Origin of the sequence: Flavobacterium sp. W1B (assembly GCF_047344965.1) — a bacterium.
GTDB lineage: Bacteria > Bacteroidota > Bacteroidia > Flavobacteriales > Flavobacteriaceae > Flavobacterium.
Window position 1 is genome coordinate 1 of record NZ_CP178845.1, and the last position, 461,373, is coordinate 461,373.

The 461,373-nt window shown below is 34.7% G+C and carries 388 protein-coding genes, 15 tRNA genes, 9 rRNA genes, 5 pseudogenes and 1 riboswitch; of the genes and pseudogenes, 148 read left to right on the plus strand and 269 right to left on the minus strand.

Going from position 1 to position 461,373, the window contains the following annotated elements; genetic code table 11:
• From dnaA to ACMDB5_RS00065, 13 genes are all read left to right on the plus strand, one after another.
• Window positions 1–1,428: a chromosomal replication initiator protein DnaA gene (gene dnaA / locus ACMDB5_RS00005; protein ID WP_072939759.1), complete on the plus strand. Its 1,428-nt coding sequence runs from the start codon at window positions 1–3 to the stop codon at window positions 1,426–1,428.
• 7 nt (window positions 1,429–1,435) lie between these two features.
• Window positions 1,436–1,903: a low molecular weight protein-tyrosine-phosphatase gene (locus ACMDB5_RS00010; RefSeq protein ID WP_413999010.1), complete on the plus strand. Its 468-nt coding sequence runs from the start codon at window positions 1,436–1,438 to the stop codon at window positions 1,901–1,903.
• Between the two features lie 82 nt (window positions 1,904–1,985).
• The gene (locus ACMDB5_RS00015) at window positions 1,986–2,708 is read left to right on the plus strand and encodes an SAM-dependent methyltransferase (protein ID WP_413999011.1); all 723 of its coding nucleotides are present in this window, start codon (window positions 1,986–1,988) and stop codon (window positions 2,706–2,708) included.
• Window positions 2,709–2,906: 198 nt separating this feature from the next.
• Window positions 2,907–3,398, plus strand: a complete 492-nt coding sequence (locus ACMDB5_RS00020) for a YybH family protein (protein ID WP_413999012.1) — start codon at window positions 2,907–2,909, stop codon at window positions 3,396–3,398.
• A 112-nt stretch (window positions 3,399–3,510) separates the two neighbouring features.
• A complete protein-coding gene (locus tag ACMDB5_RS00025; protein ID WP_413999013.1) occupies window positions 3,511–4,638 on the plus strand; it encodes a methionine aminotransferase in 1,128 nt (375 codons plus the stop codon).
• 80 nt (window positions 4,639–4,718) lie between these two features.
• The gene (locus ACMDB5_RS00030; RefSeq protein WP_413999014.1) at window positions 4,719–5,600 is read left to right on the plus strand and encodes an SDR family oxidoreductase; all 882 of its coding nucleotides are present in this window, start codon (window positions 4,719–4,721) and stop codon (window positions 5,598–5,600) included.
• A gap of 259 nt (window positions 5,601–5,859) precedes the next feature.
• Window positions 5,860–6,468, plus strand: coding sequence for a uridine kinase (gene udk, locus ACMDB5_RS00035; protein WP_413999015.1), 609 nt, complete (start codon window positions 5,860–5,862; stop codon window positions 6,466–6,468).
• A gap of 147 nt (window positions 6,469–6,615) precedes the next feature.
• Window positions 6,616–6,939: an FtsB family cell division protein gene (locus tag ACMDB5_RS00040; RefSeq protein WP_413999016.1), complete on the plus strand. Its 324-nt coding sequence runs from the start codon at window positions 6,616–6,618 to the stop codon at window positions 6,937–6,939.
• Window positions 6,940–6,971: 32 nt separating this feature from the next.
• On the plus strand, window positions 6,972–8,336 hold the full coding sequence (locus tag ACMDB5_RS00045) for a methylmalonyl-CoA mutase subunit beta (RefSeq protein ID WP_413999017.1): 1,365 nt from the start codon (window positions 6,972–6,974) through the stop codon (window positions 8,334–8,336).
• A 50-nt stretch (window positions 8,337–8,386) separates the two neighbouring features.
• A complete protein-coding gene (gene scpA / locus ACMDB5_RS00050; RefSeq protein WP_413999018.1) occupies window positions 8,387–10,519 on the plus strand; it encodes a methylmalonyl-CoA mutase in 2,133 nt (710 codons plus the stop codon).
• Between the two features lie 351 nt (window positions 10,520–10,870).
• Window positions 10,871–11,407: a hypothetical protein gene (locus ACMDB5_RS00055; protein ID WP_413999019.1), complete on the plus strand. Its 537-nt coding sequence runs from the start codon at window positions 10,871–10,873 to the stop codon at window positions 11,405–11,407.
• Window positions 11,408–11,741: 334 nt separating this feature from the next.
• Complete coding sequence (locus ACMDB5_RS00060; RefSeq protein WP_413999020.1) at window positions 11,742–12,272, plus strand: hypothetical protein; 531 nt, start codon at window positions 11,742–11,744, stop codon at window positions 12,270–12,272.
• A gap of 206 nt (window positions 12,273–12,478) precedes the next feature.
• Entirely contained in the window at window positions 12,479–13,015 is a 537-nt protein-coding gene (locus tag ACMDB5_RS00065) for a hypothetical protein (protein WP_413999021.1), read from the plus strand.
• A gap of 67 nt (window positions 13,016–13,082) precedes the next feature.
• Here ACMDB5_RS00065 and ACMDB5_RS00070 read toward each other — a convergent pair whose 3' ends face one another.
• From ACMDB5_RS00070 to dapF, 5 genes and pseudogenes are all read right to left on the minus strand, one after another.
• A complete protein-coding gene (locus ACMDB5_RS00070; protein WP_414000396.1) occupies window positions 13,083–13,724 on the minus strand; it encodes a peptidoglycan-binding protein LysM in 642 nt (213 codons plus the stop codon).
• Between the two features lie 968 nt (window positions 13,725–14,692).
• A pseudogene (locus ACMDB5_RS00075) lies at window positions 14,693–15,612 on the minus strand (DUF2279 domain-containing protein).
• Between the two features lie 2 nt (window positions 15,613–15,614).
• Window positions 15,615–16,655, minus strand: coding sequence for an endolytic transglycosylase MltG (gene mltG, locus ACMDB5_RS00080; protein ID WP_413999022.1), 1,041 nt, complete (start codon window positions 16,653–16,655; stop codon window positions 15,615–15,617).
• A 10-nt stretch (window positions 16,656–16,665) separates the two neighbouring features.
• Window positions 16,666–17,199, minus strand: coding sequence for a GNAT family N-acetyltransferase (locus tag ACMDB5_RS00085; protein ID WP_413999023.1), 534 nt, complete (start codon window positions 17,197–17,199; stop codon window positions 16,666–16,668).
• A gap of 33 nt (window positions 17,200–17,232) precedes the next feature.
• The gene (gene dapF / locus ACMDB5_RS00090) at window positions 17,233–18,015 is read right to left on the minus strand and encodes a diaminopimelate epimerase (protein ID WP_413999024.1); all 783 of its coding nucleotides are present in this window, start codon (window positions 18,013–18,015) and stop codon (window positions 17,233–17,235) included.
• A 136-nt stretch (window positions 18,016–18,151) separates the two neighbouring features.
• Here dapF and ACMDB5_RS00095 point away from each other — a divergent pair, with 136 nt between their 5' ends.
• Both ACMDB5_RS00095 and ACMDB5_RS00100 read left to right on the plus strand, forming a co-directional pair.
• Entirely contained in the window at window positions 18,152–19,552 is a 1,401-nt protein-coding gene (locus ACMDB5_RS00095) for a trypsin-like peptidase domain-containing protein (protein ID WP_413999025.1), read from the plus strand.
• 159 nt (window positions 19,553–19,711) lie between these two features.
• On the plus strand, window positions 19,712–21,160 hold the full coding sequence (locus ACMDB5_RS00100; RefSeq protein ID WP_413999026.1) for a glyceraldehyde-3-phosphate dehydrogenase: 1,449 nt from the start codon (window positions 19,712–19,714) through the stop codon (window positions 21,158–21,160).
• Window positions 21,161–21,381: 221 nt separating this feature from the next.
• Here ACMDB5_RS00100 and ACMDB5_RS00105 read toward each other — a convergent pair whose 3' ends face one another.
• Window positions 21,382–22,788, minus strand: a complete 1,407-nt coding sequence (locus ACMDB5_RS00105; protein ID WP_413999027.1) for an APC family permease — start codon at window positions 22,786–22,788, stop codon at window positions 21,382–21,384.
• Between the two features lie 292 nt (window positions 22,789–23,080).
• Window positions 23,081–23,308, minus strand: coding sequence for a CDGSH iron-sulfur domain-containing protein (locus ACMDB5_RS00110; protein ID WP_413999028.1), 228 nt, complete (start codon window positions 23,306–23,308; stop codon window positions 23,081–23,083).
• 580 nt (window positions 23,309–23,888) lie between these two features.
• Between ACMDB5_RS00110 and ACMDB5_RS00115 the strand changes: the two genes are divergently transcribed.
• Both ACMDB5_RS00115 and ACMDB5_RS00120 read left to right on the plus strand, forming a co-directional pair.
• Window positions 23,889–24,266, plus strand: coding sequence for a GreA/GreB family elongation factor (locus ACMDB5_RS00115; protein ID WP_413999029.1), 378 nt, complete (start codon window positions 23,889–23,891; stop codon window positions 24,264–24,266).
• A gap of 392 nt (window positions 24,267–24,658) precedes the next feature.
• The gene (locus ACMDB5_RS00120; RefSeq protein ID WP_413999030.1) at window positions 24,659–25,105 is read left to right on the plus strand and encodes a hypothetical protein; all 447 of its coding nucleotides are present in this window, start codon (window positions 24,659–24,661) and stop codon (window positions 25,103–25,105) included.
• Window positions 25,106–25,204: 99 nt separating this feature from the next.
• On the opposite strand, the gene ACMDB5_RS00125 is transcribed toward ACMDB5_RS00120, so the two are convergent.
• From ACMDB5_RS00125 to ACMDB5_RS00150, 6 genes are all read right to left on the minus strand, one after another.
• Window positions 25,205–26,713 carry a LysM peptidoglycan-binding domain-containing protein gene (locus ACMDB5_RS00125; RefSeq protein WP_413999031.1) on the minus strand — a complete coding sequence of 503 codons (1,509 nt, stop codon included), beginning with the start codon at window positions 26,711–26,713 and terminating at the stop codon, window positions 25,205–25,207.
• A 243-nt stretch (window positions 26,714–26,956) separates the two neighbouring features.
• Window positions 26,957–29,221, minus strand: a complete 2,265-nt coding sequence (locus ACMDB5_RS00130) for an aconitate hydratase (protein ID WP_413999032.1) — start codon at window positions 29,219–29,221, stop codon at window positions 26,957–26,959.
• Between the two features lie 129 nt (window positions 29,222–29,350).
• Window positions 29,351–32,122, minus strand: a complete 2,772-nt coding sequence (locus ACMDB5_RS00135; protein WP_414000397.1) for a bifunctional aconitate hydratase 2/2-methylisocitrate dehydratase — start codon at window positions 32,120–32,122, stop codon at window positions 29,351–29,353.
• 487 nt (window positions 32,123–32,609) lie between these two features.
• The gene (locus tag ACMDB5_RS00140) at window positions 32,610–33,239 is read right to left on the minus strand and encodes a PAS domain-containing protein (RefSeq protein ID WP_413999033.1); all 630 of its coding nucleotides are present in this window, start codon (window positions 33,237–33,239) and stop codon (window positions 32,610–32,612) included.
• A gap of 257 nt (window positions 33,240–33,496) precedes the next feature.
• Window positions 33,497–34,450 carry an AAA family ATPase gene (locus ACMDB5_RS00145; protein WP_413999034.1) on the minus strand — a complete coding sequence of 318 codons (954 nt, stop codon included), beginning with the start codon at window positions 34,448–34,450 and terminating at the stop codon, window positions 33,497–33,499.
• A gap of 80 nt (window positions 34,451–34,530) precedes the next feature.
• Window positions 34,531–35,961 (minus strand): peptidylprolyl isomerase, encoded by a 1,431-nt coding sequence (locus ACMDB5_RS00150; RefSeq protein ID WP_413999035.1) that lies wholly within the window; start codon window positions 35,959–35,961, stop codon window positions 34,531–34,533.
• Between the two features lie 364 nt (window positions 35,962–36,325).
• On the opposite strand from ACMDB5_RS00150, the gene ACMDB5_RS00155 reads away from it, so the two are divergent.
• On the plus strand, window positions 36,326–37,915 hold the full coding sequence (locus ACMDB5_RS00155) for a peptide chain release factor 3 (RefSeq protein WP_413999036.1): 1,590 nt from the start codon (window positions 36,326–36,328) through the stop codon (window positions 37,913–37,915).
• 105 nt (window positions 37,916–38,020) lie between these two features.
• Here the strand turns inward: ACMDB5_RS00155 and ACMDB5_RS00160 are convergent, their stop codons facing one another.
• Window positions 38,021–39,016, minus strand: coding sequence for an FKBP-type peptidyl-prolyl cis-trans isomerase (locus tag ACMDB5_RS00160; protein WP_413999037.1), 996 nt, complete (start codon window positions 39,014–39,016; stop codon window positions 38,021–38,023).
• A 78-nt stretch (window positions 39,017–39,094) separates the two neighbouring features.
• Here ACMDB5_RS00160 and ACMDB5_RS00165 point away from each other — a divergent pair, with 78 nt between their 5' ends.
• Together ACMDB5_RS00165 and ACMDB5_RS00170 are read left to right on the plus strand one after the other, a co-directional pair.
• The gene (locus ACMDB5_RS00165; RefSeq protein WP_413999038.1) at window positions 39,095–39,484 is read left to right on the plus strand and encodes an RNA-binding S4 domain-containing protein; all 390 of its coding nucleotides are present in this window, start codon (window positions 39,095–39,097) and stop codon (window positions 39,482–39,484) included.
• A 101-nt stretch (window positions 39,485–39,585) separates the two neighbouring features.
• Window positions 39,586–40,086 (plus strand): phosphoribosyltransferase domain-containing protein, encoded by a 501-nt coding sequence (locus ACMDB5_RS00170; protein WP_413999039.1) that lies wholly within the window; start codon window positions 39,586–39,588, stop codon window positions 40,084–40,086.
• On the opposite strand, the gene ACMDB5_RS00175 is transcribed toward ACMDB5_RS00170, so the two are convergent.
• Entirely contained in the window at window positions 40,078–40,596 is a 519-nt protein-coding gene (locus ACMDB5_RS00175) for a shikimate kinase (protein WP_413999040.1), read from the minus strand. The genes ACMDB5_RS00170 and ACMDB5_RS00175 overlap by 9 nt on opposite strands.
• 128 nt (window positions 40,597–40,724) lie before the next feature.
• Between ACMDB5_RS00175 and ACMDB5_RS00180 the strand changes: the two genes are divergently transcribed.
• The 7 genes and pseudogenes from ACMDB5_RS00180 to ACMDB5_RS00210 all read left to right on the plus strand — a co-directional run bounded on the left by ACMDB5_RS00180 (window position 40,725) and on the right by ACMDB5_RS00210 (window position 43,222).
• A tRNA-Lys gene (locus tag ACMDB5_RS00180) sits at window positions 40,725–40,797 on the plus strand.
• A gap of 36 nt (window positions 40,798–40,833) precedes the next feature.
• Window positions 40,834–40,906 (plus strand) — tRNA-Lys (locus tag ACMDB5_RS00185).
• 42 nt (window positions 40,907–40,948) lie between these two features.
• Window positions 40,949–41,031: transfer RNA gene (locus ACMDB5_RS00190), tRNA-Leu, on the plus strand.
• A gap of 38 nt (window positions 41,032–41,069) precedes the next feature.
• A tRNA-Lys gene (locus ACMDB5_RS00195) sits at window positions 41,070–41,142 on the plus strand.
• 37 nt (window positions 41,143–41,179) lie between these two features.
• Window positions 41,180–41,252 (plus strand) — tRNA-Lys (locus ACMDB5_RS00200).
• Window positions 41,253–41,839: 587 nt separating this feature from the next.
• Window positions 41,840–41,980, plus strand: a pseudogene (locus tag ACMDB5_RS00205) (YceI family protein); the annotation flags it as partial.
• 90 nt (window positions 41,981–42,070) lie between these two features.
• Window positions 42,071–43,222, plus strand: coding sequence for an amidohydrolase (locus ACMDB5_RS00210; protein ID WP_413999041.1), 1,152 nt, complete (start codon window positions 42,071–42,073; stop codon window positions 43,220–43,222).
• 137 nt (window positions 43,223–43,359) lie between these two features.
• Here the strand turns inward: ACMDB5_RS00210 and ACMDB5_RS00215 are convergent, their stop codons facing one another.
• The 6 genes from ACMDB5_RS00215 to ACMDB5_RS00240 form a co-directional block, all read right to left on the minus strand.
• Window positions 43,360–43,599, minus strand: a complete 240-nt coding sequence (locus ACMDB5_RS00215; protein ID WP_413999042.1) for a DUF2798 domain-containing protein — start codon at window positions 43,597–43,599, stop codon at window positions 43,360–43,362.
• A 522-nt stretch (window positions 43,600–44,121) separates the two neighbouring features.
• A 5S ribosomal RNA gene (gene rrf, locus ACMDB5_RS00220) occupies window positions 44,122–44,231 on the minus strand.
• Between the two features lie 128 nt (window positions 44,232–44,359).
• A 23S ribosomal RNA gene (locus ACMDB5_RS00225) occupies window positions 44,360–47,243 on the minus strand.
• Window positions 47,244–47,422: 179 nt separating this feature from the next.
• A tRNA-Ala gene (locus tag ACMDB5_RS00230) sits at window positions 47,423–47,496 on the minus strand.
• Window positions 47,497–47,604: 108 nt separating this feature from the next.
• Window positions 47,605–47,678, minus strand: a tRNA-Ile gene (locus ACMDB5_RS00235).
• Window positions 47,679–47,802: 124 nt separating this feature from the next.
• A 16S ribosomal RNA gene (locus ACMDB5_RS00240) occupies window positions 47,803–49,316 on the minus strand.
• A 1,255-nt stretch (window positions 49,317–50,571) separates the two neighbouring features.
• Between ACMDB5_RS00240 and ACMDB5_RS00245 the strand changes: the two are divergent.
• Window positions 50,572–50,844: pseudogene (locus ACMDB5_RS00245) on the plus strand (transposase); the annotation flags it as partial.
• Window positions 50,845–50,965: 121 nt separating this feature from the next.
• Here the strand turns inward: ACMDB5_RS00245 and rrf (ACMDB5_RS00250) are convergent.
• The 36 genes from rrf (ACMDB5_RS00250) to ACMDB5_RS00425 all read right to left on the minus strand — a co-directional run bounded on the left by rrf (ACMDB5_RS00250) (window position 50,966) and on the right by ACMDB5_RS00425 (window position 105,798).
• Window positions 50,966–51,075: ribosomal RNA gene (gene rrf, locus ACMDB5_RS00250) — 5S ribosomal RNA — on the minus strand.
• A gap of 128 nt (window positions 51,076–51,203) precedes the next feature.
• Window positions 51,204–54,087: ribosomal RNA gene (locus ACMDB5_RS00255) — 23S ribosomal RNA — on the minus strand.
• Window positions 54,088–54,265: 178 nt separating this feature from the next.
• Window positions 54,266–54,339: transfer RNA gene (locus tag ACMDB5_RS00260), tRNA-Ala, on the minus strand.
• Between the two features lie 108 nt (window positions 54,340–54,447).
• Window positions 54,448–54,521: transfer RNA gene (locus tag ACMDB5_RS00265), tRNA-Ile, on the minus strand.
• 124 nt (window positions 54,522–54,645) lie between these two features.
• Window positions 54,646–56,159: ribosomal RNA gene (locus ACMDB5_RS00270) — 16S ribosomal RNA — on the minus strand.
• The 16S, 23S and 5S rRNA genes sit together here with 4 tRNA genes alongside, the layout of an rRNA operon.
• A gap of 1,009 nt (window positions 56,160–57,168) precedes the next feature.
• Entirely contained in the window at window positions 57,169–59,121 is a 1,953-nt protein-coding gene (locus ACMDB5_RS00275) for an aconitate hydratase (protein ID WP_413999043.1), read from the minus strand.
• Between the two features lie 390 nt (window positions 59,122–59,511).
• Window positions 59,512–59,997 carry an SRPBCC family protein gene (locus ACMDB5_RS00280; protein WP_413999044.1) on the minus strand — a complete coding sequence of 162 codons (486 nt, stop codon included), beginning with the start codon at window positions 59,995–59,997 and terminating at the stop codon, window positions 59,512–59,514.
• Between the two features lie 87 nt (window positions 59,998–60,084).
• Window positions 60,085–60,474, minus strand: coding sequence for a VOC family protein (locus ACMDB5_RS00285; RefSeq protein WP_413999045.1), 390 nt, complete (start codon window positions 60,472–60,474; stop codon window positions 60,085–60,087).
• Between the two features lie 433 nt (window positions 60,475–60,907).
• Window positions 60,908–61,258 (minus strand): DUF488 domain-containing protein, encoded by a 351-nt coding sequence (locus tag ACMDB5_RS00290; RefSeq protein ID WP_413999046.1) that lies wholly within the window; start codon window positions 61,256–61,258, stop codon window positions 60,908–60,910.
• Window positions 61,259–61,481: 223 nt separating this feature from the next.
• Window positions 61,482–63,020 (minus strand): sulfatase, encoded by a 1,539-nt coding sequence (locus ACMDB5_RS00295; protein ID WP_413999047.1) that lies wholly within the window; start codon window positions 63,018–63,020, stop codon window positions 61,482–61,484.
• Between the two features lie 101 nt (window positions 63,021–63,121).
• Window positions 63,122–64,864: a glycoside hydrolase domain-containing protein gene (locus ACMDB5_RS00300; RefSeq protein WP_413999048.1), complete on the minus strand. Its 1,743-nt coding sequence runs from the start codon at window positions 64,862–64,864 to the stop codon at window positions 63,122–63,124.
• A gap of 84 nt (window positions 64,865–64,948) precedes the next feature.
• A complete protein-coding gene (locus tag ACMDB5_RS00305; protein WP_413999049.1) occupies window positions 64,949–66,373 on the minus strand; it encodes an alpha-L-fucosidase in 1,425 nt (474 codons plus the stop codon).
• A gap of 259 nt (window positions 66,374–66,632) precedes the next feature.
• Window positions 66,633–68,180, minus strand: a complete 1,548-nt coding sequence (locus ACMDB5_RS00310; RefSeq protein ID WP_413999050.1) for a sulfatase — start codon at window positions 68,178–68,180, stop codon at window positions 66,633–66,635.
• Window positions 68,181–68,182: 2 nt separating this feature from the next.
• Window positions 68,183–70,633, minus strand: a complete 2,451-nt coding sequence (gene galA, locus ACMDB5_RS00315; RefSeq protein ID WP_413999051.1) for a beta-galactosidase GalA — start codon at window positions 70,631–70,633, stop codon at window positions 68,183–68,185.
• A gap of 27 nt (window positions 70,634–70,660) precedes the next feature.
• Window positions 70,661–72,436 carry a beta-N-acetylhexosaminidase gene (locus tag ACMDB5_RS00320; RefSeq protein ID WP_413999052.1) on the minus strand — a complete coding sequence of 592 codons (1,776 nt, stop codon included), beginning with the start codon at window positions 72,434–72,436 and terminating at the stop codon, window positions 70,661–70,663.
• Between the two features lie 371 nt (window positions 72,437–72,807).
• Entirely contained in the window at window positions 72,808–74,571 is a 1,764-nt protein-coding gene (locus ACMDB5_RS00325; protein WP_413999053.1) for a RagB/SusD family nutrient uptake outer membrane protein, read from the minus strand.
• A gap of 30 nt (window positions 74,572–74,601) precedes the next feature.
• Window positions 74,602–77,886, minus strand: a complete 3,285-nt coding sequence (locus ACMDB5_RS00330) for a SusC/RagA family TonB-linked outer membrane protein (RefSeq protein ID WP_413999054.1) — start codon at window positions 77,884–77,886, stop codon at window positions 74,602–74,604.
• Window positions 77,887–78,931: 1,045 nt separating this feature from the next.
• On the minus strand, window positions 78,932–82,261 hold the full coding sequence (locus ACMDB5_RS00335) for a glycoside hydrolase family 2 TIM barrel-domain containing protein (RefSeq protein WP_413999055.1): 3,330 nt from the start codon (window positions 82,259–82,261) through the stop codon (window positions 78,932–78,934).
• A 618-nt stretch (window positions 82,262–82,879) separates the two neighbouring features.
• Complete coding sequence (locus tag ACMDB5_RS00340) at window positions 82,880–84,244, minus strand: amidohydrolase (RefSeq protein ID WP_413999056.1); 1,365 nt, start codon at window positions 84,242–84,244, stop codon at window positions 82,880–82,882.
• Window positions 84,245–84,257: 13 nt separating this feature from the next.
• Window positions 84,258–84,857, minus strand: coding sequence for an ankyrin repeat domain-containing protein (locus ACMDB5_RS00345; RefSeq protein ID WP_413999057.1), 600 nt, complete (start codon window positions 84,855–84,857; stop codon window positions 84,258–84,260).
• 239 nt (window positions 84,858–85,096) lie between these two features.
• On the minus strand, window positions 85,097–85,969 hold the full coding sequence (locus ACMDB5_RS00350) for an AraC family transcriptional regulator (protein ID WP_413999058.1): 873 nt from the start codon (window positions 85,967–85,969) through the stop codon (window positions 85,097–85,099).
• Between the two features lie 265 nt (window positions 85,970–86,234).
• Window positions 86,235–87,770 carry an aminotransferase class V-fold PLP-dependent enzyme gene (locus tag ACMDB5_RS00355; protein ID WP_413999059.1) on the minus strand — a complete coding sequence of 512 codons (1,536 nt, stop codon included), beginning with the start codon at window positions 87,768–87,770 and terminating at the stop codon, window positions 86,235–86,237.
• A gap of 81 nt (window positions 87,771–87,851) precedes the next feature.
• Window positions 87,852–89,930: a cytochrome c biogenesis protein CcdA gene (locus ACMDB5_RS00360; RefSeq protein WP_413999060.1), complete on the minus strand. Its 2,079-nt coding sequence runs from the start codon at window positions 89,928–89,930 to the stop codon at window positions 87,852–87,854.
• A gap of 134 nt (window positions 89,931–90,064) precedes the next feature.
• Window positions 90,065–92,875 carry a M16 family metallopeptidase gene (locus ACMDB5_RS00365; RefSeq protein WP_413999061.1) on the minus strand — a complete coding sequence of 937 codons (2,811 nt, stop codon included), beginning with the start codon at window positions 92,873–92,875 and terminating at the stop codon, window positions 90,065–90,067.
• 421 nt (window positions 92,876–93,296) lie between these two features.
• Complete coding sequence (locus tag ACMDB5_RS00370; RefSeq protein WP_413999062.1) at window positions 93,297–94,328, minus strand: TlpA family protein disulfide reductase; 1,032 nt, start codon at window positions 94,326–94,328, stop codon at window positions 93,297–93,299.
• Between the two features lie 118 nt (window positions 94,329–94,446).
• Window positions 94,447–95,865, minus strand: a complete 1,419-nt coding sequence (locus ACMDB5_RS00375) for a RagB/SusD family nutrient uptake outer membrane protein (RefSeq protein ID WP_413999063.1) — start codon at window positions 95,863–95,865, stop codon at window positions 94,447–94,449.
• Between the two features lie 11 nt (window positions 95,866–95,876).
• A complete protein-coding gene (locus ACMDB5_RS00380; protein ID WP_413999064.1) occupies window positions 95,877–99,374 on the minus strand; it encodes a TonB-dependent receptor in 3,498 nt (1,165 codons plus the stop codon).
• Between the two features lie 105 nt (window positions 99,375–99,479).
• The gene (locus ACMDB5_RS00385; protein ID WP_413999065.1) at window positions 99,480–100,292 is read right to left on the minus strand and encodes a FecR family protein; all 813 of its coding nucleotides are present in this window, start codon (window positions 100,290–100,292) and stop codon (window positions 99,480–99,482) included.
• Window positions 100,293–100,339: 47 nt separating this feature from the next.
• On the minus strand, window positions 100,340–100,678 hold the full coding sequence (locus tag ACMDB5_RS00390) for a hypothetical protein (protein WP_413999066.1): 339 nt from the start codon (window positions 100,676–100,678) through the stop codon (window positions 100,340–100,342).
• 66 nt (window positions 100,679–100,744) lie between these two features.
• On the minus strand, window positions 100,745–101,299 hold the full coding sequence (locus ACMDB5_RS00395; RefSeq protein WP_413999067.1) for an RNA polymerase sigma factor: 555 nt from the start codon (window positions 101,297–101,299) through the stop codon (window positions 100,745–100,747).
• A gap of 336 nt (window positions 101,300–101,635) precedes the next feature.
• Entirely contained in the window at window positions 101,636–102,805 is a 1,170-nt protein-coding gene (locus ACMDB5_RS00400) for an MFS transporter (protein WP_413999068.1), read from the minus strand.
• A 179-nt stretch (window positions 102,806–102,984) separates the two neighbouring features.
• Window positions 102,985–103,473, minus strand: coding sequence for a Crp/Fnr family transcriptional regulator (locus ACMDB5_RS00405; protein WP_413999069.1), 489 nt, complete (start codon window positions 103,471–103,473; stop codon window positions 102,985–102,987).
• A gap of 447 nt (window positions 103,474–103,920) precedes the next feature.
• Complete coding sequence (locus tag ACMDB5_RS00410) at window positions 103,921–104,262, minus strand: DUF4252 domain-containing protein (protein ID WP_413999070.1); 342 nt, start codon at window positions 104,260–104,262, stop codon at window positions 103,921–103,923.
• Window position 104,263: 1 nt separating this feature from the next.
• Window positions 104,264–104,839, minus strand: coding sequence for a DUF4252 domain-containing protein (locus ACMDB5_RS00415; RefSeq protein WP_413999071.1), 576 nt, complete (start codon window positions 104,837–104,839; stop codon window positions 104,264–104,266).
• Between the two features lie 13 nt (window positions 104,840–104,852).
• Window positions 104,853–105,302 carry a hypothetical protein gene (locus tag ACMDB5_RS00420; RefSeq protein ID WP_413999072.1) on the minus strand — a complete coding sequence of 150 codons (450 nt, stop codon included), beginning with the start codon at window positions 105,300–105,302 and terminating at the stop codon, window positions 104,853–104,855.
• Entirely contained in the window at window positions 105,289–105,798 is a 510-nt protein-coding gene (locus ACMDB5_RS00425; protein ID WP_413999073.1) for an RNA polymerase sigma factor, read from the minus strand. Before ACMDB5_RS00425 ends, ACMDB5_RS00420 begins: the two co-directional genes overlap by 14 nt.
• Window positions 105,799–105,921: 123 nt before the next feature.
• Here ACMDB5_RS00425 and ACMDB5_RS00430 point away from each other — a divergent pair, with 123 nt between their 5' ends.
• Both ACMDB5_RS00430 and ACMDB5_RS00435 read left to right on the plus strand, forming a co-directional pair.
• Window positions 105,922–107,361 (plus strand): S41 family peptidase, encoded by a 1,440-nt coding sequence (locus ACMDB5_RS00430; RefSeq protein WP_413999074.1) that lies wholly within the window; start codon window positions 105,922–105,924, stop codon window positions 107,359–107,361.
• A 66-nt stretch (window positions 107,362–107,427) separates the two neighbouring features.
• Entirely contained in the window at window positions 107,428–108,045 is a 618-nt protein-coding gene (locus ACMDB5_RS00435) for an N-acetylmuramoyl-L-alanine amidase (protein WP_413999075.1), read from the plus strand.
• A gap of 169 nt (window positions 108,046–108,214) precedes the next feature.
• Here ACMDB5_RS00435 and ACMDB5_RS00440 read toward each other — a convergent pair whose 3' ends face one another.
• From ACMDB5_RS00440 to ACMDB5_RS00475, 8 genes are all read right to left on the minus strand, one after another.
• Window positions 108,215–108,493, minus strand: a complete 279-nt coding sequence (locus ACMDB5_RS00440) for a hypothetical protein (RefSeq protein WP_413999076.1) — start codon at window positions 108,491–108,493, stop codon at window positions 108,215–108,217.
• 10 nt (window positions 108,494–108,503) lie between these two features.
• Window positions 108,504–109,247: a YncE family protein gene (locus ACMDB5_RS00445; RefSeq protein ID WP_413999077.1), complete on the minus strand. Its 744-nt coding sequence runs from the start codon at window positions 109,245–109,247 to the stop codon at window positions 108,504–108,506.
• Between the two features lie 170 nt (window positions 109,248–109,417).
• Window positions 109,418–111,082, minus strand: coding sequence for a TonB-dependent receptor plug domain-containing protein (locus ACMDB5_RS00450; RefSeq protein WP_413999078.1), 1,665 nt, complete (start codon window positions 111,080–111,082; stop codon window positions 109,418–109,420).
• 30 nt (window positions 111,083–111,112) lie between these two features.
• Window positions 111,113–111,312, minus strand: a riboswitch (cobalamin riboswitch).
• Window positions 111,313–111,404: 92 nt separating this feature from the next.
• Window positions 111,405–111,926, minus strand: coding sequence for an alpha-ribazole phosphatase (gene cobC, locus ACMDB5_RS00455; protein ID WP_413999079.1), 522 nt, complete (start codon window positions 111,924–111,926; stop codon window positions 111,405–111,407).
• Window positions 111,911–112,705: an adenosylcobinamide-GDP ribazoletransferase gene (locus ACMDB5_RS00460; protein ID WP_413999080.1), complete on the minus strand. Its 795-nt coding sequence runs from the start codon at window positions 112,703–112,705 to the stop codon at window positions 111,911–111,913. Before ACMDB5_RS00460 ends, cobC begins: the two co-directional genes overlap by 16 nt.
• 68 nt (window positions 112,706–112,773) lie before the next feature.
• The gene (cobT, locus tag ACMDB5_RS00465) at window positions 112,774–114,447 is read right to left on the minus strand and encodes a nicotinate-nucleotide--dimethylbenzimidazole phosphoribosyltransferase (protein WP_413999081.1); all 1,674 of its coding nucleotides are present in this window, start codon (window positions 114,445–114,447) and stop codon (window positions 112,774–112,776) included.
• 71 nt (window positions 114,448–114,518) lie between these two features.
• The gene (gene cobU, locus ACMDB5_RS00470; protein WP_413999082.1) at window positions 114,519–115,028 is read right to left on the minus strand and encodes a bifunctional adenosylcobinamide kinase/adenosylcobinamide-phosphate guanylyltransferase; all 510 of its coding nucleotides are present in this window, start codon (window positions 115,026–115,028) and stop codon (window positions 114,519–114,521) included.
• Between the two features lie 19 nt (window positions 115,029–115,047).
• The gene (locus ACMDB5_RS00475; RefSeq protein WP_413999083.1) at window positions 115,048–115,404 is read right to left on the minus strand and encodes a DUF5522 domain-containing protein; all 357 of its coding nucleotides are present in this window, start codon (window positions 115,402–115,404) and stop codon (window positions 115,048–115,050) included.
• Between the two features lie 103 nt (window positions 115,405–115,507).
• Between ACMDB5_RS00475 and ACMDB5_RS00480 the strand changes: the two genes are divergently transcribed.
• From ACMDB5_RS00480 to ACMDB5_RS00490, 3 genes are all read left to right on the plus strand, one after another.
• A complete protein-coding gene (locus ACMDB5_RS00480) occupies window positions 115,508–116,650 on the plus strand; it encodes an ABC transporter substrate-binding protein (protein WP_413999084.1) in 1,143 nt (380 codons plus the stop codon).
• Between the two features lies 1 nt (window position 116,651).
• Complete coding sequence (locus ACMDB5_RS00485; RefSeq protein WP_413999085.1) at window positions 116,652–117,683, plus strand: iron chelate uptake ABC transporter family permease subunit; 1,032 nt, start codon at window positions 116,652–116,654, stop codon at window positions 117,681–117,683.
• A 93-nt stretch (window positions 117,684–117,776) separates the two neighbouring features.
• A complete protein-coding gene (locus ACMDB5_RS00490) occupies window positions 117,777–118,562 on the plus strand; it encodes an ABC transporter ATP-binding protein (RefSeq protein WP_413999086.1) in 786 nt (261 codons plus the stop codon).
• Between the two features lie 89 nt (window positions 118,563–118,651).
• Here the strand turns inward: ACMDB5_RS00490 and ACMDB5_RS00495 are convergent, their stop codons facing one another.
• From ACMDB5_RS00495 to ACMDB5_RS00505, 3 genes are all read right to left on the minus strand, one after another.
• Window positions 118,652–120,259, minus strand: coding sequence for a class I SAM-dependent methyltransferase (locus ACMDB5_RS00495; RefSeq protein ID WP_413999087.1), 1,608 nt, complete (start codon window positions 120,257–120,259; stop codon window positions 118,652–118,654).
• 110 nt (window positions 120,260–120,369) lie between these two features.
• Window positions 120,370–120,822 carry a tRNA (cytidine(34)-2'-O)-methyltransferase gene (locus ACMDB5_RS00500; protein ID WP_413999088.1) on the minus strand — a complete coding sequence of 151 codons (453 nt, stop codon included), beginning with the start codon at window positions 120,820–120,822 and terminating at the stop codon, window positions 120,370–120,372.
• A 34-nt stretch (window positions 120,823–120,856) separates the two neighbouring features.
• Window positions 120,857–121,453 carry a pseudouridine synthase gene (locus ACMDB5_RS00505; protein ID WP_413999089.1) on the minus strand — a complete coding sequence of 199 codons (597 nt, stop codon included), beginning with the start codon at window positions 121,451–121,453 and terminating at the stop codon, window positions 120,857–120,859.
• 111 nt (window positions 121,454–121,564) lie between these two features.
• On the opposite strand from ACMDB5_RS00505, the gene rmuC reads away from it, so the two are divergent.
• The 3 genes from rmuC (at window position 121,565) to ACMDB5_RS00520 (ending at window position 124,190) form a co-directional block, all read left to right on the plus strand.
• Window positions 121,565–122,935 carry a DNA recombination protein RmuC gene (gene rmuC / locus ACMDB5_RS00510; RefSeq protein ID WP_413999090.1) on the plus strand — a complete coding sequence of 457 codons (1,371 nt, stop codon included), beginning with the start codon at window positions 121,565–121,567 and terminating at the stop codon, window positions 122,933–122,935.
• 5 nt (window positions 122,936–122,940) lie between these two features.
• Entirely contained in the window at window positions 122,941–123,492 is a 552-nt protein-coding gene (locus ACMDB5_RS00515) for an acyl-CoA thioesterase (protein WP_413999091.1), read from the plus strand.
• Between the two features lie 161 nt (window positions 123,493–123,653).
• On the plus strand, window positions 123,654–124,190 hold the full coding sequence (locus ACMDB5_RS00520; protein ID WP_413999092.1) for a YceI family protein: 537 nt from the start codon (window positions 123,654–123,656) through the stop codon (window positions 124,188–124,190).
• Between the two features lie 5 nt (window positions 124,191–124,195).
• Here the strand turns inward: ACMDB5_RS00520 and ACMDB5_RS00525 are convergent, their stop codons facing one another.
• The gene (locus ACMDB5_RS00525; protein WP_413999093.1) at window positions 124,196–125,110 is read right to left on the minus strand and encodes a TIGR01777 family oxidoreductase; all 915 of its coding nucleotides are present in this window, start codon (window positions 125,108–125,110) and stop codon (window positions 124,196–124,198) included.
• A gap of 114 nt (window positions 125,111–125,224) precedes the next feature.
• Between ACMDB5_RS00525 and ACMDB5_RS00530 the strand changes: the two genes are divergently transcribed.
• The 5 genes and pseudogenes from ACMDB5_RS00530 (at window position 125,225) to ACMDB5_RS00550 (ending at window position 129,952) form a co-directional block, all read left to right on the plus strand.
• Complete coding sequence (locus ACMDB5_RS00530) at window positions 125,225–125,884, plus strand: TetR family transcriptional regulator C-terminal domain-containing protein (RefSeq protein ID WP_413999094.1); 660 nt, start codon at window positions 125,225–125,227, stop codon at window positions 125,882–125,884.
• Window positions 125,884–127,188, plus strand: a complete 1,305-nt coding sequence (locus ACMDB5_RS00535) for an ABC1 kinase family protein (RefSeq protein WP_413999095.1) — start codon at window positions 125,884–125,886, stop codon at window positions 127,186–127,188. The genes ACMDB5_RS00530 and ACMDB5_RS00535 overlap by 1 nt, the downstream gene beginning before the upstream one ends.
• Complete coding sequence (locus tag ACMDB5_RS00540; protein ID WP_413999096.1) at window positions 127,185–127,868, plus strand: SDR family NAD(P)-dependent oxidoreductase; 684 nt, start codon at window positions 127,185–127,187, stop codon at window positions 127,866–127,868. Before ACMDB5_RS00535 ends, ACMDB5_RS00540 begins: the two co-directional genes overlap by 4 nt.
• A gap of 28 nt (window positions 127,869–127,896) precedes the next feature.
• Window positions 127,897–128,510: pseudogene (gene folE, locus ACMDB5_RS00545) on the plus strand (GTP cyclohydrolase I FolE).
• A 23-nt stretch (window positions 128,511–128,533) separates the two neighbouring features.
• Entirely contained in the window at window positions 128,534–129,952 is a 1,419-nt protein-coding gene (locus ACMDB5_RS00550; RefSeq protein ID WP_413999097.1) for an SDR family oxidoreductase, read from the plus strand.
• Window positions 129,953–130,105: 153 nt separating this feature from the next.
• Here the strand turns inward: ACMDB5_RS00550 and ACMDB5_RS00555 are convergent, their stop codons facing one another.
• Both ACMDB5_RS00555 and ACMDB5_RS00560 read right to left on the minus strand, forming a co-directional pair.
• Entirely contained in the window at window positions 130,106–131,401 is a 1,296-nt protein-coding gene (locus ACMDB5_RS00555; protein WP_413999098.1) for a cryptochrome/photolyase family protein, read from the minus strand.
• Window positions 131,401–131,862, minus strand: coding sequence for an SRPBCC family protein (locus tag ACMDB5_RS00560; protein ID WP_413999099.1), 462 nt, complete (start codon window positions 131,860–131,862; stop codon window positions 131,401–131,403). The genes ACMDB5_RS00555 and ACMDB5_RS00560 overlap by 1 nt, the downstream gene beginning before the upstream one ends.
• A 553-nt stretch (window positions 131,863–132,415) precedes the next feature.
• Between ACMDB5_RS00560 and ACMDB5_RS00565 the strand changes: the two genes are divergently transcribed.
• The 4 genes from ACMDB5_RS00565 to ACMDB5_RS00580 all read left to right on the plus strand — a co-directional run bounded on the left by ACMDB5_RS00565 (window position 132,416) and on the right by ACMDB5_RS00580 (window position 134,728).
• Complete coding sequence (locus ACMDB5_RS00565; protein WP_413999100.1) at window positions 132,416–133,048, plus strand: phosphoribosyltransferase; 633 nt, start codon at window positions 132,416–132,418, stop codon at window positions 133,046–133,048.
• Between the two features lie 45 nt (window positions 133,049–133,093).
• Window positions 133,094–133,735 (plus strand): dienelactone hydrolase family protein, encoded by a 642-nt coding sequence (locus tag ACMDB5_RS00570; RefSeq protein ID WP_413999101.1) that lies wholly within the window; start codon window positions 133,094–133,096, stop codon window positions 133,733–133,735.
• A 54-nt stretch (window positions 133,736–133,789) separates the two neighbouring features.
• Entirely contained in the window at window positions 133,790–134,224 is a 435-nt protein-coding gene (locus ACMDB5_RS00575; protein WP_413999102.1) for a VOC family protein, read from the plus strand.
• A gap of 282 nt (window positions 134,225–134,506) precedes the next feature.
• On the plus strand, window positions 134,507–134,728 hold the full coding sequence (locus tag ACMDB5_RS00580; protein WP_413999103.1) for a YdeI/OmpD-associated family protein: 222 nt from the start codon (window positions 134,507–134,509) through the stop codon (window positions 134,726–134,728).
• Window positions 134,729–134,846: 118 nt separating this feature from the next.
• On the opposite strand, the gene carB is transcribed toward ACMDB5_RS00580, so the two are convergent.
• Together carB and rpmH are read right to left on the minus strand one after the other, a co-directional pair.
• Window positions 134,847–137,702: a carbamoyl-phosphate synthase large subunit gene (carB, locus tag ACMDB5_RS00585; RefSeq protein ID WP_413999104.1), complete on the minus strand. Its 2,856-nt coding sequence runs from the start codon at window positions 137,700–137,702 to the stop codon at window positions 134,847–134,849.
• Window positions 137,703–137,867: 165 nt separating this feature from the next.
• Entirely contained in the window at window positions 137,868–138,029 is a 162-nt protein-coding gene (gene rpmH, locus ACMDB5_RS00590) for a 50S ribosomal protein L34 (RefSeq protein ID WP_007136275.1), read from the minus strand.
• 167 nt (window positions 138,030–138,196) lie between these two features.
• On the opposite strand from rpmH, the gene ACMDB5_RS00595 reads away from it, so the two are divergent.
• Window positions 138,197–138,712, plus strand: a complete 516-nt coding sequence (locus ACMDB5_RS00595) for a DUF2892 domain-containing protein (RefSeq protein ID WP_413999105.1) — start codon at window positions 138,197–138,199, stop codon at window positions 138,710–138,712.
• A 109-nt stretch (window positions 138,713–138,821) separates the two neighbouring features.
• Here the strand turns inward: ACMDB5_RS00595 and ACMDB5_RS00600 are convergent, their stop codons facing one another.
• Window positions 138,822–139,499, minus strand: a complete 678-nt coding sequence (locus tag ACMDB5_RS00600; protein ID WP_413999106.1) for an alpha/beta hydrolase — start codon at window positions 139,497–139,499, stop codon at window positions 138,822–138,824.
• A gap of 425 nt (window positions 139,500–139,924) precedes the next feature.
• On the opposite strand from ACMDB5_RS00600, the gene ACMDB5_RS00605 reads away from it, so the two are divergent.
• Window positions 139,925–140,209: a GNAT family N-acetyltransferase gene (locus ACMDB5_RS00605; protein WP_413999107.1), complete on the plus strand. Its 285-nt coding sequence runs from the start codon at window positions 139,925–139,927 to the stop codon at window positions 140,207–140,209.
• A 70-nt stretch (window positions 140,210–140,279) separates the two neighbouring features.
• Here the strand turns inward: ACMDB5_RS00605 and ACMDB5_RS00610 are convergent, their stop codons facing one another.
• The 5 genes from ACMDB5_RS00610 to ACMDB5_RS00630 all read right to left on the minus strand — a co-directional run bounded on the left by ACMDB5_RS00610 (window position 140,280) and on the right by ACMDB5_RS00630 (window position 147,136).
• A complete protein-coding gene (locus ACMDB5_RS00610; protein ID WP_413999108.1) occupies window positions 140,280–141,749 on the minus strand; it encodes a hypothetical protein in 1,470 nt (489 codons plus the stop codon).
• A gap of 203 nt (window positions 141,750–141,952) precedes the next feature.
• On the minus strand, window positions 141,953–143,587 hold the full coding sequence (locus ACMDB5_RS00615; RefSeq protein ID WP_413999109.1) for an ABC-F family ATP-binding cassette domain-containing protein: 1,635 nt from the start codon (window positions 143,585–143,587) through the stop codon (window positions 141,953–141,955).
• Between the two features lie 179 nt (window positions 143,588–143,766).
• Window positions 143,767–145,230 carry an alanine/glycine:cation symporter family protein gene (locus ACMDB5_RS00620; protein WP_413999110.1) on the minus strand — a complete coding sequence of 488 codons (1,464 nt, stop codon included), beginning with the start codon at window positions 145,228–145,230 and terminating at the stop codon, window positions 143,767–143,769.
• Between the two features lie 305 nt (window positions 145,231–145,535).
• Window positions 145,536–146,711 (minus strand): GlmU family protein, encoded by a 1,176-nt coding sequence (locus tag ACMDB5_RS00625; RefSeq protein WP_413999111.1) that lies wholly within the window; start codon window positions 146,709–146,711, stop codon window positions 145,536–145,538.
• Between the two features lie 173 nt (window positions 146,712–146,884).
• The gene (locus ACMDB5_RS00630) at window positions 146,885–147,136 is read right to left on the minus strand and encodes a type B 50S ribosomal protein L31 (protein WP_413999112.1); all 252 of its coding nucleotides are present in this window, start codon (window positions 147,134–147,136) and stop codon (window positions 146,885–146,887) included.
• Window positions 147,137–147,368: 232 nt separating this feature from the next.
• On the opposite strand from ACMDB5_RS00630, the gene ACMDB5_RS00635 reads away from it, so the two are divergent.
• From ACMDB5_RS00635 to ACMDB5_RS00660, 6 genes are all read left to right on the plus strand, one after another.
• On the plus strand, window positions 147,369–147,899 hold the full coding sequence (locus ACMDB5_RS00635) for a DUF4199 domain-containing protein (protein WP_413999113.1): 531 nt from the start codon (window positions 147,369–147,371) through the stop codon (window positions 147,897–147,899).
• Between the two features lie 7 nt (window positions 147,900–147,906).
• Window positions 147,907–148,863: a glycosyltransferase family 2 protein gene (locus ACMDB5_RS00640; protein ID WP_413999114.1), complete on the plus strand. Its 957-nt coding sequence runs from the start codon at window positions 147,907–147,909 to the stop codon at window positions 148,861–148,863.
• Between the two features lie 44 nt (window positions 148,864–148,907).
• Complete coding sequence (locus ACMDB5_RS00645; RefSeq protein ID WP_413999115.1) at window positions 148,908–149,399, plus strand: ORF6N domain-containing protein; 492 nt, start codon at window positions 148,908–148,910, stop codon at window positions 149,397–149,399.
• Window positions 149,400–149,520: 121 nt separating this feature from the next.
• Entirely contained in the window at window positions 149,521–151,248 is a 1,728-nt protein-coding gene (locus tag ACMDB5_RS00650) for a phospho-sugar mutase (protein ID WP_413999116.1), read from the plus strand.
• Window positions 151,248–153,077, plus strand: coding sequence for an ABC transporter ATP-binding protein (locus tag ACMDB5_RS00655; RefSeq protein ID WP_413999117.1), 1,830 nt, complete (start codon window positions 151,248–151,250; stop codon window positions 153,075–153,077). The genes ACMDB5_RS00650 and ACMDB5_RS00655 overlap by 1 nt, the downstream gene beginning before the upstream one ends.
• A 72-nt stretch (window positions 153,078–153,149) precedes the next feature.
• On the plus strand, window positions 153,150–153,851 hold the full coding sequence (locus ACMDB5_RS00660; protein WP_413999118.1) for a hypothetical protein: 702 nt from the start codon (window positions 153,150–153,152) through the stop codon (window positions 153,849–153,851).
• Window positions 153,852–153,870: 19 nt separating this feature from the next.
• Here ACMDB5_RS00660 and ACMDB5_RS00665 read toward each other — a convergent pair whose 3' ends face one another.
• The 3 genes from ACMDB5_RS00665 to ACMDB5_RS00675 form a co-directional block, all read right to left on the minus strand.
• Entirely contained in the window at window positions 153,871–154,593 is a 723-nt protein-coding gene (locus tag ACMDB5_RS00665; protein ID WP_413999119.1) for a hypothetical protein, read from the minus strand.
• Window positions 154,594–154,699: 106 nt separating this feature from the next.
• Complete coding sequence (locus tag ACMDB5_RS00670; protein WP_414000347.1) at window positions 154,700–157,126, minus strand: carboxypeptidase-like regulatory domain-containing protein; 2,427 nt, start codon at window positions 157,124–157,126, stop codon at window positions 154,700–154,702.
• Window positions 157,127–157,184: 58 nt separating this feature from the next.
• On the minus strand, window positions 157,185–158,882 hold the full coding sequence (locus ACMDB5_RS00675; RefSeq protein WP_413999120.1) for a M23 family metallopeptidase: 1,698 nt from the start codon (window positions 158,880–158,882) through the stop codon (window positions 157,185–157,187).
• 176 nt (window positions 158,883–159,058) lie between these two features.
• On the opposite strand from ACMDB5_RS00675, the gene ACMDB5_RS00680 reads away from it, so the two are divergent.
• The 3 genes from ACMDB5_RS00680 (at window position 159,059) to rny (ending at window position 161,423) form a co-directional block, all read left to right on the plus strand.
• Window positions 159,059–159,349, plus strand: coding sequence for a hypothetical protein (locus ACMDB5_RS00680; RefSeq protein ID WP_413999121.1), 291 nt, complete (start codon window positions 159,059–159,061; stop codon window positions 159,347–159,349).
• Window positions 159,350–159,357: 8 nt separating this feature from the next.
• Window positions 159,358–159,651, plus strand: a complete 294-nt coding sequence (locus ACMDB5_RS00685) for a cell division protein ZapA (protein WP_072939334.1) — start codon at window positions 159,358–159,360, stop codon at window positions 159,649–159,651.
• A gap of 209 nt (window positions 159,652–159,860) precedes the next feature.
• Window positions 159,861–161,423, plus strand: a complete 1,563-nt coding sequence (gene rny / locus ACMDB5_RS00690) for a ribonuclease Y (protein WP_413999122.1) — start codon at window positions 159,861–159,863, stop codon at window positions 161,421–161,423.
• Between the two features lie 74 nt (window positions 161,424–161,497).
• Here rny and xerD read toward each other — a convergent pair whose 3' ends face one another.
• From xerD to ACMDB5_RS00710, 4 genes are all read right to left on the minus strand, one after another.
• On the minus strand, window positions 161,498–162,397 hold the full coding sequence (gene xerD / locus ACMDB5_RS00695; RefSeq protein ID WP_413999123.1) for a site-specific tyrosine recombinase XerD: 900 nt from the start codon (window positions 162,395–162,397) through the stop codon (window positions 161,498–161,500).
• A 78-nt stretch (window positions 162,398–162,475) separates the two neighbouring features.
• Window positions 162,476–162,988 carry a hypothetical protein gene (locus tag ACMDB5_RS00700; protein WP_413999124.1) on the minus strand — a complete coding sequence of 171 codons (513 nt, stop codon included), beginning with the start codon at window positions 162,986–162,988 and terminating at the stop codon, window positions 162,476–162,478.
• Between the two features lie 334 nt (window positions 162,989–163,322).
• The gene (locus ACMDB5_RS00705) at window positions 163,323–163,898 is read right to left on the minus strand and encodes a porin family protein (RefSeq protein ID WP_413999125.1); all 576 of its coding nucleotides are present in this window, start codon (window positions 163,896–163,898) and stop codon (window positions 163,323–163,325) included.
• A 332-nt stretch (window positions 163,899–164,230) separates the two neighbouring features.
• Window positions 164,231–164,779, minus strand: a complete 549-nt coding sequence (locus tag ACMDB5_RS00710) for a hypothetical protein (RefSeq protein WP_413999126.1) — start codon at window positions 164,777–164,779, stop codon at window positions 164,231–164,233.
• Between the two features lie 334 nt (window positions 164,780–165,113).
• On the opposite strand from ACMDB5_RS00710, the gene ACMDB5_RS00715 reads away from it, so the two are divergent.
• The 3 genes from ACMDB5_RS00715 (at window position 165,114) to ACMDB5_RS00725 (ending at window position 168,748) form a co-directional block, all read left to right on the plus strand.
• Entirely contained in the window at window positions 165,114–165,677 is a 564-nt protein-coding gene (locus tag ACMDB5_RS00715) for a porin family protein (protein ID WP_413999127.1), read from the plus strand.
• A 75-nt stretch (window positions 165,678–165,752) separates the two neighbouring features.
• Entirely contained in the window at window positions 165,753–166,166 is a 414-nt protein-coding gene (gene aroQ / locus ACMDB5_RS00720; protein WP_413999128.1) for a type II 3-dehydroquinate dehydratase, read from the plus strand.
• A gap of 98 nt (window positions 166,167–166,264) precedes the next feature.
• Entirely contained in the window at window positions 166,265–168,748 is a 2,484-nt protein-coding gene (locus tag ACMDB5_RS00725; RefSeq protein ID WP_413999129.1) for a DUF5686 and carboxypeptidase regulatory-like domain-containing protein, read from the plus strand.
• A gap of 78 nt (window positions 168,749–168,826) precedes the next feature.
• Here ACMDB5_RS00725 and ACMDB5_RS00730 read toward each other — a convergent pair whose 3' ends face one another.
• The 4 genes from ACMDB5_RS00730 to ACMDB5_RS00745 form a co-directional block, all read right to left on the minus strand.
• Window positions 168,827–169,702 carry a cation diffusion facilitator family transporter gene (locus ACMDB5_RS00730; RefSeq protein ID WP_413999130.1) on the minus strand — a complete coding sequence of 292 codons (876 nt, stop codon included), beginning with the start codon at window positions 169,700–169,702 and terminating at the stop codon, window positions 168,827–168,829.
• 14 nt (window positions 169,703–169,716) lie between these two features.
• Complete coding sequence (gene murA, locus ACMDB5_RS00735; RefSeq protein WP_413999131.1) at window positions 169,717–171,030, minus strand: UDP-N-acetylglucosamine 1-carboxyvinyltransferase; 1,314 nt, start codon at window positions 171,028–171,030, stop codon at window positions 169,717–169,719.
• Window positions 171,031–171,119: 89 nt separating this feature from the next.
• On the minus strand, window positions 171,120–171,842 hold the full coding sequence (locus ACMDB5_RS00740; protein ID WP_413999132.1) for a DUF4290 domain-containing protein: 723 nt from the start codon (window positions 171,840–171,842) through the stop codon (window positions 171,120–171,122).
• 91 nt (window positions 171,843–171,933) lie between these two features.
• On the minus strand, window positions 171,934–172,218 hold the full coding sequence (locus ACMDB5_RS00745; protein WP_413999133.1) for a DUF493 family protein: 285 nt from the start codon (window positions 172,216–172,218) through the stop codon (window positions 171,934–171,936).
• Between the two features lie 150 nt (window positions 172,219–172,368).
• Here ACMDB5_RS00745 and ACMDB5_RS00750 point away from each other — a divergent pair, with 150 nt between their 5' ends.
• The 5 genes from ACMDB5_RS00750 to ACMDB5_RS00770 all read left to right on the plus strand — a co-directional run bounded on the left by ACMDB5_RS00750 (window position 172,369) and on the right by ACMDB5_RS00770 (window position 176,975).
• Window positions 172,369–172,908, plus strand: coding sequence for an AAA family ATPase (locus tag ACMDB5_RS00750; RefSeq protein ID WP_413999134.1), 540 nt, complete (start codon window positions 172,369–172,371; stop codon window positions 172,906–172,908).
• A 73-nt stretch (window positions 172,909–172,981) separates the two neighbouring features.
• Window positions 172,982–174,877, plus strand: a complete 1,896-nt coding sequence (locus tag ACMDB5_RS00755) for an ATP-dependent DNA helicase RecQ (RefSeq protein ID WP_413999135.1) — start codon at window positions 172,982–172,984, stop codon at window positions 174,875–174,877.
• A complete protein-coding gene (gene fmt / locus ACMDB5_RS00760) occupies window positions 174,877–175,824 on the plus strand; it encodes a methionyl-tRNA formyltransferase (protein ID WP_413999136.1) in 948 nt (315 codons plus the stop codon). The genes ACMDB5_RS00755 and fmt overlap by 1 nt, the downstream gene beginning before the upstream one ends.
• Before the next feature lie 179 nt (window positions 175,825–176,003).
• Entirely contained in the window at window positions 176,004–176,276 is a 273-nt protein-coding gene (locus tag ACMDB5_RS00765; protein ID WP_072939393.1) for an HU family DNA-binding protein, read from the plus strand.
• A gap of 138 nt (window positions 176,277–176,414) precedes the next feature.
• On the plus strand, window positions 176,415–176,975 hold the full coding sequence (locus tag ACMDB5_RS00770; RefSeq protein ID WP_413999137.1) for a YqgE/AlgH family protein: 561 nt from the start codon (window positions 176,415–176,417) through the stop codon (window positions 176,973–176,975).
• A 4-nt stretch (window positions 176,976–176,979) separates the two neighbouring features.
• Here ACMDB5_RS00770 and ACMDB5_RS00775 read toward each other — a convergent pair whose 3' ends face one another.
• On the minus strand, window positions 176,980–177,813 hold the full coding sequence (locus ACMDB5_RS00775; protein ID WP_413999138.1) for an aminotransferase class IV: 834 nt from the start codon (window positions 177,811–177,813) through the stop codon (window positions 176,980–176,982).
• 55 nt (window positions 177,814–177,868) lie between these two features.
• Window positions 177,869–178,261 carry an START-like domain-containing protein gene (locus tag ACMDB5_RS00780; RefSeq protein ID WP_413999139.1) on the minus strand — a complete coding sequence of 131 codons (393 nt, stop codon included), beginning with the start codon at window positions 178,259–178,261 and terminating at the stop codon, window positions 177,869–177,871.
• 154 nt (window positions 178,262–178,415) lie between these two features.
• Between ACMDB5_RS00780 and ACMDB5_RS00785 the strand changes: the two genes are divergently transcribed.
• A tRNA-Met gene (locus tag ACMDB5_RS00785) sits at window positions 178,416–178,489 on the plus strand.
• A 93-nt stretch (window positions 178,490–178,582) separates the two neighbouring features.
• Here the strand turns inward: ACMDB5_RS00785 and ACMDB5_RS00790 are convergent.
• From ACMDB5_RS00790 to ACMDB5_RS00810, 5 genes are all read right to left on the minus strand, one after another.
• On the minus strand, window positions 178,583–179,854 hold the full coding sequence (locus ACMDB5_RS00790; protein ID WP_413999140.1) for a tyrosine-type recombinase/integrase: 1,272 nt from the start codon (window positions 179,852–179,854) through the stop codon (window positions 178,583–178,585).
• Window positions 179,851–180,354, minus strand: coding sequence for a hypothetical protein (locus ACMDB5_RS00795; RefSeq protein ID WP_413999141.1), 504 nt, complete (start codon window positions 180,352–180,354; stop codon window positions 179,851–179,853). Before ACMDB5_RS00795 ends, ACMDB5_RS00790 begins: the two co-directional genes overlap by 4 nt.
• A gap of 139 nt (window positions 180,355–180,493) precedes the next feature.
• Window positions 180,494–180,823: a hypothetical protein gene (locus ACMDB5_RS00800; protein ID WP_413999142.1), complete on the minus strand. Its 330-nt coding sequence runs from the start codon at window positions 180,821–180,823 to the stop codon at window positions 180,494–180,496.
• Window positions 180,824–180,825: 2 nt separating this feature from the next.
• Window positions 180,826–181,182, minus strand: a complete 357-nt coding sequence (locus ACMDB5_RS00805) for a hypothetical protein (RefSeq protein ID WP_413999143.1) — start codon at window positions 181,180–181,182, stop codon at window positions 180,826–180,828.
• A complete protein-coding gene (locus ACMDB5_RS00810) occupies window positions 181,179–182,036 on the minus strand; it encodes a hypothetical protein (protein WP_413999144.1) in 858 nt (285 codons plus the stop codon). Before ACMDB5_RS00810 ends, ACMDB5_RS00805 begins: the two co-directional genes overlap by 4 nt.
• A gap of 171 nt (window positions 182,037–182,207) precedes the next feature.
• Between ACMDB5_RS00810 and ACMDB5_RS00815 the strand changes: the two genes are divergently transcribed.
• From ACMDB5_RS00815 to ACMDB5_RS00830, 4 genes are all read left to right on the plus strand, one after another.
• Window positions 182,208–182,600 carry a helix-turn-helix domain-containing protein gene (locus tag ACMDB5_RS00815; protein ID WP_413999145.1) on the plus strand — a complete coding sequence of 131 codons (393 nt, stop codon included), beginning with the start codon at window positions 182,208–182,210 and terminating at the stop codon, window positions 182,598–182,600.
• A gap of 169 nt (window positions 182,601–182,769) precedes the next feature.
• Window positions 182,770–183,669 carry a toprim domain-containing protein gene (locus tag ACMDB5_RS00820; RefSeq protein ID WP_413999146.1) on the plus strand — a complete coding sequence of 300 codons (900 nt, stop codon included), beginning with the start codon at window positions 182,770–182,772 and terminating at the stop codon, window positions 183,667–183,669.
• Between the two features lie 227 nt (window positions 183,670–183,896).
• Window positions 183,897–184,289, plus strand: a complete 393-nt coding sequence (locus tag ACMDB5_RS00825) for a plasmid mobilization protein (RefSeq protein ID WP_413999147.1) — start codon at window positions 183,897–183,899, stop codon at window positions 184,287–184,289.
• Window positions 184,274–185,548 carry a relaxase/mobilization nuclease domain-containing protein gene (locus ACMDB5_RS00830; RefSeq protein ID WP_413999148.1) on the plus strand — a complete coding sequence of 425 codons (1,275 nt, stop codon included), beginning with the start codon at window positions 184,274–184,276 and terminating at the stop codon, window positions 185,546–185,548. The genes ACMDB5_RS00825 and ACMDB5_RS00830 overlap by 16 nt, the downstream gene beginning before the upstream one ends.
• 19 nt (window positions 185,549–185,567) lie before the next feature.
• Here the strand turns inward: ACMDB5_RS00830 and ACMDB5_RS00835 are convergent, their stop codons facing one another.
• The 14 genes from ACMDB5_RS00835 to ACMDB5_RS00900 form a co-directional block, all read right to left on the minus strand.
• Window positions 185,568–187,601, minus strand: coding sequence for a hypothetical protein (locus ACMDB5_RS00835; RefSeq protein ID WP_413999149.1), 2,034 nt, complete (start codon window positions 187,599–187,601; stop codon window positions 185,568–185,570).
• Window positions 187,588–188,655, minus strand: a complete 1,068-nt coding sequence (locus tag ACMDB5_RS00840; protein WP_413999150.1) for a hypothetical protein — start codon at window positions 188,653–188,655, stop codon at window positions 187,588–187,590. The genes ACMDB5_RS00835 and ACMDB5_RS00840 overlap by 14 nt, the downstream gene beginning before the upstream one ends.
• On the minus strand, window positions 188,636–190,795 hold the full coding sequence (locus ACMDB5_RS00845; protein WP_413999151.1) for an AAA family ATPase: 2,160 nt from the start codon (window positions 190,793–190,795) through the stop codon (window positions 188,636–188,638). Before ACMDB5_RS00845 ends, ACMDB5_RS00840 begins: the two co-directional genes overlap by 20 nt.
• 145 nt (window positions 190,796–190,940) lie before the next feature.
• Window positions 190,941–192,806: an ATP-binding protein gene (locus ACMDB5_RS00850; protein ID WP_413999152.1), complete on the minus strand. Its 1,866-nt coding sequence runs from the start codon at window positions 192,804–192,806 to the stop codon at window positions 190,941–190,943.
• Between the two features lie 66 nt (window positions 192,807–192,872).
• Window positions 192,873–194,768, minus strand: a complete 1,896-nt coding sequence (locus tag ACMDB5_RS00855; protein WP_413999153.1) for an SIR2 family protein — start codon at window positions 194,766–194,768, stop codon at window positions 192,873–192,875.
• Window positions 194,769–194,934: 166 nt separating this feature from the next.
• Window positions 194,935–196,044 carry a HigA family addiction module antitoxin gene (locus ACMDB5_RS00860; protein WP_413999154.1) on the minus strand — a complete coding sequence of 370 codons (1,110 nt, stop codon included), beginning with the start codon at window positions 196,042–196,044 and terminating at the stop codon, window positions 194,935–194,937.
• Between the two features lie 10 nt (window positions 196,045–196,054).
• Window positions 196,055–196,357, minus strand: a complete 303-nt coding sequence (locus ACMDB5_RS00865) for a hypothetical protein (RefSeq protein WP_413999155.1) — start codon at window positions 196,355–196,357, stop codon at window positions 196,055–196,057.
• 153 nt (window positions 196,358–196,510) lie between these two features.
• Window positions 196,511–198,190, minus strand: coding sequence for a hypothetical protein (locus ACMDB5_RS00870; RefSeq protein ID WP_413999156.1), 1,680 nt, complete (start codon window positions 198,188–198,190; stop codon window positions 196,511–196,513).
• Window positions 198,191–198,386: 196 nt separating this feature from the next.
• On the minus strand, window positions 198,387–199,991 hold the full coding sequence (locus tag ACMDB5_RS00875; RefSeq protein WP_413999157.1) for a hypothetical protein: 1,605 nt from the start codon (window positions 199,989–199,991) through the stop codon (window positions 198,387–198,389).
• Between the two features lie 221 nt (window positions 199,992–200,212).
• On the minus strand, window positions 200,213–201,118 hold the full coding sequence (locus ACMDB5_RS00880; RefSeq protein ID WP_413999158.1) for a DUF5655 domain-containing protein: 906 nt from the start codon (window positions 201,116–201,118) through the stop codon (window positions 200,213–200,215).
• The gene (locus ACMDB5_RS00885) at window positions 201,115–202,098 is read right to left on the minus strand and encodes a DUF3644 domain-containing protein (protein ID WP_413999159.1); all 984 of its coding nucleotides are present in this window, start codon (window positions 202,096–202,098) and stop codon (window positions 201,115–201,117) included. The genes ACMDB5_RS00880 and ACMDB5_RS00885 overlap by 4 nt, the downstream gene beginning before the upstream one ends.
• A 6-nt stretch (window positions 202,099–202,104) precedes the next feature.
• A complete protein-coding gene (locus ACMDB5_RS00890) occupies window positions 202,105–205,293 on the minus strand; it encodes an Eco57I restriction-modification methylase domain-containing protein (protein WP_413999160.1) in 3,189 nt (1,062 codons plus the stop codon).
• Window positions 205,294–206,386: 1,093 nt separating this feature from the next.
• A complete protein-coding gene (locus tag ACMDB5_RS00895; RefSeq protein WP_413999161.1) occupies window positions 206,387–207,448 on the minus strand; it encodes a class I fructose-bisphosphate aldolase in 1,062 nt (353 codons plus the stop codon).
• 62 nt (window positions 207,449–207,510) lie between these two features.
• A complete protein-coding gene (locus tag ACMDB5_RS00900) occupies window positions 207,511–208,602 on the minus strand; it encodes an alkene reductase (RefSeq protein ID WP_413999162.1) in 1,092 nt (363 codons plus the stop codon).
• Window positions 208,603–209,082: 480 nt separating this feature from the next.
• Here ACMDB5_RS00900 and ACMDB5_RS00905 point away from each other — a divergent pair, with 480 nt between their 5' ends.
• Complete coding sequence (locus ACMDB5_RS00905) at window positions 209,083–217,974, plus strand: LamG-like jellyroll fold domain-containing protein (RefSeq protein WP_413999163.1); 8,892 nt, start codon at window positions 209,083–209,085, stop codon at window positions 217,972–217,974.
• Window positions 217,975–218,149: 175 nt separating this feature from the next.
• Window positions 218,150–218,368 carry a hypothetical protein gene (locus ACMDB5_RS00910; protein ID WP_413999164.1) on the plus strand — a complete coding sequence of 73 codons (219 nt, stop codon included), beginning with the start codon at window positions 218,150–218,152 and terminating at the stop codon, window positions 218,366–218,368.
• A 197-nt stretch (window positions 218,369–218,565) separates the two neighbouring features.
• On the opposite strand, the gene ACMDB5_RS00915 is transcribed toward ACMDB5_RS00910, so the two are convergent.
• Window positions 218,566–219,018 (minus strand): DUF4442 domain-containing protein, encoded by a 453-nt coding sequence (locus tag ACMDB5_RS00915; RefSeq protein WP_413999165.1) that lies wholly within the window; start codon window positions 219,016–219,018, stop codon window positions 218,566–218,568.
• 194 nt (window positions 219,019–219,212) lie between these two features.
• Between ACMDB5_RS00915 and ACMDB5_RS00920 the strand changes: the two genes are divergently transcribed.
• The 4 genes from ACMDB5_RS00920 (at window position 219,213) to ACMDB5_RS00935 (ending at window position 222,581) form a co-directional block, all read left to right on the plus strand.
• Window positions 219,213–219,668: a DUF4870 domain-containing protein gene (locus ACMDB5_RS00920; RefSeq protein ID WP_413999166.1), complete on the plus strand. Its 456-nt coding sequence runs from the start codon at window positions 219,213–219,215 to the stop codon at window positions 219,666–219,668.
• A gap of 101 nt (window positions 219,669–219,769) precedes the next feature.
• Window positions 219,770–220,099: a PadR family transcriptional regulator gene (locus ACMDB5_RS00925; RefSeq protein ID WP_413999167.1), complete on the plus strand. Its 330-nt coding sequence runs from the start codon at window positions 219,770–219,772 to the stop codon at window positions 220,097–220,099.
• 5 nt (window positions 220,100–220,104) lie between these two features.
• Entirely contained in the window at window positions 220,105–221,838 is a 1,734-nt protein-coding gene (locus ACMDB5_RS00930) for a PspC domain-containing protein (RefSeq protein ID WP_413999168.1), read from the plus strand.
• A 2-nt stretch (window positions 221,839–221,840) separates the two neighbouring features.
• Window positions 221,841–222,581: a head GIN domain-containing protein gene (locus tag ACMDB5_RS00935; RefSeq protein WP_413999169.1), complete on the plus strand. Its 741-nt coding sequence runs from the start codon at window positions 221,841–221,843 to the stop codon at window positions 222,579–222,581.
• 160 nt (window positions 222,582–222,741) lie between these two features.
• On the opposite strand, the gene trxB is transcribed toward ACMDB5_RS00935, so the two are convergent.
• Window positions 222,742–223,689 carry a thioredoxin-disulfide reductase gene (gene trxB, locus ACMDB5_RS00940; RefSeq protein ID WP_413999170.1) on the minus strand — a complete coding sequence of 316 codons (948 nt, stop codon included), beginning with the start codon at window positions 223,687–223,689 and terminating at the stop codon, window positions 222,742–222,744.
• A gap of 158 nt (window positions 223,690–223,847) precedes the next feature.
• On the opposite strand from trxB, the gene ACMDB5_RS00945 reads away from it, so the two are divergent.
• Window positions 223,848–223,922 (plus strand) — tRNA-Pro (locus tag ACMDB5_RS00945).
• A gap of 69 nt (window positions 223,923–223,991) precedes the next feature.
• Here ACMDB5_RS00945 and ACMDB5_RS00950 read toward each other — a convergent pair.
• Window positions 223,992–224,822, minus strand: a complete 831-nt coding sequence (locus ACMDB5_RS00950; protein ID WP_413999171.1) for an HAEPLYID family protein — start codon at window positions 224,820–224,822, stop codon at window positions 223,992–223,994.
• A 733-nt stretch (window positions 224,823–225,555) separates the two neighbouring features.
• Between ACMDB5_RS00950 and ACMDB5_RS00955 the strand changes: the two genes are divergently transcribed.
• From ACMDB5_RS00955 to ACMDB5_RS00985, 7 genes are all read left to right on the plus strand, one after another.
• A complete protein-coding gene (locus ACMDB5_RS00955; protein WP_413999172.1) occupies window positions 225,556–226,323 on the plus strand; it encodes a ParA family protein in 768 nt (255 codons plus the stop codon).
• Between the two features lie 4 nt (window positions 226,324–226,327).
• A complete protein-coding gene (locus ACMDB5_RS00960; protein ID WP_413999173.1) occupies window positions 226,328–227,227 on the plus strand; it encodes a ParB/RepB/Spo0J family partition protein in 900 nt (299 codons plus the stop codon).
• Window positions 227,227–227,787, plus strand: a complete 561-nt coding sequence (locus ACMDB5_RS00965) for a DUF5683 domain-containing protein (protein ID WP_413999174.1) — start codon at window positions 227,227–227,229, stop codon at window positions 227,785–227,787. The genes ACMDB5_RS00960 and ACMDB5_RS00965 overlap by 1 nt, the downstream gene beginning before the upstream one ends.
• Before the next feature lie 57 nt (window positions 227,788–227,844).
• Window positions 227,845–228,546, plus strand: coding sequence for a 4-hydroxy-tetrahydrodipicolinate reductase (dapB, locus tag ACMDB5_RS00970; protein WP_413999175.1), 702 nt, complete (start codon window positions 227,845–227,847; stop codon window positions 228,544–228,546).
• A 68-nt stretch (window positions 228,547–228,614) separates the two neighbouring features.
• The gene (lepB, locus tag ACMDB5_RS00975; RefSeq protein ID WP_413999176.1) at window positions 228,615–230,186 is read left to right on the plus strand and encodes a signal peptidase I; all 1,572 of its coding nucleotides are present in this window, start codon (window positions 228,615–228,617) and stop codon (window positions 230,184–230,186) included.
• 75 nt (window positions 230,187–230,261) lie between these two features.
• Window positions 230,262–230,639, plus strand: a complete 378-nt coding sequence (locus tag ACMDB5_RS00980) for a four helix bundle protein (protein ID WP_413999177.1) — start codon at window positions 230,262–230,264, stop codon at window positions 230,637–230,639.
• An 11-nt stretch (window positions 230,640–230,650) separates the two neighbouring features.
• A complete protein-coding gene (locus ACMDB5_RS00985) occupies window positions 230,651–231,277 on the plus strand; it encodes a WbqC family protein (RefSeq protein ID WP_413999178.1) in 627 nt (208 codons plus the stop codon).
• Window positions 231,278–231,291: 14 nt separating this feature from the next.
• On the opposite strand, the gene ACMDB5_RS00990 is transcribed toward ACMDB5_RS00985, so the two are convergent.
• The 6 genes from ACMDB5_RS00990 to ACMDB5_RS01015 form a co-directional block, all read right to left on the minus strand.
• The gene (locus ACMDB5_RS00990; protein WP_413999179.1) at window positions 231,292–232,338 is read right to left on the minus strand and encodes an endonuclease/exonuclease/phosphatase family protein; all 1,047 of its coding nucleotides are present in this window, start codon (window positions 232,336–232,338) and stop codon (window positions 231,292–231,294) included.
• Between the two features lie 81 nt (window positions 232,339–232,419).
• Window positions 232,420–233,283, minus strand: a complete 864-nt coding sequence (locus ACMDB5_RS00995) for a rhomboid family intramembrane serine protease (protein WP_413999180.1) — start codon at window positions 233,281–233,283, stop codon at window positions 232,420–232,422.
• Window positions 233,284–233,330: 47 nt separating this feature from the next.
• On the minus strand, window positions 233,331–234,080 hold the full coding sequence (locus ACMDB5_RS01000) for a rhomboid family intramembrane serine protease (protein ID WP_413999181.1): 750 nt from the start codon (window positions 234,078–234,080) through the stop codon (window positions 233,331–233,333).
• Window positions 234,077–235,936 (minus strand): DNA mismatch repair endonuclease MutL, encoded by a 1,860-nt coding sequence (gene mutL, locus ACMDB5_RS01005; RefSeq protein WP_413999182.1) that lies wholly within the window; start codon window positions 235,934–235,936, stop codon window positions 234,077–234,079. The genes ACMDB5_RS01000 and mutL overlap by 4 nt, the downstream gene beginning before the upstream one ends.
• A 166-nt stretch (window positions 235,937–236,102) precedes the next feature.
• Window positions 236,103–236,678 (minus strand): 6,7-dimethyl-8-ribityllumazine synthase, encoded by a 576-nt coding sequence (gene ribH / locus ACMDB5_RS01010; RefSeq protein ID WP_413999183.1) that lies wholly within the window; start codon window positions 236,676–236,678, stop codon window positions 236,103–236,105.
• A gap of 105 nt (window positions 236,679–236,783) precedes the next feature.
• A complete protein-coding gene (locus ACMDB5_RS01015) occupies window positions 236,784–237,557 on the minus strand; it encodes a tetratricopeptide repeat protein (RefSeq protein ID WP_413999184.1) in 774 nt (257 codons plus the stop codon).
• A gap of 236 nt (window positions 237,558–237,793) precedes the next feature.
• Here ACMDB5_RS01015 and recF point away from each other — a divergent pair, with 236 nt between their 5' ends.
• The 12 genes from recF (at window position 237,794) to ACMDB5_RS01075 (ending at window position 250,240) form a co-directional block, all read left to right on the plus strand.
• A complete protein-coding gene (gene recF / locus ACMDB5_RS01020; protein ID WP_413999185.1) occupies window positions 237,794–238,873 on the plus strand; it encodes a DNA replication/repair protein RecF in 1,080 nt (359 codons plus the stop codon).
• 72 nt (window positions 238,874–238,945) lie between these two features.
• Window positions 238,946–239,641: a thioredoxin domain-containing protein gene (locus tag ACMDB5_RS01025; RefSeq protein WP_413999186.1), complete on the plus strand. Its 696-nt coding sequence runs from the start codon at window positions 238,946–238,948 to the stop codon at window positions 239,639–239,641.
• A gap of 10 nt (window positions 239,642–239,651) precedes the next feature.
• Window positions 239,652–240,329 (plus strand): DUF2461 domain-containing protein, encoded by a 678-nt coding sequence (locus ACMDB5_RS01030; RefSeq protein WP_413999187.1) that lies wholly within the window; start codon window positions 239,652–239,654, stop codon window positions 240,327–240,329.
• A 9-nt stretch (window positions 240,330–240,338) separates the two neighbouring features.
• Entirely contained in the window at window positions 240,339–241,403 is a 1,065-nt protein-coding gene (locus ACMDB5_RS01035; protein ID WP_413999188.1) for a glycosyltransferase, read from the plus strand.
• Window positions 241,404–241,545: 142 nt separating this feature from the next.
• Window positions 241,546–242,559, plus strand: a complete 1,014-nt coding sequence (gene murB / locus ACMDB5_RS01040) for a UDP-N-acetylmuramate dehydrogenase (RefSeq protein ID WP_413999189.1) — start codon at window positions 241,546–241,548, stop codon at window positions 242,557–242,559.
• Window positions 242,560–242,621: 62 nt separating this feature from the next.
• The gene (locus tag ACMDB5_RS01045; protein ID WP_413999190.1) at window positions 242,622–243,236 is read left to right on the plus strand and encodes an FMN-binding negative transcriptional regulator; all 615 of its coding nucleotides are present in this window, start codon (window positions 242,622–242,624) and stop codon (window positions 243,234–243,236) included.
• 86 nt (window positions 243,237–243,322) lie between these two features.
• Window positions 243,323–244,429, plus strand: a complete 1,107-nt coding sequence (locus tag ACMDB5_RS01050; RefSeq protein ID WP_413999191.1) for a glycosyltransferase — start codon at window positions 243,323–243,325, stop codon at window positions 244,427–244,429.
• Window positions 244,420–244,971, plus strand: coding sequence for an RNA polymerase sigma factor (locus ACMDB5_RS01055; protein ID WP_413999192.1), 552 nt, complete (start codon window positions 244,420–244,422; stop codon window positions 244,969–244,971). Before ACMDB5_RS01050 ends, ACMDB5_RS01055 begins: the two co-directional genes overlap by 10 nt.
• Before the next feature lie 179 nt (window positions 244,972–245,150).
• A complete protein-coding gene (locus tag ACMDB5_RS01060) occupies window positions 245,151–245,963 on the plus strand; it encodes an energy transducer TonB (RefSeq protein ID WP_413999193.1) in 813 nt (270 codons plus the stop codon).
• A 188-nt stretch (window positions 245,964–246,151) separates the two neighbouring features.
• The gene (gene lipA / locus ACMDB5_RS01065; protein ID WP_413999194.1) at window positions 246,152–247,021 is read left to right on the plus strand and encodes a lipoyl synthase; all 870 of its coding nucleotides are present in this window, start codon (window positions 246,152–246,154) and stop codon (window positions 247,019–247,021) included.
• A 30-nt stretch (window positions 247,022–247,051) separates the two neighbouring features.
• Window positions 247,052–248,056 (plus strand): type I glyceraldehyde-3-phosphate dehydrogenase, encoded by a 1,005-nt coding sequence (gene gap / locus ACMDB5_RS01070; RefSeq protein WP_413999195.1) that lies wholly within the window; start codon window positions 247,052–247,054, stop codon window positions 248,054–248,056.
• Window positions 248,057–248,074: 18 nt separating this feature from the next.
• Entirely contained in the window at window positions 248,075–250,240 is a 2,166-nt protein-coding gene (locus tag ACMDB5_RS01075) for an ATP-binding protein (RefSeq protein WP_413999196.1), read from the plus strand.
• On the opposite strand, the gene ACMDB5_RS01080 is transcribed toward ACMDB5_RS01075, so the two are convergent.
• Both ACMDB5_RS01080 and lpxK read right to left on the minus strand, forming a co-directional pair.
• A complete protein-coding gene (locus ACMDB5_RS01080) occupies window positions 250,237–251,049 on the minus strand; it encodes a purine-nucleoside phosphorylase (RefSeq protein WP_413999197.1) in 813 nt (270 codons plus the stop codon). The two genes, ACMDB5_RS01075 and ACMDB5_RS01080, sit on opposite strands and share 4 nt — an antisense overlap.
• Window positions 251,021–252,046 carry a tetraacyldisaccharide 4'-kinase gene (gene lpxK, locus ACMDB5_RS01085; protein WP_413999198.1) on the minus strand — a complete coding sequence of 342 codons (1,026 nt, stop codon included), beginning with the start codon at window positions 252,044–252,046 and terminating at the stop codon, window positions 251,021–251,023. Before lpxK ends, ACMDB5_RS01080 begins: the two co-directional genes overlap by 29 nt.
• Before the next feature lie 105 nt (window positions 252,047–252,151).
• Here lpxK and ACMDB5_RS01090 point away from each other — a divergent pair, with 105 nt between their 5' ends.
• The 4 genes from ACMDB5_RS01090 (at window position 252,152) to rluF (ending at window position 255,870) form a co-directional block, all read left to right on the plus strand.
• On the plus strand, window positions 252,152–253,246 hold the full coding sequence (locus tag ACMDB5_RS01090) for a Nif3-like dinuclear metal center hexameric protein (protein ID WP_413999199.1): 1,095 nt from the start codon (window positions 252,152–252,154) through the stop codon (window positions 253,244–253,246).
• A 3-nt stretch (window positions 253,247–253,249) separates the two neighbouring features.
• Complete coding sequence (locus ACMDB5_RS01095) at window positions 253,250–254,029, plus strand: zinc ribbon domain-containing protein (protein ID WP_413999200.1); 780 nt, start codon at window positions 253,250–253,252, stop codon at window positions 254,027–254,029.
• Between the two features lie 38 nt (window positions 254,030–254,067).
• Window positions 254,068–254,910, plus strand: coding sequence for an alpha/beta fold hydrolase (locus ACMDB5_RS01100; protein WP_413999201.1), 843 nt, complete (start codon window positions 254,068–254,070; stop codon window positions 254,908–254,910).
• A 144-nt stretch (window positions 254,911–255,054) separates the two neighbouring features.
• Entirely contained in the window at window positions 255,055–255,870 is an 816-nt protein-coding gene (gene rluF / locus ACMDB5_RS01105) for a 23S rRNA pseudouridine(2604) synthase RluF (RefSeq protein WP_413999202.1), read from the plus strand.
• 117 nt (window positions 255,871–255,987) lie between these two features.
• Here the strand turns inward: rluF and ACMDB5_RS01110 are convergent, their stop codons facing one another.
• From ACMDB5_RS01110 to argS, 8 genes are all read right to left on the minus strand, one after another.
• Window positions 255,988–257,370, minus strand: a complete 1,383-nt coding sequence (locus ACMDB5_RS01110) for a DUF4173 domain-containing protein (RefSeq protein WP_413999203.1) — start codon at window positions 257,368–257,370, stop codon at window positions 255,988–255,990.
• 56 nt (window positions 257,371–257,426) lie between these two features.
• Entirely contained in the window at window positions 257,427–257,720 is a 294-nt protein-coding gene (locus ACMDB5_RS01115) for a winged helix-turn-helix domain-containing protein (protein WP_413999204.1), read from the minus strand.
• A gap of 3 nt (window positions 257,721–257,723) precedes the next feature.
• Window positions 257,724–258,338, minus strand: a complete 615-nt coding sequence (locus ACMDB5_RS01120) for a hypothetical protein (protein WP_413999205.1) — start codon at window positions 258,336–258,338, stop codon at window positions 257,724–257,726.
• 130 nt (window positions 258,339–258,468) lie between these two features.
• A complete protein-coding gene (locus ACMDB5_RS01125; protein ID WP_413999206.1) occupies window positions 258,469–259,395 on the minus strand; it encodes a magnesium transporter CorA family protein in 927 nt (308 codons plus the stop codon).
• 217 nt (window positions 259,396–259,612) lie between these two features.
• Window positions 259,613–260,020: a DUF1801 domain-containing protein gene (locus tag ACMDB5_RS01130; RefSeq protein ID WP_413999207.1), complete on the minus strand. Its 408-nt coding sequence runs from the start codon at window positions 260,018–260,020 to the stop codon at window positions 259,613–259,615.
• Between the two features lie 44 nt (window positions 260,021–260,064).
• Window positions 260,065–260,955, minus strand: coding sequence for a bifunctional 5,10-methylenetetrahydrofolate dehydrogenase/5,10-methenyltetrahydrofolate cyclohydrolase (locus tag ACMDB5_RS01135; protein WP_413999208.1), 891 nt, complete (start codon window positions 260,953–260,955; stop codon window positions 260,065–260,067).
• A 164-nt stretch (window positions 260,956–261,119) separates the two neighbouring features.
• Complete coding sequence (gene ffh / locus ACMDB5_RS01140; RefSeq protein WP_413999209.1) at window positions 261,120–262,469, minus strand: signal recognition particle protein; 1,350 nt, start codon at window positions 262,467–262,469, stop codon at window positions 261,120–261,122.
• Window positions 262,470–262,619: 150 nt separating this feature from the next.
• Window positions 262,620–264,398 carry an arginine--tRNA ligase gene (gene argS, locus ACMDB5_RS01145; protein ID WP_413999210.1) on the minus strand — a complete coding sequence of 593 codons (1,779 nt, stop codon included), beginning with the start codon at window positions 264,396–264,398 and terminating at the stop codon, window positions 262,620–262,622.
• A gap of 293 nt (window positions 264,399–264,691) precedes the next feature.
• Here argS and ACMDB5_RS01150 point away from each other — a divergent pair, with 293 nt between their 5' ends.
• Window positions 264,692–267,106 carry a TonB-dependent receptor domain-containing protein gene (locus tag ACMDB5_RS01150; RefSeq protein WP_413999211.1) on the plus strand — a complete coding sequence of 805 codons (2,415 nt, stop codon included), beginning with the start codon at window positions 264,692–264,694 and terminating at the stop codon, window positions 267,104–267,106.
• A gap of 104 nt (window positions 267,107–267,210) precedes the next feature.
• Here ACMDB5_RS01150 and ACMDB5_RS01155 read toward each other — a convergent pair whose 3' ends face one another.
• The gene (locus ACMDB5_RS01155) at window positions 267,211–268,218 is read right to left on the minus strand and encodes a 3-oxoacyl-ACP synthase III family protein (RefSeq protein WP_413999212.1); all 1,008 of its coding nucleotides are present in this window, start codon (window positions 268,216–268,218) and stop codon (window positions 267,211–267,213) included.
• Window positions 268,219–268,503: 285 nt separating this feature from the next.
• Here ACMDB5_RS01155 and ACMDB5_RS01160 point away from each other — a divergent pair, with 285 nt between their 5' ends.
• On the plus strand, window positions 268,504–270,915 hold the full coding sequence (locus ACMDB5_RS01160) for a prolyl oligopeptidase family serine peptidase (protein ID WP_413999213.1): 2,412 nt from the start codon (window positions 268,504–268,506) through the stop codon (window positions 270,913–270,915).
• Between the two features lie 62 nt (window positions 270,916–270,977).
• On the opposite strand, the gene ACMDB5_RS01165 is transcribed toward ACMDB5_RS01160, so the two are convergent.
• From ACMDB5_RS01165 to ACMDB5_RS01175, 3 genes are all read right to left on the minus strand, one after another.
• Entirely contained in the window at window positions 270,978–271,922 is a 945-nt protein-coding gene (locus ACMDB5_RS01165; RefSeq protein ID WP_413999214.1) for an ABC transporter ATP-binding protein, read from the minus strand.
• Window positions 271,923–272,065: 143 nt separating this feature from the next.
• Window positions 272,066–272,761: an OmpA family protein gene (locus tag ACMDB5_RS01170; RefSeq protein ID WP_413999215.1), complete on the minus strand. Its 696-nt coding sequence runs from the start codon at window positions 272,759–272,761 to the stop codon at window positions 272,066–272,068.
• Window positions 272,762–272,781: 20 nt separating this feature from the next.
• Window positions 272,782–273,258 carry a lipocalin family protein gene (locus ACMDB5_RS01175; RefSeq protein ID WP_413999216.1) on the minus strand — a complete coding sequence of 159 codons (477 nt, stop codon included), beginning with the start codon at window positions 273,256–273,258 and terminating at the stop codon, window positions 272,782–272,784.
• A 181-nt stretch (window positions 273,259–273,439) separates the two neighbouring features.
• On the opposite strand from ACMDB5_RS01175, the gene htpG reads away from it, so the two are divergent.
• The 15 genes from htpG to ACMDB5_RS01250 all read left to right on the plus strand — a co-directional run bounded on the left by htpG (window position 273,440) and on the right by ACMDB5_RS01250 (window position 290,266).
• Window positions 273,440–275,326, plus strand: a complete 1,887-nt coding sequence (gene htpG / locus ACMDB5_RS01180; protein ID WP_413999217.1) for a molecular chaperone HtpG — start codon at window positions 273,440–273,442, stop codon at window positions 275,324–275,326.
• A gap of 162 nt (window positions 275,327–275,488) precedes the next feature.
• On the plus strand, window positions 275,489–276,382 hold the full coding sequence (locus ACMDB5_RS01185) for an EamA family transporter (protein WP_413999218.1): 894 nt from the start codon (window positions 275,489–275,491) through the stop codon (window positions 276,380–276,382).
• Between the two features lie 45 nt (window positions 276,383–276,427).
• Complete coding sequence (locus ACMDB5_RS01190; RefSeq protein WP_413999219.1) at window positions 276,428–276,784, plus strand: DoxX family protein; 357 nt, start codon at window positions 276,428–276,430, stop codon at window positions 276,782–276,784.
• A gap of 7 nt (window positions 276,785–276,791) precedes the next feature.
• A complete protein-coding gene (aqpZ, locus tag ACMDB5_RS01195; protein WP_413999220.1) occupies window positions 276,792–277,499 on the plus strand; it encodes an aquaporin Z in 708 nt (235 codons plus the stop codon).
• 50 nt (window positions 277,500–277,549) lie between these two features.
• Complete coding sequence (locus ACMDB5_RS01200) at window positions 277,550–277,792, plus strand: GlsB/YeaQ/YmgE family stress response membrane protein (RefSeq protein WP_413999221.1); 243 nt, start codon at window positions 277,550–277,552, stop codon at window positions 277,790–277,792.
• 76 nt (window positions 277,793–277,868) lie between these two features.
• The gene (locus tag ACMDB5_RS01205; protein ID WP_413999222.1) at window positions 277,869–278,471 is read left to right on the plus strand and encodes an alpha-ketoglutarate-dependent dioxygenase AlkB family protein; all 603 of its coding nucleotides are present in this window, start codon (window positions 277,869–277,871) and stop codon (window positions 278,469–278,471) included.
• A 48-nt stretch (window positions 278,472–278,519) separates the two neighbouring features.
• Complete coding sequence (locus tag ACMDB5_RS01210) at window positions 278,520–279,353, plus strand: sterol desaturase family protein (RefSeq protein WP_413999223.1); 834 nt, start codon at window positions 278,520–278,522, stop codon at window positions 279,351–279,353.
• 110 nt (window positions 279,354–279,463) lie between these two features.
• On the plus strand, window positions 279,464–279,742 hold the full coding sequence (locus ACMDB5_RS01215) for a DUF2805 domain-containing protein (protein ID WP_413999224.1): 279 nt from the start codon (window positions 279,464–279,466) through the stop codon (window positions 279,740–279,742).
• A gap of 125 nt (window positions 279,743–279,867) precedes the next feature.
• Complete coding sequence (locus tag ACMDB5_RS01220) at window positions 279,868–280,791, plus strand: alpha/beta hydrolase family protein (RefSeq protein WP_413999225.1); 924 nt, start codon at window positions 279,868–279,870, stop codon at window positions 280,789–280,791.
• Window positions 280,792–280,839: 48 nt separating this feature from the next.
• Window positions 280,840–282,702 (plus strand): peptidase M61, encoded by a 1,863-nt coding sequence (locus tag ACMDB5_RS01225; RefSeq protein WP_413999226.1) that lies wholly within the window; start codon window positions 280,840–280,842, stop codon window positions 282,700–282,702.
• 126 nt (window positions 282,703–282,828) lie between these two features.
• Window positions 282,829–283,539, plus strand: coding sequence for a DUF4369 domain-containing protein (locus ACMDB5_RS01230; RefSeq protein WP_413999227.1), 711 nt, complete (start codon window positions 282,829–282,831; stop codon window positions 283,537–283,539).
• Window positions 283,540–283,752: 213 nt separating this feature from the next.
• Window positions 283,753–287,817: a response regulator gene (locus ACMDB5_RS01235; RefSeq protein WP_413999228.1), complete on the plus strand. Its 4,065-nt coding sequence runs from the start codon at window positions 283,753–283,755 to the stop codon at window positions 287,815–287,817.
• The gene (locus tag ACMDB5_RS01240; RefSeq protein WP_413999229.1) at window positions 287,814–288,626 is read left to right on the plus strand and encodes a CheR family methyltransferase; all 813 of its coding nucleotides are present in this window, start codon (window positions 287,814–287,816) and stop codon (window positions 288,624–288,626) included. Before ACMDB5_RS01235 ends, ACMDB5_RS01240 begins: the two co-directional genes overlap by 4 nt.
• 7 nt (window positions 288,627–288,633) lie before the next feature.
• Entirely contained in the window at window positions 288,634–289,185 is a 552-nt protein-coding gene (locus ACMDB5_RS01245; RefSeq protein ID WP_413999230.1) for a chemotaxis protein CheB, read from the plus strand.
• Window positions 289,172–290,266, plus strand: a complete 1,095-nt coding sequence (locus ACMDB5_RS01250; protein ID WP_413999231.1) for a sensor histidine kinase — start codon at window positions 289,172–289,174, stop codon at window positions 290,264–290,266. The genes ACMDB5_RS01245 and ACMDB5_RS01250 overlap by 14 nt, the downstream gene beginning before the upstream one ends.
• A 76-nt stretch (window positions 290,267–290,342) precedes the next feature.
• On the opposite strand, the gene pafA is transcribed toward ACMDB5_RS01250, so the two are convergent.
• The 12 genes from pafA to idi all read right to left on the minus strand — a co-directional run bounded on the left by pafA (window position 290,343) and on the right by idi (window position 301,011).
• Window positions 290,343–291,956, minus strand: a complete 1,614-nt coding sequence (gene pafA, locus ACMDB5_RS01255) for an alkaline phosphatase PafA (protein ID WP_413999232.1) — start codon at window positions 291,954–291,956, stop codon at window positions 290,343–290,345.
• 243 nt (window positions 291,957–292,199) lie between these two features.
• Window positions 292,200–292,309: ribosomal RNA gene (gene rrf / locus ACMDB5_RS01260) — 5S ribosomal RNA — on the minus strand.
• Between the two features lie 128 nt (window positions 292,310–292,437).
• Window positions 292,438–295,321 (minus strand): 23S ribosomal RNA (locus tag ACMDB5_RS01265).
• A gap of 179 nt (window positions 295,322–295,500) precedes the next feature.
• Window positions 295,501–295,574, minus strand: a tRNA-Ala gene (locus ACMDB5_RS01270).
• 108 nt (window positions 295,575–295,682) lie between these two features.
• Window positions 295,683–295,756: transfer RNA gene (locus ACMDB5_RS01275), tRNA-Ile, on the minus strand.
• A gap of 124 nt (window positions 295,757–295,880) precedes the next feature.
• A 16S ribosomal RNA gene (locus ACMDB5_RS01280) occupies window positions 295,881–297,394 on the minus strand.
• Between the two features lie 1,362 nt (window positions 297,395–298,756).
• Window positions 298,757–298,830, minus strand: a tRNA-Thr gene (locus tag ACMDB5_RS01285).
• Window positions 298,831–298,986: 156 nt separating this feature from the next.
• Window positions 298,987–299,060: transfer RNA gene (locus tag ACMDB5_RS01290), tRNA-Thr, on the minus strand.
• Window positions 299,061–299,138: 78 nt separating this feature from the next.
• On the minus strand, window positions 299,139–299,405 hold the full coding sequence (locus ACMDB5_RS01295; protein WP_413999233.1) for a hypothetical protein: 267 nt from the start codon (window positions 299,403–299,405) through the stop codon (window positions 299,139–299,141).
• Window positions 299,406–299,543: 138 nt separating this feature from the next.
• On the minus strand, window positions 299,544–300,008 hold the full coding sequence (locus tag ACMDB5_RS01300) for a peroxiredoxin (protein WP_413999234.1): 465 nt from the start codon (window positions 300,006–300,008) through the stop codon (window positions 299,544–299,546).
• The gene (locus ACMDB5_RS01305) at window positions 300,008–300,418 is read right to left on the minus strand and encodes a 6-pyruvoyl trahydropterin synthase family protein (RefSeq protein ID WP_413999235.1); all 411 of its coding nucleotides are present in this window, start codon (window positions 300,416–300,418) and stop codon (window positions 300,008–300,010) included. The genes ACMDB5_RS01300 and ACMDB5_RS01305 overlap by 1 nt, the downstream gene beginning before the upstream one ends.
• A gap of 65 nt (window positions 300,419–300,483) precedes the next feature.
• A complete protein-coding gene (gene idi / locus ACMDB5_RS01310; protein WP_413999236.1) occupies window positions 300,484–301,011 on the minus strand; it encodes an isopentenyl-diphosphate Delta-isomerase in 528 nt (175 codons plus the stop codon).
• A gap of 276 nt (window positions 301,012–301,287) precedes the next feature.
• Here idi and msrB point away from each other — a divergent pair, with 276 nt between their 5' ends.
• The 4 genes from msrB to ACMDB5_RS01330 all read left to right on the plus strand — a co-directional run bounded on the left by msrB (window position 301,288) and on the right by ACMDB5_RS01330 (window position 303,530).
• Entirely contained in the window at window positions 301,288–301,845 is a 558-nt protein-coding gene (msrB, locus tag ACMDB5_RS01315; RefSeq protein ID WP_413999237.1) for a peptide-methionine (R)-S-oxide reductase MsrB, read from the plus strand.
• Window positions 301,846–301,951: 106 nt separating this feature from the next.
• Window positions 301,952–302,569: a peptide-methionine (S)-S-oxide reductase MsrA gene (msrA, locus tag ACMDB5_RS01320; RefSeq protein ID WP_413999238.1), complete on the plus strand. Its 618-nt coding sequence runs from the start codon at window positions 301,952–301,954 to the stop codon at window positions 302,567–302,569.
• A 146-nt stretch (window positions 302,570–302,715) separates the two neighbouring features.
• Complete coding sequence (locus ACMDB5_RS01325; RefSeq protein WP_413999239.1) at window positions 302,716–302,901, plus strand: SHOCT domain-containing protein; 186 nt, start codon at window positions 302,716–302,718, stop codon at window positions 302,899–302,901.
• A gap of 245 nt (window positions 302,902–303,146) precedes the next feature.
• Window positions 303,147–303,530: a cupin domain-containing protein gene (locus ACMDB5_RS01330; protein ID WP_413999240.1), complete on the plus strand. Its 384-nt coding sequence runs from the start codon at window positions 303,147–303,149 to the stop codon at window positions 303,528–303,530.
• A gap of 64 nt (window positions 303,531–303,594) precedes the next feature.
• Here ACMDB5_RS01330 and ACMDB5_RS01335 read toward each other — a convergent pair whose 3' ends face one another.
• Window positions 303,595–305,157, minus strand: a complete 1,563-nt coding sequence (locus ACMDB5_RS01335; protein WP_413999241.1) for an NAD(P)/FAD-dependent oxidoreductase — start codon at window positions 305,155–305,157, stop codon at window positions 303,595–303,597.
• A 184-nt stretch (window positions 305,158–305,341) separates the two neighbouring features.
• Between ACMDB5_RS01335 and ACMDB5_RS01340 the strand changes: the two genes are divergently transcribed.
• The gene (locus ACMDB5_RS01340; protein WP_413999242.1) at window positions 305,342–305,578 is read left to right on the plus strand and encodes a hypothetical protein; all 237 of its coding nucleotides are present in this window, start codon (window positions 305,342–305,344) and stop codon (window positions 305,576–305,578) included.
• An 82-nt stretch (window positions 305,579–305,660) separates the two neighbouring features.
• Here ACMDB5_RS01340 and recQ read toward each other — a convergent pair whose 3' ends face one another.
• Window positions 305,661–307,859 carry a DNA helicase RecQ gene (gene recQ, locus ACMDB5_RS01345; protein WP_413999243.1) on the minus strand — a complete coding sequence of 733 codons (2,199 nt, stop codon included), beginning with the start codon at window positions 307,857–307,859 and terminating at the stop codon, window positions 305,661–305,663.
• Window positions 307,860–307,944: 85 nt separating this feature from the next.
• Here recQ and ACMDB5_RS01350 point away from each other — a divergent pair, with 85 nt between their 5' ends.
• From ACMDB5_RS01350 to lptB, 4 genes are all read left to right on the plus strand, one after another.
• Complete coding sequence (locus tag ACMDB5_RS01350) at window positions 307,945–308,910, plus strand: KpsF/GutQ family sugar-phosphate isomerase (protein ID WP_413999244.1); 966 nt, start codon at window positions 307,945–307,947, stop codon at window positions 308,908–308,910.
• Window positions 308,910–309,725, plus strand: coding sequence for a twin-arginine translocase subunit TatC (tatC, locus tag ACMDB5_RS01355; protein ID WP_413999245.1), 816 nt, complete (start codon window positions 308,910–308,912; stop codon window positions 309,723–309,725). The genes ACMDB5_RS01350 and tatC overlap by 1 nt, the downstream gene beginning before the upstream one ends.
• Window positions 309,718–310,065: a carboxymuconolactone decarboxylase family protein gene (locus ACMDB5_RS01360; protein WP_413999246.1), complete on the plus strand. Its 348-nt coding sequence runs from the start codon at window positions 309,718–309,720 to the stop codon at window positions 310,063–310,065. The genes tatC and ACMDB5_RS01360 overlap by 8 nt, the downstream gene beginning before the upstream one ends.
• A gap of 86 nt (window positions 310,066–310,151) precedes the next feature.
• Window positions 310,152–310,892, plus strand: coding sequence for an LPS export ABC transporter ATP-binding protein (gene lptB / locus ACMDB5_RS01365; protein WP_413999247.1), 741 nt, complete (start codon window positions 310,152–310,154; stop codon window positions 310,890–310,892).
• Between the two features lie 133 nt (window positions 310,893–311,025).
• Here lptB and ACMDB5_RS01370 read toward each other — a convergent pair whose 3' ends face one another.
• Window positions 311,026–311,889, minus strand: a complete 864-nt coding sequence (locus ACMDB5_RS01370) for a glycoside hydrolase family 25 protein (protein ID WP_413999248.1) — start codon at window positions 311,887–311,889, stop codon at window positions 311,026–311,028.
• Window positions 311,890–311,899: 10 nt separating this feature from the next.
• The gene (locus ACMDB5_RS01375) at window positions 311,900–312,601 is read right to left on the minus strand and encodes a CDP-alcohol phosphatidyltransferase family protein (protein WP_413999249.1); all 702 of its coding nucleotides are present in this window, start codon (window positions 312,599–312,601) and stop codon (window positions 311,900–311,902) included.
• Between the two features lie 278 nt (window positions 312,602–312,879).
• On the opposite strand from ACMDB5_RS01375, the gene ACMDB5_RS01380 reads away from it, so the two are divergent.
• Window positions 312,880–314,028, plus strand: coding sequence for a DUF4105 domain-containing protein (locus ACMDB5_RS01380; RefSeq protein WP_413999250.1), 1,149 nt, complete (start codon window positions 312,880–312,882; stop codon window positions 314,026–314,028).
• A gap of 37 nt (window positions 314,029–314,065) precedes the next feature.
• Here ACMDB5_RS01380 and ACMDB5_RS01385 read toward each other — a convergent pair whose 3' ends face one another.
• The 21 genes from ACMDB5_RS01385 to ACMDB5_RS01485 all read right to left on the minus strand — a co-directional run bounded on the left by ACMDB5_RS01385 (window position 314,066) and on the right by ACMDB5_RS01485 (window position 337,581).
• Window positions 314,066–315,481 (minus strand): exopolysaccharide biosynthesis polyprenyl glycosylphosphotransferase, encoded by a 1,416-nt coding sequence (locus ACMDB5_RS01385; protein WP_413999251.1) that lies wholly within the window; start codon window positions 315,479–315,481, stop codon window positions 314,066–314,068.
• 191 nt (window positions 315,482–315,672) lie between these two features.
• Window positions 315,673–317,019, minus strand: a complete 1,347-nt coding sequence (locus tag ACMDB5_RS01390) for an O-antigen ligase family protein (protein WP_413999252.1) — start codon at window positions 317,017–317,019, stop codon at window positions 315,673–315,675.
• Window positions 317,016–318,095: a glycosyltransferase gene (locus ACMDB5_RS01395; protein WP_413999253.1), complete on the minus strand. Its 1,080-nt coding sequence runs from the start codon at window positions 318,093–318,095 to the stop codon at window positions 317,016–317,018. The genes ACMDB5_RS01390 and ACMDB5_RS01395 overlap by 4 nt, the downstream gene beginning before the upstream one ends.
• Before the next feature lie 103 nt (window positions 318,096–318,198).
• Window positions 318,199–319,320, minus strand: coding sequence for a glycosyltransferase family 4 protein (locus tag ACMDB5_RS01400; protein ID WP_413999254.1), 1,122 nt, complete (start codon window positions 319,318–319,320; stop codon window positions 318,199–318,201).
• 43 nt (window positions 319,321–319,363) lie between these two features.
• Window positions 319,364–320,365: a glycosyltransferase family 2 protein gene (locus ACMDB5_RS01405; protein ID WP_413999255.1), complete on the minus strand. Its 1,002-nt coding sequence runs from the start codon at window positions 320,363–320,365 to the stop codon at window positions 319,364–319,366.
• Window positions 320,362–321,906, minus strand: coding sequence for a glycosyltransferase family 2 protein (locus ACMDB5_RS01410; protein ID WP_413999256.1), 1,545 nt, complete (start codon window positions 321,904–321,906; stop codon window positions 320,362–320,364). Before ACMDB5_RS01410 ends, ACMDB5_RS01405 begins: the two co-directional genes overlap by 4 nt.
• 3 nt (window positions 321,907–321,909) lie before the next feature.
• Complete coding sequence (locus ACMDB5_RS01415) at window positions 321,910–323,055, minus strand: glycosyltransferase family 4 protein (RefSeq protein WP_413999257.1); 1,146 nt, start codon at window positions 323,053–323,055, stop codon at window positions 321,910–321,912.
• A gap of 56 nt (window positions 323,056–323,111) precedes the next feature.
• The gene (locus tag ACMDB5_RS01420; protein ID WP_413999258.1) at window positions 323,112–324,506 is read right to left on the minus strand and encodes a UDP-glycosyltransferase; all 1,395 of its coding nucleotides are present in this window, start codon (window positions 324,504–324,506) and stop codon (window positions 323,112–323,114) included.
• 160 nt (window positions 324,507–324,666) lie between these two features.
• On the minus strand, window positions 324,667–325,542 hold the full coding sequence (locus ACMDB5_RS01425; RefSeq protein ID WP_413999259.1) for an N-acetylneuraminate synthase family protein: 876 nt from the start codon (window positions 325,540–325,542) through the stop codon (window positions 324,667–324,669).
• Window positions 325,543–325,732: 190 nt separating this feature from the next.
• Window positions 325,733–326,890 (minus strand): cytidylyltransferase domain-containing protein, encoded by a 1,158-nt coding sequence (locus ACMDB5_RS01430; RefSeq protein ID WP_413999260.1) that lies wholly within the window; start codon window positions 326,888–326,890, stop codon window positions 325,733–325,735.
• A 64-nt stretch (window positions 326,891–326,954) separates the two neighbouring features.
• Window positions 326,955–327,836, minus strand: coding sequence for a glycosyltransferase family 2 protein (locus tag ACMDB5_RS01435; protein WP_413999261.1), 882 nt, complete (start codon window positions 327,834–327,836; stop codon window positions 326,955–326,957).
• 130 nt (window positions 327,837–327,966) lie between these two features.
• Entirely contained in the window at window positions 327,967–328,929 is a 963-nt protein-coding gene (locus ACMDB5_RS01440) for a glycosyltransferase family 2 protein (protein WP_413999262.1), read from the minus strand.
• Entirely contained in the window at window positions 328,919–330,058 is a 1,140-nt protein-coding gene (locus tag ACMDB5_RS01445; RefSeq protein WP_413999263.1) for a glycosyltransferase, read from the minus strand. The genes ACMDB5_RS01440 and ACMDB5_RS01445 overlap by 11 nt, the downstream gene beginning before the upstream one ends.
• A 16-nt stretch (window positions 330,059–330,074) precedes the next feature.
• Window positions 330,075–330,974, minus strand: coding sequence for a glycosyltransferase family 2 protein (locus ACMDB5_RS01450; RefSeq protein ID WP_413999264.1), 900 nt, complete (start codon window positions 330,972–330,974; stop codon window positions 330,075–330,077).
• Window positions 330,975–330,992: 18 nt separating this feature from the next.
• Window positions 330,993–331,910 carry a glycosyltransferase family 2 protein gene (locus ACMDB5_RS01455; RefSeq protein ID WP_413999265.1) on the minus strand — a complete coding sequence of 306 codons (918 nt, stop codon included), beginning with the start codon at window positions 331,908–331,910 and terminating at the stop codon, window positions 330,993–330,995.
• A 291-nt stretch (window positions 331,911–332,201) separates the two neighbouring features.
• Entirely contained in the window at window positions 332,202–333,089 is an 888-nt protein-coding gene (locus ACMDB5_RS01460) for a glycosyltransferase family 2 protein (RefSeq protein WP_413999266.1), read from the minus strand.
• Complete coding sequence (locus ACMDB5_RS01465) at window positions 333,082–333,789, minus strand: class I SAM-dependent methyltransferase (protein WP_413999267.1); 708 nt, start codon at window positions 333,787–333,789, stop codon at window positions 333,082–333,084. The genes ACMDB5_RS01460 and ACMDB5_RS01465 overlap by 8 nt, the downstream gene beginning before the upstream one ends.
• Entirely contained in the window at window positions 333,782–335,053 is a 1,272-nt protein-coding gene (locus ACMDB5_RS01470) for an ABC transporter ATP-binding protein (protein WP_413999268.1), read from the minus strand. Before ACMDB5_RS01470 ends, ACMDB5_RS01465 begins: the two co-directional genes overlap by 8 nt.
• 114 nt (window positions 335,054–335,167) lie before the next feature.
• Window positions 335,168–335,449 (minus strand): four helix bundle protein, encoded by a 282-nt coding sequence (locus ACMDB5_RS01475; RefSeq protein ID WP_413999269.1) that lies wholly within the window; start codon window positions 335,447–335,449, stop codon window positions 335,168–335,170.
• 297 nt (window positions 335,450–335,746) lie between these two features.
• Complete coding sequence (locus ACMDB5_RS01480) at window positions 335,747–336,538, minus strand: hypothetical protein (RefSeq protein WP_413999270.1); 792 nt, start codon at window positions 336,536–336,538, stop codon at window positions 335,747–335,749.
• 173 nt (window positions 336,539–336,711) lie between these two features.
• The gene (locus tag ACMDB5_RS01485; RefSeq protein ID WP_413999271.1) at window positions 336,712–337,581 is read right to left on the minus strand and encodes an ABC transporter permease; all 870 of its coding nucleotides are present in this window, start codon (window positions 337,579–337,581) and stop codon (window positions 336,712–336,714) included.
• A gap of 308 nt (window positions 337,582–337,889) precedes the next feature.
• Here ACMDB5_RS01485 and ACMDB5_RS01490 point away from each other — a divergent pair, with 308 nt between their 5' ends.
• Entirely contained in the window at window positions 337,890–338,066 is a 177-nt protein-coding gene (locus ACMDB5_RS01490) for a histone H1 (protein ID WP_413999272.1), read from the plus strand.
• Between the two features lie 258 nt (window positions 338,067–338,324).
• Here ACMDB5_RS01490 and ACMDB5_RS01495 read toward each other — a convergent pair whose 3' ends face one another.
• From ACMDB5_RS01495 to ACMDB5_RS01520, 6 genes are all read right to left on the minus strand, one after another.
• Window positions 338,325–340,280, minus strand: coding sequence for an SDR family NAD(P)-dependent oxidoreductase (locus ACMDB5_RS01495; protein WP_414000348.1), 1,956 nt, complete (start codon window positions 340,278–340,280; stop codon window positions 338,325–338,327).
• Window positions 340,281–340,476: 196 nt separating this feature from the next.
• Window positions 340,477–341,616, minus strand: a complete 1,140-nt coding sequence (locus ACMDB5_RS01500) for a DegT/DnrJ/EryC1/StrS family aminotransferase (protein ID WP_413999273.1) — start codon at window positions 341,614–341,616, stop codon at window positions 340,477–340,479.
• Window positions 341,617–342,018: 402 nt separating this feature from the next.
• Window positions 342,019–344,322, minus strand: a complete 2,304-nt coding sequence (locus tag ACMDB5_RS01505; RefSeq protein WP_413999274.1) for a DNA topoisomerase 3 — start codon at window positions 344,320–344,322, stop codon at window positions 342,019–342,021.
• A 407-nt stretch (window positions 344,323–344,729) separates the two neighbouring features.
• Window positions 344,730–344,984 (minus strand): hypothetical protein, encoded by a 255-nt coding sequence (locus ACMDB5_RS01510; RefSeq protein ID WP_413999275.1) that lies wholly within the window; start codon window positions 344,982–344,984, stop codon window positions 344,730–344,732.
• A gap of 10 nt (window positions 344,985–344,994) precedes the next feature.
• The gene (locus ACMDB5_RS01515) at window positions 344,995–345,390 is read right to left on the minus strand and encodes a DUF5675 family protein (protein ID WP_413999276.1); all 396 of its coding nucleotides are present in this window, start codon (window positions 345,388–345,390) and stop codon (window positions 344,995–344,997) included.
• A 1-nt stretch (window position 345,391) separates the two neighbouring features.
• Window positions 345,392–346,147, minus strand: coding sequence for a hypothetical protein (locus ACMDB5_RS01520; protein WP_413999277.1), 756 nt, complete (start codon window positions 346,145–346,147; stop codon window positions 345,392–345,394).
• Window positions 346,148–346,785: 638 nt separating this feature from the next.
• On the opposite strand from ACMDB5_RS01520, the gene ACMDB5_RS01525 reads away from it, so the two are divergent.
• Window positions 346,786–346,950 carry a hypothetical protein gene (locus tag ACMDB5_RS01525; protein ID WP_413999278.1) on the plus strand — a complete coding sequence of 55 codons (165 nt, stop codon included), beginning with the start codon at window positions 346,786–346,788 and terminating at the stop codon, window positions 346,948–346,950.
• A 101-nt stretch (window positions 346,951–347,051) separates the two neighbouring features.
• On the opposite strand, the gene ACMDB5_RS01530 is transcribed toward ACMDB5_RS01525, so the two are convergent.
• Window positions 347,052–347,564 carry a hypothetical protein gene (locus ACMDB5_RS01530; RefSeq protein WP_413999279.1) on the minus strand — a complete coding sequence of 171 codons (513 nt, stop codon included), beginning with the start codon at window positions 347,562–347,564 and terminating at the stop codon, window positions 347,052–347,054.
• Between the two features lie 146 nt (window positions 347,565–347,710).
• Entirely contained in the window at window positions 347,711–348,160 is a 450-nt protein-coding gene (locus ACMDB5_RS01535; RefSeq protein WP_413999280.1) for an SRPBCC family protein, read from the minus strand.
• Window positions 348,161–348,978: 818 nt separating this feature from the next.
• On the opposite strand from ACMDB5_RS01535, the gene ACMDB5_RS01540 reads away from it, so the two are divergent.
• Entirely contained in the window at window positions 348,979–349,110 is a 132-nt protein-coding gene (locus ACMDB5_RS01540) for a hypothetical protein (RefSeq protein ID WP_273483184.1), read from the plus strand.
• 1,196 nt (window positions 349,111–350,306) lie between these two features.
• The gene (locus ACMDB5_RS01545; RefSeq protein WP_413999281.1) at window positions 350,307–350,861 is read left to right on the plus strand and encodes an REP-associated tyrosine transposase; all 555 of its coding nucleotides are present in this window, start codon (window positions 350,307–350,309) and stop codon (window positions 350,859–350,861) included.
• Window positions 350,862–351,233: 372 nt separating this feature from the next.
• Here ACMDB5_RS01545 and ACMDB5_RS01550 read toward each other — a convergent pair whose 3' ends face one another.
• Window positions 351,234–351,821 (minus strand): hypothetical protein, encoded by a 588-nt coding sequence (locus ACMDB5_RS01550; protein ID WP_413999282.1) that lies wholly within the window; start codon window positions 351,819–351,821, stop codon window positions 351,234–351,236.
• Between the two features lie 163 nt (window positions 351,822–351,984).
• Between ACMDB5_RS01550 and ACMDB5_RS01555 the strand changes: the two genes are divergently transcribed.
• The gene (locus tag ACMDB5_RS01555) at window positions 351,985–352,137 is read left to right on the plus strand and encodes a transposase (protein ID WP_414000349.1); all 153 of its coding nucleotides are present in this window, start codon (window positions 351,985–351,987) and stop codon (window positions 352,135–352,137) included.
• Between the two features lie 193 nt (window positions 352,138–352,330).
• On the opposite strand, the gene ACMDB5_RS01560 is transcribed toward ACMDB5_RS01555, so the two are convergent.
• Window positions 352,331–352,909, minus strand: coding sequence for a hypothetical protein (locus ACMDB5_RS01560; protein ID WP_413999283.1), 579 nt, complete (start codon window positions 352,907–352,909; stop codon window positions 352,331–352,333).
• A 126-nt stretch (window positions 352,910–353,035) separates the two neighbouring features.
• Between ACMDB5_RS01560 and ACMDB5_RS01565 the strand changes: the two genes are divergently transcribed.
• Window positions 353,036–353,338: a transposase gene (locus ACMDB5_RS01565; protein ID WP_413999284.1), complete on the plus strand. Its 303-nt coding sequence runs from the start codon at window positions 353,036–353,038 to the stop codon at window positions 353,336–353,338.
• Window positions 353,339–353,531: 193 nt separating this feature from the next.
• Here the strand turns inward: ACMDB5_RS01565 and ACMDB5_RS01570 are convergent, their stop codons facing one another.
• The 3 genes from ACMDB5_RS01570 to ACMDB5_RS01580 form a co-directional block, all read right to left on the minus strand.
• Complete coding sequence (locus ACMDB5_RS01570; protein WP_413999285.1) at window positions 353,532–353,957, minus strand: DUF6843 domain-containing protein; 426 nt, start codon at window positions 353,955–353,957, stop codon at window positions 353,532–353,534.
• A 210-nt stretch (window positions 353,958–354,167) separates the two neighbouring features.
• On the minus strand, window positions 354,168–354,569 hold the full coding sequence (locus ACMDB5_RS01575; RefSeq protein WP_413999286.1) for a hypothetical protein: 402 nt from the start codon (window positions 354,567–354,569) through the stop codon (window positions 354,168–354,170).
• A gap of 485 nt (window positions 354,570–355,054) precedes the next feature.
• Window positions 355,055–355,402, minus strand: a complete 348-nt coding sequence (locus tag ACMDB5_RS01580) for a helix-turn-helix domain-containing protein (RefSeq protein WP_413999287.1) — start codon at window positions 355,400–355,402, stop codon at window positions 355,055–355,057.
• A 1,418-nt stretch (window positions 355,403–356,820) separates the two neighbouring features.
• Here ACMDB5_RS01580 and ACMDB5_RS01585 point away from each other — a divergent pair.
• Genes ACMDB5_RS01585 through ACMDB5_RS01600 form a run of 4 tightly spaced genes read left to right on the plus strand, consistent with a single transcriptional unit; the run spans window position 356,821 to window position 364,131 of the window.
• Window positions 356,821–357,054: a hypothetical protein gene (locus ACMDB5_RS01585; RefSeq protein ID WP_413999288.1), complete on the plus strand. Its 234-nt coding sequence runs from the start codon at window positions 356,821–356,823 to the stop codon at window positions 357,052–357,054.
• 14 nt (window positions 357,055–357,068) lie between these two features.
• Window positions 357,069–360,107: a SusC/RagA family TonB-linked outer membrane protein gene (locus ACMDB5_RS01590; RefSeq protein ID WP_413999289.1), complete on the plus strand. Its 3,039-nt coding sequence runs from the start codon at window positions 357,069–357,071 to the stop codon at window positions 360,105–360,107.
• A gap of 18 nt (window positions 360,108–360,125) precedes the next feature.
• Window positions 360,126–361,511 (plus strand): RagB/SusD family nutrient uptake outer membrane protein, encoded by a 1,386-nt coding sequence (locus ACMDB5_RS01595; protein WP_413999290.1) that lies wholly within the window; start codon window positions 360,126–360,128, stop codon window positions 361,509–361,511.
• A 1-nt stretch (window position 361,512) separates the two neighbouring features.
• Window positions 361,513–364,131 (plus strand): S9 family peptidase, encoded by a 2,619-nt coding sequence (locus ACMDB5_RS01600; protein WP_413999291.1) that lies wholly within the window; start codon window positions 361,513–361,515, stop codon window positions 364,129–364,131.
• 88 nt (window positions 364,132–364,219) lie between these two features.
• Here the strand turns inward: ACMDB5_RS01600 and ACMDB5_RS01605 are convergent, their stop codons facing one another.
• The 4 genes from ACMDB5_RS01605 to ACMDB5_RS01620 form a co-directional block, all read right to left on the minus strand.
• A complete protein-coding gene (locus tag ACMDB5_RS01605) occupies window positions 364,220–364,492 on the minus strand; it encodes a DUF6520 family protein (RefSeq protein WP_413999292.1) in 273 nt (90 codons plus the stop codon).
• 99 nt (window positions 364,493–364,591) lie between these two features.
• Window positions 364,592–366,067, minus strand: coding sequence for a MauE/DoxX family redox-associated membrane protein (locus ACMDB5_RS01610; RefSeq protein ID WP_413999293.1), 1,476 nt, complete (start codon window positions 366,065–366,067; stop codon window positions 364,592–364,594).
• 135 nt (window positions 366,068–366,202) lie between these two features.
• Window positions 366,203–367,165, minus strand: coding sequence for a helix-turn-helix domain-containing protein (locus tag ACMDB5_RS01615; RefSeq protein WP_413999294.1), 963 nt, complete (start codon window positions 367,163–367,165; stop codon window positions 366,203–366,205).
• A 33-nt stretch (window positions 367,166–367,198) separates the two neighbouring features.
• Complete coding sequence (locus ACMDB5_RS01620; protein WP_413999295.1) at window positions 367,199–367,636, minus strand: hypothetical protein; 438 nt, start codon at window positions 367,634–367,636, stop codon at window positions 367,199–367,201.
• A gap of 199 nt (window positions 367,637–367,835) precedes the next feature.
• On the opposite strand from ACMDB5_RS01620, the gene ACMDB5_RS01625 reads away from it, so the two are divergent.
• Complete coding sequence (locus tag ACMDB5_RS01625) at window positions 367,836–368,246, plus strand: hypothetical protein (protein ID WP_413999296.1); 411 nt, start codon at window positions 367,836–367,838, stop codon at window positions 368,244–368,246.
• A 261-nt stretch (window positions 368,247–368,507) separates the two neighbouring features.
• Window positions 368,508–369,266, plus strand: a complete 759-nt coding sequence (locus tag ACMDB5_RS01630) for a hypothetical protein (protein WP_413999297.1) — start codon at window positions 368,508–368,510, stop codon at window positions 369,264–369,266.
• Window positions 369,267–369,658: 392 nt separating this feature from the next.
• Here the strand turns inward: ACMDB5_RS01630 and rfbA are convergent, their stop codons facing one another.
• The 33 genes and pseudogenes from rfbA to ACMDB5_RS01795 all read right to left on the minus strand — a co-directional run bounded on the left by rfbA (window position 369,659) and on the right by ACMDB5_RS01795 (window position 409,383).
• Window positions 369,659–370,528: a glucose-1-phosphate thymidylyltransferase RfbA gene (gene rfbA / locus ACMDB5_RS01635; protein ID WP_413999298.1), complete on the minus strand. Its 870-nt coding sequence runs from the start codon at window positions 370,526–370,528 to the stop codon at window positions 369,659–369,661.
• A 523-nt stretch (window positions 370,529–371,051) separates the two neighbouring features.
• Window positions 371,052–372,101 (minus strand): dTDP-glucose 4,6-dehydratase, encoded by a 1,050-nt coding sequence (rfbB, locus tag ACMDB5_RS01640; RefSeq protein WP_413999299.1) that lies wholly within the window; start codon window positions 372,099–372,101, stop codon window positions 371,052–371,054.
• 427 nt (window positions 372,102–372,528) lie between these two features.
• Window positions 372,529–373,392 (minus strand): dTDP-4-dehydrorhamnose reductase, encoded by an 864-nt coding sequence (gene rfbD / locus ACMDB5_RS01645; RefSeq protein ID WP_413999300.1) that lies wholly within the window; start codon window positions 373,390–373,392, stop codon window positions 372,529–372,531.
• Between the two features lie 375 nt (window positions 373,393–373,767).
• Complete coding sequence (gene rfbC, locus ACMDB5_RS01650; RefSeq protein ID WP_413999301.1) at window positions 373,768–374,316, minus strand: dTDP-4-dehydrorhamnose 3,5-epimerase; 549 nt, start codon at window positions 374,314–374,316, stop codon at window positions 373,768–373,770.
• A gap of 420 nt (window positions 374,317–374,736) precedes the next feature.
• Window positions 374,737–375,882 (minus strand): DegT/DnrJ/EryC1/StrS family aminotransferase, encoded by a 1,146-nt coding sequence (locus ACMDB5_RS01655; protein ID WP_413999302.1) that lies wholly within the window; start codon window positions 375,880–375,882, stop codon window positions 374,737–374,739.
• Window positions 375,869–376,501 (minus strand): acetyltransferase, encoded by a 633-nt coding sequence (locus tag ACMDB5_RS01660; protein ID WP_413999303.1) that lies wholly within the window; start codon window positions 376,499–376,501, stop codon window positions 375,869–375,871. The genes ACMDB5_RS01655 and ACMDB5_RS01660 overlap by 14 nt, the downstream gene beginning before the upstream one ends.
• A complete protein-coding gene (locus tag ACMDB5_RS01665; protein WP_413999304.1) occupies window positions 376,494–377,093 on the minus strand; it encodes a sugar transferase in 600 nt (199 codons plus the stop codon). Before ACMDB5_RS01665 ends, ACMDB5_RS01660 begins: the two co-directional genes overlap by 8 nt.
• 2 nt (window positions 377,094–377,095) lie before the next feature.
• Window positions 377,096–378,325 carry a glycosyltransferase family 4 protein gene (locus ACMDB5_RS01670; RefSeq protein WP_413999305.1) on the minus strand — a complete coding sequence of 410 codons (1,230 nt, stop codon included), beginning with the start codon at window positions 378,323–378,325 and terminating at the stop codon, window positions 377,096–377,098.
• 11 nt (window positions 378,326–378,336) lie between these two features.
• Complete coding sequence (locus ACMDB5_RS01675; protein ID WP_413999306.1) at window positions 378,337–380,172, minus strand: alginate lyase family protein; 1,836 nt, start codon at window positions 380,170–380,172, stop codon at window positions 378,337–378,339.
• 48 nt (window positions 380,173–380,220) lie between these two features.
• Window positions 380,221–382,335 carry a bi-domain-containing oxidoreductase gene (locus ACMDB5_RS01680; RefSeq protein ID WP_413999307.1) on the minus strand — a complete coding sequence of 705 codons (2,115 nt, stop codon included), beginning with the start codon at window positions 382,333–382,335 and terminating at the stop codon, window positions 380,221–380,223.
• Between the two features lie 6 nt (window positions 382,336–382,341).
• Window positions 382,342–383,109, minus strand: coding sequence for an AglZ/HisF2 family acetamidino modification protein (locus ACMDB5_RS01685; RefSeq protein ID WP_413999308.1), 768 nt, complete (start codon window positions 383,107–383,109; stop codon window positions 382,342–382,344).
• The gene (gene hisH, locus ACMDB5_RS01690) at window positions 383,109–383,723 is read right to left on the minus strand and encodes an imidazole glycerol phosphate synthase subunit HisH (protein ID WP_413999309.1); all 615 of its coding nucleotides are present in this window, start codon (window positions 383,721–383,723) and stop codon (window positions 383,109–383,111) included. Before hisH ends, ACMDB5_RS01685 begins: the two co-directional genes overlap by 1 nt.
• On the minus strand, window positions 383,720–384,853 hold the full coding sequence (locus ACMDB5_RS01695; RefSeq protein ID WP_413999310.1) for an N-acetyl sugar amidotransferase: 1,134 nt from the start codon (window positions 384,851–384,853) through the stop codon (window positions 383,720–383,722). The genes hisH and ACMDB5_RS01695 overlap by 4 nt, the downstream gene beginning before the upstream one ends.
• Window positions 384,850–385,884 (minus strand): hypothetical protein, encoded by a 1,035-nt coding sequence (locus tag ACMDB5_RS01700; RefSeq protein WP_413999311.1) that lies wholly within the window; start codon window positions 385,882–385,884, stop codon window positions 384,850–384,852. Before ACMDB5_RS01700 ends, ACMDB5_RS01695 begins: the two co-directional genes overlap by 4 nt.
• A 12-nt stretch (window positions 385,885–385,896) precedes the next feature.
• Window positions 385,897–387,258, minus strand: coding sequence for a hypothetical protein (locus ACMDB5_RS01705; protein WP_413999312.1), 1,362 nt, complete (start codon window positions 387,256–387,258; stop codon window positions 385,897–385,899).
• The gene (locus ACMDB5_RS01710; RefSeq protein WP_413999313.1) at window positions 387,255–388,283 is read right to left on the minus strand and encodes a hypothetical protein; all 1,029 of its coding nucleotides are present in this window, start codon (window positions 388,281–388,283) and stop codon (window positions 387,255–387,257) included. The genes ACMDB5_RS01705 and ACMDB5_RS01710 overlap by 4 nt, the downstream gene beginning before the upstream one ends.
• Window positions 388,283–389,596 (minus strand): oligosaccharide flippase family protein, encoded by a 1,314-nt coding sequence (locus ACMDB5_RS01715; RefSeq protein WP_413999314.1) that lies wholly within the window; start codon window positions 389,594–389,596, stop codon window positions 388,283–388,285. The genes ACMDB5_RS01710 and ACMDB5_RS01715 overlap by 1 nt, the downstream gene beginning before the upstream one ends.
• Window positions 389,597–389,723: 127 nt before the next feature.
• On the minus strand, window positions 389,724–390,941 hold the full coding sequence (gene wecC, locus ACMDB5_RS01720; protein WP_413999315.1) for a UDP-N-acetyl-D-mannosamine dehydrogenase: 1,218 nt from the start codon (window positions 390,939–390,941) through the stop codon (window positions 389,724–389,726).
• A gap of 11 nt (window positions 390,942–390,952) precedes the next feature.
• Complete coding sequence (gene wecB, locus ACMDB5_RS01725) at window positions 390,953–392,092, minus strand: non-hydrolyzing UDP-N-acetylglucosamine 2-epimerase (protein ID WP_413999316.1); 1,140 nt, start codon at window positions 392,090–392,092, stop codon at window positions 390,953–390,955.
• 482 nt (window positions 392,093–392,574) lie between these two features.
• Window positions 392,575–393,582 carry a mannose-1-phosphate guanylyltransferase gene (locus ACMDB5_RS01730; RefSeq protein WP_413999317.1) on the minus strand — a complete coding sequence of 336 codons (1,008 nt, stop codon included), beginning with the start codon at window positions 393,580–393,582 and terminating at the stop codon, window positions 392,575–392,577.
• A gap of 53 nt (window positions 393,583–393,635) precedes the next feature.
• Window positions 393,636–393,996 (minus strand): annotated as a pseudogene (locus ACMDB5_RS01735) (glycerol-3-phosphate cytidylyltransferase).
• A gap of 74 nt (window positions 393,997–394,070) precedes the next feature.
• Window positions 394,071–395,135 carry a Wzz/FepE/Etk N-terminal domain-containing protein gene (locus ACMDB5_RS01740; protein ID WP_413999318.1) on the minus strand — a complete coding sequence of 355 codons (1,065 nt, stop codon included), beginning with the start codon at window positions 395,133–395,135 and terminating at the stop codon, window positions 394,071–394,073.
• A 235-nt stretch (window positions 395,136–395,370) separates the two neighbouring features.
• The gene (locus ACMDB5_RS01745) at window positions 395,371–397,797 is read right to left on the minus strand and encodes an SLBB domain-containing protein (protein WP_413999319.1); all 2,427 of its coding nucleotides are present in this window, start codon (window positions 397,795–397,797) and stop codon (window positions 395,371–395,373) included.
• An 801-nt stretch (window positions 397,798–398,598) separates the two neighbouring features.
• Window positions 398,599–399,606, minus strand: coding sequence for a mannose-1-phosphate guanylyltransferase (locus ACMDB5_RS01750; RefSeq protein WP_413999320.1), 1,008 nt, complete (start codon window positions 399,604–399,606; stop codon window positions 398,599–398,601).
• Between the two features lie 512 nt (window positions 399,607–400,118).
• Complete coding sequence (locus ACMDB5_RS01755) at window positions 400,119–401,402, minus strand: nucleotide sugar dehydrogenase (protein ID WP_413999321.1); 1,284 nt, start codon at window positions 401,400–401,402, stop codon at window positions 400,119–400,121.
• A gap of 21 nt (window positions 401,403–401,423) precedes the next feature.
• Window positions 401,424–401,897 carry a UpxY family transcription antiterminator gene (locus ACMDB5_RS01760; protein WP_413999322.1) on the minus strand — a complete coding sequence of 158 codons (474 nt, stop codon included), beginning with the start codon at window positions 401,895–401,897 and terminating at the stop codon, window positions 401,424–401,426.
• A gap of 143 nt (window positions 401,898–402,040) precedes the next feature.
• Window positions 402,041–403,432 (minus strand): nucleotide sugar dehydrogenase, encoded by a 1,392-nt coding sequence (locus tag ACMDB5_RS01765; protein ID WP_413999323.1) that lies wholly within the window; start codon window positions 403,430–403,432, stop codon window positions 402,041–402,043.
• Between the two features lie 119 nt (window positions 403,433–403,551).
• On the minus strand, window positions 403,552–403,920 hold the full coding sequence (locus tag ACMDB5_RS01770) for a four helix bundle protein (protein ID WP_413999324.1): 369 nt from the start codon (window positions 403,918–403,920) through the stop codon (window positions 403,552–403,554).
• A 103-nt stretch (window positions 403,921–404,023) separates the two neighbouring features.
• Window positions 404,024–405,007 (minus strand): SDR family oxidoreductase, encoded by a 984-nt coding sequence (locus ACMDB5_RS01775; protein ID WP_413999325.1) that lies wholly within the window; start codon window positions 405,005–405,007, stop codon window positions 404,024–404,026.
• 24 nt (window positions 405,008–405,031) lie between these two features.
• Entirely contained in the window at window positions 405,032–407,473 is a 2,442-nt protein-coding gene (locus tag ACMDB5_RS01780) for a GumC family protein (protein ID WP_413999326.1), read from the minus strand.
• A gap of 15 nt (window positions 407,474–407,488) precedes the next feature.
• Window positions 407,489–408,280, minus strand: coding sequence for a polysaccharide biosynthesis/export family protein (locus tag ACMDB5_RS01785; protein WP_413999327.1), 792 nt, complete (start codon window positions 408,278–408,280; stop codon window positions 407,489–407,491).
• A 71-nt stretch (window positions 408,281–408,351) separates the two neighbouring features.
• Window positions 408,352–408,972: a recombination mediator RecR gene (gene recR, locus ACMDB5_RS01790; RefSeq protein WP_413999328.1), complete on the minus strand. Its 621-nt coding sequence runs from the start codon at window positions 408,970–408,972 to the stop codon at window positions 408,352–408,354.
• A gap of 45 nt (window positions 408,973–409,017) precedes the next feature.
• On the minus strand, window positions 409,018–409,383 hold the full coding sequence (locus tag ACMDB5_RS01795; protein ID WP_413999329.1) for a CoA-binding protein: 366 nt from the start codon (window positions 409,381–409,383) through the stop codon (window positions 409,018–409,020).
• 178 nt (window positions 409,384–409,561) lie between these two features.
• On the opposite strand from ACMDB5_RS01795, the gene ACMDB5_RS01800 reads away from it, so the two are divergent.
• On the plus strand, window positions 409,562–410,191 hold the full coding sequence (locus tag ACMDB5_RS01800; RefSeq protein ID WP_413999330.1) for a MarC family NAAT transporter: 630 nt from the start codon (window positions 409,562–409,564) through the stop codon (window positions 410,189–410,191).
• 42 nt (window positions 410,192–410,233) lie between these two features.
• On the opposite strand, the gene ctlX is transcribed toward ACMDB5_RS01800, so the two are convergent.
• The 3 genes from ctlX to eno form a co-directional block, all read right to left on the minus strand.
• Complete coding sequence (gene ctlX, locus ACMDB5_RS01805; protein WP_413999331.1) at window positions 410,234–411,169, minus strand: citrulline utilization hydrolase CtlX; 936 nt, start codon at window positions 411,167–411,169, stop codon at window positions 410,234–410,236.
• 107 nt (window positions 411,170–411,276) lie between these two features.
• Window positions 411,277–412,560 (minus strand): citrate synthase, encoded by a 1,284-nt coding sequence (locus tag ACMDB5_RS01810; RefSeq protein ID WP_413999332.1) that lies wholly within the window; start codon window positions 412,558–412,560, stop codon window positions 411,277–411,279.
• Between the two features lie 152 nt (window positions 412,561–412,712).
• The gene (gene eno / locus ACMDB5_RS01815; RefSeq protein ID WP_413999333.1) at window positions 412,713–414,005 is read right to left on the minus strand and encodes a phosphopyruvate hydratase; all 1,293 of its coding nucleotides are present in this window, start codon (window positions 414,003–414,005) and stop codon (window positions 412,713–412,715) included.
• Window positions 414,006–414,358: 353 nt separating this feature from the next.
• On the opposite strand from eno, the gene ACMDB5_RS01820 reads away from it, so the two are divergent.
• Window positions 414,359–415,696: an erythromycin esterase family protein gene (locus ACMDB5_RS01820; protein WP_413999334.1), complete on the plus strand. Its 1,338-nt coding sequence runs from the start codon at window positions 414,359–414,361 to the stop codon at window positions 415,694–415,696.
• 97 nt (window positions 415,697–415,793) lie between these two features.
• Here the strand turns inward: ACMDB5_RS01820 and carA are convergent, their stop codons facing one another.
• The 33 genes from carA to rpsL all read right to left on the minus strand — a co-directional run bounded on the left by carA (window position 415,794) and on the right by rpsL (window position 434,350).
• Window positions 415,794–416,894: a glutamine-hydrolyzing carbamoyl-phosphate synthase small subunit gene (gene carA, locus ACMDB5_RS01825; protein WP_413999335.1), complete on the minus strand. Its 1,101-nt coding sequence runs from the start codon at window positions 416,892–416,894 to the stop codon at window positions 415,794–415,796.
• A 319-nt stretch (window positions 416,895–417,213) separates the two neighbouring features.
• Window positions 417,214–417,696, minus strand: a complete 483-nt coding sequence (gene rplQ / locus ACMDB5_RS01830; protein WP_413999336.1) for a 50S ribosomal protein L17 — start codon at window positions 417,694–417,696, stop codon at window positions 417,214–417,216.
• A 31-nt stretch (window positions 417,697–417,727) separates the two neighbouring features.
• Window positions 417,728–418,720 (minus strand): DNA-directed RNA polymerase subunit alpha, encoded by a 993-nt coding sequence (locus ACMDB5_RS01835; RefSeq protein ID WP_413999337.1) that lies wholly within the window; start codon window positions 418,718–418,720, stop codon window positions 417,728–417,730.
• A 21-nt stretch (window positions 418,721–418,741) separates the two neighbouring features.
• Window positions 418,742–419,347 carry a 30S ribosomal protein S4 gene (gene rpsD, locus ACMDB5_RS01840; protein WP_413999338.1) on the minus strand — a complete coding sequence of 202 codons (606 nt, stop codon included), beginning with the start codon at window positions 419,345–419,347 and terminating at the stop codon, window positions 418,742–418,744.
• A 90-nt stretch (window positions 419,348–419,437) separates the two neighbouring features.
• Entirely contained in the window at window positions 419,438–419,821 is a 384-nt protein-coding gene (gene rpsK / locus ACMDB5_RS01845; protein WP_024981527.1) for a 30S ribosomal protein S11, read from the minus strand.
• An 8-nt stretch (window positions 419,822–419,829) separates the two neighbouring features.
• Window positions 419,830–420,204: a 30S ribosomal protein S13 gene (gene rpsM / locus ACMDB5_RS01850; protein WP_072945376.1), complete on the minus strand. Its 375-nt coding sequence runs from the start codon at window positions 420,202–420,204 to the stop codon at window positions 419,830–419,832.
• 2 nt (window positions 420,205–420,206) lie between these two features.
• Entirely contained in the window at window positions 420,207–420,323 is a 117-nt protein-coding gene (gene ykgO / locus ACMDB5_RS01855; RefSeq protein ID WP_008992256.1) for a type B 50S ribosomal protein L36, read from the minus strand.
• Between the two features lie 12 nt (window positions 420,324–420,335).
• The gene (gene infA, locus ACMDB5_RS01860; protein ID WP_007136545.1) at window positions 420,336–420,551 is read right to left on the minus strand and encodes a translation initiation factor IF-1; all 216 of its coding nucleotides are present in this window, start codon (window positions 420,549–420,551) and stop codon (window positions 420,336–420,338) included.
• Window positions 420,552–420,555: 4 nt separating this feature from the next.
• On the minus strand, window positions 420,556–421,902 hold the full coding sequence (gene secY / locus ACMDB5_RS01865) for a preprotein translocase subunit SecY (RefSeq protein ID WP_413999339.1): 1,347 nt from the start codon (window positions 421,900–421,902) through the stop codon (window positions 420,556–420,558).
• Between the two features lie 11 nt (window positions 421,903–421,913).
• Window positions 421,914–422,366, minus strand: coding sequence for a 50S ribosomal protein L15 (gene rplO / locus ACMDB5_RS01870; protein ID WP_230063093.1), 453 nt, complete (start codon window positions 422,364–422,366; stop codon window positions 421,914–421,916).
• An 11-nt stretch (window positions 422,367–422,377) separates the two neighbouring features.
• The gene (gene rpmD / locus ACMDB5_RS01875; protein ID WP_026707002.1) at window positions 422,378–422,560 is read right to left on the minus strand and encodes a 50S ribosomal protein L30; all 183 of its coding nucleotides are present in this window, start codon (window positions 422,558–422,560) and stop codon (window positions 422,378–422,380) included.
• A gap of 12 nt (window positions 422,561–422,572) precedes the next feature.
• Complete coding sequence (gene rpsE / locus ACMDB5_RS01880; RefSeq protein WP_413999340.1) at window positions 422,573–423,097, minus strand: 30S ribosomal protein S5; 525 nt, start codon at window positions 423,095–423,097, stop codon at window positions 422,573–422,575.
• A gap of 6 nt (window positions 423,098–423,103) precedes the next feature.
• Window positions 423,104–423,454 (minus strand): 50S ribosomal protein L18, encoded by a 351-nt coding sequence (gene rplR / locus ACMDB5_RS01885; protein WP_413999341.1) that lies wholly within the window; start codon window positions 423,452–423,454, stop codon window positions 423,104–423,106.
• 11 nt (window positions 423,455–423,465) lie between these two features.
• On the minus strand, window positions 423,466–424,008 hold the full coding sequence (rplF, locus tag ACMDB5_RS01890) for a 50S ribosomal protein L6 (protein WP_413999342.1): 543 nt from the start codon (window positions 424,006–424,008) through the stop codon (window positions 423,466–423,468).
• Window positions 424,009–424,023: 15 nt separating this feature from the next.
• On the minus strand, window positions 424,024–424,422 hold the full coding sequence (gene rpsH / locus ACMDB5_RS01895; RefSeq protein WP_072945389.1) for a 30S ribosomal protein S8: 399 nt from the start codon (window positions 424,420–424,422) through the stop codon (window positions 424,024–424,026).
• A 72-nt stretch (window positions 424,423–424,494) separates the two neighbouring features.
• Window positions 424,495–424,764, minus strand: a complete 270-nt coding sequence (gene rpsN, locus ACMDB5_RS01900) for a 30S ribosomal protein S14 (RefSeq protein ID WP_413999343.1) — start codon at window positions 424,762–424,764, stop codon at window positions 424,495–424,497.
• A gap of 3 nt (window positions 424,765–424,767) precedes the next feature.
• Window positions 424,768–425,319, minus strand: coding sequence for a 50S ribosomal protein L5 (gene rplE / locus ACMDB5_RS01905; protein WP_413999344.1), 552 nt, complete (start codon window positions 425,317–425,319; stop codon window positions 424,768–424,770).
• Between the two features lie 2 nt (window positions 425,320–425,321).
• Complete coding sequence (gene rplX, locus ACMDB5_RS01910; RefSeq protein ID WP_072945392.1) at window positions 425,322–425,636, minus strand: 50S ribosomal protein L24; 315 nt, start codon at window positions 425,634–425,636, stop codon at window positions 425,322–425,324.
• Window positions 425,637–425,647: 11 nt separating this feature from the next.
• Complete coding sequence (gene rplN / locus ACMDB5_RS01915; RefSeq protein ID WP_072945394.1) at window positions 425,648–426,016, minus strand: 50S ribosomal protein L14; 369 nt, start codon at window positions 426,014–426,016, stop codon at window positions 425,648–425,650.
• A 2-nt stretch (window positions 426,017–426,018) separates the two neighbouring features.
• Window positions 426,019–426,279: a 30S ribosomal protein S17 gene (gene rpsQ / locus ACMDB5_RS01920; protein ID WP_072945395.1), complete on the minus strand. Its 261-nt coding sequence runs from the start codon at window positions 426,277–426,279 to the stop codon at window positions 426,019–426,021.
• A gap of 17 nt (window positions 426,280–426,296) precedes the next feature.
• Window positions 426,297–426,488, minus strand: coding sequence for a 50S ribosomal protein L29 (rpmC, locus tag ACMDB5_RS01925; RefSeq protein WP_047774317.1), 192 nt, complete (start codon window positions 426,486–426,488; stop codon window positions 426,297–426,299).
• Between the two features lie 13 nt (window positions 426,489–426,501).
• On the minus strand, window positions 426,502–426,927 hold the full coding sequence (rplP, locus tag ACMDB5_RS01930) for a 50S ribosomal protein L16 (RefSeq protein ID WP_007803637.1): 426 nt from the start codon (window positions 426,925–426,927) through the stop codon (window positions 426,502–426,504).
• 18 nt (window positions 426,928–426,945) lie between these two features.
• The gene (rpsC, locus tag ACMDB5_RS01935) at window positions 426,946–427,695 is read right to left on the minus strand and encodes a 30S ribosomal protein S3 (RefSeq protein ID WP_132110117.1); all 750 of its coding nucleotides are present in this window, start codon (window positions 427,693–427,695) and stop codon (window positions 426,946–426,948) included.
• Between the two features lie 6 nt (window positions 427,696–427,701).
• Entirely contained in the window at window positions 427,702–428,112 is a 411-nt protein-coding gene (rplV, locus tag ACMDB5_RS01940; RefSeq protein ID WP_413999345.1) for a 50S ribosomal protein L22, read from the minus strand.
• A 6-nt stretch (window positions 428,113–428,118) separates the two neighbouring features.
• Entirely contained in the window at window positions 428,119–428,397 is a 279-nt protein-coding gene (rpsS, locus tag ACMDB5_RS01945) for a 30S ribosomal protein S19 (RefSeq protein WP_024981511.1), read from the minus strand.
• A 6-nt stretch (window positions 428,398–428,403) separates the two neighbouring features.
• Entirely contained in the window at window positions 428,404–429,228 is an 825-nt protein-coding gene (gene rplB, locus ACMDB5_RS01950; RefSeq protein WP_413999346.1) for a 50S ribosomal protein L2, read from the minus strand.
• 9 nt (window positions 429,229–429,237) lie between these two features.
• Complete coding sequence (gene rplW, locus ACMDB5_RS01955; RefSeq protein WP_230063097.1) at window positions 429,238–429,528, minus strand: 50S ribosomal protein L23; 291 nt, start codon at window positions 429,526–429,528, stop codon at window positions 429,238–429,240.
• A 6-nt stretch (window positions 429,529–429,534) separates the two neighbouring features.
• Entirely contained in the window at window positions 429,535–430,164 is a 630-nt protein-coding gene (rplD, locus tag ACMDB5_RS01960; protein WP_413999347.1) for a 50S ribosomal protein L4, read from the minus strand.
• Window positions 430,164–430,781 carry a 50S ribosomal protein L3 gene (gene rplC / locus ACMDB5_RS01965; protein ID WP_072945403.1) on the minus strand — a complete coding sequence of 206 codons (618 nt, stop codon included), beginning with the start codon at window positions 430,779–430,781 and terminating at the stop codon, window positions 430,164–430,166. Before rplC ends, rplD begins: the two co-directional genes overlap by 1 nt.
• Before the next feature lie 153 nt (window positions 430,782–430,934).
• Window positions 430,935–431,240, minus strand: a complete 306-nt coding sequence (rpsJ, locus tag ACMDB5_RS01970; protein WP_011963470.1) for a 30S ribosomal protein S10 — start codon at window positions 431,238–431,240, stop codon at window positions 430,935–430,937.
• Window positions 431,241–431,251: 11 nt separating this feature from the next.
• Entirely contained in the window at window positions 431,252–433,408 is a 2,157-nt protein-coding gene (gene fusA / locus ACMDB5_RS01975) for an elongation factor G (protein ID WP_413999348.1), read from the minus strand.
• A gap of 11 nt (window positions 433,409–433,419) precedes the next feature.
• Window positions 433,420–433,896, minus strand: a complete 477-nt coding sequence (rpsG, locus tag ACMDB5_RS01980; RefSeq protein WP_017495022.1) for a 30S ribosomal protein S7 — start codon at window positions 433,894–433,896, stop codon at window positions 433,420–433,422.
• 70 nt (window positions 433,897–433,966) lie between these two features.
• Entirely contained in the window at window positions 433,967–434,350 is a 384-nt protein-coding gene (gene rpsL, locus ACMDB5_RS01985; protein WP_022828353.1) for a 30S ribosomal protein S12, read from the minus strand.
• A 492-nt stretch (window positions 434,351–434,842) separates the two neighbouring features.
• Between rpsL and ACMDB5_RS01990 the strand changes: the two genes are divergently transcribed.
• The 3 genes from ACMDB5_RS01990 (at window position 434,843) to rlmB (ending at window position 440,438) form a co-directional block, all read left to right on the plus strand.
• Entirely contained in the window at window positions 434,843–438,106 is a 3,264-nt protein-coding gene (locus ACMDB5_RS01990; protein ID WP_413999349.1) for a SusC/RagA family TonB-linked outer membrane protein, read from the plus strand.
• A gap of 19 nt (window positions 438,107–438,125) precedes the next feature.
• Window positions 438,126–439,625 (plus strand): SusD/RagB family nutrient-binding outer membrane lipoprotein, encoded by a 1,500-nt coding sequence (locus ACMDB5_RS01995; protein WP_413999350.1) that lies wholly within the window; start codon window positions 438,126–438,128, stop codon window positions 439,623–439,625.
• Between the two features lie 78 nt (window positions 439,626–439,703).
• Window positions 439,704–440,438, plus strand: coding sequence for a 23S rRNA (guanosine(2251)-2'-O)-methyltransferase RlmB (gene rlmB / locus ACMDB5_RS02000; protein WP_413999351.1), 735 nt, complete (start codon window positions 439,704–439,706; stop codon window positions 440,436–440,438).
• Between the two features lie 33 nt (window positions 440,439–440,471).
• On the opposite strand, the gene ACMDB5_RS02005 is transcribed toward rlmB, so the two are convergent.
• Window positions 440,472–441,236: a rhomboid family intramembrane serine protease gene (locus tag ACMDB5_RS02005; RefSeq protein WP_413999352.1), complete on the minus strand. Its 765-nt coding sequence runs from the start codon at window positions 441,234–441,236 to the stop codon at window positions 440,472–440,474.
• Between the two features lie 273 nt (window positions 441,237–441,509).
• Between ACMDB5_RS02005 and ACMDB5_RS02010 the strand changes: the two genes are divergently transcribed.
• A complete protein-coding gene (locus ACMDB5_RS02010) occupies window positions 441,510–442,787 on the plus strand; it encodes a replication-associated recombination protein A (protein WP_413999353.1) in 1,278 nt (425 codons plus the stop codon).
• A 43-nt stretch (window positions 442,788–442,830) separates the two neighbouring features.
• Here ACMDB5_RS02010 and ACMDB5_RS02015 read toward each other — a convergent pair whose 3' ends face one another.
• The 10 genes from ACMDB5_RS02015 to hpt all read right to left on the minus strand — a co-directional run bounded on the left by ACMDB5_RS02015 (window position 442,831) and on the right by hpt (window position 453,124).
• Window positions 442,831–443,562, minus strand: a complete 732-nt coding sequence (locus ACMDB5_RS02015) for a hypothetical protein (RefSeq protein WP_413999354.1) — start codon at window positions 443,560–443,562, stop codon at window positions 442,831–442,833.
• 2 nt (window positions 443,563–443,564) lie between these two features.
• The gene (locus ACMDB5_RS02020; protein ID WP_413999355.1) at window positions 443,565–444,254 is read right to left on the minus strand and encodes a YjjG family noncanonical pyrimidine nucleotidase; all 690 of its coding nucleotides are present in this window, start codon (window positions 444,252–444,254) and stop codon (window positions 443,565–443,567) included.
• Window positions 444,255–444,263: 9 nt separating this feature from the next.
• Window positions 444,264–444,959, minus strand: a complete 696-nt coding sequence (radC, locus tag ACMDB5_RS02025; protein ID WP_413999356.1) for a RadC family protein — start codon at window positions 444,957–444,959, stop codon at window positions 444,264–444,266.
• 35 nt (window positions 444,960–444,994) lie between these two features.
• Window positions 444,995–446,353 (minus strand): UDP-N-acetylmuramate--L-alanine ligase, encoded by a 1,359-nt coding sequence (locus tag ACMDB5_RS02030; RefSeq protein ID WP_413999357.1) that lies wholly within the window; start codon window positions 446,351–446,353, stop codon window positions 444,995–444,997.
• Window positions 446,354–446,416: 63 nt separating this feature from the next.
• Window positions 446,417–447,148: a tetratricopeptide repeat protein gene (locus tag ACMDB5_RS02035; protein ID WP_413999358.1), complete on the minus strand. Its 732-nt coding sequence runs from the start codon at window positions 447,146–447,148 to the stop codon at window positions 446,417–446,419.
• 82 nt (window positions 447,149–447,230) lie between these two features.
• Window positions 447,231–449,375, minus strand: coding sequence for a S46 family peptidase (locus tag ACMDB5_RS02040; RefSeq protein ID WP_413999359.1), 2,145 nt, complete (start codon window positions 449,373–449,375; stop codon window positions 447,231–447,233).
• Between the two features lie 177 nt (window positions 449,376–449,552).
• Window positions 449,553–450,554 carry a GTPase ObgE gene (gene obgE / locus ACMDB5_RS02045; protein WP_413999360.1) on the minus strand — a complete coding sequence of 334 codons (1,002 nt, stop codon included), beginning with the start codon at window positions 450,552–450,554 and terminating at the stop codon, window positions 449,553–449,555.
• 93 nt (window positions 450,555–450,647) lie between these two features.
• Window positions 450,648–451,922 (minus strand): hemolysin family protein, encoded by a 1,275-nt coding sequence (locus ACMDB5_RS02050; RefSeq protein WP_413999361.1) that lies wholly within the window; start codon window positions 451,920–451,922, stop codon window positions 450,648–450,650.
• A gap of 82 nt (window positions 451,923–452,004) precedes the next feature.
• Entirely contained in the window at window positions 452,005–452,577 is a 573-nt protein-coding gene (locus tag ACMDB5_RS02055; protein ID WP_413999362.1) for an adenylate kinase, read from the minus strand.
• A gap of 16 nt (window positions 452,578–452,593) precedes the next feature.
• On the minus strand, window positions 452,594–453,124 hold the full coding sequence (gene hpt, locus ACMDB5_RS02060) for a hypoxanthine phosphoribosyltransferase (RefSeq protein ID WP_413999363.1): 531 nt from the start codon (window positions 453,122–453,124) through the stop codon (window positions 452,594–452,596).
• Window positions 453,125–453,347: 223 nt separating this feature from the next.
• Between hpt and ACMDB5_RS02065 the strand changes: the two genes are divergently transcribed.
• The 3 genes from ACMDB5_RS02065 to ACMDB5_RS02075 all read left to right on the plus strand — a co-directional run bounded on the left by ACMDB5_RS02065 (window position 453,348) and on the right by ACMDB5_RS02075 (window position 457,187).
• Window positions 453,348–454,499, plus strand: coding sequence for a 5-(carboxyamino)imidazole ribonucleotide synthase (locus ACMDB5_RS02065; protein WP_413999364.1), 1,152 nt, complete (start codon window positions 453,348–453,350; stop codon window positions 454,497–454,499).
• Window positions 454,500–454,576: 77 nt separating this feature from the next.
• Window positions 454,577–455,065, plus strand: a complete 489-nt coding sequence (gene purE, locus ACMDB5_RS02070) for a 5-(carboxyamino)imidazole ribonucleotide mutase (RefSeq protein ID WP_413999365.1) — start codon at window positions 454,577–454,579, stop codon at window positions 455,063–455,065.
• A gap of 94 nt (window positions 455,066–455,159) precedes the next feature.
• Complete coding sequence (locus tag ACMDB5_RS02075; protein WP_413999366.1) at window positions 455,160–457,187, plus strand: M3 family metallopeptidase; 2,028 nt, start codon at window positions 455,160–455,162, stop codon at window positions 457,185–457,187.
• A 65-nt stretch (window positions 457,188–457,252) separates the two neighbouring features.
• Here ACMDB5_RS02075 and ACMDB5_RS02080 read toward each other — a convergent pair whose 3' ends face one another.
• On the minus strand, window positions 457,253–458,065 hold the full coding sequence (locus tag ACMDB5_RS02080; protein ID WP_413999367.1) for a hypothetical protein: 813 nt from the start codon (window positions 458,063–458,065) through the stop codon (window positions 457,253–457,255).
• 138 nt (window positions 458,066–458,203) lie between these two features.
• Here ACMDB5_RS02080 and gcvP point away from each other — a divergent pair, with 138 nt between their 5' ends.
• Complete coding sequence (gene gcvP / locus ACMDB5_RS02085; protein ID WP_413999368.1) at window positions 458,204–461,053, plus strand: aminomethyl-transferring glycine dehydrogenase; 2,850 nt, start codon at window positions 458,204–458,206, stop codon at window positions 461,051–461,053.
• Window positions 461,054–461,373 lie beyond the last annotated feature (320 nt).

Sequence of the window (461,373 nt, forward strand, 5' to 3'; positions counted from 1 at the left end):
ATGAACAAAACTGCTCAATCAGTATGGGAAAACTGTTTGTCTTTTATCAAAGACAACATTCAAGATCAAGCCTACAAAACTTGGTTTGAACCGATCAAATCAGTTGAACTTACCGATAACGCATTGTACATTCAAGTTCCAAGTAAATTTTTCTACGAATGGCTAGAAGAACATTATGTGAAATTATTAAAAGTGGCATTAACTAAAGAACTTGGCAAAAATGCGAAGTTACTTTATAAAATCAAAATGGAGAACACTTATGGCAATAAACAACCTTTTACGGAACAGTTGCCAAGTGCTAATCGGGCTCCAATGAAACCACAAAATGTTGACGCTCCTTTTAAAAACCTAGATCCAGAATTAAAAAATCCTTTTGTAATTCCAGGAATTAGAAATTTAAAAATTGAATCCCAACTAAATGCCAATTACAGTTTTGATAATTTCCTTGAAGGAGATTCTAATAGACTGGCGCGCTCTGCCGGTATGGCTGTTGCCAATAAACCTGGCGGAACATCATTCAATCCTTTATTGATTTTTGGTGGCGTAGGTTTGGGTAAAACGCACTTGGCTCATGCTATAGGAGTAGAAATAAAAGACAAATATCCTGAAAAAACAGTTTTATATATTTCAGCTGAAATTTTCACCCAACAATATATTGATTCGGTAAAGAAGAACAATAGAAATGATTTCATTCATTTCTACCAACTTATTGATGTTTTAATCATTGATGATGTTCAGTTCCTTTCTGGAAAATCAGGAACGCAAGATGTGTTTTTCCATATTTTCAATTATTTACATCAAAACGGAAAACAGGTTATCCTAACTTCTGATAAAGCACCAGTTGATATGCAAGATATCGAGCAACGCTTGTTATCTCGTTTCAAATGGGGATTATCAGCTGAGTTGCATCAACCGGATTATGAAACCAGGATTTCAATCCTGAAAAATATATTGTACCGTGATGGTGTAGAGATTCCTGAGGAAATCATAGAATATGTGGCTCGTAACATTAAATCAAATGTTAGAGAACTTGAAGGTGCTATTATTTCATTGATTGCACAGTCTTCTTTCAACAAAAAAGAAGTAACCATTGAATTGGCTAAAAGTGTTGTTGAAAAATTTGTCAAAAATGTCAAAAGAGAGATTTCTATCGATTACATTCAAAAAATCGTTTCAGATTATTTCCAATTAGACATCGAAACACTTCAATCAAAAACCAGAAAAAGACATGTAGTTCAAGCAAGACAGTTGGCTATGTTTTTTGCTAAAAAGTTCACCAAAGCTTCTTTAGCAAACATTGGTTCTCAAATTGGAGACCGAGATCACGCTACCGTTTTGCATGCCTGTAAAACAGTTGACAACTTAGTGGCTACCGATAAACAATTCAAAAAATTTGTTGAAGATATCCATAAAAAATTAACGCTATAAAAGCACCATGTCCGTAAAAATTCTAATGGTTTGTTTGGGGAATATTTGCCGATCGCCTTTGGCCGAAGGTATTTTGTCCTCAAAACTTCCAAAAGACAAATTCAGGGTTGACTCTGCCGGTACAGGTTCATGGCATATTGGTCAATCTCCTGATGTGCGTTCTATCGCTACAGCAAAAAAATACGATATTGACATTTCCAATCAAAGAGGAAAACAATTTCAAAAATCAGATTTTGAAACCTACGATTATATCTATGTCATGGATCAATCTAATTACGAAAACGTAATTGAACTATCTGAAAATCCCGATCAAAAAAATAAGGTGAAGATAATCCTAGATGAATTGTTCCCAAACGAAAATGTAGATGTACCCGATCCTTATTTTGGATTGCCAAACGGATTTGAAATCGTATACAAGATGCTTGACGAAGTTTGTGACATCATCGCCGAAAAATTAATAGAGAAACATCGGTAATTTTTATTTTAAAAAAATATTTGTTTCGCATTTTATCTTGCCCATTACATCTTATAATCAGAATAAAAAATAAAAACTTTCAATGAAATCAGCTACTCTTTTAGGAAAACTCTATTTAATCCCTACCACAATGGGAGATTGCGACCCTATGGACGTTTTACCACAAACGATCAAAAGAGCTATAGATCTCATTGACTACTATATTGTCGAGAACGACAAAACGGCGAGAAAATCGATCAAAGCCGTAAGCCCTGAGAAAAAACAGCCCGACTTAGTGCTTTTTACCTTAAACAAACACACCGAAACTAAAGAACATCTCGATTTCATAAAACCATTATTAGAAGGAAAAAACATGGGTTTAATGAGCGAAGCCGGATGCCCAGGCGTTGCCGATCCCGGTGCAGTAATCGTAAAACTGGCTCATGAAAAAGGAATCCAAGTGGTGCCATTAGTAGGACCCTCTTCTATCCTTTTGGCTATGATGGCCTCGGGGATGAATGGACAAAGCTTTACATTTCACGGCTATTTGCCTATTGAAAAAGACGAGAAAAAAGCAAGCTTCAAAAACTTAGAAAAAATATCATTCGAAAAAAATCAGTCTCAAATTTTTATTGAAACCCCTTATCGTAACAACAAATTGTTGGAAGATCTTTTGCAAACATTACATCCCGAAACACATTTATGTATAGCAACTGATATCACTTTGCCTACAGAATATATTAAGACTAAGAAAATTTCAGCTTGGAAAAAAGAGTCAATCGATTTACATAAACGCCCAACTATTTTTATAATTCATAAAATGTAATTTTAAAAACATAATCAATCCTGAAAACTATACCCTCAAGTTATAGTTTTCAGGATTTTTTTATTCATAATTCTCCGAATCAATTCAGAACACAAAATAGTCACAAATAAAACTGATTATCAATAAAATATATTTAATTTTATCCTCCCTTAATCTCCAAAAAGTTATTCCTAATTAAATTTAAAACCAAATATAATTATGAAAAACAAGATATCTAAAGGAGCATTTGTCATCGCTATTATTTCTTTGATGATAGCTTGCCAAGAAAGAGAGATCCCAATGGTCGCAGCCGAAAAAGAGCGAATTAAAAGCGAAATTCAAGCAATGGAAGACGCTTTTGCCAAGGCTTTTAATGAGAAAAACACAGAGGCAATCAGCTATTATGCCGATGATGCCATAAGCTATTCTAACAATAAAATGCCATTAATGGGCAAGAATGCGATTCATGAATCAATAAAAGAAGAACTGGCTAAATTTCCAAAAGGAGCCAAAATAACCTTCAAAACCAAAGAAGTTCATATAGCCAATGATGGAAATCAGGTTGTGGAAGTTGGTGGATATCAAGTCTCGGATTCGACAAATACAAAAATGATGAGCGGAACCTTTATGAGTCTCTTTGAGAAAAAAGACGGAAAATACATTTGTATTAGAGATATGGCAAATTCCGATATACCGATTCCTAAAAAATAAATCAAAAAACCAAAGCATTTCAAAAGAGATGCTTTGGTTTTTTATAAATCCAAGAATTACATTTTCTTAACTCGAAGCATTTACTTACTTTTAGATCACTAAAAAAAAAAGTATGTCTAAACTTCCCAATATTGGCACAAGTATTTTTACGTTAATGTCAAAGATGGCTTCCGAATATAATGCTATCAATCTTTCGCAAGGATTTCCAAATTTTCCGGTGGATGAGCGTTTAACAGATATCGTTGCCAAACTCGCCAAAGAAAATGTGCATCAATACCTTCCGATGGCTGGCTATCCTCCATTACTTTCCAAAATAGCTGCCCTTGTCAAAAAATCGTATGGAAGAATCATTCAGCCCGAAAGTGAAATACTGGTAACTGCGGGCGCTACAGAAGGAATTTTTGCCACAATTCAGGCTTTGGTAAAAACAAATGACGAAGTAATCATTTTAGATCCTAGTTATGATTGTTATGAAGTTCCTGTATTATTGAGCAATGCTAATCCGGTACGTGTATCTCTAAATGATGATTATACCCCTAATTGGACAAAAATTGAGAAAGCCTGTTCTGCAAAAACCAAAATGATTATCATCAACAATCCGCATAATCCGACTGGGAAAATTCTAGGCGAATCGGATTTTGATGCCTTAGAAAAATTACTACATAATTATCCGGAAATCATTGTGCTTTCGGATGAAGTCTATGAATACATTACTTTCGAGAAAAAACATATTTCGGCGCATACCAGAGAAAAACTCCTAAATCGTACCGTGATGGTTTCCTCATTCGGAAAAACATTTCATGTTACAGGCTGGAAAGTGGGTTATCTTGTAGCTCCCGAATATCTGATGAAAGAAATCAAAAAAGTGCATCAGTTTTTGGTTTTTAGCGTCAACAGTATTTCTCAAGTCGCCATTAGTGACTATTTAGACTTGGTTTCTGTTCAGGAAATTGGAAGTTTATACCAGAAAAAAAGAGATTATTTCAGAGAATTACTTCAAACAAGCCGATTCGAACTGATGCCTTGCGAAGGAACTTATTTTCAAGTTGCATCCTATGCTTCCATTTCAAATGAAAATGATGTGGATTTCTGTAAAACATTAATCAGCAAATATGGAGTGGCCGCCATACCCATCTCTACTTTTTATGCCGATGGAAAAGATCTACATTTGATTCGTTTCTGTTTTGCCAAAGACAATGCAACACTTGAGCAAGCTGCTAAAAAACTGTGCGCTATATAACAATCCGGCTTTTGTTTCTTTTTTTATTATGCGTGCATAATATTTATTTCATATATTTACAATTCAAAAAATAAAACGACATGAGTTATACCGATAAAATGCTACGCGATGATGCTCTAAAAGGCAAAGTAATTGTTGTTACTGGTGGTGGCAGTGGCCTAGGAAAAGCAATGACCAAATACTTCTTAGAATTAGGAGCCAAAGTCGCAATTACATCTCGAGATTTAGAAAAATTAAAAAACACCGCAGCGGAACTAGAAGCCGAAACCGGAGGTACTTGTCTGCCGCTACAATGCGATGTGCGTCATTACGAAGAAGTTGAAAGTATGCTACAAGGCGTATTGAAAACCTTTGGAAAAGTAGATGTTTTATTGAATAACGCCGCAGGAAATTTTATTTCTCCAACCGAGAGATTATCTGCCAATGCATTTGATACTATAATTGATATTGTCCTTAAGGGATCTAAAAACTGTACATTGGCCTTTGGTAAACACTGGATAGATACCAAACAAACATCTGCAACGGTTTTAAATATAGTAACTACTTATGCCTGGACAGGTTCTGCCTATGTTGTGCCAAGCGCCACTGCAAAAGCCGGAGTTCTCGCCATGACCCGAAGTCTTGCCGTAGAATGGGCAAAATACGGCATCCGTACCAATGCTATTGCCCCGGGACCATTCCCTACTAAAGGAGCATGGGACAGATTATTGCCGGGAGATTTAGCCCAGAAATTTGACATGTCAAAAAAAGTACCTCTAAAACGTGTTGGCGACCACCAAGAATTGGCCAATTTGGCAGCCTACTTAGTATCTGATTTCTCAGCTTATGTAAATGGTGAAGTTGTGGTTATTGATGGTGGCGAATGGTTAAAGGGTGCCGGGCAATTTAATCTATTAGAAGCCATTCCGGAAGAACTTTGGGATCAACTGGAAATGATGATAAAAGCAAAAAAGAATAAATAATTAAGATCTGAATTCTTTTTTAGAAGAGGAAGCCTGAAAAGACTTCCTCTTTTTGTATAAAAAAATGCCGATAATAAAACTCCAGAATTTCATTCACAGATAAAAAACACAAAACAAATACAAACAATAAAGGTTTGAAATAATGAGCCTGATTGGCTCTTTACCTTAACTGATAAGCAAACTAAATATTTATTAGAAAACAAAATTCGCTCCCAATAAAATTCCTATTTTTGCCCCAACAATTATAACACAATATTATATGCTTATTATAGGGATTGCAGGCGGAACGGGAAGCGGGAAAACAACCGTAGTTCATCAGATTATGAATGAGTTACCGGAAGCAGAAGTAGGTATTATTTCGCAAGATTCATACTATAAAGAAAATCACGGACTATCATTTGATGAAAGAGCCTTAATCAATTTTGATCATCCAAGAGCCATTGATTTTGAATTATTGGTTGCACATCTCAAGGAATTAAAAGCCGGAAATAACATCGATCAGCCTGTTTATTCTTTTGTGACCCACAATAGAACAGATGATACCGTTTTTACCCATCCCAGAAAAGTTATGATTGTAGAAGGAATTCTAATTTTGGCAAATGCCGAATTAAGAGAACTTTTTGATATCAAAGTATATGTTCACGCTGATTCTGACGAAAGATTAATTCGCCGTCTAAAACGCGATATTGCTGAGCGTGGTCGCGACATGGAAGAAGTTTTAAGCCGTTACCAAACGACATTAAAACCAATGCATGAACAATTTATAGAGCCTACAAAAGCATTTGCCGATATCATTATTCCAAATGACAAATACAATACAGTTGCTATAGATGTGGTTCGTGCCGTCATAAATCAAAAAATTCTATAATTTTTTGTAATTTTATAACATTACAATTTTCAGGAGCTAATCCCGCTTTACACTTCAATCTTTATATTCTGAACTTGTTTCAGGATCCTGAAACAAGTTCAGAATATAAAGGATTTTCGTTGCAATCGGGGCTAAAAACAAAATAAAATGACAAATCCATACAAAAACAAACCTTGGTTCAAATTCCTAAGTAACAAATACATATGGGTTTTACTGTTTTTCATAACCTGGATGCTTTTCTTGGATAACTATTCTTATTTTGATCATCGAATTTTAGACAATCAGATTAATGAACTTGAGGACAACAAAGAATATTACCAACAAGAAATAAAGAAAGATGAAGAGCAAATCAAACAGCTCAAAAATCCGGAACAAATAGAAAAATATGCTCGCGAAAAGTACTATATGAAAAAGGACAACGAGGATATATACCTGATTGAGTTTGAAGGTGACAGTATAGAAAAAAAATAATAAATCTTGAATTATTAAAAATCAGAATCAAAATGAACAGTAATTTATTCGAAGATTTCGATCCCGTTTCTTCCAAACAATGGAAACAAAAAATCCAGTTTGAGCTCAAAGGCGCGGATTACAATGAAACCTTAATTTGGAATTCCCCCGAGGATATTAAGGTAAAACCTTTTTACCATAAAGACGAATTCACAAACCCGGTTCCGGTTACCACAAAGGCATCCGATTTTAAAATCTGCCAAAATATTTTTGTTTTCGATATGGAAAAATCTATCGAAAGAGCTTTAGACACCCTAAACAGAGGTGCCGAAAGTCTTCGTTTTACCATTGAGGATGAAACCACAAACATCGCGAAACTTCTTGAAAAATTACCTTTAAAAGGAGTAGCTGTTTACTTTAATTTGAATTTTCTCTCAATCGATTTCGTCCAAAAAATAGATACTATTGCAAGACAGAAAGAGGCGAAAATATTCTATAATATAGATCCTATTGGGCAATTAGCCAGAGAAGGAAATTGGTTTACTACAAGTGAAAAAAATAATTTTGATTCACTTAACTTACTTTCTACAAGCATCCCTAACAGTTCCATTATCAGCATCGATTCCGGCTTATATCAAAACGCTGGTGCGAATTTAGTGCAACAAATTGCCTATAGCATGGCGCATGCCAATGAATATTTTAATAGAATTCCTATTATCAACCAAGCCATCGTTTTTGAGATTGCCGTGGGAACCAATTATTTTTTTGAAATTGCAAAACTGCGCGCATTTCGATTATTATTCAATTTAATTGCCAAAGAGTACAACCACGATCTCGATTGCCATCTCTTGGTTTCTCCAAGCAAACGCAACAAAACATTATACGATTACAATGTAAATATGCTGCGTACCACTACCGAGTGCATGTCAGCAATATTAGGAGGTGCAGATGCTATTGCAAATTTACCTTATGATTCTTTATACCATAAAGACAATGAATTTGGTGATCGAATAGCCCGAAATCAATTACTGGTTCTTAAAAATGAAAGTTATTTTGATAAAGTAAACAATCCTGCAGACGGAAGTTATTACATCGAATCATTGACTAACCAATTGGCCGAAAAAGCATTGGTTTTATTCAAAGACATCGAAGCTAACGGAGGATTCTTGAAACAATTGAACGAAGGAATCATCAAAAGAAAAATCCAGGAAAGTGCCGATAAAGAGCAGGAACTCTATGATTCAGGAAAAGAGGTACTATTAGGAACCAATAAGTACCCCAATAAAGATGACAAGATGAAACAGGATTTAGAACTATTTCCTTTTGTAAAAATCAAACCCAGAAAAACCTTGATTACTCCGATAATCGAAAAACGCTTGGCGGAGAAAACAGAACAAGAACGTCTGGATTTAGAATAATTTCAAATCATTGCAATCAGTTAATTAAACCGCTTAAATTAGTGTCAAAAATGATCAGAAATGACCTCAAACATATTCAATTAGACAGCCAAAAGTCGAAAACCTCAAACCAAGATTCATTGACGGAAGGTTTTTTAACGGCCGAAGGCATCGAATTAAAACCCAACTATTCCGAAAAAGATATTGAAAATCTCCATCATCTGGACTTTGGGGCTGGCTTTGCGCCAAATTTACGTGGACCTTATGCAACGATGTACGTGCGCAGACCATGGACAATTCGCCAATATGCCGGATTTTCAACAGCCGAAGAAAGTAATGCTTTCTATAGAAGAAATCTAGCCGCAGGCCAAAAGGGATTATCGATCGCTTTTGATTTACCCACACACCGCGGCTATGATTCAGATCATGAACGTGTAGTAGGCGATGTAGGAAAAGCAGGAGTTGCCATTGATTCGGTTGAAGACATGAAAGTGTTATTTGACCAAATTCCATTAGACGAAATGTCGGTTTCAATGACCATGAACGGCGCCGTTTTGCCCATCATGGCTTTCTATATCGTGGCTGCCGAAGAGCATGGCGTAAAACCAGAGCAACTTTCGGGAACCATCCAAAATGACATCCTTAAAGAATTCATGGTGCGCAACACCTATATTTATCCGCCAAGTCCTTCGATGAAAATCATTGCTGATATATTTGAATTTACGAGCAAGAAAATGCCCAAATTCAATTCGATATCTATTTCTGGTTATCACATGCAAGAAGCTGGAGCTACAGCCGATATTGAATTAGCCTATACTCTCGCCGATGGATTGGAATACATCAGAACTGGATTAGCCACGGGAATGAAAATTGATGAATTTGCTCCTCGTCTATCCTTTTTCTGGGCTATTGGCATGAACCATTTCATGGAAATTGCCAAAATGCGTGCTGGAAGAATGATTTGGGCCAAATTGGTGAAACAATTCAATCCCAAAGACGATAAATCTTTGGCATTAAGAACTCATTGCCAAACCAGCGGATGGAGTCTAACAGAACAAGATCCGTTTAATAATGTTGCCCGTACCTGCATTGAAGCTGCTGCTGCTGCTTTTGGCGGAACACAATCTTTGCATACAAACGCTCTTGACGAAGCCATTGCCCTACCAACGGATTTCTCTGCAAGAATTGCCCGAAATACCCAAATATTTTTACAAGAAGAAACTAAAATAACAAAAACGGTTGACCCTTGGGGCGGTAGCTATTATGTAGAAAATCTGACCCATGAAATTGCCGAAAATGCCTGGAAGCTGATTCAAGAAGTAGAAGAACTTGGAGGCATGACCAAAGCCATTGAAGCCGGAATACCAAAACTTAGAATCGAAGAAGCAGCAGCCAGAAAACAAGCCCGTATTGATAGCGGACAAGATATTATTGTAGGTGTCAACAAATACCGATTGGATAAAGAAGATCCTTTGCATATCTTGGATGTCGATAACCAAATGGTGCGCAAGCAACAATTAGAACAACTAGATCGTATTAAGGCAAGCAGAAATACCGAAAAAGTACAGGAATCACTAAAAAAATTAATTCTTTGTGCCCAAACCGGAGAAGGAAATCTACTAGAATTTGCCGTAGACGCTGCCAGAAACCGAACCACTTTGGGAGAAATCAGTGATGCCTTAGAAACAGTTTTTGGAAGATATAAAGCACAAATTAAATCCTTTAGCGGTGTGTATAGTAAAGAGATAAAAGACGACAAAAGCTTCGAAAAAGCAAAACAACTAGCCGATACCTTTGCTAAACAAGAAGGTCGTCGCCCTAGAATTATGATTGCCAAAATGGGGCAAGACGGACACGATCGTGGTGCCAAAGTAGTTGCCACTGGTTATGCAGATGTAGGTTTTGATGTAGATATTGGTCCTTTATTTCAAACTCCAGCCGAAGCAGCTAAACAAGCCGTGGAAAATGATGTGCATATTTTAGGTGTTTCCTCTCTTGCTGCCGGTCATAAAACCTTAGTTCCTCAAGTAATTGAAGAACTAAAAAAATACGGACGCGAAGATATTATGGTTGTTGTGGGTGGCGTTATTCCTGCCCAAGATTACCAATACTTATTTGATGCCGGAGCACTTGCCGTTTTTGGCCCTGGTACAAAAATTAGTGAAGCTGCTATACAAATATTGGAAATTTTGATTGGAGAATAGCCAATAATTAAAAGATACAAAAGAACAAAAAAACACCAACTTAGTTGGTGTTTTTTTGTTATTACCCAACAATTTAAACAATCGATAAAAAAACAAGTACTATTTATTATTATCAATAACAAAACACCTCTGATAGCATTCACAAATTAACAAAAAAATACACAACTTATTGATTATTAGATATTTAAAAAACAATACCTTTATTGATAACCACGATTTTATCAAAAAAATTTCCAAAGATTAACTTTATTTAAAAAACTTTAGAATGAATTTATATCATGAAAAGGGGAAGTAACTGTATGCCTTAAAATTCATTCAACAGCATATTATTAATAATTAAAATCGACTATTATGAAAGCGTATATTATTGTTTTTTTATTTTTAGGATTTACAAACTTATCCTATTCCCAGAATGAAACAGAACTAGAACCTTACAATGGCAATATTAGTATGGAAATTTCACCTACAGTAGCTATTAGAAGTATTAAAGATAATTCTTCGGTATATTTAGCAGATAGGAATCCGGATCCAAAAGTTAGAAAGCTTCAAGATAGTTTTATAGCACATGATCTTGGTAAAAAACTCTTGGACTATGAAACTTACTTAGTTCATATGGAAATGAAAGGATCTACATTAACGGCTACTTACAACGAAAAAGGCACATTGGTTCGCGTGGTTGAGAATTATATAAATGTAAAGCTTCCGCCAAAGGTAATTCACTCCGTTAATAAAAAATTTCATGGATGGGAAATCGTTTCTGACAAGTTTTTATATTCTCAAGAAAAAGGAGATATTTTAAAAAAACAATATGATATTGAAATAAAAAAAGGGGATGAAACCCGTAAATTAACAGTTGAGCCTGATGGTAAAATTATAGCAGAAATGTAATTTAGAAAAATACTTAACTTCAAAAAAATTACACAAAAAATAGGCTGTTTTTTTATTTAATCATTATAAAATAATAAAATTATTCAAAATTGAAGAATATTTCAAAACAGACTTTCATAATTAACAAAAATTACGCAAAGCATTAACTATCAGATAAATACATTTTAAGTACCTTTATACTTACCTAATAAGTTGTAATAGAATAAGCTCCAAAATTGACTTTTTTTTTAAATGCATACTATAGAGTTAAATAATAATAATAAAAAGGGGAAGCAAACAATAGACCTTAAAATTTATTCTATAGTAAAGATTGAAACAATTAAAATCAACTATTATGAAAGCATATGTTATTGCTTTGTTAGTTTTAGGACTGACAAATTTATCTTACTCACAAGATAAAAAAAATAAGGAAGAAGGCAATGTAAGTATCGAGAACTTGCCTGCAGTAGTTATTAAAAGTGCCGGGGAAGATTTTTCTGTTTATTTACCAGACAGAAATGCAGACCCAAAAGTCAGAAAGCTGGAAGATCATTTTATTGCCTATAACTTGGGTAAAGACTATGAAGGCTATGACACTTATCTAGTATACATGGAAGTAAAAGGAGGCACATTGACAGCCACTTATAATGAAAAAGGAAAATTAATTCATGTTGTGGAAAATTATAAGGGCATACAACTTCCTTCTAAAGTAATTTATACTGTTTATACTAAATTCCCTGGATGGGAAATCATAAATGACAAATATCTATATTCCCAAAAAGAAGGAGACATTGTTAAAAAACAATATAATCTTAAAATAAAAAAAGACAAGCAAACTCAAAAATTAGTGGTTAATGCTAATGGGGAAATCATAGAAGACAAATAGCTAGAGAAATGAATCAAGACTGCCTTAAAGAATTAAGGCAGTCTTCTTTGTCTTAAACAACCATTTTTTATTACCCAAAATAGCATTACTTTTTATATAAAAGATTTATCTCAAAATAAATCATAATAACTCCAAAATAAACACTCTCATTAAAATGAGGTTTTATTTAAAAAACTTTTCTGAGTATTAATTTTAATCTAAATATCATGAAATCATTTACGATTACTTTACTCTTTTTAGCTTTATGCGTTTCGTCCTATTCCCAAGACAAAACAAAAAAAGACACACAACAAGGAAAAATTAAAATTGAAGAATTACCAGCTGTGGTAATTAAGAGAGTCGGTTCTGATTTTTCAGTATATCTTCCAGATAAAAACCCCGATATGGATGTCAGAAATATGCAAGAAAAATTTATAGCTTATGACATCGGTAAAGATTATGAAGGTAATGAATCCTATTTATTGATAATGGAGTCAAAAAAAGGCTCTTTGGCAGCAACTTATGACGATAAAGGAAAGCTAACTCGCGTTGTGGAGCAATATAAAAATATTCAACTTCCTAACGAAGTGATTCATTCTGTATATAGAACCTATCCTGATTGGTCAATTGTAAACGATAAATTTTTATACACCCAAGAAAAAGGAGATATTCTTAAAAAACAATATAATCTCAAAATAAAAAAAGGGAAAGAAACCATCAAGTTAACAGTTCGTCCAAATGGTGAAATTCTAAAATCAAACTAAAACAATACCATTAAACAAAAAAAGACAGCCAAAATCTGGCTGTCTTTTTACTTTTTTACAAGCTATATTAATTTAAACTAGCAATAGCATTAACGTTTGCTTCTATTATTGAAGTATCATATCCTCCAAATGCCTTCATATAACTTCTTATCGAAGTCCCGTAAGCATCTCTAAAGTATCGCTTACCATTACTTTTGAAGAATTTTTTCACAGAACCAGCACCACCGAGATGAGCCGCAGCTAAAATTCCAGATTCCGTTACTAAGATTCCAGCAACCACTTTACCCTCGTATTTATCGATTACATCCTGCAAAATCCACTTGTTTTTTGACAGAAGAGCCACAAAAGCTCTTTCTTGCATCTTTGGACTCTTTAAAAACAAAGTAGTATCGTGAATTCCTACTGACTTTAATGTTTCGTTACCAAATTGGTATTTTCCTAAATAACCCAGAGAATTAACCATCTTGTATTTCCCTTCCGATTCTCTAAAACCAACTGCTTCTTTGAAAGCAATAAATAAATTTCCGGTAAAAGGAATATTCAAATTGGTGTAATCATCTGCTTCAAGCGATGGAAATAAGTATTGAATTCCATCTGTGTTTTTTATCAGAAACCATTCATCTGAATCTATTTTAAGGGGTTTAAAACCGGAGCTTAAAAAAGCTATAATAATAGTTAAACTTGTATAAAAATACCACTTCTTTATCATAAATTGTTTTTCTTCAAAACGCTGTCCCGTTATGAAATTTCTGGGTGCAAAGATACCATTGTTTTTCATAATATTGATAATCAGTATGTTAAACTTTATTTAAAAACCAATCATAGCCCTTTAAGTCTCTCTCTAGAAGAGCGTTCCGTCATTACAATTGTGATTAAAACAAGACCCAAAACCCAAAAAAAGTACCCTTTAAAAAAGGAAAATTGGTTTTGATTTTGGTTAAAAACGTCGTCAAAATGAATCTGAGAACGGATAAAAAAATGCTACTAATTCACTCTATTTGCATTTAAAATTTTGCTTTTAGCCTCACAAATTATGTCCTCTATTCTAAGACTAAAATTAGCCTCCAGATTTTCTCGAACTTCTCAAAAAAAGACAGAAACTAACAACTACTAAACCGCTTTGTTAACCTATACTATTTTTGGCTTGTCTCTTAAAAAAAATTGAAAGAAAAATGATTCAAATGAAATAGAATTTAGAAACATTTTTTTTGCTCTTTCAATACTAATCTTTTCAAAAAAGCAATATAATTCCAAGACCATTAGCTCTAAAGTTATGATTGCGATTTTCTTTCTTTAAAAAAGACAGCGATAAATTCAAATAGATTTTTTCTTCTAAAGTAAACTGATATCCTTACACTTAACTTTTAAATTATACACGAATCTCAAATACTTTAAAAATCACCAAATAGGTTTTATAAAAATTTTAAATTAGCATAAGTTGATGCTGTTATAACTAAAAAAGTCCAGAATAAAATCCTCCCCCAAGTGGGTTACGCCAATTCTACAGTATCATTAATATTTTCTAGAATTATCATTAATTTAACTGAAACCCTGATATTGTTAGATTTCTGTCAAGAAATCACCTTTTAATTTAAATTAAATCAATAAAAAAAGATTTATTGATATTTTTCTATAGCTAAATGTAAAACAAAAAAAACACTTCTCAATACATCCGTTCTAATAATAGATAAAACGACATTTTATTCGGTCAAACCGCTGTATTTCAATTGTGGGAGCAGGAATTTTTAAAGTATTAAGAACAGAAAAGAGCGTTTTCAAAAAATGGGATCTTGTTTCTATTTTGGTCAAATCTACATCCAAGCTCAAATAAAACTGTCTAAATCTTTCTGTTTTTGGAGTCAAAAACAAGTTATCATTTTCTCTCTTCCCATTAATCATTCCCTCGGCTCCATAACCAATTGCCAAATTAAGCCATTTGGGAATTTTAGAATCTTTGTAAAAAGAATGCAAGTTGACCGAAAGCCAATAGGTTTGCCCATTGTAATCTTTTAATAGCTGTTGCGGCAGCGAACTCCCTAAAACATTGGGATTATACTTAGCATATTGAGTTGTATGGAATGAGAATTTAGGAATTATCCTTTGTTCGTCCCAAATTAATTCTTGCGAAACATACAAAGCCGTTCCCGAAACATTTGCAACTATATCTCCAACAGAAGCCCCCCATTCTGATGAAAATCCATCCAAGACCTCAACAGCTGTCAAAAATGCGAATCCTAAGCCTGATCCATAAAGTAGTTGCTCTTTTTTTCAGCTCCACTCCATTCTAGCATTTCGGCACCAAACCTGCCCAATTGATAAGACGAATAGAAATGTCCTACTTTGTCCATTTGCAACCATTCGGCATTATCATTTATAAAATGAAACTTAGATTTGGGATAATCTGCATACCAAAGTTGGTCCAAACCTACCAAAGTTCCCGAAGCCAGAGCGATTTCGGAGATGATTACTGTGTTTCTCTTTTTGACATTTAAGCTGTCAGAAGGCGTCAAAAAACCGTCAATTGTATTTTGAGCAAAAGCGCTATAATATCCCAAAACTAAAAAGAGTAAAAAAAGGGACCTTTTTTTACTCTTCAAAACTATCTTTTTACTCCTTGGCTGTTGATCCAATCCGAATATTTTTTAGCATTTACATTATGCTCTTTTAAAGTAGCCGCAAATTCATGGTAACCAAAACGGTCTACACTAGCACAGAAATAAAGGAAATCATTCTTTTCCGGATTCAAGACTGCCTCCAGAGCAGTTATGTCCGGCATGGCAATAGGACCTGGAGGAAGTCCCGTATTCATATAAGTATTATAAGGAGAAGTCATTGTTAAATCATTATAAAAAACCCTTTTTATCACTTGGTCAAAATCATTGTCTCTTTTTTTAATGGCATATATAACTGTAGGATCAGCTTGAAGTGGCATCCCTACTCTCAAACGATTCAAGTAAACTCCAGCTATTCTAGGTCTTTCGTCTTTCTTAACCGATTCTTTATGTACAATAGAGGCTAATATTGTAGCTTCAATAGGAGTCAATCCTTGTTTTTTAGCCTTAGCAACACGTTCCGTATTCCAAAAATTACGGTATTCCTTGATCATTTTCTCTCGAAATTTTACTGCCGATGTATTCCAATAAATTTCGTAGGTATTGGGAATAAACATTGCCAAAACATTTTCTTCATTAAAACCATTTTCTTTCAAGAAAATAGAATCCTTAAAAGAAGTCAGTAATGATAAACTATCCGCCTCGATTTGCGAACCAACGCGACCTGCAAAATTCTCTAAACGCTCTTGATTATTGAAGGCTAATTTTACGGGAATATTAGCTCTCATGGCTTTCACCAATGCATAACTGTTCATCCCTTTTGTGAATAAAAAACGCCCTGATTTCACATTTTCAGGATAGCTCATTTTATTTGCCACCATTTCAAATCGATCTATGTTTTCTACATAAGGCGAAACTATTTTTTTTACGGCTTCGTAACTAGCATCCGTGGGTACATAAACAAATACTTCCTGCTCAGTAAATTTAGTGTTAGCCGAAAAAATTTGTTTAATCAAAATAAATCCATAAACGATTAATCCGGTGACTATAACAACTGATACTATTGAAATGATTTTTTTAAAGTTCAAAATTTAAAATTTAAAATTGTTGATTAATTAATTGAAAAATTGCTTCATCCTTATAATTGCCATTTACAAGATTCCAATCTTTTTTTATGCCAATGCATTGAAAGCCAAATTTAGTAAAAAGAGCTTTACTTGCTACATTTTCGGTACCTATATTTGCATATAATTGATGTAAATTGAGACTATGAAAAGCATAATGGATTAATAACTCCAATGCTTCCGAACCGATATTCTGATTTCGGTTTCCATTCCCTTGTATCACTATGCCAACTCCTGCTCTATTATTCTTTGGATCAAAATCAAACAAATCAATCAATCCAACAGCAGGAAAGTCTTCATCCTGACAAATAGCCAATCGCAGCTGCTTGGCTTCATAAATATCTTGATGGGCATTTTCGAGGTATTGTTTCACTAAAAAACGACTGTAAGGCGTATGAGTATTGCTTACTTCCCAAATACTTTGATCGTTTTCTATGGCATAAATAAACTCCAAATCATTGGGTTCTAATGCTCGTATATAAATATTTTCACCTTTTAAAGTTATCATTTTGAGGTTTGGGGTTTAAAATGAGCCTTTAGACTATAATTCTATCGTTCCTTTAAAAACGAATTCGGCAGGTCCTTTCAGGTAAACATTGGTAAACTGATTGTCTTTTTTATCAAAAGAAACTACTAATTTCCCTCCTTCTACGTTCAGATCAATCGAAGTAGCCTGAGTTGCTCCGGTGGCATTCATAGCAATAGCAACTGCCGTTGCGCCCGTTCCGCAAGCTAATGTTTCATCCTCAACACCTCTTTCATAAGTACGCAACGAAAAAGTGGTTTCGTCTATTTTTTTAACAAAATTGATATTGCTTCCTTGTTTTCCGTATAATTCACCATAACGAATTTCGGCGCCTTTTTCTTTTACATTATAATGTTCCAGATCGTCAACCAATTGCACATGATGAGGAGAACCCGTGTTTAAAAAAGTGTAATCAGTAGCTTTTTTAATATCCGTAACATCAATCATTTGTAACGAAACGATTCCGTCTTCACTCACAGAGGCATGGTGCAATCCATCAATGGCGTTGAATACTGCCTTATTATCAATTACATGGAGTTTTTTAGCGAAAGCCACCAAACATCTTCCTCCATTACCGCACATGGTACTTTGATTTCCATCAGAATTGTAATACACCATTTTGAAATTGGCTTCTGGATCATTTTCCAATAAAATAAGTCCATCACCGCCAATCCCGAATCGCCTATCACATAAATGGGCAATACATTTTATATCTTCTTTTGGAAAAGTATTGGAACGATTATCAATCATCACAAAATCATTTCCAGTTCCTTGGTATTTATAAAATTCTATTTGCATTGTCTTTAAATTGTATTTCACAAAAGTACGAACTATTAACTAAAAGTTAATCATTGTTAAAGAGCGTTAAACTGTTTTATAAAAAACCAATTTAACGCTATTTTTACTCAACAAATAACGTAAAACCAACTCTATTATGAAACAGTATTCTCAGCTTTTTTTAGTGTCTTTATTAAGCGGAGCCATGACTTTAGGGGCTTACAAATTATTATTTGACACCAATGGTTATTTTTCATCCAACAGAAATTCGATAACAAGCCTCGCCAGTGATTCCTATGCCAAAAAAGTGGGCTTATCCGGCGAAGTACTGGATTTCGCGGAAGCGGCCGAAAAAACCATACACACCGTAGTACACGTAAAAAATGTATCTTATAAAACTATTTCGAATCCCATGCTGGAATATTTTTACGGCTACAAAGGAGGACAAGCCCAAGAACAAGTAGGAACAGGATCCGGAGTGATTATTTCTGAAGACGGCTATATCGTGACCAATAATCACGTGATAAAAGACGCCTCAGAAATTGAAATTACCCTGAACAACAAAAAATTGTACAAGGCAAAACTCGTTGGCACCGATTCAAAAATGGATATTGCCCTTTTAAAAATTAACGCCGACGAGAAATTACCATATACTGCATTTGCAAATTCTGATTCTGTTAAAATTGGCGAATGGGTACTCGCAGTTGGGAATCCTTATAACTTAAATTCGACCGTTACTGCCGGAATTGTCTCGGCCAAAGCCAGAAACATAGGAAACAGCGGAATTCAATCCTTTATCCAAACGGATGCCGCCGTAAACCCTGGGAATAGCGGTGGCGCTCTGGTTAATACCCGCGGTGATTTAATCGGAATCAACACCATGATTTCCTCCACGACGGGTTCCTATGTAGGTTATTCCTTTGCGGTTCCTTCTAATATTGCCCGAAAAATCATCGAAGACCTAATGGAATACGGCAATGTACAAAGAGGAATTTTAGGTGTAGAAGGTGGAGAATTGAATGCTACGGCATCTAAAGAACTGGGTATTAAGCAAACGGAAGGCTTTTACATTAATAATGTGACAAAAAATTCCGGAGCTTCTAAATCCGGACTTCAAAAAGGAGATATTATTGTAAAACTAGACAAGCAAAATATTTCAACTTATGCCGATCTTTCGGGTTATATTAACACCAAAAGACCCAATGACGAGGTAGAAGTTACTTTTATCAGAGATGGAAAAAACAAAAATGTTACTGTAGTCTTGAGCAAAAACGAATTTTTCAGCACGGAATTCAAAGGAATAGAATTAGAAAACCTAAATGCTTTCGATAAAAAGAAATTTAATATTAATTACGGTGTAAAAATTAAATCCATCACCAATGAAAATTTGATGCAATATGAAGGCGAACTAAAAGGAAATATAATTCTGAGTATCGATAATGTAAAAGCAACGGACATTGAAATGGTTTCCAAATTATTGAATAAAAAAGAAGATAGCCAAAGCATTCGTCTCGAAATGATCAATAAACACGGGGAACTGATTCGAATCATCATCTAACTTTTCGATCTCTCAAAAACATAAGCCAGCTTGTAAAAAAAACAAGTTGGCTTTTTTTATTAAAAAAACTCACAAAATAGTTTACGAAATCGATTGAAATGGGTACTTTTGCGCCAAATTTAAAAAAAGAGTAACTCAATTTTTACAAATTTTCATCTTATGAACAATACTGTTTTGTACCAAAAAGAAATTTCATTTCAAGTTGACAGGCGTCGTGCAGGAGTCGAATTAATCAAAATCATCAGTGATTTATGGTATGACAAATCCATAGAAATGGTTTTGTTCAAAAATCAATTGCTCGATAAAAACGTAAGTGAGATTATCAACTTACATCAATATGCAGGCGAATTTGTGGGCAAACCAATTACTGTTTTTGATTCGGTAGAAATTGCAAGAGTCGTTTTAGAATTAGACTTGCCGCCTTCAAAATTAGATATCGGTAAACTGACTTACGAATACCTATTAGAAGACGAAAAATATCCAGATGCAAGACATTTTGTATTGGACAAATTGAAAGATGCTAAATTCTCTGAAGAAATTCAGCCAAAAGATGTAGTCCTTTATGGTTTTGGAAGAATCGGACGTTTATTAGCCAGAGAATTAATGTCAAAAACCGGAAAAGGAAATCAATTGCGATTGAGAGCCATTGTAACCCGAGATAAAAATGACGCTTCAACCCTAGAAAAGAGAGCTTCCTTATTGCGTTATGATTCTATTCATGGCGATTTTGAAGGTTCTGTTACTGCTGATCCAGAAAACAATGCCTTAATCATCAATGGAACAACTGTTCATGTAATTACAGCAAACGCTCCAGAAGAAATTGATTATACGGCTTATGGTATCGACAACGCTTTGATTATTGACAACACAGGTGCTTTTACCACCAAAGAAGCCTTAAGCAGACATTTGGTTTCTAAAGGTGCTGATAAAGTTTTATTGACCGCTCCAGGAAAAGGCATACCAAATATCGTTCACGGTGTAAACCAAAACGAATATAATCCAGATGATAACGACATTTTCTCTGCGGCATCTTGCACGACAAACGCTATTACGCCAATCCTAAAAGCTGTTGAAGACACTTTAGGAGTTGTAAAAGGGCATTTAGAAACAATCCACGCTTATACTAATGACCAAAATCTAGTAGACAATATGCACAAAAAATACCGTCGTGGTAGAGCTGCAGCCTTGAATATGGTTATTACTGAGACTGGTGCAGGAACTGCTGTTGCAAAAGCCTTACCGTCATTAGAAGGTAAACTAACGTCAAATGCCATTCGTGTTCCAGTTCCTAATGGATCTTTGGTAGTATTGAATCTTGAAGTAAACAAAGAAACTTCGATTAAAGAAATCAATGCTATCATGAAAAAATACGCATTAGAAGGAGAATTGGTCGAACAAATCAAATACTCTTTAAATAACGAATTGGTTTCTTCGGATATCGTGGGTACATCGGCGCCATCAATATACGATAGCAACGCCACCATTGTATCGGCAGATGGAAAGAACATCGTATTGTACATTTGGTATGATAACGAATATGGTTACAGTCACCAAGTCATTCGCTTGGCCAAATATATTGCTAAAGTAAGACGTTTTACGTATTACTAGCCTACTGTTTACAGGTTGGGTGTTGCGGTTTCAAATTTTTAGTTTTTAGTTTTTAGTTCAAGTTTTAGATTAAAGTTTACAGCAACCCAGCCTGAATTAAATAGAAAATCCGTCAAGTTTATACAACGAGACGGATTTTTTTTGGCCTTAATATTAAAAAACAGCTTTTTTCACCATATAGAAACATTCAATCTTAACACTGACTTCTAATCCCTAAAAAACTATTCCTTTGCCTTTGTAAGATAATAAACTGGAATACCCAGTAACATTATCAAAACTCCCCAACCGCTGGTACTCGTTTTAGTAAACAACAAGGCAATACAAATTGCACTTGCAACAACAATATAAAGCCCCGGTAAAAACGGATAACCAAAAGCCTTATAAGGTCTTTCGGCATCTGGCATTTTCTTGCGAAGAATAAAAATTCCTAGAATAGTCAGGATATAGAATATCAAAACGATGATGACCACAAAATCCAATAAATCACCGTATTTCCCTGTCAAACACAAAGCCGAAGCCCAAAAACACTGCACCCAAATAGACCAAGCCGGAACACTGGCTTTGTTCAATTGAGCGGCTTTCTTAAAGAAAACACCGTCCTGAGCCATTGTATAATACACACGTGCACCTGCCATAATCAAACCGTTATTACAGGCAAAAGTCGAAATCATTATCATCACAGCAATAATCAGCGTTCCAATAGAACCAAAAATATATTGTGAAGCCACCACGCCCACACGATCAGATTCGGCCGTGGCAATTTCATGCAAAGGCACAACGGCAAGATACATCAGATTTGCCAAAACATAAATAATGCATACCGTCATAGTCCCCAGAAACAAACTCAATCCCACATTGCGCTTTGGATTTTTAATTTCACCGGCAATAAAAGTCACTCCTTCCCAGGCAACGCTAGAAAACATAGATCCTACCAGTGCTGCCGACATAGCCGCAATCAATGCGGTTCCGCTGATAGGCATCCAACTTCCGCTGCTTGTGTCAAGCGAAGCAGAAACCCAGGCATTGGTCCAGTTGGCATCCCAAACTTCCGCTTTGGCAGCCACAAACCCAAAAACAATTAATCCTAATAAAGATAAAATTTTGATTAACGTAAGTACCGTCTGTAGAATTTTGGAGTTTTTCACCCCGCGACTGTTAATATAACTCAAAAAAACAATGGTAACAATAGAAACAATTTGGGCAGCATTGAGTTTAAAACCACCTAATTCATATAAAATATTGGTATCGCTAAAAGAAGGAAAGATATAAGCGGTAAACTTAGCAAAGGCCACTCCCACCGCGGCAATTGTACCGGTTTGAATCACGGCAAAAAAGCTCCAACCATAAAGAAAAGCAATTAGTTTTCCGTAAGCTTCTTTGATATACACATATTGACCGCCAGCTTTGGGAAACATCGAACTCAACTCGCCATAGCTCACAGCAGCAATTACGGTAGTAAGTCCTGTAAGTACCCACATTGCGATGAGCCAGCCGGCAGAACCCAGTTGACGAACCATGTCTGAGCTCACTATAAATATTCCTGAACCTATCATCGAGCCCACCACGAGCATGGTTCCGTCGAGAAGCCCGAGCTCTCTTTTAAAATCTTCTGGTTTGTTGTCTTGCATATAAAATTGGTTTTGATTTTGGTTTGGCTAAAGATATACTTTTTTTGAAAATTCTAATCCGAAACATTTCAACTAGAATTCTAATTTCAAAACATAATCTAAAATCGTAAATCTGCAATCTAAAATCTTTTGGGCGTGCCCTCCGCAAAAGCTCCGGTCGGGTCATCCGTTTCAATCTCCAGAAAAAATGCAAACAGAGATTCCAGCTTTCCCACAATGCTATCGTAAAAATAAAAAAGCTGCATTTATAAAAATGCAGCTTTTTTATCTTCTAAATAGAAAACGAAATTTCTTAATTCGTTTTCATAGGTGGCAAATCAAATGCCTCAGCATCATGCTCAAAATTATTGCGGTGAGAACCATCACAAAAAGGTTTATTAGAGGATAATCCGCAACGGCAAAGTCCCAATGCAGCTCTACCTTGCAGTCCATAAACGCTACCTTCTTGATCCATTATTTCGAAATCACCTTCTATTTTTATAGATCCGTTACGATTGATGATTAATTTTGTCTTGCTCATAATGCTATTTTTTTTTTGAGTTCAAAGATTGCAAAATATATTCTGAAGACTTTACTTTTTAACACTTCTAGCTCTAATTTACATTAATTCTATTTTACGTAAAACCATACTTCACATATACACGGTGCATTTTGACATTATTCCGCTAAAAAAAAGAGCTTAAAATTCCCAATTAACGACGATAACAATCGACTTTTCACTTAAAAAATGAACTAATCGCTATATTTATTAAAATCTTTTTTTAAGCGCATTTAATTTCGTAACTTAGTCGTTCAGTTGAAAAAACAATGAACAAACAAACATTTTTTCATAAAAACACTTGCGTATTAGGACTACTTTTTCCGTTGTCCTACTTGCACGACGACTTTTTCTAAAAAGTTCAAAAGAATTTATATATTAATCCCTGTCTAACCCAAGGCAGGGAAATCTTCAGATATCCTTTACATATAATTTTAAACCGTCAATAGCTATTGGTGTAGCTTTTTATCATTAGATATCAATCCTGTAAGGACAATTGATATTTAATGCTTGGGTCGTTCACAAAACTCATCAAAAGCATTGGTACTAAGAAAAGAAGAAAATGTCACAAAATATTATTTTAACAACCGGTATTTATGATCTAATAAAAGACCATATTAGAAGAAAAAAAGCAACTCCTACAGAAGAGGAAATTTTAAAATTACAGCTTAAAAATGCACAACAGGTAACTAGAAAAAACTTACCCGAAGGCATTGTGACTATAGATGCACGTGTGACCGTTAAGAACCTTGATACTGATCAAGAAGAAATATATACTTTTGTTGCTCCGGATAAAGCAAAAAAAAGAAACAATACCGAATCGATACTAACTAAAATGGGATTAGCACTAGTGGGCTGCAAAGTAGGTGATATCATTAATTGGGCTTTCGAAGACGAAGAAAAAAAACTAGAAATTCTAAAAGTAGAAAGACTGGATTAAAATAAAAAAACAGCATTCCTTAACGGAATGCTGTTTTTTTTTAATAACTCGATAAAGTTCAGTTTGGCTAACGAAATTATAGGCATAAACTCCATCCTTGATCTCCAACAAAAGCAAGAAACACAATCAGAAAACTACATTGCATAACTAAAAGCATAGTAGTTTTTTTGCTTTAAAAAAAGCAAGAAATAGAACTCTTCAATTCCATTATTCTTCAATTTTTTTCGTAAATTTAATACCCTTTTTAATCGAAAAAATAGTGTTTTAAGAAATATTTTTGACAAACCTACAATCAATTATTTATATTTAAAAACTAGTAATTTCTTTATCGCAATACACCAGCAAAAAACGTTTATACATTGAAATGAATATTTAACCAATAAATAGTTATCATGGAAAATTTAAGACAAAGACCAAAAGGTGATTTTACTTGGCAAGCAGAATGGCAACAATTATATATATTGACTAAACACTGGCAATCTGATTTGAAATTCTATAATGAAGATTTGGAATTCTTGAACCATCTTGTTGACAAATATTTTATTGCACTAATCCAAAAAGACAACTTGGATGAAATGAGAGGCCTGACAAAAAGATTAACCGAAGAAAACAAAGAATGTGATTCATTACTCGAGAAAACCGCTAAGCATTTGAAACATCTGGCCGAACTTATTGATGATCCATTTAAATATGATTCTCATCAATTTAGAAGCGAACACGAAAAACTAGAAGATGGGATTGCTTCTTTTATAAAAGAATTCAGAAAAAACAAAAAAGAGACATTCGCAATTACAGAAAAGGTTATCGCAAAAGAAATCAAAAAAAGACTCATGCCGTAGATCGAGAAGAAGGCTAAAAAAACTCATAAAAAAAACTCTCAAGCTAGCTTGAGAGTTTTTAATTTTAGTTAGCTATCTAAAGCTAAACACACTATAAAATTATAAAATGCGATTAACCTGAGTGACTCTTTTACTGTAATATTTTTCTTTTACTGAAGATATGATAACGCCACCACCTACTGAGGCATGTATGAATTTGATATCACCTTCATTTACCTCTACAACCATACCTACATGATTGATTTGTCTCCTGCCATTGGTTTTAAAGAAAATTAAATCTCCTTTTTGCGCATCTTCTGTATTAATTTTAGTGCCGTATCTGGATTGCTCAAAAGAAGTTCTAGGCAATTGAATATCGAAAGCACCAAAAGTAGTACGCATCAACCCAGAACAATCAAAACCTTCCTTAGTAGTTCCTCCTATTCGGTATCTTGTACCTATGTTTTCTGAAGCCGTAGACACAAGTTGATCCAAGAAATCAGTACTATGAAATGATTTTATATTGTAATTTCCAGCTTCATTTTCTATTCCTTCTTTGGCTGCGATTTCAGTCTTTTCTACCGGTTTCTCAACTGGTTTTAAACTTCTAATATTCAATTTATAGCCTACAGGAAGTCTTTTTACTATCTGCGGATTTTGTCGTTCCAATTCTTTTACTGTGATTCCGTATTCTTTGGCAATCCCATACTTTGTTTCTTGAGCCAATACCTCGCGTACTACCTCGGTTTCCAAAACATTATTTTCGACAATTGACTGCGTCGAAACCGTAGTTTCGTTTTTCGCTATCTCTTTATTTGCAACGGCCGCGTCCTGTGTTAAATTTTTAGCTACTGATTGAGACGTAACCGCTTTCTCGATTCCTTTGTTCGTGTTTTCTTTTACAACTATTGTATTAGCTGTATTTTCTTGTTTTACAGGAATTATAATTTTTTGCCCAATTTTTAATGCTTCAGATTCTAAAGTTGGATTAGCTTTATCTAAATCAGCTATTGTAATCCCGTACTCTTTTGCAATTGCATATTTGGTTTCTTTAGGTAAAACCTCACGTAAAATTCCATCGGCTGTAGTTTCTACATGTGCCACTGATTGTGGTAAAGCAACTGCCTCTGTTTTTGGATTTATTTTTTCTGAAGTTGCTGTTTTTTGAATCTCTTTTACCGATTCCCCTTTAGACACAACTAAATCTTTATCGGATGCCGTGCCTGGAATTTTAATTTGCTGACCATTTCTCAATCCTGATTTCTCTATTGTAGGATTGATTTTATAGAGATCTTTAACTGTTATTCCATATTGCTTGGCTATGCCGTAAATGGTTTCCTTTGGAAGAACTTTGTGATTTTTTTCAGGATAATTAGAAACAACCTCAACGGTTTTATTCTCATTCTTCTCAACTTTTTTAGTAGGTATCAATAAAACCGACTTAAATTTTATTCCTTTTCGCGCATCTGGATTGAGCTCGTAAATCTCTTTGGATTTTAAACTATAGTGTTCGGCAATTTTAGAAATTGTTTCCCCTTTTAAAACAGTGTGCTTGGTGTATTTTTCCTGGGAAAAAACACTAAAACCACTAAAAAAAACAAAAACTAAGATCCAATTATACCGCCCCATAAATTAAATTTTATTCCAACACTCTATACCTTATTAATTTACAAATAAATAACTTTTTACTTACATCAAAAAACTACTTTCTGATGTTAAAACATGTAAATAAAATATTCAATAATGCTAAAATAGCTTTTTAATACAAATACCGCAATTTTTTAACAGCCTTTTATAAAGTTTTTAACAAATATCTAAACAAAAAAACTCCCAAGTTGCCTTGAGAGTTTTTAATATAATTTAAAACTTGAATTATGCTTTACCAGCAGCAATTAAGTTTAATGCCGATCCAGCAATGAACCAGCCAATTTGTCCTTCATTATAAGTATGGTTAGCCAAGATGATATCTTTGCTTCCATCTGCGTGAACAAATTCTAATGTTAATGGCTTTCCTGGAGCAAAATCTACTAGATCAATAAAATTGATGGTATCGTCCTCTTGGATTTTATCATAGTCAGCTTCATTAGCAAATGTCAATCCCAAAAGACCTTGTTTTTTAAGGTTTGTTTCATGAATACGAGCGAATGATTTTACCAAAACAGCTTTTACACCTAAAAATCTTGGCTCCATTGCAGCATGTTCACGAGAAGAACCTTCACCGTAATTATGATCTCCAACAACAATTGAAGGAACACCAGCTGCCTTATAAGCACGAGCTACAGCAGGAACCGCATCATACGCACCATTCAATTGGTTCTTAACAGAATTTGTTTTTTGATTGAAAGCATTTACTGCACCGATCAACATATTATTAGAAATATTATCTAAATGTCCACGAAAACGCAACCATGGTCCAGCCATAGAAATATGGTCAGTAGTACATTTTCCGAAAGCTTTAATCAATAATTTTGCACCTGAAATATTTTTTCCGTCCCAAGCTTGAAATGGCGCTAAAAGTTGCAATCTATCCGAAGTTTCTGAAACTGCTACAACTATTCCACTTCCATCAGCAGCTGGAGCTTGAAAACCGGCATCTTCTACAGCAAAACCTCTTTTAGGCAATTCATCACCGTAAGGAGCACTTAATTTAACTTCTTCTCCATTATCATTTATCAAGGAATCAGTAATAGGATTAAAATCCAGTCTTCCTGAAATTGCCAAAGCAGCAACCATTTCTGGAGAAGTTACAAAAGCATGTGTATTTGGATTACCATCTGCACGTTTAGAGAAGTTACGATTGAAAGAATGTACAATTGTATTTTTTTCTTCTTTATTTGCTCCCTCTCTATCCCATTGCCCAATACACGGACCACAGGCATTGGTAAATACTTTTGTCCCCAATTTTTCAAAAGCGGCAATCATTCCGTCTCTTTCTATTGTATATCTAATTTGCTCCGAACCTGGATTAATACCAAATTCTGCTTTTGGAGTAATTCCATGCTCAACTGCTTGGTTTACGATAGACACAGCACGAGCCATGTCTTCGTAAGAAGAATTAGTACAAGAACCAATTAATCCCCACTCTACTTTTATTGGCCAACCATTAGCCTCGGCCTCGGCTTTCATTTTAGAAACCGGAGTACCTCTATCTGGAGTAAAAGGACCATTAATATGTGGTTCTAATTCTGAAAGATTAATTTCAATTACTTGGTCAAAATATTGCTCTGGATTAGCATACACTTCAGCATCACCAGTTAAATAAGAAGCTACTTTATCAGCCGCATCAACAACGTCCTGACGTCCTGTAGCTGCTAAATACCTCCTCATTGAATCATCATATCCAAAAGTAGAAGTGGTCGCACCAATTTCAGCACCCATGTTACAGATTGTACCTTTACCTGTACAAGACATATTAATAGCACCTTCTCCAAAATATTCAACAATAGCTCCTGTTCCACCTTTTACGGTAAGAATGTCAGCCACTTTTAAAATAACATCTTTTGGAGCCGTCCAACCAGATAATTTTCCAGTTAATTTCACTCCTATTAATTTTGGAAATTTTAATTCCCAAGACATTCCAGACATCACATCAACCGCATCAGCTCCACCAACACCAATTGCCAGCATACCTAATCCACCTGCATTTACAGTATGTGAATCGGTTCCAATCATCATTCCACCTGGAAATGCATAATTCTCTAATACTATTTGGTGAATAATACCTGATCCTGGTTTCCAAAAACCAATTCCATATTTATCAGAAACTGACGATAAAAAATCAAAAACTTCTTTAGATTGCGTATTTGCAACAGCCAAATCTGTAGAAGCTCCTACTTTGGCTTGAATTAAGTGATCACAGTGTACCGTTGTTGGAACAGCAACTGTTTTCTTTCCTGCATGCATAAACTGCAACAAGGCCATTTGTGCTGTTGCATCTTGACACGCTACTCTGTCTGGAGCAAAATCAACATAATCAACTCCTCTTTTGTAAGCTTCTTTAGCTACTCCTTCCCAAAGGTGGTTGTACAAAATCTTCTCTGTTAAAGTAAGTGGACGACCAACAATTTCTCGTGCTTTATCAACACGAGTTACCATGTTGTCATACACTTTTCTAATCATTTCAATATCAAATGCCATAAGATTTATATATTATTGTTTTTGTTATTTTATATTAAACATAAATATACAAAAAAATAGAGTAGCTATAAAAAAAAGCCTGAGTCAATGACTCAGGCTTTTTGAATTATGATTAAAATAATCGTTTGATTATTTAACTAACAGTTTATGAGAAGGAGCAAACTTAGTCAAGTTGATACCTTCTACTGCAGTTTTATATTCTTCTATTGAAGGTGTTCTACCAAGGATTGTTGACAATACTACAACCGGTGTAGAAGAAAGTAATGACTCTCCTTTTTTACCTTCAGTATCTTCAACAACTCTTCCTTGAAAAAGACGCGTAGAAGTTGCCATTACGGTATCTCCTTTAGCAGCTTTCTCTTGGTTACCCATACAAAGATTACAACCTGGACGCTCTAAATACAACATATTTTCGTATCCAGTACGCGCTTCACCTTTTGGAGCGTTATCGTCGAATTCGAAACCAGAGTATTTTTGTAAAACTTCCCAATCCCCTTCAGCTTTCAATTCATCAACGATATTATAAGTTGGTGGAGCAACTACAAGTGGTGCTTTAAATTCTACCTTGCCTGTTTGTTCTTCAATATTTTTAAGCATTTGAGCAAGGATTTTCATATCTCCTTTGTGAACCATACAAGAACCGATAAATCCAAGATCTACTTTTTTATCTCCTCCATAGAAAGATAAAGGTCTAATAGTATCGTGCGTATATCTTTTAGAAACATCTGCATTATTTACGTCTGGATCGGCAATCATTGGCTCAGAAATCAAATCTAAATCAACAACAACTTCAGCATAATATTTAGCATTTGCATCTGGTCTTAGCGCTGGTTTTTCACCTGATACAATTTCTTTGATTCTCTTATCAGCGATAGCAATTAATCCTTTCAACACTTGTGTATGGTTATCCATTCCTTTGTCGATCATAATCTGGATTCTGCTCTTCGCAATCTCCAATGATTCAATCAAAGTATCATCTTCAGAAATACAGATAGAAGCTTTTGCTTTCATTTCTGCAGTCCAATCTGTAAATGTAAAAGCTTGATCAGCAGTAAGTGTTCCAATATGAACCTCGATAATTTTACCTTGGAATACATTTTCTCCACCAAACTGTTGTAACATCTGAGCTTGAGTAGCATGAACTACATCACGGAAATCCATGTAACTAGCCATATCACCTTTAAAAGTAACTTTTACAGACTCTGGAATTGGCATTGAAGCTTCACCAGTAGCCAATGCCAAAGCAACAGTTCCTGAGTCAGCACCAAAAGCAACACCTTTAGACATTCTTGTATGAGAGTCACCACCAATAATGATCGCCCACTCGTCTACAGTAATATCATTTAATACTTTATGAATTACATCCGTCATTGAATGATAAACACCTTTCGGGTCACGAGCTGTGATCAAACCGAAATCGTTCATAAATTTCATCAATCTAGGAATGTTTGCTTTCGATTTATTATCCCAAACTGAAGCTGTATGACAACCCGATTGGTAAGCACCATCAACGATTGGAGAAATCACAGTAGCAGCCATAGACTCTAATTCTTGAGAAGTCATCAAACCTGTTGTATCTTGCGATCCAACAATGTTTACCTCTATACGAACATCAGAACCAGCATGTAATACTTTACCTGGAGTTGTACCAACTGCATTTCTATTGAAAATTTTCTCAACCGCAGTAAGACCTTGTCCCTCTATAGAAACCTCTTTTGATGGAGCATAAACAGATACTAGATCAACACCTAAAGTTTTAGCAGCAAATGTTTGAAGTTTCTTTCCAAATACAATTGCGTATGAACCTCCAGCTTTGATAAATTCCATTTTCTGTGGAGTAAAAGCTTTAGAAATATCAATCAGCTCTTTACCTCCACTATATAATTTCTTTGTTTTTGTATTTATTGTAAGAACTGTACCAGTCGCAACTGAATATACTTCTTCTAAAACAGCATCACCACTTTCATTAAGAACAGTGTTACCATTTTCGTCTAATTTTTTAACCCAGTTTTTAAGATCCAAACCAATACCACCAGTAACATCAACTGTTGTTAAGAAAATTGGAGAAATACCATTTGTTCCAGCAACAATTGGAGCAATATTAATAAATGGAACATATGGGCTAGCTTTTTTTCCAGTCCAAAGCGCCACGTTGTTTACACCTGACATTCTTGATGAACCCACACCCATAGTACCTTTTTCAGCAATCAACATCACACTTGCGTCTGGATGTTGTGCTTTCAACGCCTCGATTTCATTTTGTGCTTCAGTAGAAATCAAACATTTTCCATGAAGTTCACGATCTGAACGAGAGTGCGCTTGGTTACCTGGAGAAAGTAAATCGGTTGAAATATCTCCTTCACCAGCAACAAAAGTAACCACCTTAATTTCCTCTACTACTTCTGGTAGTTTAGTAAAAAACTCAGCCTTAGCATAACTCTCTAAAATTGCTTCAGCGATTTCGTTACCACTTTTGTATGCTGCTTCTAAACGAGCTGTATCTGCCTCATAAAGAAAAACTTGAGTTTTAAGAACTTTTGCCGCATCTTTTGCAATAGCAACATCATTCCCTAAAGCTAAATCAAGTAAAACCTCGATAGAAGGCCCACCTTTCATGTGCGATAATAACTCAAACGCAAAATCAGGAGTGATCTCGCTTACTACAGATTCACCAAGAATAATCTCTTTTAAAAATTTTGCTTTAACACCAGCTGCAGGAGTAGTTCCTGGAACGGTATTATAAATAAAGAATTTAAGAGAATCTTCGCGGTTTGCGTTGTCTGAATCTTTAATTTGTGCTATGATTTCGCTAAGTAATTCAGTTCCATCAATCGGTTTTGGGTGAAGTCCCTGAGCTTTACGCTCTTCGATTTCATTAAGATAATCGTTATAAGTCATAATATTAGAAGTCTTTATTTTAATGTTAAAGGCAGATTTTATTGATTATTTCAATATCAAAAGCCATAACATATAATTTTTTTATTTTTTGTAGTGCAAATTTAAGTATTTAAGATGAGAATTAAAAAAATTTAATAGAAGTCCTTTTTTAAAAAATTATTATTGCAAAATAGCAGAATCTGTTGCGTAAAAATACGAAAAAGTCAAATTTCAAGCATTAAATTAAAAAATTAGCAATCTTTTAAACAAACTCTTTTTTTTCAATTCACAGTAATCTAAACCTAACTGATACTGTTTTTATCAAGAACCGCTCTTCGCAATCCTACTTAACACCCAGAAACGCCAATAATACAAAAACTGGAACTGCATTTTTGTTAAAAAACACAATTCCAGTTTCATCATTTTTTGCAAAAGACAACTATAAAAAACACTTAAAGAAATACATTTTGCATTCTAATAATTAGATAATCTTTTGAAATCCACTATTAAACTATCTTCCAAAAAATCTAGAAAAAAAACCTCTGCTTTCAGTTTCTTCCTCTTCTTGTAAATCAGCTCTTTTTTGTGAATTCTGAGCTTGTTCGTAATCCAGAATACACTCTTTAACAAACTCCACGTAACTTCTGTTTTTTTCTTCTAAAAAACCTATCAAATACCGCTCGCTAGCTTCCATCCCGCTCACCAACTCAATTTGCAACAATCTTTTGTATAATGGCTCAATATGTTTTGTGATTACATCTTGAGGAACAGCTTTTCTTCTGCCAAAATAATGGGTAATATCTCCATTTTTATCTTTTGAAATTTCAAAATCAGTAACTACCCAATAGTATCTTCCCGACTTGGCAAGGTTTTTCACAACAGCATAGAAATTTTTTCCCGCATTTAAATTCTCCCAAAGTACCTTAAAAATAACCCTAGGCATATCAGGATGCCTAATAATACTGTGAGGTTGCGACATAAGCTCGTAATCTTCGTAACCGCAAACATCTATAAAAACCTCATTGGCATATTCTATAATTCCCCTAGAATCCGTTTTACTCATAATGGTTTGGGTTTTATCCCATGAAACCTCTTTATCAATTGGAATTGGTCTTGTAAAAATTTGATTGTTCTCGATCATACCTTTTTTTGTAAATAAATAATTCTTCAAAATTATAATTTGAAGGCAAAATCCTAAATGATTTTTGTCATGTTTTCCTCAAACAAAAAGTCGTTATGAGAAAAATATTTTTCTCATAACGACTTTTTGTTTCGATTTGTAAGATCGAAATAAATTTAACTAAATTTTTAAAATATAAGTTTCAAAACCACACAATAAATATTCATTTACTGATTCGTCTAAAATCATAACATGATCAACCTAACTTATATTTTTTATTAAATCAGCTTAGCAATTATCATTTCCTCGGTTATTCCTTCTGCATCTGCTTTATAATTTTTAATGATTCTATGACGCAATATCCCAACTGCAACCGCTTTTACATCTTCGATATCTGGCGAAAATTTCCCATTGAAAGCGGCATGGGCTTTGGCACCCAAAATCAAATTCTGTGACGCCCTTGGTCCGGCTCCCCAATCTAAATAATTCTTAACAAACTCATTAGACAATCTGTTATCAGGACGCGTTTTACTAACTAATGTTACCGCATATTCAACGACATTGTCGGCCACTGGGATTCTACGAATTAAATGCTGAAAATCGATGATTTCCTGAGAAGTAAACAATGGCTTTACAACTTCCTTTATATCCGAAGTGGTGCGTTTAACCACCTCTACTTCTTCTTCAAAAGAAGGGTATTCTAATTTTATGGCAAACATAAATCGGTCCAATTGCGCTTCTGGTAATGGATAAGTCCCTTCCTGCTCAATAGGGTTTTGGGTTGCCAAAACAAAATAAGGCAGTTCTAACTTATAATTTTCACCTGCAATGGTAACCGAGCGTTCCTGCATTGCCTCAAGCAAAGCCGCCTGTGTCTTAGGAGGTGTTCTGTTGATTTCATCGGCAAGTACAATATTCGAAAAGATTGGTCCTTTTATAAACTTAAAATGACGATTTTCATCTAATATTTCGCTACCAAGAATATCCGAAGGCATTAAATCTGGCGTAAATTGAATCCTTTTAAAATCTAATCCCAAAGCCTTTGCCAGAGTGTTAACCATTAAAGTTTTGGCTAGCCCGGGAACTCCTACCAAAAGTGCATGTCCACCAGAAAAAATACAAAGTAAAATTTGATCTACCACGGCGTCTTGACCCACGATGACTTTTGCGATTTCGCTTTTTAGCTCGTTTCGCTTTTGAACCAAATTCTGTATTGCTGCTACATCAGACATTTTTTGAAAGTATATTAAATTAAAAAAGAGTTAGCTTTATGAATTCATAAAACTAACTCTTTTTATTTATTTTATAAAAATTATTTTTTCAACCAATTGTTTGTAAAATCACAATCTCTATATTCTCCAAGGATTTTAATATAGGTGTCTTTGATTGTGGTATCAAACCATTTTCCGATAGCCCTGATTTGTTTTTCTTTTAAAGCTAGGTCCTTAATCTTAATATAATCTGTGGCATAATCAGCTGTGTGCTCATTTATTCTGTTAGTCACCGTAATTAGCTTATAGAATTTTCTCCCGTTTTCATCTGTATCCAATATCGGCTGAGAAACTTCATCGTCTTTCAGATTAGAAACCTGACTGTAAAGAGATGGATCCATTTTGGTTAATTCAAAACGTGTATCACGTGTATTTGGGTTTATTAATGCTCCCCCATTTGCTCTTGTCTCTTTTTGATCTGATTCTGTTCTGGCAGCATCGGCAAAAGTCAACTTCTTATCAATAATTTTCTCTCTAATCAAACTGATTTTTTCTTTGGCTGCCTTAATCTCATCCTCAGATACCGAAGGAGTCAATAATATATGACGCAATTCAATTTCCTGTCCTTTTATCTTCTCTACATAAATAATATGATAACCAAAAGTGGTTTCAAAAGGAGCTGAAATTTCCCCCTGTTGCAAACTGAAAGCTACATCTTTGAATTCTTTAACGAATGGCGTTTTTCTATTCATTTTATAATAACCACCATTAGAACTAGAGCCTGGATCCTTAGAATACAAAACCGCTTTAGTGGCAAAACTAGAACCTTCTTCAACCTCTTTTTTGAATCCATTTAGCTTGTCAATCACTTTTTGCTTCTCTGCTTCAGATACCTTAGGTGTCACGACAATTTGCGCCACTTCCATTTCTGCACCAAAAAGTGGCAATTCGTTTTTAGGTATTTTTTTGAAAAAATTTCGAACTTCTTCCGGAGTAATTTCAACTGCATCAACAATTTTATTAGTCATTTCTGACGCTAACTTTTGTTCTTTCAAAATATCAAAAAAGCTACTTCTTAATTCTTCTTCAGAATTTTTCTTGTACATACTTAATACCTTATCCATAGAACCCACCTTATCCAAGATATAGTTCAAGCGTTCCTCCATCATTCCTTTAATTTCAGAATCACTAACCTTAATACTATCCTGAATGGCTTGATGCGCATATAATTTATCTTCAAGCAATTTCCCTAACATCTGACATCTTGTAATGTCTTTTATAGATCCGCCTTGAGACGAAATTTCAAGAAACGATTTATCAATATCCGAATCCAAAACTATATAATCTCCAACAGTAGCAATTACACCATCAATTTTTTGTCTTTGACTCTTTTGAACCTTATTTACAGTAGTGACAGCAGCGTCTTTAATAATTTCTTGGGCGCTAATCAATGTGCTCGAAAATAGTAACAGAAAAAAAAGAAGTGCACTTTTATTATTTACGGAATTCATTTGCATTATTTTTAATGGCATTGTTTGAAATTTATAGTATGATAAAATATCGTTATTTTTTGTCTTTAATATACATTTTAAGAATCAAGAAACGAACTGGTTTACTAACACAATTACTTACAATTCTTTCAACTTAAAACCAACAAAAATAACAATTCAATTACATAATCCAACTTTCCGCACTACTATTAACAAAAAATTATATACGAATGCATAAGTTTCCCAAGTCTGAACGTTTTTGAATTTTAAATTAAATCTTTCTCTATATATAAGGAGTCTATCATTTTGACAAAAGATTTAATGATTTTAAAGATATCCAAAAAGGCATCCTCTTTTTTTTATTCGCATTTATAAATAGTACTTTTGCAAACTATTTACATTATACATGAGCTTTTTAAAAGAAATACAAAGAAGAAGAACTTTCGGAATTATATCACATCCCGATGCCGGTAAAACTACACTTACAGAAAAACTCCTCCTTTTTGGTGGTGCTATTCAGGAAGCAGGTGCAGTAAAAAACAACAAAATCAAAAAAGGAGCCACGAGTGACTTTATGGAAATTGAGCGCCAGAGAGGAATCTCGGTTTCAACATCCGTTTTGGCTTTTAATTATAAAGACAAAAAAATAAACATCCTTGATACTCCCGGACACAAGGATTTTGCCGAAGACACTTTTAGAACTTTAACTGCCGTCGATAGTGTTATCGTGGTAATTGACGTTGCAAAAGGAGTCGAAGAACAAACAGAGAAATTAGTCGCTGTATGTAGAATGCGAAAAATCCCTATCATTGTTTTCATCAATAAACTGGACCGTGAAGGAAAAGATGCTTTTGACTTAATGGATGAAGTGGAACAAAAACTGGGATTAACTGTTACGCCATTGAGTTTTCCGATAGGAATGGGTTATGACTTTCAAGGAATATACAATTTATGGGAGAAAAACATAAACCTTTTTAGCGGAGACAGTCGTAAAAACATAGAAGAAACGATTGCTTTTTCGGATGTACAAAGTTCAGAATTAGAAAAAATAGTTGGACAAAAACCTGCCGATAGATTACGTGAAGAACTAGAATTGATTGATGAAGTTTATCCGAAGTTCAACCAACAAGACTATTTAGACGGAAAACTACAGCCGGTATTTTTTGGTTCGGCATTGAATAATTTTGGAGTTCGTGAGCTTTTGGACTGTTTCGTTCAAATTGCACCATCGCCAAGACCAAAAGATTCCGAAACAAGATTAGTCGATCCTAAAGAAGAAAAAATGACTGGTTTTGTTTTTAAAATCCATGCTAATATGGATCCAAAACATAGAGACAGACTCGCTTTTATAAAAATTGTTTCCGGAACTTTTGAAAGAAACAAACCTTATTACCACGTACGTCAAAAAAAGAATTTAAAATTCTCAAGTCCGAATGCTTTTTTTGCAGAGAAAAAAGAAATTGTAGATATTTCGTATCCTGGCGATATTGTAGGACTACACGACACAGGAAATTTTAAAATTGGAGACACCTTAACCGAAGGCGAAATCATGAGCTTCAAAGGAATTCCAAGTTTCTCTCCTGAACATTTTAGATACATCAATAATGCCGACCCTATGAAAGCCAAACAGCTTGACAAAGGTGTAGATCAATTAATGGATGAAGGTGTTGCCCAATTATTCACCCTTGAGATGAATAATCGAAAAATTATTGGAACTGTTGGAGCGCTTCAATACGAGGTGATTCAATACCGTTTAGAACACGAATACGGTGCAAAATGTACATATGAAAATTTCCCGGTACACAAAGCTTGTTGGGTTAAACCGGATGACGCAAAGAATGATGAGTTTAAAGAATTCAAACGCATCAAACAAAAATTTCTTGCCAAAGATAAATACGGTCAATTGGTTTTTCTTGCTGATTCTGATTTTACAATCCAAATGACGCAGAATAAATATCCAAGTGTAAAATTATTCTTTACATCAGAATTCGAATAATCTAATCAATCTCAAGCTATTTTTCACAACAATAGAAATAGCTTCCATAAAAAATCCCATCTTATTAAATAAGATGGGATTTTTTTATGAAAAATAATTCTTTATCTAATGACAAGTTTTATCCAAGTACTTTTTGATTCGAGCCGAATTAGTGGTATTTCCATCACAACTAGGAATACTTAAAAAAGGATAAGGCAATCCAGTAACAGGATCTTTAATTTCTATTTTTGTAGAAAAGCCATCACCATCATCATCAACATCCAAGAAATCCGGAATACCGTCACCATCTGTATCATCAGGGTTCGCCGTCGCAGGCTTTGTTGGGAAATTAATTGTATTTCTATAGTCATAAATATATCCATCTCCGTCTAAATCTTCTAGATAAGATGGTATACCATCTCCATCTTGATCTAGTCTTTGAATTTCAAATAATTTAAAACTAAAAACTAAAGGTGAATATGCTGGAATACTAGCACTTCCTGAAGCAAAATACCCCAATCCTGAAGGAATGAACATAACCCCTGCCCCAAAACCTGAATAACTAACTGTTCCATCAGTGTTTGAACTGTAACTTCCTGTTCTAAATTGAGGAAAAACTTCACTCCAGCCGCTTATAACTGATTGCAAACTCAATACCTGTTGCGGATTATTAGATTGTTCAAAAAAAGTAGAGCTAATTGTGGTAACTCCATCCGTAGTTTTACTTGATAAATATTCTCCTTTATATGCCGCAAATACACCATCAGCATTGGAAGGCTTCTCTCCCGTTCCTTCACTTAATACTAAATAATACAATTTATAAGTGATATCATGAAATTTAGCATCTCTACTCAATAATTTAGGAAAAGTAGGGCTATTCAAATAAGACATGATTGAAGCTTGGGTTCCTCCTACAGGAATCTTCGTAATTGTTACATCTTGATCAGCCGTAATATCTATATAATTTTCTTTCAAATAGGTTTCAATATCAGCTAAATCAGTAGCATATTGCACTGAGTAATCACGAGGCGGGGTAATTTCAGTATTATCAGTATTTTTCGAACATGAAAATAAAGATAGGGTTGTAATTGATAAAATAAAATAAAACTTAAATTTGTTCATTATAGCTGATTTTTAAGTGCGCAATATACAATATTGATTTATTTTTGTAAACTATTTAACTCCGATTTTAGAATTTTTATGAGAATAGATAAATATTTATGGTGTGTCCGATATTACAAGACCAGAAACATGGTGACCGAGGCATGTAAAAAAAACCACATCACTGTAAATGGTCTTATTGCAAAACCATCAAAGGAGGTTTTCCCGACTGATAAAATTACCTTTCGAAAAGACCAAATTACCCAAATTATAACTGTACTAGACATCCCAGAGAGTCGCGTAGCAGCTAAATTAGTTGATATTTACAGACGGAACGACACTCCGCCTGAAGTCTATCAGCATTTGGAACTATTAAAGCTTTCAAAAGAGCACTATCGAAAAACCGGAACCGGAAGACCTACTAAAAAAGACCGAAGAGATATCGATGAATTTGGAAACGATATTGAAGATGAGGAAGACAACAATTAAAAAAACCCAAAAGCTTAAAGTTGATGTTAAACCTAAATTTTACAAACATTTACAATAACATCTCAAAGCTTTAAACTTACAAACCCTTAAACAAATAAAAAATGGGCAAAAATATTATCCTAACAAATCTAGAAATTGAGCACAAAATAAAAAGAATAGCCTACCAAATCTACGAGACATTTGTAGACGAAAAAGAGGTCGTTCTTGCCGGAATAGCAAGCAACGGATTCGTTTTTGCCGAAAAAATTGCTCAGGAGTTAAAAACCATCTCTCCTCTAAAGGTTAGCTTATGCGAGATTCAAATCAACAAATTAAATCCTGAGCTTCCCATTCACACTTCTTTACCAAAAGAAGAATATGCCAATAAGGGCTTAATTCTTGTTGACGATGTATTAAATTCAGGGACAACATTAATCTACGCCATAAGGCATTTTTTAGATGTCCCGTTAAAAAAATTCAAAACCGCAGTGCTGGTAGACAGAAATCACAAAAAGTACCCTGTAAAAGCCGATTTTAAAGGAATCTCCCTATCTACCTCTTTACTAGAACACGTTCAGGTCGTATTTGACGAAAACGGCGATAACTACGCTTATTTAAGCTAAAATTTTAAGAATATCCAAAACGGTCTGATCAATCGTCTTATCATCTACTACAACGGCACATTGTGCCTGATTGTAATAAAAGCTTCTCTCAAAGAGATGCATTGCAATAAACTCCTTCATTTCCGCATCATTTTTGTCGGCAATAAGGGGTCTTTTGCTTTTATTAGCAGACAGCCTATTAAATAAAGTCTCTATCGAGGCTTTCAAATAAATAGAAACCACATTATCCCCTTTCAGTAATTCATGGTTATTGGCATAACAAGGCGTACCTCCGCCCAAACCTATAATAAATTTTTCAGGCGAATCCAATAATTCAAGAAAAGCTTCATGCTCAACTTTCCGAAAATAGATTTCTCCATGCTTCTCAAATAGTGCATTTATCGACAAATTTGTCTTTTTCTCGATATACTCATCCAAATCAACAAACGGAATTCCGATATTTTTCGACAATGTTTTGGCAATGGTTGACTTTCCGCATCCCATATAGCCTAATAATACAATTTTCTTCATAAAATAAAACCCTATAAACTAAGGCGTTAAAAATTAATGTAAAAAAAAGTCAAATTTATGACAAAATTCCTTGGAAAGCTTCAAATAAAGTCCTTATATTTGCACCCGCATTCAAGCAAAGAATATATGACTCGATAGCTCAGTTGGTAGAGCACATCACTTTTAATGATGGGGTCCTGGGTTCGAGCCCCAGTCGGGTCACAATCAAAGTGATCAACATATTTTCTTGAAAGCATTGACTCGATAGCTCAGTTGGTAGAGCACATCACTTTTAATGATGGGGTCCTGGGTTCGAGCCCCAGTCGGGTCACAAAAGGTTATTCGCAATGGCGAATAACCTTTTATTTTTTAAGGCCACGTGGAGAAACGGTAGACTTGCCATCTTGAGGGGGTGGTGCTCGTAAGGGCGTGTGGGTTCAAATCCCACCGTGGTCACTACTAAAGCGATTAAAATACATTTTCTTGAAAATAATGACTCGATAGCTCAGTTGGTAGAGCACATCACTTTTAATGATGGGGTCCTGGGTTCGAGCCCCAGTCGGGTCACAATTAAAGTGACCAGCACCTATTTTCTTGAAAAAATGACTCGATAGCTCAGTTGGTAGAGCACATCACTTTTAATGATGGGGTCCTGGGTTCGAGCCCCAGTCGGGTCACAAAAGGTTGTTCGCAAATGCGAATGACCTTTTTTACTTTTTGGCCACCTGGAGAAACGGTAAACTTGCCATCTTGAGGGGTGGTACTCGTAAGGGCCGTGTGGAGTCAAATCCCACCGTGATCACTACTAGTATTGATTTTGATGACTTAATATGTTATTTAGTTACCATTTGTCAACAAAAACAAAAAACGTCTTATATCTTATGATTTAGGACGTTTTTTTTTGTTTAATAGCTGTTCCAAAATCAAAAAACCATCTAATTTGATTATAATTGTAATAATACAATGCCTGGGTATTATTATTTGAACAAAAAAAGGCGTTATCATATTAGCCATCCTCTTTTTTATACTACGATTAAATCCAAACTCTACCATATTTAGTACTAGTCGAGACTTAACATCATCTCTGCTTAAATATGCCGCTGAGTTAAACAGGTAGACCACTATTACTTTACTACAATCAGTAGAATTTATTTTAGTAATTCAGAATTACAAATAAATATTCCGCAACTTTGTAGTATCAAATTTAAATCTTTTAAAAAAGAAATAAAATGGAAAAAATAGCAAAAACAAATATACATTAGAGCCAACACACAGTGAACTTACTTTTAAGGCAAAGCATATAATGATTACCAACGTAAAAGACGAGTTCAAAAACTTTTCTATAGATTTAGATGGAGAGGATATTTTTAAGTCGACTGTGAATGTTGCAGTAGATGCTTGTTAAGAGTGTATCAGCAATATAGGCTAAACAACTAAATTGAGCATTTTGAAGGATATTGATTAAACCATACCCTCAATTTCACAAAGAACGAATATGAATAAAACAGATTTAACAGCGACCATTGATTTTAGAAAAACGCTTCACCAAAATCCAGAAATTTCTGGTTTTGAATTTGAAACAGCCAAAAGAATACAGCAATTTTTAGCTCAAAATCAGCCCACCGAGATAATCGAAAACATTGGTGGAACTGGGGTAGCTGCGGTTTATCAATTCTCAAATACCGGCAAAACCATTACTATCCGTTGTGAATTGGATGCATTACCAATACAGGAAGTGAATCAATTTAACCATCAATCAACAACGAAAGGTGTATCACACAAGTGTGGTCACGATGGCCACATGGCGATTGTTTCAGGATTAGGATTTTGGTTAAAACATCAAAGTTTCAATTCAGGAAAAGTTGTTTTATTATTTCAACCGGCAGAAGAAAATGGTGAAGGCGCACATGCGGTTGTCAATGACGAAAAATTCAAGAACTTAAACACAGATTATATTTTTGCCCTTCACAACATCCCCAAAGAACCAATGCATTCGATTATTAGCATTCAAAAAGGGTTTTCTGCCGAAGTGCAAAGTTTTATAATTAAAATTAAAGGAAAAGAATCACATGCAGCAGAGCCCGAAAACGGAATCAATCCAGCTTTGGCAATGTCACAAATTATTACCTCATTATCGAATTTGGAAGTCATCAATCCCACATCTGAAAACTTTACTATCATGACACCTGTTCATCTCAATATGGGACAAAAATCCTATGGAATTTCTCCTGCTGATGGCGAATTACATTATACTTTAAGAGCTTGGGATAATACTAAAATGGAGCTTGTAAAATCTCAAATTGTAAATGCTGTAGCAAAAATTGGTGAGCAATATAAATTAAAACACAATATTGAATGGCTTGAATATTTCCCAGCGAGTATCAACGATAAAGAATGCAATGCTTATGTGATAAAAGTAGCTACAGAAAACAACTTTAACCTCATAGAAAAACCACATCCGTTTAAATTTGGAGAAGATTTTGGCTGGTACGCAAAAGAATATAAAACAACTATGTTTGGTCTTGGCGCTGGTTTGAATACACCTGCTTTACACAATTCAGATTACGATTTCCCAGACGAATTGATCGAAACAGGAATCAATATGTTTCAATCTATTATTTCAACTATTCTGAAAGAAGATTTTTGATTAAATTGCAATAACAAAAAGCCTGAAGCTAAAATCTTCAGGCTTTTTGTTTAGTTGAAAGTCAACTAAGGAAATTTAAAACTTTTTATTTTTCAATGGGAATAAGCACAATTAAACTTCCGATTGGAAATATTTTTCTAAAAAACAAAACCTATAAATGGACGCGCTATTAAAACTTGAAGTAGATAAGCAAAAATAAAATTCAGAACCATATTCGAAATCCATTCTCGAGGAAGATCAGAAGAAAACCCGACCATTAAAGTAGCTCCGTATAATGACATTAAAGTAACCATACCGGAAACAATTACAAGTCGAGAAATCAACATCTTTTTTAAACCAAAATCCTCTTCTTTCAGAATTTTAAATATCAATGCCATTCCAAATCGACCAACTATAAACCATTCACAAAAAAAGGCTACTAAAAAGGCTAAGGGAAAATTTAGTATCCGATCACGCAAGTTATTTAGATGAAACAATTCCGAAAGGATTACAAAAAGCAAAAATATTATAAACAACTTGCAAAATGACAACCGTAAACATTTTTACTTTTAATGGTAATTGTGAAAAGGTATTCAACTTCTACAAATCTATATTCAGTGACGAGTTCACTTATATGGGGCGTTTCAATGATATGGGTAAAAAAGAAAAATAAAACCGCATTATGCATATTTCTTTACCAATTAGCACCGAAAGTATTTTAATGGGAAGCAATACGGGCGAACAATAGACTTCAGATTTAATGATTCCAATCAAAAAAACCCTCTATCCAATTGGATAGAGGGTTTTACAGAATCTAAAACAGGTCCAGATTAAACAAATACGTCGAACCGAGCCCTTAGACAAACACTTCGATGCTATAAAAACAAAAAAGCCTGTCTTTTCAGACAGGCTTTTCTAAAGAAAGGCGACGACATACTCTCCCACATAACTGCAGTACCATCTGCGCAGGCGGGCTTAACTTCTCTGTTCGGGATGGGAAGAGGTGAGCCCCGCCGCAATAACCACCTTAAGGTCGTTTTGCAATGGGTAATCCATTATTTATGGATCAACATTACACAATATCTTAACATACTGAGATAAAGAAAAAAGTATTTATTTAGAAAGTTTCTTCCTCCGGGTTACCCCGGAGGAAAAGGTGTACATAAGCTTACGGATTATTAGTACTACTCGACTATGACATTACTGCCTTTACATCTATAGCCTATCAACGTGGTCATCTCCCACGATCCTTAAAAGAAATCTCATCTTGTGGTGGGTTTCGCGCTTATATGCTTTCAGCGCTTATCCCTTCCAAACGTAGCTACTCTGCGGTGCCACTGGCGTGACAACAGATACACTAGAGGTTTGTCCAATTCGGTCCTCTCGTACTAGAATCAGATCCACTCAAATTTCTTGCGCCCACAGTAGATAGAGACCGAACTGTCTCACGACGTTCTGAACCCAGCTCGCGTGCCACTTTAATGGGCGAACAGCCCAACCCTTGGGACCTTCTCCAGCCCCAGGATGTGACGAGCCGACATCGAGGTGCCAAACCCCCCCGTCGATATGAGCTCTTGGGGGAGATCAGCCTGTTATCCCCGGCGTACCTTTTATCCTTTGAGCGATGGCCCTTCCATGCGGAACCACCGGATCACTATGCTCTACTTTCGTACCTGATCGACCTGTATGTCTCTCAGTCAAGCTCCCTTATGCCATTGCACTCTACGCACGGTTACCAAGCGTACTGAGGGAACCTTTAGAAGCCTCCGTTACTCTTTTGGAGGCGACCACCCCAGTCAAACTACCCACCAAGCAATGTCCCCCGCAAAACGGGGTTAGGCCTCAGATAAACAAAGGGTTGTATTTCAACAATGACTCCACAACGCCTAGCGACGCCACTTCACAGTCTCCAACCTATCCTACACATCATTTATCCAAGGTCAATACTAAGCTATAGTAAAGGTGCACAGGGTCTTTTCGTCCCACTGCGGGTAAACGGCATCTTCACCGTTACTACAATTTCACCGAGCTCATGGCTGAGACAGTGTCCAGATCGTTACACCATTCGTGCAGGTCGGAACTTACCCGACAAGGAATTTCGCTACCTTAGGACCGTTATAGTTACGGCCGCCGTTTACTGGGGCTTCAATTCAATGCTTCTCCGAAGATAACATCTCCTCTTAACCTTCCAGCACCGGGCAGGTGTCAGGCCCTATACTTCATCTTACGATTTTGCAGAGCCCTGTGTTTTTGATAAACAGTCGCCTGGACCTCTTCACTGCGGCCAGCATTGCTGCTGGCGACCCTTCTCCCGAAGTTACGGGTCTATTTTGCCTAATTCCTTAGCCATGAATCTCTCGAGCACCTTAGAATTCTCATCTCGACTACCTGTGTCGGTTTGCGGTACGGGTACTATTAACCTGAAGTTTAGAGGTTTTTCTTGGAAGCCCTTAGGTGCACTATCTCTTTGTCCGAAGACGCCGAGTACTATCGTATTTCCCCAAAACCCGTGGATTTGCCTGCGGGTCTTATAGGTAGGTACTTCAACGAACTATTCCGTCAGTTCGCGGCACTTTCATCACTCCGTCACCCCATCACAGTTAACAGTAGTACGGGAATATTAACCCGTTGTCCATCGACTGTCCCTTTCGGGTTCGCCTTAGGTCCCGACTAACCCACAGCTGATTAGCATAGCTGTGGAAACCTTAGTCTTTCGGTGTGCGGGTTTCTCGCCCGCATTATCGTTACTTATGCCTACATTTTCTTTTCTAACCAGTCCAGCATACCTTACGATACACCTTCTACCCTGTTAGAATGCTCCCCTACCACTTAGAGTAAACTCTAAATCCATAGCTTCGGTAATATACTTATGCCCGATTATTATCCATGCTCGTCCGCTCGACTAGTGAGCTGTTACGCACTCTTTAAATGAATGGCTGCTTCCAAGCCAACATCCTAGCTGTCTGGGCAGACAAACCTCGTTCTTTCAACTTAGTATATATTTGGGGACCTTAGCTGATGGTCTGGGTTCTTTCCCTCTCGGACTTGGACCTTAGCACCCAAGCCCTCACTGTTATGAAACATTATATAGCATTCGGAGTTTGTCAGGAATTGGTAGGCGGTGAAGCCCCCGCATCCAATCAGTAGCTCTACCTCTATATAACTTTACGCATAACGCTGCACCTAAATGCATTTCGGGGAGTACGAGCTATTTCCGAGTTTGATTGGCCTTTCACCCCTACCCACAGATCATCCCAAGACTTTTCAACGTCAACGGGTTCGGTCCTCCACTGTGTGTTACCACAGCTTCAACCTGTCCATGGGTAGATCACACGGTTTCGCGTCTAACACTACTGACTAAAGCGCCCTATTCAGACTCGCTTTCGCTACGGATCCGTGGCTTAACCACTTATCCTTGCCAGCAACGTTAACTCGTAGGCTCATTATGCAAAAGGCACGCCGTCACCCCACGAAAGGGCTCCGACCGCTTGTAAGCGTATGGTTTCAGGATCTATTTCACTCCGTTATTCACGGTTCTTTTCACCTTTCCCTCACGGTACTGGTTCACTATCGGTCTCTCAGGAGTATTTAGCCTTAGCGGATGGTCCCGCCAAATTCAGACAGGGTTTCACGTGCCCCGCCCTACTCAGGATACCACTATCCTTTACACTCGTTACCTATACAGGACTATCACCCTCTTTGGTTCTACTTTCCAGTAGATTCTAGTTCCTTGTGCAAGAAATGTCGTGGTCCTACAACCCCAACATTGCCGTAACAACATTGGTTTGGGCTAATCCGCGTTCGCTCGCCACTACTTACGGAATCACTTTTGTTTTCTTCTCCTCCGCCTACTTAGATGTTTCAGTTCAGCGGGTTTGCCCACCTATCGGTGTACTATGTCTTCAACATAGTGGGTTGCCCCATTCAGGTATCTACGGATCAATCGGTGTGTGCCCGTCCCCGTAGCTTTTCGCAGCTTATCACGCCTTTCATCGCCTCTGAGAGCCAAGGCATCCCCCATACGCCCTTATTTTGCTTATTGTACCAATCTTAAATTTAATTAAGACCGTTTTTGTTTGTCTTTTACTATAAATAGTAAAAAACGCTTTCTACTTTTTAATATTTTTCTTATCTCAATATGTCAATGAACGGTTATCTGTGGATTTATGGATTCGGTGATTCGAATAAACGAATGACCAAAAAACCAAATCAACTGATTTGTGGAGAATAACGGAGTCGAACCGTTGACCTCCTGCGTGCAAGGCAGGCGCTCTAGCCAGCTGAGCTAATCCCCCAATACAGTTGGCAGTGTTCAGTATTCAGTTTTCAGTAACTTTACTTTACATCCAAATGAGTTGTGAATTGCTAACTCTAGATTCTTCTTTGTATTTAAGTGTAAATAGTTGTCTCGGACAGACTCGAACTGTCGACCCCTACATTATCAGTGTAGTACTCTAACCAGCTGAGCTACGAGACACTCTTATTCTTAAATTGTATTATTTGAACTAACAGCAAGAGTAATAAATTCTTTAGATATTTTTCCAATATCTCTTTTCGTCTTCTTTCTTGAAAGTGTATTGCTACTAACATTCAAGCTCTAGAAAGGAGGTGTTCCAGCCGCACCTTCCGGTACGGCTACCTTGTTACGACTTAGCCCTAGTTACCAGTTTTACCCTAGGCAGCTCCTTGCGGTCACCGACTTCAGGCACCCCCAGCTTCCATGGCTTGACGGGCGGTGTGTACAAGGCCCGGGAACGTATTCACCGGATCATGGCTGATATCCGATTACTAGCGATTCCAGCTTCACGGAGTCGAGTTGCAGACTCCGATCCGAACTGTGACCGGTTTTATAGATTCGCTCCTGGTCACCCAGTGGCTGCTCTCTGTACCGGCCATTGTAGCACGTGTGTAGCCCAAGGCGTAAGGGCCGTGATGATTTGACGTCATCCCCACCTTCCTCACAGTTTGCACTGGCAGTCTCGTTAGAGTTCCCGACATGACTCGCTGGCAACTAACAACAGGGGTTGCGCTCGTTATAGGACTTAACCTGACACCTCACGGCACGAGCTGACGACAACCATGCAGCACCTTGTAAATTGTCTTGCGAAAAGTCTGTTTCCAAACCGGTCAATCTACATTTAAGCCTTGGTAAGGTTCCTCGCGTATCATCGAATTAAACCACATGCTCCACCGCTTGTGCGGGCCCCCGTCAATTCCTTTGAGTTTCATTCTTGCGAACGTACTCCCCAGGTGGGATACTTATCACTTTCGCTTAGCCACTGAGATTGCTCCCAACAGCTAGTATCCATCGTTTACGGCGTGGACTACCAGGGTATCTAATCCTGTTCGCTACCCACGCTTTCGTCCATCAGCGTCAATATATTAGTAGTAACCTGCCTTCGCAATTGGTATTCCATGTAATCTCTAAGCATTTCACCGCTACACTACATATTCTAGTTACTTCCTAATAATTCAAGTTTAGCAGTATCAATGGCCGTTCCACCGTTGAGCGATGGGCTTTCACCACTGACTTACTAAACCGCCTACGAACCCTTTAAACCCAATGATTCCGGATAACGCTTGGATCCTCCGTATTACCGCGGCTGCTGGCACGGAGTTAGCCGATCCTTATTCTCACAGTACCGTCAAGACTCTACACGTAGAGTTGTTTCTTCCTGTGCAAAAGCAGTTTACAATCCATAGGACCGTCATCCTGCACGCGGCATGGCTGGATCAGGCTTGCGCCCATTGTCCAATATTCCTCACTGCTGCCTCCCGTAGGAGTCTGGTCCGTGTCTCAGTACCAGTGTGGGGGATCTCCCTCTCAGGACCCCTACCCATCGTAGCCTTGGTAAGCCGTTACCTTACCAACTAGCTAATGGGACGCATGCTCATCTTTCACCGTTGTGACTTTAATTATAAAATGATGCCATCCTATAATACTATGAGGTATTAATCCAAATTTCTCTGGGCTATCCCTCTGTGAAAGGTAGATTGCATACGCGTTACGCACCCGTGCGCCGGTCTCTAATTCCGAAGAACTATACCCCTCGACTTGCATGTGTTAAGCCTGCCGCTAGCGTTCATCCTGAGCCAGGATCAAACTCTTCATCGTATATTATGCGAGAACCATAAATGATTCTCTGTTTTTATTCGACTGAAGATCTATCGGTTTTTTCAAATCTATCGATTCTATTACTCTTATTCTTTTGTTTTAAGATCTCTCTTAAAACGGCTGTCAATTCAATATGTCTAGGAACGTGTCTTATCGTTTTTTCGTCTCGTTCTTCACATCTAAATGTGTTTCTCGAAGCGGGTGCAAAAGTACAACTTCTTTTTAATCTCGCAAGAAAAATTTAAAGTTTTTTTGAAGCTTTAAAACTTCGTTTTCTTTATTCTCTCTTACCAATCTCTCAAAGAACTTTGCGTATTTTGCGGGGTGCAAAGATAACAAGCAAATTCAAATCTCACAAGCTTTTTTTGACTTTTATTTTAGAAAACTAAATCCCTAAATCAAATAATCGCTGTCAGTGTTTTAATGAACGTTTGTCGCTGTTGCGGGTGCAAAACTACCACCTTTATCTGGGTATTCAAGCTTTTTAAACCCCTTTTTTTTAACTTTTATTAACTTTAATCTTAAACCACTGAAAACGTGGTTTTTGAAACAAAAAGTTTTTTCAGCGTTTCACGGATTACAACCTTATTATGTTGCTAGCTGACGAAAACACAGCCCCAGCAAGGCTTTTTAACAATCAATACTACCTTATAATAAAGACACAATTATAAGTTTTGATTCAAATTAAGAGGACTTAATGCAGTTTTAATCGTCTCTAAAAATTTTAAAAACGTTTTTTACCGAATTCACATATTCAAATTAAAGATAATAACCAAAAACCCAGACACTCATAAACAAAGAAAAAACAACTCTATATAGAAAGGCAAATATGAGGCTCATTGCTAAGAAATGTTTTTTTAACACTTTGAGAGTTACCTAACGATTTCCTGTACAAAAACTCGCCTTAGAGTCTTTGTAAAAAATCAGAATCAAACACCGATGAATAGCCATTGATTTAGAAAATGATACTATTGAAAAGCCATGAAAACAAAAATAAGTTTTCAGCCAAAGATACTCTTAAATAGAAATACCGTTAAGCGATTACAAGCTAGAAGTTGCATGCCTTGAATAAAAACAAATCAAAATGATCTAAAAACTAACAAGAACGCGCTACACTATTATTTACTTTATATCTTAATATTGAAAAGGCAAACAATCAAGTACAAGACCTACGAAATATCCTCGAAAACACAACCGAAAAATATACGACTCATCCAAATTAGCCAAGTAGCACGAAAAGGAAAGCCAATCTGAATTCAAATCATTTAATACTATATCTAGAAAAATAAAAAAACATTATCAGTCAATAGTAAACTATTTTAATAATGAAATTATAAATGCTTCAACGGAATCTTATAATACAAAAATTAAACCTTTTAGATCACAGTTCAAAGGAGCCAAAAACATTGAATCTGTCCTTTTTAAACTAACTAAAATATATCCAATGTTTACTGCTCCACAACTTTTAGACTTGATCAATCACTATTTAATAATTCCAATCAAAAAAACCCTCTATCCGATTGGATAGAGGGTTTTACAGAATCTAAAACAGGTCCAGATTAAACAAATACGTCGAACCGAGCCCTTAGACAAACACTTCGATGCTATAAAAACAAAAAAGCCTGTCTTTTCAGACAGGCTTTTCTAAAGAAAGGCGACGACATACTCTCCCACATAACTGCAGTACCATCTGCGCAGGCGGGCTTAACTTCTCTGTTCGGGATGGGAAGAGGTGAGCCCCGCCGCAATAACCACCTTAAGGTCGTTTTGCAATGGGTAATCCATTATTTATGGATCAACATTACACAATATCTTAACATACTGAGATAAAGAAAAAAGTATTTATTTAGAAAGTTTCTTCCTCCGGGTTACCCCGGAGGAAAAGGTGTACATAAGCTTACGGATTATTAGTACTACTCGACTATGACATTACTGCCTTTACATCTATAGCCTATCAACGTGGTCATCTCCCACGATCCTTAAAAGAAATCTCATCTTGTGGTGGGTTTCGCGCTTATATGCTTTCAGCGCTTATCCCTTCCAAACGTAGCTACTCTGCGGTGCCACTGGCGTGACAACAGATACACTAGAGGTTTGTCCAATTCGGTCCTCTCGTACTAGAATCAGATCCACTCAAATTTCTTGCGCCCACAGTAGATAGAGACCGAACTGTCTCACGACGTTCTGAACCCAGCTCGCGTGCCACTTTAATGGGCGAACAGCCCAACCCTTGGGACCTTCTCCAGCCCCAGGATGTGACGAGCCGACATCGAGGTGCCAAACCCCCCCGTCGATATGAGCTCTTGGGGGAGATCAGCCTGTTATCCCCGGCGTACCTTTTATCCTTTGAGCGATGGCCCTTCCATGCGGAACCACCGGATCACTATGCTCTACTTTCGTACCTGATCGACCTGTATGTCTCTCAGTCAAGCTCCCTTATGCCATTGCACTCTACGCACGGTTACCAAGCGTACTGAGGGAACCTTTAGAAGCCTCCGTTACTCTTTTGGAGGCGACCACCCCAGTCAAACTACCCACCAAGCAATGTCCCCCGCAAAACGGGGTTAGGCCTCAGATAAACAAAGGGTTGTATTTCAACAATGACTCCACAACGCCTAGCGACGCCACTTCACAGTCTCCAACCTATCCTACACATCATTTATCCAAGGTCAATACTAAGCTATAGTAAAGGTGCACAGGGTCTTTTCGTCCCACTGCGGGTAAACGGCATCTTCACCGTTACTACAATTTCACCGAGCTCATGGCTGAGACAGTGTCCAGATCGTTACACCATTCGTGCAGGTCGGAACTTACCCGACAAGGAATTTCGCTACCTTAGGACCGTTATAGTTACGGCCGCCGTTTACTGGGGCTTCAATTCAATGCTTCTCCGAAGATAACATCTCCTCTTAACCTTCCAGCACCGGGCAGGTGTCAGGCCCTATACTTCATCTTACGATTTTGCAGAGCCCTGTGTTTTTGATAAACAGTCGCCTGGACCTCTTCACTGCGGCCAGCATTGCTGCTGGCGACCCTTCTCCCGAAGTTACGGGTCTATTTTGCCTAATTCCTTAGCCATGAATCTCTCGAGCACCTTAGAATTCTCATCTCGACTACCTGTGTCGGTTTGCGGTACGGGTACTATTAACCTGAAGTTTAGAGGTTTTTCTTGGAAGCCCTTAGGTGCACTATCTCTTTGTCCGAAGACGCCGAGTACTATCGTATTTCCCCAAAACCCGTGGATTTGCCTGCGGGTCTTATAGGTAGGTACTTCAACGAACTATTCCGTCAGTTCGCGGCACTTTCATCACTCCGTCACCCCATCACAGTTAACAGTAGTACGGGAATATTAACCCGTTGTCCATCGACTGTCCCTTTCGGGTTCGCCTTAGGTCCCGACTAACCCACAGCTGATTAGCATAGCTGTGGAAACCTTAGTCTTTCGGTGTGCGGGTTTCTCGCCCGCATTATCGTTACTTATGCCTACATTTTCTTTTCTAACCAGTCCAGCATACCTTACGATACACCTTCTACCCTGTTAGAATGCTCCCCTACCACTTAGAGTAAACTCTAAATCCATAGCTTCGGTAATATACTTATGCCCGATTATTATCCATGCTCGTCCGCTCGACTAGTGAGCTGTTACGCACTCTTTAAATGAATGGCTGCTTCCAAGCCAACATCCTAGCTGTCTGGGCAGACAAACCTCGTTCTTTCAACTTAGTATATATTTGGGGACCTTAGCTGATGGTCTGGGTTCTTTCCCTCTCGGACTTGGACCTTAGCACCCAAGCCCTCACTGTTATGAAACATTATATAGCATTCGGAGTTTGTCAGGAATTGGTAGGCGGTGAAGCCCCCGCATCCAATCAGTAGCTCTACCTCTATATAACTTTACGCATAACGCTGCACCTAAATGCATTTCGGGGAGTACGAGCTATTTCCGAGTTTGATTGGCCTTTCACCCCTACCCACAGATCATCCCAAGACTTTTCAACGTCAACGGGTTCGGTCCTCCACTGTGTGTTACCACAGCTTCAACCTGTCCATGGGTAGATCACACGGTTTCGCGTCTAACACTACTGACTAAAGCGCCCTATTCAGACTCGCTTTCGCTACGGATCCGTGGCTTAACCACTTATCCTTGCCAGCAACGTTAACTCGTAGGCTCATTATGCAAAAGGCACGCCGTCACCCCACGAAAGGGCTCCGACCGCTTGTAAGCGTATGGTTTCAGGATCTATTTCACTCCGTTATTCACGGTTCTTTTCACCTTTCCCTCACGGTACTGGTTCACTATCGGTCTCTCAGGAGTATTTAGCCTTAGCGGATGGTCCCGCCAAATTCAGACAGGGTTTCACGTGCCCCGCCCTACTCAGGATACCACTATCCTTTACACTCGTTACCTATACAGGACTATCACCCTCTTTGGTTCTACTTTCCAGTAGATTCTAGTTCCTTGTGCAAGAAATGTCGTGGTCCTACAACCCCAACATTGCCGTAACAACATTGGTTTGGGCTAATCCGCGTTCGCTCGCCACTACTTACGGAATCACTTTTGTTTTCTTCTCCTCCGCCTACTTAGATGTTTCAGTTCAGCGGGTTTGCCCACCTATCGGTGTACTATGTCTTCAACATAGTGGGTTGCCCCATTCAGGTATCTACGGATCAATCGGTGTGTGCCCGTCCCCGTAGCTTTTCGCAGCTTATCACGCCTTTCATCGCCTCTGAGAGCCAAGGCATCCCCCATACGCCCTTATTTTGCTTATTGTACCAATCTTAAATTTAATTAAGACCGTTTTTGTTTGTCTTTTACTATAAATAGTAAAAAACGCTTTCTACTTTTTAATATTTTTCTTATCTCAATATGTCAATGAACGGTTATCTGTGGATTTATGGATTCGTGATTCGAATAAACGAATGACCAAAAAACCAAATCAACTGATTTGTGGAGAATAACGGAGTCGAACCGTTGACCTCCTGCGTGCAAGGCAGGCGCTCTAGCCAGCTGAGCTAATCCCCCAATACAGTTGGCAGTGTTCAGTATTCAGTTTTCAGTAACTTTACTTTACATCCAAATGAGTTGTGAATTGCTAACTCTAGATTCTTCTTTGTATTTAAGTGTAAATAGTTGTCTCGGACAGACTCGAACTGTCGACCCCTACATTATCAGTGTAGTACTCTAACCAGCTGAGCTACGAGACACTCTTATTCTTAAATTGTATTATTTGAACTAACAGCAAGAGTAATAAATTCTTTAGATATTTTTCCAATATCTCTTTTCGTCTTCTTTCTTGAAAGTGTATTGCTACTAACATTCAAGCTCTAGAAAGGAGGTGTTCCAGCCGCACCTTCCGGTACGGCTACCTTGTTACGACTTAGCCCTAGTTACCAGTTTTACCCTAGGCAGCTCCTTGCGGTCACCGACTTCAGGCACCCCCAGCTTCCATGGCTTGACGGGCGGTGTGTACAAGGCCCGGGAACGTATTCACCGGATCATGGCTGATATCCGATTACTAGCGATTCCAGCTTCACGGAGTCGAGTTGCAGACTCCGATCCGAACTGTGACCGGTTTTATAGATTCGCTCCTGGTCACCCAGTGGCTGCTCTCTGTACCGGCCATTGTAGCACGTGTGTAGCCCAAGGCGTAAGGGCCGTGATGATTTGACGTCATCCCCACCTTCCTCACAGTTTGCACTGGCAGTCTCGTTAGAGTTCCCGACATGACTCGCTGGCAACTAACAACAGGGGTTGCGCTCGTTATAGGACTTAACCTGACACCTCACGGCACGAGCTGACGACAACCATGCAGCACCTTGTAAATTGTCTTGCGAAAAGTCTGTTTCCAAACCGGTCAATCTACATTTAAGCCTTGGTAAGGTTCCTCGCGTATCATCGAATTAAACCACATGCTCCACCGCTTGTGCGGGCCCCCGTCAATTCCTTTGAGTTTCATTCTTGCGAACGTACTCCCCAGGTGGGATACTTATCACTTTCGCTTAGCCACTGAGATTGCTCCCAACAGCTAGTATCCATCGTTTACGGCGTGGACTACCAGGGTATCTAATCCTGTTCGCTACCCACGCTTTCGTCCATCAGCGTCAATATATTAGTAGTAACCTGCCTTCGCAATTGGTATTCCATGTAATCTCTAAGCATTTCACCGCTACACTACATATTCTAGTTACTTCCTAATAATTCAAGTTTAGCAGTATCAATGGCCGTTCCACCGTTGAGCGATGGGCTTTCACCACTGACTTACTAAACCGCCTACGGACCCTTTAAACCCAATGATTCCGGATAACGCTTGGATCCTCCGTATTACCGCGGCTGCTGGCACGGAGTTAGCCGATCCTTATTCTTACGATACCGTCAAGCTCCTTCACGAAGGAGTGTTTCTTCTCGTACAAAAGCAGTTTACAATCCATAGGACCGTCATCCTGCACGCGGCATGGCTGGATCAGGCTTGCGCCCATTGTCCAATATTCCTCACTGCTGCCTCCCGTAGGAGTCTGGTCCGTGTCTCAGTACCAGTGTGGGGGATCTCCCTCTCAGGACCCCTACCCATCGTAGCCTTGGTAAGCCGTTACCTTACCAACTAGCTAATGGGACGCATGCTCATCTTTCACCGTTGTGACTTTAATTATAAAATGATGCCATCCTATAATACTATGAGGTATTAATCCAAATTTCTCTGGGCTATCCCTCTGTGAAAGGTAGATTGCATACGCGTTACGCACCCGTGCGCCGGTCTCTAATTCCGAAGAACTATACCCCTCGACTTGCATGTGTTAAGCCTGCCGCTAGCGTTCATCCTGAGCCAGGATCAAACTCTTCATCGTATATTATGCGAGAACCATAAATGATTCTCTGTTTTTATTCGACTGAAGATCTATCGGTTTTTTCAAATCTATCGATTCTATTACTCTTATTCTTTTGTTTTAAGATCTCTCTTAAAACGGCTGTCAATTCAATATGTCTAGGAACGTGTCTTATCGTTTTTTCGTCTCGTTCTTCACATCTAAATGTGTTTCTCGAAGCGGGTGCAAAAGTACAACTTCTTTTTAATCTCGCAAGAAAAATTTAAAGTTTTTTTGAAGCTTTAAAACTTCGTTTTCTTTATTCTCTCTTACCAATCTCTCAAAGAACTTTGCGTATTTTGCGGGGTGCAAAGATAACAAGCAAATTCAAATCTCACAAGCTTTTTTTGACTTTTATTTTAGAAAACTAAATCCCTAAATCAAATAATCGCTGTCAGTGTTTTAATGAACGTTTGTCGCTGTTGCGGGTGCAAAACTACCACCTTTATCTGGGTATTCAAGCTTTTTAAACCCCTTTTTTTTAACTTTTATTAACTTTAATCTTAAACCACTGAAAACGTGGTTTTTGAAACAAAAACTATTTCTCTCTCCCTGCCCTCTCCGAAGGAAAAGAAGGCTTGACAGAAGCAGATTTTAATACAAAATACCTCAATACAACTATTACTTCATCTATTCACTACTATATAATAAGGATAAAGATTAGGTAATATTATCGAAATCTCCTTTTTAAACCAATCAAAGCAGTCTTTATAGTTCGATTTCTCTAGATAAACCGATACGTATTAATAAAAGCCGCTCCCTAGCCTTGATAGTCCCGAAGCGTCGGGAGAAATCCTGCCCAGCCGGTGTTCGGCTAGGCAGATTGCAGCGAATAGCAGGAAACAGCTGCTATATATAGGTATAACTACTTTTCATAAGTACGAAAATTTATTATTTGTCCTTTTACAGTCTTTGCTTCCCAAAAATCTTTTAGATTCTCCATATTGATAGGACTTACAGCTAGCTGACTTTACAATAAATAACAAAGCTTTTATCTTAAGGCATGTTTCACATAATTAATAACACCGCCTTTTAGAATAATTTGAGTTTGTCTTTCACTAATACTATATGTAAGCGGAATTTCAATCTCTTTTCCCACTACTATAGCTATTATCGAATCTTTATTAAGAATAGCAGCCCTTAAATCCTGTATACGTAAAACATCGCCTTGCTCTAGCTTGTCATAATCTGCCGCATTCTTGAATTCGAAAGGAATAATACCAAAATTAATCAGGTTCTGCCAGCCTATACGGGCATACGATTTGGCAATGGCAAACTTTTGGCCAAGGTATTTAGGAGCTAAAGCCGCATGTTCCCTGCTTGAACCCTGCGCGAAGTTTTCTCCGGCAACAACGCAATAACCCTGATGTGTTTTTTGATTTAGAACGGCTCGATCATAGAATGTCGGATCAATAGCATAATAGGAGTACTTACTTATTTCAGGGATATTGGAGCGCAATGGGAGTACATCGGCACCCGCTTTCAAAATTCCATCTGTAGAAATATCGCCTCCCATTTTCAATAGAATGGGGATTTCCAGTACATCGGGCAGTTCTTCAAAATTAGGAAGTGTTTTAATGTTCGGTCCCTTGATTAACTGGGTAGTCGTCCCATTTGGAGCAATTAACATCTGTTTGTTGATCTTTATTTGGGTGGGTTCTATCCATTTTGGATAAGGAATATTCAATATTTTCTCGAGTTCTCTTGGATCGGTAATTTTCCCCACAAGTGCAGAAGCTGCGGCAGTTTCTGGGCTACATAGGTATATTTTATCATCGAGTGTCCCAGAGCGCCCTGGAAAATTACGGGGCATGGTTCGGAGGCTTATTGTATTGGTAGCAGGAGCCTGTCCCATACCGATACATCCCATGCAACCGGATTGATGAAGGCGTGCCCCGGCAACTATCAAAGGACCAAGAGCCCCCATATCGGTCAGGCTTTCCAACATTTGACGAGAAGAAGGATTGATATCGAGAGAAACATCCGGAGAAACCGCTTTACCTTTTACAATTTGGGATACAATCCAAAAATCTCGTAATCCCGGATTTGCAGAAGAACCTATAACGACTTGCTGCACATTTAATCCGCTAACTTCCCGCACTGGAACAACATCTCCGGGGCTACCAGGAAGTGCTATTAAAGGTTCTAAAGCAGCTAAATCAATTTCTATATTTTTATCATAGGTTGCGCCTTCATCAGCTTCGAGTTCAATCCACTGTTCCTCCCTTCCTTCCTGCTTAAGGAATTCGCGTGTGATTTCATCCGAGGGAAATACCGAAGTTGTAGCACCGGTTTCCGTGCCCATATTGGCAATAACATGACGATCCCAAGCACTGAGCGATTTCAAACCGGGACCATAATATTCTAGAATATAACCGCGTCCGCCAGTGACATCATATCGGCGGAGTATTTCCAAAATAACATCTTTAGCACTCACCCAATCAGGTAATTTCCCAATGAGTTTGACACCCATAATTTTTGGCATTTTCACATAATAGGGTTCGCCCGCAGCAGCAAGGGCAACATCCAGTCCGCCTGTACCGATGGCGAGCATTCCGATGCCGCCTCCCGCCGGAGTATGGCTGTCTGAACCCAACAATGTTTTGCCCGGTCTTCCAAATCGTTCCATGTGTACAACATGACTGATTCCATTTCCAGGTCTGCTGAACCAATATCCAAAACGCGCCGCAGCGGACTGCAAAAACAAATGATCATCCATATTCTTATAATCGGCCTGAAGCAAATTGTGATCTACATATTGAACAGCTATTTCGGGCTTGATTTTTTTTAAATTAAAAGCTTCCAACTCAAGCATTACCAATGTTCCGGTAGCATCTTGTTGCAATACCTGATCAATTTTTAACCCGATTTCGGTTCCGGGATTCATTTCCCCAGAAATGAGATGCGAACTGATTAATTTTTGGCTAACATTTTGTGTTTTCATTCTAGATGATTTTTTAAGATGTTATACAATGATTTATGCGAGTTGTTTTTCAACAGCTATAAACTAGAATTAAGTTTAAAAATTGGCATATGCAGGAAAGTAATTAACTTGAATTATGCAAGCTACAAAAACATATAGCACTGGAAAACAGTATCTAAGTTAAACAAATAATCAATTTAAAGTATCAAAACAGACAACTATTATACTGATTATAAACAATATTCAACATAGATAAAGTCCAAGAAGTAATTAGGTTATTTTCCTTCAAAAGAAAGAGATCACGATTCAAAACAAAAAAAACGGAAACTTACTTCCGCTTTATCAACTTTGATCTCCTTCTACTAATATGTAAAGAATAATCCCCGATTTGGTTCTATCGAAATTATTCCACTAACCGTTCACTCCTTTTAATTCAGGATTTTTATTTCTTAAGTCGGAGCAGTTTTCGTAAACCGATTTTAAATTGGTCAAAAAAAATGTCCAACCTTCTACACAACCAATACGGATGTTGAATTTAGATTTTTCATCAGTAGGAATATTCTTTTGTGTCAATGTAACCAATACATATTCGCCTTTTTGGGTAAGCTCAATGTCAACCAAACATTCTCCTGCAAAAGTAAATTGAAAGAAATCCTTTCCGTTGGCTGCTACGATTTTTCCTTTTTCTATTCCATCGTACAAAAACCAAGTCCACTCGTATGTATTTCCTGCTATTGCATTTTGGTTTTGATCAATGTTTTGATTTTCGCCACTATATTTACAACTAGCCAAGAACCATTGTTCCATTTTATCCGATTTTGTCCAAGCATCATACATTTCTTGTAAGCTAGCTTTTACGCCGATATTCATCTTAAATGATGTCCAATCTTGTGCCATAATTTTGTAATTGAAATTTGATTAAAAAACACCTTGAAATTAAGAAAATTAAACTTTTAGTCTTAATCATCCTCATTTCTCAATGGTTTATTTCATCGAATGGAATCCAATTGAATTACCTTCGGTATCAGTACAAATTCCGCAAAAACCGTAATCACCTATTGAGAATTTCTCCTTACACACTTTTCCTCCTGCTGCAGTAACTCTTGCTATTTCAGTAGCACAATCTTCACAAGTAAAATATGCTAAAGTTCCGCTGGCACAGGGTTTCATCATCTCTGATTTCACTAATGCTCCGCTGATATTTGGTTTGCCTTCTGCCCAAGGAAAACTTATCATTTGAAAATCGTCCATACCTTCGGGCATTGGCATTGCTACCATTTCAATTTGCAGTACGGTTTCGTAAAATTTTTGTGCTCTTGCTAAATCTTCTACATAGATTTCGAGCCAAGTAAACGGATTTTTGTTTGCTGTCATTTTTATTTGTTTTTAAAATTAAAATCATAAAAAAGCAACTAATGACGAACCATCCGACCTTAATTTATTTTATCTTTTAATGGTTCAACCACTTATTTACAAAGTGTTAATCAAAGTTGTGCTCAACTTTAGAGCCACTTACCATCAGTTTAGGAAACTGGAAATAAGTCAACCCAACTGAAGCAAAACGAAGTTATGAAAAAAACAAGCTTAAACAACACAAAATCAACAATTTAATACCAATTAAAAATATTAAAACATACAAAATCAATGCACGAATTTTTTATCAACTCATTTGCATCTCTTTTCCGAAAACTCAGCAGCTTGTATGATTACAAAAGTAAAGAGATCACTAAAAGAGTTATGAAATTCTACCGGAAAGGTAAAAAAATTAGAATTATTTGTAGAAGCTCAAAAATTCAAGATCCAAACTTTATTTTTCTAAATTATTCAATAAAACAATCGCATGGTTTATTTTTGGATCTTTCGCACCATACAATAAGCTTACAACTGTGGTTTTGGCCAATTCCTTAATCTTTGTCAGTCTTTCTTGCTTATGCGAAAGTTCCTCGTTATATAATTCTGTAAACTGTTCAAAACGTTCTGGCTTATGTCCAAACCATTTTCTGAGTGCAGCCGATGGCGCAATATCTTTATCCCATTCGTCAAAATCCAAGTCTGATTTTTTTATACCACGTGGCCACAATTTATCCACCAAAATCCGATAACTCCCATCAGCTTTTTTGTTATCATAAATTCGTTTTATGTTAATGGTTTTCATCATCTCCTATCTTTTAATTAATAAAAATGATTCTTCAGATAAAACTGCTAAACTTTAGTAACATACAATATAATCAATTCCTCTTCGAATTCCTAAACAATATACTCCTTAAAAGTGCCTCAATTTAAAATTAAATAAAAAAAGGTCTTAGAGTTCGTTAAAACTCTAAGACCTTTTGTAAGATAATTTCTTTTAGCATAAAGCTACTGCCCTTAGCTAACTATCTTTAATTCTCATCAGGCATGGGCGCAGCTGTATTGCTTTTTTTGTCTATTGGCATAGTTGCCTTCCATTGTCTTAACTGCGTTCCCAAATCTTTAGACAGTGTTTTTACCATATCTGGTTGTTTTGCCGCAAGATCGTTATTTTCTCCGATATCAGTTTTTAAATTATAGAGCTGTTTACTTCCGTCACGCATATCGTATATCAGTTTCCAATCTCCTTTTCTAATGGCACTCTGATAGTTGATTCCCGGTCCGTCTTTTGCTGTCCATTTATTTGGAATATGCCAGATCAAAGTTCTGTTATTATCTTTATAATCTGGATTTTTCAAAATAGGCAAAAAGCTTTTCCCATCTAAGTCTTGTACCGTTTTATAAGAACTTACCTTTGCCATTTCTAACAGTGTTGGGAAAAAATCTTCGATAATCACATACTGATTTGCCACCGAAGCCGGCTTAGTTACACTAGGCCATTTTACAATCATCGGCACTCTTATTCCTCCTTCGTTCACAGACCCCTTACCTGCTTTCAAAGGCAAATTTTGGGTATGAGGTTCCCCTGCTCTTGATGGCGCAAGACTTAAACCACCGTTATCGCTCATAAAAATAATAATGGTATTTTTATCGGCTTTTTTAGAAACGAGATAATCCATTATATCGCCTAGACTCTGGTCCATACCTTCCACTAAGCTGGCGTATTTTGCTTCTGTCTCATCTAGTCCTGCATCTACATATTTTTGATAATAACGGGGATCAGCCATCATTGGATCATGTACAGCATAATGCGCCATATTTAAATAAAAAGGCTGTTTGTTTTTTATCGGATTTTCAAGTGTTTTTATTGCTTCTTTGGTGAGCGCGTCTGTTAAAAAAGTACCCGTTCCATAATATTCTCCCAAATCAGGAACCGCCTGCCAACTTGCTTTCCCGGGTTTGTTACCATAATTATCCTCAGATAAATAACTTTGGGGATGCCCCGCCGAATGGCCAGCAACGTTTACAATAAATCCCATGTTCAACGGATTGGCTCCTGGAGTTCCGAACGATCCCCAATGCGCTTTGCCTACATGCACCGTAAAATATCCTGAGTCTTTTAGTAATTGCGGAAAAGGAGTAGCATATTGGGTATGTGCAATTCCTGGCACCGGACTCATCCCATTGTAATTCCATTCTGGAGCAATAAACTGTTCGTCAGGATTATCAGTTGGATTATTATTTGCCGGCGAAGTCCAATTTGTGATTCGGGCATGAGCCGAGTTCATACCGCTTAACATACTTGCTCTTGTTGGCGTACATACCGGTTGCGCATAGGCATTGGTAAATTTCATTCCTTCTTTAGCCAATCGTTCCATATTTGGGGTGTTATAGCGTTTATTCAACGGCATAACACTATCTCCAAAAGGAACCGAAGTATCCATCCAACCCATATCATCTATCAAAAAAACAATGATATTGGGGCGCTTGTTTTGGGCTGTTAATTGCAAACAACTGAAAACCAAAACTAAGGGTATGAAAAAATAACGATAGACTATTTTATTGTTCATGTTTTTTTATTTTTAATATCTCATTGGCTTTCTATCTGATAACCATAAAATATTGTTTCTTTTTATTCATAATTTAACTTCTCTTGAATTTGTATTATCTTTTACAAAACATTCAAAATAAGTTTGGCTTCTTTAACCATTTCTTCTGCTGTTTGCTGCGATAACTTTTCAATTTCAAATTTCATTAAAGCTATTTCTAGTTTTTTTAATTTCTCTTCTTCGCCATTTTTTTTGTACTGTTCTTTCAGTATTCTTATTTTTTCAAAATCCTGAATACCTTCAATCAATTTTTCAAAACGGATAGAAGTCATTGGACCGGGATACACCTGATAAGTATCGCCAGCTGGCCAGGCGGTAAAACGACTGTCTTTTAGAGGTTCTTTTGGCCAACTGTTATAAGCCCAACGCAGATAGCCATCCATGTTCTTTGCTGCAGTGTACCATCCCAACCATACGTGCTCTGCTGGTGGTGAAAACGTAAATCCGTTCGGATATTTCTCCGTACAACAGGTGTACCAAGTACTTAACTTTCCTTGTTGCTGACGAAGTTGTAAAACATCCTCAGGAAAGCTCCAGCGAGAGGCAATACAATAATCAAAAATATCTTTTTCTATTTCGGGATGATAATCTCCCGCCAACGTAATTTTCCAATCCTTGTCAATTTCTTTCAACAGTTTGATAACTGACTGCATGGCTGGCATAGGGCGCTCATCCATAGCAATTGCAGTAATAGAAAACCATCCTTTTTGTTTCAGGTGTTTTGTAAAATCTTTTAGCATTGATGACCAAAAAACATTGTATGCTTCTGAACCAATTTCCTCAGTAAAAACAGTATCCTTAGCCAAGCCCTCATCATAATATTGAAATGCGACTTTCCAAGGCACCATACTATAACAATTGATGCGCTGATTGATACCACAACTCATCACAAAAGAAATATATTTATCAAACAAACTATAATCATACACCCAACTTCCGTCTTTCTTTTTTATCCATTTGATAAGGCTTGGATAATCGTCATAAGTTTGATGCCCCCAAGGTTCATTTACAATACTTGCCGTAATGTTCTTTTGTCCTGCATTGGCCAGCATGGTATAATATTTTTTCATTGAAGCAAAATGCGCATCGCTCCACAATTTCTCATTATGTACCCTGGCGATGGCTGCGGGATGCTGCCAAAAGTCAAGATTAAATACCCATTGCGATGGAGCGGGCAGCGTTTTATTTACCACTTTCACATTAAGTTTCAATTGATAACTTTTATCGGCATTGACAGTTACAGTTGCTACATAATTCCCTTCCGGAGCATTTGAAGGAACATTAATACTAACCCAAATCGGTTGTACTGTATTCTTCTTCAAAGCAACTGATGAAACCATTGTATTGATGGGGTCAGCTACCAATGACGAATCAAAATTTTCGGGTTTACGATAGCCACAACCACCTTTAAATTCATCGGTTATCACATAATCGACAAAACCAGTGTAGCTGTTGCTCTTTGAAATTATGTGACCATTGTTTGACTTTAGATCCGTTATTGCCACACGAATAGACGGAACATTTGTTTTGGCCCAAACCATAATCTGTGCATTCAATTTTTCTCCTTTCCAGGCGGTAAGCGTCAAATTATTTTGCGACTTGATCTCGGGAAAAACATCCTGTGCATATCGGGTATTGCTATTGCCAAAACTTACATCTACTTTATTTTTCATGCCGTTCCATTTTGCGGCTTGCGCAATCGTATCGAACAAAGGTCGCTTTTGCAAATCGAGACTTACATCTTGTGCATTAGCATTTGACATCGCGAAAATGGATATACAAATCCATATAAAAGTTTTTTTCATATCTACTATTTAACCTTTTTATACTTTAAATAAACCATTGCTAATGGTCATTAGTTCTTTTTTCAAATTTATTTTAAAAAGAAATTAATTTGTTTGAATATTATATACAGCAAAATTTATTATATCTGGCTCCGCTACTGATTCATCAATCACCAACCTCAGCTTTTTTGTAAAAATAGCCTTGTCAGATAGAAAAATATATTTATTACCGATAGCAGTACCGTTGTTCACCGTTTGCCATTTTCCTTTCTCATACGCTTGAATCCTGAAAGCCCTTATACGATGTCCCAAGGCGATATTTTCCTGTATAACAAATTGATTTACGCCTGTTTCCTTGTCCAATTTCAATTCAATTATCTTCCCTTTTCCTTTTGTTAAAGCTATAGGATAATCGAATCTCTTTTTAATTTCATCTCCCCATTCCTTTAGGCGTTGTACATCCTCTTTTGGCATAAGCCCTGTGTTATCCGGTGTTAATCCCATAATAAGAGTAGCATTTCTTCCAACCGATTTATAATAAATGTTCATCAGTTCTTTCAAAGGATAAATACTCTTTTCATCACCAGGTTCCCAAAACCATTCATGTCTTCCATTAAAACCGCGTAAAGGAGCATCCGCCATCGCTGGTACCCAATATTTACCGTTTACATCTCCCTCTTTCAGTAAAGCAAACCCATTTTTAGAGATTCCGGGTATAGCACTCTCACCCGAACCTGTAAAATTGTATGGAAATGTAGACCAGCAAGGATAGTTTACCATACCACTTTCAGAACCGCCCCAACGTGCTTCGGCCAACTGGTCGTTGTGATAAAACAAACAATCGGGTTGGTATTTTTTTACTATTGGCAACACATCTGGCGCACCTTCTTCTGGTCTACTAGCGCCACCATCAAACCATATTTCGAACAAAGGACCATAATTGGTACAAATTTCTTTTACCATTCCTTCGACCATTTTATTGTAATAGGCTTGCCTTCTTTTCTGCATCTCTCCATTTGGTTCACCATCTACTTTAAAATCATGTACACCAAAAAATGAATTCCAACGAATCCCTAAATAAACACCTGGTTTAATGTCATGTTTTCGACAGGCATCTACAAAATCCTTTAGTATATCTGCTTTTCCATCTTTCCATTTCAAGGCTTTCATCGAATAAGGATTTACATCTGATTGATACAGGGCAAAACCAGTTTCATGAGTTACGGTAAGGATAGCAAATTTTGCACCCGCAGCCTTGGCAGAGACAACCCATTGTTCCACATCCAATTGTTGAGGATTAAAAATATTGTAATCCACAACTGGGGTAATCCTGTTCGTACCTTGGTTGTATTTTGATGTGTCAAATACATGCAAATCATAATGAAAAACGACGCCAAATTCGGCTTTCTGCCAGGCTAATTGTTGTTTATTAGGTAAAGGCAAGGTCTTTAATTGTCCGCTTACCGAAAAAACACACATTAAAACAATGCTTAATGTCAACTTTACACATTTGATACTGATTCCTACCATTATTTTTTAAATACAATTAAAACTATTTTACCAAAATCACTTAGTTTAGTCAATTATTTCTTTTCAAAGCCTTAAGTAAAATGCTATTATTTTACATTCTAAAACATCTTAATAATCAAAAATCACCTTTGTTTAATTATCGCTTATCGTCACTCAAAAAAAAGATTGATACTAATACTATCAATCTTTTTTTAAAAGAAATAAATTTTATGGAACCACAGACTTATACAATATTATTTATCTTCTGCAATTGAAACTACTACCCTTTTAATAACGCTTTGGCGTCCTGATCGTCATATTGATCGATCAGCTTATTAAGCTTAACTTTCATCTCGGCAGTAATTTTTTCAGATCCTTTTTGCCCATATAAATTATTCATTTCATTAGGATCTTTCTTTAAATCATACAATTCCCAAGAACTGACACGCTTATAGAAACGTACCAGCTTGTATCTCTTGGTTCTTATTCCAAAATGAGGTGATACCGAATGTTCTCCATTTTCATAGTAGTGATAAAATATAGCATCACGTCCTTTGGCTTTTTTATCGGTAAATAATGGTAACATAGATTCTCCTTGTTCGTCTTTTGGAGTAGCCACACCTGCCGCATCAAGCATCGTTGGAGCAATATCTAAATTCATCACCAAATCATTGGATACCGTACCGGGCTTAATCACTCCAGGATAACGCATAACCATAGGTGTTCTAAAAGATTCCTCATAAATAAAACGCTTGTCAAACCAACCGTGTTCACCCAAATAAAATCCCTGATCCGAAAGATAAATGACAATCGTATTCTCGGTTAAATTATTTTTGTCTAAATAATCTAAAGTACGCCCGATATTTCTGTCTAAAGAAACTGCGGTACTCAGATAATCGCGCATGTATCGCTGGTATTTCCATTCGGTCAATTCCTTCCCGCTTAAATTACGGGATTTCAAATCGGCAGCTATTGGCAAATAATAATCATCAAACTTTTTTCGTTGTTCGGCGTTCATTCTAGAAATAGTCCCTTCTTTATTCGTGTCTGTTTCGTCTTTAAATACTTTTAGATCATATCCCATTACCATAGTTTTTGCAATAGACATATCCTGAACTTTGGCGGCCTCACGGTTTTTGTAATCATCATAAAAATTATGAGGCAAAGGGAAAGTAACATCATCAAACTTACCCATATCCTTAATATCCGGTATCCAGGTACGATGCGTAGCTTTATGCCCGATAACCAAACAAAAAGGTTTGTCTTTATCGCGATTATCCATCCAATTTTCGGAAACATCTTCGACTATATCCGAAACATATCCTTCGGTGCGTTTTCGACTTCCATCCATCATATGAAAATCCGGATTGTAATAATGTCCTTGTCCGGGTAGAATTTGCCAATAATCAAAACCCTGAGGATCTGTTTCTAAATGCCATTTTCCAATCCAAGCGGTTTCATAGCCGGAACCTTTCAATTGTTTAATAAAAGAATCCTGACTCCCGTCAAATCGGGAATTTTCATTATCCTTAAAACCATTTTTATGGCTGTATTTACCCGTCAAAATTACCGCACGGCTGGGACCGCAGATAGAATTGGTAACATATCCTTTATTAAAAAGCGCTCCTTCTTTAGCAATACGATCGATATTAGTCGTTTTTGCATATTTATTCCCATAAGCACTAATAGCCTGAAAAGCATGATCATCAGAGATAATGATAACTATATTGGGTCTTTTGCCAGTTTCCGTTTTATTTTGAGCAAATAGCTGAGCGGAAAAGCTACAGGAAAAAGCAAATAGTATTGCAGGTATTTTAAATATTTTCATTCCTATTTATTTTTCATTGTTATTGTAACAGCGGTACTTTGTAAACCTTCGGAAGTAGCTGTAAGTGAAAATTCACCTTCTTTATCCATAGACTGTAGAATGATTTGGCATTTCCCATTAAATAGCGAACGTTTCCAGTTACCGTCTAGGCATTTATCGTCTTCATGAGAACTTGGATCTCCATTACCCACTCCCAAAATAGTTGCATCTCCTTTTAGCTTAAACTGAATCAAATTCATCGCATCGGGAATCTCTCTGCCTTGTTTATCAAAAGCCGTTACATTTATTACAGAAACATCGTTTCCGTCAGCGGATATTGTTTTTCGGTCCGGTGTCAGAACAATTTGATAAGGTGCTGAAGTGGTTTCGACCGCTGTACGAATGGTTTTCCCTTTTTTGAAACCAATAGCTTCCAATTTTCCAGGCTCATAAACAACGTCCCATTCCAAATGTCCGTTGCGTGGCATTACTTTTTTGCCGAGACTTTTTCCATTTAAAACTAATTCAACCTCATCGGCATTGCTATTACACCATACATTTACTTTGTCACCAGCTTTATGACCGTTCCAATGTGGATAAATTTTGATAACGTCTTTGTCTGTCCACCAGCTTTGGTAGTAATAATAGGTGTTCTTTGGAAATCCGCAAACATCCATTATTCCGAAATGCGAATTTACGTTTGGCCAAGTAAACGGTGTTGGCTCTCCACGATAATCAAAACCAGTCCAAACAAAACCACCCATTAACCAAGGTCTGTCAACGGTAAATTTCCACCATTCTTCGGCTCTTTGTCCCCAACCTGGCTTATTCATATCGTAATCGGGCAAATATCCTTTGATAGAATCTTTGGCATACATTCCTCTTGAACTTACCATACTAGAAACTTCACTAAAAACAATCGGTTGAGTAGGATGTTCCTTATGATAATCATCTAATTCTTTAATGTGATAATTAAATCCTCTTACATCCATTTCTTGGTTAATCCCCTTGAAATTGATTCCGTTATTCCCTCCATAAGTACTCAATCGTGAAGGATCTAATTCTTTTTGTCGTTGTACCAAAGTATGCGCCATTCGTCTACCTAAATCGGTATTCTGAACGCCCGTTTCTTCGTTTCCTAAGCTCCAAAGCATGATACTCGCGTGATTGCGGTCTCTTTTTATTAATTTTTCAAATTGTTCGTAATATTCTTTACCGGTACCTATTACGCGAATTTCGTCCATAACCATCATTCCGAGTTTATCACAAGCTTCTAACACTGATTTTGAAGGTGGGTTATGGCTACAACGGTAGGCATTCACTCCCATTTCTTTCAATAGTTTGATTCTGTAATACACTAAAGCGTCCGGCACTGCAGATCCCACACCGGCGTGATCCTGATGCACACACATTCCTTTTATTTTCATGGATTCTCCGTTTAGAGAAAATCCTGTAGTGGCATTATAATCAAAAGTACGTACGCCAAATTCAGTTGAAAGACTGTCTACAGTTTTTCCTTCTTTTTTTACAATAGATACTAATCGGTATAAATTAGGTGTATCAAGTCCCCACAACATTGGTTTTTTGATAGCGAAATTTTGTTCAACCTGATGTGTTTCGTTATTTTTTACTTTAACTTTCTCTGTCAAAGATGGGGTAACTTTTGTTCCTTTCGCATCAATAACGTAAGAAACTACAGCGCAGTCAACCGTTTTACCTTCTTGATTTTTAACCGCAGTTTGAGCCGTAACCTTTGCTTGTGATTTTTCCACTTTTGCCGCTACATAAACTCCATATTCCGGAATATGAACCGGAGTAAATGTTTCAAGAAATACGTTTCTGTAAATACCGGCTCCTTCATAAAACCAGCCTTCATATTGTGTGGCATCAACGCGAACTACAATAAGATTATCCTTTGAAAACTCGATAAAATCCGTAATATCGAAAGAACTTTCGGTGTAACCTCCAAAATTTCCTCCAATATAATTATTGTTTACCCATAATTTAAAATCACGGAAAACACCTTCAAATCGAAGAACAAAACGTTGTCCTTCTTTTTCTTTATCTACCGAAAAACGTTTTCTATACCAACCAACGCTATTATCCGGATAAAAACCACCAACGGGTCTATAGCCATGACTTTGAACATCAAAATGTTTATGGTATTCAAAGGGAAGTTCTACCGCCCAATCATGAGGTACATTTACAGTACGCCATTTGCTGTCGTCAAATTTTGGTGCTACAGCTCCGCCACCTCCACCGGCAATAGTGAAATTACGAACAATACCGTAATTGAAATCTTTAGCAGGATTATTAGCGCTCCCTAAATGGAATTTCCAATTTTTATTGAGTGATACAGTTTGTCTAGCTGCTGCAGTTTTACCCTTTTGTTGAGCAGAAGTGTTTTGTACGGAAAAGCACAATATCCAAATCCAAAGGAGTAATCCGTAGCTATTTTTTAAAGAAATCATCATGTTTACTATAATTATTTAGGTTTTAATTTATTCTATTGTAAGAAATTCTGAGAAGAAAAATCCGATACCGCCGATACCGAGTCTATTTGTGTGAACTGGAACCTTCTCTTTAAATTGATTCCAATTTTTTTGTGCCAATGGAGACCATAAAACCTCCGATAATGCAAGCATACGTGGCATTGTCATTTGTTCTAAATGTGGAACCGAAGAAATAAATTCTGTCCAAAGGCAAGCTTGTGCACCCAAAACAAAACGGGCTTCATCAGCATTTAGTTCCTTTGGTACAGGCTCATAATCATACACTTTCTTAAGAGAATTGATCGAAAATTTTGCAGCTAGCCGCTGTTGTACTTTGAGCGTATCCGCTTGATACCTATTAAAGTAAAGTACTTTGGCTGGCGTCATGATTACATCGTGCTGTAGTTTTGCTGCATCAATTCCGCCCTTTTCTCCGCGCCAGCTCATTACAGTTGCATTGGGTGCCAAACCTCCTTCAAGGATTTCATCCCATCCAATCATTTTTCGCCCCTTTGCAGTCAAGAATTTACCAATTCTTTTTATAAAATAACTTTGCAGTTCCTTTACGTCTTTAAGCCCTTCGGTTTTCATTCTTTTTTGACATAAACTACAATTCTCCCAACATTTCTTATCCACCTCATCACCACCTACGTGGATGTATGAAGATGGGAATAGCTGTATTACTTCCTGCAAAACATCTTGCAAAAAGAGGAAAGTGCTTTCTTTTCCGGCACAGAAATTAGCCTCGGCACCTGGAAAAGGCCCCATAGAAGTTCTTACTCCTTGCGGTTTTCCTGTACAGCCAAACTCGGGATAAGCAGCTATAGCTGCATCCGAATGTCCTGGCATCTCAATTTCGGGAACCACCGTAACATTTCTTTTGACAGCATAAGCAATAATCTCTTTAACTTGCTCTTGGGTATAATAACCGCCATAGCTAAATGGTTCTCCTGTTAGCTTTTGCTCTTTTTTATAAAAGATACTCCCTGGCATTTCCTGTCTCCATGCACCTACCGAAGTCAATTTTGGGTACTTTTTTATTTCCAGTCTCCAACCTTCGGCATCGGCTAAATGCCAATGAAAAACATTCATTTTGTAAGAAGCCAATAAATCAATATAGTTTTTTATAGCCTCGGGCGAAAAAAAGTGTCTACTGACATCCAGCATCATTCCTCTCCATTGAAAACGAGGATAATCTGTTATAGCAAGTCGAGGTATTTGTAGTTTTTGATTGGTACGAATTGCTGGCATTATCTGCAACAAGGTTTGAATGCCGTAAAAAATTCCTTTATCCGTATTAGCCGAAATAACAATTCCTTTTTCAGTAACCCTCAAATTATAGCCTTCCTTTCCGATAACATCAGATTTTGAAATTACTAATTGAATTGCTGCTTTGTTTGCTGATACAGCCTTTTTGAGTTTAATTCCTGAAAGGGATTCTATTGCTGTAGATAAAAAACCGGCGTGTTTAGAAAGCTCCGCATCTTTTGAATTAAAATAAATACTCGCAGCTCGATCTATTATATATCTCCCTTCAGAAATTTGCATGCTTACCGGTTCAGGAATGATATTTACGGTACGATTTTTATCATTGCTAAAACGCTCAACAAGCGTATCTCCCAAAGTTACTTCATTGAAGTAACCGTTTAATTTTATCTTATTTAAAGTTGGTAGAACTTCACTTTTTTCATGAAAACAAACAAATGCAATATTCTTTGAAAAACCTTTAACAGTCATTCCAAATAATAGAAACAATAAGGCTGTTTTAGTAAAACTTAATCTCATTTTATCAATACATTATTATAATTAAAAAGCCCTTTTTAATCTAGGACGATTAATAGTTTAAAAAAAATTAAAAAGTATTCTCAAAAATAGAACAGATTATTTGCAATATATACCAGTCCCTACCAGTTTTTTTTCGCGAATACACAAAAAAATCTACAACTACTTTTTTAATGAAATCTATTCTTAGTAGAAATAAATTTTCAATTTATATACTATTATTAAAAAGTAAAAACTAATTCATCTCTCCTTGTCAGCCAATAACTCTACTGTAAGACACAATCTAACTATTTAAGTCGCATGACTATATAAAAAAGTTTTGCCTAGAGTATCCAATATACCCTAGACAAAACCTTTATATAACAATAATTATATTACCAACCTGGATTTTGTGTGTATCCAGCTAATGTAATTTGATTTAAAGGGATAGGTAATAAATAATCTCTATCTGCTTTAAATTTATATCCTGTTGCCATAGCACCCACATTTTTGTATGGTTCTACATAACCATCAACATTAGTGTTGTAGAGGTTTATACCTGGTACATTTATCCATTGTGCTTTTTTAGCTCCTAATGGTTTTTTACCTGTAATCAACTCATCTGCTGCAGCCCATCTCCAAATGTCATCATGACGGAAACCTTCAGCGGCTAATTCAACACGTCTTTCTCTTCTTACTTCATTAATAACCGGAGATAAGGTAGGAAATGCCCAATTTGGGTCAGCAACTATACTTCCTATCAGTAAATCTGGCATTTGAACTCTAGCTCTCAATTTATTAATTGATATATCCAAATCAGCTTGAGTTATATTTCCTAATTCAGCTTTTGCTTCAGCATAATTTAATAATACTTCAGCATATCTAAAGAAAATAAGTCCAGCATCTCCCATACCGTTGAATTGTTTAACATAATTAGGATCTGTTCCTTTAAATCTCTGAAAGCCAGTAGAACAGTTGTCTTCTGTTGCTTGGTCTACTATCGGATTTGTAAATAGAACATCAGCTAAGCCTCCAGGACGAAGATTAGTTATTGGATGTGCACCATCATTTACATGAATAGATTGATTTAATCTTGGATCTCTATTTTTAACGATATCAATTAAAGTAGCATCCCCTTGATAAAGTGAACTTGTACTAATTGGCATACCATCTGTACATAAATAGTCATCAACTAAACTCTTAGTAAATCCTTTACCATTACCACGAGCTCCATATTCGGCCCAACGATTGGTAAAGTTTGAAGCTACATCAAATCTTCTCCAGAACATAACTTCTTTACTACTATCATAATTGGACTGATTAAAAAGAGACCAATATCCTCTGTTATTTCCAGTAGTTTTATTATCTAAATCAAAGATACCAGAATCTATAATGACTTTAGATACAGCGGCAGCTTTAGTCAGGTATTTATCTCCATTAGAGCCCGCGACACCAAAAGCAGTTCCTGCATGATATTTCTCCCAAGTCCCTTCGTATAGTGCAATTCTAGCTTGCAATGCCATAGCAACCTCTCTGTAAACACGGTTGCTTGCAGAGCTGGCTTTGGTAGGTAAATAAAGGATAGCCTTATCAAGATCGGCCAATATATTATCGGCGATTATTGATCTTGATACTCTAGCGGTTTTCAAAAACTCAGTATCATTAGGAGTTAAAGCTTTGTCAACCCAAGGTAGATCCCCGAATTTTTTCATTAAATCAAAATACAATAGGGCTCTGAAATAATGAGCTTCTCCTACATGTTCTTTAATTACTTCAAAGTTCTCTGTACTTTTAGTATAATTTTGCAGAAAGTAGTTAACGTTTCTAATCCTACTCCACTCCGTTATAGTCCATCCTCCACCAGAAGAAGGTATTAGGCGTTCGCCGTTAAGGATTGTTCCATTAAAATTAAGGTGAACCATGTTATCCGTTCCTTCATCAGCATCTAAACCGTAAATTCCTTGTGTAAAATAACCTTGATAAGAAGGAAGGAAATTATTGTAAAAATTATTGGCATATAACTTTAGATCATTTTTAGTTTTCCAAAATTCACCATCACTAATATTCACCTCTGGAGAACGCTCCAAGAAGTCTGCTTCGCAGGAAGTAAATACCAAAAGGCAAACCAAACCTGCACTGAAATATTTTATAAATTTCATATTATTATATTTTTAGAATTATTATTGTCTTTACAAAGTGATGTTAGCACCTACAGAAACGCTTCTTTGTAAAGGATAATTTTTAGCATCAGAGAATGTATTTTCCGGATCTAATACGGAGTGATCGTTCATTTTAGTAAATGTTGCTAAATTATCAACGCTGATGTAAAAACGTAGTTTCTGAATTCTTATTTGATTAGAAATAGTAGTTGGAAGAGTGTATCCAACTTGTACATTTTTGATACGTAAGTAAGCAGCATTTATTAAATATTTAGTTTGGGCCTCAGTATTTTTCCACCAGTTACCTCCACCTATATACGCTTTTGGGAAAAATCCATTTGGAGTTTCAGGAGACCACCTGTCAAGATGTTCTGTAAACAAAGAACTTTGCCACTCACTTCCAACAATACCAAAATACATATTACTATTGGTATAGTAATCTCTTTTACCAACTCCTTGAATGAAGATACTGTAATCAAATCCTTTCCAGCTACCATCCGTAAAGAAACTATAGCTGTATCTTGGTGTAGAGTTTCCTATTACTTTTCGGTCTCCAGGATTATCTACAGTTGAATTACCCCAATCTATTTTTCCGTCTCCATTCAAATCAACATACTTAATATCTCCAGCTGACCAATTTGACAGACCAAATTGTTGTACATTAGCTAAATCATCGGCATCAGTAAAGTAACGATCTGTTTCAAATCCCCATATTTCGCCCATATTTTGTCCTTCATACCAGGTGTTCAACAACTTGTTAGGGTTAGGATATTTAGTAACACGACCTTTGTAATCACTTAAGACACCTCTTACACCATATTTGAAATCACCAATATTGTCATTCCAAGCTAAGGTCAATTCAAATCCTTTAGTTTCCATGGCAGTACTATTTGTTCTAGGTGCTGAAATACCTAATATTCCCGGTAATTCCTGCGCAGGTCCTATGTAGTCATCCATTTTTCTAGTGTACATATCAAAGTTTGCTGTCAATCTTTTATTCAAAAACGAAGCATCAACACCAAAATTTCTTGTAGTAGCCGTAACCCATGTTAGGGTAGGATCCACTAATCCTGGAGTATTTACATAAGGTTGTCTAGTAGGACCAAAAAACCAGTTGCTTGAAGTAGGAGAAACCGTTCCTAAACTTGGATAAAAAGGATAGTTACCTAAAAGATCAGGATCTTGAGAACCTAAAGAACCATAAGAAGCTCTGAATTTAAGTGTATTAACTACATCTGCAATTCCGTCTTTCCAGAAATTTTCTTTATTTACGTTCCAACCAACAGAAACACCCGGATAGGCTTTCCAACGTACGTCTTTTAAGAAACGAGAACTACCATCATAACGACCTGTAATCTCTAGCAAGTATTTATCATCATAAGAGTAATTAATTCTTCCGAAATATCCTTGAATGGCTAACTTATAAGCATTGTCAGAAACAGAAGGCGTAGTTCCGTATGATGTTGATATTGATGGGATTTTATCTGAATACAAATTATTATTAGCACCAGACAAAGAAGAATAAGTCGTTAATTCCTGAACATAACCTCCTAAAAATTTAAGCTGATGCTTTTTAAGATCTAAATCATAGCTAGTAAAGGCATTTATGATACTTTTTTGGCTTTTAGAAAAGAATCTTGCAAATCTATTTGGAGCAGTTCCTCCAACTTCAGCTAATGAACCACTAGGTAGCGGTGCATATAGTGTTTTTGTATGATTGGTCTGATTGTAAAATACACCATCAAAAGTATAATTTACAGTTCCAGTCCAGTTTTTAGTAAATTTAGTTACAAACTCACCTGTAAATATCGGTTTATCGTTTGTTTCTATGTTTCTACCACCTTCTTTCAACAATAAAATATCACTTAAATCAGCGATACTTCCATCAGGTGTGTACAAAGGAATATTTGGATGTTTTCTACCAATTTGATGCATAAAATTTCCACCGGTTCTTCCTCCATAGGTATTTGGAGTATCATATTTGTCTTGAGAGAAAGCACCTCTGAAATTGAATGTAAGCCATTCTGTAAGGTTGCTGGATAGGTTTGCACGAAGATTATAACGTACATAATTATCGTCTCCATAACGGTACATTCCTTCTTTTTTATTATATCCTAAACCAACATAATAATTAGAATTATCAGTTGCTCCACTCACACCAATATTATGTTGTTGGCTAGCCGAAATATCTTTGAAATATATTTTATACCAATCATTATTAGCATTTGCAGATCCCCAACCTTTCCAAGAATCTCCTGTAGAGTTCGCTTGTGTTTCGGTTGCAAGAGTTCCATTTTGATAAGCAGCCATTCTATCCAATGCATCTTGATTGAAGAAAGGAGCGCCTCCTCCATTTGCTAGAGATTGGTTGTAAATTTTTGCAAACTCTAATGAATTCAGCATTTTAGGAAGTCCGATTGGTGTATCAAAAGTAAAATTATTATTGTACGTTATAGAAACAGGCTGGCCTTTTTTACCTTGCTTAGTCTTAATCAATATTACTCCATAAGGAGCACTTGATCCATAAACAGCAGAGGCTGCAGCATCTTTTATGACTGAGATACTTTCAACATCATTAGCATTAATAGAGTTAATATCACCTCCTTGAATTCCATCAATAACAACCAATGGTGATCCTGCAGTACCTAATCCTGTAAATCCACGAATATTGATTGACTGTGTTGCATTTGGAGCCCCACCATTACTAATAATATTCAAACCCCCAATAGCACCTTGTAATCCTTGAGATAATCTTGTAATTGGTCTGTCTTTTAAAACCTTAGCATCAATTTGAGTAACTGATCCAGTCAGATTCGTTTTTTTCTGTGAACCATACCCCACTACAACTACTTCGTTCATTACCTGAGCTTCCGATTTTAAAACAATCTTTAAAATCTTATTATCTCTAATTTGTATTTCTTGGTTAACGAACCCTATATAAGAAAAAACCAAAATTTCCCCTTTATCAGCGTTAATTGTAAAATTACCGTCTAAATCAGTAACCACCCCTGTTTTAGTACCTTTTTTAATTACATTAACCCCAGGAAGAGAACCTCCTTGCTCATCGACAACTGTACCTGTAATTTTCTCAACCGCAATACGGTTTTGCCTTTCATTTTGAAATTCCTTAGAAGCATTTTGAATATTTCCAATACTTCCATTTTTAGTCCCAGAGGAAGTATTCCCTACTAAAAGTCCCTCTCCGTTACTATTTCCAGCATAAGATGTACCGACCATAAAGGTTCCCAGTACAAGCTGAGCAAATACGATTTTCTTTATCTTAAAAATCGTTTTATTTTTGTGAATTTTAACCATACTTTAGTTTTTTGTTAGTTTATGACTAAATAAAATCAGTTATCGTTACTTGGCAATAACTTCTTTTCTTAAGGGTAAGTGCTACAAAAGTTTTTCCCTTTTTTTCTTGCAATTGTCTGCTAAATCGTTTTTCTCTTCCTCATGTTTTACTGGTTATGTTAATAATTTTTCGTGGTAGTATTTTTAGTTAGTGTATTCCGTTTAGTTCAAAATCTAAATCGCCAAATCCTGCCATGAATTCACAAATCATGTCTATCGAATTGTAAAAGAATTATCAAACTATTTTGTAGGTATATAAATTATTCTGAAATCTCTTTATTAGGACAAGCTCAAAAAAAAGTTCGAACTAAAACGATTTAGTAAAAGAGGTGAAAACGATGCAAGGATTTCGATAATAAACTTTTCATTTGGTTGGTGAGTTTGGTATTTGGTGTTTGATTTTAATAAAAAAATATATTCAAAAATATAACAAGTATAACTGTTAAACATAGCGGTACCTACCAGTTTTTTTACGACTTGTGCAAAAAATAATAAAATATTTTAAATTAAGTATAATTACAAAAAACCAGGTTCATACCATTAAAAAAAAACAAAAAGACTGGATCTTGAAGCAATTTGTAAACTATCTACTTTTACAAAACCATTGCAAAAAAACATCAAATTTGCATTATAATAAAATGATGGACAACTGTTTTTTTAACTTAACCACTATGAACCGAAAGCCCATATATTTTGTTTTGTCGACTAAAATTCCACAAAGTTGATTTACAGTTTTTACCGCAAATTATTATATTATAAATATTCTAAAATTCGCGAATTTGTGATTTACTTTTTTCAGAAGCGAAATCCACTAAAAGCACATAGCTTTAAACTTTATTTGATACTAGTAAAACAGCAAAAGGACTGCTTTCTGAACCTATAATTTATATAAAAACAAAAAAGAGTAACAAGGCTATTAAACCTCATTACTCTTTTTTAAAACACTAAAAAATTGCTTTTAAAATCAACTTTTTGTGCCTTTTATATTACTCATTTAATTAGCCTACTATTTTACTTTTGAGTTAGCATACTCTTTTGATAATTTCAGCATAGACTCTTTAGTTCCTTTTTCGAAAGGGATTAAGTAGTAAGAATAACCTTGAGCTACCTCTCCTTTGATTTTATATTTGTCCTGTGGTGTAGATCCCCAGCTATCGTCTCCAGCTACACCTCTTTGACCTAAATCAATATTAAGCTCTACTAAATCGCGCTCTTTTATGTCATTAATGTGTTTACTAGCGTTAATCTGTGGAATTCCATCAGTTCTATATTTTGTTTCAATTTTGGAAGCTTTTCCATAATCTAAACCATCAGCGGTATCAAAGTCTTCCATAGTCATATGCAAAGCGCTTATTCCTAAACCTTTCTTTACATTATCAGCAACAACTAACAGACCGTTATCTTTTTCATCAGCTAATGCAACCCATCTAACATTAGTTTTATAACCATTCTCTTGAGGTCTTACATAAGGAACGTATTGATCACTTACACTAGACTCATAAAGATCTACAAAAGCAGAATGGTATCTGTCAGAATAATTCTCCCATGGACCACGACCAAAATAAGTCATTTTACTATACTGCTTAGGCAACTGCATACGCATTCCGAGTCTTGGTAAATCAGCCTTATAAGCCGTTTTATCCAAAAGATTTTCCACTTTTACAATTCCATTACCGTCTATTTGATACGTACTATAAAACTTAGTGTTCACACCTGGCAAATCGTAAGTAACTTTTAATTCGATTAGATTGTCAGCTAGTTTTTTTGTTGTCATACTTGTAACTTCAGAAAACAAGGTAGCTTTCTTCCATTCAATATTATTAGTATACATCCTGTTTCCTGAATCATTATCAGTTACCGCTCTCCAGAAATTAGGTTTTGGCCCATTTCCGTCTTTTAAAAGTTCATTCCCTTTGTACACATAAGAAGTGATGCGGCCTTGCTTTTTATTAAATTCAACGCTAACAACCTCATTAGATATTGTCACTCCTTTATCTGTACTTTTAACTTTCAAAGAAGCTCCTTGTGCCACTGCTGCTTGCTCTTCAACATGCAATTTGTCAATTTTTATTTGCTCATGAGCCACTTGAAATCCTTTTGGCAAAAGTCCCCAGTCCTTTTTTGTTACAGCTTCTACTTCAACATAATACTCTGTATTTTTCTTATAGTCAATTCCTTTTAGATCAACACGCAATAATTTACCTGTTTGAGTTTCAACATCTAAAGTTTGAGCTGGAATGGTTTTTAATATTTTACCATCTGCTTTTATTTTAGCGATTAAATCAAATTCATTCAGATTAGTAAAGTCATATAAATTCTCAACTAAAATTCTCAACTCATTATGGCCGTTGATTCCTTTTTGTTTAAAATTGATAAACTCATGGGCTTTTTTCACTTCAAAAAGTGCCGGTTGTGGCGTTCTGTCCGGGAAAACAATTCCGTTATTTAAGAACGAATTATCCGTTGGCATATTTTTACCATAATCTCCACCATAAGCATAGAAGCGTTCTCCTTTTTCGTTTGTTTTCCAAAGAGACTGATCAACCCAGTCCCAAATAAATCCGCCTTGTAAATTTTCATATTGTTCAATGATATCCCAATAATCCTGGAAGTTACCTGTACTGTTACCCATTGCGTGTGCATATTCACTCGGAATAAATGGACGGTCAGTTTTTGATTTACCTATCGATTCAAAATGAGCAGGCGAAGGATATTGAGGAACAATAATATCTGTATTCCAATCCATATCATAGTCGCTACCATCGTAATCTTTATAAGGACGCTCGTACTGAACAGGTCTTTTAGATTTATCCATTGCTTTGATTGCTTTGTAACCAGCGTAAAAATTCACACCGTTTCCAGCTTCATTACCCATAGACCAAATAATTACCGAAGGATGGTTTTTGTCGCGGGCAACCATACGAGTCATTCTATCAACATGTGCTTTTTCCCAACTTGGTTTCTTAGCTAAAGAGCGGTCTCCATAATACATACCATGGGATTCGATGTTAGCTTCATCAACTACATATATACCGTGCTCATCACATAACTCATAGAATCTACTTCCGCGTGGATAATGACTCAAACGTACCGCATTGATATTATTCTCTTTCCACATACGAATATCTTTCAAGATTAATTCTTCAGACATTACGTGGCCAGTTTCAGGATCAGTTTCTTGAGCATTGACTCCTTTAAGTTTAATGCTTTTTCCATTTACTAATAACAATCCGTTTTTGATTTCAACACTTCTAAAACCAATCTGACGAGTTGTAGATTCAATTGACTTCCCTTTTGAATCTAAAACATCAATATTTAAAGTGTATAAATTAGGGTGTTCTGCACTCCACTGTTTTACATTTTCAATTGTTGTACTAAATGATAATTGAGCCGTTGAATCTTTTTGAATAGAAATTCCTTGAAGTCCTTTTTGTAGCAACTGCTTTCCATCGAGGATGCTATAAGCAACTTTTAATTTTTGATTTTTAAGCAAATGATTCTTAAGTTCAATATCCAAACTAAAAAGTCCGTTTTCATAAGCTTTATCTAAGTTCGAAACTACTTCAAAATCTTTGATTCTCACTTTTGGCTGGGCGTACACATAAACGCTGCGCTCAATTCCGCTAATTCTCCAAAAATCCTGACATTCTAAATAACTACCATCAGTCCATCTGAAAATTTGCAGGGCAATTGTATTCTTTCCAGCTTTGGCGTATTTCGTGATATCAAATTCAGCAGGCAATTTACTGCCCTGAGAGTATCCTACGTATTGGCCGTTTATCCAAACAAAACCACCCGATTTCATTGCTCCTACATGCAGAAAAATTTCTTTTCCATCCCAATCATTGGCTAAATCAAAATCCCTACGGTAAGATCCTACTGGGTTATTTTCGTGAGGAACTTTCCCCGGATATTTTGGATAAATCCCATCTAACTCCATATCACTGGCGATAGGCGCTTTATAATCGGCAAATTCATATTGATGATTTACATATATAGGAATACCATAACCTTCTACCTCCCAGTTTGAAGGTACTTTTATATTATCCCAACCATTTACATTCTCTGAAGGATTCATAAAAGTGGTAGGACGGTCTTTTGGAGAAGCAACCCATTTAAATTTCCACATACCATCTAAAACTTGCTTGTACTTTGCTTTCCCATTTGTAGCATCTTCAGCAGAAGTGAAGGATGTAAATGTTGCACGAGCAGGTTCTTTGTTCTCACTGATCACATTTTCGTTTTCAATATAATGCCATATATCAGCTTTCTGACTATAGGAATTAACACCAAAAAGAAATAAAGAGCTAATAACTAAAAGGCTATTAATTTTCATATTCAAAGGTTATAAATTAAGCGTTTAACATTGTTTTTATTTTTTGTAAAATCTAAGATGTCAAAGTATAATTACTTAAATGACATATCATTCTTACCGATATTATTATTTACTTTTATCAATCAGCAAAAAAAAATCTTAATTTTTCTTATTCGGTTTTCATTTAATTAATTGGTCTTTTAGATTTTTAGAACCAAACCGTTTCTAATTTTAGTTACAAAATCAAAATGCTGCCCATTTTCTGACGTTTACTATATTTTAGAAAAAGCATCTTAAAAAATAAGAAAATTCAAATATATACTGAAATTTAAATTCAACAAACCAGTACCTACCAGTTTATTTTGCGACTTGTGTAAAAAAAGATAAAACATTTTTAATTAGTCATAATTACCTCAATCAATAATTCCAGAAAAAAAAACATCATGTTTTACTAAATAGTTTCAGATCTGAAGTTAAAATACAAATCTAATGCCCAGAACTTCAAATTAATCAAAACAACAAAAGATGCTTCTCAGCATCTTTTGTTGTTTAACACACACAATCAAAATCAATAAAAATATTCAATTAACGGTATGATTAAATTATGTTACAAATTACAGGAAAATTTCAAAACGGTTATTATGCCTTCATCTCTCCTGCAATTAATTTCCCTTTATAAAAGACTCCTTCTCTTTTAGGCAGACGCGCTACTGCTTCGGCAGAACAACTCGCTTTTACCAAAATAAAATTGGCTTCATTATCTACTAGAGGCCAAGTGCGAATACCTGCATCATTCAGTGGTAAAATTTCGTTAGTAGTTGCAATATGTAAAGCGCGACTTAAACTAAACTCATCCGTCCATCCGTAAAGTTGGGCGCATAATTTTGCTTTTTCAAGCATATCACAATTTCCAAAAGGTTGCCAATGATCCACAATACTATCTGTTCCAGTCATTAATTTAACACCATATTTCTTCAAAGTAGGAATAGGCATTATTGTTCGTCCGATAGGGATTGTAGAAACAACACCAATACCAAGTGCTCCCATTTGTTCGGCAATTTTTTCTAAGTCCTTTGGTTCCATTCTTGCAAGTGCAAAACCATGACTTATATATGATTTACCTTGTAGCTGCTTATTTTCTTCTGTTTTTTTAATAATATATTCAATTGCCGCCTTTCCAGTTGGTAATCCTTCATGCAAGTGAATATCGATTCCTTTATTATTATCAATTGCAATTTGGAACATAGAATCAAGGGATTTCTCCAAATTCCCGTCGACACTCGTTGGGTCAAGACCTCCAATAAAGTCGACACCCATTTTTGCAGCTTCTCTTAACAAAGGCTCTGATTTTGAATATAGAATTCCGTGTTGCGGAAAAGCCACAATTTCCCATGCAAAACTATCTTTGTTTTTTTCTAATGCTGCTAACAAATGTTCCAAACTTTTTAATCCGCTTACGGGATCAATATTAGTTTGGCATCGGGCAAAATATGTACCTTGACTTTGCATAAGCTTAATCGCTTCCTCCGCTTTATGCTGTGAATCTGTCAATAATTGTGGAATTATTTTTTCCTCTAACACAATCATATCTTTTACGGTATATCCTTTTCTTGGCGCAGCGTTCCATTTTCCAGCGTAATACGTTTTATCGATATGTATGTGCATATCACGTAATCCTGGTAGCATCAAGAAACCCTTGGCATCAATTGTTTTCAATTTTAAGTCCAATTTACCTTTGGCTATCTTTTTAATTTTGCCATCGGCAATATGTAAATTGTATAAATCGGTTTTGGTGGCTACAACTTCATTTTTTTCATTGTATTCAAAACTTTCTTCCAGTCTTACATTCGTTAAAATATATTCCTTCAAATCAGCTGTTTTTTTATCCTCTGGCAACACATCATTTGTCATTGCCGAACTACCAATACCAGAGAATAAAGCTGCACCTGTTGCAGCTGCACTCATTCCCAAAAACTTTTTTCTACTAATCTTGTTCTGTTCCATTATTATATTTTTGTTATTTTGCCCCAGCTTCTTCCAATAATTTTACCATTTCGACATAACCTTGTTTTTTGGCATGAATCAATGATGTTATTCCATTTTTATCTGCAATGTTTACATTACAACCTCCGTCAATCAATGCAGCTACAATATTTATATGAACCCTGCCTCCATCGCTCAATAAAACAGCTTCTAACAATGCTGTCCATCCCAGATTATTAATATGATCCTTAGGAAAACCCGGAGTATTCACCAATAATTTTACAATTTCCAGATGTCCCTTTTCGGCAGCAGGAATCAGTGCAGTACCCCCGTAACGGTTATATACACCAAAATTTGCGCCATGATTCAATGCCTTTTTTACTATTTCTAAATTACCTTCTGCTCCTGCATATAAAAAAGGACTGTTTTTCATATCGTCTTGCGCATTAACATCGGCACCAGCGTTGATCAGTAAAATGGCAATATCATTATTCCTTTTGTAAACAGCCTGCATCAATGCCGTTCTTCCCTCTTTGTTTTTCGCCTCTAAAGATGGTTTTTCTTTTAAAAGGTCTGTCACAAGTACTGTATCACCATTATCAACAGCTTCAAAGAGCGTTATATTTTTGTCCATACTATCTAATTTAATTTCTGGTTGTTTGGATGAGCAACTCCATATCAAAATAATAATCAAAGTCAGTATACTTAGTAGCTTACTGGTGTTTTGTTTCTTCATCACAACCTTTTTTTAATTAACAAAAATGATTCTTTATCTTAAAAATATTCTCAATATTACTATATGTATCGTAGCAACATATAGCGTTTATTAAGATTTACAAAAATCGATTAGAAATTTAAGACTGAATTGTATTATTAATGATAAGGATGGTAAAAATTATAACTTTCTCTAAAATCACTCGGAGTTTTTCCTGTGTATTTCTTAAATACTTTGCTAAAATAGCCATTGTCATTATACCCTAGTCGATACGCAATTTCCTTCATCGATAAACCAGTACTAACAAGCAATCGCTTGGCTTCGAGCATGATTCTGTCATTTATAAAATCACCTGCCGGCATCTTTAAATGTCTTTGGGAAAGAATATTCAGATAATTAGATGTAATATTTAATTTATTGGCATAAAATTTCACCAAGGATTCTTCATGAAAATGGATCTCCGTTAGATCAATGAATTTTTGGATCAATTTTTCAGGTTTGATAACAATTTCACTTTCGGGAAATTGAATCAAATAATCCTTTTGTAATAATTTAAGTAGCAAATGCAAACGGAGAACAACTATTTCTTTTATAACCACATCATTATGTGGAAGCAATAGTTCTATTTCGTGCAGTTGTTTTTTAAATTCATCAAACTCTTTTGGGGTTAAAGAAAGACAGGATGGTGAGCTGGGTTGAAAAAAAGAAAACGGGGATAAATTAGAAAAGATATTTACTATTTCATTAGAAAGCATCAGCTGAAAGCCCGCAGTTCCTTCCTTAAGTGACCAGTTATGTATTTGTCCCGGTCTCACAAAATAAACCTGATTATCAGCTACAGTATATTGTGTAAAATCTACATCGTGAATTCCTGAACCGCTTTCAACAAAAAAAACAAGGTAAAAATCGTGCTTGTGTGGCTGTTCAAACGCATTTCGTCCCTTCACACTATGGCGGAACAGGGTAATACCCAAATTATCTTCGCCAAGTATATTACCAATAGATAAAGTAGGGACAGAAAATTTGCTCACACAGATGGTGTTGTTAGTTATAGTCTTTCAAAAATAAAGAAATAAATAAGACGATACAAATTCTAGCCATAACGCCTATTCGATTTCAATTCGAATCAAGCTCCTAATATTTGAATATATTTACAATAATAAACAGCCAATCAACTTAATATAGAGTTGAATCTTGCAATATTATTAGAGCAAAACAATTGTAAAATTTATAAATAAAAACGGCTCAAAAAATAAAATAGTTAGATTTTACCTTAATGAGCCGCCACACTAAACCTTATAAACTAAACCAATTTTTAATTATTTCTTTTTCTATATTAATGTTACTGTTATGAATGTAGTCATTCTTATCGGCATCATAACGGTAATCCTCTTCCCATTTTTTGAAGTTTTCTGCAACATCTCTGATGGCATCGCATACAAAATTAATTTCGGCATTAGTCATTGTTGGATGAATAGACATACGAATCCATCCCGGTCTTTCAACCATACAACCCTCTAATATTTTCTTTTCGATACTTTTTGAAGTTTGCTGATCTACGTTTAATAAAAAATGACCATAGGTACCAGCACAAGAACAACCGCCACGGGTTTGAACACCAAATCTATCATTCAGTAATTTTACAATTAAATTAAAATGAGCATCTGTTATAAAGAAAGAGAAAATACCAAGTCGATCCGTATGTTCGGAAGCCAAAATATTTAGGTTGGAAATTTTAGAAAGTCTTTCGAAAATGATTTCGTTTATTTCGTGTTCACGCTTTATAATATTTTCTACCCCCATTTTTTCTTTCAATTGGATTGAAAGCGCAATTTTAATAGTCTGCAAAAAACCGGGTGTTCCACCATCTTCGCGGGTTTCAATATCGTCAACATAATCGTGGTCGCCCCATGGATTTGTATAACTTACGGTTCCTCCGCCAGGATTATCTGGCACTATGTTTTTATATAATTTTTTATTAAAAATCAAAACGCCTGAACTCCCTGGACCTCCTAAAAATTTATGTGGCGAAAAGAAAATAGCATCTAAATAAGAATCTTTATCCGTTGGATGCATATTTATAGCTACATAAGGTGCCGAGCAGGCAAAATCGACAAAACAAAGTCCACCATGCTGATGAATGACAACAGCAATCTTATGATAATCGGTTCTTATTCCCGTTACGTTAGAGCAGGCGGTCACCGATGCAATTTTTATAGGTCTATTTTTGTAATGAATTAAAAGTTTTTCGAAACCGTCAAAACAAATTAATCCTGATTTATCACAAGGGATTATTTCGACATCGGCAATGGTTTCTAACCAAGAAGTTTGATTGGAGTGGTGTTCCATGTGCGTAATAAAAACGATTGGTCGTAATGCATCCGGAACGTTAGTATGTGCTTTTAAGTTTTCTGACACTTTTAATCCTAAAATACGCTGAAGCTTATTGACAACTCCTGTCATACCGGAACCTTCGGTAATCAAAACATCATCCGAATTAGCATTTACATGCTTTTTTATTATTTCTCTGGCATCATGGTAAGCCATCGTCATAACGGAACCCGTTATTGATGTTTCTGTATGTGTATTGGCTACAAATGGACCAAATTCATTCAACAATTTATCTTCTATAGGGCGGTATAATCTTCCGCTAGCTGTCCAATCAGCATAGATAATTTCTTTTTCGCCATAAGGCGATTGAAATTTTTGATCGAAACCTACAATTTTTTCTCTGAATTGTTGAAAATACTGTTCTAATTCAGAAACCTTGCTATGCTTTTCAATAGTAAGTGGAACCAACTCTTTTGAAAAAATATTTTTTAAAAAACTCATCGTCAAAACATTTTAGTTTATTATTTTAAATAAAAAAACACTCTAGTTTTAAAAACTAGAGTGCATTATAACAATCTTATCTTACTTTTTATTAAAGTTAGCTACACCTGTTTTTAACCAATTGTGGTATTCTTCCACATCCGGAGTATAACCAACGGGATTAATTAAGTTTTCTCCTTCATGATCCGTCAACACATAAAAAGGCTGGGCATTTGCCTTGTATTTTATGGTTTGAAATTCACTCCATTTTTGCCCAACATATTTTAATTTCTTACCTGGTCTTAGCTTAGATTCAATTTCTTCGCCTGCCGGAAGTGGTCTTTTATCATCAACATACAAGGAAATAAGAACTACATCATTGTTAAGAATGGATAAAATTTGCTCTTTTGGCCAAACTTGTTGCTCCATTTTTCGGCAGTTTACACAGGCATAACCGGTAAAATCAAGCATAACCGGCTTGTTTACTTTTTTGGCGTAAGCCATTCCCAAATCATAATCCGTAAAAGCCAAAATATTATGTGGCGCCATCAAATGTGCTCCTTCGGGAATTTCTGTCGTAGCTGCTGCTGCACCGCCACCTTGCGTAAATCCAACTCCATAAGGAGATTCACTGTAATGTTGCGCCGGTGGAAAAGCGCTGATCAAATTTAAAGGTGCGCCCCATAAACCCGGAATCATATAGATCGTAAACGTTAATGTCAGTAAACCCAAACTTAATCTTCCAACAGATATATGTGTTAAAGGCGAATCGTGTGGCAATTGTATTTTTCCAAAAAGGTAGAAAGACAAAGCACCAAAAATAGCAATCCAAATCGCTAAGAATACTTCGCGCTCCAACAAATGCAATTGCAGAACCAAATCGGCATTCGACAAAAATTTAAACGCTAAAGCCAATTCTAAAAAGCCTAATACCACTTTTACGGTATTCAACCATCCGCCTGATTTTGGTAATGAATTTAACCATCCTGGAAATGCTGCAAATAATGCAAATGGTATGGCTAATGCCAATGAAAAACCAAGCATTCCAACGATAGGTCCAACTTGATTTCCGCCGGCTGCTGCTTGTACTAATAAGGTTCCAACAATAGGACCTGTACAAGAAAAAGAAACGATAGCCAAGGCCAAAGCCATGAAGAAAATCCCGATAAGTCCGCCTTTATCCGCTTTTGTGTCTACTTTATTTGCCCATGAATTAGGAAGCATAATTTCGAAAGCTCCCAAAAAGGAAACCGCAAAAACAACCAAAAGCACAAAGAAAATAACATTAAACCATACATTGGTAGAAAGTGCATTCAAAGCATCAGCTCCAAAAACGGCGCTGACCAATGAACCCAAGAGTACATAAATAATTACGATTGATAATCCGTAAATGATTGCATTTTTGATTCCCGAAGCTCTGTTTTTACTTTGTTTGGTAAAGAAACTCACCGTCATTGGAATCATTGGAAACACGCATGGCGTCAATAAAGCCGCAAATCCGGAAAAGAAAGCGATAACAAATATGGCCAACAAACTTCTATCCGAAGATTTTTCTCCTTTGTCAGCAGCCGTCTTTTCAACTGCAACCGCTTTAACTTCTGTTTTTGCTACCGAATCAATTGCTATTTCTTCTTTTGCTAGCGTATCAATTGCAGTTTGTTCTGCCACAACCAAGGTTGGTGCATTTTCTGTTTTTTCAGCTTCCTTTGCTTTAGTAGCGCCAACCATTGCGGTTTCTGGGATTTGAAAATTCAAATCAACATAGGATGGTGGCAAACAATTCGCATCATTACAAACCATAAACTCCACTTCTCCCGAGATTTTGAAAGCGGTTTTTGAAAGTACATTTATACGCTGTTTAAAAACGGCTTTGCCTTCAAAAAACTTAATCTTCATATTAAATATAGGATCATTAACCGTATGTCCTACTTCTTCTGAAGTTTTTCCAATCAACTCAAAACTAGAATTCTTATTGAAGGTAAAAGCTGTAGGAATAGGACCGTTCTCGGGAACACTTTGAGAATACAAATGCCAGCCATCCCCAATGGTTGCTTGAATTATTAAATCATACTTGGTATCGGAAACAGCCACTACCGAAGTAGACCATTTCACCGGTTTGTGTATTTGTGAAAAAGCGCTAGCACTTATAATAAAGGCTAACAGTAAAACTATTTTTTTCATTAGAATATGATATATATTGTGCATTAATAAAATAGGGCCATTGTTTCAATGACCCTATAAATCCTTTCGTTGTTTGTGTACTAATTCAAAATACTTATAAAAAAACTAAGTAGTAACGAAAGATGCTTTTAGAATTATTTTTGAGGTTTAAATATAATTTCGAAACTTTGGACATCATTATTCATCATTACATTAACGAACTTTTGAACGTCTTGTGGTGTAATTGCATTAATGATATCCACATTATTTTTAGTGTCATTTTTATCATAACCTTCAATAAAGTAATCATAAAGCAAATTCAACTGATAAGCCGTATAATTTTTTTCTTCTTTTAAGTCCTTTAAATAACTGCTAAGTGCTTTGCTTAAGTCCTCTTTCTTGATTGTACCATTTTTAATTTTATTCATTTCTTCGTGAACGATAGTAACTAATTTATCTGCCTTATCAGGATCACAATCAAAATAAACGTACAAACTAGCTAATTGCTTAGGTCTTTTAGTCAAAGAACTAAAAACGCTAGCTCCATAAGTACCACCTTCTTGCTCTCTTAAGGTTTCGGTCAATCTAAGTTCAAGGATATCCTGGAAAGTCTTTAAGAGGTACGTATTTTTTAAACTGTATTTAAAATTGTTTTTAAAAGCAATACGCACAGTCGCTTTAGGATCTTCCATTGCCATGAAAACATCCTTTTTAGTGGTTTTATTTAACCATGAAACCGAATTATCTTGCCATTTTTCTTTTTTCTTAACTGTTGGCAAACTAGCTACATATTTTTCTAATAAAGGTTTAAGAGCCTCTTTTGAAATATCTCCAGTAATAAAAAACACAAAATCAGAAGCATTGCTAAAACGATCCTGATAAATCGATTTTATTTTTTCGAATGAAATGTCTTTTATATAATTTTCATCAAACAATCGTTTTTTAGAATTGTTAAATCCATACAAAGTTGTAGTAATGCTATCTTCCATTTTATAAGAGATGTCATTTCTTCTTTGAATCAAATTATTATTCAGATTATTTTGAAGAACTTTAAAGCTGTTTTCGTCAAATCGAGGTTTTACAAATTGTAAATGCAACATTTGCAACATCGTTTCGATATCTTTTGTCGTAGTCATTCCCGAAATATTTTCTTCTAAATCAGCAATACCCACTCTTGAATTTGCATTTTTACCTGCCAAAACTTTTGATAAATCTGTAGCATTGTAGTCTCCTAAACCGGACATTCTCACTAAAGTACTCACCATAGCTGCCGAAGGAAGATCAGCATCTTTTATCAAAGAATTACCTCCAAAACTAGCCGCTTCAAATAATACATTATTCTTTTCGATGTCACTAAACTTATAGTTCACAACTACTCCATTACTTAAAACAAATGTTGTAGATCCTAATTCTTTATTATTTTTTTCCGAAACAATCTTACCCGCTTTAATTTCAATACCAGAAGTCAATGTTTTTCCAACAAATTCGTCTGCATAAGCAACCAAAGTAGTATCATTTTCTACTTCTTTGATTAATTTTAAAGCCTCTTCTTGAGAAAGATTTTTTTCTCCTTCAACTCCTGTTACATCTAAAACGCGATTCTCAGCCGTATATAATTTTTTAATGAAATCATGTAAATCTTTAGCGGTCATCTGACTGAAAATCAGCTTAACAAGATCATATTCTTTTGCCGTATCAGTCATCGCCTCATTTTCTAAATAGTTTTTCTGAATTGTATTTGCTATTTCAGCATGAGAGGTTTGATCAATTTTACTAATTTTAGTTTGGTACATATTGTTAAAAACAGCGATTGTTCTATCAATTTCTGATTGGGTAAAACCAAATTTAACAGCTCTGTTTAATTCTTCTAAAGCAGTTTTAAAAGCTTCATGTTGCATATTTGGTTTTGGCGAAATCATCAATCCAAAATTGTTTTTGGCTCTTGCCAAACTTTGATAACTAGAACTTGCAGACACAAATGGGGCGTCTGGTTTTTGAGAAATCTCTCTAAGTCTAGCATTCAACATTCTTGAAATCATTCCACTAAACAAGAATTCTTTTAAATCGCTAACCGTTTCATCTTTCAATGATTTTGGCTGATTAATGCTAAAAGAAATATTTGAAGTAGCTACTTCTTTATCCATTCCTAAATTATAAAGCATGACTTTATTATTAGGAATTGCTATTACCACTCTTTCCAGCGGATTCTTTATGGCTGGAATTGGAGAAAATAATTTTTCAATTTTTTGTTCAATTTCCGCTACATCAATATCACCTACAACCGCTATTGCTTGTAAATCGGTTCTATACCAATCGTGGTAAAAATCTCTTAATGCCTTGTATTTAAAATTATCAACAACACTCATCAGACCAATCGGCATACGATCAGCATATTTAGTGTTATTAAACATAGTTGGCAATGATTTTTTAAAAAGTCGCATGTACCCATTTTGTCTGGTTCTCCACTCCTCTTTTATTACGCCACGTTCCGCATCAATTTCAGCTTCTGTAAGCGACAAACCATCAGCCCAATCATGCAAAATTAATAGTGAAGTATCAATTAAACCTGGAACATTTGTAGGAATGTTATCCATATTGTAAACTGTTTCATCAAAAGCAGTATAAGCATTGATGTCTTTGGCAAAAACAGCTCCATGTTTCTGAAGTGTATTTAAAACGCCTTTTCCAGGAAAATTTTTAGTCCCGTTAAAAGCCATGTGTTCCAGAAAATGCGCAAGCCCTTGTTGGTCATCGTTCTCTAAAACGGAACCTACATTTTGAATGATATAATAACTTGCTACATTTTTAACTACATCTGTTTTGTAGATATAATAGGTCAAACCATTTTTAAGAACTCCTTTTTTTATTCGGGTATTTACCGGGAGCGGATCATTCAATTTCAGTTCTTGTGCGCTAACAGTGTAAGCTGCCAAAGAGAGAAATAATACAATTAATAGATTTTTCATGTTTTCTTTATAGTAATTTTAGGTAAATTTCTTATTTGCAGTAAAGTCTTCTAAATATTCATTAGTTGAGAACTTTATTATCTACTCCTAAGTGGTCGTTTATATGTTATTTTTTAATACAAAACATTCAATAGAAATCCTGCCCAGCTTTAAAATAAATTTTAAAAGGGAAGATGATCTGAAACAATTAATGGTTACAAATACAATAGCATTCTATAAAAAACTATTATTTATTTACAAACATTAACGTTTAACAAATGGGAAATAAAAATTTCTTGATTTTATATGAAACTAAATTTTAATGGATTTTAGTAGATTACTATCCAAAAAATTTAGCTCCGGATTTTATTTAAAACCAGAAAAACTAAATTCTCTGGTTTTAAATAAATCTTAAATAAGCTAACTTATCTCATTCGAATAATTAAATATCTAGAGAATTTAAGATATCAGTCAACTCAGGCTCAGAAGGTCTTGGCGAATCAGAATTAACTATCTTACCTTCCTTGTCTAATATGATAAAACGCGGAATCCCTTGAATATAATAAGAAGCAATGAATGAAGATTCAATTTCTTTGTCAGCTAAAAGTTGAACTCCGGATAAACCTTGAGCTTTGATCATATCACGCCATTTTTTTTCATCGGCCAAACGATCTACAGATATACTTACAAATTTTATGTTTTTGTCATGAAATTGTTTTTCTAATTTCCCTAAATATGGCATTTCATATTTACATGGTCCACACCAAGTTGCCCATACATCAATAAAAACATAACTTCCTCTGAAATCTGAAAGAGATGATTTTCCGCCTTTATAATTGATATAATTCTTAAAGTCTGGCGAAGCCATTCCCGGTGCTAATTCGGTATTGTTTCTTTGTTGTCTTATGTATTCATCTTCTACACCATTGTTAAACTCCTCAAATCTTTTTTGTTGAGAAGTCACAAAATCAGCACTAAAAACTGATTTTTTCTGATCCAATTCAGCTTTAAAATCAGCTTTAAATTTATTCATTTTGGCATCAAATGCTTCTTTATCTAAATTTAAAAATGCGTGGTAATCAGCTCCAAATAATTCGCCTTCTAATTTAGCTTTGGCTCTTAAGAACAAGTTCTCTTCTACGCCTTTTCCTTTAAAAGTGATCGTTTTAGAAATACTTTTGGCATCAAAATTAATTTCTAAATTCATATCATTAGTTAGATACAAAACAAAAAAATTATCATAAAAAGTATTATAAAAAACAGGTTTGTCTAACTTAATGGTATCTCTATAAGTTCCGTCAACGGCTACTTTAATGTTAATGGCTTTTGAGCTAACAGGATCAAAAAGCCTTATTCCTAATCCTTCTATAGGGTTTTCAATTTTCCCGTGTAAAACCACATAATCCTTTTGTGATATTACTTTTTGACAAGAAAGCAAAACCATCAGTAGTGCTATCAATGATAAATTTCTCATTTTTTTTATTTTTTTTTGATTAATTGATTAAAAAAATGAGAGTGCATAATCAGTTGGAATACATTATTTATTTATTCATTACTGTTTGCTACACTCTCATTTAAAAGTTCACAAAGACTTAATAGCCTTTATTCGGAATAATAGCTTTATTTCCTGCTATAACTTGCAATGGAATAGGCAATACAAACTGATTGGTAGATATCAAACTAGGCTTAACTGATGAAGCAGTAAGATTTCCAAGTGAATGATAACGTACGATATCAAACCATCCTTCTCCGTTTTCAAAGAAAAGTTCCAATAATTTCTCTTGACGAATGTCGTTTAATAAAGTTGCTTTATCAGAAAAGTTTTTTTCTGTAACCCCAACACGATTTCTAATTTCGTTTAGACTTTCCAATGCAATATCAAGATCTCCTCCTGTCTTACGTGCTTCGGCTTCAGCCTTAATCAAATATATTTCAGCAAGACGTAAATGATACAACGTATTTCCTTGGGATGCAATCGTACTTAAGAATGGGTATTTACCATTGGTATTCGATTTTTTAGTGGTTTCTGCATAAGCAAAAGCAAAACGAGGATCGTAACCTGAACCAAGACCATCTAAACTACCATCATTCGTAGCTCCAACTTGGGCATCTGCTAAATTTTTCAATGATTGGCTATAAGACGTTCGGTTTACCTGATCCATTGAGGTCTTTCCTTCATTACCAGGCCCGGTAAATGGTGCAAAAATAACCTCTGATGAGTTGAAACTCTTCGAAAAAATATCAGCATAATTAGCTTCTAGAGCATAACCTTCATCATTATTGATCACTTCATCTGCTAAGGCTGCTGCTTCGCTAAAGTTTCCTTTGTATAAATATACTTTAGATAATAAAGCTTTGGCAGCAAGACTTCCTGAGTAAAAATGATCTATATAAACAGGACCATTAGCCGCTGCATAAAGTAAATCCTCTTCGATCTGGTTGTACACCTCTAAAACCGTATTTCTTGGTTTTGCCTCAAGTGTAGTCGCAAAGTTAGTTCTTAACACTACTCCATAAGTTGAATTTAAGTCATAAAATTCTCCAAAATAACGCAGCAAATTAAAATAAGTAAAGGCTCTTTGAAACTTTGCCTCGCCTACCATTTCTGCTTTTTTGGTATCAGAAATACCGATAGCCTTACCTGCTTCTAATTCTTGAATTAAAAAATTACAGGAATTAATAATCTTATAATGACCGTTATACAAATTAGCCAAAAAGATATTATCAACCGGAACCTCATTAGTATTAAATCCTTTACTACCACTTATGGAACCTGTAAGAAGTCCCTCATTACCGTAAGCGGCTAAGTGTAATGGAAAAAAGCTTACATCAAACTCTTTACCTAAATCATAAACACCGTTAAGAACGAGCTGTGCCGAGGCTTCATCTCTTACTGTATTCTCGGTTGTTAATTTATTATATGGTTTTATATCGTCAATACTACAACTAGTAATAGTTGCTGCTACTGCAAAAAGTAAGACCGTATTAATTTTTCTTATATGTTGTTTCATCTGTTTTAAATTTAAAATTGAACTTGAATTCCTAAAGAGAATGACTTAGCTAATGGATACGGATCTTCATTACTTATTTGATCTGTTATATTTCCTCTTTCCGAGAAAGTTTCAGGATCCATTCCAGGCCATTTTGTCCAGGTCAATAAATTTGTTCCTGTCAATGTAAGCGTCGCTCTATCAAATCCAATTTTATTCAACAATTTTTGATCAAAATTATAACTGAACTGCATACTCTTTAAACGCAAATAAGAAGTATCATAAACATATCTATCAGAAATTCTTCCATTAGCAGAAGGATCTGAATAAAGCGTTTTTGCATAACGGGCATTCGGATTCTCAGGAGTCCAAGTATTTAAAGCATATTCGCTATATTTATTTTCTCCTAATGAATTATATGTCCCCATAGGAATGGCATTCCAAATTGATTTTGCTCCTACTGAATACTGGAACAAGGCGCTAAGGCTAAAATTCTTGTAAGCGAAAGTATTTGAAATTCCACCAAAAAAGTCCGGCTGAATATTTCCTATTATAGTTCTGTCATCAACTGTTATTTCGCCATCTCCATTAACATCTTCCATCATAAAATCTCCCACACCAGTTGAAAATTGGTCATAGAATCCTGATGGTGAAGCTGCATTTAGAGCATCTACTTCATCTTGAGTTTGGAATATTTTTGCCACTTTATACCCTTTAATAGTACCTACTGGCTGACCTTCAATAAAATAATCCAATTGGAAAGGATTAATGCTGGCACCGTTTAATTTTTGTAATTTATTTCTGTTAAATGACCAATTCACGTTAGTTGACCAAACAAAATCGTCACCTCTGATAATATCACCACCCAAACTGATTTCAACACCTTTATTAGTAACATCCATAAAGTTTGAAAAATAGGAATTAGGACCTAATTCTAAAGGCAAAGGTGTTTTTACTAAAGCACCTGTTGTTTTTCTATCATAGATATCAAAACTTCCTTTTAGTCGGTTATTGAAAAAGCCGAAATCCAAACCTAAGTTTACCTCATCAGTAGTTTCCCAACCAATATTCGCATTTGGAAAATTATTATCCGGAAGAATAGCAGAACCGCCATTGTAAATATTAGATGATTGGTTTTGAAAAAACTGTAAATAAGCAAAATCAGAAACATTCGTAGAACCTACTCTCCCTACACTCGCTCTCATTTTTAAACTACTTACTTCATCGCTATTACGTAAAAAGTTTTCATTAGAAATATTCCAACTTGCAGATAAAGATGGGAAATACCCTCTTTTATTATCTGGACCAAATTTTGAAGAAGTATCTGTTCTAAAGTTCAAAGTGGCATTATACAAATCTTTGTAACCATAGTTCAAACGAGAGAATAATGAGTACAATCCAGTTTCTAATCTATTGCCTGAATAACCTATTAATGACCTTGCTGAAGAAGCATTGATTAAGATCTCATCATCAGGAAAACCTGCGTAAAATTGATTTGAATTATTAAAATTTGTATTATCCCAAGCTGCACCCGCCAATAAACCTATTTTATGGTTCGAGATTTTAAAATCATAATTAGCAGTTAGATTCGTTGTAATATTAGAAACCAATCCATTCGATTCATTCAAGTAAGAATCATTAGGAAAAAAGACAAAATCCGTTTCTACAATTTTTGGTACAAAAGAGCTGTTTTTATTGTAAAACACAGAAGCATTAACATCTGTCTTAATCTTCAAATCTTTTAATGGCTCTACTTCAATATAGGCACTACCAATAAAATTATAGGCTTTGTTGTTCGTTTTACTACTCAAACGCATTAATGGATTAGGCTCAAAAGTCATAAAACCATATTGATAATCAGTCTGTCCTAATAATTTTCCATTTTCATCTCTTACAGGCAAATCCGGACGAGCACGAGCAATAGAAGTATTAACCGTATACTGATTTGAAATATCATTTTCTCCCGATTTTGCTTCGGTATGACCTACATTAACAGAAGTTCCCATCTTTACATAATCATTTACATCTGTATCCAACGAAAGACCTAAATTATACTGTTTCATTCTATCATTAACAGTCAAACCTTCTTGGTCTATAAATGAAGAACTAAAGTTATAATTGCTTTTATCACTACCTCCACTCAAACTTAAATTAGCCTGTCTTGTTACCGCCATACTTCTGAAAACTTCTTTGTTCCAATCTGTATTTGCCGTACCAAAATAGTCGTCATTCATACCATCATAATTCACCATGAAAGTATCAAAATCTAAATCTACCTTAGCAATATTGGCTAAATCAAAAGACAAGAAAGGATCTAATTGACCATTATTCATGGCATTAACACTATTAGACATCAAGAGATTATAGTACTCTTTATACTGGCTAGAATTCAAAACTCCAACTTTCTTTATAGGTTGAGCCAAAGTAGTTGCATAGGAGAAATTCACTTTTGGTGCCTGGCCTTTCTTACCTCTTTTTGTCTTAATGATAATCACACCATTGGCTCCACGAGAACCGTAAATAGAAGTAGCTCCAGCATCTTTCAACACATCAAAACTTTCTATATCATTAGGATTCAAAGTAGATAATGGATTAGCACCTTGCAAAGCATCAATATTAAATGGCACCCCATCAATTACAAATAACGGTTGATTTAACCCGCCACCCGATGATAGTGGTGAAGTAATTCCTCTAATATTTATACGAACCGGCGCACCAGGACGACCTGTATTTTGAGATACTTGAACTCCTTTTACTAAACCTCCCAAGGCTCTGTCAAAACCGATGCTTCCAGTTGCAGCCTGCACGATATCTTTGGCATCGATAGAAGAAACCGCACCTGAAAACTCGGTACGTTTTTGCTTGCCGTAACCAACAAGCACCACTTCTTCAAGCTCGTTAAGTTCTTCTTGAAGAACTATTTTCATCGAAGATTCCCCTGCATAAGCAATACGTCTTGATTGGAATCCCAAATGTGAAAACAGCAAAATTCTTCCTGTAGCATCAGCATTCAGTTTGAATTTACCGTCAAAATCTGTAGAAGCACCATATTTTGTTCCTTCAATCGTAACAGAAACTCCTACCAAAGGAATTCCTACTTTATCAGTAACTACTCCTTGCACTTGTTTTTGATCAACAGCAGAAGAAACATTTTCACTTTTGTTTTTCTCTACTTTCTTAAGAACAATTTGATTACCTAATATTTGGTATGAAATATTGGTATTATTAAATAGTTTTCCTAAAACGTCTACTAATTGCTTTTTTTCAACGTTTAAATCAATTTTTTGATTAACATTCAATTCATTGCGGTTATAGAAAAAATGAAAATCAGTTTGATCTTCAATAATCTGAAAAACATTTGTCAAAGCCACACCATTAACATCCATGGTAACCCTGTTTTTCTGTCCATAACTACTTGATGCATTGACCTGTAAAAGACTGGTAAATAAAAATAAGAGTGTGAATTTCATCTTTAAGTTAGAGTTATTCAAAATGCGCATCAACGCACCTTTAGTTCGTTGTTTTTTCATAAGTTTACACTGGTTTAATTTTGTTAGTTTAAGATTAAATCATTTTTTAAAATGACTATGGAAGGTGTTGGCGCACCTTCCTTGTTTTTTGGTTAAATTAATTTATTACATATTTTTTGGTTTGGTTATGGTTATTACTCTATTGTTAACGGTATAATTAAAGGCTTTATAAGTTTGAAACGTTTTCAAAACTTGATCAATATTCTCATCTTTAAAAGTTGCTGTGATAACAATATCGTTCAGCTCATCGTAATTATTTACAATATCAACATTGTATTTTCGCTCTAACTTATTAGCAATAACCCCAAACGAATCATCAATAAACATTAGCTCTCCCGAAACCCAAGCCACATATTTCCTAATATCCACCAGCTCCGTTTTTAAGTGCTTGTTTTCAAAATAAGCACGATTACCCGGTTTCAAAAGCACTTCCTCATTCTCTAGAAGCTTATTATAAGCAGCAACGCTTCCCTCAACCAAAACAGTATATGTTTTTGCATCTTTCTTATAGGAAGTCACATTGAATTTAGTACCCAAAACTTTAACATTCATATCGTTTGAACCAACAAGAAAAGGATGTCTTGCATCCTTAGTAACATCAAAATAAGCTTCTCCATCTAAAAACACCTGACGACTTTCTCCTTTGATGAATCGCACGGGATATTTCAAAGAAGTTCCTGAATTTAAATGCACATTGGTACCATCGGATAATTTGAGTTCAAAACGTTTTCCATAAGGGACGTTTATCGTATTATATACTAAGGTGTCTTTTACTAAAGAATTCGTATATACTAATTGATTTCCTTTTTGAGTTCCAACAACATTACCTTTAGCGTCAACTACCTGAGTCGATCCGTCCTCTTTTATAATTTGGATATCGCCATTTTCTAATTGTAACGTTATAGCCTCATTAGGCACAACAAAAGTAGGCTTGCTAACAAAATCCTCCTGATAATAAAAATAACCTATTGATAAAAAAAGAGAATAACAGCAGCATACTTAAAGACGGTTGATGCTTGCTTTAAAAACCTAATTTTGGATTCTGGTTTTTCTGAAATTTCAATAGATTGTAAAGGTCTCTCTAATTGAGACACTATATTATTCCAAGCTTTGTCTTTATCCGTATTTTCTAGGAAAGCTATTCTTCTAGATTTTTTATAAAAAAGCAAATACTCCGAGAAAAATTTTTCATTTTCCGAGCTTTCATTTATCCATTCTTTTAAAGCACAAAATTCACTTTCACTTATTTCTTTTGAAGTATAAGCTAAAAGGAGTACCAAAATATTTTGCGGAATATTATTCATTATTGACATCTTATATTGTATAGATAACAATAGATCAATAATGGGTGAAAAGAAATTAAACTTTTTTTAAACTAAAAGTAACACTATAATTACATCTAATGAATTTCGTAATTGTTTTAAGGCTCTTGAATAATGCGTTTTGACTGTATTTACTGATACTCCAAGCTCTAATGCGACTTCTTTATATTTTAAATTTTCTAATACAATGGCTTTAAAAACTTCTCTACTTTTTAAAGGCAAAGCTTCAATTTCCTCATACAGTTTCTTCTTTTCTTGTTCAAGAAATTCCATATCAAAATTCTCCTCATCCATTAACACATTGATCTGATCTTCTATTTCTTCAAAAAAATATTTATTTTGTTTCTTGGCAGCCTGCAAAGTGTTATTTTTCACCGACTTAAAAAGATACGGACTAATCGTTTCGTCTAATTTTAAGTATATTTTTTCATCCCAAAATTTTATAAATAAATCTTGAACAATATCTTCGGCTAATTCAAATGAGTCACAGTACTTTAAAGAATATATACTAAGAGGCATATAGTATAAATCGAACAATTCTTTATAAGCGGAAGAATCTCCCACCTTAAGTTTTTCAAGGATTAATAAATCTTGTGACTTCATAAAGAATGATTGCTAATAGGAAAAATGTGGTTTTAAATTTAAAATCTTATACACTGCCATAAAACTCCATCCCTACAAATAAACTTATAGACACGGAAAATTAATCGTTATTAAATATTGGCCGAATATAGTATATTTTGATGCATAATCAAATCCCGAAATTTTTCTAATTACAACTTTCACAAAGTATTGTACTTCTTTTTTTACAAAAAATAAAATTGCTTCTTCAACAAATCAAACCATTAAAACACTTAAAACAAATCATTTACACTCTAAAAAAAACAACCCATAAAGATGAAATATTATTTAACATTTTTTGCTCAAAAAACGCAATCATCATCTTAAAAATTTAGCTTTTTCCAAAATATGCACAATCAAAATCAAAACCGACAATGCGATCCCAAGAATTGACACACCTATCCATTGAAAATGTCCCCAAGCCATCGCTCCCGCTACGGTTCCAAAAGCGCCACCAATAAAAAAGCCTACCATATAAATGGTATTGACCCGGTTTCTTGCTTCTGGATTTTTGGAAAAAATAATCTTCTGATTAGTGATATGCAAAGACTGTAAACCTAAATCAACCAGCAAAACCCCAACCATCAAACCTATAAGAGAATTTCCAGAAAACAATAAAATGCCCCAAGAAACTATTAGCAGAGATACAGCCACTAAAATCACTGAATTATTGCTAATGTTACTGCTTATTTTCCCGACAAAGGTAGCAGCCAGAGCTCCAACAATTCCGAGAATTCCAAATGCTCCGGTAACCGCGCTTCCGTAGCCGAAAGAATCCTGCATCAAAAAAACCAAAGTAGTCCAGAATGCACTTAAGCCCGCAAAAGCCAAACCACCTCTTAAGGTAGCCAAACGCAATGAGGCGTCTGACATAAAATAATGGTAAAGCGATTTCATCAAACTTGCATAACTTCCTTTAAATTGCGGTTCAATTCTTGGCAACTTATATTTTAGGATTATAAATAAAATAATCATCATCAATGCCGCGGCATAAAACATAACTCGCCATCCAAATTGTTCGCCTACAAAACCACTTATTACACGACTTCCTAAAATCCCAATCAACAAACCGCTCATCACAATACCTATAGCTCTGCCTCTATTTTGATCATCTGAAAGTTGGGCAGCCATAGGAACAAATAATTGTGGTATGGCCGAGGTAAAACCAACAAGGAAACTACTAATAATAAGAATCAAAACTGAATTAGCCATTCCTGCCGCAATCAAAGAAATAACCATGATTAGGAAATCCAATTGCAATATTTTCTTGTTTGATACTTTATCTCCTAATGGAATAATAAAGAGCAATCCTAAAGCATATCCTAATTGGGTAAACAAAGCTACGTTGCTCACCTCTGCTTCTGACACCTTAAAAGTAACTGCTATTTGATGCAATAATGGCTGATTGTAATATAGATTAGCGACCACAAGACCGGCCGAAATACTTAATAAATACAATACTTGATTGGTAAGGGTAACTTGTTTCATTTTATTTTTTGGAAATGGAATCTAAACAGACTATATAAAAATGTACGCTATTCTAAATTTTAATTATTAATCAACTACTATTCGCCAATGAAATTATAATGAGAATAGCTTTTTGTATTTGTTTTCAAAATTAAAAATAATAACAGCGATAAACATTGTTCTAAAGCAACGTTTTTTTATTACAATTTGGATTTTATCCTGCTCAAAGTAGATGGAGAAATACCTAAATAGGAAGCTGCCATTTTATTCGATACCCTTAACAAAAAATGAGGTTGGTGTTTTATGACCCATTTTACTTTTTCTAAAGCATTAAATCCCTGAAAACCATAAATCCGTTTCTGCGCCGATATAAAACCCAATTCTAAAATTCTTTTATAAATTTTATCGAATTCTGGAAATCGTTCAACAGGATCATAAAAATCCTTTCTGGATATAACTAACAATTCCGATTTTTCAATAGTTTGCAAATACTCATATGTTGGCTGCTGATCTATAAAACTAGGCAAAGCCGTACAAAGCATACCTTCAAAAGCAAAATAACGCGATGTTTCAATTCCCTCATTATTTATGGTATAAAGCCTTATACAGCCTTTGTTTATAAAATAATAACTATCGCAAACGTCATTAAAATCTACCACTATTTCATTTCTCGGTTTGTTTAGGCTCAAAATAATAAGATTAAACGCAAGTCCTCTTCGTTTATTTCTGTTTGACTTTTGATAAAGCTTTTTAAGAGTGAATACATGTTCAGAATTTAAAATATTTCAGAATTACAATCACGTCAAAATTCGGATTAAAACTCCAATATTCAACAAATAATTTCAATTAAATCATTGCAAAGCATTCAAAACAAAAAAGCATCTCAACAATTGCAGAGATGCTTTTTATAACTGTTACTTACTATGAAACAAATCAAAATTAAGTTCTATTTCACTAATTGTTGCAAAGGTTTCAACTGCTCTAAATCAATATTCGACTTTTGAATCAGCTGCAACATCGTCATGATATTGGCGGGATTCATATCATTTCCTAAAACCGAATCACGGCAAAACCGGTTTCTTTTCTATTAGCATACAAAACAAACTCCTTAATATGATCGTCAGATCCAACATAGCTTACCGAAGCGCCTTCTTTTCGGAACTAAACTTCATCAATTGTTGGTATTTTTTATCTTTTAAAATTGCATTTACTTTGGCGCGTTCTACTTCAAACTGTGCTTTATTAGTATCATTTAATTTAAAAGCCAAAACATTCATCTTATCAAAAGATTGCAAAGCGGTACTCTGCTCCGCGGTCAATTTCGCCTTATCAACATTCAAAATACTAGGCGAAATATCTAAGGCTATGAAGTTTTTGTTCTCTGTGTTTTCTACAAAATACTTCTGCAATGTTGGCTCTGAATTACAGCTCACCAACAGCAAGCACAAAAACAATGTAATACTATAGATGATTTTCATACTATCGTTTATTAGCAGCTTTCTTTAACTCGTTTCCACCCGGGATTTTCATCTTATCGGTAAGCACCGAAATTTCATTCAAATCAAAATTACCGGTCAGAGACATCAAAACCGTTTCATTTGCCTTACTTCCACCTTCAATAAACATCAAAAGTTCTTTAATCTGGGTATCGCTTGCACCTGATTTTACGAGTATTTTTATATTCTTACCGCTGTCATTTATACGCATTAACTCTTCTAGTCCTGTCGTTTTTATGTATTTATCAGCGGCAGATTTCATCTCATTTGTCACCCTTGTACTACTGGTCGTAAAAACTTTTAAATTGTCTAACTTTTTTATCAAATTCAAATATTGTTGTGCTTCTTTATCAGAAACATCCACTTTGACCTTACTCATCAAGTCAAACATTTTTCTGTTGACAATAATAGAGGTAACATCATCCTGTCCATCGAATTTATCAAAAGCCGTTTGTGCAAAAAACGGACTTGATACCAATACTATAATTAATGTAATTAGAAACTTTTTGCTCAGATTTAAATTACTGCTTTTCTTGTCTTTGTGAATCGTTGATTTCATTTTCTTTTATTTATTATTGTTTAAAAACTAACTCTTTTGAATTTTGGTATTCCTGAATGTACTGTACACTTTCTATGCCAGTATTTACGTGATTTGACAACAAAGCCAAAGCTTTTTGTGTTTGTCTAAAAGCAACTTGAGGATCGTTATAGGTTCCTAACTCTTGTTTAGTGCTTGCAACATTATAATATGCATACGTTCCATGCCAAGCAAAAATACAGCCACTCAATAGATACCCATATCCTATTAGGTTTTTTATCCCATGTTTCGAGAGTGTTGGAACCCCTTGCTTAAACTTTTGCTCTTTTGCTTGAGAAAAATAAACGAATAAAGATTGGTACTGCTCCAAATGCTGCGCAACATCTGAGGAAGAAAAATATTTTCTCAATTCATTTTCTTCGGCAATACTACTTTCTCCTTGAAAGTATTTTTCTAATAGTATTTCTATTTTAACTAATTCCATAATTGTGTGTTTTTGACATAAATTCCCGTATCGTTTTCCTCCCTCTCGAAAGCGCCACCCGAATGGCAGTTTCATTCATATCTAAAATTTTTGCTATTTCTTCAAACTCATATTGTTCGATGTCTCGCATTTGAATAATTAACCTTTGTTGCTCTGGCAGTTGATCAATGATTTTTTCTACCCAACTCATGCTGTCTTGATCTTCTATCTTTTGTTGTAATCCAGCTTCTCTATCCGTAAAATTAGTATGTACAATTTTTAAATTCCCGGCTCTTTTTGATTTCAATTGATCCAAACAATAATTTTTGGTCATTGTCATTGCAAAAACCTCCACATTATTATAATCGCTCAAGCCTCCATTTTTATTCCACAATTTCACCAAAACTTCCTGAGTTGCATCTTCAGCTTCTTCTGTACTAGTCAACAATCGCTTGGCTAGTCGAAAGACTTTGTCCTTAAAAGGATTAATTAACTGGACAAACTCATTTTGATTCATTGCAATGGTTTTAATAAGTCGGTTATACAATCAAGACGAATTACGTTTATTTTTGTTACAAAGAAATAGGAAATAAAACTAAAGTTACTATTTTTACGTTACTATCTATAGAAAACCATATATATGAAGACCCCATTCAAATTTGCATTACTATTCTTTTTATCAGGATTTATTTTTCAAAGCTGTCAAGATAATGATGACATTGCAGCACCAAAAAACCTAGAGGTTCAAAATTTCATTTGGAAAGGTTTAAACCAATATTATCTTTGGCAGAATGATGTTCCTAATCTATCTGATGATCGATTTGAAAACCAAGCCAAATTAAATGCCTTTTTGGAAGGATATCCAGAACCTGAAAAATTATTTGACGCTCTAAGAGTCGACAAATCAATTGATAAATTTAGTTGGATCGTAGACGATTATTTAGAACTCGAAGGATCACTTCAGGGAACTACAAAAAATGATGGTGTCGATTTTGGTTTAAGCTATAAACCAGGAAGTAACACCGAAATTTTTGGTTATGTTCGCTATATCATACCTAATTCGGACGCGGCTAACAAGGCAATAAAACGCGGAGACATGTTTACTGCTGTAAATGGCACCCAACTTACCATTAACAACTATCAATCTTTATTGGCCGCCGAAAGCTACACCTTAAACTTAGCAACCTATAATGGAACCACGATAGTTGCCAATGGAAATTCAGTACCATTAACAAAAACTGTTTTATCCGAAAATCCAATTTTAATCAAAAAAGTAATCAATTCCGGTTCTCATAAAATTGGCTATTTGATGTACAATGGTTTTTATGCTAATTATGATACCCAATTAAATGAAGCTTTTGCGTTTTTTAAATCAGAGGGAGTTACCGATTTAGTGCTCGATTTAAGATATAATGGCGGTGGTTCAGTTGAAACTGCTACTCGATTAGCCAGTATGATAACAGGGCAATTTAAAGGGAAAGTTTTTGCAAAAGAACAATGGAATCCTAAAATTCAAGCCTATTTTGAAGCTGAAAATCCCGATTATTTAAATAATTATTTTACAGACAAAATAGAATCTACACCAATAAACAGTTTGAACATGACCAAAGTTTACATCCTGACCACAAAAAGCACGGCATCTGCAAGTGAATTAGTAATCAATGGCTTAAAACCTCATATTGATGTAATTCAAATTGGAGATGTAACCACTGGTAAAAATGTAGGCTCAGTGACATTATACGATTCCCCAACTTTTGGCAAACAAAACAGGAATCCAAATCATAGATACGCCATGCAACCAATTGTATTAAAAATAGTAAACTCCGTTGGTTTTGGCGATTACTTTAATGGGCTTACACCTGATGTTGAACAAAAAGAAACGATAACAACTTATGGAGTTCTGGGCGAGTCTACAGAGCCATTATTGAGTACCGCAATAGGAAAAATAACCGGAACAGCGAAAATGGCAAAGCAAATTGGAAAAGATTTCAACTACTTTAAAGATTCAAAATCTTTAAACGGGCAAAACCAAATGTATATTGAAGAAGCTCCTGAAGGGCTTTTGAAATCATTAAAATAATTTTAATACAACAAAAGGCAAAACAAACCGTTACTACTTAACTATCAGTACTATAATAATACCGAAATGAAAAAAAACACCCTTTTCTTTTTAGTTCTAGCAGTGATTGTTTCTTTTGCCTTTACCAAACCAAAAGTTAAAGCATTAAAACAAATCAATGTAGTTATTGATGCCGGTCATGGCAGAAGTGAGTTAGGTACTAATGCTGGTGGCAATGCTGAAAAAAAAATTATAAAACAGCTAATTACCAAAATTCAGTCTTTCAATAAAAATAAAAATATCGTTATTCATTTCATCAGATCCTCGGATAAATTTGTACCTCTAGAAGACATAACTACTTTTATAAATACGATCAAACCTGATTTAGTTTTATCGTTACATGTAAATTCAAGCACCGACACAAACACCTGTGGAATGGGCTTTTATGTTTCTATAGAATCTAAATCTTATGAAACATCAAACTTAATTGCAGAGAAATTTCAAACAAAATTTATAAATGCAAATTTCAAAGTCTCTGAAATTAAATACGCCGATTTTCAAATTTTGAAAAAATCAGAAGTACCGGCAATAATGATGGAACTCGGCTATCTAACAAATGAGAATGATAAAAAAATTCTTGTGAACAATATTGAGCAAAAACAAATAGCAAAAAAAATAATAGAATGTATCTCAGAATTGGAGTAGCATCTGAAAATAAAAAAACAATTTCCTAAAAGTCTTTCTGCTTTTCAGGGCATGACAAAAACAAAAAAGCCCCATTTTTCAATGAAAAATGGGGCTTTTTGCAATAATTTCACCAACTAAGATAGTTAATTGTAACTTTTTCTTTTAAAAACAACTAATTTAAATTCAACTAGTTATTAGAATAAAAACCATTTGGTCCTTTACCAACAGTTACTGTTTTCAATTCAGCCCCAGTTGTAGATAATATTTTAACGATACCACCGGCTGTGAATCCATTTGCGTCGCCTGAATAAATTTTATCATTAATAACACCAAAACCATAAAAAGTAGACCAGCTATTGTCAGTAACTGAAAACAATGGTGTTTCGCTGAAAGTTGTTGCATTCAAAGCCATAGCATATACACCAGTTCCTTTGGTATAATATATTTTATCACCATCGATATCCATATTTAAAGCTTTAGTTAATGTAGTAGATTTGTATTTGAAGTTGCCGTATCAGTAGTAGTGTTAATTTTAAACAACTTACTTCTTGTAAGTATCCGCATAAAACATACACAGATCCGTTTTTCTCCTCTATAGAATTAATACCATTCTCAACAGTAATTGTGCTCATAGCATTATTGCTTTGAGGACTAATAACCGTTACCGTATTTCCGCTACCATAAGAGCCATTCATAACGTATAATTTACCATTGGCTGCAACTATTTTTTCAGATGTCTTGCCAATAACAATAGTCTCTAAATAAGTAAAAGTTTTTGCATCGTAAACCGTTACAGCCTTAGTTCCTGAATTAGTAACATATAGTTTTCCATTTAAAGCAACACTATAACGAGGGTTTTTAAGATTTTGGGTTATGGTTGCTAAACTTTTAAAAGTATATCTATTTACCACTTCAACTGTATTTGAATTGTTCATCACAATAAATGCTTTGTCTTCATAAAAACTTAACGATTGCGCTACATCTCCTAATACTTCCCCTGGATTTTCAGTACCGAAAACATCTTCCATGAAAATAGTTAAATCATTTGAAATATAAGACACTGATGCGTTTGGCGTACCAAAGTTTCCTTCATTCAGGATAACAACGCCATTATCATAAGCACCTAAGGGAACATCTTTATCGATTGCATCATCGTTACTACAAGAAGCAAGTAATAAGGCACTTGCAAAAATTCCAAAAAAAACATTGTTTAGTTTCATTGTTTAAAAATTAAGGTTTAAATAAAGAGTTAAATTCCTTCCCGGCATTAATTCTATTCTTAAAGATTCATATTTTTCATTCCAAAGATTAGATACTTTAAAACCTATCTTACAAACATCTTTTTTGCTAAAATTATAATCAATCCCAAAATTAGAGACATTATAATCGCTTAGAATATATTTCGGATTATTATCAGAAGTTGTAAAAACTTCACCGGTAAACATAAATTGATAATAAGAATTAAACTTTTTATAAGAATAATAAGATCCTGTACTTTATGATAGGGAACATAAAAAAGCTGCTTGTTGTTTTTATCATCCAAAGAAACGGTATAGGAATATGTTCCATTAAAATCCAACAAATGACCGTTGAGATTCTTATTCCATCCTAATAAAGCCTCGGCTCCATAAATAGAAACCTTATCCGTATTTACAGGAGACCAATTACCTGAGTTATTAGGCAACCAACGAATCATGTCGTCAATTTTAGAGGCATAAACAGTAGCCGTTAATCGAAAATTATTATACTGAAACTGATTCCCCACTTCAGCCTGATAGGAGTTTTCTGGTTTCAAATCAGGATTTCCGCTACCTTCCCAATACAGATCATTAAAAGTTGGAATTCTATAATTTCGAGAAACATTAAATTTTAACTGATAAACCTTTGAAAAATCAATACTGGAACCCGCCGAAAATACAACTGGACTTTTATAAACATCCGAAACCTCTTTTCGAGCGCTAAGCTCATAATTCCATCTTTCAATAAGGCTCTGTTTTAACAAAACGCTCAAACCTCCTATTTGCCTAGTACTTCTACCAATACCTGAACCAAGTCCATTATTTTTATTGTAATCTAGAATTGTATTTAAGCTTATTTTTGGTGCTAATTCATACACAAAATCATATTTTGCAATAAGACTTTTAACACCTCCAGAGGTAAATCCTTCACTTTCTATGTCTTCAAAATAGTTGTAATGTTCCGTAATGTAGGCCAGTTTAAAGTTAGAAACCGATCTTCCGATATAACGAGTCCATGTCAGTAAATTTCTGGTATTAAAATCTTGGTATTTTGTTTTAACAGCATTGGGCGATGTCAAAGAAAAATGACGCTCTCCATCATAAATTTGACTGTAGAATTTAATACTATTTTTGGCATTTATTTTGTATCCAATGGCGGTGCTCAAACTGTTATTGTAATACTGACCGTTGGTGTTTCTGTCTTCTTTTCCTATGAATTTAAAATCATTATCAGAACTATTTCTAGAAAAACTGGCGTTTGTACTCCACTTATTTGTTGCAGCAGTAATTCCATAAATGGTGCTCAGCGTATTAAAATCTCCGTAATAGATCTCAAAGTTGTTTTTGAAAGTATTTGTGAATTTTAAATCATTGTTCAAATGAATAGTTCCACCTATAGCCCCGCTGCCGTAAACGACACTTCCTCCTCCTGCTTTCACATCAATCGAATTATATCCTCTGGTAGAAACCGTATTAAAATCCGTTTGACCCAATAACTGCGAGTTGATATTAATTCCATTCCAAACAACTACCGTTTGTTGCGCAGTTGTTCCCCTAAACGAAGGCGAAGAAACCATCCCTAAACCATTTTCTTTAAAATAAATAACCGTGTTGTAATTTAAAAGAGAAGTCAAAGAAGACTGATTTTTGCTGATAATGGAATCGTTCAATTTTTGAACGGATTGTGAGCTCGAAAAGTTTTTGAGCTGGCTATCAGAAACAATAACTTCGTTTAAAGGTATTGCGGGTTTATTTTGAGCCAAAAGGAATTGACCCAATAATACAATCGAAAATAAAAATATGTTTTTAGCTTTCATAATTTCTGAACTTTTTCTCCCGAAAGTTCGATATTAGTTAAGAAAAAAGGCAGGTCTCCTGGCTTGCGTCTTGTTGTTTACCTTCCCATCACGCAAGGCGTAACAGTGGTTTTGTAGATAACAACAAGCTTTATAGCTTACAGTTGCGGGAACAGCTTAGGTTTTGAACCTAATTCCCTTTTAATGTGATTTGCAAAAAACAAAACACAACCTCAATTCGGCGGCAAAGATAGAGTTAAAATTATTATAAAATCAAACTTATGTCATTTTTGAAACTTAAAAATAGATAAAACACAGTTTGTCAGTATTTTAAATCAAATAATTACAGCACCACTTTTATCACAGCGCCAAAATCCACTTTATTTTGAAAAGCATTTTTTAACGGCAAATTGGATATTTTACACAAAACACTTCTAATAACGCCGGCATGGGCAACGATAACTACTGGCATATTGTGTGATTTTTGAAGTTCATTTTCTAAAAAATCATTCACCCGATCGTGTAAATCAACAAAAGATTCTCCGTTAGGCACGGCAACATTTACAAAATCAGTCATCCAAGGCGTAAAATCATCCGGAGGAATTTCATCCCAATTTTTCATTTCCCAATCACCAAAATTCATTTCCATCAAACGAGAATCGGTAATTACAGATGTTGACAAATAACCCGCCAATGCGGTGCAACGAGACAAAGGACTGGAATACACTATTGCTCCTGCCGGAATCTGATTTTTAATAAATTCAAATTGTTCAGAATAAGGCTCTAACAAACTCACATCCGATTGTCCATAACAGATTCCTTTCTCGCAAACCGTTTCAGTATGGCGAACTAAATAAACTTCCATAACGCAATAATCGATAAATAAAATACTAGCTCACACACTTGTTGGGTTGCTCCAAGACAATCGCCTGTATACCCATCAATCCATTTCTGGAAATATCGCGCCAAGAAGAAACGGGTCAAAAAAACCGGTACTAAAACAAATACGAATTGCCATTGAAAATAAGTCAATACCATCAGAGGCAACAATCCAAAAAAGAATGAACCAACTATTTCTCTCCAAGTAAAATTTTTCGCAATAGGCTTGCTTTTACTTGTTGCATCTTCACGCGAATACTCATGGGTAAAAACGATTGAAATCGCAGCCAATCGACTCACGGAATGGGCGGAAACAAACAATATAAAAATTAGGATTTCTGAATTAAGATTCAGGATTTCTGAAGAAACAATTTGAGAAAGTGATTGATATTTCAGCAATAAAAGCAGTACAACACCAATGGCACCATAAGCACCAATGGCGCTGTCTTTCATGATTAAAAGAATTTTTTCTTTGGTCCAACCGCCTCCAAAACCATCACAAACATCGGCAAAACCATCTTCGTGAAATGCGCCGGTAACTAAAATAGAGGCAATCATAGAAAGAAGAACCGCTATCTCAGGACTTGTTAGGTAATTGAAAAAACAAAAAACACCAAAAGCCACACTACCCACAATCCAACCGATAACAGGGAAATACCGACTCGCTTTATTCAAATAATCTGGATTGTGATCAATGTTTTTGGGACATCGAATACGGGTATAAAACATTAAAGCCGTAAAAAATATATGGATTTCTTTTTTCATTCTTTTTTAAAATACGTAATAGATTATGGGTTATTCGTTAACTGTTTTAACTGACATCTGTCAACTGATTACTTCCTGCTCACTCCAGCACTTTCAAAACTTGCCATTTCATTCAAAAAAGCCACCGCCGACTCGATAATGGGAAACGCCACGGCGCAACCGGTCCCTTCACCCAAACGCAAATCAAGTTGAAGAATGGCTGAAACTTCAAGATAATCCAACAATTTTTTGTGTGCCTGTTCAGCAGACTGATGACTAAAAACAGCATTTTTGATGATCAAAGGATTTTTTTTACTTGCAACCAAAAAAGCGACACTACAAATGAATCCATCTACCAAAACCAACATATTATTCTTGTAAGCTTCCAACATTCCGCCTGCCATTTGCAATATTTCAAACCCTCCAAAATAAGCTAACTTACTATCTAAATCCGCTGAACTATCATAATTGGCAATGGCTTTTTCGAGAATCATTTGCTTTTGAATTAACTTTTCGTCATCTACGCCAGTTCCTCTTCCGATGCAATCCTCAATTGGAAAACCGCACAAAACACTCATCAAAACCGAAGCTGTAGACGTATTTCCAATTCCCATTTCGCCAAAACCGATGCAATTGCTCCCACTTTTGGTAATCGCTTTAACGATTTCACCACCTTTTATAAAACAAAGTTCCATTTGCATTTCACTCATCGCCGGACCTTCAATAAACGACTGTGTACCTTTATCAATTTTAGCCGAAATTAGCTTTGCATTTGGTGGAAAATCATAATTCACCCCAGCATCTACAATAGAAAGATTGATGCTGTTTTGCTTACAAAACACATTTATCGCAGCACCACCTTCGAGGAAATTAGTAACCATTTCTCGGGTTACATCCTGCGGATAAGCGCTCACGCCATGTTGAGCGATTCCATGATCTGCTGCGAAAACAACAATATGAGGTTGGCTAATTTTTGGTTCCAATGTTTGGAATACTTCACCAATTTGTTTGGCTAATTTTTCCAAAACACCAAGCGCACCAATAGGCTTCGCTTTATGGTCTATTTTGTATTGTAAATCTGCTGATAAAGAAATCAACGAATCGTTAATTAGCTCCTTATCTTTTTCTATTTCAGACTCTTGATACAAAATTGCAATTTCCTCAACAAAAGGAGACTCTGATTTGTGTTTCCAATTCAGTTGTTGCAACATCGGTTGGTTATCATAATTTGTGGCGGGTTTTCCCACGCAGAAATATCCCAAAGGTTCAATATATTCCGGCAAGCCTAATAATTTTTTAAACTGATAATAATTCAGAATAGAAACCCAACCCATAGAATAACCTTGCTCTGTCAAAGACAACCATATATTTTGAGCCGCACAAACTGCACTGAACTTAATAGATTCATTACTTCCTACGGTTCCAATCGTAAAATTATTCAACACCGAACGATCGTAACAAATAACCAATCCGAGCGGTGCTTCCTCGATTGCTTCTAATTTCAAATTTTGATATTGCGCCTTTTGAGCTTCATTATCCGTTAGATTGGCTGCTTTTTTATCAAAATCCAAAAACAAATCTTTGACTGCTTTCTTTATTTCAGCCTTCTTCACCAGATAAAATTTTGTAGCATCGGTTAAACCTACCGAAGGCGCCCAATGTCCTGCCTGAAGTGCTTTTTGGATTACGCTATCAGGGACTTCATCATTTGTAAAATGACGGGTATCGCATCGGGATTTTAAAATTTCGTCTAATGTTTGCATTTACTTATCCTTTTTTATTGAAATTTTTAAAATTGGTTTTCACTCTGCTTTGGCAAATTAAAAATTCAGATTTAGCCTTTAATTGTTACCGGAATTCCAGAAACCATCAATACGACTTTATCCGCTTTTTTTGCCAAATATTGATTCATCCATCCTTGCAACTCCGTGAATTTCCTTCCGATATGCGTTTCTGCATGAACTCCCATTCCAATTTCATTGGAGATAATGATAATGGTTTTATTTTCTTGTTTGCAAACCGCATCAAATTCAGCTTTGGCCTGTTCTAAAGAGAATTCCACATCGTTTTTAGTATCTACAAAAAAGTTGGTTAGCCAAAGTGTAACGCAATCAATTACGGCAACCTGTCCCGAAAAATCAATTTCGCTAAGGTACTTTTCTTTTTCGATGTTAACCCAGCGCTCGTCACGCCCTTTTTGATGGCGATCAACTCTTTTTTTAAAATCATCATCCCACTTTCTGGCTGTTGCAACATACATTGGTTTATCAGACAACTCTTTTGCCAAATTCTCTGCATAACTGCTTTTGCCGGAGCGTTCCCCTCCTGTTATAAAATAGATCATCTTAATTGGTAGTTTTAATTCAATACGGGCAATGTCGGCACCCGTTTTGGCAACAATATCCTCTTTTTAAATGAAACCAAGTCTTAAAAACATAGTTTCCATCCTCTAAATAATAGTCAATTCCTTCAACTAAATGACTGGTTTTGGGTAAATCTTTTGCCTTATTATGGAGTGCTGTTTCCGGAGTGATTGTTTCAACATATTCTTCAATTTTTAGCGAACAGCTGTTTTTAAAACAAACAGGACAAAGGCAATCCACCACTTCCGATGGAACAAAAATAGGCGGAAAATCATTGCACCAGCATTTACTTCCTTCGGTGTTATCGCCGCAATCAAAGGGCGTCCCACAAGTAGAACAGTTTTTCACTTTTCTCATATTCATCTGGTAAAGATACTATTTGTTGATTTTTTGGGACCTAAAAATAAACAAGATTTTTTTTGTAATTTCTTATACCTTTGCCCTAATCATAAAAATTACTATGAAAAACTCCTTTTATAAAACCGTTTTCATCTTTATTTTAGCCACGTTCATCGGCTGCAAAAAAGTCGAAAAATTGAATGATACAAAAATAACAAAAGCGCAAAACGACATCGAATATGCAAGCAGCCTTTCCATTTACAAATACGATGGTTATTCGGTTGTAAAAATTACAAACCCTTGGCCCAAAGCCGATAAAAACTTCACTTACATTCTAAAACAAAAAAATAGTGTTGTCCCTGACAGCTTACAAAAATACAGCTCAATTCAAGTTCCTTTGCAATCTATTGTTGTTACCTCAACCACCGACATTCCTTTTATGGAGATGCTAGGTGTCGAAAAAAACTTGATTGGTTTCCCTCATACCGATTATATTTCTTCCGAAAAAACCAGAACATTAATTGACAATGGAATTGTAAAAAACGTAGGACAAAATGAAAAACTGAACATCGAAAAACTCATCGAATTGGCTCCGGGTGTTATTATGACCTTTGGCCTAGACAATAATAATCCGATGATTGATAATCTGCAAAAAAGTGGTTTAAATATATTGATTCAAGCCGATTGGATGGAGCAATCTCCTCTTGGAAAAGCAGAATGGATTAAACTTTTTGGCGCTTTATTTGGTAAAGAAAAAGAAGCTAAAATCCTTTTTGATAGTATCGTAAAAAACTACAATGATGCACTGGCTTTAGTAGCCTCAAAAAAACCGGAATCTACCGTATTATATGGATCAATGTACCAAGATCAATGGTATGTTGCCCGAGGAAACAGCTGGGTCGCGCAATTTTTTAAAGATGCAAAAGCCAATTATCTTTGGAAAGAATTAGAAGGAACGGGAAGTCAGGCTTATTCCTTTGAGAACATCTTGATGAAAGGCAAAAAAGCCGATTTTTGGATAGCTTCCGGTTCTTACAAGACAGTCGCTGAATTAGGCGAAAGCAACCCGCATTACACGCAATTTGATGCCTTTGCTAAGAAAAACGTGTATACCTTTGAAAGCCAAAAAGGCGCAACTGGCGGCACTATTTATTATGAATTAGCCCCTAGCCGACCGGATTTAGTTTTAAAAGACTACATCAAAATATTCCATCCTGAATTACTACCTAATTACACTTTTACTTTTGCACAAAAACTGAACTAAATTGACTAATAAAAAACGAAATAGCCTTTTATTTTCTCTGCTTGCTACTGCTCTTGTTGTCTTGTTTTTTGTAAACATCAGTTTTGGGTCTATCACCATTCCTTTCAAAGAAGTTTACATCAGCCTAACAGGCGGACAAGCCAGTAAAACAACCTGGGAATACATTATCATCAATTATCGATTGCCAAAAGCCATCACCGCAATACTGGTTGGAATGGGACTTTCCATTAGCGGATTATTGATGCAAACCTTATTTAGAAATCCATTGGCGGGACCTTATGTTTTGGGTTTGAGTTCGGGAGCGAGTTTGGGTGTTGCCTTCGCAATATTAGGAGCCTCTTTTATACCTGTTTTTTTAGGTAATGTTTTACTGTCTTCATATGGCGTGGTCATTGCTTCTACATTGGGAAGTTCTATTGTTTTACTGGCGGTTTTATTGGTTTCGCATCGCTTGCGTGACACCATGGCTATACTGATTGTAGGACTAATGTTTGGCAGTTTCACCAGCGCTATCGTAGGAGTTCTTACCTATTTCAGTTCTGCAGAACAATTGCAAAAATTTACTTTTTGGTCAATGGGCACTTTGGGAAATTTATCTTGGTCCTCGATAATTATTTTATCCGTTTGTGTATTCATAGGATTACTATTGAGCCTTTTTAGTATCAAACCATTAAACGCCTTACTTTTAGGCGAAAACTATGCTCGTAGTTTGGGAATGAATTTTAAAAGAACCCGATTAATCATTATTTTTGCAACAAGCCTTTTAGCCGGAAGCATCACCGCTTATGCCGGTCCAATAGCGTTTATAGGATTGGCCGTTCCTCATATAGCAAAATTATTATTTCAAACCAGTAATCATTCGGTTTTATATTGGAGTACGCTGCTTTTAGGAGCCGCCATAATGCTTGTTTGTGATGTGGCTTCGCAAATGCCGGGAATGGAAATCACCCTTCCGATAAATGCTATAACTTCTTTACTCGGAGCGCCGGTTGTCATTTGGTTATTGGTACGCAAGCGCAAAATGATGGGATAATTTTTGAGTGTTCAGATAGCAGATTTTAGATAAAAGCAACCGTTTAGTACCCAGTTTACCGTTCTCAGGAAGGACTCGAAAAAAAATATTAAGATGATTGATTCAAAAAATATACTTCATACTTCAAATCTAAGTATCGGCTACAAAACCAAGCATTCGGTGACAACCATTGCCGAAAACCTCAACTTGAATTTGAAGGAAGGAAAACTCATTGCATTGATTGGTGCCAATGGAATTGGGAAATCAACTTTATTGCGAACCATTACTGGCATACAAAAGCCATTAAATGGCGATGTTTTTTTGAATGACAAAAAAATCTCTTCCTATTCTTCTTTAGAATTAGCCAAAAATTTAAGTATTGTCCTTACGGAAAAATTACCTCCTAGCAATCTGACCGTTTTCGAATTGGTTGCTTTAGGACGACAACCTTATACCGATTGGATTGGAACTTTAACAAGTGAAGACATATCTAAAGTAAAAGATGCGCTTGAGTTAACCCAAATAAGTCATTTATCCCGAAAAAAGCATTACGAAATCAGCGACGGACAATTACAAAAAGTATTGGTGGCACGTGCTTTAGCTCAGGACACGCCCTTAATAATTTTAGATGAACCTACCACTCATTTGGATTTATTACACAAAGTGGCATTGTTTAAACTCTTGAAAAAGCTAACCCAAGAAACCAATAAATGCATCTTATTTTCAACCCATGATATCGATATGGCGATACAATTGAGTGATGACATGATTATCATGACACCCGAAACGGTGATTCAAGATGAACCTTGTAATTTGATTTCCAAAGGGAGTTTTAATACGATATTCAAAGATGAACATATTGTTTTTGATCAAGAAAAAGGAAAATTTATGATTGTCTAAAAATTTGATTCGAACAAATTAAGTCGCATTTTTTTATTAATAATTGTTCAATTCAATAATGAGTCTGAAAACTCAAAAACTTAACACTTCTATTTTCCTTTCAATAAATTGATACTAACGGTTGCCAAATTAGAATCTGGGAATTTTTTAAAAACATCAACGTCCGAAAACAATCCGGCTTCCGCTGCAATTTTGTGCATTACTTCAATTTCCACAATATATTGATCCGAAAAACCATGGGTGGCATCGTAGGCAGTAGCGGCAGTTTTGCCAAGATTGCTTGCCGTCAAGTCAGGTGAAATGGTATGTAACTCAATCATCAACAGTCCGAATTTTTTGACATATGGCGACCATTTGTTGAAATGCTCCAATAGATTATCCTCTACCAAATTATTTTTGATTCGAATTCCCCTATGAGCAAAAGCTCCCGTAGATTGGCTAATTCTATCCGCAGTAGTCTTTTTAGGTTCTTCCCAAATACGATTATGGTCTAGGAACGTCCTCACATTCAACAAGTCTTTCAAATTGATATTGTAATTTTCCATCAAATCAGTAGCCAACAAATCAGGACGACCAATATCACCCCAAATGACTTTTGCCCAAATATTAGCGTTTATCAAATTAGCTCTAGTTACTTTCAGCGCCGCTTGATTATAATCGACACCAATTAAAAACAGAGGATAGTCATCGAGTATTTTACCTCTTAAGGTTTGCCTGTCAATTACATCAAAAATGTGTTGCAAAAAGGCCCCATTGCCACAACCCATATCCAAAATTCCTTTAGGTTGCTCTTCTATCGGTAAATTGAACAACTTGATGATAATCTCATCCACCACTTTAAAATAAGTATCATGAGCTCCACCACTTCCCCATACATTCATTTCTCGGTCTACATGAATTTCTTCTTCACCTTCGGGAATATTCCTTAATATCTCGGGATTACCAAAAAGCAAATCATCCATTTTGGCAAAAGTAGGCAGGTAAGAAACCGTCACTCCATAAGCGGTGGCTCTACGTGCAAAAAACAAGCCTGTTTCGGTAAATTGATAATTTCCGTTTTTCTCTATAAACCAACCCAGATACACAAAAAAATCCAATATAATTTTGAAATGAGCCGGTGACTTATGAAACTCTTCTGGGCGGAAAGAAATCTCCATAAAATACTTGTGAAACATCCCGCTCATCGCCAATCGCACTAAGGTTGATCCTACCAAAGAACCTTCAATATGAGTCAGAATCTGATGCTGGATTTCTTTTTCCAAAGAGTTATTGGAGAATTCAACGCCGTAGTTGTTTTTATATTTTTCTAAAATTATTCTCAGGCGTTCAAATGGAGATTCTTCAAACAGCCGAGGATGAAATTGCATCGAAAATTGCAATAAATCGACAACATCTTTATACAAAGGAAATAGAGAAAAAGCAAATTCGCTTTTATCTGTCAAGGAAAATTTAATCTCCTGAGTTGACTTATTGATGTGATATTTCAAAAAACCCTGTGAGCATAAAACACGTAAACCTACATTAAGATAGCCTTCATTTGCTTTAAATTCAGAAGTGAGTTCCTCAAGAGAAGCTTCTTTCTTATTCAGAATATAAATCAAAACTCCTTTTTTGTGCAAGGCATAGGATACCGGCGCAGTAACTAAGCCGTCCAAATGTTTAAAAATGGTGCTTCTGAGTAAAACTTTGTCTATCATAAAACAGGAATTAAATGCAGAAAGTACTTTAAAATGACATACTCAAATATATGAAATTTTCACCTAAAAATTTTATTTCCGTCTACTTAAACCGATTCTAAAACCTTGAGTTACTTCAGACCAATTTGTCTTTTGGCTTCTCCAATAACAAAGGCTACCGAATTCGCAATATTAAAACTTCTAATTAATGGCGACATTGGTATCGTAAGATGATTCTCGAATTGGTTCAAAACTTCGGCACTCAAACCCTTGCTTTCTTTTCCAAAAACCAGCCAGTCACCGTCTTGGAATTCCGTTTCCAAATAGGATTTCTCGGCATGGGAACTCATCAGAAAAACGCGTGATTTATCCGGAATCTGAGCCGTCCATTCGGCTACATTTTGGTATTCCGTCACATCGAGATGTACCCAATAATCCAATCCCGAACGCTTTAAGTTTTTATCATTAATTACAAACCCAAACGGATGGACCAGATGCAAACGACTTTCGGTGCCAACACACAATCGACCAATGTTTCCGGTATTATTAGGTATCTCAGGTTCTACTAAAACGATATTTAACATGTAAAAAAGATTTTTGATTATCGATTAACGATTTTTAGATTGTTGAGTTGATTATTTGGTTTTCAGTCGAAAAGTCCTTCACCTCTATCACTTCACCGGATTGTAAATCATTCAAATATACATTTCCAATCCGAACTCTTACCAACCTCAGAGTTGGGAAACCAACTGCTGCGGTCATTTTGCGCACTTGCCGAAACTTGCCTTCATTGACTGTTATCGAAGCCCAAGAAGTTGGTCCATGGCGTTCATCCCGTATTTTTTTTCCCCTCACTCCAAAAGCAGGAATTTCATATATCAAAGAAGCTTCACAACGTTTGGTGATGTACTTTGTGCCATTAAAACCAATTTCGACACCAGCCTTCAACTTATCTATGGCTTCCTGATTAATAATGCCGTCCACTTGTACATAATATTCCTTGTCTACTTTTTTAGAACGAATGATTTCGCTCATCTTCCCATCGGTGGTAAGCAGCAACAAGCCTTCGGAATCTTCATCAAGCCTGCCAATTGCCATCGTTCCTTCAGGGAAGTCATACAATTCGCCCAAGAGTTTCTTTTTACGTTTCAACTCGTAAATAAACTGACTTAAATAACCATAGGGCTTGTGAAGGATAAAATGGTGGTGTGACATGATAAAGCTAAGAATTTGTGCAAAAGTACATTTTTAAATTGTCTATCATCAATTTTAGATAACTCTCCTATCTTTTTCATACTTTTACTTTTTATAAAAAACAATCCTTTTATGTCAACTATCCTCCCGTTTTTATTGGTTTTTATCATTGCGCTTGCCCTTGGTGTTTTCATTGGAAAACTCATTTTCTCTGCCCGATTCCAGTCGGAAAAAATTAGCCTTGAAGAGAAATTAATTGCTCTAAATTCTCAATTCGATCAACTGAAAGAGCAATTTTTGAACGACAAAACGACATTCGAAAAACAATTGCAAAACAGTAATCTGGAAAAAGAAAGTATCCGCAACGAGAAAGACAGTCTGGCGATTCAACTTTCTAAGAAAGAAGTTGATTTTGAGAACCTTTGGGAACGCAACAAAGAACAAAAAGAAGAAGTTGAAAAACTACAGGAAAAATTTACCAAAGAATTTGAGAACCTCGCCAACAAAATATTAGACGAAAAATCAAATAAATTCACCGAACAGAACAAAGAAAACATGAAAAACATCTTGTCTCCTTTGCAAGACAAGATCCAATTATTTGAAAAAAAGGTTGAAGACACCCATAAAGAGAGTATTGATTATCATGCGGCTTTACGCCAACAAATCCTAGGTTTACGCGAGATGAATATCCAAATGAGTAAGGAAACCATCAACCTGACTAAAGCTTTGAAAGGCGACAGCAAAATGCAGGGAAACTGGGGCGAATTGGTATTAGAGCGCGTTCTAGAAAAGTCAGGTTTGGAAAAAGACCGAGAATATTATGTACAACAATCCCACACCAATAGTGATGGACAGCGCGTTTTTCCGGATGTAGTCATTAATTTACCTGACGGAAAAAAGATGATTGTAGATTCAAAAGTATCTTTAACCGCCTATGAAAAATACATCAATGAGGAAGACGATAATTTAAAAAACGGTTTCTTGAAAGAGCATGTCAATTCGATTAAACGCCATGTGGAGCAATTGGGAGACAAAAACTATCAGGATTTATACCAGATTGAGAGTCCTGATTTTGTATTGCTTTTTATCCCGATGGAACCCGCTTTTGCAATGGCACTCAACGAAGACACTACTTTATACAACAAAGCATTCGAAAAAAACATTGTTATTGTAACTCCTTCTACCCTTTTGGCTACTTTGCGAACCATTGACAGTATGTGGACTAACCAAAAGCAACAGGAAAACGCTTTTGAAATTGCCAGACAAGCCGGTGCTTTGTATGATAAATTTGAAGGTTTTGTAGCTGATTTAATAAAAATTGGAAAAAAAATAGACGAAAGCAAAGCCGAATACAGCGGTGCAATGAATAAATTGGTCGAAGGAAAAGGAAACCTAATTACCAGCGTTGAGAGATTGAAAAAAATGGGTGCCAAGGCCAAAAAATCGCTTCCAGAAAACATCTTGTCAAGAGCGGAAAAAGACGAAAACCAATTATTAAATTAAACGTTATGAATCCTACCTACAAGGCTGTAGCCTCATCGAATATCAGCATTTCAGAATTAATGTTGCCTTCGCATGCTAATTTTAGCGGTAAAATTCATGGCGGATATATTCTTTCCTTACTCGATCAGATTGCTTTTGCCTGCGCTTCCAAATTTTCAGGAAATTATTGCGTTACCGCCTCTGTAGATACTGTCGATTTCTTGAATCCGATAGAAGTGGGCGAATTAGTGACGATGAAGGCCAGCGTAAATTATGTAGGCAAAAGTTCAATGATTATTGGCATTCGGGTAGAATCTGAAAATATACAGACTGGTCTTGTCAAACATTGTAATTCTTCTTATTTTACCATGGTTTCAAAGGATAAAGATGGTAAGAATGCCACTGTTCCGGGGCTAATTTTATCCAGTTTAGAAGAAGTACGCCGGTTTCAGAATTGCCTTAAACAAATTGCCTTGAAAAAGGAAAAGAACCGCGATAAAGATTTTTTTAATCACAACTCCAAAGAAACGTTAAATAGTTTAGAGAAAAACTACAACATCTTAATAAAATTAGACTAATTGGATAGATTTTAAGTCTGTATTAGACGAAATAATTCACATCTAATAAAAGAGCTGAAAATATTTTTTTTCGGCTCTTTTTATGCTTTTTTAAGTCGTGTTTTAGTAGCAATTTGGGGATATTTTTCGTAACTTTAAGTAACATCATTTCAGTAATCAAGATGAAAAAAATTCTACTTCTTTCTCTGTTACTTGTGGCAAATGCAATTTATGCACAAGAGAAAATGACGGCCAAAAACAGTAGTATTGTTTTTGAAGCTTCGGTTCCTTTTTTTGAAGCAGTAGAAGCTAAAAACGAAAAGGTAAATTCTATTTTAAATACTAAAAAAAGCACCATCCTATTTGTGGCATTTATTACCCAATTCCATTTTGAAAGAAGTCTAATGGAGGAACATTTCAATAATAATTATATGGATAGCAAAAAATATCCAAAAGCAATATTTAAAGGAGTTATTGAAAAATTTGATATGAAAAATATAAATGAAAAAAAAGGCGAATATCTAATTAGAGGCGAAATCGTTATTCGTGGAAAATCAAAAAAAATTAATGTTATTGCTCAAATTAAAAAAATCGATGAAGGCATGGAACTCATTTCCAGCTTCTCTTTGAACACCGATGATTTTAACATAGAAGTTCCTTCTATTGTGAGAAGCAAAATATCTAAAAACGTCAATGTTAGCGTAAAAACTGTTTTTTAGCAAAACTACTTATCCAAACAAACCCGAAGTGCTTCCTCTAAATTTTCATGTTGAAAATGAAATCCTAATTTTTCTATTTTATCAGATGAAACCCGTCTTCCTGTCAAAACAATCTTTGCCATTTCGCCCATTGTTAATTTCAAAATAAAAGCAGGAACATTGGGTAACCAAATCCTATAACCAAGAACTTTTGCCAATGTTTTGGAAAAACTGGCATTGGTTGTATTGTCATTTATAGCGGCATTATAAGCGCCTTGCATATTCGGATTCTTAATCGCTTCAAGATATATCCCACACAAATCACCCACATAAATCCAAGGCATATATTGTTTCCCTGAGCCCAATGCCGAACCCAATCGCAACTTAAAAATAGGCATTAGTTTATTCAAGAAACCATCGTTTTTTCCTAAAACCAAACCGGTACGAATTTTTACCGTGCGCATGCCTAATTCCCAGATATAGTCAGCCGAAGCTTCCCATTTTTGACAAGTAAGCCCTAAAAAATCATTGGCGGGGATCATTTCTTCTGTACAAATTTCTTCACCATCTACTGCTCCATAAATCCCAATTGCCGAGGCAGAAATAAAAGCGTCCAATTTCTTATCGTATTTCTTTAAGACGCCATAGATTAATTGTGCTGAGAGTTTTCTACTAGACACTATTTCTTCTTTGCGTTTTTTTGTCCAAGGTTTTTCGGCAATATTGGCTCCGGCCAAGTGAATGACATAATCTGCATTCAAAACGGCTTCTTTCTCTATCGTTTGTTTTTCAACATCCCAGGTGTAATAAAAGATGGCTGTTGTATTTTCCTTTTTACTTCTGCTTAAAATAGAAACAGTATACCCTTTTTGTATTAATAAGTCTGTTAAATGCTTCCCCACAAATCCTGTACCTCCTGTTAACAATACATTTTTTTTCATAATGTTTTAATTTTAACCTAATTATAACAAATATACGAAACAATCGCTGTTTAGCTTAATCTGTATTTAATTCAACATTCATTACCTTTATAGTCTAATTAGAAAATAAAAAAAATGGCAACTAAGAAATCAAAAATAACAAAAGAATCTATTGTCTCTATGTATATGAATTATACATTAGAACACAATGAAAAGCCTAAATCAGTATATCTTTTTACAAAATTAAATGAATTTACAGAAGCTGAATATTATAATTTCTTTGGAAATTTAGAAAGCATCGAAAAAGAAATCTACAAATTGTTTTTTGAAAAAACCATCGAATTATTAAATAAAGACACTAATTATGAATCCTATGATATGAAAAGCAAGTTGCTGAGTTTTTATTTTACTTTTTTCGAATTGCTTGCAGCCAATAGAAGTTATGTAGGTATGAGTTTGAAAGAGGACCGAAATCAGCTGAAAAACCTGGTGCAATTGTCAGCTCTGAGAACCAATTTTAAAAATTTCATTGGCGAGATAACAACCGATGATTTTCGGATTCAGCAAGAAAAAATGCAAGAATTTCAAGAAAAAGCACTTCAAGAAAGCGCTTGGATTCAGTTTTTATTCACCCTAAAATTTTGGCTCGAAGATGGTTCAGCCGCTTTTGAAAAAACAGATATTTTTATAGAAAAATCAGTAAAACTCAGTTTCGAGTTAATTAACGTGGCTCCCCTAAACAGTCTAATCGATTTTGGGAAATTCATTTTTACAGAAAAAATACAAAATAAATAATGAAAACAATAGATTATATCCCGACTTCAAAAATTGAAAGGGCAACAAAACTGGTTCAAACTGGCGCTAAAATAGGCGTAAACTATTTAAAATATTACGGCGAAAAAATGGTCAATACGGACTTAACTCGGGATAAATTAAATGAGAATAACGCCGAAGACATTTACGATGGTTTAAAAAGCCTAAAAGGCAGCGCTCTAAAAGTTGCTCAGATGTTAAGTATGGACAAGAATTTCTTGCCTCAGGCTTATGTTGAAAAATTTTCATTATCTCAATTTTCTGTTCCACCACTTTCGGCGCCTTTGGTGTTAAAAACTTTCAAATCTAATTTTGGAAAAACACCCTATGAGATTTTTGACGAGTTTAATGCCAATTCGGTCAATGCGGCTAGTATTGGACAAGTGCATTTGGCGGTAAAAAACAATAAAAAATTGGCGGTAAAAATTCAATATCCCGGTGTCGCCAATAGTATTTCGTCTGATTTAGCCTTGGTAAAACCTATTGCCATTAGAATGTTCAACCTTCAGGGAAAAGATTCCGATAAATATTTCAAAGAAGTTGAAGACAAATTGATTGAAGAAACTAACTATCTATTGGAATTAAAACAAAGCCAAGAAGTAGTTGCTGCTTGCAAAAAAATAGACAATTTGGTTTTCCCAGAGTATTATCCTGAATATTCTTCCGAGAAAATAATTACCATGGATTGGATGTCTGGCGTTCATTTATCAGAATTTAAAAATTCAGATCCCGAAATCGCGAATAAAATAGGCCAGGCTTTATGGGATTTTTATATGTACCAAATTCATGTTCTCAGAAAAGTACATGCCGATCCACATCCCGGAAACTTTTTGATAAACGATAAAAATCAACTGGTTGCACTTGATTTTGGATGTATGAAAAGCATCCCAAATAATTTTTACATTCCCTATTTTGAACTTGTAAACAAAGAGGTAATTGATAATAAAAAGCTCTTTAGAGAAAAATTATTTGAATTGGAAATCCTCAGAGCTGACGACAGCAAGGAAGAAATCATCTATTTCACTGAGATGTTTTACGATTTATTGTCTTTGTTTACCAAACCTTTTCAAACCCCTACATTTGATTTTTCGGATGAAGTATTTTTTGAAAATATCGCAAAATTAGGAGAACGATTTGCCAATGATACCAATCTCAAAAAGATGAACGGCAATCGTGGTTCAAAACATTTTATTTATATGAACAGAACCTTTTTTGGCTTATACAATCTAATGTTTGATTTGAAAGCAAGTGTTACGGTTAATGAATATTTAAAATATCAAAAATGAGAAATATTGTAATCATAGGCGGTAGCAAAGGAATTGGAAACGCTATTTTGCTAGAACAATTAGAGCGCAATCTGGTTCATAATATCAGCAGGAATGCTCCTGAGGTTTCCCATCCCAACCTTAAACACTATACCGTTGATGTATTACAAGATACGCTCCCTGATATAGAAAACATCGATTCCTTGATTTACTGCCCAGGTTCTATCAATTTGAAACCCATAGGAAGTTTAAGTATCGATGATTTCAGAAATGATTTCGAAATCAATGTCATTGGCGCCGTAAAGACCATCCAGAAATATTTACCTGGTTTAAAAAAAGGAATTAATCCATCGATAGTCTTGTTTAGTAGCGTTGCCGCAAAACTAGGCATGCCTTTTCATGCGAGTATTGCCACGGCCAAAGCCGGTGTGGAAGGACTGGTAAAATCTCTTGGCGCCGAACTGGCATCGGTAGTAAGAATCAATGCCGTTGCCCCTACTATTACCGAAACTTCCCTTTCGGCAAATATCCTGAGAAATGATCGAATGAAAGAAAACATGGTAGAACGACATCCGATGAAAGGATATCTGAAACCCACAGAGGTCGCTGAAATGGTCGATTTTCTAATTTCAGAAAAAGCAAAATCCATGTCAGGACAAGTATTCGAAATGGATTACGGCATAGTAACATTTAAAATCTAGAAACATCATTGTAGTAAGAAACAGAAAAATGATATTAAATAAAACAAAAAGTTACGAGAAAATAGAGCAATACGATACTGAAAAAACAACATTATTGGCTGCTAATTATAGATCTATAATAGAAAACTTAGGGGAAAACATAAACAGGGAGGACTCGAAAAAACACCGGAAAGAATTGCAAAAGCCTTGCAATACTTAACACATGGCTACGAATTAAATCCTTTGGAAATATTAAAAGATGCCTTATTTACAGAAGACCACAAGCAAATAATTGTTGTAAAAGACATCGAAGTGTACTCAATGTGCGAACATCATATGTTGCCTTTTTTTGGTAAAGCACATGTGGCTTATATTCCCAATGGAAAGATTGTTGGATTGAGTAAAATTCCAAGAATTGTAGATGCTTTTGCCAGAAGAATGCAAGTCCAAGAACAACTAACAGACCAGATCAAAAACTGTATACAGGAGGCATTAAATCCGCTTGGCGTTGCCGTAGTAATTGAAGCGCAACATATGTGCATGCAGATGAGAGGGATCCAGAAACAGAATTCCGTCACCACCACTTCTTCTTTTACCGGCGCTTTTAAAAAAGACAAAACAAGAAAAGAATTTATTCGCTTAATTTCCAATAAATTAAATTAACTTTAAATACTGAAACAAAACAGATGAAAATTCTCTTAACAGGTGCGACAGGTTATATCGGCAAGCGGCTTTTACCTATTTTGATAGCCCAAGGTCATGATGTTATTTGTTGTGTAAGGGATAAAAATCGGTTTTATTACCCCAAAGAATTTCAAAATAAAGTAGAAATAATAGAAGTCGATTTCTTAAAAGAGGAAACCCTATCGAAAATTCCCGATACTACTGACGCTGCCTATTACCTAATGCATTCTATGTCTAGTTCTTCTGATAATTATGATGAATTAGAAAGTACCTCTGCAACCAATTTTGTTAATAGAATTAATAATACTAACGCGAAACAAGTTATTTATCTGACGGGAATTGTAAATGACAATACCCTTTCTAAACATCTTTTATCCAGAAAAAATGTAGAAAACATTTTAGGCACAGGCCGTTTTGCATTAACAGCCTTACGAGCTGGGATAATTGTGGGGTCTGGAAGCGCTTCTTTTGAAATCATTAGGGATTTAGTTGATAAACTCCCTATTATGATTACGCCAAAATGGCTCAATACCAGATGCCAGCCCATTGCCATCACTGATGTTTTGGAGTTTTTATCTAAATCCTTATTGAATCCTGCAACTTACAATCAAAACTTTGACATTGGAGGACCCGATATCCTCACTTACAAAGAGATGCTTTTGGCTTTCGCAAAAGCAAAAAACTTAAAAAGATGGATTTTTACCGTTCCGGTAATGACTCCAAAATTATCATCTTATTGGCTGTATTTTGTCACTTCTACTTCCTATAAACTCGCCACAGCCCTAGTCAGCAGCATGAAAGTTGAAGTGGTTTGCAGAGACAACAGAATCAATGAGTTATTGAACATAAAACCCATGTCCTATGGGCAAGCGCTGTCTAAAGCATTGATAAAGATAGATGAAGACAAAGTAGCTTCGAGCTGGAAAGATTCCTTAGTTAGCGGGCGATTTACAAACAACATTTCACAGTATTTAGACATCCCTACAAAAAATTGCTTCATTGACCATAGAAAAAAAGAAATCATAAATCGCGATTTTACCATTCAAAGAATTTGGTCCATCGGTGGAGAAACTGGCTGGTATTACGGAGATTGGCTGTGGAGTTTTAGAGGATTTATCGATAAATTATCAGGCGGAGTCGGCTCCCGAAGAGGACGAACCAACAAACATGAAATTCATTCAGGAGATGCCTTGGACTTTTGGCGCGTTTTGTATGCCAATAAAGAAGAGGGAAAACTTATCTTATACGCCGAAATGAAATTGCCCGGCCAGGCTTGGTTAGAATTCAAAATTATCAATAACTTTTTATACCAATCGGCAACCTTTCAACCTCGAGGGATTTTAGGAAAATTATATTGGTATTCTGTTTGGCCTTTTCATGGATTTATTTTTAATGGTATGCTGAATAAATTAATTCAATAAACTTTAAACATATAAGTTTTAAATAATAAAAACATTAAGACATTCAGCTTTTTATTTCTTAATAACTAATAAATCCTTAACTGTCCTAATTTTAGAGATAAGTAGTGCTAAGAAATAATGGTAAAAAACTTATATGACTCCTATGTTTCAAAATCATTTCAAAATCCCTGCTTTATACGTCGCAATGGCTCTTTCTCTGGCAAAAGCATGATCGACCATCGGCTGGCCGTAACCCAAATCAAATTCCGGAATCCATTTTCTGATGTAAATCCCTTTTTCGTCAAACTTTTTGAGTTGGATCTCCGGATTGAAAACCCTGAAATAAGGCGCCGCATCACAGCCGGTTCCTGCAGCCCACTGCCAGTTTCCTACATTGGCAGACAAATCATAATCCAACAATTTTTCGGCAAAATAAGCTTCTCCCCATTGCCATTGAATTAGTAAATGTTTGCACAGAAAACTTGCCACGACCATACGCACTCTATTGTGCATATAACCCGTTTCATTGAGTTGTCGCATTCCTGCATCGACCATCGGATAACCCGTAGTTCCCGTACACCAACGCTTGAAATCTTCTTCGTTATTACGCCATTGAATCCCATCATAGGCTGATTTAAAATTCTGTGTTACTACTTTTGGAAAACTGTAAAGGATTTGCATAAAAAACTCCCTCCAAATTAATTCACTTAAAAAAATAGCATTCTTTTTTGCTGCAAAATTGACCATTTTTCGTATGCTTACCGTTCCAAAACGCAAATGCGGCGATAGATAAGAAGTCGAGTCTAAAGCCGGAAAATCACGTGTATCTTGGTAATTTGCCACCCCATCAAAATTATACGGTTTTACTTTAATAGAACTTTCTACAAAACCAATTTGTTCTAAAGTAGGAAAAACAAAAGCAATTTTATAAAAATTAGAAAAAAAATCGGTTAAATCATATTCCCGAATCGGCGGGATGGAATGGTATTTTTCCAACCATTTATTTTTATAGGGAGTGTAAACCGTATAAGGTAAACCATCGGCTTTTGTGATTTCTTTCTCTTCAAAAATGACTTGATCCTTGAATGAGAAAGAAATTATGTGATTACTTTCCAGTAACTCACAAATGGCTTCGTCACGCTTAATCGCATAAGGTTCATAGTCTTTATTGAAGAACACTTCCTTGACATCAAACTCTTGAATAAGGGCTTCCCATACTTCATGAGTCCTTCCTTTTTTTATCAAAAGAGAACTTCCTAATGCGTTTAATTGTACATTAATCTTTGATAAGGATTCATGTATAAAACCTACTCTGGCGTCGTCTTTGGGCAAGCTATCCAAAATGGTTTCGTCAAAAATAAACAATGGAATCACCGGATAATTAGATTGCAAAGAATAGAACAATCCAATATTATCATCGAGTCTTAAATCGCGTCTAAACCAAAAAATAGAAACTTCATTTTTGCCCATTATTTTGAATTAAAAATTTCATTCACTTTTGCCACTCTGTATTCAAAGATTTCTTTCAGTTTGTTTTTTACAACCAAAGCATTAACGATACGCCCAATAAAACCAAGCGGCAATGCATAATGGACTAAATCAATCATTTTTGTTCCGTTTTCAGTAGGCTCAAAAAAATGTTTGTGATGCCATAACGTATAAGGTCCAAAACGCTGTTCATCTATAAAATAACTGCGTTCTTTTACGCAAGTAATTTCAGTTACCCAAGACAATTTTATTCCCAAAAACGGCATTACTTTATATTGAATAATTTGGCCTGGATACATAGATTTCTCATCAAAATCAGTGATTTGGAAACCCATAGTTTTAGGGGTTATTTTTTGCAAATTGCGCGGATTGGAAAAAAATGCCCAGCATTCTTCGATGTTCGCATTTATATGTTGAGTGGTTTGTTTTGTATATACTTTCATTGCAATTATTTTTTTTTGAAATCTATTCTTTAATCAAAAACTAGGCTGCGTTAGGGATAGCAGCGGAGTTCTTTATAAATTAGACTTTTTGTCTAGTCTATAAAAATGGGAGCGAATAGCCTTTAATATTCTAAAACTTAAAAATAGTTATTTTTGGATAAAAAAAAGAGGAATGTTCAAGATGTTTTTAAATTACATTCCTAAAGCTGAATCAGAAAAATTGCTATTTAAAGTACAAATCTGGTTATCAATAAAATAAACAAACCTCGAGATTATCACAAAAGTTAACCCAACAAATTCAACTTCAACAGATAAATTTTAAAATAACTACATCTGTTAAAAAAACGGAACGATTTGGCAACAATGAATTGGGAACTATGGGAATTTTCGCTAAGAAAATTAGAACGCAGACAATTGCCAAGGCTTACGAAACAGAAATGATTTTTTTTAAGCAAAAACACTCAAATAAATTAGCACTTTTTAATCGTAAATAACTGAAATTCAGTATCTTTATATCTGTCAGGATTAATATTAATCACATCAACATTGTGTTATGTACGACGAGACACTTGAAGATAGAGTTGAGGCAGGCTTGTTGCTTTCGGAGAAATTAAAAAAATACAAAAACAGCAATTCGGTGGTTCTCGCTGTTCCAAGGGGAGGAGTACCTATAGGTGCAATAATTGCCAAAAACTTACATCTTCCATTGGATATTATCCTATCCAAAAAAATAGGACATCCAAACAACAAAGAATTTGCCATTGGCGCAGTATCTATAGACTCGATGATCATTGATGAACATCCTGAAGTTCCGAAACAATACATAGAAAAAGAAGTAATTAGAATCAGAAAGTTATTGCAAGAAAAATACAGTCTTTACATGAATCATCGCAAACCCATTAATATAAAAGGAAAAAACATAATTATTATTGATGATGGCATAGCTACAGGAAATACAATTCTTGCAAGTATAGTCATGTTACAAAAAAAGAAACCTGCAAAAATCATAGTCGCGGTACCTGTAATTCCTTATGAGACCGTAAAAATATTTGAAGAACATACCGATGAATTTATCTGCCTGATTGCCTCATCTTATTTTAGAGGAGTCGGGGGATTCTATAATCAGTTCCCTCAGGTTGAAGATGATGAAGTGATTGAGATATTAAAACACTACAGCCCCAATTGAATAGAATAAATAAAAAAAGGATCACTAATTTTAAAATTGGGCAACATGAGAAAATTAGAAATTGACATTCCCTTATCAACTGTTACATTGAAAGGGGATTTGGTAATTCCCAAAAATGCCATCGGAATAGTTATCTTCTCACACGGAAGCGGCAGCAGTAGATTCAGTAGCCGAAGCATAATGGTTGCCGAATTGATTCAGAAGCAAAACATAGCCACTTTATTGTTTGACTTATTGACTGAAGAGGAAGACAGTAATCACGAAAACCGATTTAATATTGATTTACTAGTCAGCCGGCTGATAGAAACCACCGAATGGCTTATGAATTACGACGAAGTAAAGGATTTAGCCATAGGTTATTTTGGAGCAAGTACGGGAGCTGCATCAGCGTTGCGGGCCGCTGCTTATTTTGGAGACAGTGTAAAAGCGGTGGTATCACGTGGTGGCCGACCCGATCTGGCCTTAAACACTTTAAATCAAGTAACAGCTCCAACCCTATTGATTGTTGGCGGTATGGATGTTCCAGTTATCGGGATGAACAAAATGGCATTTGACGAACTGCAATCTATAAAAGAAATGAAAATTATTCCCAGAGCCACCCACCTATTCGAAGAACCCGGAAAACTACAAGAAGCAGCCGATTTAGCCATTGCCTGGTACAAGAAATACTTGATACAGAAAGATTAATCGAAATTTAAAAAAACTAAAAAGAAAACAGTCTAACATTTAAATACAACAACAATGGCAACATTAACTACCTATATCACTTATAATGGAAATTGCGAAGAAGCATTCAATTTTTACAAATCAGTATTTGGCGGTGAATTTTCTTATCTTGGAAGATTCAAAGACATGCCGATGACAGACGGCAAAAGCTGTCCTCCTAACGAATCAGAAAAAATAATGCATGTTTCGCTGCCCATTAGCAAAGAAACAGCCCTATCAGGTAGCGACAGTTTTGATTCATTTGGAAGCAAAACCATATATGGCAATAACTTTTCACTTTCTATCAATGCGGAGAGCAAAGAAGAAGCCGATAAATTATTTGCAGCGCTTTCAGCCGGAGGAAAAGCGGGAATGCCAATGGCAGATGCCTTTTGGGGTGGCTATTTCGGAATGTTTACAGATAAATTTGGAGTCAATTGGATGATAAATTTTGATAAAAGTCAAAAATAATAAAGCTATTTAAGTCCCAATTTACACCAAATCAATTATAAAAAAAGTCCCAATAAAGGGACTTTTTACTATTATCCCACACTGGTGTAAGTTTCTAACTCCTAGCTCAAAAAACCAGCGATTAGTCTATTAACAAAATATTCTTTTTTCTGGTGCTAAAAACGTTTCTTTTTTTATAATTTCGTTTATAACAGCAGATAAACTGTTCAAAAATCACAACTTCACTAATCTAATGGATATTAGTACAATGCCTACTAAAATTCAACAATAAACTAGTATGATATGCTAAAAAAAGGAGAACATATTGAGGGAATTCCATCGGAACTTCAAAATTTAATCGACCAAGACCAAAAAGCGAAAGATTTTTTCGACTCATTAGCAAAATCGTACAAACAAGGATATTGTGACTGGGTTGGTTCTGCAAAACAAGAAGACACTAGAATAACAAGAGCAGAAAAAGCACTCAAAATGCTACAAAATGAACAAAAAACTTTAAAAACATAAATACTGTTTTTCCTCATTAAGGCGAACTTTTCTTTGAAAACATGAACCTCTTTCTGAAAAAAATACACAAAAAAAGCCACTCAAATCGAGTGGCTTTTTCAATATCTAAAATTCAAGCTTATTTGCTCAAATACATTTTTCTTCTAGAGTACAATTCGTAGAATTGGTCGTCTTTTAAGTCATCAATAAACAAAATGCTTTCTCCTGTTGATTTCATCTCTGGTCCTAATGCTTTGTTTACATTCGGGAACTTGCTGAAAGAGAAAACTGGCTGCTTGATCGCATATCCTTTCAATTGCGGATTAAAAGTAAAATCGGTTACCTTGTTATGACCCAACATTACTTTCGTAGCATAATTTACATAAGGCTCTCCGTATGCTTTTGCAATAAATGGCACCGTACGAGATGCTCTAGGATTAGCTTCAATGATATAAACCGTATCGTCTTTAATCGCAAACTGAATATTGATTAAACCTACTGTTTTTAATGCTTTTGCAATTTTATTAGTATGATCTTTGATTTGTTGCATTACAAATTCTCCTAAGTTAAACGGAGGCAATGTCGCATTACTATCTCCAGAGTGTACTCCACAAGGCTCGATGTGCTCCATGATACCAATAATGTAAACATTACCGTCAGCATCGCAGATTGCATCTGCTTCGGCTTCTATCGCACCATCAAGATAATGATCTAAAAGTAATTTATTACCTGGAATCGTTTTCAATAAATTTACAACGTGCTCTTCAAGCTCTTGCTTGTTGATTACAATTTTCATCCCTTGACCACCCAATACATAAGAAGGACGAATCAATAAAGGGAAATCCAATTGGTCAGCCAAAGCCGAAGCTTCATCAGCTGTTTCCGCAATTCCGAATCTTGGAAAAGGAATTTCTAACTCCGTTAACAACTGAGAGAAACGCCCTCTGTCTTCCGCTAAATCCAGCGCATCAAAGCTAGTTCCGATGATTTTTATTCCGTATTTAGACAATTTTTCCGCCAATTTAAGAGCCGTTTGACCGCCTAATTGCACGATTACACCTTCTGGCTTTTCGTGTTGAATAATATCATAAATATGCTCCCAGAAAACGGGTTCGAAGTATAATTTATCAGCAGTATCAAAGTCTGTCGAAACGGTTTCAGGATTACAGTTAATCATGATCGTCTCGTAACCACATTCTTTAGCAGCAAGAACTCCGTGAACACATGAATAATCAAATTCAATTCCTTGTCCGATTCTGTTTGGTCCAGAACCTAAAACTATGATTTTCTTTTTGTCGGTAACAACACTTTCGTTATCGACGTATTTTTCTCCGTTGGCTTTTTCAATTTCAGCTTCGAAAGTCGAGTAATAATAAGGTGTCTTTGCTTTAAACTCAGCGGCACAAGTGTCAACTAATTTAAACACACGGTTGACATTCATCGTATCACGTAAGCTGTGTACTTCACTTTCCAGACAACCCATCATGTGAGCAATTTGTCTGTCGGCAAATCCTTTTTGTTTTGCCTCAAGCAATAATTCTTTTGGCAAATTGGCAATCTTATAATTTGAAATCTCTTTTTCTAAAGTATATAGTTCTTCATATTGTTTCAAGAACCACATATCGATTTTGGTAATTTCATGAATACGACTCAACGGAATTCCCATTGCAATAGCATCGTAAATCACAAAAACACGATCCCAACTTGCATAGGTTAATTTCTCGATTATTTGCTCGTAATTCGTATATCCTTTTCCGTCAGCACCTAAACCATTTCTTTTTATTTCTAATGATTGTGTGGCTTTGTGCAAGGCTTCTTGGAACGAACGTCCAATTCCCATTACCTCACCTACAGATTTCATTTGAAGTCCCAAAGTTCTATCAGAACCTTCAAATTTGTCAAAGTTCCAACGAGGGATTTTTACAATTACGTAATCCAAAGTTGGTTCAAAAAGAGCCGAAGTCGATTTTGTAATTTGGTTTTGTAATTCGTCTAAGTTGTATCCTAAAGCTAGTTTAGTAGCAATTTTTGCAATTGGATAACCTGTCGCTTTAGAAGCTAAAGCTGACGAACGAGATACACGCGGATTGATTTCGATAGCTACAATATCTTCTTTTTCATCTGGAGAAACTGCAAACTGTACGTTACATCCTCCAGCAAAATTACCAATACTACGCATCATCAAGATGGCGTAATCACGTAATTTTTGGAAAGTGGTATCCGATAATGTCATTGCTGGTGCAACTGTAATAGAATCTCCAGTATGGATTCCCATTGGATCCATATTTTCGATAGAACAGATAATTACAACATTATCATTTTTATCTCTTAAAAGCTCTAATTCGTACTCTTTCCATCCCATCAAAGCTTTGTCAATCAAAACTTCATGAATTGGAGAAGCTTCAAGACCAGCAGTTAATAATTTATCAAAATCTTCTGGTTTGTAAACGATAGCTGCTCCAGTTCCACCAAGAGTAAACGATGGACGAATTACTAACGGGAAACCAAATTCTTGAGCAATTTCTTTTCCTCTTAAATAAGATGTACAAATTTCGGCAGGAGCCGTAGGCACATTTATCTTTTTAAGTAAGTTTTTAAATTGATCTCTATCTTCGGTAATATTAATTGCATTAACATCAACCCCAATTAACCTTACTCCAAAATCTTCCCAAATTCCTTTTTCTTCAGCCTCTAAACACAAGTTTAAAGCAGTTTGTCCACCCATTGTAGGCAAAACAGCATCAATTTGAGGATGTTCTTTTAAAATTTCGATAATCGACTTGGTCGTTAAGGGCTTCAAATAAACATGATCAGCCATAGAAGGATCAGTCATTATCGTAGCTGGGTTTGAGTTTATCAAGATAACTTCAATTCCCTCTTCACGAATGGAACGTGCAGATTGTGAACCTGCATAATCAAATTCGCAAGCTTGTCCGATAACGATAGGGCCAGAACCTATTATTAAAACTGATTTTATAGATGTGTCTTTTGGCATTGTAATATAATTATTGTGTTGTGTAGTTGCTTTTTGTCTGTGCTTTTAGTTCAAAGTTACTCCACTTTAGAACTTTAGCCCCTAATGTTAATTTAATTTTAACGATTAGGTATAAAAAAAGGCGATACTAAAAAAAGTAACGCCTTTATTATGTTTATAGAAACATTATTTTTTGTGTCTTGGTTCGCAAGAAACAGTCAATTTATGTCTTCCTTTAGCTCTTCTTCTAGCAAGAACTTTTCTTCCATTCGCAGAAGCCATTCTGTCCATAAATCCGTGCTTATTTCTTCTTTTTCTTTTCGATGGTTGAAACGTTCTTTTGCTCATTGCTTTGTATCTTTAAAATCTTAATTTATATGTCTCCTAATTTTAGAACAACTGTTATTCTAAAACCGAGTGCAAATATACAAAGACTTTTTTTCCTAGCAAGTAGTTTTATAAAAATATTTTTAATTCCTTTTACTATCTTTGCAATCTCAAAATATACACATACCATGTTAAACAAGAATATCAAACTTATTATCGCTGGACTTATCGTAATTACAAGTATTTGGCAATTTACAGAAAACAATATTGGTAATGGAATTTTCCTTATTTTATTGACTGCAATTCCTATTTTTCTATACTTTAAAAATGAATTTATCTTACTTGCCTTCTTAAAATTAAGAAAACAAGACTTTGAAGGCGCAAAAAAATGGCTTGCTTTCATCAAAAATCCAGAAACAGCTTTAGTAAAAAAACAACAAGGCTATTTTAATTACCTGCACGGGATCATGCTTTCGCAAACTAATATCAATCAGGCAGAAAAATATTTCAAAAAAGCCATTGAACTAGGATTATCTATGGACATGGATTTAGCCGTTGCCAAATTAAACCTTGCCGGTATGGCCATGTCAAGAAGAAGAAAACTAGAAGCTACTGCCCTATTGAATGAAGCAAAAAAGCTAGACAAACAAAACATGTTGAAAGAACAAATCACCATGATGAAAGAACAGATGAAAAAAATATAATTTCTATTTCATAAAAAAAACATCCGCAATTGCGGATGTTTTTTTTTACACACAAACTGACTCTCTGTCAACCAATTCATTACTTATACCTTTTTGGGAAATAGCTAAATTATCCGTTCTCATTTGTTTCTTCTCGCAAAATAATCTCCGGCAAATAAGCATTAAACCACCTATATTTATTTAGAATCATGATATGAGTACCTCCCTCGATCACGATACAATTCTTTATATATTTTATCGGAAACACATCATCCAGACTACCGTGAATATGAATTACCTTTTCGTCAACCACTGTTCTGTCCCACATAATCACCTTTTCTACAGACCATTCTAAATAACCAATATCACGAACCGACAGAAATTTTTCATATAATTTTAATCTATGATTCATTTTCTCTCCAAAAGAAAATTTAGCTAAATTCTCTAAATTCAAAATTAAATTCATCGGAATCAGCTTGTAGGCTTTAGTAATTTTAGCAATTTTCATTCTTCTAGGAAATTCTAAATTACTTTTCACACTCGAGATGATAATCACTTTTCTAGTAACGATGTATTTTGCCATTTCCTGAACTAAGATTCCGCCAAATGACACTCCAATTAAAACGGGATTTTCATGCTTAATTTTTTGCGACATCCTTTTAGCATAATCACCCAAAGACTCTTTATCCAGAGGAATTTCCCATTCTAAAAGATGGATTTCAAAAACAGCCTCAGGAAGCACAATCCTCTCAAATATCAAGGCGCTTGCGGCTAATCCAGGCATAAAATAAACTGGTATTTTACTCATAAATGTTTTTAACTTTAAAAAAAGACATTCCGTTTAAATTTCAGGAATTGATTATAAAATTAATTTTTTTTATTGAATCCAGCTTTGATTCCAATATTATATTGACATTAAATTTAAACAATATGATTTTACAAATAAAAATCTAGAAACACAATCCAATTGAAACTATTTAAAGCCATAAAAAGACACCTACTTTAAAAAAAAACGGCTAAAACACTACCTTATCCAAACAAGAAACATATCATTTCAAGACCAACCCCAAAAACGTTTGATATTGAAAACCAAATCGGTATCTTTGCAAATATTTTATCTCAAGATAAAACCACAGAAATATTTTTCTTTAGACTCATCTATAAACATTTTCTATTTAGAAATATTCAAATTACAACTTTTCTCAAACAAGCTACATGAAGTAGCCTATCGACATGGAAATAAAAGACAATACTTTTGCAAGACAATTCGAAGCAACAGCCGAAGAAGGATTAGTTTCGGTTGAATATTCATTTCAGGAAAAAAAGATATTTTTAACAAAGATCAACACTCCTGAGCATTTTGACAATGAGGAATTCATTTCTCAACTTTTATCCAAAATTATGGATCTTGTCATCCAAAAAAAATGGAAAGTAGTCCCAATATTACCCAAAATAGTTATGTTTTTTAAGAAAAACCCAACTTACAAAGAATTGTTACCACCCGGAATTAGATTATAAAAAAAGAGGCTTCATCAATAATGAAGCCTCTTTTTTTATAAATTTTAAATTCGTTATAACTTAAGCAAAGCTAATTTTGCCTTTCTGGAGGATTCGACTTCTTAGCTTCCCTAGCAGGCTGTCCTTGTGGCCTTGCTGATTGTCGATTCTCTTGTCTAGCTGAAGGTGGTCCTTGTGGCCTTGCCGATTGTCGATTCTCTTGCCGAGCTGGTGGCTGTACTTGCGGTCTTGCCGGTTGTCGATTCTCTTGCCGAACTGGTGGCTGTACTTGTGGTCTTGCCGGTTGTCGATTCTCTTGCCGAACTTGCGGCTGTACTTGCGGTCTTGTCGTTTGTTGATTTCCAGGTTTTCTTGAAGATTCTCCTTGCGGTCTTGTCGTCTGTTGATTTTCAGATCTTCTTGACGGTTCTCCTTGCGGTCTTGTTGTCTGTTGATTTCCAGGTCTTCTTGAAGATTCTCCTTGTGTTCTTGTCGTTTGTTGATTTCCAAGTTTTCTTGAAGCTTCTCCTTGCGGTCTTGTCGTCTGTTGATTTCCAGGTCTTCTTGAAGATTCTCCTTGCGGTCTTGTCGTTTGTTGATTTCCAGGTTTTCTTGAAGCTTCTCCTTGTGGTCTTGTCGTTTGTTGATTTCCAGGTCTTCTTGAAGATTCTCCTTGCGGTCTTGTCGTCTGTTGATTTCCAGGTCTTCTTGAAGATTCTCCTTGCGGTCTTGTTGGCGTTGTCGGGCGTTTAAAAGTCCTACCCTCATAAGTCCGATCATAGGTACCGCTTCTTCTATAATCATTCACTATTGGCGAAACATTTCTTCTTTTAACATAATTAGAATAATAACTCGGATATCTCACAGATACATTTCTACGATAAAGATTATTCTGGTAATAATGATGATTAAAACTCCAATAATTGTAATAAAAAATTGGAGACCAAGGACGCCAATATGAAGGGTAATATCCCCAATACCAAGGGGAAATATAAACCCTGAATGAAGGCGTGAACAAATTAATAACAATAGGCCAATCATTAATATAGAAATCGAAGTCTCCTCTTAGGCCACTAATCGAATAGCCATCCGGATACACATAACCAGGATTTGGTGTTCTTGTAGTGTAAATTGCTCCTGAGGGCTCAATTATATAATCCTCCCCATACAAATCTTCATCACCAATAATCTGAATAAAAACCGCACCTCCATTTGTTTTGGTAACCTCTATAACCGCAACATCTTGAAATCCCCTATCATTTATTATATCTCTAAGCACAATTAAGTTTGTATTTCCTTCCTTATGACTTACCACCCCTATATAATCAATATAATTATCATTATTTAAATCCAAATTATTGATGTTATTCTCTCTATCGTTTATCTCTCTTTCAAATTCCTCTAATGTTTTTGATTTTTGAAAAACATCTAACACAGCATAAAGATTAAAATTATCGCCAGGCAAGCCTAAAGCAACTGGCTCTGTTTCTGTTTGGGAAAATAAAGGAAAAACCAAGACACTAGCCATTAACACTAAAACGGTTAAAATTAACTTTTTCATGATTTCAAATTTTAAACATTAATACAAAAACTCAATACAAGTTACAAAAAACAAAACCATAAATTATTGATTAAAAACCAATTAACATTATTTTTGAATTACTATTTTATAAATTTAACAATATAAAAGCACCACTAATTGACAAAAAACAAAAAAAGACGTAATTAGATTACGTCTTTTTCATATAGTCTTAAAACCTTTTTTTACTTCTCTATTTCTCTCATGCTTTCCATTTTCTTGTGAGCCAAGAAACCATTAATATCTTCAAAATGTTCTACAACACGCTTGTTTCCAAATTCAAAAACCTTTGTCGCCAATCCGTCCAAGAAATCACGATCGTGAGAAACCAAAATCAAAGTCCCATCAAAATCACGAAGGGCATCTTTAATAATATCTTTAGTTTTCATGTCTAAGTGATTCGAAGGCTCATCCAGAATTAGTAAATTAACTGGTTCCAACAATAATTTAATCATTGCCAAACGCGTTTTCTCTCCTCCCGAAAGCACTTTTACTTTCTTAGTCACATCATCACCTTGAAACATAAAAGCACCCAAAATATCTTTAATCTTAGTTCTGACATCTCCAACTGCTATATCGTCAATGGTTTCAAAAATAGTAGCATTTTCATCCAACAAGGCCGCTTGATTTTGAGCAAAATATCCAATTTGTGCATTATGACCAATTTCAAGACTTCCGCCATCAATACCAATTTCTTTCATGATAGCCTTAATCATTGTTGACTTCCCTTCTCCATTTTTACCAACAAAAGCCACTTTTTGCCCTCTTTCAATAACGATATTAGCATCCTTAAACACCACGTGATCGCCATAGGCTTTTGACAAATCCTTAACAATTACAGGATATTGTCCGGAACGAGCCGCTGGAGGGAATTTTAATTTTAATGCTGAACTATCCACTTCATCCACTTGTACTATCACCAGTTTCTCTAACATCTTAACCCGAGATTGCACGGCATCTGTCTTAGAAAACGTCCCTTTGAAACGGTCAATAAAAGTCCTATTATCTGCAATCATACGTTGTTGTTCATCGTATGCTTTTTGCTGGTGCATACGTCGATCTTTTCTCAATTCCAGATAATGAGTGTATTTAGCTTTGTAATCATAAATTCTACCCATTGTCACTTCAATCGTACGATTGGTAATATTATCCACAAAAGCTCTATCGTGCGAAATTACCACAACCGCTTTTGCCGAATTAATAAGGAAATCCTCTAACCACTGAATACTTTCGATATCCATGTGGTTGGTAGGCTCATCAAGCAAAATTAAATCCGGTTTCTGCAAAAGGATTTTCGCCAGTTCAATTCGCATTCTCCAACCTCCTGAAAATTCCGAAGTTTGGCGGGCAAAATCCTCGCGAACAAATCCTAAACCTATTAATATTTTTTCAACTTCCGCCTCATAATTCACTTCTTCGATGGCGTAGAATTTCTCGCTTAAATCAGAAACTCTTTCAATCAATTTCATGTAAGCATCACTTTCATAATCGGTACGAATAGTCAATTGCTCATTGATTTCGTCGATTTCTGCTTTCATACTGAAAATTTCACCGAATGCTTTTGAAGTTTCCTCCATCACTGTAGCCCCATCAGTAGTCAATAAATGCTGCGGCAAATAAGCCACCACGGCTTCTTTTGGCGCCGAAATATTTCCAGTTGACGGTTTGCTTTGACCTGCAATTATCTTAAGAAGCGTTGATTTTCCGGCTCCATTTTTACCCATAAGGGCAATTTTATCATTTTCATTAATAGCAAAAGAAACATCACTAAAAAGCGTAGTACCACCAAACTGTACTGAAATATCGTTAACTGTAATCATTATTTTTGTTTAAAGTTTAATGTTCAAAAGTTTAAAGTTCTTATTATAGTATTGAACATTTTTTTTGAAGGTGCAAAGATAGATTAAATAATTAATTGGTTTATTATAAAAATGAAAGCTTCTGGAGACAGAATAAAACTCATATCTCCAGAAGCTTTCAAAAATAAATCACATTAACACTAAAGCTCTTTGTTTTTATGTATAGTGTTCCAAATATGTGCATTTGTAACCCCAATATCTTCCGGATTAAACATAGGATTTTTTCCTGCTTTACGCTGTTTTTCATAATCCTTCAAAGCAGCCAAGGCAGGTTTTTGTAAAAGAATTATTGCTACAATATTAAACCATGCCATAAGTCCAACCCCAATATCCCCAATATCCCATGCTAATTTAGCCTGGTTGACAGAACCATACATAATCACCAACATCATAATTATTTTTAGCACATAATTAAAAACAGGAGATTCAAATTTTCTCGTCAAGTAGGAAATATTAGTTTCAGCAATATAATAATAAGCCAATATGGTGGTGAATGCAAAGAAAAACAAGGCTATAGCCACAAAATAAGAACCAAATCCAGGAAAAACACTATCCATGGCGCTTTGTGTATATCCCGGTCCGGCCGAAAGACTCTGAACTCCGTTATACAAAAACTCAGTCGCTCCATTAGTCCCAAAACTCGGATTATGAACATTATATTTCCCCGTTATCAACAACATAAATCCGGTTGCTGAACACACTAATAAAGTATCAACATAAACAGAAAACGATTGCACTAAACCTTGCTTAACAGGATGCGAAACATTTGCCGCAGCAGCAATATGAGGAGCCGTTCCTTGACCTGCTTCATTAGAATAAATTCCTCTTTTCACACCCCATTGGATTGCCAAACCAAAAACAGCACCAAAGCCGGCTTCCATATTAAAAGCGCTCTTAAAAACCAACGAGATAACCCCCGGAAGCTGTTTAATATCTACAATTATAATCACTAAGGCAATTAAAATATAACCAATTGCCATAAAAGGAACTATATATTCAGTGAATTTTGCTATTCGTTTAACACCTCCAAAAACGATAGCGGCAAATATAAGAACAACACCTATTCCTGTAATCCAAGTATCAAGATTAAAAGCATTCTTAATTCCCTCGGCAACCGAGTTTGCCTGAACTCCTGGCAACAATAAACCCGCAGAAATAACCGAAACTATGGCAAACAAAACACCAAACCATTTCATTCCTAATCCACGCTCTATATAAAACGCAGGACCTCCTCGGAACTGTCCCAAATGTTTTTCTTTATAAATTTGAGCCAAGGTAGCCTCCACAAATCCGGTACTAGCCCCCAGAAAAGCTACTAACCACATCCAAAACATAGCTCCCGGACCACCAAAAGCAATAGCAGTAGCTACTCCGGCAATGTTCCCTGTACCTACTCTACCCGCTAAAGACATAGATAAAGCTTGAAAAGAAGAAACTCCCGACTCTGAACTTTCACCATCAAACAACAATCGAAACATTTCTTTAATATGTCGCACTTGCAAAAATTTAGTTCTCAAAGAAAAATAAAGCCCTGTTCCTAAACACAAAACAATTAAGGCATTACTCCAAACGATGTCATTCAACATCCCAACAACTTCTCCCATATATTTAGTTTATTTATAATTATCACAAAACCAATAAAAAATTATTTTATCACTATTTTTTTGCTAAAACTATAACATACCACTAAAAAAAACTAACTATAAAGCTTACAAAAAGCAAAAAAAATATTAATCAACTAAAAATCAAGCTTTAATAAGTCAACCTATTTTTACAATAAATAAAAAATATTAACAATTAAAATTCATAATATTAAATTTTAACTAAAAAATAAAGCACAAAAAAACTGCCTCATTACAACAAATGAGGCAGTTTTTTTATTTTAAAATGCTTTTAAATCAAAAGATTATTAGCTTTTTCTCCATTTCTTAGTTTCTTCAAAAATATGCTCTAAAATAGCCGCTTCTATTTCGTCAAAATCCATATTTCTACGCCCCATAACGATTCGCGCAGTCTCAAACGCCTTCTTAGTCATATAAGTCGTAAAACCGGCAGCTCCTCCCCAAGAAAAACTAGGTATAAAATTGCGCGGAAATCCGGTTCCAAAAATATTAGCACTAACTCCTATCACTGTTCCGGTATTAAACATGGTATTAATTCCACATTTGCTGTGATCACCCATCATCAATCCACAAAACTGAAGTCCAGTTTTAGCAAAACCTTCGGTTTCATAACTCCACAATCGCACTTCTTCGTAGTTATTTTTTAGATTCGAATTATTACTATCAGCCCCAATATTACACCATTCTCCCAAAACAGAATCCCCTAAAAATCCGTCATGACCTTTATTGGAATGAGCAAAAAGAACCGAATTCTTAACTTCTCCACCAATTCTAGAATAAGGCCCCACAGTTGTCGCTCCATAAACCTTGGCTGCCATTTTCACCTGAGCTTCTTCACATAGAGCAAAAGGACCTCTAATAACAGATCCTTCCATAATTTCGGCATTTTTTCCTATATATATAGGACCTGTCGAAGCATTCAGAGTAACAAACTCTAATTTAGCACCTTCTTCTATAAATACATTCTCGGGCGCAATTACATTGACGCTTTTAGGAATCGGCTGTGACTTTCTGTCTTCAGTCAAAAAAGCAAAATCTTCCCTGATAGCCGCCCCATTTTTCGAAAATATATCCCAAGTATTTTCAACCGTCAAGCATTCGCCATTGTATTCAATTATATCGTAAGTATCAAAGTTCACTTCTTCCTGCTCTTCATTGGTATAAAAAGCGATCACTTCGTCTCCTTTAAAAATAGCCTGATTTGACTCCAAACTACTAACCATTTCAGCCAAAGTGGCATTAGGAAGAAAAGAAGCATTAATCATAACATTTTCTTCCAACTCAACCATAGGAAATTTAGCGGATAAATATTCCTCCGTTATTGTAGTAGTTGTAGACCCTAAATACATTTCCCATTTTTGACGAATGGTCATGATTCCAATAAGGATATCGGCAACCGGCCGAGTAAATGTAAAGGGAAGCAAGGCATTTCGGGCAGGTCCGTCAAAAAGGATATAATTCATAAAAAGTATTTATTTGTTGTTTTTTTTTATTGTATTATTTTTTAAACACAAAATTAATCATAATAACGCATTATTTTGATGTAATTGACAGCAAAGTTACAAAGTTTTCAAATAACTAAAACACAAAAGCCCTCCAAATGGAAGGCTTTGAGTTATATGAAAACATGTTAAAATTATTTAACGTGTTTAGCGTATTTAGTTTTAAATTTATCAATACGTCCTGCAGTATCAATAAGTTTGTTTTTACCTGTGTAAAAAGGATGAGAAGTTCTAGAAATCTCCATTTTCACAACTGGGTATTCAACACCTTCGTGAATGATTGTTTCTTTAGTATCTGCAGTAGATTTAGTGATAAAAATGTCTTCATTTGACATGTCTTTAAATGCAACTAATCTGTAATTTTCTGGGTGCGTACCTTTTTTCATCTTTTTTATTTGTTTGGTTATAACTTATTTTGAAGCTTTTCTTTCAACAGAAAAGGTGTAAACTCATTATAACTTTTTGTTTTTACACTATTATTTTGAGTCTGCAAATTTACAATTATTTTTCAATAAACAAATCTTTGTTTCATTTTTTTTTATAATTGTAAAATGCGTTTTTTATTCTTGAATATATTGGGAATTGCTATATTTGTGGATTAATTATAAATCAACTATAATGATAAATGAAACCATTAAAAGAAACGGGATTACTTACGGTGTAATAACAGGCATTGCCTTGTCATTAATAACCGCTTTCATGTATGCTATAAATATAGAGCTATTCATCGCTTGGTGGACCACTCTTTTAAGTTTTTCTATATTTATCATTGTTCCCATTCTATTACTTTCTAAAACAAAAAAAGAATTGAATGGTATCCTTCCTTTTAAGGAAGCCTTTACAACCTATTTTATTTCGGCAGTAATTGGAGTAATTATTTCCGTGGCTTTTAAAATTGTTTTATTCAATTTCATTGACCCTAGCATAAAGGAAACTCTTTTAGATCTAACCATAAAATATTTAGTGAGCACCTCTGAAAAATTTGGTGTACCGGCATCTTCTTTGAATGAAACAGTTTCAAAACTAAGAGAAACTGATCCTTATTCAGTAGTTGAACAATTAAAAGGATCTGTTTTTGCCATCTTTTTCTGTGCCCTATTAGGTTTAATCATGGCCGCTTTCTTTAAAAGCAAACCTTCACAAGAATAAACAATAAATGAATTTATCCATACTCATCCCTCTTCTCAACGAGGAAGAATCACTTAAAGAATTGTACACTTGGATTATTAAAGTGATGCAATCAAATAATTACTCTTATGAAATTATCTTTTTAGATGATGGAAGTACGGATAATTCCTGGTCGATTATCGAGCAATTTGCTTCCGAAAACCCTAATGTAAAGGGAATTCGTTTCATGAAAAATTTTGGTAAATCTCAGGCTTTACATGCCGGATTTGCTAAAGCTCAAGGTGATGTCATCATAACGATGGATGCTGATTTACAGGACAGCCCCGAAGAAATCCCCGGGCTGTACGAAATGATTACTGCTCAAGAATTCGATTTGGTTTCCGGTTGGAAAAAGAAACGTTATGATTCTGTGGTTGCTAAGAATTTACCTTCCAAATTATTCAATTGGGCCGCCCGAAAAACATCAGGAGTGGAATTGAATGATTTCAACTGTGGATTAAAAGCCTACAAAAACGTTGTCGTAAAAAACATTGAAGTTTCGGGCGAAATGCACCGTTACATTCCGGTTTTGGCAAAAAATGCAGGATTTGGCAAAATTGGAGAAAAAGTAGTACAACACCAAGCCAGAAAATACGGAGAAACCAAATTTGGAATGGAACGTTTCATCAATGGTTTTTTGGATTTAATTACCATTTGGTTTCTTTCCCGTTTTGGAAAAAGACCAATGCACTTATTTGGCGCCATAGGATCGCTGATGTTTATTATTGGTTTTTTGTTAGCGGGATACATCGGCGTTTCAAAATTATATCACATGTACAACAACATGCGTTATAACCTGGTAACCGACAATCCTTGGTTTTACATTGCACTGACAACTATGGTACTGGGAACTCAATTGTTTTTGGCTGGATTTCTTGGCGAAATTATATTGCGCACAAAAAACAATGAGGAACGTTATAAGATTTCGAGAGAAATTAATTTATAATTTATCTTGATTTTTCAAACATAAGCGATTAAAAAATAGCGCTAATGGAAATAGAAATTATAAAGAATAAAATTTTCGAAATCCGAGGTCAAAAGGTAATGCTTGATTTTGATTTGGCACTTTTATATAATATTGAAACAAAACGACTAAAAGAAGCCGTCAGAAGAAATACCAATCGGTTCCCTGAAGACTTTATGTTTGAACTCACTGAAATTGAGTTTAATAGTTTGAGGTCGCAAATTGCGTCCTCAAACAGAGGAGGAACACGATACATGCCTTTTGCCTTTACCGAACAAGGTGTAGCGATGCTTTCGAGCGTTATAAATAGCGAGAAAGCAATTGAAATTAACATTTCGATTATTCGGGCTTTTGTGACTATCAGACAATTTACCTTGACGTATAGCGAACTAAAAGACCGAATTTTGGCAATAGAAAATCAGTTTCCAGATATTTACAAAGCATTGAATTATCTAGTTGACAAAGATGCTGATGCGAAAAACAATACAGATAGAATCAAAATAGGTTATAAAAAATAATTTTTGGCATACCGAGACTAGCCCTGATAGCAGCGAAAAGCCTTTTTGACTTGCTTTTTTGCGAGGACAAAAAGATTGTAGCGAATAGCAGGAATAGCTCCTAAAAAAGATACTTACATAAATGAAAATAGAACAAAACATTTTAGACGCAGCAAACAATTGGCTTACCCCCACCTTCGACATTGAAACACAAGAACAAATCAAAAAAATGATTGCTTCTTCCCCAAAAGAACTAGAGGAAAGTTTTTATAAAAATCTTGAATTTGGTACTGGTGGGATGCGAGGTATAATGGGAGCAGGAATCAATCGCATTAATAAGTATACCTTAGGGAAAAGCACTCAAGGTCTTTCTGATTATTTGCATACTGTATTCCCAAACCAATCTATAAAAGTAGCCATAGCATATGATTGCCGTCATAACAGCAATACTTTAGCAAAAATCGTTGCCGATGTTTTCTCTGCCAATAGCATTGAAGTCTATTTATTTTCAGATTTAAGACCCACACCTGAATTATCATTTGCCGTTAGGCACTTAGGTTGCCAATGCGGAATTGTACTTACCGCCTCTCATAATCCACCGGAATATAACGGATACAAAGTATACTGGGAAGACGGCGGACAAATCGTACCACCAGAAGACAAGGCAATCATTAACAGCATCGAAAATTTAAACTACGACCAAATTAAGTTTGACGCAAATGAAGATTTGATTCATTACACTGATAAAGAAGTTGATCAAGCTTTTATAAAATCATCAATTGAAAACGCAAGCTTCAATACTCCTGCTGATGCAAAAGAAAATCTAAGTATTGTTTTTACTTCATTACACGGAACTTCCATTGTATCAGTTCCTGAAACCTTATCGCAGGCGGGTTACACCAATGTACATATCGTTGAAGAACAAGCCGTTCCTAATGGCGATTTCCCAACAGTAAAATCACCAAATCCAGAAGAGCCGGAAGCTTTGGCTATGGCGCTGGCATTGGCCGACAAAACAAATGCAGATATTGTTGTTGGTACCGATCCTGATTGTGACCGTTTAGGAGTTGCTGTTCGAAATAATGAAGGGCAAATGATCTTGTTAAACGGAAACCAATCGATGATCTTAATGACCGCCTTTTTATTGGAACAATGGAAAAAAGCAGGGAAAATTAACGGAAAACAATTCGTTGGTTCCACGATCGTCTCCACTCCTATGGTGATGGAATTAGCCACAAATTATGGCGTGGAATGCAAGATAGGCTTAACCGGGTTCAAATGGATTGCCAAAATGATCAAGGACTTTCCGGAATTAGAATTCATTGGCGGTGGCGAAGAAAGCTTTGGATTTATGGTTGGTGATGCTGTTCGCGATAAGGATGCTGTTGCGGCAACCTTATTAATCTGCGAAGTTGCTGCACAAGCCAAAGCCAAAGGAAGCTCTGTTTACAAAGAACTATTACAATTATATGTAGACCACGGATTTTACAAAGAACATCTCGTTGCCATAACCAAAAAAGGAATCGAAGGATTGCAAGAAATCAATCAAATGATGATTAACTTGCGTGAAAACCCATTGAAAGAAATCAACGGTCAAAGAGTGATTATGATGGAGGACTATCAATCTTCGATAGCAAAAAACTTATTGAGCGGAGAAGAAGAAACAATGGCTATTCCAAAATCGAATGTGCTTATTTACTACACTGAAGATGGTTCTAAAATTTGTGCGAGACCTAGTGGAACCGAACCAAAAATTAAATTCTACATTAGCACAAATGCCGAATTATACGATGTAGAAGATTTCGAGGAAGCGGATACCATTCTGAACGAAAAAATAAAAAATATAATCTCTGATTTAGGAATAAAATAATGGACGAAAATATAAAAAAAATTATCCCTTTTGCAAAAAAGTATAAGATACATGTGATATGGAATGTAATTCACAACGTATTATATGCTCTTTTTGGAACAATAGGAATGATAATGATTTTTCCTGTATTAAAAGTTCTTTTTGGTAATGAAGAAAAAGTTACTAAGTTACCTGAATACCAAGGAATTTCTAGTATAGACAGCTATTTAAATGACACTCTTTTTTATTATGTGAATTATTTCTCCGAATCACGCGGGGCTAATTACGCCTTATTATTAACGGTTTCATTAGTTGTAATAACCTTTTTGTTCAAAAACTTATTTGGTTATCTAGGATTGCAACATTTAACCAAAATTAAAACAGGGGTTCTTCGTGATTTGCGTCAAAAAATGTTCAAAAAAATCATCGAACTTCCAATTCCTTATTATTCCGAGAAGCGAAAAGGTGATGTAATGGCGCGTATGCTTGGTGATGTCAATGAAGTTCAAAACTCTTTTTTCATGGTTTTAGAACTCATCATTAAAGAACCATTGACAATCATTTTCTCCTTGATTGCAATGATTAATATTAGCTGGAAGTTGACTCTATTCGTGTTTATTTTCATTCCAATTTCAGGATTTATAATTTCCAAAATAGGAAAATCCCTGAAAGGGCAATCGACAAAAGCACAGCAAGAAAATGGACATCTAATCTCGATTGTAGAAGAGACATTAAGTGGCTTGAAAGTTATAAAAGGATATAATGCCGAAAATTTCTTCTCCAAAACCTTTAACGACTCAATCAATCAATTGTATATACTAACAAATAGTATCGGAAAGAAAAACAATTTAGCTTCTCCGATGTCAGAATTTCTGGGTATTGTTGTTATTTCCATTCTTCTTTTTTACGGAGGTAATTTAGTATTAGTAGATAAATCTTTAGACGGCTCATTATTCATCGCTTATATTGGTTTGGCTTACAATATTTTGACTCCTGCCAAAGGAATTGCAAAAGCTTCTTATCAAGTAAAAAATGGTTTAGCTGCAGCTGAAAGAGTTTTTGAAGTATTGGAAGTAGAAAACACAATTAAAGACAAAAAAGATGCTGTCGAGTTAAAGGATTTTAAAAATGAAATTCACATAAAAAATATTACGTTCTCTTATGAAGAAGAACCGGTATTGATAGACTTCTCGTTGACGATTCCCAAAGGAAAAACGGTTGCTTTAGTTGGACAATCTGGAAGTGGAAAAAGTACAATTGCCAATTTACTGACTCGTTTTTATGATGTAAATATTGGAGAAATTTCAATAGATAATCATAACATAAAAGATGTCACGATGGAGTCTTTGCGTGGTTTGACCGGTTTAGTTACTCAGGACAGTATCATGTTCAACGGAACGATCAAGGACAATATTAGATTGGGTAATCTAGAAGCGACAGATGATGAAATTATCGAAGCCTTAAAAATTGCCAATGCCTATGAATTCGTAAAAGACTTGCCAAAAGGAATCCATACCAACATTGGTGACAGCGGAAACAAACTTTCCGGCGGTCAAAAACAACGTTTGAGTATTGCTCGTGCCGTACTGAAAAATCCTCCGATTATGATTTTGGATGAGGCTACTTCGGCATTGGATACCGAAAGCGAAAAATTTGTACAAGTGGCATTAGAGAATATGATGCAAAACAGAACATCAATTGTAATTGCGCATCGTCTTTCGACTATCCAAAAAGCTGACACTATTGTGGTAATGCAAAAAGGAAAAATAGTTGAACAAGGAACGCACGATGAATTAATTACCTTAAACGGAACCTACAACAAGTTAGTTATGATGCAGTCATTTGAATAATGATTAAAGACTAACTTTAGATTTCGAAACGTATGAAAATCTTAAAATAATTTAATTTTTAAATCTACAAAAATGTACCTCAATAGTCCAAACATAAAACTTCCGGAAGATCCTGATACCATTGTTTGGAAATATTTAGACTTGTCTAAGTTTTTGGATTTATTGATGTCCAAAAAACTATTCATGTCCCGATCCGATAAATTCGAGGATCAATACGAAGGTACTTTTAGCGAACCCACTTATGAAGAAATCAGAAAACTTTCTATTGACAATCCTGATTTCTTAAATTATTACAAAACCCACCGAGAAAAAGTAGCCGTCAGCAGTTGGCATATCAATGAATATGAGTCTTTTGCCATGTGGCAAATTTTTACCCAGAACAGCGAAGGACTCGCCATTCAATCCACAATTGGGAGATTACAAAAAGCACTTAGTCCTGAAACTAATTACAAACAATATATTGGTGAAGTCAACTACATAGATTACAAGAAAGAATACATCCCTTTTGATGATATGTTTTTTCCATTTTTATTCAAACGTAAAAGTTTTCAATACGAGCGTGAGGTTCGCATCATCACTGATACAGCCGAAAAAAAAATCATACTCAATGACGGTTTAAAAATTAACGTGGACATTTGTCAATTGATTGAAAAAATATACATCCATCCCAAATCTGAAAACTGGTACAAAGACCTAGTCATTAAGCTGGTAAAAAAACTTGACTTTGACTTCACTATTGAAAAATCAGATTTAGAAAGTGACATTCTGATTTAAAGAGAAAAAGATGTTCGTTTTATATCGGTTCGTAACTGCTCACCTTCCATTCGTCATTTGATAGATTGACATAATTGTAATGCACTACATCGTTTTTATCAAATTGCCCATTTTTATTGGTATCCTCAATGGTTCTGAAATACAAGCGGTTTTTAGACTCAATTAGGTTCCAGTCTATTAACTCATGGTAGTTTTTGGAAATTTTAGTAAAGCGATCTCCACTTATTTCACTCAAATAAATAGCTTTAATATCACTTGCGTCTAATTTTCCATCTCTATTGGTATCCATATCAAACATGGTGTAAACCATAATTTGTTTTTTAGTTCTATCGGAAACTGATTTCAAATAAGTTGCTGTTTGTATCAAAGCGGGTTTATCTGTTAAGGTTCTAATAGAATCTGAATCTGTTTTTTGAAATTTTAGATTTTGCAAATAACCCGTAATTTCATTCTCTCCATAATTAGAAATCGTAAAACTCAAATCAATCACACTCGAAGAACCATATCTAGCCTTTGTTCCTCTTTCATAAACTCTTAAATCTCCTACTGGATGAATTAAATAATCGGTTCCTTCCATCTGAATTGGCAAATCAGAAATCGAGATTTGAGTAGAATCCATTTTAACGACTCCTTTATCTTTATTAGCGGCATCATAAATTACTTTTGGCTTTTCTACCTCTTCCCTACAACTAGCTAAAAGTAAAACCGAAAAACCCAATAATGCTATATGTAATTTTTTCATAACGATGTAATATTAAAAATAAATTCAAATGTAATCAATTTTAAAAATGGTTCTAATATTTACAAGCTTTTTATGCTCTAAAATCGATAGAACAAATCTCATTTCACTACAACTTGGCATTTAACTTTACATTAAACACCCTTGTGGTCATATAATTTGGAATGGCATATTCTCTTTTTGAATAGACGTCGCGAACCCAAGTATTGGTTATTGCATTTTGGTTATTGAAAAGATTAAAAATTTCCAATCCTATAGCTAATTCTTTAAAATTCCCTAACCAATTTGTTTTTGTCTTCGCTGCCGAATTAGCAACCAAAACCTTAGAAAAACCTATATCTACCCTGCGATAATCTTTTAACCTATTTTGATACAAATAGGGATCCGAATAAGATGGCGAACCTCCCGGTAATCCGGTATTGTAAACCAGATTCAAATATAATTTCATACTTGGAATATTAGGCATATAGTCCTGAAACAAAAGTCCAAATTTCAAGCGTTGATCCGTTGGTCTGGCAATGTATCCCTTACTGGCGCTGTTTTCTTCTGTTTTAAGATATCCAAAACTAAACCAAGATTCGGTTCCTGGAACAAACTCTCCGTTCAATCGAACATCCAATCCTTGCGCATACCCTTTGGCAACATTAGAAGCTGCATATCGTATTCTTACATTGTCAATAGTATAAGTATTTACATCCGTCAGAGATTTATAATACAGCTCCGAAATGAGTTTAAAAGGGCGACTCCACATTTTAAAACTATAATCATTGCTTAAAACAAAATGAACGGATTGTTGCGCTTTGACATTGGGTTGAACCAGTCCATCAGCATCTCTAAGTTCCCTATAAAACGGCGGCTGATGAAACAATCCTCCCGATATTCTAAAAACCATTTCTTTTTCCCAATCCGGTTTTAGGGCAAACTGCATCCTGGGGCTAAAAGTAAACTGAGACTCACTTTTTTCTGCCGTGCCCAAAACTTCCCAGCTGTGCAAGCGAACACCTGCATTATACCAAACTTCGCTATTTCCGATGTGCCCTTTTCGACCCCATTGTCCATAACCCGAAAATCTATTGATAGTATTGAAATTTGTGGCACGTATATTTTGATAAGGAACCAATGGTCCTTCATAAGAAAAATAAGGCTGATCCTTTTTGGGCAAGTCAATAATAGGTGGGTTTATCGAAAAACCAGCCGAATCAATCACTTCCCATTCTATTACTCGATCCCGAATCGATTCCCGAGTATATTTGATTCCCCACTCCAATTGATTCTTTTTCCAATCATGAAACCCTTTTATTTCAGCATTGACAATAAAGGCGTCTAAATCATTTCGAGCGTGATTCAATTGCGAACCAATTCCCCTGGTAAAAGAAACATCACCATAGCTATCAGAACCAATATTTGAATCTACTTCTCCCAAACGGTATTGTGCCAAAATATCAAAATATTCTTGTTCTAAAGTATGAAATGCCGAACCAATAAATTTCAATGTAAAAGAATCTGATGCCTTAAAAGTTGTTTTTATGGCCCCAAAATAAGTATCGTATTTATCCTTTTCTTGTCCTTCATAATAAACAGTAAGCGCCATAGGCTTGTCAATAGTACCAAATTTAGTTTGCCTTGTCAATGGCTCGTATTGGTAATTATTTTGCGAGATATTCCCTAAGAAACTCCATTGCCATTTTGCCGAAGCCTGATAATTTACATTTGTTTGAACATCAACAAATGTCGGTTTAAAATTAGTTTGAGTATCCTGACTTTTCACCAAAAGACTATTGTTACGATAACGAACCCCAGTGATTGCGTTCCATTTCTTATTTTTCGAAACAGCATCGACAGACAGACTTCCACCAAGTAAACTCGCTTCAAGAGTGGCGCCAAATTTCGTTGGTTTTCTATAAGTAATATCCAAAACAGAGGAAAGCTTATCTCCAAATTTGGCCTGAAAACCTCCTGCCGAAAAATCGACATTTTGAACTAAATCGGTATTGGTAAAACTCAAACCTTCTTGCTGTCCCGAACGAATCAGGAAAGGACGATAGATTTCTATTTCGTTGACATAAACTAAATTTTCGTCATAATTTCCTCCTCGCACCGCATATTGTGTACTTAGTTCGTTATTGGAGTTTACACCCGGCAAAGTTTTAAGAATATTTTCGATTCCGGCATTGGCTCCAGGCATTTTACGGATAATCTCCGGCTCAATAACAGTAATCCCCTGAATTTCTTTTTTATTATTCGCGGTAACTATAATCTCACCTATTTGTTCTTGTTGGTCATTCATAACCAAATTAAACTCATAGTCTTCATTAGCTTTTAAAGCGAGAGAAATTGTTGCTTTTTTTAATGCTAGGTGCGTAAAAACAACAATCACCTTTTGATTTACGGGTATTTTTATCTGGTAAAAACCATTTGCATCGGATCGAGTTCCAATGCCAGAACAAGACACATTAACATTGTCTATTGGCTGATTGTTTTTGTCTAAAATAATCCCTTTAACTCGCGCCGTTTGAGCAAAACAAGAAAACCCCATCCACAATGCAACAAAAACAAGAAGTATTTTATTGATGCCCAAGTCCGTATATGTGTTATTATTTTTGACTTCTAAAGAAACGTGTTTCAAATATAGTTGAATTTCCTACATTATCAGTAACCACTACTTTTAAATCATTAGCTCCTTCTGCCACAATGCCATCGCTGAAATTGTGTGTTATTTTTTTTGTTTTATTGTCATATTCGAATAAAATCCAATTCCCGTTCAAATAGCCGTTATATGTTTTTATTCCAGATCTGCTATCATTTATCGAAAGCTGAATTGTCTTCACTCCGCTCAACCATTTCCCTTCAATAGGATTTGCAATAGAAATCGTGGGCGCTATAGTATCAATCGCCAAAGCATATTTACCTAATAACCTTACTCTGGTCGAAAACACATTGTCTTTTCTGGAAGTAGAATTATAGCCCACTTTACCATTTTTATCTATATCAGCTATAAAAACCTTTTCTTTTTGAGCATCGGTATATTTATTATCCTCGATAGAAATTGTAAAATTAGAATGTACCGGAACCGTATCATCATGAAGAAATAAAGTATCGTTTCTTACATCAAAATTCATATCAAAATTTTCATAAAATATCCCCGCAGGAAAGAAAACTGACATGTTATTCTTGGCAAAGCTGTTGTCCTTATTCACTTTTACAAAATAATTTGACACTGCTGGTTCTTTATCAATAATAGGAGTTGACAAATCATAACTAATAGGGATAGAAACTGTATTTTTATTTCCAAAGAAATCAGAAACCTCAATGCGGTACACGGAACTCAAATTAGGAAGTACCGTTATAACTCCATTAGATTCATCCGTTTTTATGATACTCAATTTATAAGGATTAACCATGAATAATTTTTGCACCCTTTGAGACGTTTTTTTATACTTTGAATAATCAATCAAAGCATTTATATAACGCATTTCGTCAAAAGCATAAGTATCAAATTGGTATCCAAAATTAGGTTTCCCATTCAAATACGTCTGCACTTTGTATGCACCGTTTTTATTAAAAGAAACATTATCATAATCTACCGCCGTGATACCAAAACCGATTTTTCCGTTAGCAACGACTTTATTGGCTAAATAGGTTCCATCCTTTTGCAAAGAAACAGCGAGCAATAAAGGTCGTCGTGACTGATTTACTGATGTTTTTCCGTCCAAAGGATAAACATAAACGGCAGAAATAACCGGTTTTTTAGTGTCTGTCAAATATTTATCAAAACCAAATAACATCGGATTGATAATTTTTTCTGTTTTAGTATCTCGTAATTCAAAATGCAGATGCGGACCTTCGGAAGAACCCGTATTCCCAGAAAGAGCAATAGTTTGTCCCTTTTTGACAACCAACTCATTCGGTTTTAAAAACAGTTCCAATTCAAATGATTTTTCTTTATAATGCGCTTTCATGATATAATCGTCAATAGCATCGGTAGTTTTTTGCAAATGACAATATACCGAAGTATAACCATTTGGATGCGTGATGTAAATCGCCTTTCCATTTCCAAAAGTAGAAACCTTTATTCTAGACACATAACCATCGGCAACAGCATGAACGGTTAATCCTTCTTTTTGCAAGGTTTTAAAATCTAAACCGGCATGAAAATGATTGGGTCTCAGCTCACCAAAATTTCCAGACAATTGCATCGGAATATTAAGAGGTGACCCAAAATAGTCTTTTGGGTATTCAGTTTGTCCAAATACGGCACTACAAAACAATAGAAAAATAACAGTGAATTTCATTACATACATTTTTGCTAAGATAAAAAACTAATCCATAAAGCATTCTAAAAAAACACAATTTGTAACCGATTCCTTTGCAATATTTTGGCTTTTTTTAAATAAAAAAACAAATAAAATATTGTAATAATAAAAACTAATACTAAATTTGTCATATTAAGTAATGAATAGGATATATAATGAGTGTAATTGCAGAAATAATTGATACTCTTGAAAATAAGGTTGAAAAACTCATTCTAAAAATAAAAAATTTAGAAAAAAATAATCAGGAATTAAAAATTGAATTAACAAAATCTGCACACATCATAGAAACGCAATCAAATGATTTTGAAGCATTAAAGTTGCAATATGAAACACTTAAGATTGCCAATTCATTATTAGGCAGTGACGATAATAAAAGAGATACAAAGCTTAAAATAAATTCATTAATTCGGGAAATTGATTACTGTATAGCCCAGCTATCAGATTAGTAAAAAAGATGGACGAAAAGCTTAAAATTAAAATATCAATTGCAGACAGAGTCTACCCGCTAACGGTAGAACTTTCTCAGGAAGAAGGCCTTAGAAGCGCTTCTAAAAAAATTGACGTGATGATAAAGCAATTTGAAGAAAATTATGCTGTTCGTGACAAGCAAGATGTTTTAGCTATGTGTGCTTTGCAATTTGCCTCACAAGTAGAGCAAAAACAAATTGATAATACTATTAATGGGGAAGAAACTATTGACAGAATTAAAAAAATTAATGCGCTTTTAGATCAATATCTCGACAATTAAACGTTCTTTACAAAGACTAAGATACTGCCTACATTAGTTCACATTTGGTAAACTCAACACTAACAAATTAGAATGAGCAAATCATCACTACTAAAGCATGCCACGCCTAGGCGAGGAAACTTGAACAGTGAGTTAGCTCAAAACTTGTCATTCCGAGTTTATTCAATCATCCTAATGTAGGCTTTTTTTATATATAAATTTTAACAAACATGGACATATTAACGATCGTCATTTCAGGTATTATAGGTATTGCAGCTGGTTTTGGGATAGCCAAAATCATAGAGAAAAGCAATATTTCCAACTTAATCAAAAATGCTAAAAAAGAAGCGGTATCTATTTTAAAAGATGCCAATCTTGAAGCAGAAAACATTAAAAAAGATAAAATTCTCCAAGCAAAAGAGAAATTTATCGAATTAAAATCAGAGCATGAACAAGTAATTCTTGCCAGAGACAAGAAAGTAGCTGAAGTTGAAAAAAGAACCAGAGACAAGGAATCACAAGTTTCTAATGAACTTTCTAAAGCCAAGAAAGTAAACGACGATTTTGAAACAAAAACAGCTGAATATAACGCAAAAATTGAAGTTTTAGACAAGAAACAACTTGAAGTTGACAAATTGCACAAAAGTCAATTACAACAACTTGAAGTAATATCTGGTTTATCTGCTGAGGAAGCTAAAAATCAATTAGTGGAAGGTCTTAAAGCCGAAGCTAAAACTAAGGCAATGTCTCATATTCAAGATACAATTGAAGAGGCTAAATTAACCGCACAACAGGAAGCTAAGAAAATCATCATCAATACGATCCAAAGAGTTGGTACAGAGGAAGCGGTAGAAAACTGTGTATCTGTATTCAATATTGAATCTGATGATGTAAAGGGTAGAATTATTGGTCGTGAAGGAAGAAACATTAGAGCATTGGAAGCTGCAACTGGCGTTGAAATCATTGTAGATGATACTCCTGAAGCGATTATCCTTTCTTGTTTTGACCCTGTGCGTAGAGAAATTGCTCGATTAGCGTTACACAAATTAGTTACTGACGGTCGTATTCACCCGGCACGTATTGAAGAAGTTGTTGCTAAAACAGCCAAACAAATTGACGACGAGATAATCGAAGTTGGAAAACGCACCGTTATCGATTTAGGAATCCACGGATTACATCCAGAATTGATAAAAGTAGTAGGACGTATGAAATACCGTTCTTCTTACGGACAAAATTTATTGCAACACTCGCGCGAAGTTTCTAAACTTTGTGGAATCATGGCAGCCGAATTAGGTCTTAATGTAAAATTAGCCAAGAGAGCAGGTTTATTACACGATATCGGTAAAGTTCCAGATACTGAAAGTGATTTGCCACACGCATTATTAGGTATGCAATGGGCTGAAAAATATGGTGAAAAAGAAGAAGTATGTAATGCTATTGGAGCGCATCACGATGAAATTGAAATGAAATCTTTGTTATCTCCAATTATCCAAGTTTGTGATGCCATTTCTGGTGCAAGACCTGGTGCAAGAAGACAAGTATTAGATTCTTACATCCAACGTTTGAAAGACTTGGAAGAAGTTGCTTATGGATTTACAGGTGTAAAAAATGCTTACGCCATTCAAGCAGGTAGAGAACTTCGTGTTATTGTAGAAAGTGAAAAAGTTTCTGACGACAACGCCGCTTCTTTATCGTTTGAAATATCTCAAAAAATCCAAACGGAAATGACTTACCCCGGTCAAGTTAAAGTAACTGTAATTAGAGAAACTAGAGCGGTAAATATCGCTAAATAAATAATACATGTGTTAATTAGAATTAGCACTATACAAAAGCATTTCGGTAAATCTGAAATGCTTTTTTTTATTACTTATTTTTTTCGGGGGTGAAAAGTATTAATCACCTCCGTCAAAAATTTCCTATCCAAATGCAAATAAATTTCGGTTGTAGTTATAGACTCATGCCCAAGCATTAACTGAATGGAGCGTAAATCGGCACCATTTTCCAAAAGATGTGTAGCAAAAGAGTGACGAAAAGTATGAGGACTTATTTTTTTATTCAATTGTATTTTTGCTGCCAAATCTTTTATAATGGTAAAAACCATAGCTCTTGTCAACTGACCACCTCTTCTATTTAGAAACAAAGTATCTCCAAATTCTTTCTTTATTTTCAGATGAATCCGCATAGTATCTTTATAAAGCTGTATGTATTTCTGGGCTAACTTACCCACCGGTACGAACCGTTGTTTATTTCCTTTTCCGGTAATTTTAATAAAACCTTCTTCAAAAAACAAATCGGAAATTTTTAAGGAGACCAATTCTGACACCCTAAGTCCGCATCCATAAAGTGTTTCAAGCATCGCTCGATTGCGTTCCCCTTCATTAGAACTTAAATCAATCGCCTGTATAAGAGAATCGATTTCTTCGATAGACAAAGTATCCGGTAATTTTCTTCCGGTTCTGGGCGCCTCAATAAGCTCCAAAGGATTATCCAAACGGTAATCTTCAAATATCAAATAACCAAAAAAACTTTTAAGCCCGGAAATTATTCTGGCCTGAGAGCGTGCGTTTACTTGGTCAGAAACAGCATAAACAAACTGTTGAATTGTTTCCTCGGTAATTTTAAGTGGCGAAACCTCAATATTATTCTCCGAAAGAAAAAGACACAAACGCTCGATGTCAAAAGTATAATTCTCGATGGTGTTCTTTGACAAACCACGCTCTATTTTTAAATAGGATTGATAGCTTTTGATATAGGAATTCCAATTCATATTACAAATTAACGATTTTTACAGACATAAAAAAACCTCCCGTTTGGGAGGTTTTCAATATTAAAATCTAAACTAGCACTAAAACTTGTAATTGAATCCTAAATTGATTGAAGCAGCTGTAGCTCCATCAGAAGAAATCCCTTTATATCCTGCGTAAAATTCAATTTTTTCTGTTTGGTATCCGAATTTTGGTTGGTATAAAAATCCACCATCTCCTTCGCCTTCACCAGCATAAATAGCATATCCTAAATCTGCGCCAACAAATAAATTATCTGAAAGAGAATATTGCGCTGTACCTGCTACTGGTATAAAACCAATCGTAGGATTTTTTATTTCACCAGAAATACCAAACCCAAAATCAAAAGTTTCAGTTTTCCCTAAATAAGCAGTATATCCAGTAGTTACACCCGCTTTAAATTGATCAGCTACATCCCATAAATAAGCTACATCAACACCTAAGTTTAGAGAATACGAATCTTTAATGTCCCCCATTGGCAATCCAACATGAGCTCCTAATTTAAATTTTCCTTCTTGCGCATTAGCAAAGCTAAATGCAAATACAGCCACCGCTGCTAAAATAACTTTTTTCATTTTTATTTTTATTAAAATTTAAAAGCTAATTTAGTATTTATCTTATTAAAAAAAATAAAAATCATATTCTAAAAAAATAAAACTTACAAAAAAAACACAAATAGCCAAATCAAACATATCACAAACCACTGTTTCACTTTTAATTACAAAATAGCCCTCACTATATTTAGTGATATTTATATCAAACATAAAAAAACAAATTTTAACACATTTAAACTTGTTTTTTATTTCCTCAGGACTAATTTCGGAGCTAAAATGGACATATTTAAAAAAAAACAATAAAAAAAACCTCCCGAAATAGAGAGGTTCTAAAACTAATTATTTTTTTAAAATATTAGAACTTACAAGCCAATGACAATGATAAAACAGAGTTATGAACTTTAGTCTTTTCACCTAAGAGAGCATCAAATTCTTCAGTAAAAAGATTTGACAAACCTAAATTATAACGAACCCCTACAGAAATTTTTTCTGTAAAATCATATCCGGCACCAAAGTTCAATCCAAAATCTGTTGATTTAAATAATTTTTTTACGTCACCTGATAGCCCTCCATCCTCTTTCACTTTTGCAGACGTCAAAAAACCGACTTGAGGACCAACTTCTAAATTAAATTTTGGAGCGGCTAAATACTTAATCATAACAGGAATATTAACATAAGCTGTTTTAAAATTCCCTCCATCACCATCAGCTCCTTGTGTAGAATATAATAACTCAGGTTGTATAGCAAATTTATCCGAAACATTAATTTCAGCAAAGCCTCCAACATTAAAACCAACTAATGTGGTATTATCTTGTATATCGCCAGAAAAATTAGCAAAATTCAATCCCCCTTTTATTCCAAATTTAGCTTCTTGCGCATTAGCAAAGCTAAATGCAAATACAGCCACCGCTGCTAAAATAACTTTTTTCATTTTTATTTTTATTAAAATTTCAGAGCTAACTTAGTATTTATCTTATTAAAAACAATAAAAACTCCTATTCTAAAAAAACAAAACATATAAAAAAAACACAAATAACCAAATTAAGCCCGTCATAAAACACTGTTTTACTTTCAATTAAAGAATAATCCCTCACTATATTTAATGATTTTTTTAACAATCAAAAAATATATATATTTTAACACATATTTCTTACACTTTAAAGATCAACTTTAGATCAAAACCGACATCATTTTAGTAAAAATTATCCATAAAAAAACCCTCCACATTAGCAGAAGGTTTTAAATATTTAAGCTTTTATAATATTAGAAATGCAATGCGAATCCAACTCTTACCTCAAAGATTCCTTTATCATAAAAATCTTCATTTAAACTTACGTTGTAACGTAAACCAGGCTCAATAGAAACATTATCTCCCAAAAAAATGGCATAACCACCCTGAATTCCGAACCAAAGAGGATTCTCTCCGGCGTCTTTCCAAGAAGCTCCCGTCAAATCCAATTGAACCGGAATCATACTGCTAATATAATACTTAGCCCCTACTTTATAAGTAAACGAAGTGACATCTCCATCAAAAACACTGGAATATCCAAGACCCGCCTTAATAGCCAGATCATCTATTACAAAATAACCCGCTTCAGCACCAATAGCCCATTCTGTATTGCCATCAGTTGTAGTAAAACCAAAACTTGTATTGGCCGAATGAGCAGCAGTTCCACCTCCAAAACCAGTATTGGCCTCAATTAGCCATTTCCCTTCAGAGGTTTGACCACCGTTATTATGCATTTTTTTGTCCTGCGCAGTTACAAATCCAAAAATGAATAATGCTACTGCCGATAAAGTAATTTTTTTCATGATGTTTGATTTAGAAATTAGTATACCAAAGTTACTTAACACCTCTAAAAACCACCCACTCAAAAACACAAAATCGTTGACTAGCAATATATCAGGATTAAACCCATACAAAAAAAACACTCTGAAAGTTTAAGATTACATTTTCGAAAAGATTCTTAAAAAAGAACAGGATAAAAAAACGACTTATTTTCAGACAAAAAGGTCTTGTGAAGAAAAATTAAAACGAACAAATAAACTGATTCTTTCACAAAAAAAGCAAAATAACACAATAATTATCCAACTAAAGAGTTTTAAATTGCGAACTCAAATTAGATGTAAATAAAAAACCCTACTTATGAAAAAAGCCTTTCTAGTCGCCACGATTTTTCTTGGTTTGTCTGCAAGTATCCAAGCTCAATCTATTAAATTCGGAATCAAAGCCGGACTAAATTACGCCAATCAAACAGGTACTGATATTACAATAAACAGCACCAATTACAAAACTGATGCTATTACTAGTTATCATGTAGGTTTAATAGCTGAACTAAACCTAACCAATGGTTTCGCTATACAACCAGAATTACTATACTCAACACAGGGTGCTTCTTACAAAAATTTAGGAACAGAATTCAAAAATGAATTGGGCTATATATCTATTCCAGTTTTGGCAAAAATAAATTTAAGCAAAGCCATTAGTTTAGATCTTGGCCCACAGGCATCTTTCTTATTGAGCGAAAAAAATGATTTTAATGTAAAAAATGCAGAAAGTTTTGAGTTTGGATTGGCAGGAGGATTAAGTTTAAATATCACTAAAAACTTTTTTCTACAAGGTCGCTATGTATTAGGACTAACAGAAGCTTCAAAAGAGGCAGAGGTTAAGAACTCTGTACTTCAAGTTTCGGCTGGATTTAAATTCTAAAATCACAAAACTAATTCCGTAAAAACCGTTCTTTAATTGGAACGGTTTTTTTATTTTTACAAAAAACTAAAAACTATGAAAATCTGCATCATCAATGGCCCAAACCTCAATCTTTTAGGAAAAAGAGAACCAGAAGTGTACGGAAGTCAAACTTTTGAGGAGTATTTTACCTCACTACAAATAAAATATCCTACAATCGAATTCAGTTATTTTCAAAGTAATATAGAAGGCGAATTAATTGATAAAATTCAGGAATTTGGGTTTTCCTATGACGGAATTATTCTTAATGCAGGTGCTTATACTCATACTTCTATTGGTATTGGAGATGCCATAAAAGCTATAACAACCCCCGTTATCGAAGTTCATATTTCGAATACATTTTCTCGTGAAAGTTTCAGACATCAATCCTACATTTCCGGCAATGCCAAAGGAGTTATCTTAGGTTTTGGATTAAAAAGCTATGACTTGGCTATCCAGTCTTTTTTATAAGCATCCTAAAACCATTAAAAATAATCCTACAAAGGTTTAACAAATTATTAATAGTCTAATTTTTAAGTTCTTATATTTTTGTGAAAGAAAAAACTCTCATGAAAATATTTTTTTTTATTACAGCCACTTTAGTAGCCACTGCCAGCTTTGGCCAAATCAAAGGAACCGTTGCTGATGAGAAAGGAAATCCTTTGCCCTTTGTAACAATATTCGAAGAAGACACTTACAACGGAACCACCTCAAACGAGCAAGGAAAATATGAATTGAATTTAAAAACTGCCGGTAAGAATCCCATCGTTTTTCAATATCTTGGTTTTAAAACTCAAAAAGTAGCTCTTCAAGCAACAAAGCAATCCTATACTTTGGACATTAAAATGACCGAAGAAAGTTTTTCTTTGAATGAAGTGGTGATTAATACCAAAATCAACCCTGCCATTGCCATTATAAAAAATGCTATTACCAGCAAAAAAGAAAATGCCGAAAAAACGGCTCGTTTTAAAGCCGATTTCTATTCCAGAGGTATTTTTAAACTCAAAAATGCGCCCAAAAAGATTTTTGGACAAAAAATTGGCGATATGAATGGCTCTTTGGATTCTACTGGCACCGGAATTATTTCACTATCGGAAACCTTTTCCAAAATTATTTTTGAAAAACCAAACAATTTAAAAGAAGTAGTCACGGCTTCAAAAGTAAGCGGAAACAATAATGGCTACAGCTACAATACCGCCAGATCATCATTTTATGACTTTTACGATAACAATGTCAATTTTGGCATTAACATGGTTTCGCCCATAGCTGACAATGCTTTCGATTATTATAAATTCAATTTAGAAGGCACATTCAACGATGAAAACAACCAAATGATCAATAAGATAAAAGTTATTGCAAAGCGCGATAAGGAACCTGTTTTTGAAGGCTATATCTATATCGTTGAAGATTCCTGGGCAATTTACGCGATAGATTTAGACATAAAAGGCTATCGAATGAAAGAAGATTTCGTAGATGTCATGACCTTAAAACAAAATTTCAATTACAATAAAAACAATAGATTATGGGCAAAAAACACCCAAAGTCTTGATATTACCGCAGGCGCTTTTGGTATAAAATTCTTTGGAAAATACACCTATGTGTACAGTAATTATGAGTTCATCAATTCTTTTGATAAAAAAACTTTCACAAACGAAATTACCACTGTCGAAATCAATTCAAATAAAAAAGACAGCCTTTTTTGGAATGCTAACAGGCCAATCCCTTTGACATTGGAAGAAAAAAGTGACTATATCCGAAAAGACAGTATTTACAAGGTGCGCAATTCAGAAAAATATTTGGATTCTATTGACCAAAAAGGGAATAAGTTCAAAATACTTAAAATCATTAACGGTTATACCTACAGAAATAGCATAAAAAAACAGTCTTTCAAATACGATGGTTTACTAAATCTCGGTTCGTTAAGTTTCAATACGGTTCAGGGTTATAATCTAGATTCCGGTTTTTCATTCACAGATTCAGATGCGGACAAGAAAGGAAAATATACTTCTATAAAAACAAAATTTAATTATGGATTTTCAGAAGATCGATTGCGTGTAACAGGTTTGTTTACACATCGCTTCAATAACCAAGATTACGCAACTTTAACCGCATCCGGAGGAAGTATGGTAAAACAATTCAATGAAAGCCAACCCATCAGCAAGACTATAAATTCTATCAGTTCCTTATTTTTCAAGGATAACTACATGAAATTGTATAATCTGGAGTTTGCCCAACTAAATTATGGTCAAGATATCGCTAATGGAATAAATTTAAACGGAAAAATAGAATTCCAACAACGAAAACTGCTATTCAATACTACCGATTTTTCTTATTTCAACAAAGAGGATTTGTACACTTCGAATAATCCGTTAGCTCCAAACGACTTTGTAAATCCAGGTTTTGAAGAACATCATTTGATGAAGGCAAGTTTGAATGCAAAAATTAATTTTGGAAACAAATATTCCAGCCATCCAGATGGTAAATTCAATATCAGAAACAACAAATACCCTACTCTATTTCTAGCTTACGAAAAATCATTTGCCGGAAGCGACAAAAAATATGAATTTGACCATGTTAGTTCCCGACTTTATTACGAATCAACAATCGGAAACAAAGGAAACTTTGCCTTAAATTTAAAGGCGGGAAAATTTTTTAATGCTGAAAACATTTCATTTATTGACTACAAACATTTTAACGGAAACCAAACACACATTGGGCAAGCTAATCGGTATTTGAATGTATTTAATTTATTGCCTTATTATTCAAACAGCACAAACGACAGCTATTTTGAGGCGCATATGGAACACAATGATCAAGGTTACATTATGAATAAAATTCCGCTGTTGAATAAATTAAAATCAACTATGGTATTAGGTGTCCATACCCTTGCCGTTCCTAATTCAAAACCTTATTCGGAATTCAGTATTGGCCTTGATAACCTTGGTTTTGGAAAATTAAAAATATTCCGTTTTGACTATGTTCGTTCTTACCAAAACGGATATCAAGGTGATGGCGTTATTTTTGGTTTAAAAATTTTGAACGTATTGGAATAACATTCTGTTTTAATAAAAAAACGAGTCCCATTTTTAATTGGACTCGTTTTTTTTATTTTATTATTTCGGCAGAAATAATTAATTGTATTTATCGGGCTCTACATGTATTAAAACATGACCTAATTCAGGAATTTCTTTTCGCAGTGTATCTTTTAGCTTATGAGCTAAATCATGTCCTTCTTTTACCGAAATATCAGCGTCTACTATAGCATGAAGATCAACATGGTATTTCATTCCCGATTTTCGAATAAAACATTTTTCGGTATCGATAATTCCATCCACTTGAAAAGATACTTTTCTGATACGCTCTATCAAATCGTCATATAAATGTTCATCCATAATCTCACCAAGAGCAGGTCTGAAAATCAAATAACTGTTATAAAGAATAAATCCGGAAGCAAAAAGAGCCGCCCAATCATCGGCTTCCTCATAGCCTTTGCCCAAAATCAAAGCAATCGAAATCCCGATAAATGCGGCAACCGAAGTTATTGCATCGCTACGATGGTGCCAAGCATCCGCTTTTAGCGAAGAACTATTGGTTTCCACACCTCTTTTCATGACCAAACGAAAAGAGAATTCTTTCCAAATAATTATTGCCCCTAAAACAATAAGCGTCCAAGGCTTAGGCAAATCATGCGGAACACTTATATTAATGATACTCTCATACGCAATGATTGTCGCAGAGGTAATCAAAAAACCTACCACCAAAAATGTTATTAATGGCTCAGCACGTCCATGTCCGTAAGGATGATTACTATCGGCAGGTTTGTTTGCATATTTGATCCCAAATAGCACTAAAAAAGAGGCAAAAATGTCTGTTGTCGATTCGATAGCATCGGCAATCAAGGCATAAGAATTGCCAAAAAAACCTGCTAAGCCTTTAATAATTGCTAAGCAGGTATTTCCGATTATACTAAAATAGGTTGCCTTTACGGCAGTTTGTTCATTGTTCATTATGCTTGTTGTGTTTATTCAACACGAACAATATTAGCTCCAATAGCTCTCAATCGTTCGTCAATTCTTTCGTAACCACGATCAATTTGTTCTATATTTTGAATGGTGCTTGTTCCTTTTGCCGAAAGAGCTGCAATCAATAAAGAAATACCGGCACGAATATCAGGTGATGACATCGTTGTAGCTTTTAATTGTGACTGAAAATCATGTCCCATAACTACTGCTCTATGCGGATCACACAACATAATTTTGGCTCCCATATCAATTAGTTTGTCCACGAAGAACAAACGGCTTTCAAACATTTTTTGATGAATCAACACATCCCCTTTTGCTTGTGTTGCCACGACCAAAACGATACTCAATAAGTCAGGTGTAAAACCTGGCCAAGGCGCATCGGCAACGGTAAGAATAGAACCGTCAATATCTGTTTTAATTTCATATCCATCTTCATGAGAAGGAATATAAATATCATCTCCTCTGCGCTCTAAGGTGATTCCAATTTTTCTAAAAGTACTAGGAATAACACCTAAGTTATCCCAACTTACATTTCTAATTGTAATTTCACTTCTAGTCATAGCCGCAAGACCAATCCAAGAACCAATTTCAATCATGTCTGGAAGAATTCTGTGCTCACAACCGCCAAGGTATTCTACTCCTTCAATAGTCAATAAGTTTGATCCTACTCCAGTAATTTTGGCTCCCATAGAATTCAACATCTTGCATAATTGTTGCAAATACGGTTCACAGGCAGCATTATAGACAGTTGTTATTCCTTTTGCCAAAACTGCAGCCATTACAATATTAGCAGTTCCTGTTACAGATGCTTCGTCAAGTAGCATATCAGCACCAATCAAGCCGTCTGTAGCCTCAACTCCATAAAAATGGTCTTCTCTATTGTAACGGAATTTTGCACCTAAATTAATAAAGCCTTCAAAATGGGTATCTAATCTTCTTCTTCCTATTTTATCTCCACCTGGTTTCGGGATATATCCTTTTCCAAAACGAGCCAAAAGCGGACCAACAATCATGATAGAACCTCTTAAAGCCCCACCTTCTTTTTTAAACGCTTCGGTTTCTAGATAGCCAACATTCACTTCATCAGACTGAAAAGTATAAGAACCTGAACCGATTTTTTGAATTTTAACACCTAAATTCCCTAAAAGCGTAATTAATTTATTGATATCAATAATATCAGGAATGTTGTTGATTGTTACTTTTTCAGGAGTAAGAAGAACCGCACACAAAATTTGTAATGCTTCATTTTTTGCTCCCTGTGGAGTGATTTCTCCCTTTAGACGAATACCGCCTTCTATTTTGAAAATTCCCATATTATTTTATTAAGATTATAAGGTTTTTAGACATTAACTCATCGAAATTTCTATAGCACTTCAGTGTTATTAACCGACAATTTAACTCCTTATTGCTGATTATTTTGTTTTTTTGAAAAAGGTTTTTGTTTAGCCGTTTTTAAGTTTTTATTGCTTTGGATTTTTGGTGGTCCAGCCGGCGCAATTTTATTGGATATACGCTTATTGGTACGTAATAAATCTGTCGTGTTTATAAGCTCTTCCGTACTTTGACGCAAGTCTAATTTACCGCTAGATAATTCATACAAATGCTCAAAAATGACATCATCTTTCACCGTGTCTTTGTTCCAACTTAAATAGGATTTCTTCATGTGATTTGCAATCACTTTCACCAAAGCACTTTTCATTTCGCCTTCATCCCACTTATTGGCAACATCAATCATGTATTTGATATTGTTACCATAATACCTGTATTTAGGAAAGTTTTGAGGGTAATTTAAAACATCCGGCTTCAATTGCAATACCTCACGGGAAGGTATTGGATATGGCGATTCAACATCCAACTTAAAATCAGACATAATAAAGAGCTGATCCCATAATTTATGCTGAAAATCAAGTACATCTCTCAAATGAGGATTCAAACTCCCCATTACTTGAATGATATACTTTGCCATTTTATTTCGCTCTTCCGCATTTTCAATTGCAGTCGCCTGATCAATTAATTTTTGCAAATGACGACCATATTCAGGAATAATTAAATGCGGTCTTTCGGCATTGTATTCCAAATGATGAACAACATCGTTCGCAATTTCTTTCTTGTATTTCGAATTCATAGGTGAATTTTATTTTGATTCTGTGTCACAGCTAAACTTGAAGAGCAATAATCCTAAAAATTCGAGTGCGCATCAAAAAAGCACATTACAATTATAGTGAAATAATACCCTTAATAACGGAGACTTCTTGGTATTTATTAATTACTGCTTGAGAATCTTTCATCTGAACATCAACAGATATACTGGTAAACTTACCTGTTCTAGACTTTGTTGTTTTAATAACGGCACCCATACAATCAAAAGCCAACTCAACACGTTCGATATTGTCATTTTCGGTAGGTACTATAAATTTAAATAGATATTCGGCTGGCCAAGTAGTACTCGCATCCAGCTCTGCTTTTAATCTATCATAAAATTCTTCGGTATTCTTATCCATTTTTTATTTAAAAATAATAGCAAAGATACTGTTTCAAATGTAATTTGCGAATTATGAATTATTATTTTTTTCAAAAACAAAAGTTTTAATGGCAATCATTTTTTCAAATTCCAATTAGTTTGAGTAAGTTTGCGCCTTATTTTCCAAAAAGTGCAGAAAGAAATTATAGTAATTATAGGTGGACCGGGAACTGGAAAATCCACAATCATAGATGGATTAACGGCAAAAGGCTTTTGTTGTTATCCTGAAATATCCAGAGAAGTAACTTTGGAGGCAAAAAAACAAGGAATCGAACAATTATTTCTTGAGAAGCCTTTATTGTTTAGCGAACTGCTCCTAGAAGGACGAAAAAAGCAATTTGCCCAAGCATTAAACGAACCTCACGATGTTGTTTTTATTGACCGAGGCATTCCTGATGTTTTAGCATACATGCACTATATTGGAGACAGTTATCCTCCTTCGTTTGATGCTATTTGCAGAGAACACACCTATTCTAAAATTTTCATTTTACCACCTTGGGAAGAAATTTACGTTAGTGATGAAGCTCGTTATGAAAATTACGAACAAGCTAAATTAATCCAAAGTCACCTTATAGAAACTTACAAAGGTTATGGATACAACCTTATAGAAGTCCCAAAAGATACTGTTGATAATAGAATTCTTTTTATATTAGACGAAATTTCTAAGTAATTTAGAAATATTGGATTCTGAATCATGAATCATCGATTTGTAATTCAAAATTTGTAATTCAAAATCAAAATTGATGTCTGAAGCATTACAAATTCTCCAAAAATACTGGAAACACGATACTTTTAGATCGCTGCAAGAAGAAATAATAGATTCTGTTTTAAGCGGTCAAGATACCTTTGCCTTGATGCCAACCGGTGGCGGGAAATCAATTTGTTTTCAAATTCCTGCAATGATGACCGAGGGAATTTGTCTGGTAATCTCGCCTTTGGTCGCTTTAATGAAAGACCAAGTTGCCAATTTACAAAAGCGAAACATAAAGGCAATTGCATTGACTGGCGGTATAAAATCGGACGAAATGATTGACTTATTAGACAATTGTCAGTTCGGAAATTACAAATTTCTCTATCTATCACCGGAACGATTGCAATCTGACTGGATTCTGGATCGAATAAAAAATCTTCCCATAAACCTAATAACAATTGACGAGGCACATTGCGTTTCACAATGGGGACACGATTTTCGTCCGGCTTATTTAAAGATTTCGAAACTAAAAACCCACTTCAAGAAAACTCCTTTTTTGGCATTGACTGCTACTGCAACTCCAAAAGTAAAAGAAGATATCATAAATGAATTAGGTTTACAAAAGCCTCAATTATTTCAAAAATCCTTTGCGCGTACAAACATTGCTTATATGGTTTTTGAAGTTGAAGATAAACTTTTTCGAATAGAACAAATTTTAAAAAAGAATCCTCAATCTTCGATCATATATGTCCGAAACAGAAAATCATGTTTGGATATTTCGTCTCAACTGCAATCCTTAGGATTTAAATCAACCTATTATCATGGTGGACTTACATCCAAAGAAAAAGATAAAAACATGCAACTTTGGATGCAGAATCAAGCGCAGGTAATTGTAGCTACAAATGCTTTTGGAATGGGAATTGACAAAGCCGATGTAAAAACCGTTATTCACATCCAATTACCCGAAAATATAGAAAACTATTACCAAGAAGCGGGTCGTTCCGGTAGAAACGGCGAAAAAGCTTTTGCCGTATTACTAACCAGCCCTTCGGATATTATTCAGGCAGAAAATCAGTTTATCGATATTCTACCCGATAAAAAATCCCTCAATGAAGTTTACGTCAAACTATCTAATTTCTTCCAAATTGCTTACGGAGAGGGAATAAACGAACAGTTTTCTTTCAATTTAAATCAATTCTGTTCAAAATACAAGTTTCCCGTACTAAAAACATACAATGCCATGCAGTTTTTAGACAGACAAGGAATCATTACTTTATCACAAGAATTCTCTGAAAAAATAACTTTACAATTTATTATTCCATCAAAAGAAACACTGCGTTACATGAGTTTAAATCCGAAGGATGAAGAAATCATTTTGACTATTTTGCGCACCTATCCCGGAATTCATGAAATGCTGATCCCTTTTAATCTAGAATTAATTGCAAGAAAATCAAATCATTCCGAAGCTCAAATACAAGCCGTTTTACAGAAATTAAAAGAAAAAGAGATTATTGAATACCATTCAAAAGGCAATGATTCCAAATTAACTTTTAATGAAGTAAGAGAGGACGAAAGAACAATTAGCAGAGTTTCAAAATATTTAGAAAATCAAAATTCACTAAAAAAGGAACAACTCAAATCAGTATTGAATTACATCAGCGAGAAAAAGACTTGCAAAAGTAAATTGATATTGGATTATTTTGGAGAAAAAACAATAGAAGATTGTGGAATTTGTTCTTATTGCATTACTAAAAAGAACAAAAAGACAAACACTAAGTCTCTTGCAAAAGAAATCATTTCCTTATTACAAACGGAAGATTTAAATTCCAGAGAGATACAAAACAGAACCAATAATCAGTCAGAGGATGTTATCTTTGTGATTCAGCAATTATTGGAAAACGAAAATATCGCAGTAAAATCGAACAATAAATATACCTTAAAACCATAATGGAGAAATTACGAATTGTATTTATGGGAACGCCGGAATTTGCCGTTGGAATCCTAGACACTATAATCAAAAACAACTACGATGTAGTAGGTGTTATTACAGCTGCAGATAAACCAGCAGGACGCGGACAAAAGCTAAAATACTCGGCTGTAAAAGAATACGCTTTAGAACACAACCTAAGATTATTACAACCCACAAATTTAAAAGACGAATCGTTTCTGGAAGAGTTAAAAACCCTAAATGCTAATTTGCAAATTGTAGTAGCGTTTAGAATGCTACCAAAAGTAGTTTGGGAAATGCCAAAATTAGGAACCTTTAACCTTCATGCTTCACTCCTGCCCAATTATCGTGGTGCCGCACCTATTAATTGGGCAATTATAAATGGAGAAACAAAAACCGGAGTAACCACTTTTTTTATCGATGACAAAATTGATACCGGTGCTATGATTTTGAGTTCAGAAACCGATATTGATTCTAACGAAAATGCAGGACATCTACACGACCGATTAATGGATTTAGGAAGCACGACCGTGGTTGAAACTTTAGCAATGATCGAAAAGGGCAATGTAAATACCATTATTCAGGAGGAAGATGCTAATATAAAAACAGCCTACAAGCTAAACAAAGAAAACTGTAAAATCGATTGGACAAAATCGGCGCTGGAAATTAACAACCTAATAAGAGGCTTGAGCCCCTATCCTGCGGCATGGTGTATTTTTTCTGATAAAAATGAAGAATGGAACGTAAAAATATATGACACAAAAATAATTATTGAAAGCCACACCCATGAAGTTGGCAGCATTATTTGCACCAAAAAAGAAATGAAAATTGCAGTTGAAAATGGATTTATACAAGTTTTAAGCTTACAATTTCCTGGAAAAAAGAAGATGACTACATCGGAACTATTAAACGGAATCGCTCTTTCTGAAGCCGCAAAAGCCTTTTAAAGCCAATAAAAACGTGACTTACCTATAAAATACAAGAAATATCGATTGTTTTATGAACAAAAAAACCAAGTTATCAACAAAATAAATTAAAAATAACGAAAACACTTGCAAGGAAGGGATTTCCTTCTAAATTTGTGTATTGACAATTTTTTTTAACCAACATTTAATAACTATTTATTATGAACAAATCAGAATTAATCGATGCTATCGCTGCTGATGCAGGAATTACAAAAGCAGCTGCGAAATTAGCTTTAGAATCATTTTTAGGAAACGTAGGTGGTACTTTGAAAAAAGGCGGAAGAGTATCTCTAGTAGGTTTCGGATCATGGTCAGTTTCTCCAAGAGCTGCTAGAGACGGTAGAAATCCTCAAACAGGAAAAACGATTCAAATCGCTGCGAAAAATGTTGTAAAATTCAAAGCTGGTGCTGAATTAGAAGGGGCAGTAAACTAATTAAAAGTTTCAAAAACCTAATATAATCTAAACCTTCCAGATGGAGGGTTTTTTTATACACTTAAACGATTATATTTGGTTTATTTTCATACTTTTTCTTAATTTTATGATATATTTATTTAAAAAAATTACAGCACCATGATTTCAGAAAAATTAAAAAAAGGACAACTACTTATAGCAGAGCCTTCTATAATTGGAGATTTATCATTTAATAGATCTGTAATTTTATTAGCAGACCATGACAAGCAAGGATCAGTAGGATTTATCATAAATAAACCATTAAAATATACGATTAACGACATCATTCCTGAAATCAATGCCAAATTCAAAATTTATAATGGAGGCCCTGTAGAACAAGACAATCTATACTTTATTCACAATATTCCAAAATTAATTCCAAACAGCATTGAAATATCCAATGGTATCTATTGGGGAGGTGATTTTGAGTCTGCTAAGAAACTCATTAACAAAGGAGAAATCAAAAAAGACAACATTCGTTTTTTCCTTGGTTATACAGGTTGGGATGAAAATCAACTAGAAACAGAAATGAATGAAAATTCATGGATTATCGCAACAAACAATTACGAAAATAAAATCATAGGCAAATCAGCAACCCATTTCTGGAAAGAACAAATCATGGAATTAGGCGGCGAATACCTTATTTGGTCTAACGCCCCAGAGAATCCATATCTAAATTAACCCTCTAGTTTATAGTCTCGTTTAATTTTAGCAATAATTCCATTGCCAAATTAACACCAAACTCTTTTTTTCGGTATTTAGTTATTGGCTGTATTCCTTTTATAACGTTTGTAACAAACAACTCATCTGCTTTCTGGAGGTCAAATGGAGAGATTACAGCTTCAACAACTTCTATTCTATCCACTTTTCTTGCCAGTTCTAAAATTTGCTTTCTCATCACACCATTCAAACAACCTTCTGAAACTGGAGGAGTAATCAGTTTACCTCCCAATAACATGAAAATATTCCCTTGAATAGCCTCTACTACATTCTTGCTATCATTCAACAACAAACAATTATCTAGTCCATTTTCGTTAGCAAATACACTTGCGGTAATATTCAAAATTCTATTGGTGGTTTTTATAGAAGACAACAATTGTTTTGTAACATAGAAATCTTTAAACAAATCTACTTCATATTCCTTTTGGTCAAATGAATACAGCGCATTTTCCAAAGCTATTGCGTTAATCAAAAATGAAATAGTATTAGTCATTGGCAAATAATAACCTCCATCATTTCTGAATACAGTTATTCTGGCACGAGCCGAATTAGATAATCCGTTGTTATTTACTAAAGAAAGGATTTGTTCCTCTAAATATTCCATGGTGAAATTCATAGGAATTTCCATTCTAACGACACGCATGGATGCCATCAGCCTAAAATAATGATCTTCTAAAAAAAGGATTTTAGAATTTACAATTTTCATCGTCTCAAAAACGGCATCGCCGTATAAAAAAGCACGATTCTCTGTCAATACATTTGTATCCTGAGATACAATAGTCCCATTATAATTAATCATAAAAAAAGCCCTAAATTTTGTTTAGGGCAAATATAAGTCATAAAATAGAATTTTACTATACTGATCCAATAAGATGTTTAAGATCTAAAATTTGATTTTCCCACAGCAATGTCGCTTCATTAAGTTCGTCTTTATCTGCAAAATCAACCACCATTAAAGAAACATCTTTAGTCAACTCATCCACTAAAATATGCAACTCAAAAAAATAATCGGTATCTTTTCCGTTTGCGTCTACCCATTTAAACTTCACTTTCTCCCCAGATTTTTTAGAGGCAAGTCTAGCCTTCTCTTCCGAATCATTCCATATAAAAGTATAAAATTCACCACGAGAGTTTACATTATCAGCAAACCATTCTGACAAACCCGAAGGGGTTGATATATACTGATATAACAATTGCGGAGAAGAATTTATAGGGAACTCGATTTCGTAACGTACTTTTTGATCCATGTGCTACAATTATTTTTTTCGAATATATAGATAATAAGCCCGAAAAAAAAATCTTTTTAAAAATATTTTTTTTTCTTTAAAATATGCTTGCAAGCTTTAATATAATGTCTATATTTGCACCCGCGTTCAAGGGCGGTTATCCTTGAAAACATTTGGCGAGGTAGCTCAGTCGGTTAGAGCGCAGGATTCATAACCCTGAGGTCACGGGTTCAACTCCCGTCTTCGCTACAAGAAACAAACCCTTAAACATCAATTGTTTAAGGGTTTTTTATTGGTATGAATTCAGAAAAAAAGATAGACCAAAAGAAAAAAAGTGAGGAATTAGAGTGAGGAATCTGATCCAAATATTTTTATTTCAACTGCCCCTTTTTCAACTACTGATAAAATTTGAGGATCAATATAATATGATTCTAATACCTTTGTAGTCGAATGTGAAGTTAATAACCCTGTTTCTTTTTGCATTACTTGATGTACCCAAGTAATATATGTTTTCCTTAAACTCTTCAAACTTATCTCTTTTTTGATACCTGCTCCATTTTTGTAATGGGTGAAAGATTTTGAAAGCGAATCCATAATTGTTTTTGATTGGACTTTTCTTTCAGGTAATAAAATAAAATCGTTAGTTTGCTTTTTTTCATGATAACCCATCTCTATTAATAGGTCAAACAAATCAGAATTTATTGGAATGTACTTATATAATCCATCCATATTGAGGCTTCGTTCCACTTTTAGATTTTGAATTCTAAAAAATTTCACCCCACTAACTGATACATAAATATCAGACCATCTTAAATCAACAATTTCCTCTCGCCTTCCTCCAGTTAACAAAAACAATCTAAAGCCATCTTTCAAATACGGTTTAAACATGTTTTTTCGCTCTCCCCTACCTCCAAGAACAAGGAAAGGACTAAACGTATCAACCGCATCAAGAATTGCAGTAAACTCTTCTTTGGTGACAGAATCAATATTTGCTTTTCGTATCTGTTTACGAGAATATTTCCTAAAAGGATTCTTCATTTCAATTTCTTCAATATCAATGAGAAAATCAAAAAAACCTTTTACTCCATTCATACATTTATTAAAAGTTTTCGGGCTATAATGACTATCAGCCCAAGAATAAAAATTCGATACATCTTGTCTACTAACATCTATAATTCTAGTCGATTCAATGTTTTTATTTTTTTTTAATGTCTTAGCAAAATATTTACAAAATCGTATTAATTCCTTACGGTGTTCATTAGTAACGTTCTTTTTAAATTGAGCGTATTCACTTTCACCATTTAGATAATGATTATACTTTATTATAGAGTCAATAACTGAATAGTCATTCCCATGTGTTGAATCAACAACTATTGTTTGATAATTTGTGGCTTCTAAGTATTTTTCAAAATTAATAGCTTCGATAACAGCATCACTATAGACCTTTGATTTCAATATTTTAGACTTTACACTCTTTTGGGTTCCTGGGATATGAACTCTTACTTTATACGAAAAGCTTTCAAAATGTTTACATTTAGGATTATCTACTTTACATTTTTTACAATAAATCTTAATCCCTTTATATTTGTTCTTTGGCAGTACTAACTTATTCATTTCATTAAGTCATTATATAATTTCTCATCCCCTGCATTTCTTTTCACCTTGGTGGTTGGGCCGAAGTCAAACTCGCCATCTAGTTGTAAAACCAAAAGATCATACACATCTTGATCTTTAACCAGATTTCTGTATATTCTTTTCCATTTTGTTGGATATTTTAATCTTAAAGATCTCACAAAGGGTTTGTCGATTTCACATATGACTTCAATTGTGTAAACGATATTTTGTTTTGAAAATCTATGAATTAAAATACCATTTCTTTCTAGCCATCTTTTAGCTGTTCCTTGATTTGCGATCTTTAGTTTAGCAGCAACTTCTGGGATTGTCAAAATTGATAAACTATTTACCTTCTCTTGTTTCTTTTCAGTATTCGCTACTACTTCCCTAGACATTCTTTTCAGCTGTTCAGAAGTTAAAGATCCCTCCTCAGCCTTTAATACTTTCAAAGCTTTCTCGATTGTGCTTTTACTTTTTTCAATCTTTTCTCGATTTCTCATTTTTATATTCCTCTCCATTAAAAAAAGACCGTTACTGGTCTTTTTTGTTCAACAATCATTATCACTTTAAAGATAAAATACATTTTTTACTTCACCCCAAGCAAAATATAGTCAGGATATTTGACATCAATGAACAATCTCATGCTTCTTTTCTTTTCAACAGCAAATCTCGAGATTTATCCAAAAACTCCGCTTCCTCGAATGGCAAAAGTTGTAATGCTATCTCTAACATGCTTCTTATATTAGTTGGTGGATTAGGTATTAAATTAGAAAATGGTTCATCCGTATCAAGTGTCATAATTGAAACCTTAATCAAATTAGCAACCGTAAAAAGCAAGTCCAAATATCCTTCTACTCCTATTTCAACATTATACATCTCTTTTTTGTGCATAGCTGGTTGGAGAGTTTTAAAACCATTTTTCGCCAGTTCTTGAAATTCCTTTAGGTCTTCTGTTTCATTTGTTTGCATAGTCATTCTTTTTCAATGTTTTTTTTAGTCTTATTCACTTCATCATCAATAAGTAATTGATAAACTTCATCTAAAACCTCTAACTCTCCATGTGGAAATAATTGCAATGCTAGTTCTAGTACTGACGAAACATCTATGTGAGGATCTTTTACCAAATCTGTGATATATGGCCCATCGGATTGGGTAATATAAGCGCACATTTTTATTAAATTACAACCAAGTCTAATCATATCTGAATATCCTGAAACTTTAATTTCAAGGATATGTCCTGCATATATGTTTTCTGCAGGTGTAAGGACATCAAAATGATAAGAGGCAAAATGCTTAAATTCTTCCAGAGTTTTAATTTCACTTGTCATGACTTTTGTTTTTTAGGTTCAAGATTTCCCAAGCGTTCCAATTCTGCGTTAACAAGTTCATAGGCTCTTTCACAAAAAAGATTACATCTTTTCTCTAAGAGTTCTGTATGTAAAAAACTGGAAGTTTTTAGATTAGCCCAACGAAGAGAACTTGGATGCATTTTTAATAAATCAAATAGCTTTTTATCTTCCTCTGTTTTTCTTGGAAATATTTCAGAAGTGAGCGAAGTGAATATTTCGCAGATATCAAAAAGATAGCCGAGTGAAAAATGATTAGGTTGATATCCTAAAAACACATCTATAAGTCCTAGACAAGTTTCCTCTACAGCTATATGCAGCATTGACTCTTGAATTAATTCAGTATTATTTCCATCAATTTGATTTTCACTTTCTAAAAAAGTTGTGGCAACTATATTTCTATTTTTCCAATGCGAGCGAATTGAATCTAATTTACGTTTTGGAATTCCATCAAAAGCAATATTGGGAGGAACATTCACATGTTCATACACCGTTTGGGATTTAGTTAAAACCTCATAGAAAAAATATAGTTTATGAGGAGTAAGATATCGTACTGATGTTGCTTTATGCATTAACAAAGTAACTGTGTAACGTCCTTCCGTTTTAGTTTTTATAACATCACTAATATCAGCAACTGCATTTATTATAATTTCATTGGTAAAAACCAATAAATAAAAATGTGTATGCTCTTTGTGTTTAGAATTAGATTCTTGAAATGGATTTTGTATTGCTTGAATCTGTTTTTTTTCTCCAAAGCAGTAAATACCGCTTGTGCTAATACTCTCAACAATAATGTTGCTAACCGTTTGTAATCCTGAATTGTCAATCGCTTTCATAATTTTACTTTTTTAGTTAATACTCGTCTGAAAAATTGTATTTTTGTCTAATACACAGCAAGTAAGCAATTGATTGTACTGTACCGAACTAATCGAAATTGTATCTTACAAAGAAGTACTTGTTTTTTACCAAAATTGATTTTTTAAAAGAATTTTAAATATCTTTGAACTATGGACACAGCTACAAAACCAAAACATATTGGCAGAAATATCAGCCGAATTAGAGAACTAAAAGGTATGAAACAAGAAGCATTGGCTAACGCTATTGGCGTAAGTCAACAATCAGTTTCTAATATCGAGGCAAGTGAGACAATTGAAGAAGAAAAGTTAATAGAAGTTGCAAAAGCTCTTGACGTAAGTGTAGAGGCTATTAAAAATTTCTCTGAGGAAGGCGTAATTAATTACTTTGCCAACTTTTATGACAACAGCTCTAATCATGGAGCAATACATGCTAATAATTGCACGTTCAATCCTCTTGACAAAGTGGTAGAACTTTATGAACGACTAGTTCAAGTTGAAAAAGATAAAATAACTTATTTAGAAAAATTATTGAAGGATAAATAGTTTAATCCTAATACCACATGGATACCCAATAAAAGAGCCTCGCAATTATTTGCGAGGCTCTTTTATTATACAATCGTATCCTAGGCAAAATATGGTTATGATCGTTTAACCATTTTCTATTTCTTAACTTCGGATTTGACCGAAAAATGAACTAGAAAAATATGCAGATATGGATTTCAGAAATAAAACACTTTCCACCGTGGAAGCCAAAAAATTAGACATTGTCAGTTACTTGTCTTCGTTAGGATACCAGCCTTTCAAAATTAAAAATGTGGATTATTGGTATTGTTCTCCTTTAAGAAAAGAACATACACCCTCTTTCAAAGTCAATCAAAAACTTAATTTGTGGTTTGACCATGGACTAGGCAAAGGAGGCACTCTTATTGATTTTGGAATACTATATCATAGTTGTACTGTTAGCGAATTTTTGCAAAAACTTTATAGTAATTTTTCTCTTCAACAGCCAACTATTTTACCTTCAAATAAAAGTATTTCTACCGAAAGCAAAATCAAAATACTTGGGGATTTTCCAATCACTTCTCCTTCGCTATTGCGATACCTCGAAGAAAGAAAAATCCACCTCGAAATTGCAAAACAATTTTGTCGTGAAGTTCGCTACGAGATCAATGGCAAAACTTATTTTGGAATAGGATTCAAAAACGATTCAGGAGGTTATGAAATTAGCAATCCATATTTCAAAACCAGTAGCTCGCCAAAGGATATTACGACCATAAATAATGGAAGCAATGAAGCAAATGTATTTGAAGGTTTCATAGACTTTTTAACCTTTAAAGAGACAACCAAAAACCTTCCCGAAAAAGGTCAGGATTTTGTTGTTTTAAATTCCATTGCATTGTTTGAAAGAGCACGCCCATTTATGGAAAAACACAATATAATCAACCTTTATCTTGACAGGGACATATCGGGAATAAATTGTACCCAGCGTGCACTTTCAATGAATCCAAAATACAAAGACGAAAGTAGCATTTACGAAAACTATAAGGATTTTAACGACTGGATCATGAATGCTTCAAAACCTCCCAAAAAGAATTTAGGCCGTAAACTATAAAAAAACACCCGCTACTTATTTACAATTTTGAGGAATGTAACCTTTTTTGAAGATCTTAAAAAACTAAAAGGCTGAAAGACCTTGAAAAGGCTATAAAGTTACAACGTTCCTGTAACGGCCAGATGAACGGTTGTCGGACAACCGGATCTGGCCACCTTATGCCTCGGAACTCGGCGGTGGAGACATTAAAAATAAAAGAGTTTGATAAACAATGAAAATGAAAGATGATGGAAAGAGAAAATTCAAACAGATCACGCAGAATCACACTGCGCCTAACACCCGAAGAATACGCAAAAATCGAGCACAAATACAAAAACAGCACATGCCGTAAGCTGAGCGATTATGTTCGCAAGCATCTATTTGACAAGCCCATTACTACAACTTACAGAAATCAATCCTTGGATGATTTTATGGAAGAAACAATAGTACTTCGCAATGAGCTGAGTGCAATCGGAAACAATGTCAATCAGGCTGTAAAAAAGATGCACACCCTGCAACAAATTCCTGAATTCAGGGAATGGGTTCTAAGATACGAATTGGAGAAAAGACTTCTTTTCAATAAGGTAAATGACATTCAAAATCACATGCAAAAAATCACGGACAAATGGTTACAATCATAAAAACAAGCCATTCAATCCGTAGTATTTTAAACTACAATGAGAACAAAGTGAAAGCTGGTGTTGCGGAGTGTATCGGTGCAGGTAATTATCCCGTTGATGTAGATAAAATGAGTGATGCTATAAAGCTAAATCGCTTTATAAAACGACTTGAATTAAACGAAAATGCCAAACGGAGCAGCGTTCATATTTCACTGAATTTTGACCCATCAGAAAACCATTCCAAAGAAAAACTAATGGCTATTACCAATACCTATATGGAGAAAATCGGGTTTGGAAAACAACCCTATTTGGTGTACCAACACCACGATGCGGGACACCCACATGTGCATGTAGTCTCTATAAATATTGAATGGGATGGTAAGCGAATTGACCTCCACCATTTGGGCATAAGAAAATCAGAACCCGCAAGAAAAGAAATTGAAGAGCTCTTTGGACTGGTAAAAGCGGAAGGAAGAAAAAAGAAAGAGGATTTTAATTTGAAACCAATTTCAATGAGCAAGGTGCAGTACGGAAAGATTGAATCCAAGAAAGCTTTAGCCAATGTTTTAAATATGGTTCTCAATGAGTACAAATTTTCTAGCCTTCCCGAACTCAATGCGGTATTAAAACAATATAATGTTTTGGCTGACCGTGGCAGTGAGAATTCAAAAATATTTTTGACAAATGGATTGGTATATAGAATACTTGACGAACAGGGAAAGCCAATTGGCGTGCCGATAAAGGCAAGTGATTTTTACTTCAAACCTACTTTAAAATTCTTGGAAGAAAAATTTAAGGTTAATGAAATTAGAAGAATTCCAGACAAATTAAGAGTGAAAAACATTATTGACAAAGCTCTGCTAAGAGATCGGGTAATATCCACAAACGAACTGGTAAAGTTATTGGAAAAAGAAGGTATTCACAGTGTGTTTAGAAGAAGTTCCCAAGGTCAATTATATGGCATAACGTATATTGACCATACGACAAAAAACGTTTTCAACGGAAGTAGCCTAGGGAAGCAATACAGTGCAAAAGCAATTGAAGAACGTTGTGAATTAAAGATTGCTGGTGAAGAAAAAAGGAATCAGATTTCTGAAAAACTCCCTCATCGAGAAATATTGATTGATGATCTTCAATATCAAAAAGACAGCCTTTCCATTCCTGATTTGGTAAAAGCATTAAATGTGATTATTCAGGCGGAATATTCTTCAGATTATATGCCTAATCAATTGAAAAATACACGAAAAAAGAAAAAGAGAAGAGGATTATCCAATAATTAAAGACAATTTTCAATTAATCTTACTTTATTTTTGATTTTAAAAAATCTATTTGTTCTTGAATTAATTTATTATAGAAGTTTTTTTCATTGGATTCTATTTCTGATAACATTTCCCCAAGTTTAATTCTAACTATTGGTTCGTCAATCAATGATATAATTCCTCTGTGATATTTTAACTTATCTTGGTCTAATTGGTATGATGATAAAGAGGCGCTTTCTTTTTCATAGATTCTTTTCTCATTAAGTGTATTATTTAACCACTGAATGGTTTCCTCAATTTTACTTTTTGCAAAATCACCAATAAACCCATTAGACATGAAAAAATTATCTATTAATAATTCATGAATATTTGCTCCAAAAGTTTTTCTATTGTTCTTTTTTTGTATTGCTTTTCCATCTACAACATCTAAAAATAATATATTATTATTTGGTATGTCTGATAAAATGAAAGGAGAATGGGTTACAAAACATATATTGATAGACTTTATGTTTTTAAGTTCAATTCTACTAATACTATCCAAAAAATATTTTATGAATGACTTTTGCATTTCCGGATGAAAATATAATTCTACCTCTTCTAAAACTATATTTACATTTTTATATTTTATTTTTGGCCCGTAAACAGAATCAAGATTATACAAGTGGTACAACAAAGAACTGACCATATAAATTTGCTGTTTTTCGCCAGAACTTAAACTCCTAAATTTAATAGGGGTATTTTCTTTTTTTGAAATTAATTTAATTTCCATTTCAAAAATTGGAGGAGGTATTAATTCTAATATTGATTGATCACGTTTTCTATTTTTTTTTATCGATTTTGAAAGGTCATCTATCGGAATAGCTTTTACATCTCCTTCAAAATTGATGTAGTCATCTTTAAGATAATTTAAAACTTGTATCAATTTAAAAGTAATATGACTTGTATCTTTTTTTAGCTTATCTATGAAAAATTTAAAAATAGAAGGATCAAATTTTTGATGTTTAGGAAGTAGAAAATCACGGTAATCTGCATACTTTTTACAAATACTAATTAATTTGTATAAAATATACATTTCTGCATGGTTATATCTTTTCTGGCTAAATAATTCGATATTAAAATTTGGAACGTCAACTATTTCAAACATTAATAACTTTACTATATCGTTTCGCTCATTTTTAGTAAAAACTCCTAATTTATATAACCTTTCTATATCGTTTCCTTTGCTATCTTTTTCCCAATATGAAACTTCCTTTTTCTTTGTTCCCAATTTAAATTCTATTTCAGAAGCAATTAAATTATCTCCAAACTTTCTAAAGTCAATATTGTTCTTAATTCTCGGCCTTAATAAATTCGCTAAGAGTCTTTGTTTTACTAAATTATTTTCCCGATTAATATCAAAATTACCTTCAGTACGCATTGGATTTAAAACCAATGGAGTTTGATATGAATCATTTTTATGGAATAATTCTTTTAACCAATCAATAAAAATGTCCTGCTTATAATAACCAAATTCAAGACTATTATATGCATAATGAGAATAATTAACTGCTTCAGTGTAAAATAATTTTGTTAATCTAAAGTTTTTCTCCTCGGAATGTTCGTTAATAACACCATTTGGTTTAAAAGAGAAAACTTTAAACCTTTCATTGTTAACTATTATTTTGTAAATTTTGTCCGTTTGATAATATAATTCAACGTGTAATCCATCAACTATCTTTAAATCAGCCATAATAGTCTTTAAGAAACTGCCGGGATGCCATTTATAATTGCAAGCAATATTATTAATTGCTCGAAATAGTAACTCAATTAAAGAACTTTTTCCCGATCCGTTTTTGCCTACAATTGCGCTAACATTAACATTGATTTCATCTTTAAATCCTTTTATATTAAATAAATTGCTTGGATAACCTTTATCATTTGCGTTACTAATTGTTTCAAGTCCATCCTCATTTACATCTATTTTGTAATCAGAATAGAAATAATAAATTTCCTCCTTTTTTAAAATTTTAGTGAATCCAGAACTACACTCATCTAAAGCTTTAACAGCAATAATCTTAAAATTACTCTTTTCCATTTTTTATTATACCTAACTCTATTAAAATATCTTTTTTCATTTTACTTAAAGGTCTTTTTTCAAATTTTGCCTCTTCTAGATAAACACCAAAAGCCAACCTGTATATTTCTTCTTCAGAAATAACTCCTTTATATAGGTTTGATAGATTTTGCAAATAACTTTCGGAATATGTATCTCTAATTTTTCTTAAATCAATAATTTCATCTTCATGTGTTTTGTATATCTCCTTAATTTTAAAAGCATCAATAGTGTTTTTGGCTTTTGAACTAGAATGCGTCATACTAAACCCGTATGTATCTAGGGATTTATTGTAATAACTGAATTTTATTTCATCATTTATAATTTTTTCACTATCTATATAGGGATGAAAATGTTCATCAAGAGATAAATCAATAGTTCCTTTTACTGAACTATTGCATACATGACAACTTGGAATTAAGTTGTGAAAGGATAATGCCAATAATGGATATTTGCTTTTAGAATACCAATGATCAAATTCTGGACGAGTAATTTTATTTGGATTAATTACTGTCCTCGTATATAATCTATTACAATATGTACATGTGCTTATATCAAGATTACTAGATAAATTATATGCAGAATAATTTTTCGATGTATCAGTGAACACGTCGTAATTAAATATATTTTTAATTTGTGTAAAAATAGAATCGTATCTATTAAAAATATCTTTTTCTATGAAGTTTCTGTCGTCTTCCTTCTTTTTTTTGCATTTCAAATATTTGTCTAATTCTAAATCGTTGAACCCCAAAATAAAATGCTCAAAAAAAATATTTTGTCTATTTTTTAATTGAATTGGTTTATTGACAATAATATTCTTAAGATTAATTTTTAAAAAGCTAATAATATCTTCTTTAACAGCAGTCCTTAATTTGCTAGTTTGTTTACATGTTAAACATGAGTCATTATTATGATCTTTATTTTCACAATCATAAGTTATACCGTAGATCTTTTTATTTACTAAACAATATATAGCTTTGGAGTGCTTATCTAAAGCATCTTTGATCTTTTTATCTTCAGGATTTATATAAATCATCTTTTTTTTGCATTAAAAAGTCAATCTCGTTTTGAATTAATTGTTCCTGTAATTTCTTACTATCTTTCAATTGTTCTAACATTTCAGCTAACTTCATTTTTATAATTTGTTCGTCAATAATTGATATTATTTTTTCGTGATGGTTGTATTCATCATCATTAATTGAATAATTACTTCCAAAATGTTCTTTCTTTTTTAATTCACCATTAATCCAGTTAATTGTAATTTCAATCTTTGCTCTAGCAAACTCACCAACGAGCGCTTTATCTTCACTACCAATAAAAAAACTGTCTGATAACAAATCAGTGATATTTGCACCAAAGGATTTTTTTAATCCTTTAGATTTATCCACTATTGACGTTATTTCATTATCTTTTTGTAAGTAAATAATATTTGAATTTGGAATATCAGAAACAGTTAAAGGATCATGAGTTGTAAAAATGATTTGCAATACTGGGTTTTCTCTAGTTTTTATATAGTTTTTTGAAATTTCATCATATACTTTAGGCACTATTTTGGAGAATAAAATTGGTAATGTTTTTACAATTGCATTTATAAATTTTTTCTTCCATAATGGGTGAAAACCTAACTCAGGTTCATCAAGCAATAATAAATAGTTTTCATAATTTGTATGCTGATGTGATTTATTTTTTTCAATATAAGAAAATATTGAAGCATAAAAATCAATTAATGCTTTCTCACCTGTTGATAGTTTTTTATTAGGGGAAAAATCAAATATTGAAATATCCATCGGAGAATTTGGGATCGAATCTAATAAAGATTTATAGTTCTCAATTAAGTTATTAAATATATCAACTTCATTATTCTGCAAATTAAATACTAATCCTTCTTTATTGGTCGATATCTTTGAGGATTGACATAATTCAACTATAAAATCATAAAATTCAAGAATTGCATAAAAACTAATGACATCATTTTTCATTCTATCACGAATTGGTTGAACATCAGCCCCACCCGTTTTTACCCAAGTATCATTATTAATTATTGAAATTATTTTTTCTTTATCATAAACATTAATACCTCCTAGATCAGATGTTATTTTTTCCGTTAACAATTTATATTCATTGATTAAATACATTTCTAAGAAAAAATTTAATCTTTCTTTGAAATTTCCAGTATTACCAATATTATTAAAATTCGTTCCACCTCCTAGTCCTGTTTGTGGAAAAACTGCTCCAAGTAAAAGATAACTAAGTAAATTAATTTCTAAATTCTTTATAAAATCATTTGAATTATGGATATAATCATAGCCTTCTTTATCTATATACTTATAGTCTTCTAAATCCCAAATTTTATTAAATTGCTCTGTAAAACTTTCACTTTCTAAAAGATTAACATTATTCTTTAGTAAATCGATTACTTCTTTTTTTGAGAAACTTTCTTTATGAAAAGTAGGATTCTCCAACTGCATAATTTGACCATCTATTTCGTGCTTAAGAGCATCTCCTCGGTGAGGATTACCAAAATTTGCCTCTAAGTAAATTTGTCGAAAGTTTGATTTTCTGTGTTTTTTTGCGGTGACCTTTATTTTATCATAATAAGGAAAATCAGTATAAACTTTTTTTATGTCCTTTATGATATCATCATTTAAAAGAAAAATATTTCTTGTTATGGAATCTAGATAATAATTTTCAAGACTGTCATTAAAATAATTTACTAATGATATTGGTGAGAAAGCAGATTTTAAATCATAATCAAGGACTGGAGAATAAAAAAGAGGTTCAAAACTTTTGTTTGTGATTACTTCTAAAACCAAATCAATTTTGTCAAGTACATTTTTAATAGTTTCATTTACAACTTTGATTTTATTCTCATCACCCGTTTCAATAATATAAACTAGCTTTTTATTACCACTATCCATTGGGTTATTTAATGCTCTTAAAATTGAAGTTTTACCAACTGCATTTTTACCAACAATTGCCGTTATTAATGCAATATTATCCCCCCAAAAGTTATCGATAAACTTATTTTCTTCTCTTTTGATTATGATAATATCAGTATCTGTTTCATTAAAAAAATAATTGTATTTACCACCTAAATTAAGTGTTTGACCTTTATGGCCTAATCCAAAAACATGGGGTAAAACCCCCTCCGGTATATATATCGACCCTAGTGTCATATTTTTTTTTCTATATAATTCAATACTCTTAACTGTAAAAAAACGTTACTATTAAACGATCTAAAAGCTAAAGGTTTTTTAATGATGTTTTTCCAAAAGGCATATAGTATAGGTAAATGTTCTTTAACTAGTGCACTAAGTTATCTCATTCTGCTTTTTCGTCTGTTTTTACAATTGTTATATAAGCCTGATAGGGATGATTTATCATATCTGGAATGGTATAATTTAATTTTTTTTCATCCAATAACGGCTTTAAAAATTCCCTAAAAATATACTTTTCTGTTTTCCCCAATATCTGCGCAATTACTTTGCCTTTCATAGGTTTATGCGAACATAATTGCAAAATAATATTAGCTATTCTTTCCTTATCATTAGTTCTTTTGCCTAATGACTCTATCAGCTGTTTGAGTTCATCAGGAATATCATCTTCAACAGGTAGTGCACTAAGCTCGAGAGGTGGTGCACTAAGGTCAGGAGGTAGTGCACTAAGGATTTCCTCTTCGTTGGAAATATAGGATTTCAGAAGTTCCGAAGTAGTGTAATACGTGAGTTTACTTTTGCCTTTCTGATTCAACAAATCCAATTCCCTTAATTTTCTTAAATCTGCATTTGCCGTAAGAATATCGGAACCATTGATTTGTCTGGCAGTTGAATTATCGATTGCATTTACTTCCCGAACGAAAATCAAAATTCGTTTTTGATTATCATTCAAATCGAAATTACTGAAGCTATTTAACCAATGAATATCTTCTTCATTAAGCAGGTGGTGCAATAAGAGTCTTACCGTAAAAGTGTTGTTTTCTCTACTGCTTTCAAAAGTAGGAGGCATCATATCGACTTTTTCCATCAAGTTTCTCATAGTACGAATACCGCTTCCTTTGGTTTCAGCTAAGTTGGTTTCGTGGAAAATTGCGGATATAAAAGGGTTTCTGTTTACAGAACCCGGTTCGCCCAATTGGTCTTCGGTTTTTAATGAAAACCCCGGATTTATAATCTCAATTCTGTTTGGGTATCGAATAATCTGTATAGGGCTGTTTTCCCTGTATGAACGATGGATTAGCGCATTCACCACAGCTTCACGCAAAACACGCATTGGCAACCCTATATTTTTGGCCTGAATATTATTGTCGTTTAACACAAATCCTTTAGGCAAATCATCTGAAATTGTTGAAATAATGCGTTGCACTAATTCTAAAAGGGAACCTCTCATATCGAGTGTTGCATCAAAACGCTTGTCTGCGTCTTCAATCCATTTGTTGGTGCTTACACGAATGTAATCGACTCTTACCATAGGCAACAATCTGCGGAGCGCCATTCTGGATCCGAAGCATAATAATCCCGTATAGGTAACCTGAAAGATTCCGTTGCTTTTTCGGATTGCGTTTAACGCTTTCAACAAATCATTATCATCATAGGTAAGTTCCTCCGCAGAAGGATTTACGTTTTTTCTGAAACGTCTATAAAGGGATATCGCTTCCTCTGATACATCATCCAAATCTGCATCTTTAATAATGGATTTATCCAAGGTTTCGTTTCCTTGGTAAAAAATCACCAAATCATCTTCAGTGCATTTGTGGTCTGCAGAACCAATACGGCGATAGGCTCCTTGTGGCAAACCTTTGTGTTTAAGAAACAGCGGTTTTTGTTCGGGACTTAGTTCGGGAACAAAAACTACAATCGCATATTTATCTGCAGTCGTTTTTTCAACTGTGATTTGAGGTCGAATAGGAATATTAAAGTTTTCGGCACACTGATTGGCTAAATCGGCCTGTATCTTATCAAGATTTTCTTGAGGGATTCCAGAAATAATATAGCTTGGAAACAAGCTTGTAACCTCATCTTCTCTTTCAACCCCTAATAGCAAATAACCACCACCAAGACCTGGTTCGTTGCTAAAAGCACAAACGGTTTCCAGCACTGATTTACCTATTTCGGAAGCTCGTTTTGCTTCCAAATCGGTGCATTCATCCGATAAGTTTAATCGTTCTACTAATTCTTTTAAGTTTTCCATTTGTTATATTAGTCAACTATTAATTATATCAACCTAATTAAATGTTATATGAAAACATTTATTAGTTTACTGCTCTGAATCATGCTGATTTAAAAGCATATCTTTCTCGTCACTAAATTGAATTTGCATAGATTCAGATCTACTTTTTAACTCAACTTTAATTGTATTGTTTTTTATTAAATCTTCTCTATTAACTATAAAAGCATCTACAATAATTTGGTTTAAATAACCTGTTTCAAAATCCAGACCATGTAAAGAATAGGTCGACTTAATATTTTCCGAAGCTAGGAAAACTCCTTTGTCTTTGCATGTTTCTAATAAATAATTTATCTCATCTCTATTTTTATTTACGAAAGTTAATCCGTTAAATTTAACTTTAAGAGCTCTATTCTCTATATATGCTAATACTTTTTCAATAATCTTTTCATTTATCTGATTAAGGTCTATATTAACAAATTTCACGTTAAAATGTTGCTCAATTTTTTTTAATTTCTGAAAGTAATCTAAAAGAGTTTTGGCGTCAAAAGAATCTTCTTCAAATTGTATTCTATTGTCATAGGTATAAAGCAGTTTGTTCTCTTTTAAGAGTTTAAATGTTTGATTATTAGTTATTCTTGAAACTATATTATAAAAATTTAAACCACTTTTTACAGATGAAATCAGTTTACTTGGAAGAATATTAATTTTATATTTTGTATTGTCGTCATCAAAAATGATTTCAATAATTACAGTAAAATCAATAAACACAATTTTTATATGGGATTTGTTTTCTTCTGGATTAATTATAAAAATCTCTATTTTATAATTGTCCAGTTCAAACCCATCTCCAAAAACAAATTCAAAATTACCATGAATATGAGGAACTTTTTTCACCCATAATTTTTTAATATTGTCTCTATTCGAAATCCGAATATCGTTAAAAAAATAACTAAAGTCTTTAATGATTTCAGCATCCAATATGACATCATCAAAATTTTTGCCATTGAGTGCATCTAATATTTTATCCTTTTTGTCGTCTGGTAATTCGAGATTGAATTTTATTTCAGATTTTCCTAAACCTTGTAGTGAAGAAAATTTGCCAATTTGTAATGCATCTTTGTGTTTGCTAATTTGAAAGTCAATTTGATTTAATAATCCAAAATTAAATACGGTATCTGCAGAACCATTCCCTTTAGTTAGTCCAGGAATATAATTTAATTTTAAATCTTCATCTATTTCTTTAATTAGGCTTTCCCCAGTACTTTCTATATAATTAATACCATTTCGATCTAAAAATCTCTTGGTGAGTTGATTAATTGATGGAGCTACAAAAAATAATTCTTTTCTCATTTCACCTAACTCTCTCAATATTCTTTCAAACATAAACCTTATGTTTTGATCTTCTAAAGCATACCCGATGAATAAAATATGTTTTGAAGCTAACCTATCTTTGACTGCAGTCCAAAAAATTGTTTCATCTTTATTTTCAATGAAAAAATTATTGTAATCCGACTTTGTTAAAATAATATTTTTAGTATCGGTTAGGTCACCATGTATTTTAAATAATTCTTGTTTTTTGGTATTAGCAATTGAATAATCAGAGCTTCTACGAATCACTTCCATATTTTTGTTTGTTCTTTCAAAAAGATCATCGTAATTGGTAGTTATAATAGTTTTGATTTGCGGAATTTTTGCTAAAAGTTGATGAGTTTCTGTTGAGTCAGGTTCTTTTTGAAACTCATTTTTTAAAATATTAATTAAGTAGTTTTTATTCCCGTTTTTAATATTGTAGATATCTTCTGTAACTTGAAGTAAATTAAAAGTTAACTCAATTTCCTCCTGCTCGCTTGTGGTCAGCCCGGCATGCATTCGTTCTGCTAATTCTTTGCCTGAAGGATATCCAGCATACCTAGACAAACCTGCTCCTGCAAATAATAAGACTTCCTCTTTTCTGATTAATTCAAAAATTCTTTCCTTTTCCATATTAATCAATTATAAGATTACTGTATTGATTTCTCTAGTTTTTTAGTGCCCTATCTAGTTTACGTAACTCCGGTATCGTTGTTAACAATTCGCCACAATCTTAATTTCCTCCTCACACAACCCATACAACTCGTAAACCATCCTTTCCATAGCCTTTGTTGGTAGATTAATTTATATCATTGCTTATTGAAGTGTAACTGCGAAAATTGTTTAAAGTAAAGCATACTCTTCCTCTCACAATACTCGGATGGATTTTTACTTTTTTGGCAAATGCAATAATTGTATGGTCATTATTGTTGAAAGCAATATTCCTTTTGAATTCATTCCAATCCTCGTCTTTAATTAGACCGTCCTGGGCAAAATGATTGGCTTGTTTTTCCTCTGTTGAGTTTTTGTATTCTTCTTCTTCTGTTTTGATTTCTAGGTCAATAAACTCGGCGGTATCATTATTAACCAAATGCTTGAAAATATGCCCTAATTCATGAAATAATGTAAATGCAAAATTATCTAAACGACTGTGTCTAAGTGTCATTCCGATAGCAGGATTACCTTCACTCCAAAATGAAACTCCATCTACAGGTGTTTTTTCTCCTTTTGCTTGATATATTAACTTTATGCCACTCTCATGTAATTTGTTTTGAACTTTAGTTAGAACCTCTTTATTTTCAAATAAAATAACTCTTAAGTCTGCAATTAATTGTTCTTGATTTTCATGATTGAAAGCTGGTACTATTATCTCTTTGGCTTTGTATTGCACCAGTTTTACCCAACCCATAATGTTTACGACATCGGTTTTTAGCTTTGTTGATTTTTTAAACCTGGCATAATTGTTTTGTACGCTCATTACTGCCAGTTGGTCTAAATTCGCTACTCCATATATTTCTCTTATTTTATAAATATCGTGTAGCGGGTTTCCAGAAATGGCTTGTTCTTTTTTAAAGAAAGAAACTGGAATGAAGTCCTTGGCCACATTCCAAATTTCTATAGCTTCTAATTGTTCTTTGTTTTTTGCCTCAATTCTTGCTTTGTCTAAATCGTAGTTTTTTTGTGCTTCCATCCAAAAATCGGCATCGATGCCCAAAGCTTTTTCTAGCAATAATGCTAAATCAGCGTTTATGTTTCGTTTGCCTTTTATAATTTCGTTTAGTTGGCTGCGTTTTAAACCTATAAGTTTTGCAAAATCAATTTGAGAATATCCATTTGCTTCCATTTCGTCAGCTAGAATTATTCCGGGATGTGTTGCAATAGAGGGGATAAGTTTTTTTGTCGTCATCATTTTTTGTAAGTTAGTTTTCGTAATGTTTACTTAAATCTTCGATTTCTAATACTTCGATTTTGAGATCATCTGAAGCAGAAGCTACCTCATTAAAAAGAATACGGTATTGTTTATTGACATAGACCGCACTAACGCCTTTGAGGTCGCCTTCTTTTTTTTCATACTGTAAACTTTTGATCTGGTACAACTGCTCAATACGAGTGACGGATTTTAACGTATTGATTGTTTTAACATACTGCTTGACCAATTGTGGATTGGATTTGTACTCTTTATATGATTTTACTTTTCCTATGTAAAGGTCTGCTAAGTACACCTTTTGAAATTTTATCTCCATAATTGTTTTGCAAAGATAAATTATTATTACAATTGTTCACTAATTTGTGAACAAATTTAAGCTATTTATTCACATAATTGTGAACATTTTTTATTAAATTATAGTTATGATAATTTTTTTATAAACCATTCACTATCTATCCCATTCTTTATAAGATCCGTTTTTAATAATTTCTCTTCCCTTTCGGCATCTTTCGAGAGTTTGTTGTTGAGCTGAATAACAGTCACATAATCCCCGTAATTCAAGTATTGTTTCAATTCTTTGGGACAATTGGTCATTTCCAGTGTAATCTCTTTTGTTAATTCTTTCAGCAATTTGTTCGTATAACCATTGATATCCGCTTCTAAATTCATCTTCCATTGCACTTCTGAGTTTTCTTTCATCAGTTGTATCTGATTGAAACTGTCTTTTATGGGTTTCAAAGCGTTCTCGTTCTTGGTTCTCAAGTTTTCCAAATTCTTGTTCAAGGAGTCTTCCTTCTTCTTCAATTCGAGTTTTTTCTCCTTCAAAATTTCTCTCAAATTCTGATTCGCGTTCCGTATCGTCCTCAATATATCCCTGCTCTCGCTTAATACCTGCGAGTTCATTCTCAATTCTGCTCTTTTCAGGCTCAAATTGTCTTCTAATGTCTGCCTCAGATTTTCCAAGATTGTATCGGAGTTCGAGTTGTTGGCTAATAATTGCTGTTTCGCTTTCAATTGTTTCTCTTTTTGCAATATATCGGCTTTCCAAGTTGCTGTATCGTTCTTCAATTGCTGAGTATTGGAGGTAATATTCATCGTATAAGTTGTTCTCTGTTTCTGTAACGAATTGTTGAAAGTCTCTTTCTGCTTGTTCAAGAGATTCCAGCGATTGGCTATGTCGGTTTTCAACTGCTGTTCTAAATTGGTTTCGTAATTGTTCCAATTGCAGTTTTGTTCTTTCTGAACTTGTCTTAACTCTTGATATGCTTGATTCAAATTGTTGTTCAACACTTCTGTATCGTTGCGATTCCAGACATCTTGTAATTGCCCGTATAAGATTGCTAATTTGGTTTTTTCGGCAGGTGATAGATTCTCTGAGAAGTCCCATTTGGAGTTCATCAATTTGTGAAATTCCTTCTGTATCTCCAGCGGGAAGTTGAAAGTAATTGGTGTTTTGTTCGACATGATTAAATACCCATTTGGTGTTTTTGGTTACAAGAAAGTTTTTGGCAATATTTTCTGGAGAATCTTTAGGAATTACTATTTGAATAGTATCAATTCCTAAACGCCTTATTTTAGCTTTTTTTTCATCATTCAATTTGTGGGAAACTACAATTTCGATAAGCAATATTGGTTTTCCATGAATATCGAAGAATGTTACATCCGGTCTAATCAATAAATTCTTATTGTCGATATCAGGGTTCTTTCCAAACTGAACTTCTCCATCATCACCTTCATAAAATGAAAGTTCTTTTTTTACAGAATGTGCCTCAACAAAAGTAGCTTCTTGAATTAGTTTTGCACTTTTACCGTCTGGTGCATATTTATACAAGTTTGGTACTTTTATTCGTTTCGTTCTTTGAAGAATGTCAATTGCTAAGTTGTGCCTATAATCCTGATTACTGAATGCACATGGGATTTCTCCCTTTTTTACATCTTTTGCTATATGCCGAAAATAAGATTTATAAAGAGTATTTTTCTTTTGAATAACCGCTTCCATTTCTGCATCACAGCCCATACACCAATAGCCTTTACGACCGCTTTCGGCTTCAAGGATGTATATAGGTTCTCCTTTTACGCTTTTAGCGTATTCGTTTTGTTCTTTTGGATTTGATTTATTAGTGATCATTTTAATTTGATTCAATAAGTCTATTTATTTCCGATAGCAAATCAAACATCGTTAAAAAAGATACTTCCAGAAAATTATTTTGAGCTTTTTGAATTAGCTCAATAATTTTATAGAATAACTTTTCGACATTCATTGCACTTCATATCCCTTAAAATTTTATCATATAAACTGACTTAAGATAACATAAATCGCTCATTTACAAATAGTATTTATCAATTATATCTTTTAGCGATTTAAAATCGTTTTCTTCTATTAATTCAAGTAACTTCTCTCTGTCATAAAAAACATCGAGCTTTTTGGGTTTAAAAGTACCCTTATTTAATTCTAACAAATGTACTATTGCTTCGGGTTCAAACATACTAGAAGTTATATAAACTGCTTTAAAAGCATAGCCATTATCAATATCTACTTGATATTTATCTTTTATAAATGGTAACGTTCGGTTGAAAAACCATTTTAATGTATATTTAGTGTCATATGTGCCTAAAGCTATTTGATGAGCCGAATGGTACCCTTTTAACTCGATAACTATTATTTCTTTAGGATGGGAAGATCTTATGACATAATCATATTCAAACCCTTTCTTTTCTTTTTCTTGAGTTTCTTTATTTGTTATGTATTTCGAGTAATAAACATTTGCATTTATATCAGCGTTAGGATATTGATGTTTTAAAACTTGGTACATCATTACTTCAAACAATGTACCTTTTAAAGCTCCTAACTGAACTTCTTGTCCAGACTCCTTAATTGTCTGTAAAGTATCTTCTATTGTTTTCTCAAAGTCCTCATTTTCGAGAAACTTTTGACTAAGTTGTAACTTGGAAACGTTTTCTAAAATAGAAAATATATTTGAACCATAAATTGAACCAATATCATAACATAAAAACCCCAGTGATTTTAAAGTATTTAGAATAAATGAAGTACAACTTCGATATATAACTATTGGTATAATTTTACGCGTACCGTTTATAACAGAATTTAAATTAATTTGCACCCTGCTCAAAAAACCATCTAAATCTATTTGAGTGTAATCTCTAGACAATAAAATATCAACCACAACTAAAGTTTGTTTTTCAATAGTTTTAGCTCCATTTACTATTGCAGGGTTTAATCCTGTTGCTTTTGTATATCCGAAAGCATCCCATAAAAGATTATTATGAACTGCTCCCAAGGATGGATTTGCCTTATTTCTGAATCTATTATTTAAAGTTAAAATAAGATTTGATTTTGCTAACCAATCTATAATGTCTTTTACAAAAAGAGCATCAATTAGTAATTTTGAAAAATGTGATTTAATTAATATATCTTCCGATTCTTTTACCGTTTGTAATAATATGTATTTGACATCATTTGCATCATTAGCCAAATAAACAAAATCGCCATTTTTTAAAATTTCAATTAAATCATCGAGTAAATCAATTTTAGCAGTTGTTCTTTCCAGAGGTGATGCTGTAATTTTTAATGCTTCATAATATGATATGATTCCATCGTTTATATCCAAACTTTCAATTAATCTAAATAATGGTGGTCTATATATTTTTGCAATTTCTTTTATAACATCTTTAGTCAGTTTTTGCTTTGGAAGAAAGTACACAAACTGACCTTTTCCAAAAGTCATTGGTGAAGATGATTTTACAAGGTTTTTAGCAACGACACGTTTAATAATCTGACGAGAATATACATTTGTTACATTAAATTTCTCTGAAAGCAAATCACATAATTCTTTACTTACTTGAAATTTTTTCTTTTCAAGTATTTGTAATAAGTAATTATCGTATTGGTTGCTATTAACTGATGTCATTTTTACAATTGTGTCACACTGCCCTTATCTTTTTCTTAATAACCTTTTAGCAAGCATCAAAAAAAAACTAAACAAGTGTATTTTTTATTTTTAAATATTTGATTGTTAGTGTTTTAATTTTTTATTAAAATAAAAATTAAATGAAAAAACATTGCTTTTTGTCACGAGCTTTCTCATTTTTATTAAATTATCACATTGTTTTTCCTCTAGATTATAAATTATTAATTAACCACTTGCTTTATTAAACTCATTATATATTCTAAATTTTTATCGTCTTCTATTTGAATTTGATAATCACCGTTGCCACGATGACCGATATTTGAAACGTCTTTTGCTAAACCTTTAGGGTCGTCTAATACCCCTATTTTAGCATTTATAAATATCTTTAATCCTTTCTTTTGCATTTCAATATCCGAAATGTTACTGCCTTTTTTGAAAGCGATGTAGAATTTCTGAGGAATAACTTCAACTCCATCTGCAAGATTTATAATTGCTGTTTTAAACTTTTCATATAATTCAATTGAAGCATCAGAACCATTATTATAATGGTCTTCCTCAGAATATACTTTTATATTTTCTTTTACTTCTTGTAGTTTTTCACTATTTTCTAAAAGTGGTTTTATACTAGGTGCTCCCGTACTCTTTTTAAGACTATTGATACTTATGGTATTATTCTCGAATTGTTTTACTTCCCATAATTCTATACCAAAATCCTTGAAATCACTTGCCGATATTTGATTTTCTGTAAAGCTTGGAGAAACAAAAGCAACTCTTGATTGTGACCAATCAACATCCTTACTATGTAAGGTATCTTTTAATGTTTCGTTGTAGGTCAGTATGAATTCAGCTTTGTTTTGAAGCATTAAATTAAGATATGTTAAACCTTGGTCTACCACACTATAGTTCTTGTCTCTTTTATACTCTATGATGATAAAAGCATTAGTTTGTTTATCATACGCAAGTGAGTCAATGCGTTTATTTTTGATCGCAAATTCTGACTTTACTAATTGTAAGCTCATCACTTCCTGAAGATTATTTTCAAAAATAGATTGAATTTCTCTTTCTAATTTAAATGGCTTTTCCTTTACTTGATTGAGTTTAGAGGAATTATTGTTATATAGGATCATTTGTTTCTATTAAATTCTTTATCTAGTTCTTTCCAAATATTACTGCTGTAAAAACCTTTTATCATTGATGAAGAGCTTGAGGGATCCAATTTACGTTCATGATATATTTTCCCATCTTGTTTAATCAAGCGCATAATCTCATTAAAACCTTTGCCTTGTTTAAAATTTGAATATCTTAACTTTGCTTTTTTTCTAACCTCATCGTATGTAAAAGGAAATCTATTTCTCATCTCCTCTTCACTAATTGTTACTGGAATACCATTTTCGTCATATTTAAAACCAATTGAATCGAAACTATTTGCTTTTGTAAAAGATACATCTATTGAAATAGCAATATCAAAATCTTCATCTTCCGAATCGTGACTGTCTATTTTATTTTTTACAAATTGAAGGTAATTTTTAATTTCACCCGTTACAACTCCTTCAGTTATTATTTTAGAATCTACATAAGCTAATGGCATTAAATAGAAATTGTAGCTCGACAAATCAATTTCTAAAGACCATATTTTTATAATATTCATATAGTTTTTAATACAAGCAAAGCCTAGTTCTTGTATTTCTTTTGATATTGTAGAATTATTATGAAAATGAATGGCATTATCCCTTAATTCCACCAATGCTTCTATACTATCATTTAAATTTTTTGATATAGTAAAACCTATTTTTTCTAATTTTTTTATTACTTCAAATAAATTTAAAGTCATAGGGTTTTTACTTCTACTTAATTTTGGTTTTGTATTTTTCTTATGTTGAACACCAGATTTTGTAATTACAGGTTCTAAAACGTAAATAGATTTTAAATTATAATTGTTAGATCTTAGTAATTGAGCTTTCAATAACAACTCCCACGAGTTAATTGCTAAAATTGCAAAAGTTTCTTCCCTATATGTGAAATTAGGTTTATTATAAATTTCAATAGCCGAAAGCATTGAATTTACAGACTTATCTAAAAGGCTTCTATAGGTTTGATTGACTCTCATTTACAACTAACTATTTTCCACAATCTTAATTTCCTCCTCACACAACCCATATAACTCATAAACCATTTTATCAATTTCCTTATCGGTTTTGTCTATTTGTGTTTTAAACTTAATGGCTTTTTGGCGTTCCTCATTGAAATATTCCTCCCATTGGGCTTCATCCGAAAGGGAAAGTTTTATTTTATTTTTAGCCAGTTCTTTGATAAACTCTCCATACGACTGTAGATGCCATTCTTGGAGTTTTTTTGGCAAATCAGTTAGATCAAATTTCCTCAGAATGGTTCGTTGGAATTTTTCGACAACTTCTCTTGATTCGACAGTTAATTGAGAGCGGTTTGTTGAGTATCTTGCAAGTACAGAAGTCTGCTCCATGTTTGCTCTAGGAACTGGAAAATGTTCGAAATAAACTTTACTAATTTCACGAGTTCCCCCTTGAAGCTCAGGGCATTTATACCAAATCCAAAGTTTTGCTAAGGAAGAATTAAAAACAGCTGTAAGGAACTGCAATGAAATAGAATCATCTTGTGCTGTGAGAATAAAACACTTCTGATTTGCTAACATTCCGCTTTCATCGTACATGAAAGGGAAAACAGAAGTCATATTTGGATAGATTATTTTTGGTTTTGCAAATTCTTTATGATATTTAATGCTGTCTTGAGTTTCAAACCAATTTCCTCCTGTCTTTTTACGTGCTCCTTTATCTCCTGTTTGTTTCAACCGGTCATACCCAAATGAAAGCAAATGTTCTTTAATGACTGGAAAATTTTCAATTTCCAGTTTTAGAGCAGGAAAAGTGCCTATCAAATATTCATGATCTGTTATGGAGTATGCAGAAATATCTCGTCCACGCGCCATTGGATTAATGAGTTCTGCACTTTTTGCATCTTTAGTTATAAGTCTCTGCCTAGTTTCTTCATCTATATAAAAAGCATCATTATAACCTGTGAGTATACCTCTGTAGATTGAAATTGGTAAATCCTTTAAAGATATTCCATTCAGTTTCATCTGCTCTAACTTTAGGGCATCGTTATAAGGTTGTATGCTCCACTCAGTTTCATCAAATTTAGAGGATGGATAATTGTAAATATTGCTTTTTATCTCTGCCAGAAAATCGTTTTTATAAGTTTTATTATTGAGTGACAACACTTTGACTTCTTCCAGTTGGTTGCCTTTTTGCGTAACGAAAATACATACATATGTAGTCGCTTCTTGGAAAAATTGAATATCACCAAAATTAAGTACTTGACGTAAACCTGTTTTTGAAAGGAATCTACGCAGTGGTTTTCCGTAAGCTACTAACATCCATTTGTTCGGCATAATGAATGATTGTACACCCCCCACTTTTAGCAAAGTATAACCGCGTTCAGTAAAAATACAGTAAAGGTCTCCTCCCTTATCGTAGGTTTCATAACCGCAATTTTTGAGTACATCACTTATTTTACCCATGCTTTGGAGTTGAACATAAGGCGGATTCCCAATAATTACGTCAAACCCTCCTTTAGCAAATACTTGTGGAAAAGCTTCCTGCCAATTAAAGGCTTTGTCACCAGCCATTTCGGGATCTTCAATCAGCGAGTTACCACATTTGATATTGCTGTTAAGGTCGTTCAGCTTTCGGTTGGGCTGTGCAGTACGCAACCAAAGAGAAAGTTTGGCAATTTCGACACTTTCGTCGTTGAGGTCAACCCCAAAAAGGTTATTTTCCAAAATGCTGTTTTCAATATCGCTCAATACCAAAGCATCGCCAAAGAGTTTGGCCTGCAATTCATCTACATAGCGGTGTTCCTCAATAAGGAAATCCAACGCTTGGTTCAAGAACGCTCCCGAACCACAAGCAGGATCACAAATGGTAAGTTGCAATAACCACTTGCGGTATTCTTCCAACTTGGCCACCAATCCCTGCATTGTTTTCTTTTGGCGTTTTTTATCGGTAGTGTAGTCTTCCTCCACCAATTGTAATTCGGCTTTCTTTTCGATGCAAAGTTTGCCAATGGTGTTCTCGACTATGTATTTGGTAATGTATTTTGGTGTATAAAAAACGCCGTCTTTTTTACGTTTGGTTTTGGTTTTGTCAATTTCCTGACCTTCGAGTTGGGCTTTGGTTTCGTCCAACTCATTCAATGAGTTTTCGAAAATATGTCCCAAAATATTCACATCGACTTCACTGGCAAAATCGTAATGGCTCAGTTTTTCGGTATGCGAAAACAATACGACATCATCAATGCGAATATTGTCAAGCATTTCGTCGGGTTTGAACAAACCGCCGTTGTAGGCAAAAATCAGGTGTTCTTCCTTTACCATCGCAACGGTTTCGCTAAAAGCTGGCAATGATACTTTGGCACCGGAATTCAAATCGTTGAAATAGATTTTGTAACGGTCGTACAAAGAAACTTCAATACGCATTTCACGCAATTGCTTCCATTCTTTATTGATTCGAAAAATTAGGTTGGTCGGCAATAGGTTTCTGTCTTCGGCAAAGAAAACAAACAAGAAACGATCCAATAATTTCTGTGACTTTTTGAACAATTCCAACGGTTCATAATCAGGATTCAAAGCGACCATGTTCTGATATAATTCCCTTTTGAAAACCGAATAATCTTTGTACAGTTTTTTGGTTATAACATCTTCCTGACTTACCGATTCGTTTTTGATTTTACGGGCAATGTCTTTAGAAATATTTTCATGGGCCAAGCACAAGTACAGCAAATTGAATTCTTCCTGTGTGAGCTTGAAAAGATTGAATTCTAAATGCTCAATGGCATTGTCGATATAAAAGCGAAGTTTCTCAAAATTGGACGTTATCACATACACACAATCCGGCTGGTTGTTTTTGTAGCCGAAAGCCTGAGTTTCTATTTTTCCTAAATCGGTCGTGTTGGTACCTTTTAACTCAATTACGGCGGTTACCTTTTGATTTATTACAATAGCACCATCAGCTTTTTTGCTGTCTTTGACGTTTTTGTATTCGGTAGTCAGATTGAAATCTGGTTGTGGATTTTTGGTATAGCCCAAAATAGCTACAAACAAGTCAATCAGGAATTCTCCCTGATATTGTTCTTCCTTGCTATTGCGTATATTTCCCTGAATGGTTGAATTATGAAAATGATTCTGGAACTGTTGCCATTTCTCCTGCAAAACGGTTTTATTTTGGGATTGTAAATGTTTTAGAACAACAGATTTTTGGAATAATGACATTTGGTAACGCTTTTTAATATAGAATTTTTAAAAATACGCAATTTATAAGGATAAAAAAGATATTGTTATCAACAAATTTAGTTGAAAAATCCTTCACTAAAAGTTTACTAAAAAATAAAATTATCTTAACCAAAAATTCATGTCACTTGGTTGTATTACTAGTACAAACCTGATTTTCGCGGTATAAAACATAACTCTTTCAAAACTTCCAATTTAATTCACATATTATCTTTTGCTACTCTATCAAATGCAATCAATTGAAACAAATACAACGAATCGACAGCAATAGAATTAGCCACTCACCAATGCTTTTGTTTAATTTTTGTTTCTACACAAATAGATAATCGGTAAAAAAACGATTATCTATGTTAATTTTTACAAGAATATATGATTATCTACTAAAAAAGATCAACCTGGAGACCTTTTTTCCAATTTTAATTGACCAGTCGAACTTATTAGCCAATAGATTTTTAAAATCAATTTATCTAAAACAAATTCAATTGCAATTAGATTATTACTTACAAAATGCATTAAAATTCAATGTCAGTACAAACTAGAATTATTATCAACGTTAATGGAATTTGCAAATATGTTCGAAAGTTATGTTCGAAAAAACAAAAAAACTTAACAAGTTGAAAACTTCATGTTAAAAAAATAGAAAAAAGTTAACGCGTAACTAAAGTCATGTTAAACAATGAAGATTTAACTAAATACAAAAATCTAACTTAATTATTCCTCCCCTTTTTATTTGGATAACCAGAATTTTAAGGAGACAAAAAGAGTGAGGAAACAGAGTGAGGAAAATTCGAAAACATGACAAATATCGGAGTATTCAAGATTCATAAAAAGCCCCTGAAAATGGGAACTAAGGAGGAATTACAGAACAATAAAACAGTATTCATAACCCTGAGGTCACGGGTTCAACTCCCGTCTTCGCTACAAAAACAAACCCTTAAACAACAATTGTTTAAGGGTTTTTTTATTACACTAAACATCTAAAAACCATCATTTTTTAGTATTGATATCCCCCTATATTTTTAAAGTGTTCTTTCTTATTTTGGTCAGTCAATTAATTATTTCATATAGTAAAGTATCAGGCAATAGAAATTTCTTTGGCTAAATATATTTCCTGTACTGCATTTATGAGTTTTACTCCTTCACTAAAGGGACGCTGAAAAGCCTTTCGTCCCATAATCATACCGGCGCCACCGGCACGTTTGTTAATTACTGCTGTCTTTATAGCTTCGGCCAAATCCGTTTCTCCTTTTGACTCCCCACCAGAATTAATCATACTGATACGCCCCGAATAACAATTCACAACCTGGTACCGGCATAAATCTATGGGATGTTCACTCGATAATTTAGTATACATATCAGGATTTGTTTTGGCAAATTTTATTGCAGTAAAACCACCGTTATTAGTCGACAATTTTTGTTTAATCATATCTGCCTGTATCGAAACACCCAAGTAATTAGCCTGTCCAGTAATATCAGCCGCCGTAGTATAATCAATGCCGTCTTTTATAAAAGCAGCATTTCTGGAATAGCACCAAAGAATGGTCGCCATTCCTAAATTATGTGCTTCTTCAAACGCTTTTGCTACTTCAATGATTTGCCTATCCGATTCGGCAGAGCCAAAATAAACGGTTGCACCCACAGCAACAGCACCCATATCCCAAGCATCTTTTACACTCCCAAACATAATTTGATCGTATTTGTTGGGATAAGTCAAAAGTTCATTGTGGTTTAATTTTACCACAAACGGAATTTTATGAGCATACTTTCTGGACAAGATCGCTAATCCACCCATTGTGGAAGCTACGGCATTACATCCTGCTTCAATAGCTAATTTTACGATATTTTCAGGATCAAAATAAATTGGATTTGGAGAAAACGAACTACCTGCCGTATGTTCTATTCCTTGATCTACCGGCAAAATAGAAATATAGCCAGTACCGGAAAGCCTTCCATGTTGATACAGCTGCGCTAAACTTCGAATCGTTTGTTCATTGCGATTACTTTGCAAAAAATTATCATCTAAGTGAGATGGATTAGGCAGATGAATATGATCTTTAGAAATTGTTTTGCAAACGTGATTTAATAAAAAATCTTTCTCTTGACCTAATAAAGCTAACAATTGGGTTGTATCTTTCATTTTCAACTTTTATTTGAAGAGTTACCAATAAACATTCATCAACCACTGTTAACCAAAATTTTTTAATCATTTTTATGAAATGGATAATCAGTATATCCTTTTTCATCAGCAGTGTAAAACAAATCCATATTGAGATCCTTTGATAAGGGCCAATTATTTTTAAATCTTTCAACAAGATCCGGGTTATTAATAAATGGTCTTCCAAAAGCTACCAAATCAGCAAGTCCGCTTTCAAGAACCGTTTCAGCACTTTCTTTGTCATATCCACCACAAAGGATAATAGTATTTTTAAAATTATCTCGGATCGTTTTTTTAATTTCCAAAGGAACAACCGGAGCACCCATTGCAGAGTGATCGACTAGATGAATATAAGCAATATCTAATTTATTAAGTTCTTTAGAAAGATAATCATAGGTGGCATTTATTTCAGGATAATGAGGCATATCACTCGCTACTCCATAGGGAGACAAACGAATTCCTGTTTTATCTTTTCCAATGGCATTTGCAACAGCAGCGGCTACTTCAATTACAAACCGACATCGGTTCTCGATACTTCCGCCATAATTATCTTGCCGGATATTACTTATGGGCGAGAGGAATTCTTCTAAAAGATAACCATTTGCCGAATGTAATTCAACCCCATCAAAGCCGGCAAACAAAGCATTTTCGGCGGCCGCGACATATTCTGTTTTAGCATGGATAATATCTTGAAGAGTCATTTCTTTTGGAACATCAAAATCTTGCATTCCTTTTAAATCGGTCCACATTTGCCCAGCAGCTTTTACTGCAGACGGAGCGAGAACCTGAGCTTCTTTATGTAAATTAAGCGAATGACTGATTCTCCCAGAGTGCATCAACTGAACTATTATTTTACCTCCGTTGCTGTGAACTGCAGCTGTCGTAATTTTCCATCCTTCAACTTGTTTCTCACTAAATATCCCCGGAATTCGGGCATATCCGAGGCCATTGATAGATGGTGATGTTCCTTCTGTTACTATCAATCCCGCATTTGAACGTTGTTTATAATATTCCGCCATCAGTTTGTTAGGGATATTTTCAATTGCTCTACATCGGGTCATCGGCGCCATAACAATTCTATTTTTCAATTCTATAGAGCCTACTATTTCTGGAGAAAATAATTGATATGCTTTCATCTTTTTTATCTTAAATAGTTAATATAAAGGTATTTATAATTATTTTAAAAAACGCAATATCATTTTCTTTATTAGCAAAATCCCTAGAAAAATTCATTCATTTAAAAATAGAAAATTTAACATGCCATTTTCAATAGTAGTCTTCTATTAATTATTAAAAAGTAATCTTAAACTTGTTAAAACATGTAGTTTGTCGCGGATAAAACCCTTTTATCGAAAAAAAAATGATTTTTTTAAAAAAATAACCATAATTAGTTAATTTTAAGACACATACATTTAAAAACATCAATTAAAAAAAATTAAAACACTTAATTCTTAATTGATTTATCTTGATTATTTTTTAAGTAAAAATTAAAATGAGTTTAAAATAAATGCTTGACTTTTTCATACAAAACAATATTCCGATTCTAAGATTATTGCGAATATCCTTAGCTACTGTATTTAACAAAAAACTGTTTGATTCAAAAACTGTAGACCATCATGAAAAAAAAATACTTCTTCATAATTTTATTACTGTTAAATTCTCTTTATAATTTCGGACAAGTTATTGGTGATTTTCAATCGAAAATAAATGGAAATTGGGACTCGGCTTCATCTTGGCTTACTTGGAATGGAGCTTGGGTCGATGCATCTAACTACCCAGGAGAAATCACAGGATCTTATTCAGTAGTGATTCAAGCGACTCATACAATTACAGTTTCAACTAATCTTTCTACAGCTTCGATGGGAGATTTAATAGTTAATGGTACTTTAAATTTACAAGGAGGCTCAAATCCTAAACAAATTAGTCTAAACACTACTCTTTTGTACCTCACTTCTACAGGAATTTTAAATTTTAGTACTCAAAAAACCCAATTATATTTACCCAACAACGCTGTTATTAAAGTTGATTCGGGAGGGAATATTTCAGGCGCATGCTCTAACAATACAGAAATATACATTAATAATAAACTTATTGCAGTATGTAATGGCAGTAGTGGAAATGTCTTGACTTTTGGTGAAATAGTGGCAGGTACAGGAACCCTTAATGCCAACATTATGAGTCCTCCAGATTTCACATCAACTATTTGCAATGGAACAAACATATCTCTAACTGGGGGATACACCGGAACTCCTAATGGAGCAGTAACTTATCTTTGGACGGTAAAAGATCCAAACAATAATGCTGTTTCAATCAGCAATAGCACCTCAACTTCAACCTCATTCATACCAACACTATCAGGTCAATATAGTATTTCTTTTAGTGTTACTGATGGTAGTAGTTTTAGCAATACAGAAACAAAAACGATTACTGTACAATCTTTAGTTACATCGGGTTCTATAAGTAGTGCACAAGCTATCTGTAGTGGGACAGCTCCTGCTGCTCTTACTTCTACAGATGGAAATGGAGATGGTACAATTACTTATGAATGGCAAACCAATGCAAGCGGTAGTTTTGTAACTATCCCAGCCGCTACTGCTGCAACTTATAGCCCTCCAACTTTAACTACAACAACTAGTTATCAAAGAAGAACCGTATCAACTTTGAATGGTGTAGCTTGTTACTCAGCCTATACAAGTCCTATAACAATTACCGTTGGAGACACAACTCTTCCAACTTTAACTACTGGAGCCAATCAAACTGCTAATACCGATGCAGGTCTTTGTACCGCTTCGGTTGTTGTTACTGACGCTATTTTTTCAGACAACTGTACTAATTCAACTATTTCTTACACTTTAAGTGGGGCTACAACTAAAACTGTAACGGCTGATCAGGTCGGAACTTATGTATTTAACAAAGGAGTAACAACTATTAATTATACCGTTACCGATAATACTGGTAATACAATTACTGGTTCTAAAACAATTACTGTTACCGACAATAGCAACCCTACCCTAACAGTTGACGCTAACCAAACTGCAAATACTGATCTGGGACTTTGTACGGCTTCGGTTGCTGTTACTGATGCGGTTTTTACAGATAACTGTAGTGGAGCGAATATTTCCTATACTCTTAGCGGAGTTACAACTAAAACAACTACTGCTGGACAAGTAGGAACTTATGCCTTTAACAAAGGAATAACAACTATTAGCTATACTGCAACTGATCAAACTGGAAACACTACAACTGGATCAAAAACTGTTACCGTTACCGATAATAACAACCCTACCCTAACAGCTGGTGCTACCCAAACTGCTAATACTGATCTGGGACTTTGTACTGCTTCGGTAGCGGTTACAGATGCAGCTTTTTCAGATAATTGTACTGGTTCAACTATTTCTTATACTCTTAGCGGAGTTACAACTAAAACAACCACTGCTGGACAAGTAGGAACTTATGTCTTTAACAAGGGAGTAACAACTATTAATTATACAGTAACTGATGCAGTTGGAAGAACCTCTACTGGTTCCAAAACCATTACAGTAACCGATAACACTCCCCCAACATTAAACGTAGGTATCGACCAAACTGCCAATACAAATGCTAGTTGTACAGCCTCGGTAGCTGTAACAAATGCCACTTTCTCGGATAACTGTACTGGTTCAACTATTTCTTACAGCCTTAGCGGAGCGACAATCAAAACAACAACTCTTGGACAAGTAGGATCCTATACCTTTAACAAAGGAGTAACAACTATTGACTATACTACAACTGATGTAACTGGAAACACTACAACTGGATCAAAAACTGTTACTGTAACCGATAATATCAATCCAACACTGACTGCTGGTACAAACCAAACGGCTAATACCGATGCTGGACTTTGTAGCGCTTCGGTTGCTGTGACAGACGCTAATTTTTCAGATAACTGTACTGGTTCAACTATTTCTTACAGCCTTAGCGGAGCGACAATCAAAACAACAACTCTTGGACAAGTAGGATCCTATACCTTTAACAAAGGAGTAACAACTATTGACTATACTACAACTGATGCAACTGGAAACACTACAACTGGATCAAAAACTGTTACTGTAACCGATAATATCAATCCTACATTAACTGCTGGTGCAAACCAAACGGCTAATACCGATGCTGGACTTTGTAGCGCTTCGGTTGCTGTGACAGACGCTAATTTTTCAGATAATTGTACTGGTTCAACTATTTCTTATACCTTAAGTGGAGTAACTATAAAAGCAATTACTTCGGGACAAGTAGGGACTTATGCATTTAACAAAGGTGTAACAACTATTAATTATACAGTAACTGATGCAGTTGGAAGAACAGCCATTGGTTCCAAAACCATCACAGTAACCGATAACATTCCCCCAACATTAACCGCAGGTATCGACCAAACTACTAATACAACTGCTAGTTGTAGTGCTTCGGTAGCTGTAACAAATGCTACTTTCTCGGATAACTGTACTGGCTCAACTATTTCTTATACTTTAAGTGGTGCCACAATCTCAGCAGGAACTTCTGGACAAGTAGGAACTTATACCTTTAATAAAGGAGTTACTACAATAAACTATACCGTTACCGATGCAGTTGGGAATATAACTACAGGTTCAAAAACAGTTACTGTAAACGATAATGTCAATCCAACACTGACTGCTGGAGCAAATCAAACTGCTAACACAGCTATAGGATCTTGTTCTGCTTCGGTAGCTGTGGCAAATGCCGTTTTTTCAGATAACTGTACAGGCTCAACTATTTCTTACACTTTAAGTGGTGCTACAGTCACAGCAGTAACTTCTGGACAAGTTGGAACTTATACCTTTAACAAAGGAATTACTACAATAAACTATACAGTTACCGATGCAGTTGGAAATACAATTATTAGCTCAAAAACCATAACTATAACCGATAACAGCAACCCAACTTTAACTGCTGGAGCAAATCAAACCGCTAACACCGATGTCGGGCTCTGCACCGCTTCAGTAGCCGTTACAGATGCTGCTTTTTCAGATAATTGTACTGGTTCAACTGTTTCTTATACTCTTAGTGGAGTTACAACAAAAACAACTACTTCTGGACAAGTAGGAACTTATATCTTCAATAAAGGAGTAACAACTATTAATTATACTGTTACCGATGCAGTTGGAAACATAATTACAGGTTCAAAAACCGTCACAATAGCCGATAACATTCCCCCTACATTAACCGTAGGTATCGACCAAGCTGCCAATACAACTGCTAGTTGTACAGCTTCGGTAGTTGTAACAACTGCTACTTTCTCTGATAACTGTACAGGCGCAACTATTTCTTACACTCTTAGCGGAGTTACAACTAAAACAACAACTGCTGGACAAGTAGGAACTTATACCTTTAACAAAGGAGTTACTACAATAAACTATACCGTTACCGATGCAGTTGGAAATATAAGTACAGGTTCAAAAACAGTTACTGTAAACGATAATATTGACCCAGTAGTAATTGCTACAAGTGATGTAATCACAACAACATCAATTGACGGTACTGGTAATTGTAGTGCTGCTATAACCATTATCAATGCTTTACCAAACGACAATTGTTCAGTTGCTAAACTGACTTGGAGCATGACTGGAGCAACGATAGCCAATTCTCTTCCAACAGGAACAAATCAAGTAGGCACTAAAACATTTAATAAAGGGACAACCTCAATAACTTATACTATAACCGATAGTAGTGGAAGAACAGCTACAGACATCATGACTGTTATAGTAAATGATAATGAAAAACCGACAGCTCCCTCACTAGCTAACATCACAGCACAATGCTCAATTACTGTTCCTTATCCAACTACTACTGATAATTGCGATGGCACCGTAACTGCTACAACAGGAGATCCTATTACTTACAATACGCAAGGAACATATGTAATACATTGGTCCTTTAAAGACAGTAGTGGAAATGAAACGTTCGCTAATCAAAATATCATTATTAAAGACATAACAGCACCGGTTCCAATCATATCCAATCTGTCTGCATTAACTTTTTCAAGTTGTCAAATAGACAATTTAATTCCCCCAACAGCAACTGATAACTGTACTGGCAGTATAAATGGAACCCCTAATATTACTTTTCCTTATACAACTCAAGGAACAAAAATGATTACCTGGACCTATAATGACGGAAATGGGAATATAACAACACAAACACAAAATTTAACATTGACTGCCCCAGCTATTTCTGGGGGAACTCTTTCAGGTTATATCAACAATATAAATCCATTACCAACTGCAACTGATAATATAGCTATAACATCCTGTCCGGACGATTTGAATCCAATAACAATTAATTTATCGGGACAGATTGGAACTATAATACAGTGGGAAAAATTTGAAGCTGGTAGTATAGCGTGGGGCATAATCCCAAATACTGCCCCTACCTACAATACTGTATTTAACTTTCAAAATACGAAATCTACTTTATTTAGAGTCTTAGTACAAGTGGGAAACTGTACTGAATATTCAAACATGGTTAATATACACGCAATCCCTCCAGATGTTCCCCCAATTCTAGAACAGAATAATTTTGTTATATGCTTAAATGCTCCAATCACCTTAATAGCTCATAATGGTTATAATTCTGCATCAGTGGCAGACGATGGTGGAGATTTTAATACTGGCCAATTCCCTAATAAATGGGATCCCACTCAATGGAAAATAGATGGCAAAACTGCAGGAGCACAATGGACTGCCGCAGGTAATAACACTAAATTTAACAATTGGTCGGGCACTAATAACCATCCTGTTGGTACGAACTATAAAATTGAGTATAATTCTAATAATCTTAAATTTGGTATCGCTCATGGAAATTACAATAGTGCCGCTTATATAGCTGCATTCCCTCCGGGAAATCCTACCACTTTAGAAACACCTATTTTTAGCCTTGTCGGATTAAAAACCGCCTCTGTTGATTTTGACCAAGCCTATAATTTACATGCAGGAGACATTGCTAAATTAGAACTGTCTTTGGATGGCGGGCTAACCTATACCATTGTATTGCAAGACTTAATAGGAACTAGTCCACATGCTCTTGCTTGGGGAGATACTCATGGAGCTCCAGTTCCTTATCCTTATCAAGCACCAAAATCCAATAATTCTACAACTACTTATTTTAATTTTCAAAATGACAACTCTTCCTTTGACATATCTGACTATATTGGAAATGATAATGTAAGAGTAAAATGGACCTTTTTTGGAACCACTGATGAAAGTGCATGGGCAATAGATAATATCACAATACCAGTAAAACCTTATAGTGACCAATTAGAATGGACGGACGGTATTGGTGAACCAAATATACCACCACTTGCATCTGGAACAATTGATGTTGCGTACACTTTTACTCCCTCATCCCCAGGTATTCATCAATATGGAGCTACCAGCTTAATTAATGGCTGCAGAGCTTATGATCCATCAGGCACAGCCATAGCAACAGTCAAAGTAAATTATTCTTATGCAGGGTTAGATGTTAGTTCTGTAGCAGGAAAATGCGGAGGAACTACAGCAACATTAAACGCATATGACAATACTAAAACTGCTTCTGAGAATAAAACTAATGGAGCATACCCAGGAGTTCTTGATGCTTATAGTAATAATCCCGGAACGGGACAAACAGGCACCTGGTCCATTGCTTCTTCAACAGGTGGTTGCGGTTTAGGCAGTTTCTCTAATGTAAATGATCCAAAAGCAACATTTACAGGTACAGCCGGAACTTATACACTTCGATGGACTGTTGCTGGGTGCACTGATGATGTTCAAGTCACATTGGAAAATTGTAATGTGGTTGATTTTGATGGTGAAGACGACCATGTGAATTTTAGTAATAATTACAACCTTACAAGTCCATTTACAATTAGTGTTTGGATAAAACCAGAAACTCAGCCAGCTTCAGGAACATCCATTCAAGCCATCTTTTCAAAAAGAAATGGAGATAATCTTTCTGCCGCTAATGGATATGATTTAAGACTTGACAACAATAATTATATTTCATTTAACTGGAATAATGGAGGAACCCTAAAATCAACTAATCCAATAAATACTTCTAGATGGTATCACATAGGAGTTACCTATGATGGAGCGACTTATAAATTATACATTGACGGAATCGAGATTGCCTCAGCTTCTGGTAGCGCCCCAGCAACCAACAACTTAAATTGTATTTTGGGCGCAATGAATCGAAATGGAAACCCAAATGAACCTATTAATTATTATAGTGGCTGGATGCAAGAACTCCAAATTTGGAATATTGCTCTTTCTCCAGATCAACTGCATCAAATGATGAATCAAGAAATTAACTCAAATGGAACTCAAGTAAGAGGGGTCATTATCCCTATTGATGTTAATGGGCTAACTTGGTCAAACTTGAAAGGATACTACAGGATGAACGATATAAGTTGTGGTTATTTAAAACCTTTTGGCGGCGTAGGCGTCGATGGAAGACTTAAAAATATAACAACGACTCAATCAAAAACAGCTCCATTGCCATATGTAACTATTAGAGATGGTAATTGGAAGGACCGAAGTTTATCAAGTACTCCTTGGCTATACGGCAGCACAGTTTGGGATTACCCGAATAGTACTGGAATAAATGGGCAACAAATTGATTGGAATATTGTAGTGGCATCCCATAATTTAAACTCAGACGATAAAGACATAACTTTGTTAGGCCTGATTACTAATACAAATACAAAGCTAAAAGTTGTCGCCCCTGGAGTGCAAGATGAAAAAAACAGTGGTCATATGCTTTGGTTAACTCATTATTTAAAATTAGATGGATTTATTGATTTAATTGGAGAATCACAACTTCTTCAAAAAAGGTATTATCCTTATCCACAACAATACAATGAAAGTATTTTTGACGAAGCCAGTTCAGGCTATATAGAAAGGGATCAACAAGGTCAAAAAAATAGTTTCAATTACAATTATTGGACATCACCTGTAAGTGTTCGTGGAGGTGCCAATAATTCGCCTTACACTATTTCAAGTATTTTAAAAGACGGAACAGATTCCGCTAATCCAAAAACAATCACTTTTGGAGATGGAGTCGGTTTTGCTGACGGAGCACTTTCCTCACCTATAAAAATAAGTAACCGATGGATATTGACCTATAATGCAACCACGCCTGTTTCAAATTCCGAATGGGATAACTTTTACCAATGGAAGCTCGTCGGTAGTGCAAGTATAATAAAAACAGGAGATGGATTTAGCATGAAAGGAACCGGTGGGACAGCGGCTATTGATGCAAAGCAAAATTATGTTTTTGTGGGCAAACCCAATTCGGGAGATATTAAAACCTCATTTCTAACCGTTGATCAAACTTATTTGATAGGAAACCCTTATCCTAGTGCCCTTGATGCTGATGAATTCATAAAAAACAACTTGAATGGATGTTCCGGTTGTACTGGTTCAATTAGTACATTTAATGGAATCCTTTATTTTTGGGATCATTTCGGTTTATCCAATAACCATATACTAGCCCAATATGAGGGAGGTTATGCTACTTATTCTTTACTTGGAGGGACACCTGCAATTGATGACTCCATCTTAACTTCAGGTACAAGCAATCCGGGATCAAGAACGCCTGGACGCTATATCCCCGTAGGGCAAGCTTTTTTTGTGGATGCAACACCAGATCCATCAACACCAGGTTCAATCGCGTCCGCTACAACGCCAGGCTATATCAATTTTAAAAATAGTCAGCGAGCATTTGCAAGAGAAGCCTTAGGGAGTTCCTTGTTCATGAAAACAGCTGGAACAAAAGAAGAAAATGCAACTCAAGATAAAAGATTAAAAATAAGGTTAGGTTTTAACTCTCCTATTGGTACCCACAGACAGTTATTACTTGGAGCTGATAGTAATACAACAAATCAATTTGACATTGGTTATGACGCTCCAATGATTGACTTGAATAAAAATGATATGTATTGGGATTTAAACAATCGACCATTAGTAATTCAAGCAATACCAAACCTAAATAACGACCAAATAATTCCTTTAGGCATTACAGTGGCTAAAGAAGGGGTATCTACAATCAAAATTGATGCCTTAGAAAACATCCCTAATACTCTCGAGATTTATTTATATGACAATCAAACTAAAATTTATCACAACATTAGAGATAAAGCTTTTAGCATTTCACTTCCGATAGGCGAATACAATAAACGATTCTCATTAGAATTTATGGACAAAACACATCGTGTAGACGAAGTTATCCCTGATGAAGGAATAATTATCTTTTATACAAATACCAATAAAATGCTAAATATTCAGAATAATTTAATTGATACCAAAGTAACTAAAGCCTACCTTTTTAACCTATTAGGACAAAATCTTGGGAATTGGGAAATTAAAAACAACAAACAGAACAACATACAAATCCCAATTAAAAACATCAGTTCAGCAGTTTACATTGTAAAAATCATAACTGAAAAAGGAGAATTCAGCAAAAAAATAATTATTCATTAGGTATAAAAAAAATAGAACTGTCTATATATAGGCAGTTCTATTTAAACAAACAAAAATCTAAATAAAAACTTGAAATTCTTAAGAAAACATTAACCTAACTAGTTCATCTTAAATAGTTTTTTTATTCATATATTTGAGTTAGTAATTTAAGTTTTAACAGAAAAAACCTTGAAAAATGAAAAAAATACTTGCCCTTTTAGCAATTACCTTATTTACAATTAATGTTAGCGCACAAGAAGTTAAACCAGACACAAAAGAAAAAGCAAAAAAAGAGTCTTGTTGTGCAAAAAAAATGACAGCAGATGAAAAAGCTAAATGCAAATCTGAAGGAAAAAAATGCGAAGTAGCTACGAACGATAAAAAAGATAAAAAATGCTGTTCGAAAAAAGCATAATTTGATTCATTCATAAAAAAAACGCTTCAGAAATGAGGCGTTTTTTTTATCATTTTTATATCCCAGCTGGGAAATAGTTTTTTTTATAGTAACTAGATTGTTTTTTGTTCCAAATTTTTAAAACCACAAATACTAAATATGGAGTTTTGAAATCCTAATTTGGAGAAATTAAATTATACAATTAAAATCCCCTTTATTTATTTCGCCCTAACGCTCCATTCAAAATCCATTTCAGACACTTGGTTTCCTTTCTCATCGGTTCCGATAGATTTCATCCAGAAAGTCTGTCCTTCTCCAGTAGCTATTGTTTGTCGAATGGCTTGTTCTATTAAATCTCCGTCTTTACAAACAAAAGTTATTCTTCCCGTTGCTTTTTTGGTGAAATTTCCTTTATTATTTGCAACTAACATCGATATTTTTTTTCCACTTTTTTGAATTTGATACATCACTAAAGCTCCAGTTGTTAATTCGGCTGCCATAGCTTGCACAGCAAAATACATCGAGTTAAATGGGTTTTGGTTTATCCAGCGGTGCTTTACAGAAACGACGCAATGGGTTTCCTCAATTTCTTTTACCCTCACTCCGCATATAAATGCCGAAGGTAATTTGAAAAACAAAAATTTATTCAATTTTGATGCGTTAAGTTTCATTATCACTGGTTTTTTGGCTAATATACAAAATTATACTATGCGTACATATAAAAACAATTTGTTAAAAATTTGTTAATTTACACTACTATGCGATACACGATACTGTCTTTTGTATATATATTTGTATAAGAAATTACTAGGTACTGAAATAGATTGTGCTTTAGGATTTTAATCATCATCAAAAAATAATCAAAATGGAAACAACTACAAAAAGAAACACCGCCACATTTACTCATCTGAGCACATTAACCCAATATTTCATTCCGTTTGGAAATTATATTTTTCCAATATTAATATGGTCTTCACAAAAAGACAAATCTGAATTTGTAGATTATAACGGAAAACAAGTGATCAATTTTCAACTGAGTTTGTTGCTATATTCATTAATTCTTATCGTCATAGCAGTACCTATTTTCATTATCACAATATTCAAAAACATTCCGTTCAACGCCATCATAAATGACAATGATGTTATCATTAACAATTTAAACTTTGAAAACAGTATTGGGTTAATCACCGCAGGTATAATTGCTGCTCTACTATTTTTCGCATTAAAAATAGCTGAGTTTTTCTTGATCATTTATGCCTCAATAAAAACATCAAATGGCGAAAAATACAAGTATCCAATTACAATTCCATTTATAAAGTAAATCGGAAGATAGAGAATGAAGATCGTTTCGTTCCTCACAATAAAAATCATCAATCAAAAAATGAATAGTTTAATCAACACAAAAATCAAAAAAGACGAATTATGAACATTGAAAACACAAAAGCCCAGATGCGTAAAGGTGTTCTCGAGTTTTGCATCTTATCGGTACTAAAAGAAAAAGATGCATACACCTCGGAGATATTAGACACATTAAAAAACGCAAAATTATTAGTCGTGGAAGGAACCATTTATCCATTATTAACTCGACTTAAAAATGACGGATTGCTAAGCTACCGTTGGGAAGAATCAACATCTGGACCACCAAGAAAATATTATGGTCTAACTGAAATAGGACACACATTTTTAAAAGAACTTAATGGCACTTGGACTGAATTATCTGATGCCGTAAACCTAATAACAAACCAAAAATAATAGCCATGAACAAAACTGTAAATATAAATCTAGGCGGAATGTTCTTTCATATAGATGAAGATGCATACCAAAAACTAACCCGTTATTTTGACGCCATAAAACGCTCCTTAAATAATTCATCCGGACAGGAAGAAATCATAAAAGATATCGAAATGCGCGTTTCGGAATTATTGAACGAAAAGCAAAAAAGCGAAAAACACGTAGTGGGTTTGAAAGATGTTGATGAGGTTATTGCTGTAATGGGACAACCGGAAGATTACATCATTGAAGAAGACAATAAATCTTCTCAAAATTATAGCGACAACACAACGAGAAGAACTAAAAAACTGTACCGCGATAAAGAAAAAGGAATGATTGGAGGCGTAGCGTCTGGTTTGGGTCATTATTTTGGGATTGATGCCGTATGGATTCGAATCGTACTTATTCTTTTGGTTTTTGCCGGATTTGGAACAGGAATTATTGCTTATATCATCTTATGGATTGTAACACCCGAAGCGATAACAACATCCGAAAAATTAGAAATGACCGGTGAACCAGTTAACATTTCAAATATCGAAAAAAAAGTCAGAGAAGAATTTGAAAACGTTTCTGGTAAATTAAAAAATGTCGATTACGACAAATATGGCAACCAAATAAAAACCGGTGCCGAAAAACTAGGAAGCTCTTTTGGAGATTTTATCATGTCTGTATTCAAAATTTTCGCCAAATTTCTTGGGGTAATTTTAATAATGACCGGATTAACTATACTTGTATTCTTGCTAATAGGCGTTTTTACATTAGGTTCAAATGTATTAATCGATTTCCCTTGGCAAGGTTTTATTGAGGCAGGAAATTTTACCGACTACCCAATTTGGTCCTTTGGTTTACTGATGTTCTTTGCTGTAGGAATTCCGTTCTTTTTCTTAGTAGTATTAGGATTTAAATTATTGGCTCCAAATATGAAATCAATCGGAAGCATTGCCAAATATACCCTATTGGCTATCTGGCTAATTGCTATTTCACTGGCTATTTCAATCGGAATAAAACAAGCAACCGCATTTGCTGCTGACGGAAGAGTGGTTAAAAAAGAAAATATTATTTTAAAAGCCAATGACACGCTCTTAATTAAATTCAAACATAATGATTATTACGCAAAAGGCATTGATAATCATAATGATTTCAAGATAACTCAAGATTCTGCCAACACAGATGTAATCTATTCTAACGAAATTAGTCTGAGAATAAAAAAGACTGATGAAAAATTGCCTTACATCCAAATTGAGAAAGAAGCAAAAGGAAAATCCCTATCAGAAGCCAGACAAAGGGCTGAACAAATAAAATACAGCTATAAAATTGAAGGAAATCAATTAACTTTGGATAATTATTTATTAACCGATTTAAAAAATAAATTTCGTGATCAACAAGTAGAAATTACTTTATACTTGCCAGAAGGAATTTTATTCAAAGTTGATTCAAGCGTAGAAAACTACGACAGATCAGATGATGATTTTTTCAATCTGAATGAAGGCTCGGACAAATACCTTTACAAAGTAATGGATTTACAAGTAAAATGTTTGGACTGTCCGATAGATGAAAATGAATACAATGATGACCAAATTGATTCTGAAAATAACGCAAAAACATCAGTAACAATAGATAAAAATGGAATCTCCATAACAAATGACACTATTATTAAGTCGAACAATGAAATAAAAGAGTTGAAAATAAACAAAGACGGCATAATCATTAAAACGAAATAGTCATGTTAAAAATCATCACAATCATCACAAAGTTCATTCTGGTTACCTTAACGGCTCTGCTGTTTGCATCCTGTAACCATTCGATAAACATAAAATCCATAAAAGGAAGCGGAAATGTAACAACAGAGAAAAGAGAGGTTTCTCGAAATTTCAAAAGTGTCGAAGTAAGTAATGCCATCGATCTTGTCATTGAACAATCAGATAAAACAGAAGTCATTGTAGAAGCTGATGATAATTTACAAAAAAATATAACTACAAAAGTAGAAAACGGTGTCTTAATTGTAGCTTGTGATTATAATTCTTTTGTTAATATTGAATCCAAAAAGGTAACCGTTAGAATGCCGATTATTGAAGAACTGAGTGCTTCTAGTGCCTCATCGATAAATAGCATTAATACGATAAAAGGAGAAAACATCAACCTTAGAACATCGAGTGCGTCCTCTATAAATTTAAATGTAAAATCAGATTATATAAATTGCAAATCCAGTAGTGGAAGTACAATATCCATAGCTGGTATGGCACTTAATCTTAAGGCTACGGCTTCTAGCGGAAGTAATATAGACGGAGCTCATTTATTAGCAAATGATATAGAAGCAAAATCGTCCAGTGGCTCTACAATTCGCGTTCATCCTATTGTGAAATTAAATGCCAGAGCTTCCAGCGGAAGTAGCATTTCTTACAATACTATACCTAAATCAATCGAGAAAAGATCTAGTTCTGGAGGAAGTATTTCGCATAATTAAATAAAACACACCCTGAAAACACCCTAATATCTTTTTAAAGATTGACAAAAAAACAAAGGCATCTAAAATATTTTTAGATGCCTATTTTTTTAAAATAATCAAATCAATTAACCTCTTTTAACTTGAAAACAAATGCTAATTGATAAATTATCAAATACAACTATTCTTTAGAAGCTAAATATCTTTCAGCATCAAGTGCCGCCATACAACCTGTACCTGCAGCAGTAATTGCCTGACGATATACATGATCTGCAGCATCTCCAGCTACAAAAACACCTGGAATATTAGTTTTTGCAGTCCCAGGTACATTCTTGATATATCCCGTTTCATCTAGCGTAATATAATCTTTAAAGATATCGGTATTTGGTTTATGACCAATAGCTACAAAGAAACCAGTAGCTTCAATTACTGAAGTTTCTCCTGTGTTTTTATTCAATACTTTAACAGCTGTAACCACTTGCTCATCACCTAAAACTTCCACCGTATCGTGATTCATTAATATAGTGATATTCTCGGTTTTTCTAACACGCTCTTCCATGATTTTAGAGGCTCTAAATTTCTCACTTCTAACCAGCATGGTAACTTTTTTACAAAGTTTAGATAAGTAATGCGCCTCTTCACAAGCTGAATCTCCAGCACCAACAATAACAACTTCCTGATTTCTATAGAAAAAACCGTCACAAACAGCACATGCAGAAACTCCTCCACCCATTTTTAAATAATGCTGCTCTGATGGTAATCCTAAATATTTTGCTGAAGCTCCAGTTGAAATTATTACTGTCTCACAATGCAATTCTTTAGTGCCGTTAATCCAAACTTTATGCACATCACCTGAAAAATAAACTTCAGTAGCCCAACCATCACGAACATCTGTCCCAAAACGTTGTGCTTGCGCTTGCAATTGAACCATCATCTCAGGTCCAGTAACACCATCAACATAACCAGGGAAATTTTCCACTTCATTAGTAGTTGTTAATTGTCCTCCCGGTTGTATTCCTTGGTACAAAACAGGATTCATATTTGCTCTAGCAGCATAAATAGCAGCAGTATAACCTGCAGGTCCAGAACCTATAATAAGGCATTTGATTTTTTCAATTGTATCAGACATAGTATGTTTTATATTTATTTTTCTAGATACAAATGTAGTTTTTTAATAAAAAATACCACTAAAAAAATATCAATTTTGGCTATTCCGAAATAATATTCTCCTATTTTTATTTTTATCTTGTTTGAATAAAAAATATTTCTATCTTTGCACCAGCGTTACGGGGTGTAGCGTAGCTCGGTTATCGCGCCTGCTTTGGGAGCAGGAGGCCGCAGGTTCGAATCCTGCCACCCCGACAAAAGCCGAACATTATTGTTCGGCTTTTTTTATATCTTTAAAGTACTTTTTTTGAAATAATTAGCTAATTAATCCGCTAGTACATATATAAGCCTGAAAAAGGAACTAACTTTCTGCTCGTCGTTATTCATAGGGAAACCTACTACAAAACCGATTGCTAACTCTTTATTTATCTGTATTTTCGTTTGCGGACGCATTGTCATTTTAAATTTTCCGTCAATTATTTCCTTATTAAATTCAATACCAACAAAATTGTGACTATTTGGAATACTGTAATCTAAGGAAGTATTAATTTGCCAATCTACATCGGTAGAACGTCTGGCAAAATTGTGTCCAATTAACGGACCAGTAAATACCAATACATGAAAATTATCCCCCCAACGTTTTGCTGCAATAAAAAACGGACTGTAAATCATTTCTGTTATAAATCTACTGTTATTGTAACTTCTAAAATCCGTAAATTCAAATATGTGAGTATAACCAATAGCCAAAGTAGTTTTGTGCTTTAGCGAAACATAAAACGAATACTGCGCCGATAACTTCAAATTTTCTAATTTATTATTCGGCACTTCGTTAGCAGGATCTGTTCTTTTATAGAATGAAAAATCAGCCTCAGCTTCAAGTCCTAAGCGATTTATAGGTGCAAATTCATATTCAGCTAAAACACCGTATTGATTATAATTGTTGGTGTTTTTAAAATCTGCAGCTACATTAAGTTCTTTTTCTCCCTTTCTAGCACCAAGATCCCGTACTAAATCTATGTAAAGAGGCTCGACATGTCTAACTTTATCAGGAAGAACCTTTGTGCTATCTGTCTGAGCATAGCCAACTAGATTTAAAAACATAAATATGATCAATAATGCTGCTTTTTTTAAAGACATGCTGTTTGAGTATTTCATCTTATTTAAATATTAAGTATTATACAACAACTCAAAATTGGAAAGAATTATAAATTACATTTTCTGAACTTCCACATTTTTTGAGTTTTCCAAAAGCTGAAGTCCATTTCTTCCAGACAACATAATATCAAACAAAATACAATCGTATTCAAAAACAGCCATTTTTTCTAATGCGGCCTAATAGTCGCTTGTAGTTTCAACGATAAACCGCACCTTTTTCAGTAAAGTAGCAATGGCTTCCAACAATTCTTTTTTTGTATTCAACTAGTAAGATTTTCATACATCGCTTTATTAAATTGAAAAATCTCTAATATAAAATTCTTCTGCACCGCGATCTTATCATCTAAAGTTAAGCAGTTTACAGCAAATAAACCAATTTTAAACAAAGATTTTTACAACATAAATCATATCTAATCAACATATTACCAACTCACCCTTTTTCGAAAAACAAAAAATTAAACACCTAAATTTTTCGCATTTATAACGATTAAAACGAACATCAATTTGAATTATTAATAAGAAAATGAATTCTATTCCAAAATTAAAGACAACCTCCTCCAATTAAATTATTTACCTTATGACTTTTCTTTATTTCCAAAGAAAAACGAAACACAAAAAAACAAATCCACAATTAGACAATAGGCGACAAATCAGTCATTAACAAATGTTAACAAAATAGATTTTCAAAAACCATATTTAATTGTATTTTTACGGTTCAAAATTTAGAAAACAAATGGGCAAAATCATTGCGATTGCTAATCAAAAAGGAGGAGTTGGAAAAACTACAACATCTGTAAATCTTGCCGCTTCCCTTGGAGTTTTAGAAAAGAAAGTATTACTTATTGACGCTGATCCTCAAGCAAATGCTAGCTCAGGATTAGGAATAGATGTGGATGGTGTAGAAATTGGAACTTACCAAATTCTGGAACACAGCCACACCCCTATGGAAGCTGTTATAAAATGTTCCGCTCCAAACGTAGATTTAATTCCGGCTCATATTGACCTTGTTGCTATCGAAATAGAATTGGTTGACAAAGAGAACAGAGAATATATGCTAAAAAAAGCATTAGAAAGCGTGAAAGATCAATATGATTATATATTAATCGATTGTGCGCCTTCTCTTGGTCTGCTTACTTTGAATGCATTGACGGCTGCTGACTCTGTAATTATCCCTATTCAATGCGAATATTTTGCACTTGAAGGCTTAGGCAAATTATTGAATACCATAAAAAGCATCCAAAAAATACATAATCCCGAGTTAGATATCGAAGGATTGTTATTGACTATGTTTGACTCTAGATTGCGCCTTTCAAACCAAGTTGTAGAAGAAGTACAAAAACATTTTAACGACATGGTTTTTGATACCATTATCCAAAGAAATGTAAAATTGAGTGAAGCACCTAGTTTTGGGGAAAGTATTATTAACTATGATGCAACCAGCAAAGGAGCCACAAACTACTTACATTTAGCTCAGGAAATTATAAAGAAAAACAGCAAATAATTTTATGGCAAAAGCAATAAAAAAACAAGCCTTAGGAAGAGGGTTATCTGCATTATTAAAAGATCCGGAAAACGATATAAAATCAGTAAACGATAAAAATGCCGATAAAGTTGTTGGAAACATAATAGAGCTTGAAATTGATGCTATAGAAATCAATCCGTTTCAACCTAGAAGTAATTTTAATGAAGAATCATTAAAAGAACTGGCTATTTCCATCAAAGAATTAGGAGTTATCCAACCGATAACGGTTCGAAAATTAGACTTTAACAAATACCAACTGATTTCGGGTGAGCGTCGTCTGCGCGCATCTACTTTAGTTGGATTAAGTACGGTTCCAGCCTATATTCGTATCGCAAATGACAATGAATCCTTGGTTATGGCTTTGGTTGAAAACATCCAACGTCATGATTTAGATCCTATAGAGATTGCCCTTTCTTACCAAAGATTGATGGATGAAATTCAGTTGACTCAAGAACAAATGAGCGACAGAGTGGGGAAAAAACGTTCCACTATTGCCAATTATTTACGTCTTTTAAAACTGGATCCAATCATTCAAACCGGGATTCGTGATGGTTTTATCAGCATGGGTCACGGTCGAGCCATAATTAACATTGAAGACTTAGACGCACAAGCAAATATTTATCAAAAAATTGTTAGCCAAAATCTTTCTGTTCGTGATACCGAAACCTTGGTAAAAAACTATCAGGAAAGCTTAAAACCTAAACCGGCTGCCAAAGCAAAATCGACTTCTTTCGAAATTGACGAGGACCAGAAAAAGGTTTTTGCAAATTATTTTGGAAACAAAGTTGAGGTAAAAGTAGCTGGCAACGGAAAAGGAAAAATTACAATTCCATTTCAATCTGAAGAAGATTTCAACAGAATAATCGAATTAATAAAGGCATAGTGAATAAAATTATTTCCATAGGAATATTTCTTTTTATTCTAGGGAGCACAGGCGTTTTTGCACAAGCAAAAACGAATACCGTTCTAGTGGCCAAAGACAGCCTTAAATCAAACGACATAGATCCTTTGACTCCCGCAAAGGCCGCATTTTACTCGGCTATTTTACCGGGTTTAGGTCAAGCATACAATAAAAAATATTGGAAAATCCCTCTTGTCTATGGCGCCATGGGAACCAGTCTTTATTTTTACCTAGATAATAATAAAAAATACCATCAGTATAGAGATGCCTATAAACGAAGACTAGAAGGTTACACAGATGATAACTTTAGTTATTTAGACAATAATAGATTGATTGCCGGTCAGAAGTTTTATCAGCGTAACCGAGATTTATCGGCATTAGTAACCTTGGGCTTTTACGTATTAAACATCATTGATGCCAATGTTGATGCTGCATTAATACAATTTAATGTTGACGAAAACTTATCCCTAAAACCGGCTATTTACCCCAATGATGTAACATTTAAACCTAATGTTGGACTAACTCTTAATTATACTTTTTAGTCCATCTAAAATATTGTTCACTTAAGCATACGCTTTAATTCAAAAAATAAATACAAAATGAAAATTGCTCTTTTAGGATACGGAAAAATGGGACAGGTAATTGAACGAATTGCCATTGAAAGAGGACATGAAATCGTTTTAAAGAAAGACGAACATAATACCTATGAAGGTCTTTCGAATGCTGATGTAGCCATAGATTTCAGTATTCCAGCAGCAGCAGTAAGTAATATTTCAAATTGTTTTCATAATAATGTACCCGTAATTTCAGGAACAACCGGATGGCTAGAACATTATGACGAAATGGTAGCTCTTTGTACCGAAAAAAACGGAGCATTTATATCTAGCTCAAACTTTAGCCTAGGAGTAAATATTTTCTTTGAACTGAATGAATACCTAGCCAAAATGATGTCTAAACTGGACAGCTATCGTGTTGAGATGGAAGAAATTCATCATACTCAAAAACTAGACGCTCCAAGCGGAACAGCTATTTCACTGGCAAAAGGCGTTATCGAAAACAGCGCTTATACAGATTGGACACTCGAAAATCCAACAGAAAATCAAATACATATAGATGCCAAGAGAATTGGAACCGTTCCGGGAACACATACCGTGACTTACAATTCAGCTGTTGATTCTATTGAAATAAAACATACAGCTCATAACCGCGAAGGATTTGCTTTGGGCGCTGTAATTGCCGCAGAGTGGATTGTTGGGAAACAGGGTGTTTTTACAATGAAAGATGTATTAGAATTTAATTAATTCACTTAACCGAATGCAATAAAACGCTATCTAATCATCAAATAAACGATTAACCAAATAAACTTATTATGACACTATATCAATGGTTTGTATTTTTCTTATTAATCCAAATAGTTCACTTTTTAGGAACCTGGAAATTATATGAAGCGGCAGGAAGAAAACGTTGGCAAGCAGCAATTCCGGTATACAATTCAATTGTTTTAATGAAAATAATTGGTCGACCAACATGGTGGACACTATTACTTTTTATTCCAATAATCAACTTGATTATGTTTCCTGTTATTTGGGTAGAAACATTAAGAAGCTTTGGCAAAAAATCCAGCTTGGATACTTTTCTTGGAATAATTACTTGTGGATTATATATTTACTACGTCAATTACACTCAAAAATTAGATTATATAGCAGATAGAAGTTTACATCCCGAAAACAAAACTGCTGATACAATCAGCTCCTTACTTTTTGCCGTTATTGTAGCTACCTTTGTTCACACCTATTTTATACAACCTTATACAATCCCTACTTCTTCACTGGAAAAATCACTATTAATTGGCGATTTTTTATTTGTAAGTAAGGTGAATTATGGCGCCAGAGTCCCTATGACTACAGTTGCTTTACCAATGGTTCATGACTCCATTCCACTTACCAAAAAGAAATCCTATCTAAATTGGCCAGAACTTCCCTATTTAAGATTACCGGGAATTGAAGACATTAAACGTACCGATATTGTCGTTTTTAATTGGCCAGTAGATACCGTTCGTTATTTTTTTGAACCTAAAGGAAGACCCGGCGTAATAAAACCTATCGATAAAAAATCAAATTATGTAAAAAGATGCGTTGGTGTTCCTGGAGACAGCCTATCCATTAAAGACGGTATGGTTTATATCGACGGAAAAATATTAGAACTCCCAGAAAGAGCCAAGCCTCAATTCTCCTATGCTGTTGCCTTAGATGGAAAAACCCCTATTGATTTTGAATATCTGTTAAGAGAAATGGATATAACTGATGATGTGGGCTATAAAAGCGAATCAAAAGACACTTTAGTATTCCGCGCATTAACTACCGCTGGAGCAGAAAGATTAAGAAATGTTCCAGGAATAACAGCTGTAACAAGAATCATTGCAAAAGGCACAGAAGACGGCATTTTTCCACATATTAACAAATGGAATCAAGATAACCTAGGTCCAATTTATATTCCCCAAAAAGGAAAAACTGTAGCCTTGACAACCGCAACATTGCCTTTTTACAAAAGAATCATCACCGATTATGAGATGAATGACAATGGTGATAAAAATGATTTAAAAGTTAATGGAGACGAAATTAGATTGAACGGAAAAGTGGTTACTAATTACACCTTCAAACAAAACTACTATTGGATGATGGGGGACAATCGCCACAACTCTGAAGACAGTCGTTATTGGGGTTATGTTCCGGAAAATCACATTGTAGGAAAACCAATTTTCATCTGGATGAGCTGGGACACTAATGGAAAAGGCTTGAATAAAGTACGCTGGGACCGAGTATTTACAACCGTAAACGGCGAAGGACAGCCTCAATCTTATTTCAAATATTTCCTTATCGCTTTAGCAGCCTTCTTTGTTGGAGAATATTTTTGGAAAAAAAGAAAAGAGAAAAAAAGTTAATCTGACTATTTGTGAATTTGGTTATTTTAAAATTGTTTACTTTTAATATAAAATAACCAAATTAAAACAGATAAAATGTATACCTATTCATTTGAAAAGTTAGAAGTTTGGAATGAAGCAAAAGAATTTGCCAAATTAATTTATGCTTTAACCGCTATATTTCCTGATTCTGAAAAATTTGGATTAGTTTCTCAATTACGAAGAGCTTCTGTCTCGATATGCTCAAATATTGCTGAGGGTTCAGCGAGGAACTCTTATAAAGACAAAGCTCATTTTACTACAATGGCATTCGGTTCTACAGTTGAAGCACTGAATCAATTAATATTATCGTATGAACTAAATTTTATTTCTGAAAATGACTATCTAAAATTGCGAATAGCTATCGAAAGTGTCACCAATAAGCTAAATGGTCTCCGAAATTTCCAATTGACCAAATTAACAGAAAACAAATAACCAAATCACAAATGAATACCCTACTCCACCCTAGTTATTTCCCGTCTATTAGCCATTTCGCAGCAATCATTCAGGCTGATAAATTAGTTTTTGAAGTGGAAGATAATTTCCAGAAACAAACGAATCGCAATCGCACTTATATTTATAGTCCTAACGGAATACAACTATTAAACATTCCCATAAGACATTCGAAACTGGGTCACCAAAAAACAAAGGAGATTCAAATAGAGAATGATTCTGATTGGCAAAAACAACATTTCAAATCTCTGGAAGCAGCTTATAGAAGCTCTCCATTCTTTGAATATTTTGAAGACGATATCCGCCCTTTTTTTGAAAAAAAACATACTTTCCTATTAGATTTAAACTTTGAAACATTAGAAATAATCTCCAAGTGTCTAAGAATGAAATTTGACTTCGAAACTACAACGGAATACTTTCATGAAACTGATCCAAAAGAAATTCTAGATTTTAGATTTTTGGCAAATGGAAAAAAAGACAATTCCTCATTCGAAACTTACCCACAAGTTTTTGATGACAAGCATGGTTTTATCAATAATTTAAGTGTTCTTGATTTGCTTTTTAATGAAGGTAAATTCGCCATTGATTATTTGAAAAACCAAAAACTTCTAATCAAATAAAAACCCAAATCTTCTTATTCTAAAGACATTTGGGCCATGATAGGATAATGATCTGAATTTTCGAACTCTGGAAAGGTTTCAAATTTTTTGACCTTCATTTTCTCATCTACAAAGATATAATCAATTCTTGCCGGATAATACCTGAACTTATAAGTCTGTCCAAATCCCGTTCCAGCTTCCTCAAAACTGTCCTTTAGCTTTCCTTTGATACTTCTATAAACATAGGAAAAAGCACTGTTATTCATATCCCCACAAATAATTATAGGATAAACACATTTTCTTTTATGTTCTTTGAAGATTTCCGCTTGTTGTTGTTGTTGCTTGAAAGCCTTACTGATTCTGATCAGCAATAATTGGGACTTATCTTTATTAATAACATCAATATTATCGGAAATTTCATTTACGTCAGGAGAAATTTTTATCGACTGTAAATGCATATTATAAACCCTGATAATATCTTTTCCTTTCTTTATATCAGCATAAACAACATTGTTGTTAGAGTTAGGAAAAACGATATTTCCTTGAGCTATAATGGGAAATTTAGAAAAAATAGCTTGTCCTGTCTTGATTTTATTCCCTTCCATAAAAATATATTTATGGGGATACACTTTCAGATCAATATTTGCCGAAGTAGAATATTCCTGAATACATAAAATATCGGGGTTTTTTTCATTTATAAAAGCCAAGATTTCACCAGCTACATTGTCTTTATCTAACCATTTAAATAGATTAAACAAGCGCACATTGTAACTCATAACAATGAAGTTCTTTTCGTCTTGAGGATACTCTTCGGCAGAAAACTTGTAGAATTTATTAATAAAAGTAATTCCCATCAAAAGAACCAAACCTGAAATGATCATTCGTTTTTTGAATTGAATGGCCCAATACACAAAAAACAAGCCGTTGAGTATAAAAAACAAAGGCATGAAAAGTGTTAAAACAGATAAAATAGGAAATATTTTTGGTGCCAAAAAAGGCAAAACATAAGTAATAAAAGTAACTATTGTCAGAATAATGTTCAAACCAAACATCCCTCTATTGAACCATGAAAGGTTTTTCATATTATGTTTATTCAGTTAATTCCCTAATTAATTACTAACGCTTTTCTGTCTATTTTATTTTAGAAATTTATCCAAAAAATCTTATTTACCTGCTTTAAACAAAAACTCTTTTTCTTCTTTTGTCAAACTATCATAACCTGATTGACTAATTTTATCTAAAATCTCATCAATCTGCTGCTGTTGTTTGTCTTTTGTTATGATTCTCGACGCCGTTTTTTCTACAGGGCGACTATAATTCTTATGTACTTTCTTGAAAGGAGTCTTTGGGGATTTTTTAAATAAATTGGCAAAGAAATCGATTACTACCGTTACAACTTTGCTCATATCGGTTCCATTTTGTAATAATCTAATATACACAAAACCAAAAAAAGCACCTGCTAAATGAGATAGGTGGCCTCCGGTATTATCCAATCTAAACTGCATTAAATCCAGAATAAGAATCAGAGCCGTAATGTGCCAAAGCTTCACATTCCCTATCAGTAACAAACGCACATTCATCAAAGGTTGGTACGTAGTGACACCAACTAGAATAGCCATAATTGCTGCTGATGCACCAACAATAGAAGCACTTAAATTCAAAAAATAATACCCCAATACAAAGCAAATCCCAGCAAATATGGCGCTTAAAATATACAATCCCAGAAATTGCTTTTGGGTAAAAAAAGTCAAAAATAACGAACTGGAAAAATTTAAAATAATCATATTAAACAGCAAATGCATGAATCCACTGTGAAAAAAAGCATAGGTTAATAATGTCCAAGGCTTTAAGACAAAATCAGAAGGTTCCGAAGAAAGCGCAATCCAACTAGGAAAATTAAACGAACCGCTCTTAAATTGATAGAAAAAAACTAAGGAAACCAAAAAACAACCAACATTCCAATAGATTAACCTATTGACTATGCCCCCCAGCTTGTATTGTAATTTTAAGTCATCTAATATATTCATTTTTCTATATCGGTTTTATTTCAAATCACTTCATCGTGAAACAGATCTTAATTCCATCTGTTATTATTAAACTGGTTTTTTTTCCAATACCACATCATAAGAAAACCAAACAAAGCACCTCCTACGTGAGCAAAATGAGCGATACCCGAACCTCCTCCAAAAATAGACTGACCAGAAACTCCCAAATACAAATCTACCAAAACCAAACCAGGTACAAAATACTTGGCTTTAATTGGCACAGGAATAAACATTAAAGCCAATTCGGCATTAGGAAACATAAAGGCAAACGCCACAATAATTCCATAAATAGCTCCCGAAGCCCCAACTACAGTTCCCATAAAAGCGCTGGTAAAGTTCTGAAATTGAGAAACAGTCAATAACTCTTGCCATTGGGTATTTATTTTGCCTTCATTCAAAATTTGCAAAATTTCGGTTTTCGAAAACCCACTAGCAACCAGTGTATTTACAGCATCATTAAAATAATAATAATTAATACCAGTATGAAGTAATGCAGCACCTAAACCACACGAAATATAAAAAAACAAGAATTTCTTACTCCCCCAAAAATGTTCCAAAGCTGAACCAAAAGAATACAAGGCAAACATATTGAAAAAAATATGCATAAAACCGCCATGCATAAACATATGTGTTATAGGTTGCCAAAACTGGAAATCTTTATTTTCAGGAAAAAACATTGCCAATATTTTATAGGCAGGATCTCCAACAATTAGAGTTCCAACAAAAAAAAGAACATTAATTATAATTAATTGTTTTACCGTCTCGGTTACATTTCTCATAGTGCAAATTTTTTATCTATATCTTCCACACGCATGGTGATGAAAGTTGGTTTTTGAAAAGGGGAAACATTAGGATCCTTACAGGCAAAAAGACCATTTACCAAATTTTCCTGTTCTTTTAATGTCAAAGATGTTCCAGTTTTAACGGCTAAACTCTTCGCCATTGACTTGGCAATCGTATCATTTTGACTAAAACTGCTGTCCGGAATTCCGTCTTGTAAATCACTCAATAACTGCTCTAAAACTATCGAAACTTCGCTTTCGGTCACATTTACGGGAATTCCTGAAATGACAACATGATCTGAATCTGTTTCTTCAAAAACAAAACCGGTATTAATTAACGAGAGCTTTAATTCTTCAATCAATTCCATTTCCACTGACGAAAAAAACAAATCCAAAGGAAATAGCAATTGCTGGCTAGACGCCTGATGAACGGTCATATTGGTCAAAAATTGTTCGTACAAAACCCGCTGATGCGCGCGTTGCTGATCGACAATAACCATTCCTGATTTTATCGGGGAAACGATGTATTTTTTATGGATTTGATACGCGCTATTAACGGTCTGCTCCACTTCTTCTTCATTAAACAAAGAACCCGTCACTTCTTCGCTTTCAAACGAAAAATCATGATTCGTTGTTGTAAATTCAGGCTCTTGTTTTAGTCCCACATACAGACTTTCCCAGTTTGCTGTTGGTTCCGGCTTTTTATAACTTGATCCCGATGAATAATGTTTATTTATCTTGTCATCCGAAAAAGGATTAAAGCTGCGATCCACCTGAATTGTAGGCGTTTCTCCTTCTAAATCCTTATAATGATAAGGCGTATCTAAATTAGAATCCCGATCGAAGTCCAAAACCGGCGCTACATTAAACTGTCCTAAACTGTGCTTAATAGAAGCTCTCAGGATGGCATACAAAGCGTGCTCGTCATCAAACTTTATTTCAGTTTTCGTAGGATGTATGTTGATATCAATCGTATTTGGCGGAACGGTCAAATATAAAAAATAACTCGGCTGCGCGCCATCTTTCAAAATTCCGTCATAAGCAGCCATAACTGCATGATGCAAATAACCGCTTTTAATAAAACGATCATTAACAAAGAAAAACTGTTCTCCGCGGTTTTTCTTGGCAAATTCAGCCTTACTTACAAAACCCTGAATCGTGATAATATCCGTTTCTTCTTGAACAGGAACTAGCTTTTCATTCATCTTTCCAGAAAAAATATTAACTATTCGCTGTCTCAAACTAGAAGCAGGCAAATTGAACATTTCGCTGCCGTTATGATAAAAAGTAAAATGAATATTAGCATGCGCCAAAGCTACACGCTGAAACTCATCAATAATATGGCGGTATTCCACCGTATCCGACTTTAAAAAGTTTCGTCGAGCAGGAATATTAAAAAACAAATTTTTAACCGCAAATGAAGTCCCTTTGGGTAAAACGGCAACTTCTTGGGAAACAAACTTACTGCCTTCAATAATAATTTGTGTACCAAACTCTTCTTGATCTGGTTTGGTTTTCATTTCCACATGTGCAATTGCAGCGATTGAAGCCAATGCTTCACCTCGAAAACCTTTGGTATCTAAAGAAAATAAATCTTCTGCAAGTCGAATTTTAGACGTAGCATGACGTTCAAAACACAAACGCGCATCAGTAACGCTCATTCCTAAACCATTATCGATAACCTGTACCAATGCCTTTCCGGCATCTTTTATAATCAATTTAATATCCGTTGCTTTTGCATCAACCGCATTTTCAAGTAATTCTTTGACAACTGAAGCTGGTCTTTGTACGACTTCTCCAGCAGCAATTTGATTGGCAACATGATCAGGAAGTAATTGAATGATACTCGACATTAAAAATATATTTTATTTAAAAGTTTAAGCTTTATTTTAAAAACCAAAGTGTACAAATTTAATGATTTTCTATTGGGTTTTACCGTTTAGCAAATCATAAATAAAACAAAAAAACCTACACTATTTAAAGAATAGTATAGGTTTCATAATTTATTATGTACTCTTTTTATTCCTTTAGTTCTAAAGGCGAACCTTCTTCAATTTGCAAGGCACCGCTAGACAACAAATGTTGGTTATCGATATGGTGACTCATTGATGCTTGTTGACGAATATAAGCCATTTTTATAGCAGCAATAGCAGCTTCAGTCCCTTTATTTCCGTGAATTCCTCCACTTCTGTCGATAGACTGTTGCATATTATTATCGGTTAACACACAAAAAATAACAGGAACATCCGTCTGGACGTTCAAGTCTTTAATTCCTTGGGTAACACCTTCGCAAACAAAATCAAAATGTTTGGTTTGTCCTTGAATAACGCATCCAATGACAATCACAGCATCCACCTTTTGGGTTTGCAACATTTTTTTCGCTCCATAAATAAGCTCAAAACTTCCGGGAACATTCCAGCGAACGATTTGCTGAAGCGGAACCTGATTATCTAAAAGTGCTTCAAATGCACCATTGTAAAGTCCCTCAGTTATGGATTCATTCCATTCAGAAACAACAATCCCAAAGCGAAAATCTTTCGCGTTTGGGATTGAGTTTTTATCGTATTCTGATAAATTTTTATTTTCAGTAGCCATTTGATTGTAGATTTTTGAATTTAGACTTTTGATTTCAGATGTTAAAGGTAGTTTTTTGAAACCAAAAATCTACAATCTTAAATCAGCAATCTTAAATCATCTTTACTATTGCGCCAATCCGATCAAGACATCAACAGAAGCAGCCTCAGGCGTTGCATCATAATTGTCTTTGATATTGGTAAAATATTTCAATGCCTCTTCTTTATTTCCTAATGCCAAAGCCGTTTTTCCAGCTTTTAACAAGAAACGTGGTGTCGTGAAATCATTTTTATTAGACTCAAAAGCTTTGATATAATATTCTAAAGCTTCTTTTTGTTGATTTTTTTGAGAATATGCATCTCCTATTGCTCCTTTAGCCAAAGCTCCCAAAACAATATCTTTAGATTTAAATTTACCTAAATAATCAATTGCCTCAGCATATTTACCTGTATTTAAGAAAGCTAAACCTGCATAATAGTTTGCTAAATTTCCTGCATCAGTTCCTGAATATTCATCTGCAATTTTAATAAATCCAAATTTACCTTCAGAACCGTTCAAAGATAATTTATACAATGAATCACTAGCAATACCATCTGTTGCTTGTTGGAAATTTTGTTGTGCAACAAACATTTCGTTAGCCGCTTCCAACTGTTTTGGCTCAGCAACAAATTTTTGATAAACTAAATAACCTACTGTAAATAAAGCTACAGCACCAACTACTCCAAAAATAATTTTTTGGTTTTTAGCAACCCAGTCTTCTGTTTTTGATGCAGTTTCGTCTAATTTAGAAAAAACTCCGGCAGTTGTACTGTCTTTTTCATCAATAATTACTTCTTCAACTGTATCTTTAACTTCCTTCTCTTTCGGTGCTTTATACCCTCTTTTATTGTAAGTAGCCATTTAAATTTAATATTTAGTGAATCGCAAAAATAAAATTTTTATTCAAATTCACACATAAAAAACAATTATAAATTCACTTTTAATTTTTTTTAACGAAAGTACTTTCTTACTAAGCTAAAATAACCCTCAAAGAAAAAACTCAAAAGCCCTTTATATCGATATTTTTCAATAATTTGCACCCTCTTAAAAAAACGGCTCAAAAACAGCAAAGTTCTCAGTACCAGCAAGACTTACAGATGTATTTAAAAAAGATTACTTTATTCAATTATAAGAATTTCACCGAAGCAAATTTCGAGTTCGACAACAAAATAATTTGTTTTGTAGGCAAAAACGGCATTGGAAAAACCAATGTGCTTGATGCTATATATCATTTGTCTTACGGAAAAAGCTATTTCAACCCAATAGCGGCTCAAAACATCAAACATGGCGAAGATTTTTTTGTGATTGATGCTGAATTCATCAAAAACGAAAGAACCGAACAAATTGTTTGTAGCCTAAAAAAAGGACAAAAAAAAGTATTGAAACGAAACGGCAAGAACTACGATAAATTCTCGGACCACATTGGTTTTATTCCCCTAGTGATTATCTCCCCTGCCGACAGGGATTTGATTGTTGAAGGCAGCGAAACCCGCCGAAAATTCATGGACAGCGTTATTTCGCAATTGGATTCTCATTATCTGCAACAACTTATCCAATACCAAAAAGTGATGAGCCAGCGCAATGCTTTATTGAAATATTTTGCATTGAACCATGTTTTTGATAATGATACGCTTTCTATATACAATGAACAGCTTGACGGCTTTGGGAATTCTATTTTCGAAAAAAGAAAAGAATTTATCGAAAAATTCATTCCCATTTTCAACAGCCATCATCATGCCATAACGGGTTCGCAAGAAACCGTTCAACTGGTCTATGAAAGCAATTTGTTCGAAAATAATTTACTTTCCTTATTACAGGAAAACATCAACAAAGACCGAGCTTTACATTACACCAGCGTTGGCACACACAAAGACGATCTATCATTTGAAATCGATGGACATCCTATAAAAAAATTCGGATCCCAAGGCCAGCAAAAATCCTTCCTGATTGCTCTAAAATTAGCACAGTTTGAATTTTTAAAAAAGCAAAGCGGCGTAAAACCACTTTTATTATTTGATGACATCTTTGACAAACTAGACGAACACCGAGTTGCAAAAATCATCGAAATGGTTAATAGTGACACTTTTGGACAACTTTTCATTTCCGATACACATCCCGAGCGTACCGAATCAATTGTTAAATCCACGCATCAATCCTACAAAATTTTCAATTTGTAATTTAACGATTTAAAAATCCTCAATATTAATAATTTACTTAAATTAGCTTTTCCCATTTCAAATCAATTAACAATGAAATTTCGTACTATTTTTTTCCTATTATTATCGTTTGTAATTTTATCCTGCAACGGACAAACACCTACAAACATCAAAACTATCGAAGCAAAAGATTTTGCCGATAAAATAAAAACAACATCAAACCCGCAAATTCTAGACGTTCGTACTCCAGAAGAATTTACAGCAGAACATATAAATAAAGCTACCAATGTAGACTGGCTTGGCAACAGTTTTGTAGCTGATGCTGAAAAATTCGACAAAAAAAAACCGGTGTTTGTCTATTGCAAAAGTGGTGGTCGAAGTAAAAAAGCATCCGAAAAATTACAAGAATTAGGCTTCAAAAACATCTATGAACTAAATGGCGGCTTTTTAAAATGGGACTCCGCAGGGCTTAACAAACCTACCGATAAAGTGATTGGAATGTCAAGTCAAGAATACAAAGCATTATTAAACACCGATAAAAAAGTACTGATTAGTTTTTACGCAGAATGGTGCGCTCCTTGCAAAAAAATGGCTCCATACCTGACAAAAATGCAAACCGAGCTAGCTGACAAAGTAGTTATTATTCGCTTGAATGCCGATAAAAACAAGACTTTGATGACCGAAATGAAAATTGACGAACTTCCTACTTTATTATTATACGAAAACAAAGACCTGAAATGGAAACATTCGGGATTCATAAGTGAAGAAGACTTAAAAAAACAATTCTAATCCTTCTAAAATGTTATCAAAAGACAGCCTACAATTTTTGGAAGATTTAAAAGCCAACAACAACAGAGATTGGTTTTTAGAAAACAAAAAAAGATACGACATCTTCAAAAAAGACTATCATCAATTGGTTGCTGATTTTCTTGATGCTATGAAACCTTTGGATTCCTCATTAGAAATGCTAGAAGTGAAAAATTGCACTTTCAGAATCAATCGGGATATCCGATTTTCTAAAGACAAATCGCCATACAAATCCCATCTGGGAGTTTGGCTTTCTTCGGGAACAAAAGGACAAAATCGTGCCGGTTATTATGTTCATATCGAAAAAGGCGGTAGTTTTATTGCTGGAGGATTTTATTCACCCGAAGCAGAGGATTTAAAGAAAGTACGCAAAGAAATTGCTTTTTTCTATGATGACTTAGAAGAAATCCTAAACGAGAAAAATTTCAAAAAGGAATTTGGTGATTTTAATCGAAATGAAAAAAATACGCTTAAAAATCCACCAAGAGGTTACGAAAAAGACCATCCTGCCATTGAATTATTAAAATTAAAAAGCTTTGAGACTGTTCAAAAATTTGACATTTCCGAGGTTACACAAAAGGATTTTGTTTCAAAAATGAGCAACAAATTAATCCTTTTGAAGCCTTTGAATACTTTCATAAACAGAGCCTTAACCACTGACGAATTTTAATTTCCTCCGATGAAAAAAAGAAAAATACTTTTTCTTGGAGAATCTTATAGAGCTGACGCCATAACCTGGATGAATGGTCTGAAGGAATTTGGAGATTTCGAAATTATAGGCTGGGAATTAAAAACGCCAAACAACAGCATTTACAATCGGATTCTTCGGATTTTAGAATTCAAATTAGCTTATTTTAAAATCAGAAAAATAATCAGGCAGCAGCAGCCCGACATGGTTATTGCCGAAAGAACCACGAGTTACGGCTTTCTTGCCGCTTTATCAGGAATAAAACCGGCGGTCATAGCCCAGCAAGGCAAAACAGATTTATGGCCTGAGGACTCAATTCTCCTTCCTTTAAAAAAAATAATTCAAAATTATGCCTTCAAAAGAGCAACACTAATTCATGCTTGGGGTCCGGTAATGATCGAATCCATGACCAAAGCCAATGTTAACATGGATAAGGTTTTGGTTTTGCCAAAGGGAATTGACTTGGAAAAATTTAAAAATAAAAACACAGCCAATCCCGAAAAAATTTGCGCCATAGTCACCCGCTCTTTATCGCCAGAATACCGCCATGAGATTATTTTAAAAGCGTTTGCGATTTTGCATCAAAAAAACATTGATTTTTCTCTAACCGTTGTGGGAGATGGCATTCGGCTACACTTTTTGAAACAATTAGCCCAAAATTTACAGATAGAAACCAAAGTCATTTTTACCGGTAAAATCCCAAATACGGCATTGCCAGCGCTATTACAAGAATCCAATTTTTACATCAGTATGCCGGTAACCGAAGGGGTTTCGGCTTCTTTATTTGAAGCAATGGCATCCAATTGCTATCCGATTGTGACTGATATTCCCGGAAATCAAAGTTGGATTACGCATCGAAAAAATGGTCAATTAATCGCTATAGATGACTTTGAAATACTTGCAGAAGAACTAATTTGGTCTTTTAAAAAAAGCACACATAGAAACGAAGCCATTTCAAACAATCGGAAATTTATCGAAGATAATGCTGATTACAAAATCAATATGAAAATCATTGCCGATAAATACCACGAATTGATCAACGCCTCCAAAAACTAATAGTTGTTTACAAAAAAACATCGCCAAATCTTATATAAACCATCTGCAATTTATAAAGTATATCTGGTCGAAAAATGATCCTGAGTAAATTTTAATCCTTACTTTTGAATCGCGAATTCAATATTAAAAAGCACTTTCTTTTATGGAAATACAAAATGATTTTTCTTTAAAAAACTACAATACTTTTGGCATCGAAGCCAAAGCAAAACATTTTATTTCTGTTCACAATATCAGTGAATTGACCTCTATTTTAGAACAAAACAAATCAGAAAAAAAATTCATCCTTGGCGGCGGAAGCAATATGCTCTTAACAAAAGACATAGACGCTTTAGTTATTCACATTGATTTGAAAGGCAAAAAAATCATCGATGAAAACGAAGATCATGTATGGATTGAAAGCCTAGCGGGCGAGAATTGGCATGAATTTGTGCTTTGGACAATTGAGCAAAATTTTGGCGGATTGGAAAACATGTCCCTTATTCCCGGGAACGTAGGAACAACACCTGTGCAAAACATTGGCGCTTATGGCACCGAAATCAAAGACACTTTCGTTTCCTGTGACGCCATAGAAATAGGAAATTTAGAAGCAAAAAAGTTCACAAAAGAAGATTGTCGTTTTGGATACAGAGAAAGTATTTTCAAAAACGAAGTAAAAGACCAATACGTTATTACATCTGTAGTCTTTAAATTGACAAAACGCAATCATAAAATCAACACCTCTTATGGTGATATTTTGGCTGAATTAGAAAAAAACAAAATTACAGTACCTAGCCTAAAAGATGTTAGCAATGCAGTAATTGCCATTCGACAAAGCAAATTACCCGACCCAAAAGAACTGGGAAACAGTGGAAGTTTCTTTAAAAATCCGATTCTCCAAAAAACGGATTTCGAGAAAATTCATCTAAAATTTCCTGAAATGAAATATTACGAAGTTTCCGAAACTGAGGTAAAAGTTCCTGCAGGATGGCTGATTGAACAAGCCGGTTTTAAAGGAAAGCGTTTTGGAGACGCAGGAATCCATGAAAAACAAGCCTTGGTTTTAGTAAATTATGGTCATGCTACAGGACAAGAAATTCTGAATGTCTCAAAAGACATCCAGAAAACTATCTTCAATACATTTGGCATCCATATTGAAACGGAAGTAAATGTGATTTAAAATCAGAGATTAGAAGTTCGACGCTAGAAATCTAAAATCGTTAATCAAAAATCTAAAATTCTATGTACATTCCGGATATTTACAAAAACGAGAACAAAGAAGAAATAAATACTTTTTTAAAAGAAAACAGCTTTGGAATTCTTATTAATCAAACCGAAGGAAAATTATGGGCAACCCATATTCCGTTAGAATTAGATACTAACAAAGACGGAAAAGCGATTTTGCAAGGTCATATTTCAAAGGAAAACCCACAATGGAAAGGTTTTGTAGATAATGACGAGGTTTTGGCTGTTTTTTCGGGACCACACAGCTATATTTCACCGTCTTGGTATGACCATGAAAATGTTCCGACCTGGAATTACATCGCCGTGCATGTTTATGGAAAAATCAAAATAATTGAAGGGGAAGCTGTAATAGAATCTTTGAAAAAACTAGTGGACAAATACGAGAAAAATTCCGAAAACCCTGTTCGAATAGAAGATCTATCAGAAGAAACCATGATGCAAGCTCGTGGTATAGTTGCATTTGAAATCGAAATAACAAGCATTGAAGCCACCAAAAAAATGTCTCAAAATCGTGACGATAAAAATTACAAAAATATCATCACCGAATTAGAAAAAACCCAGAAAAATCAGTCAATTGCCGTTGCAAATGAGATGAAGAAATGCCCTAGGTAAATTCTTTTAAAATTCACAATTTATAATTTATATTCCATAATTCAATTCATACCTTTGCAGCCGATTTAATAACACATAAAACTCAAATGCTTATACTGATTCTTTACTTTTTCATTGCAGTTATTGCAATTCAACTTGGTTATTATTTAGGCGTTTTCGGGAAATTTGCTTTCGCGAAAGCACAAAAAATAACGCCCAAAAGAATTCCGATTTCTGTTATTGTTTGTGCCAAAAACGAAGAAGAGAATGTTGTAAAATTCATCCCGTTACTTGCCGAACAAGACTATCCTGATTTTGAAATAGTCTTGATAGACGATGCTTCGAGTGACACTACTTTAGAGATTTTTGAAGGCTTTGAAAAACAATACCCCAACATCCGCTTAGTTAAAGTCAAAAACAACGAAGCCTTTTGGGGGAAAAAAAAATACGCTTTAACTTTGGGAATAAAGGCAGCGAAAAAAGAATATTTACTATTTACTGACGCTGATTGTTATCCTACTTCAAAAGAATGGATTACAGCAATGAGTTCTCAATTTACCATGCAAAAAACAATAGTTTTAGGCTATGGTGGCTATGAAAAAATAGCAAATTCGTTTCTTAACAAATTAATTCGTTTCGAGACCTTGCTTACCGCAATTCAATATTTTTCATGGGCAAAAATAGGACATCCTTATATGGGTGTGGGCCGAAATATGGCTTACAAAAAAGAAGTATTTTTTAATGTTAATGGATTTATAAACCACATACAGGTTCGTTCCGGAGACGATGATTTATTCATCAATGAAGCTTCCGAATCAAAAAATACCGCGGTTTCATTTACCCCTGAAAGCTTTACCTATTCAAAACCCAAAACAAAATACAAAGATTGGATTACCCAAAAAAGAAGGCATGTTGCTACGGCAAGTCATTATAAAACTTTTGACAAAATACAATTAGTTACTTTTTATTGCTCTCAATTGCTATTTTTATTACTTCCTATCATATTATTGTCTTTTCAATTTCAATGGATATTAGTATTAAGTTTAATAGCTACCCGATATTTGTTCGTTTGGATTGTGATAGGATTTTCTGCAGCGAAACTTAAAGAAAATGACCTAAAATACTGGTTTCCTATAGTAGAATTAATCCTTATATACATGCAAATCAATATCTTTATAAAAAACACATTCTCAAAACCGGTAAATTGGAAATAAACGATCAAATAGAAAAAGCAAAAAAAGGTGACCAAACCGCCTTTACCTTTCTATTAAATTTTTATTGGAATGAAGTCTATGGCTTCATGCTAAAACGCACTGAAAACGAAACAAATGCGGAGGATATTACTATCGAAACATTCTCAAAAGCCTTTGATAAAATAGCGACATACAATCCTGAATTTCAATTCAACACTTGGTTAATCAGTATTGCAAAAAATGTACATATTGATTTACTGCGAAAAAAGAGGTCGAGTCTTTTTGTAGAAATCACAGACAAAGAAGATCAAAAAGCCTACGATATTGCTGACACTACTCCGTCAGCAGAAGACGAATTGATTACAGAACAAAACCTTTCGCAATTATTACAATACATAAAGGAATTAAAACCACATTATCAAGAAGTGATTCAATTGCGGTATTTCCAAGAAATGAGTTATCAGGAAATCGCTAACAAAATTGACGAACCCTTGAGCAATGTAAAAATCAAATTACTTCGCGCCAAAAAATTACTGGCAGAGATCATTCAAAACAAACGATAATATCACTTATTTAAACTTTTAGTTAAAAAAACTCAATAAAACTACAATACTGTTTTATTGAGTTTTTTATTTTTAAATAATTAACAATTTAGACAATAATTTTCTTACTATTTACGTTGTTAAATTTAACACCATTCGTTCATGATTTAATTAGTATCTAACCATTAAATCCATACATCATGTCAAAATCAAGCCTCTACGAAACCAACTGGATTAATCTAGTTTTCGAAAACAGAAACAAAAAATATGGAGCGTATCAATTGCGTCAGGAAAGCACCAGAACTTCCATATTTGCACTTTTTATGGGTTTACTGCTATGCTCTTCCTTAATGAGCATCCCTAGAATTTTGAGCTATTTTAATGTTGAAAAAAACATTCCTGTAACAATTCCCAAAATCGATCAAATTATACATATTGTCAATATTGCCCCAAACGCAATTAAAAAAACGATTCTCCCTAAAGCAACTCAGCAAAAATCTTTAGATATAACGACTAAAAAACAGTTAATTAATCCAATAATCGTAAAACCCAATGAAGCCACCCAAGATATCGCCAAGAACATTGAGAACACAGTAGCAACAGACCAAAACAATGGAGGCTCGGATACTATAGGAATCAGTTCAACCGGTTCAGGAACAGGAACAGACATTTCAAAGGCTACAGATTATGGAAATACCGTTGTAACGACTAATGCCTTAGATAAACTGCCCGAATTTCCAGGCGGTATTAATAAATTCTACACTTACATCAGTCGAAAATTCGAAAGTCCTGAAATAGATGAAATAAAAACCATTCGTATTTTTGTTTCTTTTGTAGTAGAAAAAGATGGTAGAATGACCGATATTCAAGTAAAAAACAATCCCGGTTACGGATTAGAAAAAGAAGCTATTCGTGTTTTAAAATCCTTAAAAACCAAATGGAGTCCCGGAATAATTGATTCAAAACCAGTGCGAACAGCTTATAACCTACCCATTACCGTCCAAATGAACTAATTAGATTTTACAAAAAAAGTGAGCTTGTTTAAAATTAAAATACTTAATTTTAAACAAGCTCAAATAATAAACTCGCAGTTTTGAATATTACAACTCTTTTTTTACAACAAATCTATACTGAACCTTAGGAAGCTAAATACCTAATTTTAAATCAACATTCCTTATCTTTGCGCATTGAAAATTGATTTATGGAAACTGTTTTAGAAAATACTTTACCTGTTGGAAAACCGAAATGGTTGAAGGTAAAACTCCCGATAGGGCAAAAATATACGGAACTACGTGGTTTAGTTGATAAATATAGCTTAAATACAATTTGCACATCAGGAAGCTGTCCTAATATGGGAGAATGCTGGGGCGAAGGCACGGCTACTTTTATGATTTTAGGAAATGTATGCACCCGTTCTTGTGGTTTTTGTGGTGTAAAAACCGGCAGACCGGAAACGGTAGACTGGGATGAGCCAGAAAAAGTGGCGCGTTCGATAAAAATCATGAACATCAAGCATGCGGTAATTACGAGTGTAGACAGAGATGATTTAAAAGATGGCGGTTCTATTATTTGGATAGAAACCGTAAAAGCCATTCGCCGAATGAATCCTAACACGACCTTAGAAACCTTGATACCTGATTTTCAAGGAATCGAAAGAAACATTGACCGCATTGTAGAGGCTAATCCCGAAGTGGTTTCGCATAATATGGAAACCGTGCGCAGATTGACCCGTGAAGTGCGTATTCAGGCAAAATACGACCGTAGTTTGGAAGTCTTAAGATACCTTAAAGAAAAAGGAATCAACAGAACCAAATCTGGAATCATGTTGGGTCTTGGTGAGCAAGAAGAAGAAGTTTTCCAAACCATGAGAGATTTACGTGATGCCAATGTAGATGTAGTTACTATAGGACAATATTTGCAACCGAGTAAAAAACATTTACCCGTTAAGGAATTCATAACCCCTGAACAATTTGCTAAATATGAAAAATACGGCCAAGAATTAGGATTCCGTCATGTAGAAAGTGGTCCATTAGTGCGCTCTTCATACAAAGCACAAAAGCATATTTTATAATTATTTCAAAAATTGAATGCCGACTTTTAAATGAATAAAAAAACAAGAATTGCTATAAATGGTTTTGGAAGAATTGGTCGAAATGTATTCCGACTGCTTTTAAACCATCCCTCCATTGAAGTTATTGCCATAAATGACATTGCCGATAAAAAGACAATGGCTCATTTATTGAAATACGACAGTATTCACGGCGTTTTACCTTATGCTGTAAGTGCCGATGAGAAAGGAATTCTTGTCGACGGAAAACAGTATCTTTTTTTCCACGAAAAAAACATTTCAAACTTAGATTGGAAAAGCATCGACATCGATTATGTCATTGAATCAACGGGAAAACATAAAACTTTTGAAGAATTAAACGCCCATATTATTTCTGGTGCCAAAAAAGTAATTCTCTCGGCTCCCTCAGAAATTGAAACTATAAAAACCGTTGTTTTAGGTGTAAACGAATCCATTCTTGACGGAACCGAAACCATCATATCGAATGCTAGTTGTACAACAAACAACGCAGCACCAATGATGAAAATAATAAACGAACTTTGCGGCATACAACAAGCTTACATAACAACTATTCACTCATTTACCACTGATCAGAGTTTGCACGATCAGCCTCATAAAGATTTACGCAGAGCTCGTGGCGCAAGCCAGTCAATTGTTCCTACAACAACCGGAGCTGCTAAAGCATTGACTAAAATTTTCCCTGAATTAGACAGAAAAATAGGTGGCTGTGGTATTAGGGTTCCCGTACCAAATGGTTCATTGACAGACATTACTTTTAATGTAAAACGCGACGTAACCATTAACGAAATAAACGAAGCCTTTAAACTTGCGGCACAAACTAATTTAAAAGGAATTTTAGATTATACCGAAGACCCAATTGTTTCTGTAGATATAATTGGCAACAGAAATTCTTGTGTTTTTGATGCACAATTGACTTCTGTTATTGACCGAATGGTAAAAGTTGTTGGCTGGTATGACAACGAAATTGGCTACTCATCTAGAATAATTGATTTAATAATGCTTACAAAGAAAGATTAATCAAAACCAAACCTTAAAATGAAATATTTTTTCATTTTTATCTTTTTTAATTCTTTTCTGTATTCTCAAAATACCGAGAAAATAGACAGCATTGCCTATTATGACAATCTTTCTAATTACAATATCAAAATAAACAAATACAAAGACGCTCTTTTTTTTACCCAAAAAGCCATTGTTTTTTGCCAAGCCAATCAAAAAACACAAGACCAAGCCAATCAAACTTATAACTTGGGCAAAATTTATTATGGCCTGCAAAAGTACAATGACGCAATTGAGAACTTTTCTGAAAGTATCACTTTGTTCGAAACCCTAGCTCCTTCTTCTGTATATGCTGAAGCTTATTATTATCTTGGGGTTTCTCATATCCGAAAAGAAAATTATAACTCGGCAGCGATTTGTTTGGAAAAAGCTCAGTCAATTTTTAACAAATTAAAAATTACTGATTATAACGAGTTACTCTACCTTCAAAAAGCGATTATTTATGAATCTAGAGGAAATTACGACTTAGCATCCAGCATATTTAAAACAATAATTGCAAAACATGAAAGTGACTCACAATTAGATCTAAAAGCAGAAGCATTATATCGAATTGGGCTAATCGAAAAGAAAAATAATCGAAATAATCTTGCCTTAAATTACCTCAACAAGGCCTTAGAATTAAATAATAAAACTGAAAATTTAGAACAAAAATCAGGCATTCTACTTGCTTTAAGTAGCGTTTATGAAAAAATGTTAGATAAGAGTAATGCTTATTCTTATTTGAAATTGCATTTAAATTTAAAGGAAAATATTTCAATTGCAAATAATGAAAAACTAGGAATAGACGATTACGAAAGCTTTAAAGAATCACAGCTGATAAAAAAAACAGCACAAATTAACAAACAAGAAAAAGAAAAGGAAAAAGAAAACAAGTTCTCTAAGCTTATCAACATTCTGGCTATAGCTTTAATTTCTATTTTATCCTTATTGAGTTTGTCACTTTACAAGAATAATATTATCCGAAACAGATCGAATCTATTATTAACCGAAAAAAATAATGAGCTAATTGCCGCAAAAGAAAAAGCTGAAAAAGCATCACAGGCAAGATCCGAATTTTTATCAACAGTTAGCCACGAACTTAGAACCCCATTAAATGCCATAAATGGGATTACGCATTTGTTATTAGAAGAAAAGCCAAAAAAGTCCCAACTACACTATTTATCTTCCTTACAATTTTCAGGGAATTACCTGACTACTTTCATCAATGATATTCTTGAAATCAACAAAATAGAATCTGATAAAATAGAAATCGAGAACATCAATTTCGATCTGAAAAAACTGCTAAAAGACATAAAAAAATCTTTAAAAGAAGTTGCATTAAAAAACAACAACCATTTTAATCTAATTATGGATGATGACATTCCCGATATTTTGAATGGTGATCCAACCAAATTATCGCAAATAGTCATGAATTTGATTAATAATGCATTAAAATTTACCAAAAACGGAAAAGTCACTATTATTGCTAAACTTCTGTCAATGGAAGATGATACTGCAAGAATAAGTTTCGAAATAGTTGATACCGGCATCGGCATACCCAAAGACAAATTAGAAAGTGTTTTTGAAAGTTTTTCGCAAGGCTCGATAGAAATTAATCGAAAATATGGCGGAACCGGACTAGGACTAACCATTGTAAATAAACTGGTCAATATTCTTGGCGGACAAATAAAACTTGAAAGTATTGAGGGGAAAGGCGCTAGTTTTTCATTCGATTTACCCTTTCAAATAAAGGAGCTTCAATTACCGATTGAGAAAAAGCTAAAAGTTTATGATGAATCCATTTTTGAAAACAAAAATATATTAGTCGTCGAAGACAACAAAATAAATCAAATGATCGCCAAAAAAATGGTCGAAAACAAAGGAATGATTTGTGAGATCATTGGAAGCGGAGAAGAAGCCATTGAAATCGTTAGAAACAAAAAATTTGATTTAATTCTGATGGACGTCCATTTACCGGGAATAAATGGAACCGTAGCCACGAAAAACATCAGGGAATTCGACTCCATCACACCTATCATTGCAATCACCGCGATTTCATTGGATGAAAACAGAGAAATGCTTTTATCATTTGGGATGAATGATGTAATTACAAAGCCATTTGCTCCCGCAGATTTCTATGATACGATAGCTCAAAACCTTAGTTAATAACTCAAAATCAAATTTTTAATCAACTCCCTAACTCTAGGTTCCGCATTTTGAGCCGCCTCCAAAACTTCATCGTGAGAAATGGAATCTATATTATCTTCATCGCCAATATCTGTGATTACAGAAACACCAAAGGTTTCCAAATCCATGTGTCGCGCCACAATAACCTCTGCCACGGTTGACATGCCAACGCAATCAGCACCCAATATTCGGACCATTCTGTATTCTGCCAAGGTTTCAAAACTAGGTCCTTGCAAACCAAAATAAATACCATCTTTAACTTCAATATTTAAACTTTTAGCCAATTCTTTGGCTTTGACAATCATTTTTCTAGAATAAGGTTCACTCATATTTACGAAACGAGGACCAAATCGTTCGTCATTTTTTCCACGCAAAGGATGCTCTGGCGAAAAATTAATATGATCTTTGATAATAACTATTTCTCCCAACTTATAATCCGGATTTACACCACCCGAAGCATTAGAAACAATTAATTTTTCGACACCCAAATATTTCAATACACGCACCGGAAAAGTAACTTCACTTATAGAATAGCCTTCATAATAATGAAAACGTCCCTGCATGGCAACCACTTTTTTATCTCCGATGGTTCCAAAAACTAAAGCTCCTTTATGTCCCTGAACTGTCGAAACCGGAAAATTTGGAATTTCATTATAAGGCAAAGTAAATTCTACTTGAATATCATCTGTAAAACTACCCAAGCCGGAACCCAAAATAATTCCGTATTCTGGGGTAAAATTATTTTTAGCTTTGATATAACTAACGGTTTCTTGTACTTGTTCCCACATAATTTGTAATTGTTTTTCTAAACTCTTCATCTCCTCTGAGAAATTTACTTTTTATTGGCAAATAAAAAAGTTGATCACTTGGTACACTTCCTTTTAATCGCACATAATCTTTCTCGGTAGTAATGATAATTTTGTTTAACGATTTATTTTTAATTTCTAAAATGTCTTTATCGGTGAAATTATGATGATCCGGAAAAGTTAAACAATCCTCCTTTTCAGCCTTTAAATAATCAAAAAAAGGTTCCGGTTTAGCAATTCCGGCCAAAAGCAACTTATCAGCAGCTTCAATATCGCTCACTTTTAATGTCTTTCCCTCCGAATAAATAAGCTCGTCATATTCAATAGTTGTGAAATACAACTCTTGATTCTTGTTGATTTTTAATTCCGACTTAATTCTATTTTGCGCATCAACCGAAAGATCCGAAGGGCATTTTGTAACAATAATTACTTTAGCTCTTTCGGCACCGCTTCTGCTTTCGCGAAGATTTCCGGTGGGCAACATAAAATCATCCGAAAACAAATCACCATACGAGGTCAAAAGAATATAAAATCCGGCTTTCACTTTCCTATGCTGAAAAGCATCATCTAGCAAAATCACTTCCGGCTTATCTGTTTGTGCCAATAATTGCTCTATTCCGTTTTTCCTATTGGCATCAACTGCAACTTTTATATTGGGAAACTTTTGAAAATATTGAAACGGTTCGTCTCCCAGAATTAACGCATTCGAACTGGCATCTGCCAAAATAAATCCCTCGGATTGTCTTTTATAACCACGACTTAAAGTAGCCACTTTGTATTTATCAGAAAGCAATCGAATCAAATATTCAATTTGGGGTGTTTTTCCTGTACCGCCAACGCTTAGATTTCCAACTGCAATTACAGGCAAATCAAAAGCATATGATTTTAAAATTCCTTTATCAAAAAGAAAATTACGAATACTCGTTATCAAACCATACAAAACGGCAAAAGGAAAGAGCATTTTTCTAAGTAAATTCATAATACGAAAGTAGAATAAATTATCTTTGAATTGAAATCAAAAGTGTATTTGTTGATTTGGTTATTGTTTGTTCAAAAACCAAATGATTAAAAAATTCCCAATCAGATGAAAATAAAAGAAATCCTTTCTGTACTAGAAGAAATGGCTCCTCTGGCCTATGCCGAAGATTTTGATAATGTAGGTTTATTAGTAGGAGACCAAAATGCTGAAGCAACCGGAGTTTTAGTTTGCCATGATGCTCTTGAAAACGTAATTAACGAAGCTATTACTAAACAATGTAATTTGGTCGTTTGCTTTCACCCTATTTTATTTTCAGGTTTAAAAAAAATTACAGGAAAAAATTATGTGGAGCGTGCTATAATAAAAGCCATCAAAAACGATATTGCCATTTATGCCGTGCATACGGCTTTAGACAATCATCAGGACGGTGTCAATAAAATATTTTGCGACGCTCTTGGTTTAATGAATACCAAAATCCTAATTCCGAAGCAAAATTTCATTCGGAAACTAATCACTTATACTATTGCTGAAAATGCCGAAAAAGTACGAAATGCTCTTTTTGACGCTGGCGCCGGAAACATAGGCAATTATGAAGACTGTAGTTTCAACTCTAAAGGAATTGGAACTTATATGGGCAATGAGCACAGCAATCCGCAATTAGGAGAACGATTCGAATTTGTAGAAAGCGAAGAAATAAAAATTGAAGTAACCTTCGAGAAACATTTGGAAACAAAAATCTTGAAAGCCCTTTTCAGTCATCATGTTTATGAAGAAGTGGCTTATGAAATTTATGATTTGCAAAACCAACATCAAAATATTGGTTTAGGGATGATTGGCGAATTTGAAACTCCGTTGAATGAAACCGATTTCTTGTCGCTCGTTAAAGACAAAATGCAATCGGATGGTATTCGTCATTCTGCTTTTATAGGAAAACCTATAAAAAAAGTGGCCGTTCTTGGCGGATCCGGAAGTTATGCCATAAAAAACGCGATTATGGCCGGAGCAGATGCGTTTTTGACCGCTGATTTGAAGTACCACCAGTTTTATGAAGCCGAAAACCAACTTTTATTGGCCGATATTGGACATTTTGAAAGCGAACGCTATACAAAAAATTATATTGTTGATTATCTTCGGAAAAAAATCCTTAATTTTGCAATCATTTTATCTGAAGAAAATACAAATCCAGTTAAGTACTTATAGAATATGGCGAATACGAAAGAATTAAGTGTTGAGGACAAGTTAAGAGCAATCTACGATTTACAATTGATTGACTCTAGAATTGACGAAATTAGAAATGTAAGAGGTGAACTTCCTCTTGAAGTGGAAGATCTTGAAGATGAAGTTGCTGGTCTAAGCACCCGTTCTGAAAAATTGAAAAGTGAACTTGAAGTAATCGAGGATCTTATCAAAGCAAAAAAGAATGCAATTGATGAGCACAAAGAAGCTATCAAAAAATACACAAAACAACAGGAAACTGTTCGTAACAATAGAGAATTCAACTCTTTGACTAAAGAAGTTGAGTTTCAAGAGCTTGAAATTCAATTAGCTGAAAAGCAAATGAAAGAAATGAAAGCTTCTATTGAACACAAGAAAGAGATCATCGCTCAATCTAAAGAAAGATTAGAAACAAAATCTAATCACTTAAAACATAAAAAGCTAGAATTAGACGCTATCATGTCTGAGACTGCCAAAGAAGAAGAATTTTTAACAGAAAAATCTGTTGAGTTCCAAGGTCAAATTGAAGACAGACTAATGGCAGCTTACACCAGAATTAGATCTAGCGTTCGCAATGGTTTAGCGGTAGTTTCTATCGAAAGAGGAGCTTCAGCCGGATCATTTTTCACTATTCCGCCACAAACACAAGTGGAAATTGCTTCTAGAAAGAAAATCATCATCGATGAGCATTCAGGAAGAATATTAGTTGACAGCGTACTTGCCGATGAAGAAAGAGAAAAAATGGAAAATTTATTTTCTAAATTTTAATTATATTTAAGTCCCGATAAACATCGGGACTTTTTTTTATGAAAAAATCAATCTATTTCGTTTTCACCAAGTCCGTCGGCTTATACATTAACTTTTTGAGCTTTGTATTTCCTGAAAAAGCAACACAACTTGCCTACTCTCTTTTTAGCGAACCTAGAAAAGGCAAATTATCCAAAGCTAATTTCCCCAAAGTCTTGCAAGGAGCCGAGAACGAAACATTCCAACACAATGAACACTCTTTTCAAACTTACACTTGGAAAGGAAATGATAAAACTATTTTATTGGTTCATGGCTGGGAGAGCAATGCCTCTCGATGGGAAAACATCTTACCCTATCTACAAAAATCAGGCAGTACAATTATTGCCATAGACGGTCCGGCACACGGTTTATCAAGCGGCAAAGAATTCAACATTCCGCAATATGCCGAATTTATAGATATCGTGGTACAAAAATTCAAACCACAATACCTTATAGGGCATTCATTAGGCGGAAAAACCTGTTTGTATTACCAATCCGTTTACCAAAACAACAGTCTTGAAAAAATGGTTATTCTGGGATCACCAAGCGATTTCAAAATCATCCTTGACAACTACATTCGCTTATTGAGTTTGAACTCTAAAATCTCCAAGGGTCTGGAAGCGCATTATTTAACGCATTTCAAACTGGAATTGGAACATTTCTCCGGAAAACGCTTTGCTTCAAAAATAAAAACAAAAGGATTTATCGCACACGATATTGACGATGCCGTTGTACTATTTGAAGAAGGAAAAAAAATAGCCAGCACTTGGGAAGACGCCATTTTCTTTGAAACCAAAGGTTTAGGCCACAGCATGCATGATGACGAATTATACAAAAGAGTTTCCGAATTTTTGTTTGAGTAATTTCATCCAATTCAAATCTTGAAACCGCAAGATTGACTTCAAAAAAAGGTTTTACACCTCTGTGCAAACATTTATCTAATTATCCAATTATCTTATTTTCCAATTATCCCATTTTCTAATTCTCAAATTGCTTACTTTTGCAGTATGGAAGAAAATCTAAAACGCCTCAATAAATTCATAGGAGAAACGGGCTATTGTTCCCGTCGTGAAGCCGATAAACTAATCGAAGAAGGACGCGTAACCATTAACGGAATTGTTCCGGAAATGGGAACCAAAGTAACTCCCGATGATGAAGTGCGCATTGACGGTAAATTGATTCGAGAAAAAACAGAAAAACCGGTTTATCTTGCTTTCAACAAACCTGCAGGAATTGAATGTACGACCAATCTAGAAGTCCGAAACAACATTGTGGATTATATCAATTACCCAAAACGTATTTTCCCAATTGGCCGTTTAGACAAAGCCAGCGAAGGATTGATTTTCATGACCAATGATGGCGATATTGTCAACAAAATATTGCGCGCCAGAAACAACCACGAAAAAGAATATACCGTAACGGTAAACAAACCTATAACGGATCGTTTTATAGAAAGAATGGGAAATGGAGTACCTATTCTGGATACAATTACCAAAAAATGCAAGGTAGAACAAATCTCTAAATACATTTTCAAAATTATCCTAACACAAGGCTTAAATCGCCAAATTCGTAGGATGGCTGAGTACTTAGGCTACGAAGTTACCGCTTTGAAACGTATTCGAATCATCAATATTTCACTAGATATTCCGGTGGGTAGATACCGTGATTTGACCGATGCCGAAATCAAAGAACTGAACGAACTAATAGAACCTTCGAGCAAAACGGAAGAAGCAAGTTTACCCAAAACAGAACCTATCGTAAAAAGAAGAACGGAATTCATCAAAAGAGACGATCCGAGATTTAAGAAAAGAGGGGATTATTAAATTTTATTCCTTGAATAATTAACTAATCGTAAGCTAAAAATTAGCTTCAAACCGTCTTAAATCAATATTATAAATTACAGAAAAACCCAAGACTTTCGCCTTGGGTTTGATTCTTAATTATTTCAAATCTACTGTTTCATAGTACAGCACTTTGGATAAAAAATCAGCATTTTTATATTCGAATAATTCATCGGCTTTAGAATTTTTTGGTTCAACTTTTTGAAGTTCTTCCGGATACAATCCATAAAATAGTGTATCATTAAAATTTAATTCTTCCAGAAAAGCTTTCTCATTCCCTTTTCTCACAGCCAGATTGTATTTAGTAATTAGATTCCCCCAATTGACATAACTACATAGGAGTATCAATGCATAAAAATACCATAGCATTTGGTTGAATAGATAGGCATTGGTTTTTTGCTTTGCTATTTTAAGAAAAGAATAAAATAATCCGACACTCGCCAATACTAAAAACGCAAACACTCCTAGCCTTTTATAAGTCAAACCATAGTAAGAAACATATTCGGTGTTTTTAATAATAGTGCTCAAGATCAACAAAGCATTTAAAAGAATCCAAACTTTAGCTAGACGCTTCAAGTTTTGTGCTTTTTGATCAAAATTAAAGCCATTTTTAAAATAAAAAAGAAGCACCCCAACCGCCATAATGATTGAAAAAATCACGGCATTTACTCGTTCATGGGTAGCGCTACTTAATTTTGAAAGCTGTACCTCTTCAAAAAATTGTTCGTAATTATAGGTTACAATAAAAACCAACAATAAAACATTTAAAAGTAACAAAGTGATTTCGCCACTTTTACGTTCAAAATCAATTTCTAAAAAAGAAAATGTTCTATTAAGTCCGTTTTTTTCATTTTCAGAAAAGTCATTTTGCAATCTTAAATTGGCTTCTACACAAATATCCGGAACCCAATAATTCCAAAAAGTAAATGACAGATAGAATCCTAAAATCGATATTAATAACAAGGGAAACAAATCAATATCTAAAGTATAATCGGTAAAAAAGGATGAGAAATGATTACTTCCAAAAGAATAAACTACAGTAAACAAACTTAAAAACACCACTGGAATCAAGACATAAGCAATCACTATTTTAGCCCAATTGCTATTTAGTTTCTTTTCAGGCAACCATTGGCTAAAAACAAAAATCCGAATAACCGAAGCCATTCCATTAATAAAAACCAGCGGAATAGACTGCACTATTTTGAGTTCTTTATTTTGCACTCTGAATTGCAAGAAAACCAGCGATAGAAATAAAGCCAGGAAAGACACAAAATCGCCATACCAGGCAAATGCCAAACAGGATACAAACGAAGTTGTAAACAATAGCTTATTAGTAGTATCATTAATTATACTTTCGGAATTGTAAGCTATTAAACCTAAGACAACTAATCCAAAAATAGCCAGATTCAAACCTACTGTCTCTTTATAAAATAGCAATGTAAAAACAAGGCTACTAACTAAAATTAAATGGTGTTTTTTCATGATTTTAAAATTTAAAAGTACTTTGCATTTCAAAGTAAATAGTTAAAAAAAAGGAGTTATTTAGAATTGATTAATTTTTCAAGATAATTTAGATGATCCTTAAATGCCAATCGGCCAATATTAGTAACACGATAAGAAGTCTTGGGCTTTTTACCCACAAACTCTTTCTTAATTTCAATATATTCTGATTTTTCTAAAGCCGAAGAATGACTCGCTAAGTTACCATCGGTAATATTTAATAAGGTTTTCATTTCGGTAAAATCTACCCAATCGTTTACGATTAGGACTGACATAATACCTAAGCGTACACGACTTTCGAAATTTTTATTTAATTTATCAATAATTCCCATGAACTATCTGTATTTTTTAAAAAGAAGCAAGCCATAAAAAATATGCAAAACCCCAAATCCTAACATCCAAAAAACAAAACCACTTCCTAGAAAAAATAATGCCAAAATCCCTAATACTACCTCGGATAATCCTAAATATTTGATATCCGAAAAAGTATATTTTTCCGCATTGATTAAAGCCAAGCCATAAAAAACAAGTGTGACTGGAGCAACCAATATGAACAAATTTTGATAAATCAACGCAACGCAGAAAAACCCTCCAGTTACCAGCGGTATCATTAAACTCATTAATAACTTTTTAGTAGAACTGGTCCAAATAGCTAAATTATTTTGCCTACTTTTTCTAACAGTAAACAATACTCCAAAAAACAAAGCCACCAACAAGATTAAAACTGCAACAATACTTAGTTGTAAGATTAAATCAAAGCTATATTGTTTTGATTCTCCATCAAAATAATGAATTCCATTATCTTCTAACAATTTGAAGGCATAACCACCTCCAATTAAAGCCGTAATTCCGGCAAAAACGCCGGACAAACCGCTTAAAGAAATAAATCTGGAAGAACGCTCCATCATGGAACGAATATGTAACAAATCTTCTTGATGCTTTTCACTCATAAATAAAGTACTTTGTATTACAAAGTTAATTTAAAAAATTATAAAAACAAAAATTATTTTTATTCTCACTCAACATCTTAAAAATTGACTATTATCAAATAAAAAAAATCAATTTTTGAAACGCTTTTTTTTAGAACCATCTTTTTCTTTTGAATAAAAACACACCTAAAGCGGATAAAACAATCGAGAAAAATAGCACTATCAATAAACCAAATGGGTTATTCTGTAATGTATTCGGGACATTCATACCGTAGAAACTGGCAATAACGGTAGGAATCATCAAAATGATGGAAATAGACGTCATCTGTTTCATAATATTATTCATATTATTAGAAATAACAGAAGCGTACGCATCCATTGTTCCGGTAAGGATATCACTGTAAATATTAGTCGTTTCCTGGGCTTGACGCAATTCGATTTCTACATCTTCTAATAAATCGAAGTCAAAATTCACTCTTTGCGACTTAATATTCTTAATTCGATGCAATAGAATATCATTCCCTTTCAAGGAAGTCATAAAGAACACCAAGCATTTCTCTATTTGAAGCAAAGCCTGCAATTCTTCATTTTTGATTGATTTCTCCAAATTATCTTCGGCCAATCTAATTTTTTGGTTGACTTGTTTTAAGTATTTCAAATACCAAACACTAGAAGACAATAACAATCGGAGTACCAAATCAAAATTATCTTTGATATCAATTCCTTTTTTTTGAGTATAAGTCACAAAATCTGTAAGCATTTCTGTTTTATGAAAACTCAAAGTAACACAAACTTCCCCTTTGAAAACAATCCCAACAGGAATTGTATGAAAAGGCAGTTTCACATCGTTACTTTTAACAGGAATACGCATAATGATTAAGTACCAGCCGTTTTCTATCTCAATACGGGGTCTTTCATCAATATCTTCTATGTCGTTGTAAAATGCTTCGGGAATTTGAAGCTCATCAAGTAAGTATGTTTTTTCGGCTTCTGTCGGACATTCTATATTTATCCAACAATTAGGAAACCATTCTTGCACAGCAATTAATCCGTTATTGTTTTTGTAAAAAGCTTTCATTTCAAAAAATTCTATAGGTTTAAGGTATAGCATTCTGAAATTACTTCGATTGCTATAATTAGTTCAACATTTCCGAATAATAATCGTCCATTTTAAGATTCTCTTTTTTAGTGGTGTAAAAGTATTCTTTATTTCTTATTCTATACCAATTTGGAAAAATTTTTGAGAAATTTTAATCTGAAACAATCCAAAACTATTTCACTTGAAACCAAAAAGCTTATTGTATCCTTCTTCGTCTGGCTTTGACGATTTGCTCATCAATCAAAATAGCTTCATGGATTTTTTGTTTCAAAAACGAAACATCAATCTCATTTACAGAAGTGAACATTTGTTTAGAAATAAATTGAGTAGTTTCAAAAGTTTCATCTAAAAAAGAAGCTCCTTTACAAAAACCAATTGCCACGCCTTTTTCTACTTTTCCCCAAGGAACAGAGGTCGGCCAAATATAACAAATCCGAGAATGACGGTAATAAAAAGGGACATTATAAGCTAATTTCTCTTTGTGATCAACTACACATTCCAGAATAATTTTACGTAGAAAAAGAACTATTTCCAGTTCATCTTCAGGTAAATAATCAAAAAACTCTTCTAAAGATTTAAATTGTACTCCCTGTGAATTTCCCATATATAAAAAAAGCCTATTCAATTGAATAGGCTTGGTGTTTATTATTATTCTTGAATTTTCAAAATTTTCATTTCTCTTGCTAAAAGTGTATTTTTCAGCAACATTGCGATAGTCATAGGCCCTACTCCTCCGGGAACCGGTGTAATGAAGCTTGCTTTCTTACTAACATTTTCAAAATCAACATCTCCTGTTATCACATAACCTTTGTCATTTGATTCATCAGTAACTCTGGTAATACCCACGTCAATCACAACAACGCCATCCTTAACCATTTCGGCTTTTAGATAATTAGGAACGCCAAGAGCCGTGATTATAATATCGGCTTGGGTTGTTATTTGGGCAATATTTTTAGTGTAACTGTGCGTTAATGTAACTGTAGAGTTTCCAGGAAAACCTTTTCTTCCCATCAAAATACTCATTGGTCTTCCCACAATGTGGCTACGACCAATAACTACAGTATGCTTTCCTTTTGTTTCTACATCATATCTTTCTAATAATTCTAGAATTCCAAAAGGCGTAGCAGGAATAAAAGTACTCATATCCAAAGCCATTTTCCCAAAGTTCTCCGGATGAAACCCATCAACATCTTTGCTAGGATCAACAGCCATTAATACTTTTTGCTCGTCAATTTGTTCCGGAAGAGGCAATTGAACGATGAATCCATCAATATTAGGATCTTCATTCAACTCTTTTATCTTTTTCAACAATTCCGTTTCAGACGTTGTGCTTGGCATTTTTACCAAAGTAGATTCGAAACCTACTCTTTCACATGCCTTCACCTTACTTCCTACATAAGTCAAACTAGCACCATCATTACCTACGATTATTGCTGCTAAATGAGGCACTTTCTCCCCATTGTTTTTCATCTTTTGTACTTCGGCTGCGATTTCATTTTTAATGTCCTCCGCTGTTTTTTTTCCGTCTAGTAGTTGCATTTTAATTTAGTTTAAAGCCTAAAAATCTAAAGTTTAAGGTTCTTGTTGAAACCAAAAAGCAAAAAATTTTATAACCGAATAATTATATGTTGTGATTGTTGTTCTATCTAAAATTTAAGGTTTAAAGCTCCATTAACTTGGAACCTTAAACCCTAAAAATAAAATTATCTCATTCCTGGCATACCGCCTTTCATTCCACCCATCATCTTCATCAGATTTTTACCTCCTGGACCTTGCATCATTTTCATCATCTTACTCATTTGCTCAAACTGTTTCATCAATTGATTGACTTGTTCAATTTTTGTCCCGGACCCTTTGGCTATTCTTGCTTTTCGTTTAACATCTATGATTGCTGGTTTAGATCTTTCTACCGGAGTCATCGAGTGAATGATTGCCTCGATATGTTTGAAAGCATCGTCTTCGATCTCTACATCTTTCATTGCTTTAGAAGCACCTGGTATCATTCCAACCAAATCTTTCATATTACCCATTTTCTTCACTTGCTGAATTTGGGATAAGAAATCGTCAAAACCAAATTCATTCTTGGCGATTTTCTTTTGTATTTTTCTAGCTTCTTCTTCGTCAAACTGCTCCTGCGCTCTTTCTACCAAAGACACAACATCTCCCATTCCAAGGATACGCTCAGCCATACGAACTGGATAGAATACATCAATAGCTTCCATTTTCTCACCTGTTCCAACAAATTTAATCGGTTTATTTACTACCGATTTAATCGAAAGAGCAGCTCCTCCACGAGTATCTCCATCTAATTTAGTAAGGATTACACCGTCAAAATTTAAAATATCGTTGAATGCTTTTGCAGTATTTACAGCATCTTGTCCTGTCATAGCATCCACAACAAACAAAGTTTCTTGCGGCTGAATGGCTTTATGTACGCGAGAAATCTCATCCATCATCTCCTGATCTACTGCCAAACGACCCGCCGTATCGACAATAACTACATTAAAACCATTTGCTTTTGCATGTTTGATGGCGTTTTGAGCAATTTCAACAGGATTTTTATTTTCTGGTTCTGAGTAAACCTCAACACCAATTGAATCTCCTACAACATATAATTGTTGGATTGCCGCCGGACGATAGATATCACAAGCAACCAAAAGCGGTTTTTTATTCTTTTTTGTCAAAAGATAATTAGCCAGTTTTCCTGAGAAAGTAGTTTTCCCGGAACCTTGCAAACCTGACATCAAGATAACTGTTGGCGTACCGGAAAGATTAATTCCTGCTACATCTCCACCCATTAATTCGGTAAGTTCGTCTTTAACTAACTTCACCAATAACTGACCTGGTTGAAGTGTCGTTAATACGTCTTGTCCAATTGCTTTTTCTTTAACTCTTGTGGTAAAATCTTTGGCAATTTTAAAATTCACATCGGCATCAAGTAAAGCTCTACGAACCTCTTTTAGAGTATCGGCAACGTTTACTTCGGTGATTTTTCCGTGACCTTTTAATATATGGAAGGCTTTATCTAGTTTATCGCTTAAATTATCGAACATGGTTTATTTTTTTATTGAAATGCAAAGATAAACTAATTAGATAATTAGGCAATTAGATATTTAGATAATTGAGGTCTCAAACTCAAGTTTATTTTAACAAAAAAAACGACTTCAATACGAAGTCGTTTTTAAGGTTTTAAATTTTATTTTTTACATTCGCTCAGGAACATTTATACCCAATAATTTGAATGAAGATGCTATTGTATCGGCTACCTTTTTAGAAAGTTGCACTCTGAATATTTTCTTATTTAAATCATCTTCCCCAAGAATAGGAACAGCCTGATAGAATGAATTGTACTCACGAACTAAATCGTAAGTAAAGTTTGCTAGCAAAGCTGGACTATGATGTTGTGCCGCATTTTGAATCACCTCAGGAAATAACTCAAGTTGTTTAACCAATTCTTTCTCTTTTTCGTGAAGTGTCACCATCGCAGAATTAGCCGAAAAATCAAAATTAGCCTTACGGATAATTGATTGAATTCTGGCATAAGTATATTGAATAAACGGCCCCGTATTTCCGGCAAAATCAACTGATTCTTCCGGATTAAACAAGATGCGTTTCTTAGGATCTACCTTCAAAATGTAATATTTCAAGGCTCCAAGACCTATCGTATTGTATAGCTTCGCTTTTTCCTCGGCAGAATAGCTTTCTAGTTTCCCTAAATCTTCGGCAATATTTTGAGCTGTATCGGCCATTTCCTGCATCAAATCATCGGCATCAACAACAGTTCCTTCACGGCTTTTCATTTTCCCGGAAGGCAAATCTACCATTCCGTATGATAAATGGAATAAGTTTTTAGACCATTCAAAACCTAATTTTTTCAAGATTAAGAATAACACTTTAAAATGATAATCCTGTTCGTTACCCACGGTATAAACCATTCCGCCCACATCAGGATAATCTTTTACACGCTGAATAGCGGTACCAATATCCTGTGTCATATAAACGGCAGTTCCATCAGAACGAAGCACAATTTTACGATCTAAACCTTCATCGGTTAAATCAATCCAAACCGAACCATCGGGATCTTTTTCGAAAACTCCTTTTTCTAAACCGATTTGAACAACATCTTTTCCTAATAAATAGGTATTGCTTTCATAATAAAAGGCGTCAAAATCTACTCCCAGATTTTTATAGCTAATGGCAAAACCATCGTAAACCCATTGGTTCATCATTTTCCAAAGCGCTTTTACCTCTTCATCACCAGCTTCCCATTTCAAAAGCATTTCTTGAGCTTCTAAAATAATTGGCACTTGTTTTTTGGCTTCTTCTTCGGTTTTCCCTTCGCTCATTAATTGAGCTATTTCTTCTTTATAGGCTTTATCAAAAGCCACATAATAATTCCCGACTAATTTATCTCCTTTTAAACCAGTTGATTCTGGAGTTTGCCCGTTACCAAATTTCTGCCAAGCCAACATCGACTTGCAAATATGAATTCCCCTATCATTTATGATTTGGGTTTTGTATACTTTTTTTCCAGAAGCCTTAATTATTTCGGCAACAGCATAACCTAAAAGATTATTACGAACATGTCCTAAATGCAGTGGCTTATTTGTATTTGGCGAAGAATATTCAACCATTACCGCTTTGTCATCTGGGTTTGGCGTTACAAAACCAAACTTAGCATCCTCTTTAATTTCATTAAAGAAATTTAAATAATATTCGTCCGAAATAACAATATTCAAAAAACCGGAAACAACATTAAAACGGCTTACTTCAGCAACATTTTCTACTAAATAATTCCCGATTTTATTTCCCAATTCTACCGGATTGCTTTTAACCACTTTCAATAAGGGAAAAATCACCATGGTGATATCACCTTCAAATTCTTTCCGTGTCGCCTGAAATTCAACTTTGTCAATTGCAATGTCAAATAAAGCTTGGACCGCTTTTTCAATGGAGGGCGTAAGAATTTGTGATAATGTCATTTTATGTATTTTTTAAGATGCCAAAGATAGGTATAATGTGGCAATTTGAAAATTTGAAAACAAGATAATTTCCCACTCACAATGAGAAACTTATCTAATTCACAGTTACAATTCAGTATTTTTTTTATAAAAATTTGTAACATTTTTTTCATTTAGAAGTCTATTAAGGCAACATTAGCAATTACATCTATCAAAAAATAGATATTTGTAAAAAATAGTACTATGCAATACATATTATCAAACTAAATACTTTACCTTTGCATCATCAATCAATTTTAAATCAAAAAAAAACCATGAAACTTAACTTAATCTTAGCTTGTCTATTCGGAACCTTGTTTTCGATGCAGGCGCAAAACTCGGTCAAACCAACAATTCTGGACAACACAGGAAGTATTTCTGGTAAGGTTATCGACAAAAAAAGCAACGAACCACTAGGATATGTAAATATCGTGGTAAAAGAAGAAAACAAAGTAATTACTGGAGGAATAACTTCTGATAAAGGGATTTTTTCGATAAAAAACTTGGCTTTAAAAAAATACACTTTGGAAATTCAGTTTATAGGCTACAAAACGGTCTCTAAAGTTATTTCGTTAACATCTGAAGATAAAAACGCCAACCTAAACACAATTTCTTTAGAAGAAGACGCAATTGAACTTAAAGGTGTTGAAATCGTCATTGAAAAATCGACAATAGAACAAAAAATCGATAGAAAAGTAATCAATGTAGGTAAAGATCTTACTACCGCTGGCGCTACAGCATCCGAAATTATGAATAATATTCCTTCAGTAAATGTAGATCAGGACGGAAAATTATCTTTACGCGGCAATGAAAACGTACGTGTTTTAGTAGACGGGCGCCCTAGTAATATTGAGGCTTCGCAGTTGTTGAAACAAATTCCTTCTACTTCGATCAAAAAAATTGAACTAATAACGAATCCGAGCGCCAAATACAATCCCGAAGGAATGTCAGGAATCATCAATATCGTTTTGCATAAAAATGCGAATGACGGATTTAATGCAAGTATAAACACTGGTTTGACTTTTGCAAAAACACCAAAAATTAACAGTTCAACCAATATGAACTACAGAACCGGTAAGGTGAACTTTTTTGCAACTTACGGAAATAATTTCGGCAAAAAATTTAACGAAGGAGACATTTTAAGATTAGACGATCAATCAAACCAATTATTTGATATCGTAAACAACGACAAATCTCATTTGTTCAAAGTTGGTATGGATTATTACATCAATGACAAAAACACCCTTTCGGTTTATACCAATCAGAACAAAATGATCGGAAACGGTATAGTAGATGTAAATATTGTTAATCCAGATGCTATAAAAGATTTACTTCAACATTCAAGATACATATCAAACAACACAGACGGAACTTATAATTTAGCGTACAAACATTTAACAAAAAAAGAAGGAGAAACCGTAGATTTAGAAATAAATCACAGCAGTTACTCTGGAGATCAGAATGCAAACTTCCTTACTACTTTCAACAATCCAAGTATTCCAACAAGTGCATACATTGATAACATTGATGAAAAAAGAAAAAATTCAACCATCAATTTAGATTATGTAAATCCGTTGAATGACAAAACCAAACTGGAGTTGGGTGCCGAAACCAGAATTGTAAGAACCGAAAACAATTACGTGACTAACAACAGCTCTCTATCAAATTCTCGTTACAATTATGATTTAGATATTTATTCGGCTTACGTTACATTTGGACAAAAATTTAAAAAAATAGGATACCAATTGGGCGGTCGTTTTGAAAGCTACAAGGTAAATGCAACCTTAAACAATGCTACCGCATTCAAGGACGATTATATCACTTTGTACCCTTCGGCGTCGATGACTTATTCTCCAAACGATAAAAATCAGTTTCAAATGAGTTACAGCCGTCGTGTAGACCGCCCTAGCTTAGGTCAAACAAAACCCATCAGAGAATTCAGTACGCCTAGAGTAACCTCTATTGGTAATCCGGAATTACAACCTCAATTTACTAATTCTGTCGAATTAAATTATACAAAAACAATTAGCAATGGATCTATCACTACTGGTGTTTTTGTAAGAACGATCAACAATGAAATTAACAGAATTCTTTATCCAGACCCAGAAAATCAGGACAAACAAATTATGAGTTTTGATAATTTTGACAACAACACTGCCTATGGTTTTGAAGCCTCATTAAACTACAAAATCACAAAATGGTGGGATATCCAGCCAGCGATAGATTTTTCTAGCATCAAACAAAAAGGCCTAATTTCTGTACTTAACCCAACAACTAATTCATTTGATTTTGTAAACAAAGAAGTAAATGCTGCGGCCTTCAATGCCCGTTTCAACAGTAACTTCAAAGCAACTAAAAGTCTTCGTTTCCTTTTGTTCGGATTCTACAGATCTGGTGTTGACGGGGTACAATTTAATGGTAAGGAAATGTACAAAATAGATGCAGGCGGACGTTATTCATTCCTAAAAGACAAGGCTACATTAAGTCTTCGTTTCAACGATATTTTCGACACGATGAAAGCCGGTTTTTATGGAGACAATCCTTATCCGCAAGTAGGGCAATTTACTTGGGAAAGTCAATCAGCTTATATTGGTTTCAACTACATGTTTGGAGCTGGAAAAAACAGAAGTTTACAGCGCAAACAAAGAGACGACAACACCAAACAAGGTGGTGGCGGTGGATTGTTTTAAACGAAAACACAATGCCTTTTTAATAGAATTTTTAATAGTTTTTGAAAAAGAAAAACCCGGAGTATGCCAACTCCGGGTTTTTTGATTTTATAATAAAAGTTACACTACCACTTTATAATAGCACTTCCCCAGGTAAATCCGCTTCCAAAAGCAGCTAAAACTACTGTATCTCCGGTTTTGATTTTTCCTTGTTCCCAAGCCTCAGTCAATGCAATAGGAATAGATGCCGCTGTTGTATTTCCGTATTTTTGAATATTATTGAAAACTTGGTCGTCTCTCAATTTGAATTTATTTTGAATAAACTGAGAAATTCTCAAATTAGCCTGATGTGGTATTAACATATCAATATCCGAAACCTGTAAATTATTGGCCTGTAAACCTTCGTTTATTACTTCGCTAAAACGAACTACGGCATTTTTGAATACAAATTGCCCATTCATATAAGGAAAATAACTTTCGTCATCAGGATCATTATCGGCAAGGATATCCGTAATCCATCTTCCTCCCATTCCTGGCGCTTTCACCACTAATTCTTCGGCATGCTGTCCTTCTGAATGCAAATGAGTTGAAAGAATTCCTTTCGACAAATCTTCCTCTCTGCTCAAAACCGCAGCTCCTGCTCCATCTCCAAAAATTACAGAAACCCCTCTTCCACGGCTAGTCATATCTAATCCCGTTGATTGAACCTCTGACCCAATCACTAAAATATTCTTGTACATTCCCGTCTTGATGTATTGGTCGGCAACGGATAAGGCATAAACAAAACCAGAACATTGATTTCTAACATCTAACGCACCAACAGTTCTCAAACCTAAATCCCTTTGCACTAAAACTCCTGGCCCAGGAAAATAATAATCAGGACTTAATGTGGCAAAAACTACAAAATCAATATCTTCTTTTGCAACACCGGAACGTTCAATTGCAATTTTGGCCGCTTTAACACCCATCGAAGTCGTTGTATCTTCTCCTCTTACAATGTGCCTTCTTTCTTGAATTCCGGTTCTCTCTTGAATCCACTCATCGTTTGTGTCAATAATTTTTGACAAGTCATCATTGGTTACTACGTTATCAGGAACATAATAGCCTAATCCAGTTATTTTAGAATGGTACATATTATTACTTTTTTATTAAAACAAGACTGCAAATTTAATTTATATTATAAAATTTCAGCTCACAAATTACTGTTTTTTTAACAAACTCCTATTTTATATTTATATTTTTAAGAAGCTTTTCCCTATTTTAGACTATATCTTTTTCTTATTTCGTAAAAAGAATGCCACTCTTATCAGGGCTAGAGCTATCCAATAAAAGAAATATTTCTTTCAGCTATAACAAGCTTGGACTTCAATAAACAAATACTTAAATTTACCCACATACTAATTCAAAAAAATCCAACTATGAAATTAAAAATAAGCTTTATCTTATTTCTATGCTTAGGTTTGAGTGCTTTTGCCCAAGAAAACCTAAGTTATCAAAAACCACCCAAATCCATTTTAGATTTGGCCGATTACGAAAGAGCACCTACGGTATCGATGGACACCAAAAAAGAGTACTTACTGTTGTCCTACAGAAACACTTACAAAACATTGGACGATTTAAACCAAGAGGAATTACGATTAGGAGGTTTACGTATCAATCCGGTAACAAATATTTCCAGCACAGTTACCTATATCAATAATCTGAAAATTAGAAAAGTAAGCAACAAGAACGAAACTCAAGTTGCTGGCCTACCTGAAAACCCTCGCATCAGCAATTTATCTTGGTCGCCAAACGACAAGAAAATCCTATTCTCTCATACTACAAATTCAGGAGTTGAACTTTGGTTTATAGATGTAGCTACGGCAAAAGCAACAAAATTGACGGAAGCCACGGTAAACGCTAATCTTGGAAATCCATTTAGCTGGCTCAATGACAACGAAACTATTTTGGTGAAAATGCTGCCAAAAAACAGAGCCGCTTTATTAGATTCGAAAAAAGATCTGCCAACAGGTCCGATAATCTCAAATGCCGATGGGTCAAAATCACAAAACAGAACCTATCAGGATTTATTGAAAAACAAAAATGATGAACTGAATTTTGAAAACATCATTACTTCTGAACTATACAAAGTAAAGCTAGACGGAACTGCAACTTTATTCAAAAAAGCCGACATGTATGCCGGAGAAAGTTTCTCTCCAGATGGAAATTATCTGATGCTGAATACGATTCAAAAGCCATTTTCATATATTGTTCCCTTGAACCGTTTCCCATCAAAAACAACCATTTATGACAATGCCGGAAACCAAGTAAAAGTGGTAAACGAAGTACCACTTACCGAAATTATCCCTAAAGGTTTTATGGCGGTTAGAAAAGGGAAAAGAAATATGAACTGGAGAGCGGATAAACCTTCAACATTAGTTTACGCCGAAGCTTTAGACGCCGGAGATCCTGCTAACAAAGTAGAATTCAGAGACGAAGTTTTTCTTTGGAACGCCCCTTTCGATGCTGCAGCTACTTCATTGGTAAAAACACCTCAACGTTTCGACCGAATTACTTGGGGAAATGATGCTTTTGCCGTTATTTCAGATGAATGGTATGATACACGTAATACTAAAACCTATTTGATCAATCCATCTAATCCCGGTGCGGCTCCAAAAGTAATTTTCGACAGAAATTCTCAAGATGCGTATTCCGATCCAGGAAATTTTGAAACTAGAAAAAACCAATACAACAGATATGTTTTGGCTATCGAAAATGACAATGCATTCCTTATTGGAAACGGTTTTACTAAAAACGGACAATTCCCTTTTATCTCAGAATTCAATTTGAAAACCTTAAAATCAAATCGTCTGTACACCTCTACTTATACCGATAAAAAAGAAGATATAATAGAAATTGAAGACTTCAAGAAAGGAACGGTTTTAGTACAAATCCAGTCTAAAAATGAATATCCAAATTATTATCTTAGAAATATCAAACAAAAAAATAAGCTAACGCCAATTACAGCATTCAAAAACCCTTTTGAAAGCATCAAAAATGTAAGCAAAGAGGTAATTAAATACAAACGTAAAGATGGTGTTGAATTATCTGGAACTTTATATTTACCGCTAGGTTATGACAAAGTAAAAAAAGAGAAAATGCCATTGCTGATTTGGGCATATCCGGCAGAATACAAAGACAAAAATTCAGCAGGACAAGTCACTCAAAACCCAAATGAATTCACATTCCCTAGTTATGGTTCATTCATCTATTGGGTAACCAAAGGCTATGTTGTTTTAGATGACGCGGCATTCCCAATTATTGGTGAAGGAACTACAGAACCAAACGACAATTTTATCTCGCAATTAGTAGACAATGCCGAAGCGGCAATAAATGCAGTAGACGCTTTGGGTTATATCAACAGAAAAAAAGTAGCTGTTGGAGGTCACTCTTATGGGGCATTTATGACAGCTAATTTATTGACCCATTCGAATCTTTTTGCTTGCGGAATTGCCCGAAGCGGTGCTTACAACAGAACCCTTACTCCTTTTGGATTCCAAAGCGAGCAACGTAATTACTGGGAAGCATCACAAGTATACAACGCTATGTCACCATTTATGAATGCTGATAAAATGAAAACGCCAATGCTTTTGGTTCATGGTGAAGCCGATAACAATCCTGGAACTTTTACCTTGCAAACAGAACGTTACTTTCAAGCTTTAAAAGGACTTGGAGCTCCGGCAAGAATGGTGATTTTACCAAAAGAATCACACGGATATGCTGCAAAAGAGAATATTTTGCATTTACTTTGGGAACAAGATCAATTCTTAGAAAAGTATTTAAAGAATTAAGTATAAAAAGGTCTAAAAACCAAAAACCCGAAATGGATTCCATTTCGGGTTTTGGTTTTTTATTAGGATATCATCAAGGTGACTTCCTGATTTAATTCCAATGGCTTATCATGTTCAAAGAAAATCACTTTCCGATCAAAAACAGCTTTAATCAAATAATGACTTCCTTTAAAATAGGATTGCTTAGCAACTACTTTCATCAAACCATTATCAACCAATTTAAGCTGGTGCGGATACAACAAAACAATTTCATCTTCTCCGTCAACTGGAACCAATTGCGATAATCTCAATTCATTGACTTCTCCAAAAAGAGAAGCTACATATTTATTAATAGGATTATTGTACAAACTATAAGAATCGGCCTTATCAACGATAATTCCGTTTTGCAAAACAATGGTTTCATCAGCAAAGGAAAGCGCATCCGTACTATCATGGGTGGCGACAATACAAGTAATTTCCTGAGATTTTAAATAGGCAAACAAATTTCGTCTAAGTGCATTTTTCCTAAAATTATCAATATGGCTAAAAGGTTCGTCCAGTAATAATATTTCGGGTTCTAAAGCCAATACGCGTGCAAGAGCAACACGTTGCTGCTGACCTCCACTCAAATATTTTGCTTTTACATCAGCAAAATCGGTCATTTCAACAATCTCCAATAATTCGTTGATTCTCTCTTTTTTCTTTTCAGGAAAGACATTGGTCAAAAACTTACCCACATTCTCCGCAACCGTTATGTAGGGCATTAAATCGAAATCTTGGGATAAATATTTGATAAAAGGCATTCCGGGAACCAAATTAAAATTTGGCCCTAACACTTCGGTTTCGCCCCAAAATATATGCCCTTGATCTAAATCATACAAACCGTAAATCAGTTTCAAAAGCGTGCTTTTTCCACATCCGCTTTCTCCAATTACAGCAATATTTTGCCCTTTTCCTATCGTGAAATTAATATTATGAACTACCTTTTTTTCGGTATAACCAAAAGAAATATTTTGAACTTGAAGCATCTTGTAATAATGAAATTTGAGTCTGCAAATATAGATTGTCTGAAACAATAATCATTTAGTGAAATCATAATTTATATAAAAAAAGAAAGCCGTTTCGTCATAATAACGAAACGGCTTTCTGTATATAAAAACAATTTGTTTTATTAATTTCCTGCTTCTTTTTTAGCATCTTCCTGCATCTTAGCATTTGCGGTAATAGCAAATTCAACACGACGGTTTTGGCTTCTTCCTTCAACAGTTTCATTTGAAGCAATTGGATCAGCAATTCCCATTCCCGTTACTTTAAATCTGCTAGAAGCAATTCCTTTAGCGACTAAATAGCTTCTAACTGATGCTGCTCTTTCGCCCGAAAGTTTTAAATTATAATCCGCTTTACCTGTACTATCAGTATATCCAAATATAGTAATATCAGTATCAGGATATTCTTGAAATACAGCAACTAATTTATCTAAATTTGCTTTTGCTCCAGCTGTCAATGTTGATTTGCTAGTATCAAAACGCACTGCATTTTCGTTTAAAACCAATTGAATTCCCTCACCTACACGTTTTACATCGGCACCTGGAAGAACCTGATCAATTTGTCTGGCTTGTTTGTCCATTTTATTACCAATCACACCACCTGCAACACCACCAACAACGCCACCAAGAACTGCGCCCAACGCTCCTTTTCCACCTTTTCCAAGGTTGTTTCCAAGAATACCGCCTATTACAGCGCCACCTACAGCTCCTATTCCGGCTCCTCTTTGTGTGTTATTTGTGTTTTTTACTGCTTCACAACTTGTAAAAAGTGTACCGGCTGTCATCATTAGAGCCAATGCTATTATTGAAATCTTTTTCATAATTCTGTTTTTTATTTTAATTAATTTGCTTTTTGAAATTGGTAAACCACATCGGTCATTTTTCCTGCTACATCAATTCTATCAATCAACTGAAAAGAACTCTCTGTTTGGTTTGCAACCATAAGTACGTAACCTTCTCTAACTTTTTTAGCTTTTATTCCCGCATCAAGTACTTTCAATACAAATTGACCATCTTTATTTACAAACCAAGTGATTGGTGAGCTAAATGAACTACAACCCGCTTTTGTCAAAGCCATGTTTCCTTTATTGTTGTTTGAAACAAACTTCCAAGTACTCCCTTCAAAACATTGTGAATCAGCAATCTCAAACGAATTCACTTTGATATACTGTGACCCTGAATAAGTCACTGAACTAATCACCCAGTTTCCCTTCATCGCAACTTCCGATGGTCTATCTAATTTCGTGTTAGTAACTGAAGTCGTTTTGCACGAAAACAACACCAAGGCTATTGTTGCCAAAAAAATCATCTTTTTCATTTTTATATCATTTTATTAATTAAACTAGTACAAAGATACAATCCTACAAACTGAAAATGTTTTAATATTCAATTATTTTGTTTCAAAATTAGCAGTTACGACAATTTGTCACTCGCCTCTTAATTGGTATTCTATTTGAAAGTACTTGACCTGATTGTAAAACCCTATAAAAAATTTAAATATGACAACTGGAAAAATTAATGTTTCGGTAGAAAACATCTTCCCATTAATCAAAAAGTTCCTATACAGTGATCACGAGATTTTTTTACGTGAATTGATTTCTAATGGGACCGATGCAACATTAAAATTAAAACATCTTACGAATATTGGCGAAGCCAAAGTAGAATATGGAAACCCAATTCTTGAAGTAAAAATTGACAAAGAAGGCAAAAAATTGCACATCATTGATCAAGGAATTGGTATGACTGCCGAAGAAGTTGAAAAATACATCAACCAATTGGCTTTCTCAGGTGCTGAAGAATTTTTAGAAAAATATAAAGATTCTGCCAAAGATTCCGGAATTATCGGACATTTCGGTCTTGGTTTCTACTCTGCTTTTATGGTTGCTTCCAAAGTAGAAATTATCACTAAATCTTTCAAAGACGAACCAGCAGCTCATTGGACCTGTGACGGAAGTCCTGAGTTTACCTTGGAACCGGCAGAAAAAACGACTCGCGGAACCGAAATTATTTTGCATATCGCCGAAGATTCATTAGAATTCTTAGAAGATTCTAAAATCAGCGGTTTATTGAACAAGTACAATAAGTTCATGCCTATCCCAATTAAATTTGGAACAAAAACAGAAACGCTTCCTAAACCGGAAGATGCTCCTGAAGATTACGTGAATGAAACTGTTGAAATTGACAATTTCATCAACAATCCAAATCCAGCTTGGACAAAACAACCAACGGAATTAACGGATGAAGACTATAAAACTTTCTACCACGAATTGTATCCTATGCAATTTGAAGAACCTTTATTCCACATTCATTTAAATGTTGATTACCCGTTCAACCTTACCGGAATTCTGTACTTCCCAAAACTGGGGTCTGACATGCAAATCCAGAAAGATAAAATTCAATTGTACCAAAATCAGGTATACGTAACGGATAATGTGGAAGGAATCGTACCTGAATTTTTGATGATGCTAAAAGGTGTTGTAGATTCACCAGATATTCCTTTGAATGTTTCTCGTTCTGGATTGCAAGCTGATGCAGCTGTAAAGAAAATTTCAAACTATATTACTCGTAAAGTTGCCGACAAACTAAAATCATTATTCACTGAAAACCGTGAAGATTTTGAGAAAAAATGGAACGACATCAAAATCGTTTTAGAATACGGAATGCTTTCTGAAGATAAATTCTACGAAAAAGCCGGTGCTTTTGTCTTGTACCCAACAGTTGATGACAAATTTTTCACTTTAGAAGAATTAAAAGAAAAATTTGCTGCAAATCAAACCGACAAAGACGGAAAACTAATTGTCTTATATGCCGGAAATAAAGAAACGCAACACTCTTATATAGAAATTGCAAAAGACAAAGGATACGAAGTTTTATTATTAGATTCACCGATTATCTCTCACCTGATTCAAAAATTAGAGTCTGATAATACCAATTTAACTTTCGTTCGTGTCGATTCAGATCACATTGATAATTTAATCAAAAAAGAAGACACTGTTATTTCTAAATTATCGGAAGAAGAACAAACCAATCTGAAAACGGTCTTAGAAACCATTGTTCCAAAACAAAATTATTCTGTCCAGTTGGAAGCTATGGACAGCCAAGCTGCTCCATTTATCATCACGCAACCGGAATTCATGCGCAGAATGAAAGAAATGAGCCAGTCTGGCGGCGGCGGAATGTTTGGAATGGGAAATATGCCGGAAATGTACAATTTAGTGGTAAACACTAATTCTCCATTGGCAACGACCATCCTGAATACCGAAGACAAGTCAAATCAAGAGCACTTGGTAAAACAGGCACTTGACTTAGCTAGACTATCGCAAAACCTATTAAAAGGAGAAGCTTTGACTGCTTTCGTGAAAAGAAGTTTTGAGATGATCAAATAACATTTTCAAAATCACATTAAAAACCTGCAAATTAAACTTTGCAGGTTTTTTTTATTTCAATTTTGAAAGAACACAAATCATGATTTCGTCTTTTATAAAAATTAAAAATAAGCAAATCAAGACTTAAAGCGCTATCTTTGCCCGCTTTTTAAAATTGAAGAAATGACAAAGAACAACGTATTAAAAGGAGTTTTCTTAGTAGGACTGGGTGCAACTAGTTATGGAATGTTGGCTACTTTTGTAAAAATGGCTTACGACGAAGGTTTTACCACGGCCGAAGTCACCACTTCTCAATTTATATATGGAATTATAGGAATCTTGATTTTGAATCTAATTCAAAAGGTAAAAAACAAAAATGCATCCCTAAAAGCATCTAAACAAAATATTTTTCATTTGATGTTGGCGGGAACTTCTTTGGGAATGACCAGTCTTTTTTATTATTTGGCCGTAAAATACATTCCTGTTTCCATAGGTATCGTCTTATTGATGCAAACGGTTTGGATGGGAGTTTTACTGGAAATGATTTTAGAGAAAAAAATCCCTTCTACCCAAAAAATCATTTCGGTAGTTATCGTTTTAGTCGGGACCGTTTTAGCTACCAATTTAATCAATAATGAAATACAACTAGACTGGCGTGGCATCATGTGGGGATTTTTGGCAGCGGCATCATTTACCACAACTATGTTTACCGCAAATCGTGTTGCTCTGGGAATTTCTTCGGCACAACGCAGCCTGTATATGCTTCTTGGTGGTGCCGTAATTGTGTTTTCATTTGCCATAGTCACACAAACTACCCCATTCAACTTTGAAATCTTCCTAAAATGGGGAATTATTTTGGCTCTATTTGGAACCATAATCCCTCCCATGCTTTTGAATGCCGGTTTCCCACTTACCGGAATCGGATTGGGGAGCATTGTCTCTGCACTTGAACTTCCTGTTTCGGTGATGATGGCTTATTCTCTTCTGGATGAAAACGTAAATAGCATCCAATGGTTTGGAATTGTTTTGATTATTCTAGCAATTATAATTATGAATGTTAAATTTTCAAAAAAATAATTAACACAAAAACACGTTTTTTGTTAATTATTTATTAAATTCGTAATGAATAACTCATTCGTCATGAATTTACCTTGGCATTTATACACAATGGCTTTCGCTTATATCAAAGCAAGGATAAGCCATTTCAGAATCCCAAGTCTTTATTTAAAAATCATTCCCCCTTATTTCCCGAATTCTAAATTATTAAATTCGATAAGTCTCTTTGCCAAATTTTTTTTGGCCATAATGCTGTCTATTCCTGTTTTTTCAAAATATGCAGCTTGCGGAATAACAGCTTTACTAATTGCCGTTTCCCCAAGCCAAATTTATATACTCCCCAATGAAAAAACAAAAATAGGAACCCCTAAATGGATCCTACTCTTAAACCTGCCCTTGCAATTAACCTTAACCCTTAATTAAATCTATTATGAAAAAATTATTTGCAGAATTTTTCGGTACATATTGGCTGGTATTTGGTGGTTGTGGTAGTGCTATTTTTGCTGCTGGAATTCCTAATTTAGGAATAGGATTTATGGGAGTTGCCCTTGCCTTTGGCCTGACAGTTCTGACCATGGCTTATGCAGTGGGACATATTTCTGGAGGACACTTTAACCCTGCCGTTTCTTTCGGATTATGTGCTGGAGGAAGATTTCCCATCAAGGACTTATTACCTTATATCATTGCACAATGTATTGGTGCCATTGCCGCAGCAGGAACTCTATACGCCATTGCCTCGGGAAAAACTGGTTTTATAATAGACAATGCCAAAGCAGGAGCATTTGCTTCTAATGGTTTTGACGCTTTTTCACCCGAAGGCTATTCTATGGAATCTGCATTTATAGCCGAGTTTGTACTGACCCTATTCTTCTTATTAGTAATCCTTGGAGCAACAGATAAATTTGCCAACGGAAAATTTGCAGGTATCGCAATTGGTCTGGCACTTACACTTATTCATTTGATTAGTATTCCTATCACCAATACATCCGTAAATCCGGCAAGATCGTTATCACAGGCATTATTTGTTGGCGGCGAACCTCTATCTCAAGTTTGGCTGTTTTGGTTTGCCCCTATTCTAGGAGCAATTGCTGCCGGAATTATATATAAAAATATCCTACAGAATAATTCAGAATCATAATTGATTACTTTACTACAAACTAAATTACTAACCATTAAAACATTAAAATTATGAACTTTTTGTATTTCTTACTCATTGGGGCAATTTCTGGTTGGCTTGCAGGTCAACTTTGGAAAGGTGCTGGTTTTGGAATTTTTGGCAACATCATTGTTGGGATTTTGGGAGGAATTTTTGGTGGCTGGATTGCCGGCAAACTCGGCATTGGCGGAGGAGGTTTGCTTTGGCAAATTATAATTGCCGCATGCGGAGCTTGGATTTTACTATTCATTATTAGTTTGGTCAAAAAAGTATAATCCTTAAAAATAATATTTTAATTTAAAGAGAAAAAAGAAGCAATATTCGCTTCTTTTTTCTCTTTATTTTTGCAAAATGAATTCACTCTTTCAATCGCAAACGATATTTCTCAATCTGCCAGATGCGGAAATCATCTATTATCCTGCTTTTTTTGACAAAAAGGAGGCTGATGAAATTTATGCCGAATTAATGAATTCTATTCCTTGGCAACATGACGAAATTACCGTTTATGGCAAAAAACATCTACAGCCCAGATTAACCGCTTTGCATGGAAATCAGGAAAAATCGTACTCTTATTCGAATATAAAAATGCAGCCGCATCCTTGGAGTTTTCTTTTGCAAAAGATAAAATCAAAAGTCGAAACTGTGGCCGATGTAAGCTTTACCAGCGTTTTACTCAATTACTATCGCGATGGAAAAGACAGCAACGGTTGGCATGCAGACAATGAAAAAGAATTAGGAATAAATCCGGTAATAGCATCTTTAAGCTTTGGTGCCGAACGCATTTTTCAATTGAAACACAATACCCAAAAAGACCAGAAAAAAAATATCGTTCTAGAACACGGAAGTTTATTACTAATGAAAGGAACAACACAGCATTTTTGGAAACATCAAATTCCGAAAACGACCAAACCCATCGACTCTAGAATAAACCTCACCTTCAGGCTGATAAAGTAATTTTTTGTATTCAAAAATTATTATATTTGAAATAAATACTTCATGCTTATGAACGAAATTGTTTCTTATTTTTCCACCATACCACCTTCTCATAGAAGCTTGATTCTGGTTGCTGGTATCACTATTTTTTGGTTAATTGAGAATGCCTTCCCGCTTTTTAATTTTGGTTACAAAAAATGGCATCATGCCAGTATTAATATTTTCTTGACCTTCACAACCATCCTAGTCAATTTCTGTTTAGCTTTTATTTTACTGAAATCTGCCGATTGGACAATTGCCAATGAGTTTGGAATTTTACAATGGCTTCCGCCAATGCCTTTATGGATTTACACATTAATCGGATTGCTTTTATTAGATTTAATAGGTGCATATCTGGTGCATCTGATACAACACAAAGCAAAAATATTATGGCGTTTTCACCTGATCCATCATACCGACACTTGGATCGACACCACTTCGGCCAACAGGCATCATCCCGGCGAAAGCATCATCCGGTTTGCGTTTACAGCTTTGGGCGTTTTAATTGTGGGAAGCCCTATGTGGATGGTTTTTTTATACCAAACCCTTTCTGTCATTGCAACCCAATTCAATCATGCCAACATCTCTATTCCCAAAAAACTGGATACTTTACTGAGCTATTTTATCGTGTCTCCAGACATGCACAAAGTACATCATCATTATAAACTTCCTTACACAGACAGTAATTATGGAAATATTTTCTCTGTTTGGGACCGCCTTTTCGGAACATTTATGGTACTTCCAAAAGAAGAAATCATTTATGGAATAGACACTCACATGAAGATTGAAGAGCACAATCGGCTAAAAAATTTATTAAAAATACCGTTTCAGAAACAACATCGTTTTAAAGAAATTAAACACTAAAAAAAAACGTCTTTTTGATAAGAAGTAATTACTTTTTTTATTAATATTGGTATCTATTTTAGAATCAATTATATTAATCATTAAAAACTATTAGAATTAATTTTCACGTGATGAAAAAGAGTAGCCGCAAAGAATTAAACTGGGAACAAACAGAAAAACTTGTTACATTGGCCTTAGAGGAAAAAAATCCTTTTGAAATCATTAAAAAGGAATTTGGTTTGGTCGAAAAGGAGGTTCTAGAGATTATGAAAAAGAAGATGCCAGCTGAAAAATTTGAAATGTGGAAAAAGAAAGCTACAGCAAATAAACCAAAACCAAAACCCGTTAAAATAGATGATTTTGATGAAGATTTGGATGGCAAATATTACATAAAAAACAAATTAGACTAAAAGTGAAACTCCTGTAATCCAGGAGTTTTTTTGTATAAACAATTTGGCCAATCCTACCCGATACTAGATTGGATTGTAACATATTTAGACTTAAGAAGACTAATAGCTAAAATAAAAGATAAACAATGAAAAAATCATTATTCTCATTCTTAATTTTACTTTCAACACTTTGTTTTTCTCAGGAAAAAAAAGAGATAACGATCAATCCCCTACTAAAGGGAACTTTATATTCTCCTTTAAAAGAAAATAAAAAAACGAATCTTGTCATTCTAATTGCAGGTTCCGGCCCTACTGACAGAGATGGGAATCAAAAAGGAATGATTAACAATTCTTTGAAATATTTATCCGAAGATTTGGCAAAAAACGACATTGCAACTTTTAGTTATGACAAAAGGATTATTGCCCAAATGGCAGCCGGAACCGTGGATGAAAAGTCGCTTTCACTTGATGATTTTATAAAAGATGCCAAAGACATCTTGACCTTCTTTAAAAATCAAAAAAAATACAACAAAATTATAATTGCCGGCCATAGCGAAGGCGCATTAGTGGGAATGGTCGCCGCGAACGGAAATGCCGATGCCTATATCTCATTGGCAGGAGCCGGAAGAACAATTGATGCAGTTGTAGTTGAACAGATAGAAAAACAGGCTCCTTTTCTAAAAGAAGAAGTAGAAAAAGATTTTGAAATCCTGAAAAGCGGAAAAACATTTGAACTAAAAAATCAAATGTTGGCTTCAATTTTCAGGGAAAGTGTACAACCTTATATGATTTCCTGGATAAAATACGATCCGCAAAACGAAATTAAAAAACTGCAAATTCCTATGCTATTAATTAACGGAACCAAGGATTTGCAAGTAAAGGTTTTGGAAGCCGAACTATTAAAAAAGACAAAACCCGAAGCAAAACTTGTCGTTATTGAAGACATGAATCACGTTTTTAAAGAAATTAAAGGTGATGATACCGAAAACATGAAGTCCTACAATGATCCAAATTTATTCGTCTCAGAAAAATTAGTGAGTACAATCAATCTTTTTATTAAATCATTATAGTCTGTAACAATACATAAAATACCTATAGCTAAAATAAAAAACTAAAAAATGAAAAAAATACTTTTTGCATTTGCATTCGCATCTGTTTTTTGGAGTTGTAAAACAGCTTCAACTTCAGCTATCACTCAAAAAGAAGAACAAGTTCTGGTCAACATTAATTTGAATGAAATAATTGATGATAAAGTCCTAGTTACGGTAAATGCTCCATCGATATTGACTGATGAAATTACCTATCATATTCCTAAAACGGTTCCCGGAACCTATTCAGAGGACAATTACGGAAAGTATATTGAAGATCTGAAAGCCTATAACAAAAAAGGAGAATTACTAAATGTAAACAAAACAGATGTTAATTCGTGGTCTATTGCCAATGCAAAAACTTTGGACAAAATCACCTATCGGGTAAATGATTCTTTTGACACCGAAACCGGGAAAGATTTTGGAGATGGCGAAATTTTTTCTCCAGCTGGTTCAAATATCGATGCCGGTAAAAATATCATGCTTAACACCCATTGTTTCGTAGGATATTTTACAAATAAAATGTCAATTCCTTATCAAGTAACTATTACTCATCCGGCAACACTTTGGGGAGCCACTTCGATGACTGATTTAGATTCAAGTGACACAAATGACAAATTTGTAACAGCTCGTTATGCCGAATTAGTTGAAAACCCTATTATGTATGCCAAACCAGATTACACCACTTTCGCCGTTGATGGAATGGAAATACAAATCGCAGTTTATTCTCCCTCGGGCAAAGTAACCGCTGAGAGTATTACTCCTGAAATGAAAACAATGATGACTGCCCAAAAGACTTTTTTGGGAAAAATAGATGCTACAAAAAAATACAGCGTTTTATTGTACTTATCAACCATGCAAGAAAATGATGCCAAAGGATTCGGTGCCTTAGAACATCCTACAGCAACAACAGTAGTCCTGCCTGAAATGATGCCAAAAGAAGAATTAGTAAAATCGATGATGGACGTAGTTTCTCATGAATTTTTCCATATTCTGACACCTTTGACAATCCATTCTAAAGAAATTCAAGATTTTGATTACAACAATCCAAAAATGTCTGAACATTTATGGATGTATGAAGGAGTTACGGAATATTTCGCCAATCTTTTTCAAATAAACCAAGGATTAATTACCGAAGATAATTTCCTCAACCGTATGGCTGAAAAAATAGCCAAGGCTAATACCATGAATGACAGCATGCCATTTACAACAATGAGCGCCAATGTCTTAGAAAAACCATACAAAGACCAATATTTAAACGTGTACGAAAAAGGAGCGCTTATTGGCATGTGTTTGGATATCATCATTAGAGAAAAAAGCAATGGAGAAAAAGGAATCCTTGATTTGATGCAAAAATTATCAAGTGAATATGGCGTGGCAAAACCTTTTGAAGACAAAGAGCTTTTTACCAAAATTACTTCAATAAGCTACCCAGAAGTTGGTGAATTTTTGAACACTTATGTAGCCGGAACAACAGCAATTCCATATGCTACTTATTTGGCAAAAGTTGGAGTAACTAATACAACCGAAAAAGTAGCGACTAATGTTTTTCTGAAAGGACAATCTCCATATATAACAGTAAATCCTCAAACCAAAGAAATCAGTGTAATTCCTGATATAGAACTAAATAATTTCTACACCAATTTAGGGCTAAAAGCCGATGATATTTTACTATCCATAAATGACAAAGCCTATTCGCTTGTTAATATTTATGAGATGATTGGCGCAAGCCAAAATTGGAAAGAAAATGATGCCATAACCTTAAAAATAAAGCGCAATGGCAAGGAGCAAATCATCAAAGGAAAAGTAAAATTACCTTACGAAGAAAAAGCAGGTCTTAAATCGACGGATGCCTCTAAAACAAAACTAAAAGAAGCTTGGCTTAAAGCCTAAATTTAAAAATTACTTAAGAAGCCCCAATTTTAGAAATAGATTGGGGGCTTTTTTTGTGAAATTTTAATCCTTTATAAAATCATTCCAACAATTTTCTTTATTTTGCGCCAAAATATAAACCTACCAATGAAAAAATCAATACTTGCATTCGTTACACTTATTTTAATATCATCCTGTAACAAAACTGAACCAAAAGACAATCTACACATTACCGGAAATATTAAAGGTTTAAAAAAAGGAACCTTATACATACAAAGAGTTGTTGATACCACACTTGTAGCTATCGACAGTATTAAAATTGACGGCAATTCTGCTTTTGAAAGCAATATTGAATTAAAATCGCCTGAAATGTTATATTTATTTCTGGACAGAGGAGTAACCAACTCGCTAGATAATAACATCTCTTTTTTTGCTGAACCAGGAACTATAAATATCGACACCAATCTAGATACTTACATCTCGGGTGCAAAAATAACAGGATCAAAAAACCAAGAATTATTTGAAGAATACAGAAAAATAAACTCTCGTTTCCAGGATGAAAACCTAACTTTAATTGAACAAAAATTCAAGGCCATCAAAAGCAATAATACCAAAGCCATTGATAGTTTAGCTGCAAAGCAAGATTCTAACATTAAACGAAAATATTTGTTTGCAACTAACTTTGCAATCAACAACAAAGATTATGATGTAGCGCCATATATTGCTCTTTCTGAGATTTACGATATTAATATCAAGTACTTGGATACCATTCAAAAATCAATGACTCCTAAAGTGGCAAATTCTCTTTATGGAAAAAAATTGACTGAATATGTGCAATCAATCAAAGCTCAAAAATAAATTGACTAAAAGTTAAAAATAACTTTTGAAATTTAAAAGCCATCCTGATTATTAGGGTGGCTTTTTTTATTGAATATTATATCTTCCAGTAAAAAAAAGAATCAAAACTAAAAGCTAAAAACATAGCATACAATGCATTATGAATTATTCAAAATGAATTTCATTCTGCAAAAATTATTTTGCTATTTTTACCAGCCAAAGCCCCAAAAACCTATGTGGAAAAACCTATCTATAAAAACTCAGCTAATTCTGATTCTTCTGATTCCCGTTTCGGGATTATTGTATTTGACCTTTACAAACAGTCAAAACGCTTACAATAAATACACTAAAATTGATTATAGTTTGCAAAACATAAATAACATTGCAAATTTATCAAAAGGTATAAATTTAATAAGTGATGAAAGAGGTTCTTATCAGTTTTCATCATTTGATACAACCCGAAAAATTGAATTTGATTATAAAGCTAAGGAAACAACCGAATGGTTTTTGAACTTTAAAACAACCGATTCAACAATAAATAAAAGTTTAAATATTGCCAAAGGCATTTTAAAAAAAGTACGATCTGATATTGAAGACAAGACTATTTCTACTGAAGAAATATTTAATCAATACACATCTATAATTTTTATTTTAGACAATATAATTGAAAATCAAATTATAAATTGTCAAATTCCAGAATTTACCTTGCTCGCTAATAACTTTAATTGTTATATCGATTCAAAAATAGCAACAACCTTGATGCGAGGCAGTTTACTTGATAAAATATCAAAAAAAACTGTCGAAACTCGATTAGAAGGTGTTTATAAAGAAGCCATGATAATTGATCAAAACATTGACTTTAGATTGATTAATTACGGGCTTACTGAAATAAATAATGAAATTATTAAATATAAAAAGACTGACGAATTTAAATCTTTTTTAGCCACCTCAGAAGTAATCTTCAATAATGAAACTAATGATATAACAGCAGAAAAATGGTGGAAAATGTCATCTCTTATTGTTGTAAGATTTAATAAATTAGAAGAAGACAACCTAAACTATATCATTAGTTATGGTGTACAAAAAAAACAAGAAACATTTACTTCTGTAGTTTTAACAATCACCTTATTAATCATATTATTACTAATCAATTTCCTTTTATTTTTTAAACTAATCAACAATACTTCAAACACACTTAAAAGTGTTTCTAGGTTGATCAATAAAATTGCATTGGGCAAAATTGAATTTAATGACCATAAACTTTCCGGAAATGCCGAATTCTATTCTATCAACAATTCATTGAAGGATCTTATTAAGGCAATAAAAGAGCAAATTGATTTATCTGCTAAAATCAGTTCGGGGAATTATGGCGACACTATTGAGCTAAGAAGTCTTTCGGACACGCTTAATGACTCTTTAAACAACATGTCTTTGGAGTTGAAAAAATTTAATGATGAATCAAATGAAAATAGTTTATTAGAAAAAAATATTATTCAGGTAAATAAATCAATCATTGATTCTAAAGACTTAAATGAGTTTGGTAATAATTTATGCAGTATTTTAATTAATCAAACCAATGGTTGTCAAGCTGTTTTTTATACAACCGATTATATTGAAAATAAAAATGAATTAATAAAAATAGGCAGCTATGCCGATAATCAAGATACCCCAAAAACAATCCAAATTGGTGAAGGATTAGTTGGTGAAGTTTTCAAAAATAACGAACAAAAGTGCTTTAATAATTTAGAAAATAGCTATTCCTTTATTTCGTCATCACTTGGAAAATCTCCTTTATACAATGTTTTATTAACACCTATATCCTACAAAAATGAGGTAATTGGTGTAATCGAAATTGGATCGCTTGAAAACTTCAATGATGCCGATAAAAAATTACTAAACACCCTGACAGACTCTATCGGAAGTGCCATAGAGGTATTCATTCGCAATGAAGAGTTGAGGCTTTCGGTCGTTGAAATCAACCGCAAAAACAACATCTTACAAGTTCAAGAAGAGGAACTGAGACAAAATAATGAAGAACTCAACAAACATACCCTATTACTGCAACAATCAGAAGAAGAATTAAAAAACCAGGCGGCAGAATTAGAACAAACCAATGCGTATTTAGAAGAAAAAGGAAGGGAACTTGAAAATAAAAACTATGAAATAGAAATTAAAAATAGTGACCTAATAATTGCTCAAGAAGAACTCAATGTCAAATCGGAGGAAATAGCCCAAGCCAGTAAATACAAATCGGAATTCTTGGCAAACATGTCGCATGAGCTAAGAACACCATTAAACAGTATCCTAATTCTTTCGGATCTTTTGAAAGAAAATGTAAACGGGAATTTATCCAATTCTCAGATCGACAATTTATCCGTAATTAACTCTTCGGGCAAGGATTTGCTGAATTTAATAACCGATATATTAGATATTTCTAAAATAGAATCAGGCAAAGTTGAAATATACCCAGAAGAAACCGTGATTGAAAGAGTCTTTTCGGACATGGACAGCCTGTTTAGAGTTCAGATGGAGAAAAAGGAAATTGACTTCAAAACGGTCATTACAGAGAATTGCCCAAGAAAAATCAATACCGATATTGGGAAAATTGAACAAATCCTTAAAAACTTTTTATCTAATGCTTTAAAATTCACGCCTAATAGCGGAAAAGTCTCGCTAACCTTTGATTCCGGAGCTAAAAAACAAGAATATCTAACGTCATCGCTAGCTTCATTAGCTAATGATGAAATTTTAGCAATTCATATTAAAGACAACGGAATTGGAATTTCGGAGGAAAACAAGAAAAAACTATTTCAAACTTTCCAGCAAGCTGACAGCTCTACAAGCCGAAAATATGGCGGTACAGGTTTAGGTTTATTTATATCCAAAGAATTGGCAATTTTATTGGGCGGAGAAGTATCGCTCAAAAGTGAATTAAATAATGGAAGTACTTTTAGTGTTTTTGTTCCAATAAACTATAAATCTAAAAATGCTAACCAAATTGAAATTAAAGAGAGCATCATTAAAGAAGAAGAGCCAGCGATAGAAACTGAATACCCTAATTCAGATAAAGAATTTGTCGATCTGGCCGCAAACATTAAAGACGACAGAAATAAAGCTGACATTGACGATAAAACCATTTTAATCATAGAAGATGATGCTTCTTTTGCCGAAGTTTTGCTCCAGGTTGCTCATGACAATGGTTTTAAAGCGATTATAGCGCATCAAGGAGAAACTGGATTCCAGTATGCAAAGAAATATAGCCCAAAAGCCATAATTCTAGACATGAAATTACCAGGAATAGACGGTTGGACAGTCTTAAAATGGTTAAAAGAAGACCCTGAATTACAGCATATTCCTGTTCATGTAATGTCTGGAATGAAAAGAGAAAAGCTTGCAAAAGAAATGGGAGCCTTTGATTTTTTAGTGAAACCAATCACTCCAAAGAAATTAAAAAATGCTTTTCAATCCATTGACAAACAAATCAATTCGATTTATAAAAAAGTGCTTATCGTAGAAGACGATGTAAAACTGAATTATTCAATAAAAGAATTGGTACATTCCAGTGATAAAAATGTAATCTGTCTGCAAGCACATTCGCGATTTGAAGCTGAAAATATTTTAAAAAACGACGAAATAGATTGTGCCATAATTGACTTGAGTTTACCTGATTCTAACAATATCAAAGCTGTTTCAGAATTAAAAAAATTATCCAAAAACAAGGACATTAAAATCATTGTTAATACTGGAAAAATGCTTTCTGATGAAGACCAATTGGAGCTCGAAAAAAATGTAGATAGTATTGTTATCAAAACAAACGATGCAACTGAAAGATTAAAAGATGAACTTTTACTCTTCTTAAATAAAATTGAATCTACAGAAGATTTGAAATATAAAAATGCGCCGAATTTATCAGGAGGTGAAATTCTAAAGAACAAAAACATCTTAATTGTAGATGACGACATTAGAAACATTTATGCCTTATCAGCCGCATTAACGAGCAAAGGAGCTATAATATCAACCGCTTTTAATGGAGTTGAAGCCTTAAAAGCCCTTGAAGGCAATTCAAACGTTGACATCGTACTGATGGATATTATGATGCCCGAAATGGACGGATTTGAAGCAACGAGAAAAATTAGAGAAAACATCAAATGGAGAGATTTGCCAATCATTGCCCTAACAGCAAAAGCGATGAAAGGAGATCGAGACGAAATTATAAAAGCCGGAGCTTCTGATTACCAATCAAAACCGATAGACATACAAAAGCTTATTTCATTAATTAGCATCTGGATATACAAATGATTGATTTTAATGACCTTGATGAATTACTTTTAACCATTCAGAAACAATTCGATTATGATTTTCGCGAATATTCGAAAGCATCAATGCTCAGACGAATTAATCGTTTTATGGAAATTAATTCCATGAAAACTGTAGTCGATTTAAAATTTGAATTAATAAATAACCCCCAAATTTTTAAGGATTTCATAAATGAAATTGTAGTTAATGTAAGTGAGTTTTTCAGGGACCCGAGTTTTTATATGTCTTTGTCTAAAAATATTTTTCCGTATCTTGATAGCTATCCAAAAATAAATATTTGGAGTGCGGGTTGTTCATTTGGCGAAGAAACCTATTCTTTAGCCATAATGTTGAAAGAAAAAGGAATGTATGATAAAACAAGGCTATACGCAACAGATATCAGTTCGAATGCAATAGAAAAATCAAAAAAAGGCATTTATTCGAATATCAATTTTAAAGATTATTCGAGAAATTATTTTGAATGTGGCGGACAAGCGTCTTTAAAAGATTATTTTATTTCTGACGAAAAAAATTCGATAATCAATTCTGATTTGAAAAAAAACATATTGTTTACAAATCATAATTTGGTTACTGATGGGGTTTTCAAAGAATGTCAATTGATTCTTTGCAGAAACGTTTTAATTTATTTTAATGATGAATTACAAAACAAGGTTTTAAAATTATTCTACGACAGCTTACCTATTCATGGTTTTCTGGCTTTGGGGAAAAAAGAGTCTTTGCGTTTTAGTAGCGTCTTTGAAAATTTTAAGGAAATAGATCGAAATGAAAAAATTTATCAAAAAATAAAATAATCTAGATATGATTATCATTGGTGGATCAGCGGGTTCCTTTAATACAATATTATCCATACTAAAAGGATTGGATAAGCGCGTTTGTGTACCAATTGTAATTGTTTTACATCGATTAAAAAACTCAGAATCATCATTTGAGGAAATTTTACAGAACAATACCCACTATATCGTAAAAGAAGTAGAAGACAAAGAAATTATTAAAAACGGAATAATATATACAGCTCCTTCAAATTACCATTTACTATTGGAAGAAAATAGGACTTTTTCATTAGATGTTTCTGAACTTGTCAATTATAGCCGACCATCAATTGATGTAACTTTTGAATCTTTCTCTACAGTATTAAAAGAAAAATGCTGCGGTATACTATTATCCGGATCAAATAATGATGGAGCCGAAGGGTTAAAATTTATTGCAGAAAATAATGGGATCAGCATTATACAAGACCTCGAAGAAGCCGAATTTGACATGATGCCAAAAGCTGCTAAAAATTTATACAAATATCATAAAGAATTAAATACCACAAATATCATAAACATATTAAATAATGAATACTGCTAAAACGCATACACTCTTATTGATTGATGACAAACCTGCCAACCTGATTGCTTTAAAAAGCATGCTTGAGCATCCTAATAGAGAAATAATAACCTGTGAATCTGCACATCAAGGATTGCAAATATTACTCAAAGAAAAAATTTCACTTATTTTAGTCGATGTTCAAATGCCTGAAATGGATGGTTATGAATTTGTTGAAATAGTAAAACAACATCCAGATACGGCAAACATTCCTACTATTTTTGTTACCGCCATAAGCGATGAACCCAAATATATCAATAAAGCCTACGATTTAGGTGCTATAGACTTTCTATTTAAACCTCTAATTACTGAAGTTACAAGGAAAAAAGTAGACTCTTTTCTAAAAATATGGGATTACGATCAACAATTAAAAGCATTAAACGAGAAGCTTTTGGTAAAAAATCGTGAATTAGAACAATTTGCACATATAATTGCTCACGATTTAAAAACTCCATTAAACAATATAAAATCATTAATTGATTTTATTGAGGAAGAACATATATTGGATCTAAAAGAGGAAGCAACCGATTTATTTGAAATGGTAAAAACGTCGGCAATGGATATGTCAAAATTAATTGACGATTTGCTGCATTATTCAAAAAATGTTGAAAATAATGAAGGCAAAGAGAGCATTCATATTTTAACCGAAATAAACGCAATAATTAAACTTATCGATACCGATAATAGCATCAAAATAAACAAAGAAAACTTAAATCATTCTGTTTTATTTCAACCGGTTGCATTTAAACAAATAATCCAAAATTTATTATCAAACGCTATTAAGTATAATGATAAAGATATTACAGAGATAAGCATCACATATTCTGAAAATCAAAAAACAATATCAATAAGCGATAATGGTCCAGGAATACCAGAAAATCAACACGAAAAGGTTTTCGGTATGTTTTACACACTTGGCAGAACATCCAGAGGAGAATCTGGAACCGGTATTGGATTAAATCTAGTAAAAAAATTAGCAGAAAGAAATGATGTAACTGTTCATTTCAACAGCAATTATACTGAAGGTACAGAAGTAATTATTTCTAATTTAATTAGTGTTTAAAACCAAAAATTATCAAAAAACAAAAAAATCCCGTAAAATTTATTTACGGGATTTTTTTTATCAAAATTAGTATGTTTTAGTCTTTCAAAACTTCTTCCAAAACATTGGCTTCTGTTCCATTTGGGAATGTAATTTTCAATTTTTGGGCAAGCGTAGGTGCTATTTCTGTGATATTCTTTTTATGGTAGGATTCTCCTTTTTTAATATGCCAGCCATAGAAAATAGCAGGCACATGCGTATCATAACTGTAAGGTGTGCCATGAGAAGTTCCTGTACCTGAATACTCAATATAACCCGGTTTGTCTAAAATAACAAGATCTCCATTTTGAGTAACATCATATCCTTTTACAACAAAATTCAAAAAATAATCATTACCGGTAGAATTCAAAATCTCTTCTTCGGTATATACTTTCTTTACATAATCCTGAGACATTAAATAGGCTTTAAAAGCTGCTTTAACGGTACACAAATCAAGATTCTTATTTTTGATTGTCTCTTTATTAAAAAACAAATTGAAACTCGAATAATTCAAAATTAAGTCAGCTCCAAAAGTCTTCACTGAGAAATCTTTTAAATTTGATCTAATATCTCTTGGACTCACACTCCTCACACCATACTTATTATCTTTTAGAAAATTAACGTTTTCAGCTCCAGCATGATCTGCGGTTAGGAAAAGCAGGTAATTATCCTTGCCTACTTTTTTATCAAGATAAACTAAAAAATCTGCTATGGTTTGATCCAGTCTTAAATAAGTATCCTGCAACTCCATAGAACGCGGTCCTAATAAGTGCCCAATATAATCTGTAGAAGAAAAACTAACAGCTAAAAAATCTGTAACATTATCTTTACCTAATTCTTCCATTTCAATAGCTTTCATCGCAAATTCAGCCACAAGATCGTTCCCAAAAGGTGTCGATCTCAATACCCCAGCATCATTTTTAGCATACATTTCTTTTAAATTATATGGAAAAACTGGAGCAGCACTATTGTATAATTTGCCTTCATAAGGATTATCATCCGCTAAACTCTCATTATAAGTATCTTTCGATTTATACAAATCCCATCCTTTATTAATATATGGCATGTATCTTTTTTCAGAATTGAATTTTGTAACCCAATCAGGCAACTTTTCGCCGTAGAAAGTACTGGAAACAAAATCTCCTGTTTTGCTATACCAAAAAGCCCAATTGGCAAAATGTCCTGCCGGCAATATAGCACCACGGTCCTTAATGCTCAATCCGATAACTTTTCCTTTAAAATTGGTAGCCAAACGCAATTCATCGGTAATTGTAGTACTCTGTAAATTTTTAGGAGACATTTCCCCTTCCTCTTTAGTTCCGTTTCCGATGGTTTTTACCGAAGCGTCATCCGTACAATATACTTCTTTTCCTAAAGTCCTGCTGAACCATTCGTTACCAACAATTCCATGTATCGAAGGAGTTGCTCCTGTATAAATAGAAGCATGTCCCGGCGCAGTATAAGTAGGCATATAATTATAATGCATATTTTGAAAGGTATAGCCGTTGTTCATCAATCGCTTAAACCCATTGCTGGTAAAATCATCCGAAAAACGATATAAATATTCCATTTTCATTTGATCCACAACAATTCCGATGACTAATTTAGGGCGCTCTTGCGCATAAACATTTGCAATACTAATAAATGCAAAAAATAAAATTAATTTTTTCATAATATACTTTATATAGGTCGTAAAAATACAAATTAAACTTCAAACCTACTTGCTTGAAAACATCAGAATAAGCTTCAGATTTAATGATTCCAATCAAAAAAACCCTCTATCCGATTGGATAGAGGGTTTTACAGAATCTAAAACAGGTCCAGATTAAACAAATACGTCGAACCGAGCCCTTAGACAAACACTTCGATGCTATAAAAACAAAAAAGCCTGTCTTTTCAGACAGGCTTTTCTAAAGAAAGGCGACGACATACTCTCCCACATAACTGCAGTACCATCTGCGCAGGCGGGCTTAACTTCTCTGTTCGGGATGGGAAGAGGTGAGCCCCGCCGCAATAACCACCTTAAGGTCGTTTTGCAATGGGTAATCCATTATTTATGGATCAACATTACACAATATCTTAACATACTGAGATAAAGAAAAAAGTATTTATTTAGAAAGTTTCTTCCTCCGGGTTACCCCGGAGGAAAAGGTGTACATAAGCTTACGGATTATTAGTACTACTCGACTATGACATTACTGCCTTTACATCTATAGCCTATCAACGTGGTCATCTCCCACGATCCTTAAAAGAAATCTCATCTTGTGGTGGGTTTCGCGCTTATATGCTTTCAGCGCTTATCCCTTCCAAACGTAGCTACTCTGCGGTGCCACTGGCGTGACAACAGATACACTAGAGGTTTGTCCAATTCGGTCCTCTCGTACTAGAATCAGATCCACTCAAATTTCTTGCGCCCACAGTAGATAGAGACCGAACTGTCTCACGACGTTCTGAACCCAGCTCGCGTGCCACTTTAATGGGCGAACAGCCCAACCCTTGGGACCTTCTCCAGCCCCAGGATGTGACGAGCCGACATCGAGGTGCCAAACCCCCCCGTCGATATGAGCTCTTGGGGGAGATCAGCCTGTTATCCCCGGCGTACCTTTTATCCTTTGAGCGATGGCCCTTCCATGCGGAACCACCGGATCACTATGCTCTACTTTCGTACCTGATCGACCTGTATGTCTCTCAGTCAAGCTCCCTTATGCCATTGCACTCTACGCACGGTTACCAAGCGTACTGAGGGAACCTTTAGAAGCCTCCGTTACTCTTTTGGAGGCGACCACCCCAGTCAAACTACCCACCAAGCAATGTCCCCCGCAAAACGGGGTTAGGCCTCAGATAAACAAAGGGTTGTATTTCAACAATGACTCCACAACGCCTAGCGACGCCACTTCACAGTCTCCAACCTATCCTACACATCATTTATCCAAGGTCAATACTAAGCTATAGTAAAGGTGCACAGGGTCTTTTCGTCCCACTGCGGGTAAACGGCATCTTCACCGTTACTACAATTTCACCGAGCTCATGGCTGAGACAGTGTCCAGATCGTTACACCATTCGTGCAGGTCGGAACTTACCCGACAAGGAATTTCGCTACCTTAGGACCGTTATAGTTACGGCCGCCGTTTACTGGGGCTTCAATTCAATGCTTCTCCGAAGATAACATCTCCTCTTAACCTTCCAGCACCGGGCAGGTGTCAGGCCCTATACTTCATCTTACGATTTTGCAGAGCCCTGTGTTTTTGATAAACAGTCGCCTGGACCTCTTCACTGCGGCCAGCATTGCTGCTGGCGACCCTTCTCCCGAAGTTACGGGTCTATTTTGCCTAATTCCTTAGCCATGAATCTCTCGAGCACCTTAGAATTCTCATCTCGACTACCTGTGTCGGTTTGCGGTACGGGTACTATTAACCTGAAGTTTAGAGGTTTTTCTTGGAAGCCCTTAGGTGCACTATCTCTTTGTCCGAAGACGCCGAGTACTATCGTATTTCCCCAAAACCCGTGGATTTGCCTGCGGGTCTTATAGGTAGGTACTTCAACGAACTATTCCGTCAGTTCGCGGCACTTTCATCACTCCGTCACCCCATCACAGTTAACAGTAGTACGGGAATATTAACCCGTTGTCCATCGACTGTCCCTTTCGGGTTCGCCTTAGGTCCCGACTAACCCACAGCTGATTAGCATAGCTGTGGAAACCTTAGTCTTTCGGTGTGCGGGTTTCTCGCCCGCATTATCGTTACTTATGCCTACATTTTCTTTTCTAACCAGTCCAGCATACCTTACGATACACCTTCTACCCTGTTAGAATGCTCCCCTACCACTTAGAGTAAACTCTAAATCCATAGCTTCGGTAATATACTTATGCCCGATTATTATCCATGCTCGTCCGCTCGACTAGTGAGCTGTTACGCACTCTTTAAATGAATGGCTGCTTCCAAGCCAACATCCTAGCTGTCTGGGCAGACAAACCTCGTTCTTTCAACTTAGTATATATTTGGGGACCTTAGCTGATGGTCTGGGTTCTTTCCCTCTCGGACTTGGACCTTAGCACCCAAGCCCTCACTGTTATGAAACATTATATAGCATTCGGAGTTTGTCAGGAATTGGTAGGCGGTGAAGCCCCCGCATCCAATCAGTAGCTCTACCTCTATATAACTTTACGCATAACGCTGCACCTAAATGCATTTCGGGGAGTACGAGCTATTTCCGAGTTTGATTGGCCTTTCACCCCTACCCACAGATCATCCCAAGACTTTTCAACGTCAACGGGTTCGGTCCTCCACTGTGTGTTACCACAGCTTCAACCTGTCCATGGGTAGATCACACGGTTTCGCGTCTAACACTACTGACTAAAGCGCCCTATTCAGACTCGCTTTCGCTACGGATCCGTGGCTTAACCACTTATCCTTGCCAGCAACGTTAACTCGTAGGCTCATTATGCAAAAGGCACGCCGTCACCCCACGAAAGGGCTCCGACCGCTTGTAAGCGTATGGTTTCAGGATCTATTTCACTCCGTTATTCACGGTTCTTTTCACCTTTCCCTCACGGTACTGGTTCACTATCGGTCTCTCAGGAGTATTTAGCCTTAGCGGATGGTCCCGCCAAATTCAGACAGGGTTTCACGTGCCCCGCCCTACTCAGGATACCACTATCCTTTACACTCGTTACCTATACAGGACTATCACCCTCTTTGGTTCTACTTTCCAGTAGATTCTAGTTCCTTGTGCAAGAAATGTCGTGGTCCTACAACCCCAACATTGCCGTAACAACATTGGTTTGGGCTAATCCGCGTTCGCTCGCCACTACTTACGGAATCACTTTTGTTTTCTTCTCCTCCGCCTACTTAGATGTTTCAGTTCAGCGGGTTTGCCCACCTATCGGTGTACTATGTCTTCAACATAGTGGGTTGCCCCATTCAGGTATCTACGGATCAATCGGTGTGTGCCCGTCCCCGTAGCTTTTCGCAGCTTATCACGCCTTTCATCGCCTCTGAGAGCCAAGGCATCCCCCATACGCCCTTATTTTGCTTATTGTACCAATCTTAAATTTAATTAAGACCGTTTTTGTTTGTCTTTTACTATAAATAGTAAAAAACGCTTTCTACTTTTTAATATTTTTCTTATCTCAATATGTCAATGAACGGTTATCTGTGGATTTATGGATTCGGTGATTCGAATAAACGAATGACCAAAAAACCAAATCAACTGATTTGTGGAGAATAACGGAGTCGAACCGTTGACCTCCTGCGTGCAAGGCAGGCGCTCTAGCCAGCTGAGCTAATCCCCCAATACAGTTGGCAGTGTTCAGTATTCAGTTTTCAGTAACTTTACTTTACATCCAAATGAGTTGTGAATTGCTAACTCTAGATTCTTCTTTGTATTTAAGTGTAAATAGTTGTCTCGGACAGACTCGAACTGTCGACCCCTACATTATCAGTGTAGTACTCTAACCAGCTGAGCTACGAGACACTCTTATTCTTAAATTGTATTATTTGAACTAACAGCAAGAGTAATAAATTCTTTAGATATTTTTCCAATATCTCTTTTCGTCTTCTTTCTTGAAAGTGTATTGCTACTAACATTCAAGCTCTAGAAAGGAGGTGTTCCAGCCGCACCTTCCGGTACGGCTACCTTGTTACGACTTAGCCCTAGTTACCAGTTTTACCCTAGGCAGCTCCTTGCGGTCACCGACTTCAGGCACCCCCAGCTTCCATGGCTTGACGGGCGGTGTGTACAAGGCCCGGGAACGTATTCACCGGATCATGGCTGATATCCGATTACTAGCGATTCCAGCTTCACGGAGTCGAGTTGCAGACTCCGATCCGAACTGTGACCGGTTTTATAGATTCGCTCCTGGTCACCCAGTGGCTGCTCTCTGTACCGGCCATTGTAGCACGTGTGTAGCCCAAGGCGTAAGGGCCGTGATGATTTGACGTCATCCCCACCTTCCTCACAGTTTGCACTGGCAGTCTCGTTAGAGTTCCCGACATGACTCGCTGGCAACTAACAACAGGGGTTGCGCTCGTTATAGGACTTAACCTGACACCTCACGGCACGAGCTGACGACAACCATGCAGCACCTTGTAAATTGTCTTGCGAAAAGTCTGTTTCCAAACCGGTCAATCTACATTTAAGCCTTGGTAAGGTTCCTCGCGTATCATCGAATTAAACCACATGCTCCACCGCTTGTGCGGGCCCCCGTCAATTCCTTTGAGTTTCATTCTTGCGAACGTACTCCCCAGGTGGGATACTTATCACTTTCGCTTAGCCACTGAGATTGCTCCCAACAGCTAGTATCCATCGTTTACGGCGTGGACTACCAGGGTATCTAATCCTGTTCGCTACCCACGCTTTCGTCCATCAGCGTCAATATATTAGTAGTAACCTGCCTTCGCAATTGGTATTCCATGTAATCTCTAAGCATTTCACCGCTACACTACATATTCTAGTTACTTCCTAATAATTCAAGTTTAGCAGTATCAATGGCCGTTCCACCGTTGAGCGATGGGCTTTCACCACTGACTTACTAAACCGCCTACGAACCCTTTAAACCCAATGATTCCGGATAACGCTTGGATCCTCCGTATTACCGCGGCTGCTGGCACGGAGTTAGCCGATCCTTATTCTCACAGTACCGTCAAGACTCTACACGTAGAGTTGTTTCTTCCTGTGCAAAAGCAGTTTACAATCCATAGGACCGTCATCCTGCACGCGGCATGGCTGGATCAGGCTTGCGCCCATTGTCCAATATTCCTCACTGCTGCCTCCCGTAGGAGTCTGGTCCGTGTCTCAGTACCAGTGTGGGGGATCTCCCTCTCAGGACCCCTACCCATCGTAGCCTTGGTAAGCCGTTACCTTACCAACTAGCTAATGGGACGCATGCTCATCTTTCACCGTTGTGACTTTAATTATAAAATGATGCCATCCTATAATACTATGAGGTATTAATCCAAATTTCTCTGGGCTATCCCTCTGTGAAAGGTAGATTGCATACGCGTTACGCACCCGTGCGCCGGTCTCTAATTCCGAAGAACTATACCCCTCGACTTGCATGTGTTAAGCCTGCCGCTAGCGTTCATCCTGAGCCAGGATCAAACTCTTCATCGTATATTATGCGAGAACCATAAATGATTCTCTGTTTTTATTCGACTGAAGATCTATCGGTTTTTTCAAATCTATCGATTCTATTACTCTTATTCTTTTGTTTTAAGATCTCTCTTAAAACGGCTGTCAATTCAATATGTCTAGGAACGTGTCTTATCGTTTTTTCGTCTCGTTCTTCACATCTAAATGTGTTTCTCGAAGCGGGTGCAAAAGTACAACTTCTTTTTAATCTCGCAAGAAAAATTTAAAGTTTTTTTGAAGCTTTAAAACTTCGTTTTCTTTATTCTCTCTTACCAATCTCTCAAAGAACTTTGCGTATTTTGCGGGGTGCAAAGATAACAAGCAAATTCAAATCTCACAAGCTTTTTTTGACTTTTATTTTAGAAAACTAAATCCCTAAATCAAATAATCGCTGTCAGTGTTTTAATGAACGTTTGTCGCTGTTGCGGGTGCAAAACTACCACCTTTATCTGGGTATTCAAGCTTTTTAAACCCCTTTTTTTTAACTTTTCGCAACTTTAATTTTAAATCACTGAAAACCCGAACTTTGGAATACAAAGTTTTTTCAGCGTTTCACGGATTACGCACACATATAGTCGTTAGATGGCGAAAACACAGCCCCGGCAAGGCTTTTTAACAATCAATACTACCTTATAATAAAGACACAATTATAAGTTTTGATTCAAATTAAAGGGTTTTTACGCCGCTTCCAACAACCAACCAAGACATTTAGAACCGGCTTGAGAACATTTCCTCCCTAAAACCACTTCCCTAGCCCCGATAGCAACCAAAATCCCAAACACTATTACACAAATCAAAGCATCCTGCACCGATGTTTCGGGATAGCAAGCAGGAAACAACTCCTTACATATAGATACAACCCACTTTTCACAAGAAGTAAAACTAAATTCAAACCTACAACCTTACCAAATGAAAACATCAGGAAACAATTACTAACCAAAAGTCAACCTATTTTATCTGAAATAAGTCAATGCAGCCTGAAAATCAAAAAGACAAAACCAAATCACCATTCAGACTACAACCTAATATTAAAAGAACTCAAGAACCAAGAAATACTCTTAAAAATACTACTGACAAAATCTATGGATTAACCAGATTAGCCAAACGACATAAAAAAACAAATCAAACTCAATTCAAATCCCATAACACAAAAACTCTTAGATTGCAATTTAAAAACACCAGAAATATTGATTTTTTTTCTTTTTAGACTAACTAAATATTTACGTCTAATTTCTGCTTTTACACAGGCTTTGAACTTGATCCATCAAAGCACTTCAAGAAAAAAAAAAAATCATGTAAAAAAAAAAAAAAACCACCTAACAAAAGTTAGATGGTTTTACGATGAGCCGGCGGAGGGACTCGAACCCACGACCTGCTGATTACAAATCAGCTGCTCTAGCCAACTGAGCTACGCTGGCGTCTCATTTCGGGTGCAAATATACAGCGGATTTTTATTTCTCCAAACAAAAACCTTATTTATCTACTGTTTTTTTTTAAACAATAAGAATAGTCTAAGCCGTTCAATTTTAATAAAACAAAAAAACCACCTAACAAAGTTAGATGGTTTTACGATGAGCCGGCGGAGGGACTCGAACCCACGACCTGCTGATTACAAATCAGCTGCTCTAGCCAACTGAGCTACGCTGGCGTCTCATTTCGAGTGCAAATATACAGCGGATTTTTAATTCTCCAAAATAAATTTACACTTTTTTATCGTTTTTTCAGACTACAATTCGTTGATTTTAGCAATCAATTGATTAGCAGTTTGTTCCAATTCAACATTGATTTGTTTGAAGTGTGCTTTTTTGTTTTCAACATTCTTAGCGTTCACTTTTGCGATCAAAACATCAAAAGCAGCGATAGCTTCATCGATTAAATTGTTAGTTTCAGTTGTTGGTTTTCCTGTTGTAGAAATTTCAAACAAATAAACTGCTTCAATAATATCTCCTAAAACGTAGTTGATGTCTTTTTTTAAATTCTTAACGTTTGCCATTTTTCTTTTATTTTAATTTGCGTCTGCAAAAGTACACATAATCTTTCTATTACCGACTATTAAATCTAATTTTCTAAAACAGACGTTTTTCCATCAAAAACAAACTCCTGCTTTTAAAATATATTTAAATTACGATAACTAATTCAAGCTACTAATTTCCCGAACCATTTCTAATGCCTTAGAAATGTGCTTTGCCGCCATCATACTATCAAAAACCATCTTTATTATTCCATTTTTATCCACTACATAAGTTACCCTTCCAGGTAAAAGGCCTAGCAAACTTGATGGAACTCCAAAAAGCTTTCTGATTTTCTTGTCATTATCCGATAACAATATAAAAGGCAATCTATAATGTTGGGCAAACTGTTGATGAGAAGTAACACTATCACTACTAATACCTATGACTTCGGCTCCTAAATCTTTGAAATCTTCATATTGATCACGAAAACTACAGGCTTCTGCTGTACAACCCGGAGTATTGTCTTTTGGATAGAAATAAACAACCAAAGGCTTTACTCCAACAATAGCTGAACTATCAAAATCGTTCCCATTGGCGTCTTTAGCCTTAAAATTGGGTATTTTATCTCCTACCTTTAGTCTCATTACTCTCCTTTATAAGTTACAAAATTGCGAGGAGTTTCATAAAGAACCACTTCTAAATCAAACTCCGGTTTAATTCTCTTTCTGATTTTATTCCAAATCACCACTACGATATTTTCGGCAGTTGGATTTAGATTTTCAAATTCAGGAACATCCAAATTTAGATTTTTATGATCAAACTGATCTTCTACTTCTTCTTTGATGATATCAGCTAAAATTTTAACATCCATAACAAATCCCGTTTCTTGATCAATTACACCTGTAACACCAACAATCAAATCATAGTTGTGTCCGTGGAAATTGGGATTATTGCATTTACCAAAAACCGCATCGTTTTGCTCGAAAGTCCAGTCTTTACGATACAATCGGTGAGCTGCATTGAAATGTGCTTTTCTACTTATGGTTACTCTCATTATATTATTGAATAGGGATTAACGAAAATTGACAACAGAAATTCAGGAATCATCAATCTACATTCTTAGATTTTGTGATCTTCCAGAAAATGATAAAACTCGTCGAAAATTATTTTGAACCAAACAGTGTAAATTTCAGGACGGAGCTGCATATCATTTTTCACTTCATCAATAGCCATCCATTTCCAACTTTCTACTTCATCAGGATTTATTATCGGATCATCATTATAATATCCAATCATTACATGATCAAGCTCATGCTCGGTCAAACCATTATCAAAAGGAGCTTTGTATATAAAATGAAACAATTCTTTAAGCTCAGTATTGAAACCCATTTCTTCAAATAATCGTCGATTTCCTGCTTCAACATTGGTTTCTCCTTCCCTTTGATGACTACAACAAGTATTAGTCCACAATAAAGGAGAATGGTATTTATGATGGGCACGCTGTTGCAGCATGATTTCATTTTTACTATTCAAAACAAAAACCGAAAAAGCACGATGCAAAACCGCCTTTTCATGTGCCTCTAACTTAGGCATCAAGCCAATTTGCTCATCGGCTTGGTTTACTAATATTACGTTTTCTTCTATCATATTAATTTTTAGCTTCACAAAAATACAAAAAAGATAACTATTGCTCGATGCTTTAACGCTCTCTTTCGATATGTTGAAGTCAATCTGATATGGAAAAATTGATTTAGGATTCTTGAGTCGAAATATATGTTGCCGATTTTAAAACCAAAAATGATTTTCTGTCGTACATTAACAATAGTTAAAACTTACATAAAGAGCTGTTAATTTATAAAGTAAACAACATTAGATAACAGATCAGCAACTTAACTTTGTAACACAAATAAAGAACATTGTCAGATGAAAACAACCTCATTTTTTAGCCTTCTATTTTTACTTCCCTTATTTATATTTACTGCATGCGGTCAAACGGGGAGTAAACCAAAAAAATCCCAAAAACATAACGTCATGGAAAATAACATCAACAAACCCGAAAATCCCTATTATTCTAATACGGATACTACAAAACTGAATCTCACGGATGCCGAATGGAAAAAAGTATTACCTGAAGATGTTTATGAAGTAATGCGTCATGCCGATACCGAAAGACCTTTTACAGGGAAATATTGGAACACCGATGAAAAAGGAACCTATTATTGTGCAGCTTGCGGCAATAAATTATTTCGTTCAGGTGCCAAATTTTCCAGTAGTTGCGGCTGGCCTAGCTTTTTTGAACAAGACAATAAAAACAGTGTGGTTTACAAAAACGATAACTCATTGGGAATGGAACGAATTGAAGCACTTTGTGGCAGATGTGGCGGACATTTAGGGCATCTTTTTGACGATGGGCCTGAACCAACCGGCAAAAGATATTGCATGAATTCCATTGCACTCGATTTTATCCCTGATTCTAAATAATATAAAATGAGCATGACCGTAAATTGGTCGTAAACACCGATAGCAGTTATGCAAATCACTGCCGATAGCTATTGGGAGACCTTTAAAAAACAATAAATACCTGCAGATGAAAAAATCAATTTTAATATGTCTATTACTAACATTTAATATGTTTGGACAAAATAACAAAATGACAAAAAAATCCAATTTGGAAACAATAACCCTAGGCGGCGGATGTTATTGGTGTGTTGAAGCTGTTTACGAAAACTTAAACGGTGTTAAATCGGCAATATCAGGTTTTTCAGGAGGAAAAAATGCCAACCCAAGTTATGAAGAGGTTTCTTCGGGCAAATCAGGATATGCAGAAGTGGTTCAATTAACCTATGACAAAACAGTGACCAGCCTTGACGAAATATTCAAAGTCTTTTTCACTGTACATGATCCCACTACACTTAACCGACAAGGAGCAGATATTGGCACGCAATACCGTTCAGTTATTTTCTATAAAAATGAAGAGCAAAAACTAGCAGCTCAAAACATAATCAATGCTTTAAGCAAAGCAAAAATATACGATCACCCTATTGTAACGGCATTAGAACCTTTCAAAAACTTTTACAAAGCCGATGATGATCATCAAAATTATTATGAAAACAATAAAAATCAACCTTATTGCAGAATGGTTATTCAGCCAAAAATAGAGAAATTTGAAAAACTATTTAAAGACAGACTGAAAAGCAAAAAATAACGACTTCAAAAATCGTTTCTAAAAATAAATGTGACGATTTTTTATAAAAACAAAGTTAAAACAAAAAACACATACGTCTGAATTTCATATATTTACATCTTAATTGTAAATAAATCTATTATGCATGATGGTCATCATTTTTGGGAATGCATTTTCTCTGGTGGCTATTTTGGCTTGTTATACTAATCTGGATATTTGCGACTCCTTATGGAATTCCCGGTCAACAGACAAAAACAGATAGCCCTTTAAATATTCTAAAAAAAAGATATGCAAAAGGAGAGATTACAAAAGAAGAATTCGAAGAAAAGAAACGATTTCTTGATAAAAATTAAATCCATAAATACAATCCATTCTATTGATTCGTCTTTTTCATAGCAACTAGTTTTTAAGAAAAGGACAACATCCATATCAAATCCTAAATTATTCTCAAATCCAGAAATATTTCTTTTATAATACAAATCAAATATTGTGTTCTCCTATAATCCGAATCTTTATATGAAACCCATGATAATATTCGATAAAAAATGGATCCTGCTAAAATTATCCATTCTATGTTTAATCAATAAAACGAAATAAAATGAAAACAATTAAAATGATTTCGATGTCGGTGCTCATTGGATTATTCCTACTATTGAGCCCTAGTATGCGCGCACAAGATCCTATCAAAGTAAATCCGAAAGTCTATAAAAAAGTACTTCTTGAGAATGACAAAGTAAGAGTTCTATCAGTTGAATTCACTCCAGGACAAACAATGCCTTGGCATAGTCATCCTCAACATACTATTTATGCATTGACTGATGGAACTTTAGAAATCACTGAAAAAGACAAACCAGCAAAAATAATGAAAATGAAAGCAGGGGATGTTATGTACAGTCCTGCCGTTACCCATATGGGGAAAAATATAGGAAAGAATACGGTAAAACTCGTTGTCACAGAAATAAAACCTGCTCCAAAAAAATAACAGATTTTTTTTAAACTACCAAGCAAAGCAGTCCGGACTCGGGCTGCTTTCATTTGTCATAGAATCAACTTCTGATACTTTCTCGAATTTTCAAGGCACATTTCTCACCATCAATTGCTGCCGAAATAATTCCACCAGCATAACCCGCTCCTTCTCCACAAGGATACAGACCTTTTATTTGAAGATGCTCATAAGTAATTGGATCTCTCGGAATGCGCACCGGTGAAGATGTTCTAGATTCTGGCGCATGAAGTATTGCTTCATTTGTCAAATAACCACGCATGGATTTTCCAAATTCAGAAAACCCTTCTCTTAATATTTGAGTCAAAAATCCTGGAAAAACCTGTCCCATTTCTACCGATGTAGTTCCTGGAACATAGGAAGTTTTAGGAATTTCTGAAGAAACTTTAGACTGTGTAAAATCAACCATTCTCTGAGCTGGCACTTTTTGAGTTTGTCCTGCCAAATTCCATGCTTTTTGTTCGATGCTTTTTTGGAATTCCATTCCCGCCAAAGCGCCAAATTTTGCAAAAGGCTTGAAATCTTCCAACTTCAATTCGATCACAATACCGGAATTGGCAGTTGCTTGATCTCTTTTTGATGGAGACCAGCCGTTTGTAACCACTTCGCCGGGACTCGTAGCACATGGAGCAATCACGCCTCCGGGACACATACAGAAGGAATACATTCCTCTACCCCCAACTTGTTTTACTATACTATAAGGAGCAGGCGGTAAAAGTTCGCCACGATAATCACAACTATATTGAATGCTATCTATTAAAGTCTGCGGATGCTCCGCCCTTACGCCCAAGGCAAAAGGCTTTGCTTCAATAAATATTTTTTTCCTATCTAATAACTCAAAAATATCTCTGGCAGAATGTCCTGTAGCTAAAATCATTTTATTAGCCAGAATCGTATCTCCTTTTTGAGTCACGACTCCCTGCACTTCATTATTTTTCACTAAAATATCTATCACGCGAGTTTCAAACAATACTTGCCCCCCATATTCGATAATTTTTTCTCGAATATCCTGCATAATCTGAGGCAATTTGTTTGTTCCAATGTGCGGATGAGCATCAACTAAAATATCTGGAGTAGCTCCGTAAGCCACTAATAATTCCAAAATTCGGTTTACATCTCCTCTTTTTTTAGATCGGGTGTATAATTTCCCGTCAGAATAGGTTCCGGCGCCTCCTTCTCCAAAACAATAATTAGAATCTTCATTAACTATATGATCCACATTAATTGCTTTCAAATCTCGACGACGACCGCGAACATCTTTCCCTCTTTCTATTAAAACCGGTTTTAGACCTAACTCAATTAATTGCAAAGCAGCAAAAAGACCTGCAGGACCTGCACCTACAACAATAACCTCTTGGGCTGTTGCCACATTTTTATAATCCGGAATTTGAAATTTAGTTTCTTGAAAAGGTTCATTCTTTAAATAAACCGCTACTTTCAAATTGATTTTTATTGCTTTTTGTCGCGCATCAATCGAGCGTTTTAAAATCGAGACATGTTGAATTTCTTTAGGAGAAACCTTAATTTGTTTTGCAACATAATCTTTTAGCAACAATTCGTTTGCGGCTATTTCCGGAGATACTTGTAATAGGAGTTCTTGAGGCATTTTTTTAATTGCGAGATTTTCAGATTATATTTTTTTTTAGAAGTACTAAAATAATCCGGTACAAAAGTACTATTTTGTATTGAATTCTGGATATTGAATAGGAAATCCGTTTTCAAATTTTAAAAACAGGACAATTTGAATAAGTCTTTGTAACTTTGTCTTTCTACACTTATAAAGATTAAAAATGTCTAGACAAATAAAATTAATATGGGATTTTCGTGGTCCAGCTTCGGCAAAAACAGCCGAACATCACGAAATTCATTTAAAAGAATACATTGTAGCTGAGAAATTACCCGTAAACATTACTGGTTTTGAAATCTATGGCGAAATGCAAGCCATTGCTTATATGGTGATAAACGATGAAAACATGATTCAGGTACGCGATGCTTTAAAACCACATCGCGGGGTATTGTTTGAGTAAACAAAGATCAATTTAGAGAGAACTTTTTTAGTATTCAGATATAATCTTTAAAATACTGAATACTAAAAATGTTTACTTAATACTAATTTGCTACTTCACTGATAAATTTAATGCGCATCAATCGCAATTCATCAATATCGTAATCTCCTTCAAATTCTTTTAAAGCATCCTCTATTTTATCTGTTGTGGATTCCATAAAATAATCATGAATTTCTTCTTGCTGATCTTCATCAAGCATATCATCAATCCAATATTTTATATTCAACTTAGTTCCGGAATAAACAATTTGCTCCATTTCCTTGATTAAGGTATCCATTGTCAATCCTTTTGCCTTGGCAATATCATCCAAAGACAATTTCCTGTCTATATTTTGAATGATATAGAGTTTATTTACCGAGTTAACTCCGGTAGATTTTACAACCAAATCATCAGGACGAATAATATCATTGTCGGCTACATAATGACTTATTAAGTCAACAAATTCTCTACCGTATTTCTTTGCTTTCCCTTCTCCAACTCCATGAATATTGATCAGTTCATCTAGAGAAATAGGATATTTAAGCGCCATGTCCTCAAGAGATGGGTCTTGAAAAACCACAAATGGCGGAACTTCTAATTTCTTAGCCACTTTTTTACGTAAATCCCGTAACATGCCCATCAATACTTCATCAGCAGTTCCAGTAGATTTTGCCGCAGTTACAATAGCTTCGTCTTCGCTTTCATTATATTCATGATCTTCGGACATCATAAAAGAAACCGGTTTTTTAATAAAATTCAAACCATTTTTAGTGACTTTTACAATTCCATAAGTCTCGATATCTTTGGATAAATAGCCCGCTACAAGCACTTGTCGGAGCAATGCCATCCAATATTTCTCATCATGATCAGCACCAGACCCAAAAAAAGATTGAGAATCTGTCCTATGCGCTTTTATAACTGCATTGACGCGACCTATTAAGGTAAAAACAATCTCTTTTGATTTGTATAAATGCTTGGTATCTCGCACCACTTCCAATAATTTGACCACTTGATCTTTGGCTTCAATTTTTGTTTTTGGATTTCTAACATTATCATCCATGTCAGCACCTTCACCTGTTTCGCTGTCAAATTCTTCACCGAAATAATGCAGTAAAAATTTCCTTCTAGACATGGAAGTTTCGGCATAAGCCACAACTTCCTGCAATAAAGCAAAACCTATCTCTTGTTCAGCAACAGGTTTACCAGACATGAATTTCTCTAATTTCTCAACATCCTTATATGAGTAATAAGCCAAACAATGTCCTTCGCCACCATCTCGACCGGCGCGACCCGTTTCTTGGTAATAGCTTTCGAGTGATTTAGGAATATCGTGGTGAATTACAAAACGCACATCCGGCTTATCAATTCCCATTCCAAAAGCAATTGTCGCTACAACAACATCAACATCCTCCATCAGAAACATATCCTGATGCTTGGCTCTAGTTTTGGCATCCAATCCTGCATGATAAGGCACCGCACTTATTCCGTTTACCTGTAATACCTCGGCAACGGCTTCCACTTTTTTACGGCTCAAACAGTAAATAATTCCTGATTTGCCTTTGTGCTGTTTTATAAAACGAATAATATCCGATTCTATATTTTTTGTTTTTGTACGTACTTCATAATATAGATTAGGTCTGTTGAACGACGCTTTAAAAGTAGTCGCATCAGACATATCCAAATTTTTCAAAATATCCTCTTGTACTTTTGGAGTAGCAGTTGCTGTAAGACCAATAATAGGTACATCATCACCTAATTGCTTTATGATGTGTTTTAGATTTCTATATTCTGGTCTAAAATCGTGTCCCCACTCAGAGATACAATGCGCCTCATCTATAGCTACAAAAGAAATAGTCACACTTTTAAGAAAATTGACATTTTCTTCTTTAATCAAAGATTCGGGAGCCACATACAACAATTTAGTCAATCCGGAAGTAATATCCTTTTTAACTTGAGCAATTTCCGTTTTTGTAAGTGAAGAGTTTAAAACATGGGCGATACCATTTTCCGAAGATAAACTTCTTATGGCATCTACCTGATTTTTCATTAAAGCAATTAAAGGCGAAACCACAATAGCAGTCCCTTCCTGAATTAAAGCGGGCAATTGATAACAAAGCGATTTACCACCGCCTGTTGGCATAATAACAAATGTATTCTGTTTATTAAGTAGGCTTTTAATAACCTGTTCTTGTAACCCCTTAAATTGGCTAAAACCAAAATATTTTTTTAATTCTTTGTGGATATCAATTTCGTTTGAATTCATTCTTGATTATGTGGTATTTTGTATAAATTTGCATCACATAAAGATACAAAATTCTTTTACACGTACAAATTTAAAATATTCTGTTTTGATTTCAAAAGAAAATATATTGGCGATCGCCAAAAAAACCATTTTATCTGAAAGCGAGTCGATTACAAACCTCACAAATTTACTAGACGAAAATTTTTCAGAAGCAACTCAAGCAATCTACAATTCTAAAGGAAGATTAATTGTAACCGGCATCGGAAAAAGCGCTATCATAGCTCAAAAAATGGTCGCCACATTCAACTCAACCGGAACACCATCTATGTTCCTCCACGCCTCTGAGGCGATTCACGGAGACTTAGGAATGGTTCAAAATGAGGACATCATTATTTGCATTTCAAAAAGCGGAAACAGTCCCGAAATAAAGGTTTTGGTTCCTCTTTTAAAGCGTTTTGGCAATACCTTAATTGCAATCACGGGAAACATGACTTCTTTTCTTGCCAAAGGTTCTGATTTTGTTCTAAACACAACCGTAGAAACAGAAGCCTGTCGCAATAACTTAGCCCCTACAAACAGTACCACCGCACAATTAGTTATGGGTGATGCTATTGCAGTTTGTCTGATGGAGATACGCGATTTCAAAGCCGAAGATTTTGCAAAATACCATCCAGGAGGCGCTTTAGGTAAAAAACTATTACTCAAGGTAAAAGACATGCTGGAACATACTTTGAAACCAATGGTTTCTCCAGACAGCTCGATAAAAAAAGTAATTTTTGAAATTTCAGAAAAAAGACTTGGCGTAACTGCTGTGATAGACCAAGAAAAAGTAGTTGGAATTATTACCGACGGTGACATTAGAAGAATGCTAAACGAGAGAGATTCTTTTGCCGAATTAACTGCAAAAGACATCATGACCAAAAATCCAAAACTGATTCAGTCAACAGATATGGTGGTAGATGCATTAAATATCTTAGAAGATTTCTCCATCACGCAATTAGTTGTTGTTGACAATGGTCAATACAAAGGTGTTTTACATTTACATGACATTTTAAAAGAAGGAATAGTATAATGGCAAAGAAAAACCTAAATGAAATGTCGTTTCTAGATCATCTAGAAGATCTAAGATGGCTACTGGTTCGAAGTACGATTGCAATAATAATAATGGCATTCGCAACTTATTTCATAAGTGATTATTTGTTTGACACCATTATTTTTGGTCCAACAAGACCAACTTTCTTTACTTATGTCTTTTTTTGTGAGTTATCACATTCTCTTGGTTTTGCAGAAAGCATTTGTATCACCGAAATGCCTTTTATTATTCAGAACACACAAATGGAGGGACAGGTTAATGTCTTTATTTGGATTTGTATTCTAGCAGGTTTTATTTTGAGTTTCCCCTTTATTTTGTGGGAAATTTGGAAATTCATAAGTCCCGCCCTTTATATTCAAGAGAAAAAAAATGCTAAAGTATTTATCTTTTTTTCTTCCTTACTTTTCTTTTTAGGAGTAGTGTTTGGCTATTTTGTGGTTATCCCTATGTCTGTCAATTTCGTAGCCACATTTACAGTTAGTGATATTGTAAAGAATCAATTTACTTTAGACTCCTATATTGGCATGGTAAAAACTTCCATCATTGCAAGTGGCTTGTTTTTTGAACTACCAATCATCATCTATTTCTTAACAAAATTAGGACTTGTTACTCCTGAATTTTTAAGGAAATACAGAAAATATGCAATTGTACTTGTACTTATTATAGCCGCTATTGTTACACCTCCGGATGTTGTGAGTCAAACTATCGTTGCTATTCCAATGTTAATAATTTACGAGGCAAGTATCTTTATTTCGGTATTTGTTGCTAAAAAACAAAAAAAACAAAATGGCTGATATCATTCAAGAATTTAATGAGTATCGTTCAAAAATGAACGAAAAACTACTGGCAGACAACAACAAAATCGTAAAACGAATCTTCAACTTAGATACCAATGCTTATGCAGCCGGTGCTCTTGATGTTAAAACAAAAGAACTCTTGGGCTTAGTAGCATCAGCAGTTTTACGTTGTGATGATTGCGTAAAGTACCATTTAGAAACCAGCTACAAAGAAGGAGTGACCAAAGAGGAAATGATGGAAGCCATGGGGATTGCCACATTAGTTGGAGGCACCATTGTAGTCCCACATTTAAGAAGAGCTTACGAATTTTGGGAAGCACTCGAAGAGACTAAATAATTGTTAATGTGGTTATTTGTTAAATTGGTTATTCGTTTATTTGTCGAAGAATCAAATTATCAGATAATCAAGTAACCGAATAAACGATGATATTAAGAGCCGAAAATTTAATAAAAACATACAAAGGGCGCAGTGTAGTAAAAGGTATTTCGGTCGAAGTAAACCAAGGAGAAATCGTTGGTCTTCTTGGACCTAATGGTGCGGGAAAAACGACCTCTTTTTATATGATTGTAGGCTTGGTAAAACCAAACTCGGGAAATATTTATCTTGATGATTTAAATATTACTGATTATCCAATGTACAAAAGAGCACAACAAGGCATTGGCTATCTAGCACAAGAAGCTTCTGTATTTAGAAAACTCAGCATTGAAGACAACATATTAAGTGTACTGCAGCTGACCAAACTTTCGAAAGAAGAACAAGTTGCTAAAATGGAAAGCCTGATTGCCGAGTTTAGCTTAGAACATATTCGTACCAATCGCGGGGATCTACTTTCAGGAGGAGAACGTCGCCGTACCGAAATTGCGAGATGTTTGGCTACCGACCCAAAATTCATCTTACTTGATGAGCCTTTTGCCGGAGTTGACCCTGTGGCAGTAGAAGACATTCAGCGAATTGTGGCGCAATTAAAAAACAAAAATATCGGAATTTTAATTACGGATCATAACGTTCAAGAAACCCTGGCTATTACTGACAAAACCTATTTGATGTTTGAAGGTGGAATCCTGAAAGCAGGAATCCCAGAGGAATTAGTAGAAGATGAAATGGTACGTCGCGTTTATCTTGGGCAGAATTTTGAGTTAAGAAAAAAGAAACTGGAGTTTTAATTTAGATTTCAGAAGCAGAATACAGCTCGAAGAAAACATATTAATTAAAGCAGGTTTCAGATAAAGAGTATTAACATCTAATCTGAAATCTGTTTTTTTTTGCTAGCTACTTCTGAAATATGCCTTTTAAAAACTACTCAACAGTAATATATCTGAGTTGCTGTAAATCTCCATTGTAAATATTAACATCAATATTTCCTTTAATTCCGGGAACAGTAGCTTTTTCGGTAAATTGCCAAAAAAGCCAATCCTCTTCCATTTTCTCTCTATAAAAATTATAATTGGCTATCCAAAAAAGATAATCGTTGAATTCCTCTTTTAGAAAATCCTCATAATAACTTTCTCCCGTATAAATAATTGGCTTTACTTTATAATGAGCTTCCACGGCATTTAGCCAACGCCTCAACCCAATCTTTAGCCGTTCTATGGATTGATTTTTAGGCAATTTTTCGATATCTAAAACTGGTGGCAAGTCTCCTTTTTGCAAAGAAACAGTTTTTATAAAAAGTTCCGCTTGCTCCAAAGAATTTTCATTGGGACGATAATAATGATATGCTCCCCTTAGAAATTTGTTTTTCTTGACACCAAGCCAATTTTCTTTAAACCGTTTATCTAATCGATCACTGCCTACAGTGGCACGAATAAACACAAAATGGATAGGATATTTATTTTCCAAAGAATCAACATCATCCCAGTTGATTTTTCCTTGGTATTCCGAAACGTCTAAACCAACAGCCTTGCCTTCTTTTTTTTCCAGCACTTGGTAGTTTCGAACATCTGAGATTCTTTTTTCTTCCGTTGTTCCTTCTAAAACCTTATCCGATTTAAAACTAAAATAATAAGCCAAACCATCCCGATAATGGTAAACTAAACCAAAAACGAGCAGTAAAAAAAAGCAAATTGCCAAAAAACGCAATATTCTAGTTGAAAAACTGCTAGCTTTCCTATAAGGTTTACGAACTACAGTAGTTTTTCTCCGCGCTGTTTTTTTTCTCATCCAGCGAAGACTATTTTTTCAAGAATTTATTGTTCACCACAGATAGCAACACATACACTATAATAATCAATGGAATAGCTATGTATTGAAAGAAAAGCAATAATAAAAAGGACAACAACAAGAAACCAATTTGAAGTGCATTCTCCTTAAGACTAAATTTTTTAATTTTTAAAGAAAACAAAGGAATCTCGGCATTCAAAATATAAGCGCTAAATAAAGCAATTACTAACAAAATCCATTGGTTCGTTAAAATTTCGAGAATAAATAATGAATCTGAATATTTTAAAACCAAAGGCAAGCTTAAAATAAATAGTGCGTTAGCAGGTGTAGGCAAACCAATAAAAGAATCCGTCTGACGGGTATCTATATTAAAATTAGCCAATCGATAACAGGACCCCATAGTAACGATAAATCCTAAAAACGAAAAATAATGATTCGGATTTGAAGCTGATTCCATCAATGAAAACATCACATAACCCGGTACTAATCCGCTGGTAACCATATCAGCCAAAGAGTCTAACTGTAAACCTAACGGGCTAGAAACCTTAAACAAGCGAGCAAAAAAACCGTCAAAAAAATCGAGAAAAATCCCTAAACAAACAAAATAAAAAGCCATTTCGAAATCAAGTCTCGCCACAAAAACAGTTGCTATACAACCACAAAAAAGATTAAGTAATGTAATGGAATTCGGGATGTGTTTTTTAATGTTCATTGTATTTTGATTTTTATCGTCTAAGCGGACAAATTTAATATAATAAGTGGATGCTAGGCTCGTTTTTTTATAGAGATTGTTAACAGCTTTTGCTCATTACTATTAAATTATCCAAAGGAGAGACTAAGATCAGTAAAAAACTATACTTTTGATAAAAATTAAATGTTATTATCGCAATTATCCGTACCGAAACAGCCTTTATTTCTTAACAAAAAAATGCAGTTTTGCTTTTGATTTTTGTTGAAATTGAATTTTCTATTTTTAAAAATTAAATTATTATGACAATAAATTTATCGTTATTTAAAAAAATTTCATTCCTGATCCTTTTATTAATAGCAATAACAAACCATAGTTATGGGCAAACTCCTACATTGTCAAAAAATGCACGAGTAAGTGTATTGACATGCGGTACGGGCAACGAATCCTATTCAATGTTTGGTCATACAGCCATTCGGATTAGCGATCCGGAGCATTTTATAGACGCCGTTTACAACTATGGCGCTTTTGACTTTAACACTCCTAATTTTGTAATGAAATTCACAAAAGGAGACCTACAGTATTTTGCCGTAGTCCATCCTTATACGGATTTCATAAATGAATATACCTACGAAAAAAGATCGGTTTATGAGCAAGAATTAGATATTCCCGGAAACCTAAAACAAAAACTATTTGATAATTTAAATGCCTCTTTAACTTCTGGAAGCAGCCATTATACCTATAAGTTTATTGATAAAAACTGTACCTCAATGGTTGTGGATATCATTAACAAAACATTGGGCAGCACTACAATTGTAAAAAACACAGATACGGACCTTACCTATAGAACCATATTGTATCCTTATTTTGACCATCACTTTTACGAGAAATTAGGCACTAGCATTATTTTCGGGAAAAAAGTCGATAATTTAGGAACACAGATTTTTTTACCTTTTGAATTGCAAAAAAGTTTAAAGACAACTCAGTTCCAACAAAAACCGCTTGTCAAAGAAAACAAAACTATCCTTGAGTTCAAAGAAACACCACCAACTTCCTGGTGGAATAATTTCTATACTTATATCCTTGTTCTAGGACTTATCCTTATTGTAAATAAGAAGATTCTAAATCAGTTTTACTTTTTAATAATGGGATTACTGGGATTATTCTTTCTTTTCGTTGGATTCTATTCAAATCATCAGGAATTAGCTTATAACTACAACATTTTGCTATTTAATCCAGCCTTACTTATTCTTTTTTATTTTTACCATACAAAAAATCAAAAATGGACTTATAAACTGTCGATTTTCAATCTGCTCTTTTTATTGATCTATTTGATTATACTAATCAACAAAATACATTTATTTATAGTACTTCCTCTTATCATTACGAGTGTTATACTATTGACCAAACTAGCTTTAAAAAACAAAAAAAAGATTCCTATAATTATTTAAAAACAAGCCAAAACGATTTTATAAATCAACTCTTAAACTATTGTCCTCTATAAAACAATACCGTTGTAATGGTTCTAAGGGCAATATTCAGATCTAAATAGACACTTCTATGCTTGATATAATAAAGATCGTATTGCAACTTGATTAAGCTATCTTCAATATTTTCTCCATAAGAGTAATTTACTTGAGCCCAACCGCTAAGACCTGGTTTAATGACATGTCTGGTTTCGTAAAAAGGCATGAGTTCGGCAATTTTATATACAAAACAAGGGCGTTCCGGTCTTGGACCGATAACTGCCATATCTCCTTTAAGAATATTGTAAAACTGGGGAAATTCATCAATTCTGGTTTTTCTTAGAAATCTCCCAAATGCAGTAACTCGGCTATCATTTACAACAGTAAAAACTGCGCCATTTGATTCTGCATTTTTCACCATGGTCCGTAGTTTTAAAATTTTAAAAACAACCCCATCTTTACCAATCCGCTCTTGCGTGTATATCAAAACACCTCTGTTTCCTATACTATTCCCCAAAAGAATCAATGGCAATAATGCTACTCCCAAAAAAATACCTACTAAGGATAATAGTATTTCAAAAACTCTTACGATCGACAAATACAATTTATTATTATTGCTCCTGCTAAAGGGAAAAAAACGATAAAAATCTCTTGCCATATAGTGTACCGGAATACGATGTGTTTTACTTTCATATACTTGGGTATATTCCCGAATACTTTTTCCCGATTCTAAGAGTTGAAGTAATTGTTGGTACAATTCGGAAGTAATACCCTCCGTTTTTTGAGAAGCAATTACAACTTCTGAAACTCCATGTTTCTTAACAAAGGAAACCAGTGTATTCTTTTCTATTTGCTGTACATAATCATCATGAACTGAGTCCTTATTATCAATAGTATCAACACTAACATAAGCAATTATTTTATAATGTGGGTCTATATTTTCTAGCCCTAAAATTAACTCTTCGAGCTGTTCCTTGTCACAAATCAATACCGCATTCTGGACAAATCGATTGGAAGCCAAAAATTTAACATAAAACAACCTCCATAAAATCAGAGTCATTAAAACAATCCCATAAAATGTAAGGATTTGAATTCTGGTAGTCGGTAATGTGGGTGAGAAAATAGGTGTCAATAAATATACTAAAACAGTAGTAGACACCGTAAGGACTGTACTTTTCAAAACTTGAAATTCATTACTGGCTACTTGAAGATTGTACATTTCGAAAATTGATCCAAAAAAAAGGATATACACTCCCAAAACAACCGTCCAGTAAAAATTACTAACTGAGAACTCTAAATATTTAACTCCGAATTGAATTTCAACAAAATACAAACTTAATAAAACAAAAATAATATCAAAAAGGCGAAGAAGCATTCTTCGCTCTGAAATCTCAAAATGCATTTTGCTATTCGATAATATTTTAGCATTGTTATTCATACAGTTTCGGAATTTTAACCATATTTAAATTCTAGCCTATGTTAAATTATGACAATACATCAGCCAAATAAAATATAATCCATCAAAAACAGAATATTCTGTTAAATGACAACTATTAACTCAAAACCATATCACAAACAAAATACAAAAAGCAACAAAAACAGCATAAACACAAAAAATTCATAAATAAATCAGAACACTTCATTATGCCTTTTAGGTTTACTCAATTGAACATTAAGTAATGAAAGGGAATAAACAAAAGCCGGAACAGCGGTTCGCATGGCGGCATGATTTATAGTTAAAAACCAAAATGTGACAAAACACAATAAAAACAAATTGAAACTATTTTCGAGATACAAAACAAAAGGTGTGAAAAACAAAATCAATAAAGCCAATATACCAAATGAGCCATGTTCGGCTAACATTCTGGTAATTTCGTCATGGGTCAAAGTCCCATTTCCTGTCTCCTTTTTTCTAATTTCGACCCCTTTAGCAACCCCTACACCAAAAATAGGATTTCTTAAAAACAGATCAATTTCATTCATTGCTACTTCTCCCCTACCTGAAAGCTGGGTTTCTTTTACCCTTCCCTTTGCATCTTGGTTTGCATAGCGCTTATTAATTAAGCCGCCTGTCTGAAACGAAGTGTAACTCCATATAACAATCATCGCTAGAGCAATCATAGAAATAATATAATTCAATTTCACTTTACCTCTGAAATTGGACTTAAAATACAAGAACAGCAACAATAAAACAATCATAAACAGACCAGTTATCATGCCTCCACGAGAGAAAGTAACCATTCCTCTATAGGCAATATTCATAGCCAGGATTAAATTGATTACAAGCATGAATTTTGTTCTGGATTTCAATATTATTCTGGAAAAAAATATAAACATCCCCAAACCTAAAAAAGTAGCTACCTGATTAGGTCCATAACCTCCTGAAGCTTCAAAACTAGACTGTGTACTCGTTATCACATCCCGGATATTGGGTGTGTAAAAAGTTAAATAAACCATACAGCTAACAATAGGCAAGCCTATACAAAGCAGAATATCATTCATTCGCTCCAATGTTATTTTTCGTCTATAGGTATAAATAGAAGCAACCCCAAGACAAACAGGACCCGAAATATTAAAAGCAATGGTAGTTCTAATGTTGGTATCAAAATTTAATACAAAAGTGGAAATGACTATACCGGGAATCAGTAATACCAAATAGATCCAATACGGCACGGCAGCTTTAGAAAAACCACTGTAATACATCCCCATAAACAAAAAAATCATCACTCCATATTTTGAAAACTCGTAGGAAATACTGCCACCCGTCATCCTCAAAAAGACTTCGCTGCCTACCAAATAAGCAGCTACCAAAAGTGCTTCCTGATTTTTATTTTGCTTTTTTATAATAATATAAGCTCCTAAAAAAAGAATCGAAAACCCGTATACTTTTGAAAGAAAAGGAAATAAAAAAATAACAAGACCAATCCCAATATGGAACAGTATTAAATAGAAGTAGTACAATTCTTCTTTTTTCATTTGCAATTACATTCTAAGTAATTTAAATATTTTTTTATAACTGCTTCTCTCGAATACTGCTGTAACACAATTTCATGTAAACGTTCTCCAAATCTTATTCGTAATGTTTCTCCCGAAATTATTTTACAAAGTTGCTCCCCAAATTGTAAATCACTCAATGGACTGAACAACAACCCACTAAAATCATCTTTAATAATCGATGGACAATATCCTACATTAGTTGATAATACCGCTAATTTTGCCAAGCCATATTCTAACAAGGATACCGGAAAACCCTCATCAGTTGAGGACAAAACTCCAATTGTTCCTTGAGATAAAATATGCTGTATATCATCTTTAGAATCATATATAAAAATAAATTTTTCTAAATCATTCTTTTTTATAAATCCTTTTAAAGCGTCAGAATAGCAGTCATTATAGTCCTTCCCAATTAAATGCAAACTCCAATCCAAATCATGCAATTTCATTTCTTCAAAAACCTTTAGAAGTGCTAAATGATTTTTTGGGTTTTTTAAATTCGCCAAACAAACAATGCGCCTTCCATTGCTTCCTTTTAAAAATGTTTTCCTTGAAACAATAGCCTCTTGCGTTATAAAATTGGGAATATGAGTAACCTTTTTCACAAATAAATTTCTTTTAATCCAAGTTTCTAATTTCGGGTTAACCGTTAAAACAGAGGAAAAAAAAACAGAAGAAAAAAGTAATGATAAATTCCCCATTCTGGATTGATTTATTCTCGCTCCATAATGTTCATGCCATACTAATTTTATCTTGGGAAAAGATAGTTTTATTAGAACTCCTATAAAAAAAGAAGTACTATGCGCATGAATAACAGTCACTTTATTTTTCTTGACAAAGTTTCTCAATCGAATAAGTGCCGAGACATCAAAAGTATTTTTTTTATTTAAAAACAAATAAGAAACCCTATTGTCAACTTCTTTCTTTAAATTGCCTTCTTTTCGGGTCACAACCAAACCGGAATAAGTAATTTCTCCAACAAGCGCATTGGCATAGTTGACTGCCATTCGTTCTGCACCACCAGCCTCAAGAGAATCTATAATTTGAATGATACGCATTTTGAGCTTGTTTTTCTATATTTGGCACTGTCAAATTAAACAAAATTTCTTAATAATTATCAATAAACCTCTTTAGTTTCTAACAAAACTAACTGGAATTCAATCACTTTAAGCCCAACAACTCTTTTACTTCTTGCTCAAGAACATCCAAAGTATAAGCTCTTGACCAGTCTGATGCTTTTTTTTGTTTGATATTATAGTCTGCTTGATTTTGTAAAATGAGTTCCATTTGTGCTCTATCTTTTGCTAAATTCATTTCCAATAGAATTCCCCTGTTCCCATAATCCAACATATAAGGAACACAAGAAACAGCAGTCGCTATGGGGACACAACCCCAAAACATCCCTTCGGCAAGAGCTTTTGGCCAACCTTCGCTATCAGAAGGCAAAATAACAAAATGACTATCTTGATAGGCTTTTTTAATTGTTCTCTGTGATTGATTCCCTTTTAAGATAATGAAATTGGTTAATTGATTCTCCAAAATATAACGTTCCAAAACCTTACTTTCCAATCCTTCACCATACAAATCTAAATGTACTTTGAATCCTTTTTTCGACAAATCAGCTAGTAGTTGAATCGCATATAATGGATTTTTACCTTTTACTAAGGCACCAACAAAAACAAAATTAATTGTGTCTTTTAATACTTTAGGTCTTATAGGTGCTTTATCTTCCTCTTTATAAGTGGCCGTAAAAAAAGATTTCACATTGACAGAGCTTCCTTCCCATTGCCCATAAACCAATACCTGCATGTTTTTAGTCAAAAAAGTGTTATTCAAAATCCACTTTTGCAATCGATAAGACCAGGGTTGTTTTGATTTAGGATCCCAGTTGCCAGCGTATTTAGCTGTTTTTGTCTTTTTAGGAAACAGTATTTGAACAACGCAACCAATCAAACCAATATTGCCAGGGCAACGCAAATGGATGTGAGCGGCTTTTTGCATGGCTTTATAAATCTTCCAACCTATTTTTGGGGTTTTTAAAATTGCAGGAACAATTGTTTTAAAACTTAATTTATCAAATGGATCGATAGCAATAAATTGAATGCTTTTATGGTGATAAGGACTATCAATCACTGTATACTGTCCTTTATTAACCGGCGCTACAATAATCAATTCCTTGACCTGCTTTGCCCAAACATTCATTTCGTTGATATAAGGTGCGTAAGCATGATACTGATTTTGCTCTATGGTATGAGGAACATGAGTGATTATTACTAAATTCATCTTTTCATTTATAAAACTAATTTAACAGTATGCTGTTCCCTTTCTAAAAATATCTTTTTGGAGAATTCAACCACAAACTCCACCAGCCCACAGTTCTCCCTAAAACCTCGGTAAGTACTTCCTTTTTCTTGCTAGTGGTAAATATATTACTAAATCGCACCAATGTCAAGAGTATAGTGATAGCATGCCATTTCAGTTTAGCCTCAAGTGACGGATTTGGATTTTTTACTCTCCAAACAAACCAGCCGTTGCGCACCACCATTCTTCCGTATTGATACTGGTTGGGCCTTCCCGATGCATCATGAAAATGATTTAATTTAGCAGCCGTGTTAACATATAACTCACCTGATTTTGCTACTCGTAAAGTAAAATCGGCATCTTCATACAAACCATAACCTTCAAAATAAGCAGAAAATTTAAAATCATTAAAAACCTCTTTTTTAAAGGAAGATACTCCACCCATCAATAATTCCACCTTGTATATCTTCTCAGTTGGTGGTAAAAAACCAATACTTCTCCCATGAGAAAACAAAGGCGAAAAACCGGGGACTTGATCGGAATCCAGCCCAAGTTTTTTACGAAGCACGAACCGACTCCCGTCCTTGCGCTTCCATCCATCATAATGAAATTCAGAAACTTTTGGTTTATAGTTTTCGGGTGCTTTTTCCCAAACAGCTTCATTGGCAATATATCCCCCAACCCCTAAAGCCTCTGGGAATAATTTATATGTTTTAAGAATTTCTTCAAAATAGCTTCTTTCTAAAACCGTGTCATCGTCCAAAAAACAAACGATATCCGTGCAATCCTTTATTCTTTCAATTCCGTAGTTTCTTTGCTTGGTCAACCCTCGACACTCCGAAGGAACAAGAAAATAATTTAATTTTTTAAATTCATTCTTTTTCAAAACCAATTCCGTTTCAGAATTTGTTGATCCATCAACGATCAAAATGGCATCAGGATACACACTTTGTTGTTGCACTGATTGCAACAGCCGCATCAAAGGTCGTGGACGCATATAAGTGCAGATAATAAGCGAAAACTTCATGATTCCTTATTTAGTTCATTTGCCCAAAAACCACTTTGTTTCCATTGCTTTTGGAAAACATTAAAATACTTCAATGGATTTTTATGCTTTTGATGCTTATAATATTTAAAAAACAGCGTTGTTTTGTATCCCAAAAGTTGTTCATCGGTATGATGTAAAATACGAAACAACATCACTGTAGGCGATGGTTTAGGTTGAATTTTATCCTTATGCCATTCTAAATACGGTTTCGTCCTAAAACCTCCAATAGGTGCTTTTAGATGCAAAATTTCCGGCTCAGGCAAATACAAAATATCATGTCCTTGATTTCGCAATTGCATCCCAAAATCAATGTCTTCACCATAACCAAATTCAAAACTTTTATTAAACTTAAACATTTTTTGATTAACTTTTTCGATTATACTACATCCCGAACCAAAAACAGTTGCTTGAGATAGCAATGGATAATTATTCTTTTGAGCTTTTAAAAGACAACTGAAAATTGCTGCCTTTATTCCCATTTTATCTATATTCTTAAATGCATTTTGAATAAAATTATCATCAAAACGAATATCATCATCAGCAAGAAAAACCCATTCACTTTCCACCTGATTCAAAGCTATATTTCTTGCATTACAGGCTCCTGCCTGATGGGTAAAACTATGCTTAATTACAAAAGGCCAGTATTCAGCCTGCAAATAATCCAGTTCAGAAACACTATTTGCCAACGGATTCTGCTCTACTATAATTACATTTTTGGGCAGATGATGCTGCTTTCTTAAATCACAAAGAACATCATACAAATACATTTTTCTCCCTATAGTGGGAATAATCACATCTATTGTGGCCCGCTCAACTACTTTTAAGGAAGAATTAACCGTAATGATATCCAGATTTATCCTATTTTTATTTCTGTTCTTAAAAAATCCAGCGTATAAAAAAGCTCCAAAAGGAAAACGTTGCTCATAAATGATAAGATTCAATAACAAAAGTAGTATCCATCTTTTTTTATAATGCTGCCGTACAAACCTAAAAAGTGTAAAAATAGACGCCTGTGGTACTGGCTCTTTTTCTAATGTGCTACGCAAAAGCTTCGGCTCTGAATAACAAAACAAACCCAAAGGCATACACAGCTTGGCCACCGAATTCAGATAATAATCAAAATTAGAATCGGATGGTATCTTATCTTTAACTGCCAATAACAAAGAAGCGTGCAAAACACCCACCGCGCTGCTCATTTGCCAACTAGGATAAGACACTTTTTTATTTATTTTTATAAAAGGTGATTCTTCTACATAGCCTATTGTACTTTGGAAGTAATTACTGGAAACCCCACTGTAAGAGAGCATCATTTTATCATGGTGAAAGAAACTTTGTATAGCATCCAAATCTAAATTCTGAACCCAATCTGCATGACACCAAACTATTTTTTTATTAGGAAATCGTTCTGCCAAAAGAAGCAAACCCTTAGCTATGGTTCCATGATAATCAAATTGAATTCGTTGATTATCATGGCTGACCACTGACGTAATTTTATCTCTTAAATGGCAAACTATAATCAAAATTTAGTTAATTAAGGATTGATAAAGTACTATATTCTCTTGGACAAGTTGTTCTATATCAAAAAGCTTTTCTACCCTTATCCTTGCTTCTTTACCAATGGATTGGCTCAAAACCGGGTCCTTTATCAAAGCTACTATTTTTTCGGCAAATAACGCAGCGTCTTTAGGATCCACCAAAAAGCCACTTTCACCATCCACAATCAATTCCTTTGACCATCCAATATTGCTGTTCACCACTGGTTTTTGCAAAGCCATCGATTCAATGGTGACCATCCCTAAAGTTTCTGCAAAGGTGGGGAACACGCAAAGCTGTGCTTTTTTGATATGATGCTGCACTTCTTGGTAAGCTATTGCTCCCAAATAACTCACTTTTTTAAGGTCCTCAGAATCGAACTTTTTCTTCAACAGCTCCCAAGTCGAATTGGATTGGGTTTCAACATCCCTGGCATCTCCGCCAATAAGGATTAATTTGGCTTCGGGATACTGCTGCCTCACCAGATTAAAAATCCCAGGAAGTTCCAGAACTCCTTTCTTCCTGATAAGAGTACCCACATAAAGAATCACCCCTTTTTCATAGCTTTCCGGATTTGAATTTTCAAAGTTCTCGAGTCCTAATCCATGATGAATTGTTTGTATCGTTTTGTTTTTAAGTCCAAACAGCTTAGCCGAAAGCGCGCCGGAAAAACTTGTTGGTGCTATATAAGCAGTCGCCTTATGGATAGCCATTTTTTCAAACCAATAATTTTTTAGTTTTTGCTTTCTTTTTTCCAAATGACAAAAATAAGTGTCACTGCCATGAAAACGAATTACCAAAGGAATATTGAAATTCATAAAAGCAGTAATCCCGGTCCAGTCAGGAGCTTCAATAATGTCAATTGGATTGAGAATAATGTATTTACTGATATTATTTTGGATGTACTTTCGATGTAAAAACCAACCCAAAACCTTATATTTTTGATTCTTTATCAAATAGATCTTCACTCCCTCTTCCTCAAAAGCAGAATCTTCTTTTTGTCCATACACAAAAACGGAGACCACTATGCCTTTTTTAGTCAAAGCCATGACCAGGTTCTTGATGCTCGTACCAATTCCTGCCGCAGGTGATACCAATCGATGTGGATATTCTGGAGTTATAAAGCCTATATGCATAAATTATTCAAAATGATTTAATATAAATCTATAACAAACAAATTGAAAAACAGCTTCTAACCTACTATTTCGTGGATGGCAGCCCAAATAGCAGCTGAAGCTTGGGTGGGTTCTTTTCCAAGAATAGTCTCAAACCATTTTTTCCCTTCTGACACACTAGAAAGATTACCATCCAAAATGTTTTTTATGATTGTAGTCAGCTCACTCTTGTCAGTACACCACAAAGCAGCCTCTTTTGAAGGCATGGATCTAAAATGAATATACTTATAATTTTGTCCAATATCTCGGATTCCCTTCTGAAGTTGGGGTTGTTCATAATCAAAAAACAGACAAGATTTATCATGGGCCACAAAATCAAACACCATAGAAGAGGCAATATTGGCTACAAATTCACTATGTTCACATACATTAGCCTGCATAGCAAAATCGTCTTTAGTAGGCATAATTTCATTCCAATTGCTCCCTACGGGTCTCCAAATAGGATTGACCACAGCAATTACATCCTTATATTTCTCTAAAACAGCATCATAGCGACTTGTAAAATCAACAGTGCATTTTCGATACAATATTCCTAAATTATACCCCTGTTGATTCAATTCGATGACAGACTGAGCCAAATCCTCCAAATAATATTGGTCCAACGGAGAAGTCACAATATCATCACCCGAATAACAGATGTATTTTTTATTGGCATCTAAATTATTCTCTTCAAAAAACAGCGTTCTCTTTTTTATAAGGCTTTTGTCAAAATGACTTTCAAATTGCGGAGTCCCCGTGACAAAAACATTTTGTGCTTTCGCATAAGGACAATAGTGAAGGATTTCGTTTTTCATATGAGCACTCCAAACAAAATAAAAATCAGTTTCTACTAAGGTGGTTGCCTTGGGTAAATTATCCCATGAAAAAATAAAAGTAGCCGTTGGAATTCCCAAATCTTGGGCAGCCAATAGAGGAGCTATAGCTTGAGAAGAACGCTGGTTTGTACAAAAAACAAAATCAGGTTGATGTTGCTCTAATTGTAATTTGCAATACTCATATTTGGAATTTTTTCTTTCGAATTTTTTAATTTGATCTCTTACCCATTGCAATCCTCTTTCATTAGAACCAAAAAACACTAATAAATCGACCAAAATACTTTTGAAACCAGAATTAAAGCCTTGGTAAGATTGCGGAAAATTGTACGTATTATAAACCGTTTCCTTATACTTTCTGTCAAAAAGATTCAGCTCAATTCTTTTTCTGGCTCTTGTAAATACCGATGTAAGCGGATGAAGTTTATTATTCTCGATTTTTACTTCTTGATAGTTCAGTTCTTCTTGCAAAGAAAAAACGGTATTGTTCCAATAAACGATATCGAATCCTTTTTGCTCTCCCTTTTCCTTAAACTGGGTAAAAGCAAAATTGCGCAAGCCAATTCCATCTGGCAAAAAAACAAAAACTTTCTTTTTCATATCATCTAAACTATCAAATTTTGAAAACTATAAATCAAAATCACTTTTCAAAACGGACATACTTTCATCAATCCATCCCGAAGATACTCAAGCTCTGATTCTTCGGGCAAACTGGGCAATCTTTCAAATAATTCCTCTAGTATGTCATAAACACATTCTATTATATTTTTTTATTTTTCAATTTATCTCTTTGAACTTGCTCAATAGGCAAAATATCGGTTTGTTTATAATCCAAAGCAGCATGTACGGCCTTCAAATCCCGACATAATTTTCGCAATCCCATAGGTTCCAGCGAAGCCGCATGATCCGTCCCTTTCCATGTTCGGTCTAAGGTATAATGCCGCTCGATAATATTTGCTCCCAAAGCATAGGCCGCAACATCTACCGCTATGCCCAGATGATGTCCCGAAAAACCAATGTGCTTTACTTGAGCTCCGTAGTGTTGTTGCAAGAAATGAATGTCCAACAAACAGACGTCTTCAAACGGCACCGGATAACCCGAAGTGCAATTGTATAATACCAAGTCTTTATTTCTTTCTTTTTTGACAAAAAAACGAACTAAATCAGCTATTTCCGCTTTGGTCGTCATTCCGGTCGAAATATGTATTTCACCTTGATAATGATCACACAACCATCCTAACATCTCATAATTATTATTACAGGCCGAAGGGATTTTTATAAAATCAGGATTTAGGGAGACGATCTCCCTAGCTGAAGTAGCGTCCCAAACGGAGGTTGAATATACCACGCCCACTTCCTCACAGTACTTTTTAAGCTCTGCATGTTGATTCACATCAAATTCTAGATGTTCTCTGTGTAAACCATAAGTAGCTCCATAAGAATTGGATTGATTCGGATGCGGCGAATTATATTGTTCCGCAGTCAATAACTCCTTATTGTTTCTTTTTTGGAATTTAACCGCATCCACATGGCAAAAAATCTTTGCGATTTTGATTAACTCCTTGGCTATTCCCATATCACCTTTATGATTGCAACCAATCTCGGCTATGACATATGGGGCTTTGTACTCATTCATTTTTAACATATTAAAAAGATAAATAAAGTTAATACCATCAAATCTTTAATCTCTAAAGTAATTGTCTCTACAAATATCAGACTGCACTTGACAACTGTTTATTCCACTTTTATAAAACCACCGATGTCAGACTGAGCCTGTCGAAGTCAATGTCTCAACACGGCAAAACTGAACTGAACAGCGGCAAAACTCAAAATCTCATATTATACTTTAAAATCCACTCACAAACCTCCCTTATCGCTCCATCGGCAGAATTATGGTTTAGCACAATATCAGCATGAACTTTCACACTGTCGGTGGCATTAGCAGGAGTAAAAGACCAGCCGGAACTACACATATTAGTCAAATCATTAACATCGTCCCCCACATAAGCCACTGCGTCAAATCCGGCATTTTTATCGGCTAAAAAATGCTTCAAAAAAGAATATTTGTCTTTAACCCCAAAAAAAGCATTCGCTATTTGGAGCTTTTTCATTCGCTGTTCCACCAATTTGGAATTTTCAGAAGTCAGTACCACCACTTCCACATTATGCTGACGTAAAATTTCCAGCCCCATACCATCACGCATATCAAACTTTTTAGCAAACTCTCCACCTTCATTATAATAAATACCTCCATCAGTAAAAACGCCATCTACATCCAACACTAAATATTGAATTCGCTGATTGCTTTTCATCTTTTTTTGCCGTTCTATCAAAAGATTTTCTATGATCGTCCAATCAGACAGACTGTCTATTTCCATTAAGGCTTCTTCTGGCATTTCTACCAGCCCAATTGTTCCGCTTACTCGATTTTTAGATTTCAAAAAGCCTTCTTTAGTTGTACAGTAGACAGCTCCATTTTCAATCAGTAATCCTTCAAAATCCTGTCTTCTGGGCCTATTGAACACATTGTAATTTTGTGCTGTTCCATCTGCATTCCAAGTAAAACGATGCGTTTTGACTACAGTCAAAGCGGCATCATACTGCTCGATGGAAATTTTATCCAGTGCAGCATTAATATCCTTTGCCATGGTTAAAGGCGAAGTCGCCTGAAGCAAACACAAAATAGCATAGTCATGATTTATTTTTTCTGAAAACTCCAGCATCGTACTCTCGGTAGAAGCCGTATCATTGGCATTTTCATCGCTACGAAGCATTGCTTTTACCTTTGGGGTCCAATGGTATTCACGCTCAACATAGGCTATGATTTCCGGATCATTGGTAAATACAACTACCTCATCCAAATCAGAGAAAACAGCCTCTGTGAGAACCCATGAAAATAAGGGGCGCCCCACCATTTTCTTTTTGTTCTTTCCGGGAATCCCTTTTGAATCTTTGCGAAGGGGAATGATTGCTGTTTTTTTCATTTTTATATTTTTTCGCTTTTGTTTAAAAAATAATTTTAATGGTTGAAAAAGTATTAGGTACAAACTAATACTTTATTCCTTTTATAGTTTTTAATTTTCGCAAAGTGCTTTTTTGAACTGGTTTCCTATATTTTAGGACATGAAATATTTCTTTGCAAGTATTAAAAATTGATTTCCAAAACAACTGAAAATACTTAAAATCATGTAAAGCATATTTTTTAAAATTATGAAATAGCAATCTTACAATTTTCAGTATCGGATTTGGAAAATAAACCACATAATAAAAGATGGTATTTTTTAGTTGCTTTTCAAATCGAAAATAATTTCTGCCTTGTGTTAAACGTTTTTTTTTGTTCACTCTATGATTCACTATTATTGTATTATCATAGTAAATTTCATAACCTAAATCTAACACTTCAATAGACAAACAAGATTCTTCACCATAAATATCTATCCAAACCGGGAAACCATTGGTTTTCTCATAAATTTCTTTTCGAATAGCAAAGCCACATCCCACAAAATCATTTGTTTTGTACTTTTCAATTTCTACTTCCGCCTTTTCTAACGATTCTTTATCCGATACGAAAATGCCTCTAATTTCTTGAAAAGCAATAATACCAATTCTTGTGTCTGCTAAAAAAATAGATTTAGTTTTAACAATAAAATCATCTGACAAAGGATGTGCATCATCATCTAAACCTATAAAAAAAACACCTTTTGCCTTTTTATACAACTCGTTTCTTGCAGGAGAAGCACTGATACTTATTTCAGAAATTTCCCATTGTACCCATGGATATTTTTCAATTAAAACTTCCGTTTTTTTGCAACCGTCAACAAAAACTAAGACTTCTTGAATAGATAAATCTAATAATACAAATAATTTGTTTAAGGTGATTTCTAGTTCATCCGGTCTGTTCTTTGTTACAATTAGTATTGATACTTCCATTAATATTTCATTCCAATATATGTTTCTATTAAATATACTAATTTTCTTTATAGACACTTAAAAGTATTTATTCTTTTAAGATTGCGACATGCATAAACTATTATTATTAATTAAAATATTTTTTATAATCTTAACTTTTATTTTCATTAATCAAATAGTTTTCTCCTGGAATAAAATTCCTACTTCTACTTTCAATTATCTTGTTACAATTTTTAAATATTATTTTAGCTGACAACCAATACTTCCTAGCCTCTAAAAATTTAAAACGAAATATAAACAATAAGCTAAGCAAAAGTTTTTTAAATGCTAAAGCTAATATTTCTCGTTTGCAAACATCTAAATTAATATTGGCATAGATTATTTTAGTATCTAACTCAAATTTTCTCAGGTGTTCCTTAATGTCTTGTTCCTTTTTGTTATTTGCATCATAGCAATCATGATAAATTTTAACAGCAGGTACAATGCCTACTTGCATATTATGATAATTAACACGATCGCAGTAATTATTATCCTCTCCGTAATGAAAAAAAATAGGATCGAAACCACCAACTATCTCTAATGTTTTTCGAGGAATTAACCAGCAAGCTGCATTAATAAAATTTAATGGATAAATATCCTTCATTTTTTCAACTCCTTTAATTACAAAATCAGAAAGAATATCTTTGCAATATTGAGGTGAAATTCTAATACTAAAAAAATATTCTAGCGATTTTTCATCAGAAAAATAATGCAGCGGAGACATAATACCATACTCCTTATTCTTTTCTGCAGTTGCTAATAAAACCTCTATAGTGTTTTTTTCAATCCACGTATCTTGATTTAATAAAAAAACATAATTATACCCATTATCTAATGCATATTTGAGACCTAAATTATTGGCTTGCCCAAACCCTAAATTCTCGGAACTTTTATGTATTTTAATATCTTCAAACGTTTCTAATATGGAAGCAGTGTCGTCTGAGCTAGCATTATCAACTACAAAAATAGCTGTAGAAATAGTTGAACTTTGAATAGAGTCAATGCATTTTTTAAGCCACTTACCGCCGTTATAGGTAACTATTATTGTTAATATTTTTAATTTCTTATCCTTCATTAATTACTTCTTCTATTAGATTAAAAATTCTTACAGCACCATTATCCGCGGAAAACTCAAGTGCACTTTTTTTCATTGCCGTTGATTTTCGCTTCAAAACTACAGGATTATCATACATTTCCAAAATTGCTGTTGCTGCTTCCTGAATACCCAAATAAGGTACTACAGCTCCATTTTCATTATTAATAAATCCTACAGTACCATTACCTTTATCAAAACATATGACAGGTTTTCCACACATTGCATTTTCCATAGCAACCATTGAATACGATTCTTCTCTTGATGACAATAAAAAAACATCTGATTCTTTAAAATAGCTGATAATTGCATCTGTATTAGGTAAGATCTTTATATTATCCTCAAGGGACATTTTCTTTATGTCAGCTAGTAAATGGTTCCTTATTTCAGCACTGCCATTTGTACCAATCCATATAAAATAAATTGGTCTATTTAGATTGGCTTTATTTATCACATTTATAGCTATCTGCAAAAAAACATCTACTCCTTTAGTATAATTCATGGAACCCGAAGAGCAAACAACAAATGAGTTTTTGGCAAATCCTAATAATTTTAATTCTGAATCAGAATTAAAACCCTTTATCCATCTATTTATGGGAGCAATAACCTCATATTTTGACGAATCAATCTTATGTTCTGAAATTATTGCCTCTTTTACAAAATCCGAAACAAAAATCAATTTTGAAAAATTATTAATTTCTTTCTGAAGTAAAACTTCGGCATCTAAATTTTTTATAAGAATTGGCCCTTCATGAATATGTAAAACAGTTTTGTTTTTTTTTAAAAACTTCAATGAAGGCAATCTGGTCAAACTAGCTATACTATTTATATAAACTAAATCAAAAAAACCACTCTCTAATTTTTTAAGATAGTCATTCTTAGGCTTAAAAAACTTCCTAATTACTTTATGAAAAAAATCTTTGCTTTGTCCCTTTACATAAAGAACAGAAACCTGTGCGTTATCTCTCAAATTATGCTCTATTTTACCTCCATAAATACTCAAAACAAAACACTTATAATCCTTCGAATAGCTAGAATTTAACAAATTATTAATTACAAGTGGCGCTCCTGTTTCTGAGGCTTCATGAATAATAAAGAGTATTTTTTTCATCTTCTGTTTTTTTAGATTAACTTTCTAATATCTTCAATAATATTCTTTTATGAAACCTATACAATTCACGAATATCAAAATTACTCCAATACTTTGTATATAAATAAAACCAAGATTTACAATTGACAGTATGACTAAAATAATAATAAAACTCAATCTTTTTCAAAACAAAAAGTCTATTTTTCTTTAACAAAAAAGACAATTTATTTTCATAAAAATATTTCAAATAAAGATATTCTGCTTGTTTAAGAACGTCTTTATCTGCAGTCCCTGACAGACTAGAATCTGAGATTCGTATAGTAACAACCGACTCATTTATAGTATAAATAAGTTTATCCTCCGAGAAATCAATCCAAGCTCTATCATCACTATAAAAACCAGAAGGATAGTCTTTGAAGTGATATTTTAAATATACTTTTCTTTTAAAAAAATATTCGGACAAAGAACTTCTTGTCTCCCATCTTAATTTTCTGATAAAAAAATCTATTCCTTTTTCTAATCTGGGATGCTCATACATTTTTGAAATAGTATGATCTTGCTCATTTAATACAACAGATGCAAACCTTACAACATTACATAGCTCATTGAATTCTATATATTGATTATAAAATGACTCAACCACATTATTCCCCAAAACATCATCATCTCCCAAGATCATTATCCACTCTTCATTACCCGATAAAGCAATACAACGCTCCCATTGTCTTATAAGTGAAGTCCCCCCTAAATTACTCTCAAAACGATGAAAAACAAAATCAAACTTTCCTTTATATTTATTTAATAAATCTGTTGGATTTTCAGAACTATCATCATCACCAATATAGACTTTGAATCGTTTATCCGTTTGATTGGCTAACGATTCCAAGGTTTCTTCGAAAAAGCCAATTTTATAATATGGAATTACTATAGCGATCATAAACAAAAAAAGATTTACCTATTTAGATTTTAATTTTAGAATAAAGGGAAACAAACTTTTGGATAGTTTCAAAATACCCAATCCCTTTAAAATTTTTTTTATCATCAATCCTGTTTGATAACTATTTGAATTTTTAATAGCTTTAAATCTGCATTTTAAATCATCATTTGATTTATAATATCTGGAGATTAAGAGCATTGAAAATTTATAAAATTCTTGTTCTGATAAATAGTTTTTAAAAAACTCACATGCTTTGAGCTGATCTTCATACAAACTTTTCGACTTCACTCTTCCTGAAGGATTTATTCTATAAAGAGCCAAAATCTTATCTAAAAAAAGAGCTTTATCACCTGTTTTAAAAATAGAAACCCATACAATCCAATCTTCATGTGCCGTCATGTTTTCTGGAAATCTAATATTTTCGAATAAAGAAACCTCAAAAAAACCACAATGGATTGGTATGGAAAAAGTTCCATTCCAATAATAAAGTAAACTCTCGAAGTTCAATAACTCATTATTCAAATTACAATATGGATTTAAAGTCTTATTATGATTATCTCTAAACATTCTGAAATCGGAAACAATAACTTTTATATCCTTTTCATTACATTTATTAATTAAATCCAATGACAATTCTAATTTTTCTTTATCCAAAAAGTCATCAGAATCTAGAAACTGTATATAATCACCCTTAACCATTTCTAGCGCTAAATTCCTAGAGCTACTGACTCCTCCATTTTTTTTATATAAATAAATGAATCGGCTGTCTTTTATCACCCATTTTTGGGCAATAGCTTCAGTATTATCGGGACTACCATCATTGACAATAATACACTCCCAATTTTCATAAGTTTGATCCAAAACGGATTGTAAAGCCTCATCTAAATATTGGGCTTGATTAAAACAGGGAACTATAATAGAAACTAAAAACTTCATTAAATCGATATTCTAAATTAATATAAACTCTCTTAAATTAAAAAAGATAAACAAAACTGCTTTCCTAAACCCATTATACATTTAAAAAAACAAAAAAATAAGTTGTATTATCTTTTGATAATTATCACTCTATTTACCAAAAACACTTCTAAATTAATTATTCAATTCTTATCAGTACATTGAACTAAAATCTCTCATTTAACCTCATTATACATATTAATTTGACTGTTCAAGAGTACCAATACCTATTCAAAAAACAATTTATAATAGCTAATTATACTTGTAATTTTCTTATTTAGAAATACTAAAAATAAATCTAATAACACTCGTTTCTTTTATTTTTTTTAATATTTTAAAACCTTTTGAATTCTCTATCTTCGAAATTTTAAAACTCAGATCAATAACTTCAGAATATTTTTTTTCTAAAACAAAGCATAAATAATCAATAAAATATTTTTCCGAAACAACCTCTCGTATACATTTTATTACCTTCAAAGAATTAGCTTCCATAAGCTTTAAATCCTTTGTCATACTATATTCATGAATTCTATAAAAAGCTAAAGTAGAATCTATAAAAGAAACATGAGGTTCACTTTTAAAAATACTTAACCACATTACCCAATCTTCTTTAGCTTTTAATTCTTCTGGAAATTTAAAACCATCTAAAAGACTTTTTTGAAAAAAACCACAGTGTATTGGAATACTAAATTGATAATCCCAACCAAAAAGTAATTCTTTAAAAGTAAAATACTCTTGTTTCAATTCACAAAACGGATCTATTGATGAATTCTTATCAGTAGTAAACATTCTAAAATTAGAAATCACTACTTTACTTTTGCTATTAATAACCTTTTCACATTCTGCTAATGATAATTCCAATTTATTATTATCCAAAATATCATCTGCATCTAAGAACTGAATATAATCTCCTTTAATTACTTTTAATCCTGCATTTCTGGCACTACTTAAACCCCCATTTTCTTTGTAAACATATTTAAACCGAATATCATTTGCAATCCATTTTTGGGCAATTGCTTCGGTATGGTCAGAACTACCATCATTGACAATGATACATTCCCAAAAAAAATAGGTTTGATCCAAGACTGATTGCAACGCCTCAGGTAAATATTGAGCCTGATTGTGACAGGGGACTATAATAGATACTTTAGGACTATTCATTGTTGTTTTTTTGAAATAACCACAATTGGTAAATTTGAATTTTTGGCGCACTATTAACAGGTGAAACTGAAAAACGATCTATTTTTATTTTAGTAAAACCATTGCTGGTTATAAGAATTTCTAATTCTAATTCAGACATCCAATCTTCAATTGGCTGATTTGGGTTACTATATTTAATCCATTCCCTTTGAACCTCTTTTCTAGGTGTGGTAACAATTAAATATCCTCCATTATTTAATAATTTAAATATGTCCTTTACAAATTCTTTTTTTTTATTATCTGCAATATGCTCAATTACCTCTGAAACAACAATTAAATCAAATTTTTTATTCTCCCCCTTCTTTAGCAAATCTTTTGTAGTTCCACATATAAAATTAATTTCAGAAAATAGTTTTCTTGCATATTCTACAACTGGCTTTATTGGCTCAAGCCCCGTTATATCTCCGTATTTTGATAACAAATTGGTCAGCCATCCTCTTCCACATCCTAAATCTAAAATAGAATAATTATTAACACCTTTTTTATATTCAATTTCCTTTAAAAAAATTTCAATGATATCCCATCTTAGTTTTTCTTCATCATTTGGTTCATTAGAATTCCAATAAGAGTTTTCAATAAACAGTTTTTTATAAAACTCTGTTTCTTTTTGTCTTTCTGTTTTAAACACTTCTTTTAAATTCTTAATAGCCTTTTTAATCATTATCCAAATTATTTATATTATAATATTGCCAAACAACTTCATCGTGAAAAACTTTATTAATACTCATATTTAAACTATTAACTACTTTCTCTTCAAAATTTTCTGTTACAGTAAACTTTATTGCTTCATTTATTATCTCAATGTCAGTTGTAGAATCACCCATATACAAATCTATTTTATACAGGCCTGGTAAAAGTTTCAAATTTTCAATATAAACTGATATTTTTCCATTAAAAACATTAGAACTATTGATCTTTTCTTGATGATAATGTCGATTATTAATTCCTATTAACTCAACATCATTCAAATCTTTTATTACGATACCGAGTACCAAATTTGTGATACTATTTTTGGCTTCAAAATAAACTTCTAATCTAAAATTGTTATTGTATTTAATTGTTCCGTTTGTAGTATGTAATATTGCTTTTTTTATAATTCTACTTCCAAAGTATTGAGTTTCATTTTCAAATTCAGAATCAAACTGATAAAATTCTAGGGTCTCCTCAATCCCTCCCTCAAAAACCAGCTTCCCATTCTCCATTACGATCCCCCTCGTACACAAACTCCGCACCGCCGCCATATTATGACTCACAAACAAAACCGTCCTCCCTTCGCCCCTGGAAATATCCTGCATCTTACCGATGGCTTTTTTCTGAAACTCGGCATCACCCACTGCGAGTACCTCGTCAATCACCAAAATCTCAGGTTCTAAAAAGGCGGCCACGGCAAAAGCCAATCGCACCGTCATTCCGCTGCTATAGCGTTTCACTGGTGTATCAATATAGCGCTCACAACCCGAGAAAGCAATGATTTCATCGAGTTTGGAAGCAATCTCTCTTTTAGTCATACCCAAAATAGCCCCGTTGAGAAAAATATTTTCCCTGCCGGTCATCTCACCGTTAAAACCGGTTCCCACTTCGAGTAAGGAAGCAATACGCCCTCGCGACTTAATGCTTCCCGTTGTAGGCGCAGTCACCTTAGATAATATTTTTAAAAGTGTCGATTTCCCCGCTCCGTTTTTCCCAATAATCCCCAGAACCTCCCCGCGCTCCACTTCAAAATTAATATCTTGCAAAGCCCACACATAATCGCTATCTCCCTTTGTACTACGATCATTGATTTCCCCAATTTTCAAATAAGGGTTTTCCTTTCCACGTACCTCATGCCACCAGCGGTTCAGATCATGGCTCAGCGTACCTGTACCCACTTGCCCGAGGCGATACTGTTTAGAGATGTTTTCGGCTTTGAGGATGATATCTTTCATTGTTTATGAATCGTGAATGGTAAAATAAAAACTACTAACTTTTAACTACTAAATCAATTATTTATATAATTTTAAATCCCAACAAAAGCTTTTTTACTTCTGTTATTTCTGTTATTATATATCCTCTTTTTCAACAAAATCCAATCGAATTGCTATTAAATATTGTGTTTCCAATTCTGATATCGAGCCAATTGCAATATATAAAAACTGCAGTAATTCTTTATTTCCTTTTAGTGCTGCTCCTTCTGCAATATTTGATGGAATGGAAACAGCTGCTCTCCTCATTTGGCTGGTTAATCCAAATTTTTCAACTTCTGGAAACTTTTGAGTAAGTTTATAAATAGACTCAACCAAGTCCATGCTTTTTTTCCAAACGTCCAAATCTTTATGATCCATATCTTTTTCTTTAGAGAATCGTGAGTAGTGAATCGTAAAAATGGGTAGTTAGTATAACTAACTCCTACTATTCGCTTTTCACTTCTAACTATTCACCACTAACGTTCTGGTACTACGGGGGGGGGGACTAAATTAAGCCCATTATTCGGATTTGCCAAATCATCACAAATGCAAAACCAACTTCCCATTAAGCCAATTGCCCAAATCCGTTGTAGTAGCTGTTACCTGTAGTTTTTATAACCTGCAGAACGAGTCAATTCCATTGCTATTGAGTTGTGTAGTAATGTTTTTAACCAGTCAATTAATATGACCATCTGCTTTGATTATGAAAACAATAGAAGATGTAATAATAATGTTTTTAAATTTTGAACCTCTTACTGCCCTACCAGATAGATTTTTTCTAGTGACATCGGGCGCAGCCTGCTCGTCAACTAATTGCTTGATAAACCCAACCATGCCGTAACTATGGCATGGCATAGGAGCAGAGAGCACAGATAGTTTTCGTGTTATAAAATTTGGAGTAAATTTCATCAATCCTCTACGGATTTTTTGTGATAGTCTCACAAAGAAATGAGGAACCTTGCTGGAAGGTTGAGAAAAGATATTAAAGTCAAGGCTTTTGCCATCGGGCCAGTCATTCCAGTAACCGGTACCCCAATCCTCAATAACATAAAGGCCTCCTGGCTTAAGATGGTTATCAAACAGATGCCAGAATGCAATCTTGGTTAATTCACCGATGTGGGATGCATCATCAATAATAATATCAAATCCGTCTGGAGCAATTTCATTAGCCACCTCAGATAAAAACTTTGTGTCCGCCTGACTGCCTTCATACATATAAATATTTTCCACAGGTTTAAATTTCTTTGGAAGATTCAGATCTATGCCGACAATCTTGCTAAAAGGGAAATAATCATGCCATAGCTGGAGTGAGCCTCCTTTAAGGATTCCTAATTCTAACAGAGTTATTTTTTTCCCAACCCAAGGCTCCAGTATAGGAGCGTATTTATCCAAATATTTACTGGATATTTTATCTGTATCATATTCCTCTAAATTAAGATTAGGATTTAAATCACCTATTGTTTTCATATTTTATAATTTTATTTGTCATTTAAACACTAACTATCTGTTAGTGATTTAAAAAACAATTATTTATGATTAATTGTTTTTTCCTAATATTCATCTAAATTTTCATTTTTATCCGTTAGCTGAAGGAGTCAATTAAGGCGTGAATATGGGGAATTACAGGTAACTATTCACTATTAGACCGTATCAATAAAATTCTTCTCTGTCTTATTAAAGAACAATAGTCCTGTAAAAAACACCATTATCGTTACCAAAAGAGTATAAGTTAATCCTAAGATCGAAATCGTTCCCACGTTCAGTAACATATAACGGCTAGTTTCAATAACATAAGCCAGCGGATTATAAGCGACCAGCCAACCGTAATCAGGAATTTTCTCCTTGATTAACGCCATAGGATAAACCACTGCCGAGAGATACATCAGCAACTGCGTCCCAAAACCAATCAGATAACTTAAATCCCTATATTTGGTCACCAATGATGATATAATCATCCCCAAACCCAGTCCTAAAACCCCCATCAGGACAACCAACAAAGGGAAGAATAAAACCAAAGCGTTCAGACTTATCCTGGCTCCTTGAAAATAAAAAAACAAGTAGAAAACAATAAAAATCAAAAACTGGATTCCGAATTTCAACAAATTAGAAACCACCACCGAAAGGGGCATGATGATTCTGGGAAAATAGACTTTGCCAAAAATAGAGGCATTACGCTTAAACGTATCAGAGGTATCATTAAGACAAGATGTAAAGTAATTCCAAACCGTTATCCCAGCAAGATTAAAAAGAAAAGGAGGAACAACTCCTGTACTAATCCCTGCAACCTTATTAAAAATAATAGTAAATGTAATAGAAGTCAATAAAGGTTGAATCAGATACCAAAGCGGGCCTAAAATCGTTTGTTTGTACACCGTAACCACATCTCTTTTTACAAAAAGTAATAGCAAATCACGGTATTGCCAAACCTCTTTGAAGTTGAGCGAGAAGAAGCTACTTTTGGGTGTTATCTCAAACAACCACTCAGCATCTGTGTTATTGGTAGTATTCATTGTCTAGTAGGATTAAAACCAATTTATCATGGAGCCCTTTTTTATACAATCTGAATCATTACCTAACAAATATAAGAATTTTAGCTTAACATCAACAGTAACAGCTACAAACCTATATCATTTTTTACTTTTATTACTTCCAAAAAGCTTTAACCAAGCTCGAGGAAGAAAAATGTTTTACTGTTTACAGCATAAAAACAAGATGCAGCTTTATACTATATTCTAAAACATTATGAATTTTAACACTAACTCAGTTGTAGTTTAGGCGCAAACTTTTATTTTTGCCATTCATTTAATATATTAATACTATGAAAGATTTATTTGAAAAAATCAGTAGCGAAATCGAAACATTCAAAACAGAAGCTGAACTACACATCGAAAAAGGAAACAAAGCAGCCGGAACAAGAGCTCGTAAATCAACTTTGGATCTAGAAAAACTTTTGAAAGAGTTTAGAAAAGTTTCTGTAGAAGAATCTAAAAAATAAGTCTATTATTTAGTACAAAAGCCGTTTCATAACAAAATATGAGACGGCTTTTTTATTTAGAGTTATTGATACTAAAAGAACAATAGCAAACAATTTTACTCTTAAGTACAAAGTATTAGCTATTACTTTTTTATCATATAAAATTTAAGATTCAGCAACCCAAGCATAGCAAATAGGCGAAGCAATCACCTCTAAAACAATAAGGTTATTAACTAAAAAATTAAAAACTAGTTTATTAATCTAAAAATCAATTAAACATTATTTACTCAATACTTCTTTATCCAATACCTCATAAGCAGAATTCATACTTATAAATTCAGGTACAATCTCTTTCATTTTTGAAACGATATCATCATTTTCAAAAAAACGAGCAATCCCTATCAGCTCATCAATAGCTAAATGCAATGGTCCAAACTCCTCTTGAATTTCTTCGGCAATCATTATTTTATCATGATGGGTAGGCATTGTTTTAGAAGTATCATTAAGCAATTCCTCATATAGTTTTTCGCCTGGTCTTAAACCTACAATTTTTATCTTAATTTCTTTTTCAGGAAGGAATCCTGCCAACTTGATCATCTTTCTGGCCAAATCAATAATTTTGACCGGTTTACCCATATCAAAAATGTATATTTCTCCTCCTTTTCCCATGGCACCCGCTTCCAAAACCAATTGACAAGCTTCTGGAATAGTCATGAAATAACGAATAATATCAGGATGAGTGATAGTTAGTGGCCCTCCCTCAGCAATTTGCTTGGTAAATAAAGGTACAACAGAGCCGTTCGATCCTAAAACATTTCCAAAACGAGTCGTAATAAATTTTGTGGCATGCGATACATTCTCCGCTTTATTTTTCAACTGTAGAGATTGCACATATTTTTCAGCAATCCTTTTACTGGCCCCCATAACATTACTCGGGTTAACCGCTTTATCGGTAGACACCATCACGAATTTTCTGACACCATATTCACATGATAAATCAGCCAAATTTTTAGTCCCCTCTATATTGGTAAGGATCGCTTGCGAAGGATTCTCTTCCATCAAGGGAACATGTTTGTAAGCAGCAGCATGAAAAACGACTTGGGGTCTATACGATTTAAAAACAGCTTTTAAAGCTTCCTTGTTCCTTATATCTGCAATTATCGTCTCTAGCTTAGAATCGCTGTTACAACTTTGAATCTCTAAACATAAATGATGCAAAGGCGTTTCGGCCTGATCTAATATAATTAACTTTTTAGGATTAAAACCCAATACTTGTCTTGCAATTTCACTTCCTATAGATCCTGCTGCCCCAGTAATCAATATGGTTTTATCCTTCAATTGTTTCGAAATAGCTTTGTCGTCTAACACAATAGGCTTTCGCTCAAGTAAATCTTCAATTTCAATGTTTTTAATCTTTTTAGAAATTTCTTTTTGATTTTCCCAATCTGAAATCAACGGAACAGTATATACCTTATAATTGAATTCCAAACATTGATCAACAATAAGCAATTGTTCCTCTTTAGATAGGCTTTTATCGGCAATAATAACCCCTTCAGCACCAATGGAACGCATCAAAGTGGGCAATTTTTTCTTCTGTGCCAAAATAGGTAAATCCAACATCCTCTTGGTTGAATTTTGATTATTTACATCAACAAAAGCAACAATTTTAAAACGGGAAGGGGTTTCAAATTTTAAAGCATTCGCCACTGAAATTGCATTGGCATCCGTACCATAGATGATGGTGCGTATTAATTTCTCTGTCCCATTTTCCGAAAAATAAAGTTCGAAAGTTTGTTTTATAACAACCCGATATAAAAACAGTCCACAAAAAGAAAGAACCATATTGATAAAAAGGGCCGTATTTAACATTGCTTTTTCTCCAGTAAAAAATTCAAAACCCAAATTAAAAAGAAAGAAAAAAATCAAAACGGAAGACTGTGAAAACAATAACTTCACCGCATCTATATAGGAAGAATGTCGGATAATCCCCGCATAAGTCCTAAAAAACCAAAAAGTAAAAAGATTAAACCCTATAAGAGAAAAAACATAAGTTGTTCGATCGAAACCAACCATGTATTGCAGCCCAATCCCGTTTATAATAAGCTTTGTAAAAACAAAGGCAAATAACAGGACGATAAAATCGATAGCAAGAATTATCCATCTAGGCAAATAGCCTAAATTTTTAATGTTAAATCTTAAACTCTCTCTCGAAAAAAAAGTTGACGTTTGTTGCACTGAATCTGGCTTGGTACTATCGCTCAAAGTATTTTTTTTTAAGATTAATATCTTTTAATTATCCAAAAATAATCTTAAAAAAATTGAAAAAAAAATATAATTACCTCAATTTTATTCAAAATCCGAATAAACAAAAAAGAGATGGATCGCATTAGTCTCTATTAATCTAATTTATCAATAGAAACTCAAATCAATCTTATTGCCCAAATAATTCAAATACAACCGCTTGAATCCTCGAACGATCTTCATTTGTAAGATTAGATCCCGAAGGCAAACAAAGTCCATCTCTAAAAAGCGATTCAGCAATATTTTCACCATAATAAGGATAGTCGCAAAAAATGGGTTGCAAATGCATCGGCTTCCATAAGGGGCGAGATTCAATATCAGCCTTTTCAAAAGCCAGCCTCAAGACTTCCCGATCAATCCCTTTGACTACATCAGGGGCTATTAGAATCGCTGTAAGCCAATAATTAGCAAAATAATCGGAATTAGGCACACTAAACACCTTTACTTCTTCAATATTCGCGAATAAATCGACATAAAAATCATGCATTTCTCTCCTTAAAGCAATACGCTGCTCTAACACTTCCATTTGGCCGCGCCCAATACCCGCACAAATATTACTCATCCTGTAATTATAACCTATTTCGCTATGCTGATAATGTGGCGCATTATCCTTAGCCTGAGTAGCCAAAAAAACAGCCTTATTCTTTAAAGCTAGGGATCGAGTCACAATAGCGCCTCCACCAGAAGTTGTAATAATCTTACTTCCATTAAATGAAAAAACCGCAACATCTCCAAAAGTACCACATTGTTGCCCCTTGTAGCTGCTACCCAGAGCTTCGGCACTGTCTTCAAGAATAGGAATTTCATATTTATCGGCAATTGACCGCACAGCATCAATCTTATAAGGGATACCATACAAATGAACCGCAATAATTACTTTGGGTTTTTTGCCTTTGGCAATAATTTCAATTATAGCTTCCTCAAGCGCAATTGGACATAAATTCCAGGTTTCGATTTCGCTGTCAATAAAAACAGGAGTTGCTCCAAGATATAAAATAGGATTAGCCGAAGCCGCAAAAGTCATACTCTGACAAAGTACAACATCACCAACTTCCACTCCCAACAAAATTAAACCAAGATGAATGGCCGCTGTACCCGAATTTAAAGCAGCAACATGTCCGGAACCTAAGTAGTTTTCCAATCTTTGCTCAAAAAAAATCAAATTAGAACCCATCGAAGTAATCCAATTCGTATCAAATGCCTCTTGAATATATTCCTGTTCACTTCCCCCCATATGAGGAGCCGAAAGCCAAATCTTGTTTCTTGCCATCTTTCTAAAAAATAAAAACCATGGAATTTATGCTAAGCTAAAATAAGGAAAATTTTCGCATTTCGTCCATTCGACTGATTTTTAACGATTGAGAATAACATTCTGGCTATTAAATTTTATATCTATTAAAACTAATAAATCCTGTTGTTTTTAAGTAATTTAACTGTTCTTTTATGATCAATCAAATTCAATAAATAATTTTCTGCATCTGATATTGCTATAAAAAACATTCATTTCATTATTTGAATTATACTTTTCAAATAGTGACGAAAGTATAATTCAAATGCTTCGATTTACACCTAAAGTAAGTAGGAATTGTCAGTTGTTCCCCTCGACAGGCTGAGAGCTTCATCGGTTTTTGGTTTGGGAATTGAGAGACGAAAATACAAGGTCGCAACCTTCTTAGCTACTTTGGTTCAAAATAGTATAAACCAGTTCTTTGGTGGGTTTTTGGTCTTTTAACTTTTCCCTTACTAGTTCAAAACTTACTTTAAAATCACAACCTGATTTATAATCACTACAACCATAAGCTGTTTTTCCTTTCAAAACCATTCCTTTTTGGCATTTCGGACAGGCTAATGAATCTGATGTTACTTTCACCGCTGTTTTCGTCATTGTTTTTTTAGCTTCTAATTTGAGTTTGAAGTTTTCATCAAAACGCAGCAAACCTTCCACAGTGCCGGCATCGAATTTAAAGTCTTTCAAATTTACCGTACACCCTTTTTGAAGCAATCGCAAATATTGATTCTCTGATATCTTTTTCTCTGCAAAAGTAAAGGGCAATACAAAATCACAGCCTGCATTATAAGCGCCGCAGCCATAGGCCGATTTCCCCTTTATAAGGCTTGCCTTTTTACATTTCGGACAGGATTCAGCCGTAATTCCACCGGCTTTCTTTTTCTCAACAGCAATCTCTTGTTTTTGAATGCTTCCCGCATGCGAAATATTGGCGCGAGTGCTTTCACTTCGCACTTCATACACCAGAGCATCTACCATGCGCTTCATATTGTTGATAAAAGCCGCAGCGGTAAAAGTTCCCTTTTCAATATCTTTCAGCTGCTTTTCCCAAGAACCCGTAAGTTCAGCCGACTTTAATAAATCATTTTGAATGGTGCCAATAAGCTGAATTCCCGTTGGCGTTGGCAAAACCTGTTTTTTGTTTCTCACAATGTACTGGCGCTTAAACAGCGTTTCGATAATATTGGCTCTTGTAGATGGACGTCCGATACCATTTTCTTTCATCAATTCGCGCAAATCTTCATCATCTACTTGTTTGCCGGCAGTTTCCATAGCACGCAGTAAAGTCGCTTCTGTAAACTGATTGGGTGGTTTCGTTTCTTTTTCTAAAAACGAAGGTTCGTGCGGTCCTTTTTCGCCCACAACAAAACTGGGCAATATATCAGCTTCTTTTTCTTTGGCGTTCGGGTCCTCAAAAACAACCCGAAATCCCTTTTTCAAGATTTCTTTTCCGGTGGTTTTGAATAGCACATCGGCAGCTTTCCCAATTACTGTCGTATTGGCTACCAAACAATCATCATAAAAAACCGCAATAAAACGCTTTGTAATAATATCATATACCTGCTGCTGATTGTATTGCAAATTTGCCTGAATCCCTGTTGGAATAATCGCATGGTGATCCGTGACTTTTTTATCATTGAAAACCTTAGTCGATTTTTTAATCTTCTTTCCTAAAAGAGGTTCCGTCAACGAGGCATAATTAGTTAGCTTTTGAAGAATTCCGGCTACTTTTGGATAAATATCGTTTGGTAAAAACGTGGTGTCCACCCTTGGGTAAGTGACTACTTTTTGTTCGTACAAGGTTTGGGCAATTTTGAGTGTTTCCTCTGCCGAAAACCCAAACTTGGTATTGCAATATACTTGCAATCCTGTTAAATCAAACAGTTTAGGCGCAAACTCATTCCCATTCTTTTTTTCGACAGCAACAATTTCAAAATCACTTTCCTTGACCTTATTGGCCAAAATTTCACCATCTTCCTTTTTCAAGAAACGCCCTTCTTCATAACTAAAAAGTGTTTCTCTATATAAGGTCTGCAACTCCCAGTAGGCTTGCGGTACGAAATTCTCAATTGCAGCAAAGCGGTCCACAACCATAGCCAGTGTCGGTGTTTGCACTCGCCCTATAGACAATACTTGCTTGTAACCGCCATGTTTTACGGTGTACAAACGAGTAGCATTCATCCCCAATAACCAGTCGCCAATGGCTCTTGAAAATCCTGCATAGTATAAATTATCGTAGTTGCTTGCTGGTTTTAAGTTTTCAAAACCCTCTTTAATGGCTTCGGTAGTCAACGAGGAAATCCATAAGCGTTTTACCTCCCCTTTATAATTGGCTTCATTCATTACCCAACGCTGAATAAGCTCTCCTTCTTGTCCAGCATCCCCACAGTTGATGACCAACTCCGCTTTGTCAAATAAACTTTTTACAATTTTAAATTGCTTTTGGATACCGGAATTCTCCACCACCTTGGTTTCAAATTTTTCGGGAAGCATCGGTAAGTTATTCAAATCCCAACTTTTCCAATAGGACCTATAATCGTTGGGTTCTTTTAAAGTACATAAATGGCCAAAAGTATAGGTTACGATATAGCCGTTGCCTTCGTAATAGCCATCACGTTTAGTATTGGCTCCCAAAACGGATGCGATTTCGCGTGCTACACTTGGTTTTTCGGCAATACAGACCTTCATTTTATCCTATTAATTTGAAGCCGCAAATTAAGAATTTAGAAGTTGATACTCCAAAGAAATTATCAGGAGTTATGAACGAATTCAGGCAATGGTTTGAGTCATTGCTGCAATGAAATAACTGATAACCGATAACAGACAACTCAATTTAAAAACAACAAAAGCCCATTCCTTGCGGTTTAGGCTTTTGTTTCAATCAACTCAATGGCATTACAACCTGAGTCAAACTAGGGTTTGCGCTTCTTAATTAAAAATTTGAGCAGTACAGATACTATAAAACTGACCAGAGCTCCAATCGCAGCCAATAGTGCAGTTTTCAAGATATCCTCCGAATGCAAATTTGGCACCACACTCAAAAAAGTACCGCCAGCGGTATTTATCTTGGTCGAAATATCAATATGCATTGATTCTCAAACTTTAGTATTGCTAGCACCCATTCCATTCGAAGAAATAGGAACATCCTCATTGCTGGTTGTAATCTGACTTACTGCCGTAAGCACACCACCGGCAACAGCAAGATAACCTCCAATAGTCCCCACTACAATGGGTAAAGCTATCGGTGCTGTCAAAATAGTTCCGCCAACTGCAGCCAAGACCAATCCAATATTTCGAAGCACTTTGAAAAATTTTGGCGTTGGAGCTTTCGCTCTTTTTAGTATATTCATAATTTAAATTTTAAGATTGAACAATTAAACACACTTCCTCATCACGATCTAAAACTTTATAAACCAAATCTTTCAATTTATAAAATGCTTTGCGCGATTTAAGTCCCAAACCAGCTCCAGAAAATTGAGTTACAGGAGCAATACAGCCATTTAATTCTAAAAGAGCATTATTAGCAGGATGCACCAAAATAAACTTCCTGTTTACAACATTTACAACCTCCAAATGCCATTTAAATTTGTTACTGTAACGTCTTCTAATAAAATACTTGCCTTCTGGAATGCAAGAAACTCTTGCCTCATTTTGCTTCCAAGGCAATTCAATGCAGTTGCAAATAAATCGACCCGCACATTCAAGTTTCCCATTCGTTCCATCAGAGAAATAAGTCCTAGATAATACTAAAACCATTTTACAATCCGTTTACCAGAACCAGAGCCAATGGATTATAGGAGCCATTTTTCAACGGATACATCCTACCATTAACTTCTTGGTAATATTCAACTCCTAGTGCCAAAAACAAAGGGCTCACGCTGTTTGGAGTTACAGTATTCAACTGTTGAATAATGGCTGTTGGTGTAGTGTCCCAAGGAACAATGGCCGTTTCTGAACTCGCAACAACAAATGTTTCTGCCTCAAAATTAATGGCTGCACCTGCCGAGATAATTTTAAAATGGCTGGTTCCACCAGGAGCGGCAATCATATTCGCTGGAATAAAGGAAGCAATGTCAACAGAAATTTCACCACTAACCCGATCAATTGTTCCTACAAAAGGAGCAAACAAACTAGTCCCTAATTTCCCTCTAACATTAAACTCAAATCCCAAAAGTAATTCCGCCTCTCCATCAATTACATTACGCAATCCACGCTCATTTACTAAATCCGCCTGAATAACTTTAATCATCGCCTGAGTCAATCTTCCCACCATCCTACTGTCTGCGGAATTCAAAAGCAAGGTCCGCAAAGCTGTTCTCAAAGTCTTACCGGCTTTACCTGCCCGGCCAAATTCAGCACCATTTTCTCGCGTTCGCTGAAACGCAGGATCGTTAGCAATTCGACTGCCTTCAACTCCACCCTTCTCCCGAGCCAAATGCCCGTCTTTAGTTTTGTAAAAAGTAATATCCCCGATAGTACCTTTCAATTTAATTATGCCTTTCTGTCTTGCCATAATTCCTAAAATTTAAGTTTAAAATAATTCAACTACTCCCTCATTCCGAATATACGTTGCAACTAAATCTTGAATGATTTCTACCAAAGTTTTCATTAATTAATCCACATTTCAAAAACCAACGGTCAATAACGGTACTAAAAAGCACATAACTACCTATTTTAGTCACTTCCTAACTGATTATTTTTCATAACTTTACAAAACAAAACCTCGCTATCGAGGCTAATTAAAAAACCGCGATAGAGACACATTAAAAACAAAAGGGTGATTGCAACGAACATCAGGGTATGTATTTATCCCAAAGATGTACAACGGATTACTGGTAAAACCTATAGGCAAGCAAGGTTGTATCTCAATAAGATCAAAACCAAGCTGAATAAAGAACCACATCAACTAATTTCAATCGAGGAATTTTGTGTGTATTCAGGGCTTCAAATAGAACATGTTTTGCGTTGTATAATAGGATAAGAGTTTAAGGCAATTAAAAGAGTCAAATACTTCCACAATAAAGCAATACTAGTTCAATAGCTAGTTCAGCCACAAGTTCAAAATCCCCTACAGCAGTATCCCTTTCAGGGCGGAGGTTGCTATTAGTCAAAGTAGATTACTACTTCCCTACCCTCATCAAAATGGCTAAGATGCCATCTATTCCGAATCCATCTTACACCAACTCCAAAGACCCTCAGTACAAAGCTCCGCAAAAAATCAAGGAGGATGTGAGTATAACACATAGCCAACCCTACCCGCAGGAATTTAATCTACCCAAGGCATCGAATGAATCCGAAATAATAGATTTCTCGTAGCAAAAGAACATTAAATAGCTACAAATACGAGACAAAAAAGCAACGCTTTTTAGGATATCTGATTAAAAAACGGCTACCAAAAAACCATTAGTACCTGCCACTTACTTTTTCTTTTCTTCATCAACAATTAGTTTCAAAGAATTGATATAATCAGTATCAAATTCTATAACTCTTATTTTGTTTGGCTTAAAACTCATTTCACCCTCAAATTTCCCTTCGGTTCCCAAAAAATCTACTACTAGTTCTTCCTCATTTAGTTCTAGGAGCCTCCCAAGATAAACCGCTTTATCTGACTTTTTTGTAATCTGAAAAATCTCATATTTATCCGCTAGAAAATGTATAATGGAAGACAAATCTTTAAGCGGAATTATTTCCTCCGCACTTGTTTTTAAACCTTTAAGCTTAATTACTCTTTCTGTGAATTCATGATCTTTGTCTTGAATAATTGACTTTACATTTTTGTTTTTTAATATCGTATAACCATCAATTATAAAATCAACAGGGTTATTCTTCAGTAAAATCCAATCTTCAGTCCAATCAATAAGAAAACCACTAAAAATTTCTTTTTTGTCGTCAAATTCTATTGAAATTAATTGTCGTAAGTATTTTTCCATTATGTTTTTTTAAATTTCGAGAGCTGTTTACCACAGCATTCATTTTTGGCTTTACAGCAACCTTAGCCGTTGGCAACAGTATTTCTTTGTCCTGCCTTGCTGTTTCCAAATAAACAGCTGTCCACAAAAAACAGTCACTAAACCATTTAAGTATCCGGAATTTCCGGCTCAACTAATTTTGCCAATTTCTCTAATGATTCCTGCCAACCTAAATAACACATCTCTATTGGTATAACTACAGGAATACCTTCTTGAATAATTTTAAGTTCTGTGCCGCAAGAAACCTTTTTGAGCCAAACCGAAGTAATCATTTCACCAGGCAAATTCGGGTCTTCAAATTTGTCAGTATATTTAATAAATTCATTCGGCTTCAATTCTAGGTAGCTCCCCCCAAAGGACTGTCCATTTCCTGTTGAAAAATTAATAAAAGACATTCGGTAGGTCCCGCCTTCTTTTACGTCCATGTTATGAACAACACATAAAAAACCATAGGGCGGAATCCATGATGCCATCGCATTGGCATCAGTAAATGCACGATAAATTTTTTCGGGAGATGCTTTAAGAACCCGGTGTAAGGATACGCTATTATTTGCCATAGTATTGATTTTTAGTTAGTGATTAGTAGTTTAACATTGATAAAAATGTCCGCCGATAATGGGTTTAATTCCCCCTTTGGTATGCATTTCTAAAGTTATCTTTATGTCGTCAAATGATAGATTCAAAAACACTTGTTTCATTCTCATCTTACTTAATTCCCAATTAATCCACTCATTACTGTGCCATTCCAATCTGCATTTCTTACACAGCCTTTTCGCCTTCTTAAGTAATACTTAAAGATAATAATCTTATACAAAAAAAGAGCCTCTCCGCTTCTTTTATTTCTTACGTCTATATCTTCCAGCTGCCGTTACAGTAACTATTTCTCCTAAACTCAGGAATCTCCCCTCTCAACTATAGACCAAAAAGCCAAGCCATAATAAACCCCATTATTTCATACCTCAAATAGGACAACGATTCACCACTCACTATTCACCACTCACTAAAAACTCATCCTGAGCTTGCCGAAGGACACCACTAACTATTCACAAAAACTCCCCTATTCAATTCCGGAATTACACACTATACTTTTAGTTTCAAAATTTTATATTCTATAGTTTTGTAGTAAAGCATCGTAAAGTTATTCACTACTTTTGAGAGGGGTATATGTTGGTTATTTTTCGAGTATAAAATTCCCTTCCAAATGGCTTGTTGGAAAAGCTGGAAACAACTTTTGTTCGCCGTAGACATTGAACATATAAATGTTATTCTATCTTTTTCCAGCTTCTCCATCCGCTAAAACAAATAGATAAATAGATTTTTTCCTACTTTAAAATAGATTATATTTGAAATATATAACCAACTGAAATTTAAAATTATGGCACTTAAACCAGGACCAAAAAGAATAGCAGATTCAACAGGAAAACCTGACCAACGTCAGCGTGACAACAAAAGCACACCAGGAAATACACCCTCGTTGAAACCGTCTAAAAGTTCAGAAAAAAAATAAATCTGTAATTATTTAATGGACGGATTTTAAAAACGTTTACATCATGAACCTATCATTAATTTGATAGGTTTTTATTTTTATTAATTAAAAAACGTTTAGAAAATACGCAAAGTCTTATCCATTGTAAAGTTTTCAAAAAGGACAAAAAAAGTTTTGACGGATTTGTTCCCCTCACAAGCCCTATAAAATCTACAATCTCTATTTTTGAGAACGAAGCATCAAATCATAAGTTTTTGATTTGGTGCTTTATAATTTTCAATATTCTGAAATTTTATGTCCTTTTTTATTTTGTGCCTCAAAATCACCTTCGCTGAAAAGAAAGTTACATAATGTAACTTATAATCTATACAAAGATTCGTGATTTTGCCAATAAATGATTTGGGGTTTTTAGTTTTTAATATTGTGAAATTTTGTGTCCTATTTTATTTTGACCCACAAAATTACCTTCGCAAGATGAAAGTTAAATGATGCAACCATCAATCTAAATAAGCATTATTTAAGTAATTAATAATATAAATGAACATGATGAATAATTTCGCACTATTTTTAGGCTTTGTTCTGATAATAACCTCAATGTTTATGGCATTTCCAGAAAGAGCAAAGAAAGCTACTCAATGTTTAATCCAATTAGTTCGTGCCTTGTGTATCAGTAATTTTTTTCAGGCAATGGCTACTTATTTCAAACAAAAAAAATGAAAATATTATCTATTGAAAATGAAAAATATTACATGTGAATCCCCTGGCTGACGTATGCATCTCGCTTTTATCTACAAACAAAATCAATTAAGAAAATTGAAGCTTTCCCACAATTAGGACAGTTTTTAAAGGCTAACAGCCACAGTGTAAATGGGCTCCCTCCACGAAGTGTTCCTATCTACGCTACGGCAAATGTCTCATGACTTTACATTTTTTAAAATGTTCTTAAAAGCCGTAAACATAATAAAAGCCTCCTAACTTTTTCCGAAAGTATCTTTAATAATTAAATGTTTTTCAGGCAATTATAAAAAAAGCCCGATCGCGCGGATTTGCAATCCGTGCCCACAAAAAAAGCAACAGAATACAACCCGCAACGCTGAGCCACAAGCATAAGTCAGGTACAATCTATATTAGCAAAGCAGATTTACCAGAAAAGAAGTAGAAAAAAGATGTAATAGTTTTATTTACAGCTTTTATTGTATTTTTAAATTAAAAAGAGCATGTCAACAAAATACAAAGCAACAACAACAGATCAAGCTTATTTTATAACCATAACTACTGTAGGCTGGGTGGATATATTTACCCGCCTCAATCAAAAGCACAATGTTGTTAATGCGTTGCAATATTGTCAAGAAAAAAAAGGACTTGAGATTTATGCCTATTGCATTATGCACAGCCATATCCATTTAATGTGTAAAGCCACGAATGGCTTTGTTCTATCGGATGTTATGCGAGATTTTAAAAAATATACCTCAAAGAAAATTATTCAAACTATAATCGAAGAGCCGGAGAGCCGCAGGGAGTGGCTTTTATCCTATTTTAAAAAAGCATGCGAACATTTAAAACGGGATCAAAGCTATAAAGTTTGGCAGGATGGCTATCATGCAGAAATAATAGAAACCAATTGGTTCATAAAACAAAAGATCGATTATATTCATAATAATCCTGTAAAAGATAAAATAGTTGCTTTGCCTGAGGACTACTATTTTAGTTCTGCAAGAAACTATGCGGGTTTAGAAAATGAATTGAAGGTCTTGGAATTGGATTTGTTTTAAATAGTTGATATACTGCATACTTGATATACTGTGCGGGCACGGATTGCAAATCCGCGCGATCGGGTCATTTCTGCTTTCATTCTTAAACAACTTAGGTGTCATCCCAAAATAAACAGCCGTATGTAACATTAGCTCTCTTCAGCCGTATGCTCAACTCTTTTTTATCTAACTCACGAGATAATAAATTAAAAATAGCCTATTTCAATTCTTTTTGTTTGCGGTTCTGTTCAACAGACTTTGTGTTTTATTTCCCTGTTCAGTATTACTTTTACATGAAAACACAAAACATAAAAAAACTAGATACAAAAAAGGGCTTTTTAACATCACAATGGAAGTATTATACAAATTTGTCAAATCGGTTGTTTTTATTACTCAATTTCTTTTGATAATCTCTCTAATAATTGGTGGCTCAATGAATTTAAGAGGAATATCATTAATACTATTATTTTTTATAGTATCTATTTTCACAACATCAATTGTTCCTATGTTACTCAATTTTGGATTATTGGAGACATCTAAATAATTAAGTTTTTTACCATTCATATAAAGAGTAACATCATCTAAATTATTATTAGAAAGAATAATACGTTTAATTTCTGTTTTATACAATAAAAAGGAAACACTCTTAATTTCATTATATGAAAGATTGATCCGTTTTATATATTTAGAAATATTATCCTTTGATTTAAAGCCAAATCTTTCAACAGCATAAACAAAATTGAATGTGTTTTTAATTTTATTATGTGAAACATCTAAATCAACTAAATAGATTGGAAGATTTTTCATTACCAAAGTATCTAAATTATTGTGAGAAATATTTAATTTTCTAACTTTAAATCTTGATAAATCTGGTAATTCTTTGATATTTTTATAAGATAGATCTAACAACTGTATAGTATCACGTGAATCCAATTTTGACAGTATCTGTTCAATAGACTTTGTGTTTTTATTTTCTTGCACACTATTACTTTTACATGAAAATAGAAAACATAAAAAAACTATCGATAGAAAATGGCTTCTTAACATCATAACGAGTAGTATTATTTTTGATTAAATATTTAACTTTTTTTGGGACAAAACTATCTTTTTGGTAAAGCATAAGTCATTATTGCAGAGCTATCCATTGGGTTTTTCGACTCAAACTATAAAAGCCGAAGCAAGCCCAAACTTTGGTAGCAAAGTATTTCTCAAAATCTATTTTTACGGTTATTTAAACGGACTCCGAAGCGCTAGAAAGCTAGAAGAAGAATGCATTCGTAATATAAATTACAAGTAAGCGAACAAACAAAGCCGTAACATAATTAATAAAATGAGGGTAACTTTTCAGCCCAAAGCCTAGGGCGGACAAAAGTTATTTCCAACTTTTCCAACAAGCCGTTGCAGCGGAATTCTATACTCGAAAAAGAACCGACATATAACCCCTCTAAAAGTTGTGAATAACTTTATGATGCTTTACATAGGAACGGCTGTTAGCTTTCGTGTATTTCTTTTAATTGCTTACTAATAATTATTTTTTCTATTCCTTTGACTATAAGCAAAATAAACGGATATATAATAATGTAAAAAATTAATAGACTATTTAGATAAATTAAAATTTTCGGATTTATGCTCCAAGTATTAGTGTAAATATATCTTGTTACAAGATATTTATAAATAAAAAAAATGGATGACAAATATAAGAATAACAATATAAAATGTAATTGAGAATCAATTTTTTCAAACTCTTCTTCATTTTGTTTACAATATTCTTCCAATTTTTCTTCAATTTCTTTAATTTGATTCTCAGGTATCTTATTTTTTTTCTTTGATGCATCTTTCAAAGCATAAAAATAAGATTTGAATGAAAAAGCAGAAACTAAATTGAAAGGAATACTTAATATAAACGCCCAAAAAACTAGAAGGATAAATTGATAAAGATTTTCGGGAGATTTAGAAAACAGACCATTTTTAAAAAATATCTCAAGAGTAAATATACCCGGTAATGTATAGTTTAAAAAAGCATAAAGCTTGTCACCAAAAATTTTTACTGAATTTTCATTTAATTCCATACAAATTCTATTTTTTGATTTTTTTTACATGACAGCTAACGTCAGTCTGTGAAAAAACCTTCGTTGATTTCTTTCAAAAATAGCTAAATTATTTTAACAAAAGGAAGAAAAGTAGTATATTTAGTAATGCAACATATCAGTGGAATCCCCCCCCGTCAACTAAGCTTATCTAGTTTAGAAGATACTATTTTACCAGAGAGCCCCGTTCGATCTATCGATGCTTTTGCAAAGACTATAGCATTGGAATTTATGGGTTTTTCGATTCAGAGCATAAAAGCCGAAGGTCTCCCGAGTTTTGATAGCAAAGTATTTCTCAAAATCTATTTATACGGTTATTTAAACGGACTTCGAAGCGCTAGAAAGCTAGAAAATGAAATCAAGCGTAGCGGATTCACGAATGCAAAAAAACAAATAAATATTTATGAGTAATGCATTCGTAATATAGAATTACCTGTAAGAGGGTAAGAAAGCCGTAGCATAATTTATAAAATGAGTGTAACTTTTCCAACAAGCCGCTGGAACGGAATTCTATACTCGAAAAAGAACCGACATATAACCCTCTAAAAGTTGTGAATAACTTAACAATGCTTTACATAGGAACGGCTGTTATGCGTAGTCTTTTCTAAAATTTCCTATTAGTTTTCTTCATTATTTTATTTTGGAAATCCATTTCATTTTTATATTCATAAATTGAGTCTATTGTAGTCTTACTTGCAATTATGCTTTCTAAAAATTCAAGAGGATTTTGTTCACTTGAGTTCCCATAAATTCCAACAGTTCCATATTTAACAACTGAAGCTTTTAAGCCAGCTTCTTTGTTTAATTCAGTAAGATCAATTTTCTCTTTATTACCGTTATTGTCTAAATAATAATATTCTTGATCTAAAACTCCCGTTTCTAATTTCGAGCTTGTTATTAAAATTCCATCAGATGGAATTTTATAAATTCTTCTGTCGTTTTCAACAATGATTGGATTAGCGTTTTGCTGATTAAAAACTACATTGATACGACCTTCAAAACCTGAAGGGATAAGAAAAGTTTCTTTCACTGTTTGAGAACAACTTGTAAAAAAAACAAATAAAAATATAATTAAAATACTGTTTTTCATAAGATTACGCATAACGTTTCGGCGCTTGGCGAGATAGGGGATTAAGGATGTGTTATTTTTCCACTAAATACTAATTTATCCAAGTACAAAAGTATCTTTAAATTCAGTCTAAAACCCCAACCTCGCCAAACGGCTGTTATGGTGCGTTTTTTATTCCCAATTTTTTATTTCGTCTAATTTTATTTCATACTCAACTTTTTCTCCTGTGGTCAAGTATTCTTTTTCAAAAATTATAAGCCCGTTGTTAAATTTAGTAGGTGTAATAAAACCTTTGTCTGCTTTAGAAATTCTTGCAAATTTCCCTTTTTGTAGGTCAACCAAAGTCAATACGGTTATAGGTCCTTTTAGATAGTCTGTAGTCAACCATTCTTGCAAAGCCAAAAATGTTGAGTCTGGATGCCATTTAAATACAAAACCAAAAATTCGGTCTTTTATTAATTGTCCATCAAGTTTAATTTTATAGTAAGTTGGTCCAAACCGAATTTCTCCTTCAAATATGAAGTCGAATCCGTGTCTTTTGTCCGGTGTTTTATATGCTTCTATTGCCTCCATGTTCTTTTAAAATGCTCCATAACTAGTAAATAACATCAAATATATACATCTTTTTACGACTTTTGCAGTCAATAAATCGGTTTTTTCTTATTATTTTTAACAATTAGAAAGCATTAGAAGTAAACTTTATGTTTTTATTTAATAAGCAAAAAAGACACCATTACAGCATCTTTCATTTCTTCTTTCGAGTTCTCCAACTATCATTAAGATGCCTGTTTCTCATATATTCATAAAACTTTCCTCTCAGGTAAATACCCAAAAGCCAAAGCACCACTCCCCCTATTATCTCATACCATTCCATATCTCAAATATAGAATGGGTAAATGCTATTTGACTTATGAGCGAATCAGAAACTCCGTTTTTGACAAGTCTTTCTCCCGAATTGACAACTCTATTACTAATAATCATAAAAATACCCCAATAAGTAGCTAAACTTTTGGGGCATCTTATCGTGGTATTCTCTCAAGTGTTTACTTATAGCAAAACTATTTTAAAGGCTCAATTTTCACCACCTCTGAACGCAAAGCTTTGGTGCCGCTTTCATTCATAGTTTGTTTTACAGTTACTTTAATTCTATCATATTGAGGAGTAGGAAACTCCATCAGAGCTGAAATATTTTTATAACCAAAAGCCTTTGCTAATAAAGTTAAATGGCGAGTTGAATACTTATGTGATTCATTAATATTCTCCACATTACCTACAAAACTACGAGCTAATCCCATACTTATACTTAATTGTTCTTGTGAAATTTTTTTCTCTATCCTAAGTCTTTTTATATGATTTATCAGGTCAAAATCAAATTGCGATATCGTATATTCTGTAATTTTCATCATTAATTTTGTAAATTTTCACACCTATATATTGGTGTGTTGAATATTTTTATTATATTTGTTCTAGCGAATTGATAATTAGCCTTTTTTGGCATAATTAAAACGATGTTTTCTCGATCCGAAACGACCAATTCTACCTTCGAGATTATCGTGAAGCGCTCCATGTCAAAAAGTTTTTTACTTTTGCAAGGCATGCGAGCGGTTCTCACGTAAGCTTTAGAAGGTAATCTTATCAATCGAAAGATTGTAGAGATGGGTTTGGTCGCCCACGGTTCTAAAGTGTGAGACCGCTCCTTGCTTTTTCTGCAAGTACTGTTCATACTCCGAAATACATCGTTCCATAACCATAAACCTATAAATTATGAGAACGATTTTTTTATGTACACCCCTTATCAAGCCACCTTAACTAGCTGCTAAAAGCAGATTGCCTTTTGTTGCCCCAAAACGGAAACAAACATTGGGCTAGGCAAAGAAAAACAGCCAGAAGTACTCATATCAATTATTGATGTGCGTAACTCTACCTTGCTATACAACCCCCAAACCTAAAATGCTTTTGGCATATAGATTCAGGCTTTTCCCTTTAAACTCGCACTTTAAAAGTATTGCCTTTATTTCTATTTTCCAAATGGGATGTTAAAATTATAGCGTTTGTTTCAAAAAGGGGAGCAAAAGGAGTTTCTAAACCCTAAACCCATAATTCATAAAACCTAGTTAGGAAAACGAGCCTTTCTTAACTGGTCTGGAACACCTATGCCAACTTTAAACCCATAACCGTCAACAAACAACCGTCAACAGATAACTAAAAAACGCCTGCACCGCAAAGATTCTTTGAGCAAAAGATCACATAATTTAATTTGAATTTAGTATTACAGGTGCAGGATGTTTTGGTAGTGAATAGTGTCCTTCGACAAGCTCAGGATGACAGTGAGTGGTGAGAAGTGAATAGCATTGAATAAAGAAGAAAGAGTAAATAAACAAGAATCGTATTTTTTATTTTGAATTTTAAATGTTGAATTTTAAATGGAGAGGAGGAATATAGAGTAAAGAACGCAGTGGTGAGAAGGCAGTGATCAGAGTGCAGAAGGCAGTGGTGAGAAGTTAATAGCATTGAAGAAAGAAGAAAGAAAAAAGATTCAAGAGTAAAGAATGCAGTGGTCAGAGTTCAGAGTTCAGTGATCGGAGGGCAGAAGGCAGTGATCAGAAAACAGACAACAAACACCCCATAACAGACATCCCATAACAGACAACTTATAACCTACAAAAATTGCGAAGATGAAATATTACAGACAAATAAAAGCTTTATTAATACTAGCATTCATAGCACTTATATGCCTTTGGATTTATGATTGAAGAAGAAAGAGACAAGAAACGTATTTCTTATTTTGAATTTTAAATGTTGAATTTTAAATGTTGAATTTTAAATGGAGAAGAGGAAATATAGAGTAAAGAACGCAGTGGTCAGAGTGCAGGAGGCAGTGATCAGAAAACAGATAACAGATAACAGAAAACCCATAACAGACATCAGAAAAGCCTATGACAAAATAAAAATCAAAAAAACGAAGTGCCTGGGTACCTCAACACCTAAAAAAGGCCCTCTAACTCGCCGGGAAGCTAAACTAGAGGACCAAAATCCAATAAAACTAATGTTTCATTAAACTAAACCAATATTATGAAAAATTATTCATTAATCAAGGGGGCTTCGGCTTTATGTTACCTGATACTTATCGGGTTCCTACTAAGCAGTAGCACAGCCCTAGCTAACAAGCCGCTGAGGCCACTACTGTCTGCACGACAGCAAAACCCAATAAGCGGTACCATAACCGATGGTAAAACCCCCTTACCCGGCGTGACCATCGCCATAAAAAGCCGCACCAACTACGCCGTTCTCTCTGACTTTGATGGCAAATTCAGCCTCGAAGCCAAGGTCAATGATACCTTGGTAGTAAGCTATATAGGCTATAAAACAGCCATAATCCCCATAAACTACCGCAAAACAATCCACGTCCAGCTACAGGAAGACATCACCAGCCTACAAGAAGTTCGTGTTAATGCGGGTTATTATTCGGTAAAAGAAAAAGAGCGCACTGGGAGTATTGTAAAGCTTAAGGCAGCCGACATCGAGAAACAACCGGTTTCAAACCCATTGGCAACAATGCAGGGGAGGATGGCAGGGGTGAATATCCGACAGGCTACAGGAACTCCAGGAGGAGCTTTCTCAATCCAAATACGTGGTATAAATAGTATTCGAGCAGAAGGAAACGCACCTTTATACATTGTTGATGGCGTCCCATTCTCCTCTCAATCTTTGGGTGATATACAGTTGTCATCCGGAATTTTGGCTGGAACACTAAGTCCACTCAATAATATAAATCCAGCTGATATTGAAAGTATAGAAATTCTGAAAGACGCAGACGCCACAGCCATATATGGTTCCCGTGGTGCAAACGGTGTAGTGTTGATTACCACCAAGAAAGGTCGGGAAGGGAAAACAAAGTTCAGTTTTAATTCCTATTCAGGAGTGGGTAATGTTACACCGACAATGAATGTAATGAATACTAACCAATACTTAGCCATGCGACGCGAGGCTTACGCTAATGATGGCTTCACAAGCTATCCTGCCAATGCCTATGACGTTAATGGCACATGGAACCAAACACGCAATACCAACTGGGTCAAGGAATTTATTGGTGGTACTGCACACTTTAATAATGCACAGGCAATTCTATCGGGTGGAAATAGTAGTACCCAATTTCTTGTGAGTGGAACATATCGTGAAGAGACCACAGTATTTCCAGGTGATGCCCACTATGCAAAACAGGCAGTACACAGTAGCTTAACGCACAAATCAGACAATAATAAATTCAGTCTAAATATGTCTGTCGACTACGCATTCGATAAAAATAACTCGCAGGCAAGTGACTTGACATCACAGGCCTATTCATTAGCCCCTAATGCCCCTGCAATTTATAATCAGCAAGGAAGTCTTAATTGGGAAAACGGCACCTTTACTAATCCTCTTGCAGCCTTGCAGGCAGAATATAGGGCTGAAACAAAAAGCTTAATTACAAACACTGTACTTTCATATCAGATCTTGCCTAAGCTAGAATTTAAATCATCCATAGGATACACCGACTCACGTGTTGAAGAAACCCGGACAATTCCATCTACAATTTACAGCCCGGTTTATGGAGTTACAAGCGCAAATTCGATACTTTATATCAACAATGGTACGCGAACCTCATGGATTATAGAACCGCAACTAAATTGGAATAAGACATGGAAATCTAGCACATTAAATGTCTTAGCTGGAACTAGCTTCCAGTCGCAAGAGAGCAGCCAATTATCGCAGAACGGAACCGGTTTCGCTAGTAATAACCTTATTAATAGCCTAAGTGCCGCAACAACTATTAGAGCAACCAACAATCAGCTTTTAAACTACAAGTATCAGGCTTTTTTTGGAAGGCTTAACTACACTCTCAATGGGAAATATATTTTCAATTTTACCGGTAGACGGGATGGTTCAAGCCGATTCGGACCAGGCAACAGATTCGCAAACTTTGGTGCTGTAGGCACTGCATGGATCTTCTCAGAAGAAAATATAGTTAAAAATACACTTCCGTGGATAAGCTTTGGAAAACTCAGGGGAAGTTTTGGAATTACAGGTAATGACCAAATTGGAGACTACCAATACTTAGACACCTATTCTGTTAGCACAAATAATTACAATGGTGTAATTGGACTACAACCCACTCGCTTATTCAATCCTGAATTTGGATGGGAGAACAATAAGAAATTGGAGTTGGCTGCAGAGCTCGGCTTTATGGGTGACCGCATTTTTATGACAACAGCATGGTACCGCAACCGCTCTTCCAATCAATTGGTCGGATTGCCTTTACCGGCAACAACAGGCTTCTCTTCATTGCAGACCAATTTAGATGCAACAGTACAAAACACCGGTTTTGAAGGAGAACTGCGCACCCTAAATCTAAAACTTAAAAATTTTTCTTGGTCAACCAATTTAAACCTGTCTGTCCCCAAAAATAAATTATTGAGTTTCAAAGGACTTGAAGGTTCTTCCTATGCTAACACTTATGTCATTGGTAAGTCACTTAACATTCAGAAATTATACCACTTTATCGGAATCAGTCCCGACACAGGCATCTATATGTTTGAGGACTATGATAGTGATGGTCAAATTAGCAGTACTACTGATCGACAACATATAGCCGACACTACACCAAAATGGTTTGGAGGATTGGGGAATCAGCTTAGTTATAAGAATTGGGAAATGGATTTCCTTTTCCAATTCGTTAAGCAGGATGGAAGAAATTTTCTCTATTCCATGGGGTTAGCCGGTGCAATGACTAATATAGCAACCAATGCTTTAAACCATTGGCCTCAAGACGGAACAACTGCAGAGATACAGCGATACACTACAGGGGCGAATGCTCTTGCGCTTGGTGCCTACTCACGCTATATTAATAGTAGTGCAGTAATCTCCGATGCTTCTTATGTCCGGCTGAAAAGCCTTAGCCTTTCCTATGCTATTCCAACGGCATGGGCAAAATCATTCTCCGGAAAAATATATCTTCAGGGGCAAAATTTGCTGACGTTTACCGATTATAAAGGTGCAGATCCTGAAAACCAATCCATTTCCTATCTCCCTCCTTTAAAGCAGTATGCACTTGGTATACAGCTCACTTTTTAATCTTTAATTGAAACAATCATGAAGCATTACATACAGTTTAAAATAGTTCTTTTGTTGACAATAGCCTGTACTATATCCAGCTGCGAAAGCTTTACAGAGGTTGACTTACCAAAATCCCAGCTTACAGCTGATGCTGTTTATACAGATGGAGTGACAGCAACAGCCGCTCTTTCTGATGTTTATGCACGCATGCGCGAAAATGGTGTTCTTTCAGGTAATATTGATGGACTAACCCAACTGATGGCTATTTATGCTGATGAACTTACATTTTATGGCACTTCAACCTCACCAATGCATGGTTTCTTCAATCATTCAGTAATTCCTTCGAATACTTATCTCAGCTCTTTATGGAAGAACAGCTATAGCCAAATTTATGCAGCAAATGCACTTATAGAAGGTGTAAAAAGTTCTCCTGTAATTAAAGGGGAACAGAAGAACAGGCTACATGGTGAAGGCTTGTTTATGCGCGCATTAATCCACTTTCATTTAGTTAATTTGTATGGAGATATACCATACATAACTACCACAGACTATCAAACTAATGCAAAAGCAGCAAGAATCCCCAAGGCCGTTGTATATGATAAAATTATTTCCGATTTAGTTGAAGCAAAAACGCTTATTCCTGAAAGCTATCCAACCAGTGGTAGGCTACGTCCTAATAAATCAGCGGTACAGGCACTATTGAGTAGAGTCTATCTTTATAATGAGCAGTGGGAATTGGCGGAACAAGAATCGTCTGCTGTTATAAATAATAAAATTTTATATAATTCAGAGCCGAATCTAGCTTTAGCTTTTCTGAAGGAAAGTACCTCAGCAATTTGGCAACTGCACCCGGGCGTAGCAGGTGCTAATACAATTGAAGGAAAATCTTTCATCTTTATTTCTGGACCACCCCCTATTACTGCGACTAGTGATAATCTTTTGAACGCTTTTGAAACGGGTGACCAACGCAAATCCCATTGGCTTAAGAGTGTAACTAATGGTACAGCTGTGTGGTACCATTCCTATAAATACAAGCAAAATGCAAACACAGGAACTTCGAAGGAGTACACTATAATTTTAAGATTAGAGGAGCAATACCTGATTCGAGCTGAAGCACGGGCGCACCGCAATGATATTACAAATGCTTTGCGAGATCTGAATGTAATTAGAAATCGCGCCGGACTTCCTGATATTACAGCTGTTTCACAGGAAGCATTGCTTCAGGCAATTTTGCAAGAACGAAGGGTTGAACTTTTTACTGAAGGCGGCCATAGATGGTTTGATTTGAAGCGTACCGGCCTGGCGCAATCGGTTCTTCAGCCATTAAAACCAGGATGGCAAAATACGCAGCTACTGATACCACTGCCTGAAACAGAACTCATACTAAATACAAATCTAAAACCTCAAAATCCAGGATATTAAGATGATACATAAAGTGATTACAAAGACAATTGCTATTAGCTGTATTTTCTCTTTTTATTTTTCTTGGGGACAGTCAGTTACTAAACTTACATTAAAACCTGATGACTATGATAAGTGGAGTACGCTAGCTTTTGAAGACGTTTCACCGGATGGAAAATGGCTTATGTACACACTTCAGTATGATCAAGGTCCCGACACCTTATTTGTAATACAGACAAAAGGGAACAGGAAATTTGTATTCCCCGCTGCAAAACAAGGTTCTTTTTCAGATGACGGAAATTGGTTTACAGCTTATCATCCCGATAAAGGTCTGGCATTGCAAAATCTATTAACAGACCGGTTACAATGGATACCATCGGTAATTAAATCAGATTTTGTGCTAAATGACACATTTCTGACGCTACTTCTTAAAAATGGTCAAGACTACAACTTGAAAGTGTTTGGCCTTAAAAAGAAAGAAGAAATATTCTTTAAAGGTATCAAAGAATACGCATTGAATCCCAACAAAAACAATTTTATGATAATTAGTGATTCAAATAGGGTAAAGGTTATCTGGCCCAGTCTTGGTTTTAAAGAAAAGATAATTACCGGCGAAAGTAAGTTTCGTTATAAAAATCTCATTTGGGATAATTCTGGTACATCGGCAGTTTTTATGCAAGAATTACCTGAGGATGACTTCCCTGAAAGAAATCATAGCCTTTATTTCGTGAGGAACGTTGAAAAATCGGATGGCATTCTTTTTTTAAATCCCCAAGAGAAGGGATCGATTATTTCGGGAAAAAGAATTCTAGATTCGCCCACACTCACGGATTTGGAGATCTCTCCTGACGGACAGCGTATCATTTTTACTTTAGGTAAATCTGAAAAACAGATACAGGAAAAAAATTCGGTCATCATATGGAATTCGACGGAAGCTATGGAGTCCGAACGAAAACAATTTCTAAAATTAGATAAGAAAAAGTTATCTATTGCGGTATGGTTTCCATTAGACAACAAAGTTTTTGATATCGGTTCCCGAGCAGGTCAATCCGTTTACTTTACCCCTGACCGGAGATCAGTAATCTGCTACGATAAGTATCAATTCGAACCACAGTTCGAAATTTCCAGTCCAGCTGATATCGTGCTAGTGGATCTAGCTTCGGGCCAACGTACGACAATTTTACTAAAGCAATCCATGAAACTGCGAACCATTGGAACATCTCCAGACGGAAGATACCTCAATTATTATAAAGACAAGAACTGGTGGGTATATGACATTTATGCAAAAAAACATACCAACCTAACCGCAGGATTGGATAATTTTGAAGATCCAGATTTTAGCCGAAGTAGAATGCCCCCCGCATACGGCTGCCCTGGTTGGGCAAACGACAGTTCACGCCTAATTGTTTATAGCCAATATGATGTATGGCTACTTAGTCCCGATGGAAAACAACCTAGAAGAATAACTTCCGGAAAGAATGACAGTATTCGTTACAGAGTGTACGAAAAAAGTAGTATCACTAACCGTATCCACCCAAGAATTTACTTGCAGGGAAGCAAATTTGAGTTAAAGAATGGGTTGTTTTTGGAAGCTACCGGTTTTAACTATGATTCGGGTTACTTTCAATGGGAACCAGATTCTGGGCTGGTAAAGATGGTATACAGCAATCTAAAAATAGGACGCCTTAAAAAGGCACGCGATGCAAATACTATGATGCTAATCAAACAAGATGCGACCTTATCTCCCCAAATAATGGTAATGGAAAAACCGCGGGAGCGTCCACGAATAGTTGTGAAAACAAACCCACAACAGCTTAAATACAATTGGGGAAAAGTAGAATGTATTTCTTATAAAATATCGGATAACCAACTATTGAATGGTATTCTTTACTATCCGGCCAATTATAAACCGGATCGACTCTATCCAATGGTAGTAAAAATTTATGAAACACAATTCGAATACTTACATCATTATTTCTCACCAACATCCTACATGCCAGCAGGCTTTAGTCCAACAAATTATACTACAGATGGATACTTTGTTTTATATCCCGACATTATCTACAAGGTGGGACAACCAGGATATTCTGCAGTAAAATGTGTTGAGGAAGCCGTAAAAAAAGCTATAACCATGGGTAGAATTGATGCAAAGCGTATAGGATTGATTGGTCATTCCTACGGGGGATATGAGGCGGCTTTTATCGCCACAAGGTCTAAACTGTTCGCCACTGTAGTCTCTGGTGCCGCTGTTACTGATATGGTAAGTCATTCACTAACACAAGATATTACGGGCCGATCCATGATGTGGCGCTATGTATCACATCAGATGCGAATGGGTGAACCATTATATGATGATTATCAGGGATACATGGAGAATTCTCCTTTAACTAATGCGAAAAATATTGACATACCCTTATTGAGCTGGTCAGGAAAAGAAGATTTGATGGTTGATTTTCGTCAAAGTACCATACTACATATGGCTATGCGAAGCCTAAATAAAAAACACATCCTGTTGATCTATCCGGGAGATGGCCATTCACTATCAAAACCTGAATTTCAAAAGGACCTTACAACCAGAATAAAAGCATGGTTTGATTTTTATTTAAAAGATATCCCATTGCCACCCTTATTAGGAATGTAATAAGTTATAAGGAAGGATAAAATAAATAGCAATGCTGGAAATGACTTTTGCCAAATCCGGCATTGCTTTCTAAACTCTGGTCAGTTGCTTACTGTACTTTTCTATAAAGTGGAAGCGGACAGCCATTTCCATCTCCATCTCTAAGTTCATTGTTTGAAGCATCCTTACACATGAGTTCATCGAAGACTGTAGAACATTCTACCTCCGTTTGCACACATTGGGTCGGGCTTATTTCAATCCATCCCACTTTGTCAGTCAGGGCACCATCATTTTGAACAGATTTGGTCCCTGCAAATGCTCCCGCAATAGCCAAAACTATAGCTACTGCCGGGAATACTAATTTTACAATTCTAGTTTTCATACTAATAAAATTAAAATTAATGGCTTACTCTATTTTACAGGTTTTCAGCCATATCCCTGATACTGCGCAGTATATTGTATCTCTGTCTAAATATATATTCTAAGGGAGAGATGTATTTAAATATTTGTCAAAAACTCTTTCTGTCAAATGGTAAGTAGTAATGATATTATCTGTCAGACATACCAGAAGATTACCATACACCCTAAAGTCAGTCATTCTTTTCTTTCCTTTATTAGGTATATAAAAACTAAAAGCATATGTTTTCTTTGCAAGATCATATACATCTATGACAGAAGCACGTTTCCAATGATCCTCAGGTTCATAACGCCCCATTAGCCCTGAATTGACAAATAAATAATTTCCAAATGTAGCTGTCCCTTTATTCACTGTTAACGGAGGCGAAACCATTTGTCGTTCTTTAGTTGAAGAATTGTAAGTCACTTTTATTTGAGCCTTACTGATCGTATCGATGGTATGTCCATCATCTATCTTTGTAAGCTTTCTGTCAGCAAGTATAAATTGATTTCGGTAATAATAAGTATAAATAATTCGATCTAATTGTTCATTATATAATAGTATACCATCCGTATCAAACACCCCATCGATTTGTTTGCTAAGAAGTTTTTTAGAAAGTTTTACACTTGTACTGGTATCATGGGTTATAATACCTAGTATATTTTCATTACTCTCGGGATCCCTTGCCCTTATTGCAAAACTAGAAGAGTCGATGGGAACTAATCGTGAAAAATAAGTTTTGGGAGTAATCTGCAGGCTTGTTTTCCAGTCCATAATACTACCTCGTAATACGCAAGGCATTGCCCCATCCGCTATGAAGAAATAGGGTGGTTTTACAGTGACCCTGAAAGTTCTAAAACGTAAATCATTCTTGCCTAAAGTTATTCTGTATTGTTGGAATGATGCTAACGTGGTATCGATAGCTAATATGTTTAAAGGCGCTGTAACATTCCCAAGATAGATTTTGCCATTTCCTATTCCAGCTATATAATAGGAATTTAATTTTAAGTCAATCTCATGGGTAAACTTATTTGGTTTATGCGGAAACCTTCGGATGAAGTTATTCTTATTATGAATCATATCTTCAGATAAAAGGAATAGGACAGCAATCAATGCGATACTTCCAAATGTCCCTATAAGTAATGAAACAATCTTATGCTTTCTTGTTATGAATAGTAAACTGTTATCCGAAAAAAGGAATGCTATAAATGCCAGAACAATAAATAGGATATTAAAAAACATATGCTGCGACCAACTCAGCTTCTCCAAAATTCCTCCACATGAGCAAGGTATATGTGGGCTAAAATTTAGAATTATGTAAATATAGGTCGTAAACATTACCATCAGACTGAAAGCAGCATAAAGCCCCACAAGACGAAATCTTGGGAAAACCAGAAGTAACGCAATTACAAGTTCTACAATTGGAACTCCCCAGGATACCCATCCGGCAAAAGCACTTAGCAAGGGAGACTGCCCCAGCTGCACCTGAAAATTCTCAAAATCCAGTAGTTTACTGACTGCGGCATAAACAAACAATAATATATAAAGTAGACAAATCAACTCGATAAAAAGGTTAGGTATTTTAGTATTCAGTTTCATGACTTCATTGATTAAGTTTCATGAAGCAAATTTCTGAATTTCAAAATAATAACGCTTGTTCTATCGGGAGTACTATTTGTCTAAAAAGGAGTAATTTTAATTATCCCCTAAGCTGTTATCAAGCTGTAAATAAGAAATTTTCGGACTACGCTTAAGTTCATTAGGGGAGTAACCAAAACGTCTCTTGAAGGATTTCGAGAAATTCGAATAATCAGCAAAGCCATTCATGTGTGCGATATTCTTAAGAGGAATGTTGCTCTCTTTTACCATCAGATGGGAACGTTTCAGGCGTTCCTCATTATAGAACTGGTAGATACTGGTTCTGAAAAAATGTCGAAAACCGTCTTTAAGTTTGTATTCGTTAGTGGAAAATAGTTTTGAAAGTGTTTTTAATGGAGGTAAGGGTTCGTCCAGATGTTGTAGTATATAATCATAGAGTTGCTGCACGATACAGGCATCCGTTTTCCGAGTTCCAGGTTGTTTTTCAGTACTCGCCTCTCGATCTGGTTCTATAAGATTTAATACAGCTGCTTGCGAAAAAGAACTCAAGCCGTTTAGGATGGTGGCTGTGTCATCTAAAAGTAGTATTATCGTACAATTTGCCGACACAAGTAGCTTTTCTTTACTGACGAAACTAATTGCCACATGAGCTTGCGAATAGGATGAGGTGCTTAGCAATTCCCTAGCAAACGCTATTTTCGCAATGGAATCTGGAGTCAGAAAAAAGGTTAAAGGTTTATTTAGCACTTCCTTTTCGGAATAGCCCAGAAGTTCAACAACTTCTTTGTTGATATTTTTGATATAATAATTCTTGTCCAAGACAAAGCTAAACTGAGTACTAAACTGATAAGACTGATGAGACTGATGGCTGTTGACATAGCCGGAGTGGAAAATAGCTTCGCTCATTTCTTCGGCTACCATGTTGAGCAGGACAACAAGTGCCTCAAGCTCGTCATCGTAAGAACTCACAGGAATCCTGATATTAAAATTACCCTTAGCCATTTGAAATAGCATCAGGCGTATGCTTATGATTCTTTGTTGATTGTGTAGCTTTTCCATGATAGCACAACATTAGGGATTAGTTATAACGAACTAAACATATTTTTTCAAAAAAACGATGGCTTCTTCTTCCTTTGTAAAAAGTTGGGTTGGTACGATAGGCTTACTAATTTGCAGGTAGAAATTGCTGATCGTCAAAGATACTTTTTGGTCCGTGAGCAATGCGACTGCCTTGGTCAATATAGAGCCTGATTGGGCAAGATAGTCTCTCCCTAGCTTATCCGTTGTCGTTATAGTTCGAATATCGCATAAAATAGGATAGCTTTTATCATTTTGAAAATAGATCCGGTCCGAAACAATGCGCTTTGCTGCTTGCAAGTCAATACTAACATCAGGCTTGTATTCAAAGAAAAGAATACGCTCAGAAATCCAAAATCGAGCATAGTCATTTTCATAAAAATCAGCAGTTGCAATCATGCTTAATAAATTTGGGTGAACTAATTTAACAAAACTAACCTTATTCCATGTCAAAATAATTGTCTATTCAGAATAATATGTTGCAATTCAATGAATCTGTTGTCAATTCGGGAATAGTAGTTGTCAAATTGGGAGTATTAAAGAATTAGATCAAAGACTTTCAATTTTTATACTGAATTTTAGAAAACTATTTTTAAGACAACCCCCTATGTTTTCTTTTTTAAAACAACCTAAATCACTAAAAATGGCGAAAATGAAGCACAACAATTGTATAAACAGCGTAAATGAGGTATTGGTAGGAGCAAAGAAAGAGAATCCGCTAAGGTCCTCTCCATTTCAAATTCAACAAAAAATGAAGCCCATAAAACACCTCACCGGCTTATTTGATCGCTTGATTGAAGACCAAGCTATTTATCCCACTCATATCAGTTTGTACTTTAGCTTATTTCAATATTGGAATATAAATCGCTTCCAGAATCCGATTAGTATTACCCGAGAGGAGATGATGCTCATCAGTAAAATAGGTTCTAGAGCTACCTACCATAAATGCATGCGAGAGCTGAATGACAAAGGCTATATTAAATACGAACCTACTTTCAATCCATTCAAAGGCAGCTCGGTATTGCTATTTAATTTTTCAGAAGAAGAGGGAGTAGAGTTATAAGTTATCGATTATAGGTAAGCCTTGTCAATGATAGCTCCAAACATCCCAACGTTCATGATAGCTAAATAGTACTCTCGGTTGTAAAGCTATTTTAGGATTAAGTATAAATCGCTAAGCATGTTTAGGATGAGACACTACCCAAGACTAATTAAAGTATACAGAATTACCAATCCATATCCCTCTAATCTTAACTTGCCCTGGGCTCCTAACGAAGAGTCGAAAAATAAAACCCACAACCCACAACTGACAACCCAAAAAACCATGGTAAAAATAATAGCCCCTTTTCTAATCAAAGGAACAATTGATGACCTCAACTTTGTAGTAACCGCAGATGGAAAAAATTATGCAAGAATTAAAGGAAAAACGGGACTAACAGCTGAAGCCTTCAAAAACAATCCCATTTTTGCAACGATACGAAACCACGGACACGAATTTGGGCACTGTGCAAAAAAAACAGTTATTTTTCGTCAGCTGGCGGTACATTTTAACAAACTTGCCAAAGAAGGCAGTTTTGCAGGTAGGGCAAACAAACTCCTTTTCGAAATTCTACAAGAAGACACCACCCAGCCACAGGGGAAAAGAACCCTGTCCGAAGCATTAAAAACCAGCGAAGGCAAGGAATTATTAGTAGGATTTGAAAGCAACTGTCTAAGGCCCCTGCACAAGGTGCTCAAAATAAAAGAGCATTACAATCAGGACAACCAAACAGTCACCCTCACTGATTTCAATCCAAACGATCACCTCGATTGGCCAGAAGAAGCTACCCATGTACACTTGGCAATAGCCGTATCCAATTGGAATTACGAAAACGATACCTTCGATAGTTGTTACAGCGAGGAAATAATTATGTCCAAAGAATCCCCAATGCAAACCATAGCGCTAACAACCGCCAGACCACAAGGAAACCACCTCAATCTGACATTCTTATACATCGGTTTTGCCGTACAAGAACGAAGAAAATACCAACTCCAGCACCGCAAACACAACACCACAACACTAATCGCCTACCACAACCGATAACAGACAACTCACAACCGATAACCCACAACCGACAACTCACTACTCACCTTCACCCTGAGCCTGTCGAAGGGCACTTCTCACCAAAAAAAAGGTCAAAAAAGAAAAAACCCCTTTGACTCACCACATATTCTCTATATTCTCTCGTAAAATAACAACCGACAACTCACTATTCACTATTCACAACCGATAACTGACAACCCACAATTCACCAAAAAAAAGATCAAAAAAGAAAAAATCCCCTTTGACCCGTAACCTATTCTTTAACTAAAAATATCCTTCTCACTAACACTGCTTCCTGCCTTTTCTGCTTTCTGCCCTCTTCATTCAAAATTTAAAATTCAAAATAAAACCCCCTGCTTCCTGCCTTCTAACTCTTCACCACTCACAACCAACTACATCTTCATCTTCAACAACCCCAATAAATACTCCCCATAACCTGATTTCTTCAAAGGCTCTGCAAGATCTTTCAGTTGCTGTTCAGAAATAAATCCTTGTCTCCAGGCAATTTCTTCAATACAACCCACCTTCAATCCCTGACGTTCTTCAATAACCTGAACAAATTGTCCTGCTTGCATCAAGCTATTAAAAGTTCCCGTATCCAGCCATGCAGTTCCTCTGCTTAAAATACCAACTTTTAATTTCCCTTGTTCTAAATATACTTTATTAACGTCTGTAATTTCGTATTCACCTCTAGCGCTTGGTTGAATGCTCTTGGCAATTTTCACTACCGAATTGTCATAAAAATACAAACCGGGTACGGCATAATTGGATTTTGGCTCTACTGGTTTTTCTTCGATAGAAAGCGCCTTGTGATTTTCATCAAATTCAACCACACCATAACGCTCCGGATCAGCAACGTGATAGGCAAAAACAACTCCACCTTCAGGATTCGCGCTATCTTTCAATAATTGTTGCATATTAGCTCCAAAGAAAATATTATCTCCCAAAACCAGTGCTACGCTATCATTACCTATAAATTCTTCCCCAATAACAAAAGCTTGCGCTAGACCATTTGGGATGGCTTGTTCTGCATAACTAAATTGACAACCTATTGTACTTCCATCACCAAGCAATTTTTTAAAATGAGGCAAGTCATGAGGTGTAGATATGATTAAAATTTCATTAATACCAGCCATCATCAAAGTCGACAACGGATAATAAATCATGGGTTTATCATAAACCGGCATTAATTGTTTACTTACCGCTAATGTTAATGGGTGCAATCTAGTTCCTGAGCCTCCAGCTAATATAATTCCTTTCATTTTATACTAATTTTACGAATTAATTCGAATTTTTTAAATTAATCATTCTTTTATAAGTTAATGAAGACATACCAAAATTAATCAACATACCCAATCCCATATTGGTACATTTAAAAAATTGGTCAACTCCATATAAAACAACCTTTTATGATTAAATTAATTGTTTTTTTTTAAAGAGACCTTTACACCGGACTTCTCGATACAATTTTATAAAAAAGTTCTCGCTATTTTATAAAATCACTCGAAGTGACGGAAATTAACAGAACACTATTCACATCACTCCTATCCCGTCCTTAGCTTCCGCAGTCGAGCGTCAAATCTTTGAAGAAGGCGTAAAAACAAAAACTGTTTGAGCGAAGCGAGTTTTTTTGTTTTAGACTTCGAAAACTAATTTGACCGACGAGGGAGCGGAGACTTGATTTTTTTGTTTCTTTTTTGATCAAGCAAAAAAGAAAATTGGTAAGCCTTAATTTCTAAGTTTCACCAAAACGTCATTGGCAGCATCCATTCGTTTCAATTCTAGTTAATTCGCGTATTGTTTCTCGTAATAAGAAGCATAAGCTCCCGAAGTTACATTATCCAACCAAGTCTGATTTTCCAAATACCAATTCACGGTTCTTTCCAATCCTTGCTCAAAAGTAACCGAAGGTTTCCATCCTAATTCCCGATTAATTTTTGTGGCATCAATGGCATAACGCAAGTCATGTCCCGGACGGTCTTTCACATAAGAAATCAGTTGCTCTGAAGTTCCTGCTGCTCTTCCTAATTTTGCATCCATAATTTTGCAAAGCAATTTCACTAAATCAATATTCTGCCATTCGTTAAAACCACCAATATTGTAAGTGTCGTAATTTACACCCTCGTGAAACACCAAGTCAATTGCAACGGCATGATCCTCTACAAAAAGCCAATCACGGGTGTACTTTCCGTCTCCATAGACCGGAAGTGGTTTGTTTTGAATGATATTATTGATAAACAGCGGAATCAATTTCTCCGGAAAATGATAGGGCCCGTAATTGTTCGAACAATTAGTCAAAACAAAAGGAAGACCATAGGTTTCACCATACGCACGTACAAAATGGTCGGAACTGGCTTTGGAAGCCGAATAAGGCGAATTAGGATCATAAGGAGTTGTTTCGGTAAACAAACCCTCTGTCCCTAAAGAACCATAAACCTCATCGGTACTGATGTGGTAAAAACGTTTGCCTTCGCTATTGTCTTTCCAAATGGCTTTGGCTGCGTTTAATAAATTAACTGTACCTATTACGTTAGTTTTCACAAAAGCCATCGGATCAGTGATTGATCTATCCACATGCGATTCGGCTGCCAAATGCAAAACTCCATCAAACTGATGTTCAGCAAAAAGTGCATCAATAAAATCAGCGTCAACGATATCGCCTTTTATGAAAGTATAATTTGCTGCTTTTTCTATATCGGCTATATTTTCCAGATTCCCTGCATAGGTCAGGGCATCCAGATTAAAAATCTGATATTCCGGATACTTATTTACAAAACGCCTCACCACATGCGACCCTATAAAACCAGCCCCACCGGTAATTAATATTTTTTTCATTTCTATTTCTGTATTTTAATATTTGTCAGTTCAAGGGAAAATTTCATTCTAAAAAACAATATAATCAATTATAAATTAAATTCCATTATTTCTGAGATTCAATCGTCCTTAGCTTCCGCAGTCGAGCGTCAAATCTTTGAAGAAGGCGTAAAAACAAAAACTGTTTGAGCGAAGCGAGTTTTTTTGTTTTAGACTTCGAAAACTAATTTGACCGACGAGGGAGCGAAGACTTGAAATCGAAGATTCACGGAATCCATAATTAAATAGTATTCTGAGTATTTTTTTGTTTCTTTTTTGATCAAGCAAAAAAGAAAATAACTTCACCTTTCATAAAAATCTAATTAGTAGTTGATGACTAATTCACAATAAAAAACAAGTACGTAATATCGACAACCATGAACCTACTACCTCCGTAGCTTTCTAATCACTATTTCTCAATACCCAACAACCCAATACACCTCCTCAAACTCTCCTTATATGCCGGCACTTCAACGCCAAAAGCAGTTTTAATTTTACTTTTATCCAATAAGGAATACGCTGGGCGTTTGGCTGGTGTAGGATAGGCCGAGCTTGGAATCCCACTAATCTCACACTCAAATCCTCCTATTTCTTGGATCGCCAAAGCAAATTCATACCAGCTGATTTCTCCTTCATTGGAAAAATTGTAAATCCCTGCTTGCCAATTGGGATGATTGATTATCGTTACTATGGCTTCGGCCAAATCGGCTGCATAGGTTGGGCTCCCTATTTGGTCATTAACCACATTCAAGCTATCCCTTTCTTGCATCAATCGGGACATCGTTTTTACAAAATTATTCCCAAAACTGGAATATACCCAGGAGGTTCTGATGATAATAGCATCTGGATTCGTTTCCAAACAAGCCTTTTCTCCAGCCAATTTGCTAACGCCATACACATTAATTGGATTGGTTTGTGCTTCTTCTGTCAAGGCGACGGAAGAATTCCCATCAAAAACATAATCGGTAGAAATATGTACCAATCGACAAGCATTAGCGTGACTCCATTTTGCCATTACAGCCACTGCTTGATGATTCAACACATCCGCTAATTCTACTTCTGATTCTGCCTTATCAACAGCCGTATGTGCCGCGCAGTTGATGATGATTTGTGGATGAATAGCGTCCAATTGCGCCTCCAAACCAGCCAAATCACATAAATTCAGCTCTTCCCGGTCTGTAAAAACCCATTCAAATTGCGGATAATCCACTGCCAACACCTGCAACTCTGATCCCAACTGCCCCTGAGCACCTGTAACTACTATTTTTTTCATTTAATTTTTAATCTTTTCAATTTCAACCCATAACTCACAACCGAAAGCTCCATGAACACTAAACATTACTCATCAATCATCACTGATCTCTATAACTATCGTAACGAAAAGCTCCATCTTCACCACTCCTCTCCCCGCCCTTAAATTAAAAACGTAGAAAAACAACGATAAAACGACGTGGCAGCAGTCCGCGAGATGAGCCTGAAAGGCGAACGGCTCGGGCTGCGGAACATAGTTTTGAGGTAGTTTTTAAGTTTTAAATTTTCAGGCTTGATCTTTTGTTTCTTTTGCATCAAGGCAAAAGAAAAAGAAAAATAATTTCTCTCCATTCGCCAGTCATCGTCTCAATACTAATCCCTGAACACTAAACACTCCCTAAAACCCACTATTACAATCCTCAATAAAAGGCAAAACCAAATCCTTCTCCGATACAATCGCATCCGCTACATCAATTCCCCAATCAATAGCGAGACTTGGATCGTCAAAACGAATCCCGCCCTCACTCTCTTTATGATAAAACTGATCGCATTTATACATTACGGAAGCCGTCTCACTGATAACCGAAAACCCATGGGCAAAACCCTGGGGAACGAACAATTGCTTCTTATTCTCAGCAGATAACAAAACACTAAATGCCTTCCCATAAGTAGCCGAATCTTTTCGTAAATCTACAGCAACATCAATAATCGCGCCTTCCAACACACGAACTAACTTGGTCTGAGCATAAGGAGGATTTTGATAATGCAATCCTCTCAAAGTCCCTTTCTTAGAAAAAGACTGATTATCCTGTACAAAATCAATAGCAATCTCTAAATCTTCAAACTTAGTCTTACTATAGGCTTCAAAAAAATAACCACGCTCGTCATTATAAACAACAGGAATAATAATTAGTAAATCTTTAAGGGCCGTTTTTTCTATTCTCATTTTGTTACAAAAGTTGGATTGAAGTTATAAGTCTTCTTTTTCGTTAGTAGTGATTACTATTATATGGATTTCGTAAAACTATTTGCAAAACTAGCTAATTAATCAAATATATACTGTATTGTATACAAAGTATATCTCTTTATCTTATCCCAATAGACGAAGAATAATTAAAGTTTTAGGAAATCTAACCGAAAAAGAACTTCGAAAAATTAAAGATATTTTAAAAGAAACATTTGTGGATTAACCAGACAACGGCAGACGATAGACTCCCCAATAGCTTCTGGAAGTCGATACCCCACAACAGACAACCGACAACTCACAAAAAAAGGTCAAAGAAGAAAAAATCTCCTTTGACCCATAACATATTCTTTACTCTATATTCTCTCGCAAAATAACACCCTAGAACCCACTACTCAAAACTCACTTTGCACAAAAAAAACTCTTCACCACCTCCGCAATTCGCTCTCTCTCTTCATCCGTTAGATTAGACCCAGATGGCAGACACAATCCATTTTCAAACAGGCTTTCCGCTACTTTATTTCCATAATAAGGATAACTCTCAAAAACTGGTTGTAAGTGCATCGGTTTCCACAATGGTCGTGATTCAATATTGGCTGCTTCAAAAGCCAGTCGCAAAGCTTCTCTGTCAATTCCTAGTTCTGCATTCGGTTCAATTACAATTGCCGACAGCCAATAATTAGAAAAATAATCATCATTCGGCACCGTAAATACCGTCACAGTATCAATGTCTTTGAATAATTCCACATAAAAATCATGCATCTTTCTACGCAAGCCAACATGATCATCAAGAACTTCCATTTGTCCGCGTCCAATTCCGGCACAAATGTTACTCATTCGATAATTATAACCAATTTCAGAATGTTGGTAATGCGGTGCATTATCTCTGGATTGGGTAGCAAAAAATACCGCCCTATCTTTTATCTCTTTTGATTTCGTAACAATAGCGCCTCCTCCTGAAGTGGTAATGATTTTGTTCCCATTAAAAGACAATACCCCAATATCACCAAAAGTACCGCATTGTTGTCCTTTATAAGAACTTCCTAAAGCTTCCGCACTATCTTCCAAAACTGGAATATTGTATTTAGTCGAAATGGACTGAATGGTCTCAATTTGATAAGGAACACCATATAAATGCACCGCTATAATAGCCTTTGGTTTCTTACCTTTAGCAATACTGTCTACGATCGCTTCCTCTAAAGCTACAGGACAAATATTCCAGGTCTGCTTCTCACTATCCACAAAAAAAGGAGTAGCTCCAAGATATAAAATAGGATTTGCTGAAGCCGAAAAGGTCATACTCTGACAAAGCACAGTATCACCAGCCTGAACTCCAAGCAAAATCAAACCAAGATGAATGGCTGCAGTTCCAGAACTTAAAGCCCCTACATGAGCTTCATTGCCTAAGTAATTTTCCAGATCCTTTTCGAGGCCATTTACATTGGGCCCCAAAGGCGCTACCCAGTTCGTATCAAAAGCCTCGTTTACAAATTTTTGTTCGCTTCCACCCATGTGCGGAGAGGAAAGCCATATTTTAGAATTGTTCATTTGATTTATTCTCTTTAAATTTTATTACTTTACCTGGATTACCAACTACTACGGCATAATCTGGTATGTCTTCTATTATAACAGCTCCAGCACCAATCATCGCCCATTTTCCAATTTTAATTCCTTGAATTACCGAAGCTCCGATACCAATATGACTCCCTTTTTCTACAACGACACCACCAGCCAAAGCTGCATTGGGTGAAATGTGCACATAATCATGAACTAGGCAATCGTGTTCAATTATTGCTCCTGTATTAACAATACAATGCTTCCCAATGGAAGTCGCTGCATTTACTATTGCTCCAGCCATCACCACTGTACCTTCTCCAATCTCTGAAAAACAGGAAACAATTGCCTTGGGATGTATCGCAGTATGAAAATGAGTATCTATTGATTTAGAAATCTTTTTCCTGATACTATTATCTCCTATGGCAATAAGAACCTTTTTATCCTTCAAATCTTTGCAATCAATTGTATGGAAAACCGGAATGCCAAATAAACTTTCTGCTTTTGGATTATCATCCAAAATGGCTTCAATTGATTCGCTATTAGATTTTAGAATATCTACAACTACTTTACAATGTCCGCTCGCTCCGTATAAATATATTTTACTATCCATTAAAAGGCTCTATTGTCGCCGCATCTGCAGCATTTATTCCTTCGCTTTTAACTACCTTTTGAATTGTCTTGAATAGGATTTTAATATCCAAACCTAAAGAAACATGATCCACATACCAAACATCCAATTCGAATTTTTTATCCCAAGAAATGGCATTTCTTCCATTAACTTGTGCCCAACCAGTAATCCCAGGTTTTACTTCATGACGGCGGTTTTGAAAAGGAGAATATAAGTCCCGATATTGAGGAAGCAAAGGCCTTGGTCCAATCAAACTCATGTCACCTACAATTACATTTAAAAGTTGGGGCAATTCATCTAAAGATGTTTTACGAACAAAACTTCCTATTTTAGTCAATCGTTCGGCATCTGGCAATAAATTCCTATAAGTATCTTTTTTATCGTTCATTGTCTTGAACTTGACAATCTTAAAGATCACCCCATTTAACCCTGGGCGTAATTGAAAGAAAAAAGGCTTGCCTTGATTGGTAAAATACAAGCCAATCATCACCAGAATAAAAACGGGACTCAATAAAACAATACCGACTAAGGCAGCTGTGAAATCAAAGAGTCTTTTAAAATAGTTTTTATACATTTTTATAATTTTTCAATACTGCTTAGATACCGCTTAGCCAATACATTTCTATCAAAATTTTGTTTCGCATATAAATAGCCGTTTTTCCCCTCTTCTTCTAAACGTTGAGGATTCGACAAATACTCTCTTATAATTCTGTTGTATTCATTTGTATTCTCAGGCTCGACATATGTGCCTGCTTTTGCAGCATCTATCAATTCTCTGGACACGCCATCTATCGCCATCAGTATAGGAACTTTACAAGAGAAGTAATCAAAAGTTTTATTGGAATAAACCGTTTTAAAAGTATCTACTCGTTTTAACACTGAAGCACCCATTTCGGAGGCCAATATATACTTAAACACTTCTTTTTTAGGCACAGGATCGACGAATCGGACATTTTCTATTTTTTTATTCAAAGCCAATTGCTTTAACCGCTCTTTTTCCATTCCCTGACCAATCAACAAAAAAAGTACCTTGGTATCCTCTAATACTTTTCCGGCATCTAAAATTTGCTCCAAATGATTAGCAACTCCATGTGCTCCCACATAAGTAATCACAAACCGATCTTCCAAATCGTGTTCTTTCCGAAAACTTAATCTGTCAAAATTCTGAAGTAACTCTTCAGACAAACTAAAGTCAGCTGCATTTGGAATCATCAACAACTTATTTTCAGGAACATTTTTAACTTCATGGAGCGTTTTGTAAAATGCAGGGGTCAAAACATTGATTAATGTTGCTTTTTTATAAATAAATTTTTCAAAAGCAAAAGCCATCTTAATGACCCATTTATTCTTAAGTACCCCTGTATCTATAGCCGATTCCGGCCATAAATCCCTGATCTCAAAAACCATTGGGATATTTTTAAACAGAGAAATTAAGTAACCACTACCTCCTACAAACAAGGGCGGTGAAGTGACCACCACCACATCAAATTTTCCTTTAACTTTAAATAATCCGGCCCATAGAGAAGAAAACATAAAAGAAAAATACCCCCAAAGACGTCCTAGAAAACCATTATTGTACGATTCTGAAACATGTGTACGATGAATCAGTACCTTACCTTGTTGTTTTTTAACAAAGTATTTCCCTTTATATTCAGGTCTTTTTTCATGACCTCCATAATGCATCATACCCGCTATAACAGTAAGCTCATGTCCCTGATCAGTCCATGTTTTCGTCATTTCATTCCAGCGGGAACCACCAGCATCATCTTCCTCTAAAAAATATTGGTGGAGTAATAGTATTCTCATCTTATCTTATCTTAATTATTATATGCTATTACGGTTGTAATCTTACTGTCAAATTTAAATTGTGTTGCCTTCCCTTTATTTAGTTGTCCATAATAATCTGATTTATAAGACAAGGCACTTTCTGCCTTTAAAACCTGCTGTTCTTCCTTTGCAGAAATTTGGATACAATAATTATCATGATGCCAGATTTGTTTCTTTTCCATCCCCTTCAGTCCTAAAACAACATCTTCAATAATCCATTTGTGCTGTCCTTTAAGTTTGCTAACAGCTCTTTTGTGTATGGCTGTTTTATCCAAATGTTGAAAAGCGCTGATACGACCTTCAAACCTATAACTTTCTATATTTTCAGTAACCTTAGCCGCTATAGATTGGGTCCAAAAATACCAGATAAAGCGACTTCCCTTTAGCATTTGTGATTGACCATTTACAATCACACTGTTATGTGCTGCTGTTCCGGTAAAATAATTACAATACTCCTCCGTTGTATTGTATTTATAGGTTCCGGAATCCCGTAAAATATTTTTATCGCCCACCCAGATATCCAAATGAAGATTATCTGATTGAGCAGGTCGGTCTTTATGAGATCCACAACGAATAAATGTAAATGTTTCATCATCCCGTATTAGGTAATACCCTCCAATAGAAAATTCCTTTATCCCGTCCTCTTTTTCAAGTACTGCAAAATGACGGTTAACGCCCTTTGTAATACCCCACCATTCTATTTCTGATGCTAGCTTTTCCTCTTCATATAATACAATACCCGTTAATAGATAATGTAACGAATTCAATTGTGAGCGATAGTCCCTATAATCGGTATCTGAAAACGGGAAAAACAAAGCACCGTCATTAGAACCATAATTTGGCAACCAACCCGATTCTTCTTGCAAACACTGGTATAAAAAATCTGTAGATTTATAAGCTCTCTCATAAATCATTTTACTGAAGGGGCGGTTCGCTTTTTCAGTAACAGAAATCCCTAAAGTAAGTAATTGAATAACCACACGATGATAGTTCATCGAAAATTGTAAAAAAGTACCATCTTCATAAATCTGATAGGCTATTTCCTCTTCAAACCATTTTCTTCCCTTCTTAGCCCATTTTTTTGTTTCTGGAATGAATGGAAAAAACAATTCGCTTAATGTCAGAAATAAAGTTTCCGTTATAGCATGATTGTTACGTACAGCAATTCTCGAAAAATTGATATGATTATATACGTGATGCAACGACCAATAAATTACATTCTGAATTTTCTGCCAACGGGCCTCTGTCAATGCCGGACTGTTCTTATAATACGTTAAAACAATCTGCCAATTCAGATTTCTAAGCGAAATTTCCTGGCTACAGCGCCAATTAGGTCCCTGATTAATAGGATTAGCATCAATCCAGGATTCTATTTCAGTCATAACAAATTCCGATAAATCCTCATTTGCATGAAAATCATATCGGATTAAAGTTAGTAAATAGCTGAATCTTGATTTTTCCCATACAAATTTTATATCTCCAGCTTCGCTGGATAAATCCGAGATTTGTGACCAATGCATTGTGCTGTCATAGCGGTATTTAGACTCTGGATTGCTAACCCAATCATAATCTAACCCTAAATCCCACCATTCCTTACTAAAAAACAAAACTTCGCCTTTCAAAATCCTCTTTGCTTTAGCCATTAATTCAGGCACGAGTCCTTTAGGAAGAACCATTTCTTCTTTAGTCTTGAAAAAAAATGGCAAAGAACGCAATTCAGCCAAGGAAATAAAATGTCTTACTTCACCACGCATTGGATGACGCTTTATCAAGACCCCACTTTTTTTTTCAATTTCATGACGAATGCGATATACAGTATATCGCATACCCATATTTTTAATAAATTGAAGTGCTAATTTCAGCTTCACTATTTGTTATTTAATCGTTATCCAATTACCCGCCTTTAAACTTTCAATAGCAGCAAATGATGCTTTAGTCGTATTAACAATTTCTTCAAATGGAATTAAAGCTGGCCCACCATTTTTAGCTTGATTGATTAATTTATGAAACTGACTTTTATGCCCTTTATCTAATTTGGTTTTCAATTTTGAAAATCCTTTAAAACCAAAACCTTCTGTCTTTCTGAAATTATCCATAACCAAAGTTCTTTCCTGCGAATAAACTTCTACACGCTCTTTTGAATAGGCCTTGGAACCATTTGAAAAATAATTAATAACCCCTGTAGAACCATTTTCGTATTTTAATAAAATAGTAGCATTGTCTGTATTCTCTTCAGGATTAACACCCATGGCATTCATACAAACGGCTTTTACTTTACTTCCTGTCAAATAAGTAATTAAATCAATAAAGTGGCACGCTTCTCCAATAATTCTACCTCCACCCATTAGCATATCATGCACCCATACGTTTGCCGGAATAGTACCTGCATTCATTGTGGCAATGACATTCATTTGAGAATTCCCTAATAGTAATTTCATTTTTTCAGAATGAGGTGAAAAACGTCTATTAAACCCAACCATTACTGTTTTACCCGATTTTTGTTGTGCTGAAATAACGGATACTAATTCTTCCGTATTTAGTGCTAAAGGTTTTTCAACAAAAACATGCTTATTTGCTTCCAAACATTTCACAGTCATTCCTGCATGCAGATTATGTCTGGTTGTAATTAAAACCAAATCTACTTCACTGTCTTTTAACACATCATCCACATTGGTGGTTGAATGAGAAAAACCATGTTTTTGAGCCATGGCAGTACCGCTCACTCCACCTTTACTGGCAATGTATTTGTAATTGGCACCACTACCATTTAATGCAGGCAGCATAGTCATTTTAGTAAAATTACCGGAACCAATTATTCCAATAACTCCTTTTTGACCTAAATAATCAGCTTCCTTTAATTGAATGGTATTTTTTGGTACAACAACGCCTTCATTATATCTTAAGATAGAAGCAATTGATTTACTGGAACCAATCTCTCCATAGATTTGCAAATAATTATCCAAAGGAATTATTTCGGTAATCATTTCATTGACTTGCAATTTTCCGGATGCAATCGCTTGTAAAACGGCTTCAAAATTTCTTTTTTCTGTCCATCTTACAAAAGGCAAAGGATAATCGACACCTCTATTCTCATAATTTTCATCGTACCTTCCTGGACCATACGAACAGGAAACTTGAAACGACAATTCTTTTTCGTAAAACTCAGCTCTGCTTAAATTTAAACCAATTACGCCAACTAAAATAATTCGCCCTCTCTTACGGGACATTTTAGCCGCTTGCGAAATGATTTCATCCGTTTTTGCAGAAGCAGTGATAATCACTCCATCAACACCAATTCCGTTTGTGTTTTCTTCCACAAATTTTACAACATCACCATTTCTGGGGTTAAAAGGGGTAATTCCCCACTGTTTTGCTAAAGTTAATTTACTTTCGTCAATATCAACACCAATAACTTTACATCCATTAGCTACTAATAATTGAGCCGTTAATAAACCAATCAAACCTAAACCGATTACTACTATGGTTTCGCCTAATGTTGGATTCAACAAACGAATTCCTTGTAAACCAATAGAACCTATTACTGTAAAAGCAGCCTGCTCATCAGTAACATTATCGGGTACATGCGCTACTAAATTTTTAGGAATAGAAACAAACTCGGCATGTTGCCCATTAGAAGCGACACGATCACCTACTCTAAACTCATTAACACCTTCTCCGATGGCAATAACCTTTCCTACGTTACAATAGCCTAATGGAAGCGGTTCGCCTAACTTATTAAAAACAGCTTCTAATGTTGGCATTAACCCTTCTGTTTTAATCTTATCTAAAACTTGCTTAACCTTATCGGGTTGTTGACGCGCTTTTGAGATTAGATTTGATTTCCCAAACTCAACTAACATACGTTCTGTTCCTAATGAAACCAAAGAACGGGTGGTTTGTATTAATACGCTACCTTTTGCAACTTGTGGCGCTGGAACTTCTTCTAATATGGTTTGTCCTGTTTTAAAGGATTGTATGATTTGTTTCATGTATATTTATAATTGATATAATGCTTTTCTTTCTTCTAAATTAGGATAATTGATTAAAACTGCTCTATATTTCCCTTTAAAAACAAAGAGACTCCCTGCTGAAACTCCAATAGTTTTATATCGTTTTATAGCCTCTTTTATGTCTTCCAACTTACCAGCTCCTCCCATTATGGTCATTGGCATCTCGGTTTCATTTCGTATCAGATCAAATAATTTAAAATCGAAACCTTCCATCTTACCATCATGATCTACTGAATTGATTACTAATTCTCCAATACCAATTTCACTTAACTCTTTAAGAAAATCATTTACCTTTTGACTTGCAACTTTTTTTCCATTGTGCGTCACTATTTCGTAGCCCCCAAAAAGCTTTTTCTTTTTAATATCTAATACAACCACAACACTTTGTATACCGACTGCTTCACCAATTTCTTTTAGTATTTTAGTGTTTTGAACCGCTGCAGAGCTCAAAGCTACTTTTTCTGCACCAAGACTGATAATTTTTTTGGCTTGTTCAACAGTTGTGACACCTCCCCCATAACAAAAAGGCATTCTACATTCAATAGCCAAATTCTCTATAAGTTCAAAATCAGGACCTCTTTGCTCAACTGTTGCATCAATATCGAGAACAATTAATTCATCTACTTCTTTTTCGTTGAAAATTTTTACTGCATTGAGTGGGTCTCCAACATATTTTTGGTCTTTAAATTGGGTTGTCTTGACTAATCCTTTTTTGTGAACTAAAAGACATGGTGTTATTCTTGATCTAAGCATTATAATTTAGCAAAATTATGAAGTAAGTTTATACCATTTTGATGGCTTTTTTCCGGATGAAATTGAATGCCGTAAACATTTTCATGGTTAACTGCTGAGGCAAAGGGCTTGCCATAAGTAGTTGTAGTTAAAACATCATTATTATCAGTACATTCAAAATAATAGGTATGTAAAAAATAGAACCCAAATTCAGGATCTATATTTTTCAGTAATTGGCTAGGATGATTTATTTCAATTGAATTCCAGCCTAAGTGTGGCAATCTTGGTTTTTGATTTAATAAAGAAGCATCTATCTTCTTAACTTTCCCTTTTATATAGCCCAACCCATTAAGAGAACCTTCTTCACTACTCTCTGCTAATATTTGCATACCTACACAAATTCCTATGATTGGTACTTTGTTTTCCAAAACTTCCTTATCCAGTACCGCTCGAAAACCTGTACTATCTAATTTTGAGATAGTTTCATCGAAAGCACCTACTCCCGGTAAAAAAATTTTCTCCGCTCCAACAACCTCAGCTGGAGTGCTGGCAATCCTATAAGCTACATTCAGCTTGTCGTAAATATTTCCGATTGCTCTGATGTTTCCCGAACCGTAATCTATAATTGTTATCATCTTTTAATGGATCTTTCTATACCTAGAAACTTCAAAACTTTGGCACCAGTTTTAAACATGGAAAGTTGATTTCTATAATCCCAATAAAACTTTTTTGGTGCAGTAAAATAACTTCTAAGCTCACCTACACTAATCCCTAATTTTGTAGCTATATATTTAAATTCCTCTTCAATAGTTTCTGGATTAAAAGCAGGCTTCTTCATTTTTTCTAGTCCTTCATCTCTTTTTAATTGGCCTGTTAAAATCAAACTTGAATATTGAACTCTTCTAGTATCAAAACCAAAGCGTTCAGGCAACCAATATCCCTCATAGAATTTAGTAAAACGAGACTCAAAATGCTTTTGAGGATAAGGTGTCCACCCATAAGTTTTAGCAAGCATTTTCAAAGCGTCTTCTTTTACATATGGCATGAAATTTAAAGGCTTTATAACCTGAACACCTTTAATATATCTTAAATAGAATTTATGTTTCAAGACAGGACTAAATGGATACGTTTCCATTTTATTGGTGCTAAATTGTCTTCTTATATCACGAATTTGAGCCATATCTGTACCATAATAGAGAAATTCCATAGGATTACGAACACATTCCGTAGAAATATTCCCTCCATTTAAAATATACTTAATATTGTATTTATTGGCAAAATTGTAAAGTGTAGCTACAAATGCATGATCTTGCGGTATATCTAAATGAGGCACCCCCGATTTAAAAAAGGCCAACTGAAAATCTTTCATTTCTTCCCAATTTATTACCTCTGTATATAAATCAAGCCCTAATTTATCAACCATCACCTGTATATTATGAACCGCCAGTTCCGAGTTCCATCCTCCATCTACATGGAAAACCAATGGCCTTAAACCTAATTCTTTTACTGCCAAATGTAGTAAATAAGAACTATCCACTCCACCACTCATTCCTAAAATACAATCAAAGTCTTTCCCTTCCCCTTCTTTTTTAATCTTCTCTACTACCGCTTCCATTTCAGCTCTTCCCTTTTCGTCAGTATGCCAATTTGGTTTCACATTTACGTAAAAATCATTACAATGATCACAAACTCCTTTTTCATCAAAGATTATCTTTGAATCGGATGTGTCCATAATGCAGTTGGTACATATTTGGTATTCTTTCATAAATTTAATAATTTCGTTTCATACTTTTCCCAGCTATACTCTTCTACTAATTTATCATTAAATGAGTAACTATTCCTTTTTTCTTTCAATTCAAAAATCAATTTTTCGAAATCAATATTTAGCGAGTTTTTAATTACATATCCTATATTGATATTCTTAACAAATGACGCTACAAAAATTTCACTATTTATGATTATTGGCGTTTGTGTCTGTATTGCGTCATATATTTTATTTGGACTAGCATAAATATTGTTTGTATTATTTACTGGATAAACTGACAATAAATAATCTCCTTTCTCTGCTAAAATAGCATTTACGTCACTTTGTTTTTTTATTCCCAGAAAAGTAACTCTAGGATGATTGACAAATAACTTAGTGTAATCATCTGTTAACCAACCAGCCGCAATAACTTTTATATTATCGTCATAATGCAATAATTTTTCAAGAAAATATGTACCTCTATCCTTATTAAGAGACCCAAAATAACAAATCGTTAAATAATCATTGGTGTTCCGCTTCTTAAAATACTTTGCAAACCTGGGGACGTTCGGTATTACTACTGCTTTCTCTTGTGCAAATTTTGGTAACAAACTATATCTATTTTCATCTGTTACAATTATTTTTCTTGGCAAACCATAAATAATTCTTTTCAAGAGATAAAATTTATTCCCAGGAAGATTGAGTTTTAAAAAATAAGAATCAAAAATATCTAAAGTGACCCTCTTTCCTATTAATAGTGGAAATATAAAGCAATAAAGTTGCTCGTCAACCACATGAACTTTTTTAAAATTGAATTTGTATAATAATAAAATTAACTGCCAAACCAATTTTAATATAGTACCTATTGATTTATGACTTCCCGAAATGAGAATATGTTGCTCAGTCATCTCCAATGAAAATGACGATTCTGATTTAGTACCGATACCCAAATAAAAAACCTTATACTCTTTACTTAAGGTACTAATTTCCTTAATAACCCGAGTGTCTGAGCCATCATTTACGCACACATATAGTATATTTTGATTTCGCATTGTATAAGCCTTTTATATTAATTTTCTAGTTGAATTGTTAAAAATTGATAATCGATAAAATAGTACAGTTATTAAAATCATTTCCTTTGATGTGTAGTAAACCATGAACAACAATATAAATGTTACAAATGAAAAAATATTACCCATAAAGAAAAAACGACATACAAAAAAAATAAATAATGCACCCCACAAATACCCTCCTTTTAACGCTAAATCTAGAAGTGATAAATGCATAATATGATAATTATTCCTATTCAAATCTTCAATTTTGTAACCACCAGCCCCTGCAGTAACAGAAAGCAGTTGAAATTTATCAGGTATACCAGCACCTAAACCTTTTCCCATGACAAAATAACGTTTGTTTTGCTTAAAATGATCTTGTATAAGATAACCCTCCGCAAATAGATTTCCCAAGCTCCCTTCTGTTAACATCAAATTATTATAGTTACTCAAACCACTTTCGATTTGTTTAAATTTCCATTGCAAAACAACATTTGAATTAACATAATTTGTTACTCCCTCGATTATTACTGGTGTAATTAAAAACAATGAAGTTGCTACAGCGATGGCAATTGTACTTTTACGGTTTATATAAATTAACCATAATATAAGTAAAACTATAATGATCATTAATTTTCCGCTTAAGAAGATTTTTCCAGTAATGAAAAGAAAAGCAATAACACAAACTTGTATAATATATTCTTCTTTTTTCAAGTACTTCCTGAAAAAAAAAATTGAAAATGGTACTATGAAAGCAAAGCTATTCATCAAAACAAAATACTCTCCTTCGGAATATTCAAATTCAATATTAAAAAGGTAAGATAAAAGCATGCTATAAGTTGTCAACTTTATACACAATACAGCAAGATTTTGCAATTCTTTATGTGAGTAAATAGAAATTAAATAGAATGATGTTATTATTGGAATAGATACAAAAACATCAGAAATAAAATCGTCATGGTAATTTATGCCAAACAAAGTAGAAAATAAACCAATAACAAAAGTGAAAACCAAGTAAATAAAAATTAAACGATTTCTATTTACAAAATCAAAATCTATATTTTTCTTATATTTAAGAATTAACCTTAAAAAAATAAATAACGATAAAAAAATATTTACTGAAAAGTTAAAAAATCTTAAACCCCAAAAATTAAATGGTATTTCTTCTGTGATGACATAGCTCCACTTTCCCATTGCAAGAAGCGAAAAAGCAATAAAGTATAAAGTTCCTTTTTTAAAATCTCTTGCTAGAACAAATAAAATAAATAAGTACTCAATAATTGATACAGCAGCCTGCACTGCAAAAAATCTATTATACAACAATACCTCTAGAGTAACAAAAACAAATAATATGTATTGATTTAATTTTGTCATTGAAAATCGTTAAAATTAAAACGAACTCTCAATTTATCTACATTTTTATTCACTGCGATAAAATCATTTTTGTTTTCAAACATATAACTTATCTTAATAGCCAATTCATCAACATCGCTAAAGAAAGGATTATAATCAAAAAAATCTGAATACTCTAAAAAAGAAGGTATAGTTGACATTAAAACCTTTTTATTATTTGCAATACACTCATGCAATACTCCACTAACCCTATATTCAAAGTTAATTGAATATGGTAAAATAATTAGTTCAGCTTTATTCAAATAAAAATTATATTCATTTCTACTTAAAAATTTATTAGTGAAAATTAAATGAGGGCTATTTGAAACTCCATTACCTTTAATTACAATTTTTACATTATACCTCTCGAGAAATTCTATTATTTTTTTTGAATTAAACAAATCAACTAAAAATAAATCATCTACATTACTTATGGAAGGAATAAAAATAATCTTGTCTAGATCATCATTAACGGTATCATTATATTCCAACTTCCTTGGCAATCCATGAGGTTTTAAAATACTGTTATACACACCTAAATCCAATATTCTCTGATGTATATAATTGTTAAAAACCAAATGTGTATGCCTTTTTGCTAAATGTAAAAAGGCATATCTTTTTAATCTATTTGACAATCCATCAATATTATTGTGGTTAATTAAAATAGACGGCGGAAAACCAAAACATAATGCAAGTACCAATTCATCATAACCAGAGATTATTATCTTTTCCTTTTTGTACCACAACAGCCTAAAGTTTATGTATAAACATTGGCAAAGCATAATAAATCGATTCAAGACTCCGTATGATTTAAAATTCTTGAATAAAAATTTAGGGGTCTCGAATAATTGATTTTCTCTTGAAAAGCCAAGTTTGGACAGATATTCAGTACTTACAACTAATTTTACATTAACATTTGCTTTTACTAGGGCCTCTAAATAAATTTTGTTAAATTCTAGATGGCTTTCTATACAATACATATCAATATATATAAAGTTCTTTTTCATTAAAAAATTTTCGCTTTTTTAAAAGTTAAAACATATAGAAATAAAAGTAAAAACTCCCCTAATCCTGCCGCAATCGAATACGCAAATGATAGCGAGAACAAATTTCTCAAATAAAGAAAAAGTAACGTAATAAAAATCGCAATTACTATATTGTTTAATGCTATAATCCATACTTTACCTTTACTAATATATAACTCGCGATAAAGATTACTAACGCCAATAATCACCGTTGGAAATATCAAAATTAATAATACCTCTTTTGCACCTTCATAGCCTTTTCCGAAAAAATCAATAATTGTATTTGAAAATAAGCATAAAAATATTGTTATAAGTATGGATATAATTAAGACTAATTTCCTCGTATTCAAAAACAGAGTCTTCATTTCACTATTTTCTTCAACATTTTGAAAACTTGAAAAAAAAGGCTGCAGCAAATTAATTAAAATTGCAGGTACATACAATGCCATACCTTTCCATTGATTTGCAACATTAAAAATTGCTAATTCATACTTTCCAGTTTCTTCATTATTTAGAAAAAGAGTTTGAATAAACCACATTGACAACAATAATGACCCTGCTTCTATAGAAATTGGGAGTGTTATTTCTAAAAACAACTTTAATTCCTTCTTACAATCACTATAACTATATCTTAATGGAAAAGACACTAAATTACGAATTGACCTCTTCAATATAGGCATTGCTATAACTACAAACAATAATGACACAAACACCCAGCCAATAATTGCACCTCTTAATCCCCATTGCAAAAACATAAAATAAGACACTAAAAACTTGAACAAACTTGAGAGTATTGTTAGAATATTAATCAACTTAAATTGAGTCACTCCTCCTAATATTCCTAAAATTAATCCATAAAAAATTTCAGTATAAATCGCTACACTTGAAAAAAGTAAAGTTTTAAAACCTAATAGGTTTACGACATGATTATCTTTACTTATAAGTAAAAAAGTAATCGCTAATATCATCCCTAGAATTCCCAAAACATTTCCAGTAACGAGAGTAACTTTTACGTATTTCTCAAAACTTACTTTGTCACTCTTCAGTAGAACCGCAATATTCCTAGTACTCGTAGTCCTTATCGACAACCCTACAATAGTACTAAAGAAAACTAAAGTTCCAATTATATACGAATATACACCGTAACCTGGTGGCAACATAAGCCTCGCCATAAAAATAGTAGAGCAAATATTAAGTAATCTAGTAATAATTTGACCGATAAAACTCCATTTTATCGCACTTAAAAGTTCCGGTTTATATATTTTTTTTATTGCCGATTTTATTTTCTTAATCATTAACAATTTTTATATTTTTCCTAATATACGCCCTAATATTATGATTAATATCGACTCTTATAGTATTTTAATTAGTTTAATAAGCCCCTGAGAATTCTATACGGTTCATTATTTACTCGAAACAATTTTATTGTTGAAATTTCACACCCGTAAAATCAATTATCACCTTATCAGCATTGATTTTCACCCCTTTAAACTCTTTATGAGCTACTAAAAAAACAACAATATCTGCCTTTTCAATTGCATATTCAAAATTTGTTAATTTAAAAACTGGATGTTCTTCAATATTAGGCTCAACGATAAAATACTCTTCATTGTGAGCATCTTGCATTACTTTTTGCGCCACATATTTTGCTGGAGACTCTCTTAAATCATCAATATTCGGTTTAAAAGCCAATCCCATTAATGCAACACTCGGACTTCTACCGTATTTCAATTTGAATTCTAATTTTGCGTTTTTTACTTTTTCCGCACACCAAAATGACTTGTAGTTATTTATTTCTCTAGCAGTACTTATAATTTTAGACTCTAGTGGATAATCAGACACAATAAAATAGGGATCTACTGCTATACAATGTCCTCCTACACCGCAACCTGGCTGTAATATATTTACTCGAGGATGTTTATTTGCCAGTTGTATTAGTTCCCAAACATCGATACCTGCTTTATCACAAATAAGTGATAATTCATTTGCAAAGGCAATTTGCACATCTCTTGACGAATTTTCAGTCAACTTACACATTTCAGCAGTACGTGCATTAGTTTTATGCAATTCCCCTTTTACAAATTGACTATAAAAAGCAACCGCTTTTAAAGTAGAAGATTCATTTACACCACCTATTACACGGTCGTTATGTACAAGCTCAAACATCACATTACCCGGAAGAACACGCTCTGGACAATAGGCTATATATAATTTATCCTTTAACTCAGGACGTTCAGAATAAATGTATTGCAACATCTTTTCGGTGGTCCCTATAGGAGACGTAGATTCAATTATATATAAATCGCCTTCTTTTAGTAAAGGGAGGATGGACTTAGTAGCTGCTTGCACAAACGAAATGTCTGGCTCATTTTTAGCCTTGAAAGGTGTAGGCACAACAATTAAATAAGTATCAGCCATCACTGGCTTTATACCCGCCTTCAAATAGCCTTCTAAAACTGCTTTAGCAACAGCTTCATCCAGCGAAGGCTCGACAATATGAATTTCACCTGCATTGATGATATCTACTACTTTTTGATTGATATCAACACCATAAACAGGAATATTATTATTGGCTATTAATGCTGAAGTTGGTAATCCAATATAACCTAAACCGATAGTTACAACTTTTGGCTGAATCATTATAAATATATTTAATTTAATATTAAACTCTTTTCTAATTCTAAAATATAATTTACGATACGTTCACATGCTTTACCATCGCCATAGGGATTGTGCAATTCTCTCATCTGCTCGTAACGTTCTTTGTTATTTAATAAACTGTTACATTCTGCTACTATCCTATTTTTATCGGTACCCACCAGAATTACCGTTCCTGCATCAACTGCTTCTGGTCTTTCCGTCGTATCTCTCATTACCAATACTGGTTTACCTAAACTAGGAGCTTCTTCTTGTACTCCACCTGAATCCGTAATGATCAAGTAGGACTGGTTCATTAACCAAACAAAAGCAGGATAAGTCAAGGGATTAATTAATTTAATACTGGTGATTTTACCAAGAATTTCATAAACAGGCCCTTTCACATTAGGATTTAAATGCACTGGATATACAATCTGCACGTCTGGGTTTCCTAAAGCAATTTCTTTTAAAGCAGCGCAAATATTAATAAACCCATCCCCATGGTTTTCTCTACGGTGCCCAGTTACTAAAATAATACGCTTAGTAAAGTCCAATTCTCTTTTCAACGAATCAATTTCGTCATTTTGAAGTGAATTTACTCTTTCTGAACTATCCAGAAGAGCATCGATTACTGTATTTCCAGTAACCAATATCGTTTCATCAATAACACTTTCTTTTAATAAATTCTCTTTTGAAGTAAATGTAGGTGCAAAATGAATATCAGCAATACGCCCCGTTACTTGTCTATTTAGCTCTTCAGGAAAAGGGGATAGTTTATTATATGTTCTTAAACCCGCCTCTACATGACACACTTTAGCTCCTGAATAAAAGGCAGCAATACTTGAAGCCATAGTTGTAGTGGTATCTCCATGAACATATACATAATGAGGTTGAAACTCTTCCAATATTAATTTCAACCCCATAACAATATCAGCTGTAAGGGAATACAAATTTTGGTTTGGTTTCATTAAATCCAAATCATAATCTGGATTTATATCAAAAAAATCCAAAACCTGATCTAACATTTCACGATGTTGTGCAGTAACACAAACTCGAGTTTCAAAAAATTCATTATTTTTATTAAACTCTTTTACTAATGGCGCCATTTTTATAGCTTCAGGACGAGTTCCAAATACAATTAAGTTTTTAATCATAATTAATTTATAAAATTACATTATTTTATTCTTTATACTACAAATGCCTAGTATTTCAACTCACAGAAACAAGTTAAAAAAGTATTTTCAGAATCCCTTCTATCAAATATTTTATAATCAAATGCTCTCCAATTCCTAACAATGCGTAAATAGTATTGCAGTTTGTTTTATAGAGCAAAAACTACCCAAAGAAATATATTTTTCAACACTAGATTGCAATACTTCTCGATTAGATTATTTTAAATTTACTATTTCCCATAATAAATTGAAGTAGATAATTATTCTTGTCCAATATTCCTTCTACTCTTGCAGCAATAGTAATAATTCCTACTGGATTTTCCTTAGCAAAAATTCTTTAACCTCGTTATCGGCTTCTTAAGTCAGAAACTATACTAGAAACATCAGTTAACTTTACAATATTAATCGAATGGTCTATCCATCATGCCATTGTAAGCCTAAATATAAATCCTTAGAACGTTATTTTAATTCAACAAATCCGACTTTGCTTTCTCCAATTTGTTATATACATTCTTAACATCTTGAGAGCTCTCTTTTTGCAAAATTAAATTTGCTGTATCGGTATAAACAAAAATACAATCTTTCATCCCTATAAAAGCAGTATAGTTACTAGTCCCAATAGCCATATTCCTATTTTTATCCACCGGATGTCCTATCGAAACCAAATAATCATAAACCGCTTCAAACGACCCTAGATCAGACCAACCAAAGTAGGACGAAACCACCTTGATCTTCTTGCTTCTTTCCATGACCGCATAATCGATACTAATCGAAGGAATGTCAAGAGATAAATCCAAATCCAATTTTCCATTGACCTGATGCTCCCAGGTAATCTTTGATTTCGCGTAAACTTCAGGATTAAACAATTGCAACTCTTCCAGAAATACGCCGGCCTTGAAACAAAACATTCCGCTATTCCATAAAAAATTACCCTTCGCTATAAAATCAGCCGCCGTAACCTGGTTGGGCTTTTCCCGAAAAGAAATTACATCATCCCCCTTGCGTTCAATGTAACCATAACCCGTTTCAGGTTTTGATGGAATAATACCAAAAGTAACTATGTACCCTTCAAAAGCTTTGCCAATAGCTTCATTAATAGCAGCCTCGTAATTTTTCATTTCATCAATGATATGATCTGAAGGTGTTACAACCAAAATATCTTCCGGATGAGATGCAAAAGCCGCAAAAGCTATTGCAGCGGCAGTGTTCCTTGGAGTTGATTCAATTATATTTATATATGGGATATCCGATTTTTCCATCACTTTCCTACTCAAATGACAATTGTCAACATTACCTACAACCATTACTTTATCCGCAAAATTGCGATTACGGTTAACGGTCATCTCAAACAAGGACTTACCTTCAAATAAATCAAGATATTGTTTTGGTTGACTTTTCCGTGATAAAGGCCATAACCTACTACCCACCCCACCTGTGAGAATTACATGATTAATTTCCGTCTTTTTATCCATATATCAAAATTATCAACCTTTAATCCAGTCCTTTTATATAGACATTATTAATACTATTGTTTTAATTGCGTTTCTCCTACTTCTTTTCTCAAAACACTGCACGAAAAAAGATGGTCTCTTCGATTAAAATACAAATCAATTCCTCTTTCTTCACAAAAGATTCTCGCTGTGAAGTTTTGCTCCTTATACTCATCCCCAACGCTACGCACATCAATTTTAAAAGCACGTAAAATATCTTCTAAATCTTGTTGTAGTATAGGGAACTATTTAATCAACAAAACGACAACCTTTTAACTGGATGTAGCGCTCCACTACGGTTTGAGTCGGCTTATTTTTTTCTGGTCGGTCAATCGTAGGATCGGTTTGCAAGCCCAGTATAAGGTAATCACATTGCCTTTTGGCTTCTTCGAGCATTTTGATATGCCCTGCGTGCAATAAATCAAAGGCACTAAAAGTTATCCAACTCGAAAATTATTATTCCCATACATTTAAACTAATTGCTTTAAAATTCTTCTTAAAATTAAAGCCATCACCACTAAAAATCCAGCCAAGATTCCCCCCAACAAAATTCCTTTCACCTTCCCAAATTTCTCTTTTTTCAAAGGCAAGATCGGTTGGTCAATTACCTGGATTAGAGGAGTTTCTTTGCGCAGCGTAACCTTAGCTAATTCACTTTGTTTGACTAACTCAGTTAAGATAGCGGTATTCGCTTGCACATCGACCTGCCTGCGAGCAGAGGGCGCACGACGAACATTCAGTGCCGGGTTCAGCATAAAGGTATTGTCATTTGCCACTGCCACACCGGTGATCGCTCCGTTCAATTCTCCACGAATAGAATCAGTTTGTCGTTGTAGGATTGCCATGTTCAGCCTGGCCTTTTTGCTTTTGGTTGCAATATAAAAATCAGATACGTTTTTGACCAAAGCTTCAGTAAAATATTTAGCAAACAATTCGTTGGTGGAGTTCACATCGATCGAGATAATCGCGATTTTCTTGTCCTTTTGACCAACAGTCAAACCGCTTTTAGATAAGTCATCGTACATGACGCCTAGAATACTATCGTGTACTCTTGTAAAATACTTGCGATTGGTTTCCGGTAAAAATTGGATGGTTTTTAATTGGGGTTTACTTTCCCATTTTTCCCTCCAATTACGTTCCTGGATATACATCTCAGCTAACGAAATGGTCTTGTCTTTATAGACTACTGAAGTCAATAAGGTTTGCTCAACCATAGAACGAGATTTAAACAACTCGGTTAAATTCGATCCGGTAAAGATGCTGCCGCCTCCGCCGCCTAGATCAATACCGAAAGAACTTGCTAGTCCAAGCGCTCCACCTAAGCCGCCACCGCCTTTTTCATCCTCTAATGCAAAGGATAAAGTGGCTGTATAAACTGGCTTTTTTATAAAGGAATAAGCTAAGCCTAATGCTGCACCAATAATTCCTGCCAACAGGATTATTTTCCATTGCGAAAGTAGGTAGGAATACCATTCCTTTCCTTTTTCTATCAATTCCTTTAACGATATTTCGTCGTTTGAATTTTGTTCGTTCATATTATTCTGTTATCCGTTTTCCGTTATCGGTTGTGGGTTGTATCTTTTCTGTTATCAGTTGACTGCGTTCTACACTGACCACTGCGTTCTGTTGTAGGGTTGTGGGTTTTCTGAACACCGAACACTGCATTCTTAACACTGCCTTATGATCATTATCCTTTATTTTCTGTCGACTGCTACGGTGGCGGTTTTCGAAAATGGAAAACTCATAACTGAGAACCGACAACTCGCTGTTCTATCTAAAAGCCGTTATAATCAATAAAGCCAAGCTAGAGATTACACTTCCTATACCCACCCATTCTCCGGTACTCATCTTCTTCACTTCTGGTTTTTCAGGAACGATAATTTGAGAACCCGGTTTTACTGCAGGATAGGATCTGATGAATAAGAAGGAACTGGCTACAGCCGCCTTTCCATTAGGATAAATCACATAGGCTTTTTTCTTCCAGCCTTTGGCATCCACTCCACCCACGGCATTCAAATAATACCCAAAAGAGCGCCCTTTTTCATAAGGTATCTCTGATGTCAACAGCACATTACCAGCAATCTTAACACCTTCATTAAACGTAGCTACCTCAATCTCATCTCCGGCGAACAAAGTCACATTGGCAACCTTATTTGGGTTTTTAGCGATCGCTTTCCAATCCAATGGAATGGTCGCAAACTTCAATTCTTCTTTTAATTTTTTCTCTAATTTGTTTTGAATGCTGTCTTTTTTTCCCAAATTCAGATTCACATTTTCGATATCCTCAATTTGTTTGGCAGCAATCGGTCTTTTGATCTTCACCCCTTCTATATTGGCCAACGAAGTTAATCCTCCGGCTCTTTGAATGACATCATACACCCTTGATTTTTTATTAACCAAAGCATATTTTCCGGCATAATGCACGGCTCCACTTACAGTCACCATTTCCGGTTTTTCATAAACCGCCATTTTACGAATACTCACCACATCAAAAGGTTTTAACTCGAAATTTTTTGCTTGCTCATTGCTATCAGGACTAATCTCTATCGTAAACAATTCGGCCTTATTGGGATTGGAATCGTCAATTGTTTCCGAAATGACCATACGCGCCACTTCAACCCTTTTGGAAGCCGAACCGGTCAATCCACCAACCTGAACAATTAAATCATTCAAGGTCAGATTCTCATAATACTCATACTCTCCCGGATTTTTCACTTCCCCATCGATGGTGATTTTATATTCTTCTCTAAAATCTAAAATAGAATACACCGTTACCACATCTTCTTTCTTCAAAACAACATCCGCTTCAAGATTACCTTGCAGCGCCTGCCCTAAATCAACATTGACAATTTCCGTAGTCAAATCAGACTTTAAGCGAATGATTCGGGCTCTTTTGCCATAGGCATCCTCTTTCAATCCATCTGCTTTGGCGACCAAATCAGAGATACGCATCCCTTCATAAAAAGAATAAACATCCGGTCTGAAAACAGCCCCCTCAATTTTGATTCTGTTTTCGAATCGATTCAATATTTTAGTCACTCGGAACACATCTCCTGAAGAAGGCCTATAACTATTGAATTCGGCAGACTGTATATCCGTCACCTTAAATTCCTTGCCTGTTTTTTGCAACACATTCACCGATGCGGTATAAGCAAATTCATTGAAACCCGAAGCAAAGCCTAATAAATCGGCGAAAGTCTCTCCAGTTTTCATTTCAAAAATACCAGGACGCTTTACTTGTCCTTCAACCGTAACCCTTTGACTATAGGCCGGAATCCGGATGACATCATTATCCCTTAAACCAACATTGGCAGATTGATCCCCTTTAACCAGAAACTGATACAAATCAATTTTGGCATATACCTTATTGTTTCGAATCAATTCAATATTTCTATAACTTCCGTTTTTCCCGGGTCCTCCGCCAAGAAACAAAGCATTGTAAGCGGTTGCCAAAGAGGATATCGCATAATTACCCGGCTGCTTACCTCCTATTAAGGTTACTTTAATGGTTCGAATACGGCTTAAACTAACACTCACTTGAGATTGGCCTGAGCTTACGGTACTATATACCCTTGCCATAGCTCCTCTAATTTTTTGAGTAGCTGCTTCAATTGTGATGCCCGAAACGGCTATTTCCCCTACATATTGAATACTGATCTTCCCCTCAACACTTACCGGAATACTGGCATTGAATTCCTGTATCCCATATACACTAACCTGCAATTCGTCACCAGGCCCTAAGATGTAATTCACCGGCGTAGCCAATTTTAAATTAGGCTCAAAATTTAAAGTGGGATTATCAAACAGTTCCGAACCAAAAATTAAAGCATTTACAGAATCCTTAACCTTGGTATTCACAATTTTCTCTTGTTTTCTGCCAGACTCTTTTTGGGATTCTTTAGCATCCAATCCTTCTTTTTGCAACTCCTCTTTTTTAGAAGCTGGCATCGCCAAGCGACCTTTTAATTTAGCAAATTCACTAGCTGACATACCCTTTGCCAAAGCCATAGGCTCAGCTTGCTCTATGGTAACATTGTTCGTTTGCAATTGTGACTTTATCTTTGCTATATCGCTATCCGATAAATAATCGACCTTCAATGTACTTAAATCAGTACTTTTCAACAAATCCTGCGCTAGCACAGCAGAAGATTGAAAAAATGCAACAAACAATACGACAACAGTAATAATTTTTTTCATTTTGGAATAATTGGGGTATAAATGGCAATAATTATTTTGAAAATCAATGCTAAGGATAAGAACAGCTATTTTATTTATTTTTAACAAATACAAAAGCAGCAAAAATGAATAAGCTATAAACGGCTTCGCCTTAGCGACTCCCATTATTGGTTCACTAAATCCTAATTAAATTATATTAAATCCTACTCCTTTTTTCTTGTTAAGAATAACATAAGATAATTCACAATTTTGCAAATATAGTCTTAAAAATTTGAAAACGAAATTTTGTTTTAACAATCGGCTTTCGTTAAAATTAGCCTAAAAAACAACAAGCAAACAAAGAACTAATAATCAATCAGGTACATCCCAATAATTAAAAATGGATTGCATTAAATATCACTAAATTTAGTGATGCGAAATGGAAGGCAAGACCTAGTGGGCAGAGCTTAGAATGCAGTGATCAGTGATCAGCATTTAGAAAACAGACAACCAATAACTGAGAACAGAGGTTAGAACGCAGTGAGCAGTGAGCAGTAAGCAGTCAACCGAAAACCGAAAACTCACAACTCACAACTCACAACTCACAACTCACAACTCACAACTCACAACTCACAACAGAAAGCAGTGGTCAGTGGACAGCAAAGTTTAGAAGACAGACAACTGATAACATAAAGCAGTGTTCAGTGGACAGGGCTAAAAGACAGGCAACACATAACTGACAACCCACAACTGAGAACAGAAAGCAATGGCAGTGTTTAGTAAGCAGTCAACCAAAAACCGAAAACCCACAACCCACAACCCACAACCCACAACCAACAAAACTCAATCCAACAACTCCGAATTCTTTCTTTCCAATTCATTAAACAAACTCTTAACATCTTGAGAGAATTCTTTTTTCAGGATTAAATTAGCGGTATCCGTACAAACAAAAATTGTGTCTTTCATCCCTATAAAAGCAGTGTAATTAGTGGTTCCAATGACCATATTCCCATTTTCATCAACTGGATGACCAATAGAGACTAAATAATCATATACCGACTCAAAAGAACCCAAATCAGACCAGCTGAATTTAGAAGAAACCACCTTTATCTTTTTAGACCGCTCCATCACTGCATAATCGATACTGATGGAAGGAATTTGCAATGACAAATCCAAGTCTAAATTCCCGTTTTTATTATTTTCCCATGCCGTTTTTGATGTTTCATAGACCTCTGGATGGAAAGCTTTTAACTCCTCCAATAATACTCCGGCTTTAAAACAAAACATCCCACTGTTCCACAGGAAATTCCCTTTGGCTATAAAATCCCGAGCCGAAACTTGGTTGGGCTTTTCTCTAAATGAAATAACATCATCTCCTTTGCGCTCAATATAACCATAGCCCGTTTCGGGTTTAGTCGGAACAATTCCAAAAGTAACAATGAATCCTTGGGACGCTTTTTCTATCGCTCCCCCTATTGCTGTTTCATACTCTTCCATTTCATCAATGATATGATCCGAAGGAGTCACTATCAGAATATCATCGGGATCAGAGGCAAAAGCAGCAAAAGCAATAGCGGCAGCCGTATTCCTTGGAGTGGATTCGATGATATCAATATAAGCAGTATTTGTTTTTTCCAATACCTGTCTACTCAAATGGCAATTATCGATATTACCAACCACCATCACTTTATCGGCTATATTGCGGTTGCGATCCACCGTCATTTCAAACAAAGATTTTCCACCAAACAGATTCAAATACTGTTTGGGCTGACTTTTACGTGACAAAGGCCACAAACGACTCCCCACGCCTCCTGTAAGAATGACATGTGTAATCGATTTTATATTTTTCATATTATTCATTATTCTTTTATGCAAATCTATATATAAAAACAATTCATTTTAGCTCAGACAACTTCTAGTCAAGCAGAGACAGAATACAGATAACCGACAACTCATAACCCACAACAGATAACCGAAAATTTACAACCTCCATCCACATCATTTCCTAAAACTCCTTTCACATCATAAAGCAAACCATTTGGCTTTTGTAATTTAAACAAATCCATTTTCAAAAACTCACTATGCGCTACACCCAACAAGTCTTAGTTTTAATCTCATACCTTATTGATATCGTACAGCTTAAATGGCATTAGCTCTTGTTTTGTCATATTAAGACCATATAACTAGCATAGCTAAGCACCAATAGTTTATATATAAACTACCTATAGGGATACTTCATTTTTATGCAAATCTATATATAAAATTCCTTAACTCATAGTCGAGAGTAGATGGTAATGGTCAGTAGGCCGTGAGTAGAAAACAGATAACCCACAACTCATAACCCACAACGGATAACCGGAAATTTACAACCTCCCATCCACATTATTTCCTAAAACCCCTTTGACATCATACAGCAAACCATTTGGCTTTTGTAATTGAGACAAATCCATTTTCAAAAACTCACTATGTGCTACACCCAATACCACAGTATCAAATTTTTGGTTGGGAACCTCGTTTCTTGTTTCTAATTTATATTCATGATACACCTCTTCCGGATTAGCCAAAGGATCGTAAATAGTCACCTGAATTCCATAATCCGTCAATGCTGCTATAACATCCACAATTTTAGTATTGCGAACATCGGGGCAGTTTTCTTTAAAAGTAATTCCAAGCATTAAGATACTAGCTCCATTAACCGAAATTCCTTTTTTGATCATCAGCTTTACGATTTGTGAAGCAACATAGTCTCCCATACTGTCATTCAAGCGCCTTCCTGCCAAAATTATTTCTGGATGATAGCCCATTTCCTGTGCTTTTTGAGCCAAATAGTAAGGATCAACGCCTATGCAGTGCCCACCAACCAATCCCGGTTTGAAAGGTAAAAAATTCCATTTGGTCGCCGCTGCTTCCAGAACAGCATGGGTATCAATATTCATAAGGTTGAATATTTTAGCCAATTCATTCACAAAAGCGATATTAATATCTCGCTGCGAATTCTCAATTACTTTTGCAGCTTCCGCAACTTTTATAGAAGGAGCCAAATGGGTTCCTGCGGTAATTACAGACAAATACAGCTCATTTACCTTTTGTCCGATTTCTGGAGTGGAACCGGCAGTAACTTTCAGAATTTTTTCGACAGTATGCTCTTTATCGCCTGGATTAATTCTTTCAGGCGAGTAGCCTGCAAAAAAATCCACATTAAATTTCAAACCCGAAATGCGTTCCAATACAGGTACGCATTCTTCTTCGGTTACTCCAGGATATACAGTAGATTCATAAATAACGATATCTCCTTTTTTCAAAACCTTAGCGACCGTCTCCGAAGATTTATACAAAGGGGTCAAATCAGGGCGATTGTTTTTATCAACCGGAGTAGGAACAGTGACAATGTAATAATTACAAGACCTAAGATCTTCTAGCTCCGAAGAACAAAATAATCCTTTTTCATTTCCCGGACTTTCTAACAATACCTTTTGCAAAACAGTATCATCTATTTCAAATGTAGTATCAGTACCTGCTTTAAGAGAGGCAATTCTGTTAGCATTAATATCAAATCCAACGACTGGATATTTTGTTGCAAACAATCGAGCCAAAGGCAAACCTACATATCCTAACCCAATTACTGCTATTTTTATGTTGGAATTCATTTTCTTTTAATTTAATTATAACTAAACAAGTTGGGCACAATTCATTTTCAAAACACAGCCTAAGGATTCTAATACTAGAACATAGTGCGTATTATTGACTTCCTGAACAATCGCTTCTTGAGCGGCAAACGGCCCGGTATCTAACTTTATTTTATCTCCAATTTGATATGGAACCAACCTAATCTCAGCTTCATTGGGTTGCTTAAGCCATTTTTTTATGGTATTTATTTCCTCTTCTTTCACAATTGCTGGCGTCCCTAACCAAAATAAATAACGTACCGCACCCGAAGATTGGAACACTAAATTGCGGTCACTCTCTTCCAATTGCACAAAAACATAGGAATTAAAAAGGGGTACTTCCACCTTTTTTTTTCGATCCGACCATTGACTCACCTTTGTAATCAAAGGGCAATAACAGTCAATTCCCATTGCATTCAATTGCTCTGCTACTTTTTTCTCCCATTTGGGTTTTGTATAAACGACATACCAATTCATCTTTCGTTTTTGTATTGAGATAGTTTTCTGTTAGCGGTTTTCCGTTATCGGTTCTCGGTTTTCTTACCACTGCATTCTGTTAGCTATTGTCCATTTTCAGTGGTCTGCGTTCTGACTACTGAACACTGCCTTCTGAGAGGATCCTACGCCCCTATTCCTTGATACACAAAACCAATAGCTTCCATTTCCGTCTTATTCAATATATTCCTACCGTCAAATACAAAAGCCGGTTTTTGCATCGAATCATATATTCTCTGCCAATCATAAGTAATAAACTCATCCCATTCCGTAAGTACCGCTATCGCATGGGCATTTTTACAGGCTTCATAAGGATTTTCAAATGACACTATACTATCCGCATTATGCTCAGCCGTTCTGCTTTCTAAATAATCCAGATCAGCCAAAACTTTCTTTCTCGATACTTTGGGATCGTAGACAGCAATTTTGGCCTGCTCGTTAATCAAATCATCGGCCACATAAATAGCCGCCGATTCTCTGGTGTCATTAGTGTCTTTTTTGAAAGCCCAACCCAAGAATGTAATTTTTTTGGCGGCAACCGTATTATAAAGTGTCTTCACTATCGTATTAGAAAAACGTCTCTTTTGGTGGTCGTTCATGATAATTACCTGTTCCCAATAATCGGCTACTTCGTTCAATCCATACGATTTTGCGATATAAACTAAATTCAGAATGTCTTTTTGAAAACAAGAACCACCAAATCCAACAGACGCCTTCAAGAATTTCGCCCCTATCCTACTGTCCATCCCAATGGCTTTGGCAACCTCATTTACATCGGCACCGGTCTTTTCACAAAGCTCTGACATCGCATTTATCGAAGATATTCGCTGTGCCAGGAAAGCATTGGCTGTCAGTTTAGACAATTCTGAAGACCATACATTCGTAGTCAATATTTTATCTAAGGCCACCCAATTCGAATACACGGCTACTAGAGCCTGTATCGCTTGCTGCCCCTCAGCAGAAGTATCACCACCAATAAGAATCCGATCTGGATTAATTAAATCCTGAACAGCCGTTCCCTCTGCCAGAAACTCCGGATTGGAAAGAATCTGAAATTGAACGCCATTCCCTGTATTATCCAAGATACTTTTTATTGCCTCGGCAGTTCTTACCGGTAAAGTCGATTTCTCTACCACTATTTTATTGTCTTTGGCAACTCTGGCAATTTGTCTGGCACACAATTCAATAAACTTCAAATCAGCAGCCATACCTTTTCCTTTTCCATAGGTTTTGGTTGGCGTATTAACCGATATAAAAATAATTTGAGCCTCATCTATCGCTTTTTCGACATCGGTAGAAAAAAACAAATTTTTCCCTCTAGCTTCCCCAACAATATGGGACAAGCCCGGCTCGTAAATAGGTATATTATTGACATCATCATCGTTCCAAGCAGCAATTCTTTCTTCATTCAAGTCAACAACAGTAACTTTTATATCTGGGCATTTTTGTGCAATAACCGCCATAGTAGGCCCTCCAACATATCCAGCTCCGATGCAGCAAATTTTTGTGATCTTCATTTATTTAATTTTCAATTTTTTAATATACTTATATTTAGTTATCCGTTGTCGGTTCTCTGTTTTCTGTTGCCTTTGATAACCGACAACCCACAACTCACAACACACAACACACAACTTTCTCAAACTTTCCAATGCTCCTCTACATATTTTATAAAGGAAAAAATTTTAGCCCCCAAAACATCATACTTTTCGTGAAGCATCTTCATTTCAGTCGCCAGAGACGGATACAAATTAATTATTTTATCAATATGATTAAGAGTTTCTAAATTACTTGCATGCGAATAAACCAAAAACTTAATAAAATCTTTTTTATACCTTCTGCGTCCATAGCCTTCGACAATGTTGCTTATCACAGAATCCGAAGACCGTCTAATCTGACTTCCCAATTCATATAGCTCGTATTTTGGCAATTGCAATGACAAAGTATGCGTTCTGTAAAACAATTCCAATCCGATTGTATAAATATCCAAATCTTTATAGCTCTTCATTTGCTTTTAATTTAAATGATCCTACTCGCTTTTCAACTCACAACCAACAACCCACAACCAACAACTCACAACTAATAACTGACAACACACAACCGACAACTCTCTATCTCAAATTCCTCCAATACCAATCTACCGCCTCTTTCAATCCTTCTTGCAGGGAATATTTTGGATCATAACCCAGTAATTCTTTTGCCTTATCAATACTTGCCAACGAATGTGGAATATCCCCCATCCTGTTCGGTCCGTGCTCAATGGCTACATCAGCAATCCTCGGATCATACTCGGCTAAATATTTTTTCAAATAACCCATTAAATCGTTTAGCGTATTTCGGTCACCATAAGCGGTATTATAAACCGTATTTACCGCCGCAGGATTTTCGGTGGTTAGGGCCAACTCATTCATCTGAATCACATTATCAATATAAGTAAAATCACGCGAATAGTTTCCGTCACCATTTATCTTTGGACTTTCCAACTGCATTAATTGCATGACAAATTTCGGAATTACTGCCGCATAAGCACCATTGGGATCCTGTTTTCTTCCAAAAACATTAAAATAACGCAAACCTACCGTTTCGATACCATAAGTTCTGCTAAAAATTTCTGCGTACAGCTCGTTTACATATTTGGTTATCGCATAGGGAGACAGTGGTTTCCCTATGACATCTTCCACTTTTGGCAATCCCTCAGAATCGCCATAGGTAGAAGAGCTTGCGGCATATACAAAGCGTTTCACCTTGGCATCTCTTGCCGCCACAAGAACATTTAAAAAACCAGAAACATTAACATCATTGGTCGTAATAGGATCATTGATGGAACGCGGTACAGAGCCAAGCGCTGCCTGATGCAAAACATAATCAACTCCTTTAACCGCATTAACGCAATCAGTTGCATTACGTATGTCCCCTTCTATCAACCTAAAATTGGGATTATTTATAAAATCCTTTAAATTGTGTCTATGCCCGGTTGCAAAATTATCCAAACAAACCACTTCATGTCCCTTTGATAAAAAATACTCACACAGATTAGAGCCAATAAACCCAGCTCCACCGGTAATTAATATCGTACTTTTTGTTTCTTCCTTCATCTCTTTAGTATTCTATACTCAAATTTATACTTTCTTAAATTTTTCAACTATTCTGCTAAAAATAGACTTCGGCTTACTCTCTTCATAATAACCATTTGAATAAGTACCATAGCTATAACCATAGGTTGCCCCATACTTTGCTTTGTTTTCAAAGCCATTCAAAACAATACTGGCATTTTTCAGCTCGCCACGCTTAACCCTATTATTCAATAAGGTAATCATTTCTTTTTTAGAAAAATTCTGCCTCACAATGTATAAGGTGACATCACAATATTGTGCCAACTCCAATGAATCCGACACTAAACCAACCGGAGGAGTATCCAAAATAATATAATCGTATCTCTTCTTTAATGCTGAAATTAGCTCCCCCATAGCTTCACTCATAATCATCTCAGCCGGATTGGGCGGAATGGGTCCGGAAAGAATCACATCAAGGAAAGGAATCTGAGTGGGATTAATGATTTCATCAATACTTTTTTCTTTGATTAAATAATTTACGATACCCACTTTATTGGTTAAATTAAACTCATCAAATAATCTGGGTTTTCTTAAATCCAACCCAACAATAACAGTCTTTTTTTCGCTTAAAGCAAATACGGTCGCAATATTAATGGAACAAAATGTTTTCCCTTCCCCACTAACGGAGGAAGTAATCATCAGCGTCTTGGCTCCATCTACATGTTGACTTTTATACAGAAATTGAAGAGAGGATCGAATCGCTCGGAAAGATTCCGACAAAGACGATTTTGGCCTATCAAAAACCGCTAAATTAGTAATCTCTTTATTGAGTCCCACTACACCTATCAAAGGAATCTGTGTCAGCTTGCCGACATCTTCGGTATTTTGAATGGAATCATTGACGAAAAAAATAATAAAAACAAGAAGTAACGGAATGAGTACCCCTAGAAACAAAGCCAAAACATAATTAACAGAAGTCCGTGGACCAATTAATCCTCCACCTACATCCTTTGCCGGATCAATAAAACGAATATCAGATAAATTGGCGGCTTTAACAATGTCAGCTTCGCTTCTTTTTTGAAGAAAAGTACTATAGATACTATTGCTTAAATCGTATTTTCTTTTGATTTTTATCAATTCCTGCTGATCATCCGGAAGTCTTTTTATCGAACTCTCGGTCTGATTAATCTTTGCATTAATGGTAGCCAAATCAAACTGCAGAGATGATTTAGCAGAAGCAATATTCTCCAACAATACTTTTCTGACAGCCTCCATCTGGTTATCAAAATCCTTGAAAATCTTGTCGCTTTTCACCGCATAAGCCATTTCCGATCTTTGGGTTGAAAGTCCAATTAATTTTGAAATGTTAACCACTACATTCGGATCGTCAATGCCTGCAACAGATGGCGCCGGAAGTTTAGAGTAATCGACACTGTTTTTCAAATAAGCTTTTAAGGAATTATAATAAGCCAGTTTACGGTTTACTTCGTCTTTTTTGACATCATACTCCAAAACCTGACCTGAAAATTTAGCACCTCCTTCTTCTATATCATAGATATTCTTATCTTTCCGGAATGATTTCATCTCTTCTCCAGTTTCTTTCAACTGAGACTCCATTGCTACGAGCGTACTATCAATAAAACTTATGGTATTGGTTGCAAATTGGTTCTTGCTGTCCAATTGTCTTTTCATGAGCATTTTTACGGTCGAATTTAAATATTCGACCATTCTAGCCTTATTATTCCCCTGCATAGAAAGGGTAATTATAGAACCTCCTTTATCATCTGATCGCACATTGATCCCTTTATAACGAGATACGCTGGCATCAAAATCATTAAACCGTACAAAATATTCATTACCCTTGTAGAAACCCGGATTGTCCTTTATTTGTAATTTCCAATTTAAGAAAGGCAATGAAACTTGCTCTCCAACCCTATACTTCTTAACAAAATCACCTTCAACAACAGCAGTGTTATTGCGTAAATTATTTGAATAGCTAATTAGTGAAACCGTATTTTTTTCAAATGGAATTCGGATTTCATACTCCTCTTCGTTCAAAAAGCGAATCCCAATAAGACTTCCTGCAATTTGACCCTTTGACTTGTCAATAGCCACATAAAAAGGAACAGCCCCATAGGCATCAACAAGATTGTATTTCCCTTGTTCTAAATAATCAATATAATATTGCAATTTATCCACAACCAACTCATTGTGGGATCTAGACTGCAACGTAGTAGAAATCGTCTGCACCTGATCTGAGGTGCCTCCCCAATTGAATACCAAACTGGTATTAGAAGTAAAAAGAGGATTATTTTCTTCTTTAACAGAAATTAGGGTTTCCATCCCATAAATCTTTTCTATCCGAAGATTTATTTGATACGCAATCGTGAAGGTAATTAAAAGACTTATTAAGAACCACCTCCAGTAACTTCCTACTTTTATTAAAAACCCTTTGAAGTCAAAACTGACTTGGTTTTCAAAAATTGAAAAATCTTTTATATCTAACATTCTTTAAAATGTATTTTAATTTTTTAATAATAAAAAAGTAGTGGTAGCCAATGATAACAAAGTTATTATGGTTCCTAAAGATTCAATTCCTGTTTTTCCTGTTCCCCAAGTTTTTTGTCTGAGGGGTTTTACGTAAATATAATCATTGGGTTGCAAATAAAAATAAGGGGATCGCATTACATTTATATCCGTAAGATCAATATCATGCATTTCGCTTCCAGTAGGGGTTTGTCTAATAATAGTTACCGCTTTTCTATTTCCGGTTATGCTAATATCTCCTGAATTTGCAATAGCTTCCAAAATAGTTACATGTTCCTGAAATAGTGTTTTGGTTCCGGTACTGCCAACCTCGCCATTGATCGTATATCGGAATCCAGCTAATTTAACAGTTACAAAAAGATTGGCTTCTTTATTAAAATAGTCCGCAAGCAGCTGCGTTTCAATTTTGGTTCTCACTTCTTCCAAAGTAAAACCGATGACATTTATTTCGCCCAAAATAGGCATTCTGATATTTCCATGATCATCCACAGCGAAACCGTCAAAATACAATCCCGACTCTGATTTATTTCCCGCTTCCGCTTGATTCGTAGTGCTGAAAATGGCAACTAACTTAGGATCAATTGCCTTTATGCTGATACTCAACACATCATTGGTTTGCAATCGGTACGGTTTTGCTACTACTGCTAAGATAGGAGTATCTAATTGAGCACCGTCCTTTTTTTGTAAATAAATTAAATCCTGACTAGGAATACAGGACGTAAACAACACACTAATACTTAATAATAAATAGAATATTGGCTTGCTCATATTTACAATTTAGATAACAAATATAGCTTTTCCTTTACTATATTAAAAAAATTAGCCTTTTTTTAAACAGATTAATTGCTTTTAAAAGACTTCTCAAATGGCACTCGTTGCAATATACTTCTGCCTAAGGTAACTTCATCGGCATACTCCAGCTCATCGCCCACCGCTATCCCTCTTGCAATTGTTGAAATAACAATATCCGAATCTGCGATTTGCTTATAAATATAAAAATTAGTGGTATCTCCTTCCATAGTCGAGCTTAAGGCAAAAATAACTTCACTTACTTTTCCTGATTTTACTTTCTCGACAAGTGTAGTGATTTTAAGTTGGCTAGGCCCAACTCCGTCTATAGGCGAAATTTTACCGCCCAAAACATGATAAACACCTCTAAATTGACCTGTGTTTTCAATAGCCATTACGTCACGAATGTCTTCTACCACACATACTATCTGATGATTCCTGTTTGTATTGGAACAGATTTCACAAACCGCACTATCCGAAATGTTATGGCAATTTTCGCAATACTTAATATCCTCTCGCATATTTAATAATGCCTGAGCCAAAAAACCAGTTTGCTCTTTGGGCTGTTTCAACAAATGCAATACCAATCGCAAAGCGGTTCGCTTACCAATCCCAGGCAATTGCGCTATCTCATTTACTGCTTTCTCTATTAATTTTGAAGAAAATTCCATCAATAAAATAAATAATTAAAAAGTTCTAGGCTCCGATTTTTATTTCTAATATCGATTTACGGTTAATAAAACCAATGTACAAGCAACTTCTACCTTAATATTATTCAGCTCTAAAAGTTGGTACAACTCCGGATTTTCTGTCCCTGGGTTAAAAATCACGCGTTTTGGCTTGGCCTCTACGATATAATTGTAATAATCACGCTGATGGGCCGGGTTTAAATACAAAGTAATTGTATCTATATTTTTTAAAGGAATTGCTTTGGTTCTAATTTTAACTCCCTCTACTTCTCCAGCATTTTGGCCAATAGCAAGTACCGAATGCCCTTTTTCGACAAGCATTTTAATTGCTTTATAGGCATATCTTTCCGGCTTTGAAGAGGCTCCAAGAACTAAAGTTTTTTTACTTTTCATTGAATTGTTGTTTTTTTTGTAAAAGTACTAAAATACTATAGTCCATTTCCATTTAAAATTAATATCTTTCGATTTTATATTACTTTTAATTTGAGATTAAACTCATTTTATCATAACCTTTTCTTAATCCTAAGAACAGCCTATTTCTTAGTAAAACCAACTAATTTCGCGAAAAAAAATGGATCTTTTTATTTATTTATTTGCTGCACTTTTCTCCGTTTTAAATCCAATTGGAACAATCCCTATCTTTGTAGGACTAACACAACACGACAGTAAAAAGGAACGCTCCCGAATTTCTTTATGGACTGCCATTAATGTATTTATCATCTTGGTTGTTTCCTTTTTCCTAGGAGAATATGTACTTTCTTTTTTTGGAATAAGCATTGAAGCCTTGCGTATTGCTGGAGGAATCGTTATTGCTACATCTGGATTCTCATTACTCACGGGGAAGTTTAACAAAAAAAGAGGGGTCAACAAAAAAGTAGAAAATGATGCGCAAACCAGAAATGACATTGCGCTTACCCCATTAGCAATTCCTATGCTTGCCGGACCGGGATCCATCTCCTTATTGATTGCTTTTTACCATGAACACCAAAATACGCCCGAAATCATCATTTCAGTTTTGGCTATATTAGCTGTCGCTTTCTCTATTTTCATCACCCTGAGAAGCGCCCACTACTTAGCTAAAATCCTTGGTGCCTCCGGAATTGTAGCCATTTCCAGGATTGTAGGATTCATCGTAATTGCAATTGGAGTACAATACATTATCAGCTCTATAATTACAATCGCCAAAGATAATTTTACATAAAAAAGCATAAAAAAAAAACCTTCATTTCTGAAGGTCTTTTTTTTATGCTTTTGGCAAGAAAATCTCCGCCATCATACATCGGGCGCTTCCGCCACCACAGGCTTCAATAGTATCTAAATTGGAACTGAGAATGGTAGCATGCGTTTCCAATTGAGCAATCTGCTTAGCAGTCAAACTCTGATAAGCTGCGGTACTCATGACCAAATATTTTTTATCATTTGCCCCAAGGACCTCTAACATATTACCAGCAAAACTATTGACCTGAGCTTCCGTAATTAAAATAACTTCTCTCCCATCCTTTTTCAGATTATCCAAAACCATTTTTCGTTCTTTCTTATCATCGATACAATCTGCACAAATAACGGCAAAGGTTTCCCCTAAGCACAACATCACATTAGTGTGATAAATCAACTTTCGCTCTCCATCAACCGTTTGAAAAGCTTCAAAGATAACTGGAGCATAATCAAAATCCTCGCAAAACTCTATAAACAACTCTTCATCGGCTCTTGGCGATAAGGCACAATAGGCTTTTTCATTCGTTCTGTCAAGAAGCAAACTTCCGGTTCCTTCTAAATAAAAGCCATCCTCTTCGGCAGAAGTATAATCTATAATATTATCAATTTTGAATCCTTTATCTTCAAGTATATCAAAAATTTCCTCACGACGTTCTTCACGACGATTTTCAGCAAACATAGGATACATAGCCACATCTCCATTTTCATGAAAAGAAACCCAATTGTTTGGAAAAATACTATCCGGAGTATCTGAACCTAAGACATCATCAACAACAATCACTTCTACCCCAACGGATCTCAATTTCTCTACAAAAGCATCAAATTCCTGTTGTGCCTTTGCATTTATAGCGGCAGGCAAAAGTCCTTCCAATACTTTTTGGTAATAATTATTTACAGCCGTCTGCTCGTTCATTCGAAACGCTACCGGACGAATCATTAATATAGAATTTGTTGTTTGTTTCATGGTAAAACCCTTTAACCGGGAAATTTATTTATGGTTAATACTATCTTTTTTTCAAGACAATACAAAGATAAAAAAAGCCTCACCAGAAGTGAAGCTTTTTTTATAGATTATCTTTTGTCTTTTGGAGTAAAGTCTCTTAGAGGAGCACCTGTATAAACTTGTCTAGGTCTTCCGATAGGCTCTTTATTCTCACGCATTTCTTTCCATTGCGCAATCCAACCTGGCAAACGCCCTATTGCAAACATAACGGTAAACATATCCGTAGGAATACCTAAAGCTCTATAAATAATTCCAGAATAGAAATCTACATTTGGATATAAATTTCTTGATTTGAAGTATTCATCTTCTAAAGCTGCTGCTTCTAGTTTTTTTGCAATGTCAAGAATCGGATCGTTAACTCCTAAAGTTTCTAAAACTTCATTTGCTGCTTTCTTGATAATTTTAGCACGAGGATCAAAATTCTTATAGACTCTATGACCAAATCCCATTAATCGGAAAGGATCATTTTTATCTTTGGCTTTAGCCATGTATTTCTCCGTATCTCCACCATTTTTATGAATTTCTTCTAGCATTTCAAGAACAGCTTGATTTGCTCCTCCATGTAATGGTCCCCAAAGTGCAGAAACTCCAGCAGAAATTGATGCAAATAATCCGGCATGAGAAGAACCTACCATTCTAACAGTTGATGTAGAACAGTTTTGCTCGTGGTCACCGTGAAGAATAAACAATTTATCTAATGCATCAATTACAATCGGATTTGCTTTATAAGGCTCCGTTGGCAATGCAAACATTAAATTCATGAAATTCTCTACATATCCTTTTGTATTATCATAATAATTTAAAGGATAACCCATGCTCTTTCTATAAGTCCAAGTTGCAATAACCAGGAATTTACCCATAGTTTTACATACAGCCTCATACATTTCCTTTTCGTTCTCAACATTTACCGACTTAGGATTGAATGCTGTCAAAGCGCTAGTCAAAGCTGCTAACACTCCCATTGGGTGTGCAGTTCTTGGAAAACCATCAATGATGTTTTTCATTTCCTCATTAACTAACGTATACTTTCTGATATCTGTTTCAAATTGCTCCAACTGCTTTGCGGTTGGCAATTCTCCAAAAATCAAAAGATAAGAAACTTCTAAGAAATCAGCTTTTTCAGCCAAATCCTCAATTGCATACCCACGGTAACGCAAAATACCAAGTTCCCCATCTAAGAAAGTAATTTCGCTTGTACAAGACCCCGAATTTTTATATCCAGGATCAAGAGTGATTACTCCAGTTAAATCTCTTAATTTGTTTATATCGATAGCTTCTTCATTTTCGCTCCCTTTGATTATTGGAAACTCATATTTCTTACCATCAATTTCTAATATAGCTGTTTTTGACATAATATTTTTGATAAATCTTCAATTTAATAATTTATCAAATCTAAGGATTTTAACATTAATTAAAAAGAGAAAACTTCATTGATAATGTTAAAATTAATAAAAAAAGCCATTCGCGTCAAACGAATGGCTTTAAAAAAAAATGTTATGAGAATTTACTTTATTTTGAAAGCATTTTTCCCTGGAAAATAAGCTGTATTTCCTAATTCTTCCTCAATTCTTAACAACTGATTGTATTTTGCCATACGATCTGAACGAGAAGCCGAACCTGTTTTTATTTGTCCACAGTTCAAAGCAACTGCTAAATCAGCAATTGTGTTATCTTCCGTTTCTCCTGAACGGTGTGACATTACTGAAGTATAACCCGCATTTTTAGCCATGTTTACTGCAGCAATAGTTTCTGTCAAAGTACCAATTTGGTTTACTTTGATAAGGATTGAATTAGCGATTCCTTTATCAATACCTGTAGACAAACGCTCTACATTAGTCACAAATAAATCATCACCAACTAATTGTACTTTATCCCCGATTTTTTCGGTAAGCAATTTCCAACCATCCCAGTCATTTTCATCCATACCGTCTTCGATAGAAATAATTGGATATTTAGCCGCTAATTCAGCTAAATAATCCACTTGCTCAGCAGAAGATCTCACTTTTCCTGTTTCACCTTCAAATTTAGTGTAATCGTATTTTCCGTTTACATAAAACTCCGCAGCTGCACAGTCTAAAGCAATCATAATCTCATCACCAAATGTATATCCGGCATTTTCAACTGCTTTTTTGATTGTATCTAATGCATCTTCAGTTCCACCGGGAAGATTTGGAGCAAAACCTCCTTCGTCACCAACAGCTGTTGAAAGACCTCTATCGTGCAATACTTTTTTAAGACTATGGAAAATTTCCGTACCCATTTGCATTGAATGAGAAAAAGAAGTTGCTTTTACCGGAAAAATCATGAATTCCTGAAAAGCGATAGGCGCATCAGAGTGCGATCCTCCATTGATGATATTCATCATAGGAACAGGCAATGTATTTGCCGAAACTCCTCCAATGTATCTGTATAATGGCAATCCTAATTCATTGGCAGCCGCTTTTGCAACAGCAAGTGAAACTCCTAGAATAGCATTTGCACCTAATTTAGATTTGTTTGGCGTACCATCTAAATCGATCATCATTTGATCAATTAAATTTTGTTCGAAAACAGACGTACCCAAAAGTTCTTCGGCAATAATGGTATTAACATTATTCACTGCATTCAAAACTCCTTTTCCTAAAAAGGCTTTTCCACCGTCACGTAATTCAACCGCTTCATGTTCTCCCGTTGAAGCTCCAGAAGGAACCGCAGCTCTTCCTAAAACGCCGTTATCCGTAACTACGTCTACTTCTATTGTAGGATTTCCTCTTGAATCGAAAATTTGTCTTGCGTGAATTTTGATAATAATACTCATACTACTTGATTTTAAATTTTGAAATACAAATATATTCTATCTTTTGGAATCATTTTATGAAAATAATGAATGTTATTAACGAAAACGATGTAATTATTTTTAAAATATTTGATTAGCATTATTTTATAAAAACATTGATCTGGTTTTAGTTTTTAGATTTCGAAATCAGATAAAAAGACTTTGCTTTCATACTCATTAAATAAAAAAGAAAACACTGAGTATCAAGCGAATTTCAAACGCCCCATTTTAAACATAAAATACACATTTTCAATTATTTATATTAAATTTACATATTCAAAAAGCTTAAACAAGCTTGCAATATCTTTAGAATTAAATTAAAAAATAAAAAAGAGATGGGAACAATTAAAAACTCAAACAATCCTATTCATTCTAATGAAATTATAGAATTATTAAGCAGAACATCTTCACCATTAGAAAACTCAAACGATCTGGATCCCTTAATCGATTATATAGGCGATGCCAAATACGTATTACTTGGCGAAGCCTCGCATGGAACCCATGAATATTATACTTGGAGAGCAAAAATAACACAACGACTAATTAAAGAAAAAGGGTTTTCATTCGTTGGAGTTGAAGGCGACTGGCCTGATTGTTATCGTTTAAATCGCTACGCAAAAGGCTATTTCGATTCCGGAAAAGACATTTTTAGCGTTATGGAAGAATTTAAAAGATGGCCGACATGGATGTGGGCAAATTGGGAAACTGCCGCATTCATCGATTGGCTCAAGACTCACAACGAAAATCTCGCCGCCGATAAAAAAATTGGTTTTTATGGATTAGATGTATATAGTTTTAGAGATTCAATGAATTCTATAATTCAGTACTTAGAAAAAAATGATCCGAAAGCCTTAAAAACAGCCCTAAAAGCAATGGAATGTTTTGAACCTTATGGAAAAGACGAAGGACAATCCTATGCCCGAGCCTCAGCCTTGGTGCCTGTATTATGCGAAAATGAAATTATTAATATGCTTACTGAAATAAGAAAAAGTATATCAAATTACAATTCGGATACCGAAAATGCAATGAGCACAGAGCAAAATGCATTCGTAGCAAGAAATGCCGAAAAATATTATCGCGCGATGATAAAAAAAGGTGCTGCTTCATGGAATATTCGAGATGAACATATGGTTTCGACAACGGAGCGCCTAATGAAATTTCACGGAAAAGAAGCAAAAACAATAATTTGGGAGCATAATACCCACATCGGTGATGCGCGTGCCACTGACATGGCATCTGAAGGAATGGTAAATGTAGGTCAATTACTGAGAGAACAGTTTTCGGGAGATGGTGTAATAGCTGTAGGATTTGGTTCTTACAAAGGAAGTGTGGTTGCAGGTAGAGAATGGGGAGATTCTATGCGAAAAATAAATGTTCCGGAAGCCCAAGAAGGAAGCTGGGAACATCTTCTTCATATTGCTGGCAACGGCAAAAACAAATTATTACTAATGAATGAGCTTAGAGAAGATGTCTCACTTTCCTCGTACATAGGCCACCGTGCAATAGGTGTAGTTTACAATCCAGAACACGAAAAATTTGGTAATTATGTCCCAACAATTTTACCAAAAAGATATGATGCTTTTATTTTTATTGATGAAACAAGCGCATTACATCCAATCCACATTCAACCGGAAGGAAATCAAATTCCTGAAACCTTCCCTTTTGGCATGTAAACTTTTATTTCATAAAAAAGGGTTTGACTTTTTACAAAGTCAAACCCTAAATATTATAAAATTTCCAGTTATATACGGATTATAATCTAAACGACTATTATCCTTTTATATTCTCAATAAATTGATCGAATAAATAAGAAGAATCATGAGGTCCAGGACTTGCTTCCGGATGGTATTGAACTGAAAAACAATTTTTATTTTTCATACGCATACCCGCAACCGTTCCGTCATTAAGATGAAGATGAGTAATCTCTAAATCTGGGTGATTATCCAACTCTTCTTTATTGACAGCAAAACCATGATTCTGTGATGTAATTTCCCCTTTTCCTGAAATTATATTTTTAACAGGATGATTTATCCCTCTATGTCCATTAAACATTTTGTAAGTAGAAATCCCATTAGCCAATCCGATAACTTGATGACCTAAACAAATTCCAAATAAAGGTTTATTGTTTGCAAGAATTTCTTTTGCTACTTCAATTGCGCTTGAAAGCGGCTCTGGATCACCAGGTCCATTAGACAAGAAAAAGCCGTCAGGATTAAAAGCCGCCATCTCTTGATAGGTAGAATCAAAAGGAAAAACTTTAATATAACAATCTCTTTTCTCCAGATTACGAAGTATATTCATCTTTATACCTAAATCTAAAGCTGATATTTTATAAGTTGCATTCTCATCTCCAAAGAAATAAGGCTCTTTAGTAGACACTTTAGAAGCTAACTCCAATCCTTTCATATCTGGAACATTTGCCAAAGTGGCTTTCAATTCTTCAACAGAAGTACCATCTGTACAAATAACAGCATTCATAGCTCCGTTGTCGCGAATATAACTCACTAAAGCTCTTGTATCTACATCAGAGATGCAAATTAGATTGTGTTTAATAAAATAATCTTCTAAACTCCCAGAAGCATCTTCTCTAGAATAGTTGAAACTAAAGTTTTTACAAACTAAACCTGAAATTTTAATTCCATCAGATTCTACTTCCTTTTCATTCACTCCATAGTTACCAATGTGAGTATTTGTTGCTACCATGATTTGACCAAAATAAGATGGATCGGTAAAAATCTCTTGGTAACCTGTCATTCCCGTATTGAAACATACTTCCCCAAAAGTGGTCCCACTGATTCCAATAGATTTTCCGTGGAATATAGTTCCGTCACTCAGTAAAAGTATGGCGCTTTGTCTCGTTGTGTATTTCATTCGTTGATTTGTATTGTTTGTAAAGGTCTTATGGAACCCGCAAAGCGCGTTTCATTTGTAGTTAATTATCGTGCAAATTTAATTTATTAAAGCAGCGAAAACAAATTTTTGAAAAGGTTTTAAAAAAAACAATGTATCCTAAACTAGCCCTGATGGTAGCGGCATCCTCCTTGCCCAGTGTTTGGGCGAGGAGATATAGCGAACAGCAGGACAGATCTTGTCATAAAACCATTGCTTATTCTTCTCAAAAAAAATCAAAAAAAAAGGATAAACTATAAATAGCTTATCCTTAATTCTTATTGAATGATTATTTTCATAATTATTCAGCAGTCTCAGTAGTTGTTTCAGCAGCTGGAGCTTCAGTAGCTTCATCTTCTTTCTTAGCTTTTCCACCACGACGGCTTTTAGCTTTTTTAACTTCTTTTTTACCACCATTGTAAAGTTCATTGAAATCTACTAATTCGATCATTGCCATATCAGCATTATCTCCTAAACGATTTCCAACTTTAATGATACGAGTGTATCCACCTGGACGGTCACCAACTTTAGCAGCTACGTCTCTGAACAAGTCAGTTACAGCATACTTGCTACGTAAGTAAGCAAAAACAATACGACGATTGTGAGTCGTATCATTTTTAGATTTTGTTATAAGCGGCTCAACAAATTGTTTAAGCGCTTTTGCTTTAGCAACAGTAGTGTTAATACGTTTGTGCTCGATAAGAGAACAAGCCATATTAGCCAACATAGATTTTCTATGTGCAGTCTGTCTGCTTAAGTGATTGAATTTTTTTCCGTGTCTCATTGCTATGTAAATTTAAACCTTACGGCTTAGATTATTCTTTATCTAGTTTGTATTTTGCCAAATCCATTCCAAAGTTCAAATTTTTAATAGCTACAAGTTCATCTAGCTCAGTTAAAGATTTTTTACCGAAATTACGGAATTTCATTAGGTCATTTTTATTGAACGATACTAAATCACCAAGTGTATCAACTTCAGCCGCTTTCAAACAATTTAATGCTCTCACAGATAAATCCATATCAACAAGCTTAGTTTTAAGCAATTGTCTCATATGTAATGACTCTTCGTCATACGATTCTGTTTGTGCAATTTCGTCAGCCTCGAGTGTAATTCTTTCGTCTGAGAACAACATGAAATGGTGAATTAAAACTTTCGCAGCTTCAGTAAGTGCATCTTTTGGATTGATAGAACCATCAGTTTTTATTTCGAAAACTAATTTTTCATAATCTGTTTTTTGCTCTACACGGAAGTTTTCGATTGCGTATTTTACGTTTTTTACCGGAGTAAAAATAGAATCCGTAAAAATAGTTCCTATTGCAGCATTCTGTTTTTTGTTCTCCTCAGCAGGAACATATCCTCTACCTTTTTCGATCGTTAAATCGATATTCAGTTTGATTTTACTATCTAAATTACAGATAACTAGTTCTGGGTTCAAAACTTGGAAACCTGAAAGAAATTTTTGAAAATCACCAGCTGTTAATTGATCTTTACCGGAAACAGAAACAGTAACTGCTTCATTATCGACATCTTCAATTTGACGTTTAAAACGTACTTGTTTAAGATTAAGAATGATTTCGGTAACGTCTTCAACAACTCCTGAAATAGTAGAAAACTCATGATCTACACCTTCTATGCGAACAGATGTAATTGCATAACCTTCTAATGCTGAAAGCAAAACTCTTCTAAGTGCATTACCAACAGTCAATCCGTAACCCGGCTCTAAAGGTCTAAATTCAAATTTACCTTCAAAATCGGTTGAATCGATCATGATAACTTTATCGGGCTTCTGAAAATTAAATATTGCCATAAATTTCGACTAAGTCAATTATTATTTGTTGTACAACTCTACGATTAATTGTTCTTTAATGTTTTCTGGAATTTGAAGTCTAGCTGGTACAGTTACAAAAGTACCTTCTTTAACGTCATTGTTCCAAGTAATCCATTCATAAACTTGACTTGAATTAGATAAAGAACGTTCGATAGCTTCTAATGATTTAGACTTTTCACGAACAGCAACTTTATCACCAGGCTTAAGGTGGTAAGAAGGAATATTTACAACCTCACCGTTAACGGTGATATGTCTGTGAGAAACCAATTGTCTAGCGCCTCTTCTAGATGGAGCAACGCCCATTCTAAAAACAACGTTATCTAATCTTGCCTCACATAATTGTAAAAGAACTTCACCAGTAACACCTTTAGTAGCTGATGCTTTTTTAAATAAGCCTCTGAATTGTTTTTCTAAAATTCCGTAAGAATATTTAGCTTTTTGCTTTTCCATTAACTGGATTGCATATTCAGATTTCTTACCTCTTTTTTTAGCCATCCCGTGTTGTCCAGGTGGATAATTTCTTTTTTCGAAAGATTTGTCATCTCCGAAGATTGCTTCGCCAAATTTACGAGCAATTCTAGTTTTTGGACCAGTATATCTTGCCATTTCTAAAAATTAAATTAAGGTAGAGATTATGAATTCAGGTCATATCCTTCGATAATCGTATATTCTACCTAGTTATACTAAAATATATTATTAAACTCTACGTCTCTTAGGAGGACGACATCCGTTGTGAGGCATTGGAGTAACGTCGATAATTTCAGTCACTTCAATTCCACCGTTATGCAAAGAACGGATAGCAGACTCACGTCCGTTTCCTGGTCCTTTAACATAAACTTTCACTTTTTTAAGTCCAGCCTCAAGAGCTACTTTACTACAATCTTCTGCTGCCATTTGGGCTGCGTATGGAGTATTCTTTTTAGAACCTCTAAAACCCATTTTACCAGCTGAAGACCAAGAAATAACTTCACCTTTTTTGTTTGTCAAAGAAATGATGATGTTGTTGAAGGTAGCAGAAATATGAGCTTCTCCCGTTGATTCAACGATAACTTTACGTTTTTTTGCAGTTGCTTTAGCCATATTACTTATTATTTAGTTGCTTTTTTCTTGTTAGCAACAGTTTTTCTTTTACCTTTTCTTGTTCTAGAGTTGTTCTTAGTTCTTTGTCCTCTTAAAGGAAGACCAGTTCTATGACGGATACCTCTATAACATCCAATATCCATTAAACGTTTGATGTTTAAAGAAACTTCAGAACGTAATTCTCCTTCAATTTTAAAAACTCCAACAGCTTCACGAATTGCTCCGATCTCGTCATCATTCCAGTCTTGAACTTTTTTGTCTTGGCTAACTTGAGCTTTTTCTAAAATCTCAATAGCTCTACTTTTTCCTAATCCGAAGATGTAGGTAAGTGCTATAACACCTCTCTTATTTTTCGGGATATCTACCCCTGCTATTCTTGCCATAATTATCCTTGTCTTTGTTTAAATCTAGGATTCTTTTTGTTTATAACGTACAATCTCCCTTTTCTACGCACAATTTTGCACTCGGGACTTCTCTTTTTTACTGATGCTCTAACTTTCATTGTGAATATCCTTTAATATCTATAAGTAATTCTTGCTTTTGACAAATCGTAAGGGCTCATTTCTAGTTTCACTTTATCACCAGGTAATAATTTGATGTAATGCATACGCATTTTTCCAGAAATATGAGCTATTACAATATGTCCGTTTTCTAACTCCACACGGAACATAGCATTTGATAATGCTTCAATTATCGATCCGTCTTGTTCTATTGCTGATTGTTTTGCCATAAAATTAAGCTACTGCTTTTCTATTTTTACCACTTTTCATTAAACCATCATAATGTTTGTTTAACAAATATGAATTAATTTGCTGAATTGTATCTATAGCGACACCAACCATAATTATTAATGAGGTACCCCCAAAAAACATTGCCCAAGATTGTTGAACATCCATAAGACTTACAATAATTGCTGGGAACACAGCTATTAAAGCTAGAAATAAAGATCCTGGGAAAGTAATCAAAGACATCACTTTATCAAGAAAATCAGAAGTTTCTACTCCTGGTCTAACACCCGGAATAAATCCACCACTTCTTTTCAAATCATCTGACATCTTATTAGTAGGAACCGTAATTGCGGTATAAAAGTAAGTAAATACAACTATTAAAGTTGCAAAAACAAGATTATACCAAAATCCGAACATATCACTAAAAGCACCAACAATAGATTGTGAAGCATCTGACTTTGATAACCCAGCTAATGCAGCAGGAATAAACATAATTGCCTGAGCAAATATAATAGGCATAACACCAGAAGCATTAAGCTTCAATGGAATCCATTGTCTATTTCCTCCCATCATATCTTGTTCAAAATCACCTGATGTTGTACGACGAGCGTACTGAACTGGTATTTTTCGTATCGCCATGGTTAATAAAACACAGGCAATAATAACCAAAAGCCAAATAATAATTTCGATAACCAATAACATTGGTCCTCCGTTGTTATTTGTAACTCTTGTAGTAAATTCTTGTATAAATGCTTGAGGAAATCTTGCAAGTATACCTACCATAATCAAAAGCGATATACCATTTCCAATTCCTTTATCAGTTATTTTTTCTCCCAACCACATGGCAAAAATTGTACCTGTAACTAAGATAATTACTGAAGAAAATAAGAATTCAAAAGAATTAAACCCTAATAAAAATGCACTACCAGGTAAAGTTCTATATAGATTATAGATATAAGTTGGTCCTTGAACTAAAGTTATCACAATAGTTAACCAACGTGTAATCTGATTAATCTTTTTTCTACCGCTTTCTCCATCATTTTGAAGTTTTTGCAAATAAGGAATAGCAATTCCCATAAGCTGAACAACAATAGACGCAGAAATGTAAGGCATAATCCCTAAGGCAAAAACTGACGCTTGAGAAAATGCACCACCAGTAAACATATCTAGAATAGATCCAATACCACTTTGGGTTTGGCCAGCTAGATTAGCTAATTGTGTTGCATCGATACCCGGAAGCGTAACATGTGCTCCAAATCGATAAACTAAAAGCAGCCCTAATGTAATTAGGATTCTGTTTTTTAGTTCCTCGATTTTCCAAACATTACTTATTGATTCAATAAATTTCTTCATAAATTGAAAAATTATATTGTTACAGCCTCTCCACCAGCAGCTTCAATAGCAGCTTTTGCAGTAGCAGTAAATTTGTGAGCAGTTACTTTTAATTTCGCAGTCAATTCTCCTCTTCCTAAAATCTTAACGATTTCATTTTTAGTAGCTAAACGGTTAGCAACAAAAACTGTCATGTCAACAGTATCCGTAATCTGACCATTATCTACTAATAATTGAAGTGTATCAAGATTTACACCTTCGTATTCCTTACGATTGATGTTTGTAAAACCAAACTTAGGTACACGTCTTTGAAGTGGCATTTGTCCACCTTCAAAACCAATCTTTTTAGAATAACCAGAACGAGATTTTGCTCCTTTGTGTCCACGTGCAGCGGTACCACCTTTTCCAGAACCTTCTCCTCTACCTAATCTTTTATTTTGATTGTGCGTTGACCCTTCAGCTGGTTGTAAGTTACTTAAATTCATAACAGTATGTGTTATTTAGCTTCTTCTACAGAAACTAAGTGTTTAACTTTGTTTATCATCCCAAGGATTGCAGGGTTAGAGTCATGTTCTACAACCTGACCCATTTTACGTAGACCTAAAGCTTCTAATCCTCTTTTTTGATCAAGTGGACAGTTGATTTTACTTCTAACTTGTTTTACTAATAATTTAGCCATAATTTCCTTGAATTAACCTTTAAAAACTTTTTCTAAAGAAACTCCTCTTTGTTTTGCAACAGTGTGAGCACTTCTCATTTGTAACAAAGCATCAAAAGTTGCCTTAACTACGTTGTGAGGATTTGATGATCCTTGAGATTTAGATAATACATCGTGAATACCTACTGACTCAAGAACTGAACGAACAGCTCCACCAGCAATAACTCCTGTACCATGAGAAGCAGGAATTAAAAATACACGTGCACCACCAAATTTTCCTTTTTGTTCGTGAGGAACTGATTGTCCGTTCAAAGGAATTTTCACTAAATTTTTCTTAGCATCTTCTACTGCTTTCGCAATTGCTTCAGAAACGTCTTTAGATTTTCCTAATCCATGACCAACAACACCATTTTCATCACCTACAACTACAATAGCAGAAAAACCGAAAGCTCTACCACCCTTTGTAACTTTAGTAACACGATTAACACTCACCAAACGATCTTTTAATTCAAGACCAGTTGGTTTTACTAACTCTACATTCTTGTATTTATTAGACATAATATATTAGAATTTAAGTCCAGCCGCTCTTGCGCCTTCCGCTAATGATTTAATACGACCGTGATATAAATAACCTCCTCTATCGAAAGTTACTACGTCTATACCAGCTTTTAACGCTTTCTCTGCAACAAGTTTTCCAACTGCTGCAGCGATTTCTACGTTCGTACCTTTACCTATCTCTTTTTCTCTTGAAGAAGCAGCCAATAAAGTAACTCCGTTTACATCATCAATAAGTTGAGCGTAAATTTCTTTGTTACTTCTAAATACAGACAGTCTTGGATTAGTAGCTGTACCACTAATCGTTTTTCTGATTCTGAATCTAATTCTCTGTCTTCTTTCAGGTTTTGTTAATGACATAATCTTATTTTTTAAGCTGATTTACCTGCTTTTCTTCTTAATACTTCACCTACAAATTTAACACCTTTTCCTTTGTAAGGCTCCGGTTTACGGAAACCTCTAATTTTAGCCGCAACTTGACCTAAAAGTTGTTTATCTACAGATGTTAACTTAACGATTGGATTTTTTCCTTTTTCAGATATAGTTTCTAAAGTTACTTCTGGAGCAATTTCTAAAACAATATTGTGAGAAAATCCAAGAGCTAAGTCTAATTTTTGACCTTGATTAGAAGCTCTATAACCAACTCCTACCAATTCTAATGACTTAGTGAAACCTTCTGTAACACCGATAATCATGTTATTGATTAAAGATCTGTACAAACCGTGTTTTGCTCTTTGGTCTTTGTGATCAGACGATCTTTCTACTTGAACTTGACCGTCTTCAACCGTAACAGTAACGTCCGAGAACTCCTGTGTAAGTTGACCATTTTTTCCTTTTACTGTAATGATACCATTTGCAACTTCAACAGTTACACCAGCAGGGATTACAACCGGGCTTTTACCTATTCTTGACATCTTATAGTCTTTTTATTAGTATACGTAACAAATTACTTCTCCACCAACGTTAAGTTGTTTGGCTTTCTTTCCAGTCATCAAACCTTTTGATGTAGAAACAATAGCAATTCCTAATCCGTTAAGGATTCTTGGAATAGAAGCAGAACTTGAATATTTACGCAAACCTGGTTTACTAATTCTTTGGATATCTTTAATTACTGACTCTTTAGTATCTTTATCATACTTCAAAGCAATTTTGATTGAACCCTGAACAGCGTTGTCTTCAAATTTGTAACTTAAGATATAACCTTGATCAAATAAGATCTTAGTTATTTCTTTTTTTAGATTAGATGCAGGAATTTCGACAACTTTGTGGTTTGCAGCCACAGCGTTTCTAACTCTCGTTAAATAATCTGCAATAGGATCTGTATACATATGTATTAATTTGCGGTTATGGTTTTCTTCAGACTTTCTGTCGAACCTTTAACCAATTAAAATTCTTTTTTTTTACCAGCTGGCTTTTTTAACTCCTGGTATCAATCCATTATTAGCCATTTCACGGAAAGTCACACGTGAAATTCCGAATTGACGCATGTACCCTCTTGGTCTACCTGTTAATTTACATCTGTTATGTAAACGAACCGGTGAAGCATTTTTAGGTAATTTCTGCAAACCTACGAAATCTCCAGCCTCTAACAAAGCTTTTCTTTTCTCAGCAAACTTAGCTACCGTTTTTTCTCTCTTAACCTCGCGGGCTTTCATTGATTCTTTAGCCATATCTTAATTCTTTTTAAAAGGTAATCCTAATTCAGCCAATAATGACTTTGCTTCCTTATCTGTTTGAGCAGTAGTAACAAAAGTTATATCCATACCTGATATTTTGTTTACTTTATCAATATCAATTTCTGGGAAAATGATTTGTTCCAAAACACCTAAGTTATAATTTCCTCTTCCATCAAAACCTGTAGCTTTGATTCCGCTGAAATCTCTTACACGTGGTAAAGCAGAAGTAATAAGTCTATCTAAAAACTCATACATTTTTTCTCCACGTAAAGTAACTTTTGCACCAATAGGCATTCCTTTTCTCAATTTGAAAGACGCAACGTCTTTCTTTGAAATTGTAGAAACTGCTTTTTGACCAGTTATCTTTGTCAATTCATCAACAGCATAGTCAATCAATTTTTTATCAGAAACTGCTGCTCCAACTCCACGGCTCAAAACGATTTTTTCCAATTTTGGAACTTGCATTACGTTTATGTATCCGTACTCCTCTTTAAGAGCAGAGATAACTCTGTTCTTATATTCCTCTTTTAGTCTAGGTATATACGCCATTACTATAGTACTTGATTAGATTTTTTTGAAAATCTTACTTTCTTATCTCCTTCAACTCTAATTCCAACTCTAGTTGCTTCCTTAGTTTTAGGATCAATTAAAGATATGTTAGAAATTTGTATAGAAGCTTCTTTTTTTACGATACCACCTTGAGGGCTTTTCGCACTAGGTTTCGTGTGTTTAGAAACCATGTTTACACCTTCAACAATCGCTTTGTTTTTCTCACGGTCAACACGTAAAACTTTACCTTCAGCACCTTTATGGTCTCCAGCAATAACTCTTACGATATCTCCTGTTTTTATTTTTAGCTTTATCATCTTATAACGAATTAAAGCACTTCTGGTGCTAATGATACAATTTTCATGAATTGTTTTTCACGAAGTTCTCTTGCTACCGGACCAAAAACACGTGTTCCTCTCATTTCTCCTGCAGCGTTCAAAAGAACACATGCATTGTCATCGAAACGGATATAAGAACCATCAGCTCTTCTCACTTCTTTTTTGGTACGTACAACAACTGCAGTTGATACAGCTCCTTTTTTAACGCTTCCGTTAGGAGTTGTATCTTTTATAGATACTACAATCTTGTCACCAACAGAGGCATACCTTCTTTTGGTACCTCCTAAAACACGGATAGTTAAAACTTCTTTAGCTCCTGTGTTATCTGCTACTTTTAGTCTTGATTCTTGTTGTACCATAATTATTTAGCTCTTTCTAGGATTTCAACTAATCTCCAACATTTTGATTTACTTAAAGGACGCGTTTCGCTAATTCTTACAGTATCTCCAATGTTACAGTCGTTTGTTTCGTCGTGTGCAACGTATTTCTTTGTTTTCAACACGAACTTACCGTATAATGGGTGTTTTACTTTACGTACTTCAGCAACAACAATAGATTTGTCCATTTTGTCTGAAGTTACAACACCAATTCTCTCTTTTCTTAAATTTCTTTTTTCTTCCATCTTTCGGCAGATTACAATTATTGCAACTCTCTTTTAGTAAGCTCTGTAGCTAATCTTGCAACTGTTCTTCTTACACTTCTAATTTGAAGTGGGTTCTCAATTGGAGATATTGCGTGAGCCATTTTTAGGTCAGCATATGTTTTCTTAGTCTGGCTAAGCTTTTCTTGCAACTCCGCTGCAGAAAGATCTTTTATTTCTGATTGTTTCATAATATAATATAGATTATGCTTCGAAATCTCTAGCAACAACGAATTTAGTTTTTACTGGAAGTTTTTGAGCCGCAAGACGTAACGCCTCTTTTGCAACTGACAAAGGAACTCCTCCAACTTCAAACATAATTCTTCCGGGTTTAACAACGGCAGCCCAATACTCAACTGCTCCTTTACCTTTACCCATACGTACCTCAAGAGGCTTCTTAGTAATTGGTTTGTCTGGAAATATTTTGATCCATAATTGTCCCTCTCTTTTCATGAAACGAGTTGCAGCGATACGCGCAGCTTCAATTTGACGAGAAGTTAGAAACATTCCATCTTCATGTACAGATTTAATACCAAACATTCCATTAGAAAGTTCATGCCCTCTTTGAGAGTTCCCTTTCATTTTACCTTTTTGTACCTTACGGTATTTTGTTCTTTTAGGCTGTAACATTTTTCTTTAATTTAAAAATTACTTTCTTTTACGAGCGTCTGGTTTTCCACCTTTATTAAAGTTAGATTTACCACGAGGGGCATCTCCACCTTTTCCGCCAGATTGTTTCTTGTCCATTCCAGCAAGCGGAGAAAGATCTCTCTTTCCGTAAACTTCACCTTTCATGATCCACACTTTGATACCCATTCTACCATAAGTAGTATGCGCCTCAGCTAATGCATAATCAATATCGGCTCTGAAAGTTGATAAAGGAACTCTTCCCTCTTTGAAACCTTCTGAACGCGCCATCTCAGCTCCATTCAAACGACCAGAAATTAAAACTTTGATACCTTCAGCGTTCATACGCATAGAAGCAGCAATAGCCATTTTAATTGCACGTCTGTAAGAAATTCTGCTTTCAATTTGACGACAGATACTTGTTGCAACTAAATAAGCATCAAGTTCAGGTCTTTTGATTTCAAAGATGTTGATTTGAACCTCTTTGTCAGTAATTTTCTTAAGTTCTTCTTTTAACTTGTCTACCTCTTGTCCACCTTTTCCGATAATAATACCAGGTCTAGCAGTAGTGATAGTAACGGTTACAAGTTTCAAAGTTCTCTCGATGATTACTTTAGATACACTAGCTTTTGATAAACGAGCATGGATATACTTTCTGATTTTGTGATCTTCGGCAAGTTTATCACCATAATCATTTCCACCATACCAGTTTGAGTCCCATCCTCTGATGATACCAAGTCTATTTCCAATTGGATTTGTCTTTTGTCCCATCTTGTATTAAATTGCTTGTGTGTTATTAATAGCTCCTAACACGATTGTTACGTGATTAGAACGTTTTCTAATTCTGTGTGCGCGACCTTGTGGAGCTGGACGAAGTCTTTTCAACATCATTCCACCATCTACTCTGATCTCCTTAACAAATAATCCAGCTTCTTCTAAATTACCTTCACTATTTTTTTGCTCCCAGTTGTTGATTGCAGATAATAATAGTTTTTCTAATTTTCTTGAAGCTTCTTTAGAACTAAATCTTAAGATGTTAAGTGCTCTTTCTACCTTCTGACCTCTTACCAAGTCCGCTACTAAGCGCATTTTTCTAGGTGAAGTAGGGCAGTTATTCAATTTTGCGAAAGCTATAGACTTATTAGCCTCTTTTCTCGCATCTGCTGTTTCTCTTTTACGAACTCCCATTGCTTCTTATTTTTTACCTTTATTTTTTGCTCCAGCATGACCTCTAAAAGATCTAGTTGGTGAAAATTCTCCTAATTTGTGACCTACCATGTTTTCTGTTACGTAAACTGGTACAAATTGACGACCGTTATGAACTGCGATAGTTTGTCCAACAAAGTCTGGAGTAATCATAGAAGCTCTAGACCAAGTCTTAACCACTCCTTTATTTCCACCTGCGATGTTTTCTTCAACTTTCTTTTCTAACTTATAATGAACGAAAGGTCCTTTTTTTAATGAACGTGCCATATCTTATTATTTCTTTCTACGTTCTACGATATACTTGTTACTCGGGTTTTTCTTAGAACGAGTTCTATAACCTTTTGCTGGTATTCCATTTCTTGAACGTGGATGTCCACCAGAAGAACGTCCTTCACCACCACCCATTGGGTGATCGACAGGGTTCATTGCAACAGGTCTTGTTCTAGGTCTTCTACCTAACCATCTTGTTCTACCTGCTTTTCCAGATACAACTAATTGGTGGTCAGAATTAGATACAGCTCCAATAGTAGCAGAACAAGTTAACAAGATTAACCTTGTTTCACCAGAAGGCATTTTAATTGTAGCATATTTTCCATCTCTTGCCATCAATTGAGCAAATGTTCCAGCAGAACGAGCGATAACAGCCCCTTGTCCTGGCCTCAATTCGATACAAGAAATAACAGTTCCAAGCGGAACTCTACTTAAAGGTAAAGTATTACCAATTTCAGGTTGAGACTCTGGACCAGAAACTAATTTCTGACCAACTTTCAATCCGTTTTGAGCAATAATATAAGTTTTTTCACCATCAGCGTAAGCTAATAAAGCGATAAATGCAGTACGATTTGGATCGTATTCAATAGATTTCACTGTAGCCGGAATTCCGTCTTTAGTTCTTTTGAAATCAATAATACGATATCTCTGCTTGTGACCACCACCCGTATAACGCATGGTCATCTTTCCTTGACTATTTCTACCTCCAGAGTTTTTTATCGGCGCTATCAAAGAGCGTTCCGGCTTATCAGTTGTAATGGCGTCATAACCATTCACAACTCTAAATCGCTGACCTGGGGTAATAGGTTTTAATTTTCTTACTGACATCTTTCTATCTTAGATTTTGTTGTAAAAATCAATTGTTTCTCCTTCTTGTACTTGAACAATTGCTTTTTTGATTGCATTCGTCTTTCCACTGATCAAACCACTTTTAGTGTATTTTGTAGTTCTATCCGGTCTTACGTTCATCGTGTTAACACTCAAAATAGTTACACCATAAGCAGCTTCAACAGCTTTCTTAATCTCAACTTTGTTTGCTTTTTTGTTAACTACGAATCCGAAGCGGTTTAAAACTTCACTTTCTTTGGTTACTTTTTCCGTTACTATAGGTTTAATTATGATGCTCATATCCTATTATTTACTTAAATTTTCTTCAATTACTTCCAAAGAACTCTCTAAAAGCACTAAATTATTAGCATTTAATATTGCGTAAGTACTTAATTCTAAGCTACTTACGACGCTAGATGCCTTTAAATTGCGTGAGGACAAATATACATTTTTATTAACGTCACCCAACACAAACAGTGATTTTTTATTTTCTAACTCTAAAGCTTTCAAAACGTTAATGAAATTTTTAGTGTTTGGAGTTTCAAAATTAAAGTCTTCAAGAACGATAATATTTGATTCTTTTGCTTTTATAGAGAAAGCAGATTTTCTAGCCAAACGCTTCAAGTTTTTATTCAATTTGAATGAATAACTTCTTGGTCTTGGTCCAAAAACTGTTCCACCACCTTTAAACAATGGGTTCTTTGCACTACCCGCACGAGCAGTACCAGTTCCTTTTTGCTTTTTAATCTTACGTGTACTTCCCGCTACTTCAGCTCTTTCTTTAGCTTTGTGCGTTCCTTGTCTTTGATTAGCAAGATATTGCTTAACATCAAGGTATACAGCATGATTATTTGGTTCAATTGCGAATACTGAATCAGAAAGTTGAACTTTTCTACCAGTATCTTTTCCGTTGAAATCTAATACTTTTACTTCCATTACTTCTGAATGATTACATAAGAGTTGTTATGACCAGGAACACATCCTTTTATAACAAGTAGGTTCTTTTCAGCAACTACTTTTAAAACTCTAAGGTTTTGAACTTTTACATTATCTCCTCCCATTCTTCCAGCCATACGCATTCCTTTGAATACTCTAGATGGATAAGAAGAAGCTCCTACAGAACCTGGCGCTCTTAAACGGTTGTGTTGACCGTGAGTTGCTTGTCCAACACCACCAAAACCGTGACGTTTAACAACCCCTTGAAAACCTTTACCTTTAGATACACCTTGTACATCTACAAATTCTCCTTCAGCAAAAATAGAAACATCAATAAGATCTCCTAATTTTTGTTCAGTTGCAAAATCTTGGAATTCAACGACTTTTTTCTTAGCAACAGTTCCCGCTTTTTTAAAGTGACCTAAAGCCGCTTTTGTGGAATGTTTCTCGTTTTTGTCATCGAAACCTAGTTGCAACGCTTCGTACCCGTCAACACCTTTGGTTCTGACTTGGGTAACAACACATGGACCAGCTTCGATTACTGTACAAGGAATATTCTTCCCGTTCTCGTCGAAAATACTAGTCATGCCGATTTTTCTACCAATTAACCCAGACATAAATATTAATTATTAATTATTAAATATAAAAATAGAACACATCATTTAAGTGAACGCTATTTTTAAAGTGGTGCAAAAGTATAACTTATTTACACACAATCCAAAAAAAGTTTTCACTTAAACAAAGTGCCCTTTTTACTCTTAAGTAAATCCTTAAACTTTGATCTCTACTTCAACTCCACTAGGCAATTCTAATTTCATTAAAGCATCAATAGTTTTAGATGAAGATGAATAAATATCAATCAATCTCTTGTATGACATTACTTCAAATTGCTCTCTCGCTTTTTTGTTAACGTGAGGAGAACGTAGTACTGTAAAAAGTTTTTTGTGAGTTGGCAATGGAATTGGTCCTGTAACTACTGCACCGGTACTTTTTACCGTTTTTACAATCTTTTCAGCAGACTTGTCTACCAACATGTGATCGTAAGATTTTAATTTTATTCTGATTTTTTGACTCATTTTCTTAAAGATTAAGCGTTTCCTTTTGCTTTTTTGATTACTGCTTCCGAAATATTAGAAGGAGTTTCCGCATAGTGTGAAAATTCCATTGTAGATGTAGCTCTACCAGACGAAAGTGTTCTTAATGTTGTAACATATCCAAACATCTCTGATAACGGCACATCAGCCTTAATAGTTTTCGCACCATTTCTGTCACCCATGTCATTCACCTGACCTCTACGACGGTTGATATCACCTACGATATCCCCCATGTTTTCTTCAGGAGTAATAACTTCCATCTTCATGATTGGCTCAAGAATTACAGCACCAGCAGCTTTAGCAACTTCTCTATACCCCATTCTTGCAGCTAACTCAAAAGAAAGAGCATCAGAATCGACAGGGTGAAAAGATCCGTCCGTCAAAGTTACTTTCAAACTATCAACTTGGTACCCAGCTAAAGGACCCGTTTTCATAGCTTCTCTAAAACCTTTTTCAACAGATGGAATATATTCTTTAGGAACGTTACCACCTTTTACTGCATTCACAAACTGCAATCCAACTGGAACTTTGCCATCAACTTCATCAGCAGGCTCTAATGTAAATACGATATCACCGAATTTACCACGACCTCCAGATTGTTTCTTGTAAGTTTCTCTATGCTGAGCTGTTCTTGTAAACGCCTCTTTATATTCAACTTGAGGCTCACCTTGATTCACTTCTACTTTGAACTCACGTCTCATACGATCGATAAGTACATCTAAGTGAAGCTCACCCATACCTGATATAATAGTTTGCCCTGAAGCCTCATCAGTTCTAACTGTAAACGTTGGATCTTCTTCAGCTAATTTAGCCAAAGCCATACCCATTCTATCTACATCAACCTTAGTTTTAGGCTCAATTGCAACCCCAATTACCGGAGCAGGGAATTTCATTGACTCAAGAATAATTGGGTGTTTTTCATCACACATTGTATCCCCAGTCTTGATATCTTTAAACCCAACTGCCGCTCCAATATCCCCAGCTTCGATATAATCGATTGGGTTTTGCTTGTTAGCGTGCATTTGGTAAATACGAGAAATTCTTTCTTTATTTCCTGAACGAGTGTTCAAGATATAAGAACCTGCATCTAAACGTCCTGAGTAAGCACGGAAAAACGCCAAACGACCTACGAATGGGTCAGTAGCAATTTTAAAAGCTAAAGCCGCGAAAGGCTCAGCCACAGATGGCTTACGCAAAATTTTAGTTTGATCTTCTTCTAACAATTCAGCATCATCAGGATGAATTCCCCAAATACCTTCTTTCTCCATAGGAGATGGCAAGTATTTACAAACTGCATCTAATAAAAACTGAACTCCTTTATTCTTGAACGATGATCCACATAACATAGGAATAATCGCCATATCAATAGTAGCAGCTCTTAACGCATTGTTAATCTCTTCTTCAGTAATAGAGGTTTCATCTTCCATATACTTATCCAAAAGATTCTCATCGTAATCCGCTACCGCCTCAATTAATATCGAACGGTATTCTTTTACTTCAGCAAGCATATCCTCAGGAATAGGCACGATATCATAAGTAGCACCGTGATTTTCATCATGCCATATCATAGCTTGATTTTTCACTAAGTCAACTACCCCTTTGAAATCATTCTCTTCACCAATTGGCAAAGTGATTGCAACAGCATTAGATTTCAACATATCTCTAACTTGTTGACAAACTCCCAAGAAGTTAGAACCTTGACGGTCCATTTTGTTTACGAATCCCATACGAGGAACTCTATATTGATCAGCCAATCTCCAGTTAGTTTCAGATTGAGGCTCAACACCATCAACTGCACTAAACAAGAAAACTAAACCATCAAGTACACGCAAAGAACGATTTACCTCTACAGTAAAATCAACGTGTCCTGGAGTATCAATAATATTAAAGTGGTAAGGCAACGACTCCGGCAAAACTTTACCTTGTTGAGTTGGAAAATTCCACTCACAAGTTGTAGCCGCAGAAGTAATAGTAATACCTCTTTCTTGCTCTTGCGCCATCCAGTCCATTGTTGCAGAACCTTCGTGAGTCTCACCAATTTTATGGTTTTTCCCCGTGTAAAAAAGAATACGCTCAGTTGTTGTTGTTTTACCAGCATCAATATGAGCAGCAATTCCAATATTTCTTGTATATCTTAAATCTCTAGCCATTTCTCTATGAATTAAAATCTAAAGTGAGAGAAAGCTTTATTAGCCTCTGCCATTTTGTGAGTATCCATTCTTTTCTTAACAGCAGCTCCTTCTTCTTTAGCCGCAGCTAAACATTCTGAAGCCAACCTTTGAGCCATAGATTTTTCATTTCTTCTTCTAGAATAAAGTATCAACCACTTCATTGCCATAGAAATTTTTCTATCTGGTCTAATCTGCATTGGAATTTGGAATGTAGCTCCACCAACTCTACGACTACGTACTTCTACGTGAGGCATAACGTTTGTCAAAGCATCTTTCCAGATCTCTAATGAAGTTTTTTCGTCATTTTGTTTTTTAGACTCTATAATGTCAATTGCATCATAAAATACTTTAAACGCTGTAGACTTTTTACCATCCCACATTAAGTTATTCACAAAACGTGTTACCAATTGATCATTAAACCTTGGATCTGGTAAAAGTGGTCTTTTCTTTGCCGCTCTTTTTCTCATGTCTTTTTTTTAATAAAATTACATACCTATACAGTTACAATAAATGCACCGCTAGACATAAAACTTTAAATTACTTTTTTGCTTCTTTTGGGCGTTTAGCACCATACTTAGATCTTCTTTGCGTTCTTCCCGCTACTCCTGACGTATCAAGCGCACCACGAACGATGTGATATCTAACTCCTGGTAAATCTTTTACCCTTCCACCCCTAACTAATACTATCGAGTGCTCTTGTAAATTGTGTCCTTCTCCAGGGATGTAAGCATTCACTTCATTACCATTTGTCAAACGTACACGCGCTACTTTACGCATTGCAGAGTTTGGTTTTTTTGGTGTAGTAGTGTAAACACGCGTACAAACCCCTCTTCTTTGAGGACAAGAATCTAAAGCAACCGATTTACTCTTCTTAGTCATCTGAGTTCTTCCTGTTCTTACTAATTGTTGAATTGTTGGCATAATTAATACTAAAAATTATTATGTAAATTTAATTCCCGCTTTTTACGGGGTTGCAAATGTATAAATTATTTTTTTACTCTACAAACGTTAATCTATTAATTTTCAACAAGATTATTTACCCTACAACATCCCAACCTACTAAAAACCAATACCCAGCAATAGTTTCGCAAAAAACCTCAAAACCTCAAAACAAACACAAAGCTCACTGCGCCTCACGAATCAACAACAAAATTATTTCGTTAACAAAACGTTAATACAAACTCAGCAAAAACAAAAACACAGCTAAGATAGCAAACACATAATAAAATCACAATTCACCAATTTATTAACAAAAAAAGCGCTACAAAATAAAAAAAAACAAGCCAACCACCTCTATTTAATACAAATATCACAATGTTAAATTTCACACACCTATACAAAATAGCGCTTTTTTTATTAGGAAAGTTAACAAATTATTAAGAGTTTTGTTTTACTAATTCAAAATAATTAAAAATGAAACTAAAGTTCAATGGAATCCTAGTGCTATTTATAGTACTAATGACGCAACTAACATTTGCGCAAGAGAGAGCCGTGACAGGTGTCGTTTCTGATAATGCCGGAATGCCTTTACCAGGCGTGAGTGTATTAGTAAAAGGAACCAAAACTGGAACACAGACAGATTTTGACGGAAAATTTTCCATCAAAGCAGCAGCAAACCAAATATTAATTTTTAGCTACATTGGGATGAAAACCCAAGAAATTGGAGCTAGCTCAACAAACATCAATGTAAAACTGAAAGATGATTCAGTAGAACTTGAAGGTGTCGTAGTAACTGCTTTAGGTGTAAAAAAAGCAGAAAAAACACTAACCTATGCATCACAAACTGTAAAAGAGAAAGAATTAAACATTACCCAAGATGCCAATATAAAAACAGCTATTGCTGGAAAAGTGGCTGGTGTACAAATCGTTGGTCAATCTGGAGCAAAACTAGGTTCGTCGGGAAAAATTCGCCTTCGTGGTGCAATTTCATTAACTAGCGACAGCGATCCTTTATATATTGTGGACGGAATTCCAGTAAGTGACCCTAACGTTATAGATATGGAAAATGTTGCCAGTGTCAATGTTTTAAAAGGACCAAATGCTACGGCACTATATGGACAAAGGGCAGATGCAGGAGTTATAATCATCACTTCCAAATCAGGAAAAGGAAAGAAACTAGAAGTATCTATTATAAGCTCTACCACCTTTGACAAAGTAGCTTATTTACCTAATTATCAAAATGAATATGGTCAAGGATATTCAGGAGACGACGAATGGACCACTTTAGACTTTGCAAGCAACCCTGATTACCCAGCGCGCTGGTCTTCATTAAACGGAAAAAAATATGTTGGAACACCTGATGCTGATGCAAGTTGGGGGCCAAAATTTGACGGAAGCGAATACATTCCATGGTATGCTTGGCAATCAGGCACTAACTATTCCGGAAAAACCGCAAAGTGGGAAGCTCAAAAAAATAATATCAAAGATTTTTACGACACTGGGGTAACAAAAAAACAAGGAGTTACAATAAGTGGTGGTAATGATACTTTTACATCAAGGTTTTCTTATACAAATTTGAGACAAACAGGTATAATTCCAAATTCAGATTTAAACAAGCATTTATTAAGTTTAAGACTTGATGCAAATTTAACTGAAAAATTCACAATAGGAAGTACCATCAATTATACAACTCAAAAAACTCTTGGTGATTTTAACGACGACTATTCCAACCAAACATCGGGTTCATTCAACTCTTGGTTCGGTAGAGACCTAGACGTAAATAAACTTAGAGAGTTAAGAAATTTAAGAACAGACAACGGATATAGCGCTTCATGGAACTGGTCTGGCCCAGAAATTTACGCAAATTCTTTAGCAGGAAATGATCCTTCAGATCAAGGAGGCCAAAAACCCGTTTTTTGGTTCAACCCTTACTACTGGTTAGATCAGTATAAAAATGAAAACTCAAGAAACCAATTAGTAGCAGATATCCACGGAGACTATAAATTTAACAGCCACTGGAGTGCAAATTTCATGGTTTCTAGAAATCAAACTGAAAACAGAGGCTTTTGGAGACTTCCTTTTGATGTACAATACTCATCTGATTTAGATGCAGGAAACATGAAAAACATCAATAGTTTTGGAAGAAGTTCATCTACAATCATAGAAGACAACTACACCACTATGGTTAACTATAAAAACACTTTTGGTAAATTTGAAGTAGATGCATTAGCTGGGGGTCAAATCAGAAGAAATTATTTTGAAAGCTGGAACGCAGCTATGGATCCAGAAAACATTACAAGCGGAGGATTATTAATTCCAGATGTATATAAATATAGTAATTCAAAAGAACAGGTTGTTCCTGATACGGAATACACAAACAAGCAAGTAAATAGTATGTTTGCTAAAGTCTCTTTAGGTTACGGAGGATACGCTTATTTAGATGCCTCTGTAAGAAAAGACTATAGCTCTGCTTTATTTAACGATGCAAATGGATATATCTATCCTTCATTAGGAGGTAGTTTTATCTTTAGCGAAGTAGCTAAATATGACTGGCTCTCTTTTGGTAAATTACGTTTCGGCTGGGCTCAAGTAGGAAGTGATCTTGGTGCAAACTTAATCAACCCTGCTTTCCCTACTTATAATGGAAGTTATAACGGATACGATGGAAAACCAATAATGTACACACAATCTCAATTAGTTGATGACAAAATTAAACCGGCAATCAATTCATCTACAGAATTTGGTGCAGATTTAAAATTCCTAAATAATAGATTAGGTTTCAGTGCAACTTATTATAACGAAACCCGCAAAAACGACATTATTCCTATTAGTGTATCTGCTGGTTCTGGCTACTCGTCAAAATTGACAAATGCAGGTAAATCGGTTAGAAAAGGTGTTGAATTAGTTCTAAACGCTACACCTTTTAAAACAAATGATTTCGATTGGACATTTGCAATCAATTTCGCAAAAAACAAAACAACAATTGAAGAATTACCAGATGGTCTTCAAAGTATTAATGCTCCAGGTGGATCAAGCGCATTTACATTCGTAACAGTAACCCATGAATTAAACGGAGAATGGGGACAATTAAGAGGTGCTGGATATGCTACTGACGCTAACAACAATAAAATAATTGACGACAATGGCTTATATGTAGTAGAACAAAATAAATATCTTGGATCAGTTTTACCTGAATTTACGGGTGGTTTCTTAAACACAATAAGCTACAAAAACTTATCTTTAACAGCTTTAATTGATTTCCAAAAAGGCGGTAAATTTTTCTCTTTATCTGAAATGTGGGGAACAAATTCAGGACTTCTAGACGATACAGTAGGTCCTAACGACTTAGGGAACCCAAGAAGAGATGCTGTTGCTGATGGAGGTGGTGTACGCGTTGTTGGTGTAGATGAAAGCGGAGCTAATGTAGATACTCACGTTGAAGCTTATGACTATTACAATCAATGGTACGCAAATAGATTAGCAGAGCCTTTTATTCACGATGCTAGCTATATCAAACTTAGAGATGTGAGCTTGACTTACTCTATACCTGGAAAATGGGTTAAAAATGTATTTGATTCAGCTTCTATAGGTATTGTAGGTAGAAACTTATGGCTAATTAGCGTATCAAAAGACAACAAACACAATTGGGATCCTTCTGAGATGTCAAAAACTTTTGGTGAAGATGGCGGATTACCGGGAACGAAAAGTTATGGAGTAAATCTAAAAGTTACTTTCTAAAAATTTAAAAATGAAAAAAATGAAAAAAATAAGTATAATTTTAGCACTCTTTGCAGGTGTTTTTATAAGTTGTGAAAATAATGATTTTGGCAATCTAAATGAAAACGTTAATGGTGCTCAAGAAACAGACTTACAAGCCCTTATGGCAGGGTCAATTGTACGATACACAACACTTACTGGCCGTGATAACTTATTAAAGCCTACTTTATATGTGCAATACCAATCTCAGAGAGTTTATGTAGATGAACAAAATTATAATCAGTCACCAGCCTCTTGGAATGGTTTCTATGTTCAAACATTATCTAATTTGAACGTAATCACTGATTATTTTGAAAACACTGCTAATCCAGATCCAAAATTTTTACTAAAAGGTTCTGCAAACAACCAACTTGGTGTGGCAAAAATAATGAAAGCTATTATATGGAAAAGAATCACAGACACTTGGGGAGATATTCCATACGAACAAGCGTTTAAAGGAATATTAGTTCCTACATACTCAACTCAGGAATTTATTTACAAATCCGAAATCGCAAGTTTAATAGCTGCAAGGAATATGATTAATGAATCTGAACTTCCACCTACCGGAGATCTAATTTATGATGGAGATTTATTAAAATGGAAAAAATTAGCGAATTCGATGATCATGAGCATGTCAATTCAACTTTCCAAAAAATACCCTGCTCCTGGAGGATATGCAGCTATTCAATTTAACAATGCCCTAAGTGACCCGAATGGCTCTATTGCAACTGTTTCTGATGAAGCATGGTTTTCTCACACAAATGTCCCTGGATTTGAAAATCCATATGTAGCAAATAGAAGAAATGACTATGGATTATCTAAAACTTTAACCGATGCACTACAAGGAGAAGCTTTGTCAGACAACCCTACATCGAATCATACGTTAGATAATAGAATACTAATATTCTCTAATAAAACAACTGTTGCTACAGATGGTATACCATACGGATTGACTCAGGCCGCCAGCACCCCTCTTAATGCAAGAGCCAAGCTAAGTTTAAACATCTGGTATGCAGCAGCCCCTACATCCTTTATGACAGCTTCTTACACATTACTAAATAGAGCAGAAGCTGCTGCATTAGGCTGGACAACTGAAAATGCACTAAATATGTTAGAAACTGGTATCATTAAATCATTTGAAAGCTTGAGTATTAAATTAGGAGCCTCAGGAGGAGCAGCTACAGTTAACGTAACTGCATCTGGACCTGCTTACGCACTTGCCAGAAAAACTGATGCTGCAACAAATTTGCTAAAAGTAATTAGAGAAGAAAAATGGGTAGCCTTATTCCCATCTGCATTTGATGCTTGGAGTGAATGGAGAAGAACAGGTGTTCCTGCTTTAGTTCCATCAACAAATGCTTTAAATGGAGGAGTAATCCCAACGAGATATTTATATCCTTCTGTAGAACAAAGTACAAACACAACAAGTTATACTGCAGGGGTCAACACTCTAGTTCCTGCTGTAGATGACAACAAATCTAAAATTTGGTGGGCTCAATAAACCCAACCATTTATATCTATAAAAATTATATTAAAACCATCCCATTTTTGGGGTGGTTTTTTTTTATATCTTTGCGCCATGGAAAAAGAACATCAAATATTTGGGATTAGAGCAATAATTGAAGCCATACAATCGGGCGCAACAGTAGACAAAGTCTATATTCAAAAGGAAGCGAGCAGCGAACTGATGAAAGACTTAATGAAAGTTATGAAGCGCGGTAACATAAACTTTTCTTATGTTCCTGTTGAAAAACTGAACCGACTTACTCCTAATAACCATCAAGGTGCAGTAGCCACTATCTCTCCTATCTCTTTTTTTGATTTAGAGACTTTAATAAATACCGTTGTCGAAAACGGAAAAAAACCTTTATTTTTGATATTGGATCAAATATCGGATGCCCGTAATTTTGGTGCTATCATCAGAACTGCAGAATGTACTGGTGTAAATGGAATCATTGTTCAAAAAGCAGGATCGGCACCAGTAAACGGAGATACTGTAAAAACATCAGCTGGGGCTGTTTTCAATATTCCTATTTGCAAAGTAGAACACATCAAAGATGCTATTTTTCTTTTGCAAGCAAGCGGAATCAAAACAGTGGCAGCAACCGAAAAAACAGATCAAAACATATATGATATTTCATTAAACGAACCCGTGGCAATCATCATGGGATCGGAAGATCGTGGAGTAAATCCATCTGTATTGAAAATTGTTGATGAAAAAGCAAAACTACCTATGTTCGGAACTATTGGTTCCTTGAATGTTTCGGTTGCCTGTGGTGCTTTCTTATACGAAGCAGTTAGACAAAGAAGCTAAGTCAATTAGAAAATTTGATATTTAAAAAATGAATTAAGACTCTGTTTTTGATTCATTTTTTTCATTTGGAACAATCTCATAATTTACCCGAATATCAGAATTATAATAAGTAAAAAACTCTTCATTTTCCTCTTTTGGTAAATTCACAAAATTTCCATTTTCATCAAAACGTTGCATGAATTTATCTTCTTGCGGATTGTAATCCTGTTTTTCCCAATCGTATTTAGGCACTTTATTAAACTCTGGCGTGCGATACACAATAGACAAAACAAAACCGGTTATTAGCCCTGCCAAATGTCCTTCCCAAGATATTGTCTCGTCTACTTTAGGAAACGCATACCAAACCATACCTCCATAAACCATAATTACCGTTAAAGACAAAGCGACTAAACGATAATATTTTGTCAAAATCCCTTTAAAAAAAACAAAACTAACCAGTACGTATACCAAACCACTGGCTCCAATATGATAATTAGATCTTCCAATTAACCAAGTGATAATTCCTGACAGTAAAACACCATACACTATAACGGCGACTGATTGCCTTGCATAAAAAAACCGTAAAGTCGCCAATAACACCAATAAAGGTATAGAGTTACTATAAAGGTGATGCAAATCTGAATGAATGAAAGGACTAAAAGCAACTCCTTGCAAACCCGACAATGTTCTCGGAAAGATTCCGTGTTCAATAAAATCGAAATTAAATCGGATTTCGAGCCAATAGACAAACCATAAGAACAACACAAAAAAAAGTGGCAATCCTATAACGGAAGTGGTAAATTTAAAATGTTTGTCCATTATTCGATTTTTATTTAAAAATACGAATCAATTATGTATCCAAAAATTATTTTATGCTATTTTGTCATTAAAATTGATTTTGTTTTAAATTCAGGCGCCTAGCCCTGATGGAAGTGGAAATCCTTTTTATTGGCCTTTTCGGCGGATAAAAAGATTGAAACGTACAGCAGGAAAAAGCTCCCAAAAGTACAAACAGAATGCTTAATTTTACAACTAATAATTTTCAATTTTAAATTGAAGATTAATAAACTTAGATTTTAGATTTAAAACATAATGGAAGCACCACTTGCAGAACGCATTCGACCGCAAAAATTAGAAGACTACATCAGCCAATCTCACTTGGTAGGCCCTAGTGGGTCACTAACACAGCAAATTTCCAAAGGAATTATTCCTTCTTTGATTTTTTGGGGACCTCCAGGAACCGGAAAAACAACTTTGGCACAAATTATTGCCCAAGAATCAAAACGTCCTTTTTATATTTTGAGTGCTATAAATTCCGGTGTAAAAGACATTCGCGATGTAATTGAGAAAGCAAAACAAAGTGGTGGACTTTTCACTACAAAAAATCCCATTCTTTTTATCGACGAGATTCACCGTTTTAGCAAATCGCAACAAGATTCTTTATTAGCAGCTGTAGAAAAAGGCTGGATAACCCTTATAGGCGCAACGACCGAGAACCCAAGTTTTGAAGTCATTCCCGCTTTATTATCCAGATGTCAAGTTTATATACTAAATGCTTTTACAAAAGAAGACCTTGAGTCTTTATTGCAACGCGCGATGAAAACCGATGCTTTATTAGCGTCAAAAAATATTGAATTAAGAGAAACAGAGGCACTATTGCGACTTTCGGGTGGTGATGGACGCAAACTATTAAATATTTTCGAACTTGTTGTAAACGCATCCGCTGACAACGAAATTATCATCACTAACGACCGTGTTTTTGAATTAGTCCAACAAAACACAGTTTTGTATGACAAAAGTGGTGAGCAGCATTACGACATCGTTTCGGCTTTTATAAAATCGATACGCGGGAGTGATCCAAACGGAGCGGTATATTGGTTGGCAAGAATGATTGAAGGAGGCGAAGACGTTAAATTTATTGCACGCCGCATGCTAATCCTTTCCAGTGAAGACATAGGAAATGCAAATCCTACGGCTTTTATTATGGCCAACAATACTTTTCAAGCAGTTTCGACCATTGGTTATCCGGAAAGCCGCATTATACTGAGTCAATGCGCTATTTATCTCGCCACATCACCAAAAAGCAATGCTTCTTATCTAGCTATCGGAACAGCGCAACAATTAGTGAAACAAACTGGCGATTTGTCTGTGCCAATTCATTTACGAAATGCTCCTACTAAATTAATGAAAGAATTGGGTTATGGAGAAGAATATAAATATTCGCATGATTTTGCAAATAATTTTGCCGAACAGGAGTTTCTGCCAAATGAATTAAGTAATAATCCTATCTATATTCCCGGAAATAATTCAAGAGAAAACACTACGCGTGAATTCCTTAAAAACAGATGGAAAGACAAATATGGATATTAGAACTGTATTCAGTCTTTCAAAAACTGAATACAGCCACTAAACACTAAAATTTAACCTCCACTTTTTCAGAGATTAGCTTATCATTTTGGTAATATTCAAAAAACCAACGGTTGTCTTTTAAAATCAAAACCCCTTGATTCTCCCCTTTTACTGCTATAAGACAGTTTGGACTAGAGGTTTTAAAAACTTTCATCACCACTTTTGGAGTACTATCCACTAATTGAAAACCATTGTTCATCGGCTGCGCATAAAGCAAATTAGCACTTGTTAAATTTTGAGTTATTGCATTTGATGGTGCTACAGGAACAGAAACCGCTTTAACCGATTCTTGGTCAACTTTGTTTATTGCTTGCCCATTATACTTATATTGCAAAGCATAAACGGATTTAAAAGCGTCATTCAATGCTTCTGTATAACTCACTTGATAATCTTTTTCTTTACTTTTCCCGACTTCCGATTGAAATATTATTTTGCCATAACAATCTTTAAGGGTAACAAAAAGCTTAGTAACCAAAAAACCGTTGTCTTTTACAACATCATAATACAACAAACCGCATCTGTCATTATATTCATTTGGAATCACTTCATTATTGTAAAATGCTTCAAAACCTGCTTTGTTTAAATTAAACTTTGACAAAGTAGCAAGACGGTATTGATTGTCGCTTTTCATAAAATCAAACTTCAACGGCAATACCACTGCTTTATAATCATTTACAGATTGCGAAAAACCATAACTGGCGACAAATAACAGTACAAATAAAAATCTTAGTTTCATAATTATAAATATTTTTTTAGTTCTAATAAATGATTGATTTGTTTAATATTTTGTTCAACTTGAACATTGCTTTCATTAAAAAAAACAGCATCTAAGCCTGCATCAAGAGCTCCTTGAACATCTGCATCCAATGAGTCTCCTATCATAACACTGTTCTCTTTTTTAGCATTGGCGACATTTAATGCATGTTCAAAAATAATAGGATTTGGTTTTTTGACTCCCGCCATTTCAGAATTAGTTACGGAATCAAAATAAGTCTCCAATTTAGAATTTTTCATTTTTCTGAATTGAACATCAGCAAAACCATTGGTGATGATGTGAAGTTTATACTTTTGATTTAGATAATCTAAAATTTCAAAAGCACCATCAAAAAGATGGTTATTTTCCGGCAATAGTTCTATATATTCTTTAGAAATTCTCTCAATTTCCTCATCAGAAACCAAATAATCTAAAGCATCAAAAGATTGCTTCAACCTATTGTACCGCAATTCCTCATGGGTAATTTTATCGTATTGATACAAAGTCCAACAAGCTTGATTAATTGGTACATATTTCTCAATAAACTCTCCTATTTCAATTACAGGATGATTTCGTTTTAATATTTTTTCAAATGTTAATTCGGAATTTTTATCAAAATCCCAAAGTGTGTGATCTAAATCGAAGAACACATGTTTAATATTCGCAATTTTCATTTTATTTTTTTAGAATATTCCTTCATCAACAAAGCTAAAGTAATTATTTTCGGTAACAATCAAATGGTCCAATACTTTTATTTCTAAATTATCTCCTGCTAGTTTTAGCTTTTTGGTAATTTGTTTATCCGCATCGCTAGGAACCAAAGTCCCCGAAGGATGATTATGACATAAAATTAATGCCGTCGCTCCCATTTCAAGTGCCGTTTTGAAAACGATTCGCACATCGACCAAAGTTCCGGTAATTCCGCCCTTACTTAATTGAGATTTAGAAAGTATTTTATTGGAATTATTTAAATATACAATCCAAAACTCTTCATGGGCCAACTCACCAATTATAGGCTGCATGATTTCAAAAATCATTTTACTGGAAGTAATTTTGATTAATTCGACAGCTTCTTCGGCTCTCCTTCGTCTTCCTAACTCCAAAGCCGCGATAATCGAAATGGCTTTAGCTTCGCCTATCCCTTTGAATTGTATCAACTGCGCAACAGATAATTTCCCTAAAGCATTCAAATTATTATCTACACTAGCCAAAATCCTTTTACTCAAATCAACTGCCGATTCACTACGACTTCCTGAACCAATTAAAATAGCAATCAGTTCGGCATCACTCAAAACACTTTTACCTTTCAGCATCAGCTTTTCCCGAGGCTTGTCGTCTTCGGACCAATTCGCAATTGAAAAAAAGGAGTTTTCAGCCATAATATCGATTTTAAATTAGTCCTTTTTAACCATCTTTAATTCATAATCAATTCCTTCACCTCGTCAAAATCCAAACCACCATAATTTCCGGAACTCATCAGCAACAAGGCAGAATTTTCAAGATTTTGACTGAACAAATAATCCTTAAATTCTTTTGGATTGGTATAAATAATTAAATCTTTACGATTAAAAGCCGTTGCTATTTGGTCATAACTAACTTCATCCAGTTGCTTTATTTTCACCGCATCAGGCGAATAGAAAACTACAGCTTTATCAGCATGTTCTAATGCGCCTTCGTATTCTTTAAGGAATTCAGCGTTCAAACTGCTATAGGTATGCAATTCCAAACAAGCCACAAGAGTTCTGTTAGGATATTGTTCTTTTACTGCCTTTGTAGTTGCCGCCACTTTACTTGGCGAATGGGCAAAATCTTTATAGGCTACTTTGGTTTTGCTTTCAGCAATTTTTTCCAATCGTTTGGATGCGCCTTTAAAACTCGCTATCGCTTCATAAAAATCAGCTTCATCAACACCCATGTTTTGACAAATCCATTTGGCTCCAGCCAAATTATTAAGATTATGCGCTCCAAAAACTTCGATTGGCATATCGCCTTCGGGAGTTTCTAAAAGAGTCACACCATCACTAACCGAATATTTTGGAGTATGATAGGCTAATTTTCGAATCGGATTTGTTGCTGCTTCTGCAACGCGTTTTACCTCGGGATCCTCTTCATTGTAAACTAAAATCCCACCGTTGGTAATTTTATCTATAAAGATTTCAAACTGCTCCACATAATTTTCATAGGTTGGAAAAACATTGATGTGATCCCAAGCAATGCCCGAAATCAAAGCAATATTGGGTTGGTACAAATGAAATTTCGGCCTTCTGTCTATTGGAGAAGACAGATACTCATCACCTTCCAAGACCATAAAATCATTTTCTTCGGTAAGATGCACCATCGTATCAAAACCTTCCAACTGGGCACCAACCATATAATCGACAGCGATATTATGATAATGCATCACATGCAAAATCATCGAAGTGATTGTCGTTTTACCATGTGAACCACCAATGACCACACGGGTTTTATTTTTTGATTGTTCGTATAAAAACTCTGGATAGGAATAAATTTTTAATCCCAACTCCTGTGCTTTCAATAATTCTGGATTATCTGCCTTAGCGTGCATACCAAGAATTACAGCTTCAATATCTGAAGTGATTTTTTCAGGAAACCAACCCATTTCAATAGGCAAAATTCCTTTTTTGTCTAATCTGGATTTTGATGGCTCAAAAATTGCGTCATCGCTTCCTGTAACTTGGTATCCTTTATTGTGCAATGCTAATGCGAGATTATGCATCGCGCTTCCGCCTATGGCTATGAAATGTGTTTTCATTTATGTTTATTCGATTATGCTTTTATATTTTTAATCAACTAACTGAATTAGCAATTAACTATTCTACTTTATTCTAAGTTCCTCTAAAAGCTGTTTTGCTTTCTCGGGTTCATTCATTTTATTCTTATACAAACTGGCAAGCATTTTACTGGCCGTTTTGGATCCAGTTAAACTAATTGCTTTTTTATATTGTTGTTCTGCCTTATTATATCTTTTAAAATACTCATCGATATGTCCCTTAGACAAATAACCATCAATAGGCGACAATTTTAATAATTCATCCGAATATTTTAATGCCTTGGATTCACTTCCTCCTACAATTCCCGGCAATTGAATATATAACTCTATCAAAGCCCAACGCGATTCGATATGTTTTGGATTGAGACTTATCGTTTTTTCAAAAGAATCTTTGACCTCATCAATCATTCCGAGTGCTTTAAATTTATTAGATTCTTTGGCTTTCATTCCTAAAGCGCCGCCATATTTATAATAATAATTAGCTTCCGTAGGCTTCAACTGTTTGAGTTTCTTATAATATCCAATTGCTTTATCCCAGGATTTATATCTCCCGGCAATATCTCCCAAATATTCAATCGATTTTAAATGACTTGGATTTTCTTTCAAAATATTTTCAAAAACAGCTTCTGCTTGATCCAATTTTTCTTCACGAAAAAACCTTTCTCCTTTATCAAAATTAGATTGAGACCAAATAATTATTGGCAGAAATAAAAATAAAAAAATAATATGTTTCATTGTCCAAAAATAGCGAAATTTATAATTGGAATCTATTTTCATTTTAAAAGCTTTAACAATAAAAAAAGCCTCTAAACTTGTTTTGAAAACAAGTTTAGAGGCTTTTAAAATTTAAAACAATGGCTTATTTCACAATTGTCATTTCATCAATAATATGTTTAGCACCTGCATATTTATCAATTATCCAAAGTACATAACGAATATCTACACTAATTGTTCTTTGCAATTTAGCATCAAAAATAACATCACCAGCCATCGCTTCGATGTTTCCATCAAATGCAATACCAACAAGTTCTCCTTTTCCATTCAAAACTGGTGAACCTGAATTTCCTCCTGTAATATCATTATCAGTTAAAAAGTTCACTGGCATATGACCCGCTTTATCTGCGTATTGTCCAAAATCTTTCGCTTGGTTCAATTCTAATAATCGAGCTGGCAAATCAAATTCTTGATCACCTGCCTTATACTTTTTAACCAATCCGGTCATTGTTGTATAATTATTTACTTTTGCATCATTGCGTTTGTCTGCTGGCAAAGCACGTACTTTTCCGTAAGTCAATCTCAAAGTTGAATTGGCATCCGGATACTTTATTGCATTCATTTTAGACTCACGTAAACCTTCTACCAGAATACGAAATGATTTAGCGAAATCATCATCTGCTTTTAATTGTTCTGCAGATTTAGCTCTCATTTTTACACTCAAATCATTCGACACCACATACAAAGGATCATTTGCAATGTTTTCTGGTTTTGGATCTTTCATGAAAGCCAAAACACTTTCTTTATTAGCAAAAATACTTTTGGCAACAGCATTATTCACATAAGCTGTAAAATCACCTTTATTCTCTTCTTTTAATTTTGCAACAGTTTCAGGAAGTCCGTAAGCAGCCGCTTTTGAAGTATATAAATTTAATTGTGCTGTAAAAACATCTTTCTCTAAAGGAGCATAGAATTTCCCATAAACCGCATCAATAAATTGATTCAACTTAGGAAGCATTTCCTGTTTTTTTGCTTCATTTTCTTTATAATAACCAATTAATGCATTTCCTAAATTAGCAGGAACTGCACCATAAGAAGCCGTTCTCATCAATTGAGTTAAATAGCTATCATGGCTCGATTTTAAATTCGTGTCAGCATAATAGTTATTAATCGTAGCAATTACATTACCATATTTTTCTTTGTTTGCTTTCTTGTTAGCCCAAGCATTGAATTTGGTTTCTTGTTTTGCTTTCGTTTTTGCAGTACCAGCTTTAGTCAAAGCATCAATCATTCCTTGACGGTTTTTCCAGTAATTGGCAGTTGAAGCGTATTTAGAAGCATACTCTAAATTAACCGTTTCGTCTTTGTCCATGTACTCCTTCATTCTATCCATTCCTGTTTTTGCACCTTCAACCCAAGCAGGATAAGCAAATTTCACGTTTTGCTCAATTCCACCAGCTGGCATCCAACGGTTTGTACGTCCTGGATAACCCAAAATCATCGCAAAATCATTTTCCTCAACTCCTTTTAAGCTTACTGGCAAATAATGTTTTGGTTGCAAAGGCACATTGTCTTTAGAATATTCGGCTGGATTTCCATTTGCATCAGCATAAACTCTGAACATAGAGAAATCGGCTGTATGACGTGGCCATTCCCAGTTGTCAGTATCTCCACCAAACTTACCAAGACTTTCCGGAGGAGTTCCTACTAAACGAACATCCTTGTAATCTTGATAAACAAAATAGTAATATTCATTTCCTTGAAAGAAAGGACGAACAGAAACGGTATATTTTCCACCTTCACTATTTTCTTTTTCAATCAAAGCCGTTTCTTGCTGAATCGCTTTGTTTCTTTCTGTTTCAGTCATTTTATCATTTACTTTAGATAAAATCCTTTTGGAAACATCATCCATACGAACGAAAAAACGAACGAATAATGATTTTGGTTTCATTTCGGCACTTTTATCTTTAGCCCAAAAACCATTTTTTAAATAATTTTGCTCCTCAGATGAAAGCTCAGCAATCGCATCATAACCACAGTGATGATTCGTTAACACCAATCCTTCTTTAGAAACAATTTCGGCTGTACATCCACCATTAAACTGAACAACAGCATCTTTCAAACTATGATTATTGATACTATAAATTTCTTCAGCTGTAAGTTGCAACCCCATTTTTTCCATATCTCTATGGTTCAATCTTTCGATAAACATCAAAAACCACATACCTTCATCTGCTTTCACTGGGAAAGTCATTAGGCACATTGTTAAGAATAAAACTATTTTTTTCATAATTTAATATTTTTTGTGCTGCGAATATAAGTCATTTTCGCAATTTTAAGAACTCTTTGCCCGAAAAAACATTAACTAACCATCTATTTTTAATTCAATTTTACGGATTTAATAAATTATACGAATAAAAAAGGTGCTCTATTTCTAGAACACCTTTTTATCAAAAAATTTCATTATTTATTCATTCAACATATTCCATAATTTATCTTTCAACTCTGTCAGGCCTTGTTGAGCTACAGAAGAAATAAACATATATGGCACATCTTTAAAAGAAACATCTAGCTCTGCTTTTAGTTCTGCTTTTAATTCATCATCAAGCATATCGCATTTTGATATTACCAATAAACGTTCTTTGTCCAGCATTTCCGGATTGTATTTCGTTAATTCATTAACTAAAATATCGTATTCTGCTTTGATATCGGCTGTATCAACAGGAACAAGAAATAATAAAGTAGAATTTCTTTCAATATGACGCAAGAAATAATGCCCTAATCCTTTTCCTTCGGCAGCACCCTCAATAATCCCAGGAATATCAGCAATTACAAAAGACTGAAAATCTCTATAGGCCACAATACCTAAGTTTGGTTTTAAGGTTGTAAAAGGATAATCAGCAATTTTTGGTTTTGCAGATGTCAATACAGACAATAGTGTTGATTTTCCAGCATTTGGAAAACCTACTAAACCTACATCAGCAAGAACTTTCAATTCTAGAATTACATCCATCTCCAATCCCGGTAATCCTGGCTGAGAATACCTTGGAGTTTGGTTTGTGGAACTTCTAAAATGCCAGTTTCCTAAACCACCTTTCCCTCCTCTAGAAAGGATTCTTTTTTCGCCATGTTCGGTAACTTCATACAAGATTTCGCCCGTTTCCTTATCTTTCACAACAGTTCCTAGTGGCACTTCGATGTATTTATCTTCACCATCGGCTCCTGTACTTCTATCTCCACTTCCATCACCGCCATTACCTGCTTTGATATGTCGTGCAAATTTAAGGTGAAACAGCGTCCAAAGTCCTTTATTCCCTACAAGATATACGTGTCCTCCGCGACCACCATCACCACCATCTGGCCCACCTTTTTCAATAAATTTTTCTCTATGCAAATGCGTAGATCCTTTTCCACCTTTTCCAGATGAAACAAATATTTTTACATAATCTACAAAATTCCCTTCAGTCATCTTCTTTAGTTTCTGATTACAGGTTTTAGATTTTAGATTGAACAAAATTCAAACTATCATCAGCTAGCTACAATCAATTTTTATTTTTCTATTTTATTTTCGCAATGATTTAACCATTACTTTATCAATTATCACGCCATCCATATCAATGACTTCTAATTCAAATTTATGCCAAATTAATTTTTCGCCTTGCTTCGGAATACGAGATAACTCAGTCATTATCAAACCACTCACAGTAGTCACTTCGTAATCATTTATTAATTCGTCCAACTCAAAATAAGTCAAGAAATCGTGCAATGAATAATGTCCGTCTACCAACCAAGTTCCGTCTTCTCTTTCTACTAATTTAAAATCTTCCTTGTAAAAATCAGAAGCGTCACCCACTAAAGCTTCAAGAATATCATTCAAAGTAATTATTCCCTGAAAAACTCCGTATTCATCCGATACAAAAGCATAGTGAATTCCTGTTTCTTTAAATTTCTCCAAAGCCTTATACGCAGTGGTATATTCCATCAAAAAAGGAGCTTCGGTCATGATATCTGTTAAACTAAAATTCTCGTTCTCGAAATGCGCGAAAATATTTTTTAGATTAACCACTCCTACGATATCGTCATAATTCTCATCATACACCGGATAAATCGAGTGCAATTCTCTCAACATCATCTCCCTGACTTTTTCTTTATCAGAATGCAAAGACAAAAAAACCACTGATTTTCTATGGGTCATCAATGAATTTATTTTTCTATCACCAATGTGAAAAACACGCTCCACAATGTCTTGTTCTATTTCCTGAACTTCGCCCACTTCAGTCCCTTCTTTGATAATGGCTTTAATTTCCTCTTCGGTCACTTTGCCATCAGCCGTAGGCTTAATCTGCATTAGATTCAAGAGGAATTCGGTAGAATGTGTCAACATCCATATAAAAGGAGCTGTTATAATTGAAACTATTCTCATCGGCATGGCCACTGCTTTTGCAATGGATTCCGGATAATTCAAACCTATTCTTTTAGGCAACAACTCTCCTAAAACTAGGGAAAAAAATGTCAATATAACAACAACTATTCCTACGGCAAGACTGTTTGCAAAAGGCTTAAAAATTTCAAATGTCGAAACAAAAGCTTCCACATTTGAAGTTATCTTATCGCCACTGTAAATCCCCGTAAGAATCCCGATTAAAGTGATTCCTATTTGAACTGTTGACAAAAACTTATTGGGAGAATTTGCTAAATCTAAAGCTATCTTAGCATTCTTGTTCCCTTTTTTGGCGGCATTTTCCAATCTGTTTTTTCGTGCTGAAATCAATGCAATTTCCGACATCGAGAAAACCCCATTCAATAGAATTAGAAAAAGTATTATTAGTATTTCCATTATCTTGTTTAAGGTTTAAAGTTTAAAGTTTAATGCTGTTGGAGGACAACTTTAAACCTTAAACATCAAACAATTTTTTAACTTATAAATTATCAATAACCGCACTTAATCGCTCGGTAATTTCTTGAATAGTTCCTATACCATCTACAGCATAAAACTTATCTTGTTCTTTGTAATAACCCATTAACGGAGCCGTTTTCTCATTGTATTCTTGATATCTGTTGCGAATCTTATCTTCGTCTTGATCATCAGCTCTACCAGAAACTTTCCCTCTTTCAAGTAATCTCGCCACAAGAATCTCGTCATCAGCTTCTAAAGCAATAGTCGCAGTAATTACTTCGTTTTTTGTATCTAAAAAAGCATCTAAAGCCTGAGCTTGTGCAATTGTTCTAGGAAATCCATCAAATAAAAAACCTGCTGAATCCGGATTTTTTTCTACTTCACTTTGCAACATTTTAATAGTTACTTCATCTGGAACTAAATCGCCTTTATCCATAAAGGTTTGAGCTAGTTTTCCTAATTCGGTTTCATTTTTAATATTAAATCTAAAAATATCCCCTGTTGAAAGATGTGTTAATTTATATTTTTCTTTTAAAAACTCTGCTTGAGTTCCTTTTCCCGCACCTGGTTTTCCAAATAAAACAATGTTAATCATAATGTGTCTTTCGTAGTTAATCTTTTAATATATATACTTCTGGTAAATTTCTGCCCAAACCATCATAATCCAATCCAAAACCTACAATGAATTTGTCCGGAATTCGGATTCCAACATAATCTATTTTTACATCTTTCTTATAAGCCTCTGGTTTGAAAAAAAGTGTGGCTATTTTAAAATGTTTTACGTTTTGCTTCTTAAACAATTCTTTTAGCTCAACTATAGTATTCCCTGTATCTACAATATCCTCAATAATAACAACGGATCTTCCTGATAAATCTTGATTTAAACCAATTAATTGTTTTACCTCATTGGTTGAAGATGTCCCCTCGTAAGATGTCATTTTTATAAAACTTACTTCGCAAGGTTTTTTATAGCTTTTCATAAAATCAGAAACAACCATAAAAGAGCCGTTCAAAACTCCTACAAATACAGGAACCTCATCGGCAAAATCATCTTCTACCTGCTTTACCATCTTTGTTATTGCAAACTCTATTTCTTTGGCAGAAATAAACGGAACAAATTGTTTATCGTGAAGTTGAATCATTATTATCCTAATTTAAAATAATTGACAAATATACAGAATTCGGATTTGACAATTGATAATTGAAATTTAATTTATGCCTTTATACCTATATTTATTGTAAAAAAAATCCGAATCGAATTAAAACCGTTAATCATTCAACTAAATAAATTAGGCAGAAAATAAAATAGCATTTCCCTATTCGAGCATTATAAAGTATCTTTGCTCTTACTAAACACGCAACACAATGAATTATTTTTCTTCCGAATTTAAATTAGGAATTCTAGGCGGCGGACAATTGGGTAAAATGCTTTTGTTTGACACCAGAAAATTTGACATACAAACCTATGTTTTGGATCCAAGCGATGAAGCACCTTGCAAGATAGCCTGTAATCAGTTCTTCAAGGGCGATTTAATGGATTTTGAAACCGTTTATAATTTTGGAAAATTAGTCGATGTTTTGACTTTCGAAATTGAATTGGTAAATCTTGAAGCCTTAGAAAAATTAGAAGACGAAGGATTAAAAGTGTATCCTTCACCAAAAACACTGAAATTAATTCAGAACAAAGGCACCCAAAAGGATTTTTATACAGAACACGCCATTCCAACGGCAAACTACAAACGATTTGAAAACATAAAAAGCCTAATCATGGCTATTCTTGAATCTAGAATCCAATTGCCTTTTATATGGAAATGTACCGAATTTGGATACGATGGAAACGGCGTAAAAGTCATTAGACAAATCTCTGATTTGGATAATTTAGCCAATGTAGAATGCATTGCCGAAGAAATGATTCCTTTCAAAAACGAATTAGCCGTTATCGTTTGTCGCAATCCATCTGGCGATATGAAAACCTACCCGGTTGTAGAAATGGAATTTCATCCGGAAGCGAACCAAGTAGAATACGTAATTTGTCCTGCTCGCATTGATGATCACGTAGCCGAAAAAGCGCGAGCCATCGCATTAAAAGTTTCAGAAAAATTCAACCATGTTGGACTTTTGGCTGTCGAAATGTTTCAAACAGAAGATGACGAAATCCTAATAAATGAAGTTGCACCACGACCTCACAATTCCGGGCATTATTCTATTGAAGCCAGTTACACTTCTCAATTCGAAAACCATTTGCGCGCCATCCTTGATTTACCTTTAGGAAATACCGAAAGTAAAGTGGCCGGAATTATGGTAAATTTAGTTGGCGAAGAAGGTTTTTCTGGCGACGTAGTTTATGAAAATATCGAAAAAATATTAGGATGGAACGGTGTCACTCCACACATTTACGGTAAAAAACAAACACGCCCTTTCAGAAAAATGGGACATGTAACCATCGTAAATTCTGATATTGTAGAAGCAAGACGAATTGCCGAAGACGTAAAAAACACGATAAGAGTAATCAGTTAATTTGAAAAAACACAACCATTTGGAAATTTGAAAATGAGAAAATCATCAGATAGCCAAATAAACAAATACACGACAAAATGAGCAAAGTAGCCGTAATAATGGGAAGTATCTCTGATATGCCTGTAATGCAAGAAGCCATTGATATCCTAAAAGGATTTGACATAGAGACCGAAGTTGACATTGTTTCGGCACACAGAACGCCCGAAAAATTGTTCGATTTCAGTAAAAACGCCCACACTCGCGGGATTTCGGTAATTATTGCCGGAGCCGGCGGAGCTGCACATTTACCAGGAATGGTTGCCTCAATGTCACCGCTTCCAATAATTGGAGTACCGGTAAAATCGAGCAATTCTATCGATGGTTGGGACAGCGTTTTGTCTATTTTGCAAATGCCGGGCGGAGTTCCTGTAGCAACTGTAGCCTTAAACGGAGCTAAAAATGCCGGAATCTTGGCTGCTCAAATCATAGGAAGTCATGACAAAGCCGTTTTAGACAAAGTGATACACTATAAATTAGGACTAAAAGATGCGGTAATTATCGCAGCCGAAAGCCTACTCAAAAAGTAAACTTAAATCTATTAGAAATTAAGCCCCATTAAGGAGTTTAGAAAATTAATACCGTTTAATTCTCTAAACTCCTTAATAATTTAAAATCAAAACAATGAGCATCTTAACAACAGCATTCGTTACTAAATACGACACCACTCCTTTTTCGAAAATAAAAAACGAGGATTACCTTCCTGCTTTTATAGAAGGAATTGCATTGGCCAAAGCCGAAATAGATGCAATCGTTCAAAATAGCGACAAGCCTACTTTCGAAAATACTATTGAAGCTTTGGATTTCAGCGGTTATACGCTAGATCGTATTTCAAGTATTTTTTTCAATCTGAATTCGGCCGAGACCAATGACGAAATTCAGAAAATAGCACAAGAAGTTTCGCCTTTGTTGTCTGAATTTGGGAATGACGTACGCCTTAACGCAGAATTGTTCGCAAAAGTGAAAGCCGTTTACGAGCAAAAAGCCGCTTTAAACCTCAACCCGGAACAGACTACTTTACTGGATGAAAAATACAAGAGTTTTTCTCGAAATGGCGCCAATCTTACCGAAGAAAAAAAGATAAAACTTCGTGAAATAGACAAAGAACTATCAAAAACAAGCCTGAAATTTGGCGAAAATGTATTGGCAGAAACCCAGGCTTTTCAATTACACCTTACAGACGAAAAAGATTTATCCGGTTTGCCGGAAGGAACAATCGAAGCAGCTCGTTCTTTGGCCAAAAGCCAAGAAAAAGAAGGTTGGATTTTTACTCTAGATTATCCTAGCTACGTTCCCTTTGTTACTTATGCCGATAATCGCGAGTTGCGTAAAAAAATGGCAATTGCTTTTGGCGCCAAAGGTTTTCAAAATAACGAATTTGACAACCAAGAAAACGTGCTTAAAATTGCGCAACTTCGTTTTGACCGAGCACAGCTTTTAGGCTATGCCACTCACGCTCATTTTGTCCTCGAAGAACGCATGGCCGAAAGCCCTGAAAAAGTTTTGACTTTTGAAAATGATTTATTGGCCAAAGCCAAACCAGCAGCTCTTAAGGAATTTGCCGAACTGACCGCTTTCGCCAAAAAACTAGACGGAATCGATCAATTAGAAAAATGGGATGGCGCTTATTATTCTGAAAAATTGAAACAAGAATTATTCAATTTGGACGATGAAAAACTGAAACCTTATTTCCAACTCGAAAAAGTTTTGGATGGTGCATTTACCACAGCACAAAAATTATACGGACTTACTTTTGAAGAAAGTTTTGAAATTGACAAATACCACGAAGAAGTAACTACTTATGAGGTAAAAGACATCGACAATAATCTGGTTGCTATTTTCTATGCCGATTTTTTCCCAAGAAAAGGAAAACGAAATGGTGCGTGGATGACTTCGTACAAATCGCAATTTGTAAAAGGCGGAATTAATGAAAGACCACATATTTCTATTGTTTGCAATTTCACAAAACCGACAGAAACCAAACCGTCACTTTTGACCTTTAATGAAGTAACTACTTTATTTCATGAATTTGGCCATGCTTTACACGGCATGTTAGCCAACACGACTTACCCAAGTTTATCCGGAACTTCTGTTTATTGGGATTTTGTCGAATTGCCTAGCCAGATTATGGAAAACTGGTGTTACGAACCGGAAGCCTTGGCCTTATTTGCATATCATTATCAAACAAATGAAATGATTCCGATTGAATTGGTGCAAAAAATCAAGGAAAGTTCTAATTTTCAGGAAGGAATGGCAACGATGCGCCAGTTGAGTTTTGGCCTACTGGACATGGGATGGCACGGACAAGACCCAACAAATATAAAAAACATCAAAGCTTTTGAAACGGAGCAATTTGCCCAAACGCAATTGTATCCTGAAGTAGCAGAAAACGCGATGAGTACTTCATTTTCTCATATCTTTCAAGGCGGATATTCATCTGGATATTACAGCTACAAATGGGCCGAAGTACTGGATGCCGATGCTTTTGAATTTTTTAAAGAAAAAGGAATTTTCAATAAAGAAGTTGCTGATAAATTCAAAGACAACATCCTTTCCAAAGGCGGAACCGAACATCCAATGATTCTTTACAAACGATTCAGAGGTCATGAACCGAATAATGAAGCTTTGTTAAAAAGAGCGGGATTGATTTAGATTCCAGATCATAGAATTCAGATTTAAGATATAGACCGAAGTGGAGACGCTTCGGTTTTTTTATATTAAAAAAATACCACCATCAGCCACCAAAAAATAGGAATACTTTCGACCCAAAAAGAAGTGTAATATTTGGATCTTTTTTCATTGGCAAAAAGCAAAAAGGAGGAAATGGCAACCACTAAGACTACATTTACAATCAGCTGCTTTTCGATAAAATTTATTTTCAAGAACTCTAAAAAATAAAAAGGAAGCAACAATAACAATCCGAGTATTTTAGTTCGCTTCACTCCTATTTGTTGCGGCACGGTTTTTAAATGGGGATCGTCATTGGCCAAATCCAGAATTTCAAAAATCAGGATCAAAACAAAAATCAATATAAATCGTTGAACGCATTTGAGATAAAAATCGGATCCAAGATCAGCATGTGCATTAAGCAAAGGCAACGCCAGCGTAACTCCTACCCAGCATAAAGACACAATATAGATTTTTACACCTGCCCAGTTTCTGGCATTCTTTCTATTTGGAAAGAAAGGCAAGGTATACAGCAGGGTTAAGACTAAAAACAGAATGGAAACTATTTGGGTAACTAACTGCAATTGGAGAAAATAATACCCTACTCCAACTAATGAAAACAAACTCAACAATGCAATTAATTTAATTTCATTGCTCATTTGACTTTTTTGGATTCTAGCCAAAGTATGGTACTTCACAAAATTATAACCCACGATGGTTCCCAAAAAAGCAAAATTAGCCATCGGTTCATCAGCAGGAAGATGAAACATAAAATGAGTCATTCGTACTAATGCATAAACAGACAAAGCCACATGAATGCTACTTCTGATATAAAAATCAAAGACTTGCTTAAAACGAATCATCAAACAAAATTAATCAATTGTGGGCAATTTCGTTATTTAGTTTAAAAATAGATGAAAAATCAGGGTCAAAAACCCTTATAAATTATTAATAATACTTAATTTTGCACCACTAAAAAAACACAACATTACTACACTTACATGAAAACAGATGCTTTTGCTTTAAGACATATTGGTCCAAGAGAGAATGACCTTCAACATATGTTACAAACTATTGGAGTTGAATCTATTGAACAACTTATCTATGAAACACTTCCGGATGACATTCGCTTAAAAGCCCCCCTAAATCTAGACCCTGCAATGACGGAATATGAATATGCGAATCATATTCAGGAATTAGGTAAAAAAAATAAAGTCTTCAAATCATATATCGGTTTAGGGTATCACCCAACGATTGTTCCTGCGGTAATCCAAAGAAACGTTTTTGAAAACCCAGGATGGTACACGGCTTACACGCCTTATCAAGCTGAAATCGCTCAAGGTCGTCTAGAAGCTATCTTGAATTTCCAGACAACTGTTATTGAATTGTCAGGAATGGAAATTGCCAATGCTTCTCTTCTTGACGAAGGAACTGCAGCTGCCGAAGCTATGGCTTTATTGTTTGACGTTCGTACTCGTGACCAAAAGAAAAACAACGTAAACAAATTCTTCGTTTCTGAAGAAATTTTACCTCAAACATTATCTGTTTTACAAACTCGTTCTACTCCAGTAGGAATTGAATTAGTTGTTGGTAACCACGAGACTTTCGACTTCTCAACTGAATTCTTCGGAGCAATCCTTCAATATCCTGGAAAATATGGTCAAGTAAATGACTATGCTGGATTTATTGCTCAAGCAAAAGCTAACGAAATTAAAGTGGCTGTTGCTGCCGATATTTTATCATTGGCTACATTAACATCTCCGGGAGAAATGGGAGCTGCCGTAGTGGTAGGAACAACACAACGTTTTGGTGTACCAATGGGTTACGGTGGACCTCATGCTGGTTTCTTCGCAACTAAAGATGAGTACAAACGTTCTATGCCAGGAAGAATTATCGGGGTATCTATCGATGTCAACGGTAACCGCGCCTTGCGTATGGCTTTAGGAACTCGTGAACAACACATCAAACGTGAAAAAGCTACTTCAAACATCTGTACCGCTCAGGTTTTATTAGCAGTTATGGCTGGTATGTATGCTGTTTACCACGGACCAACTGGATTGCAATACATTGCTAACAAAGTTCACGCATCTGCAGTAACTACTGCGGAAGCTTTAAATAAATTAGGCGTTAATCAAACTAACACCGCTTTCTTCGATACTATTCTTGTAAAAGCTGACGCTGCTAAAGTGAAAGCTATTGCAGAAAGAAACGAAGTAAACTTCTTCTATGCTGATGCTGATACGATTTCAATTTCGTTAAACGAAACTACTTCTGTTTCTGACATCAACCAAATCATTGCTATCTTTGCTGAAGCTACAGCGAAAGAAGCTTTTACAGTTGCTGAATTATCAACTGCAAGCCAATTACCAGCTTCATTAGAAAGAAAATCTACTTTCTTAACAAACGAAGTTTTCAACACTCACCGTTCTGAAAGCCAATTGATGCGTTATATCAAAAAATTAGAGCGCAAAGATTTATCATTGAACCACTCTATGATCTCATTGGGTTCTTGCACAATGAAATTGAACGCAGCTTCAGAAATGTTGCCTTTGTCTATGCCAAATTGGAATGCAATTCACCCATTTGCTCCAATTGAACAAGCTGAAGGTTACATCACGATGCTTAAAAAATTAGAGCAACAATTAAATGTTGTTACTGGTTTTGCTGGAACTACATTGCAACCAAACTCTGGTGCTCAAGGTGAATACGCTGGTTTGATGGCTATTCGTGCTTACCACTTATCTCGCGGTGACAACCACAGAAACGTATGTTTGATTCCATCATCGGCACACGGAACAAACCCTGCTTCTGCTGCTATGGCAGGAATGAAAATCGTTGTTACAAAAACGACTCCTGAAGGAAACATTGACGTTGAGGATTTGAGAGCTAGAGCAATCGAGCACAAAGACGATTTATCTTGTTTGATGGTAACTTACCCTTCAACACACGGAGTTTACGAGTCTTCTATTATCGAAATCACTCAGTTGATCCACGACAACGGAGGATTAGTTTACATGGACGGAGCAAACATGAATGCTCAAGTAGGTTTGACTAACCCAGCAACTATTGGTGCTGACGTTTGTCACCTTAACTTACATAAGACTTTCGCTATTCCTCACGGTGGTGGTGGACCTGGTGTTGGACCAATCTGTGTGAACGAAAAACTACTTCCTTTCTTACCATCTAACCCTATCGTAAATGTAGGTGGAGAACACGCAATCACTGCTATTTCTTCTGCTCCTTACGGATCTGCATTGGTATGTTTGATTTCTTACGGATACATCACTATGTTGGGTGCCGAAGGATTAAAATCTGCTACTGAACACGCTATCTTGAATGCAAACTATATGAAAGCACGTTTAGAGAAACACTATCCGGTATTGTATTCTGGAGAGTGCGGAAGAGCTGCTCACGAAATGATCTTGGATTGTCGCTCATTCAAAGAAAACGGAATTGAAGTTGGTGATATTGCTAAGCGTTTGATGGACTATGGTTTCCACGCTCCAACAGTATCTTTCCCGGTTGCCGGAACTTTGATGATTGAGCCAACTGAATCTGAAGATTTAGCTGAATTAGATCGTTTCTGTGACGCTATGATCTCTATCAGAAAAGAAATCGAAGTAGCTACTGCTGACGACAAAAACAACCCATTGAAAAATGCTCCGCATACATTAGCTATGCTTACAGCTCAAACTTGGGAGTTTCCATATACTAGAGAAAAAGCAGCTTACCCATTGGAATACATTGCAGACAATAAATTTTGGCCATCTGTTCGTCGTGTTGATGATGCTTATGGTGATAGAAATTTAATATGCTCTTGTGCTCCTATCGAAGCTTACATGGAAAGCTAAATCATTTGAAATAAACAAAAAAAGCCTCGTCATTATTAAATGTACGAGGCTTTTCTTATTATCCACATACCAAATCACCTCTATTTGTTTCTAAAAAAAACAATCTCACCTCTAGCTAAACTCAATTTTTTATTTAAATTGCCCCATTGAATATGTCTAAAGACATTGAAAATAAAATTAAATAGATTTGAATAATTCATTAAAAAATTATCAGTAATTTAGCTGAAAATGCAATATTTCATAATTATATGCATGCATAGCAAATAAGCTGGTTGTAATAATTATTTTATCTTTACATTAGCCTAAATTTTTTGGAAAAC

Coding starts and splice junctions, on each gene's coding strand:
- dnaA (WP_072939759.1), top strand. CDS start 1: ATGAACAAAACTGCTCAATCAGTATGGGAAAACTGTTTGTCTTTTATC.
- ACMDB5_RS00010 (WP_413999010.1), top strand. CDS start 1,436: ATGTCCGTAAAAATTCTAATGGTTTGTTTGGGGAATATTTGCCGATCG.
- ACMDB5_RS00015 (WP_413999011.1), top strand. CDS start 1,986: ATGAAATCAGCTACTCTTTTAGGAAAACTCTATTTAATCCCTACCACA.
- ACMDB5_RS00020 (WP_413999012.1), top strand. CDS start 2,907: ATGAAAAACAAGATATCTAAAGGAGCATTTGTCATCGCTATTATTTCT.
- ACMDB5_RS00025 (WP_413999013.1), top strand. CDS start 3,511: ATGTCTAAACTTCCCAATATTGGCACAAGTATTTTTACGTTAATGTCA.
- ACMDB5_RS00030 (WP_413999014.1), top strand. CDS start 4,719: ATGAGTTATACCGATAAAATGCTACGCGATGATGCTCTAAAAGGCAAA.
- udk (WP_413999015.1), top strand. CDS start 5,860: ATGCTTATTATAGGGATTGCAGGCGGAACGGGAAGCGGGAAAACAACC.
- ACMDB5_RS00040 (WP_413999016.1), top strand. CDS start 6,616: ATGACAAATCCATACAAAAACAAACCTTGGTTCAAATTCCTAAGTAAC.
- ACMDB5_RS00045 (WP_413999017.1), top strand. CDS start 6,972: ATGAACAGTAATTTATTCGAAGATTTCGATCCCGTTTCTTCCAAACAA.
- scpA (WP_413999018.1), top strand. CDS start 8,387: ATGATCAGAAATGACCTCAAACATATTCAATTAGACAGCCAAAAGTCG.
- ACMDB5_RS00055 (WP_413999019.1), top strand. CDS start 10,871: ATGAAAGCGTATATTATTGTTTTTTTATTTTTAGGATTTACAAACTTA.
- ACMDB5_RS00060 (WP_413999020.1), top strand. CDS start 11,742: ATGAAAGCATATGTTATTGCTTTGTTAGTTTTAGGACTGACAAATTTA.
- ACMDB5_RS00065 (WP_413999021.1), top strand. CDS start 12,479: ATGAAATCATTTACGATTACTTTACTCTTTTTAGCTTTATGCGTTTCG.
- ACMDB5_RS00070 (WP_414000396.1), bottom strand. CDS start 13,724: ATGATAAAGAAGTGGTATTTTTATACAAGTTTAACTATTATTATAGCT.
- ACMDB5_RS00085 (WP_413999023.1), bottom strand. CDS start 17,199: ATGATAACTTTAAAAGGTGAAAATATTTATATACGAGCATTAGAACCC.
- dapF (WP_413999024.1), bottom strand. CDS start 18,015: ATGCAAATAGAATTTTATAAATACCAAGGAACTGGAAATGATTTTGTG.
- ACMDB5_RS00095 (WP_413999025.1), top strand. CDS start 18,152: ATGAAACAGTATTCTCAGCTTTTTTTAGTGTCTTTATTAAGCGGAGCC.
- ACMDB5_RS00100 (WP_413999026.1), top strand. CDS start 19,712: ATGAACAATACTGTTTTGTACCAAAAAGAAATTTCATTTCAAGTTGAC.
- ACMDB5_RS00105 (WP_413999027.1), bottom strand. CDS start 22,788: ATGCAAGACAACAAACCAGAAGATTTTAAAAGAGAGCTCGGGCTTCTC.
- ACMDB5_RS00110 (WP_413999028.1), bottom strand. CDS start 23,308: ATGAGCAAGACAAAATTAATCATCAATCGTAACGGATCTATAAAAATA.
- ACMDB5_RS00115 (WP_413999029.1), top strand. CDS start 23,889: ATGTCACAAAATATTATTTTAACAACCGGTATTTATGATCTAATAAAA.
- ACMDB5_RS00120 (WP_413999030.1), top strand. CDS start 24,659: ATGGAAAATTTAAGACAAAGACCAAAAGGTGATTTTACTTGGCAAGCA.
- ACMDB5_RS00125 (WP_413999031.1), bottom strand. CDS start 26,713: ATGGGGCGGTATAATTGGATCTTAGTTTTTGTTTTTTTTAGTGGTTTT.
- ACMDB5_RS00130 (WP_413999032.1), bottom strand. CDS start 29,221: ATGGCATTTGATATTGAAATGATTAGAAAAGTGTATGACAACATGGTA.
- ACMDB5_RS00140 (WP_413999033.1), bottom strand. CDS start 33,239: ATGATCGAGAACAATCAAATTTTTACAAGACCAATTCCAATTGATAAA.
- ACMDB5_RS00145 (WP_413999034.1), bottom strand. CDS start 34,450: ATGTCTGATGTAGCAGCAATACAGAATTTGGTTCAAAAGCGAAACGAG.
- ACMDB5_RS00150 (WP_413999035.1), bottom strand. CDS start 35,961: ATGCCATTAAAAATAATGCAAATGAATTCCGTAAATAATAAAAGTGCA.
- ACMDB5_RS00155 (WP_413999036.1), top strand. CDS start 36,326: ATGAGCTTTTTAAAAGAAATACAAAGAAGAAGAACTTTCGGAATTATA.
- ACMDB5_RS00160 (WP_413999037.1), bottom strand. CDS start 39,016: ATGAACAAATTTAAGTTTTATTTTATTTTATCAATTACAACCCTATCT.
- ACMDB5_RS00165 (WP_413999038.1), top strand. CDS start 39,095: ATGAGAATAGATAAATATTTATGGTGTGTCCGATATTACAAGACCAGA.
- ACMDB5_RS00170 (WP_413999039.1), top strand. CDS start 39,586: ATGGGCAAAAATATTATCCTAACAAATCTAGAAATTGAGCACAAAATA.
- ACMDB5_RS00175 (WP_413999040.1), bottom strand. CDS start 40,596: ATGAAGAAAATTGTATTATTAGGCTATATGGGATGCGGAAAGTCAACC.
- ACMDB5_RS00210 (WP_413999041.1), top strand. CDS start 42,071: ATGAATAAAACAGATTTAACAGCGACCATTGATTTTAGAAAAACGCTT.
- ACMDB5_RS00215 (WP_413999042.1), bottom strand. CDS start 43,599: ATGGCATTGATATTTAAAATTCTGAAAGAAGAGGATTTTGGTTTAAAA.
- ACMDB5_RS00275 (WP_413999043.1), bottom strand. CDS start 59,121: ATGAAAACACAAAATGTTAGCCAAAAATTAATCAGTTCGCATCTCATT.
- ACMDB5_RS00280 (WP_413999044.1), bottom strand. CDS start 59,997: ATGGCACAAGATTGGACATCATTTAAGATGAATATCGGCGTAAAAGCT.
- ACMDB5_RS00285 (WP_413999045.1), bottom strand. CDS start 60,474: ATGACAGCAAACAAAAATCCGTTTACTTGGCTCGAAATCTATGTAGAA.
- ACMDB5_RS00290 (WP_413999046.1), bottom strand. CDS start 61,258: ATGATGAAAACCATTAACATAAAACGAATTTATGATAACAAAAAAGCT.
- ACMDB5_RS00295 (WP_413999047.1), bottom strand. CDS start 63,020: ATGAACAATAAAATAGTCTATCGTTATTTTTTCATACCCTTAGTTTTG.
- ACMDB5_RS00300 (WP_413999048.1), bottom strand. CDS start 64,864: ATGAAAAAAACTTTTATATGGATTTGTATATCCATTTTCGCGATGTCA.
- ACMDB5_RS00305 (WP_413999049.1), bottom strand. CDS start 66,373: ATGGTAGGAATCAGTATCAAATGTGTAAAGTTGACATTAAGCATTGTT.
- ACMDB5_RS00310 (WP_413999050.1), bottom strand. CDS start 68,180: ATGAAAATATTTAAAATACCTGCAATACTATTTGCTTTTTCCTGTAGC.
- galA (WP_413999051.1), bottom strand. CDS start 70,633: ATGATGATTTCTTTAAAAAATAGCTACGGATTACTCCTTTGGATTTGG.
- ACMDB5_RS00320 (WP_413999052.1), bottom strand. CDS start 72,436: ATGAGATTAAGTTTTACTAAAACAGCCTTATTGTTTCTATTATTTGGA.
- ACMDB5_RS00325 (WP_413999053.1), bottom strand. CDS start 74,571: ATGAAATTTATAAAATATTTCAGTGCAGGTTTGGTTTGCCTTTTGGTA.
- ACMDB5_RS00330 (WP_413999054.1), bottom strand. CDS start 77,886: ATGGTTAAAATTCACAAAAATAAAACGATTTTTAAGATAAAGAAAATC.
- ACMDB5_RS00335 (WP_413999055.1), bottom strand. CDS start 82,261: ATGAAAATTAATAGCCTTTTAGTTATTAGCTCTTTATTTCTTTTTGGT.
- ACMDB5_RS00340 (WP_413999056.1), bottom strand. CDS start 84,244: ATGGAACAGAACAAGATTAGTAGAAAAAAGTTTTTGGGAATGAGTGCA.
- ACMDB5_RS00345 (WP_413999057.1), bottom strand. CDS start 84,857: ATGGACAAAAATATAACGCTCTTTGAAGCTGTTGATAATGGTGATACA.
- ACMDB5_RS00355 (WP_413999059.1), bottom strand. CDS start 87,770: ATGAGTTTTTTAAAAAATATTTTTTCAAAAGAGTTGGTTCCACTTACT.
- ACMDB5_RS00360 (WP_413999060.1), bottom strand. CDS start 89,930: ATGAAAAAAATAGTTTTACTGTTAGCCTTTATTATAAGTGCTAGCGCT.
- ACMDB5_RS00365 (WP_413999061.1), bottom strand. CDS start 92,875: ATGAAAAATCTATTAATTGTATTATTTCTCTCTTTGGCAGCTTACACT.
- ACMDB5_RS00370 (WP_413999062.1), bottom strand. CDS start 94,328: ATGAGAAATTTATCATTGATAGCACTACTGATGGTTTTGCTTTCTTGT.
- ACMDB5_RS00375 (WP_413999063.1), bottom strand. CDS start 95,865: ATGAAACAACATATAAGAAAAATTAATACGGTCTTACTTTTTGCAGTA.
- ACMDB5_RS00380 (WP_413999064.1), bottom strand. CDS start 99,374: ATGAAAAAACAACGAACTAAAGGTGCGTTGATGCGCATTTTGAATAAC.
- ACMDB5_RS00390 (WP_413999066.1), bottom strand. CDS start 100,678: ATGAATAATATTCCGCAAAATATTTTGGTACTCCTTTTAGCTTATACT.
- ACMDB5_RS00395 (WP_413999067.1), bottom strand. CDS start 101,299: ATGAAGTCACAAGATTTATTAATCCTTGAAAAACTTAAGGTGGGAGAT.
- ACMDB5_RS00400 (WP_413999068.1), bottom strand. CDS start 102,805: ATGAAACAAGTTACCCTTACCAATCAAGTATTGTATTTATTAAGTATT.
- ACMDB5_RS00410 (WP_413999070.1), bottom strand. CDS start 104,262: ATGAAAATCATCTATAGTATTACATTGTTTTTGTGCTTGCTGTTGGTG.
- ACMDB5_RS00415 (WP_413999071.1), bottom strand. CDS start 104,839: ATGAAATCAACGATTCACAAAGACAAGAAAAGCAGTAATTTAAATCTG.
- ACMDB5_RS00420 (WP_413999072.1), bottom strand. CDS start 105,302: ATGGAATTAGTTAAAATAGAAATACTATTAGAAAAATACTTTCAAGGA.
- ACMDB5_RS00425 (WP_413999073.1), bottom strand. CDS start 105,798: ATGAATCAAAATGAGTTTGTCCAGTTAATTAATCCTTTTAAGGACAAA.
- ACMDB5_RS00430 (WP_413999074.1), top strand. CDS start 105,922: ATGAAGACCCCATTCAAATTTGCATTACTATTCTTTTTATCAGGATTT.
- ACMDB5_RS00435 (WP_413999075.1), top strand. CDS start 107,428: ATGAAAAAAAACACCCTTTTCTTTTTAGTTCTAGCAGTGATTGTTTCT.
- ACMDB5_RS00440 (WP_413999076.1), bottom strand. CDS start 108,493: ATGGATATCGATGGTGATAAAATATATTATACCAAAGGAACTGGTGTA.
- ACMDB5_RS00445 (WP_413999077.1), bottom strand. CDS start 109,247: ATGAAACTAAACAATGTTTTTTTTGGAATTTTTGCAAGTGCCTTATTA.
- ACMDB5_RS00450 (WP_413999078.1), bottom strand. CDS start 111,082: ATGAAAGCTAAAAACATATTTTTATTTTCGATTGTATTATTGGGTCAA.
- cobC (WP_413999079.1), bottom strand. CDS start 111,926: ATGGAAGTTTATTTAGTTCGCCATACTGAAACGGTTTGCGAGAAAGGA.
- ACMDB5_RS00460 (WP_413999080.1), bottom strand. CDS start 112,705: ATGAAAAAAGAAATCCATATATTTTTTACGGCTTTAATGTTTTATACC.
- cobT (WP_413999081.1), bottom strand. CDS start 114,447: ATGCAAACATTAGACGAAATTTTAAAATCCCGATGCGATACCCGTCAT.
- cobU (WP_413999082.1), bottom strand. CDS start 115,028: ATGATCTATTTTATAACAGGAGGGGAACGCTCCGGCAAAAGCAGTTAT.
- ACMDB5_RS00475 (WP_413999083.1), bottom strand. CDS start 115,404: ATGAGAAAAGTGAAAAACTGTTCTACTTGTGGGACGCCCTTTGATTGC.
- ACMDB5_RS00480 (WP_413999084.1), top strand. CDS start 115,508: ATGAAAAACTCCTTTTATAAAACCGTTTTCATCTTTATTTTAGCCACG.
- ACMDB5_RS00490 (WP_413999086.1), top strand. CDS start 117,777: ATGATTGATTCAAAAAATATACTTCATACTTCAAATCTAAGTATCGGC.
- ACMDB5_RS00495 (WP_413999087.1), bottom strand. CDS start 120,259: ATGATAGACAAAGTTTTACTCAGAAGCACCATTTTTAAACATTTGGAC.
- ACMDB5_RS00500 (WP_413999088.1), bottom strand. CDS start 120,822: ATGTTAAATATCGTTTTAGTAGAACCTGAGATACCTAATAATACCGGA.
- ACMDB5_RS00505 (WP_413999089.1), bottom strand. CDS start 121,453: ATGTCACACCACCATTTTATCCTTCACAAGCCCTATGGTTATTTAAGT.
- rmuC (WP_413999090.1), top strand. CDS start 121,565: ATGTCAACTATCCTCCCGTTTTTATTGGTTTTTATCATTGCGCTTGCC.
- ACMDB5_RS00515 (WP_413999091.1), top strand. CDS start 122,941: ATGAATCCTACCTACAAGGCTGTAGCCTCATCGAATATCAGCATTTCA.
- ACMDB5_RS00520 (WP_413999092.1), top strand. CDS start 123,654: ATGAAAAAAATTCTACTTCTTTCTCTGTTACTTGTGGCAAATGCAATT.
- ACMDB5_RS00525 (WP_413999093.1), bottom strand. CDS start 125,110: ATGAAAAAAAATGTATTGTTAACAGGAGGTACAGGATTTGTGGGGAAG.
- ACMDB5_RS00530 (WP_413999094.1), top strand. CDS start 125,225: ATGGCAACTAAGAAATCAAAAATAACAAAAGAATCTATTGTCTCTATG.
- ACMDB5_RS00535 (WP_413999095.1), top strand. CDS start 125,884: ATGAAAACAATAGATTATATCCCGACTTCAAAAATTGAAAGGGCAACA.
- ACMDB5_RS00540 (WP_413999096.1), top strand. CDS start 127,185: ATGAGAAATATTGTAATCATAGGCGGTAGCAAAGGAATTGGAAACGCT.
- ACMDB5_RS00550 (WP_413999097.1), top strand. CDS start 128,534: ATGAAAATTCTCTTAACAGGTGCGACAGGTTATATCGGCAAGCGGCTT.
- ACMDB5_RS00555 (WP_413999098.1), bottom strand. CDS start 131,401: ATGGGCAAAAATGAAGTTTCTATTTTTTGGTTTAGACGCGATTTAAGA.
- ACMDB5_RS00560 (WP_413999099.1), bottom strand. CDS start 131,862: ATGAAAGTATATACAAAACAAACCACTCAACATATAAATGCGAACATC.
- ACMDB5_RS00565 (WP_413999100.1), top strand. CDS start 132,416: ATGTACGACGAGACACTTGAAGATAGAGTTGAGGCAGGCTTGTTGCTT.
- ACMDB5_RS00570 (WP_413999101.1), top strand. CDS start 133,094: ATGAGAAAATTAGAAATTGACATTCCCTTATCAACTGTTACATTGAAA.
- ACMDB5_RS00575 (WP_413999102.1), top strand. CDS start 133,790: ATGGCAACATTAACTACCTATATCACTTATAATGGAAATTGCGAAGAA.
- ACMDB5_RS00580 (WP_413999103.1), top strand. CDS start 134,507: ATGCTAAAAAAAGGAGAACATATTGAGGGAATTCCATCGGAACTTCAA.
- carB (WP_413999104.1), bottom strand. CDS start 137,702: ATGCCAAAAGACACATCTATAAAATCAGTTTTAATAATAGGTTCTGGC.
- rpmH (WP_007136275.1), bottom strand. CDS start 138,029: ATGAGCAAAAGAACGTTTCAACCATCGAAAAGAAAAAGAAGAAATAAG.
- ACMDB5_RS00595 (WP_413999105.1), top strand. CDS start 138,197: ATGTTAAACAAGAATATCAAACTTATTATCGCTGGACTTATCGTAATT.
- ACMDB5_RS00600 (WP_413999106.1), bottom strand. CDS start 139,499: ATGAGTAAAATACCAGTTTATTTTATGCCTGGATTAGCCGCAAGCGCC.
- ACMDB5_RS00605 (WP_413999107.1), top strand. CDS start 139,925: ATGGAAATAAAAGACAATACTTTTGCAAGACAATTCGAAGCAACAGCC.
- ACMDB5_RS00610 (WP_413999108.1), bottom strand. CDS start 141,749: ATGAAAAAGTTAATTTTAACCGTTTTAGTGTTAATGGCTAGTGTCTTG.
- ACMDB5_RS00615 (WP_413999109.1), bottom strand. CDS start 143,587: ATGATTACAGTTAACGATATTTCAGTACAGTTTGGTGGTACTACGCTT.
- ACMDB5_RS00620 (WP_413999110.1), bottom strand. CDS start 145,230: ATGGGAGAAGTTGTTGGGATGTTGAATGACATCGTTTGGAGTAATGCC.
- ACMDB5_RS00625 (WP_413999111.1), bottom strand. CDS start 146,711: ATGAATTATATCCTTTTTGACGGACCTGCCCGAAATGCCTTGCTTCCC.
- ACMDB5_RS00630 (WP_413999112.1), bottom strand. CDS start 147,136: ATGAAAAAAGGTACGCACCCAGAAAATTACAGATTAGTTGCATTTAAA.
- ACMDB5_RS00635 (WP_413999113.1), top strand. CDS start 147,369: ATGATAAATGAAACCATTAAAAGAAACGGGATTACTTACGGTGTAATA.
- ACMDB5_RS00640 (WP_413999114.1), top strand. CDS start 147,907: ATGAATTTATCCATACTCATCCCTCTTCTCAACGAGGAAGAATCACTT.
- ACMDB5_RS00645 (WP_413999115.1), top strand. CDS start 148,908: ATGGAAATAGAAATTATAAAGAATAAAATTTTCGAAATCCGAGGTCAA.
- ACMDB5_RS00650 (WP_413999116.1), top strand. CDS start 149,521: ATGAAAATAGAACAAAACATTTTAGACGCAGCAAACAATTGGCTTACC.
- ACMDB5_RS00655 (WP_413999117.1), top strand. CDS start 151,248: ATGGACGAAAATATAAAAAAAATTATCCCTTTTGCAAAAAAGTATAAG.
- ACMDB5_RS00660 (WP_413999118.1), top strand. CDS start 153,150: ATGTACCTCAATAGTCCAAACATAAAACTTCCGGAAGATCCTGATACC.
- ACMDB5_RS00665 (WP_413999119.1), bottom strand. CDS start 154,593: ATGAAAAAATTACATATAGCATTATTGGGTTTTTCGGTTTTACTTTTA.
- ACMDB5_RS00670 (WP_414000347.1), bottom strand. CDS start 157,126: ATGGGGTTTTCTTGTTTTGCTCAAACGGCGCGAGTTAAAGGGATTATT.
- ACMDB5_RS00675 (WP_413999120.1), bottom strand. CDS start 158,882: ATGAAATTCACTGTTATTTTTCTATTGTTTTGTAGTGCCGTATTTGGA.
- ACMDB5_RS00680 (WP_413999121.1), top strand. CDS start 159,059: ATGAGTGTAATTGCAGAAATAATTGATACTCTTGAAAATAAGGTTGAA.
- ACMDB5_RS00685 (WP_072939334.1), top strand. CDS start 159,358: ATGGACGAAAAGCTTAAAATTAAAATATCAATTGCAGACAGAGTCTAC.
- rny (WP_413999122.1), top strand. CDS start 159,861: ATGGACATATTAACGATCGTCATTTCAGGTATTATAGGTATTGCAGCT.
- xerD (WP_413999123.1), bottom strand. CDS start 162,397: ATGAATTGGAATTCCTATATCAAAAGCTATCAATCCTATTTAAAAATA.
- ACMDB5_RS00700 (WP_413999124.1), bottom strand. CDS start 162,988: ATGAAAAAAGTTATTTTAGCAGCGGTGGCTGTATTTGCATTTAGCTTT.
- ACMDB5_RS00705 (WP_413999125.1), bottom strand. CDS start 163,898: ATGAAAAAAGTTATTTTAGCAGCGGTGGCTGTATTTGCATTTAGCTTT.
- ACMDB5_RS00710 (WP_413999126.1), bottom strand. CDS start 164,779: ATGAAAAAAATTACTTTATCGGCAGTAGCATTATTCATTTTTGGATTT.
- ACMDB5_RS00715 (WP_413999127.1), top strand. CDS start 165,114: ATGAAAAAAGCCTTTCTAGTCGCCACGATTTTTCTTGGTTTGTCTGCA.
- aroQ (WP_413999128.1), top strand. CDS start 165,753: ATGAAAATCTGCATCATCAATGGCCCAAACCTCAATCTTTTAGGAAAA.
- ACMDB5_RS00725 (WP_413999129.1), top strand. CDS start 166,265: ATGAAAATATTTTTTTTTATTACAGCCACTTTAGTAGCCACTGCCAGC.
- ACMDB5_RS00730 (WP_413999130.1), bottom strand. CDS start 169,702: ATGAACAATGAACAAACTGCCGTAAAGGCAACCTATTTTAGTATAATC.
- murA (WP_413999131.1), bottom strand. CDS start 171,030: ATGGGAATTTTCAAAATAGAAGGCGGTATTCGTCTAAAGGGAGAAATC.
- ACMDB5_RS00740 (WP_413999132.1), bottom strand. CDS start 171,842: ATGAATTCGAAATACAAGAAAGAAATTGCGAACGATGTTGTTCATCAT.
- ACMDB5_RS00745 (WP_413999133.1), bottom strand. CDS start 172,218: ATGGATAAGAATACCGAAGAATTTTATGATAGATTAAAAGCAGAGCTG.
- ACMDB5_RS00755 (WP_413999135.1), top strand. CDS start 172,982: ATGTCTGAAGCATTACAAATTCTCCAAAAATACTGGAAACACGATACT.
- fmt (WP_413999136.1), top strand. CDS start 174,877: ATGGAGAAATTACGAATTGTATTTATGGGAACGCCGGAATTTGCCGTT.
- ACMDB5_RS00765 (WP_072939393.1), top strand. CDS start 176,004: ATGAACAAATCAGAATTAATCGATGCTATCGCTGCTGATGCAGGAATT.
- ACMDB5_RS00770 (WP_413999137.1), top strand. CDS start 176,415: ATGATTTCAGAAAAATTAAAAAAAGGACAACTACTTATAGCAGAGCCT.
- ACMDB5_RS00775 (WP_413999138.1), bottom strand. CDS start 177,813: ATGATTAATTATAATGGGACTATTGTATCTCAGGATACAAATGTATTG.
- ACMDB5_RS00780 (WP_413999139.1), bottom strand. CDS start 178,261: ATGGATCAAAAAGTACGTTACGAAATCGAGTTCCCTATAAATTCTTCT.
- ACMDB5_RS00790 (WP_413999140.1), bottom strand. CDS start 179,854: ATGAATAAGTTAGTACTGCCAAAGAACAAATATAAAGGGATTAAGATT.
- ACMDB5_RS00795 (WP_413999141.1), bottom strand. CDS start 180,354: ATGAGAAATCGAGAAAAGATTGAAAAAAGTAAAAGCACAATCGAGAAA.
- ACMDB5_RS00800 (WP_413999142.1), bottom strand. CDS start 180,823: ATGCAAACAAATGAAACAGAAGACCTAAAGGAATTTCAAGAACTGGCG.
- ACMDB5_RS00805 (WP_413999143.1), bottom strand. CDS start 181,182: ATGACAAGTGAAATTAAAACTCTGGAAGAATTTAAGCATTTTGCCTCT.
- ACMDB5_RS00810 (WP_413999144.1), bottom strand. CDS start 182,036: ATGAAAGCGATTGACAATTCAGGATTACAAACGGTTAGCAACATTATT.
- ACMDB5_RS00815 (WP_413999145.1), top strand. CDS start 182,208: ATGGACACAGCTACAAAACCAAAACATATTGGCAGAAATATCAGCCGA.
- ACMDB5_RS00820 (WP_413999146.1), top strand. CDS start 182,770: ATGGATTTCAGAAATAAAACACTTTCCACCGTGGAAGCCAAAAAATTA.
- ACMDB5_RS00825 (WP_413999147.1), top strand. CDS start 183,897: ATGGAAAGAGAAAATTCAAACAGATCACGCAGAATCACACTGCGCCTA.
- ACMDB5_RS00830 (WP_413999148.1), top strand. CDS start 184,274: ATGGTTACAATCATAAAAACAAGCCATTCAATCCGTAGTATTTTAAAC.
- ACMDB5_RS00835 (WP_413999149.1), bottom strand. CDS start 187,601: ATGGAAAAGAGTAATTTTAAGATTATTGCTGTTAAAGCTTTAGATGAG.
- ACMDB5_RS00840 (WP_413999150.1), bottom strand. CDS start 188,655: ATGATTTATATAAATCCTGAAGATAAAAAGATCAAAGATGCTTTAGAT.
- ACMDB5_RS00845 (WP_413999151.1), bottom strand. CDS start 190,795: ATGACACTAGGGTCGATATATATACCGGAGGGGGTTTTACCCCATGTT.
- ACMDB5_RS00850 (WP_413999152.1), bottom strand. CDS start 192,806: ATGGAAAACTTAAAAGAATTAGTAGAACGATTAAACTTATCGGATGAA.
- ACMDB5_RS00855 (WP_413999153.1), bottom strand. CDS start 194,768: ATGGAAAAGGAAAGAATTTTTGAATTAATCAGAAAAGAGGAAGTCTTA.
- ACMDB5_RS00860 (WP_413999154.1), bottom strand. CDS start 196,044: ATGATGACGACAAAAAAACTTATCCCCTCTATTGCAACACATCCCGGA.
- ACMDB5_RS00870 (WP_413999156.1), bottom strand. CDS start 198,190: ATGATCACTAATAAATCAAATCCAAAAGAACAAAACGAATACGCTAAA.
- ACMDB5_RS00875 (WP_413999157.1), bottom strand. CDS start 199,991: ATGACATCAGTTAATAGCAACCAATACGATAATTACTTATTACAAATA.
- ACMDB5_RS00880 (WP_413999158.1), bottom strand. CDS start 201,118: ATGATCCTATATAACAATAATTCCTCTAAACTCAATCAAGTAAAGGAA.
- ACMDB5_RS00885 (WP_413999159.1), bottom strand. CDS start 202,098: ATGAGAGTCAATCAAACCTATAGAAGCCTTTTAGATAAGTCTGTAAAT.
- ACMDB5_RS00890 (WP_413999160.1), bottom strand. CDS start 205,293: ATGTCATTATTCCAAAAATCTGTTGTTCTAAAACATTTACAATCCCAA.
- ACMDB5_RS00895 (WP_413999161.1), bottom strand. CDS start 207,448: ATGAAAGATACAACCCAATTGTTAGCTTTATTAGGTCAAGAGAAAGAT.
- ACMDB5_RS00900 (WP_413999162.1), bottom strand. CDS start 208,602: ATGAAAGCATATCAATTATTTTCTCCAGAAATAGTAGGCTCTATAGAA.
- ACMDB5_RS00905 (WP_413999163.1), top strand. CDS start 209,083: ATGAAAAAAAAATACTTCTTCATAATTTTATTACTGTTAAATTCTCTT.
- ACMDB5_RS00910 (WP_413999164.1), top strand. CDS start 218,150: ATGAAAAAAATACTTGCCCTTTTAGCAATTACCTTATTTACAATTAAT.
- ACMDB5_RS00915 (WP_413999165.1), bottom strand. CDS start 219,018: ATGAAACTTAACGCATCAAAATTGAATAAATTTTTGTTTTTCAAATTA.
- ACMDB5_RS00920 (WP_413999166.1), top strand. CDS start 219,213: ATGGAAACAACTACAAAAAGAAACACCGCCACATTTACTCATCTGAGC.
- ACMDB5_RS00925 (WP_413999167.1), top strand. CDS start 219,770: ATGAACATTGAAAACACAAAAGCCCAGATGCGTAAAGGTGTTCTCGAG.
- ACMDB5_RS00930 (WP_413999168.1), top strand. CDS start 220,105: ATGAACAAAACTGTAAATATAAATCTAGGCGGAATGTTCTTTCATATA.
- ACMDB5_RS00935 (WP_413999169.1), top strand. CDS start 221,841: ATGTTAAAAATCATCACAATCATCACAAAGTTCATTCTGGTTACCTTA.
- trxB (WP_413999170.1), bottom strand. CDS start 223,689: ATGTCTGATACAATTGAAAAAATCAAATGCCTTATTATAGGTTCTGGA.
- ACMDB5_RS00950 (WP_413999171.1), bottom strand. CDS start 224,822: ATGAAATACTCAAACAGCATGTCTTTAAAAAAAGCAGCATTATTGATC.
- ACMDB5_RS00955 (WP_413999172.1), top strand. CDS start 225,556: ATGGGCAAAATCATTGCGATTGCTAATCAAAAAGGAGGAGTTGGAAAA.
- ACMDB5_RS00960 (WP_413999173.1), top strand. CDS start 226,328: ATGGCAAAAGCAATAAAAAAACAAGCCTTAGGAAGAGGGTTATCTGCA.
- dapB (WP_413999175.1), top strand. CDS start 227,845: ATGAAAATTGCTCTTTTAGGATACGGAAAAATGGGACAGGTAATTGAA.
- lepB (WP_413999176.1), top strand. CDS start 228,615: ATGACACTATATCAATGGTTTGTATTTTTCTTATTAATCCAAATAGTT.
- ACMDB5_RS00980 (WP_413999177.1), top strand. CDS start 230,262: ATGTATACCTATTCATTTGAAAAGTTAGAAGTTTGGAATGAAGCAAAA.
- ACMDB5_RS00985 (WP_413999178.1), top strand. CDS start 230,651: ATGAATACCCTACTCCACCCTAGTTATTTCCCGTCTATTAGCCATTTC.
- ACMDB5_RS00990 (WP_413999179.1), bottom strand. CDS start 232,338: ATGAAAAACCTTTCATGGTTCAATAGAGGGATGTTTGGTTTGAACATT.
- ACMDB5_RS00995 (WP_413999180.1), bottom strand. CDS start 233,283: ATGAATATATTAGATGACTTAAAATTACAATACAAGCTGGGGGGCATA.
- ACMDB5_RS01000 (WP_413999181.1), bottom strand. CDS start 234,080: ATGAGAAATGTAACCGAGACGGTAAAACAATTAATTATAATTAATGTT.
- mutL (WP_413999182.1), bottom strand. CDS start 235,936: ATGTCGAGTATCATTCAATTACTTCCTGATCATGTTGCCAATCAAATT.
- ribH (WP_413999183.1), bottom strand. CDS start 236,678: ATGGCTACTGAAAATAAAAATTTATCAGAATACGATAAAAACTCAATC.
- ACMDB5_RS01015 (WP_413999184.1), bottom strand. CDS start 237,557: ATGGCTACTTACAATAAAAGAGGGTATAAAGCACCGAAAGAGAAGGAA.
- recF (WP_413999185.1), top strand. CDS start 237,794: ATGTATTTAAAAAAGATTACTTTATTCAATTATAAGAATTTCACCGAA.
- ACMDB5_RS01025 (WP_413999186.1), top strand. CDS start 238,946: ATGAAATTTCGTACTATTTTTTTCCTATTATTATCGTTTGTAATTTTA.
- ACMDB5_RS01030 (WP_413999187.1), top strand. CDS start 239,652: ATGTTATCAAAAGACAGCCTACAATTTTTGGAAGATTTAAAAGCCAAC.
- ACMDB5_RS01035 (WP_413999188.1), top strand. CDS start 240,339: ATGAAAAAAAGAAAAATACTTTTTCTTGGAGAATCTTATAGAGCTGAC.
- murB (WP_413999189.1), top strand. CDS start 241,546: ATGGAAATACAAAATGATTTTTCTTTAAAAAACTACAATACTTTTGGC.
- ACMDB5_RS01045 (WP_413999190.1), top strand. CDS start 242,622: ATGTACATTCCGGATATTTACAAAAACGAGAACAAAGAAGAAATAAAT.
- ACMDB5_RS01050 (WP_413999191.1), top strand. CDS start 243,323: ATGCTTATACTGATTCTTTACTTTTTCATTGCAGTTATTGCAATTCAA.
- ACMDB5_RS01060 (WP_413999193.1), top strand. CDS start 245,151: ATGTCAAAATCAAGCCTCTACGAAACCAACTGGATTAATCTAGTTTTC.
- lipA (WP_413999194.1), top strand. CDS start 246,152: ATGGAAACTGTTTTAGAAAATACTTTACCTGTTGGAAAACCGAAATGG.
- gap (WP_413999195.1), top strand. CDS start 247,052: ATGAATAAAAAAACAAGAATTGCTATAAATGGTTTTGGAAGAATTGGT.
- ACMDB5_RS01075 (WP_413999196.1), top strand. CDS start 248,075: ATGAAATATTTTTTCATTTTTATCTTTTTTAATTCTTTTCTGTATTCT.
- ACMDB5_RS01080 (WP_413999197.1), bottom strand. CDS start 251,049: ATGTGGGAACAAGTACAAGAAACCGTTAGTTATATCAAAGCTAAAAAT.
- lpxK (WP_413999198.1), bottom strand. CDS start 252,046: ATGAATTTACTTAGAAAAATGCTCTTTCCTTTTGCCGTTTTGTATGGT.
- ACMDB5_RS01090 (WP_413999199.1), top strand. CDS start 252,152: ATGAAAATAAAAGAAATCCTTTCTGTACTAGAAGAAATGGCTCCTCTG.
- ACMDB5_RS01095 (WP_413999200.1), top strand. CDS start 253,250: ATGGCGAATACGAAAGAATTAAGTGTTGAGGACAAGTTAAGAGCAATC.
- ACMDB5_RS01100 (WP_413999201.1), top strand. CDS start 254,068: ATGAAAAAATCAATCTATTTCGTTTTCACCAAGTCCGTCGGCTTATAC.
- rluF (WP_413999202.1), top strand. CDS start 255,055: ATGGAAGAAAATCTAAAACGCCTCAATAAATTCATAGGAGAAACGGGC.
- ACMDB5_RS01110 (WP_413999203.1), bottom strand. CDS start 257,370: ATGAAAAAACACCATTTAATTTTAGTTAGTAGCCTTGTTTTTACATTG.
- ACMDB5_RS01115 (WP_413999204.1), bottom strand. CDS start 257,720: ATGGGAATTATTGATAAATTAAATAAAAATTTCGAAAGTCGTGTACGC.
- ACMDB5_RS01120 (WP_413999205.1), bottom strand. CDS start 258,338: ATGAGTGAAAAGCATCAAGAAGATTTGTTACATATTCGTTCCATGATG.
- ACMDB5_RS01125 (WP_413999206.1), bottom strand. CDS start 259,395: ATGAAAGCTTTTTACAAAAACAATAACGGATTAATTGCTGTGCAAGAA.
- ACMDB5_RS01130 (WP_413999207.1), bottom strand. CDS start 260,020: ATGGGAAATTCACAGGGAGTACAATTTAAATCTTTAGAAGAGTTTTTT.
- ACMDB5_RS01135 (WP_413999208.1), bottom strand. CDS start 260,955: ATGCAACTACTAGACGGAAAAAAAACAGCGGAGGACATTAAAAATGAA.
- ffh (WP_413999209.1), bottom strand. CDS start 262,469: ATGTTCGATAATTTAAGCGATAAACTAGATAAAGCCTTCCATATATTA.
- argS (WP_413999210.1), bottom strand. CDS start 264,398: ATGACATTATCACAAATTCTTACGCCCTCCATTGAAAAAGCGGTCCAA.
- ACMDB5_RS01150 (WP_413999211.1), top strand. CDS start 264,692: ATGAAACTTAACTTAATCTTAGCTTGTCTATTCGGAACCTTGTTTTCG.
- ACMDB5_RS01155 (WP_413999212.1), bottom strand. CDS start 268,218: ATGTACCATTCTAAAATAACTGGATTAGGCTATTATGTTCCTGATAAC.
- ACMDB5_RS01160 (WP_413999213.1), top strand. CDS start 268,504: ATGAAATTAAAAATAAGCTTTATCTTATTTCTATGCTTAGGTTTGAGT.
- ACMDB5_RS01165 (WP_413999214.1), bottom strand. CDS start 271,922: ATGCTTCAAGTTCAAAATATTTCTTTTGGTTATACCGAAAAAAAGGTA.
- ACMDB5_RS01170 (WP_413999215.1), bottom strand. CDS start 272,761: ATGAAAAAGATTTCAATAATAGCATTGGCTCTAATGATGACAGCCGGT.
- ACMDB5_RS01175 (WP_413999216.1), bottom strand. CDS start 273,258: ATGAAAAAGATGATTTTTTTGGCAACAATAGCCTTGGTGTTGTTTTCG.
- htpG (WP_413999217.1), top strand. CDS start 273,440: ATGACAACTGGAAAAATTAATGTTTCGGTAGAAAACATCTTCCCATTA.
- ACMDB5_RS01185 (WP_413999218.1), top strand. CDS start 275,489: ATGACAAAGAACAACGTATTAAAAGGAGTTTTCTTAGTAGGACTGGGT.
- ACMDB5_RS01190 (WP_413999219.1), top strand. CDS start 276,428: ATGAATAACTCATTCGTCATGAATTTACCTTGGCATTTATACACAATG.
- aqpZ (WP_413999220.1), top strand. CDS start 276,792: ATGAAAAAATTATTTGCAGAATTTTTCGGTACATATTGGCTGGTATTT.
- ACMDB5_RS01200 (WP_413999221.1), top strand. CDS start 277,550: ATGAACTTTTTGTATTTCTTACTCATTGGGGCAATTTCTGGTTGGCTT.
- ACMDB5_RS01205 (WP_413999222.1), top strand. CDS start 277,869: ATGAATTCACTCTTTCAATCGCAAACGATATTTCTCAATCTGCCAGAT.
- ACMDB5_RS01210 (WP_413999223.1), top strand. CDS start 278,520: ATGAACGAAATTGTTTCTTATTTTTCCACCATACCACCTTCTCATAGA.
- ACMDB5_RS01215 (WP_413999224.1), top strand. CDS start 279,464: ATGAAAAAGAGTAGCCGCAAAGAATTAAACTGGGAACAAACAGAAAAA.
- ACMDB5_RS01220 (WP_413999225.1), top strand. CDS start 279,868: ATGAAAAAATCATTATTCTCATTCTTAATTTTACTTTCAACACTTTGT.
- ACMDB5_RS01225 (WP_413999226.1), top strand. CDS start 280,840: ATGAAAAAAATACTTTTTGCATTTGCATTCGCATCTGTTTTTTGGAGT.
- ACMDB5_RS01230 (WP_413999227.1), top strand. CDS start 282,829: ATGAAAAAATCAATACTTGCATTCGTTACACTTATTTTAATATCATCC.
- ACMDB5_RS01235 (WP_413999228.1), top strand. CDS start 283,753: ATGTGGAAAAACCTATCTATAAAAACTCAGCTAATTCTGATTCTTCTG.
- ACMDB5_RS01240 (WP_413999229.1), top strand. CDS start 287,814: ATGATTGATTTTAATGACCTTGATGAATTACTTTTAACCATTCAGAAA.
- ACMDB5_RS01245 (WP_413999230.1), top strand. CDS start 288,634: ATGATTATCATTGGTGGATCAGCGGGTTCCTTTAATACAATATTATCC.
- ACMDB5_RS01250 (WP_413999231.1), top strand. CDS start 289,172: ATGAATACTGCTAAAACGCATACACTCTTATTGATTGATGACAAACCT.
- pafA (WP_413999232.1), bottom strand. CDS start 291,956: ATGAAAAAATTAATTTTATTTTTTGCATTTATTAGTATTGCAAATGTT.
- ACMDB5_RS01295 (WP_413999233.1), bottom strand. CDS start 299,405: ATGGCAAACGTTAAGAATTTAAAAAAAGACATCAACTACGTTTTAGGA.
- ACMDB5_RS01300 (WP_413999234.1), bottom strand. CDS start 300,008: ATGAGACTAAAGGTAGGAGATAAAATACCCAATTTTAAGGCTAAAGAC.
- ACMDB5_RS01305 (WP_413999235.1), bottom strand. CDS start 300,418: ATGAGAGTAACCATAAGTAGAAAAGCACATTTCAATGCAGCTCACCGA.
- idi (WP_413999236.1), bottom strand. CDS start 301,011: ATGATAGAAGAAAACGTAATATTAGTAAACCAAGCCGATGAGCAAATT.
- msrB (WP_413999237.1), top strand. CDS start 301,288: ATGAAAACAACCTCATTTTTTAGCCTTCTATTTTTACTTCCCTTATTT.
- msrA (WP_413999238.1), top strand. CDS start 301,952: ATGAAAAAATCAATTTTAATATGTCTATTACTAACATTTAATATGTTT.
- ACMDB5_RS01325 (WP_413999239.1), top strand. CDS start 302,716: ATGCATTTTCTCTGGTGGCTATTTTGGCTTGTTATACTAATCTGGATA.
- ACMDB5_RS01330 (WP_413999240.1), top strand. CDS start 303,147: ATGAAAACAATTAAAATGATTTCGATGTCGGTGCTCATTGGATTATTC.
- ACMDB5_RS01335 (WP_413999241.1), bottom strand. CDS start 305,157: ATGCCTCAAGAACTCCTATTACAAGTATCTCCGGAAATAGCCGCAAAC.
- ACMDB5_RS01340 (WP_413999242.1), top strand. CDS start 305,342: ATGTCTAGACAAATAAAATTAATATGGGATTTTCGTGGTCCAGCTTCG.
- recQ (WP_413999243.1), bottom strand. CDS start 307,859: ATGAATTCAAACGAAATTGATATCCACAAAGAATTAAAAAAATATTTT.
- tatC (WP_413999245.1), top strand. CDS start 308,910: ATGGCAAAGAAAAACCTAAATGAAATGTCGTTTCTAGATCATCTAGAA.
- ACMDB5_RS01360 (WP_413999246.1), top strand. CDS start 309,718: ATGGCTGATATCATTCAAGAATTTAATGAGTATCGTTCAAAAATGAAC.
- lptB (WP_413999247.1), top strand. CDS start 310,152: ATGATATTAAGAGCCGAAAATTTAATAAAAACATACAAAGGGCGCAGT.
- ACMDB5_RS01370 (WP_413999248.1), bottom strand. CDS start 311,889: ATGAGAAAAAAAACAGCGCGGAGAAAAACTACTGTAGTTCGTAAACCT.
- ACMDB5_RS01375 (WP_413999249.1), bottom strand. CDS start 312,601: ATGAACATTAAAAAACACATCCCGAATTCCATTACATTACTTAATCTT.
- ACMDB5_RS01380 (WP_413999250.1), top strand. CDS start 312,880: ATGACAATAAATTTATCGTTATTTAAAAAAATTTCATTCCTGATCCTT.
- ACMDB5_RS01385 (WP_413999251.1), bottom strand. CDS start 315,481: ATGAATAACAATGCTAAAATATTATCGAATAGCAAAATGCATTTTGAG.
- ACMDB5_RS01390 (WP_413999252.1), bottom strand. CDS start 317,019: ATGAAAAAAGAAGAATTGTACTACTTCTATTTAATACTGTTCCATATT.
- ACMDB5_RS01395 (WP_413999253.1), bottom strand. CDS start 318,095: ATGCGTATCATTCAAATTATAGATTCTCTTGAGGCTGGTGGTGCAGAA.
- ACMDB5_RS01400 (WP_413999254.1), bottom strand. CDS start 319,320: ATGAATTTAGTAATAATCACTCATGTTCCTCATACCATAGAGCAAAAT.
- ACMDB5_RS01405 (WP_413999255.1), bottom strand. CDS start 320,365: ATGAAGTTTTCGCTTATTATCTGCACTTATATGCGTCCACGACCTTTG.
- ACMDB5_RS01415 (WP_413999257.1), bottom strand. CDS start 323,055: ATGCATATAGGCTTTATAACTCCAGAATATCCACATCGATTGGTATCA.
- ACMDB5_RS01420 (WP_413999258.1), bottom strand. CDS start 324,506: ATGAAAAAGAAAGTTTTTGTTTTTTTGCCAGATGGAATTGGCTTGCGC.
- ACMDB5_RS01425 (WP_413999259.1), bottom strand. CDS start 325,542: ATGAATGAGTACAAAGCCCCATATGTCATAGCCGAGATTGGTTGCAAT.
- ACMDB5_RS01430 (WP_413999260.1), bottom strand. CDS start 326,890: ATGAAAAAAACAGCAATCATTCCCCTTCGCAAAGATTCAAAAGGGATT.
- ACMDB5_RS01435 (WP_413999261.1), bottom strand. CDS start 327,836: ATGGAAGTATCAATACTAATTGTAACAAAGAACAGACCGGATGAACTA.
- ACMDB5_RS01440 (WP_413999262.1), bottom strand. CDS start 328,929: ATGAAGGATAAGAAATTAAAAATATTAACAATAATAGTTACCTATAAC.
- ACMDB5_RS01445 (WP_413999263.1), bottom strand. CDS start 330,058: ATGAAAAAAATACTCTTTATTATTCATGAAGCCTCAGAAACAGGAGCG.
- ACMDB5_RS01450 (WP_413999264.1), bottom strand. CDS start 330,974: ATGATCGCTATAGTAATTCCATATTATAAAATTGGCTTTTTCGAAGAA.
- ACMDB5_RS01455 (WP_413999265.1), bottom strand. CDS start 331,910: ATGAAGTTTTTAGTTTCTATTATAGTTCCCTGTTTTAATCAAGCCCAA.
- ACMDB5_RS01460 (WP_413999266.1), bottom strand. CDS start 333,089: ATGAATAGTCCTAAAGTATCTATTATAGTCCCCTGTCACAATCAGGCT.
- ACMDB5_RS01465 (WP_413999267.1), bottom strand. CDS start 333,789: ATGATTAAAAAGGCTATTAAGAATTTAAAAGAAGTGTTTAAAACAGAA.
- ACMDB5_RS01470 (WP_413999268.1), bottom strand. CDS start 335,053: ATGAAAGATATCATCCTCAAAGCCGAAAACATCTCTAAACAGTATCGC.
- ACMDB5_RS01475 (WP_413999269.1), bottom strand. CDS start 335,449: ATGGATCATAAAGATTTGGACGTTTGGAAAAAAAGCATGGACTTGGTT.
- ACMDB5_RS01480 (WP_413999270.1), bottom strand. CDS start 336,538: ATGAAAACAATAGGTGATTTAAATCCTAATCTTAATTTAGAGGAATAT.
- ACMDB5_RS01485 (WP_413999271.1), bottom strand. CDS start 337,581: ATGAATACTACCAATAACACAGATGCTGAGTGGTTGTTTGAGATAACA.
- ACMDB5_RS01490 (WP_413999272.1), top strand. CDS start 337,890: ATGAAAGATTTATTTGAAAAAATCAGTAGCGAAATCGAAACATTCAAA.
- ACMDB5_RS01500 (WP_413999273.1), bottom strand. CDS start 341,616: ATGGCAAGAAACAAGATTTGGCTTTCGGCTCCTCATATGGGGGGAAGT.
- ACMDB5_RS01505 (WP_413999274.1), bottom strand. CDS start 344,322: ATGAAGGTCTGTATTGCCGAAAAACCAAGTGTAGCACGCGAAATCGCA.
- ACMDB5_RS01510 (WP_413999275.1), bottom strand. CDS start 344,984: ATGAATATACTAAAAAGAGCGAAAGCTCCAACGCCAAAATTTTTCAAA.
- ACMDB5_RS01515 (WP_413999276.1), bottom strand. CDS start 345,390: ATGGTTTTAGTATTATCTAGGACTTATTTCTCTGATGGAACGAATGGG.
- ACMDB5_RS01520 (WP_413999277.1), bottom strand. CDS start 346,147: ATGGCAAGACAGAAAGGCATAATTAAATTGAAAGGTACTATCGGGGAT.
- ACMDB5_RS01525 (WP_413999278.1), top strand. CDS start 346,786: ATGCCATCTATTCCGAATCCATCTTACACCAACTCCAAAGACCCTCAG.
- ACMDB5_RS01530 (WP_413999279.1), bottom strand. CDS start 347,564: ATGGAAAAATACTTACGACAATTAATTTCAATAGAATTTGACGACAAA.
- ACMDB5_RS01535 (WP_413999280.1), bottom strand. CDS start 348,160: ATGGCAAATAATAGCGTATCCTTACACCGGGTTCTTAAAGCATCTCCC.
- ACMDB5_RS01540 (WP_273483184.1), top strand. CDS start 348,979: ATGGCACTTAAACCAGGACCAAAAAGAATAGCAGATTCAACAGGAAAA.
- ACMDB5_RS01545 (WP_413999281.1), top strand. CDS start 350,307: ATGTCAACAAAATACAAAGCAACAACAACAGATCAAGCTTATTTTATA.
- ACMDB5_RS01560 (WP_413999283.1), bottom strand. CDS start 352,909: ATGGAATTAAATGAAAATTCAGTAAAAATTTTTGGTGACAAGCTTTAT.
- ACMDB5_RS01565 (WP_413999284.1), top strand. CDS start 353,036: ATGCAACATATCAGTGGAATCCCCCCCCGTCAACTAAGCTTATCTAGT.
- ACMDB5_RS01575 (WP_413999286.1), bottom strand. CDS start 354,569: ATGGAGGCAATAGAAGCATATAAAACACCGGACAAAAGACACGGATTC.
- ACMDB5_RS01580 (WP_413999287.1), bottom strand. CDS start 355,402: ATGATGAAAATTACAGAATATACGATATCGCAATTTGATTTTGACCTG.
- ACMDB5_RS01585 (WP_413999288.1), top strand. CDS start 356,821: ATGGAGAAGAGGAAATATAGAGTAAAGAACGCAGTGGTCAGAGTGCAG.
- ACMDB5_RS01590 (WP_413999289.1), top strand. CDS start 357,069: ATGAAAAATTATTCATTAATCAAGGGGGCTTCGGCTTTATGTTACCTG.
- ACMDB5_RS01595 (WP_413999290.1), top strand. CDS start 360,126: ATGAAGCATTACATACAGTTTAAAATAGTTCTTTTGTTGACAATAGCC.
- ACMDB5_RS01600 (WP_413999291.1), top strand. CDS start 361,513: ATGATACATAAAGTGATTACAAAGACAATTGCTATTAGCTGTATTTTC.
- ACMDB5_RS01605 (WP_413999292.1), bottom strand. CDS start 364,492: ATGAAAACTAGAATTGTAAAATTAGTATTCCCGGCAGTAGCTATAGTT.
- ACMDB5_RS01615 (WP_413999294.1), bottom strand. CDS start 367,165: ATGGAAAAGCTACACAATCAACAAAGAATCATAAGCATACGCCTGATG.
- ACMDB5_RS01625 (WP_413999296.1), top strand. CDS start 367,836: ATGAAGCACAACAATTGTATAAACAGCGTAAATGAGGTATTGGTAGGA.
- ACMDB5_RS01630 (WP_413999297.1), top strand. CDS start 368,508: ATGGTAAAAATAATAGCCCCTTTTCTAATCAAAGGAACAATTGATGAC.
- rfbA (WP_413999298.1), bottom strand. CDS start 370,528: ATGAAAGGAATTATATTAGCTGGAGGCTCAGGAACTAGATTGCACCCA.
- rfbB (WP_413999299.1), bottom strand. CDS start 372,101: ATGAAAAAAATATTAATTACCGGTGGGGCTGGTTTTATAGGGTCGCAT.
- rfbD (WP_413999300.1), bottom strand. CDS start 373,392: ATGAAAAAAATAGTAGTTACAGGTGCTCAGGGGCAGTTGGGATCAGAG.
- rfbC (WP_413999301.1), bottom strand. CDS start 374,316: ATGAGAATAGAAAAAACGGCCCTTAAAGATTTACTAATTATTATTCCT.
- ACMDB5_RS01655 (WP_413999302.1), bottom strand. CDS start 375,882: ATGAACAATTCTAAAATATGGCTTTCCTCTCCGCACATGGGTGGAAGC.
- ACMDB5_RS01660 (WP_413999303.1), bottom strand. CDS start 376,501: ATGGATAGTAAAATATATTTATACGGAGCGAGCGGACATTGTAAAGTA.
- ACMDB5_RS01665 (WP_413999304.1), bottom strand. CDS start 377,093: ATGTATAAAAACTATTTTAAAAGACTCTTTGATTTCACAGCTGCCTTA.
- ACMDB5_RS01670 (WP_413999305.1), bottom strand. CDS start 378,325: ATGAGAATACTATTACTCCACCAATATTTTTTAGAGGAAGATGATGCT.
- ACMDB5_RS01675 (WP_413999306.1), bottom strand. CDS start 380,172: ATGCGATATACTGTATATCGCATTCGTCATGAAATTGAAAAAAAAAGT.
- ACMDB5_RS01680 (WP_413999307.1), bottom strand. CDS start 382,335: ATGAAACAAATCATACAATCCTTTAAAACAGGACAAACCATATTAGAA.
- ACMDB5_RS01685 (WP_413999308.1), bottom strand. CDS start 383,109: ATGCTTAGATCAAGAATAACACCATGTCTTTTAGTTCACAAAAAAGGA.
- hisH (WP_413999309.1), bottom strand. CDS start 383,723: ATGATAACAATTATAGATTACGGTTCGGGAAACATCAGAGCAATCGGA.
- ACMDB5_RS01695 (WP_413999310.1), bottom strand. CDS start 384,853: ATGAAAGAATACCAAATATGTACCAACTGCATTATGGACACATCCGAT.
- ACMDB5_RS01700 (WP_413999311.1), bottom strand. CDS start 385,884: ATGCGAAATCAAAATATACTATATGTGTGCGTAAATGATGGCTCAGAC.
- ACMDB5_RS01705 (WP_413999312.1), bottom strand. CDS start 387,258: ATGACAAAATTAAATCAATACATATTATTTGTTTTTGTTACTCTAGAG.
- ACMDB5_RS01710 (WP_413999313.1), bottom strand. CDS start 388,283: ATGAAAAAGAACTTTATATATATTGATATGTATTGTATAGAAAGCCAT.
- ACMDB5_RS01715 (WP_413999314.1), bottom strand. CDS start 389,596: ATGATTAAGAAAATAAAATCGGCAATAAAAAAAATATATAAACCGGAA.
- wecC (WP_413999315.1), bottom strand. CDS start 390,941: ATGATTCAGCCAAAAGTTGTAACTATCGGTTTAGGTTATATTGGATTA.
- wecB (WP_413999316.1), bottom strand. CDS start 392,092: ATGATTAAAAACTTAATTGTATTTGGAACTCGTCCTGAAGCTATAAAA.
- ACMDB5_RS01730 (WP_413999317.1), bottom strand. CDS start 393,582: ATGGATAAAAAGACGGAAATTAATCATGTAATTCTCACAGGTGGGGTG.
- ACMDB5_RS01740 (WP_413999318.1), bottom strand. CDS start 395,135: ATGAACGAACAAAATTCAAACGACGAAATATCGTTAAAGGAATTGATA.
- ACMDB5_RS01745 (WP_413999319.1), bottom strand. CDS start 397,797: ATGAAAAAAATTATTACTGTTGTCGTATTGTTTGTTGCATTTTTTCAA.
- ACMDB5_RS01750 (WP_413999320.1), bottom strand. CDS start 399,606: ATGAAAAATATAAAATCGATTACACATGTCATTCTTACAGGAGGCGTG.
- ACMDB5_RS01755 (WP_413999321.1), bottom strand. CDS start 401,402: ATGAATTCCAACATAAAAATAGCAGTAATTGGGTTAGGATATGTAGGT.
- ACMDB5_RS01760 (WP_413999322.1), bottom strand. CDS start 401,897: ATGAATTGGTATGTCGTTTATACAAAACCCAAATGGGAGAAAAAAGTA.
- ACMDB5_RS01765 (WP_413999323.1), bottom strand. CDS start 403,432: ATGAAGATCACAAAAATTTGCTGCATCGGAGCTGGATATGTTGGAGGG.
- ACMDB5_RS01770 (WP_413999324.1), bottom strand. CDS start 403,920: ATGAAGAGCTATAAAGATTTGGATATTTATACAATCGGATTGGAATTG.
- ACMDB5_RS01775 (WP_413999325.1), bottom strand. CDS start 405,007: ATGAAGGAAGAAACAAAAAGTACGATATTAATTACCGGTGGAGCTGGG.
- ACMDB5_RS01780 (WP_413999326.1), bottom strand. CDS start 407,473: ATGTTAGATATAAAAGATTTTTCAATTTTTGAAAACCAAGTCAGTTTT.
- ACMDB5_RS01785 (WP_413999327.1), bottom strand. CDS start 408,280: ATGAGCAAGCCAATATTCTATTTATTATTAAGTATTAGTGTGTTGTTT.
- recR (WP_413999328.1), bottom strand. CDS start 408,972: ATGGAATTTTCTTCAAAATTAATAGAGAAAGCAGTAAATGAGATAGCG.
- ACMDB5_RS01795 (WP_413999329.1), bottom strand. CDS start 409,383: ATGAAAAGTAAAAAAACTTTAGTTCTTGGAGCCTCTTCAAAGCCGGAA.
- ACMDB5_RS01800 (WP_413999330.1), top strand. CDS start 409,562: ATGGATCTTTTTATTTATTTATTTGCTGCACTTTTCTCCGTTTTAAAT.
- ctlX (WP_413999331.1), bottom strand. CDS start 411,169: ATGAAACAAACAACAAATTCTATATTAATGATTCGTCCGGTAGCGTTT.
- ACMDB5_RS01810 (WP_413999332.1), bottom strand. CDS start 412,560: ATGTCAAAAACAGCTATATTAGAAATTGATGGTAAGAAATATGAGTTT.
- eno (WP_413999333.1), bottom strand. CDS start 414,005: ATGAGTATTATTATCAAAATTCACGCAAGACAAATTTTCGATTCAAGA.
- ACMDB5_RS01820 (WP_413999334.1), top strand. CDS start 414,359: ATGGGAACAATTAAAAACTCAAACAATCCTATTCATTCTAATGAAATT.
- carA (WP_413999335.1), bottom strand. CDS start 416,894: ATGAAATACACAACGAGACAAAGCGCCATACTTTTACTGAGTGACGGA.
- rplQ (WP_413999336.1), bottom strand. CDS start 417,696: ATGAGACACGGAAAAAAATTCAATCACTTAAGCAGACAGACTGCACAT.
- ACMDB5_RS01835 (WP_413999337.1), bottom strand. CDS start 418,720: ATGGCAATATTTAATTTTCAGAAGCCCGATAAAGTTATCATGATCGAT.
- rpsD (WP_413999338.1), bottom strand. CDS start 419,347: ATGGCAAGATATACTGGTCCAAAAACTAGAATTGCTCGTAAATTTGGC.
- rpsK (WP_024981527.1), bottom strand. CDS start 419,821: ATGGCTAAAGCAACTGCAAAAAAACGTAAAGTTATCGTTGAATCAACG.
- rpsM (WP_072945376.1), bottom strand. CDS start 420,204: ATGGCAAGAATAGCAGGGGTAGATATCCCGAAAAATAAGAGAGGTGTT.
- ykgO (WP_008992256.1), bottom strand. CDS start 420,323: ATGAAAGTTAGAGCATCAGTAAAAAAGAGAAGTCCCGAGTGCAAAATT.
- infA (WP_007136545.1), bottom strand. CDS start 420,551: ATGGCAAAACAATCAGCAATAGAACAAGACGGATCGATAATTGAAGCA.
- secY (WP_413999339.1), bottom strand. CDS start 421,902: ATGAAGAAATTTATTGAATCAATAAGTAATGTTTGGAAAATCGAGGAA.
- rplO (WP_230063093.1), bottom strand. CDS start 422,366: ATGAATTTAAGTAACTTACAACCAGCTGAAGGGTCAACGCACAATCAA.
- rpmD (WP_026707002.1), bottom strand. CDS start 422,560: ATGGCTAAATTATTAGTAAAACAAGTTAGAAGTAAAATCAACTGTCCA.
- rpsE (WP_413999340.1), bottom strand. CDS start 423,097: ATGTCTAATAAATACAAGAATGTAGAGTTAGTAAAACCAACTGGTCTT.
- rplR (WP_413999341.1), bottom strand. CDS start 423,454: ATGTCATTAACAAAACCTGAAAGAAGACAGAGAATTAGATTCAGAATC.
- rplF (WP_413999342.1), bottom strand. CDS start 424,008: ATGTCAAGAATAGGTAAAAGCCCGGTTGTAATCCCTGCTGGTGTAACT.
- rpsH (WP_072945389.1), bottom strand. CDS start 424,422: ATGTATACAGATCCTATTGCAGATTATTTAACGAGAGTTAGAAACGCT.
- rpsN (WP_413999343.1), bottom strand. CDS start 424,764: ATGGCTAAAGAATCAATGAAAGCCCGCGAGGTTAAGAGAGAAAAAACG.
- rplE (WP_413999344.1), bottom strand. CDS start 425,319: ATGGCGTATATACCTAGACTAAAAGAGGAATATAAGAACAGAGTTATC.
- rplX (WP_072945392.1), bottom strand. CDS start 425,636: ATGATAAAGCTAAAAATAAAAACAGGAGATATCGTAAGAGTTATTGCT.
- rplN (WP_072945394.1), bottom strand. CDS start 426,016: ATGGTACAACAAGAATCAAGACTAAAAGTAGCAGATAACACAGGAGCT.
- rpsQ (WP_072945395.1), bottom strand. CDS start 426,279: ATGGAAGAAAAAAGAAATTTAAGAAAAGAGAGAATTGGTGTTGTAACT.
- rpmC (WP_047774317.1), bottom strand. CDS start 426,488: ATGAAACAATCAGAAATAAAAGATCTTTCTGCAGCGGAGTTGCAAGAA.
- rplP (WP_007803637.1), bottom strand. CDS start 426,927: ATGTTACAGCCTAAAAGAACAAAATACCGTAAGGTACAAAAAGGTAAA.
- rpsC (WP_132110117.1), bottom strand. CDS start 427,695: ATGGGACAAAAGACAAATCCAATTGGAAATAGACTTGGTATCATCAGA.
- rplV (WP_413999345.1), bottom strand. CDS start 428,112: ATGGGAGTTCGTAAAAGAGAAACAGCAGATGCGAGAAAAGAGGCTAAT.
- rpsS (WP_024981511.1), bottom strand. CDS start 428,397: ATGGCACGTTCATTAAAAAAAGGACCTTTCGTTCATTATAAGTTAGAA.
- rplB (WP_413999346.1), bottom strand. CDS start 429,228: ATGTCAGTAAGAAAATTAAAACCTATTACCCCAGGTCAGCGATTTAGA.
- rplW (WP_230063097.1), bottom strand. CDS start 429,528: ATGAGCATCATAATTAAACCTATAGTAACGGAAAAAGTAACCAAAGAA.
- rplD (WP_413999347.1), bottom strand. CDS start 430,164: ATGGAAGTAAAAGTATTAGATTTCAACGGAAAAGATACTGGTAGAAAA.
- rplC (WP_072945403.1), bottom strand. CDS start 430,781: ATGTCTGGGTTAATTGGTAGAAAAATCGGCATGACTAGTATTTTCGAC.
- rpsJ (WP_011963470.1), bottom strand. CDS start 431,240: ATGAGTCAAAAAATCAGAATAAAATTAAAATCTTACGATCACATGTTG.
- fusA (WP_413999348.1), bottom strand. CDS start 433,408: ATGGCTAGAGATTTAAGATATACAAGAAATATTGGAATTGCTGCTCAT.
- rpsG (WP_017495022.1), bottom strand. CDS start 433,896: ATGAGAAAAAGAGCGGCAAAGAAAAGACCACTTTTACCAGATCCAAGG.
- rpsL (WP_022828353.1), bottom strand. CDS start 434,350: ATGCCAACAATTCAACAATTAGTAAGAACAGGAAGAACTCAGATGACT.
- ACMDB5_RS01990 (WP_413999349.1), top strand. CDS start 434,843: ATGAAACTAAAGTTCAATGGAATCCTAGTGCTATTTATAGTACTAATG.
- ACMDB5_RS01995 (WP_413999350.1), top strand. CDS start 438,126: ATGAAAAAAATAAGTATAATTTTAGCACTCTTTGCAGGTGTTTTTATA.
- rlmB (WP_413999351.1), top strand. CDS start 439,704: ATGGAAAAAGAACATCAAATATTTGGGATTAGAGCAATAATTGAAGCC.
- ACMDB5_RS02005 (WP_413999352.1), bottom strand. CDS start 441,236: ATGGACAAACATTTTAAATTTACCACTTCCGTTATAGGATTGCCACTT.
- ACMDB5_RS02010 (WP_413999353.1), top strand. CDS start 441,510: ATGGAAGCACCACTTGCAGAACGCATTCGACCGCAAAAATTAGAAGAC.
- ACMDB5_RS02015 (WP_413999354.1), bottom strand. CDS start 443,562: ATGAAACTAAGATTTTTATTTGTACTGTTATTTGTCGCCAGTTATGGT.
- ACMDB5_RS02020 (WP_413999355.1), bottom strand. CDS start 444,254: ATGAAAATTGCGAATATTAAACATGTGTTCTTCGATTTAGATCACACA.
- radC (WP_413999356.1), bottom strand. CDS start 444,959: ATGGCTGAAAACTCCTTTTTTTCAATTGCGAATTGGTCCGAAGACGAC.
- ACMDB5_RS02030 (WP_413999357.1), bottom strand. CDS start 446,353: ATGAAAACACATTTCATAGCCATAGGCGGAAGCGCGATGCATAATCTC.
- ACMDB5_RS02035 (WP_413999358.1), bottom strand. CDS start 447,148: ATGAAAATAGATTCCAATTATAAATTTCGCTATTTTTGGACAATGAAA.
- ACMDB5_RS02040 (WP_413999359.1), bottom strand. CDS start 449,375: ATGAAAAAAATAGTTTTATTCTTAACAATGTGCCTAATGACTTTCCCA.
- obgE (WP_413999360.1), bottom strand. CDS start 450,554: ATGACTGAAGGGAATTTTGTAGATTATGTAAAAATATTTGTTTCATCT.
- ACMDB5_RS02050 (WP_413999361.1), bottom strand. CDS start 451,922: ATGGAAATACTAATAATACTTTTTCTAATTCTATTGAATGGGGTTTTC.
- ACMDB5_RS02055 (WP_413999362.1), bottom strand. CDS start 452,577: ATGATTAACATTGTTTTATTTGGAAAACCAGGTGCGGGAAAAGGAACT.
- hpt (WP_413999363.1), bottom strand. CDS start 453,124: ATGATTCAACTTCACGATAAACAATTTGTTCCGTTTATTTCTGCCAAA.
- ACMDB5_RS02065 (WP_413999364.1), top strand. CDS start 453,348: ATGAATTATTTTTCTTCCGAATTTAAATTAGGAATTCTAGGCGGCGGA.
- purE (WP_413999365.1), top strand. CDS start 454,577: ATGAGCAAAGTAGCCGTAATAATGGGAAGTATCTCTGATATGCCTGTA.
- ACMDB5_RS02075 (WP_413999366.1), top strand. CDS start 455,160: ATGAGCATCTTAACAACAGCATTCGTTACTAAATACGACACCACTCCT.
- ACMDB5_RS02080 (WP_413999367.1), bottom strand. CDS start 458,065: ATGATTCGTTTTAAGCAAGTCTTTGATTTTTATATCAGAAGTAGCATT.
- gcvP (WP_413999368.1), top strand. CDS start 458,204: ATGAAAACAGATGCTTTTGCTTTAAGACATATTGGTCCAAGAGAGAAT.